At 73.3% G+C, this 452,998-nt stretch carries 416 protein-coding genes, 6 tRNA genes, 7 pseudogenes and 1 riboswitch (1 of these 430 cut by a window edge); of the genes and pseudogenes, 226 read left to right on the forward strand and 203 right to left on the reverse strand.

Annotated elements, in window-relative coordinates; translation table 11 throughout:
- Positions 1-399, reverse strand: a 399-nt coding sequence (gene leuE / locus CLT75_RS00005) for a leucine efflux protein LeuE (RefSeq protein ID WP_135238899.1), incomplete at its 3' end; no start/stop codon positions are given.
- Positions 396-1,643: a bifunctional pyridoxamine 5'-phosphate oxidase family protein/GNAT family N-acetyltransferase gene (locus CLT75_RS00010; protein WP_135238900.1), complete on the reverse strand. Its 1,248-nt coding sequence runs from the start codon at positions 1,641-1,643 to the stop codon at positions 396-398. The genes CLT75_RS00010 and leuE, both read right to left, overlap by 4 nt.
- Before the next feature lie 38 nt (positions 1,644-1,681).
- Between CLT75_RS00010 and CLT75_RS00015 the strand changes: the two genes are divergently transcribed.
- Both CLT75_RS00015 and CLT75_RS00020 read left to right on the forward strand, forming a co-directional pair.
- Positions 1,682-3,019, forward strand: a complete 1,338-nt coding sequence (locus CLT75_RS00015) for an aminotransferase class I/II-fold pyridoxal phosphate-dependent enzyme (RefSeq protein ID WP_135238901.1) — start codon at positions 1,682-1,684, stop codon at positions 3,017-3,019.
- 78 nt (positions 3,020-3,097) lie between these two features.
- On the forward strand, positions 3,098-3,796 hold the full coding sequence (locus CLT75_RS00020; RefSeq protein WP_135238902.1) for a UdgX family uracil-DNA binding protein: 699 nt from the start codon (positions 3,098-3,100) through the stop codon (positions 3,794-3,796).
- A gap of 1 nt (position 3,797) precedes the next feature.
- Here the strand turns inward: CLT75_RS00020 and CLT75_RS00025 are convergent, their stop codons facing one another.
- Positions 3,798-4,454, reverse strand: coding sequence for a 4a-hydroxytetrahydrobiopterin dehydratase (locus tag CLT75_RS00025; RefSeq protein ID WP_135238903.1), 657 nt, complete (start codon positions 4,452-4,454; stop codon positions 3,798-3,800).
- A gap of 85 nt (positions 4,455-4,539) precedes the next feature.
- Here CLT75_RS00025 and CLT75_RS00030 point away from each other — a divergent pair, with 85 nt between their 5' ends.
- The 7 genes and pseudogenes from CLT75_RS00030 to rny all read left to right on the forward strand — a co-directional run bounded on the left by CLT75_RS00030 (position 4,540) and on the right by rny (position 12,434).
- The gene (locus CLT75_RS00030) at positions 4,540-5,682 is read left to right on the forward strand and encodes an acyl-CoA dehydrogenase family protein (protein WP_135238904.1); all 1,143 of its coding nucleotides are present in this window, start codon (positions 4,540-4,542) and stop codon (positions 5,680-5,682) included.
- Between the two features lie 69 nt (positions 5,683-5,751).
- A pseudogene (locus CLT75_RS00035) lies at positions 5,752-7,064 on the forward strand (MFS transporter).
- A complete protein-coding gene (locus CLT75_RS00040) occupies positions 7,055-7,255 on the forward strand; it encodes a DUF3046 domain-containing protein (RefSeq protein WP_013284728.1) in 201 nt (66 codons plus the stop codon). The pseudogene CLT75_RS00035 and the gene CLT75_RS00040 overlap by 10 nt, the downstream one beginning before the upstream one ends.
- Before the next feature lie 185 nt (positions 7,256-7,440).
- Positions 7,441-8,490: a recombinase RecA gene (gene recA, locus CLT75_RS00045; protein ID WP_013284729.1), complete on the forward strand. Its 1,050-nt coding sequence runs from the start codon at positions 7,441-7,443 to the stop codon at positions 8,488-8,490.
- 11 nt (positions 8,491-8,501) lie between these two features.
- Complete coding sequence (locus tag CLT75_RS00050; RefSeq protein ID WP_135238906.1) at positions 8,502-9,194, forward strand: regulatory protein RecX; 693 nt, start codon at positions 8,502-8,504, stop codon at positions 9,192-9,194.
- A 50-nt stretch (positions 9,195-9,244) separates the two neighbouring features.
- Positions 9,245-9,943, forward strand: a complete 699-nt coding sequence (locus CLT75_RS00055; protein WP_135238907.1) for a 3-keto-5-aminohexanoate cleavage protein — start codon at positions 9,245-9,247, stop codon at positions 9,941-9,943.
- 724 nt (positions 9,944-10,667) lie between these two features.
- The gene (gene rny / locus CLT75_RS00060; RefSeq protein ID WP_135238908.1) at positions 10,668-12,434 is read left to right on the forward strand and encodes a ribonuclease Y; all 1,767 of its coding nucleotides are present in this window, start codon (positions 10,668-10,670) and stop codon (positions 12,432-12,434) included.
- Between the two features lie 57 nt (positions 12,435-12,491).
- On the opposite strand, the gene CLT75_RS00065 is transcribed toward rny, so the two are convergent.
- From CLT75_RS00065 to CLT75_RS00080, 4 genes are read right to left on the reverse strand one after another with little or no spacing between them, the layout of a single operon-like run.
- A complete protein-coding gene (locus CLT75_RS00065; RefSeq protein ID WP_135238909.1) occupies positions 12,492-13,457 on the reverse strand; it encodes an amino acid ABC transporter permease in 966 nt (321 codons plus the stop codon).
- A complete protein-coding gene (locus CLT75_RS00070; protein WP_047894121.1) occupies positions 13,454-14,161 on the reverse strand; it encodes an amino acid ABC transporter permease in 708 nt (235 codons plus the stop codon). Before CLT75_RS00070 ends, CLT75_RS00065 begins: the two co-directional genes overlap by 4 nt.
- Positions 14,162-14,197: 36 nt before the next feature.
- Positions 14,198-15,076, reverse strand: a complete 879-nt coding sequence (locus CLT75_RS00075; protein WP_135238910.1) for a glutamate ABC transporter substrate-binding protein — start codon at positions 15,074-15,076, stop codon at positions 14,198-14,200.
- Between the two features lie 52 nt (positions 15,077-15,128).
- Entirely contained in the window at positions 15,129-15,884 is a 756-nt protein-coding gene (locus CLT75_RS00080; protein ID WP_030504151.1) for an amino acid ABC transporter ATP-binding protein, read from the reverse strand.
- A gap of 199 nt (positions 15,885-16,083) precedes the next feature.
- Here CLT75_RS00080 and selD point away from each other — a divergent pair, with 199 nt between their 5' ends.
- Together selD and CLT75_RS00090 are read left to right on the forward strand one after the other, a co-directional pair.
- Positions 16,084-17,073 carry a selenide, water dikinase SelD gene (gene selD, locus CLT75_RS00085; RefSeq protein WP_135238911.1) on the forward strand — a complete coding sequence of 330 codons (990 nt, stop codon included), beginning with the start codon at positions 16,084-16,086 and terminating at the stop codon, positions 17,071-17,073.
- A 213-nt stretch (positions 17,074-17,286) separates the two neighbouring features.
- Positions 17,287-17,766: a hypothetical protein gene (locus CLT75_RS00090; protein ID WP_135238912.1), complete on the forward strand. Its 480-nt coding sequence runs from the start codon at positions 17,287-17,289 to the stop codon at positions 17,764-17,766.
- A 78-nt stretch (positions 17,767-17,844) separates the two neighbouring features.
- Here the strand turns inward: CLT75_RS00090 and CLT75_RS00095 are convergent, their stop codons facing one another.
- Positions 17,845-18,072, reverse strand: coding sequence for a DUF2277 family protein (locus tag CLT75_RS00095; protein ID WP_018785974.1), 228 nt, complete (start codon positions 18,070-18,072; stop codon positions 17,845-17,847).
- A 52-nt stretch (positions 18,073-18,124) separates the two neighbouring features.
- Here CLT75_RS00095 and miaB point away from each other — a divergent pair, with 52 nt between their 5' ends.
- On the forward strand, positions 18,125-19,624 hold the full coding sequence (gene miaB / locus CLT75_RS00100) for a tRNA (N6-isopentenyl adenosine(37)-C2)-methylthiotransferase MiaB (RefSeq protein WP_135238913.1): 1,500 nt from the start codon (positions 18,125-18,127) through the stop codon (positions 19,622-19,624).
- Between the two features lie 47 nt (positions 19,625-19,671).
- On the opposite strand, the gene CLT75_RS00105 is transcribed toward miaB, so the two are convergent.
- Positions 19,672-21,294, reverse strand: coding sequence for a cellulase family glycosylhydrolase (locus CLT75_RS00105; protein WP_135238914.1), 1,623 nt, complete (start codon positions 21,292-21,294; stop codon positions 19,672-19,674).
- Between the two features lie 332 nt (positions 21,295-21,626).
- Positions 21,627-22,835, reverse strand: a complete 1,209-nt coding sequence (locus CLT75_RS00110) for a DUF349 domain-containing protein (protein WP_135238915.1) — start codon at positions 22,833-22,835, stop codon at positions 21,627-21,629.
- A 204-nt stretch (positions 22,836-23,039) separates the two neighbouring features.
- Between CLT75_RS00110 and CLT75_RS00115 the strand changes: the two genes are divergently transcribed.
- From CLT75_RS00115 to dapF, 3 genes are read left to right on the forward strand one after another with little or no spacing between them, the layout of a single operon-like run.
- Positions 23,040-23,759, forward strand: a complete 720-nt coding sequence (locus tag CLT75_RS00115) for a class III extradiol ring-cleavage dioxygenase family protein (RefSeq protein WP_135238916.1) — start codon at positions 23,040-23,042, stop codon at positions 23,757-23,759.
- On the forward strand, positions 23,756-24,661 hold the full coding sequence (gene miaA, locus CLT75_RS00120; RefSeq protein WP_135238917.1) for a tRNA (adenosine(37)-N6)-dimethylallyltransferase MiaA: 906 nt from the start codon (positions 23,756-23,758) through the stop codon (positions 24,659-24,661). Before CLT75_RS00115 ends, miaA begins: the two co-directional genes overlap by 4 nt.
- Positions 24,662-24,668: 7 nt before the next feature.
- Positions 24,669-25,514 (forward strand): diaminopimelate epimerase, encoded by an 846-nt coding sequence (dapF, locus tag CLT75_RS00125; protein ID WP_135238918.1) that lies wholly within the window; start codon positions 24,669-24,671, stop codon positions 25,512-25,514.
- A gap of 342 nt (positions 25,515-25,856) precedes the next feature.
- Here the strand turns inward: dapF and CLT75_RS00130 are convergent, their stop codons facing one another.
- Positions 25,857-27,329, reverse strand: a complete 1,473-nt coding sequence (locus CLT75_RS00130) for an NAD-dependent malic enzyme (protein ID WP_013284747.1) — start codon at positions 27,327-27,329, stop codon at positions 25,857-25,859.
- 195 nt (positions 27,330-27,524) lie between these two features.
- On the opposite strand from CLT75_RS00130, the gene hflX reads away from it, so the two are divergent.
- Complete coding sequence (hflX, locus tag CLT75_RS00135) at positions 27,525-28,988, forward strand: GTPase HflX (protein ID WP_135238919.1); 1,464 nt, start codon at positions 27,525-27,527, stop codon at positions 28,986-28,988.
- Between the two features lie 50 nt (positions 28,989-29,038).
- Positions 29,039-30,790, forward strand: a complete 1,752-nt coding sequence (locus CLT75_RS32505) for a hypothetical protein (protein ID WP_167796850.1) — start codon at positions 29,039-29,041, stop codon at positions 30,788-30,790.
- 56 nt (positions 30,791-30,846) lie between these two features.
- Here CLT75_RS32505 and lexA read toward each other — a convergent pair whose 3' ends face one another.
- On the reverse strand, positions 30,847-31,629 hold the full coding sequence (gene lexA, locus CLT75_RS00150) for a transcriptional repressor LexA (RefSeq protein ID WP_013284750.1): 783 nt from the start codon (positions 31,627-31,629) through the stop codon (positions 30,847-30,849).
- A gap of 489 nt (positions 31,630-32,118) precedes the next feature.
- Between lexA and nrdR the strand changes: the two genes are divergently transcribed.
- The 3 genes from nrdR to CLT75_RS00165 all read left to right on the forward strand — a co-directional run bounded on the left by nrdR (position 32,119) and on the right by CLT75_RS00165 (position 36,603).
- Positions 32,119-32,619 carry a transcriptional regulator NrdR gene (gene nrdR / locus CLT75_RS00155; RefSeq protein ID WP_013284751.1) on the forward strand — a complete coding sequence of 167 codons (501 nt, stop codon included), beginning with the start codon at positions 32,119-32,121 and terminating at the stop codon, positions 32,617-32,619.
- 38 nt (positions 32,620-32,657) lie between these two features.
- Complete coding sequence (locus tag CLT75_RS00160; RefSeq protein ID WP_135238920.1) at positions 32,658-35,555, forward strand: vitamin B12-dependent ribonucleotide reductase; 2,898 nt, start codon at positions 32,658-32,660, stop codon at positions 35,553-35,555.
- A 100-nt stretch (positions 35,556-35,655) separates the two neighbouring features.
- Positions 35,656-36,603, forward strand: coding sequence for a DUF2332 domain-containing protein (locus CLT75_RS00165; RefSeq protein ID WP_135238921.1), 948 nt, complete (start codon positions 35,656-35,658; stop codon positions 36,601-36,603).
- Between the two features lie 24 nt (positions 36,604-36,627).
- Here CLT75_RS00165 and CLT75_RS00170 read toward each other — a convergent pair whose 3' ends face one another.
- Positions 36,628-37,161, reverse strand: coding sequence for a hypothetical protein (locus CLT75_RS00170; RefSeq protein ID WP_135238922.1), 534 nt, complete (start codon positions 37,159-37,161; stop codon positions 36,628-36,630).
- An 846-nt stretch (positions 37,162-38,007) separates the two neighbouring features.
- On the opposite strand from CLT75_RS00170, the gene CLT75_RS32930 reads away from it, so the two are divergent.
- The 3 genes from CLT75_RS32930 to CLT75_RS00185 all read left to right on the forward strand — a co-directional run bounded on the left by CLT75_RS32930 (position 38,008) and on the right by CLT75_RS00185 (position 39,764).
- Positions 38,008-38,865 (forward strand): alpha/beta fold hydrolase, encoded by an 858-nt coding sequence (locus CLT75_RS32930; protein WP_486485008.1) that lies wholly within the window; start codon positions 38,008-38,010, stop codon positions 38,863-38,865.
- A 29-nt stretch (positions 38,866-38,894) separates the two neighbouring features.
- A complete protein-coding gene (locus tag CLT75_RS00180; RefSeq protein WP_135238923.1) occupies positions 38,895-39,128 on the forward strand; it encodes a DUF5522 domain-containing protein in 234 nt (77 codons plus the stop codon).
- An 87-nt stretch (positions 39,129-39,215) separates the two neighbouring features.
- A complete protein-coding gene (locus CLT75_RS00185) occupies positions 39,216-39,764 on the forward strand; it encodes a hypothetical protein (RefSeq protein ID WP_135238924.1) in 549 nt (182 codons plus the stop codon).
- Between the two features lie 61 nt (positions 39,765-39,825).
- Here the strand turns inward: CLT75_RS00185 and CLT75_RS00190 are convergent, their stop codons facing one another.
- Positions 39,826-40,512 (reverse strand): iron-dependent transcriptional repressor DtxR, encoded by a 687-nt coding sequence (locus CLT75_RS00190; RefSeq protein WP_135238925.1) that lies wholly within the window; start codon positions 40,510-40,512, stop codon positions 39,826-39,828.
- A gap of 97 nt (positions 40,513-40,609) precedes the next feature.
- Between CLT75_RS00190 and CLT75_RS00195 the strand changes: the two genes are divergently transcribed.
- Genes CLT75_RS00195 through CLT75_RS00205 form a run of 3 tightly spaced genes read left to right on the forward strand, consistent with a single transcriptional unit; the run spans position 40,610 to position 45,277 of the window.
- Positions 40,610-41,467: a sulfurtransferase gene (locus tag CLT75_RS00195; RefSeq protein WP_135238926.1), complete on the forward strand. Its 858-nt coding sequence runs from the start codon at positions 40,610-40,612 to the stop codon at positions 41,465-41,467.
- Positions 41,468-41,514: 47 nt separating this feature from the next.
- Positions 41,515-42,696 carry an acetoin utilization protein AcuC gene (locus tag CLT75_RS00200; RefSeq protein ID WP_135238927.1) on the forward strand — a complete coding sequence of 394 codons (1,182 nt, stop codon included), beginning with the start codon at positions 41,515-41,517 and terminating at the stop codon, positions 42,694-42,696.
- Positions 42,697-42,721: 25 nt separating this feature from the next.
- Positions 42,722-45,277, forward strand: a complete 2,556-nt coding sequence (locus tag CLT75_RS00205; protein WP_135238928.1) for a bifunctional GNAT family N-acetyltransferase/acetate--CoA ligase family protein — start codon at positions 42,722-42,724, stop codon at positions 45,275-45,277.
- 3 nt (positions 45,278-45,280) lie between these two features.
- Here the strand turns inward: CLT75_RS00205 and CLT75_RS00210 are convergent, their stop codons facing one another.
- The 4 genes from CLT75_RS00210 to sigB all read right to left on the reverse strand — a co-directional run bounded on the left by CLT75_RS00210 (position 45,281) and on the right by sigB (position 47,604).
- Positions 45,281-45,688 (reverse strand): VOC family protein, encoded by a 408-nt coding sequence (locus CLT75_RS00210; RefSeq protein WP_135238929.1) that lies wholly within the window; start codon positions 45,686-45,688, stop codon positions 45,281-45,283.
- The gene (locus CLT75_RS00215; protein WP_135238930.1) at positions 45,685-46,176 is read right to left on the reverse strand and encodes an SRPBCC family protein; all 492 of its coding nucleotides are present in this window, start codon (positions 46,174-46,176) and stop codon (positions 45,685-45,687) included. Before CLT75_RS00215 ends, CLT75_RS00210 begins: the two co-directional genes overlap by 4 nt.
- Positions 46,173-46,508 carry an ArsR/SmtB family transcription factor gene (locus CLT75_RS00220; RefSeq protein ID WP_120573912.1) on the reverse strand — a complete coding sequence of 112 codons (336 nt, stop codon included), beginning with the start codon at positions 46,506-46,508 and terminating at the stop codon, positions 46,173-46,175. The genes CLT75_RS00215 and CLT75_RS00220 overlap by 4 nt, the downstream gene beginning before the upstream one ends.
- A gap of 109 nt (positions 46,509-46,617) precedes the next feature.
- Entirely contained in the window at positions 46,618-47,604 is a 987-nt protein-coding gene (gene sigB, locus CLT75_RS00225; RefSeq protein WP_135238931.1) for an RNA polymerase sigma factor SigB, read from the reverse strand.
- A 220-nt stretch (positions 47,605-47,824) separates the two neighbouring features.
- Between sigB and CLT75_RS00230 the strand changes: the two genes are divergently transcribed.
- Positions 47,825-48,613 (forward strand): sporulation protein, encoded by a 789-nt coding sequence (locus CLT75_RS00230; RefSeq protein WP_135243860.1) that lies wholly within the window; start codon positions 47,825-47,827, stop codon positions 48,611-48,613.
- On the opposite strand, the gene dtd is transcribed toward CLT75_RS00230, so the two are convergent.
- Positions 48,610-49,032 carry a D-aminoacyl-tRNA deacylase gene (dtd, locus tag CLT75_RS00235; RefSeq protein ID WP_135238932.1) on the reverse strand — a complete coding sequence of 141 codons (423 nt, stop codon included), beginning with the start codon at positions 49,030-49,032 and terminating at the stop codon, positions 48,610-48,612. The two genes, CLT75_RS00230 and dtd, sit on opposite strands and share 4 nt — an antisense overlap.
- The gene (locus CLT75_RS00240) at positions 49,032-50,516 is read right to left on the reverse strand and encodes a DUF7782 domain-containing protein (protein ID WP_209310247.1); all 1,485 of its coding nucleotides are present in this window, start codon (positions 50,514-50,516) and stop codon (positions 49,032-49,034) included. The genes dtd and CLT75_RS00240 overlap by 1 nt, the downstream gene beginning before the upstream one ends.
- Positions 50,517-50,696: 180 nt before the next feature.
- Between CLT75_RS00240 and CLT75_RS00245 the strand changes: the two genes are divergently transcribed.
- The 3 genes from CLT75_RS00245 (at position 50,697) to CLT75_RS00255 (ending at position 53,925) form a co-directional block, all read left to right on the forward strand.
- Positions 50,697-51,917 (forward strand): S8 family peptidase, encoded by a 1,221-nt coding sequence (locus CLT75_RS00245; RefSeq protein ID WP_135238933.1) that lies wholly within the window; start codon positions 50,697-50,699, stop codon positions 51,915-51,917.
- 118 nt (positions 51,918-52,035) lie between these two features.
- The gene (locus CLT75_RS00250) at positions 52,036-52,620 is read left to right on the forward strand and encodes an HhH-GPD-type base excision DNA repair protein (RefSeq protein ID WP_135238934.1); all 585 of its coding nucleotides are present in this window, start codon (positions 52,036-52,038) and stop codon (positions 52,618-52,620) included.
- Between the two features lie 72 nt (positions 52,621-52,692).
- Positions 52,693-53,925, forward strand: a complete 1,233-nt coding sequence (locus CLT75_RS00255) for a low temperature requirement protein A (protein WP_135238935.1) — start codon at positions 52,693-52,695, stop codon at positions 53,923-53,925.
- Positions 53,926-53,929: 4 nt separating this feature from the next.
- On the opposite strand, the gene CLT75_RS00260 is transcribed toward CLT75_RS00255, so the two are convergent.
- Both CLT75_RS00260 and CLT75_RS00265 read right to left on the reverse strand, forming a co-directional pair.
- Positions 53,930-54,241, reverse strand: coding sequence for a hypothetical protein (locus CLT75_RS00260; protein WP_013284778.1), 312 nt, complete (start codon positions 54,239-54,241; stop codon positions 53,930-53,932).
- On the reverse strand, positions 54,231-54,542 hold the full coding sequence (locus CLT75_RS00265) for a hypothetical protein (protein ID WP_091070514.1): 312 nt from the start codon (positions 54,540-54,542) through the stop codon (positions 54,231-54,233). Before CLT75_RS00265 ends, CLT75_RS00260 begins: the two co-directional genes overlap by 11 nt.
- 106 nt (positions 54,543-54,648) lie before the next feature.
- Between CLT75_RS00265 and CLT75_RS00270 the strand changes: the two genes are divergently transcribed.
- Positions 54,649-55,005, forward strand: coding sequence for a DUF3099 domain-containing protein (locus CLT75_RS00270; protein WP_013284780.1), 357 nt, complete (start codon positions 54,649-54,651; stop codon positions 55,003-55,005).
- A gap of 39 nt (positions 55,006-55,044) precedes the next feature.
- On the opposite strand, the gene CLT75_RS00275 is transcribed toward CLT75_RS00270, so the two are convergent.
- Positions 55,045-55,941 carry a sugar kinase gene (locus CLT75_RS00275; protein ID WP_135238937.1) on the reverse strand — a complete coding sequence of 299 codons (897 nt, stop codon included), beginning with the start codon at positions 55,939-55,941 and terminating at the stop codon, positions 55,045-55,047.
- On the reverse strand, positions 55,938-56,870 hold the full coding sequence (locus CLT75_RS00280; protein ID WP_135238938.1) for a pseudouridine-5'-phosphate glycosidase: 933 nt from the start codon (positions 56,868-56,870) through the stop codon (positions 55,938-55,940). Before CLT75_RS00280 ends, CLT75_RS00275 begins: the two co-directional genes overlap by 4 nt.
- 88 nt (positions 56,871-56,958) lie before the next feature.
- Between CLT75_RS00280 and CLT75_RS00285 the strand changes: the two genes are divergently transcribed.
- From CLT75_RS00285 to CLT75_RS00295, 3 genes are all read left to right on the forward strand, one after another.
- Positions 56,959-57,177: a DUF3039 domain-containing protein gene (locus CLT75_RS00285; protein WP_088946800.1), complete on the forward strand. Its 219-nt coding sequence runs from the start codon at positions 56,959-56,961 to the stop codon at positions 57,175-57,177.
- Positions 57,178-57,217: 40 nt separating this feature from the next.
- Positions 57,218-57,868 (forward strand): TRIC cation channel family protein, encoded by a 651-nt coding sequence (locus CLT75_RS00290; protein ID WP_135238939.1) that lies wholly within the window; start codon positions 57,218-57,220, stop codon positions 57,866-57,868.
- Between the two features lie 191 nt (positions 57,869-58,059).
- Positions 58,060-59,781, forward strand: a complete 1,722-nt coding sequence (locus CLT75_RS00295) for a DEAD/DEAH box helicase (protein ID WP_135243862.1) — start codon at positions 58,060-58,062, stop codon at positions 59,779-59,781.
- A 127-nt stretch (positions 59,782-59,908) separates the two neighbouring features.
- Here CLT75_RS00295 and CLT75_RS00300 read toward each other — a convergent pair whose 3' ends face one another.
- Entirely contained in the window at positions 59,909-60,142 is a 234-nt protein-coding gene (locus tag CLT75_RS00300) for a DUF7455 domain-containing protein (protein WP_013284786.1), read from the reverse strand.
- Positions 60,143-60,386: 244 nt separating this feature from the next.
- Positions 60,387-61,988, reverse strand: a complete 1,602-nt coding sequence (locus CLT75_RS00305; protein WP_135238940.1) for an RNA polymerase sigma factor — start codon at positions 61,986-61,988, stop codon at positions 60,387-60,389.
- 286 nt (positions 61,989-62,274) lie between these two features.
- Here CLT75_RS00305 and CLT75_RS00310 point away from each other — a divergent pair, with 286 nt between their 5' ends.
- Entirely contained in the window at positions 62,275-63,096 is an 822-nt protein-coding gene (locus CLT75_RS00310; protein WP_135238941.1) for an inositol monophosphatase family protein, read from the forward strand.
- A gap of 70 nt (positions 63,097-63,166) precedes the next feature.
- Here CLT75_RS00310 and CLT75_RS00315 read toward each other — a convergent pair whose 3' ends face one another.
- Positions 63,167-63,682: a LytR C-terminal domain-containing protein gene (locus CLT75_RS00315; protein WP_194803038.1), complete on the reverse strand. Its 516-nt coding sequence runs from the start codon at positions 63,680-63,682 to the stop codon at positions 63,167-63,169.
- 439 nt (positions 63,683-64,121) lie between these two features.
- Between CLT75_RS00315 and CLT75_RS00320 the strand changes: the two genes are divergently transcribed.
- Both CLT75_RS00320 and CLT75_RS00325 read left to right on the forward strand, forming a co-directional pair.
- Positions 64,122-64,418: a DUF4193 domain-containing protein gene (locus CLT75_RS00320; protein WP_013284790.1), complete on the forward strand. Its 297-nt coding sequence runs from the start codon at positions 64,122-64,124 to the stop codon at positions 64,416-64,418.
- A gap of 216 nt (positions 64,419-64,634) precedes the next feature.
- Positions 64,635-65,363 (forward strand): hypothetical protein, encoded by a 729-nt coding sequence (locus CLT75_RS00325; protein ID WP_209310416.1) that lies wholly within the window; start codon positions 64,635-64,637, stop codon positions 65,361-65,363.
- Positions 65,364-65,408: 45 nt separating this feature from the next.
- On the opposite strand, the gene CLT75_RS00330 is transcribed toward CLT75_RS00325, so the two are convergent.
- Complete coding sequence (locus CLT75_RS00330) at positions 65,409-65,900, reverse strand: DUF3093 domain-containing protein (protein ID WP_135238944.1); 492 nt, start codon at positions 65,898-65,900, stop codon at positions 65,409-65,411.
- An 85-nt stretch (positions 65,901-65,985) separates the two neighbouring features.
- On the opposite strand from CLT75_RS00330, the gene dut reads away from it, so the two are divergent.
- From dut to CLT75_RS00350, 4 genes are all read left to right on the forward strand, one after another.
- On the forward strand, positions 65,986-66,483 hold the full coding sequence (gene dut / locus CLT75_RS00335; RefSeq protein ID WP_181726802.1) for a dUTP diphosphatase: 498 nt from the start codon (positions 65,986-65,988) through the stop codon (positions 66,481-66,483).
- A gap of 25 nt (positions 66,484-66,508) precedes the next feature.
- Entirely contained in the window at positions 66,509-67,129 is a 621-nt protein-coding gene (locus tag CLT75_RS00340; RefSeq protein ID WP_135238945.1) for a DUF3710 domain-containing protein, read from the forward strand.
- 172 nt (positions 67,130-67,301) lie between these two features.
- Positions 67,302-67,682 carry an OB-fold nucleic acid binding domain-containing protein gene (locus CLT75_RS00345; protein ID WP_013284795.1) on the forward strand — a complete coding sequence of 127 codons (381 nt, stop codon included), beginning with the start codon at positions 67,302-67,304 and terminating at the stop codon, positions 67,680-67,682.
- The gene (locus CLT75_RS00350) at positions 67,679-68,359 is read left to right on the forward strand and encodes a DUF3159 domain-containing protein (protein WP_135238946.1); all 681 of its coding nucleotides are present in this window, start codon (positions 67,679-67,681) and stop codon (positions 68,357-68,359) included. Before CLT75_RS00345 ends, CLT75_RS00350 begins: the two co-directional genes overlap by 4 nt.
- A gap of 7 nt (positions 68,360-68,366) precedes the next feature.
- Here CLT75_RS00350 and CLT75_RS00355 read toward each other — a convergent pair whose 3' ends face one another.
- Entirely contained in the window at positions 68,367-69,056 is a 690-nt protein-coding gene (locus tag CLT75_RS00355) for a potassium channel family protein (protein ID WP_135238947.1), read from the reverse strand.
- 3 nt (positions 69,057-69,059) lie between these two features.
- Positions 69,060-69,725: a potassium channel family protein gene (locus CLT75_RS00360; protein ID WP_013284798.1), complete on the reverse strand. Its 666-nt coding sequence runs from the start codon at positions 69,723-69,725 to the stop codon at positions 69,060-69,062.
- A gap of 158 nt (positions 69,726-69,883) precedes the next feature.
- Here CLT75_RS00360 and CLT75_RS00365 point away from each other — a divergent pair, with 158 nt between their 5' ends.
- The 6 genes from CLT75_RS00365 (at position 69,884) to CLT75_RS00390 (ending at position 77,944) form a co-directional block, all read left to right on the forward strand.
- The gene (locus CLT75_RS00365) at positions 69,884-71,935 is read left to right on the forward strand and encodes an APC family permease (RefSeq protein WP_135238948.1); all 2,052 of its coding nucleotides are present in this window, start codon (positions 69,884-69,886) and stop codon (positions 71,933-71,935) included.
- A gap of 95 nt (positions 71,936-72,030) precedes the next feature.
- Entirely contained in the window at positions 72,031-73,239 is a 1,209-nt protein-coding gene (locus tag CLT75_RS00370) for a TRAM domain-containing protein (protein WP_135243863.1), read from the forward strand.
- A gap of 9 nt (positions 73,240-73,248) precedes the next feature.
- On the forward strand, positions 73,249-74,433 hold the full coding sequence (locus CLT75_RS00375; RefSeq protein WP_135238949.1) for an anhydro-N-acetylmuramic acid kinase: 1,185 nt from the start codon (positions 73,249-73,251) through the stop codon (positions 74,431-74,433).
- Between the two features lie 58 nt (positions 74,434-74,491).
- Positions 74,492-76,435, forward strand: a complete 1,944-nt coding sequence (dxs, locus tag CLT75_RS00380; protein ID WP_135238950.1) for a 1-deoxy-D-xylulose-5-phosphate synthase — start codon at positions 74,492-74,494, stop codon at positions 76,433-76,435.
- Between the two features lie 107 nt (positions 76,436-76,542).
- Positions 76,543-76,953 carry a GNAT family N-acetyltransferase gene (locus CLT75_RS32935; RefSeq protein WP_486485009.1) on the forward strand — a complete coding sequence of 137 codons (411 nt, stop codon included), beginning with the start codon at positions 76,543-76,545 and terminating at the stop codon, positions 76,951-76,953.
- Between the two features lie 247 nt (positions 76,954-77,200).
- Positions 77,201-77,944, forward strand: a complete 744-nt coding sequence (locus CLT75_RS00390; RefSeq protein WP_167796858.1) for an IS110 family transposase — start codon at positions 77,201-77,203, stop codon at positions 77,942-77,944.
- Here CLT75_RS00390 and CLT75_RS00395 read toward each other — a convergent pair.
- A pseudogene (locus CLT75_RS00395) lies at positions 77,897-79,131 on the reverse strand (IS3 family transposase). The gene CLT75_RS00390 and the pseudogene CLT75_RS00395 sit on opposite strands and share 48 nt — an antisense overlap.
- On the opposite strand from CLT75_RS00395, the gene CLT75_RS00400 reads away from it, so the two are divergent.
- The gene (locus CLT75_RS00400; RefSeq protein WP_486485010.1) at positions 79,109-79,588 is read left to right on the forward strand and encodes a transposase; all 480 of its coding nucleotides are present in this window, start codon (positions 79,109-79,111) and stop codon (positions 79,586-79,588) included. The pseudogene CLT75_RS00395 and the gene CLT75_RS00400 sit on opposite strands and share 23 nt — an antisense overlap.
- Positions 79,589-79,910: 322 nt before the next feature.
- Here the strand turns inward: CLT75_RS00400 and CLT75_RS00405 are convergent, their stop codons facing one another.
- Positions 79,911-81,101 carry a hypothetical protein gene (locus tag CLT75_RS00405; RefSeq protein WP_135238952.1) on the reverse strand — a complete coding sequence of 397 codons (1,191 nt, stop codon included), beginning with the start codon at positions 81,099-81,101 and terminating at the stop codon, positions 79,911-79,913.
- Between the two features lie 156 nt (positions 81,102-81,257).
- Between CLT75_RS00405 and CLT75_RS00410 the strand changes: the two genes are divergently transcribed.
- On the forward strand, positions 81,258-83,189 hold the full coding sequence (locus CLT75_RS00410) for a DUF6311 domain-containing protein (protein ID WP_135238953.1): 1,932 nt from the start codon (positions 81,258-81,260) through the stop codon (positions 83,187-83,189).
- Complete coding sequence (locus CLT75_RS00415; protein WP_135238954.1) at positions 83,147-84,931, forward strand: hypothetical protein; 1,785 nt, start codon at positions 83,147-83,149, stop codon at positions 84,929-84,931. Before CLT75_RS00410 ends, CLT75_RS00415 begins: the two co-directional genes overlap by 43 nt.
- A gap of 10 nt (positions 84,932-84,941) precedes the next feature.
- Here CLT75_RS00415 and CLT75_RS00420 read toward each other — a convergent pair whose 3' ends face one another.
- On the reverse strand, positions 84,942-86,813 hold the full coding sequence (locus CLT75_RS00420; protein ID WP_486485321.1) for a DUF6311 domain-containing protein: 1,872 nt from the start codon (positions 86,811-86,813) through the stop codon (positions 84,942-84,944).
- A gap of 84 nt (positions 86,814-86,897) precedes the next feature.
- Here CLT75_RS00420 and CLT75_RS00425 point away from each other — a divergent pair, with 84 nt between their 5' ends.
- On the forward strand, positions 86,898-88,160 hold the full coding sequence (locus CLT75_RS00425; RefSeq protein ID WP_486485011.1) for an outer membrane protein assembly factor BamB family protein: 1,263 nt from the start codon (positions 86,898-86,900) through the stop codon (positions 88,158-88,160).
- Positions 88,157-89,449 carry an outer membrane protein assembly factor BamB family protein gene (locus CLT75_RS00430; protein WP_135238957.1) on the forward strand — a complete coding sequence of 431 codons (1,293 nt, stop codon included), beginning with the start codon at positions 88,157-88,159 and terminating at the stop codon, positions 89,447-89,449. The genes CLT75_RS00425 and CLT75_RS00430 overlap by 4 nt, the downstream gene beginning before the upstream one ends.
- Here CLT75_RS00430 and CLT75_RS00435 read toward each other — a convergent pair whose 3' ends face one another.
- A complete protein-coding gene (locus CLT75_RS00435; RefSeq protein ID WP_486485012.1) occupies positions 89,450-90,670 on the reverse strand; it encodes a C39 family peptidase in 1,221 nt (406 codons plus the stop codon).
- Between the two features lie 577 nt (positions 90,671-91,247).
- Between CLT75_RS00435 and CLT75_RS00440 the strand changes: the two genes are divergently transcribed.
- The 4 genes from CLT75_RS00440 (at position 91,248) to CLT75_RS00455 (ending at position 96,462) form a co-directional block, all read left to right on the forward strand.
- Positions 91,248-91,916: a response regulator transcription factor gene (locus CLT75_RS00440; RefSeq protein ID WP_018788976.1), complete on the forward strand. Its 669-nt coding sequence runs from the start codon at positions 91,248-91,250 to the stop codon at positions 91,914-91,916.
- Entirely contained in the window at positions 91,913-93,079 is a 1,167-nt protein-coding gene (locus CLT75_RS00445) for a sensor histidine kinase (RefSeq protein ID WP_135238958.1), read from the forward strand. The genes CLT75_RS00440 and CLT75_RS00445 overlap by 4 nt, the downstream gene beginning before the upstream one ends.
- Before the next feature lie 204 nt (positions 93,080-93,283).
- Positions 93,284-95,830, forward strand: a complete 2,547-nt coding sequence (locus CLT75_RS00450) for a malectin domain-containing carbohydrate-binding protein (RefSeq protein WP_135238959.1) — start codon at positions 93,284-93,286, stop codon at positions 95,828-95,830.
- A gap of 245 nt (positions 95,831-96,075) precedes the next feature.
- A complete protein-coding gene (locus CLT75_RS00455) occupies positions 96,076-96,462 on the forward strand; it encodes a VOC family protein (RefSeq protein ID WP_135238960.1) in 387 nt (128 codons plus the stop codon).
- A gap of 58 nt (positions 96,463-96,520) precedes the next feature.
- Here CLT75_RS00455 and CLT75_RS00460 read toward each other — a convergent pair whose 3' ends face one another.
- The 4 genes from CLT75_RS00460 to CLT75_RS00475 form a co-directional block, all read right to left on the reverse strand.
- Positions 96,521-97,267 carry a hypothetical protein gene (locus tag CLT75_RS00460; RefSeq protein WP_135238961.1) on the reverse strand — a complete coding sequence of 249 codons (747 nt, stop codon included), beginning with the start codon at positions 97,265-97,267 and terminating at the stop codon, positions 96,521-96,523.
- Between the two features lie 188 nt (positions 97,268-97,455).
- Positions 97,456-99,519: a 3-hydroxyacyl-CoA dehydrogenase NAD-binding domain-containing protein gene (locus CLT75_RS00465; protein WP_135238962.1), complete on the reverse strand. Its 2,064-nt coding sequence runs from the start codon at positions 99,517-99,519 to the stop codon at positions 97,456-97,458.
- Positions 99,516-100,712 (reverse strand): thiolase family protein, encoded by a 1,197-nt coding sequence (locus CLT75_RS00470; protein WP_013284815.1) that lies wholly within the window; start codon positions 100,710-100,712, stop codon positions 99,516-99,518. Before CLT75_RS00470 ends, CLT75_RS00465 begins: the two co-directional genes overlap by 4 nt.
- A gap of 101 nt (positions 100,713-100,813) precedes the next feature.
- Positions 100,814-102,136 (reverse strand): ribonuclease D, encoded by a 1,323-nt coding sequence (locus CLT75_RS00475; protein ID WP_135238963.1) that lies wholly within the window; start codon positions 102,134-102,136, stop codon positions 100,814-100,816.
- Positions 102,137-102,368: 232 nt separating this feature from the next.
- Between CLT75_RS00475 and CLT75_RS00480 the strand changes: the two genes are divergently transcribed.
- Together CLT75_RS00480 and CLT75_RS00485 are read left to right on the forward strand one after the other, a co-directional pair.
- Entirely contained in the window at positions 102,369-103,844 is a 1,476-nt protein-coding gene (locus CLT75_RS00480; RefSeq protein ID WP_135238964.1) for a trypsin-like peptidase domain-containing protein, read from the forward strand.
- An 86-nt stretch (positions 103,845-103,930) separates the two neighbouring features.
- Positions 103,931-104,746, forward strand: coding sequence for a hypothetical protein (locus CLT75_RS00485; RefSeq protein WP_135238965.1), 816 nt, complete (start codon positions 103,931-103,933; stop codon positions 104,744-104,746).
- A 69-nt stretch (positions 104,747-104,815) separates the two neighbouring features.
- On the opposite strand, the gene CLT75_RS00490 is transcribed toward CLT75_RS00485, so the two are convergent.
- Entirely contained in the window at positions 104,816-105,388 is a 573-nt protein-coding gene (locus CLT75_RS00490; protein WP_135238966.1) for a DUF3000 domain-containing protein, read from the reverse strand.
- A 164-nt stretch (positions 105,389-105,552) separates the two neighbouring features.
- Between CLT75_RS00490 and hemE the strand changes: the two genes are divergently transcribed.
- The 3 genes from hemE to hemQ are packed head-to-tail and all read left to right on the forward strand — an operon-like array spanning position 105,553 to position 108,770.
- Positions 105,553-106,653 (forward strand): uroporphyrinogen decarboxylase, encoded by a 1,101-nt coding sequence (gene hemE / locus CLT75_RS00495; protein ID WP_209310248.1) that lies wholly within the window; start codon positions 105,553-105,555, stop codon positions 106,651-106,653.
- 9 nt (positions 106,654-106,662) lie between these two features.
- Entirely contained in the window at positions 106,663-108,072 is a 1,410-nt protein-coding gene (gene hemG / locus CLT75_RS00500; RefSeq protein WP_135238968.1) for a protoporphyrinogen oxidase, read from the forward strand.
- The gene (hemQ, locus tag CLT75_RS00505; protein WP_135238969.1) at positions 108,069-108,770 is read left to right on the forward strand and encodes a hydrogen peroxide-dependent heme synthase; all 702 of its coding nucleotides are present in this window, start codon (positions 108,069-108,071) and stop codon (positions 108,768-108,770) included. The genes hemG and hemQ overlap by 4 nt, the downstream gene beginning before the upstream one ends.
- Positions 108,771-108,816: 46 nt before the next feature.
- On the opposite strand, the gene CLT75_RS00510 is transcribed toward hemQ, so the two are convergent.
- The 4 genes from CLT75_RS00510 to CLT75_RS00525 form a co-directional block, all read right to left on the reverse strand.
- The gene (locus CLT75_RS00510; protein WP_135238970.1) at positions 108,817-109,932 is read right to left on the reverse strand and encodes a lytic polysaccharide monooxygenase; all 1,116 of its coding nucleotides are present in this window, start codon (positions 109,930-109,932) and stop codon (positions 108,817-108,819) included.
- A gap of 105 nt (positions 109,933-110,037) precedes the next feature.
- Positions 110,038-110,481 (reverse strand): GNAT family N-acetyltransferase, encoded by a 444-nt coding sequence (locus CLT75_RS00515; protein ID WP_135238971.1) that lies wholly within the window; start codon positions 110,479-110,481, stop codon positions 110,038-110,040.
- A gap of 103 nt (positions 110,482-110,584) precedes the next feature.
- The gene (locus tag CLT75_RS00520) at positions 110,585-111,256 is read right to left on the reverse strand and encodes a hypothetical protein (RefSeq protein ID WP_135238972.1); all 672 of its coding nucleotides are present in this window, start codon (positions 111,254-111,256) and stop codon (positions 110,585-110,587) included.
- Positions 111,257-111,310: 54 nt separating this feature from the next.
- Positions 111,311-111,571 (reverse strand): hypothetical protein, encoded by a 261-nt coding sequence (locus CLT75_RS00525; RefSeq protein ID WP_013284826.1) that lies wholly within the window; start codon positions 111,569-111,571, stop codon positions 111,311-111,313.
- Positions 111,572-111,726: 155 nt separating this feature from the next.
- On the opposite strand from CLT75_RS00525, the gene CLT75_RS00530 reads away from it, so the two are divergent.
- Complete coding sequence (locus tag CLT75_RS00530; RefSeq protein ID WP_013284827.1) at positions 111,727-112,002, forward strand: isoamylase early set domain-containing protein; 276 nt, start codon at positions 111,727-111,729, stop codon at positions 112,000-112,002.
- Positions 112,003-112,027: 25 nt separating this feature from the next.
- Here CLT75_RS00530 and msrB read toward each other — a convergent pair whose 3' ends face one another.
- Positions 112,028-112,438, reverse strand: a complete 411-nt coding sequence (gene msrB, locus CLT75_RS00535) for a peptide-methionine (R)-S-oxide reductase MsrB (RefSeq protein ID WP_135238973.1) — start codon at positions 112,436-112,438, stop codon at positions 112,028-112,030.
- A 47-nt stretch (positions 112,439-112,485) separates the two neighbouring features.
- Here msrB and ligD point away from each other — a divergent pair, with 47 nt between their 5' ends.
- The gene (ligD, locus tag CLT75_RS00540) at positions 112,486-113,511 is read left to right on the forward strand and encodes a non-homologous end-joining DNA ligase (RefSeq protein ID WP_135238974.1); all 1,026 of its coding nucleotides are present in this window, start codon (positions 112,486-112,488) and stop codon (positions 113,509-113,511) included.
- 145 nt (positions 113,512-113,656) lie between these two features.
- Here ligD and CLT75_RS00545 read toward each other — a convergent pair whose 3' ends face one another.
- Positions 113,657-114,502 (reverse strand): hypothetical protein, encoded by an 846-nt coding sequence (locus CLT75_RS00545; protein ID WP_135238975.1) that lies wholly within the window; start codon positions 114,500-114,502, stop codon positions 113,657-113,659.
- A gap of 290 nt (positions 114,503-114,792) precedes the next feature.
- Between CLT75_RS00545 and CLT75_RS00550 the strand changes: the two genes are divergently transcribed.
- The 4 genes from CLT75_RS00550 to CLT75_RS00565 are packed head-to-tail and all read left to right on the forward strand — an operon-like array spanning position 114,793 to position 122,459.
- Complete coding sequence (locus tag CLT75_RS00550) at positions 114,793-117,978, forward strand: FtsX-like permease family protein (RefSeq protein WP_135238976.1); 3,186 nt, start codon at positions 114,793-114,795, stop codon at positions 117,976-117,978.
- Positions 117,975-120,698, forward strand: a complete 2,724-nt coding sequence (locus CLT75_RS00555) for an FtsX-like permease family protein (protein WP_135238977.1) — start codon at positions 117,975-117,977, stop codon at positions 120,696-120,698. The genes CLT75_RS00550 and CLT75_RS00555 overlap by 4 nt, the downstream gene beginning before the upstream one ends.
- Position 120,699: 1 nt before the next feature.
- Entirely contained in the window at positions 120,700-121,734 is a 1,035-nt protein-coding gene (locus CLT75_RS00560) for an ABC transporter ATP-binding protein (protein ID WP_013284833.1), read from the forward strand.
- Complete coding sequence (locus tag CLT75_RS00565) at positions 121,734-122,459, forward strand: ABC transporter ATP-binding protein (protein ID WP_135238978.1); 726 nt, start codon at positions 121,734-121,736, stop codon at positions 122,457-122,459. Before CLT75_RS00560 ends, CLT75_RS00565 begins: the two co-directional genes overlap by 1 nt.
- Before the next feature lie 46 nt (positions 122,460-122,505).
- Here the strand turns inward: CLT75_RS00565 and CLT75_RS00570 are convergent, their stop codons facing one another.
- Complete coding sequence (locus CLT75_RS00570; protein ID WP_071096201.1) at positions 122,506-122,958, reverse strand: GNAT family N-acetyltransferase; 453 nt, start codon at positions 122,956-122,958, stop codon at positions 122,506-122,508.
- Between the two features lie 47 nt (positions 122,959-123,005).
- Positions 123,006-124,154 carry an RsbRD N-terminal domain-containing protein gene (locus tag CLT75_RS00575; protein WP_135238979.1) on the reverse strand — a complete coding sequence of 383 codons (1,149 nt, stop codon included), beginning with the start codon at positions 124,152-124,154 and terminating at the stop codon, positions 123,006-123,008.
- A 172-nt stretch (positions 124,155-124,326) separates the two neighbouring features.
- Between CLT75_RS00575 and CLT75_RS00580 the strand changes: the two genes are divergently transcribed.
- Positions 124,327-125,604, forward strand: a complete 1,278-nt coding sequence (locus tag CLT75_RS00580) for a beta-propeller fold lactonase family protein (RefSeq protein WP_135238980.1) — start codon at positions 124,327-124,329, stop codon at positions 125,602-125,604.
- A 52-nt stretch (positions 125,605-125,656) separates the two neighbouring features.
- Here CLT75_RS00580 and CLT75_RS00585 read toward each other — a convergent pair whose 3' ends face one another.
- Both CLT75_RS00585 and CLT75_RS00590 read right to left on the reverse strand, forming a co-directional pair.
- Positions 125,657-127,246 carry an alpha/beta hydrolase gene (locus CLT75_RS00585; protein WP_135238981.1) on the reverse strand — a complete coding sequence of 530 codons (1,590 nt, stop codon included), beginning with the start codon at positions 127,244-127,246 and terminating at the stop codon, positions 125,657-125,659.
- Positions 127,247-127,280: 34 nt separating this feature from the next.
- Positions 127,281-128,393: an ATP-dependent DNA ligase gene (locus CLT75_RS00590; RefSeq protein WP_135238982.1), complete on the reverse strand. Its 1,113-nt coding sequence runs from the start codon at positions 128,391-128,393 to the stop codon at positions 127,281-127,283.
- A gap of 136 nt (positions 128,394-128,529) precedes the next feature.
- Between CLT75_RS00590 and CLT75_RS00595 the strand changes: the two genes are divergently transcribed.
- On the forward strand, positions 128,530-128,742 hold the full coding sequence (locus CLT75_RS00595) for a hypothetical protein (protein WP_135238983.1): 213 nt from the start codon (positions 128,530-128,532) through the stop codon (positions 128,740-128,742).
- A gap of 182 nt (positions 128,743-128,924) precedes the next feature.
- Positions 128,925-129,347, forward strand: coding sequence for an SRPBCC family protein (locus CLT75_RS00600; protein WP_135238984.1), 423 nt, complete (start codon positions 128,925-128,927; stop codon positions 129,345-129,347).
- A gap of 60 nt (positions 129,348-129,407) precedes the next feature.
- On the opposite strand, the gene CLT75_RS00605 is transcribed toward CLT75_RS00600, so the two are convergent.
- Positions 129,408-129,896, reverse strand: coding sequence for a GNAT family N-acetyltransferase (locus tag CLT75_RS00605; protein ID WP_135238985.1), 489 nt, complete (start codon positions 129,894-129,896; stop codon positions 129,408-129,410).
- A gap of 56 nt (positions 129,897-129,952) precedes the next feature.
- On the opposite strand from CLT75_RS00605, the gene CLT75_RS00610 reads away from it, so the two are divergent.
- Entirely contained in the window at positions 129,953-130,474 is a 522-nt protein-coding gene (locus CLT75_RS00610) for a DUF1990 domain-containing protein (RefSeq protein ID WP_135238986.1), read from the forward strand.
- Between the two features lie 4 nt (positions 130,475-130,478).
- On the opposite strand, the gene CLT75_RS00615 is transcribed toward CLT75_RS00610, so the two are convergent.
- From CLT75_RS00615 to CLT75_RS00660, 10 genes are all read right to left on the reverse strand, one after another.
- The gene (locus CLT75_RS00615; protein WP_135238987.1) at positions 130,479-131,393 is read right to left on the reverse strand and encodes a DNA glycosylase family protein; all 915 of its coding nucleotides are present in this window, start codon (positions 131,391-131,393) and stop codon (positions 130,479-130,481) included.
- A gap of 151 nt (positions 131,394-131,544) precedes the next feature.
- Complete coding sequence (locus tag CLT75_RS00620; RefSeq protein ID WP_135238988.1) at positions 131,545-132,201, reverse strand: COG4315 family predicted lipoprotein; 657 nt, start codon at positions 132,199-132,201, stop codon at positions 131,545-131,547.
- Positions 132,202-132,406: 205 nt separating this feature from the next.
- Positions 132,407-133,186: a zf-HC2 domain-containing protein gene (locus CLT75_RS00625; protein ID WP_135238989.1), complete on the reverse strand. Its 780-nt coding sequence runs from the start codon at positions 133,184-133,186 to the stop codon at positions 132,407-132,409.
- Entirely contained in the window at positions 133,183-133,881 is a 699-nt protein-coding gene (locus CLT75_RS00630) for a sigma-70 family RNA polymerase sigma factor (protein WP_135238990.1), read from the reverse strand. The genes CLT75_RS00625 and CLT75_RS00630 overlap by 4 nt, the downstream gene beginning before the upstream one ends.
- A gap of 82 nt (positions 133,882-133,963) precedes the next feature.
- Positions 133,964-134,821, reverse strand: coding sequence for a fused MFS/spermidine synthase (locus CLT75_RS00635; RefSeq protein WP_135238991.1), 858 nt, complete (start codon positions 134,819-134,821; stop codon positions 133,964-133,966).
- Positions 134,821-135,792: a hypothetical protein gene (locus CLT75_RS00640; RefSeq protein ID WP_135238992.1), complete on the reverse strand. Its 972-nt coding sequence runs from the start codon at positions 135,790-135,792 to the stop codon at positions 134,821-134,823. The genes CLT75_RS00635 and CLT75_RS00640 overlap by 1 nt, the downstream gene beginning before the upstream one ends.
- Positions 135,789-138,263 carry an AAA family ATPase gene (locus tag CLT75_RS00645; RefSeq protein WP_135238993.1) on the reverse strand — a complete coding sequence of 825 codons (2,475 nt, stop codon included), beginning with the start codon at positions 138,261-138,263 and terminating at the stop codon, positions 135,789-135,791. Before CLT75_RS00645 ends, CLT75_RS00640 begins: the two co-directional genes overlap by 4 nt.
- Entirely contained in the window at positions 138,263-139,411 is a 1,149-nt protein-coding gene (locus tag CLT75_RS00650; protein ID WP_135238994.1) for a metallophosphoesterase family protein, read from the reverse strand. Before CLT75_RS00650 ends, CLT75_RS00645 begins: the two co-directional genes overlap by 1 nt.
- An 11-nt stretch (positions 139,412-139,422) precedes the next feature.
- Positions 139,423-141,171, reverse strand: coding sequence for an ATP-binding protein (locus tag CLT75_RS00655; protein WP_135238995.1), 1,749 nt, complete (start codon positions 141,169-141,171; stop codon positions 139,423-139,425).
- Between the two features lie 326 nt (positions 141,172-141,497).
- Positions 141,498-142,283, reverse strand: a complete 786-nt coding sequence (locus CLT75_RS00660; RefSeq protein ID WP_135238996.1) for a pyrimidine reductase family protein — start codon at positions 142,281-142,283, stop codon at positions 141,498-141,500.
- A 150-nt stretch (positions 142,284-142,433) separates the two neighbouring features.
- Here CLT75_RS00660 and CLT75_RS00665 point away from each other — a divergent pair, with 150 nt between their 5' ends.
- The 6 genes from CLT75_RS00665 (at position 142,434) to CLT75_RS00690 (ending at position 149,156) form a co-directional block, all read left to right on the forward strand.
- Positions 142,434-142,979, forward strand: coding sequence for a plasmid pRiA4b ORF-3 family protein (locus CLT75_RS00665; protein WP_209310249.1), 546 nt, complete (start codon positions 142,434-142,436; stop codon positions 142,977-142,979).
- Positions 142,980-143,271: 292 nt separating this feature from the next.
- Complete coding sequence (locus tag CLT75_RS00670; RefSeq protein WP_013284855.1) at positions 143,272-144,591, forward strand: ABC transporter substrate-binding protein; 1,320 nt, start codon at positions 143,272-143,274, stop codon at positions 144,589-144,591.
- 119 nt (positions 144,592-144,710) lie between these two features.
- A complete protein-coding gene (locus CLT75_RS00675; protein ID WP_013284856.1) occupies positions 144,711-145,691 on the forward strand; it encodes a carbohydrate ABC transporter permease in 981 nt (326 codons plus the stop codon).
- Positions 145,692-145,796: 105 nt separating this feature from the next.
- Positions 145,797-146,597, forward strand: a complete 801-nt coding sequence (locus CLT75_RS00680) for a carbohydrate ABC transporter permease (protein WP_030274682.1) — start codon at positions 145,797-145,799, stop codon at positions 146,595-146,597.
- On the forward strand, positions 146,594-148,027 hold the full coding sequence (locus CLT75_RS00685) for a GH1 family beta-glucosidase (protein ID WP_135238998.1): 1,434 nt from the start codon (positions 146,594-146,596) through the stop codon (positions 148,025-148,027). The genes CLT75_RS00680 and CLT75_RS00685 overlap by 4 nt, the downstream gene beginning before the upstream one ends.
- Positions 148,028-148,109: 82 nt before the next feature.
- Positions 148,110-149,156: a LacI family DNA-binding transcriptional regulator gene (locus CLT75_RS00690; protein WP_135238999.1), complete on the forward strand. Its 1,047-nt coding sequence runs from the start codon at positions 148,110-148,112 to the stop codon at positions 149,154-149,156.
- Between the two features lie 24 nt (positions 149,157-149,180).
- On the opposite strand, the gene CLT75_RS00695 is transcribed toward CLT75_RS00690, so the two are convergent.
- Positions 149,181-150,392 (reverse strand): acyl-CoA dehydrogenase family protein, encoded by a 1,212-nt coding sequence (locus tag CLT75_RS00695; RefSeq protein ID WP_135239000.1) that lies wholly within the window; start codon positions 150,390-150,392, stop codon positions 149,181-149,183.
- On the reverse strand, positions 150,393-151,466 hold the full coding sequence (locus tag CLT75_RS00700; protein ID WP_135239001.1) for a phosphotransferase family protein: 1,074 nt from the start codon (positions 151,464-151,466) through the stop codon (positions 150,393-150,395).
- 150 nt (positions 151,467-151,616) lie between these two features.
- On the opposite strand from CLT75_RS00700, the gene CLT75_RS00705 reads away from it, so the two are divergent.
- On the forward strand, positions 151,617-152,321 hold the full coding sequence (locus CLT75_RS00705) for an ACT domain-containing protein (protein WP_135239002.1): 705 nt from the start codon (positions 151,617-151,619) through the stop codon (positions 152,319-152,321).
- 80 nt (positions 152,322-152,401) lie between these two features.
- Positions 152,402-153,490 carry a GNAT family N-acetyltransferase gene (locus CLT75_RS00710; RefSeq protein WP_135239003.1) on the forward strand — a complete coding sequence of 363 codons (1,089 nt, stop codon included), beginning with the start codon at positions 152,402-152,404 and terminating at the stop codon, positions 153,488-153,490.
- A gap of 176 nt (positions 153,491-153,666) precedes the next feature.
- Here the strand turns inward: CLT75_RS00710 and CLT75_RS00715 are convergent, their stop codons facing one another.
- Positions 153,667-155,232, reverse strand: coding sequence for an aldehyde dehydrogenase family protein (locus tag CLT75_RS00715; protein WP_135239004.1), 1,566 nt, complete (start codon positions 155,230-155,232; stop codon positions 153,667-153,669).
- Between the two features lie 429 nt (positions 155,233-155,661).
- On the opposite strand from CLT75_RS00715, the gene CLT75_RS00720 reads away from it, so the two are divergent.
- The 3 genes from CLT75_RS00720 to CLT75_RS00730 all read left to right on the forward strand — a co-directional run bounded on the left by CLT75_RS00720 (position 155,662) and on the right by CLT75_RS00730 (position 161,833).
- On the forward strand, positions 155,662-158,529 hold the full coding sequence (locus CLT75_RS00720; protein WP_135239005.1) for a glycoside hydrolase family 9 protein: 2,868 nt from the start codon (positions 155,662-155,664) through the stop codon (positions 158,527-158,529).
- Between the two features lie 207 nt (positions 158,530-158,736).
- Positions 158,737-161,187: a non-reducing end alpha-L-arabinofuranosidase family hydrolase gene (locus tag CLT75_RS00725; RefSeq protein ID WP_135239006.1), complete on the forward strand. Its 2,451-nt coding sequence runs from the start codon at positions 158,737-158,739 to the stop codon at positions 161,185-161,187.
- A gap of 115 nt (positions 161,188-161,302) precedes the next feature.
- Entirely contained in the window at positions 161,303-161,833 is a 531-nt protein-coding gene (locus CLT75_RS00730) for a DUF488 domain-containing protein (protein ID WP_135239007.1), read from the forward strand.
- Between the two features lies 1 nt (position 161,834).
- Here CLT75_RS00730 and CLT75_RS00735 read toward each other — a convergent pair whose 3' ends face one another.
- From CLT75_RS00735 to bioB, 3 genes are read right to left on the reverse strand one after another with little or no spacing between them, the layout of a single operon-like run.
- Entirely contained in the window at positions 161,835-162,341 is a 507-nt protein-coding gene (locus tag CLT75_RS00735) for a GNAT family N-acetyltransferase (RefSeq protein WP_135239008.1), read from the reverse strand.
- Positions 162,342-162,344: 3 nt separating this feature from the next.
- Complete coding sequence (gene bsaP, locus CLT75_RS00740; RefSeq protein WP_135239009.1) at positions 162,345-162,560, reverse strand: biotin synthase auxiliary protein BsaP; 216 nt, start codon at positions 162,558-162,560, stop codon at positions 162,345-162,347.
- A gap of 7 nt (positions 162,561-162,567) precedes the next feature.
- Positions 162,568-163,563 (reverse strand): biotin synthase BioB, encoded by a 996-nt coding sequence (bioB, locus tag CLT75_RS00745; RefSeq protein ID WP_013284870.1) that lies wholly within the window; start codon positions 163,561-163,563, stop codon positions 162,568-162,570.
- Positions 163,564-163,723: 160 nt separating this feature from the next.
- On the opposite strand from bioB, the gene CLT75_RS00750 reads away from it, so the two are divergent.
- Genes CLT75_RS00750 through CLT75_RS00765 form a run of 4 tightly spaced genes read left to right on the forward strand, consistent with a single transcriptional unit; the run spans position 163,724 to position 167,934 of the window.
- Complete coding sequence (locus tag CLT75_RS00750; RefSeq protein WP_135239010.1) at positions 163,724-164,860, forward strand: 8-amino-7-oxononanoate synthase; 1,137 nt, start codon at positions 163,724-163,726, stop codon at positions 164,858-164,860.
- Positions 164,857-165,588, forward strand: coding sequence for a dethiobiotin synthase (gene bioD, locus CLT75_RS00755; RefSeq protein ID WP_135243865.1), 732 nt, complete (start codon positions 164,857-164,859; stop codon positions 165,586-165,588). The genes CLT75_RS00750 and bioD overlap by 4 nt, the downstream gene beginning before the upstream one ends.
- A 46-nt stretch (positions 165,589-165,634) precedes the next feature.
- On the forward strand, positions 165,635-167,260 hold the full coding sequence (locus tag CLT75_RS00760; protein ID WP_486485013.1) for a sensor histidine kinase: 1,626 nt from the start codon (positions 165,635-165,637) through the stop codon (positions 167,258-167,260).
- Entirely contained in the window at positions 167,257-167,934 is a 678-nt protein-coding gene (locus tag CLT75_RS00765; protein ID WP_135239012.1) for a response regulator transcription factor, read from the forward strand. Before CLT75_RS00760 ends, CLT75_RS00765 begins: the two co-directional genes overlap by 4 nt.
- A 15-nt stretch (positions 167,935-167,949) precedes the next feature.
- On the opposite strand, the gene CLT75_RS00770 is transcribed toward CLT75_RS00765, so the two are convergent.
- The 4 genes from CLT75_RS00770 to CLT75_RS00785 form a co-directional block, all read right to left on the reverse strand.
- The gene (locus CLT75_RS00770; protein WP_135239013.1) at positions 167,950-168,771 is read right to left on the reverse strand and encodes an ABC transporter permease; all 822 of its coding nucleotides are present in this window, start codon (positions 168,769-168,771) and stop codon (positions 167,950-167,952) included.
- Positions 168,768-169,700: an ABC transporter ATP-binding protein gene (locus tag CLT75_RS00775; protein ID WP_135239014.1), complete on the reverse strand. Its 933-nt coding sequence runs from the start codon at positions 169,698-169,700 to the stop codon at positions 168,768-168,770. Before CLT75_RS00775 ends, CLT75_RS00770 begins: the two co-directional genes overlap by 4 nt.
- Positions 169,701-169,769: 69 nt before the next feature.
- On the reverse strand, positions 169,770-170,939 hold the full coding sequence (locus tag CLT75_RS00780; RefSeq protein WP_135239015.1) for a cytochrome P450: 1,170 nt from the start codon (positions 170,937-170,939) through the stop codon (positions 169,770-169,772).
- 9 nt (positions 170,940-170,948) lie between these two features.
- Positions 170,949-171,617, reverse strand: coding sequence for a class I SAM-dependent methyltransferase (locus tag CLT75_RS00785; RefSeq protein ID WP_135239016.1), 669 nt, complete (start codon positions 171,615-171,617; stop codon positions 170,949-170,951).
- A gap of 189 nt (positions 171,618-171,806) precedes the next feature.
- Between CLT75_RS00785 and CLT75_RS00790 the strand changes: the two genes are divergently transcribed.
- Positions 171,807-172,640: a hypothetical protein gene (locus CLT75_RS00790; RefSeq protein WP_135239017.1), complete on the forward strand. Its 834-nt coding sequence runs from the start codon at positions 171,807-171,809 to the stop codon at positions 172,638-172,640.
- A 17-nt stretch (positions 172,641-172,657) separates the two neighbouring features.
- Here CLT75_RS00790 and CLT75_RS00795 read toward each other — a convergent pair whose 3' ends face one another.
- Positions 172,658-173,260, reverse strand: a complete 603-nt coding sequence (locus tag CLT75_RS00795) for a TetR/AcrR family transcriptional regulator (RefSeq protein WP_030275337.1) — start codon at positions 173,258-173,260, stop codon at positions 172,658-172,660.
- 274 nt (positions 173,261-173,534) lie between these two features.
- On the opposite strand from CLT75_RS00795, the gene CLT75_RS00800 reads away from it, so the two are divergent.
- The 4 genes from CLT75_RS00800 to CLT75_RS00815 all read left to right on the forward strand — a co-directional run bounded on the left by CLT75_RS00800 (position 173,535) and on the right by CLT75_RS00815 (position 174,753).
- Positions 173,535-173,607, forward strand: a tRNA-Gly gene (locus CLT75_RS00800).
- Between the two features lie 34 nt (positions 173,608-173,641).
- Positions 173,642-173,712 (forward strand) — tRNA-Cys (locus CLT75_RS00805).
- 12 nt (positions 173,713-173,724) lie between these two features.
- Positions 173,725-173,799, forward strand: a tRNA-Val gene (locus CLT75_RS00810).
- A 135-nt stretch (positions 173,800-173,934) separates the two neighbouring features.
- A complete protein-coding gene (locus CLT75_RS00815) occupies positions 173,935-174,753 on the forward strand; it encodes an isocitrate lyase/PEP mutase family protein (protein WP_135239018.1) in 819 nt (272 codons plus the stop codon).
- 78 nt (positions 174,754-174,831) lie between these two features.
- Here CLT75_RS00815 and CLT75_RS00820 read toward each other — a convergent pair whose 3' ends face one another.
- On the reverse strand, positions 174,832-175,077 hold the full coding sequence (locus CLT75_RS00820) for a DUF6458 family protein (protein WP_013284878.1): 246 nt from the start codon (positions 175,075-175,077) through the stop codon (positions 174,832-174,834).
- 159 nt (positions 175,078-175,236) lie between these two features.
- Here CLT75_RS00820 and CLT75_RS00825 point away from each other — a divergent pair.
- The 3 genes from CLT75_RS00825 (at position 175,237) to CLT75_RS00835 (ending at position 177,209) form a co-directional block, all read left to right on the forward strand.
- Positions 175,237-175,309 (forward strand) — tRNA-Gly (locus CLT75_RS00825).
- Between the two features lie 11 nt (positions 175,310-175,320).
- Positions 175,321-175,392: transfer RNA gene (locus CLT75_RS00830), tRNA-Val, on the forward strand.
- 218 nt (positions 175,393-175,610) lie between these two features.
- Entirely contained in the window at positions 175,611-177,209 is a 1,599-nt protein-coding gene (locus CLT75_RS00835; RefSeq protein WP_135239019.1) for a PKD domain-containing protein, read from the forward strand.
- Positions 177,210-177,284: 75 nt separating this feature from the next.
- On the opposite strand, the gene CLT75_RS00840 is transcribed toward CLT75_RS00835, so the two are convergent.
- Positions 177,285-177,860: a hypothetical protein gene (locus CLT75_RS00840; RefSeq protein WP_135239020.1), complete on the reverse strand. Its 576-nt coding sequence runs from the start codon at positions 177,858-177,860 to the stop codon at positions 177,285-177,287.
- A gap of 1,047 nt (positions 177,861-178,907) precedes the next feature.
- Between CLT75_RS00840 and CLT75_RS00845 the strand changes: the two genes are divergently transcribed.
- Positions 178,908-179,909 carry an NAD-dependent epimerase/dehydratase family protein gene (locus tag CLT75_RS00845; RefSeq protein ID WP_135239021.1) on the forward strand — a complete coding sequence of 334 codons (1,002 nt, stop codon included), beginning with the start codon at positions 178,908-178,910 and terminating at the stop codon, positions 179,907-179,909.
- A 125-nt stretch (positions 179,910-180,034) separates the two neighbouring features.
- Here the strand turns inward: CLT75_RS00845 and CLT75_RS00850 are convergent, their stop codons facing one another.
- The gene (locus tag CLT75_RS00850; RefSeq protein WP_135239022.1) at positions 180,035-181,009 is read right to left on the reverse strand and encodes an Acg family FMN-binding oxidoreductase; all 975 of its coding nucleotides are present in this window, start codon (positions 181,007-181,009) and stop codon (positions 180,035-180,037) included.
- A gap of 187 nt (positions 181,010-181,196) precedes the next feature.
- On the opposite strand from CLT75_RS00850, the gene CLT75_RS00855 reads away from it, so the two are divergent.
- A complete protein-coding gene (locus CLT75_RS00855; protein ID WP_013284884.1) occupies positions 181,197-181,835 on the forward strand; it encodes a response regulator in 639 nt (212 codons plus the stop codon).
- Positions 181,836-181,841: 6 nt separating this feature from the next.
- Here CLT75_RS00855 and CLT75_RS00860 read toward each other — a convergent pair whose 3' ends face one another.
- Positions 181,842-183,509: a sensor histidine kinase gene (locus tag CLT75_RS00860; RefSeq protein WP_209310418.1), complete on the reverse strand. Its 1,668-nt coding sequence runs from the start codon at positions 183,507-183,509 to the stop codon at positions 181,842-181,844.
- A 93-nt stretch (positions 183,510-183,602) separates the two neighbouring features.
- Entirely contained in the window at positions 183,603-184,613 is a 1,011-nt protein-coding gene (locus CLT75_RS00865; protein WP_135239024.1) for an Acg family FMN-binding oxidoreductase, read from the reverse strand.
- A 165-nt stretch (positions 184,614-184,778) separates the two neighbouring features.
- Between CLT75_RS00865 and CLT75_RS00870 the strand changes: the two genes are divergently transcribed.
- Positions 184,779-187,127: a heavy metal translocating P-type ATPase gene (locus tag CLT75_RS00870; protein WP_135239025.1), complete on the forward strand. Its 2,349-nt coding sequence runs from the start codon at positions 184,779-184,781 to the stop codon at positions 187,125-187,127.
- A gap of 1 nt (position 187,128) precedes the next feature.
- On the opposite strand, the gene CLT75_RS00875 is transcribed toward CLT75_RS00870, so the two are convergent.
- From CLT75_RS00875 to CLT75_RS00890, 4 genes are all read right to left on the reverse strand, one after another.
- On the reverse strand, positions 187,129-187,995 hold the full coding sequence (locus CLT75_RS00875) for a universal stress protein (RefSeq protein ID WP_135239026.1): 867 nt from the start codon (positions 187,993-187,995) through the stop codon (positions 187,129-187,131).
- Complete coding sequence (locus CLT75_RS00880; protein ID WP_135239027.1) at positions 187,992-190,394, reverse strand: phosphoketolase family protein; 2,403 nt, start codon at positions 190,392-190,394, stop codon at positions 187,992-187,994. Before CLT75_RS00880 ends, CLT75_RS00875 begins: the two co-directional genes overlap by 4 nt.
- Before the next feature lie 127 nt (positions 190,395-190,521).
- Positions 190,522-191,352, reverse strand: a complete 831-nt coding sequence (locus tag CLT75_RS00885; RefSeq protein WP_135239028.1) for a universal stress protein — start codon at positions 191,350-191,352, stop codon at positions 190,522-190,524.
- An 83-nt stretch (positions 191,353-191,435) separates the two neighbouring features.
- Positions 191,436-192,236, reverse strand: coding sequence for a PP2C family protein-serine/threonine phosphatase (locus CLT75_RS00890; protein ID WP_135239029.1), 801 nt, complete (start codon positions 192,234-192,236; stop codon positions 191,436-191,438).
- A 98-nt stretch (positions 192,237-192,334) separates the two neighbouring features.
- On the opposite strand from CLT75_RS00890, the gene CLT75_RS00895 reads away from it, so the two are divergent.
- The 6 genes from CLT75_RS00895 to CLT75_RS00920 all read left to right on the forward strand — a co-directional run bounded on the left by CLT75_RS00895 (position 192,335) and on the right by CLT75_RS00920 (position 197,609).
- A complete protein-coding gene (locus tag CLT75_RS00895) occupies positions 192,335-192,571 on the forward strand; it encodes an HTH domain-containing protein (RefSeq protein ID WP_030275209.1) in 237 nt (78 codons plus the stop codon).
- A complete protein-coding gene (locus CLT75_RS00900) occupies positions 192,571-193,146 on the forward strand; it encodes a Clp protease N-terminal domain-containing protein (RefSeq protein ID WP_135239030.1) in 576 nt (191 codons plus the stop codon). The genes CLT75_RS00895 and CLT75_RS00900 overlap by 1 nt, the downstream gene beginning before the upstream one ends.
- Before the next feature lie 91 nt (positions 193,147-193,237).
- Entirely contained in the window at positions 193,238-194,245 is a 1,008-nt protein-coding gene (locus tag CLT75_RS00905) for a diacylglycerol kinase family protein (protein WP_135239031.1), read from the forward strand.
- Complete coding sequence (locus tag CLT75_RS00910; protein WP_135239032.1) at positions 194,238-195,239, forward strand: YihY/virulence factor BrkB family protein; 1,002 nt, start codon at positions 194,238-194,240, stop codon at positions 195,237-195,239. The genes CLT75_RS00905 and CLT75_RS00910 overlap by 8 nt, the downstream gene beginning before the upstream one ends.
- Positions 195,240-195,316: 77 nt before the next feature.
- A complete protein-coding gene (locus tag CLT75_RS00915) occupies positions 195,317-196,807 on the forward strand; it encodes a phosphatase PAP2 family protein (protein WP_135239033.1) in 1,491 nt (496 codons plus the stop codon).
- A gap of 4 nt (positions 196,808-196,811) precedes the next feature.
- Entirely contained in the window at positions 196,812-197,609 is a 798-nt protein-coding gene (locus CLT75_RS00920; RefSeq protein WP_135239034.1) for an endonuclease/exonuclease/phosphatase family protein, read from the forward strand.
- Here the strand turns inward: CLT75_RS00920 and CLT75_RS00925 are convergent.
- The 3 genes from CLT75_RS00925 to CLT75_RS00935 form a co-directional block, all read right to left on the reverse strand.
- Complete coding sequence (locus CLT75_RS00925) at positions 197,596-198,252, reverse strand: GAP family protein (protein WP_135239035.1); 657 nt, start codon at positions 198,250-198,252, stop codon at positions 197,596-197,598. The two genes, CLT75_RS00920 and CLT75_RS00925, sit on opposite strands and share 14 nt — an antisense overlap.
- Positions 198,253-198,417: 165 nt before the next feature.
- Positions 198,418-199,254 (reverse strand): alpha/beta fold hydrolase, encoded by an 837-nt coding sequence (locus CLT75_RS00930; protein WP_135239036.1) that lies wholly within the window; start codon positions 199,252-199,254, stop codon positions 198,418-198,420.
- Complete coding sequence (locus CLT75_RS00935; RefSeq protein ID WP_135239037.1) at positions 199,251-200,213, reverse strand: TIGR03557 family F420-dependent LLM class oxidoreductase; 963 nt, start codon at positions 200,211-200,213, stop codon at positions 199,251-199,253. The genes CLT75_RS00930 and CLT75_RS00935 overlap by 4 nt, the downstream gene beginning before the upstream one ends.
- A 293-nt stretch (positions 200,214-200,506) precedes the next feature.
- On the opposite strand from CLT75_RS00935, the gene CLT75_RS00940 reads away from it, so the two are divergent.
- Both CLT75_RS00940 and CLT75_RS00945 read left to right on the forward strand, forming a co-directional pair.
- Positions 200,507-201,895, forward strand: coding sequence for a cellulase family glycosylhydrolase (locus CLT75_RS00940; protein WP_135239038.1), 1,389 nt, complete (start codon positions 200,507-200,509; stop codon positions 201,893-201,895).
- Between the two features lie 301 nt (positions 201,896-202,196).
- Positions 202,197-202,730: a hypothetical protein gene (locus CLT75_RS00945; RefSeq protein ID WP_135239039.1), complete on the forward strand. Its 534-nt coding sequence runs from the start codon at positions 202,197-202,199 to the stop codon at positions 202,728-202,730.
- 66 nt (positions 202,731-202,796) lie between these two features.
- Here the strand turns inward: CLT75_RS00945 and CLT75_RS00950 are convergent, their stop codons facing one another.
- The 4 genes from CLT75_RS00950 to CLT75_RS00965 are packed head-to-tail and all read right to left on the reverse strand — an operon-like array spanning position 202,797 to position 208,225.
- Positions 202,797-205,040, reverse strand: coding sequence for an alpha-galactosidase (locus tag CLT75_RS00950; protein ID WP_135239040.1), 2,244 nt, complete (start codon positions 205,038-205,040; stop codon positions 202,797-202,799).
- Positions 205,037-205,918, reverse strand: a complete 882-nt coding sequence (locus CLT75_RS00955) for a carbohydrate ABC transporter permease (RefSeq protein ID WP_047894230.1) — start codon at positions 205,916-205,918, stop codon at positions 205,037-205,039. The genes CLT75_RS00950 and CLT75_RS00955 overlap by 4 nt, the downstream gene beginning before the upstream one ends.
- Positions 205,915-206,871 carry a carbohydrate ABC transporter permease gene (locus CLT75_RS00960; RefSeq protein ID WP_135239041.1) on the reverse strand — a complete coding sequence of 319 codons (957 nt, stop codon included), beginning with the start codon at positions 206,869-206,871 and terminating at the stop codon, positions 205,915-205,917. Before CLT75_RS00960 ends, CLT75_RS00955 begins: the two co-directional genes overlap by 4 nt.
- Positions 206,872-206,893: 22 nt before the next feature.
- Complete coding sequence (locus CLT75_RS00965; RefSeq protein WP_135239042.1) at positions 206,894-208,225, reverse strand: ABC transporter substrate-binding protein; 1,332 nt, start codon at positions 208,223-208,225, stop codon at positions 206,894-206,896.
- 279 nt (positions 208,226-208,504) lie between these two features.
- On the opposite strand from CLT75_RS00965, the gene CLT75_RS00970 reads away from it, so the two are divergent.
- From CLT75_RS00970 to CLT75_RS00980, 3 genes are all read left to right on the forward strand, one after another.
- Complete coding sequence (locus CLT75_RS00970) at positions 208,505-210,514, forward strand: beta-galactosidase (RefSeq protein WP_135239043.1); 2,010 nt, start codon at positions 208,505-208,507, stop codon at positions 210,512-210,514.
- Between the two features lie 35 nt (positions 210,515-210,549).
- Positions 210,550-211,326 (forward strand): DeoR/GlpR family DNA-binding transcription regulator, encoded by a 777-nt coding sequence (locus CLT75_RS00975; RefSeq protein ID WP_135239044.1) that lies wholly within the window; start codon positions 210,550-210,552, stop codon positions 211,324-211,326.
- A 102-nt stretch (positions 211,327-211,428) separates the two neighbouring features.
- A complete protein-coding gene (locus CLT75_RS00980; RefSeq protein WP_135239045.1) occupies positions 211,429-212,415 on the forward strand; it encodes a sporulation protein in 987 nt (328 codons plus the stop codon).
- Between the two features lie 61 nt (positions 212,416-212,476).
- Here the strand turns inward: CLT75_RS00980 and CLT75_RS00985 are convergent, their stop codons facing one another.
- Positions 212,477-212,851 carry a hypothetical protein gene (locus CLT75_RS00985; RefSeq protein WP_036343163.1) on the reverse strand — a complete coding sequence of 125 codons (375 nt, stop codon included), beginning with the start codon at positions 212,849-212,851 and terminating at the stop codon, positions 212,477-212,479.
- Positions 212,852-213,135: 284 nt separating this feature from the next.
- Here CLT75_RS00985 and CLT75_RS00995 point away from each other — a divergent pair, with 284 nt between their 5' ends.
- Entirely contained in the window at positions 213,136-213,558 is a 423-nt protein-coding gene (locus tag CLT75_RS00995) for a hypothetical protein (RefSeq protein ID WP_167796860.1), read from the forward strand.
- 139 nt (positions 213,559-213,697) lie between these two features.
- On the opposite strand, the gene CLT75_RS01000 is transcribed toward CLT75_RS00995, so the two are convergent.
- Both CLT75_RS01000 and CLT75_RS01005 read right to left on the reverse strand, forming a co-directional pair.
- On the reverse strand, positions 213,698-215,917 hold the full coding sequence (locus tag CLT75_RS01000) for a HelD family protein (protein WP_486485322.1): 2,220 nt from the start codon (positions 215,915-215,917) through the stop codon (positions 213,698-213,700).
- A 241-nt stretch (positions 215,918-216,158) separates the two neighbouring features.
- Positions 216,159-217,280, reverse strand: coding sequence for a sigma-E factor regulatory protein RseB domain-containing protein (locus tag CLT75_RS01005; RefSeq protein ID WP_135239047.1), 1,122 nt, complete (start codon positions 217,278-217,280; stop codon positions 216,159-216,161).
- Between the two features lie 95 nt (positions 217,281-217,375).
- On the opposite strand from CLT75_RS01005, the gene CLT75_RS01010 reads away from it, so the two are divergent.
- Together CLT75_RS01010 and CLT75_RS01015 are read left to right on the forward strand one after the other, a co-directional pair.
- Positions 217,376-218,032, forward strand: coding sequence for a response regulator transcription factor (locus CLT75_RS01010; protein WP_135239048.1), 657 nt, complete (start codon positions 217,376-217,378; stop codon positions 218,030-218,032).
- Positions 218,029-219,432 (forward strand): sensor histidine kinase, encoded by a 1,404-nt coding sequence (locus tag CLT75_RS01015; RefSeq protein WP_135239049.1) that lies wholly within the window; start codon positions 218,029-218,031, stop codon positions 219,430-219,432. Before CLT75_RS01010 ends, CLT75_RS01015 begins: the two co-directional genes overlap by 4 nt.
- A 4-nt stretch (positions 219,433-219,436) precedes the next feature.
- On the opposite strand, the gene CLT75_RS01020 is transcribed toward CLT75_RS01015, so the two are convergent.
- Positions 219,437-220,999 carry a tetratricopeptide repeat protein gene (locus CLT75_RS01020; RefSeq protein WP_135239050.1) on the reverse strand — a complete coding sequence of 521 codons (1,563 nt, stop codon included), beginning with the start codon at positions 220,997-220,999 and terminating at the stop codon, positions 219,437-219,439.
- 48 nt (positions 221,000-221,047) lie between these two features.
- A complete protein-coding gene (locus CLT75_RS01025) occupies positions 221,048-221,518 on the reverse strand; it encodes a MarR family transcriptional regulator (RefSeq protein WP_135243867.1) in 471 nt (156 codons plus the stop codon).
- Positions 221,519-221,568: 50 nt separating this feature from the next.
- Between CLT75_RS01025 and CLT75_RS01030 the strand changes: the two genes are divergently transcribed.
- The gene (locus tag CLT75_RS01030; protein WP_030501751.1) at positions 221,569-222,090 is read left to right on the forward strand and encodes a VOC family protein; all 522 of its coding nucleotides are present in this window, start codon (positions 221,569-221,571) and stop codon (positions 222,088-222,090) included.
- Between the two features lie 48 nt (positions 222,091-222,138).
- Positions 222,139-223,041: a hypothetical protein gene (locus CLT75_RS01035; RefSeq protein ID WP_135239051.1), complete on the forward strand. Its 903-nt coding sequence runs from the start codon at positions 222,139-222,141 to the stop codon at positions 223,039-223,041.
- Here CLT75_RS01035 and CLT75_RS32940 read toward each other — a convergent pair.
- Complete coding sequence (locus CLT75_RS32940; protein WP_486485014.1) at positions 223,007-223,231, reverse strand: potassium channel family protein; 225 nt, start codon at positions 223,229-223,231, stop codon at positions 223,007-223,009. The two genes, CLT75_RS01035 and CLT75_RS32940, sit on opposite strands and share 35 nt — an antisense overlap.
- Positions 223,232-223,431: 200 nt before the next feature.
- On the reverse strand, positions 223,432-223,605 hold the full coding sequence (locus CLT75_RS01045; RefSeq protein ID WP_064498970.1) for a DUF4236 domain-containing protein: 174 nt from the start codon (positions 223,603-223,605) through the stop codon (positions 223,432-223,434).
- 264 nt (positions 223,606-223,869) lie between these two features.
- Here CLT75_RS01045 and CLT75_RS32945 point away from each other — a divergent pair, with 264 nt between their 5' ends.
- The 7 genes from CLT75_RS32945 (at position 223,870) to CLT75_RS01075 (ending at position 229,293) form a co-directional block, all read left to right on the forward strand.
- Positions 223,870-223,947 (forward strand): putative leader peptide, encoded by a 78-nt coding sequence (locus CLT75_RS32945; RefSeq protein ID WP_349881247.1) that lies wholly within the window; start codon positions 223,870-223,872, stop codon positions 223,945-223,947.
- Positions 223,948-224,082: 135 nt separating this feature from the next.
- Positions 224,083-225,111: an ABC transporter substrate-binding protein gene (locus CLT75_RS01050; RefSeq protein WP_135239052.1), complete on the forward strand. Its 1,029-nt coding sequence runs from the start codon at positions 224,083-224,085 to the stop codon at positions 225,109-225,111.
- Positions 225,108-225,926 carry an ABC transporter ATP-binding protein gene (locus CLT75_RS01055; RefSeq protein ID WP_135239053.1) on the forward strand — a complete coding sequence of 273 codons (819 nt, stop codon included), beginning with the start codon at positions 225,108-225,110 and terminating at the stop codon, positions 225,924-225,926. The genes CLT75_RS01050 and CLT75_RS01055 overlap by 4 nt, the downstream gene beginning before the upstream one ends.
- Positions 225,919-226,779, forward strand: a complete 861-nt coding sequence (locus tag CLT75_RS01060; protein ID WP_135239054.1) for an ABC transporter permease — start codon at positions 225,919-225,921, stop codon at positions 226,777-226,779. The genes CLT75_RS01055 and CLT75_RS01060 overlap by 8 nt, the downstream gene beginning before the upstream one ends.
- Before the next feature lie 11 nt (positions 226,780-226,790).
- Positions 226,791-228,125, forward strand: a complete 1,335-nt coding sequence (locus CLT75_RS01065) for an LLM class flavin-dependent oxidoreductase (RefSeq protein WP_135239055.1) — start codon at positions 226,791-226,793, stop codon at positions 228,123-228,125.
- Positions 228,122-228,685 carry a flavin reductase family protein gene (locus CLT75_RS01070; protein ID WP_135239056.1) on the forward strand — a complete coding sequence of 188 codons (564 nt, stop codon included), beginning with the start codon at positions 228,122-228,124 and terminating at the stop codon, positions 228,683-228,685. Before CLT75_RS01065 ends, CLT75_RS01070 begins: the two co-directional genes overlap by 4 nt.
- Positions 228,682-229,293 carry a malonic semialdehyde reductase gene (locus CLT75_RS01075; protein ID WP_135239057.1) on the forward strand — a complete coding sequence of 204 codons (612 nt, stop codon included), beginning with the start codon at positions 228,682-228,684 and terminating at the stop codon, positions 229,291-229,293. Before CLT75_RS01070 ends, CLT75_RS01075 begins: the two co-directional genes overlap by 4 nt.
- 1 nt (position 229,294) lies before the next feature.
- Here CLT75_RS01075 and CLT75_RS01080 read toward each other — a convergent pair whose 3' ends face one another.
- Positions 229,295-229,750 (reverse strand): RrF2 family transcriptional regulator, encoded by a 456-nt coding sequence (locus tag CLT75_RS01080; protein ID WP_013284925.1) that lies wholly within the window; start codon positions 229,748-229,750, stop codon positions 229,295-229,297.
- 7 nt (positions 229,751-229,757) lie between these two features.
- Entirely contained in the window at positions 229,758-230,675 is a 918-nt protein-coding gene (locus tag CLT75_RS01085; protein ID WP_135239058.1) for a helix-turn-helix domain-containing protein, read from the reverse strand.
- Between the two features lie 190 nt (positions 230,676-230,865).
- Here CLT75_RS01085 and CLT75_RS01090 point away from each other — a divergent pair, with 190 nt between their 5' ends.
- Entirely contained in the window at positions 230,866-231,642 is a 777-nt protein-coding gene (locus tag CLT75_RS01090) for a glucose 1-dehydrogenase (protein WP_091427952.1), read from the forward strand.
- 75 nt (positions 231,643-231,717) lie between these two features.
- On the opposite strand, the gene CLT75_RS01095 is transcribed toward CLT75_RS01090, so the two are convergent.
- Positions 231,718-232,149: an SsgA family sporulation/cell division regulator gene (locus CLT75_RS01095; RefSeq protein WP_007457244.1), complete on the reverse strand. Its 432-nt coding sequence runs from the start codon at positions 232,147-232,149 to the stop codon at positions 231,718-231,720.
- A 396-nt stretch (positions 232,150-232,545) separates the two neighbouring features.
- On the opposite strand from CLT75_RS01095, the gene CLT75_RS01100 reads away from it, so the two are divergent.
- Positions 232,546-232,962, forward strand: coding sequence for a TIGR02611 family protein (locus CLT75_RS01100; protein ID WP_091427765.1), 417 nt, complete (start codon positions 232,546-232,548; stop codon positions 232,960-232,962).
- A 50-nt stretch (positions 232,963-233,012) separates the two neighbouring features.
- A tRNA-Val gene (locus tag CLT75_RS01105) sits at positions 233,013-233,084 on the forward strand.
- A gap of 396 nt (positions 233,085-233,480) precedes the next feature.
- On the opposite strand, the gene CLT75_RS01110 is transcribed toward CLT75_RS01105, so the two are convergent.
- Positions 233,481-233,807, reverse strand: a complete 327-nt coding sequence (locus tag CLT75_RS01110) for a hypothetical protein (RefSeq protein WP_135239059.1) — start codon at positions 233,805-233,807, stop codon at positions 233,481-233,483.
- A gap of 467 nt (positions 233,808-234,274) precedes the next feature.
- Positions 234,275-235,120 (reverse strand): NAD(P)H-binding protein, encoded by an 846-nt coding sequence (locus CLT75_RS01115; protein WP_135243868.1) that lies wholly within the window; start codon positions 235,118-235,120, stop codon positions 234,275-234,277.
- Positions 235,121-235,234: 114 nt separating this feature from the next.
- Here CLT75_RS01115 and soxR point away from each other — a divergent pair, with 114 nt between their 5' ends.
- The 5 genes from soxR to CLT75_RS01145 all read left to right on the forward strand — a co-directional run bounded on the left by soxR (position 235,235) and on the right by CLT75_RS01145 (position 240,293).
- On the forward strand, positions 235,235-235,729 hold the full coding sequence (gene soxR / locus CLT75_RS01120) for a redox-sensitive transcriptional activator SoxR (protein ID WP_252450025.1): 495 nt from the start codon (positions 235,235-235,237) through the stop codon (positions 235,727-235,729).
- 58 nt (positions 235,730-235,787) lie between these two features.
- Entirely contained in the window at positions 235,788-236,999 is a 1,212-nt protein-coding gene (locus CLT75_RS01125; RefSeq protein ID WP_135243869.1) for a helix-turn-helix domain-containing protein, read from the forward strand.
- Between the two features lie 306 nt (positions 237,000-237,305).
- Positions 237,306-237,485 (forward strand): hypothetical protein, encoded by a 180-nt coding sequence (locus CLT75_RS32950; protein WP_135239061.1) that lies wholly within the window; start codon positions 237,306-237,308, stop codon positions 237,483-237,485.
- Positions 237,482-237,790 carry a hypothetical protein gene (locus tag CLT75_RS32955; RefSeq protein WP_135239062.1) on the forward strand — a complete coding sequence of 103 codons (309 nt, stop codon included), beginning with the start codon at positions 237,482-237,484 and terminating at the stop codon, positions 237,788-237,790. The genes CLT75_RS32950 and CLT75_RS32955 overlap by 4 nt, the downstream gene beginning before the upstream one ends.
- 769 nt (positions 237,791-238,559) lie before the next feature.
- A complete protein-coding gene (locus CLT75_RS01145) occupies positions 238,560-240,293 on the forward strand; it encodes a hypothetical protein (RefSeq protein ID WP_135239063.1) in 1,734 nt (577 codons plus the stop codon).
- A 245-nt stretch (positions 240,294-240,538) separates the two neighbouring features.
- On the opposite strand, the gene CLT75_RS01150 is transcribed toward CLT75_RS01145, so the two are convergent.
- A complete protein-coding gene (locus tag CLT75_RS01150; RefSeq protein WP_135239064.1) occupies positions 240,539-241,084 on the reverse strand; it encodes a TetR/AcrR family transcriptional regulator in 546 nt (181 codons plus the stop codon).
- Between the two features lie 94 nt (positions 241,085-241,178).
- Between CLT75_RS01150 and CLT75_RS01155 the strand changes: the two genes are divergently transcribed.
- A complete protein-coding gene (locus CLT75_RS01155) occupies positions 241,179-242,108 on the forward strand; it encodes an NmrA family NAD(P)-binding protein (protein ID WP_135239065.1) in 930 nt (309 codons plus the stop codon).
- 117 nt (positions 242,109-242,225) lie between these two features.
- Here CLT75_RS01155 and CLT75_RS01160 read toward each other — a convergent pair whose 3' ends face one another.
- From CLT75_RS01160 to CLT75_RS01175, 4 genes are all read right to left on the reverse strand, one after another.
- Positions 242,226-243,965: a PQQ-dependent sugar dehydrogenase gene (locus CLT75_RS01160; RefSeq protein WP_135239066.1), complete on the reverse strand. Its 1,740-nt coding sequence runs from the start codon at positions 243,963-243,965 to the stop codon at positions 242,226-242,228.
- Positions 243,966-243,991: 26 nt separating this feature from the next.
- Positions 243,992-245,053, reverse strand: coding sequence for an SMP-30/gluconolactonase/LRE family protein (locus CLT75_RS01165; protein ID WP_135239067.1), 1,062 nt, complete (start codon positions 245,051-245,053; stop codon positions 243,992-243,994).
- Positions 245,054-245,396: 343 nt separating this feature from the next.
- Positions 245,397-246,038: an NAD(P)H:quinone oxidoreductase gene (gene wrbA, locus CLT75_RS01170; RefSeq protein WP_135239068.1), complete on the reverse strand. Its 642-nt coding sequence runs from the start codon at positions 246,036-246,038 to the stop codon at positions 245,397-245,399.
- Positions 246,039-246,086: 48 nt separating this feature from the next.
- On the reverse strand, positions 246,087-249,362 hold the full coding sequence (locus tag CLT75_RS01175; RefSeq protein WP_486485015.1) for an AfsR/SARP family transcriptional regulator: 3,276 nt from the start codon (positions 249,360-249,362) through the stop codon (positions 246,087-246,089).
- 225 nt (positions 249,363-249,587) lie between these two features.
- On the opposite strand from CLT75_RS01175, the gene CLT75_RS01180 reads away from it, so the two are divergent.
- From CLT75_RS01180 to CLT75_RS01185, 3 genes and pseudogenes are all read left to right on the forward strand, one after another.
- Complete coding sequence (locus CLT75_RS01180; RefSeq protein WP_486485016.1) at positions 249,588-250,751, forward strand: MFS transporter; 1,164 nt, start codon at positions 249,588-249,590, stop codon at positions 250,749-250,751.
- Between the two features lie 108 nt (positions 250,752-250,859).
- Positions 250,860-251,678, forward strand: coding sequence for a hypothetical protein (locus tag CLT75_RS32960; protein ID WP_486485017.1), 819 nt, complete (start codon positions 250,860-250,862; stop codon positions 251,676-251,678).
- Positions 251,576-252,759 (forward strand): annotated as a pseudogene (locus tag CLT75_RS01185) (IS3 family transposase). The gene CLT75_RS32960 and the pseudogene CLT75_RS01185 overlap by 103 nt, the downstream one beginning before the upstream one ends.
- A gap of 112 nt (positions 252,760-252,871) precedes the next feature.
- Here the strand turns inward: CLT75_RS01185 and CLT75_RS01190 are convergent.
- A complete protein-coding gene (locus CLT75_RS01190; protein ID WP_135239070.1) occupies positions 252,872-253,960 on the reverse strand; it encodes an epoxide hydrolase family protein in 1,089 nt (362 codons plus the stop codon).
- A 159-nt stretch (positions 253,961-254,119) separates the two neighbouring features.
- On the opposite strand from CLT75_RS01190, the gene ygiD reads away from it, so the two are divergent.
- Both ygiD and CLT75_RS01200 read left to right on the forward strand, forming a co-directional pair.
- On the forward strand, positions 254,120-255,001 hold the full coding sequence (gene ygiD / locus CLT75_RS01195) for a 4,5-DOPA-extradiol-dioxygenase (protein WP_486485018.1): 882 nt from the start codon (positions 254,120-254,122) through the stop codon (positions 254,999-255,001).
- A gap of 27 nt (positions 255,002-255,028) precedes the next feature.
- The gene (locus CLT75_RS01200; RefSeq protein WP_486485019.1) at positions 255,029-255,856 is read left to right on the forward strand and encodes an ABC transporter permease; all 828 of its coding nucleotides are present in this window, start codon (positions 255,029-255,031) and stop codon (positions 255,854-255,856) included.
- Positions 255,857-255,889: 33 nt separating this feature from the next.
- Here the strand turns inward: CLT75_RS01200 and CLT75_RS01205 are convergent, their stop codons facing one another.
- The 3 genes from CLT75_RS01205 to CLT75_RS01215 all read right to left on the reverse strand — a co-directional run bounded on the left by CLT75_RS01205 (position 255,890) and on the right by CLT75_RS01215 (position 258,243).
- On the reverse strand, positions 255,890-256,897 hold the full coding sequence (locus CLT75_RS01205) for a hypothetical protein (RefSeq protein WP_135239071.1): 1,008 nt from the start codon (positions 256,895-256,897) through the stop codon (positions 255,890-255,892).
- The gene (locus tag CLT75_RS01210) at positions 256,894-257,409 is read right to left on the reverse strand and encodes a SigE family RNA polymerase sigma factor (RefSeq protein ID WP_167796861.1); all 516 of its coding nucleotides are present in this window, start codon (positions 257,407-257,409) and stop codon (positions 256,894-256,896) included. The genes CLT75_RS01205 and CLT75_RS01210 overlap by 4 nt, the downstream gene beginning before the upstream one ends.
- 90 nt (positions 257,410-257,499) lie before the next feature.
- Complete coding sequence (locus CLT75_RS01215; RefSeq protein WP_135239073.1) at positions 257,500-258,243, reverse strand: alpha/beta fold hydrolase; 744 nt, start codon at positions 258,241-258,243, stop codon at positions 257,500-257,502.
- A 58-nt stretch (positions 258,244-258,301) separates the two neighbouring features.
- Here CLT75_RS01215 and CLT75_RS01220 point away from each other — a divergent pair, with 58 nt between their 5' ends.
- A complete protein-coding gene (locus CLT75_RS01220) occupies positions 258,302-259,252 on the forward strand; it encodes a helix-turn-helix transcriptional regulator (protein ID WP_135239074.1) in 951 nt (316 codons plus the stop codon).
- A gap of 31 nt (positions 259,253-259,283) precedes the next feature.
- Here CLT75_RS01220 and CLT75_RS32965 read toward each other — a convergent pair whose 3' ends face one another.
- The 4 genes from CLT75_RS32965 to CLT75_RS01240 form a co-directional block, all read right to left on the reverse strand.
- Positions 259,284-259,520, reverse strand: coding sequence for a hypothetical protein (locus CLT75_RS32965; RefSeq protein ID WP_486485020.1), 237 nt, complete (start codon positions 259,518-259,520; stop codon positions 259,284-259,286).
- 456 nt (positions 259,521-259,976) lie between these two features.
- Positions 259,977-261,080: an FUSC family protein gene (locus tag CLT75_RS01230; RefSeq protein WP_135239075.1), complete on the reverse strand. Its 1,104-nt coding sequence runs from the start codon at positions 261,078-261,080 to the stop codon at positions 259,977-259,979.
- Between the two features lie 148 nt (positions 261,081-261,228).
- Positions 261,229-261,867 carry a response regulator transcription factor gene (locus CLT75_RS01235; RefSeq protein ID WP_135239076.1) on the reverse strand — a complete coding sequence of 213 codons (639 nt, stop codon included), beginning with the start codon at positions 261,865-261,867 and terminating at the stop codon, positions 261,229-261,231.
- A complete protein-coding gene (locus CLT75_RS01240) occupies positions 261,864-263,084 on the reverse strand; it encodes a sensor histidine kinase (protein ID WP_135239077.1) in 1,221 nt (406 codons plus the stop codon). Before CLT75_RS01240 ends, CLT75_RS01235 begins: the two co-directional genes overlap by 4 nt.
- 222 nt (positions 263,085-263,306) lie before the next feature.
- Between CLT75_RS01240 and CLT75_RS01245 the strand changes: the two genes are divergently transcribed.
- The 4 genes from CLT75_RS01245 to CLT75_RS01260 all read left to right on the forward strand — a co-directional run bounded on the left by CLT75_RS01245 (position 263,307) and on the right by CLT75_RS01260 (position 268,584).
- Complete coding sequence (locus CLT75_RS01245; RefSeq protein ID WP_486485021.1) at positions 263,307-264,347, forward strand: ABC transporter permease; 1,041 nt, start codon at positions 263,307-263,309, stop codon at positions 264,345-264,347.
- Entirely contained in the window at positions 264,344-265,027 is a 684-nt protein-coding gene (locus CLT75_RS01250; protein ID WP_135239079.1) for an ABC transporter ATP-binding protein, read from the forward strand. Before CLT75_RS01245 ends, CLT75_RS01250 begins: the two co-directional genes overlap by 4 nt.
- 339 nt (positions 265,028-265,366) lie before the next feature.
- Complete coding sequence (locus CLT75_RS01255) at positions 265,367-266,116, forward strand: ABC transporter ATP-binding protein (RefSeq protein WP_135239080.1); 750 nt, start codon at positions 265,367-265,369, stop codon at positions 266,114-266,116.
- Positions 266,113-268,584 (forward strand): FtsX-like permease family protein, encoded by a 2,472-nt coding sequence (locus tag CLT75_RS01260; protein WP_135239081.1) that lies wholly within the window; start codon positions 266,113-266,115, stop codon positions 268,582-268,584. Before CLT75_RS01255 ends, CLT75_RS01260 begins: the two co-directional genes overlap by 4 nt.
- 8 nt (positions 268,585-268,592) lie before the next feature.
- Here the strand turns inward: CLT75_RS01260 and CLT75_RS01265 are convergent, their stop codons facing one another.
- Both CLT75_RS01265 and CLT75_RS01270 read right to left on the reverse strand, forming a co-directional pair.
- On the reverse strand, positions 268,593-269,357 hold the full coding sequence (locus CLT75_RS01265) for an aminoglycoside adenylyltransferase domain-containing protein (protein ID WP_135239082.1): 765 nt from the start codon (positions 269,355-269,357) through the stop codon (positions 268,593-268,595).
- Positions 269,358-269,464: 107 nt separating this feature from the next.
- On the reverse strand, positions 269,465-269,674 hold the full coding sequence (locus tag CLT75_RS01270; protein WP_135239083.1) for a hypothetical protein: 210 nt from the start codon (positions 269,672-269,674) through the stop codon (positions 269,465-269,467).
- A 158-nt stretch (positions 269,675-269,832) separates the two neighbouring features.
- Here CLT75_RS01270 and mraY point away from each other — a divergent pair, with 158 nt between their 5' ends.
- Positions 269,833-270,936, forward strand: a complete 1,104-nt coding sequence (gene mraY, locus CLT75_RS01275) for a phospho-N-acetylmuramoyl-pentapeptide-transferase (protein ID WP_135239084.1) — start codon at positions 269,833-269,835, stop codon at positions 270,934-270,936.
- A gap of 16 nt (positions 270,937-270,952) precedes the next feature.
- Here the strand turns inward: mraY and CLT75_RS01280 are convergent, their stop codons facing one another.
- Together CLT75_RS01280 and CLT75_RS01285 are read right to left on the reverse strand one after the other, a co-directional pair.
- Positions 270,953-271,441, reverse strand: a complete 489-nt coding sequence (locus tag CLT75_RS01280; protein ID WP_486485022.1) for a MarR family transcriptional regulator — start codon at positions 271,439-271,441, stop codon at positions 270,953-270,955.
- A gap of 8 nt (positions 271,442-271,449) precedes the next feature.
- Entirely contained in the window at positions 271,450-272,697 is a 1,248-nt protein-coding gene (locus CLT75_RS01285) for an FAD-dependent oxidoreductase (RefSeq protein ID WP_135239086.1), read from the reverse strand.
- A gap of 91 nt (positions 272,698-272,788) precedes the next feature.
- On the opposite strand from CLT75_RS01285, the gene CLT75_RS01290 reads away from it, so the two are divergent.
- From CLT75_RS01290 to CLT75_RS01300, 3 genes are all read left to right on the forward strand, one after another.
- Complete coding sequence (locus CLT75_RS01290) at positions 272,789-273,172, forward strand: PadR family transcriptional regulator (protein ID WP_135239087.1); 384 nt, start codon at positions 272,789-272,791, stop codon at positions 273,170-273,172.
- Positions 273,169-274,065, forward strand: coding sequence for a hypothetical protein (locus tag CLT75_RS01295; protein ID WP_135239088.1), 897 nt, complete (start codon positions 273,169-273,171; stop codon positions 274,063-274,065). Before CLT75_RS01290 ends, CLT75_RS01295 begins: the two co-directional genes overlap by 4 nt.
- Positions 274,066-274,246: 181 nt before the next feature.
- Positions 274,247-275,224, forward strand: coding sequence for an aminoglycoside phosphotransferase family protein (locus CLT75_RS01300; RefSeq protein ID WP_135239089.1), 978 nt, complete (start codon positions 274,247-274,249; stop codon positions 275,222-275,224).
- 8 nt (positions 275,225-275,232) lie between these two features.
- On the opposite strand, the gene CLT75_RS01305 is transcribed toward CLT75_RS01300, so the two are convergent.
- From CLT75_RS01305 to CLT75_RS01320, 4 genes are all read right to left on the reverse strand, one after another.
- Positions 275,233-275,646 carry a nuclear transport factor 2 family protein gene (locus CLT75_RS01305; protein WP_135239090.1) on the reverse strand — a complete coding sequence of 138 codons (414 nt, stop codon included), beginning with the start codon at positions 275,644-275,646 and terminating at the stop codon, positions 275,233-275,235.
- 77 nt (positions 275,647-275,723) lie between these two features.
- Complete coding sequence (locus CLT75_RS01310) at positions 275,724-276,053, reverse strand: cupin domain-containing protein (RefSeq protein ID WP_135239091.1); 330 nt, start codon at positions 276,051-276,053, stop codon at positions 275,724-275,726.
- 98 nt (positions 276,054-276,151) lie between these two features.
- Positions 276,152-277,405: a formamidase gene (gene fmdA / locus CLT75_RS01315; protein WP_135239092.1), complete on the reverse strand. Its 1,254-nt coding sequence runs from the start codon at positions 277,403-277,405 to the stop codon at positions 276,152-276,154.
- Between the two features lie 21 nt (positions 277,406-277,426).
- Complete coding sequence (locus CLT75_RS01320) at positions 277,427-277,705, reverse strand: FmdB family zinc ribbon protein (RefSeq protein ID WP_135239093.1); 279 nt, start codon at positions 277,703-277,705, stop codon at positions 277,427-277,429.
- 198 nt (positions 277,706-277,903) lie between these two features.
- Here CLT75_RS01320 and CLT75_RS01325 point away from each other — a divergent pair, with 198 nt between their 5' ends.
- Both CLT75_RS01325 and CLT75_RS01330 read left to right on the forward strand, forming a co-directional pair.
- Complete coding sequence (locus tag CLT75_RS01325) at positions 277,904-279,088, forward strand: cellulose binding domain-containing protein (RefSeq protein WP_135239094.1); 1,185 nt, start codon at positions 277,904-277,906, stop codon at positions 279,086-279,088.
- A 34-nt stretch (positions 279,089-279,122) separates the two neighbouring features.
- Positions 279,123-280,247, forward strand: a complete 1,125-nt coding sequence (locus CLT75_RS01330; protein WP_135239095.1) for a glycosyl hydrolase 53 family protein — start codon at positions 279,123-279,125, stop codon at positions 280,245-280,247.
- Here the strand turns inward: CLT75_RS01330 and CLT75_RS01335 are convergent.
- Both CLT75_RS01335 and CLT75_RS01340 read right to left on the reverse strand, forming a co-directional pair.
- Entirely contained in the window at positions 280,219-280,677 is a 459-nt protein-coding gene (locus CLT75_RS01335) for a DoxX family protein (protein ID WP_486485023.1), read from the reverse strand. The genes CLT75_RS01330 and CLT75_RS01335 overlap by 29 nt on opposite strands.
- A gap of 101 nt (positions 280,678-280,778) precedes the next feature.
- Positions 280,779-281,057 carry a hypothetical protein gene (locus tag CLT75_RS01340; protein WP_135239096.1) on the reverse strand — a complete coding sequence of 93 codons (279 nt, stop codon included), beginning with the start codon at positions 281,055-281,057 and terminating at the stop codon, positions 280,779-280,781.
- Between the two features lie 241 nt (positions 281,058-281,298).
- Between CLT75_RS01340 and CLT75_RS01345 the strand changes: the two genes are divergently transcribed.
- Positions 281,299-281,886 (forward strand): hypothetical protein, encoded by a 588-nt coding sequence (locus tag CLT75_RS01345; RefSeq protein ID WP_486485024.1) that lies wholly within the window; start codon positions 281,299-281,301, stop codon positions 281,884-281,886.
- On the opposite strand, the gene CLT75_RS01350 is transcribed toward CLT75_RS01345, so the two are convergent.
- Positions 281,792-282,253, reverse strand: a complete 462-nt coding sequence (locus CLT75_RS01350) for an SRPBCC family protein (RefSeq protein WP_135239097.1) — start codon at positions 282,251-282,253, stop codon at positions 281,792-281,794. The genes CLT75_RS01345 and CLT75_RS01350 overlap by 95 nt on opposite strands.
- Positions 282,254-282,405: 152 nt before the next feature.
- On the opposite strand from CLT75_RS01350, the gene CLT75_RS01355 reads away from it, so the two are divergent.
- Positions 282,406-283,269 carry a DUF6745 domain-containing protein gene (locus CLT75_RS01355; protein WP_135239098.1) on the forward strand — a complete coding sequence of 288 codons (864 nt, stop codon included), beginning with the start codon at positions 282,406-282,408 and terminating at the stop codon, positions 283,267-283,269.
- A 240-nt stretch (positions 283,270-283,509) separates the two neighbouring features.
- Complete coding sequence (locus CLT75_RS01360) at positions 283,510-284,775, forward strand: cellulose-binding domain-containing protein (protein ID WP_135239099.1); 1,266 nt, start codon at positions 283,510-283,512, stop codon at positions 284,773-284,775.
- Between the two features lie 8 nt (positions 284,776-284,783).
- Here CLT75_RS01360 and CLT75_RS01365 read toward each other — a convergent pair whose 3' ends face one another.
- A complete protein-coding gene (locus tag CLT75_RS01365; protein WP_135239100.1) occupies positions 284,784-285,635 on the reverse strand; it encodes an MmyB family transcriptional regulator in 852 nt (283 codons plus the stop codon).
- 87 nt (positions 285,636-285,722) lie between these two features.
- Here CLT75_RS01365 and CLT75_RS01370 point away from each other — a divergent pair, with 87 nt between their 5' ends.
- Positions 285,723-286,520 (forward strand): glucose 1-dehydrogenase, encoded by a 798-nt coding sequence (locus tag CLT75_RS01370; protein WP_135239101.1) that lies wholly within the window; start codon positions 285,723-285,725, stop codon positions 286,518-286,520.
- A 6-nt stretch (positions 286,521-286,526) separates the two neighbouring features.
- On the opposite strand, the gene CLT75_RS01375 is transcribed toward CLT75_RS01370, so the two are convergent.
- From CLT75_RS01375 to CLT75_RS01430, 12 genes are all read right to left on the reverse strand, one after another.
- Positions 286,527-287,225: a DUF4386 domain-containing protein gene (locus tag CLT75_RS01375; protein WP_135239102.1), complete on the reverse strand. Its 699-nt coding sequence runs from the start codon at positions 287,223-287,225 to the stop codon at positions 286,527-286,529.
- A 141-nt stretch (positions 287,226-287,366) separates the two neighbouring features.
- On the reverse strand, positions 287,367-288,455 hold the full coding sequence (locus CLT75_RS01380) for an Rpo12/RPC10 RNA polymerase subunit family protein (RefSeq protein WP_135239103.1): 1,089 nt from the start codon (positions 288,453-288,455) through the stop codon (positions 287,367-287,369).
- Complete coding sequence (locus CLT75_RS01385) at positions 288,452-289,582, reverse strand: SPFH domain-containing protein (RefSeq protein ID WP_135239104.1); 1,131 nt, start codon at positions 289,580-289,582, stop codon at positions 288,452-288,454. The genes CLT75_RS01380 and CLT75_RS01385 overlap by 4 nt, the downstream gene beginning before the upstream one ends.
- Before the next feature lie 114 nt (positions 289,583-289,696).
- Positions 289,697-290,725, reverse strand: coding sequence for a glycosyltransferase family 2 protein (locus CLT75_RS01390; RefSeq protein ID WP_135239105.1), 1,029 nt, complete (start codon positions 290,723-290,725; stop codon positions 289,697-289,699).
- A 21-nt stretch (positions 290,726-290,746) separates the two neighbouring features.
- Positions 290,747-292,558, reverse strand: a complete 1,812-nt coding sequence (locus CLT75_RS01395; RefSeq protein ID WP_135239106.1) for a glycosyltransferase family protein — start codon at positions 292,556-292,558, stop codon at positions 290,747-290,749.
- Positions 292,559-292,647: 89 nt separating this feature from the next.
- Positions 292,648-293,238, reverse strand: a complete 591-nt coding sequence (locus CLT75_RS01400; RefSeq protein ID WP_135239107.1) for a DinB family protein — start codon at positions 293,236-293,238, stop codon at positions 292,648-292,650.
- Between the two features lie 44 nt (positions 293,239-293,282).
- The gene (locus tag CLT75_RS01405; RefSeq protein ID WP_135239108.1) at positions 293,283-293,699 is read right to left on the reverse strand and encodes a PPOX class F420-dependent oxidoreductase; all 417 of its coding nucleotides are present in this window, start codon (positions 293,697-293,699) and stop codon (positions 293,283-293,285) included.
- A 104-nt stretch (positions 293,700-293,803) separates the two neighbouring features.
- Positions 293,804-294,928 carry an RICIN domain-containing protein gene (locus CLT75_RS01410; RefSeq protein WP_135239109.1) on the reverse strand — a complete coding sequence of 375 codons (1,125 nt, stop codon included), beginning with the start codon at positions 294,926-294,928 and terminating at the stop codon, positions 293,804-293,806.
- 11 nt (positions 294,929-294,939) lie between these two features.
- Entirely contained in the window at positions 294,940-296,664 is a 1,725-nt protein-coding gene (locus CLT75_RS01415; protein WP_135243872.1) for a family 43 glycosylhydrolase, read from the reverse strand.
- A gap of 124 nt (positions 296,665-296,788) precedes the next feature.
- The gene (locus CLT75_RS01420; protein ID WP_135239110.1) at positions 296,789-299,218 is read right to left on the reverse strand and encodes a ricin-type beta-trefoil lectin domain protein; all 2,430 of its coding nucleotides are present in this window, start codon (positions 299,216-299,218) and stop codon (positions 296,789-296,791) included.
- A gap of 286 nt (positions 299,219-299,504) precedes the next feature.
- Positions 299,505-300,827, reverse strand: a complete 1,323-nt coding sequence (locus CLT75_RS01425) for a cellulose binding domain-containing protein (protein WP_135239111.1) — start codon at positions 300,825-300,827, stop codon at positions 299,505-299,507.
- Positions 300,828-301,182: 355 nt separating this feature from the next.
- The gene (locus tag CLT75_RS01430) at positions 301,183-302,370 is read right to left on the reverse strand and encodes an ROK family protein (protein ID WP_135239112.1); all 1,188 of its coding nucleotides are present in this window, start codon (positions 302,368-302,370) and stop codon (positions 301,183-301,185) included.
- Positions 302,371-302,738: 368 nt separating this feature from the next.
- Between CLT75_RS01430 and CLT75_RS01435 the strand changes: the two genes are divergently transcribed.
- From CLT75_RS01435 to CLT75_RS01525, 19 genes are all read left to right on the forward strand, one after another.
- The gene (locus CLT75_RS01435) at positions 302,739-303,854 is read left to right on the forward strand and encodes a substrate-binding domain-containing protein (protein WP_013285142.1); all 1,116 of its coding nucleotides are present in this window, start codon (positions 302,739-302,741) and stop codon (positions 303,852-303,854) included.
- 109 nt (positions 303,855-303,963) lie between these two features.
- Positions 303,964-304,956: a phosphotriesterase family protein gene (locus CLT75_RS01440; RefSeq protein WP_135239113.1), complete on the forward strand. Its 993-nt coding sequence runs from the start codon at positions 303,964-303,966 to the stop codon at positions 304,954-304,956.
- Positions 304,956-305,933, forward strand: a complete 978-nt coding sequence (locus CLT75_RS01445; protein ID WP_135239114.1) for an ROK family protein — start codon at positions 304,956-304,958, stop codon at positions 305,931-305,933. Before CLT75_RS01440 ends, CLT75_RS01445 begins: the two co-directional genes overlap by 1 nt.
- Positions 305,934-306,914, forward strand: a complete 981-nt coding sequence (locus CLT75_RS01450; protein ID WP_135239115.1) for an ABC transporter permease — start codon at positions 305,934-305,936, stop codon at positions 306,912-306,914.
- A gap of 19 nt (positions 306,915-306,933) precedes the next feature.
- Positions 306,934-308,196 carry an alanine racemase gene (locus tag CLT75_RS01455; RefSeq protein WP_135239116.1) on the forward strand — a complete coding sequence of 421 codons (1,263 nt, stop codon included), beginning with the start codon at positions 306,934-306,936 and terminating at the stop codon, positions 308,194-308,196.
- On the forward strand, positions 308,196-308,984 hold the full coding sequence (locus tag CLT75_RS01460; RefSeq protein WP_135239117.1) for an ATP-binding cassette domain-containing protein: 789 nt from the start codon (positions 308,196-308,198) through the stop codon (positions 308,982-308,984). Before CLT75_RS01455 ends, CLT75_RS01460 begins: the two co-directional genes overlap by 1 nt.
- 276 nt (positions 308,985-309,260) lie before the next feature.
- Entirely contained in the window at positions 309,261-310,916 is a 1,656-nt protein-coding gene (locus tag CLT75_RS01465) for an ABC transporter substrate-binding protein (RefSeq protein WP_135239118.1), read from the forward strand.
- Positions 310,917-310,930: 14 nt separating this feature from the next.
- On the forward strand, positions 310,931-311,941 hold the full coding sequence (locus CLT75_RS01470; RefSeq protein ID WP_013285149.1) for an ABC transporter permease: 1,011 nt from the start codon (positions 310,931-310,933) through the stop codon (positions 311,939-311,941).
- A complete protein-coding gene (locus tag CLT75_RS01475; protein ID WP_013285150.1) occupies positions 311,941-312,825 on the forward strand; it encodes an ABC transporter permease in 885 nt (294 codons plus the stop codon). Before CLT75_RS01470 ends, CLT75_RS01475 begins: the two co-directional genes overlap by 1 nt.
- Positions 312,826-312,827: 2 nt before the next feature.
- Positions 312,828-314,861 (forward strand): dipeptide ABC transporter ATP-binding protein, encoded by a 2,034-nt coding sequence (locus tag CLT75_RS01480; protein WP_135243873.1) that lies wholly within the window; start codon positions 312,828-312,830, stop codon positions 314,859-314,861.
- On the forward strand, positions 314,858-316,909 hold the full coding sequence (locus CLT75_RS01485; protein WP_135239119.1) for a hydantoinase/oxoprolinase family protein: 2,052 nt from the start codon (positions 314,858-314,860) through the stop codon (positions 316,907-316,909). Before CLT75_RS01480 ends, CLT75_RS01485 begins: the two co-directional genes overlap by 4 nt.
- On the forward strand, positions 316,906-318,594 hold the full coding sequence (locus CLT75_RS01490) for a hydantoinase B/oxoprolinase family protein (protein ID WP_135239120.1): 1,689 nt from the start codon (positions 316,906-316,908) through the stop codon (positions 318,592-318,594). The genes CLT75_RS01485 and CLT75_RS01490 overlap by 4 nt, the downstream gene beginning before the upstream one ends.
- Complete coding sequence (locus tag CLT75_RS01495; protein WP_135239121.1) at positions 318,587-320,257, forward strand: hydantoinase B/oxoprolinase family protein; 1,671 nt, start codon at positions 318,587-318,589, stop codon at positions 320,255-320,257. Before CLT75_RS01490 ends, CLT75_RS01495 begins: the two co-directional genes overlap by 8 nt.
- Complete coding sequence (locus CLT75_RS01500) at positions 320,254-321,519, forward strand: amidohydrolase family protein (RefSeq protein WP_135239122.1); 1,266 nt, start codon at positions 320,254-320,256, stop codon at positions 321,517-321,519. Before CLT75_RS01495 ends, CLT75_RS01500 begins: the two co-directional genes overlap by 4 nt.
- On the forward strand, positions 321,516-321,929 hold the full coding sequence (locus CLT75_RS01505; protein WP_135239123.1) for a nuclear transport factor 2 family protein: 414 nt from the start codon (positions 321,516-321,518) through the stop codon (positions 321,927-321,929). The genes CLT75_RS01500 and CLT75_RS01505 overlap by 4 nt, the downstream gene beginning before the upstream one ends.
- Positions 321,926-322,930: a zinc-binding dehydrogenase gene (locus tag CLT75_RS01510; protein WP_135239124.1), complete on the forward strand. Its 1,005-nt coding sequence runs from the start codon at positions 321,926-321,928 to the stop codon at positions 322,928-322,930. Before CLT75_RS01505 ends, CLT75_RS01510 begins: the two co-directional genes overlap by 4 nt.
- Entirely contained in the window at positions 322,927-323,256 is a 330-nt protein-coding gene (locus tag CLT75_RS01515; RefSeq protein ID WP_013285158.1) for a TIGR04076 family protein, read from the forward strand. The genes CLT75_RS01510 and CLT75_RS01515 overlap by 4 nt, the downstream gene beginning before the upstream one ends.
- Positions 323,253-324,251 (forward strand): LLM class flavin-dependent oxidoreductase, encoded by a 999-nt coding sequence (locus CLT75_RS01520; RefSeq protein ID WP_135239125.1) that lies wholly within the window; start codon positions 323,253-323,255, stop codon positions 324,249-324,251. Before CLT75_RS01515 ends, CLT75_RS01520 begins: the two co-directional genes overlap by 4 nt.
- 5 nt (positions 324,252-324,256) lie before the next feature.
- Positions 324,257-325,348: an alpha/beta hydrolase gene (locus CLT75_RS01525; protein WP_486485025.1), complete on the forward strand. Its 1,092-nt coding sequence runs from the start codon at positions 324,257-324,259 to the stop codon at positions 325,346-325,348.
- Positions 325,349-325,421: 73 nt separating this feature from the next.
- On the opposite strand, the gene CLT75_RS01530 is transcribed toward CLT75_RS01525, so the two are convergent.
- Positions 325,422-326,057: a helix-turn-helix domain-containing protein gene (locus CLT75_RS01530; RefSeq protein WP_486485026.1), complete on the reverse strand. Its 636-nt coding sequence runs from the start codon at positions 326,055-326,057 to the stop codon at positions 325,422-325,424.
- A 143-nt stretch (positions 326,058-326,200) separates the two neighbouring features.
- Positions 326,201-327,088 (reverse strand): hypothetical protein, encoded by an 888-nt coding sequence (locus CLT75_RS01535; protein WP_486485027.1) that lies wholly within the window; start codon positions 327,086-327,088, stop codon positions 326,201-326,203.
- 246 nt (positions 327,089-327,334) lie between these two features.
- Here CLT75_RS01535 and CLT75_RS01540 point away from each other — a divergent pair, with 246 nt between their 5' ends.
- On the forward strand, positions 327,335-330,472 hold the full coding sequence (locus CLT75_RS01540) for a BTAD domain-containing putative transcriptional regulator (protein WP_135239129.1): 3,138 nt from the start codon (positions 327,335-327,337) through the stop codon (positions 330,470-330,472).
- Here the strand turns inward: CLT75_RS01540 and CLT75_RS01545 are convergent.
- Positions 330,456-331,202 carry an ABC transporter permease gene (locus CLT75_RS01545; protein WP_135239130.1) on the reverse strand — a complete coding sequence of 249 codons (747 nt, stop codon included), beginning with the start codon at positions 331,200-331,202 and terminating at the stop codon, positions 330,456-330,458. The two genes, CLT75_RS01540 and CLT75_RS01545, sit on opposite strands and share 17 nt — an antisense overlap.
- On the reverse strand, positions 331,199-332,140 hold the full coding sequence (locus CLT75_RS01550; RefSeq protein ID WP_135239131.1) for an ATP-binding cassette domain-containing protein: 942 nt from the start codon (positions 332,138-332,140) through the stop codon (positions 331,199-331,201). The genes CLT75_RS01545 and CLT75_RS01550 overlap by 4 nt, the downstream gene beginning before the upstream one ends.
- A 93-nt stretch (positions 332,141-332,233) precedes the next feature.
- On the opposite strand from CLT75_RS01550, the gene CLT75_RS01555 reads away from it, so the two are divergent.
- The 3 genes from CLT75_RS01555 to CLT75_RS01565 are packed head-to-tail and all read left to right on the forward strand — an operon-like array spanning position 332,234 to position 334,889.
- Positions 332,234-332,809, forward strand: a complete 576-nt coding sequence (locus tag CLT75_RS01555) for a DUF4240 domain-containing protein (RefSeq protein WP_135239132.1) — start codon at positions 332,234-332,236, stop codon at positions 332,807-332,809.
- A 56-nt stretch (positions 332,810-332,865) separates the two neighbouring features.
- Complete coding sequence (locus CLT75_RS01560; RefSeq protein ID WP_135239133.1) at positions 332,866-333,903, forward strand: DUF3800 domain-containing protein; 1,038 nt, start codon at positions 332,866-332,868, stop codon at positions 333,901-333,903.
- Positions 333,900-334,889 carry a BtrH N-terminal domain-containing protein gene (locus tag CLT75_RS01565; RefSeq protein WP_135239134.1) on the forward strand — a complete coding sequence of 330 codons (990 nt, stop codon included), beginning with the start codon at positions 333,900-333,902 and terminating at the stop codon, positions 334,887-334,889. Before CLT75_RS01560 ends, CLT75_RS01565 begins: the two co-directional genes overlap by 4 nt.
- Positions 334,890-334,892: 3 nt before the next feature.
- Here CLT75_RS01565 and CLT75_RS01570 read toward each other — a convergent pair whose 3' ends face one another.
- Together CLT75_RS01570 and CLT75_RS01575 are read right to left on the reverse strand one after the other, a co-directional pair.
- Positions 334,893-335,318, reverse strand: coding sequence for a VOC family protein (locus CLT75_RS01570; protein ID WP_135243874.1), 426 nt, complete (start codon positions 335,316-335,318; stop codon positions 334,893-334,895).
- A 45-nt stretch (positions 335,319-335,363) separates the two neighbouring features.
- Positions 335,364-338,636 carry a hypothetical protein gene (locus CLT75_RS01575; RefSeq protein WP_135239135.1) on the reverse strand — a complete coding sequence of 1,091 codons (3,273 nt, stop codon included), beginning with the start codon at positions 338,634-338,636 and terminating at the stop codon, positions 335,364-335,366.
- Positions 338,637-338,880: 244 nt separating this feature from the next.
- On the opposite strand from CLT75_RS01575, the gene CLT75_RS01580 reads away from it, so the two are divergent.
- Both CLT75_RS01580 and CLT75_RS01585 read left to right on the forward strand, forming a co-directional pair.
- The gene (locus CLT75_RS01580; protein WP_135239136.1) at positions 338,881-339,756 is read left to right on the forward strand and encodes a sulfotransferase domain-containing protein; all 876 of its coding nucleotides are present in this window, start codon (positions 338,881-338,883) and stop codon (positions 339,754-339,756) included.
- 21 nt (positions 339,757-339,777) lie between these two features.
- Entirely contained in the window at positions 339,778-340,488 is a 711-nt protein-coding gene (locus tag CLT75_RS01585) for a helix-turn-helix domain-containing protein (RefSeq protein ID WP_135239137.1), read from the forward strand.
- On the opposite strand, the gene CLT75_RS01590 is transcribed toward CLT75_RS01585, so the two are convergent.
- Positions 340,470-341,048, reverse strand: a complete 579-nt coding sequence (locus tag CLT75_RS01590; RefSeq protein WP_135239138.1) for a dihydrofolate reductase family protein — start codon at positions 341,046-341,048, stop codon at positions 340,470-340,472. The two genes, CLT75_RS01585 and CLT75_RS01590, sit on opposite strands and share 19 nt — an antisense overlap.
- Before the next feature lie 54 nt (positions 341,049-341,102).
- Complete coding sequence (locus tag CLT75_RS01595; RefSeq protein ID WP_135239139.1) at positions 341,103-341,567, reverse strand: rhodanese-like domain-containing protein; 465 nt, start codon at positions 341,565-341,567, stop codon at positions 341,103-341,105.
- A gap of 62 nt (positions 341,568-341,629) precedes the next feature.
- Here CLT75_RS01595 and ftrA point away from each other — a divergent pair, with 62 nt between their 5' ends.
- Positions 341,630-342,622 carry a transcriptional regulator FtrA gene (gene ftrA / locus CLT75_RS01600; RefSeq protein ID WP_135239140.1) on the forward strand — a complete coding sequence of 331 codons (993 nt, stop codon included), beginning with the start codon at positions 341,630-341,632 and terminating at the stop codon, positions 342,620-342,622.
- On the opposite strand, the gene CLT75_RS01605 is transcribed toward ftrA, so the two are convergent.
- The 3 genes from CLT75_RS01605 to CLT75_RS01615 are packed head-to-tail and all read right to left on the reverse strand — an operon-like array spanning position 342,595 to position 343,740.
- Complete coding sequence (locus tag CLT75_RS01605; protein WP_135239141.1) at positions 342,595-342,957, reverse strand: nuclear transport factor 2 family protein; 363 nt, start codon at positions 342,955-342,957, stop codon at positions 342,595-342,597. The two genes, ftrA and CLT75_RS01605, sit on opposite strands and share 28 nt — an antisense overlap.
- Complete coding sequence (locus tag CLT75_RS01610; protein ID WP_135239142.1) at positions 342,935-343,411, reverse strand: SRPBCC family protein; 477 nt, start codon at positions 343,409-343,411, stop codon at positions 342,935-342,937. The genes CLT75_RS01605 and CLT75_RS01610 overlap by 23 nt, the downstream gene beginning before the upstream one ends.
- The gene (locus tag CLT75_RS01615; protein WP_135239143.1) at positions 343,408-343,740 is read right to left on the reverse strand and encodes a metalloregulator ArsR/SmtB family transcription factor; all 333 of its coding nucleotides are present in this window, start codon (positions 343,738-343,740) and stop codon (positions 343,408-343,410) included. The genes CLT75_RS01610 and CLT75_RS01615 overlap by 4 nt, the downstream gene beginning before the upstream one ends.
- Positions 343,741-344,009: 269 nt before the next feature.
- On the opposite strand from CLT75_RS01615, the gene CLT75_RS01620 reads away from it, so the two are divergent.
- Complete coding sequence (locus tag CLT75_RS01620) at positions 344,010-344,726, forward strand: hypothetical protein (protein ID WP_135239144.1); 717 nt, start codon at positions 344,010-344,012, stop codon at positions 344,724-344,726.
- 26 nt (positions 344,727-344,752) lie between these two features.
- On the opposite strand, the gene CLT75_RS01625 is transcribed toward CLT75_RS01620, so the two are convergent.
- Complete coding sequence (locus CLT75_RS01625) at positions 344,753-345,178, reverse strand: hypothetical protein (RefSeq protein WP_135239145.1); 426 nt, start codon at positions 345,176-345,178, stop codon at positions 344,753-344,755.
- Positions 345,179-345,321: 143 nt separating this feature from the next.
- Here CLT75_RS01625 and CLT75_RS01630 point away from each other — a divergent pair, with 143 nt between their 5' ends.
- From CLT75_RS01630 to CLT75_RS01645, 5 genes are all read left to right on the forward strand, one after another.
- A complete protein-coding gene (locus CLT75_RS01630; protein ID WP_135239146.1) occupies positions 345,322-346,059 on the forward strand; it encodes a VOC family protein in 738 nt (245 codons plus the stop codon).
- 80 nt (positions 346,060-346,139) lie between these two features.
- Entirely contained in the window at positions 346,140-346,391 is a 252-nt protein-coding gene (locus CLT75_RS01635; RefSeq protein ID WP_486485028.1) for a DinB family protein, read from the forward strand.
- Positions 346,376-346,489, forward strand: coding sequence for a mycothiol transferase (locus CLT75_RS32970; protein ID WP_486485029.1), 114 nt, complete (start codon positions 346,376-346,378; stop codon positions 346,487-346,489). Before CLT75_RS01635 ends, CLT75_RS32970 begins: the two co-directional genes overlap by 16 nt.
- A gap of 83 nt (positions 346,490-346,572) precedes the next feature.
- A complete protein-coding gene (locus tag CLT75_RS01640) occupies positions 346,573-347,187 on the forward strand; it encodes a dihydrofolate reductase family protein (RefSeq protein ID WP_135239147.1) in 615 nt (204 codons plus the stop codon).
- A gap of 47 nt (positions 347,188-347,234) precedes the next feature.
- Positions 347,235-348,128, forward strand: a complete 894-nt coding sequence (locus CLT75_RS01645; RefSeq protein WP_135239148.1) for a hypothetical protein — start codon at positions 347,235-347,237, stop codon at positions 348,126-348,128.
- Positions 348,129-348,130: 2 nt separating this feature from the next.
- On the opposite strand, the gene CLT75_RS01650 is transcribed toward CLT75_RS01645, so the two are convergent.
- Genes CLT75_RS01650 through CLT75_RS01675 form a run of 6 tightly spaced genes read right to left on the reverse strand, consistent with a single transcriptional unit; the run spans position 348,131 to position 350,963 of the window.
- Positions 348,131-348,667, reverse strand: coding sequence for an SUKH-4 family immunity protein (locus CLT75_RS01650; RefSeq protein WP_135239149.1), 537 nt, complete (start codon positions 348,665-348,667; stop codon positions 348,131-348,133).
- On the reverse strand, positions 348,664-349,209 hold the full coding sequence (locus tag CLT75_RS01655) for an SUKH-4 family immunity protein (protein WP_135239150.1): 546 nt from the start codon (positions 349,207-349,209) through the stop codon (positions 348,664-348,666). Before CLT75_RS01655 ends, CLT75_RS01650 begins: the two co-directional genes overlap by 4 nt.
- Positions 349,206-349,733, reverse strand: coding sequence for an endonuclease (locus CLT75_RS01660; RefSeq protein WP_135239151.1), 528 nt, complete (start codon positions 349,731-349,733; stop codon positions 349,206-349,208). Before CLT75_RS01660 ends, CLT75_RS01655 begins: the two co-directional genes overlap by 4 nt.
- Positions 349,726-350,220 (reverse strand): WXG100-like domain-containing protein, encoded by a 495-nt coding sequence (locus CLT75_RS01665; RefSeq protein WP_135239152.1) that lies wholly within the window; start codon positions 350,218-350,220, stop codon positions 349,726-349,728. The genes CLT75_RS01660 and CLT75_RS01665 overlap by 8 nt, the downstream gene beginning before the upstream one ends.
- Before the next feature lie 3 nt (positions 350,221-350,223).
- Positions 350,224-350,553 (reverse strand): hypothetical protein, encoded by a 330-nt coding sequence (locus CLT75_RS01670; protein WP_135239153.1) that lies wholly within the window; start codon positions 350,551-350,553, stop codon positions 350,224-350,226.
- Entirely contained in the window at positions 350,550-350,963 is a 414-nt protein-coding gene (locus CLT75_RS01675; RefSeq protein WP_135239154.1) for a YbaB/EbfC family nucleoid-associated protein, read from the reverse strand. The genes CLT75_RS01670 and CLT75_RS01675 overlap by 4 nt, the downstream gene beginning before the upstream one ends.
- 178 nt (positions 350,964-351,141) lie before the next feature.
- Between CLT75_RS01675 and CLT75_RS01680 the strand changes: the two genes are divergently transcribed.
- The 4 genes from CLT75_RS01680 to CLT75_RS01695 all read left to right on the forward strand — a co-directional run bounded on the left by CLT75_RS01680 (position 351,142) and on the right by CLT75_RS01695 (position 354,281).
- Entirely contained in the window at positions 351,142-351,756 is a 615-nt protein-coding gene (locus CLT75_RS01680; protein WP_135239155.1) for an RNA polymerase sigma factor, read from the forward strand.
- Entirely contained in the window at positions 351,749-352,660 is a 912-nt protein-coding gene (locus tag CLT75_RS01685) for a CU044_5270 family protein (protein WP_135239156.1), read from the forward strand. Before CLT75_RS01680 ends, CLT75_RS01685 begins: the two co-directional genes overlap by 8 nt.
- Before the next feature lie 70 nt (positions 352,661-352,730).
- Positions 352,731-353,684 (forward strand): FAD-dependent oxidoreductase, encoded by a 954-nt coding sequence (locus CLT75_RS01690; RefSeq protein ID WP_135239157.1) that lies wholly within the window; start codon positions 352,731-352,733, stop codon positions 353,682-353,684.
- Positions 353,685-353,738: 54 nt separating this feature from the next.
- Positions 353,739-354,281, forward strand: a complete 543-nt coding sequence (locus CLT75_RS01695) for a hypothetical protein (protein WP_135239158.1) — start codon at positions 353,739-353,741, stop codon at positions 354,279-354,281.
- Positions 354,282-354,290: 9 nt separating this feature from the next.
- On the opposite strand, the gene CLT75_RS01700 is transcribed toward CLT75_RS01695, so the two are convergent.
- Positions 354,291-354,575, reverse strand: coding sequence for a hypothetical protein (locus tag CLT75_RS01700; protein WP_135239159.1), 285 nt, complete (start codon positions 354,573-354,575; stop codon positions 354,291-354,293).
- A 67-nt stretch (positions 354,576-354,642) separates the two neighbouring features.
- On the opposite strand from CLT75_RS01700, the gene CLT75_RS01705 reads away from it, so the two are divergent.
- Positions 354,643-354,831, forward strand: a complete 189-nt coding sequence (locus tag CLT75_RS01705; RefSeq protein ID WP_018786469.1) for a hypothetical protein — start codon at positions 354,643-354,645, stop codon at positions 354,829-354,831.
- Positions 354,832-354,871: 40 nt separating this feature from the next.
- Here CLT75_RS01705 and CLT75_RS01710 read toward each other — a convergent pair whose 3' ends face one another.
- Entirely contained in the window at positions 354,872-355,576 is a 705-nt protein-coding gene (locus CLT75_RS01710; RefSeq protein ID WP_135239160.1) for a hypothetical protein, read from the reverse strand.
- Positions 355,577-355,741: 165 nt separating this feature from the next.
- On the opposite strand from CLT75_RS01710, the gene CLT75_RS01715 reads away from it, so the two are divergent.
- Genes CLT75_RS01715 through surE form a run of 3 tightly spaced genes read left to right on the forward strand, consistent with a single transcriptional unit; the run spans position 355,742 to position 357,758 of the window.
- Positions 355,742-355,954, forward strand: coding sequence for a hypothetical protein (locus tag CLT75_RS01715; protein WP_013285200.1), 213 nt, complete (start codon positions 355,742-355,744; stop codon positions 355,952-355,954).
- A gap of 57 nt (positions 355,955-356,011) precedes the next feature.
- Positions 356,012-356,938 (forward strand): PfkB family carbohydrate kinase, encoded by a 927-nt coding sequence (locus CLT75_RS01720; protein ID WP_135243875.1) that lies wholly within the window; start codon positions 356,012-356,014, stop codon positions 356,936-356,938.
- The gene (gene surE, locus CLT75_RS01725) at positions 356,928-357,758 is read left to right on the forward strand and encodes a 5'/3'-nucleotidase SurE (RefSeq protein WP_135239161.1); all 831 of its coding nucleotides are present in this window, start codon (positions 356,928-356,930) and stop codon (positions 357,756-357,758) included. The genes CLT75_RS01720 and surE overlap by 11 nt, the downstream gene beginning before the upstream one ends.
- 48 nt (positions 357,759-357,806) lie before the next feature.
- Here the strand turns inward: surE and CLT75_RS01730 are convergent, their stop codons facing one another.
- Complete coding sequence (locus CLT75_RS01730) at positions 357,807-358,034, reverse strand: hypothetical protein (RefSeq protein WP_013474689.1); 228 nt, start codon at positions 358,032-358,034, stop codon at positions 357,807-357,809.
- Between the two features lie 68 nt (positions 358,035-358,102).
- The gene (locus CLT75_RS01735; RefSeq protein WP_135239162.1) at positions 358,103-358,930 is read right to left on the reverse strand and encodes an alpha/beta fold hydrolase; all 828 of its coding nucleotides are present in this window, start codon (positions 358,928-358,930) and stop codon (positions 358,103-358,105) included.
- Positions 358,931-359,026: 96 nt separating this feature from the next.
- On the opposite strand from CLT75_RS01735, the gene CLT75_RS01740 reads away from it, so the two are divergent.
- A complete protein-coding gene (locus CLT75_RS01740) occupies positions 359,027-360,061 on the forward strand; it encodes a sigma-70 family RNA polymerase sigma factor (protein ID WP_135239163.1) in 1,035 nt (344 codons plus the stop codon).
- Positions 360,062-360,091: 30 nt separating this feature from the next.
- Here the strand turns inward: CLT75_RS01740 and CLT75_RS32975 are convergent.
- Positions 360,092-360,325, reverse strand: a pseudogene (locus CLT75_RS32975) (hypothetical protein); the annotation flags it as partial.
- A 290-nt stretch (positions 360,326-360,615) separates the two neighbouring features.
- On the opposite strand from CLT75_RS32975, the gene CLT75_RS01750 reads away from it, so the two are divergent.
- Positions 360,616-361,107 (forward strand): winged helix-turn-helix domain-containing protein, encoded by a 492-nt coding sequence (locus CLT75_RS01750; RefSeq protein ID WP_135239164.1) that lies wholly within the window; start codon positions 360,616-360,618, stop codon positions 361,105-361,107.
- A gap of 166 nt (positions 361,108-361,273) precedes the next feature.
- On the opposite strand, the gene CLT75_RS01755 is transcribed toward CLT75_RS01750, so the two are convergent.
- A complete protein-coding gene (locus CLT75_RS01755) occupies positions 361,274-365,671 on the reverse strand; it encodes a S8 family serine peptidase (RefSeq protein ID WP_135239165.1) in 4,398 nt (1,465 codons plus the stop codon).
- Positions 365,672-365,930: 259 nt separating this feature from the next.
- Between CLT75_RS01755 and CLT75_RS01760 the strand changes: the two genes are divergently transcribed.
- The 3 genes from CLT75_RS01760 to CLT75_RS01770 all read left to right on the forward strand — a co-directional run bounded on the left by CLT75_RS01760 (position 365,931) and on the right by CLT75_RS01770 (position 370,314).
- A complete protein-coding gene (locus CLT75_RS01760) occupies positions 365,931-366,500 on the forward strand; it encodes a winged helix-turn-helix domain-containing protein (protein ID WP_135239166.1) in 570 nt (189 codons plus the stop codon).
- A 20-nt stretch (positions 366,501-366,520) separates the two neighbouring features.
- Positions 366,521-366,859: a cryptochrome/photolyase family protein gene (locus CLT75_RS01765; protein WP_486485030.1), complete on the forward strand. Its 339-nt coding sequence runs from the start codon at positions 366,521-366,523 to the stop codon at positions 366,857-366,859.
- Positions 366,860-367,083: 224 nt separating this feature from the next.
- On the forward strand, positions 367,084-370,314 hold the full coding sequence (locus tag CLT75_RS01770; RefSeq protein ID WP_135239167.1) for an Ig-like domain-containing protein: 3,231 nt from the start codon (positions 367,084-367,086) through the stop codon (positions 370,312-370,314).
- 63 nt (positions 370,315-370,377) lie between these two features.
- Here CLT75_RS01770 and CLT75_RS01775 read toward each other — a convergent pair whose 3' ends face one another.
- The 3 genes from CLT75_RS01775 to CLT75_RS01785 all read right to left on the reverse strand — a co-directional run bounded on the left by CLT75_RS01775 (position 370,378) and on the right by CLT75_RS01785 (position 373,034).
- Entirely contained in the window at positions 370,378-371,424 is a 1,047-nt protein-coding gene (locus tag CLT75_RS01775; protein ID WP_135239168.1) for a zinc-dependent alcohol dehydrogenase family protein, read from the reverse strand.
- 366 nt (positions 371,425-371,790) lie between these two features.
- Positions 371,791-372,510 carry a hypothetical protein gene (locus CLT75_RS01780; RefSeq protein WP_486485323.1) on the reverse strand — a complete coding sequence of 240 codons (720 nt, stop codon included), beginning with the start codon at positions 372,508-372,510 and terminating at the stop codon, positions 371,791-371,793.
- A gap of 5 nt (positions 372,511-372,515) precedes the next feature.
- Positions 372,516-373,034, reverse strand: coding sequence for a SigE family RNA polymerase sigma factor (locus CLT75_RS01785; protein WP_486485031.1), 519 nt, complete (start codon positions 373,032-373,034; stop codon positions 372,516-372,518).
- Positions 373,035-373,155: 121 nt separating this feature from the next.
- On the opposite strand from CLT75_RS01785, the gene CLT75_RS01790 reads away from it, so the two are divergent.
- Entirely contained in the window at positions 373,156-373,950 is a 795-nt protein-coding gene (locus tag CLT75_RS01790) for a DUF3152 domain-containing protein (RefSeq protein WP_135239170.1), read from the forward strand.
- A gap of 68 nt (positions 373,951-374,018) precedes the next feature.
- On the opposite strand, the gene CLT75_RS01795 is transcribed toward CLT75_RS01790, so the two are convergent.
- The 5 genes from CLT75_RS01795 to CLT75_RS01810 form a co-directional block, all read right to left on the reverse strand.
- Complete coding sequence (locus CLT75_RS01795) at positions 374,019-374,846, reverse strand: DUF72 domain-containing protein (RefSeq protein ID WP_209310420.1); 828 nt, start codon at positions 374,844-374,846, stop codon at positions 374,019-374,021.
- A gap of 29 nt (positions 374,847-374,875) precedes the next feature.
- Positions 374,876-375,505: a hypothetical protein gene (locus CLT75_RS01800; RefSeq protein ID WP_135239171.1), complete on the reverse strand. Its 630-nt coding sequence runs from the start codon at positions 375,503-375,505 to the stop codon at positions 374,876-374,878.
- Complete coding sequence (locus CLT75_RS32510) at positions 375,502-375,666, reverse strand: hypothetical protein (RefSeq protein ID WP_167796862.1); 165 nt, start codon at positions 375,664-375,666, stop codon at positions 375,502-375,504. The genes CLT75_RS01800 and CLT75_RS32510 overlap by 4 nt, the downstream gene beginning before the upstream one ends.
- A 95-nt stretch (positions 375,667-375,761) precedes the next feature.
- Positions 375,762-376,367: a peptide chain release factor H gene (prfH, locus tag CLT75_RS01805; protein WP_135239172.1), complete on the reverse strand. Its 606-nt coding sequence runs from the start codon at positions 376,365-376,367 to the stop codon at positions 375,762-375,764.
- A complete protein-coding gene (locus CLT75_RS01810) occupies positions 376,364-377,518 on the reverse strand; it encodes an RNA ligase RtcB family protein (RefSeq protein WP_135239173.1) in 1,155 nt (384 codons plus the stop codon). The genes prfH and CLT75_RS01810 overlap by 4 nt, the downstream gene beginning before the upstream one ends.
- Before the next feature lie 221 nt (positions 377,519-377,739).
- Between CLT75_RS01810 and CLT75_RS01815 the strand changes: the two genes are divergently transcribed.
- Positions 377,740-378,498: a peptidylprolyl isomerase gene (locus tag CLT75_RS01815; RefSeq protein WP_135239174.1), complete on the forward strand. Its 759-nt coding sequence runs from the start codon at positions 377,740-377,742 to the stop codon at positions 378,496-378,498.
- Positions 378,499-378,568: 70 nt separating this feature from the next.
- Positions 378,569-379,546: a DUF2804 domain-containing protein gene (locus tag CLT75_RS01820; RefSeq protein WP_135239175.1), complete on the forward strand. Its 978-nt coding sequence runs from the start codon at positions 378,569-378,571 to the stop codon at positions 379,544-379,546.
- A 43-nt stretch (positions 379,547-379,589) separates the two neighbouring features.
- Here the strand turns inward: CLT75_RS01820 and CLT75_RS01825 are convergent, their stop codons facing one another.
- The 10 genes from CLT75_RS01825 to CLT75_RS01870 form a co-directional block, all read right to left on the reverse strand.
- Positions 379,590-380,963 carry a glycosyl hydrolase family 18 protein gene (locus CLT75_RS01825; RefSeq protein WP_135239176.1) on the reverse strand — a complete coding sequence of 458 codons (1,374 nt, stop codon included), beginning with the start codon at positions 380,961-380,963 and terminating at the stop codon, positions 379,590-379,592.
- Between the two features lie 176 nt (positions 380,964-381,139).
- Positions 381,140-383,401 carry a catalase gene (locus CLT75_RS01830; protein WP_135239177.1) on the reverse strand — a complete coding sequence of 754 codons (2,262 nt, stop codon included), beginning with the start codon at positions 383,399-383,401 and terminating at the stop codon, positions 381,140-381,142.
- Between the two features lie 92 nt (positions 383,402-383,493).
- Complete coding sequence (locus CLT75_RS01835; RefSeq protein WP_135239178.1) at positions 383,494-384,156, reverse strand: 4'-phosphopantetheinyl transferase superfamily protein; 663 nt, start codon at positions 384,154-384,156, stop codon at positions 383,494-383,496.
- Positions 384,153-384,977: a metallophosphoesterase family protein gene (locus CLT75_RS01840; protein WP_135239179.1), complete on the reverse strand. Its 825-nt coding sequence runs from the start codon at positions 384,975-384,977 to the stop codon at positions 384,153-384,155. The genes CLT75_RS01835 and CLT75_RS01840 overlap by 4 nt, the downstream gene beginning before the upstream one ends.
- Positions 384,978-385,053: 76 nt before the next feature.
- On the reverse strand, positions 385,054-386,004 hold the full coding sequence (pip, locus tag CLT75_RS01845; RefSeq protein ID WP_135239180.1) for a prolyl aminopeptidase: 951 nt from the start codon (positions 386,002-386,004) through the stop codon (positions 385,054-385,056).
- A 42-nt stretch (positions 386,005-386,046) separates the two neighbouring features.
- Entirely contained in the window at positions 386,047-386,421 is a 375-nt protein-coding gene (locus CLT75_RS01850) for a hypothetical protein (RefSeq protein WP_135239181.1), read from the reverse strand.
- A 124-nt stretch (positions 386,422-386,545) separates the two neighbouring features.
- Positions 386,546-388,015 carry a coiled-coil domain-containing protein gene (locus CLT75_RS01855; protein WP_135239182.1) on the reverse strand — a complete coding sequence of 490 codons (1,470 nt, stop codon included), beginning with the start codon at positions 388,013-388,015 and terminating at the stop codon, positions 386,546-386,548.
- A gap of 136 nt (positions 388,016-388,151) precedes the next feature.
- Positions 388,152-389,114 (reverse strand): sensor histidine kinase, encoded by a 963-nt coding sequence (locus CLT75_RS01860; protein ID WP_135239183.1) that lies wholly within the window; start codon positions 389,112-389,114, stop codon positions 388,152-388,154.
- Positions 389,111-389,938: an MEDS domain-containing protein gene (locus CLT75_RS01865; protein WP_135239184.1), complete on the reverse strand. Its 828-nt coding sequence runs from the start codon at positions 389,936-389,938 to the stop codon at positions 389,111-389,113. The genes CLT75_RS01860 and CLT75_RS01865 overlap by 4 nt, the downstream gene beginning before the upstream one ends.
- Before the next feature lie 23 nt (positions 389,939-389,961).
- Entirely contained in the window at positions 389,962-391,071 is a 1,110-nt protein-coding gene (locus tag CLT75_RS01870; RefSeq protein WP_135239185.1) for a hypothetical protein, read from the reverse strand.
- 175 nt (positions 391,072-391,246) lie between these two features.
- Here CLT75_RS01870 and CLT75_RS01875 point away from each other — a divergent pair, with 175 nt between their 5' ends.
- Positions 391,247-391,708, forward strand: a complete 462-nt coding sequence (locus CLT75_RS01875) for a GNAT family N-acetyltransferase (RefSeq protein ID WP_486485032.1) — start codon at positions 391,247-391,249, stop codon at positions 391,706-391,708.
- Between the two features lie 305 nt (positions 391,709-392,013).
- Here CLT75_RS01875 and CLT75_RS01880 read toward each other — a convergent pair whose 3' ends face one another.
- Positions 392,014-392,529 carry a 2'-5' RNA ligase family protein gene (locus CLT75_RS01880; protein WP_135239187.1) on the reverse strand — a complete coding sequence of 172 codons (516 nt, stop codon included), beginning with the start codon at positions 392,527-392,529 and terminating at the stop codon, positions 392,014-392,016.
- A gap of 99 nt (positions 392,530-392,628) precedes the next feature.
- Between CLT75_RS01880 and CLT75_RS01885 the strand changes: the two genes are divergently transcribed.
- Positions 392,629-393,135 carry a mycothiol transferase gene (locus CLT75_RS01885; RefSeq protein WP_135239188.1) on the forward strand — a complete coding sequence of 169 codons (507 nt, stop codon included), beginning with the start codon at positions 392,629-392,631 and terminating at the stop codon, positions 393,133-393,135.
- On the opposite strand, the gene CLT75_RS01890 is transcribed toward CLT75_RS01885, so the two are convergent.
- Positions 393,122-394,099, reverse strand: a complete 978-nt coding sequence (locus CLT75_RS01890; RefSeq protein ID WP_135239189.1) for a glycoside hydrolase family 88 protein — start codon at positions 394,097-394,099, stop codon at positions 393,122-393,124. The genes CLT75_RS01885 and CLT75_RS01890 overlap by 14 nt on opposite strands.
- 135 nt (positions 394,100-394,234) lie before the next feature.
- On the opposite strand from CLT75_RS01890, the gene CLT75_RS01895 reads away from it, so the two are divergent.
- Together CLT75_RS01895 and CLT75_RS01900 are read left to right on the forward strand one after the other, a co-directional pair.
- Positions 394,235-394,612 (forward strand): SCP2 sterol-binding domain-containing protein, encoded by a 378-nt coding sequence (locus CLT75_RS01895; protein WP_135239190.1) that lies wholly within the window; start codon positions 394,235-394,237, stop codon positions 394,610-394,612.
- A complete protein-coding gene (locus CLT75_RS01900) occupies positions 394,609-396,687 on the forward strand; it encodes a glycogen debranching N-terminal domain-containing protein (RefSeq protein WP_135239191.1) in 2,079 nt (692 codons plus the stop codon). The genes CLT75_RS01895 and CLT75_RS01900 overlap by 4 nt, the downstream gene beginning before the upstream one ends.
- A 13-nt stretch (positions 396,688-396,700) precedes the next feature.
- On the opposite strand, the gene CLT75_RS01905 is transcribed toward CLT75_RS01900, so the two are convergent.
- Both CLT75_RS01905 and CLT75_RS01910 read right to left on the reverse strand, forming a co-directional pair.
- A complete protein-coding gene (locus CLT75_RS01905) occupies positions 396,701-397,411 on the reverse strand; it encodes a Pr6Pr family membrane protein (RefSeq protein ID WP_486485033.1) in 711 nt (236 codons plus the stop codon).
- A 23-nt stretch (positions 397,412-397,434) separates the two neighbouring features.
- A complete protein-coding gene (locus tag CLT75_RS01910; protein ID WP_135239192.1) occupies positions 397,435-398,127 on the reverse strand; it encodes a hypothetical protein in 693 nt (230 codons plus the stop codon).
- Between the two features lie 144 nt (positions 398,128-398,271).
- On the opposite strand from CLT75_RS01910, the gene CLT75_RS01915 reads away from it, so the two are divergent.
- A complete protein-coding gene (locus CLT75_RS01915; RefSeq protein WP_135239193.1) occupies positions 398,272-399,162 on the forward strand; it encodes a DUF72 domain-containing protein in 891 nt (296 codons plus the stop codon).
- Between the two features lie 36 nt (positions 399,163-399,198).
- Positions 399,199-399,405 carry a GTPase activator gene (locus tag CLT75_RS01920; protein ID WP_135239194.1) on the forward strand — a complete coding sequence of 69 codons (207 nt, stop codon included), beginning with the start codon at positions 399,199-399,201 and terminating at the stop codon, positions 399,403-399,405.
- Positions 399,406-399,409: 4 nt separating this feature from the next.
- On the opposite strand, the gene CLT75_RS01925 is transcribed toward CLT75_RS01920, so the two are convergent.
- From CLT75_RS01925 to CLT75_RS01945, 5 genes are all read right to left on the reverse strand, one after another.
- Positions 399,410-399,793, reverse strand: a complete 384-nt coding sequence (locus tag CLT75_RS01925) for a hypothetical protein (protein ID WP_135239195.1) — start codon at positions 399,791-399,793, stop codon at positions 399,410-399,412.
- Positions 399,794-399,905: 112 nt separating this feature from the next.
- A complete protein-coding gene (locus tag CLT75_RS01930; protein ID WP_135239196.1) occupies positions 399,906-400,535 on the reverse strand; it encodes a hypothetical protein in 630 nt (209 codons plus the stop codon).
- Between the two features lie 69 nt (positions 400,536-400,604).
- Positions 400,605-401,462: an alpha/beta fold hydrolase gene (locus tag CLT75_RS01935; RefSeq protein WP_135239197.1), complete on the reverse strand. Its 858-nt coding sequence runs from the start codon at positions 401,460-401,462 to the stop codon at positions 400,605-400,607.
- Positions 401,463-401,556: 94 nt separating this feature from the next.
- Entirely contained in the window at positions 401,557-402,774 is a 1,218-nt protein-coding gene (locus CLT75_RS01940; RefSeq protein WP_135239198.1) for a glycosyltransferase, read from the reverse strand.
- A gap of 398 nt (positions 402,775-403,172) precedes the next feature.
- Positions 403,173-404,384, reverse strand: a complete 1,212-nt coding sequence (locus CLT75_RS01945; protein WP_135239199.1) for a globin domain-containing protein — start codon at positions 404,382-404,384, stop codon at positions 403,173-403,175.
- A gap of 155 nt (positions 404,385-404,539) precedes the next feature.
- Between CLT75_RS01945 and CLT75_RS01950 the strand changes: the two genes are divergently transcribed.
- Both CLT75_RS01950 and CLT75_RS01955 read left to right on the forward strand, forming a co-directional pair.
- Complete coding sequence (locus CLT75_RS01950) at positions 404,540-404,977, forward strand: Rrf2 family transcriptional regulator (RefSeq protein WP_135239200.1); 438 nt, start codon at positions 404,540-404,542, stop codon at positions 404,975-404,977.
- Entirely contained in the window at positions 404,977-405,609 is a 633-nt protein-coding gene (locus CLT75_RS01955) for a class I SAM-dependent methyltransferase (RefSeq protein WP_135239201.1), read from the forward strand. The genes CLT75_RS01950 and CLT75_RS01955 overlap by 1 nt, the downstream gene beginning before the upstream one ends.
- Positions 405,610-405,682: 73 nt before the next feature.
- On the opposite strand, the gene CLT75_RS01960 is transcribed toward CLT75_RS01955, so the two are convergent.
- Positions 405,683-406,939 carry an SGNH/GDSL hydrolase family protein gene (locus CLT75_RS01960; protein WP_135239202.1) on the reverse strand — a complete coding sequence of 419 codons (1,257 nt, stop codon included), beginning with the start codon at positions 406,937-406,939 and terminating at the stop codon, positions 405,683-405,685.
- Between the two features lie 348 nt (positions 406,940-407,287).
- Between CLT75_RS01960 and CLT75_RS01965 the strand changes: the two genes are divergently transcribed.
- From CLT75_RS01965 to CLT75_RS01970, 4 genes and pseudogenes are all read left to right on the forward strand, one after another.
- Positions 407,288-409,345 carry a DNA topoisomerase IV subunit B gene (locus tag CLT75_RS01965; RefSeq protein WP_135243878.1) on the forward strand — a complete coding sequence of 686 codons (2,058 nt, stop codon included), beginning with the start codon at positions 407,288-407,290 and terminating at the stop codon, positions 409,343-409,345.
- A gap of 32 nt (positions 409,346-409,377) precedes the next feature.
- Positions 409,378-409,638: pseudogene (locus CLT75_RS32980) on the forward strand (DNA gyrase subunit A); the annotation flags it as partial.
- Positions 409,627-410,409 (forward strand): annotated as a pseudogene (locus tag CLT75_RS32985) (LAGLIDADG family homing endonuclease); the annotation flags it as partial. The pseudogenes CLT75_RS32980 and CLT75_RS32985, both read left to right, overlap by 12 nt.
- A gap of 60 nt (positions 410,410-410,469) precedes the next feature.
- Positions 410,470-413,166, forward strand: coding sequence for a DNA topoisomerase (ATP-hydrolyzing) (locus tag CLT75_RS01970; protein WP_486485324.1), 2,697 nt, complete (start codon positions 410,470-410,472; stop codon positions 413,164-413,166).
- A gap of 591 nt (positions 413,167-413,757) precedes the next feature.
- Here CLT75_RS01970 and CLT75_RS01975 read toward each other — a convergent pair.
- The 3 genes and pseudogenes from CLT75_RS01975 to CLT75_RS01985 all read right to left on the reverse strand — a co-directional run bounded on the left by CLT75_RS01975 (position 413,758) and on the right by CLT75_RS01985 (position 417,178).
- Positions 413,758-415,095 carry a solute carrier family 23 protein gene (locus tag CLT75_RS01975; protein WP_135239204.1) on the reverse strand — a complete coding sequence of 446 codons (1,338 nt, stop codon included), beginning with the start codon at positions 415,093-415,095 and terminating at the stop codon, positions 413,758-413,760.
- A gap of 94 nt (positions 415,096-415,189) precedes the next feature.
- Positions 415,190-415,812 (reverse strand): annotated as a pseudogene (locus tag CLT75_RS01980) (alpha-ketoglutarate-dependent dioxygenase AlkB).
- A gap of 40 nt (positions 415,813-415,852) precedes the next feature.
- Positions 415,853-417,178 carry a polysaccharide pyruvyl transferase family protein gene (locus tag CLT75_RS01985; RefSeq protein ID WP_135239205.1) on the reverse strand — a complete coding sequence of 442 codons (1,326 nt, stop codon included), beginning with the start codon at positions 417,176-417,178 and terminating at the stop codon, positions 415,853-415,855.
- A 155-nt stretch (positions 417,179-417,333) separates the two neighbouring features.
- Between CLT75_RS01985 and CLT75_RS01990 the strand changes: the two genes are divergently transcribed.
- From CLT75_RS01990 to CLT75_RS02010, 5 genes are all read left to right on the forward strand, one after another.
- Positions 417,334-418,551 (forward strand): acyltransferase family protein, encoded by a 1,218-nt coding sequence (locus CLT75_RS01990; RefSeq protein WP_135239206.1) that lies wholly within the window; start codon positions 417,334-417,336, stop codon positions 418,549-418,551.
- Between the two features lie 80 nt (positions 418,552-418,631).
- Positions 418,632-418,976, forward strand: coding sequence for a hypothetical protein (locus CLT75_RS01995; RefSeq protein ID WP_135239207.1), 345 nt, complete (start codon positions 418,632-418,634; stop codon positions 418,974-418,976).
- A 154-nt stretch (positions 418,977-419,130) separates the two neighbouring features.
- Positions 419,131-419,895 carry a hypothetical protein gene (locus CLT75_RS02000; protein WP_135239208.1) on the forward strand — a complete coding sequence of 255 codons (765 nt, stop codon included), beginning with the start codon at positions 419,131-419,133 and terminating at the stop codon, positions 419,893-419,895.
- A gap of 308 nt (positions 419,896-420,203) precedes the next feature.
- A riboswitch (cyclic di-AMP (ydaO/yuaA leader) is annotated at positions 420,204-420,346 on the forward strand.
- 191 nt (positions 420,347-420,537) lie between these two features.
- Positions 420,538-421,392: a C39 family peptidase gene (locus CLT75_RS02005; protein ID WP_209310254.1), complete on the forward strand. Its 855-nt coding sequence runs from the start codon at positions 420,538-420,540 to the stop codon at positions 421,390-421,392.
- Positions 421,393-421,663: 271 nt separating this feature from the next.
- Positions 421,664-422,410: an alpha/beta fold hydrolase gene (locus CLT75_RS02010; RefSeq protein WP_135239210.1), complete on the forward strand. Its 747-nt coding sequence runs from the start codon at positions 421,664-421,666 to the stop codon at positions 422,408-422,410.
- A gap of 38 nt (positions 422,411-422,448) precedes the next feature.
- Here the strand turns inward: CLT75_RS02010 and CLT75_RS02015 are convergent, their stop codons facing one another.
- The 4 genes from CLT75_RS02015 to CLT75_RS02030 all read right to left on the reverse strand — a co-directional run bounded on the left by CLT75_RS02015 (position 422,449) and on the right by CLT75_RS02030 (position 427,447).
- A complete protein-coding gene (locus tag CLT75_RS02015; protein ID WP_135239211.1) occupies positions 422,449-424,125 on the reverse strand; it encodes a CDP-glycerol glycerophosphotransferase family protein in 1,677 nt (558 codons plus the stop codon).
- A gap of 19 nt (positions 424,126-424,144) precedes the next feature.
- Positions 424,145-425,647 carry a bifunctional cytidylyltransferase/SDR family oxidoreductase gene (locus CLT75_RS02020; RefSeq protein WP_135239212.1) on the reverse strand — a complete coding sequence of 501 codons (1,503 nt, stop codon included), beginning with the start codon at positions 425,645-425,647 and terminating at the stop codon, positions 424,145-424,147.
- Positions 425,648-425,751: 104 nt separating this feature from the next.
- On the reverse strand, positions 425,752-426,552 hold the full coding sequence (locus CLT75_RS02025) for an ABC transporter ATP-binding protein (RefSeq protein ID WP_135239213.1): 801 nt from the start codon (positions 426,550-426,552) through the stop codon (positions 425,752-425,754).
- Positions 426,545-427,447 (reverse strand): ABC transporter permease, encoded by a 903-nt coding sequence (locus CLT75_RS02030; RefSeq protein ID WP_135239214.1) that lies wholly within the window; start codon positions 427,445-427,447, stop codon positions 426,545-426,547. Before CLT75_RS02030 ends, CLT75_RS02025 begins: the two co-directional genes overlap by 8 nt.
- Before the next feature lie 155 nt (positions 427,448-427,602).
- On the opposite strand from CLT75_RS02030, the gene CLT75_RS02035 reads away from it, so the two are divergent.
- The 5 genes from CLT75_RS02035 (at position 427,603) to CLT75_RS02055 (ending at position 433,894) form a co-directional block, all read left to right on the forward strand.
- Positions 427,603-428,235: a TetR/AcrR family transcriptional regulator gene (locus CLT75_RS02035; RefSeq protein ID WP_135239215.1), complete on the forward strand. Its 633-nt coding sequence runs from the start codon at positions 427,603-427,605 to the stop codon at positions 428,233-428,235.
- Between the two features lie 151 nt (positions 428,236-428,386).
- On the forward strand, positions 428,387-429,493 hold the full coding sequence (locus CLT75_RS02040; protein ID WP_135239216.1) for a DegT/DnrJ/EryC1/StrS aminotransferase family protein: 1,107 nt from the start codon (positions 428,387-428,389) through the stop codon (positions 429,491-429,493).
- Complete coding sequence (locus tag CLT75_RS02045; RefSeq protein ID WP_135239217.1) at positions 429,490-430,515, forward strand: Gfo/Idh/MocA family protein; 1,026 nt, start codon at positions 429,490-429,492, stop codon at positions 430,513-430,515. Before CLT75_RS02040 ends, CLT75_RS02045 begins: the two co-directional genes overlap by 4 nt.
- Positions 430,512-432,203 (forward strand): glycosyltransferase family protein, encoded by a 1,692-nt coding sequence (locus tag CLT75_RS02050; protein WP_135239218.1) that lies wholly within the window; start codon positions 430,512-430,514, stop codon positions 432,201-432,203. Before CLT75_RS02045 ends, CLT75_RS02050 begins: the two co-directional genes overlap by 4 nt.
- A gap of 47 nt (positions 432,204-432,250) precedes the next feature.
- Positions 432,251-433,894 carry a glycosyltransferase family protein gene (locus CLT75_RS02055; RefSeq protein ID WP_486485034.1) on the forward strand — a complete coding sequence of 548 codons (1,644 nt, stop codon included), beginning with the start codon at positions 432,251-432,253 and terminating at the stop codon, positions 433,892-433,894.
- 61 nt (positions 433,895-433,955) lie between these two features.
- Here the strand turns inward: CLT75_RS02055 and CLT75_RS02060 are convergent, their stop codons facing one another.
- Genes CLT75_RS02060 through wecB form a run of 3 tightly spaced genes read right to left on the reverse strand, consistent with a single transcriptional unit; the run spans position 433,956 to position 438,608 of the window.
- The gene (locus CLT75_RS02060) at positions 433,956-436,079 is read right to left on the reverse strand and encodes a glycosyltransferase family 1 protein (protein WP_135239219.1); all 2,124 of its coding nucleotides are present in this window, start codon (positions 436,077-436,079) and stop codon (positions 433,956-433,958) included.
- The gene (locus CLT75_RS02065) at positions 436,076-437,488 is read right to left on the reverse strand and encodes a glycosyltransferase (protein WP_135239220.1); all 1,413 of its coding nucleotides are present in this window, start codon (positions 437,486-437,488) and stop codon (positions 436,076-436,078) included. The genes CLT75_RS02060 and CLT75_RS02065 overlap by 4 nt, the downstream gene beginning before the upstream one ends.
- A 34-nt stretch (positions 437,489-437,522) precedes the next feature.
- Positions 437,523-438,608, reverse strand: a complete 1,086-nt coding sequence (gene wecB, locus CLT75_RS02070; protein WP_135239221.1) for a non-hydrolyzing UDP-N-acetylglucosamine 2-epimerase — start codon at positions 438,606-438,608, stop codon at positions 437,523-437,525.
- A 439-nt stretch (positions 438,609-439,047) separates the two neighbouring features.
- On the opposite strand from wecB, the gene CLT75_RS02075 reads away from it, so the two are divergent.
- A complete protein-coding gene (locus tag CLT75_RS02075) occupies positions 439,048-440,949 on the forward strand; it encodes a DUF6311 domain-containing protein (protein ID WP_135239222.1) in 1,902 nt (633 codons plus the stop codon).
- 3 nt (positions 440,950-440,952) lie between these two features.
- Here CLT75_RS02075 and CLT75_RS02080 read toward each other — a convergent pair whose 3' ends face one another.
- Positions 440,953-442,143: a hypothetical protein gene (locus tag CLT75_RS02080; RefSeq protein ID WP_135239223.1), complete on the reverse strand. Its 1,191-nt coding sequence runs from the start codon at positions 442,141-442,143 to the stop codon at positions 440,953-440,955.
- Between the two features lie 229 nt (positions 442,144-442,372).
- Here CLT75_RS02080 and CLT75_RS02085 point away from each other — a divergent pair, with 229 nt between their 5' ends.
- The 4 genes from CLT75_RS02085 to CLT75_RS02100 all read left to right on the forward strand — a co-directional run bounded on the left by CLT75_RS02085 (position 442,373) and on the right by CLT75_RS02100 (position 448,781).
- Positions 442,373-443,992, forward strand: a complete 1,620-nt coding sequence (locus tag CLT75_RS02085; RefSeq protein WP_486485035.1) for a glycosyltransferase family 4 protein — start codon at positions 442,373-442,375, stop codon at positions 443,990-443,992.
- Positions 443,989-445,557, forward strand: coding sequence for a glycosyltransferase (locus CLT75_RS02090; protein WP_135239224.1), 1,569 nt, complete (start codon positions 443,989-443,991; stop codon positions 445,555-445,557). The genes CLT75_RS02085 and CLT75_RS02090 overlap by 4 nt, the downstream gene beginning before the upstream one ends.
- Positions 445,558-445,560: 3 nt before the next feature.
- The gene (locus CLT75_RS02095) at positions 445,561-446,844 is read left to right on the forward strand and encodes a nucleotide sugar dehydrogenase (protein ID WP_135239225.1); all 1,284 of its coding nucleotides are present in this window, start codon (positions 445,561-445,563) and stop codon (positions 446,842-446,844) included.
- Between the two features lie 191 nt (positions 446,845-447,035).
- On the forward strand, positions 447,036-448,781 hold the full coding sequence (locus CLT75_RS02100) for a CDP-glycerol glycerophosphotransferase family protein (RefSeq protein ID WP_135239226.1): 1,746 nt from the start codon (positions 447,036-447,038) through the stop codon (positions 448,779-448,781).
- 55 nt (positions 448,782-448,836) lie between these two features.
- Here CLT75_RS02100 and CLT75_RS02105 read toward each other — a convergent pair whose 3' ends face one another.
- Together CLT75_RS02105 and CLT75_RS02110 are read right to left on the reverse strand one after the other, a co-directional pair.
- Positions 448,837-449,379: an acyltransferase gene (locus tag CLT75_RS02105; RefSeq protein WP_135239227.1), complete on the reverse strand. Its 543-nt coding sequence runs from the start codon at positions 449,377-449,379 to the stop codon at positions 448,837-448,839.
- Between the two features lie 67 nt (positions 449,380-449,446).
- Positions 449,447-449,785 (reverse strand): DUF952 domain-containing protein, encoded by a 339-nt coding sequence (locus tag CLT75_RS02110; RefSeq protein ID WP_135239228.1) that lies wholly within the window; start codon positions 449,783-449,785, stop codon positions 449,447-449,449.
- An 84-nt stretch (positions 449,786-449,869) separates the two neighbouring features.
- On the opposite strand from CLT75_RS02110, the gene CLT75_RS02115 reads away from it, so the two are divergent.
- Both CLT75_RS02115 and CLT75_RS02120 read left to right on the forward strand, forming a co-directional pair.
- The gene (locus tag CLT75_RS02115; RefSeq protein WP_123109602.1) at positions 449,870-450,526 is read left to right on the forward strand and encodes a response regulator transcription factor; all 657 of its coding nucleotides are present in this window, start codon (positions 449,870-449,872) and stop codon (positions 450,524-450,526) included.
- Between the two features lie 10 nt (positions 450,527-450,536).
- The gene (locus CLT75_RS02120; protein WP_030270477.1) at positions 450,537-451,925 is read left to right on the forward strand and encodes a sensor histidine kinase; all 1,389 of its coding nucleotides are present in this window, start codon (positions 450,537-450,539) and stop codon (positions 451,923-451,925) included.
- A gap of 6 nt (positions 451,926-451,931) precedes the next feature.
- On the opposite strand, the gene CLT75_RS02125 is transcribed toward CLT75_RS02120, so the two are convergent.
- Together CLT75_RS02125 and CLT75_RS02130 are read right to left on the reverse strand one after the other, a co-directional pair.
- Entirely contained in the window at positions 451,932-452,855 is a 924-nt protein-coding gene (locus tag CLT75_RS02125; RefSeq protein ID WP_486485325.1) for a TAXI family TRAP transporter solute-binding subunit, read from the reverse strand.
- A gap of 114 nt (positions 452,856-452,969) precedes the next feature.
- Positions 452,970-452,998 carry the 3' end of a hypothetical protein gene (locus CLT75_RS02130; RefSeq protein ID WP_013474740.1) on the reverse strand. 619 nt of this gene lie beyond the right edge of the window, so 29 of the gene's 648 nt are visible here — the last part of the coding sequence; the start codon falls outside the window, past its right edge; the stop codon is at positions 452,970-452,972.

The following is a 452,998-nucleotide window of genomic DNA, read 5'->3' on the forward strand; positions in this document are numbered from 1 at the left end:
GATCACCAGCGCCCGCCGGAACGGCTCCCGCTGTTCCGCCGGCTCCACCTCGTCGATCAGGCGCGGCGTGGCCGGGTCGTTGCGGTCGCGCCAGCGCCGCCACGCGCCGCGCAGCATGGCCAGCCCCAGATACCCGAGGTACGCCGCGCCGGCGTACTTGATCACCAGGTAGAGCGGGGGATACGCCTGGAGCAGCGAGGCCACACCGGCGGCGGAGAGCACCATCAGCACCGCGTCGCCGACGAACACCCCGGCGGCGGCCCGGTAACCGGTGGCCACGCCCCGGCGGGCGGCGGTGGCCAGCACGAAGAGCGAGTTCGGGCCGGGCAGCAGCACGATCGCCACGGTGCCCAGCACGTACGTCCAGATGTCGGTGATCCCCAGCACGCCGGACATCATGACGTTGCGGGTGCCGCCGGGCGAAGCCTTTCCCGCAGGCTGACCTGTGCCTTCGGCCACTCCTGCGCGAGCATCGAGTACTGCACGGTGTCCCGCCAGGAGCCGTCGGCGCGTTGCTTGTGCTGCCGCAGCACGCCCTCCCGGCTCGCACCGAGCCGTTCGATGGCGCGCTGCGAGCGGTCGTTGCGGATGTCGGTGTGCCAGACCACGCGGACCGCGTCGAGGTCGTCGAAGGCCCGGCCCAGCAGGAGCAGCTTCGCCTCGGTGTTGACGCCGGTACGCCACCAGGGGCGGCCCAGCCAGGTGTAGCCGATCGCCAGCGACCGGCGGACCGGGTCGATCTCGTAGTAGGAGGTCGTGCCGATCACGGCGCCGGTGACGGCACAACGCTGGGTCCAGCACACCTGCTCGCCGCGTTCCTGCGCGTCCAGGTAGGCGGCGACCACCCGGCGCGTCTCGGCAGCGTCGGCCGGCTGCGTACCGCCCAGGTGCCGCCACACCTCCGGGTCGGCGGTGGCGGCGTACAGCTCGTCGGCGTGGGCGAGGTCGAGCGGCTCCAGCACGACGTGCTCGCCGCGCAGCACCGCCGGCTCGTGCCACGGCGAGCGGGCCGAGCGCAGGTACGCCGGCACCGGCGCGCTCACCCCGGGCGCGGGTTCGGGGCGGCCCGGCGTGAGCCGCAGCGGCACCACACCGGCCCAGTACGGCAGCGCCTCGTCGGCCGGTTCGTCGTTGACGCCGCCGGTGCGCGTCCGTACCGACACCTCGCGCAGCGGCAGTGCCAGTACGGCGGTCTCGGCCAGTTCGCGCCGGTTCGGCGGGCGGCTGTCGGCGGACCGGCCGGCGGCGACCTTCTCCACCAGCGCGGTCAGCACCGCCGCCTTCTCGCGGGCGTCGTCGACCAGGTGGGCGGTGCCGTGCGCCACCACCGACCGGTAGTTGGCGCTGTGGTGGAACTGGGAGCGGGCGTAGATCAGCCCGTCGAGGTGGGTGACGGAGACGCAGACCGGGAGCCCGGCCTCGCCCCGGGCGGCGAGCAGCGGCCGGCTGCCTGTGGACCCGTGCAGGTAGAGCGTGTCGCCGAGGCGGACGTGCAGGGTCGGCAGGATGCGCGGCTCGCCGTCCACTGTGAACGCCAGCGCGCAGTGGTACGCCTCGTCGAGCAGCGCGTGCGCGGTGGCCCGGTCGTAGTGCATCCGGTCGCGGGTGCGGGTGGCGGTGGTGCGTTCGGTCGGGGCGTACACGTGACATCCCACCTTTGTTCTAGTACAATCTCCGAACTGTGGCAGCACAATATCAGGTCACCGGCTCGACCTCCGCCGCGATTTCGGCAAGCGTCGAATCCGGCATCCGCACCGGCGATCTCGCCCCCGGCGCCGCCCTGCCCGCCGTCCGCGCGCTCGCCGCCGAGCTGGACGTCAGCCCGGCCACCGTCGCGAAGGCGTACCAGGAACTGCGGCAACGCGGCCTGGTCGCGACCGCCGGCCGGCACGGCACCCGGGTCCGCCCCCGCCCGCCGGTCGCCGGTCGCCGCGCCGCGTTGCTGCCCCCGCCGCTGCCCGGCGGCCATGACCTCTCCGCCGGCCAGCCCGACCCCCGGCTGCTGCCCCCGCTCGGCCCGCACCTGGCAGCACTCGCCGCCGAGATCGGACCCCCCGGCGGGTACGCGACCGACGCCGTGCTGCCCGACCTGGCCGCCCTGGCCCGGGACCGGCTCGCCGCGGACGGGGTGCCGGCCGGCGCGCTGACCGTCACCGGCGGCGCGCTCGACGGCATCGAACGGCTGCTCGCCGCCCACCTGCGTCCCGGCGACGCGGTGGCGGTGGAGGACCCGGGCTGGGCCAACCTGCTCGACCTGATCGCCGCGCTCGGGCTGCGTGCCGTCGGGGTGCCGGTGGACGACGAGGGCCCCACCGTGGGCGGGGTCCGGGCGGCGCTCACCGCCGGGGTCCGGGCGCTCGTGGTGACCAGCCGGGCGCAGAACCCGACCGGCGCCGCCGTCTCCGCCGACCGGGCCGACGCGCTGCGGACGCTGCTCGCCGGCCGGGCCGACCTGCTGCTGATCGAGGACGACCACGCCGCCGAGCTGGCCCGCGTACCCCTGCATCCGCTCGCCGGGGCGACCCCGGCGTGGGCCTTCGTCCGGTCGGTGAGCAAGCCCTACGGGCCCGACCTGCGGCTCGCGGTGCTGACCGGCGACGAGGCCACAGTGGCCCGGGTGGCCGGGCGGGCGCGGGTCGGCGCCGGCTGGGTCTCCACGGTGCTGCAACGCCTGGTCGTGTCGCTCTGGCGCGACCCGGCCACCGCCGAACTGGTCCGGCGCGCGGCGGACAGCTACGACAGGCGGCGCGACGGGCTGGTGGCGGCGCTCGCCGCGCGCGGGACGACCGCGTACGGGCGTACCGGGATCAACGTCTGGGTGCCGGTGCCCGACGAGACGGTGGCGATCACGACGCTGCGTGACGCCGGATGGTCGCTCGCCCCCGGTGGCCTGTACCGGATCGCTGCCGCCCCCGCCGTGCGCGTCTCGGTGAGCGCGCTGGACGAGGCCGACATCCCCGCGCTCGCCGACGCCCTCACCGCGGGAAGGAAGGGCCCCCTCTTAACGCATTCGGTGTAGGAAGGGCCCCTTCTTGACACCTCCGGACAGCGCGGCGGGGCTCGCGTGCGCGCCGCCGGACGGGGTAGAACGATCGGCATGGCCGAGACCGAGAGCGCACCCGGCGCACAGGAGTTCATCCCGCCGTCGGCGGACACCATCGACGAGCTGCGCGCCGCGGCGGGCGACTGCCGGGGCTGTGAGCTGTACCGGGACGCCACCCAGACCGTCTTCGGCCGCGGCGACGAGCACGCGCGGGTGGTCTTCGTCGGCGAGCAGCCGGGCGACATCGAGGATCAGAAAGGGCTGCCGTTCGTCGGGCCGGCCGGGCGGCTGTTGCGTAAGGCCGTCGACGACGCGGCGCTCGACCCCGCCCAGATCTACCTGACCAACGCCGTGAAGCACTTCCGGTTCGAGCTGCGCGGCAGGCGGCGCATCCACCAGACCCCGGACCGGGTGCACGTCACCGCCTGCCGGCCCTGGCTGGTCGCCGAGTTCGCCCGGCTGCGCCCGGAGATCGTGGTGGTGCTCGGCGCCACCGCTGCCAAGGCGCTGCTCGGCCCGAGCTTCCGGGTGACGAAGCAGCGCGGTGAGCTGCTGCCCTGGCCCGCCGCCGCCCAGCACCCGGAGGACTTCGAGCGCGTGCCGGTCGACCGGACGGGCGCTGTGGCCGACGCCCCGGCGGCCCGGCTGCTCGCCACCATCCACCCGTCGGCGGTGCTGCGCGCCGACAACCAGGACGTGGCGTACGAGGGCCTGGTCGCCGACCTGAAGGTGGCCGCCAAGGCGCTGCGCTGACTCAGGAGCGCTGCTGCCAGGTGCAGAGGCAGACCTGGTTGCCGTCCGGGTCGGCGAGCACCCAGAAGCTCGGCGCCTCCGCGTCGCTGACGAGCGTCCCGCCCGCTGCCAGCGCGGCAGCGATGCGCGCGTCCACCTCGGCCGGGTCGACCCACACGTCCGGGTGCCACCGCTGCCGCGGCTCGTCCCGGCCGGAGCGCTGGAACCAGACGGTCGGCAGCACGCCGTCCGGGTCGCGTACCTCGTCGTCGTCCGGTCCGCGGCCGTCCGGTGACTGCCAGGTCAGGACCGCCCGCCAGAACGGCAGCACCGCGGCGTGCTCCGGGGTGTCCAGCGCGAGTTCCAGGCGGGCCAGCCCGGCCGGCGACAGGGTCAGCCCGGCGTCCGCGGCCAGGGCCGTGATCGTCCGGGCCAGCCGCAGGTCACGCTGCGTCACCCCACCCGCGTCGTGCGACCAGAGCCGCACGTCCACGTGGGTGTAGCGCAGGTCCAGATCGGGATGATGATCGACCCGCTCGGCCTCCGCGCCCACCGCGGCCACCAGCGCCAGTCCGGCCGCGAAATCGGGGGTACGGATGCGCGTCTGCAACGCCCCCAGCAGGTACGTCCACCCGTCCAGCCCGGCCTCGGCCACCTGTCTCCCCGTGAGTGTGCTCATCCGGCCATCCTGGTCCACCGCGCGGCGGCGGACCAGCCCCGCTCACCCCTGTCCGGTGCGGGTGAGCGGTGCCAGACTGGCCGGCATGGAGCAGCATCTCTACGAGCCCGTCCACGACGAGTTCCGTGACCTGTGCCGCCGGTTCCTGACCCGGGAGGCGGTGCCGCACCACGAGCGCTGGGAGGCCGACGGGATCGTCGACCGGGAGGTCTGGCGGGCCGCCGGCGCGGCCGGGCTGCTCGGCCCGGACGTGGACCCCGAGTACGGCGGCGGCGGGCAGCGTGACTTCCGCTTCAACGCGGTGCTCGACGAGGAGATCGTCGCGTCCGGGTGCTCGGGCCTCGGGTTCGGGCTGCACAACGACGTGGTCGCGCCGTACCTGACCGAGCTGACCACCGGCGACCAGCGCAAGCGGTGGTTGCCGGGCTTCTGCTCCGGCGACCTGGTCACCGCGATCGCGATGAGCGAGCCGGGCGCGGGCAGCGACCTGGCCGGCATCCGCACCAGCGCGGTCCGCGACGGCGACAGCCTGGTCCTCAACGGGCAGAAGACGTTCATCACAAACGGTGAGATGGCCGACCTGGTGGTCGTGGTGGTCAAGACCGCGCCGGACCAGGGCGCGCACGGGGTGAGCCTGGTCGTGGTGGAGAGCGGCACGCCGGGCTTCAGCCGGGGCCGCCGCCTGGCGAAGGTGGGCCTGAAGGCCAACGACACCGCCGAACTGTTCTTCGACGACTGCCGGGTGCCGGCGGAGAACCTGATCGGCACCGAGAACCACGGCTTCTACCACCTGATGGCCAACCTGCCCCGGGAGCGGCTGAGCATCGCCGTCGCCGCGGTGGCGGCCTGCGAGAAGCTGCTCGCGCTGACCATCGAGTACGCCCGCTCCCGGGAGGCGTTCGGCCGGCCGATCGGCCGGTTCCAGCACAACCGGTTCCTGCTGGCCGAGCTGGACACCGAGGTCACCATCGCGCGGACGTTCGTCAACCACTGCATCGCCGAGTTCAACGCGGGCCGCCTCTCGGTGACCGACGCGGCGAAGGCCAAGTGGTGGACCACCGAGTTGCAGACCAAGGTGGCCGACCGGTGCGTGCAGCTGCACGGCGGCTACGGCTTCATGGCGGAGTACCCGGTGGCGAAGGCGTGGCTGGACAGCCGGGTGCAGACCATCTACGGCGGCACCACCGAGATCATGAAGGAGATCATCGGCCGGGGCCTCGGCCTGTAGCGAAACCGGGTGCCGGCCGGGCGGGCCGGTGCGGGAGGATGGGGCACCCGTCCCCACCAGGAGCGCCGCATGTCCACCGACCTGACCGCGCCGGCCCCGCCCCGGCCCGACGTCGCCGGCATCCAGCGGCGTACCGTCCGGCTGCTCTTCCTCACCCAGATCATCGGCGGCATCGGCGTCACCATCGGCATCTCGGTCGGCGCGCTGCTCGCCGCCCGGGTCGCCGGCACCGCCCTGGCCGGGCTGGCGCAGAGCGCCGGGGTGGTCGGCGCCGCGCTGCTCGCCATCCCGGTGACCCGGCTCATGACCGCGCGGGGCCGGCGGCCGGGGCTGGTCCTCGCGTACGCGGTCGGCGCGGTCGGCGGCGTGCTGGTGGTGGTCGCCACCGTGACGCGCCTGGTGCCGTTGCTCTTCGTCGGCATGCTGCTGTTCGGCGGCGGCACGGCGGCCAACCTCCAGGCCCGCTACACGGCCGTGGACCTGGCCGAGCCGCAGCGCCGGGGACGGCAGCTCTCGCTGGTGGTCTGGGCCACCACCATCGGCGCGGTGGCCGCGCCGAACTTCGCCGCGCTCGCCGACGAGACCACCCGGGGCTGGGGCCTGCCGGCGCTGGCCGGCCCGTTCGCCTTCAGCGCCGTCGCGTTCACGCTCACCGCCGTCGTACTCCTGGTCCTGCTCCGGCCGGACCCGTTGCTCACCGCGCGCCGGCTGACGGCGGCCGAGCCGGCGCCGGGCGCCGCACCGGCTGTCGCCCGCCGCGGTGGCATGGCCGCCGCGTGGCGCACGGTACGCGGGCGGCCGGCCGCCCGCCTCGGCATCGCCGCTGTCGCGGTGGGGCACCTGGTGATGGTCGCTGTCATGTCGATGACCCCGGTGCACCTCGGCGAGTGGCACTCCGACGCGGACGTGCTGCCCGTGGTCGGCCTGGTGCTGAGCCTGCACATCGCCGGCATGTACGCGCTGTCGCCGGTGGTGGGGTGGCTCACCGACCGGTTCGGCCGGCGGCCGGTGATCCTCGGCGGGGTGGCGCTGCTGCTGGCCGCGTGCGCGGTCTCCGGCACCTCGGGGCACAGCACACCGCTGCTGTCGGTGGGGCTGGCGCTGCTCGGGCTGGGCTGGTCGGGCACGATGGTGGCGGGCTCGACGTTGCTGTCGGAGTCGGTGCCCACCGCCGACCGGCCCGGCGTGCAGGGCCTGTCCGACCTGCTCATGGGGCTGGCCGGGGCGGGCGCGGCGGCGGCGAGCGGGTTCGTCATGCGGGCCGTGGGGTACCCGACGCTCACCCTGCTGTCGGCGATCGCCGTGGTGCCGCTGGTGGCGCTGGCACTGCGCCGTACCGGCACGGCACCACTCGACGAGGAGGACTGAACACGTGCGGCTGACCGATTTCTGGACGCGGCTGGAGGAGGCGTTCGGGCCCGGCTACGCGACCAGCATCGCCAGGGACCAGGTGCTGTCCCAGCTCGGCGGGCGGACCATCGAGCAGGCGCTCGCGGCCGGTGAGCAAACGCACGTGGTGTGGCGCGCCGTGGTCGCCGCGTATCCCGACCGGGTGCCCGCCCGGCTACGCTGAGCAGCCTTTTCGTCGATCCCGCGTGTCGCTTGCCCAGTCGTACACGTGTTCGGCTATTGTCCACAGCGGGGTGCTCGTCCACAGCTCACGGCCCGTCGGCTGGTTTTCTGTCGGACCCAGCGCCTAGCGTGTCCCGCGTGACGCGAAGCTCAGGAAAGACGCCGGCGAAGGCAGGGGTGGCAACGATGGCAGCAGGGCCTGACCGGGAGAAGGCGCTCGACCTTGCTCTCGCTCAGATCGACAAGCAGTTCGGCAAGGGTTCGGTGATGCGGCTGGGGGAGCGGCCCGTCGTGCAGACGGCTGTCATCCCGACCGGCTCCATCGCGCTCGACGTGGCGCTCGGCGTGGGCGGTCTGCCCCGCGGCCGGGTGGTCGAGATCTACGGTCCGGAGTCCAGCGGTAAGACCACCGTCGCGCTGCACGCGGTGGCGAACGCCCAGCGGGCCGGCGGCATCGCCGCGTTCATCGACGCGGAGCACGCGCTCGACCCGGAGTACGCGCGGGCCCTCGGTGTCGACACCGACGCCCTGCTGGTCTCCCAGCCGGACACCGGCGAGCAGGCGCTGGAGATCGCGGACATGCTGGTCCGCTCCGGCGCGATCGACATCATCGTGATCGACTCGGTGGCGGCCCTGGTGCCGCGCGCCGAGATCGAGGGCGAGATGGGCGACAGCCACGTCGGTCTCCAGGCCCGGCTGATGAGCCAGGCGCTGCGGAAGATCACCGGCGTGCTCAACAACACCGGCACCACCGCGATCTTCATCAACCAGCTCCGCGAGAAGATCGGCGTGATGTTCGGCAGCCCGGAGACCACCACCGGTGGCCGGGCGCTGAAGTTCTACGCCTCGGTCCGGCTCGACGTGCGTCGCATCGAGAGCCTCAAGGACGGCACCGACGTGGTCGGTAACCGCACCCGGGTCAAGGTCGTGAAGAACAAGGTCGCCGCGCCGTTCAAGCAGGCCGAGTTCGACATCATGTACGGCAAGGGCATCTCCCGCGAGGGCTCGCTGATCGACGTCGGCGTGGAGCAGGCGATCATCCGCAAGTCCGGCGCCTGGTACACCTACGACGGTGACCAGCTCGGCCAGGGCAAGGAGAAGGCCCGCGAGTTCCTCCGCGAGAACCCGGACGTGGCGGCCGAGATCGAGAAGAAGATCCTGGAGAAGCTCGGCGTCGGCACCGGTGGTGCGGGCGACGCCGCCGGTGGCCCGGAACTGCCGCCGGTCGACTTCTGATCCGCTGATCCGTGGCAGGACGACGCGCCCGTACGGGCCGGGGCTGGGATGCCGGTCCACCCCGTACGGGCGACGCCACAGGTACGCCCCGGCCTCGCCGGGGGCGCCGTGATCGCGCGGCGGAGCCCGATGCAGGGGAGGCTCCGGCTCCGCCGCGCGACGAGGCCGAGGTGGCCCGGGAGATCTGCCTGCGGCAGCTCGCGGTGCGCCCGCGCACCCGGGCCGAGCTGGCCGGCGCGCTGGCCCGGCGCGGCATCTCCGAGGAGGTCGCCGAGCAGGTCCTCGACCGGTACGACGAGGTCGGCATCGTCGACGACGCCGCCTTCGCCCGCGCCTGGGTGAGCAGCCGGCACAACGGTCGCGGGCTGGCCCGCCGGGCACTCGCCAACGAGCTGCGCCAGCGCGGCGTCGACGGCGAGGTGGCCGGCGCGGCACTGGACGGGCTGGACGAGGAGACCGAGGCGCAGACCGCCCGTGCCCTGGTGGACCGCAAGCTGCGCAGCACCCGGGGCGAGCCGGACGCGGTGTTCCGGCGCCTGGTCGGCATGCTGGCGCGCAAGGGCTACCCGGCCGGGGTGGCGATCCGGGCGGTGAAGGACGCGCTCGCCGCGCAGAGCGCCGAGGCGGCCGAGTTCGCCGAGCACATCGACGCCGACGCGATGGCCGACGCCGAGCACGACCTCGACTCCCGCCGGCTCGACTGACCGACCGGCGGCCGATGTCGCGGCCGCCGTCCCGAGGGGAGGCGCACACCGTGCTGAAGGCGTGTCTCAACGGCACCCGGCGGCGGGACGAGCACCCCGCCGTGCCGCTCACCCCGGCCGAACTGGCGGCCGACGCGGTGCGCTGCGCTGTCGCCGGGGTGGCGGCGGTGCACGTGCACCCGCGCGACGACAGCGGTGCCGAGTCACTCGACCCGGCCGTGATCGCCGCGGCGGCCACCGCCATCCGGGCCGCCCGTCCCGGCCTGCCGGTCGGCGTGAGCACCGGCGCCTGGATCGTCCCGGACCCGGCCACGCGGGTCGCGGCCGTCCGCGCCTGGACGGTGCTGCCCGACTTCGCCTCGGTGAACGCCCACGAACCCGGGGCGGCCGAGATCGCCGCAGCCCTGCACGAGCGTGGCGTGATGGTCGAGGCCGGCCTGTGGACCCCGGCGGCGGTCGACGCCTGGCGCCGCTGGTCCACGCCCACCGGGCGGGTCCTCGTCGAGTGCATGGCCGAGCAGGTCGAGACGGCTCTCGCCGACGCGGCGGCGATCCTCGCCGCGCTGCCGGCCGAGTGCCCGCCGGTGTTGCTGCACGGGGAGGGCCCGGCCACCTGGCCGGTGTACGCGGAGGCGGTCCGCAGGGGTCTGCACACCCGGATCGGCCTGGAGGACACGCTGCTGCTGCCCGACGGCGCCCCGGCCCCCGACAACGTCGCGCTGGTGACCGCCGCCCGCGCCCTCGCCTGACCCACCCCTCCGGTGGGTGGGCGGCTTGATCCACTGCAGATCGGGGAGGTGGTGTGGTCAAAGGCGCCCGGATGCCGCCACCTCGGCGAAATGGCGTCGATCATGGGGTCGGTCGTGGGGGTCGGGAGCCGCCGCGGCGTGCGGTGCGGTGGTGGAGGGGGCCTGAGCAGGTCGGGAGTGCCGGGAAGCGGCGCCGGAGGGCGGGGTTTGTCCGGGCCTGTCCGGCATCTGATCACCACTGAGTGACGCTGTAACTTCTCTCCGTCCGGGTGGTTTGATCATGACTCCTTGACCGAACGGCCCCTCGCGACCTAGCCTCGCCATACAGGCTCACTTTGCCCGACCAGCGCAGGCTAAGCGCACAACATAGATCTCGTAACAGAACAGCATCACTTTGGCCAGCTACACCGGCCCTTGACGGAAGCTCCGGAACCTTTCGGAGCCTCCGACAACTGCAACCGGCCGCCAGCGGTGCCCCATGAGGGACACCGCCGACGGAAAGCTGCCCACAGTCAGCCGCTCCGGTCGGGCGTCCAGAGCCGCAGGCGCGTGTCCTTCGCGCGTGTCCTGCGGCGCCGACGTTTCAGGGGGAGGCGGCCATGGCAGGGCGGCACAGGTTCACCGGCGGTCTGCCACACGGCCCCGAACCCGCATCGGCGGGCGACAACCCGGCCACCGGGCATCGGCGGGCGAGTGTGCCCGCGTACCGGTGCGGAGCGGCTCGATGAGCGCCTTCGACGTCGTCCTCCTCCTGGTCGTGCTGCTGCTGGTCGTGGTGGTGGTCGGCGCCGTGCTGTTCGGCGTGCGTACCCTCAAGCGGCTCAGCCTGGCGCCCGCGCCGGAGGACCCGGCCTTCATCGCGGAGAAGGACCGGCAGGAGCAGTCCCTCGCGGCGTTGCGGACGGCCGCCGACGAGGTGAACAGCACCATCGACGTGGCGAAGTCCGCAGCCGCGGCGGCGCGGGCTGAGGCGGCCGCCGCCAAGGCGGAGGCGAAGGCGGCCCGGGCCGAGGCGCGGCGGGTGCTCGACGACGCCCGCGCCGAAGCCGACACGGTGCTGGAGCGGGCGCACAAGCAGGCCGAGGCGGATGCCGAGCAGTTGCGCGCCACCGCGCGGCGCAGCGGCGAGCGGGAGGTGGCGGTGCTGGCCGCCACCACCCGGGAGCAGGCGGCCGAGGTGGAACGCCGCGCCGCCCGGATGGACGAGCGGGAGCGGCTGCACACCGAGGAGGTGGAGCGGCTGGCCGAGCGGGAACGGCAGCTCACCGCCGCCACCGCGGCGCTCGCCGCAAGGGAGGCCGCCCTGGCCGAGCGCGAGCGGACGCTGACCGAGGTGGAGGAGCAGCGCCGCCGGGAGCTGGAGCGGGTGGCCGGCCTGACCGCCGACGCGGCCCGCGCCGAGCTTGTCGAGTCGATCGAGGGGCAGGCGAAGCGCGAGGCCGCGCTGCTGGTCCGGGAGATCGAGGCGGACGCCCGGGGCAGCGCCGAGCAGCGCGCCCGCAACATCGTCGTGGACGCCATCCAGCGGGTCGCCAGCGAGCAGACCGCGGAGAGCGTGGTCAGCGTGCTGCACCTGCCCGGCGACGAGATGAAGGGGCGCATCATCGGCCGCGAGGGGCGCAACATCCGCGCCTTCGAGTCGGTCACCGGCGTCAACCTGATCATCGACGACACGCCCGAGGCGGTGCTGCTGTCCTGCTTCGACCCGGTACGCCGCGAGGTCGGCCGGGTCACGCTGGAGAAGCTGGTCCTGGACGGCCGGATCCACCCGCACCGGATCGAGGAGGTCTACGATCTGGCCCGGCAGGAGGTCGAGGAGCTGTGCCTCCGGGCCGCCGAGGACGCGCTGGTCGAGGTCGGCATCACCGAGATCCACCCGGAGCTGGTCACGCTGCTGGGCCGGCTGCGCTACCGGACGTCGTACGGGCAGAACGTGCTCAAGCACCTGGTGGAGACCGCGCACATCGCCGGGGTGATGGCCGCCGAGCTGCGGCTGGACGTGCCGACGATCAAGCGGTGCGCGTTCCTGCACGACATCGGCAAGGCGCTCACCCACGAGGTCGAGGGCAGCCACGCGATCATCGGCGCGGACGTGGCCCGCAAGTACGGCGAGAGCGAGGACGTGGTGCACGCCATCGAGGCGCACCACAACGAGGTACCGCCGCAGACCATCGAGGCGGTGCTGACCCAGGCGTCGGACGCCTGTTCGGGCGGGCGGCCGGGCGCGCGGCGGGAGAGCCTCGAGGCGTACGTCAAGCGGCTGGAGCGGATCGAGGAGATCGCGGCCGGCAAGCTCGGCGTGGAGAAGGTCTTCGCCATGCAGGCGGGCCGGGAGATCCGGGTGATGGTCAAGCCGGACGACGTGGACGACATCGGCGCGGCGGTGCTGGCCCGGGACGTGGCCAAGCAGATCGAGGAGGAGCTGACCTACCCGGGTCAGATCCGGGTGACTGTGGTGCGCGAGTCCCGGGTCACCGAGATCGCCCGCTAGACCGGGGAACACGAAGAGGGCCGGCCGTGAACGGCCGGCCCTCTTCGTGTGTCGCGGTCAGTTGCCGCCCGCGCCCTCGGCCTGCGAGGCGAGCGCGGCCGGCGGCGGGTTCGGCACCGGGGTGCCGGCGCTCTTGCGGCCCCGGGAGAGCCGGCGCTGGACGTACTGGGCCAGCTTCGACAGCGAGTAGTTGATGGCGATGAACAGCACGGCGATCACCACGTACACCTGGATCGGGTTGCCCAGGACGCCGATGATCTGCTTGCCGATGTTGAGCGTCTCCTCGTAGCTGATGATGAAGCCCAGCGAGGTGTCCTTGAGCACCACCACGAGCTGGCTGATCAGCGCCGGCAGCATGATCCGGAAGGCCTGCGGCAGCAGGATCAGCCCGGTGGTCTGGAACGGGGAGAGCCCGATCGCGGCGGCGGCCTCGGCCTGCCCGCCGGGCAGGCCCTCCATGCCCGATCGCAGGATCTCGGCGATGACCACGGAGTTGTAGATGGTCAGGCCGATGACCAGGTACCAGAGGTTGTCGAACGAGGCGCCGAACTCGGGGAAACCGCGCGCCACGAAGAAGATGGTGATGACGACCGGGAGGCCACGGAACACCTCGACGCAGACCCGGGTCACGGCGGCCAGCACCCAGCTCAGCCCGCGCAGCAGGTACGCCACTGGTGCGGCGGCGCCGGTGAAGCGCCGCCGGGTCAGGCTCTTGAGCTGGATCCGCAGGACGGCGAGCAGGGTGCCGACGACGAGCGACGCGACGATGGCCAGCGCGGCGGCGACCAGGGTGTTCTTGAGGCCGATCCCGATCCGGTCCCAGACGAGGGGGAAGTTCTCGTTCGAGGGGTCGACCAGCGGACCCCACAGCTCCATCGAGAACTGGCCCTTGTCGGCCAGCGGGCGGTAGATGAACAGGTAGGCGCCGGCCAGCACCACCACGACGGCGATCAGGCTGCTGATGAGCGTGACGCGTCGCTGGCGCGGCCCGGGGATGTCGTAGAGGACGCTCTGCTGGCTCATCGGGCCACCGCCTGTCGCTTCTCGATCCGGTCCAGCAGGGCGCCGAGAGGGACTGTCATGATCAGGTATCCGACGGAGATGCCGATCGCCACCGGGATGAAGGGGTAGCCGCCGGCGGAGGTGAGCTGATCGGCGGTCTGGGAGAGGTCACCGACCACGCCGAAGAAGCCGACGAGCGCGGAGTTCTTGATCATCGCGATGATGACCGAGCCGAGCGGCACCACCGAGGCCTTCCAGGACTGCGGGAGCACGACGTGCCGCAGGTTCTGGCCGAAGGTGAGGCCCAGCGAGCGCGCGGCTTCGGCCTGGCCGGGCGGCACCGCGTTCACGCCGGAGCGCAGGGCCTCGCAGACGAACGCCGCGGTGTAGAGGACCAGCGCGATCAGGCCGAACCGGAAGTAGGGCAGGTCGGTGCCGAGCCGGGTGAAGATCGATTCCAGGCCCGGGATGCGCAGGAAGTCGGCGTTGGAACCGAGCGCCGGCAGGCCGAACGCGGCGAAGAACAGCACGACGGTCAGCGGCAGGTTCCGGAAGACGTTCACGTACGTGGTGCCGACCGCGCGCAGCGGTGGCACCGGCGAGATCCTCAGCACCGCCACGACGGCGCCCAGGATCAGGGCGCCGATCGCGGCGAGAAAGCAGATCTGGAGGGTGAGCCAGAACCCGCCCGCGAAGACGTCGAACTTGTCGATGAGCACACTCACGGGTCGGTTTCCTCCCCACCCTCCGGATCTAGCGGATCAGTAGCGGTTGACGGCGGGCGGGTCGCCCAGGGTGGCGCCGAACTTGCCGGCGGTGTCGTCCCACGCCTTCTTCCAGCTGCCGTCCTGGAAGGCCTTGTCCAGGGTGTCGTTGATGAAGTTACGGAAGTCGGTGTCCTCCTTCTTGACACCGATGCCGTACGGCTCCTTGGTGAAGTTGTCGCCGGCCATCTTGAAGGACGCCTCGTCCTTGGCGATGTAGCCGAGCAGGATGACGTTGTCGGTGGTGACGGCGTCGACCTGCTTGCCCTTCAGGGCGTCGCGGCACTTGTCGTAGGTGTCGAAGAGCACCAGCTGGGTGGCGACGTCCTTGACGTACTTCTTGATCTCCTCGGCCGGGGTGGAGCCGGTGACCGAGCAGACCTTCTTGGTGCCGTCCTTGAACGAGTCCGGGCCGGTGATGGCGGCCTCATCCTTGCGGACCATGATGTTCTGACCGGCCTCGTAGTACGGACCGGCGAAGGCGATGCGCTCCTTGCGCTTGTCGTTGATCGTGTAGGTGGCCGCGACCAGGTCGACGGTGCCGTTCACGATGACGTCCTCGCGGACCTTCGACGGCGTCTCGACGTACTCGATCTTGTCCTCGGGGATGCCGAGTTCCTTCACGATCAGCTTCGCGACCTCGACGTCGAAGCCCTCCGGCTTGCCCGACAGGCCCTTCTGGCCGAAGCCCGGCTGGTCGAACTTGGTGCCGACCTTGATCTTCTGGGCCTTGTGCAGCCGCTCCATGGTGCTGCCGGCCGCGAAGTCCTTGCTGCCGGCGCCGGTGCCCTCGTCGTCGCTGTCGCCACCGCAGGCGGACAGGCCGAGCGCCAGAGTCGCCGCCGCGGCAACCGCCGCCACGCGCTTGTAACGCATACTCAATCTCCTTCTTCGACGGAGCCGCCGGGACGACTCCAACTACGGACGCTCAGTGCGTGAGGATCTTGGAGAGGAAGTCCTTGGCCCGCTCGCTGCGCGGGTTCGCGAAGAACTCGGCCGGCGGCGCGTCCTCGACCAGCTGCCCGTCGGCCATGAAGACGACCCGGTTGGCGGCGTGCCGGGCGAAGCCCATCTCGTGGGTCACCACGACCATGGTCATGCCCTCGCTCGCCAGCGACGTCATCACGTCCAGCACCTCGCCGACCATCTCCGGGTCCAGCGCGCTGGTCGGCTCGTCGAACAGCATCGCCTTGGGCTGCATGGCCAGCGCGCGGGCGATCGCCGCCCGCTGCTGCTGACCACCGGAGAGCTGCGCCGGGTACTTGTCCGCCTGGTTGGCGATGCCGACGCGGTCCAGGAGGGCCAGGCCGCGCTCGCGGGCGGCGGCCGGCTTCTCCTTGCGGACCTTGACCGGCCCCAGCGTGACGTTCTCCAGGATGGTCTTGTGCGCGAAGAGGTTGAACGACTGGAACACCATGCCGACCTCGCTGCGCAGCTTGGCCAGGGGCTTGCCCTCGGCCGGCAGCGGCTGCCCGTCGAACGTGATGGTGCCCTTGTCGATGGGCTCCAGCCGGTTGATGGTGCGGCACAGCGTCGACTTGCCGGAGCCGGACGGGCCGATCACGACGACCACCTCGCCCCGGCCGACGGAGAGGGACACGTCGTCGAGCACGTGCAGCGGCCCGAACCACTTGTTGACCCCGTCGAGCACGATCAGCGGGTCGCCCGTCGTCACGTCGTCCACCGTCCCTGTCGTCCATGGCGGAATTCGGGGGTCGGTCGACCCCCGGTTGGGCAACTGTAGGCGGGGTGATGTGGCAGAACGCAACTCAGATGGTCACGGAGCGGTAACACCGGTCACCGGCGTACCGGCCCGTCCGAATTTCGTCATCCACCGGTGGGGCCGATTGGCGTCGTCGCCACAGGCCCGAGATCATGAGGGGATGACCGACGCGATCCGGCTGACCGACTACGCCCGCGGTGGCGGTTGCGCCTGCAAGATCCCACCCGGCGAGCTGGAGGTGATGGTCGCCGGTCTCGGCGCGACCGGCGGCTCGGCCGACCTGCTGGTCGGCCTGGAGAACGGCGACGACGCCGCGGTGGTCCGGCTGGACGAGCGTACGGGCCTGGTCTGCACCGCCGACTTCTTCACCCCGGTGGTCGATGACGCCTACGACTGGGGGCGCATCGCCGCCGCCAACGCGCTCTCCGACGTGTACGCGATGGGCGGCACCCCGCTCGTCGCGCTCAACCTGCTCTGCTGGCCGCGCGGCGTGCTGCCGCCGGAGATGGCCCGCGAGGTGCTGCGCGGCGGTCTGGATGTGGCCCGGGAGGCGAACTGCCACCTGGCCGGCGGGCACAGCGTGGACGACGACGGCCCGAAGTACGGCCTGGCGGTCACCGGTGTGGTCCGGCCGGAGGAGCTGATCACGCTGGACGCGGGGCGGGCCGGGCTGCCGCTGTCGCTGACCAAGCCGCTCGGCGTGGGCGTGCTCAACACCCGGCACAAACAGACCGGGCAGCGTTTCCCGGAGGCGGTCGAGTCGATGGCCCGGCTCAACCGGGACGCGGCCCGCGCGGCGGTGGCCGCGGGCATCCGCTGCGGCACCGACGTGACAGGCTTCGGCCTGCTCGGGCACGCCTCGAAGCTGGCCCGCGCGAGCCGCCTGACGGTGGCGATCGACGCGGCGGCGGTGCCGTATCTGACGGGCGCGCGGGAGGCGCTGCGCGACGGGTACGTCAGCGGCGGCACCCGGCGCAACCTGGAGTGGGTCACCCCGTGGACCGACTTCGGCGGCGCGGACGAGGGGGAGCGGCTGCTGCTCGCCGACGCGCAGACCTCGGGCGGCCTGCTGGTCGCCGGTGAGGTGCCGGGCGGCACGGTGATCGGTGAGCTGCTGCCGGCGTCGGAGCACCTGATCCGGGTGCGCTGAGCCGCCGGATCCACGGCGCGGCCAGCCGCCGCCGGGGCACCGTACCCGATAAACTGTCATCTTCCAGCTACTCTGGGCAACGTCGCCCGAGGGAATTTTGCCCGGAATGGTCACAGACCGGTAACTTGCGCCCGGCTGAGGTCAAATGCACCCCACCATCGTCATTAAGGCCCGATCCGGAGGCCGGTGGAACGAGCGCAGCGAGGAGGCGGCATGACCGAGCTGTGGAACTGGAGAATCGACGGCGGCGAGCCGGTGGAGGTCTACCCGGCACTGGCCGAGGCGCTCGGCCGGGTGGTGATGCCCATGGCCGTCGCCGACCCGATGCGGCTCCCCGCGTACGCGGTGGTCTGCGACGTGTGGGAGGCACCCGGGCTGTACGGCACCGTGGTCGACTGTTACGGCGTGCCCGAGAGCCTGACCGAGCTGCCCGCGATCGCGGCGCTGGCCCGGCTGCTGGGCCGCAACTGCCTGATGCGTGACGACACGCTCGACGCCGGCCGGCACCTGCTGGTCGCGCCGGACGGCACGATCCGGCCGGTGCACTTCGACGTGGCCGACACCGACGACGGCGAGGTGCTCAGCCACCACCGGCTCTGCACCGTCGCCGACGCGCGCTGCCGGGGCTGGTCGCAGTGCCACCGCTCCCGCTGGGCCCCGGACACGGTCGCCCCGGCGCTCGCCGCCGCCTGAGCGCGGGCGCCGGCGCGCGCCCGTGAGTGGTGCTCGCCGCCGTGCCCCCACCGGCGGCGAGCGGTGGCGGTCCCGGGCTCAGCCCCGGGCCGCCTGCTGCTGCCCCCGCACCACGAGCTGGTCGAGCAGCGTCGCGGTGGCGGCGGCCACGGCGTCCACCGCGGCGTCGAACGCCGCCGCGTTGTGCGCCGCCGGGGTGCGGAATCCGGAGATCTTCCGGACGTACTGCAACGCGGCGGCGCGGATGTCCTCCTCGGTCACCACCGGGACGTACGGCTCACGCAGGGTCTTGATGCTCCGGCACACGGCTCCTCCTCGTTCGATCCGATCGGCTCCACCCGGATACGCTGTCCGGGTCATGACTACCGCAGCCGCGGGCAGCCCGCGCACCTACCAGGTGCGTACGTACGGCTGCCAGATGAACGTGCACGACTCCGAGCGCATCTCCGGCCTCCTCGAGGATGCCGGGTACGTGCGCGCCGCCGAAGCCGACGAGCAGCCCGACGTGGTGGTGTTCAACACCTGCGCGGTCCGGGAGAACGCCGACAACCGGCTCTACGGCAACCTGGGTCATCTGCGCCCCGTGAAGGCCAAGCACCCGGGGATGCAGATCGCCGTCGGCGGCTGCCTGGCCCAGAAGGACCGCGGCGACATCGTCCGCAAGGCGCCCTGGGTGGACGTCGTCTTCGGCACCCACAACATCGGTTCGCTGCCGGCGCTGCTGGACCGGGCGCGGCACAACGCCGCGGCCGAGGTCGAGATCCTGGAGTCGCTGGAGGTCTTCCCCTCCACGCTGCCGACCCGGCGCGAGTCGACGTACGCCGGGTGGGTCTCGATCTCCGTCGGCTGCAACAACACCTGCACGTTCTGCATCGTGCCCTCCCTGCGCGGCAAGGAGAAGGACCGCCGCCCCGGCGACATCCTCTCCGAGGTCCGCGCGCTGGCCGACTCCGGCGTACTGGAGGTGACGCTGCTCGGGCAGAACGTCAACTCGTACGGCGTCGAGTTCGGCGACCGGTACGCGTTCGGCAAGCTGCTGCGGGCCTGCGGCGACATCGACGGGCTGGAGCGGGTGCGGTTCACCAGCCCGCACCCGAAGGACTTCACCGACGACGTGATCGCCGCGATGGCCGAGACGCCCAACGTCTGCCACTCGCTGCACATGCCGTTGCAGTCCGGCTCGGACGAGGTGCTGCGCGCGATGCGCCGCTCGTACCGGTCGGAGCGCTACCTGGGGATCATCGAGAAGGTCCGGGCGGCGATGCCGGACGCGGCGATCACCACCGACATCATCGTCGGCTTCCCCGGCGAGACCGAGGCCGACTTCGTCCGCACGCTCGACGTGGTGCGGGAGGCGCGGTTCTCCTCGGCGTTCACGTTCCAGTACTCCAAGCGCCCCGGCACCCCGGCCGCCACGATGGACGGGCAACTGCCCAAGCAGGTCGTGCAGGAGCGTTACGAGCGGCTGATCGCGTGCGTCGAGGAGATCACCTGGGCGGAGAACAAGAAGCTCGTCGGCGAGACCGTCGAGGTGCTGGTGGCGGTCGGCGAGGGCCGCAAGGACGAGCGCACCGGCCGGATGTCCGGCCGGGCCCGTGACGGCCGGCTCGTGCACTTCGCCACCGGTGAGCTGGCCGGGCAGATCCGCCCCGGCGACATCGTGCACACAGTCGTCACGTACGCCGCCCCGCACCACCTCAACGCCGACGGCGCGCCGCTGGCGCACCGGCGCACCCGGGCCGGGGACGCGGCCGAGGCGGGACAGGTTCCGCGTACCCCCGGGGTGCTGCTCGGCCTGCCGACGATCGGCGCACCCGCCGCGGCGCCCGCCCCCGTCGGCGGCTGCGCCGCGCACTGAGCCGAGCGTGACGGCGGGGGCCCGACTCGGCCCCCGCCGTCACTGCCTCAGCAGGCGGTGCCGTTGAGCTTCACGCTGCCGGGGTTGGCGGCGGCGCCGTTGGCGGTGAAGCCGACGGTGACCGACGCGCCCGGCGCCAGCGACGACGCCCAGGCCGGCGCGGCTGCCGTCACAGTGGTGCCGGACTGTGTGACTGTGGCGTTCCAGCCGCTCGCCAGCGTCACCCCCGACGGCCAGGTCCAGGTTGCCGACCACGGGTTCACCGCGGCGGTGCCGGTGTTCTTGACGGTCAGCTCACCCTGGAAGCCACCCGACCAGGAGTTGATCTGCTTGTAGGTGGCGGTGCAGCCTCCGGTCACCGGAGGCGGCGGGGTGGTCGGCGCCGGTGAGGTGTTCGGCGTGCCGGTCGGGGACGGGCTGGTGGTGCCGCCACCGCCGGTCGGCGGGATCAGGTACGGCGTGAGGATGTCCTGCTTCGGCTGGTTGATCGTGGTCCAGTCGTCGTTGGCGATGCCGCCCGTGTCACCAGAGTTCGGGTTCCACGACCAGTACGTGAACGACATGCCGTTCACACCGGTGCCGGTGTACGCCATCAGGTTCTGCAGCCAGATCTTGTCCTTGGGGTCCTGGAGCGTGGTGCCGAACTCGCCCATCATGATCGGCGCGATGTTCTGCTTGTAGAGGTAGCCCCAGTACTTGTCCCAGATGGCAGGCATGTTCGCCGGGTACGACGGGTCGTCGAACCAGGCCTGGCGGTAGACCGACGTGGCGTACTCGTGCGGCGAGTAGACCAGCCGGTTCGCCACGTTCAGCCGGACCGGGAACTGCCCGGCCTTGGACAGGTTGCCGCCCCACCAGCCGCAGTCCTCGTCGTTGCTGGGGTCGTTGTCCCAGACGTTCGACAGGCCGCCGCTCGGGCAGCTCACCCCCTCCACGAAGATCAGCCAGTTGGGCTGCACGCCGAGGATCGCGTTGCCGGCCCGCTCGGCGGCCAGCCGCCAGTCCCGGGCGGTGTCGCCGCAGCCCCAGCAGGCGCCGGTGGCGGCCGGGTTGGTGCCCTCGGCGTGCGGCTCGTTGTGCAGGTCCGCGCCGATCACCGTGGTGTTGCCGGCGTACCGCTGGGCCAGCATCTTCCAGTCGTTGATCCAGGTCGCCTCGGAGACCGTCGAGGTGTACCAGAGCGGCGACTGCCCGGCCGACGTGGGCCGGTGCCGGTCCAGGATGACCCGCATCCCCTTGCTGCCCGCGTAGTCGATGACCTTGTCGAGGATCTGCAGCGGGGAGAGCCCGATCAGGTCCGGGTTGACGAAGTCGTTGATGCCGGTGGCGGTCGCGCCGGACTTGAGCGCGTCGTTCGAGTACGGGATCCGCAGCGTGTTGTAACCCAGCCGGGCCATGGTGTCGAGCTGCGAGCGCCACGGGTTGCTCGACCACAGGCCGTGGAACGTCTTGTTGTCGGTCTCCATCCCGAACCAGTTGATGCCGGTCAGCCGGACCGTCGCGCCCGTACTGTCGACGATCTTGCTGCCGCTGGTGTGCAGGTAACCGGTGCCGGTGCCACCGGCCGCCGCGGCGGCCGGTGCGGTGGAGACGGCGGCGGCGACGAGAACGCCGGCCGCTGCGGTGGCGAGCGCCGTCAGGGCGCCGCCGAGGGCGGTGCGTCGGTGCATGGAAGCTCCACTTCGGATGCCCGCGCCGCGCAGGCGCCGCGGGCGGCAGGACCAGGAGGCACGTCCCGCTCGTCATCGAGTACGCGCGCAGCGCGCGCCGGGCCGTGTCGTGTGGACGGTCACCCGCGAGATGTCGCACCGGCGACCGTCGACGGCGAGATCAGCCGTCGGTGCCCTCGTGCCGGTGCCTGAACCTGGCTCCGCCGCTCATTCTGATCAGCCCGCCTCGATGCGTCAACCCGCCCCCCGGACGCGGGTGAGCCCCCGGCCGACCCGGCCGGGGGCTCACCCGATGTGTCCGTCCGCCGGCCTGCCCGGCCGGGGTGCTCGCGTCAGCCGGCCTGCTCGGCGAGCTGGAGGAACTGCCGCTTCGAGGCGAGCGCCTGCTCGGCCTCCTTGATCCGGCGGGTGTCACCGGCAGCCTGGGCCCGGGCCAGCCGGTCCTCGGCCTCGGCGACCTGGGCGCGCATCTGCGCCAGCAGCGGGTTGTCCTCCTTGGAGGTGCGCCGCCACGCCGAGTCCATCACCTCGCGGACCTTGTCGTCCACGGCCCGCAGCCGGCGCTCCAGCCCGGCGGCGGCCTCGCGCGGCACCCGGCCGGCCTCGTGCCACTGCGCCTGGATCTCCCGCAGCTTCGCCTGGGCGCCCTTCGGGTCGCCGTCGACGTCCAGCGCCTCGGCCTCGGCCAGCAGCGCCTGCTTGCGCTCCAGGTTGGCGCGCTGCTCGTTGTCGCGGGCGGAGAAGACCTCGCTGCGGCGGGTGAAGAACTCGTCCTGCGCGGCGCGGAACCGTTCCCAGAGCTTCTGCTCGGCCTCCTTGGCGGCGCGCGGCGCGGCCTTCCACTGGGCCATCAGGTCCTTGAGCTGACCGGCGGTGACGCCCCAGTCGCTGGAGTCCTTGAGCTTCTCCGCCTCGGCGACCAGCTCCTCCTTGACCGTCTGCGCCTGCTTGCGCTGCTGGTCGAGGGAGGCGAAGTGGGCGCCCCGGCGGCGGGTGAAGCCGTCCCGCGCGGCGGCGAACCGCTTCCACAGCTCACCGTCGGTCTTCTTGTCGACGCCGCGGATGGTCTTCCACTCGTCGAGGATCTCCTTGAGCCGGTCACCGGCGGTCTTCCAGCCGGTCGACTCGGCGGCCAGCTTCTCGGCCTCCTCGACCAGGGCGGTCTTGCGCGCCAGCGCCTCGCCCCGGGCGGCCTCGCGGGCCGCCTTGGCCTCGCCGGCCTTCTCCTCGGCGACGGTGGCCAGCTTGTCCAGACGGGCGGCAAGGGCGTCGATGTCACCGACGACGTGCGCCTCGGCCAGCGACCCACGGATCCGGCGGATCGTGGTCAGGGAGTGGCCGGCGTCAGCCGCGCCCGAGTTGAGCCGGGCCTCGGTCAGATCGACCTCGGTCACCAGGTCGGCGTAGCGCCGGGCGAAGTGGGCGAGCCCTTCCTCCGGTGCCCCTGCCTGCCAGGATCCGACCACCCGCTCGCCCTCGGCGGTCTTGACGTAGACGGTGCCGTCCTCGTCGACCCGTCCGAAGGCAGTCCAGTCGCTCATGTGCCCATCCTCGTTCTCCCGGCGTCGAGGGGACAGCCCCCTCGTTCGCCGCCACGGCGCAGCAAACTTTCTCCCGGCATTGTCACAGGTCCGCCCCCGTCCGTGTCGAGCGCCTGTCGCCGACCGTGACCATACGGTGTTGTACGCCCCCGATGACCGGATCGGCGCGGGGACGCACCGGGGGACCCCGATAGGTTTGGGGGCGTGCCACTGGTCGCCGCCGCCGTCTGCCCCCACCCGCCGCTGATCGTGCCCGAGCTGGCCGGCGCCGCCGCGCCCGAGCTGGACAGCCTGCGCGCCGCCGCCGACGCCGCTGTGGCCCGGCTGCTCGCCGCCGGCCCCGAGGCGATCCTGCTCGTCGGCGGCGGGCCGGAGACCGTCCGGTTCAACGCCGCCGACTGGGGCTCCCTGCGCGGCTTCGGGCTGGACCGGCCGGTGCGGCTGTGGAAGATCTCCTGCTCCGGCGGGGAGCGCCTGCCGCTGAGCCTGACCGTCGGCGCCTGGCTGCTGAACCGCTCCGGCACCGAGCTGCCCCGCCTGGCCCGGTCGGTGGCCCACGACGCCACACCGGCCGAGTGCGCGGCGTTCGGCGCGAGCCTGATCGACGACGACGATCCGCGGGTCGCGCTGCTCGTGCTCGGTGACGGGTCCGCCTGCCGGGGTGTCAAGGCGCCGGGGTACGACGACCCGCGCGCCGAGGCGTACGACGAGGGGGTCGCCCTGGCCCTGGCCGGCGCGGACGCCGACGCCCTGCTCGGCCTGGACCCGGTGCTGTCGGCGGAGCTGAGGGTGGCGGGGCGGGCGCCGTGGCAGGTGCTGGCCGGCGCGGTCCGGGCGGCGGGCGGCGACTGGCGCGGCGACGTCAGCTACCAGGACGCGCCCTACGGCGTTTCCTACTTCGTGGCGAACTGGGAGCGGGCATGACCGTCGTGGCGGTGGTCGGGCCGACCGCGGCCGGGAAGTCGGCGCTGAGCATCGCGCTGGCGCACGCGCTCGGCGGCGAGGTGGTGAACGCCGACTCGATGCAGCTCTACCAGGGCATGGACGTCGGTACCGCGAAGCTGACGCCGGCCGAGCGGGAGGGTGTGCCGCATCATCTGCTCGACATCTGGCCGGTGACCGAGCCGGCGAGCGTCGCCGAGTACCAGACGCTGGCCCGCGCGGCGGTCGACGACATCCTGGCCCGGGGACGGGTGCCGCTGCTGGTCGGCGGCTCCGGGCTGTACGTGCGGGCGGTGCTGGAACGGTTCGAGTTCCCCGGCACCGACCCGGCGCTGCGGGAGCGGCTGGAGGCGGAACTCGCGGCGGTGGGCCCCCTGCCGCTGCACGCGCGGCTGACCGAGGCCGACCCGGGCGCGGCGGCGAGCATCCTGCCCACGAACGGCCGGCGGATCGTCCGGGCGCTGGAGGTGATCGAGCTGACCGGCGCGCCGTTCACCGCGTCGCTGCCGTCGCCGACGCCGTACTACCCGTCCGTGCAGCTCGGCGTCGACCTGGACACCCCGCTCCTGGACGAGCGGATCGCGCTGCGGGTGGACCGGATGTGGGCCGACGGACTGGTCGACGAGGTGCGGGCGCTGGTCGGCGAAGGGCTGCCCGAGGGGCGGACGGCCAGCCGGGCGCTCGGCTACCAGCAGGTGCTGCGGTTCCTCGCGGGAGAGCTGACCGAGGCGCAGGCGCACGAGGAGACGATCCGCGCCACCCGCCGGTTCGTCCGGCGGCAACGCTCCTGGTTCCGGCGTGACCCGCGCGTCCACTGGCTGGACTCGGCGTCGCCCGCGTTTCTCGACACTGCCCTGCGGGTGGTCGCCGAGCATCGGCCATGATGGGGGCGTGGAGTTCACAAAGGGTCACGGCACCGGCAACGACTTCGTCATCCTGCCCGACCCGGACGGCGCCCTCGACCTGACACCCGGCCTGGTCGCCGCGCTCTGCGACAGGCGGCGCGGCCTCGGCGGCGACGGCGTGCTGCGTGTCGTACGCGCCGCCAAGCACCCCGAGGGCGTCGCCCTCGCGGGCGAGGCCGAGTGGTTCATGGACTACTGGAACTCCGACGGCTCGTTCGCCGAGATGTGCGGCAACGGTGCCCGGGTGTTCGTCCGCTACCTGCTGGACCGTTCGCTCGCCGCCCCGTCGGGCGGGACGCTGCCGATCGCGACCCGCGCCGGCCTGGTGCGGGCCCGGGTCGAGGGCGAGGACGTGGCGGTCGAGATGCGCCGCCCCCGGCTGTACGACACGGCGACCGCCACGCTCGGCGGGCTGACGCTACCCGGCACCGCGGTGGACGTCGGCAACCCGCACCTGGTGTGCGCGCTGCCCGCCGCGCTGGAGCTGACGGCGCTCGACCTGACCCGCGCGCCCGAGGTGGACGCCTCGACCTTCCCGTCCGGGGTGAACGTGGAGTTCACCACGCCGGGCGAGCCGGTCGACGGCACCGACGGGCACGTGCTGATGCGCGTCTACGAGCGCGGCTCGGCCGAGACGCTGTCCTGCGGCACCGGCGCGTGCGCGGTGGCGGCGGTGGCGTTGCGCGACGCCGGCCTGGACACCGGCACGATGACAGTCGACGTGCCAGGCGGACGTCTGACGGTCACCGTGACAGCCGACTCGTGCTGGCTCTCCGGCCCGGCGGTCCTGGTGGCGACAGGCACGCTCACCCCCACAGCCCTGCACCCGTAGCCCTCGCCCTGGCCCCCGCACTGCCCCCGCACCGCCCTGCCCTGGCTCGGCCCGCCCGGTGCCGCCCGCCTCGCGCCCGGTGATCAAGGAGTTTGTGGCGGATTCCGGGGCTCCGGATGACACGAACTCCTTGGTCGACATGGTGACGAGTGGTGTCCGCAGCACGGCAGGCCCGCCTCGGCCGTTCCATCCCGCCCCGGACCGTCCTGATCAACGCCAGTCCGCCGAAGTGGTGGTGTCGCCGAGCCGCTGATGCCGCCACGTCGGCGAACTGGCGTTGATCAAGGGCGGTGATGCCGCCACTCCGGGGACGTGGAGTCGGTCAAGCCGCGCCGGGCAGCGTCAGGGGGTGGCGCTGGCGTTGGCGGCGATCTCGGGGAGGTCGGCCGGGCCCGGATCGGCCGCCGGAGCCGGCGTCGCGGCCGGGTTCTGGGCGGCGGCCCGTACCGCGGCTGCCACCGCCGGGGCGACCCGGGAGTCGAAGACGCTCGGTACGATCACCGTCGGGTTGATCTTGTCTTCGCCGACCACGTCCGCGATGGCCCGCGCGGCGGCGAGCGCCATCTCCTCGGTGAACTCCTCGGCGTGCGCGTCGAGCATGCCGCGGAACACGCCGGGGAAGGCGAGCACGTTGTTGATCTGGTTCGGCTGGTCCGAGCGGCCGGTGGCGACCACCGCGGCGTACTTGCGCGCCTCCCGCGGGTCCACCTCCGGGTCGGGGTTGGCGAGCGCGAAGACGATGGAGTCCTTCGCCATCGCGGCGACGTCCTCGCCGGTGAGCAGGTTCGGCGCGCTCACGCCGATGAACACGTCCGCGCCGCGTACCGCCCCGGCCAGGTCACCGGAGTAGTTCTCCTTGTTGGTGTTCTCGGCCAGCCACTGCCAGGCCGGGTTGAGGTCCGGCAGTCCGCGGTGCAGGGCGCCCTGGCGGTCGTACGCGATGATGTCGCCGACGCCCTGGCGCAGCAGCAGCTTCATGATCGCGGTGCCGGCCGCGCCGGCGCCGGAGACCACGACCCGGACGTCCGCGAGCTGCTTGCCCACGACGCGCAGCGCGTTCGTCAGCGCGGCCAGCACGCAGATCGCGGTGCCGTGCTGGTCGTCGTGGAAGACCGGGATGTCCAGCGCCTCGCGCAGCCGGGCCTCGATCTCGAAGCAGCGCGGCGCGGCGATGTCCTCCAGGTTGATGCCGCCGTACGCGGGCGCGATCGCCTTGACGATCGCCACGATCTCGTCGGTGTCCTGGGTGTCCAGCACCACCGGCCAGGCGTCCACCCCGCCGAAGCGCTTGAACAGCGCCGCCTTGCCCTCCATCACCGGCAGCGACGCGGCCGGCCCGAGGTTGCCCAGGCCGAGCACCGCGGTGCCGTCGCTGACCACGGCGACGGTGTTGCGCTTGATGGTGAGCCGGCGGGCGTCGGCCGGGTTCTCCGCGATCGCCATGCAGACCCGGGCCACACCCGGGGTGTACGCGCGGGACAGCTCGTCGCGGGTGCGCAGCGCGACCTTCGGGGTGACCTCGATCTTGCCGCCGAGGTGCAGCAGGAACGTGCGGTCGGAGACCTTGCGCACGTCCACCCCGTCGAGCGCGGTGAGCGCGTCGACCACCTGGTCGGCGTGGCCGGCGTCGGCGGTGTCGCAGGTGAGGTCGACGATCACGTGCGCGGGGTCGGAGTCGACCACGTCCAGCGCGGTGACGATGGCCCCGGCCTCGCCGGCGGCGGTGGTGAGGCGGCCGATGGAGGAGGCGTCGGCGGGTACCGCGATCCGGATGGTGATGGAGAATCCGGCACTCGGCAGTCGTGTGTTGGCCACGAGAAACTCCTCCGTCGGCGCTGAGCGGCTCGACTGGCATTTGTACTCGCCCGCCCAGGTCGCCCGGCATCCGCCCCCGCTACCCGTCGGTAGCGTCACGGGCATAACACAGGTGCGTCCGGCGTTGTCACATGTCAGGATTGCTGTCACGCGCCGAAAATTCTCGGCGTTGCCCAAAACGGACAGGAGACGCATTTGCGCGAGCAGGAGACCTTCCATCCCTACACCGACGACGAGTTCGACGCCACCACCGGCGAGTACGAGCTGTCGGAGCGGCAGGCGCTGCGGCGGGTCCCCGGCCTCTCCACCGAACTCACAGACATCACCGAGGTCGAATACCGTCAGCTCCGGCTGGAGCGGGTCGTCCTCGTGGGGGTCTGGACCGAGGGCACCCAGTCCGACGCCGACAACAGCCTCACCGAGCTGGCGGCGCTGGCCGAGACGGCCGGTTCGCAGGTGCTCGAGGGGCTGATCCAGCGTCGTCACCGGCCCGACCCGGCCACGTACATCGGCCGCGGCAAGGTCGACGACCTGGGTGCGGTGGCAATGTCCACCGGCGCCGACACGATCATCTGCGACGGTGAGCTGTCGCCGTCGCAGCTGCGCAACCTGGAGCAGCGCACCAAGGTCAAGGTGGTCGACCGGACCGCCCTGATCCTCGACATCTTCGCCCAGCACGCCAAGAGCAAGGAGGGCAAGGCGCAGGTCGAGCTGGCCCAGCTCGAATACCTGCTGCCGCGCCTGCGCGGCTGGGGCGAGACGCTGTCCCGGCAGACCGGTGGTAGCGGCCGCGGCGGTGGCGCCGGCGGCGGCGTGGGTCTGCGTGGTCCCGGTGAGACCAAGCTGGAGACCGACCGGCGGCGCATCCGCCACCGCATCGCGCGGCTGCGCCGCGAGATCAAGAGCATGGCGACGGTACGCCAGACCAAGCGCGCCCGGCGTACCCGTAACGCGGTGCCCGCGGTGGCCATCGCCGGCTACACCAACGCCGGCAAGTCCAGCCTGCTCAACCGCCTGACCGGTGCGGGCGTGCTGGTGGAGAACGCGCTGTTCGCCACGCTGGACCCGACCACCCGCCGGGCCACCACGTCCGACGGCCGGCTCTACACGCTGTCCGACACCGTCGGGTTCGTCCGGCACCTGCCGCACCAGATCGTCGAGGCGTTCCGCTCGACGCTGGAGGAGGTCGCCGACGCCGACCTGGTCGTGCATGTGGTCGACGGCACCCACCCGGATCCGGAGGAGCAGGTCCGGGCGGTACGCGAGGTGCTCGCCGAGGTGGGCGCCGACCGGCTGCCGGAACTCCTGGTGGTGAACAAGACCGACGCCACCGACGAGGAGACGATGCTGCGCCTCAAGCGGCTCTGGCCGGACGCCGTCTTCGTCTCCGCCCACAGCGGGCGCGGGATGGACGAGATGCGCGAGGCCGTCGAGCGCCGGCTGCCCCGGCCGGCCGTCGAGGTGCGCGCGGTGCTCCCGTACGACCGGGGTGACCTGGTCTCCCGGGTGCACCGGCAGGGTGAGGTGCTCAGCACCGCGCACCTGCCCGAGGGCACGCTGGTGCACGTGCGGGTCAGCGAGGGTCTGGCCGCGGAGCTCGCGCCGTACCGGGCGGGTGACCGGCTGACCAGCGACGAGCGGGTGGGCGCCGGGCGGTGAGCCGTCCGGCGTCACCCGCCGGAAACCCGCGCCGTGCGACACTGAGCGTCATGCGGCACGTTGTCTCCTCGGTCACGCTCGCGCTCGGCCTGGTCGGCGCGGTCGTGGCGCCGGCCGGGCCGGCCCCGGCGGCTCCCGCCGCGGCCCCCGTGCTGGCCGCGGCTCCCAAGAAGAAGTGCACCGTCGAGGACAGCCGCCTCCGCGAGCTGTCCGGTCTGGTGGCCACCAGCAACGGGTACGTCGTGATCAACGACGGCTCGGACGACCCCAGCCGCAAGCGGGTCTTCTACCTGGACACCAAGTGCAAGGTCGACAAGGAGGTCCGTTACTCCGGTGACGGGCCGCTCGACACCGAGGACCTCGCGCTCAGCCCGGACCGCAAGACCCTCTGGATCGCCGACACCGGCGACAACGTGGAGAAGAAGACGCGCCGGGAGCGGGTGGCGGTCTGGACGATGCCGCTGAGCGGCTCGAAGCAGCCGGTGCTGCACCGGCTCAGCTACCCGGGCAAGGAGCCGCACGACGCGGAGGCCCTGCTCGTCGGCGACGACAACATGCCGCTGGTGATCACCAAGGAACTCTCCGGCAAGTCGGAGATCTACACCCCGACGGTGAAGCTGAAGGCGAGCGGCGACACCGAGCCGATCCCGATGAAGAAGGTCGGCGAGGTCACGCTCCCGAAGACCAGCACCGAGAACAAACTCGGCTCGCCCGGGCGGGCGCTCGTCACCGGCGCCGCCCGCTCACCCGACGGCAGCAAGGTCGTGCTGCGCACGTACGCCGACGCGTTCGAGTTCGACGTGGCCGGCGGCGACATCGTCAAGGCGATCACCACCGGCAAGCCCCGGGTCACCCCGCTGGCCGACCCGTTCGGCGAGGCGATCTCCTACACGCCGGACGGCAAGTTGTTCGTCACCGTCTCCGACGGCGGCACGCTCGACGAGTCGGATCCGATCGACATCCTCAGCTACACCCCGTCGACCACCGGTGCCGAGGCGCTGCCGAACGGCGGCAAGGCCGACACCAAGGCGGCCGCCGAGAAGTCCTGGCTCGAAGGGCTCTCGCTCGACGAGATCACGTACCTGATCGCGGCGGTCGGCGTGCTCGGCGCGCTCCTGGTCGGCGCGGGCGTGTTCGGCATCCTGCGGGCGCGGCGCAAGCCGGCGCCCCGGGCGCCGGCCGACGAGCCCGAGCACAGCGGCGAGTTCCCGGTGAACAACGGCTTCCCGTCCGCGGAACGGCCGGAGGCGCCGCGCGGCGGGGTCTACGGCGGCGGTCAGGGCGGCGTCTACGGTGGCGCGCCGAACGGTGACCGCCCGGCGTCCGGCGGTGTCTACGGTGGTGGCCGGCCGGGCGGCGGCGTGTACGGCGGCGGCCCGCAGGACGGCGGTCGCGGCCAGGGTGGTGGCCGTCCTCCGGGCGCGGGCCGTCCGCAGGGCGGCGGCGTCTACGGCGGCGGAGCCCCGGCCGGCGGCGGCGGGCGCGGAGGCGGCGTCTACGGCGGCGGAGGCCAGGGCGGACCGGGCGCGGGTCAGGGCGGTCCCGGTCGTGGCGGCCCGGGTGGCGGCGGCGGCCAGGGCAGTCCGGGCCGTGGCGGTCCGGGTGGCGGCTACGGCGGCCCGGGCGGGGCCGGATATCGGGGGCAGCCGAACGGCGGCGGGCCGCGCGCAGAGGGCGGCCGGGCCGAGCCGCCGCGCCGCGGCCAGGAGCCGCGTGGCGGGCGCCGCGACGGTTACGACGACCAGGGCCGGTACGGCCCGGTGTCCGGCGGCGGCCGGGAGTACCGCGGCGACCGCTACTGAGACGACACGACGAAGGGGTGACCGGCCACCGGTCACCCCTTCGTCGTCGCTGTCGCTCAGATGCGGCGCAGCACCGCCACCACACGGCCCATGATGGTGGCGTCGTCACCGGGGATCGGGTCGAAGGCCGGGTTCTGCGGCATCAGCCAGACGTGCCCGTCGCGGCGCCGGTAAGTCTTCACCGTCGCCTCACCGTCGAGCATGGCGGCCACGATGTCACCGACCTCGGCGTTCGGCTGCTGCCGGACGACCACCCAGTCGCCGTCGCAGATCGCCGCGTCGAGCATCGAGTCGCCCTTGACCTGGAGCATGAAGACCTCGCCCTCACCGACCAGCTCGCGGGGGAGGGGAAAGATGTCCTCCACCGCCTGCTCGGCCAGGATCGGCCCACCGGCGGCGATGCGGCCCAGCATCGGCACGTATGCCGGGGCGGGTCGCTGCGCGCGGGCCGCCTCGTCGTCGGCCTCGCCCGGCGCGCGGACGTCGACGGCGCGCGGACGGTTCGGGTCGCGGCGCAGGAAGCCCTTCTTCTCCAGCTCCTTGAGCTGGTAGGCGACGCTGGACGGGGACACCAGCCCGACCGCCTCGCCGATCTCGCGCACGCTCGGCGGGTAGCCGTGGCGCTCGACCCAGTTGCGGATGAACTCCAGGATCCGCCGCTGCCGGGCGGTCAGGTCGACTGTCGCCGGGTCGGGGAAGCTGCTCACCACCGGGGTGACCGGACGCACCGCCGCGGGGGCGGTGCGGCTGCGGGCGGTGCGGGGGCGACGGGTCGCCGGAGGACCCGCCCCGTCGTTCGGCTGCGGGTTCTTCTGCCGGCTGGCCCGGTCCTCGGTCACGTCCGTCCCTCCCTGGTCGGCGCTGGGGTGCCTCGTCGGCTCGTGGTGCGTGTGGTCTGACCGTATAGGTGAGATCGGCCATTTTCAAACATCTGTACGACCTGCTGTCGGCGTGTCGCGCCGAATTCCTGGATTTCCGAACTGGTGTTCTGATAGAAGAGTACGCCGCTCGAACGGATGTTCTATCCCGGCCGCCCGTGACTAGCACGGGAGGCCGTCCGTTGGGCTCCTCGGCGGCGTCGCGCCGGGCGTGATCCTGACGACTCGCCGGACACGCCCGTCAACTTGACCTCGCTTGGGGTTCGGCATACGGTCGACCCCTAGATGTAGTAGTCACACGGGCGTAAGTTGCCTACAGGTTGGGTTCAACTACCGAACGCACTCCCGTACCGCGCACTCGGCGACGGTCATCGGACGATGGCCCCGCCGTGCCGACGCGTGCCCGGGAGCCGGTAGGTGTGCCCGCGATCGACGGAGGAGGTCGGGCGAATGCGGTGTCCGTACTGCCGGCACGCCGACTCCCGGGTGGTCGACTCGCGGGAGGCCGACGACGGCCAGCTCATCCGGCGGCGACGGTCGTGCCCGGAGTGCGGCAAGCGGTTCACCACCGTCGAGGAGGCGGTGCTCGCGGTGGTCAAGCGCAGCGGGGTGACCGAGCCGTTCAGCCGTACGAAGATCATCGGTGGGGTGCGCAAGGCGTGCCAGGGGCGGCCGGTCGACGACGACTCGATCGCGCTGCTGGCACAGAAGGTCGAGGAGACCGTACGGGCCAAGGGGGCGGCCGAGATCCCCAGCCACGAGGTGGGCCTGGCCATCCTCGGCCCGTTGCGTGACCTCGACGAGGTGGCCTACATGCGGTTCGCCAGCGTCTACCGGTCCTTCGACTCGCTCGCCGACTTCGAGCGCGAGATCGAGACGCTGCGGGCCGCCGCGCGCGCCCGGGAGGGCGCCGGTGCCGGTGCGGCGGACGCCGCCGGCGCGATCAGCTGACATTTACGGGTTTCTGACAGGTACACGAGGCGCGGTGGGTGACCGTTGCCGACGAGGGGGGCGAGGGCGTGACGACCAGCAAGTCACGGAACAAGGCCGGGGCGGGGCTGAAGATCGAGCGCGTCTGGACGACCGAGGGGGTGCATCCCTACGACGAGGTCGCCTGGGAGCGCCGCGACGTCGTCATGACGAACTGGCGGGACGGCTCGATCAACTTCGAGCAGCGCGGGGTGGAGTTCCCCGAGTCCTGGTCGGTGAACGCGGCGAACATCGTGACCACCAAGTACTTCCGGGGCGCGGTGGGGACCCCGGAGCGGGAGTGGTCGCTGCGGCAGCTGATCGACCGGGTGGTCGAGACCTACCGCACCGCCGGTGAGGAGTACGGCTACTTCGCCACCCCGGCCGACGCCGAGGTGTTCGCGCACGAGCTGACCTGGATGCTGCTGCACCAGGTGTTCAGCTTCAACTCGCCGGTGTGGTTCAACGTCGGCACGCCGTCGCCGCAGCAGGTCAGCGCCTGCTTCATCCTCTCCGTCGACGACTCGATGGACTCGATCCTCGACTGGTACAAGGAGGAGGGGCGGATCTTCCAGGGCGGCTCCGGTGCCGGGGTCAACCTCTCCCGGATCCGTTCCTCGAAGGAGCTGCTCTCCTCCGGCGGCACCGCCTCCGGCCCGGTCAGCTTCATGCGCGGCGCGGACGCCTCCGCCGGCACCATCAAGTCCGGTGGCGCCACCCGGCGCGCCGCGAAGATGGTCATCCTCGACGTGGACCACCCGGACATCGAGGAGTTCGTGGCGACCAAGGCGCGCGAGGAGGACAAGATCCGCGCGCTGCGGGACGCCGGGTTCGACATGGACCTGGGCGGCGCCGACATCGTCAGCGTGCAGTACCAGAACGCCAACAACTCGGTCCGCGTCTCCGACGAGTTCATGACCGCGGTGGAGAACGGCGGCGGCTTCGACCTGCGCGGCCGGCTCGACGGGCAGACCATCGAGACGATCGACGCCAAGAAGCTGTTCCACACCATCTCCCAGGCCGCGTGGGAGTGCGCCGACCCGGGCCTGCAGTACGACGACACCATCAACGACTGGCACACCTGCCCGGAGACCGGGCGGATCACCGCGTCGAACCCGTGCTCGGAGTACCTGCACCTGGACAACTCCTCGTGCAACCTGGCTTCGCTGAACCTGATGAAGTTCCTCCGCGCCGACGGCGGCTTCGAGGTGGAGAAGTTCGTCAAGTCGGTCGAGTTCGTCATCACCGCGATGGACATCTCGATCTGCTTCGCCGACTTCCCGACCGAGAAGATCGGTGAGACCACCCGCGCCTACCGGCAGCTCGGCATCGGGTACGCCAACCTGGGCGCGCTGCTGATGGCCTCCGGCCTGCCGTACGACTCGGAGCAGGGCCGGGAGGTGTCCGCCGCGATCACCTCGCTGATGACCGGCACCGCCTACCGCCGGTCCGCCGAGCTGGCCGGCATCGTCGGCCCGTACGACGGCTACGCCCGCAACGCCGAGCCGCACAAGCGGGTCATGCGCAAGCACGCCGCCGCAAACGACGCGATCAAGGCGACCGGCACCGTGGCCACCGCCGTGCAGCGCGAGGCCACCAAGCAGTGGACGCTCGGCAACAAGCTCGGTGACAAGTTCGGCTGGCGCAACTCGCAGGCCAGCGTGCTCGCCCCGACCGGCACCATCGGCCTGATGATGGACTGCGACACCACGGGTGTCGAGCCGGACCTGGCCCTGGTGAAGTTCAAGAAGCTGGTCGGCGGCGGCTCGATGCAGATCGTCAACCAGACCGTGCCGCGCGCCCTGCGCAGCCTCGGCTACCCCGAGGAGCAGGTCGAGGCCATCGTCGAGCACATCGCCGACCACGGTCACGTGGTGGACGCCCCGGGCCTCAAGCCGGAGCACTACCCGGTCTTCGACTGCGCCATGGGCGAGCGCTCGATCGCGCCGATGGGTCACGTGCGGATGATGGCGGCCGTCCAGCCGTTCATCTCCGGCGCCATCTCCAAGACGGTGAACATGCCGGAGCAGGCCACCGTCGAGGACGTCGAGAAGATCTACTTCGAGGGCTGGAAGCTCGGCCTCAAGGCGCTGGCGATCTACCGCGACAACTGCAAGGTCGGCCAGCCGCTGTCGGCGGCGAAGAAGAACGACGGCAAGGCGGACAAGACCGCCGTCGCGCAGGCCGCGCCGGAGAAGGTCGTGGAGAAGGTCGTCGAGTACCGCCCGGTGCGCAAGCGGCTGCCGAAGAAGCGCCCGTCGGAGACCATCTCGTTCTCGGTCGGCGGCGCGGAGGGCTACCTCACCGCCTCGTCCTACCCGGACGACGGCCTCGGCGAGGTCTTCCTCAAGATGTCGAAGCAGGGCTCGACCCTGGCCGGCGTGATGGACGCCTTCTCGGTGGCCATCTCCATCGGTCTCCAGTACGGCGTCCCGCTGGAGACGTACGTCAGCAAGTTCACGAACATGCGCTTCGAGCCGGCCGGCATGACCGACGACCCGGACGTGCGCATGGCCGCCTCGGTGATGGACTACATCTTCCGTCGCCTGGCGCTGGACTTCCTGCCGTACGACCGCCGCGCCGAGCTGGGCATCTTCACCGCCAAGGAGCGGGCCGCCCAGCTCGCGGCCGAGGCGGAGGCGGAGGCGAGCGGTGCGGACCTCACCGCGATGGCCGCCTCCGCCCCGGTCGAGGCGCCCGAGCCGAAGACCGGCCCGATCGCGCAGCCGGCGCAGGAGCTGGCCGACGCCGCGGCCGTCAAGCCCGCGCCGTCTGTGGGTTCCAGCACCGAACTGCTGGAGGCCGTGATCGGCAAGGCCGCCGACGCGCCGCTCTGCTTCACCTGCGGCACGAAGATGCGGCCCGCCGGTAGCTGCTACGTCTGCGAGGGCTGCGGCTCCACCAGCGGCTGCAGCTGACGACCGGTCGACCACGCGAGCGCGGCAGGGACTTCCCTGCCGCGCTCGCGCGTGCTCACGGTCACAGACCATCGTGTACGCGAGCTGGAATGCTCGGGGGATGAGCACGACCGACATCTATCGGTTCTTCGCCGAGCGTGAGACGCGCGGCGTGTCCCCGGCGTACGAGCGGTTGTCGCGGGCGGTGGCCGGTGACGCGGAGCTGCTCGCCCTGCTCGACACGTTGCCGCCGGCCAAGCGTCAGCCGAACCTGCTGTTCGGGGTGGTGCGGCTGCGCGGCGGGCCGGTGGACGACCCGGCGGCGTTCCGCGCGTACGTGATGGCGCACTGGCCGGACGTCGCGGCGCAGATGCGGGTGCGGGCGACGCAGACGAACGAGGCGGGGCGCTGCGCGGTGCTGTTGCCGGTGCTCGCCGCGTTGCCGCAGCCGCTGGCGTTGCTGGAGGTGGGGGCGTCCGCCGGACTGTGCCTCTACCCGGACCGGTACGCCTACCGCTACGGCGACCGGCGGGTCGGCGACGGCGAGCCGGTGCTCGACTGCGACCTGACCGGCACCGAGCCGCCGGAGCGGCGCCCGGAGGTGGTGTGGCGGGCCGGGCTCGACGTGAACCCGCTCGACGTCACCGGCCCGGCCGACGTGGCCTGGCTGGAGGCGCTGATCTGGCCGGAACACCGCCACCGCCGGGAGCGGCTGCGCGCCGCCGCTGCCGTCGCGGCGGCCGACCCGCCGCTGCTGGTACGCGGTGACCTGGTCGACGACCTGCCGGAGCTGGCGGCGCAGGCCCCGGCCGGGGCGACGCTCGTGGTGTTCCACAGTTCGGTGCTGTACCAGGTGCCGCCGGCACGCCGGGACGCGTTCACCGCGCTGGTACGCACGCTGCCCGGCCACTGGATCGCCAACGAGGATCTGTCGGTGCTGCCGTACGCGACGCTGCCCGAGCCGCCCGCCGACGGGTTCCACAACGTGCTGGCCCTGGACGGCCGCCCGCTGGCCTGGACCCGGGGTCACGGGCAGGCGCTCACCTGGTTCGGCCCGGCGCGGCCGTGAGGACCGCCGGACCGCCGGCCCGGCTCAGTCCGGCAGCGCGTCGACCGCCGAGGCGAGCACGCCGCGCAGGTCGGCCTCCGCGCCGACCGGCAACGTCTCCGGCTTGACCACCTGGTACGCCACGCGCACCTCGTAGTGGTCACCTCGCCAGGCCCAGCCGTCGAACCGGGTCTCCCCGCCGTCCCACGGGCGTACCGCCGTACAGGAGGTGTCGCCCGGGCCGGCGTCGCTCGGTTCGGCGGCGATGCGGTCGCACCGGTCCCGCCGCCACGTCGCGTCGTACCTGCCCTCGGCATCGACGGCCACGGTGACGACCAGGTCACCGCGCATGGAGGTGCCGCTGGTCAGGTCGACCGCGCACTCCTTGGAGCCGCTGCGGTCACCGAGGTTCGCCGAGGCGCTGGGCTGGGCGCCGGGCGCGAGCCGCGCCAGCAGGTCGGCCGGCAGCAGCGCGCAGGGGTCGCGGAGTTCCCCCGGCGACGCCGTCTCGTCGGCGGTGCAGCCGGCGGAGGCCAGGAGCACCCCGGTGACCAGCAGTAATGCGGCCGATCTCGTCATGTTGTCCTCCTCGGACGATCGCGGGCGACCGTAGCAGCGCGACGCCAACCCGCCCTCCGCCCCGTCGATCATGAGGTTGACGGGGCGACACGCCGACCCCGCCCCCGCCAACTTCATGATCGACGGAGCGGGGGCGGGAGACGGGCCGGCCGACTGAACATTGAGCACAGCCGACACCCGACCTGTACCGCACGTGAGGACGGGACAGCGAAGGGTGGTCGCTCTGGCTAGGGTTGACGATCTCGGCGGAGGGAGACGTCATGCGCGCCCGGGTGCTCCTCGCGTCGATGCTGCCGGTGATCTGGGGCGTTGCCGCCGGCTGGTGGACCCCGCGCGGGCCCGGCACGGTGGGCGCGGCACTCGCCTCCGTCGCGGTGAGCCTCGCCGTCGGGCTGGCCGCCGGGTGGCTGAGCCGGTCCCGCTGGTTCATGCTCGTCGCGCCGGTGATCTTCGCGGTGGCCGTCGAGCTGGTCCGGCTGCGGCTGCGCGGGCCCACCGTCGACCGTCCGTACCTGTCCGGCTTCGGTGTCGTGGCGCTGCTCGCCGGCCGGGGCGTACACGGCCTGCTGAGCTTGTTGCCGCTGCTGGTCGGTGCCGTCTACGGCGCCGGCCTCGCCCGCCGCCTCGATGCGGTGCCGCCGCGCCGGCCGGTGCCGCGCCGGCTGGGCCGGATCGGCGTCGGTCTGCTGGCCGCGTTGCTCGCGCTGGTCACCGTCGGCGCGGCCGTGCCGGGCCGCACCGACCCGATCCCCGGCGGCATCGCCCGCTTCGACACCGTCGAGTCCTCCGGGCGCGAGCTGGGCCTGCTGATCCGGGGGTACGGACCGCAGCGCTCCGGTACTGCTCGTGGTGCCCGGGCCGCCCGGCGGCTCGGAGATCGGCGGGGTTCGCCGCCACCTGCCCGAACTGGAGCAGCGCTTCGTGGTGGCGGTGTGGGACCGTGCCGGCGGGCCGCGCTCCTGGTCGGGGTTCCGCGCGCCGTCGGACTGGCGCCTGGACGACGAGGTGGACGACCTGGTCGCGGTGGCCCGGCACCTGCGGGAACGGCTCGGCCGGGATCGGATCCACCTGGTCGCGCACTCCGGCGGCACCATCGCCGGCCTGCTCGCCGTGCGACAGCACCCGGAACTGTTCGCCGCCTACGTGGGCGTCGGGCAGGTGGTGAGCCTGCGCGAGGCCGATCGCAGCCAGTACGCCGACACCGTGGCCTGGGCCCGCCGCACCGGCCGGACGGCGCTCGCGGACCGGATGACCGCGCAGGGCCCGCCGCCCTACCGGGACGTCTGGGCGTACGAGCCGTTGCTGACAAACGAGGGCGGGGCCTTCCCGGTCGACCGGGAAGGTGCGAGCGAGGACGAGACCGGGACCGTCGGCAACCTGGGCGTGTCCGAGTACAGCCTGCTGGAGAAGGTGCACCTGTTCGGTTTCCTGGACGGCTGGGACGTGCTGTACCCCCGGTTGCAGGAAATCGACTTCCGGCGTGACGTGCGGCAGCTCGCCGTGCCGGCGTACTTCGTGGACGGCGCGCAGGAGGTGCCGGGCCGGCTGCGCCTGTTCGACGAGTGGTACGCGCAGCTCCAGGCACCGCGCAAGGACCGTCTGGTGATCCCGCGCGCCGGGCACCGTTCGATGTTCGAGCGGCCCGGGGTGTTCGTGCCGTACCTGGAACGCCTCGGGACCGACGGCGGCCCGGGCGGAAACTAGGGCGGGCAGGGCGTCCGTAGACTTCAGCGGTGCGTGACGAGCTGGCGGACCGGCCCCTGACCGAACCGCACCCGTCGCGGCTGTCGCCGGACCACCCGGGGCGGGAACGCATCCTCGCCGTGCACGCCGCCGCCCTGGCCGCCGGGGAGGCCGGCTACCTGGACCCGGAGACCGGGCTGTTCGTGCTCAGCGCCGGGTTCCTGGCCCGGCGTGGCACGTGCTGCGGGCGAGGCTGCCGGCACTGTCCGTACGTGGCCGATTAGGGGGCTTCCGTCCCCGCTGGGGCACCCCGTACGGTGTCCGACGGAACTCCGGCGGGTCGGACCCGCCGCCGACCGCGGAGGTCTCCCGTGCGTGCCCGATTCTGGCTGGCCGTTCCGGCCGTCCTGCTCGCCGCCGGCTGCGCCGATGAGGCGCCCACAGCGGCCGGGCCGCCGCCCCCGCCTCCGCCGGTCCCGGTCGCGGCGGCGTCCTCGGGCGGGGCGTGCCGGCTGCTCGACTTCGCGGTGATCGCCGAGCACACCGGCGGCACGTTCGACGTGGCGGCGGCCACCGAGCGGGGCGACACCCACACCTGCGTGGTCCGCGCGGCCGGGGCGGTGCTGCCGGAGCTGACGCTGTCGGTGACCGAGACGTCGATCGATGCCGCGACGTTCGCCCTCGACGTGCAGCCCAGCGGCGCGGCGAAGATCAGCAAGCTGGGCAAGGCCGCCTACCGGCGCACGCTGCCCAAGACCGCGAAGTCCGGGCCGGCCGCCGAGGTCGGCTGGCTGGCCACCGAGGGGCGGCTCGCCACGCTGCGCTGGACCGCCCCGACCGGCACCGCGAAGGCGGAGGCGGACAAGACGGCCGGCAAGCTGGTCACGCTGGCCAAGGTGATCGACACCAGGCAGCTCTGACCGAAGGTCGCCAAAGCAGCTCTGACCGGAGGTCGCCAAGCAGCTCTGACCGCAGGTCGGGTCAGCGGGCCGCGACGAATACCCGGGACGCCACCTCGCGGGGCAGCCGGACCCGGTCACCGGAGCGGTCGATGGAGACGGCGTCGCGTTCCTGCGCCACAGTCACCGTCGCGCCCGGGTCGACGCCGGCGGCGTGCAACTGCCGGAGCACGTCCGAGTCGGTCTGCACGCTCTCGCAGATCCGCCGCACCACGACCGTGCCGGACAGGCCGGGGAACGCCAGGTTGCGCTCACCCTCGACCGCGTCGGCGGGCACCTGGCCCGGGTCGCCCAGCTCCTCCAGGCCCGGGATCGGGTTGCCGTACGGCGAGCGGGTCGGGCGGTTGAGCAGGTCGAAGACCCGCTTCTCCACCGCGTCGCTCATCACGTGCTCCCACCGGCAGGCCTCCTCGTGGGCCTCCTCGTAGGGCATCCCGATCACGTTGACCAGCAGCAGCTCGGCCAGCCGGTGCTTGCGCATCACGGACACGGCGGTGTTGCGGCCCTGCGGCGTGAGGGTCAGGTGCCTGTCGCCCTCGACGGTGAGCAGGCCGTCGCGCTCCATGCGGGCGACGGTCTGGCTGACGGTCGGGCCACTCTGCTTCAGCCGCTCGGCGATGCGGGCACGAAGCGGCGGCACCCCCTCCTCCTCGAGTTCGAGGATGGTGCGCAGGTACATCTCGGTGGTGTCAACAAGGTCGTGCTTCACGTCTGCGGCCTCCTGGGCTCCGATGGTACCCGTAACCACCGACCATCGACGGAGGCGAAGCCGGAGGTGGCGCGCCGAATGGTGTTGACTGGACCGTATGTCCGCCACCGCAGACCTGCTGGTCGAGCCCGACCGGCTCGCCGCCGAACTCGATCACGCCGACCCGCCGACCCTGCTCGACGTCCGCTGGCGGCTGACCGGCCCGCCCGGGCGCGACGACTACGCCGCAGGCCACCTGCCCGGTGCCGTCTTCGTCGACCTGGACACCGAGCTGTGCGGGCCGCCCGGCGCCGCCGGCCGGCACCCGCTTCCGGACCCGGCGGCGTTGCAGTCCGCGCTGCGGGCCGCGGGCGTCCGCGCCGGTCATCCGGTGGTCGTGTACGACGGCGGCGACGGCATGTCCGCCGCCCGCGCCTGGTGGACGCTGCGCTGGGCCGGGCACCGGCAGGTGCGGGTGCTGCACGGCGGCTTCCCGGCCTGGACGGCCGCCGGGCTGCCGGTCGACACGAGCGTGCCCGCCCCGGCGCCGGGCGACGTGACGGTGGCGCCCGGCGCGCTGCCGGTGCTGGACGCCGCGCAGGCCGCCCGGCTGGCCGCCGCCGAGCCCGGCGTGCTGATCGACGTGCGGGCCGCGCCGCGCTACCGGGGCGAGCACGAGCCGGTCGACCCGGTCGCCGGGCACGTGCCGGGCGCGGTGAACGTGCCCGCCCCGGAGTACGTCACGCAGGGCCGGTTCCCCGACGCCGGGGCGCTGCGGGAGCGGTTCGCCGCCGCAGGGGTGGACGCGGACGCGCCGGTCGGTGCGTACTGCGGCTCGGGGGTGACCGCCGCGCAGGCGGTGCTCGCGTTGCACCTGGCCGGTCGTCCGGACGCCGCGTTGTACGTCGGCTCGTGGAGCGAGTGGGTGGCCGACCCGGACCGTCCGGTCGCGACCGGCGGCACGTCCGGCCGGTGAGCGTACGACTGGTGGGCGCGCCCCGGGTCACGTGCGACGATGGCCGCATGGCCGACGACACGGTGGTGGTGTGGGACGAGGCTCTCCTCGCCTACGACATGGGCGACCATCCCCTCGACCCGGTCCGGGTCGAGCTGACGATGGCGCTCGCCCGTGAGCTGGGTGTGCTGGACCGGCCCGGCGTGCGGCTGGTCAAGCCCGAGCCGGCCGACGACGCGCTGCTCACCCGCGTACACGATCCGGCCTACCTGGACGCGGTCCGGTCCGCGCCGCGTGACCCGCTGTTCGCCGGCTTCGGTCTGGGCACCTCGGACAACCCGGTCTTCGACGGGATGCACGAGGCGAGCGCGCTGATCGCCGGCGCCACGACCGCCGCCGCCGAGGCGGTGTGGCGCGGCGACGCCCGGCGCGCGGTCAGCGTCGCCGGCGGGCTGCACCACGCGATGCCCGCCCGCGCCGCCGGGTTCTGCGTCTACAACGACCCGGCCGTGGCCATCGCGCGGCTGCTCGACCTCGGCGCGCAGCGGATCGCGTACGTGGACGTGGACGTGCACCACGGCGACGGCGTGCAGGAGATCTTCTACCGCGACCCGCGGGTGCTCACGATCAGCCTGCACGAGACGCCGCTCGCGTTGTTCCCCGGCACCGGGTTCCCGGACGAGACCGGCGGCCCGGGCGCGGAGGGCACCGCGGTGAACGTGCCGTTGCCCCCGGGCGTGGGCGACGCGGGTTGGCAGCGGGCGTTCCACGCGATCGTGCCGTCGGTGCTGCGCGCGTTCCGGCCGCAGGTGCTCGTCACCCAGTGCGGCGCCGACGGGCACCGCAACGATCCGCTGGCCGACCTGCACCTGTCGGTGGACGGGCAGCGGGCCACGTACCGCTCGCTGCGGGCGCTCGCCGACGAGCTGTGCGACGGCCGCTGGGTCGCCACCGGCGGCGGCGGGTACGCGCTGGTCGAGGTGGTGCCCCGGGCCTGGACGCACCTGTTGGCGATCGCCACCGGCGAGCCGGTCGACCCGGCCACGCTGACCCCGCCGGGCTGGCGGGACCTGGCCGCGCGGCGGCGACCCGGGCACGAGGTGCCGTTGCGGATGACCGACGACGTGGATCCGTCGTACCAGCCGTGGCAGCCCAGCGGCGAGCCGAACGCGGTGGACCGGGCCGTCGCGGCCACCCGCAAGGCCGTCTTCCCGCTGCTCGGGCTCGATCCGCACGATCCGCGCGACTGAGCCGGCGGCAGGGGAGGACCGACCGGTGACCACCGTCGAACAACCGGTGGACGTGCTGCTCAGCGACGGCACGACCGTCCAGCTGCGACAGATCCGTCCGGAGGACGCGCCCGAGATCGTGGCCATGCACGGCCGTTTCTCGGAGCGCACCCGATACCTGCGGTACTTCTCGCCGTACCCGCGTATCCCGGAACGCGACCTGAAGCGCTTCGTCAACGTCGACCACCGCGACCGGGAGGCCTTCGTGGTGCTCGCCGGCGAGCGGATCGTCGCCGTCGGCCGCTACGAGCGGCTCGGCCCCGCCTCACCCGAGGCCGAGGTGGCGTTCGTGGTCGAGGACGCCTACCAGGGCCGGGGCATCGGCTCGGTGCTGCTGGAGCACCTGGCCGACGCGGCCGGGCGCCACGGCATCGTGCACTTCGTCGCCGAGGTGCTCCCCGCGAACGGGACGATGCTGCGGGTCTTCGCCGACTTCGGCTACCAGGTCCAGCGCCAGTACGCCGACGGCGTGGTGCACCTGAGCTTCCCGATCGCGCCCACCGAGGCGACGCTTGCGGTGCAGCGCGGCCGGGAGCACCGCACCGAGGCCCGGTCGATCGCCCGGCTGCTCGCGCCCCGGGGCATCGCCGTCTACGGCGCCAGCACCACCGGCCAGGGCGTCGGCGCGGCGCTGCTCGGGCACCTGCGCGACGGCGGCTTCGCCGGGGCGATCGTGCCGGTGCACCCGAGCGCGTCGACCGTGGCGGGGCTGCCCGCGTACCCGTCGGCGGCCGACGCCGGCCAGGACATCGACCTGGCGGTGGTGGCTGTCCCGCCGGACGCGGTGACCGACGTGGTGCACGACGCGGCACGAGCCGGCGCGCACGGCCTGGTGGTGATCTCGGCCGGGTTCGCCGAGTCCGGCCCGGCCGGCGCGGCGGCGCAGCGCGCACTGGTCCGCGCCGCGCACCTGGCCGGCATGCGCGTGGTCGGCCCGAACTGCCTCGGCGTCGCCAACACCGACCCGGCGGTACGCCTCAACGCCACGCTCGCCCCGGTGCTGCCCGCGGCGGGCCGGGTCGGCGTGTTCAGCCAGTCCGGCGCGTTCGGGGTGGCGCTGCTGGCCGAGGCGTCCCGGCGCGGGCTCGGCCTGTCCAGCTTCGTCTCGGCCGGCAACCGGGCCGACGTGTCCGGCAACGACCTGCTCCAGTACTGGCAGGACGACCCGGCCACCGACGTCATCACGCTCTACCTGGAGACGTTCGGCAACCCGCGCAAGTTCGCCCGGCTGGCCCGGCGCATCGGCCGCCGTAAGCCGGTGGTGGCGCTCGCCTCGCTGGCCCGGCCGCCGGGCGTGGGGGAGGCGCCCGCGCTGGACGCGGCGGCGGTGAGCGCGCTGTTCGCCCAGTCCGGCGTGATCCGGGTGGACACCGTGTCCGAACTGCTCGACGTGGGCGTGCTGCTGGCCCACCAGCCGCTGCCGGCCGGGCGGCGGGTGGCGGTGGTGGGCAACTCGTCGGCGCTGACCGGGCTGGCCGCGACCGCCTGCGCCGCCCAGGGACTGGCCGTCGCCGACGGCTACCCGCAGGACGTCGGCCCGAGCGCGGGGGCCGCCGCGTACGCCACCGCGCTCGGTGACGCGGTGGCCGACGAGCGGGTGGACGCCGTGGTGGCGGTGTTCGCGCCCCCGCTGCCGGGCCAGCTCGCCGACCCGGTGGCCGACTTCGCGGCGGCGCTGCCCGACGCGAAGGTCACCGGCAAGCCGTTGGTGGCGACGTTCCTGGCCGGGCTCGTGCCGGCCGGGGTGCCGGCGTACCCGAGCGTGGAGGAGGCGGTACGCGCGCTGGGCCGGGTGACCGCGTACGCGGACTGGCTGCGCCGGCCACCCGGTGTGCTGCCGGAACTGGCCGACGTGGACCGGGCGGCCGGGCACGCCGCGCTGCGCCCGGACGGCGCCGACGCGGCGGCGTTGCTGCGCGCGTACGGGATCGACGTGGTGGACTCGGTGCCGGCCCGCTCGGCCGAGGAGGCGGCGGCGGTGGGGGAGCGGCTCGGCTGGCCGGTGGCGCTCAAGGCCGCCGCCCCCGGGCTGCGGCACCGCCTCGACCTGGGCGCGGTACGCCTCGACCTGGCCGACGCCGCCGCGCTGCGCCGCGCGTACGCCGAGATGGCCCCGGTGTTCGGCGCGGAGGTGCTGGTCCAGCCGATGGTCGCGCCGGGTGTGGCGTGCGTGGTGGAGCTGGTGGAGGATCCGGCGTTCGGGCCGGTGGTCGGGTTCGGGCTGGGCGGCGTGGCGACCGAGCTGCTGGGCGACCGGGCCTGGCGCGCTGTCCCGCTCACCGACCGGGACGCCGCCGAGCTGGTCGACGAGCCCCGGGCGGCGCCGCTGCTGCGCGGGCACCGGGGCGCCGCGCCGGTGGACCGGGCAGCACTGGTCGACCTGCTGGTGCGGGTCGGCCGCCTGGCCGACGAGCAGCCGCGGGTGCGGTCGCTCACGCTCAACCCGGTGCTGGCCCGGCCGGACGGCATCTCGGTGCTGCACGCCACCGTGCGCACCGGCGCCGAGGCCGCCCGCCCGGACACCGGCCCGCGAAGGTTGTAGACCTCAGCCGCGCGCGGAGATCTGCTGCACCGCCCACTCGTTGCCGTCCGGGTCACGGAAGAATACGAAGCCGACGTTGTCCAGCGGGTGCGGCACCGGGCGCGGGTTCTGACCCATCACCTGGATCTCGCTCACCTCGACGCCCCGCTCGACCAGTTCGGCGCGCGCCCGTTCCAGGTCCGGTACGACCAGTTGCACGCCCTTGAGCGAGCCCGGCTGCATCTCCGGTACGACGCCCCGGCCGAGGACGATCGAGCACCCGGAGCCCGGGGGAGTGAGTTGGACGATCCGCCCCGCGCCGCCCAGATCCGTGTCGTGGTCGAGGACGAAGCCGAGCCGTCGCGCGTAGAACTCCTTGGCCCGGTCCAGGTCGGAGACCGGTACGACCACCACTTCCAGCGTCCAGTTCATGTCGTCGCTCCTGTCGTCGAATCGGTGTGCAGCACTGCCGCGAGCCGGTCGAACGCCTCGCTCAGGCCGCGTGTCATCGGATAGCGCAGGACGGTGTTGCGGCCCTGCGCGGTGGCGTACCGCAGGTGGGTGACGACTGTCGTCCGGTCCGCCGAGCCGGTGAAGTCGTGGCGGACGAGCGTCTCGCCCGGATAGGACTGGTCGTCGAAGAGTTCGGTGCAGACCAGCCGCGCGGGCGGGTCGATCTCCCGGTACGTGCCGCCCTGGCCCATCAGGTCGCCGTCCGGCCCTCGGGAGACGAACCGCCAGCGCCCGCCCACCCGCAGGTCCACCTCGCACTCGACGAGGTGCCAGCCCTGGGCGCCCCACCAGCGGACCAGCAGCTCGGGGCGGGTGAAGGCGGCGAACACGAGGTGGCGCGGAGCGGCGAAGTCGCGGCTGAGCCGGATCTCCCGGTCGCCGGGCAGGCTCACGGTCAGGCCGGTCACCGCTGCTCCCCGGCGGTCAGTTCGGCGAGCACCTCGTCCAGTCGCGCGTAGCTCTCGGCCCAGTAGTCCCGGTAGTCCGCCAGCCACGCGACCGCCTCCCGCAGCGGCCGGGCGTCGAGCCGGCAGGGACGGCGTTGCGCGTCCCGGCCCCGGGTGACCAGGCCGGCGCGTTCGAGCACCTTGAGGTGCTTGGAGACGGCCGGCTGGCTCATCGCGAACGGCTCGGCCAGCTCGGTGACAGTCGCCTCCCCGGCGGCCAGCCGGGTGAGGATGGCGCGCCGGGTGGGGTCGGCGAGCGCGGCGAAGGTGGCGTCGAGCAGATCCGCGGACACGTTCATAACCTCCTGGTTGTGTAACCAGTCGGTTGTATACGGTGGGAGCGCCCGGGTCAAGCACGACAGGCCCCGGCGAACCGCCGGGGCCTGTCGGGGCAGGGGTGGATCAGCAGGCGTACGCCTCCAGCCGGTTCGCCCGCTCCGGGTCGCGCAGCTTGAGCGGCGTGACCTTCTCGATCTGCCGGATCCGCTCCCGGGACAGGCCGAACTCGCGGCCGACCTCGTCCAGCGTGCGCTGCCGGCCGTCGTCCAGGCCGAAGCGCAGCCGGATCACCGCCTGCTCCCGCTGGGACAGCGTGGCCAGCACGATGCGGACCTCGTTGCGCAGCTCGCCGTTGGTGGCGGCGTCGCCCGGCTCGGTACGCGGGTCGACGGCGGCGACGAAGTCGCCGAGCGCGCTCTCGCCGTCCTCGCCGACGGCCTGGTCCAGGCTGACCGGCTCCCGGTCGTAGGAGATCAGCTCGATCACCTGGAACTCCGGGATCTCCAGCGCCGTGGCGACCTCGCTGACCGTGGGCTCGCGGCCCAGCGTCACCGACAGCTCGCGGCGTACCCGGACCATCCGGTTGACCTGCTCGACCATGTGCACCGGGATGCGGATGGTGCGGGCCTGGTCGGCCATGGCGCGGGTGATGGCCTGGCGGATCCACCAGGTGGCGTAGGTGGAGAACTTGTAGCCCTTGGTGTAGTCGAACTTCTCGACGGCGCGGATGAGGCCGAGGTTGCCTTCCTGGATGAGGTCGAGGAAGGCCATGCCGCGACCGGTGTAGCGCTTGGCGATGCTCACCACCAGCCGCAGGTTGGCCTCCAGCAGGTGGTCCTTGGCGGCGCGGCCCTCGGCCGCGATCAGCGCCAGGTCCGCGCGCAGCTCGGCGGAGACGGGGGTGCAGGTGGCCAGCTTCTCCTCGGCGAAGAGGCCGGCCTCGATCCGCTTGCTCAGCTCGACCTCCTGCGCCGCGGTGAGCAGCTTGGTGCGGCCGATGCCGTTCAGGTACGCCCGGACCAGGTCGGTGGAGACGCCGCGCTCGTCGGTGGCGTCGAGGTCCGTGAGGGTGACGTCCATGTCCTGGTGCTCGATCATCTGCTGGGTCATCTCTGTTCTCCCCGTGTCCGACGTGCCTACCGGTCCCGTGCCGCCCACGCGGTGGTGGCCGATGACAAACAGCTTGGCGGTCGGGGCGTGAGACGGGAGTGAGGCGATCGGGGACCCGACAGGAATCCCCGCGGGAATCCGGCACTCCCTTGCCCGGCGCGGTTACCGTGCCACCGACCGGCCGTCGGGGCCGGCCCGGCACTGATGATCGGAGAACGTGGTGGTCTTCAAGCGGCTCATGCAGGCGATGGGTGTGGGCGGACCGTCGGTGGAGACGGTGCTGGCCAACCCGAACTGCCGCCCGGGCGGCGTTCTGGAGGGCCGGATCCAGGTGGTCGGTGGTGACCACCCGGTGGACGTGAGCTACGTCGCACTCGGCCTGGTCACGCGGGTCGAGGTGGAGAGCTCCGACAGCGAGTACGACGTCAACCAGGAGTTCGGCCGGGCCCAGATGACCGGCCCGTTCCGGCTGGAGCCGGGGCAGCGTCACGACGTGCCGTTCCGCTTCCAGGTGCCCTGGGAGACCCCGCTGACCGACCTGTACGGCCAGCACCTGCACGGCATGACGATGGGTCTGCGTACCGAGCTGGAGGTGGCGCGGGCGATGGACAAGGGTGACCTGGACCCGGTGGCGGTGCACCCGCTGCCGGCCCACGAGCGGCTGCTGGAGGCGCTGCTACGGCTGGGCTTCCGCTTCGCGCGCGCCGACGTCGAGCGTGGACACATCTACGGCGTACACCAGCAGTTGCCCTTCTACCAGGAGATCGAGTTCTACCCGGCGCCGCAGTACGCGGGCGCGATGAACCAGTTGGAGGTCACCTTCGTGACCGATCCGCGCCAGGTGCACGTGGTGCTGGAGCTGGACAAGCGGGGCGGCCTGTTCACCGAGGGCCGCGACGCGTTCGGCCGGTTCACAGTGGACCACGCGACCGCGGACCACACGGACTGGGCCGCCCAGCTCGACGGCTGGCTGCGGCAGTCGCTGTCCCGCCGGGGACTGTTCTTCTAGAGGTCGAGCACGAGGGTCCGGGGACCGACGTTGACGCTCTCCACCAGCATGTGGGCGCGGAAACGGCCGGTCTCCACCTTCGCGCCCCGGGAGCGCAACTGCTCGACCACGGCGTCCACCAGGGGTTCGGCCACCTCGGCGGGAGCGGCGGCGGTCCAGCTCGGCCGCCGGCCCTTGCGGGCGTCGCCGTAGAGCGTGAACTGGCTGACCACGAGCAGCGGCGCCCCGACGTCCGCGGCGCTGCGCTCGTCGTCGAGGATGCGCAGCTCGTGCAGCTTGCGGGCCATCGTGGCGGCCACCTGCGGGGTGTCGGTGTGGGTGACGCCGAGCAGCACCAGCAGCCCGTCGGCGATCTCGCCGGTCACCTCGTCGTCGACAGTCACCCGGGCCCGGCCGACGGTCTGCACCACCGCCCGCATCAGTCGGTCACCGGCTCGACGATGCCGCGCTCGACCAGGTGCGCCACGATCGGTCCGGCCGCCTCGGCCAGCTCGTCCGGCGCCACGTCGTGCGCGGCGGCCAGCAGGGCGAGCTGGTCGCGCAGGGGCAGCCGCCCGTCGGCGCCGCCGACCAGGGCGAGCACCAGCGGGTCGATCTCCTCCGACCAGCGCAGCCCGCGCGGCATGGCCAGGACCTGCCGGTCCACCGCCCAGCCGTCGTCGCCCATGGTGGCCTCCTGCCGGAGCTGGAGCCCTTCGGCGGCGCGGTAGCGGGCGGCGAGCAGGCCCTCGGTGTCCCGGGCGCGCAGCCAGTCCTGCCGGGCGAACCACTCGCCGATCCGGTCGCCCAGCGGCGGCTCGACCCGCTGGCGCAGGTCCTCCACACGCACGACCGGCCGGTCGTGGCCGGAGCGGCGCAGCGAGACGATGCCGAATCCGATCGCCTCGACCTTGTGCGCGTCGAACCAGTCCAGCCAGGCCGCCATCCGCTGCGGGTCGGCGCTCTCGCCGACGTCGGTGAGCCACAGGTTCACGTACGCCATCGGGTCGGCCACCTCGCGCTGGATGACCCAGGCGTCCAGGCCGGTGCCGGTGAACCAGCCGGTGACCCGCTCGGCCCAGTCCTCGCCGGTGACGTGCACCCAGTTCGCCAGGTACTGCATCGTGCCGCCCTCGGTGAGCAGATCCGGCGCGGCAGCGGCCAGCTCCGCGCCGATCGCGTCGCCCACCCGCCCGGAGTCCCGGTAGACGTGCGTGGTGGTGCCCGGGCCGACCACGAACGGCGGGTTGCTGACCACCAGGTCGAAGCGGCGCCCGGCCACCGGTGCGACCATGTCGCCGCGCAGCAGTTCCCAGTCCTGACCGTTGAGCGCGGCGGTGGTGGCGGCGAACCGCAGCGCCCGCTCGGAGACGTCGGTGGCGGTGACCCGGCGGGCGTGGGTGCCCAGGTGCAGCGCCTGGACGCCGGAACCGGTGCCCAGGTCGAGCGCGGTGTCCACGACCGGGCGCACCGCGGCCGAGATCAGCGTCTGGGTGGCGCCGCCGATGCCCAGCACGTGCTCGGCGTGCAGTGGGCGCCCGGGCCGCGCGCTGGCGGGCACGTCGGCGAGCACCCACCAGTCGTCGCCGTACGGCTCCAGGTCGACCCCGGCGCGCAGGCCGTCGCCGTGCCGCTCGACGATGCCCCCGGCCAGTGCCTCGTCCAGCGCCAGCGGAGCCAGCGCGTCGGCGACCGCCGCCTCCGGCTCGGTCTGGTCGCAGATGAAGACGCGGATCAGCGTGGCCAGCCGGTCCCGGTCCTCGGTGGCGCGCAGCGCGGCCCGGTAGTCGTTGCGGGCCACCGCGCCGGTGCCCTGCGGGCCCAGGCGGTCGGCGATCCCGTTGGCGGTGAAGCGGGCGAGCGTCAGCGCGGTGCGCAGCGCGTCGACCCCGGCGGGGGAGAGCAGCATCTCGTGACGGTCCACGTGCTCATCCTGCCTCGGGCGCCGTCCGGCGTGGCGCGCACCCGCCGATCCATAACGTGAACCGTGTCTATCGGCAACTATCTCTTTCATGTGTGTCGATCTCTCGTTAGCATTCCTGCCAACATCCGTCGATGGGGTGATCCGGACACAAACCGGGCCGCCCCGGTAGGGAGCCAGACGATGCCCGACGTGTCCCTTCCCCGGCGCCGCGCGCTGCGTGCGCTCGCCGTCACGGCCGCCGCCGCGGCCTTCGCCGCCGCCGCCTCCACGCCCGCTCTCGCCGCACCCACCGGGGAGATCCGGTACGCCGGTGCCGCCGACGCCGTCAGCGGCAGTTACGTGGTCGTGCTCAAGGGCGACGCGGTCGGCACCGCGAACACCCTCGCCGCCCGTACCGCCGTGCCGGACCGGGCCGCCGGCCTGGCCAAGCGCTACGGCGGCAACGTCGGCACGGTGTGGAGCTCCGCTCTCACCGGCTACAGCGCGAAGATGACCCCCGCCCAGGCGCGCCGGCTCGCCGCCGACCCGTCCGTCGCGTACGTCGAGCAGGACCGCGTCATGACCACCCAGGGCACCCAGACCGGCGCCACCTGGGGCCTGGACCGGATCGACCAGCGCAACCTGCCGCTGAACAGCACCTTCACCTACCCGAACACCGCCACCAACGTGCGCGCCTACATCATCGACACGGGCATCCGCACCACGCACAGCGACTTCGGCGGCCGGGCCACCTGGGGCACCAACACGGTGGACACCAACAACACCGACTGCAACGGCCACGGCACCCACGTCGCCGGCACGGTCGGCGGCACCAAGTACGGCGTGGCCAAGGGCGTGCGCCTGGTGGCCGTCAAGGTGCTCAACTGCTCCGGCAGCGGCACCACCGCCGGCGTGATCAGCGGCGTCAACTGGGTCACCTCGAACGCGGTGAAGCCGGCCGTGGCGAACATGAGCCTCGGCGGCGGCGCCAGCACCACGCTGGACAACGCGGTGGCCAACTCGATCAACTCCGGCATCACGTACGCGCTCGCGGCCGGCAACTCCAGCGCCAACGCGTGCAACTCCTCGCCGGCCCGCGTCGCCTCGGCGATCACGGTGGGCGCCACCACCAGCACCGACGCCCGTGCCTCGTACTCGAACTACGGCTCCTGCGTGGACATCTTCGCCCCGGGTTCGTCGATCACCTCGGCGTGGCGCACCAGCGACACCGCCACCAACACGATCAGTGGCACCTCGATGGCGTCCCCGCACGTGGCCGGCGCGGCGGCGCTCGTCCTGTCCGCCAACACCTCCTACACCCCGGCTCAGGTGGCCAGCTACCTGACCAGCAACGCCACCACCGGCAAGGTGACCAGCCCGGGCTCGGGCTCGCCGAACCGGCTGCTCTTCGTCGTCAACTGACGACACGGGTGACCTGAACACACCGTGGGCCGCGGCCCGGTGGACCTCCCAGGGGTCCGCCGGGCCGCGTCACGTCGTCGGGGAGTCGCCGCCCCCGACCGGCGGGCGGCGCGGCACTATGGTCCCCATGACGCTGTCACTGCCCATCGACCCGCAGGCGAACGAGCTGCTGGGCCGCAGCCCGCTGGCCCTGCTCCTCGGCATGGTGCTGGACCAGCAGGTGCCGATGGAGAAGGCGTTCTCCTCCCCGTACGTGCTGGCACAGCGGCTCGGCCACGAGCCCGACGCCGCGGAGCTGGCCGGGTACGACCCGGAGGCGCTGGTGGAGATCTTCGCCCGGCCGCCCGCGCTGCACCGCTTCCCGAAGGCGATGGCGGCCCGCGTGCAGGAGGTGTGCCGGGCGCTCGTCGAGCGCTACGACGGCGACCCGGCCCGGCTCTGGTCCGACGTGACCGACGGCCGGGAGCTGCTGCGCCGGGTGGGTGAGCTGCCCGGGTTCGGCCGGCAGAAGGCGCAGATCTTCGTCGCGCTGCTCGGCAAGCGGTTCGGGATCACCCCGGACGGCTGGCGCGAGGCGGCCGGCGACTACGGCGACGCGGACGCCCACCGGTCGGTCGCGGACGTGACCGATCCGGAGTCGCTGCGCCGGGTACGCGAGTTCAAGCAGCGGATGAAGGCGGAGGCGAAGGCCGCGAAGGGCTGATCCGCCGCCCGCCGCCGCAACCGGCCCGCCGTCCCTGTCGTTTGTCGCCAGGACGGGGGACGGGGGCGGACGATGACCGAGCAGCGGGGCGGGGCGCTGCTGCGTACCGGGTCCAGTCCGGGACGGGCCACGTTCCTGGAGCTCTTCTTCGACCTGGTCTTCGTGTTCGCGCTGACCCGGGTCTCCCAGCGGCTGATCAACGGCGTCGACGGCTCCGCCGGCGCGGTGGCCGCCGACGTGGGCAGGACCCTGCTGCTGTTCCTGGTGCTCTGGCAGGTCTGGACGATCACCACCTGGGTCACCAGCCGGTACGAGCCGGATCGCGTCGTCATCCAGGTAGTGGTGGTCGGCACCATGTTCGGCAGCCTGGTGCTGGGCGTGACGCTGCCCCGCGCCCTGGAGGAGCGGGCATTGCCGTTCGCGCTCGCGTACGTGGTGGTGATGGTCGGCCGGCCGCTGCTGATCGCGGTGGCGTTGCGTGCCCACCCGCGGCGTCTGGTCCCGGTGCGGCTTGCCGTCTGGGCGGGGGTCAGCGCCCCGCTGTGGATCGCCGGCGCGCTGATGCCCGGTCCGCGCCTGGCGCTGTGGGTCGTCGCGCTGGCGGTGGACCATCTCGGCACGGTCCTGGGCTGGCCGCTGCCGTGGATCGGGGCGTCGCGCATCCGGCAGTGGCTCGTCGCCGGGGAGCACCTGGCCGAGCGCTACCAGCAGATCTTCCTCATCGCGCTCGGCGAGTCGATCCTGGTGATCGGCGTGACCTACAGCGGGAAGGAGTTCTCCGGCGACGCGGCGGTGGCGTTCACGATCTCGTTCGTGATCACCGCGTTGCTCTGGCGGATCTACTTCTACCGGGCCGGTCACCTGCTGGCGGAGGCGCTGCGGATGGCCGGCACTCCGGGGCGGCTGGCCGAGTCGGCGGCGCAGACCCACCTGTTCATGGTGCTCGGCGTGATCGGCGCCGCGGTCGGCTACGAGCTGGTCATCGCCCACCCGTACGACACGGCCCGGCCGAGCTGGCTGGTCTTCGTGGTGGGCGGCCCGGCGGTGTTCCTGGCCGCCCGCTCCCGGTTCGAGTACGAGATCTTCGGCCGGGTGTCCCGCCCCCGGCTGGTCGGGCTGCTGGTCCTGGTGCTGCTCCTGCCCGCGCTGGTGACCGTGCCGGCGATGTTCGCGCTCGGCGCGGTGGCCGTCGTGCTGGCGCTCGTCGCGTTCGCCGACGCCCGCCGGGCCTGGCACCGGCCGCCGGAGTCCTCCGCCTCGCCGATCGGGCGGGAGGCGCTCGGCGAGGGCGGCCCCGAGGCGTGAGCCGTCAGGCGGCGGTCGGGCGGGACAGCGACGCCAGCGCGCGGCGGACGTCGGCCAGCGAGACGGTGGCCGAGTCGTCCAGGTCGGCCAGGCCGGCCTCGATCCACTGCCGCATCAGCGTGGTCACGCCGATGCCGCGCGCGTCGGCGGCGGCGCGGACCCGCTCGTACGTCTCCAGCGGGAGCCGGACCGACCGGCTGACCATCGGTACGTCGGTGTCGGGGGTGGGGAGCTGCGCCGGTGACGTGTCGTCGATCAGGTCGGCGAACGCGTCGCCTCCGGCGTGGAACCGCTTGGTCGCCTCGTCACGGTGCATCGTGACCGCCTCCTCGTCGGCGTGATCTCCGCACCGCCTCGTCGTAGCGCTTGGCCTCGACGTCGCTCAGCTCGCGGGCGGAGAGGATGTCCCAGTCGTTGTCGGTGCCGTCGGCCTCGGCCAGCAGCACGGCGAGCCGCCGGCCCCGGTGGTCGGTGGCGTAGACCACCATCACGTCGTCGCCGAGGTGCCGGATGACCCGGCGGTTGCTGTGCAGGGCCTCCCAGACTTCCCCGGGTGTGACGTCGTAGACCCGCAGGTTCGCCAGCGCCTCGTCGGTGAAGCTGAACCGGTTGGCCACGGGCGAAGCGTACCACGCACGTAACACGCACCGGGCTGTCACGAATTTCGCCGATCATCCGTCCGGAGTGACAGGATGGGCCCTATCCCCTCGTAGGAGGTCCGTGGTGAAGCGTCAGGCGTACCAGCCGATACTGATCACCGACGCCCCGCGCAGCCAGGACGACCAGCTCAACAGCCGGCAGAAGCGTTACGTGCTGATGATGGCCATCCGGGTTGCGTGTCTGGTGGCGGGCGCGATCCTGGTCGGCGCGAAGGCCCCGCTGCTCTGGCTCTGGCTGCCGCTGTGCGCGCTCGGCATGGTGCTCGTGCCCTGGCTCGCCGTGCTGCTCGCCAACGACCGGCCGCCCAAGGAGGAGCACCGGCTGGCGAACCGGTTCCAGAACCGGCGCCGCGAGGAGCCCGCGCCCACCGCCCTCACCGCCGAGGAGAACCCGCACAAGATCATCGACGCCGAGCCCTGACCGGCCCGGGCGGAGCACCGCCCGGACCGGCCACCGCCGTCAGGGCGCCGGGCGGGCGCCCACCGTCGTCACGGCGAGCGCGCCCAGGTCACCGGCCCGCGCCAGCGCGGCACGCGGGTCGGCCCCGGCCAGCCACGCGGTGAGCAGCCCGGCCGCGAACGCGTCCCCGGCGCCGGTCACGTCCACCACGTCCACCCCTGGCGCTGGCGCGAACTCCACCACCCCGCCGCGCTCCACCCACACCGCGCCCGCCGCGCCGCGCTTGACCACGACCCGGTGCGCCACAGCTGTCAGCGCCCGCGCCTGCGCCGCCGGGTCCAGCCCGCCGGCCAGCACCGTCGCCTCGTCCGTGTTGACGAGCAGCAGGTCGACGTCGCGTACCCAGGTCAGGAACGCCCCGCCGACGCGCCGCAGCGGCGCCGCGGACGCCGCGTCGACGCTGACGGTCAGCCCACGCTCGCGGGCGGTGGCCAGCGCGCGCAGGCCGGCGCCGCGCGACCCGACGTCCAAGAGGGTGTACGCGGACAGGTGCAGATGCCCGGCGTCGGGCGCGGCGGCCAGTGCCGCGTCCACGTGCGCGGCGGTCAGCCGCAGGTTCGCGCCCCGCTGGCTGATCATCGTGCGCTCCCCGTCGTGGGCGAGCACGATGACGGTGCCGGTCGGGTAGCCCTCGTGCCGCTCCACCGCGCAGTCCACACCGATGCGGGTCAGCTCGGCCACCCGCTCCCGGCCGGTCTCGTCGTCGCCGACGGCCGCGACCAGCGTCACCGCAGCGCCCTGCCCGGCGAGCCAGGCCGCGGTGTTCGCCGCCTGCCCGCCGCCGCTGAACCGGATCCCGGCCGCGGTGTCCGAGCCGGTCGCGAGCGGCCCGGACAGCACCGCGAGCACGTCGGTGATCACGTCGCCGACGACGACGATGCGCGGCCTGGCGTTCATGCCGTACCGGTGGGGCGGGCCGCCGCGGCGACCGCGATCCGGGCCGCGAGGTCGGCGTTGCGCAGGATGATCCGGACGTTCACCGCCAGGCTGGCACCCTCGGTGGCGGCGTGGAAGTGCGACAGCAGGAACGGGGTGACCGCCTTGCCGGTGATCCCCTCGCGGGCCAGCGCGGCCAGTCCTTCGGCGAGCGTGCGGTCGTGCAGCGCCGGGTCGAGCTGCTCATCGGCGGGCAGCGGGTTGGCCACCACCAGGCCGCCGTGGTGCACGCCGTGCGTCGCGCGGGCGGCCAGCACGTCCGCCACCTGCTCCGGCGACTCGACCGACCAGTCCAGGTCGAAGCCCGCATCGGTCAGGTAGAAGCCGGGGAAGCGGCGGGTGCGGTAGCCGACCACACCCACCCCGAGCGTCTCCAGCCGCTCCAGCGTGGCGCCCACGTCGAGGATCGACTTCACCCCGGCGCAGACCACGGCGATCGGCGTCCGGGCCAGCGTGACCAGGTCGGCCGACTCGTCGAACGTCTGCGCCGCCTCCCGGTGCACGCCGCCGAGCCCACCGGTGGCGAACACGCCGATCCCGGCCGCCGCCGCGACAGCGCTCGTGGCCGCCACGGTGGTGGCACCGTCCGCTCCTGTCGCCGCCGCCGGGGCCAGGTCGCGGACCGAGAGCTTGCTCACGCCGTCGACGGTGGCGAGCCGGGTGAGCTGGGCGTCGTCCAGCCCCACCCGCAGCTCCCCGGCGACCATGCCGACGGTGGCCGGCACCGCCCCCGCGTCCCGTACCGCCTGCTCGATCTCGCGCGCCACCCGCAGGTTGTCCGGGCGGGGCAGCCCGTGCGAGACGATCGTGCTCTCCAACGCCACGACCGGGCGGCCGTCCCGCAGGGCGTCGGCCACCTCACTACCGAGACTGATGTGAAAGTTGGTCACGTCGGTTACCGTACGGGCCGCTTCCGGCCGGGGCCCAGGTGGACCGGGGCGGACCGACCTGCAAAACTGGAACGCCGGAGGTGTAGTCGTGAGCACAGAGGTTCTCGAGCGTCCCGAGCTGAAGGACGCGGACACTGGTCCGGAGATGTTCCACTACGTCCGCAAGGAGAAGATCGCCGAGAGTGCCGTCATGGGCACCTACGTGGTCGCACTCTGCGGCGAGACGTTCCCGGTCACCAAGGCGGCCAAGCCGGGCTCCCCGGTCTGCCCGAAGTGCAAGGAGATCTACGACTCGTACCGCGAGTGATGCCGGGCGGCGTCGCGGCCCCCGCACGTAACCTGCGGCGGTGACCACCTCCACCGCCCTGCTCCTCGCCGACCTCACCGGCGTGGCGGTCTTCGCCGCCTCCGGCGCCTCCGCGGCGGTGGCGAAACGGCTCGACCTGTTCGGCGTCGTCTTCGTCGGCGTGGTCGCCGCGCTCGGCGGCGGCATCTTCCGCGACCTGGTCATCGACGAGGTGCCCCCGCTGGCGTTCGCCGACTGGCGCTACGCCGCCACCGCCGCGGCCGTCGCCGCGGCCGTGTTCTGGCTGCACCCCCAGCTCGCCCGGCTGCGCACCACGGTGCTGGTGCTGGACGCCGCCGGCCTCGGCCTGTTCACCGTCACCGGCACGCTCAAGGCCCTCGACGCCGCCGTGCCGGCGGTCGGCGCCTGCATGATCGGCATGCTCACCGCCATCGGCGGCGGTCTCGGCCGGGACCTGCTCACCGGCGAGATCCCGGTGGTGCTGCGCCGGGAGATCTACGCGCTCGCGGCGCTCGCCGGCTCGGTCGCGGTGGCGTTGCTGTCGGCGTGCGGACAGGCCACCGCCGTGCCGCTCACCGGCGCCGCGCTGCTGGTGTTCGGGCTGCGCCTGATCGCGCTGCGCCGCCGCTGGTCCGCCCCGGTGGCGACGATGCGGCCGCCGCGCACCGGCACCCGGGGACCACTGCCCTGACTCGCCCTGCGCCGGGGCGGGCGGATGTGACAGGCGTGGCGTCGAGTGGGGCGTACGGCCCGCGCTGGTTATGCTGAACCGGCCTTCGCGGCACCGGATGCGCGAGGGCGTTTTCATGGGCGGCGGCTCCCGTGGCCCCGGTCGGGCCCGCCGCCGTCCGCGGCGGAGAGGAGCTACGCGTGCCACCGCGGATGCCGGCGCTCGACACGTTCCCGCCCCTGCGCGCCTGGCAACGCAAGGCGCTCGTGGAATACCTGCGCCGCCGGAGCGAGGACTTCACAGCGGTCGCCACGCCCGGCGCCGGTAAGACCACGTTCGCGTTGCGCATCGCCGCCGAGCTGCTCGCCGACGGCACCGTCGAGGCGGTCACCGTGGTCGCGCCGACCGAGCACCTGAAGACCCAGTGGGCGCAGGCCGCCGCACGGGTCGGCATCCAGCTCGACGCCGCGTTCCGCAACGCCGACCTGCACTCCGCCGCCGACTTCCACGGCGCCGTGGTCACCTACGCCCAGGTGGGCATGGCGCCGCAGGTGCACCGGCGGCGCACCATGACCCGGCGCACGCTCGTCATCCTCGACGAGATCCACCACGCCGGCGACTCGCGTACCTGGGGCGACGGCGTGAAGGCGGCGTTCGAGCCCGCGGTACGCCGGCTGATGCTCACCGGTACGCCGTTCCGCTCCGACGACAACCCGATCCCGTTCGTCAGCTACGAGCGCGGCGGCGACGGGCTGCTGCGCTCCCGCGCCGACTCGGTCTACGGCTACTCCGACGCGCTGCGCGAGGGCGTGGTCCGGCCGGTGCTGTTCCTGGCGTACTCGGGGGAGACCCGGTGGCGCACGAACGCTGGCGAGGAGCTGGCCGCCCGCCTCGGCGAGCCGATGACGCAGGACCTGATCGCCCAGGCGTGGCGTACCGCGCTGGACCCGGCCGGCGACTGGATGCCGCAGGTGCTGCGCGCCGCCGACGCCCGGCTGACCGTGCTGCGCGCCAACGGCATGCCTGACGCGGGCGGCCTGGTCATCGCCAGCGACCAGCAGGTGGCTCGCTCGTACGCGAAGCTGCTGGAGCAGGTGACCGGTGAGAAGGCCGCCGTGGTGCTCTCCGACGACCAGGGCGCGTCCGCGCGGATCGCGACGTTCGCCGCCTCTCAGCAACGGTGGCTGGTCGCGGTGCGGATGGTGTCCGAGGGCGTCGACATCCCCCGCCTGGCCGTCGGCGTGTACGCGACGAGTGCCAGCACCCCGCTGTACTTCGCGCAGGCGATCGGCCGGTTCGTCCGGGCCCGCCGCTCCGGCGAGACCGCGTCGGTGTTCCTGCCGAGTGTGCCGCACCTGCTCGGGCTCGCCAGCGAGATGGAGGCCGAGCGGGACCACGTGCTCGGCAAGCCGAAGGACCGCGAGGGCTTCGACGACGACCTGCTGGAGCGCGCCCAGCGCGACGACGGCGCCAGCGGGGAACTGGAGAAGCGTTTCGCGGCGCTCTCCGCGACCGCCGAGCTGGACCAGGTGATCTTCGACGGCGCCTCGTTCGGCACCGCCGCCCAGGCCGGCACGCCCGAGGAGGAGGAATACCTCGGTCTGCCCGGTCTGCTCACCGCCGACCAGGTCTCGCTGCTGCTGACCAAGCGGCAGGCCGAGCAGCTCGCCGCGCAGAAGCGCCGGGCCGCCCAGCGGACCGCTGAGCCGGCCGCTGCGGCCCCGGCGGCGGCGCCCCCACCGATGAGTGCCGCCCAGCGCCGGGTGGCGCTACGGCGGCAACTGAACGCCCTGGTGGCCGCCCGGCACCACCACACCGGCCAGCCACACGGCAAGATCCACGCCGAGCTGCGCCGGATCTGCGGCGGCCCGCCCAGCGCGCAGGCCACTATCGAGCAGCTCGAGGAGCGCATCGCCACCGTGCAGACCCTCTGACGGGCCGGTTGGGCACGCACCGGCCGACCGGGCGTGCACAACCGACTGGACACGAAAAACCGGCCGGAGGCTCCCCTTGCGGGTGCCTCCGGCCGGTCATGTCGGGTTGTGGACTTCTTGTCGGACCTCAGTTCGCCATCAGATCGGCGCCTCGCCAGCTGAACTCCGGGTCCGACGCGTAGCGCACGGTGATCTTGACGAGATCCTCCGCGTACTTGTTCGCGTGGTGCCCACAGAACACCAGCTCGCTCCCACCCGCCAGAGTGATGCGGAGCTTGCCGGCAGCATTGCAGCGGTCGCACCGTTCATCGGCGGCCGGGGGGCTCACCGTCTCGGGCGGCGGCGTGAGGGTCGGGGTCATCGCCTTCCTCCTCTGGTCGTCACCGATGAACACTCTCTTCGGTTGCTCACCTATCGTGCAACACCCATCTCGGGCCCTGCCTTCCCTGTGTGCCCGCGGGGGACCGAGGTCACACCTGGCGTGGAGGACAGTGTGCCGTGCACCAAGGGTGCCACGTCAACGATCACAAACAGGCAACCGAACGATCACCAAAGAGTGTTCTACGGCTGGTGATCAAACCGGCACGGTTTGTTGACGTGCGCGGTCAGTCCAGGTAGTCGCGGAGCACCTGGGAACGCGAGGGGTGCCGCAACTTGGACATGGTCTTGGATTCGATCTGCCGGATGCGTTCCCGGGTCACGCCGTACACCTGGCCGATCTCGTCCAGAGTGCGCGGCTGGCCGTCGGTGAGGCCGAAACGCAGGCGCACCACGCCCGCCTCACGCTCGGACAGCGTCTGCAGGACCTGCTGGAGCTGGTCCTGCAGCAGCGAGAACGACACCGCGTCGACGGCGACGACCGCCTCGGAGTCCTCGATGAAGTCGCCGAGCTGGCTGTCGCCCTCGTCGCCGATGGTCTGGTCGAGCGAGATGGGCTCCCGGGCGTACTGCTGGATCTCCAGCACCTTCTCCGGTGTGATGTCCATCTCCTTGGCCAGCTCCTCCGGGGTGGGCTCGCGGCCCAGGTCCTGGAGCAGCTCGCGCTGGATGCGGCCGAGCTTGTTGATCACCTCGACCATGTGCACCGGGATGCGGATGGTGCGGGCCTGGTCGGCCATGGCGCGGGTGATGGCCTGGCGGATCCACCAGGTGGCGTAGGTGGAGAACTTGTAGCCCTTGGTGTAGTCGAACTTCTCGACGGCGCGGATGAGGCCGAGGTTGCCTTCCTGGATGAGGTCGAGGAAGGCCATGCCGCGACCGGTGTAGCGCTTGGCCAGCGAGACCACCAGGCGGAGGTTGGCCTCCAGCAGGTGGTTCTTGGCGCGCTCGCCGTCCCGGGAGATCCACATCAGGTCGCGCTGGAGGTCGCGGACCAGCTTCTCCTCGCCCTCGTCGGCGGCGCGCAGCCGCTCGGCGGCGTAGAGGCCGGCCTCGATCCGCTTGGCCAGCTCGACCTCCTGCTCGGCGTTGAGCAGCGGCACCTTGCCGATCTGCTTCAGGTACGCCCGCACGGAGTCGGCGGAGGCGGTCAGCTCGGCGTCCCGGCGCGCCTGCTTGAGCGCCTCGGACTCCTCGTCGTCCCACTCGAAGTCGTTGTCGGTGGCGGAGCTGGCCGCGTCGGCCTCGGCGGCCTGGGTCAGCTCGGCCGGCTCCTCGACCACCACGTCCTCGATCTCGGCGGCCAGCTCCTCCGGGTCGATCTCACCGTCGGGGCCCTCGGCCTTGCCGCCGGCCTTGGCCGGCTTGGCCGCGGCGGTCTTCGCCGCCACCGTGGCCTTGGTGGCGCGGGTCGCCTTGGTGGCCTTCGCCGGGGCCGCGGCCTTCGCCACGTCGGCGGTGGTGGCCTTGCGCGCGGTCGCCTTCCGGGGGGCCGGGGCGGGCGACGCCTCGGCGGCCGGCGCCTGCTTCGGGGCGGGCGCGGCGGCCTTCTTGGTGGTCTTGGCGGTGGTCGCGCGGGAGGCCGGGGTGGCGGACCGGGCGGCGGCGACGCGGCGGCGGGTGCTCGCCGAGCCGTCCACCACCACCGTCACACCCGCCTCGGAGAGCGCGCGGAGGATCTTCTTGGCCTGGGCCGGGGTCACCTCAGCGGACTCGACGGTGCGCGCGAGCTGGGCCGACGTGAGCTGGCCGCCGGCGCTCTGCGCGTGGGCGATCAGGGTGTCGGTGAGCGAGCGAACGTCGGCGCCGGTCTGGCGGGGATCTGTCACGAAGACCTTCCGGAGGCGAAAGAGCGAGCACGGCCGGGTCGTCCGGCGCAGCATGGGACGGCCGCGCCGGGCGAGTCGTTGAGGACCCCCGTGTCCCGGCCCGTCCGGTCGCTGGCGGTCCGTGGCGCGTGGGCAGGGTGAATTGTAACGCCGTCTGCCGCGATCATCCCGCGCCGCACGGCGGACCTGCGGTCCGGGACCGCAGATTCGGCGCAGATGTGGACTTTGTAAGGATGATACCCGCGCGCGAGACGGCCGGTCCCGATCGTGCGGGAAGGGGAGAAACATGATCACCTCGACGCCCACGGCGCGGGAGTTGCTCACGATCGCTGTCGACGTGGCCCGGGAGGCCGCCGCCACCGCGTACCGGATGCGGGTCGAGGGTGTCTCGGTGGCCGCGACCAAGAGCACGGTGACCGACGTGGTCACCGCCGCCGACCGGGCGGTGGAGCGGCAGGTGGTCGCCGCGCTGCGGCAGCGGCGGCCCGGCGACGCGGTGCTGGGCGAGGAGTACGGCGCGGGGGAGACCGGCCCGGCCGGCGACGACGGCGTGCGCTGGATCCTCGACCCGATCGACGGAACCGTGAACTACCTGTACGGGCTGCCCTACTGCGCCGTCTCGCTGGCCGCCGAGGTGGCCGGTGAGGTGGTCGCCGGGGTGGTCCGCAACGTCGTCACCGGCGAGGAGTGGACCGCGACGCTCGGCGGCGGCGCGTGGCGCGACGGTCAGCGGCTGCGGGGCTCCACCGCGACCGATCTCGGGCAGGCGCTCGTCGCCACCGGGTTCGGCTACGACGCCGGCCGCCGGGCGCACCAGGCGCGGGTGGTGACCGAGCTGATCCCGCACATCCGGGACATCCGCCGGATGGGCGCCGCCGCGCTCGATCTCTGCCTGGCCGCCGAGGGGCGGGTGGACGCGTACTACGAGAAGGGGCTGGCCGACTGGGACCTGGCCGCCGGCGGGCTGGTCGCCCGGGAGGCCGGGCTGCTGGTGACCGGCCTGTCCGGCCGCCCGGCCGGACCGGACATGGTGCTCGCGGCGCCGCCGGCGCTGCACGGGCCGCTGCACGACCGGCTGGCCGACCTGGACGCCTCCGGCGGGCCGTGACCGGCGCCGGACACGCGACGGGGCGGCCTCCCCGGAGGGAGACCGCCCCGCGTCGCCGGGCCGCCGTCGGCTACTTCTCGATCGGCATCGGGCAGGTCTCGGGCGGCGCCTGCGGCGCGCCCAGGTCGCCGAGCGACTGGTTGACCTCGGTGGTGGTGGCGAGCTGCTGGAACTGGTTGCCCAGGACCACGTCGACCACGTCGTCCTTGCGGTTCGCGTCGAAGTCCTGGTTGGCCTCGTTCAGGAAGTACGCGCGCAGCAGGTGCGCCGAGCCGACGGCCTTGGGCCCGAACCGCAACTGGGCCACGCCGTCGAACGCCTTCTTCTCGTTGCCGACCTTCTTGACCTGGAACTTGCGGTTGCGGAAGTCGTCCGCGACGCTGCCCGCCCGGCCGGCCTCGTCGGTGGCGTTGTAGACGTTGATCTTGACGTCCTTCTGCTCCCGCAGCCGCAGGTCGACGAGCGGCCAGCCGTCCGGGCAGGCGGCCGCCGTACCGGCTGTGCCCTGACTGTCCTTCAGCACGGCGACGACCACGACGACCAGGGCGACAGCCGCCAGCAGTCCGACGACAACGAGTGCTCGCACTCGCGCAAAACTCATCCTGGGCGCTCCCCGGACAGTGATTGGGTGGTGGCGGGCGACGCGGTCGGGCCGCGACCGGTCGGCCGTCCAGTACGCCGCTGAGGTTAACGCTTGTCCGGCTCAGGCGTGGAAACAGTCCGACATACCGGCGCGCCACGCGGTGAACCGGTAGGACTACCCCTATCTTCGTGTCGCCTGAGTCACATTGGGAACAACTTCGGGCGCAGAGGCGTACATCTCTCCCGCGAGGGCGGTATACATGCCTCGCCCACAGGGGGGGTAAGGTTCCGCGCTCACCGGGGGCATTTCGCACCGGCGAGCCCGGCCCACCGCTCGTCGGGTCGGGTGCCCGACAGAGATGGTGGCCGGTCAGGGGAACCGAAACGGCGTCGTCCGGCGTTACAACCGGCAGCGACAATATCGATATTGGAGAGTGAAACCGATGGCCACCGACTACGACGCCCCGCGTCGCGACGAGGTCGACCTCGGCGAGGACAGCCTGGAAGAGCTCAAGGCCCGGCGGGTCGACTCACAGTCGGGCGCCGTGGACGTCGACGAGGCCGAGGTGGCCGAGAGCTTCGAGCTGCCCGGCGCCGATCTGGCCGACGAGGAGCTCACGGTCAAGGTCCTCCCGATGCAGCAGGACGAGTTCCGGTGCGCCCGCTGCTTCCTGGTCCACCACCGCAGCCAGCTGGCGGTCGAGCGCAACGGCGACCTGATCTGCCGCGAGTGCGTCTGATCCCGACCGGGGACACCAGCGGCGGCCTCCTCGACGGGGCCGCCGCTGTTCGAGCCGCCGCCGTGCGCGCGTGGCCGGGAGCTGCTTGACTCGTACGGGCGGCTGCCACGCCGCGCGGAGCAGGAGGGCGGACGGGTGAGCGAGCGCAGCGAACAAGCCGGCCCGGACACGCCCGGCCCGGAGGTACCCGGCCCGGACAGCCCGGACACCGAGGAGCTGGGCGCCACCGTCGCCGCCCTGACCGCCGACGACATCGCGCCCGCCCGCCGGAGGCAACTGCTCACCCGGCTGGTCGGGCAGGCCCGCGCCCGGGGGATCACCGACCTGTTCAAGCCCCGTGCCGCGGTGCGCTGGATGACCGACACGGTCGCCGAGGTCGCACCGCACGTGCCGATCCGTGACCTCGCCACGCTGCGGCGGCACTTCCCCGGCCTGGACGACGAGGCGCTCGCCGACCGGCTGGTCCGGAACGCGTCCCGCGCCACCGCCGGGGTCGGCGCCGCGGGCGGCGGGGTCGCCGCGGTCGAGTGGGCGGTCACGCCCACCCTGCTCTCCGCACCCCTGCTGCTGGCCGCCGAGACGGTGGCCGTGGTGGCGATCGAGCTGAAGCTGATCGGCGAGCTGCACGAGGTCCACCGGGTGGCGCTGCCGGCCGGCGGCACCGGCCGTGCCGTGGCGCTCGTGCAGTCCTGGGCCACCCAGCGGGGGATCAACCCGATGATGCCTGGTGTCGGGGTGAGCGCGGTGCTCGGCACCGCCGCCCGCCGCGAACTACGGGACAGCCTGATGCGCCGCTTCGGGCGCAACCTCACCACGCTCGGGCCGTTCCTGACCGGCGCCGCCGTGGCCGGCTACCTCAACCGCCGGGCCACCCGCGCGCTCGGCGAGCAGCTGCGCAAGGACCTGCGGCGTACCGCGCGGGCCCTGCCGGACAAGCCGTCCTGACCGGTCCCGCGCCGGGACGCGCCGGGCCGGGCCGCGGGCGACCCGTCAGGCCGCGTCGCGGGCGGCCAGCAGGGCGGTCGCCAACTGGACCGGATGCCGGGTGCTGACCACCCAGAACGGGGTCGGGTCGGCCGGGTCGTCCAGCACCACCTGCACCGCGCCGCCGACCCACGGCCGCTGCACCACGAAGGCCAGCGGGTCGGAGCCGACGCCGAGCACCTCGCGCCGGCCGGCCGCGTCCAGCGGCACCACGTCCGCGACGTACCGCACCGGCAGGTGGGCGTCGTCCACCCGCAGCTCGCCGTCACGCACCTCGACCCGGATCCGGCCCAGCCACCACAGGCCGGCCACAGTGGCGGGGATCAGCAGGACGAACGGCAGCCAGGCGCGTACCCCGGTCGCGCCCATCCACAGCTCGACCGCGAGCAGGACGGCCGCGGCCAGCCCGGCCGGCCAGGCCCACCAGGGCAGCCCGAGGCGCTCCGCGTACGGCGCGGCGGTGGCCGTCGGGGCGGCCGGAGATGACGACTGACGCACACAGACGAGGGTACGGCGCGCGGGCGGCCCGGCAACCGGCAGGATGGCAGGGGCACCCCGCAGGACCGGACGGAAGAGGATGACCGTGACAGACGTCGTACCCGTGCCCGTGCGGCTGCTCGACCCGGAGCTGCCACTGCCGGCGTACGCCCATCCCGGCGACGCCGGTGCGGACCTGGTGGCCGCCGCGGACGTCGAGCTGCCCCCCGGCGGCCGGGCCCTGGTCCCCACCGGCGTGGCGGTGGCGCTGCCGGACGGCTACGTCGGGCTGGTGCACCCCCGATCCGGACTCGCGGCCAGACTCGGCGTGACGGTGCTCAACGCGCCCGGTACGGTCGACGCCGGCTACCGGGGTGAGATCCTGGTCAACCTGATCAACCACGACCGGGACACACCGGCCAGGATCAGCCGGGGTGACCGCATCGCGCAGCTCGTGGTCCAGCGGGTCGCCCGGGCCGAGTTCCGGCCGGTGGCTGAGCTGCCCGGGTCCCGGCGTGGCACCGGCGGGCACGGATCCACCGGCGGGCACGCCGGGCTGGTCCCGGCGCCGTCCGGCGGGCAGAGCGAAGAGGTGGCAGGGTGAGTGTGAACAGCGGAGGGTGGGCGCAGTGATCTTCTCCCGGAAGCGGGCCGACGAGGCGCGTGACAATGGGGTCCTCGACGCCGAGGAGACCCCGTCGGCGCCGGACCGCGGCCCGTACGACGTCAGCGAGGCACCGGACGCGCCTCGCCTTGACCTGGGCAGCCTGCAGATCCCGGCGGTGCCGGACGTCGAGGTGCGGGTCCAGGCCGACCCGCAGGGCGTGATCCAGCAGGTCGTGCTCGTGCACGGGCAGAACGCGCTCCAGCTCGGCGTCTTCGCCGCGCCCCGGTCCGAGGGCATCTGGGACGAGGTGCGCGAGGAGATCCGCCAGTCGCTCGTCAACGACGGCGCGGCCGCCCAGGAGGTCGAGGGGGAGCACGGGCCCGAGCTGCGCGCCCGCGTGGGTACCCCGGACGGGCCGACCGACCTGCGGTTCGTCGGCATCGACGGCCCGCGCTGGATGGTGCGCGGCGTCTTCCAGGGCGCGGCCGCCACCGACCCGGCCGCCGCCGGCCCGCTCGCGGCCTGCCTGGACGGCCTGGTCGTCGACCGCGGCCAGGAGGCCAAGCCGGTGCGCGAACCGCTGCCGCTGCGGCTGCCCCGCGAGGTCGCCGAGCAGCAGGCCGCCGACCAGCAGGAGGTCTGAGCCACACGTCCCCGGGCCCGGCGCCGATCGGCGCCGGGCCCGCGGCGTGTCCGGTTCGCGGGCGGCGGTACGCGCGACACGCCGCTCCCGCCGGCGGGCCACACCGGCGTACGCTGGCGGGACGGTTCCGCCGCCCGCGGGGCCCCGCTGTGGAGAGGGTGACGCGGAGGTCATGACGACCGACGAGAGCCGGGGGTCGCTGCGGCGGCTCCTGCACCGGCTCACCGCGAGCGAGGCCGAGATCGAGGCGCAGGAGCTGCGCCGGGAGAGCGCCGAGTCCGGCGGCACGCCCGCCCACCAGTGCAACAGGGGTCAGGTGGTGTCGGTGGCCGGAAGGCTGCGTACCGTCGTCTACACGCCCCGCACGAACCTGCCCACGCTGGAGGCCGACCTCTACGACGGCAACGACGTGGTGACGCTGGTCTGGCTGGGCCGCCGGCACATCGCCGGGATCGAGCCGGGCCGGCACCTGACCGCGCGCGGCCGGGTGGCGGTGCGTGACGACCGCAAGGTGATCTACAACCCGTACTACGAGCTGGAGTCGCCGAAGTGACGACCGGACAGCAGCACACCCCGTCGGGCCTCGGTCCGCAGGACGAGGAGCGGCTGCCCAGCCTCGCCGAGCAGATGGCCGACCAGCTCGGCGGATGGCGCGGGCTGGTCGAGTCGAGCATCCCGGTGGTGGTCTTCGTGATCGCCAACGTGATCGGCGAGCTGCGCCCCGCCGTGTACGCCTCGGTGGCGGTGGCGCTGCTGATCGCCGGGCTGCGACTGGCCCAGCGCAAGCCGGTGCGGCACGCCGTCAACGGGCTGTTCGGCGTCGGCATCGGCGCGCTGCTGGCGCTGCGCACCGGCGACGAGCGCGACTTCTACCTGCCGGGCATCCTCTACGGCATCGGGTACGGCCTGGCGCTGCTGCTGTCGGCCGCGATCCGGCAGCCGCTGGTCGGCTGGATCTGGTCGGTGCTGGTCGCCAAGGGCCGCTCCGAGTGGCGCCACGACCCCAAGCTGGTCCGCACCTTCACCCAGCTCACCGTGCTGTGGGGCGTGGTGTGGCTGGCCAAGGTCGGCGTGCAGGCCGGGCTCTACCTGGCCCACCAGGACACCGCGCTGGGCGTGGCCCGGCTCGCCCTGGGCTACCCGCCGTACGCGCTGCTGCTGCTGATCACGGTGTGGGTGGTGCGCCGGGTCACCCGGGAGAGCGCACCCACCCCGCTGCCCGGCTCCTGACGCCGCCTCAGGCGCGGTCGCGGTGCCGGTCCGCGCTGGCCGGGCCGAGGATCACCGCGCGTACGTCGTCCTCCACCGCCGCGGTGCAGACGAACACCAGCTCGTCGCCGGCCTCGATCGGGTCGTCCGGGGTGGGCACCAGCACCCGCTTGCCGCGCACGATCGCCACCAGCGCCGCGTCCCGGGGGATCGGCACCGCGTGGATCGGCTGCCCCACGTAGGGCGCTGTCGGCGGCAGCGTGATCTCGACCAGGTTCGCCTCGCCCTGCCGGAACGTCATCAGCCGGACCAGGTCGCCGACGGTGACCGCCTCCTCGACCAGCGCCGCCATCACCCGCGGCTTGCTCACCGAGACGTCCACGCCCCACTGCTCGGTGAACAGCCACTCGTTCTCCGCCCGGTTGACCCGGGCCACCACGCGGGGCACCGCGAACTCGGTCTTGGCGAGCAGCGAAACCACCAGGTTGACCTTGTCGTCGCCGGTGGCGGCCACGACCACGTCACACCCGGCCACGTTGGCCTCCTCCAGGCTGGCCAGCTCGCACGCGTCGGCGAGCACCCAGTCGGCGGCCGGCACCCGGTCGGGCCGCAGCATCTTCGGCTGCCGCTCGATCAGCATCACCTGGTGGCCGTTGTCGATCAGCTCCTGGGCGATCGAGCGGCCCACGTTGCCGGCGCCGGCGATGGCGATCCGCATGGCTCAGTGCCCCCCTTCCGGCGGCGCCGCCGCCACCGACGTGACCGGGCCGTTGATGTCGTCGGTCACCAGCATGTAGACCTGGTCGCCCTCCTGGATCACCGTGGAGGCGGTGGGCAGGGTGCCGATCCCGAACCGGTTCAGGTAGGCCACCCGGGCGCCGACGGCCTGCTCCAGCTGCCGCAGCGGCCGGCCGATCCAGTCCTTGTGCACCGGCACCTCGATGATCGAGACGGTGCTCGTCGGGTCGCGGAAGATCTCCACGTTGCCCTCGGGGACCAGGTGGCGCAGCATCCGGTCGGCGGTCCACCGGACGGTCGCCACGGTGGGGATGCCGAGCCGCTCGTAGACCTGGGCGCGGCGCTGGTCGTAGATGCGGGCCGCGACCCGGGACACGCCGAACGTCTCCCGCGCCAGCCGGGCCGAGATGATGTTGGAGTTGTCGCCGCTGGACACCGCCGCGAACGCGTCGGCCCGCTCGATGCCGGCCTGACGCAGCACCTCGCCGTCGAAGCCCGCACCGGTGACCGTGATGCCGGCGAAGTCCGGCCCGAGACGGCGGAACGCGTCCGCGTCCTGGTCGATCACCGCCACCGAGTGCCCACGCGACTCCAGGCTGTGGGCCAGGGTCGACCCGACCCGGCCGCAGCCCATGATCACCACATGCACGGTGTCCGCTCCTCCCACGGCGCCGCCCGCCGACCCGTCGCCTGCGAGCCTGCCACGTCCCCCCACGGGACGGGGGACCGAACCGTACCGCGCGGCCGCACGCGGGGGAGATCGACCACCCCCGCGCCCCGGACCCGGTGGTCGTACGCTTGGCGGTTGTGGCCCGACCCACCTCGCTGCTGAAGCGACTCCTCCTCGGTCGACCGTTCCGGTCCGACCGCCTCCAGCACACCCTGCTGCCGAAGCGCATCGCGCTGCCGGTCTTCGCCTCGGACGCGCTCTCCAGCGTCGCGTACGCCCCGGACGAGATCCTCCTGACGCTGTCCATCGCCGGCGCCTCGGCGTTCATCTTCTCGCCGTGGGTCGCGCTCGCGGTCGTCGTGGTCATGCTGACGGTGGTGGCGAGCTACCGGCAGAACGTGCACGCCTACCCCTCCGGCGGCGGCGACTACGAGGTGGCGACGGTCAACCTCGGTCCCAAGGCCGGCCTCGCGGTGGCGAGCGCGCTGCTCGTCGACTACGTGCTCACCGTCGCCGTCTCGGTCTCCTCCGGCGTGGCCAACCTCGGCTCGGTGGTGCCGTTCGTGGCCACCCACAAGGTGCTGATCGCGGTCAGCGCGGTGGTGCTGCTCACCGCGATCAACCTGCGCGGCCTGCGCGAGTCGGGCACCGCCTTCGCCATCCCCACGTACGGCTTCGTGATCGTGATCGGCGGCATGCTGCTGACCGGGCTGATCCGGGTCTTCGTGCTCGGCCACGACCTGCGCGCGCCGAGCGCCGGGCTGGAGATCCAGGCCGAGCACAGCGTCACCGGGTTCGCGCTGGTGTTCCTGCTGCTGCGCACGTTCTCCTCCGGCTGCGCCGCGCTCACCGGCGTGGAGGCGATCTCCAACGGCGTACCGGCGTTCAAGAGCCCGAAGTCGAAGAACGCGGCGACCACGCTGCTGTTGCTCGGCGGCATCGCGGTGGCCATGCTGGTCGGCATCATCTGGCTGGCCCGCCTCACCGGCCTGCAGTTCGTCGAGGACCCGCAGTCGCAGATCGTGTCCGGCCCGGCCGGCTACGTGCAGAAGACGGTCACCACCCAGCTCGGCGAGACCGTGTTCGGCGGCGGCTCGGTGCTGCTCTACGTGGTCGCCGGGATGACCGCGCTGATCCTGTTCCTGGCCGCCAACACCGCCTTCAACGGCTTCCCGGTGCTCGGCTCGATCCTCGCGCAGGACCGCTACCTGCCCCGCCAGCTGCACACCCGCGGCGACCGGCTGGCGTTCTCCAACGGCATCCTCTTCCTGGCCGTCTTCGCGATCGTGCTGATCGTCGGCTTCCAGGCCGAGGTCACCAAGCTGATCCAGCTCTACATCGTCGGGGTGTTCGTCTCGTTCACGCTCTCCCAGGCCGGCATGATCCGGCACTGGAACCGGCACCTGCGCCGCGAGCGCGACCCGGAGGCGCGCCGGCGGATGGTCCGCTCCCGGGCGATCAACACGTTCGGCATGGTCATGACCGGCGTCGTGCTGATCATCGTGCTGGCCACCAAGTTCCTGCTCGGCGCCTGGATCGCGATCGTCGCGATGGCCGTGATGTACGTGGTGATGCTCGGCATCCGCCGCCACTACGACCGGATCGCCGAGGAGCTGGAGCCGACCGAGCAGCGGGCCGTCCTGCCCGCCCGCAACCACGCCATCGTGCTGGTCAGCAAGCTGCACAAGCCGACGCTGCGGGCCGTCGCGTACGCCCGGGCCACCCGGCCGGACACGCTCACCGCCGTCACCGTGAACGTGGACGAGCAGGACACCCGTGACCTCCAGGCCGACTGGGAGCGCCGCGAGCTGCCGGTGCCGCTGACCGTGATCGACTCGCCGTACCGGGAGATCACCCGCCCGATCCTCAACTTCGTCGCGTCGGTGCGCCGGGAGTCGCCGCGCGACGTGGTCACCGTCTTCATCCCCGAGTACGTGGTGGGCCGCTGGTGGGAGAACCTGCTGCACAACCAGAGCGCGCTGCGGCTCAAGGGCCGGCTGCTGTTCGAGCCGGGCGTGATGGTGACCAGCGTGCCGTGGCAGCTCGCGTCCACCGCCAGCAAGAACCTGGACCGGCTGGACGCCACGCTGAGCCGGGGGCCGGCGCGCGGCCCCCGGGTGGCGCCGCAGAGCACGCTGCCGCCGCCGGTGGCGTCCACGCCGTCCGCCGAGCGGGAGGAGCGCTCGTGAGCGCGGTGGAGAGCCCTGGGCCTGCGTCGGCGGCCGGGTGGCCCGGTCCTGCGTCGGCGGACCGGCCCGGCCCTGCGTCGGCGGACCGGCCCGGGCTGGAGGAGGCCGAGCGGGTCGAGCTGACAGTCGACGCGGTCGCGCCGGGCGGGCACTGCGTGGCCCGCGTCGGCGGCCAGGTGGTCTTCGTCCGGCACGCGCTGCCCGGCGAGCGGGTGGTCGCCGAGGTGACCGAGCTGCACCGGGGCTTCGCCCGCGCCGACGCGGTGGAGATCCTGGACGCCTCACCGGACCGGGTCACCCCGCCGTGCCCGTACGCCCGGCCGGGCCGGTGCGGCGGCTGCGACCTCCAGCACGTCGCCCCGGCCGCCCAGCTCGACTGGAAGCTCTCCGTGGTGCGCGAACAGCTCACCCGGCTGGGCGGCCTCACCACCGAGCAGATCGACGCACTCGGCGTCCGCGTCGAGGCGCTGCCCGGCGGGCCGCTGGGCTGGCGTTCCCGGGTCCGCTACGCGGTCGACGCGGCCGGCCGGGCCGGGCTGCTCAAGCACCGCTCGCACGAGGTGGTGCCGATCGAGCGGTGCCTGATCGCGCACCCGGCGATCCAGGACCTGCCGGTGCTCCCGCCGACCGGTGCCCGCTGGCCCGACGCCGACGCGGTGGAGACGGTCGCCAGTACCGGCGGGGACGTCGCCGTGGTCGCGTACACCGATGGGGTTCCGACGGCCGTGAGCGGGCCGGAGCGGGTCCGGGAGACGGCGGCCGGGCGGTCCTTCACGCTGCCCGCCTCCGGGTTCTGGCAGGTGCACCCGGCTGCGGCGGACGCGCTGACCGGCGCAGTCCTCGACCTGCTCGACCCGCGGCCCGGTGAGACGGCCTGGGACCTGTACGGCGGGGCCGGCCTGTTCGCCGCCGCGCTCGCCGAACGGGTCGACGGGGCCCGGGTGACGCTCGTCGAGTCGGCGCCGGACGGGGTGGCCGCGGCCCGGCAGAACCTGGCCGACCTGCGCGCCGTCGAGGTGGTCGCCGCGCGGGTGGAGGCGGCGCTGTCCCGGCGCCGGATCACCGGGCCGGTCGACCTGGTGGTGCTCGACCCGCCGCGCTCGGGTGCGGGCGCGCCGGTGGTCCGCGGTGTGGTGGCCGCCGGGCCGCGCGCTGTCGCCTACGTGGCCTGCGACCCGGCCGCCTTCGCCCGGGACGTGCGCACGTTCGCCGAGGAGGGCTGGCGGCTGGCCGCGCTGCGCGGCTTCGACCTGTTCCCGATGACCCAGCACGTGGAGCTGGTCGGCCTGTTCCTGCCTGGCTAGCCTGACCCGATGAAGATCGTCGGGCTGATGTCGGGCACGTCCTACGACGGGGTGGACGTGGTGGCCGCCGAGTTCACCGCCGACGGCGACACGCTGCGGTTGCGGCCGCTCGGGCACCGGGAACTGGCGTACCCGGACGACCTGCGGGCCGAGATCGGCGCGCTGCTGCCCCCGGCGGCCACCACGATCGAGGCGGTCTGCCGGCTGGACAACCGGCTCGGCGAGGTGTTCGCGGAGGCGGCGGCGGCCGGCGTCGAGCTGGCCGGGGGAGCCGCCGACGCGGTCGTGTCGCCCGGGCAGACGGTCTTCCACTGGGTCGAGGACGGCCGGGTGCGCGGCACGCTCCAGCTCGGCGCGCCGGCCCGGGTGGCCGCCCGGGTGGGCGTACCGGTGCTGCACGACCTGCGCTCGGCGGACGTCGCCGCCGGCGGCCAGGGCGCGCCGCTGGTCCCGGCGTTCGACGCGCTGCTGCTCGACCCGGCCGTGTCCCCGCGCGGCCCGGCCGGCACCGGCGCACGGGCGGCGTTGAACCTCGGGGGGATCGCGAACCTCACCGTGGTCGCGCCCGGGGCGCCGGTCCTCGGGTACGACGTCGGCCCGGCCAACGCGCTGCTGGACGCCGCCGCCCGGCGCTTCCTGGACCGGCCCTGCGACGTCGACGGCGTCCGCGCCGCGGCCGGGCGGGTGCACGAGGCGCTGCTGGCCCGGCTGCTCGCCGAGCCGTACTACGCCGCGCCGCCGCCCAAGTCGACCGGCAAGGAGCTGTTCCACGGCGGCTACCTGGACGCCGCGCTGGCCGCGCTGGGCGAGCCGGTGGCGGCCGACGACGTGCTGGCCACGCTCACCGAGCTGACCGCCCGCACGGTGGCCGACGCCTGCGACAGGCACCGGGTCACCGAGGTGGTGGCCGCCGGCGGGGGAGTGCGCAATCCCACACTCCGGGCGCGGCTGGCCGCGCTGGGCGCGGGACGCTGGCGGCTGCGCACCACCGACGAGCTGGGCGTGCCGGCCCAGGCCAAGGAGGCGTACGCGTTCGCGCTGCTGGGCTGGCTGTCCTGGCACGGGCTGCCGGGCGCGGTGCCGTCGGTGACCGGGGCGTCCCGGGCCGCCGTGCTCGGCTCCTGGACCCCCGCGGGCCCGTCCGCCGCCGCGCCCCGCCCACCCGCGCCCCGGCGGCTGGTGGTCGACGCCTGACCTGGGTCGATGCACGGCCGGGCTGCGGACTGTTCCGCGGCCGATAGACTCTCCGGTCATGAGTGTTGAAGAGGGCACGGCCAACCACGGTCGGCTGCTGGGCACCGTCCGCGGCCCGCAGGACGTGAAGCGGATGACCGCCGAGCAGCTGGACATCCTCGCCGCCGAGATCCGTGACTTCCTGATCGCCAAGGTCTCCCGCACCGGCGGCCACGTCGGCCCCAACCTCGGTGTGGTCGAGCTGACCCTGGCGATGCACCGGGTCTTCGACTCCCCGCGTGACCGGCTCCTCTTCGACACCGGCCACCAGGCGTACGTGCACAAGATCCTCACCGGCCGGCAGGAGGGCTTCGACAAGCTCCGCCAGCGCGGTGGCCTCTCCGGCTACCCCAGCCAGGCGGAGAGCGAGCACGACCTGATCGAGAACTCGCACGCCTCCACCGCCCTGTCGTACGCCGACGGCCTCGCCAAGGCGTACGCGCTGCGCGGCGAGAAGCGCTCCGTGGTCGCCGTGGTCGGCGACGGCGCGCTCACCGGCGGCATGTGCTGGGAGGCGCTGAACAACATCGCCACCGCCGGTAACCCGCTGGTGATCGTCGTCAACGACAACGGCCGGTCCTACTCGCCGACCATCGGCGGCCTCGCCGACCACCTGTCGTCGCTGCGGCTCAACCCCGGCTACGAGAAGGTGCTCGACACGGTCAAGGACGCGCTGGGCAACACCCCGTTCGTCGGCAAGCCGATGTACGAGGTGCTGCACGCGGTCAAGAAGGGCATCAAGGACGCGGTCGCCCCGCAGGCCATGTTCGAGGACCTCGGCATCAAGTACGTCGGCCCGGTCGACGGCCACGACGTACCGGCGGTCGAGGCGGCGCTGCGTGCCGCGAAGAACTTCGGCGGCCCGGTCATCGTGCACGCGGTCACCCGCAAGGGCTACGGCTACCGTCCCGCCGAGGACGACGAGGCCGACTGCCTGCACGGCCCCGGCGCGTTCGACGCCGAGACCGGCAAGCTGCTCGCCGTGCCGTCGGTGAAGTGGACGAACGTCTTCGCCGACGAGCTGGTCGCGATCGCCGACGAGCGCCCCGACGTGGTCGGCATCACCGCCGCCATGGCCGAGCCCACCGGCATCGCCACGCTCGCCCGCAAGTACCCGGAGCGGGTGTACGACGTGGGCATCGCCGAGCAGCACGCCGCCACCTCCGCCGCCGGCCTCGCGATGGGCGGGCTGCACCCGGTGGTCGCGGTCTACGCCACGTTCCTCAACCGCGCGTTCGACCAGGTTCTGCTGGACGTGGCCATGCACAAGCTGCCCGTCACGTTCGTGCTGGACCGCGCCGGCATCACCGGCCCGGACGGGCCCAGCCACTACGGCATCTGGGACATGTCGGTCTTCGGCGTGGTGCCCGGCCTGCGGATCGCCGCGCCCCGCGACTCCGCCACGCTGCGCGAGGAGCTGCGCGAGGCGGTCGCCGTCGACGACGGCCCGACCATCCTGCGCTTCCCGACCGGCACCGTCGCCGCCGACCTGCCCGCCGTGCGCCGGGTCGGCCCGGTCGACGTGCTGGCCGAGTCGGCGCGTACCGACGTGCTGCTGGTAGCGGTCGGCTCGTTCGCCGGCCTCGGCGTCGAGGTCGCGGCCCGCGTCGCCGAGCAGGGGTACGGCGTCACGGTCGTCGACCCGCGCTGGGTGCGCCCGGTGCCGGCCGAACTGGTCGAGCTGGCCGCCGGTCACCGGCTCGTGGTCACCGTCGAGGACGGCGTGCGCATCGGCGGCGTCGGCTCGGCGCTGGCCCAGGCGATGCGTGACGCCGACGTCCGCGTACCGGTCAAGGACATGGGCGTACCGGCCGACTGGCACCCGCACGGCAGCCGCGCGCAGATCCTGGCCGACCTGCGGCTGACCGCGCAGGACGTGGCACGCGACGTCACCGGCTGGATCTCCGGCCTGGACGCCGCCCCGGTCGACCCGGCCACAAACGGAGCCCGAGCCCAGAGCTGACCCACGTCCCCACCGCGCCGCGCCCCCGCGACGTTGATCTTGCACTTGCGGCCCTCCTGATGTCGGCTTCGCCCGATTAGGGAGGGCCGCAACCGCAAGATCGCCGGGTGGCTGGTGTCGAGGGAGGGTTGTGGAGGTACGCGAGGCGGGGCTACGGGGCCGGTGGGCTGCCGGTCGGGGAGATCCTCACTCCGGCACTGGGCCGGGAGCAGCGGGAGGGCTGGGCGGCGGCGATCACCTCGGCGCACAAGCAGGTGCGGTGCGCCATCGTGGACGGTGTGCTGGCCGGCGTGCTGGCCATGGGGCCGCCGCACTCGTCCGACCTGGATCCGCGGACGACGGCGCAGCTCTACCAGATCCACGTCGACCCGGAGATGTGGGGACGAGGCGTGGGGAGTGCGCTGCACGCGCTGAGCCTCGCCTGGCCCTCGGCTCTCGCCGCAGTTCGTGCCCGCACCCGCCCCGACTCCGTCGACGCTTCTATAAGTGGGCCGGTTCCGGGAGGTTGGTATCGGTAGGGTTCGACGTTGGTGATCTATGAGTGACTCATGCAAGATCTGGCCGCCGTCAGTTGGTGTGCCGTGGCGTCGACGTGTCCTCGTGGATTGCCGGCGTCGGCCCGGCCCACCTTGTTGGCCTGATCAGAAGCCTGTCCGCGGAGGGTGTGCAGCCCGTGTCGCGTGACTCATCACAGATGTGCCGCTGGGTGATCGTCTCCCGGGCCGACGCCGTCCGAACGTCGTCCCGTGCAAGGGAGAACCGTCCGTGTTTCCTATCCTGGCAGAACGTCTGGCCGAGCGTGTCGACGCGGTCATCGGTGTGGATACCCATACCGATACGCACACCGCCGTGGTGCTCACTGTGGTCGGGACCGTGCTGGCGGAGATCACCGTGCCGGCCACCAACGACGGCGCCGCTGTGCTGCTGGCCTGGGCCGGCCGGCAGACGACCGGGCTGGGAACGGGCCGGCGGGCCTGGGCCCTGGACGGCGCTCGTTGTCACGGTGTCGGTCTGCTGCGCGTCCTGCGTGCCGCGGGTGAGGACGTCCTGGAAGCACCTAAACCCGCTGCGGGGCGCTGCCGTCGAGGCGGCAAGTCCGATGCGCTGGACGCCGTGCACGCCGCTCGTGGCGTGCTGGCCGCCGACCACGTCGCCTCACCCCGCGCCGACGGCGACCGGGAAGCCCTGCGCCTGCTGCACGTCTGCCGCCGTCACTACAGCGACACCCGCACCGCCACCATCAACTTGTTCAAATCGGTGATCCTCACCGCCGACGACGACCTACGCGCACAGATGCGAGGACTGAGCACCCTGCGGCAGGTCCAGCACGCCACCACCCTCACCACCACGAGCAACGGCAGCGGTCTCGACCGGGTGCGCCGCACTCACCTGGCAGCCCTCGCCGAGCAGATCCAGACCCTCGACCAACTCTGTCAAGCCCCGGGTTTGATGGAGAGTTGGTTAGCTGGTTTTCAGGGGTGCGGTGACCGGGTGGGTCATCGCGTGTAGCGCCTCGTGCTCGGCGGGTGGGACGTGGCCGAGTTCGCCGTGCAGCCTGCGGTTGTTGTACCAGTCGATGTACTCGACGGTGGCCATCTCCAGGTCGTCGAGCCCGCGCCACGGGCCCTTGTTCCGGACGAGTTCGGCCTTGTACAGGGAGTTGAACGCCTCGGCCATCGCGTTGTCGAAGGAGTCGCCCTTGGAGCCGACGGAGGCGACGGCGCCGGCCTCGGCGAGCCGCTGGGTGTAGCGGATCGCTCGATATTGGGCGCCACGGTCGGAGTGGTGGACCAGTCCGCCCAGGTCAGCGCCTTGATTTTCGCGGCGCCAGATCGCCATCTTCAGCGCGTCGAGAGCCAGCTCGGTGTAGAGACTCGTGGACACCTGCCAGCCGACGATCATGCGGGAGTACACGTCGAGGACGAACGCGGCGTACACCCAGCCCACACTGGTGCGCACGTAGGTCAGGTCCGCGACCCACAGCTGGTTCGGATGTTTCGCGGTGAAGTCCCGTTTGACCAGGTCAGCGGGCCGGTTGGTCTCGGCCGCTGGCCGGGTCGTGCGTGGCGACTTGTCGCGCAGCAGCCCGCGCAGCCCGCAGGCGCGCATCAGCCGCTCGACGGTGCACCGGGCCACTGGCAAACCGCGTCGGTGCAGCTCGTGCCAGATCTTGCGTGCCCCGTAGACGCCGTAGTTCTCCGCGTGGATCCGCTCGATCACCGCGGTCAGCTCCTCATCGCGCCGCGACCGGGCCGAGGCCGGGCGGGTCTTGGCGGCGTAGTAGGTCGACGGTGCGATCTGTGCCGGCGTGTCTTCGAGCGCCTGCAGGACCGGCTGGACACCGTGTTCGACCCGCTGGGAGTCGACGAACTCGACCTTCATCGCGACGGACGGTCCAACTCCGCCGCGAAGAAAGACGCCGCGGACTTCAGGATCTGGTTCGCCCGCCGCAGCTCACGCACCTCCCGTTCCAACGCGGCGAGGCGTTCCGCGTCGCTGCTGGTGGTGCCCAGCCGGTCGCCGGCGTCGGTCTCGGCCTTCTTCACCCACGTGCGCAACGCCTCCGGGTGAACCCCGAGCTGACCGGCGATCCGACGGATCGCTCCGACCGCGGACGCCGGATCCCGACGGGCCTCGACCGCCAACCGGGTCGCACGCTCACGCAACTCATCGTTGTACTTCTTCGGTGCCGGCATCGCTGGTGTTCCTCCCAGGTTTCGATGTCTCCATCAAACCCGGTGCGGGACACTCCTGAAAGCCAACCTCACCGAGATCCGCACCCTGGTCGACAAACTCTGCCCCACCCTGCTCGACCAACCCGGCATCGGCCCCGTCACCGCCGCGATCGCGCTGACCGCCTGGTCACACCCCGGCCGGTTCCGCAACGAAGCCGCCTTCGCCTCACTCGCCGGCGTCAGCCCCGTCCCCGCCAGCTCCGGCCGCATCACCCGCCACCGCCTCAACCGAGGCGGCGACCGCACCCTCAACGCCGCCCTGCACACCATCGCCAAAACCCGCCAACGATGCCACCAGCCCACCAAGGACTACATCAACCGCCGCACCACCGAAGGCCGCACCCCAGCCGAGATCACCCGCAGCCTCAAACGCTACATAGCCCGCCAAATCTGGCGCACCCTCGAAGCCACCACTTGACACCAACCTTCACAGATCTTGCACTTCCGGCCCCCATATTGCCGGTTTCGCCCCGATCAACGGGGCTCCAACTGCAAGATCGCCGAGCCGAGCCGCCCTCGCCCCTGCCCCCGCCCTGGCTCCGTGCTGTTGACCAAGGAGTTTGGGTGCGTGGAGGGCCTCCCGGATGACACAAACTCCTTGATCACCGAGCAGGGCCGGTGATCATGAGGTTGGCCGTGCGGGGTGTCCGGTTTGTCGCCGTCAAGTTCATGATCGACGGGAGCGGGCCAACGCGCGGGGCGGGGCCGGGCCAACGCGCGGGGGCGGGGTGGGACGCGGGTCAGGGGGTGGGGAGGGAGCGGTACCAGGTCTTCTCGGTGCCGGCCAGGCTGAACGTCTGCCTCTGGTCGGTGTGCTCCACCACCACCAGGCCGGGACGGTCCACCAGACGCGTCGTGCCGGGCGGGGCGGAGAACGAGGCGTCCCGGGTACGCCAGGACAGCACCGCCAGCGGTCGGCCCGGCATCGGCAGGTGGTACGCCTGAAGCGTGGTGGACCGGTCGGCGGGAGAGACCACCGGGGTGCCGCCGCCGGCCGGCCGGTAGACCACCGCCGTCATGGTCGCCCCCGGCGTCTCCCAGCTGAGCTGCTCCAACTCGCCCGGTTCGCCCTCGCCGAGAGCCACCGAACCGAGCGAACGCGTGGCGATCTTCGCCATCGGCCAGGACTCCGGCGCGGAGCGGGGCGCCTCCCGGTCACCGATGCGGCGCGGCACACTGCCGAACGGGCCCCGCTCACCGGCGAGCACACAGGTGTCCAGCCCGGTCAGCGCGCGCTTGCCGGCACCCGTCTCGTCGCGTACCAGAGGGTAGCGGGGCGCTTCGGTGGCCGTACCCAGGTCGAGGACGCGGTCCGCGGCCCGGCCGCGCGGCAGCGACGGTGTGGCCCGCAGCGTCGCGGTCAGTTCGACGGCCCGGCAGGCCGGTACGGCGACCGGGTCGGTGACGCCGTCGGTGCCGCCCAGCACCTTGCCGTCGGGTCCGGTCAGGCGTTCGACGCGGGCCGAGGTGAGGTAGCGGCGGCCGGACGGCTCCCGCACCGGCAGCACGTCGGAGTAGACCAGGTAGCCGGGGTCGGTGTACTCGGTGGCGTGGACGACCCGCCAGCGCTGCCCGTCCCGGTCGAGTTGCAGCAGCCAGGAGGCGGACTCGCCGGGCACGTCGGCGGCGACGAGCGCGAGCGCCGAACCGGCGACCTGGCCGGAGAAGAGGATGCCGGACGTGGGCACGTGCACCCGGTCGTCCACCGGGGAGCGCCAGTCGCGTACCGCTGTGGTGATCGCGGCGGTGGCCGCGGCGTCGCGGGCCAGGCTGCCGCGCGGCGGCCACACCGCGAGGGTGCCGTCCAGACTGTCGTAGCCGACCCGCAGGTCCGCCGGCCGCCGTTCGGCGACCGGTCCGCAACCGGCCGTGACCAGCAGCAGAGCTGCCAGCGCGATGCCCGTCGTAGCGCCTCGGCGGGCTGAAAGCACCCTGATCCCCTCGCCGGTCGTCGGTCGGAAGCCCACATGGTACGAGACGACCGGTCACCCGGCCGCGCCCGGCTCACCCTTTCGGCCGATCGGCCACTGCGGAACGTGACGGGCGATTCGGGTACCAATATCCGGCTCCGGTAGACTCCGCCGACTGTGACGCCTGCCGAGACCCGCGGCGCCTCGACGCCGGACGCCGCCGCCCCGACGGGCCACCGCGCCGTCACCCTGGACCCACCATCGGCCACCATCACCGCCGAGCCGGAGCCGGCGACCACCACGCCGCCCGAAGCGCCGACCGAGCCGGAGGCGCCGGCCACGCCGGGCGCGCGGCGCGCGCGCCGGTGGCGGTGGACGCGCCGCCGGATCGACCTCACCGTGTACGGCGGATTCCTGCTCGCCGCGATCTGGGTCACCAGCGGCATCTGGGTCGACCCGGCCGGACGGGTCGCCGCGCTCTACAGCAGCGACCCGGCGCAGGTGCAGTTCTTCCTGGCCCACTCGGTACGGGTGGTGCTGCACGGCGAGTTCCCGTTCTTCACCGAGCAGTTCAACTACCCCGACGGCGTGAACCTGATGGCGAACACCGCCATCCTGGCGCTGGGCATCCCGATGGTGCCGGTGACCCTCCTGTTCGGACCGGCGGTCTCCTTCGTCACGCTGGTCACGCTCGGCCTCGCCGGCACCGCCGCCGCCTGGTACCGGGTGCTGTCCCGGCACCTGATCCGGCACCGCCCGGCCGCCGCCGTGGCGGCCTGGTTCTGCGGGTTCTCCCCGGCCATGCTGTCGCACGCCAACTGGCACCCGAACATCATCAGCCAGTTCCTGCTGCCGTTCATCGTGTGGCGGGTGCTGGTGCTGACCCGGTCGGCCCGGCCGGTCCGCGACGGCGTGCTGCTGGCGCTGCTGGTCACCGCGCAGGCGTTCATCAACGAGGAGATCCTCCTCTTCACCGCGCTGGCCCTGGGCGTGTTCCTGATCGCCGTGGTGGTGCAGCAGCGGGAGCGGTGGAGCACCGCGTGGCGGCCGCTCGGCGCCGGGCTGGCGGTCTGCGCGGCGCTGGCCGGGGCGCTGCTGGCGTACCCGCTGTGGGTGCAGTTCGCCGGGCCGATGGCGTACCACGGGCTCAGCGACGCGGTGCGCGACTACGGCAACGACATCGCCGCGTTCTTCGCCCCCGGCTCGCCCACGTTCGGCGGCAACGAACGCGCCAACGTCAACCTCGCGCCGAACTACTCGGAGGAGAACGCGTTCTTCGGCTGGAGCCTGTCGCTGCTCGTCGTGGGCATCGTGGTGTGGCTGCGGCGGGACGTGATCGTCCGCGCGCTCGCCGCCACCGGGCTGTTCTTCGCGGTGCTCTCCCTCGGCGAGCGGATCTCCTGGTGGGACCGGGAGATCGCCACCGGCCCGTGGGAGCTGCTGGTGCGGCTGCCGCTGCTCGACGCCGTGGTGCCGACCCGCTTCGGCCTGATCACCGGCGTGACGGTGGCGATCCTGCTCGCGTACGCGGTCCGGCGCGCCTGGGCGCTGCGCGGCGTGGACCGGCGGACCGCCCGCAAGCTCACCGCCGCGGGCCTGGTCCTCGCGCTGCTGCCGATCGCGCCGATGCCGCTGCGGGTCACCACGCGGGAGCCGGTGCCGGAGTTCATCACCGCCGACAGGTGGCGCAGGTACGTCGGGCCGGATCAGACGCTCGTGTCCGTGCCGGTGCCCGCGATGGGCAACACCGACCCGATGCGCTGGGCGGCCAGCACCAACCTCGACTTCAAGATCCCCGGCGGCTACTTCCTCGCGCCGCGCAACGGCGTCACCGGTGACCCGGGGCGCTTCGGCGGCCGCCCCAGCGGTATCGGCGAGATGCTGCGGGAGGTATCGTCCACCGGCCGTACGCCGAAGCTGGACGACCGCCAGCGGCGCCGCTACCTGGACGAGCTGCGGCACTGGAACGCGGCGCTGGTGGTGCTGCCGCGCGACGAGCAGAACGCCGAGCCGCTGCGCCGCACCGTGGAGCAGCTGGTCGGCCCCGGACGGCAGGAGCTGGACGTGTGGCTGTGGGACGTGCGGAAACTGACCAGCCGGTCCGCCTGACCGAGCCGGCGGTCCCCGCCCCCGCGCCCCGCCGCCGCCGGCCCCGCCCGGCCGACGTGCTGGTGGTGACCGGCTACCTCGGTCTGGCCGTGCTGCTCACCACCGGCCAGTGGCGCCGGCCGGAACGGCTGTTCCACCAGGCCGGCGACCAGATGCTGTTCGAGTGGATGCTGGCCCGGGCCGCCCGCGCGGTCACCGGCGGCGAGAACCCCCTGTGGAGTGGCGCGCTGAACGCCCCGGACGGGGTGAACCTGATGGCGAACACGTCGGTGCTCGGGCTGGGCGTGCCGCTCACCCCGGTCACCGTCGTCTTCGGCTCCCAGGCGGCCTTCCTCGTCGCCGTGACGCTCAGCCTCGCCGGCACCGCCACCGCCTGGTACGCGCTGCTCGCCCGCCGGCTGGTCCGCTCCCGGGCCGCCGCCGCGGTGGGCGGCCTGTTCTGCGGCTTCGCCCCGGGCATGGTGGCGCAGGCCGGGGCGCACCTGCACATGGCCGCCCAGTTCCTGGTGCCGGTGATCCTCGCGCTGGTGTTCCGTCCGGCCACCGACCGGGTCCGGCGCGACGGCGTGCTGCTCGGGCTCGCAGTCGCGTACCAGGTGTTCCTCGGCGAGGAGGTGCTGGTCTTCCTGGCGCTGGCCGCCGGGGTGTTCGCCGGGGCGTACGCGCTCGCCGACCGGGCCGCCGCCCGCCGGCTGGCGCCCGTGGTGGCCCGCCGGCTGGGCGTCGGCGCGCTGGTGGCGGGCGTGCTGCTGGCGTACCCGCTGTGGTTCCAGTTCGCCGGGCCGGGCCACTACCGGGGGATGCCGTTCCACACCGAGGGCTACCGGCTGGACGTGGTCTCGTTCGCCGCCACCGCCCGGCAGACGGTCGCCGGGGACGCCCGCCGGGCCGGGCTGCTGTCGCCGAACCCGACCGAGCAGAACTCGTTCTTCGGTCCGTTCCTGCCGCTGCTGGCCGTCCTCGTGGTGGTGCGGCTGTGGCGACGGCCGCTGGTGCGCGCGCTCGCCGCGTGCGGCCTGCTGTTCGCGTTGCTGTCGCTCGGTTCCCCGGTGGTGGTGAACCGGCACGATACCGGGCTGCCCGGCCCGTACCGCCTGCTCGCCGGCGTGCCGCTGCTGGACCTGGTGGTGCCGGCGCGGTTCGCGCTGGTCTGCGTACCGGTGCTCGGGGTGCTGCTGGCGCTGGCAGTGGACCGGGTCCGGCACGGCGGCGCGCGCACCTGGGCGCCGTGGGCCGGCGCGGTCGCCGCGGCGCTGCTGCCGCTGGCGCCGACGCCGATCCGCGCGGTGCCGGTCCCGCCGGTCCCGGCCGTCGTGTCCGGCGGCGGCTGGCGGGAGTACGTGCCACCGGGCCGGACGCTGGTGCCGGTGCCGCCGGTGACCGGGGCGGCGGTCAGCCCCGCCATGTTCTGGTCGGCGCGCGCCGGGCTGGCGTTCGACGCGCCCGGCGGCTACTTCATCGGCCCGCAGTCGGCCGGCGATCCGGCGGCCCGCTGGGGCGCGCCGGACCGGCCTACGTCGCTGCTGCTGCGCCGGGCCGCCGAGACCGGCCGGGTGCCGCCGGTCGGTGAGACCGAGCGCCGGCAGGCGGTCGACGACCTGCGGCACTGGCGGGCGGCGGCACTCGTGCAGGCCGACTCGTCACCCGGTGACCCGGTGCGCGCCACAGTGGACGCGCTGGTCGGCCCCGGCCGGGACGTGCCCGGCGGGTACCTGTGGGACGTCCGCCCGCTCGTCGGCTGACCGGCCGGGGTCACACCCGGTCGCGGACGTCCCAGATCCACACGTCGTCGACCCGCTGCGGCGGGCCGAGCAGCTCGGCCATCAGGTCGCGCAGCACCGCCTCGCGCGGGCCGGCCCCGAGCACCACCACGGAGGCCCGCCAGAAGCGCAGGTCGTCCACGGCCTGGCGACGGTTCTCCTCGGTGATCTCCGGCACCTCGTTGGCGTCCATGGTGGAGTAGATGAGCGTGCTGGTGGGGCGGTTCGGAGCGCCGAACACGCCCTCGCCGCGCTCGTTCGGGCCGATGAAGTAGCCGCCCGGGATCGGGAACTCCTGCCCGGTCAGCGCGCTCCAGCGCAGCGTGTGCAGCCCGTGCACGTTGCTGGGGATCGGCACCGGCACCAGCGTACGGCCCTCCGGCACGTACGGCCGCCAGCCGCCCGCGGTGATGAAGTGCGGCGGCGGGTCGATCCGCTCGGCCGGCAGCGGACGCGGGATCAGCGGCACCACGGCGGCGGCGATGGCGACGAGCCCGGCCAGGCGCAGCACCCGGCGGCGCGTGTCGCGCGCGGCCGTCCCGCCGTCACCGTCGTCCCCGCCGTCGTCGTCGCCCGAGCGGGGGGCGGGCACCGGCGGGCGGCCGGCACCGGCCAGCGTGTCCCACGCCAGGGCGAGCAGCACGCCCACGGCGGCCACCACGACCAGGCTCAACCGGGTCGGCATCATCATCTCGACGAGCGGCAGGTCGTCCGGCACGTACGCCCACGGACCGTCGATGTCGGTCTCCGCGCCGTTGAACCGCACGACCGGACCGATCGAGGCGATCGTGAAGACCACCACCAGCACGGCCAGGATCCGGGCCGGCACCGACCGGCGGACCAGCAGCACCAGCGCGGCCAGCGCCACCAGCACCAGCGGCCAGCCGAACCAGGTGTTCTGCTCGGTCAGGCCGATGGTCTTCTCCACCGCCTCGTCACCGGCGATCGTGTCCCGGGCGAACGTCACGAAGGCGACCAGATCCTCGCCCCAGTTGTGGAAGACACCGCCCTGCAACCCGCGGTAGGACTGCGGGCCGTTGAACTGGAACCAGATCGGGTACGCCGTCAGCAGCAGCGCCAGGCCGCCGCCCAGACCGAGCGCGGCCAGGAACGACCCGGCCCGCTCGCGGACCGCGCGGGGCCGCTGCACCGCGTACGCCACCACGACGACCAGGCAGGCCAGCGCGGTCAGCAGCAGCATCTCCTCGTTGATGAAGATCTGGTACGCGACCAGCAACCCGAGCGCCAGCCCGTTGCGCCGCCAGCGGCCCGGCTCGCCCAGACGCAGCACCCGGGCCACGATCAGCGGCAGCAGGAAGTTCGACACGAAGTTGGGCTGCCCGTTGGCGTGGTGCACGATGCCCGGCGCGAAACCGAGGAACGCGCCACCGACGAACGCCGCGCCCCGCGAGCGGACCAGGTGCCGGGACAGCACCCAGTACGACGTGGCGGCGGTCGCGGACAGCGCGGCGCCCAGGTAGAGCGCGTACATCACCTGCGGGCCGAGCAGCAGCGTCAGCGGCGCCAGCGGCAACGTCACCCCGAGCAGCGAGGTGTTCGCCATCATGTTCACCCCGTCCGGCGCGTTCTGCCGGGTGGTGAACAGCGGGTTCTCCAGGTGCTGCACCGAGTACGCGCCGTGCGCGAACAGCCACTCGAACCAGCTGTGGTCGGTGGGCAGGTGCGAGGAGACGCGGTGCTCGACGTCGCCCCAGTAGTTGAGGCAGACGAGAACGCCGAGGAGCACATAGGCTCCGATGGCCAGCACGTCGGCGCGGGCCGGCCGGCGACGGGCGCGGCGTGGCGGGTCGGCCACGACGGCGTCCGCCTCGACGGACGAGGGGTTCAACGAGGGGTCCACCACGGGCACGGCCACGACGCGCCATCGTACAGGCGGTTCGTCACACGGCCGGTCACGGTCGGGCGGCGGCTCGGCGCGCGGGAGAGGATGGTCGTGACCGTCATCGATCTGGGGGAGCTGCGCGACGACGCCCCGCCCGGCCAGGCGTCCCGCCCCCTGCGTGCCGTCGGACGGCCGTTCCGCCTTCTCGTGGTGCTGCTGGTGGCGCTGCTCACGCTCACCGCCGCGACGCCGCCGCGAGGCCCGGTCGAGTGGACGCTGCCCGGCGGCCTGGGATCGGCCGTGTTCGTCTCCGGCGACGTGGTGTACGTGGTGCGGCCGGACCGCGTAGGCGCCGGCGGCGGGCGGGAACTCCTCGCGTACCGGGGCGACCGGGAGCGGTGGCGCAGCCCGCTGCCCGGCGTGGGCACCGCCGTGTCGGTGTGGGAGCAGGCCGGCCGGGTGATCGTGGCCGGCCGGGGCGTCGACGACACGGACTGGCAGACGGTGACGTACGACGCGGCCACCGGCGCGGACGCCTGGCGCCGGCCCGGAATCGCGTTCGCGGTGGGCCGGGTGCTGCTCATGCAGTCGGCCGCCTCCGACACCACGACGTCGATCGGAGGGCTGGACCCGGCCGACGGCCGTACGGTGTGGACGGCGCCGATGACGGGCGCGCTGGGGTTCGACGTCGAGCCGGCCGGGCCGGCGCGCATGGTGTTGTCCCCGGCGACCGGGGAGACGGTGGTCGTGGACGCGCGTACCGGCGCGCGGCTCGTGGCCCGCGACCTGTATCCGGTACGACCGCCCGCGCAGCGCCGGTTGCAGATCGCCCGCGGGCTGCTGCTGGAGTTCCGCGACGGCGACGGGGTCATCGAGGCGTACGACCTGGACACGCTCCGGTCGCGCTGGACCGTCGCGCGGAAGCTCGTCGGCCACGTCGAGAGCTGCGGCGCCCTGCTCTGCGCCGTCGGGCCGGCCGGCGGGATGACCGCGCTCGACCCGGCGACCGGCGCCGTGCGCTGGAGCGTGGACCGGTGGGCGGGTGTGGCGGCGGAGCGTGGCGGCCGGCTGCTCGTCGGCGTCCCCGACACCGGCATCGACGACGGCCTGGCGGTGCTCGACCAGGACGACGGGCGGCCGATCGCCGACCTGGGCGGCTGGACACCGGTCCCGCAGCACGAGTTGGGCGGCCCGCTGCTGGCGACACGGCCGCTGGGCGGCGGCCGTCGGCTCCTGGCCGAGGTGGCTCTGTCCGGCGATCCACCCTCGATCCGGGGCACGATCACCGGCACCGACTGCACCACCGGCGTGACGCTTCTGGTCTGCCGCGGGCCCGGCGGCGACTACATGGTGCGGCGGCTGACGTGAGCCCGGTGATCGAGCTGGGGGAGATGCGGCACGGCGAGTCCGCCGACGAGCCGGGCGACGCACCGCCCCGCCGGCCGCCGGGTCCCACGGCGCGGGTGGCACTGCTCGGCTGCCTGGTGCTGCTCGTGGTCACCGCCGCCGCCGGGCCGCCGCGACGGCCCGAGCCGATCCGGGTGCCCGCCCCGCAGGGCGCGGCGTTCGTGGTCCTGCCGGACCGCGTGGTGGTGGCCGACGGCCCGGGCGCGATCGGCGGGGGTGGGCGGGTGGTCGCCGCGTACCGGCTGCCCGGTGGGGACCCGGCGTGGCGGTTCGCGCTGACCGACGGCGACCACGTGCTCGGCCTCACCGCAGTGGCCGGGGGACTGCTGGTGACGAGCAGCCCCGCCGGGGACGGCGACTCCGTCTCGGCCATGCTCGACCCGGCCACCGGCACGCTGCGCTGGCGGCATCCCGGCTACCCGGTCCGGACCGCATCAGGCGGGCTGCTGCTGGAGAACCCCCGCCCGCCCGGTGCGGGCACCGTCCGGGCCGTGGACCCGGCGTCCGGCGCGGTGCGGTGGACGCTGCCCGTACCCGGCCAGGAGGTGGGGTACCGCCGCGACGACCACGGGGTGACGCAGCTCGTACTGGTCACCCCGCAGGGCCGGGTGACCGTGTACGACGCGGACTCCGGCGCGGTCGCGCACACCGGCCGGGTGGCGCCCGCGGCCGATCGCGCCGCCTACCGGTACGCGCAGGTGGTGGCCGACCTCCTGCTGGTCGAGGACGCCCGCGGCACGGTCACCGGGTACGGCCTGGACGGGCTCGACGAGCGGTGGAGCCTGCCGGTCGGCTCCCGCGCCGGGCTCTGGTTCGCCGACTGCGCCGGGATGGTGTGCCTGCGCGACCAGGTGGGCGGCGCGCAGGCCCTCGACCCGGCCACCGGCCGTCCGGCCTGGACGGACGAGCGCTGGCTGGGGATGGGGCCGGTCGGCGACCGGCTCATCGCCGCCGAGCGCGGCGTCGGGGAGGAGCTGGAACTGTCGGCGCTGGACCCGCCGACCGGCCGCGTGCTGGCCCGGCTGGGCCGCTGGCGGGTCTCCGGCAACGACCTTCCGTCCGGGCCGCTGCTCGGGCTGCGCACGCTCACCGAGGACCGCACGCTCGTCGGCGCGCTGGACGTGGCGGCCGGGCAGGTGCGGATCCGGGGGATCCTGCCCGGCGCCTGGTCCGAGTGCGCGGACACGGGTACGGAACTGGTGTGCCTGCGTCCGACCGGCGGCATGGCGATCTGGCCGGCCGGCCGCTGATCACCAGTTGGCCTGCGCCGGGGCCGGTGGCAGCGGCGTCGACTCGGGCCGCAGCACGTACGCGATCCCGCCGCTGCCCACCTGCCAGGCGCTCTCGAACGGCGCGCGCGGCACGGTGCGGCGGACCCGCTCGTCGTCCGGCGCGTACGGGTCGTTGAGCACCGGGTCGCCGTCGGCGGTGAAGCCGGCCAGCACCATGAGATGTCCCCGGGTGTCGTAGTCCAGTCCGGGTACCTGACCGGCGGTGAACGCGGCCGAGACGATCAGCGGGATGCCGGCGGCCACGAACCGTTCCGCCTCGGCCAGCGAGCGCAGCCGGGTGACGAAGGCGTCCACCCCGTGCGTCGCCGCGTACGCGGTGTTGAACGGCCAGTTGCCCGGCCCGCCGTAGGCGTGGTCGTAGCAGTGCCGGGCGGCGTGCACCACCTGCGGGCGAGGGCCGGGCGGCGCCACCCAGGCGTACCGGTCCGGGGTGGGGCCGACGCCCCAGAAGTCGAGCACCATCGACACGCAGGTGGGGCTGCACCAGGAGTCGCCGCCGCCACCCCAGCGGGTCTCCCCGGAGGCGTGCAGCCGCTGCGCGTAACGCGGCACGTCCAGCACGCGTCCCCACGCGCGCGCATCCCCGACGCCGGCGGCCTTCGCGGTGGCGGACGCGCCGGTGGCGTCGACGTCCGTGGCCTCCGCGCCGCTGGGCGGGTCGGTCGAGGCGACCACGCCCACCGTGCGCAGCACCGGGCCGGCGGGCGCGTCGAGGCGGCGCAGCAGGGTCACCCGGACCTGCCAGCCGGTCACCGTCGCGCCGGTCACCCGCAGCGTGTCGGCGGCGACCCGCGCCCGGTCGTCCTCCTGCCCGGGTACCGAAGCGCGGTGCACGGCGCTGTCGTCGGCGGCCCAGTGGCCCAGGTCGTACCAGCCGGTGGCGGCCGTGCCGTCGGCCCAGCCGCGCAGCTCGACCCGCAGCCAGCAGCCGGGCGGGGTGTCGGCGGTCCACGAGGGCACCAGCTCGGTGACGGCGAAGCCGGCGGACGTGACGGGGGAGGTCCAGGTGCCGGCCGCATATTCGGCGGTGGTCCCGGAGTGCGGGTCGGTGTGCGCGAGCGGGCCGGCCGCGCCGTCGGGCGTGAGCCCGTCCGGCCCGTCGCGCAGCCCGTCCACACGACCCAGGTCGCGGTCCGCCGGGAAGCGGAACCGGCGGTACGCGATGTCGCGGCCGGTCATCGGGAACCCGCCCGGGCCGGACGTGACAGCTGGCTGGAGCGCTTGTCGATCATCGCCGCCGAGCATCGCGTACCCGAAGGTTTTCTGCAACGGCCGCCCGCGCCGCGGGCCGTAACCCGCCGGCCCGCCCTGCGGTCACCGACCGTGGTCGCAGCCCGCCCTCTGGCATGGTCACCCCCGCGCCCTTTGCTCTGCAGCCATCGGCGCGGCGGTGACCGACGGCTACCACTGCGCATGTGGCTGCAGAGCAAAGGGCGTGGAGGGGTACCCCTGACGCCCAATGGTGGTCAACTGTTTCTCCTGGTCAAGGCGATTCGGCTCGCTGCGGCGGTCGATGGGCCCTGCGAGCGACCATCACGGTGCGTGACATCAGGCTGAATCAGCGTTGGCGTTACGGCGAGTGACAATCGTGGCCCGCGCGGCGGTGGCCGGGAGTCGGTGCCGGGCCGGTAGAGGTGGGCCCGCGCGGCGGCCGCGCGCTTGCCGGTGAACCGCCTGCCGGTGGCCGTCGGCTCCTGCGGCTACCGGTTTTGCCTGCCGCACTAGGTTGTCAGGGGTCACGAGGTGGGAGGCCGGGATGCGGGTACTGGTGGTCGAGGACGAGCGCAACCTCGCCGACGCGATCGCGCGCGGGCTGCGCAAGCGCGGCATGGCTGTCGACGTCGCCTACGACGGCGACGCCGGGCACGAGGCGGCGTTCGTCACCCGCTACGACGTGGTGATCCTGGACCGCGACCTGCCCGGCGTGCACGGCGACCGGATCTGCGCCGACCTGGCCGCGTCCGGCGCGCTGACCCGGGTGCTGATGCTGACCGCCAGCGGCACCGTCGCCGACCGGGTGGAGGGGCTGCAGCTCGGCGCCGACGACTACCTGGCCAAGCCGTTCGCGTTCGACGAGCTGGTGGCCCGGGTGCAGGCGCTCGGCCGGCGCGCCACCCCGGCCGCGCCGCCGGTGCTGGAGGTGGCCGATCTGGTGCTCGACCCGGCCCGCCGGGTGGTGAGCCGGGGCGGCGTGCCGCTCGACCTCACCAACAAGGAGTTCGGCGTGCTCGCCGAACTGCTCAAGGCGCGCGGCGCTGTGGTGTCCAGCGAGGAACTGCTGGAACGGGTCTGGGACGCCAACACCGACCCGTTCACCACTATCGTCCGGGTCACCGTGATGACGCTGCGCAAGAAGCTCGGCGACCCGCCGCTCATCGACACGGTCGTGGGCGCGGGGTACCGCATCGGTGGGGTACGGCAGTGAGCGCGCCGGCCACGCGCCGGGTACGGCCGACGCTGCGGCTGCGGCTGACCCTGCTCAACGGCGTGCTGCTGGTCGGCGCCGGGGCGATCCTGGTGCTGCTGGCCTGGCTGCTGGTCCGCGACGCGCTGCGCCCCACCGACGAGCTGCTGCCCGGCACCACTGTGGTGCTCAGCGACGGGCGCACCCTCGACGCCGGGCAGTGGCAGCGGCAGCTCGTCGACGCCGCCTCGCAGGAACTGCTGGTCAAGGGGCTGCTCGCGCTGGCGGCGATCAGCGTGGTCGGGGTGGCCGGGGCGTACCTGGTGGCCGGGCGGGCGCTGCGCCCGCTGCACCAGGTCACCGCCACCGCCCGCCGGCTCGGGGAGGCCACGCTCGACGAGCGGATCGGCTGGTCCGGCGCCGACGACGAGGTGGCCGAGCTGGCCGAGACGTTCGACGCGATGCTCGACCGGATCAGCGGCGCCTTCGAGGCGCAGAAACGGTTCGTCGCGAACGCCTCGCACGAACTGCGGACGCCGCTGGCGGTGATGCGTACCGAAATCGACGTGACGCTCAGCGACGACGACGCCGACCTCGCCGAGTACCGCCGCATGGCCGGCGTGGTGCGCGACGCCTCCGAGCGCGCCAACGGCCTGGTCGACGCGCTGCTGGTCCTGGCGCGCAGCGAGGCGCAGACCGGCCGGCGGCTGGGCCGGCGCGCCGAGTCGGACCTCGCCATCGGCACCGCCAACGCCCTCTCCGCGGTCTCCCGGGAGGTGGAGCGCATCGGCCTGAAGGTGCACACGTCGCTGCGCCCGGCGCCGGTGGTCGGCGACCCCGGCCTGCTCGACCGGCTCGCCGGCAACCTGGTGGAGAACGCGGTCCGCTACAACCACCTGCACGGCCGGATCTGGGTCCGCACCGGTACCGACGGGGAGCGGTCCTGGCTGGTGGTGGGGAACACCGGCTTCGAGGTCGCCCCGGCCGACGTACCCGGGCTGTTCGAACCGTTCCGGCGCGGCGGCCAGGAACGCACCGGCGCGCGCGGCTCCGGTCTCGGCCTGTCGATCGTGCGGGCCGTCAGCGACGCGCACGGCGGCACGGTGAAGGCGGTCGCCCAGCCCGGCGGCGGCCTGGAAGTGACGGTCACGCTTCCGTCGGCCGACCCGGCTGCGGCCACCTGACCGCCGAGCCGGCCCGCCCGGCCGGTGAGACGGCCTCACCTTTTCGTGCGGGCGGCCTCGGCTGTCCTGGCCGGACCCGACGGTGGTCGGCCCCTGGCGCACGGTGGTCGGGCAGAATGCGCCGTCCGCGCTGGACGCGGAGCCGGGGATCAACGGAGAGTAAGCGCAGCGACGCCTCACCCTGCTCACCCACCGGAGCTGCCCGTGACCCACCACTCGGCCCCGCGCCGCCGCCGCATCCTCGCGGTCCTCACCGCCGGCGCCCTCACCGTCGCCGGCCTCTCCCCGGCCGCGCCGGCGGCCGGCGCCGCGCCCGGCCACGACAAAGTGGTCCACACCGTCCCCTCCGCCGCCTCGCCCGACGTCCAGGACGGCTCGGTCGACGCGATCCACGACGCCGGTACGAAGATCATCGCGGGCGGCTCCTTCACCCGGGTGCAGAACCGCAACTCCGACGTCGACATCCCCCGGGACTACCTGCTCGCCTTCGACAAGGCCACCGGGCAGGTGGACACCGCGTTCGCGCCCACGCTCGACAACGAGGTGACGGCGGTCGTCGCCGGTCCCACGGCGGGCACGGTCTTCGTGGCCGGCAAGTTCAACACCGTCAACGGCGTGACCCGGCGCAAGGTGGCCCTGCTCGACGTCGCCACCGGGGCGGTCGTCACCAGCTTCGCGCCGCCGGCGTTCAACGGGCTGATCAAGGACATCGCGTTGGTCGGTGACCGGCTGCTGGTCGGCGGCATCTTCACCACGGCCGGCAACCCCAACCCGCGCGGCGGGCTCGCGTCGCTCAACGCCACCACCGGCGCGGTCGACAGCTACCTCACCACCACGCTGACCGAGAACCACAACTGGGACGGCGTCAGCGGCGCCAAGGCCGGCGTGGGCGCGGAGAAGCTCGCCGTCTCCCCGGACGGCACGCAGCTCGTCGTCATCGGCAACTTCAAGAAGGCCGACGGGGTTCTGCACGACCAGATCGTCAAGATCGACCTGGGTGCCACCGCCGCCACCGTCGCGGACTGGAACACGGCCCGCTACACGCCGCGCTGCAAGTGGCAGTCGTTCGACTCGTACGTCCGCGACGTCGCGTTCTCCCCGGACAACAGCTACTTCGTGGTGGTCACCACCGGCGCCCCGTACGGCGGGACGCTCTGCGACACCGCGGCCCGCTGGGAGGCCGGCGCGACCGGCACCAGCCTCCAGCCGACCTGGGTCGACTACAGCGGCGGCGACACGTTCCTGTCCGTCGGCATCAGCGAGCAGGCGGTCTACGTCGGCGGCCACCTCCGCTGGCTCAACAACAGCACCGGCGCCGACAACGCCCGGGCCGGCGCGGTCGGCCGGGCCAGCATCGCCGCGCTCGACCCGGTCAACGGCCTGCCGCTGTCCTGGAACCCGGGCCGGCACCCGCGCGGCATCGGCGCCTCGGAGATGCTCGTCACCGAGTCCGGCCTCTGGGTCGGCGGCGACACGCTCTGGATCGGCAACTTCCAGTACCGCCGGGAGCGGATCGCGTTCTTCCCGCTCGCCGGCGGCAAGGCCCCGCACCCGACCACCACCGCCACGCTGCCCGGCAACGTCTACCAGGCCGGCCTGCCGAAGCCGACGAACGTGCTGTACCGGGTGAACGCCGGCGGCCCGCTGGTCGCCGCCACCGACGGCGGACCGGACTGGGCGGCCGACACCAGCTCCAGCCCCAGCCCGTACCACAACACCGGCAGCTCGACCTCCAGCTTCAACACGGTCGGCAGCCTGGACGCGACGGTGCCGGCAGGCACCCCGGCCGCGCTCTACAGCGACGAGCGGTACGACCCGGCCGGCGGCGCGGAGATGCTCTGGCAGTTCCCCGTGCCCACCGGCACCGAGGTGCACGTGCGGCTCTACCTGGCCAACCGGTACGACGGCACCTCCGCCCCGAACACCCGCGTCTTCGACGTGGCGCTGGACGGCACCGTCGTGCTCGACGACCTGGACCTGTCCGCCAGCGTCGGGCACAACGTGGGCACCATGCGGGAGTTCACGGTGACCAGCAACGGCACCGTCGACATCGAGTTCCGCCACGTCAAGGAGAACCCGCTCGTCGACGCCGTCGAGATCGTCAAGACCGGGCCTCCGCCGGCCGGTACCGGCGAGGAGGTGCAGGTCCGCTCGTACGACGGGCTGACCGGCGTCGGCACGCCCAGCCCGGTGGCGAACCCGGACGAGACCGTGTGGTCCGCCACGCGTAACGCGTTCTGGGTCGGCGGGACGCTGTTCTACGGCGCCGAGGGCGCGCTGTGGCGGCGTACGTTCGACGGCACCACGTTCGGCACGCCCGAGCTGGTGGACCCGTACCACGACCCGTACTGGGACACCGTGGTGACCAACTCCGGCCCGGCGGGGCAGACGTACGTCGGCGCGACCACCGGCTTCTACGCCGAGATCCCCAACGTGACCGGCATGTTCTACCGGGACGGCCGGCTCTACTACTCGCTGAGCGGGCAGAACGGCCTGTTCTGGCGCTGGTTCACGCCGGACAGCGGTGTGGTCGGCGCCGACCGGTTCACGGTGGCCGGGGCGAGCGGCTTCGCCGACGCGGGCGCGCTGTTCGCGGCCGGCACCACGCTCTACAAGGTGAACCGGAGCACCGGTGACCTGTCCGCCGCCGACTGGACGGACGCCACTCCGTCGACGACGTTCACGGTGCGCAGCGGCCCGGCGGTCGACGGCGTCGACTGGCGCGCCAAGGCGGTGTTCGTCGGCCCGTAAGCAAGGGCCCCTTCTCAACGCCTGCGGTAGCGGAAGGGCCCCTTGTCGACAGCTCGCTGTCGACAAGGGGCCCTTCCTTGCACGAGCGGGGTTGTGTGCGCGGCGCGGGCGATGGAATGATCAACCGGTCAGCCCGAGAGGTGGAAGGGGGTGTGGTCGATGTCCGTCGTGAACCGTCCCGCGCCCCGCGTTCCCCGCTGACGTTCCCACTCCGCCGGGGCGCGCTACCCACAGGAGGAAACACCGTGAGTGCACAGATCCACTGCGTGACAGTCGAGACCGACGACCCGTACGCCCTGGCCGGCTGGTGGGCCCGCGTACTGGACCGCCGGCTCGCCGACGACGACCACCCCGGCGACCCGGAGGCGGTCCTCGCCGCACCCGGCGGGCACGGCCCCGACCTGCTGTTCGTCCAGGTGGGCGAGCGGCACGGCAAGGGCGCGTTCCACCTCGACCTGCACCCGGCCGAGGGCACCCGGGACGAGGAGGTGGCGCGGCTGCGCGACCTCGGCGCCACGCTGGTGGCCGACCGGCGCCGGCCGGACGGCACCGGCTGGGTGGTGCTGGCCGACCCGGAGGGCAACGAGTTCTGCGTGTGCCGTAGCCCCGCGGAACGGGCCGCGTCCGCCTGATCCGGAAACGACACCGGGCCCCCGCCGTGACGGCGGGGGCCCGGTGCGTGGACGGGTGTCAGTCCTGCTTCTCGATCTCGCCGCGCATCGCCACGAACTCCGACTGGAGCTCGGCCGCGGACTTGAAGTAGACCACCACCATGCCGAGGCTGCCCCGGTCGGCCCAGATGCAGACGGCCACCGGCACGTCCGACGCCTTGCCGTCGGAGCACTTGGCGTCGCCGCCCAGCGGGCCCGCGTCGACAGTCTTGAAGTCCTTGGTGGCCAGGTCCGGGGTGACCGCCGCGGTGGCGTCGGCCAGCTCCTTCTTCGGGTCCGCCATGACGCCGGACACGGCCACGATCATGACCAGGTCCTTCTTGGCCGGGTCGCCGTAGAACGCACCGACGGTGCTGGTCGCGTCCGGCACGTCCTTGCTGAGCTCGGACTTCATCTGCGCCGCGGCGGACTGCAGCTGCGGGTCGGTGACCTTCGCCCGGCCGCCGAGCGTCTGCGGCTCGACCACCCGGGTCTTGGTGGCGGTGACCACCTCGTCGACGGTGTCCTTCGTGGCGAAGTAGGCGGCGACACCGCCGCCGACGCAGAGCACCAGGACCACCGCGAGGACGATCAGCAGGACCTTGCCGACGCCGGACTTCTTCTTCGGCGGGACCGGCGCACCGAGCTGGCCACCGTACTGCGGCTGCTGCGGAGTCTGCGGGTAGTCACCGCCGTACTGCGGCTGCTGCGGCGGCTGGAAGCCGCCGGGCTGTTGCTGGGGGGAGGGGTAGTTGCCGGAGTAGGGACTGGACGGCGGCTGGGACATGTAGGCAGCTCCTGTGAGAAAACTGGACGCATGATCGTAGCCAGCACCACCGACAGCCCGCTGTCCGCCCAAGGGCGGGGACACCAAACCGCTACCTACCCGTGACCTGGGCCGCAGACGCCGATCGCGGTGGCCGGACCGTCCGGAACGGACAGCCCGACCACCGCGATCGATGCGTTGCGGTCGCCTCAGCGCAGGCTTGCCGCGCCGCGCGGCAGGAACCGCTTGCCGGTCACCCGCTCGGAGGTGCCGGTCCGGTCCAGGTACGGCGTGACGCCGCCCAGGTGGAACGGCCAGCCGGCGCCGAGGATCATGCACAGGTCGATGTCCTGCGCCTCGGCGACGACGCCCTCGTCGAGCATGAGGCGGATCTCCTGCGCCAGCGCGTCCAGCGCGTTCTGCCGGACCTGCTCGGCGGTGAGCGGCTCGTCGCCGACCACCAGCAGCTTCGCCACCTCGTCGTTGATCTGGTCGTCGACCACGATCGGCTGGCCCGAGTCGGCGATCCGCTTGAGGTTCTCGCTGACGCCGAACCGGTCCGGGAACGCCTCGTGCAGGGTGCCGCCGACGTGGTACGCCACGGCCGGCCCGACGAGCTGCAGCAGCGCCAGCGGACGCATCGGCAGGCCCAGCGGGTCCAGCGCGCTGTTCGCCACGTCCAGCGGGGTGCCCTGGTCGACGGCGGCGAACACGGTGCCGAGGAAGCGGGTCAGCAGCCGGTTCACCACGAACGCCGGGGCGTCCTTGACCAGCACCGACGACTTCCTGAGCTGCTTGCCGACAGCGAACGCGGTGGCTAGCGTGGCGTCGTCGGTCCGCTCACCGCGGACGATCTCCAGCAGCGGCAGCACCGCGACCGGGTTGAAGAAGTGGAAGCCGACCACCCGCTCCGGGTGCTCCAGCTCGGCGGCCATCTCGGTGATGGACAGCGAGCTGGTGTTGGTGGCGAGCACCGCCTCCGGCTTGACGATCTTCTCCAGCTCGGCCCAAACCTGCTTCTTGACGCCCAGGTCCTCGAACACGGCCTCGATGACGAAGTCGGCGTCGGCGAAGACGGACTTGTCGACCGAGCCGCTGACCAGGCCGTACAGCTTGGCCGCGGTGCCCTTGTCCATCCGGCCCTTGCTCACGGCCTTCTCGATCTGGGTGTGCACGTAGCCGACGCCCTTGTCCACCCGGGACTGATCCAGGTCGGTCATCACGACCGGCACCTGCAGACGCCGGGCGAACAGCAGCGCGAGCTGGCTGGCCATCAGGCCGGCACCGACGATGCCGACCTTGGTGACCGGGCGGGCCAGGCCCTTGTCCGGCGCGCCGGCCGGGCGCTTGGCCCGCCGCTGCACCAGGTCGAAGGCGTACAGGCCGCTGCGCAGCTCCTCGGAGAAGACCAGGTCCGCGAGGGCCTCGTCCTCCGCCGCGGTGCCGGTGGCGAAGTCGGCGTCCTTCGCCGTCTCCAGCAGATCCAGCGCCTTGTACGCGGACGGGACCGCGCCGTGCAGCCGCTGGTCGAGGGTCTGCCGGGCGAAGTAGAGCACGCCCGCCCACATGTCCTTGTCGACCTCGGGACGGGTCACGGACACCTCGCCCCGGACGACGCCGGCGGCCCACTCCAGCGACCGCTCCAGGAAGTCGGCCGGCTCCAGCAGCACATCCGCGATGCCCATCTCGGCCGCCTGCTTCGGCTTGAGCATCTTGTTCTGCATCAGCGGGTTCTGGATGATGACCTGCGTCGCGGCCGGGATGCCGATCAGGTTCGGCAGCAGCTGCGTACCGCCCCAGCCGGGGATCAGGCCGAGCGAGACCTCGGGCAGCGCCAGGGCCGCCGCGCCTGCCGACAGGGTCCGGTAGTGGCAGTGCAACGCCAGCTCCAGGCCGCCGCCCATCGCCGCGCCGTTGACGAACGCGAAGGTGGGAACGGCACTGTCCTTGAGCCGGGCGAAGACCCGGTGGCCCAGCCGGCCGATCTCCAGCGCCTGGTCGCGGTTCTCCAGCGCGGGCAGGCTGGTGATGTCCGCGCCCACGCAGAAGATGTACGGCTTGCCGGTGACCGCGATGAACGCCGGCTCCGCCGCAAGCGCGGCGGTGATCGCCTCGTCCAGGCTGGTCAGACCGGCCGGGCCGAAGGTGTTCGGCTTGGTGTGGTCGAAGCCGTTGTCCAGGGTGATGAGGGCGGCGGGCCGGTCCAGCCCGGGTACGGCCACCTGGCGCAGCAGCGCCTTGGTGACGACCTCGTTCGGTGCGGCGAGGCTCACTTGTCTCCACCCTCCCAGTGCGGGTTCTCCCAGATCACGGTGCCGCCCATGCCGATGCCGATGCACATGGCGGTGAGGCCGTAGCGGACCTCGGGGTGCTCGGCGAACTGGCGGGCGAGCTGGGTCATCAGCCGGACGCCGGAGGACGCGAGCGGGTGACCGATGGCGATCGCACCGCCCCACGGGTTGACCCGCGGGTCGTCGTCGGCGATGCCGAAGTGGTCCAGGAAGGCGAGCACCTGCACCGCGAACGCCTCGTTCAGCTCGAACAGGCCGATGTCGTCGATGCTCAGGCCGGCGATGCGCAGCGCCTTCTCGGTCGACGGGATCGGGCCGACGCCCATCACCTCGGGCTCGACGCCGACGAAACCGAACGACACCAGGCGCATGCCGACCGGCAGGCCCAGCTCGCGGGCGGTGTCCTCGGCCACCAGCAGCGCGGCGGTGGCGCCGTCGTTCAGGCCGGCCGCGTTACCCGCGGTGACCTTGCCGTGCGGCCGGAACGGGGTCTTCAGGCCGGCCAGCTTCTCCATCGAGGTGTCCCGGGGCGCCTCGTCCACGGTGGCCAGGCCCCAGCCCGCCTCCGGGTCGCGGACCGCCACCGGCACCAGGTCGCCCTGGAGCTTGCCGTTGGCGTACGCCTTCGCGGTCTTCTGCTGCGACGCCAGCGCGAACGCGTCGGTGCGCTCCTTGGTGATGTGCGGGACCCGGTCGTGCAGGTTCTCCGCGGTGGAGCCCATCACCAGGGCGGACGGGTCGACCAGCTTCTCCGCGACGATGCGCGGGTTGGGGTCGACGCCCTCGCCCATCGGGTGGCGGCCCATGTGCTCGACGCCGCCGGCGATCGCGACGTCGTACGCGCCCACGGCGATGCCGCTGGCCACTGTGGTGACAGCGGTCATCGCGCCGGCGCACATCCGGTCGATGGCGAAGCCGGGCACGGTCTTGGGCAGGCCGGCCAGCAGGGCGGCGGTGCGGCCGATGGTCAGGCCCTGGTCACCGATCTGGGTGGTGGCGGCGATGGCCACCTCCTCCACCTTCTCCGGCGGCAGTTGCGGATTGCGGCGCATCAGCTCGCGGATGCAGCGGATCACCAGATCGTCGGCGCGGGTGTTGGCGTACATCCCACCCGCCTTGCCGAACGGGGTACGGACGCCGTCGACGAAGACGACATCCCGGACTTCACGGGGCACTTGGAGCCTCCCTCGGCACGGGCATTTCCCCGGATGCTACTCGCCAGTAACCAAACGTGGCACCACCCCTCGCGTGGCCCACCTCACACCTGTCGTCGACGTTACGGCTGGGGGGTGCGCAGCGCCTCGGTAAGAGCAGGCAGCAGCAGTCCGATCTGCCACTCGCGCGCCCCGAACCCGCGTAGCGTCTCCGCCACCGTCTCGTCGGTGATCTCCGCGGGTGGCTGCCACGCCAGCCGGCGGATCGAGTCCGGCGCGATCAGGTTCTCCGCCGGCAGCCGGTGCGCCCCGGCCGTGCCGACCACGACCTCCCGGGCCCGGGCCAGCCGCCCGGCCGCCACCGGGTCGCGCTCGGCCCACCGGTGCGGCGGAGGCGGCCCCTCCACGGTCGGACTGACCGGCAGCGCGTCGTCCGGCAACTGGCGCGCGTCGTCGAGCGCCGCCAGCCAGGTACGCGCCAGCCGGCGCACCGACCGCCCCCCGAACCCGGGGAGCGTGAGCAGCGTCTTCTCGTCCTTCGGGTCCAGCTCGGCGGCGGCCACGATGGCCGAGTCGGGCAGCACCCGGCCCGGCGCGGCGTCCCGGCGGGAGGCGATCTGGTCCCGCGCGTACCAGAGGGAACGCACCCGGGCCTGGGCGCGCGCGCCGCGTACCCGGTGGATGCCGGACGTGCGCCGCCACGGCTCGGCGCGCACGCGCGGCGGGCGGGCGCCGTTACGCACCAGCGCGTCGAACTCCTCCGCCGCCCAGCCGGACTTGCCCTGCCGCTGCAACTCCTCGTCCAGCGCGTCGCGCAGGTCCACCAGCAGTTCCACGTCCAGCGCCGCGTACGTCAGCCACGACTCCGGCAGCGGCCGGCTCGACCAGTCGGCGGCGGAGTGGTGCTTCTCCAGGCTGAACCCGAGCAGCTGTTCGGTCAGCGCGGCCAGGCCGACCCGCTCGAAACCGGCCAGCCGGGCGGCCAGTTCGGTGTCGAACAACCGGCGCGGGCGCAGCCCCACCTCGGCCAGGCAGGCGAGATCCTGGCTGGCCGCGTGCAGCACCCACTCGGTCTCGGCGATCGCCGCGTCCAGGGCGGACAGGTCGGGCAGCGGCAGCGGGTCGATGAGCGCGGTGCCGGCGCCGCCGCGGCGCAGCTGCACCAGGTAGGCGCGCTGGCTGTAGCGGTAGCCGGAGGCACGTTCGGCATCGAGGGCCACCGGGCCGGTGCCGGACGCGAAGCGGGCCACCACCTCGTCCAACTCGGCGGGTGTGGCCACCGGGGCGGGCGTGCCGTCGCGCGGCGCGGTGAGGGGGACGGCCGCGCCCGTGTCGGTCTCGGTCCCCGCGTCCGCCGGCTCCGGCAGGGCCGACGTCGGAGGGGCGGACGCCTCTCCGGTACGGCTTTCGGCGGCCCGACGGCGCAGGGGTGGTTCGTCGGTCACCTGACAACCCTAGTAGGCCGGACGATCCGGTGTGCGCAGCCGGTCGGGCGCGTGTCGGCGCGATGGCCGTCAGGTGACCGGAAAGGTGCGGGTTGCGGGGCCGTGAGAGGGTCGGACAAGGGGGAAGACAAAGCCCGTTCCCGCCGGTACGGTCCATCGAGCCGCGAACGGCGTACGGGTGCCGCAGCGGGTCGGGGGGCGTCGGCGAGGCCGACGGGGAGGACGGGCGAGCATGACAGGCGGGTACGGAACCGGTGACGACGTGCCGGGGCAGGGCGGCGAACCGGCAGCCGACCGGCCTGGACCGCTGCCGCCGCGCTTCGCCCCGCCCGCCGGTTCGGCAGCGGTGCCGGGATCGTTCCCCGGTGGATCCGAGTGGGCCGGCACCCCCGGCTACCCGGCGCGAGCCGCCGTCCAGCCGCCCGCCGTCCAACCGCCGGCCGGTTACCCGGGCCGCCCGGACCAGGCCGGGACGCCGCAGGCGACGCCCTACGCGGCCTCGTCCGGCGTCGCGACCCCGCCCGCCACGACCCAGCCGTCCTACGGTTCCGCGCCGGCCGAGCCGGGCCGGTCGTCCTACGGCACCACACCTGGCCAGTCGCCCTACGGCTCCGCGCCGGCCCAGCCGTCGTCCTTCGGCACCGTACCGGCGCAGACCTCCCGGTCCGCCGCTCCGGCGTACCCGGGCCAGCCGGCCGCCTCGCCGTCGTATCCGGGCCAGCCGGTCTCCGCGTCACCGTCCTATCCGGGCGGGCCGGGCTCGTCGTCGTACCCGGACCGGACGCCCGCCGCACCGTCGTATCCGGGCCAGCCCGTGTCGGCGCCCGCCTACCCGGGTCAGCCGGTGTCGGCGCCATCCCAGCCCGGCTCCGCGTACCCCGGTCAGGCGGTCCCCGCCGGCGGCCCGGCCGGCTTCGGCGCGCAGCCGGCGCGACGCAGCCGGGTGGCGGTGGTGGCGCTGGCCCTGGCCGCGGTGCTGGCGGTGGTCACCGGCGTGCAGGCGTACCAGATCTACCGGCTCGACGACCGGCTCGCCGCCGCCGACAAGCGGATGGCCGAGGGACAGGGCGCGGACGCCGGCCGGCTCGACGGCCTGGAGCAGCGCGCCGGCAGCCTGGAGAAGCAGGCCGACGCGGCCTTCAACCCGGAGGCGGTGGCCAGCGCGGTCCTGCCGAGTGTGTTCCGGGTGCGGGCCGGGCAGTTCACCGGTACGGCGTTCGCCGTCGGCAAGGCCCCGTCCGGCGGCGGCACCACGCTGCTGACGAACTTCCACGTGGTCGAGTCGGTCTTCACCGCCGGTGAGCGCAAGGTGTTCCTGGAACGCAAGGATCAGCGGTTCGAGGCGACGATCATCGCCACCGACAAGGACAAGGACCTGGCGCAGTTGCAGACCACCGCCAAGTTCACCGGGCTGGTCGCGGCCCGCGCCCCGGTGCGGTCCGGCCAGCAGATCATCGTGGTCGGCGCGCCGCTCGGGTTGCAGGACAGCGTCACCACGGGCGTGGTCAGCGCGTTCCGCGAGGACGAGCGTGGCGGCGGCCCGGTGATCCAGTTCGACGCGCCGATCAACCCGGGCAACTCCGGCGGCCCGGTGATCAACGGCTCGAAGGAGGTCGTCGGCATCGCCACGGCCAAGGCCCGCAACGCCGAGGGCATCGGGCTGGCGGTGCCGATCAAGACCGCCTGCGACCGGTTCCGGCTCTGCTGACGGCGGCCACACCGGCCCGGCCGCACCGCATCGACCCCGGCCCATCGGGCCACCCCGCGGGGGACCAGCACATCTGGAGGAACGACATGTCCTACCCACCGGCCGGGGGCGACAACCCGCCCCCGGCGCCGGGGGGCACGGTCTACGGCAACGTGTACGGCAGCCGGCCCGCGCCCCAGCAGTACGACCCGAACCAGCCCGCGCCGACCCTGCACCAGCCAGCCGTGACCGACGGCGCCCCCGGGTACGGCGGATACCAGCCCACCGCGCCGGGACAGCCGGGCTACGCGCCCGGCGCCGCCCCGGTGCCCCCGCCCGCGCAGCCGATGTCGGCGCCGCCGGTCTCCGTCCCGCCGGTCTCCGGGCCCGGCTACGCGCAGCCGATGTCGGTCCCGCCGGCGTCCGCTCCGCCGGTGTCCGGCCCCGGCTTCGCGCCGCCGCCGATGTCCGGGCCGCCCGGCCCGTACGGCCCGGTCGGCGCCGCGCCGGCCGGCGGCGGCGGCCGGAAGTGGGCGCCGCTGGTGCTCGGCCTGGTGGCCGCGTTGCTGTTCGTCTTCGGCGGCGTGATGACCTTCCTGTACGTCTCGACGAACGGCGAACTGGACGAGTCCCGGCAGACGGTCAGCCAGCGGGACGGCACGATCTCGGCGAACCAGCAGGAGATGGAGAAGCTCAAGGGTGAGCTGAAGGCGGTCCAGGAGCGGCTGTCGGACACCCAGCAGGACCTGACCGGCACCAAGAACGACAGGGACGAGCAGGCCCGGCAGAAGAAGGTCATCGCGAACTGCCTGGACAAGCTGACCACGGCCATGGCGGCGGCGTCGCGCGGCGACCGGGCTGCCTTCGAGGCGGCCAGCAAGGGTCTGGACAAGATCTGCGACGAGGCCGAGAACTACCTCTGACCGGTGTCCACCGAAGGCCGTCCCGGTTCGTCCGGGGCGGCCTTTCGTGTGTCCCCGGGCGGGGTGCGGTCAGGCGGCGCCGGCGGCGCGGCGGGTGGGCAGCGCGGTGACGCCGGGCGGCGGCAGGCCGGCCGTGGAGGCCAGCAGCGTGCACCAGCCGAGCAGGTGCGGACCCAGGTCGGCGCGCAGCGGCGTCCAGGAGGCGCGGATCTCGATGTCACCGGCGGCGGGCGGCCCGGCCAGCTCGCCGAACCGGGTGGAGAGCGTCTGGGTGACGGTGCCGCCGATCGCCCGGTGCCCGGCGCCCTGCGCGTCGAGCGCGTCGGTCAGCCAGGTCCAGCCGACGCCTGGTAGCAGCGGGTCGCTGGCCAGGTCGACCTCCAGTTCGGCGGTGACGTACGTGACCAGCCGCAGTGTGCCCTGCCACGCCTCGTGCCCGGCCGGGTCGTGCAGCAGGATCAGCCGGCCGGTGGCCACCTCGTCGTCGTCGCGCATTACGGCGGCGGAGAGCGCGAACGCGTACGGGGCAAGCCGCTGCGGCGCGCCGACCTCCTCCAGGACGATCTCCGGGCGGGGTGTCACCGATCGCAGCCCCGCGACCGCGCGAGCGAACGTTTCCGGGAGCGCGATCGGGGGGGCCATGCGGGCAGCCTATGCCGCGCCCGCCGCGCGGCGCGTGACGGCGCGCCGGGTGATCGACGGTTAAGAAGGGGCCCTTCCGGTACCGGAGGCGTTAAGCGGGGGCCCTTCCTTCTACGTCACAAATGCGGACGGTGAGCGCGGGCGCGCGCCGGGGGCGTGGCACGATGGCCGCGATGACCACCGACACCACGGGCACTGCCGCCCGAGACGGAGAACCCCGCCGCGGCGGGCCGGCCGACTCGCCCTTCGTCCGCGCCTGCCGGCGCGAGCCGGGCCCGCACACCCCGGTCTGGTTCATGCGCCAGGCCGGCCGGTCGCTGCCGGAGTACCGGGAGATCCGGGCCAACGTGCCGATGCTGGAGTCCTGCCGCCGGCCCGACCTGGTCACCGAGATCACGCTCCAGCCGGTGCGCCGGCACGGCGTGGACGCGGCGATCCTGTTCAGCGACATCGTGGTGCCGGTCGCCGCGGCCGGCGTCGACCTGGACATCGTGCCCGGCACCGGGCCGGTGGTGGCCGAGCCGATCCGTACCGCCGCCGACGTCGAGCGGATCACCCCGATCGGCCGCGACGACGTGTCGTACGTGGACGAGGCGGTCCGCCGGCTCGTCGTCGAGCTGGGCGACACCCCGCTGATCGGCTTCGCCGGCGCCCCGTTCACGCTCGCCAGCTACCTGGTCGAGGGCGGCCCGTCGCGGACGCACGCCAAGACCAAGGCGCTGATGTACGGCGACCCGGACCTGTGGCACGCGCTGTGCGCGCGGCTGGCCGAGGTGACGCTGGCGTTCCTCCAGGTGCAGGTCGACGCCGGGGTCTCCGCGGTGCAGCTGTTCGACTCCTGGGCCGGTGCGCTCTCCGAGGCCGACTACCGCCGTTTCGTGCTGCCGCACTCGACGTACGTGCTGGGCGGGCTCGCCGGCGCCGGTGTGCCGCGGATCCACTTCGGGGTGGGCACCGGAGAGCTGCTCGCCGCGATGGGCGAGGCCGGCGCCGACGTGGTGGGCGTGGACTGGCGGACGCCGCTTGACGTCGCCACCGGCCGGATCGGGCCGGACAAGGCGGTGCAGGGCAACCTCGACCCGACCGTGCTGCTCGCCCCCTGGCCGGTGGTGGAGACCGAGGTGCGGCGCATCGTCGAGCAGGGCCGGGCCGCTCCCGGCCACGTGTTCAACCTCGGTCACGGCGTCCTGCCGGAGACCGACCCCGAGGTGCTGACCCGGGTGGTCGCGCTGGTGCACGAGCTGACCGCGCGACCGGAGCGCTAGGAGGAGACAGTGGTGCGACCGTGGCGGGTGGCGATCGTCGGTGGCGGGATCACCGGGCTGGCCGCCGCCGTCCGGTTGCGCGACCGGGCCCCCGAGGGCACCGAGGTCACCGTGTACGAGCAGTCCGGCCGCCTCGGCGGCAAGCTGTTCACCGGTGAGCTGGCCGGCGGGCCGGTCGAGTTCGGCGCGGAGTCGTTCCTCATGCGCGACCCGGCCGGTGGCGAGTCGGCAGCGGTGACGCTGGCCCGCCGCCTCGGCCTGGACACCTCGATCGTGCACCCCACAGTCGGGCAGGCCGCCCTGCTCGTCGACGGCACGTTGCGCCCGGTGCCGGGCGGCACGCTCGTCGGCGTACCCGGGGATCTGGACAAGGTGGCGACGGTCGCGCCGCCGGCTGCGGACGCCGACCGCGACGCGGGCCGGCCGCTGCTGGCCGACGGTGAGGACACCTCGGTCGGTGAGCTGGTCCGCAAGCGTCTCGGTGACGCGGTCGTGGAGCGGCTGGTCGACCCGATGCTCGGCGGCGTGTACGCGGGGCGGGCCGACGACCTGTCGCTGGTCACCACGATGCCGGCGCTGGCCCGCGCGGCACGCGCCGAGCACACGCTGGTCGGTGCGGTACGCGCCGCGCAGGCCGCCGCGCCGCGCGCGCCCGGCGCACCCGTCTTCGGCACCCTCGCCGGTGGGCTGAGCACGCTGGTCGAGGCGGCGGCGACGGCGAGCGGTGCGACGATCCGCCGCGGCGCCGCGGTACGCGAGCTGCGCCGTACCCCGTCCGGCTGGCGGCTCACCGTCGGGCCGACCCGCGACGCCGAGCACGTCGAGGCCGACGCGGTGCTGCTCGCGGTGCCGGCCCGCCCGGCCGGCCGGCTGCTCGCCGCCGCCGCGCCCGAGGCGGCCGGCACTGTCGGCGCGCTCGACTACGCGAGCGTCGCCCTGATCACCCTCGCGCTGCCCGGCCCGGCCCTGCCGGAGCTGTCCGGCTTCCTGGTGCCGGCCGGTGAAGGGCTGACGATCAAGGCGTCCACGTTCTTCACCACCAAGTGGGGGCACCTGCGGCGGCCGGACGGGCTGGCGCTGGTGCGCGCCTCGGTGGGCCGGTACGGCGACGAGACGTCGCTGCAGCTCACCGACGACGACCTGGCCGACACGGTGCACCGGGAGCTGTCGGCGGTGCTCGGCGCACCGCTGCCGGCGCCGGTGGCCCGGCACGTGCAGCGGTGGGGTGGCGCGCTGCCCCAGTACACGCCCGGGCACACCGCCCGGGTGGCGGCGGTCCGGACGGCGCTGCGCGCCGCCTGCCCGGCGCTTGCAGTGGCCGGGGCCGGTTACGACGGCGTCGGCATCCCGGTGTGCGTCCGCTCCGGCGAGACGGCGGCCGAAGAGATCATCACGGCACTGGAAGGATCGGCAGCATGACCGAGCAGACCAACGCGGCGCGGCTGCGCGAGCTCAACGAGACCATCCGCTACACGATGTGGTCGGTGTACCGGGCCACCAGCCCGCTGCCGTCGCTGCGGGAGAACGTCGTCGACGAGGTCGAGTCGCTCTTCACCGAGCTGGCCGGCAAGGACGTCACGATCCGGGGCACGTACGACGTGGCCGGGCTGCGCGCCGACGCCGACCTGATGATCTGGTGGCACTCGTCGTCCAGCGACGCGCTGCAGGACGCGTATCTGCGGTTCCGCCGGACCACGCTGGGCCGGGCGCTCACCCCGGTCTGGTCGCAGATGGCGCTGCACCGCCCGGCCGAGTTCAACAAGAGCCACATCCCGGCGTTCCTGAACGACGAGGAGCCGCGCGCCTACCTGTGCGTCTACCCGTTCGTGCGCTCGTACGAGTGGTACCTGCTGCCCGACGCCGAGCGGCGCGAGCTGCTGGCCGAGCACGGCAAGATGGCCCGGGGCTACCCGGACGTGCGGGCCAACACGGTCGCCTCGTTCGCGCTCGGCGACTACGAGTGGATGCTGGCGTTCGAGGCCGACGAGCTGCACCGGATCGTGGACCTGATGCGTGACCTGCGCGCCTCCGGCGCCCGCCGGCACGTGCGGGAGGAGATCCCGTTCTACACCGGCCGCCGCCGCCCGGTCGCCGACATCGTCAACTGCCTGGTCTGACCGGTGCCCGGCCGGGACCGCGAGTGCGGTCCCGGCCGGAGCCCGGTCAGGCGGTCGTCGTGCAGGACAGGATGCCGGGCACCGGGTTCGTCGCACCGGCCGAGCCGGTGAAGCCGAACGAGGTGCTGGCACCCGGTGCGAGCGAGCCGTTGTAGGCCACGTTGCGTGCCGTCACGAGCGTTCCGCTCGTGGTGACAGTGGCGTTCCACGCCGAGTTGACCTGCTGGCCGTTCTGGTAGTTCCAGCTCACCGACCAGCCGCGGATCGGCGAACCGCTGCCGTTTGTCACCTTCACCTCGGCCTGGAAGCCGCCGCCCCACGAACCGGTGATCGCGTACGTCGCGGTGCAGCCACCGGCCGGGTTCGGCGTGGTCGGCGGCGGGCTGGTGGGCGGCGTGCTCGTCGGCGGCGTGCTGGTGGGCGGGGTGCTCGTCGGCGGCGTGCTGGTCGGCGGGGTGGTCGGGCCGGACCCGCCGAAGTCCACGTCGCTGCACAGGTAGTAGGACTGGTCCAGGTGGCTGGCCTGCCAGATGGTGTAGACGATGTGCCGGCCGGTGCGGCCCGGCGCGTTCGCCGGGATCTGGATGGACACGCCGTCCACCTCACGCGTCCACTGGCTGGCCGGCGTGTTGCCGATCTGGCCGACCAGTTCCAGGTCGCTCCAGCGCAGCGGCGAGGTGAGCGCGTTGTACCCCTGCTTGGTCACGTACACCCGGATGTAGTCGGCACCGTGGCTGGCCTGGTCGAAGAACTTGACCCGGAAGTTGTTGGTGACCGGCACGGTCTTCCAGGCGCCGACGGTGTCGAGCGCGTTGTAGCGGCCGCTCTGGGTGCGGCCGCCGCTGCACAGCTGCCCGTCCGGGATGGCGCCCTGGTGATTGCCGGCCACGCCCTCGCGGAACAGTCCGTTCCAGTTCCACATGGCGTTCGGGTCGGCCTGCCACGCCTGCCAGCACATCGGGTCCTGGGTGGCCATGGCCGGGTTCTGGAAGTCACCGCCCCAGCGCTGCCAGCAGCTGTAGGCGCGCGAGGCCGGGTCGACCACCGACCCGTGCGCCGAGGCCGGGCCGGAGAACGCGGTGGTGAGCAGCGCCGCCACCACCGCGCAGACGGCGAGGATCGCCGCCGCGAGCGGTAACGGGCGGCGGTACGGAGTGGACATGGAAAGCCTCCGGGATGGGGTGTCGGTGCACGACGCCCGGACTCGGGAGTTGCCCTCTCCCGCGTGGCGGCTCCGCCCGCACGCTGCCACAGAAAGCGACAAACGTCAATGAGTCGGGTCGCGGCGCATCGGAGTGTGCGGGATGCCGTCCTCGACGTAGCCGGGGCCGCTGACCTCGAAGCCGAGCCCCGCGTAGAAGCCGACCAGGTGCGTCTGCGCGTCGAGCACGCACGGCCGGTCACCCACCACGGCGAGGGCTTCGGTCATCAGCGCGCCGGCCAGGCCCGCGCCGCGGGCCGCTGGCGCCACCACCACCCGCCCGATCCGTGCCACGCCGCCGGGGTCGGCCAGGATCCGCAGGTACGCGACCACGGCGCCGTCGCTGCTCAGCCACAGGTGGCGGGTGCCGGGTTCGACGTCCCGGCCGTCCAGTTCCGGGTACGGGCAGGACTGCTCGACCACGAACACGTCGATGCGCAGCCGGAGCAGGTCGTGGAAGGTGCTGGTGTCCAGGTCGGCGAAGCTTGCCAGGTGGGACTCGACGGGCATCGGCCCAGGTTAGGCGGCGCGTCTCCGGCCGGTCGTGCGTACCCCGGACGCGCGGCGGTCCGGCGGGCCGGCGGGGTCCGGCGTGCCGGTTCAGCGCGCCGGCTCAGCCCTTCGACGTGCGCAACCCGGTTGCGGTGGCGGTGACGGCGCGCTCGAACCAGGTGCCGGTATCGGCCGCCGAGCGGGTCCAGACCGCGACGCACTGGGTCACCCGGCCCCGATGCAGGCAGCCGTAGCGGTGCGGGAAACGGGTGCCGTCGGGCACCGTCATGGTCGCCGACACCACCCGGCCCGGCACGCCCAGCCCGGCGGGCAGGTCCCCGGCGGTGTGCCCGGCGGTCACCTGCCCGTCCTCCTCGTCGCGCTCGCACGCCTCAAGCAGGCCGAAGATCTGCCGTACCGCGTCCGCGGCGGCCGCCTCGTCCGGGTAGACCACCGTCTCCTGGGCGACCTCGACGAACTCGCCGGCCGGAGTGCCTTCCGGCGTGACGAAGACCCGGGTGGACGCGACGAGCCGCCGGTCGAGCAGGGGCAGCGGGCGACCGCAGACGACACCGTCGGAGTCGAGCCGCTCACTGGCGTGCTCGGGTTCTTCGGCCAGGCCGGCCAGGCTGCCGGTCGCGGTGTACCGGTCGCGCAGCGCCGCGGCGGCCCCGCCGTCGGTGGGCGAGGGCGCGACGAGCGCCGGATCGGGGGCGGTCGCGGGCTCGGTGGTGGAACCGCAGCCGGCGAGGACGGCGACCAGGGCCACCGCGATGATCAACCGTCGGGACACCGGAGGGATGCTAGACGGAGATCGACGCCGGTGGTGCCCCGGGAGCGGCCCGCGTCAGGCGGGGCGGGCGCCGACCGCGTCGCGTACCTCGGCGCCCTGCTCGCCCTCGACGGCGCGGGCGCAGTGGGCACAGCAGAAGAAGCGGCCGGAGACCTCGACGCCGTGGCCGACGATCTTGATCTGGCAGTGCTCGCAGATCGGCGCCATCTTGTGCACCGCGCACTCGAAGCAGTCGAACGTGTGCCGCGACCCGTCGACGGTGCGCACCTCGAACGCCATCCAGTAGTCGTTGCCGCAAACCTCGCAGGCAGCCATGCGAAACCCCCCGAAAACGGACCTGTCATCCGAGGGTCGCGCAGACGACACCTTCGAGCAACCGGAACCGGCGAACCTGATCCGGCCCCACGGCGAGTCGCTCCCGGCGTGTCGCGCGTTGACCCCGGTGACCGCCGAAACTCCCCGGAGGATTCGTGATCAAGCGCAACAAGCTCTTCGGCAACCAGACCCGGGTGACGTTCTCGCTGCCCCGGGACACCCCCGCCGGCACGGTGAGCGTGGTCGGCTGCTTCAACGGATGGGAGCCCGGCCGGCACGAGCTGGTGCCGCGCCGCGACGGCACCCGTACCGTGACGGTCCGGCTGAAGCCGGGGGAGTACCGCTTCCGCTACCTCGCCACCGGCGGGGTGTGGCTGGACGACGAGGCCGCCGACCAGGTGGACGAGGCCGGCGGCCTGCTGCGGTTGTGACGCCGCCGTCGCTGTGACGCCGTCGTCAGCCGGCGCTGGGCTCCAGCCGTACCGAGATCGAGTTCACGCAGTGCCGGGTGTCCTTCGGGGTGAAGCCCTCACCCTCGAAGACGTGCCCGAGGTGGCTGTCGCAGCGCGCGCACCGGATCTCGGTGCGCCGCATCCCGAGCGTGTTGTCCGGGATCTCCTTGACCGCGCCCGGGATGGCGTCGTCGAAGCTCGGCCAGCCGCAGTGCGAGTCGAACTTGTCCTGGCTGCGGAACAGTTCCAGCCCGCAGGCCCGGCAGTGGTAGACGCCGGGGGTCTTGGTGTCGACGTACTCACCGGTCCAGGGCGCCTCGGTGCCGGCCTCGCGGAGCACCCGGAACTCCTCGGGGCTCAGCCGGACGCGCCATTCGTCCTCGGTACGGGGCAGTTCGTTGTCGGAAAGACTCACCCCTCAACGGTACGTCGGGTGTCGGTGGCATCGCATATGGTCGCGTGATGGCGGGCAAGGGTGCGGTCGAGGAGATCGAGGTAGCCGGGCACACGGTGCGGCTGAGCAGCCCCGATCGGGTGATCTTCCCGCAGCGGGGCTTCACCAAGGCCGACGTCTTCCGCTACTACCTCGCAGTCGGCGACGGGATCATGCGCGCCCTGCGCGACCGGCCGACGACGCTCCAGCGCTTCCCCGACGGCATCGAGGGGGAGATGTTCTTCCAGAAGCGGGTGCCGCAGCGGGGCGTGCCCCCGTGGGTCAGCACCGCGCGGATCGCCTTCCCCAGCGGCCGCCCTGCCGACGAGCTGTGCCCGGCCGACCTGGCCCACGTGGCCTGGGCGGCGCAGATGGGCACGGTGGTGTTCCACCCGTGGCCGGTGCGCGCCGCCGACACCGACCGCCCGGACGAGCTGCGCGTCGACCTCGACCCGCAGCCCGGCACCGACTTCGCCGACGCGGTGACCGCCGCCGGTGAGCTGCGCGGTCTGCTCGACGAGCTGGGCGTGCCCGGCTGGCCGAAGACCTCCGGCGGCCGGGGCGTGCACGTCTACCTGCGCATCCAGCCGCGCTGGACGTTCGTGGAGGTACGCCGCGCCACCATCGCGCTGGCCCGGGAGCTGGAACGCCGCCGCCCCGAGCTGGTCACCACCGCCTGGTGGAAGGAAGAGCGGGGCGAGCGCGTCTTCGTCGACTTCAACCAGATGGCGCGGGACCGCACCATCGCCTGCGCGTACTCGCTGCGCGCCAACGCCCGCGCCACCGTCTCCACCCCCGTCGACTGGGGCGAGCTGCCGGAGGTCGACCCGGACGACTTCCACCTGGGCACGGTGCCGGCCCGGTTCGCCGAGCGCGGCGACCCGCACGCCGGCATCGACGACGCCCCGTGGGACATCACGCCGCTGCTGGAGTGGGCCGAGCGGGACGCCGCCGACGGGCTGGGCGACATGCCGTACCCGCCGGAGTACCCGAAGATGCCCGGCGAGCCGAAGCGGGTCCAGCCCTCGAAGGATCGCGACCGCCCCCGCTCCTGACGCGGCCCCTGCTTCGGTCTCGTTGTCGGCGAGTGGAACACCATGGGTGTCTCCGGGGCCCTGAGACACCCATGACGTTCCACTCGACCGCGGGTGGGCGCGGCGTGGCGTGGCGCGGCGTGCGCCGCGTTCGGGTGACCATGGCTCAGGCGGGGGCGGTGAGCATGCTCCGCACCGAGGCGACGATGTGCCGGGGGCGGCGGTAGAGGTCGGTGGCGGTGTAGACCCGCATGCGCCAGCCGTGCTCGGCCAGCCAGTTGAGCCGGGATCGATCGTGGTGCAGCCGGCCGGGGTCGAGGTGGGATCCGCCGTCGTACTCCAGGCCGATCCGCCGGTCGCGATAGCCCAGGTCGAGGCGGTAGATCGGGATGTCGTCCCGGTCGGGAACCCACAGTTGGGGCTCCGGCGGCGGCAGCCCGCCGTCGATCAGCAACAGACGTAACTGGCTCTCCTGCCGGCACTCCGGGCGCGGGTCGGCGAGCGCGATCAGTTCCCCCGCCTGCCGTACTCCCCGCAGGCCGGCGTGCCACGTCACCTCGGTGAGCAGGTCCTCGCGGCGGCAGGCGCCCGCGCGGAGACAGAGGTCGAGCACCGGCAGCGCGTCCGCCCGCCGGAGCACCCGGGCCAGGTCCACGGCGCAGCGGGCGGCGGGCGCGCAGGGGATGCCGGCGATCTCCACCGCGTCCGGCACCGGCAGCACCGTCTGATGCGTCACCACGCCCCGGATCCGCCGGGCACTCACACCAGGCGGCACGATCACGTGCACCCGGTCGTCGGGCACCGCCCCGAACCGGTGCAGGAGCGCGCCGGTGTGGAATCCCGCGACGGTTCCCGGCGGCAGTCGCCGGAACAGGGCGCGCAACCGGCTCGTCTCGTCGTCGGTGCAGCCGTAGACACCCCGGGACAGCCGGCCCAGCCGTCCCGCCCCCACCTGGTGCCGTACCGCCCCGCGGCTCATCCCACCCGCCAGCAACTCCCCGTACCGCCACACCCGCCCACCTTCCCGTCCGCCGCCCGCAAATTCCGCCCCTGTGGACAGCCGTCCCCTCCGCGCGGTGCTCCCCGTCGATCTTGGAGTTGTGGTCGTTCCCAAAAGCCACATAGAGCGCATTCGAGGTGCCACAACTCCAAGATCGACGGGGCCGGGGGCGGCGGCGGGGCGGCGGCGGGCGGGGAGAGGGCCCCGGGACCGATAACGATCATGTAACGGGCGCGAACCTTTTCGTGGGTGTCACTGCTCTCTGTCGGCATCGGCCCGCCGGGGCCAGGAGAGGACGTCGGATGAAGCTGGTGTGGAGGCGGGCGATAGAGGCCCGTGGGCTGCTGCTCGCCGCCGCTGTCGCGGCACTTGTCGCGGTCGCGTTGGTCACCGGTCTCTCCGACTACAACCGCCGTGCGGTCGAGGCCGGCGCGCGGGCGGTGCTCGACGCCGCCCCGGCCGAGGAGCGCAGCCTGCTGATCAGCGGCTCCGGCGGCGCCGACGCCGCCGCGTTCGCCGAGCGGGACCGGGCGGTACGGGAACAGTTCGCGAACGGGCTCGGCGGCGCGCCGGTCACCGTGGCCGCGAGCCGCGCCGGGACCGGGCGGGAGCTGACCGGGGACGTGGGCGCCGCCCGTACCGACGACGACCCGATGTTCGCCAACCTGGCCACGCTCGACGACCTGCCGGCGCACGCCGAACTGGCCGCCGGGGCGTGGCCGGTGCCCGGCAGCAACCCGTTGCAGGTGACGTTGCCGGAGAAGGTGGCCGCGCAACTGAGCCTGGAGGTCGGGGAGCGGGTCCCGCTGTACGACAGGGGCGCCGAACGCGCCGGCACCGTGGTGGTCGTCGGCACGTGGCGCCCACGGGACGCGTCCGAGGCGTACTGGCGTCTCGCCCCAGGAGTGGGGGAGAGCCAGGGCGACGCGGCCGTCACCTCGTACGGGCCGTTCGCGCTGGACCCGGCCGACTTCGCGCGTACCTTCCCGGGTTCCACCTCGGCGGCCTGGCTGGTCGACCCCGACCTGGTGGCGGTCGAGCCGGCCCGGCTGCCCGCTGTGACCACGGCGCTGGACGAGATCACCGAGAAGCTGCCCGAGGCCACCGGCCTGGGTGACTCCTTGCAGCAGGTCAGCCACCTGGACCGGCTCGTCGACCGGCTCAGCCGGGCCGATCTGGTGGGCCGGTCCGCGCTGCTCACCCCGCTGCTGCTGATCGTGGTGCTCGGCGGGTACGCGCTGGTGCTGGTGGCCGCGCTGCTCAACGAGGACCGGCGGGCGCAGACCGCGCTGCTGCGGGCCCGGGGCGCCGCCCGGGGGCAGATCGCCGGGCTGGCCGTACGCGAGGCGACGCTCGTGGTGGCGCCGGCGCTGCTGCTGGCCCCGGCGCTGACCGGGCAGGCGATCCATTATCTGGGCGCGGATCTGGGGCTGGCCGACGGCGACCTGGCCCGGGTGTGGGTGGTGGCGGTCGGCGCGGCGGTGGGCTGCCTGCTCGCCATGGTGCTGCCGGCGATGCGCCGGGCCGGCACGTACGTCGCGGACATGGCGTCCCGGTCCCGGCCCACCCGGGGAGCGGCAGTGCAGCGGGCGAGCGTGGACATCGCGCTGGTGGCCCTGGCGGTGCTCGCCTGGACCCAGTTGCGGCAGTACTCCTCGCCGCTCGCCGGCGCGAACGGCAGCCTCGGCATCGACCCGCTGCTGGCCGCCGCGCCCACCATCGGCGTGCTGGCCGGCGCGGTGATCGCGCTGCGGCTGCTGCCGCCGATCACCCGGCTCGCGGAACGCTTCGTCGACCGGCGCACGTGGAACGCCACCATGTTCGGCATGTGGCAGGCGGGCCGGCGCCCGCACGCCGGGCCGGTGCTGCTGCTCGCGCTCGCCGTCGGCGGCAGCACCCTCGCCTGGTCGCTGGTCGCCTCGTGGGAACGCTCGCAGCGGGACCAGGCGCAGCACACGGTCGGCGCGGACCTGCGGCTCACCGAGCGGGACGGCACCGCCCCGGTGGACCGGGCCGCCCAGCTGGCCGCCGTACCGGGTGTGGACCGGGTGCTGCCCGCCTGGCGCGACGACGTACGGGTGGGCCGCGAGGCCCGGCCGGCGACGGTGGTGGCGCTGGACGCCGCCGCCGCGAAGGGGCTGATCCGGCTCGACGACACCGGCGGCGACGCGTCCACCGGCACCCTGCTGGACCGGCTCGCCGGCGGCCGGACCGCGCCGGTCGGCGGCGTCCTGCCCGAGGGGGCGAAGACGCTGTCCGGCACCGTGCGCACCCCGGTCGAGAGCATGTACGAGCGGCCCCGGGTGGCTGTCACCGCGTTGTTCGTCACCGACGCCGGGGCCACCTGGCGGGTCCGGCTCGCCGAGGGGGACGGCGACGGGAAGCCGGTGCGCTTCTCGGTGCCGCTGCCGGACAGCGGCGGCGCCCCGCTGCGCCTGGCCGGTTTCGAGGCCGACGGCGGTGACGCCACCGGCAGTTCGTACCGGCTGCTCCTGGACGAGCTGCGGCTCACCGACGCCGCCGGGACGGACCTGAAACTGCCGGTGGAGGGGTCCTGGCGGGTGATCGACCCGGGCGCCGGGCCACGCGGCACCGCCAGGGTGAGTCCGACCCGGATCGACGGGGTGCAGGGATTCGACGTACCCGCCGGGCTGTTGCAGTTCGCCCGGGTGCCGTCGTCCCGGTTCGCGCTGGTGCCGCAGGTGCCGGACCGTCCGGTGCCGGTGCTCGTCACCCCCGGCGTGGCCGCCGCGATGAGCGTCAAGACCGGCGACACGGTCAAGCTGTCGGTCGCCGAGGTGACGCTCGAGGTCACTGTGGTCGGCCAGGTCGCCGCGGTGCCCGGCACCGGGGGCGACGGGGTGCTGGTGGACCTGCCCACCGCCACCACGCAGCTCCTGGAGCGCAGCGGCGGCGTCCGGCCGGTGGCCGAGTGGTGGCTGGGCAGCACGCCCGGCGGGCACACCGCTGCCGCGGACGCGCTCGCCTCGACCGGCGGTACGGTGCTGCTGGACCGGCGGGCGGTGGCCGCCGAGGCCGCCGAGGATCCGTACTGGCAGGGCGCGCGCACCGGCCTGCTGGCCGCCGCGCTCGGCTCGGTGCTGCTCGCCCTGGTCGGCCTGGCGGTCGACGTCTGGGCCACCACCCGCCGCCGGCTCACCGAGTTCGCGGTCTTCAACACGCTCGGCGCGAACACCCGGCTGCTGGCCCGCGCGTACCTCGCCGAACAGACGTTCCTGGCCGCGATCGGCGTCGGCGTCGGCATGCTCGTCGGCGCCCTCGTCGCGGCCACCATGGTGCCGCTGGTGATCCTCACCCCGGCCGCCGGCCGGCCGGTGCCCGAGGCGGTCTTCACAGTGCCCTGGGTGCCGATCGGGGCGACGGCCGCCGGGCTGCTGCTCGCCGCGCTCGCCTTCGCCGCCCTCATCACCACAGGCATCCGCCAGCGGGTCGCCGCCGCGCAGCTCCGGATCGGAGGAGATCGATGAGCCTTCCTGGTGCCGCGCGCCGGGTCCGCGCATACGGGGGGCAGTTCCTGCTGCTCGCCGTCCTGACCCTGGTGACCGCCCTGCTGATCACCGGCGTGCCCCGGGTCGCCGACCGGCTGACCGGGCAGGGGCTCACCGAGTACGTCGCCGGTCAGCCGGTGGCCCGCCGCGACCTCACGTACAGCACCGCGCCGACCGCGTTCCCGCCGTCCACCCGCGCCGCGGTGACCGGTCACGCGGCCGAGCTGGCCGGGATCGAGGAGGCGATGCCCGCCGAGGTCCGGGACACCATCGGTCAGCGCTGGTACGTGGCCCAGACCGTGCCCGGGCGGCTGCGCGGCCCGACGCTCGCCCCCGAGAAGGGGCTCATCGACGTGCACCTGCGCGCCGGTACCGGCATCAAGGAGGCGGCCACCCTGGTCGACGGGCGGTGGCCGGAACGTCCCGTCGCCCCGGCCCGCACGGTCGAGGTGACGCTCGCCGAGACGATCGCCGGCACGCTCGGCGTGAAGACCGGCGACCGGTTCCTGCTCCTGATCCTCGACCAGGATGACAACGTGCTCAAGTCCCTCCCGGTCCAACTGGTCGGCGTGTGGCGGCCGAACGACCCGGCCGACGGCGTCTGGGACACGCTGCCGTCGATGCTGAAGCTCACCCCGCCCGAGGGCGACGGCGACCCGTTCGTGGGCGTCGCCTACACCGCCGACGGGGGCGTCGACGAGGCCGTCGCGACCGGCTGGCCGGTGAGCTTCGGCTGGCGGTACCGGATCGCCCCGGACCGGCTCGAACCGGGCCGCCTCGACGCGCTGATCGCCGGTGTCGACGGGCTGGAGCGCAGCCGTCCCGCCGTGGCGACGCTCAGCCAGGGCGTGGACATCCCGCTGCGGCGCTTCGCCGACTCGCTGGCCGCTGCGCGTACCCTGCTCGCGGTCATCGCGGCCGGGCTGCTCGCCACGCTGGCCGGGCTGACGCTGCTGGCCGCCCGGCTGGCCGCGCGCCGCCGCCGCGCCGAGTTCCACCTGATCCGGGCACGCGGCGGCTCGACCGGCGCGGTGCTGCGCCGCGGCCTGGCCGAGTCGCTGCTGGTGCTGCCGGCCGCGGCCGGGATCGGCTGGCTGCTCGGCGGGCTGCTGCCCGGCACCGGGGCGTCGTGGCGCTGGGTGGTGATCGCCGCGCTCCTGGCCACGCTGCTGCCGCCGCTGGCCGCGCTCGCCGTCGGCCGCCGGGCCGGTGGCCGCGCCGACCTGGGCGGCCGGTCGCCCGCCGTCCGGCTCACCGTCGAGGTGGTCGTGCTCGGGCTCGCCGTGCTCGGCGCGTTCCTGCTGCGCCGTCGCGGGCTCACCGCCGGTTCGGTGGACCCGCTGCTGGTCTCCGTGCCGGTGCTGCTGGCGATCGCGGCGGCGCTGCTGGCGCTGCGCGCGTACCCCTGGCCGTTGCGGCTGGTCAGCCGCGTCGCCGCCCGGGCGCGCGGCAGCGTCGCGTTCCTCGGCACCGCCCGCGCGGGCCGGGCCGCGAGCACCGGGCCGCTGGTCGTGGTGGTGCTCGCCGTCGCCACCGCCGCGTTCTGCGGCGTGGTGGCGACCGGCATCGAGACCGGCCGGGACACCGCCGCCGCCCAGGCCGTGCCCGGTGACCTGCTGGTACGCGGGGAGCGCTTCACGCCCGACACCGCGGAGAAACTGGCCGAACTGCCCGGGGTACGCGCTGTCGCGCCGCTGCTCACCGTGCCCGCCGAACGTCCGTACTCCGATCGCGCCGGACGCCCCGCCCCGATCACCGAGCTGCGCGTGGTGCTCGTGGACGGGGAGCGGTTCGCCGACGTGGCACGGGAGGCCGGCGTACCGGTGGAGGTGCCCGACCCGGTGCGGGCCCGCGCCGACGGGAGCACGCCGCTGCCGGCGCTGGTGTCCCCGGCGGTGGCCGAGGAACTGGCCGACGCCGGGCTCGCCGACGCCCGGGGCGAGCGGCCCGCCTGGCTGGACGTGCAGGGCAACCGGCTGCCGGTGCGGACCGCCGCCACCGTCGACGGGTTCGCGCTCGTCGGCGAGGGCGTACGACGGTTCGTGGTGCTGCCGTGGCCGGCGTTGCCGGCCGACGCCCCGCACCAGCTCGCGCCGACCGGTTTCGTGCTCGCCGGGTCCGGTGTGGACGCGGCCGAGGTGGACCGGGTGGCGCGGGACGGGCAGCGGCGCTACCTGCGCATCGGCGGGGTCGACGCCGGCGCCCAGGCCCGCGCCCCGGAGGTGACGACCCGTGCGGCCGTGCGCGCCGACCTGGGCGGCACCGGCGTGAACGGCCTGCTGGTGTTCGGCTTCGTGCTCGGCGCCGGAGGCGGCGCCGCGCTGGGGCTGCTGGGGCTCGCGCTCGCGGTGCTCGCCGGGGCCCGCTCGCGCGGGCAGGTGCTGTCCCGGCTGCGCACGATGGGCCTGTCCCGCCGCCAGTGGCGCGGACTGCTGATGGTGGAGCTGACGCCGCTGGTGCTGGTGTCGGTGCTCACCGGAGCGGTGGTCGGCGCGTTGCTGCCGCTGCTGCTCACACCGGTGCTCGGCCTGCCCGCCTTCACCGGGGGCGTGGACGTGCGCCCGAGTTTCGAACCCGGCCTGGTGGCTGGGGTGTCGGTCCTGGCCATGCTGGCCCTCGGCTTCGCGATCACCGTGGAAGCCGTGAACAACCGCCGGTTGCGCCTCGGCGAGGTGCTGCGGCTCGGAGAGGAGAGCTGACATGACCGCGACCGCTTCCGGCCACCCGGGCCCGGCGCGTCTCACGCCGCGTGACGAACCGTCGTCTGCCGTACCGGACCTGGCGTCGCTGCAACAGCGCGCCGCCCAGCGGGCCGCCGAACGGGCCGGCGGGCGCGACCGGCTGCGCGGGCACATCGTCTGCGACGGCCTGGTGCGCATCTTCAAGACCGAGGGCGTCGAGGTCGTCGCGCTCCAGGGCCTCGACCTGGTCATCGACCGGGGCGAACTGGTCGCGATCGTCGGCGCGTCCGGCTCCGGCAAGTCGACGCTGCTGAACATCCTGTCCGGCCTGGACACCCCGACCGCGGGCATCGCCCGGGTCGCCGACTACGACCTGCTGTCGCTGTCGAACAAGCGGCGGCTCGCGTACCGGCGGGACGTGGTCGGGTTCATCTGGCAGCAGACCGGCCGCAACCTGCTGCCGTACCTGACCGCGCTGGAGAACGTGGAACTGCCGATGAAGCTGGCCGGGCGGGCCGGCGGCGGGCGCAAGCGGCGGGAACGGGCCCGTGAGCTGCTGGACATGGTGGGCGTCGGCTACTGCGCGGACCGCCGGCCGGGCCAGATGAGCGGCGGCGAGCAGCAGCGCTGCGCCGTCGCAGTAGCGGTCGCGAACGACCCGGAGATCCTCTTCGCCGACGAGCCGACCGGTGAGCTGGACGAGGCCACCGGCGCCGAGGTCTTCGCCGCGCTGCGCACCATCAACGCCGAACTGGGGGTCACCATCGTGGTGGTCACCCACGACCACGCCGTGGCCGGCCAGGTCCGCCGTACCGTCGCGATCCGCGACGGCCGGACCGCCTCCGAGGTACGCCGGACCGCGCGCGTCACCGCCGACGGCGGCACCGAGATGGTCAGCGAGGAGTACGCGGTGCTCGACCGCACCGGCCGGATGCAACTGCCGGCGCAGTTCGTGGAGGCGCTGTCCCTGCGCGACCGGGTCCGGCTCAACCTGGAACCCGACCACGTCGAGGTGCGCCCCGGCGACCGGGCGCACGGCGAGGAGAGTGAGTGATGACCGACCAGACAGTGGTGCTGCCGGCGGTGCCGGGGACGGCCGTCGACGACGTGGTCCGGGTCGAGGGGGTGAGCCGCACCTTCGGCAAGGGGGAGCACGCGGTGCACGCCGTGCGGGACGTCTCGTTCACTGCGGGACGCGGCGAGCTGCTCGCCGTCCGGGGCCGCTCCGGCGCCGGTAAGACCACGCTGCTGAACCTGGTCGGCGGCCTGGACCGGCCGGACGCCGGGCGGATCCGGGTGGCCGGGCACGACGTCACCGCCGCAGGTGAGCGGGAGCTGCTGTCGTTGCGCCGGGGCACCATCGGGTTCGTGTTCCAGACGTTCGGCCTGGTGCCGATCCTGTCCGCGGCGGAGAACGTCGGGGTGCCGCTGCGGCTGGCGAAGGTGCCGGCGGCCGAGCGGGAGCAGCGGGTGGCGGTGCTGCTGGAGCTGGTCGGGCTGGGTGGGCACGCGGCGCAGCGTCCGTACGAGCTGTCCGGCGGGCAGCAGCAGCGGGTGGCGGTGGCCCGGGCGCTGGCGAACGAGCCGGACCTGCTGATCGCCGACGAGCCCACCGGTCAGCTCGACTCCGAGACCGGGCGGTCGATCATGGACCTGCTGCGTGCGGTGGTGCACGCCCGGGGCATGACCGCGCTCGTCGCCACGCACGACCCGGCGCTGATCGAGCTGGCCGACCGTACGCTCACACTGCGCGACGGCCGGCTGGTGTCGGAGGACTGACCCCGGTGCCGGGCCGCGCGCCTTCGGGCGGCGGCCCGGCACCGGGTCAGAGCGCCAGCTTCATGCCCTCGTGGCTGGCCACGAAGCCCAGGTCGCGGTAGAACCGGTGCGCGTCGGCGCGCTGCTTGTCGGTGGTGAGCTGCACCAGCGCGCAGCCGTGCTCCCGGGCCCTGTCGATCGCCCAGCGCATCATCGTCCGGCCCAGACCGTGGCCGCGCCGGTCGGAGCGGACCCGCACCGACTCGATCAGGCAGCGTTCGGCGCCGTGCCGGCCCAGGCCCGGGATGTACGTGAGCTGGAAACAGCCCACCAGCTCCCCGCCGTCGTCGGCCACGATCAGGTGGTTGCGCGGGTCCGCGTCGAGGTCGGCGAAGGCCCGCTCGTACGCCTCGTCCACCTCGGGCAGGTCGCGAGTGCGGCCCAGCACGTCGTCGGCGAGCAGCGCGAGCACGGCGGGCAGGTCGGCGCGAACCGCCTCCCGGAAGATCACCTCGGTCACCGGGCCAGCCTGGCACAGCGCCGCGCGCCGGTGTCGCCCGGGCGGCGTCAGCCGTCGTCCAGCCAGCTGCGCAGCGCCCACCACCAGTGCACGGTCTCCGGCACCGTGCACCTGGCGCCCTCCTCGACCGGCGGCCCGCCGGTCAGCTCCCGCAGCCGCCGCAGCCGGTAGCGCACCGTGTTCGGGTGGACGTGCAGCTCGGCGGCGGTCTGGTCCAGCCGCTGGCCGTGGTGCAGCCAGGCGAGTGCGGTGCCCGCCAGCTCCCGGTGGAACTCGTCGGCCGGATCGAGCGCGCCGAGCAGCGTGCCGCGCAGCAGCTCGGCCAGCAGCGGCTGGGCGGCGAGCGCGGTCTCCCCGGCCAGGTCGGTGACCTGACGCAGCCCGCGCAGCCGCCGGTTCGCCGCCGTGGCGAGCGCCGCCAGGCAGAGCGCGTACATGTCCGGGGCCCGCGCCAGCGGCTGCGCGGGCGCCACCAGCGTCAGCAGGTCGGCTGGTACGGCGCCGGGCGGTCGCGGCAGCAGTCCGGCCAGCCGGTCCCCGACCGTGCCGAGCAGGCCGCCCCGTGCGGTGAGCTGCCGGTGCAGCGCGTACGCCCGGACCGGGTCGGGCGGCGCGGCGACCAGGCAGTGGTAGCGCCCGTCCGGCCGCAGCCCGAACCGGGTCAGCTCGGCCGGGGGCAGGCCCGCCGGGCCGTCGCGCAGCAGCCGCCGCAGCAGGTGCGCCCGGGCCGCCGCGCCGGTACGAGCCAGCTCCCGCTCGGCGCCGCGGTGCCCGTCGACCACCGCCCGCTCCACCGCCGCGGCGTACCGGCCGATGGTGAGCAGCCCTTCCAGCAGCACCTCGTCCGGGATGCCGGCGGCCCGTCCGTGCCGGACCACGAGCTCCACAGCGCGGTCCCGCCCGGCCTGCACTCCGCGCAGCAGACCGGCCACCGAGACGCCCTGCGCGGCCCGGTCCGCGCCCAGCCGGCGGGCCTCGGCGAAGTCGCGTCCGGCCGGGTCCTCACGGCGTTCCAGCGCGCCCAGGCCGCTCGTCAGCAGCAGCACGACCTGGCGGCGTACCTCGTCGGCCGGCAGCCGGGCCACCTCGGGGGAGTCCGCGCGGGCCGCCCGCGCCACCTCGTCGACGGCGGCCGGATCGGCGGACAGGTCGCGCAGCAGCGCGCCGAACGTCGGGGCCTGTCCGATCCGGGTCATCGGCGTCCGCCGCCCTCCGGTTGTCGACGCGGCACAACCGGGCCGCGCGGGCGTTGGCGTCGGATCCCTAGCCCCGGCGGGCGGCCGGTTGCTCTCCTGGTTGTTACCGCAAGGTAACACCGCTCGCGCCACTGAGAAACGTCGATGTCGTACCGGCTGCCAGGAGGCGTCCATGACACCCGTGCCACAGCACCCGTCCCGTATCCGCCGCCGCCGTGCCGGCCTGGCCGTGCTGGCCGCGCTCGCCCTGGTCGCGCCGGCACCGCTGGTGACCGCGCCCGCGCCGGCCGCCGCCGCGGCAGCGCTCCAGGAGGTGATGTTCGTCGGCAACAACTGGGACGGCACCGCCGACGTGATCCGGTCCCGCGGCGACTACGCCAGGCTCGGCCGGATCAACGTGATCCCGGACCGCGCCGCACGGCTGCGCGAGATCTACCTCAACCCGATCAAGCTGGCGTTCTTCCTCGGCATCCGGCAGGGCCCGGGGGAGGGCCACGACCAGCTCATCGACGACATGTACACCACGCCGGACGGCACCGCGCTCGTGGTGTCCCGGCCCAGCTTCGCCGACGTCGTCTCGATCGACCTGGCCACCGGTGCGCTGCGCTGGCGGTTCCCGGTCTCCGGCTACCGCGCCGACCACATGGCCGTCTCGCCCGACGGCACCCGCGTCGCGGTCTCCGCCTCCACCTCCAACACGGTGCACGTGCTGGACATCCGCACCGGCGCGCAACTCGGCTCTTTCGGCGCCGGCGACAAGCCGCACGAGAACATCTACACCGACGGCGGCACCCGGCTGTGGAACATGTCCATCGGCGAGGTCAACACCGACCTGGACGCGCCGTGGCTCGACTGGACCAAGGGCGACCGCCGGATCACCGTCGCCGACACCAGCACGTACCAGGTGGTCAAGGTGATCGACATGCGGGACCGGCTGGACGCCGCCGGCCGCCGGGACCTCTCCGACGCGGTCCGCCCCGCCGTGTTCACCCCCGACGGCAGCCGGCTCTACTTCCAGGTGTCCTTCTTCAACGGCGTCGTCGAGTACGACGTGGCCACCGACCGGGTCACCCGCGTCGCCACGCTGCCGAAGAACCCGGCCACCAGCGAGGACCGCACCACCTGGGTCAACGACTCCCGGCACCACGGCCTGTCGATGAGCCCCGACGGCACCCGGATCTGCGTCGCCGGCACCATGGACGACTACGCCACTGTGCTGGACCGGGCCACGCTGCGCGAGGGACCACTGGTGCCGGCGAGCAAGCCGTACTGGGCCACCGTCAGCGGGGACGGCCGGGACTGCGTGATCTCCGAATCCGGCGCCGACCAGGTCACCGCGATCAACTTCGCGACCGGGCAGAAGGTCGCGAGCGTCCCGGTCGGCGACCACCCCCAGCGGGTGCGCATCGGGCACATCGCAGAGGGCTGGACGCCCCCGGCCGCCGGCTGACCGGCGGCCCGGCCGGCGTCCGGACCCCGGCCGCCGGCCGCCGGCCGCACCGTCACCGGGCGGGGCAGCGCAGCCCCTCCCGGGGGACGGTGAGCGAGATCAGGTACGCGTCGACCGCAGCCGTCACGCACGACGTCTGCGGGTAGGCGGTGTGCCCCTCGCCCTCCCAGGTCAGCACCCGTCCCACGCCGAGCATCGACGCGAGCGCCGGCGTCTGCTCGTACGGCGTGGCCGGGTCACCGGTGGTGCCGACCACAAGGATCGGCGGGGCGCCGTTCGCCCGGCCGGTCGGGTACGGATCCCGCTCGCCGGGCCACTCCACGCAGCCCAGCATCCCCACCGCCAGGGCGGGACCGAACAGCGGGTACTTCTGCCGCCACTGCGACTGCAACGAGCGGACCTGCTCGCGGGACGGCTTCTCGGTCTCGTCGGCGCAGTTGACCGCCAGGTTGGCGTCGAACAGGTTCGAGTAGTGCCCGTCCGGCTCGCGGCCCGCGTACGAGTCGGCCAGCTTGAACACGCCGTCCGGGTCGCCGCCCTGCAGGTCGTCGATCGACCGGGCCAGCTCCTGCCAGCCCTGCTCGGTGTAGAGCGAGGAGATCACCGCGTAGAAGACCCAGCCGGCGGTGGCCTTGCGGCCGTCCTGCGCGCGGACCGGGGAGACCTTCGCCTTGGCGATCGCGTCGGTGACCGCGCCCCGGGCGTCCGGAGCGATCGGGCAGCGGCCGGCGTTCGCCGCGCACCAATCGGCGAAGTTGTCGAACGCCCGCTCGAAGCCCTTCGCCTGGCTCTCCGACCCGGCGATCAGCTTCTGCTGCGGGTCGACCGCGCCGTCGAGCACCAGGGCGCGCACCCGCTGCGGGTAGAGCTGCGCGTAGGTGGCGCCGAGCAGCGTGCCGTACGAGTAGCCGAGGTAGGTCAGCTTGTCGTCACCGACCGCCGCGCGGACCGCGTCCATGTCCCGAGCGGCCTGCTCGGTGCCGTAGAGCGGAAGCTGGTCGCCGTACTTCGCGCCGCACCGCTCGCCGATGCGCCGGTTGAGGCCGGCGTACCCGTCGAACGACGACTGGCTCTCCGGGTCGGGGTCGTAACCGAAGCTGGCGTCCAGGTCGGCGTCCGAGATGCACTTGACCGGGCTGGACCGGGCCACCCCGCGCGGGTCGAACCCGACGATGTCGAACCGGTCGGTGATCGCCGTCGGCAGGCCGCCGAACGCCGGGCCGAAGGACAGGTAGACGGCGGTGTCGACGCCGGACGCCCCGGGACCGCCCGGGTTGATGACCAGCGAGCCGATCCGGTCGCGCTGCTTGGTCGAGCGGGCCCGGATCAGCGCGATCTCGAACGTCTCGCCGGCGCCCGGCCCGGCGGTCGCGCCGGTGGTGGCCCCGGTGCCCCAGTTGCGCGGCACGGCGATCCGGGCGCAGTCGTAGCGCATGTCCGCCGCGCCCCGGCCGACCAGCTCGTCGGGCACCTCCGGGCAGGCCCGCCACTGCGGCGCGGTACCAGGCGGGGCGGCCTCGCCCTCGCTCTCGGCGCGCGGGGCGAACGCCGGCAGCGTGCAGCCGGCGGTGAGCACCACCGCCGCGACGAACGCGGCAAGGACGGGCCGGAACCGGCGGGTCCGGTCGGGGAAGCGGGTCACGCGGGCGCCCTCCATGATCGTGTCGACCGTCAGGCTACGCCCGGCCGCGGGTGTCACCGACCGTCGCCGCCGGATCGCCGCGCAGCACCTCGTCGACGTCGTAACGGATCGGGCGGTCGAGCTGGCCGTAGTCGCAGGAGCGGGGATCACGGTCGGGACGCCAGCGCACGAACCGGGCGGTGTGCCGCAGCCGGTCGCCCTCCATCGCGTCGTACGCCACCTCGACCACCAGCGCCGGGCGCAGCGGCTCCCACTCCAGGTTCTTGCCGCCGGTCCACCGGCTCACCCCGCCCGGGATGCGCTGACCCCGCTCGTGGTCGCCGTGTACCCACGGGTGCTCGCCGCCGGCGTCGCGGTAGGGCTCCAGTTCGTCGAGCAGCTCCTTGCGGCGGGCCATGGTGAACGAGGAGCTGACACCGATGTGGTGCAGCACGCCGTCGTCGTCGTAGAGGCCGAGCAGCAGCGAGCCGACCACCGGACCGGACTTGTGCCAGCGGAAACCCGCCACCACCGCGTCCATCGTGCGGGCGTGCTTGACCTTGAACATGAGCCGCTTGCCCGGCTCGTACGGCAGGTCGGCCGGCTTGACGATCAGCCCGTCCAGCCCGGCGCCCTCGAACACGTCGAACCAGCGGCGGGCCGTCTCCGGGTCGGTGGTCACCTGGGTCACGTGCACCGGCGGGCGCACCCCGGACAACGCCTGCTCCAGCCGCTCCCGCCGCTGCGGGTATGGCTGGTCGACGAGCAGCTCGTCGTCGATCGCCAGCAGGTCGAACGCGACGAAGTCGGCAGGCGTGGTCTCGGCCAGCAGCTTCACCCGGGAGGCGGCCGGATGGATACGCTGGGCCAGCAGCTCGAAGTCGAGCCGCGGCTGCCCACCCGGGCCGTCCCGCCGGATCACGATCAGCTCGCCGTCGACCGCGCACCGGGCCGGGAGCTGCCGGCGGGCCTGCTCGACCACCTCGGGGAAGTAGCGCGTCATCGACTTGCCGCCCCGGCTGGCCAGCTCGACCTCGTCGCCGTCGCGGAACACGATGCAGCGGAAGCCGTCCCACTTCGGCTCGTAGGTCAGGCCGTTATCGGTGGGCAACTCGGCCACGCTCTTGGCGAGCATCGGCTCGACCGGAGGGTTGATTGGCAGGTCCACGGCGACCAGTCAACCAGACCTCGCCGACAGTGGTGGCGCAGATCACCGCCGGTGGCCGGGCGGCGTGTCCCGTACCGGCCGCGTTCGTCACCGCCGCCCGAATGGTGAAACCGCAGGTCAGAGCTACCGTCGCGGCGTGCCGGAGTGGAGTTGCGGATGCTGCGGGCGCTGGCGGGTCAGCGTCGAGTTGATCCGTGGCCACTACCGCTACCGGCTGGCGCACCGCTACCCGCCCGAGCACGGCGGCGGCGTGAACGTCCTCGGCGAGGTCGGCTCGGTCACCGAGCTGGAACGCCTGCTGAAGCGCTACGCCCCGGTCACCCTGGCCGACCTCCACGAGGCCGCCTGACCCTCCGGCCGGCCCGGCGAACCGCCGATCTTGGAGTTGTGGCACCTCATAAATCTCGCCGAACGGACATCCTGGGCGCCGCAACTCCAAGATCGACGAGAGTGGGCGAGCGGGCGGGCGGGCGGCGTGGGAGGAGGGCGCGGGCATAGCCTTGGGGGACCGTCCACGGGGGAGGAACGCCGATGCGGTTCGTGGAGTCCGTCGAGATCGCCGCCGACGTCGAGCGGGTCTGGGAGGTGCAGAGCGACGTCGAACGCTGGCCGGAGTGGACGCCGTCCGTCACCGCCGCCCGCCGGCTCGAACCCGGTCCGCTGGCGCTCGGCTCGACCGCCCGGCTGGAGCAGCCGCGCCTGCGTCCGGCGGTGTGGCGGGTCACCGCGATCGAGCCGCCGTACTCGTTCGTGTGGGAGTCGGCGAGCCCCGGCGTGCGCACCCGGGGTGAGCACCGGCTGATCCCGCTGGAGGGCGGGCGCACCCGGGCCGAGCTGATCCTGGTGCAGACCGGGCCGCTGGCCTGGCTGGTCGGACTGCTCGGCGGCTCCACCATGCGCCGCTACCTGCGGCAGGAGGCGGACGGTCTCAGGCGCCGTTGTGAGCGGAACTGACCGAGGCGGACGGTCTCAGGCGCCGCCGAGAGGCCCGCTGACCCGGGCCGGAGCGTCCGCTCAGGCTTCGTCGGGAGACCCGGGGGCGGTCTTCTCCAGCACGGCGAGGCGGTTGCCGTTCTCGTCCGGCCGGTGCGCCACCACCCGGTAGCCGCGGCCCGCGTACAGGGACAGGTTCGCCGCGCTGTCCGCGCCGGTGAACAGCGCGAACCGGGTCACCCGGCCGGCGCAGGCGTGCTCGACGGCGTCCAGCAGCCGCCCGCCGACGCCCCGGCCCTGCTGGTCGGGGGCGACCGAGAGCCGGCCCACGTGTGCGGTGCCGCCGTCGAGGCGGGCGCGTACCGAGCCGACCAGGCGGGTGCCGCGCCGGGCGGCGAGCACCACGTCCGGCCCGGTCAGCGCCGTCCGTACCTCGTCCAGCGTCTCGGTCAGCGGCGGCAGGAACACGTCGCGGTAGCGCTGCGCCTCCACCAGGTACGCGGCACGCTGCACGGTGAGGATCTCCCCGGCGTCGTCGGGGCCGGCGGGGGCGATGGTCACGTCGGTCACCGGCTCAGCTCACCACAGCGCTCCCGGGCGGCCGTACGCTGGCGGGGGGTGTTCCCATGAGCGTGGAGGTGAGCGGCGTGCCGGAGCTGACGTACCCGGAGGTGGGCGCGACCCGCGACGGCGGCCTGCCGGCCGGTTACCACCACCTGCGCCACCGGGTCCGGCTGCCGGACGGCGGTTTCCCGCTGGCGGCGGACGCGGTGCTGGGCTGGCGGTTGCACCGCGCCGCAGGCGTCGTCATGCGCGCGGACGCGCCGCGCGCGGCCCTCGGGGTACGGGTCACGCCGGGGCTCGGCGTCGGCCCGGTGCGGTTGTGGGGCCCGACCGAGGTGGTGTGGACGGTGGACGAGCCGGACCGGGCCGGGTTCGGCTACGGCACGCTGCCCGGGCATCCGGAGGTCGGTGAGGAGGCGTTCCTGGTGACCCGGGGCGCCGACGGCGTCTGGTTCGAGGTGACCGCGTTCAGCCGCCCGGCGCACTGGTACGTGCGAGCCGGCGGGCCGGTCGTGCTGGGCTTCCAGCGGGCGTACGCCTGGTGGCTGGGGCGGACGCTGCGGCGGCTGTGCCGGCGGCGCTGAGCGGTCAGTAGCGGGCGAAGGAGCGGATCGGGGCGCGCGGGCCGTACTTCGGCGCCTGGACGCCCGCCGCCTCCAGCAGCACGCACACCCGGCCGCGGTGCCCCCGGAACGGCTCCAGCAACGCCAGCATCCGGGCGTCGTCGCCGCGCGGCTCCCCGGCCAGCGCCCACGCCACGGTGTTCGGCACGTGGTAGTCGCCGACGCTCACCGCGTCCGGGTCCCCGTACGCGATGCGCACCACCTCGGCGGCGGTCCACGGCCCGATGCCGGGGATCGCGGTGAGCCGCCGGGTGGCCTCGGCCGAGTCGGCGCAGCGTTCCAGCCGGTCCGCGACGGCCGCCGCGCGGCGCAGCGTGTCGGCGCGCCGCTGCTCGACCCCGAACGGGTGGAACACCCAGTACGGCGTGGCCGCCACCGCGGCGGGCTCCGGCGGCAGCAGCAGGGGTTGCAGCGGGCCGGGGGCGGGCTCGCGGAAGTGCCGCACGGTGGCGGCGTACGCCCGGTACGCCTCCTTGCCGGTGACCTTCTGCTCGAAGACGGCCCGCAGCAGCCGGGGGAAGATCTGGCCGGTGGCCGGCATCCGCAGCCCGTGGTGCGTGTGCGCGAGGCGGGCCACCAGCGGATGCGTGGCGGCGAGCGCGGCGAACCCGGTCAGGTCGTCGCACAGCCCGGCGATCTGGTCGGCCCGCTCGACGACCCAGCCGGCGCCGGGGCCGTACCCCTCGGCGGTCAGCTCGCCGGCCTCCGGGCGCAGCGCCAGCGTGGCCGGGCCGTCCGGGGTGCGGGTGGCCCACCAGAACGTGCCGGCGGCGATCCGCGCGCACGGGTCGTACGGGCTGAACGTGAGCGCCCGCACCGACGGGGCCAGCCGGTAGCCGGCCGGCGGGCGCAGCGTACGGCGGGCGTCGGGCGAGGTCACCAGGCCACTCTGCCACGCGGCCCGGCCGTGACGCCGGGCACGCCCGCGTGCCGGGAGGCGGGCCGATGCCGGTGCGGCCCGCCTCCCGGGGTTCGCGACGGTGACCGGCCGCGCCCTCCCCGGCGGCGACCGGTCACCGTGTCCTGGTGCGTCAGTACGAGTAGTCCGAGCCGCCGGAGCTGTCCGAGCTGCCCGCCGCGGGCGGCGCGACCGGCTTGGGCGTGCCGGTCGGCAGGCAGGTCAGGTTCTTCTTGCCGTTCGGGTCGACCACGAACCAGGTGCCGCCGACGCCCTGGCCCTTCCACTGGCCCGGCTTCTTGTCGCCGATGTAGCGGTAGACCGGCCAGCCGCCGATGGTGAGCTGCCGGGTGCCGTCCTGGCGGGTGATGGTGCCGACCTTGTCGTCGGAGACGCCCTGCAGCTTCGGGTTGCCGTCGGTGAGCGACGGCGGCCAGACCTCGGCGCACTTGTCCACGCAGTTGGACTGCGGCGGGTCGTCGGAGTCCTTGTCGAACCGGTACAGCACCCAGCCGTCCTGGTCGGTGACGACGCGGCCCATCCGGGGCAGCTTCTTGCCGACCAGCTCGTCGGTGATCTTCACGTTGGCCGGGGGCGCCTTGTCCGCGACCGGCTCCTCCTCGGGAGCCGCCGACGCCTCCGGTTCGGCCGCCGCGGTGGGTTCGGCCGCGGCGACGGCGACCGGCTCGGCCGCGCCCGAGTTCGCCCCGTTGTAGCCCGCTGGGGCGCAGGCCGTAAGTGCGACCATCGCGCTCGCGACGATGACGGTCGTCCGCTTGTGGTATGCCACGTGCCCTCCTCGTTCTTGGCAGTTCGCCGAGTAGTACGGGCGCGGCACTGTCAAGGTTGAACCGGCAACGGTGGCACATTTCACAGTGGACGGATTGAACCGATGGGCGTCCCGCTGCGTGCGTCAGCACGAGGGGGCCCGTCGGCCCGGACACGACACGACGGCGCCGGGTGGCCCAGCCACCCGGCGCCGTCGGCACCACCGATCAGATGTCGTCCACCGTCACCAGCGGACTCGCCACCCCGTTCGCGTCGACCGACTGCACCTGGAGCTTGTCGATGTCGCGCACCGGGGCCGAGGTGGACGCGCTCAGCTCCAGCGGAAGCTGGTTCTGGTTCGTCCCGTAGCCGCCGACCGGCACCGACCAGGTGGAGATCACCTCGCTCGTGGCGTTCTTGCGGACCACCACCAGCCGGCACGTGCGCGGCCCCGGCAGGCGGCTGAGCTGCACCAGGATCTGCGTGCCGTACTCCTTGCGGGCCAGCCACATCGTGGTCTGCACGCCGGTACCCGGGTCGGTCGCGTTGTGCTGGTCGCCCTCGATGTCCTCTTTCCCGCCGACGCCCGGGTCGTTCGGGTTGCCCGGCTCGCCGCTCGGCGCCACGCTCGGCGCGGCCTGCGTCGGCCCGGCCTGCGGCGTCGCCGGATCGTCGCCGAGCATCCCGGCCGCCGCCGCGCTCGCGCCGCCGAACACCACCACGGCCGCCGCTGTCGCCAGCAACTGCCGCACCCGGGTACGACGGCGGTCCCGCCGTACCGCCACCAGCGTCCGGTCCAGCAGCGCCGGATCGGTGTGCGTCTGCTCCAGCGCGGCCATCGCCTCGCCGTCGATGCCGGAGAGCAGCCCCACCACCGGGACCATCGTCTCCAGTTCCGCAGCGCAGGCCCAGCAGGTGGCCAGATGCTCCTCGAACCGCTCCGCGTCCTGCGCGTCGAGCACGCCGAGCGCGTACGCGGCGACGTCCATGTGATCGGCCCGGCTCATTCGGTCACCCCCCTCTCCTGCAGAGCCGTGCGCAGCGCGCGCAGCGCGTAGTAGACCCGCGACTTGGCGGTACCCAGCGGAAGCCCCAGCTCCTCGGCCGCCTCCGGCACGGTGCGTCCCCGGAAGTACGTCGCCACCAGGATCTCCCGGTGCGACTGGCTCAGCGTACGCAGCGCGTCCGCGACGGTCATCGTGCGCAGCACCCGGTCGGTGCTGTCCGACTCGGCGAACATGGTCAGATCCCGGTCGTACGTCTCGGGCGGGCGGGCCTGCTCGCTGCGGTGCTCGTCGATGGCGATCCGCCGGGCCACGGTGACGAGCCAGGGACGCAGCGAGCCCTGGCCCTGCACGCCGAGCCGGTGCGCGTTGCGCCAGGCCCGCAGCAGCGTCTCCTGCACGATGTCCTCGGCGCGCTGCCGGTCCCCGCCGGTCAGCCGCATGACGAACATCAGCAGCGGGCCGGCGTGCTCGGCGTACAGCAGGCGGATCAGCTGGTCGGAGTGGCTGGCCTCGGCGGAGGTCGCCTGGTGGCGTCCGGGAGCGGGTCGCGGCGGCACCGAGTCATTCTGGCGATCGGCGGACCGGGCGTCGACCCCCCGGCCCGAACGCGAGGCGCGCGAGTGTGGTTGTGCCCGGGCGAACATCCACTCGGGCCGCGCCACTTCGCCGTGCCAGCCGGCCGCCACCGCATGCATGCAGACCTCCGCTGTCCAATGACATCAGCCGGCCCCCCACGGGCATGGCCGCCCGGTGGTACGCAGCGATCAGCGGATCGGATCAACGTTTGACGGAAAAAATTCCCGGCGGCGGGGGAGTGGAGTCGACGGCGTCCGCGTCGTGCACCACCGCCGCGCCGCCGGTGAACCGGTCCAGCTCGGCACCAGCGAGCACCCGGCCGGGGAACCAGTCGCCCGCCGCCCGCCGGGTCAGCTCCGGCACCGGCGGCTCCACCCGGGACGCCACCAGCACCAGGTTGCCGTAGCGCCGGCCGCGCAGCACCGCCGCGTCACCGACCAGGCAGGCCCGGGGCAGCACGGTCCGCACCGTCGCGACCTGCGCGCGGGCGTGGCGCAGCGGCGGGCCGTCGGCCACGTTCGCCAGGTAGCTGCCGCCGGGCGCGAGCACCCGGGCCACCTCGGCGGCGTACTCCACCGAGGTCAGGTGCGCGGGGGTACGGGCGCCGGCGAACACGTCGGCCACGATCACGTCGTACGCGCCGTCCCGGCTCGACGTCAGCGTCGCCCGCGCGTCGGCCACCCGCACCTTCAGGCGCGGATCCGACGGCCAGGGCAGCTCGCGGCGGACCAGCTCCACCAGCGCGCCGTCCACCTCGGACACCCGCTGCGTCGAACCGGGCCGGGTGGCCTGCACGTAGCGGGGCAGGGTCAGCGCGCCGCCACCCAGGTGCAGCACCCGCAGCGGCGTCCCGGCCGGCGCCACCAGGTCCAGCGCGGCAGCGAGCCGCCGGACGTACTCGAACTCCAGGTGCGACGGGTCGGTCAGGTCCACATGCGACTGCGGCGCGCCGTCGAGCAGCAGCGTCCAGGAGCCCGGACGGTCGGCGTCCGGCACCAGCTCGGCCCGGCCCGTGTCGACGTCGGCCACCACCCGGTCGGAGTCGCGTCGCCGGCCCATCAGCGCCGCATCCCGCGCGCCGCGGCGGTGAGCACCCGGTGCAGCAGCCGCGCGTCGCCGAGCATCCCGCGCAGCCGGCGTTCCAGCCCGGCGATCGGCACCAGGTTCTGCGGGGCGCGCGGGTCCTTGTACGGGGTGGATGCGAACCGGGGCAGCGTCACCAGCGACAGGTCGGCCAGCGCGATCGCCTCCGGCACGGTCAGGTCGGCGGAGCACTCCACCCGCACGATGCCCGCCCAGGGCGCGCCGGCGCGCACCGGCAGCCGCAGATACCACGACCAGCCGCCCCACGCCGTGCCCAGCCGGAACACCGGGCACCGCTCGCCCGGCGCCAGCCCGGTCACCACAGCGGTGAGCCGGGCGTCCAGGTACTGGCTGTGCTGCGTCTTGATGTACCCGAGCGTGCGCGGCAGGTTGCGCCGGCTGCGCAGCGGGCCGTCCACCACCAGCAGGTCACCGTCGGTGCGTACCGCGTCGGAGACGGCCACCTCCAGCGCGGTCAGCGGCGCCTGCACCGCCGCCGGCAGCTTGCTCAGCTCACCGGTGCCGCTGACCCGGTGCACCGGGTAGCGGACCGTCCCGGCCACCACGTCCTGCGCCGACGGGCTCGCCGTGAACAGGCCACGCCCCACCCGGGCACCGGCCATCGCGGCGGCGCCCCGGTCCAGGTCGCAGCGCACCACACCGGCCGCGTACGAGGCGGCGATGCCGGGGAACGAGCCGCCGTCCTCCTCGGCCGTCCAGACGCTGGCGTCGATCCGGCGTACCCCGTCGACCAGCAGCACCACGTCCGGCGCCCGCACGCCCGCGCGGGGGCCGATCGCCCGCCAGTCGGTGGCCGGCAGTTCGACGTCGGCGTCGACCTGGGCGCTGCTCGGCGCGGCCGGCCCGGACCCGCCCGCCGCCTCGAACGACGCCCCGTACGACGGATCCCAGGCGTCGACGAAGAACGCCGGGGACTGTGACGTCACAGGCCGGTCCGTTCCACGCGGGCCGTCCGCGCGTCCTTGCGGACCTCGAACCGGACCGGGATGCGCTCGGCCAGCGCCGGCACGTGGGTGACCACGCCGACCATCCGGTCGCCCCGGGCGGCCAGGTTCTCCAGCGTCGCCGCGACCGTGTCCAGCGTCGCCGCGTCGAGCGTGCCGAAACCCTCGTCCAGGACGATCGACTCCAGGCTCGCGGCGGTGGTGGACATGCCGGCGAGCTGCTCGGACAGTGCCAGCGCCAGCGCCAGCGACGCCTGGAACGTCTCCCCGCCGGACAGCGTGCGCACCCCGCGCCGCAGCCCGGCGTCGTGGTGGTCGACCACGAAGAACTCACCCTTGTCGTGCACCAGGTCGTACTGCCCGCCGGACAGCTCCCGCAGGATCCCCGACGCGCCGTCGACCAGCAGGTCGAGTGCCTCGGTGAGCAGCCAGCGCTCGAAGTTGTTGGCCCGCAGGTGCGAGGCGAGCGCCCGCGCCACCCGCGCCTCGTGCTCGTGCCCGGCCCGTTGTTCCCGCAGCTCGGCGGCCTGCTCGCGGCGCTCGTCGAGCCGGCGCAACTCCGCCTCGGCCCGCTCCACCGCCACCGCCACGTCGCGCGACGCGTCCTGCGGTGCGTCCAGCCCGGCCGCGGTGAACAACGCGGCGATCCCGTCGGCGACCTCGGCCGCGGCCCGCTGCGCCGCCTCCACCGAGTCGGCCAGCCCGTCGCGGTCCGCGCGCCGTGCCTGCGCCTGCTCGCCCGCCCAGCCGGCCAGCGCCGCCCACGCCGCCGCCACGTCGTCCCGGTCGGCGGCCGGTGGTCCGAAGCGGGCCAGGCCGTCGCGTACCGCGTCGAAGTCACGCCAGGCCCGGCGCAGCCGCTCCTGCGCGGCGTCGAGTGCGCCCCGCGCCCGCCGGGCCGCCTCCCGGCCGGCCCGCACCGCGCCGGCCGCCTCCTCCAGCGCGGTCCGCAGCCGCGCGTGCTCGGCCAGCGACTCGCGCAGCCGCTCCGGCGCCGGCGCGTCCGCGAGCTGCTCGTCCAGCTCGGCCAGGCGCGCGCCGAGCTGGTCGTGCTGGGTCCGGGCGCGCAGCAGCACCCGGTCGGAGTCACGGGCCGCGGTGTCGCGTTCCTGCACCACCCGCTTGGCCGCCTCGCTCGCCGCCCGCGCGGCCTTGCCCGCCTCGATCGCCCGGCTCACCGCGGAACCCTTCGGCACCGTCGGCACCGTGGTGACCGTCTGCTCGCACACCGGGCACGGCGCGCCGCCGACCAGGTGCGCCCGCAGCGCCACCGCCTGGTCGGCGGCCTTCGCGTCCTCGTGCGCGCGGAACGCCGACTCCAGCTCCGTCTCGGCCCGCTGCGCGTCCGCCCGCGCCGCCGCCAGCGCCGCCACCGCCGCGTCGTGCTCGGTCCGCGCCGCGTCCACCGCCGCGCGGACCGTCGCCGCCTCCGCGGTCAGCCGGTCCCGGTCCGCGTACGCCTTCAGGTGCAGCCGCAGCGCGCTCTCGTCACCGGCGGCGGCCAGCTCCCCGCGTAGCTTCTCCTCGCGCTCCTCGGCCAGCCCGACCGCGGCCGTCGCCTCGTCGGCGGCGACCCGGGCCTGCGCCACCGCCCGCGCCAGCTCGGCGGTGCCGTCCGGCGGCCGCACCCCGGCCAGCACACCCAGTTCGGCGTCGAGGGCGGCAAGCGCCGCGGCCCGCTCACCCGCCGTCGCACGGGCCCGCTCCCATTCGGGTACGGCGGCAGCGACCGCTGCGGCCAGTTCCCGCATCGCGTCCACCCGCTCCCGGGCGGCGGTCAAACTCTCGTCGTCGACGTCGGCGAGCCCGCCGAGCATCTTGTCGACGGTCTCCAGCTTCGCCTCGGCCTGCCCGGCCCGCTCGACCGCCTTCTTCTGCACCGACTCGTAGACGCCCAGCCCGAGCAGGTTCACCAGGATCTGCTGGCGGGTGGCCGGCTTGGCGTGCAGGAAGTCCGCGAACTGCCCCTGCGGCAGCACCACGCACGAGGTGAACTGCTCGTACGGCAGCCCCACCGCGTCCAGCACCGCCTGTTCCATCTCGGCCGGGGTGCCCGCCACCACCTCGCCCAGATCCTCCGGGCTGAGCCCGGTGTCGAGCTTGGTGACGTCGAAGCCCGGCGGCATGAGCTGCAGACCGGCGTTGGCCGTCTTCACCGTGCCCCGGCCGTCGCGGCGGACCACCCGGGTCGCCACGTAGCGGTCCCCGGCGGACTCGAAGACCAGCCGGACCCGCGCCTCGGTCGCCGACGGCGCCAGCGCGTTCGCCAGCCCTCGGGCGCCGCCCCAGCGCGGCACCGTGCCGTAGAGCGCGAAGCAGATCGCGTCGAGCACCGTCGACTTGCCCGAACCGGTCGGCCCGACCAGCGCGAAGAAGTCCGCGTCGGTGAAGTCGACAGTCGTCTCGTCGCGGAACACCGTGAACCCGGCCATGTCCAGTCGCATCGGCCGCATCAGTGCTCCACCTCCTCGAGCAGCTCGTCGAAGAGTTCCCGGACACCCTCGTCGGCGTGCCCGCGGCTGTCCAGGTAGTCGCCGAACAACTCGCCCGGCGACCGGCCGGCCCGCTGAGCCGTCCGCGTCCCGCTGCCCGGCGCGGGCACCAGCTCCGGGTCGATCCGGATCTCCAGCGCCCGGGGCAGCAGCTCCTGCACCTCCTCGCGCAGCCCGGCCCGGGGCTGCTCCCGGACGTAGACGCGCAGCCAGCCCTCCGGCGCCTCGATCTCGGCGAGCTGCGCGAGGGTGCCGCGTACCGTGCGCAGCGGCACCGCGCCCGGCACCGGCACCTCGCGGATGCGGGCGGCGGTGGTGGCGGTGACCTCCACGATCGTCACCGAGCAGATGTTCTCCTGCTCGCCGAAGTCGACGGCGAGCGGACTGCCGCTGTAGCGGATCGGGCACGGGCCGATGACCCGCTGCGAGCGGTGCAGGTGACCCAGCGCCACGTAGTGCGCGTTGCCGGGGAAGACTGTCGCCGGTACGGCGTATCCGAGCACCGTGTGCGCGTCCCGCTCGCCGCCGCCGGTGCTCGCCCCGACCACAGTCAGGTGCGCCGTGACCAGGTGCACGCGGTCCGGCTCGGTGAACCCCTCGGCGAGGCGGTCCAGCACCCGGCCCAGGTGGTCGGCGTACGTCTGGTTCGCCTCGGCCGGGGTGAGCGTGTACATCTCGACCGCGCGCACCGCGTACCGCTGGGACAGGAACGGCAGCGCGGCGAGCCGCCAGCGCTCCCCACCGGCGGTGACCCCGTCGACGACGTGCTCGTCCGGGTTCTCCCGGACGCTGCCGCGCAGCGTGATCCCGGCCGCCTCGGCCCACGGGCGCAGTGCGTCCAGCGCCGCGCCGTTGTCGTGGTTGCCGCCGATCGCCACCACGTCGGCGCCGGTACGCCGCAGCGCGGTGAGCGCCCGGGTGACCAGCCGGGTCGCCTCCGGGGTCGGCGCGGCGGTGTCGTACAGGTCACCGGCGACGATCACCAGGTCCGGCTGCTCACGCTGGGCGATCTCGATCACCTGGGCGAGGACCTGCTTGTGCTCCTCCGCCCGGGACTGCCCCTTGAGGACCTTGCCGACGTGCCAGTCCGAGGTGTGCAGGATCTTCATCTGGGTGCCGCCTAGAACGGGATGTCGTCGTCGGAGGAGCCGGAGCCGACCACCGCGAACGGATCGGCGGCCTGCGTGATCGACCGTAGCGTCTCCGAGGGCGCGCGGCCCGCCTCCGAGACCCGGGTGGCCCACGCCGGGAACGGGAACTCCAGGCAGAGCGGCACCGGGATGTCGGGCTGGTTGACGAACATCGTGCCCGGCTTGGCCAGCAGCGCCCGCTGCCGCTGGGCGGGCGGCAGGAAGCCGTACTCCGGGCGGGACGCCTCGGCCGGGTCGAGCCGGCCCACCACCCGGATCGCCGAGTTGGTGACGATCCGCCGTTCCACCTCGCTCGCGGTCTGCTGCGCGCCGACCAGGATCACACCCAGCGAACGGCCCCGCTCGGCGATGTCGAGCAGCACCTCCTTGATCGGCGACGAGCCCTCCCGCGGCGCGTACTTGTTCAGCTCGTCGAGCACGACGAACAGCAGCGGCTTGGCGGTGCCGGCCTTCTCCTTGCGCTCGAACTCGCTCTTGAGCGTCACACCGACCACGAACCGCTGCGCGCGATCCGGCAGGTTGTGCAGGTCGACCACAGTCACCTGGGCGCTCTCCGCCGTGTTGATCGAGTGCGGGCGGCGGGTCGCCAGGTCGCCCCGGATCAGCCGGCCCAGGTCCTTCTTGCTGCCGATCAGCCGCCGGGCGAACGCGTTGACGGTGCCCAGCCCGACCGCGCTGCCGGCCCACTCGCCGCGCGTCTCGTCGTCGTTGAGCTGCTCGACCACGTGGTCGACCAGATCCGCGTACGAGCCGAGCCGCACCCCGTCGATGCTCACCCCGCCGTCGGCCGGCTGGGCGTAGCGGGCCAGGTGCGCGGCCACCGAGTGGACCACCATCGTGTACTGCTGGCGCTCGTCGTCGGCGTCGGCGAACACGTACGGCAGGAGCCGGTCGGCGCAGAACTCGGTCAGCGTCCAGTAGAAGCTGTCCACGCCGGTGAGCCGGCTGCTCACATCCGGCGTGCCGGAGGAGTCACCGACGCGCGGCGGGGCGTACACCCGCACGTCCGGGAACGCCCCGGCATCAAGGCCCAGCTTCGCGTACGACGCCCGGGTCGGGTCGTCGAGCCGGCTGTTCGGGTGGTCGAGGAAGAGCAGGTCCTCGCCCTTCACGTTGAAGATCAGCGCCTTGGCGTTCACCGCGTCGCCGCCCAGCACACCGGAGCGGAACACCGAGTAGAGCAGGAACGTGGCGAAGCTCGTCTTGGTGGCGACACCGGAGATGCCGGAGATCGACACGTGCGCGCCCCGGGTGCCGTCGAGGAAGTCGGCGTTGAGGTAGACCGGCACGCCGTCGCGGCCCATCCCCATCGGGATCCGCCGCTCCATCCGGTCGAAGTGCAGCGCCCGCGCCCGCGCGTCCCCCTCGGCCCGGTGCACCACCGCGCCCGGCGTGGGCGGCACGTAGAACTCCGGGTCGACCCGCGTGGTGGTCACCTCGGCCGCCTCCTGCACCTGCGCCGGCAGCGTGCCGTCGGCGATGGCGAAGACGTCGGAGTCGAACTGCGCGCCCTCGTGCCGGGCGCGCACCTGGGTCACCACCCCGGCGATCGTCACCGGCTCACGGTCGGGCAGGTCGCGGCGGGTCACCACCACGTCGTCGAGTTGCAGGTAGCTGCCCGGCGCGACGGCGGTCCAGAAGGTGAGCGGGGTGGCGTCGGCGGTGCCGAGCACCCGGCCGACACCCTCGCCGGGCCCGTCGAGCTGATCGTCGGTCATCGGCGGTCTCCGGTCGGCTGGTCGTACCGTTGGCGGTGCACGTCGTGCATCCTGCCCGAGGGATGCGACAGGTTGCCACGCGACGCGGCGGACGCCACGCCACCCGTGCGCCGAACGGTAGCCCCCCGAATCCGCCCGACCACGATGCGTGCCTTTCCTCCCCGTTCGCCCTCCGCCGCCCCGCCCGCAGCCCGCCGCCCGCCGCTGCGGGGCCGTCTGCCGCGCCGGCGCCGCAGGCTCCCGGGCGGCCCGCCCGACGACCGCCAGCGATGCCGTCGGGCGGCCGAGCTGCTGTCCGGCGCGGCGTGGCGCGTGGCGCGAGATGGTCAGGCGGCGGGGGCGGAACCGGCGGGCGGGGTCTCGGCGGGGTCGCGGGCGTAGCGCAGCATCAGCACGCCGTCGCCGGCGGCCAGCACGTGCCGCAGCGGCAGATGACGCGGGACGCTGGTGTCCCCGGCGGTGATCCGGCCCGGACCGGCGCCGGCGAGCAGCGGCGCCACGGTCAGGCACAGTTCGTCGACCAGGTCGGCTGCGGTGAGCGCGCCGAACAGGTGCGGGCCGCCCTCGCAGAGCAGTTGGTCGAGCCCGCGCCGGCGCAGCTTGGCCAGCCCGGCGGCGAGATCGACCCGGTCGGTGCCGCAGCGGACCACGTCGGCTACGGCGGTGAGTCCGGGCGGCGGTACGGCGTCGGCGTGGGTGAGCACGATCGGCCGGACCGGGGCGTCGGCAAAGGCGGCCTGCGCCGGGTCGAGGTCGAGCGAGCCGGAGACGACCACCAGCGTCGGGTACTCGGCCAGTCCGTGCTCGCGCCGCCAGGCCCGGCGCTCCGGGCTCAGCCGGACCGCTCGGTAGCCCTCGTGCCGCAGCGTGCCGGCGGCCACCACGAGACCGTCGCAGAGCATCCGCAGCAGGCCGAAGACCCGCTTGTCCGGCTCGCCGGACAGCCCGGCCGAGTATCCGTCCAGTGTGACCGCCCCGTCGGCGCTGGCGACGAAGTTGACCCGCAGGTGCGGGCGGGCCGTGCGGCCGTAGATCGCGGTGAGCTGCGGATCGGTCAGCGCACCGGTGACGGGTGCGGGCCAGATCCGTTCGATCGGGGTTCCGACGGTCATTCGCCGGCCGGACCGGTGACCGGAGGGGTGGGTTCGGGGGTACGGTGCTGGCAGTCGCACCACTTCCGGCCAGGACAGTCGTCGTGCCGCCGTTCCCGGCAGGCTCGGCAGATCATGCAGGCAGCCTATGCCCAGGAAGGATGGGACGTCGTGTCGCGTCAGATCTTCCAGCTCATGGTGTCGCTGGCCGGCGTCCGGCCGCCGGTGTGGCGGCGGGTGCTGGTGCCCGGCGGCTACACGCTGGACCGGCTGCACCGGGTGATCCAGCACGCGATGGGCTGGCGCGACTGTCACCTGCACTCGTTCGACGTCGACGGCCGGCAGTACGGCGAGCCCGACCCGGACGGCGAACTGGCGCTGCGCGACGAGCTGGACGTCCGGCTGGACGCGCTCGTGGGCAAGGGCGACCGCTTCCGCTACACGTACGACTTCGGTGACTGGTGGGAGCACGACCTGGTGGTGGAGGACTGCTGCGCCGCCGACCCGGACGAGCGCTACCCGCTCTGCCTGGACGGGGAGCGGGCCTGCCCGCCGGAGGACGTGGGCGGCCCGGGCGGGTACGCGGTCCTGCTGGCCGCGCTCGCCGACCCGGCGCATCCGGAGCACCGGACCATGCGCGAGTGGGCCGGCCCGGCGTTCGATCCGGCCGTGTTCGACCCGGACCGCGCCACCGTCCTGCTGCGCCGCTGCTGCTGACCTGAGCCCTCGCGCCGCCGACCGCGCGACCACTGCACCGCCGGCCGCGCGACCCGCCGCGCGCCACCGCCGCACCGCTGACCGCGCGGCCCCGCGCAGGGGCCGCGCGCCGACGCGGTAACGAAATGGGAACGCTCCCAACGGTCTATTGACACCCCTGTCACCTCCCGGCAACCTCATGGGAGCGCTCCCGAGAGTGGTGCGGATCTCCCTCCTGCCCGCTCCGGCCCGCGCGAAACGCACCCCCCACCACACAGCAGATATCGCCTCACCACCGAAAGAGGGGTCTCGGATGAGCGTCCCAATCCGTCGTCGGCGGTTCGCGGCCATCGCGCTCGCGTCCGTCGTCGTGCTCGGCACCACCGCCGCCTGCGGCGACGACTCGGACAGCGGCGACAGCGGCAGCGGCGGCGGCCCGGTCACGCTGGTCGTCGACGTCTTCGGCGACCAGGGCTTCGGCTACGAAGAGCTGTACAAGCAGTACGAAGCGGAGCACCCGAACGTCAAGATCCAGGAGCGGGGCAAGGGCCTCGGCCTCGGTGACTACAACACCCGCCTCACGCAGCAGATCACCGCGGGCTCGGGCGCCGGCGACGTGGTGGCCCTGGAAGAGGGCACGATCGTCCAGTTCTACGCCCAGGCCGACAAGTTCGTGAACCTCGCCGACCACGGCGCGAACGACCTCAAGGGCAACTTCCTGCCGTGGAAGTGGGAGCAGGGCACCACCCCCGACGGCAAGGTGCTGGGCCTCGGCACCGACGTCGGCTCGATGGCGCTGTGCTACCGCAGCGACCTGTTCAAGGCCGCCGGGCTGCCCACCGACCGCGAGCAGGTCGGCGCGCTCTGGCCGACCTGGGACGAGTTCATCGCCACCGGCCAGAAGTTCGCCGCCGCCGACAAGAAGCACAAGTTCGTGGACTCGGCGACCAACTTCTACAACGTCGTGCTGATGCAGATCGCGGGCCAGGGCACCGGCTACACCTACTACGACAAGAGCAACAAGCTGGTCATCGACCAGAACCCGGACGTGCAGGCCGCTTACCAGCTCACCACCAAGATGATCGCCGCGGGGCTGTCCAACAACCTCCAGTCGTTCTCCAACGAGTGGAACGCCGGCTTCAAGAACGGCACCTTCGCCACCATCGCCTGCCCCGCCTGGATGACCGGTGTCATCAAGGGCCAGGCCGGTGACGCGGCGGCCGGCAAGTGGGACATCGCCAAGGCGCCGGGCGCCGGTGGCAACTGGGGCGGCTCCTTCCTCGGCGTGCCGAAGTCGAGCAAGCACCAGAAGGAGGCCGCGGAGCTGGCCAAGTTCCTGACCAGCGCCAAGGGCCAGATCGGCGCGTACAAGGCGGTCGGCAACCTGCCCTCGAACCCGCAGGCGCTCACCGACCCGGCCGTGGCCGACTCGACCAACGACTACTTCAGCAAGGCCCCGGTCGGCAAGATCTTCGCCGCCGGCGCCACCGACCTGAAGCCGGTCTACCTCGGCCCGAAGAACAACGCGGTCCGCACCGCCGTGGAGAACACGCTGCGCGCCGTGGAGCAGGGCAAGTCGGCCGACGAGCAGTGGCAGGCGGCCCTGAAGAACGGTGCGGCCGCCGGTAAGTGACCGGTTGAGCCGCCCGCGGGTGGCGTCGGCAGCCCCGGCTGCCGGCGCCACCCGCGGTGCCCGCAGAGTCCGGCGTCGCCCGTGTGGCGGGTGACGCCGGCCGAGGAGAAGGACCCCCCATGAGCCTCGACCTGCACGCCGCGGCGCCGCCCGAGCCCGGCGCGCCGCGCGCCGCACGGCACACACGCCGCCGCGCCGCCTCGATGACCCGGCTGGACCTGAAGTACTCGCCGTACCTGTACGTCCTGCCGTTCTTCGTGATCTTCGCCGTGTTCGGCGTGTACCCGATCGCGTACACGGTCTGGATCGCGCTGACCGACCGGTCGCCGCTGAACTCGACGATCTCCTTCGTCGGGATGGACAACTTCGTCGAACTGATCACCGAGGATCCGCAGTTCTGGAACGCGGTGGTCAACACGTTCGGCATGTTCCTGCTCTCCACAGTGCCCCAGCTGCTGCTGGCACTGATGCTCGCCAACGCGCTGAACCGGAAGCTGCGCGCGCAGACGTTCTTCCGGATGGCCATCGCGATGCCGATCATCACCTCGACCGCTGTGGTCGCGCTGATCTTCTCGATGATCTACGCCAAGGACTTCGGCCTGGTCAACTGGCTGCTCGACAGCGTCGGCCTGGACCCGATCGACTGGCGGGCGAACCGCTTCGCCTCCTGGTTCGCCATCTCCACCATGGTCGACTGGCGCTGGGTCGGCTACAACGCGCTGATCTACCTGGCCGCCATGCAGTCGATCAGCAAGGACATGTACGAGGCCGCGGCGCTGGACGGCGCCTCCCGGCGGCGCCAGTTCTGGTCCATCACGGTCCCGCAGCTGCGCCCCACGATCATCTTCACGCTGATCATCTCCACCATCGGCGGCCTCCAGCTGTTCACCGAGCCCCTGCTGTTCACCAGCGGCTCGGGCGGTCTCTCCGGTGGTTCGGAGGGCCAGTTCCAGACCATCACGATGTACCTGCTCGACGTGATGAACCAGCGCTTCCGGTGGGGCTACGCCGGGGCGGTCGCGCTCGTGCTCTTCGTGCTCATCGCGTTGATGTCGGCGATCAACTACCTGCTCGCCCGCCGCATCAGCTCCGACAAGTGAGGTGACGAGATGACGACCACCGCCGTCCGCCCGCCCACCCGGCAGAGTCCGCCGGTCAAGACCGCCCATCGGGCCGAGCGGCTCTGGAAGGCCAGCCCGCTCACCATGATCGGCCTGATCTTCGGCGTGCTGCTGTCCCTGTTCCCGTTCTACTGGATGATCGTGATCGCCAGCCGGACGAACGACGCGGCCAACTCCTGGCCGCCGCCGTTCCTGCCCGGCGGCAAGCTCGGGGAGAACATCGAGCGGGTGCTCGCCAACAGCGACGCCAACATCGTCAAGGGCCTGATGAACTCGTTCCTGGTCTCCGGGACGATCACCGTCGCGACGGTGTTCTTCGGCTCGCTGGCCGGCTTCGCGTTCGCCAAGCTGCGCTTCCGGGGCAAGAACGCGCTGCTGCTGATCATCCTCACCTCGATGATGGTGCCGATCCAGCTCGGCGTGCTGCCGCTGTACATCCTGATGGCCAAGCTCGACTGGCTGAACACGATGCCGTCGGTGACCGTTCCGTTCCTGATCGGCGGCTTCGGCATCTTCATGATGCGCCAGTACGCCGAGCAGGCGGTACCGAACGAGTTGATCGAGGCCGCCCGGGTGGACGGCTGCTCCACCTGGCGGGTGTACTGGCACGTGGTGGCACCCGCGCTGCGTCCGGCCGCCGCCGTGCTGGGTCTGCTGACCTTCATGGAGCAGTGGAACCAGTTCTTCTGGCCGTTCGTGGTGCTGGCGGACCCGTCCAACCCGACCGTCCAGATCTCGCTGCGCAGCCTCAACACCGCCTACTTCGCCGACAACTCGCAGATCTTCGCCGGTACGTTGATCGCGACCCTGCCCCTGTTCGTCGTGTTCGTTCTGTTCGGCCGCCAGATCATCGGCGGCATCATGGAAGGCGCCGTCAAGTCGTGAGCAACCCAGCAAGCCCGCCCGCCGTCGGCGTCCTCGACGCCGGTCCGGCCCTCACCTTCCCGCCCGGCTTCCTCTGGGGCGCGGCCACCGCCGCGTACCAGATCGAGGGCGGGGCGACGGAGGGCGGCCGTACCCCGTCGATCTGGGACACCTTCAGCCACACCGAGGGCCGGACGGTGGCCGGGCACACCGGCGACGTGGCGTGCGACCACTACCACCGGATGCCGGACGACGTGCGGCTGATGGCCGACCTGGGCCTGCGGTCGTACCGCTTCTCGGTGAGCTGGCCGCGGGTGCAGCCGGGCGGCACCGGCGGGGTCAACCAGGAGGGCATGGACTTCTACCGCCGGCTGGTCGACGAGCTGCTCGGCCACGGCATCGAGCCGTGGCTGACGCTCTACCACTGGGACATGCCGCAGCCGCTGGAGGACGCGGGCGGCTGGCCGGCCCGGGACACCGCGGCCCGCTTCGCCGAGTACGCCCACCTGGTCGCCGAGGCGCTGGGTGACCGGGTGAAGTACTTCACCACGCTGAACGAGCCGTGGTGCTCGGCGTTCCTCGGTTACGGCTCCGGCGTGCACGCGCCGGGCCGCTCCGACGGCGCGGACGCGGTCCGGGCCGGGCACCACCTGATGCTCGGTCACGGCCTGGCCGTGCAGGCGGTACGCGCGGCCCGCCCGGAGGCGCAGCTCGGCATCACCGTCAACCTGTACCCGGTGACCCCGGCGAGCGGGTCGGCGGCGGACGCCGACGCGGCCCGGCGGATCGACGCGCTGGCGAACCGGTTCTTCCTGGACCCGGTGCTGCGCGGGTCGTACCCGGCGGACCTCGTCGCGGACCTGCGTCAGGTCACCGACATGGGGCACGTGCGCGACGGTGACCTGGCGACCATCTCCACGCCGCTGGACATGGTCGGGGTCAACTACTACAGCCGGCACGTGGTGGCCGCGCCGGTCGAGGGCGCGGAGCCGGAGCCCTACTGGCGGGCGCCGTCCTGCTGGCCGGGCAGCGAGGACGTCCGGTTCGTCACCCGGGGTGTCCCGGTGACGGACATGGACTGGGAGATCGACGCCCCGGGCCTGGTGGAGACGCTGGAGCGGGTCCACCGGGAGTACACCGACCTGCCGCTCTACGTCACCGAGAACGGCTCGGCGTTCGTCGACGAGCTGGTCGACGGCCGGGTGGACGACCCGGACCGGCTGGCCTACTTCTCCGCGCACCTGCGCGCGGCGCACGCCGCGATCGAGGCCGGTGTGCCGCTCAAGGGCTACTTCGCCTGGTCGCTCCTGGACAACTTCGAGTGGGCCTGGGGCTACACGAAGCGGTTCGGCATGGTCTATGTCGACTACGACAGCCAGGCCCGGATCGCGAAGTCCAGCGCCAGGTGGTACGCCGACGTGATCCGACGCAACGGACTGCCCGCACAATAAGCTGGGCCAGCCAGTAACGGGCGGCCCGGCGCCGACGCCTCAATCGGTGCCGGGTCCGCCCGACCGTCGGAGGAGCACAACGATGACAACGCAGCGCACCCGCTCGCTCGGGCGTCCGACCCTCGACGCGGTCGCGGCTCGCGCCGGCGTCGGGCGCGGCACGGTCTCCCGCGTGGTCAACGGCTCGCCGCAGGTCAGCCCGGAGGCCCGGGCCGCCGTCCAGCAGGCCATCGCCGAACTGGGGTACGTGCCGAACCGCGCCGCCCGTGCGCTGGTCACCCAGCGGACCGACTCGGTGGCTCTGGTCGTGTCCGAGTCGGGGGAGCGGGTCTTCACCGAGCCGTTCTTCGCGGCCATCGTCCGGGGCGTCAGCTCCGGGCTGGTGGAGACGCCGATGCAGCTCTGGCTGGCCATGGTGCAGTCGCCGATCGAGCGGGAACGGGTCGAGCACCACCTGACCAACCAGCACGTGGACGGCGTACTCCTGCTGTCGCTGCACGACGCCGATCCGCTGCCCACGCTGCTGGAGGAGCGCGGCCTGCCGACCGTGCTCGGCGGCCGTCCGGCGCGGATGCTGCACCCGAACGCGCAGCCGGCGTGGTTCGTCGACATGGACAACGTCGGCGGCGCGCGGCAGGCGGTGGAACACCTGTTCCGCCAGGGCCGCCGGCGGGTCGCGACCATCGCGGGCCCGCAGGACATGGGCGCCGGCCTGGCCCGGCTCTCCGGCTACCAGGAGGCCGTGCGCGCGTCCGGCAGCCGGGTGGATCCGGGCCTGATCGCGTACGGGGACTTCAGCGAAGGCAGCGGCACCGCGGCCATGCGCCGGCTGCTCGACGTCTGCCCGGAGCTGGACGCCGTGTTCGTGGCCTCCGACCTGATGGCGTTCGGCGCGCTGCGCGCGTTGCGCGAGGCCGGCCGCCGGGTGCCGGAGGACGTGGCGGTGATCGGCTTCGACGACGCCCCGATCGCGCGTCAGGCCGAGCCGCCGCTGACCACCGTGTTCCAGCCGGTGGAGGAGATGGGCCGGCAGATGGCCCGGCTGCTGGTGTCCCGCATCCGGGGCGAGGAGGTCCCCTCCCCGCACGTGCTGCTGGACACCGAGCTGATCCACCGGGCCTCCGCCTGACCCGGCCGGGCGGCGGGGGCCCGGTCAGGACCAGCGGCGCAGCTCGCGGCGGGCCAGCGACGCGCGGTGGACCTCGTCGGGGCCGTCGGCCAGGCGCAGCGTGCGGGCCTGCGCCCACAGCTCGGCCAGCGGGGTGTCCTGGCTGACCCCGGCCCCGCCGTACGCCTGGATGGCCTTGTCGATCACCCACTCGGCCATCAGCGGCGTAGCGATCTTGATGGCCTGGATCTCGGTGTGCGCGCCCTTGTTGCCGACCGTGTCCATCAGCCACGCGGTCTTGAGCACCAGCAGGCGGGCCTGCTCGATCCGGACCCGCGACTCGGCGATCCACTCGCGGACCACGCCCTGCTCGGCGAGCGGGCGGCCGAACGCGACCCGGTCGAGCACGCGCCGGCAGAGCAGCTCCAGGGCCCGCTCGGCCATGCCGACCAGGCGCATGCAGTGGTGGATCCGGCCGGGGCCGAGCCGGGCCTGGGCGATGGCGAACCCGGTGCCCTCCTCGCCGACCAGGTTGTCCACCGGCACCCGGACGTCGGCGAAGTCGATCTCGGCGTGCCCGCCGTGCGGGGCGTCGCTGTAGCCGAAGACCCGCATCCCGCGGCGTACCGTCACGCCGGGGGTGTCCCGGGGGACCAGGATCATGCTCTGCTGGCGGTGCCGGTCGGCGTCCGGGTCGGTCTTGCCCATCACGATGAAGATCTCGCAGCGCGGGTCCATCGCCCCGGACGACCACCACTTGCGGCCGTTGATCACGTAGTGGTCGCCGTCGCGGGTGATGCGGGTGGCGATGTTCGTCGCGTCCGAGGACGCCACCTCCGGCTCGGTCATGCAGAACGCGGACCGGATCTCACCGGCCAGCAGCGGCATGAGCCACTGCTTGCGCTGCTCCTCCGAGCCGAACTCGGCCAGCAGCTCCATGTTGCCGGTGTCCGGCGCGGCGCAGTTGAGCGCCTCCGGGGCCAGGTGCGGGCTGCGGCCGGTCAGCTCGGCCAGCGGCGCGTACTGGAGGTTGGTCAGGCCGGCGCCGTAGCGGGCGTCGGGCAGGAACAGGTTCCACAGCCCGCGCTCCCGCGCCTGCGCCTTCAGCTCCGCCATCACCGGCGGGCGGGCCCACGGGTCGCCGGCGGCGGCCACCTGCTCGTGGTGCACCGGCTCGGCCGGGTACACGCACTCGGTGAGGAACGCCTCCAGCCGCTGCCGCAGCTCGACCGTCCGGTCGTCGTACGCGAACTCCATCTAGCTCTCCCTCACCGCGTGCAGCCCGTGTGCCACGAGCGGCGCCACCATGTCGCCGATCCGGTCGAAGCCCTCGCCCAGCGTCTGGCCGAGCGTGTGCCGGTAGTGGATGCCCTCGCAGATCACCGCGAGCTTGAAACAGCCGAGTGCCACGTGCCAGTGCAGCGGGCCGACGTCGACGTCGCTGCGCCCGGCGTACCGCTCGATCAGTTCGGCGCCGGTGGGGAAGCCGGCGCGCGGCCCGATGCCGTCGGCCACCGGGTTGCCCTCGCCGTGGTCGCTGTCGCCGAGCACGTCCCAGTACGTCAGCAGCAGCCCGAGGTCGGCCAGCGGGTCGCCGAGCGTGGCCATCTCCCAGTCGAGCACCGCCCGCACCGCCACCGGGTCGACGGTGGCGAGGAGGTTGTCCAGCCGGTAGTCGCCGTGCACGATCCGGCCCGCGTTCGCGCCCTCGGGCACGCTGGCGGCCAGCGCGTCGCGTAGCTCGTCGATGCCGGGCAGCGGCCGGCTGCGGGACCGGTCGAGCTGGCCGGCCCAGCGGCGTACCTGCCGGGCCAGGTAGCCCTCCGGACGGCCGAAGTCGGCCAGCCCCACCTCGGCCGGCTCGACCCGGTGCAGCGTGGCGAGCGTGTCCATCATCGCCATGGCGAGGTCGCGCCGCTGGCCGGAGGTGAGCGCGTCGGTCTGCTCCCGCCGCCGGTAGACCTCGCCGTCGACCTTCGCCATCAGGTAGAACGGCGCGCCGATGACGCTCTCGTCGGCGCACAGCAGCAGCGCCTCCGGCACCGGTACGCCGGTCGGCGCGAGCGCCGAGATCACCCGGTGCTCGCGGGCCATGTCGTGCGCGGTGGCCAGCACGTGCCCCAGGGGCGGCCGGCGCAGCACGACCTCGCGGTCACCGGCGCGCAGCAGGTAGGTGAGGTTGGACTTGCCGCCGGCGATCAGCCGCGCCGACAGCGGCCCGCTCAGGTCCGGCCGGTGGACGGCCAGGTGGGCGGCGAGCCGGTCGAGGTCGAGCCCGCGCGGGGCCGGACCGGTCGAGGGCGCGGCGACATCGGCGGCCGGGTCGGTCATCCGATTAGTTGATGGCAGCTCAGCTTTGTTGTCAAGGTCGGGTTTTCCCGGCGGGACATGCCCTTGCAACAGGGGCGAAATGGTCAACCGGCAGGCTGGGCCCCAGCCTGCCGGCCGCTCGGCCGGCCCGCCGAGCGGAGGGGATCAGACATGCTGCTGAGAGTTCGGGTGACCCTGCCGGACCGTCCGGGCACGCTCGGCCAGGTGGCCCGGACACTCGGTGTCTCCGGCGCGGACATCGTGCAGGTGGTGGTGCTGGAACGGCTCGGCGGCCGGGCGGTGGACGACTTCACTGTGGTCTGGCCGGGTGCGGCGCGGGTGGAGCGGATGCTCGCCGGGCTGGCCGCGATCCCCGGCGTCCGGGTGGACGGCGTGTGGCGGGCGATCGGCGCGCCCACCACCACCGGTCAGGACGCCGAACTGCTCGCCCAGGTGGCGGCGAACCCGGTCGACGGGGTGGCCACGCTCGTCGACGCGGTGCCGGGGCTGCTCGCCGCGGACTGGGCGGTGGCCGCCGTCGTACCCCTGGACTGGGCCTCGCGCAGCGGTGAGGCCGGCGTCGCCGCGATCGGGCACGCGAGCTGGCGGGCGCCGGTGCCGCCGCGGCTGCCGGAGGTGACCCCGCTGCGGGCGCGCGCCATGACCAGCCCGGACGGGCACCACTACGCGGTGGCGCCGTTCGGCCGGGCCGGGCTGGTGCTCGTGGTCGCCCGCGACCACAGCGAGCCGCTCGCCGCCGCCGGGTTCCACTCCACCGAGGTGGACCGGCTCGCGCAGCTCGTCCGCGCCAGCGCGGTGATCCTCGGCGACCGGCTCGACCTGGTCGGCGCGCCACCAGTGACCACCGTCACCTGACCGGAGGGCCCGCGTCACCCCGGGGCAACGGGCCCGCAACAGGCGCACGGCATGGTCGGTGCCGAGGAAGGGAGACAACCATGGCGCTGTGGCGGATCCGAGCCACCGTGGACGACCGGCCGGGCTACCTGTCGGTGCTCACGGCGAGCCTCGCGTTGCGCGGGGTCAACATCCTCAGCGTGCAGGTGCACACCACCGAAGCCGGCGCTGTCGACGACTTCCTGGTCGACGCGCCCGAGCAGGTGACCGAGGCGGAGCTGCGGGCCGCCGTGGAACGGGGCCGGGGCCGGGACTGCTGGGTCGCGCGCAGCGGGGCACGCGGGCTGGCCGACGAGCCGACCCGGCTGCTCGGGCTCGCCGGGCGGCTGGTGCGTGACCCGGAGGCGACCGGCGAGGTGCTGCGCACGCTGCTCGGCGCCGACACGGTGACCTGGCGTCCGACGCCCGCCGCCGCGCCGGGCGGGGTGGGCGGCACCACGATGGTGCTCGCCGACCCGGCCGGCGGCGCCCACGAACTGCACCGCCGGGAGCCCAGCTTCACCCCGGCCGAGTACGCCCGCGCGCAGGCCCTTGTCGAGCTGGCCGCGACGCTGGCCCGCCGGGACGCCGACCGGATCACCCTGGTGCTGCCGGACGGCGGCGAGGTGTCGGTGCGGGCCGCGACCGCCGAGGACGTCCCCGGCGTACGCGACCTGCACGCCGCCTGCTCGGCGCGCAGCCGGCAGCGGCGCTACCTGAGCGGTGCGGCGGACCCGTCGCCGGCCCGGCTGCGCCGGCTGCTGGAACCGGCGCGGGGCGTGACGCTGCTCGCCACGGCGGGCTCCGGCGGGGCGGCGGAGCCGGTCGTGGCGATGGCGAACCTGCTCGGCGAGGGCGACGAGGCCGAGGCGGCGCTGCTGGTCCGCGACGACTGGCAGCGGCGGGGTCTCGGCTCGGCGCTGCTGCGCCGCCTGGTCGGCCACGCCGACCGGGCCGGCTACGCCGCCGTGCTGCTGCACGTGCAGTCCGAGAACACGCCGATGCTGCGGACGCTGCGCCGGCTGGACCGGCCGGTGGCGATGGAACGCGACGGCGGCGTGCTGACCGCGACGCTGCCGCTGGCCGCACGGCCGGTGGCCGAGCCGGCCGCGCGGGCCGAGGTGACGGTGCCCGCGCAGCGGTCGAGTTGAGCTGACGGCCGACCGGCCGGACCCCGGAGGTGCGCCGCAACGGCGCGGCACACCCGAGGGGCACGACCGGACGGCCGGAACCGGCGCGGTCACGCGCCACAGGGGCCGACCTCCGATACGGAGGACGGTGACACGGCGGGGCTCCCGATGCGGGGGCCCCGCCCGTCTGTGCGCGATCAGGTGGCCGGGTAGCTGCTGTAGTCGGGGAAGTTGCCGTAGAGCCGGCCGTCACCGCCCACTGTGACCGCCTGCACGAGCAGGTCGCCGCCGACGAACGCGCCCTTCCAGGACGCGCCCCGGCCGCCGAACGGCTCGTCCCGGTCGCCCCGGGACCGCGGCTTGTTGATGCCCACCTTGAACGCCTGGAGGTCCACCGCCAGCTTGCCGGCCAGTTCCTCGTCGTCGCAGGCGAGCGACGCGACGAGCGCGCCGTTCGAGGCGTTCATCTGGGCCAGCAGCTCGTCGGTGGTGTCCACCACGACGATCGTGTCCACCGGGCCGAACGGCTCGGCGTGCATGAGGCGGGACCGGCCGGGCGGGGCCAGCAGCACGGCCGGTGCGACGTACGGGGACGTGTCCTGCCCGTCGAGGAACGGCGCGCCGTCGAGCTTGCCGCGGTGCAGCGGCACGGCGCCGCCGCGTACCGCCTCGTCGACCTTGCGCCGCAGCTCGTCGGCCTTGGCGGCGCTGATCAGCGGCCCGAAGTCCAGCTCGGGCAGCGGGTCGCCGGCCGCCCAGTCGTCGCCGACGGCGAGCGGGTGCCCGAACCGGATCGAGCGGACCACGGGCAGGTACATGTCGAGGAACTCGTCGACCAGGTCGCGCTGGACCACGAACCGGGGGTACGCGGTGCAGCGCTGCTTGCCGTACTCGAAGCCCTTGCGCAGGTGCGCGGCGAGCGAGTCCCACTGGGAGAAGTCCCAGATGCCCCAGGCGTTCAGTCCCTCCTGCTCGATGAAGTGCCGCTTGTCGCAGTCGAGCAGCGCGGCGGCGACCTTGCCGCCGTTGGAGCGCCCGCCGACGAACGCGACCGCGCCGATCTCCGGCGCGCGGACGAGCACCTCGGACAGTTCCTCGCCGCTGCCGGACAGCAGCGTGGCGGGCAGGCCGGCGCGGCGCATCAGCGCGTGCGCGACGGTGAGGCAGACCGCGCCGCCCTGCGACGGCGTCTTGGCGATCACCGCGTTGCCGGCGAGCAACTGCACCAGCTCGGCGTGCACGAGCACGCTCATCGGGTAGTTCCAGGAGGCGATGTTGCTGACCGGGCCGGGCAGCGGTTCCCGGCCGTCGGCGAGCATCCGCTCGATCTCCTGCGTGTACCAGCGCACGCCGTCCAGCGCGCGGTCCACGTCGGCGCAGGCCAGGCGCCACGGCTTGCCGATCTCCCAGACCAGCAGCAGGGCGAGCAGGTCGCGGTGTGCGGTGAGCGCGTCCAGGGCGTCGGTGACCCGGGCGACGCGCTCGGTCAGCGGGGTCCGTGCCCACTCCCGGTGCGCGCCGGCGGCGTGGGCGACGGCGGCGCGGGCCGTCTCGGCGTCGAGCCGGGCGAGGTTCACCAGCACGGTGTTGTCCACCGGGGTCCGTACGGCGGTGGGCGTGCCGAACGCGCGCCAGTCGCCCTGGACGAGGTTGTGCAGCGTCGTGGTGCCGTCGGGGCCGGTGCCGAACGCCTCGGGCGTGGCGGCCACCGCCCGGGCGAGGGTGTCGGACCAGGAGGTGCCCTCGGCGAGTCGTAGAGCCATCGCGATCTCCTCAGTGTCGTCCGGGGAGCGGCGGCGTCGATGGCACCGCAGGTGAGGCGTACTGTCCCGCGGGCCGAAGCGGCCGGGCAACCGTACGCTCGTATGCCAGGACGGCCGCGCCGCCGACGGCGTCCTCGCGGCTGCATTCACCACCGTGACGATGCCGCTGAGCTGGGAACGAACACGCTCTATATCGAAAAGTATCGATGGTGTGATCCAGCTCCCGATGGTTACCCGTGAGTACGCCCGGGCGTCCCGGATCAGCGCGCTCTTCCCCTGCGATGAACGGCGCATTACATTGTCGATTGTCCATGGGAGCGCTCCCGAACCTCTCACGGACACCCCACCACCACCGCCACGCGGCAGCCGGAGCCCTGCGAGACCGTCCCCGCTCCGGCTGCCGCCCGGCGCCAGCCACAGGAGCTCGCCATGCCCCGTCCGATTCCGCCGCCGGGAGGCCGGTCCCGGCTCCGCCGGCTGTTCGCCGCCGGCGCCGCGCTGGCCGTCGGCCTGGCCACGGCCGTCGCCGCCCCGCCACCCGCGTCCGCCGCCGCACAGGCCGCGCCCGCGTTCAACTACGCCGAGGCGTTGCAGAAGTCGCTGTTCTTCTACGAGGCGCAGCAGTCGGGCCGCAAGCCCTCCTGGAACCGGGTCTCCTGGCGCGGCGACTCGGCGCTCACCGACGGCGCCGACGTCGGCGTCGACCTCACCGGCGGCTGGTACGACGCCGGCGACCACGTGAAGTTCGGCTTCCCGATGGCGTTCAGCGCCACCATGCTGGCGTGGGGCGCGGTCGAGTACCGCGACGGGTACGTCGCCTCGGGCCAGCTCACCCACCTGCTGAACAACCTGCGCTTCGTCAACGACTACTTCGTCAAGGCGCACCCCGCCGCGAACGTCCTCTACGGACAGGTCGGCAAGGGCGACGACGACCACAAGTGGTGGGGCCCGGCCGAGGTGATGCCGATGGCGCGGCCCGCGTACAAGATCGATGCGAGCTGTGGCGGCGCGGACCTGGCGGGGGAGACGGCGGCCGCGATGGCTGCCTCGTCCATGGTGTTCCGGCCCACCGACGCGGCCTACGCGGACAAGCTGCTCGGCCACGCCAAGCAGCTCTACACGTTCGCCGACACGGTGCGGAAGAACTACCACGAGTGCATCACCGACGCGACGAGCTTCTACAAGTCGTGGAGCGGCTACCAGGACGAACTGGTCTGGGGTGCGATCTGGCTGTACCGGGCCACCGGCGACGCCACCTACCTGGCGAAGGCCGAGAGCGAGTACGACAAGCTCGGCACCGAGCCGCAGTCCACCACCCGCTCCTACAAGTGGACCATCGCCTGGGACAACAAGCAGTTCGGCGCGTACGTGCTGCTGGCGAACCTCACCGGCAAGCAGAAGTACGTCGACGACGCCAACCGGTGGCTCGACTACTGGACGGTGGGCGTCAACGGGCAGCGGGTGCCGTACTCGCCCGGCGGGATGGCGGTGCTCGACTCCTGGGGCGCGCTGCGGTACGCCTCAAACACGGCGTTCGCCGCGCTCGTCTACAGCGACAGGACCACGGACACCACGCGTAAGGCGCGTTACCACGACTTCGCCGTCCGGCAGATCAACTACGCGCTCGGCGACAACCCGCGCAACTCCAGCTACCAGATCGGCTTCGGCACCAACTCGCCGCGCAACCCGCACCACCGCACCGCGCACGGCTCCTGGTGGGACAGCCAGACCGTGCCCACCGAGACCCGGCACGTGCTCTACGGCGCGCTGGTCGGCGGCCCGTCCTCGGCCAACGACGCGTACACCGACAGCCGGTCGGACTACGTGATGAACGAGGTCGCCACCGACTACAACGCCGGCTTCACCTCCGCGCTGGCCCGGCTGACGAACGAGTACGGCGGCAGCCCGCGCGCCGGGTTCCCGTCCGCCGAGACGCCCGACATGGACGAACTGACTGTGGAGACCACGGTGATGCAGGCCGAGCCGCGCGCCACCGGGCTCAAGGCGATCGTCTACAACAAGTCGGCGTTCCCGGCCCGGGCGCTGACGACCGGTAAGTTCCGGTACTTCTTCCGGCCCGACGGCACCGGACCGGTCACCGTCACGCCCGGCTACACCCAGGGCTGTCCGTCGCCGTCGACGGCGAAGCAGTTCTCCGGCGACATCTGGTACGTCGAGGTCGACTGCACCGGCTACACCATCGCGCCCGCCGGGCAGTCGCAGCACCGGATGGAGGTCCAGTTCAAGATCGGGGTGCCGGAGGGCGGCACCTGGGATCCGACGAACGACCCGTCGTACCAGGCCACCGCGGGGCCGAACCGCAAGGTGCCGCTGTACTCCGGCGGCGTCCGCGTCTGGGGCGAGGAGCCCGGACCGGTCACCCCGGACACCACCGCGCCCTCGGTGCCCGGCACGCCCGTCGCGTCCGCCGTCACGTCGAGCGGGCTCACGCTGACCTGGGCCGCGTCCACCGACACCGGCGGCAGCGGCCTGGCCGGGTACGAGGTGACCCGTACCTCGGCCGGCGCCGACCCGGTCGTCACCGCCGCGACCGGGACCACCCTGGCCGTGACCGGGCTGGCCCCGGAACGGACGTACCAGTTCACCGTGCGGGCGCTCGACGGTGCCGGCAACCGCTCGGCGGCGTCGGCGGCGCTGGCCGTCACCACGCCGGCCGGCCCGGCGCCGGACACCACACCGCCGACCGCGCCCGGCACGCCCACCGCCTCCGCGGTCGGCGCGACCGGTCTGACGCTGACCTGGGGTCCGTCCACCGACGCGGTGGGCGTCGCCGGGTACCACGTCTACCGCGGCGGGAACGTCCTGGTCGGCTCCACCACCGGCACCACGCTGGCGGTGACCGGGCTGACCGCCTCCACCACGTACACGTTCACAGTGGTGGCGGTGGACGCGGCCGGCAACGTCTCGCCCGCGTCGCCCGGCGTCACGGTGACCACCACGGCCCCGCCCGCGGGCGGCGCCTGCGCGGTGACGTGGACGGCGAACACCTGGGACACCGGGTTCACCGCGAACGTCACTGTCGCCAACACCGGCACCACGGCGATCAACGGCTGGACGCTGGCGTTCACGTTCGGCAACGCCGGGCAGAAGGTCGGGCAGGCGTGGTCGGCGAACGTGACCCAGACCGGTACGGCGGTGACCGCGTCGAACCTGTCCTACAACGGGACGCTGGCGCCGGGGGCATCGACCAGCTTCGGCTTCAACGGCACCCACACCGGCGCCAACCCGAGGCCCGCCGCGTTCACGCTGAACGGCTCCGCCTGCACCGTCTCCTGACCGTCGAGGCGGCGTGGCGTGGCCGGTGCCGCACCGGGCGACCGGCCGCGCCACGCCTCGCGGGGGCAGAACCTTTCCGAAACGTTTCCGAAACACCATTGTCCCAGCCGATGCGCGATGGAAGCATCGACAGGGCTAGATACCCAATCGAGACGTCCAGTCGTCTTCGCCCCGACGGCCTGGGTGTTGGCCAGTAAGGAGGCCAAGATGGCCATGAGCCCATCCGTTCATCGCGGCGGGAGCCGGCGACGGCGATCACCAGCCGTCCGGGCGCTGCTCGCCGGCGCGGTCAGCGCCGTGACGGTGGCAGCCGTCGCGGTGATGATGCCGTCGGCGAACGCCGCCGCGTCCACGCTGGGCGCGGCCGCCGCGCAGTCGGGCCGCTACTTCGGCACCGCCATCGCGGCGGGCCGGCTCGGCGACTCGACGTACAGCACCATCGCCGGGCGCGAGTTCAACATGATCACGGCCGAGAACGAGATGAAGCCGGACGCGACGCAGCCGCAGCGGGGGCAGTTCAACTTCTCCTCCGGTGACCAGATCTACAACTGGGCGACCCAGCGTGGTCTGAAGGTCCGCGGCCACACCCTGGCGTGGCACGCGCAGCAGCCGGGTTGGATGCAGAGCCTGAGCGGCAGCAACCTGCGGCAGGCGATGATCGATCACATCAACGGTGTGATGGCCCACTACCGGGGCAAGCTCGCGGCGTGGGATGTGGTCAACGAGGCGTTCAACGAGGACGGCAGCCGCCGCAGTTCCAACCTCCAGGGCACCGGCAACGACTGGATCGAGGTCGCGTTCCGGACCGCACGGGCGGCGGACCCGTCGGTGAAGCTCTGCTACAACGACTACAACATCGAGAACTGGTCGTACGGCAAGACGCAGGGTGTCTACAACATGATCCGGGACTTCAAGTCCCGCGGCGTCCCGATCGACTGCGTCGGCCTGCAGACCCACTTCACCGGCGGCAGCTCACTGCCGGGCAACTTCCAGACCACGCTGTCCAGCTTCGCCGCCCTCGGCGTCGACGTGGCGCTGACCGAGGCGGACGTCACCAACGCCTCGACCAGCCAGTACGCCGGGCTGACCCAGGCGTGCATGAACGTGCCGCGCTGTATCGGCATCACGGTGTGGGGCGTGCGGGACAGCGACTCGTGGCGCTCGAACGAGAACCCGCTGCTGTTCGACGGCGGCGGCAACAAGAAGGCCGCGTACAACTCGGTCCTCAACGCGCTCAACGCGGCCGCCCCGACCTCCGGGCCGACCACGACCCCGACCACGGGACCGCCGCCCAGCGGTGGCGCCGGACGGATCGTCGGGGTGCAGTCGGGCCGGTGCATCGACGTACCGAACGCCACCCAGACCAACGGCACCCGCGTCCAGCTCTGGGACTGCAACGGTCAGTCGAACCAGCAGTGGACGTACACCTCCAGCAAGCAGCTGATGGTCTACGGCAGCAAGTGCCTGGACGCGAACGGCGCGGCCACCGGCAACGGCACCGGCATCATCATCTGGGACTGCAACGGCCAGACGAACCAGCAGTGGAACATCAACTCCAACGGCACCATCAGCGGCGTGCAGTCCGGCCGCTGCCTGGACGTCTGGGGCACCGGCAACGGCCAGCAGGTCCAGCTGTACGACTGCCACGGGCAGACCAACCAGCAGTGGCGGACCGACTTCGGTGGCACCACGCCCCCGACCACGCCGCCCCCGACCACGCCGCCGCCGACCACGACGCCCCCGCCGGGCGGCTGCTCGCTCCCGTCGACGTACCGGTGGTCGTCGACCGGCGCGCTGGCCAACCCGCAGAACGGCTGGGTCTCGCTGAAGGACTTCACGAACGTGGTCTACAACGGCAAGCACCTGGTCTACGGGTCGTACGTCAACAGCAGCGGCCAGTACAGCTCGATGAACTTCAGCCCGTTCACGAACTGGTCCGACATGGCCTCGGCCGGCCAGACCGGGATGAGCCAGGGCACCGTGGCGCCCACGCTGCTGTACTTCGCCCCGAAGAACATCTGGGTGCTGGCGTACCAGTGGGGACCGACCTCGTTCAGCTACAAGACGTCGAGCGACCCGACGAACGCCAACGGCTGGTCCTCGGCGCAGACGCTCTCCACCGCCACCCTGCCGGACGCCCCGTACGGCGTCATCGACCAGACCCTGATCGGTGACGACCAGAACATGTACCTGTTCTTCGCCGGGGACAACGGCAAGATCTACCGGTCGAGCATGCCGCTGGGGAACTTCCCGGGCAGCTTCGGTTCGAGCTACACGACGATCATGACCGACTCGACGAACAACCTCTTCGAGGGCGTCGAGGTCTACAAGGTGGCGGGCCAGAACCAGTACCTCATGATCGTCGAGGCGATCGGGAGCCAGGGACGCTACTTCCGGTCGTTCACGTCCAACAGCCTGAGCGGCTCGTGGACCCCGCAGGCCGCCAGCGAGAGCAACCCGTTCGCCGGCAAGGCCAACAGCGGCGCGACGTGGACCAACGACATCAGCCACGGTGATCTGGTCCGCACCAACCCCGACCAGACCAAGACCATCGACCCCTGCAACCTGCAGTTCCTGTACCAGGGCAAGAACCCCGGTGCGGGCGGCGACTACAACCTGCTGCCGTGGCGGCCGGGTGTGCTGACCCTCCAGCGCTAGGCGCCACACCGTCAGAGGAAGGCGTGCCCGGCACCGTGCGGTGCCGGGCACGCCCGTTCCGGTGGGCCGGCCCGGCCGGCGGGCGGACGGCGCCGACCCGGGGCAAGCTGAGTCGGTGGAGCCCATTCTGCTGACCGTCGGGCACGGGGCCGCCCACCGCGACCAGCTCGGGGACCTGCTGGCCGCCGCGGAGGTCACCCTGGTCGTGGACGTGCGCCGCTACCCGGCCAGCCGGACCAACCCCGACGTCCGCCGCGAGGCCCTCGAACGCTGGCTGCCCGAACGGGGCATCGGCTACCGCTGGGAACCGCGCCTCGGCGGCCGCCGGCACGTCCGCGCCGGCGAGCCGGAACCGGACACCTGGTGGACGGTCGCGGCCTTCCGGGCGTACGCCGCGTACACCCGCACGCCCGACTTCGACGCCGCTCTGGACGAGGTGCTGGCCGACGCCGCCCGGGAGACCACAGCGGTGATGTGCAGCGAGAGTGTCTGGTGGCGCTGCCACCGGCGGCTGATCGCCGACGTCGCCGTGCGCGGCCGCGGGGTGCCGGTGTCGCACCTCATGCCGGACGGCCGGCTCAGCCCGCACCGGCCCGCCGAAGGCGCCCGCCGGCTGCCCGACGGGCACCTGCTCTGGGCCGGCTGACTCAGCCGCCCAGGTCCTCGGCGAGCAGGTCCATCAGCAGCGCGTCGTGCCAGCGCCCGTCCGCGCCACGCTCGTAGCGGCGCATGATGCCCACCGGGCGGAACCCCACCTTCGCGTACGCCCGGATCGCCGCCGTGTTCGCCGCCGCCGGGTCGATGGTGAACCGGTGGTGGCCGTACTCGTCGATCAGGTGCCGGACCAGCGTGCGGATCGCGTCGCCGCCCAGCCCGGCGCCGCGTACCGCCGGGTCGAGGAAGACGTCCAGGCTGGCGTGGCGGTAGTCGGGATCGGTCTCGGCGTACCACTGGATCGCGCCGACCAGCCTGCCGTCGTGCTCGACGGCGTAGGTCGTCAGCGCGTCGTCGGCCAGGTCGGCGCGGACCGACTCGGCCAGGTCGTCACCGCCGCGCCACCAGCGGCGCACCTCCGGGGTGGCCCGGATCGCGGCCAGGGCGGGCACGTCGGCGTCGGTCACCGGCCGCAACGTCACCGCCTGCCCGCGCAGCACGCCTCAGCCCCGCCGCTCGCCGTGCTCGACGCAGACCGCCGACCAGCCTGCCGGTACGACCTGCACCTTCATCCGCCGCCGGCAGGACGCGCACCAGCGCGGCGGCTCCCACGCGCGGGCCGCCTCGCACGCCGGATGCGGCCCGGCCGCCACCGACTCGCCGCACCTGTCGCACCAGAGCGCGGCGGGGGCCGCCGTGGCGGGGGAGGATTCGGTCACCGCTGCCTCACAGGGTCGCCGAGAGCGCCTTCACCGGCATCTTCAGGTCTTCCAGCAGCTTCAGGTCGGCCGTCGCCGGTCGCCCCAGCGTGGTCAGGTAGTTGCCGACGATCACCGCGTTGATGCCGCCCAGCAGACCGTCGCGGGTGCCCAGGTCACCGAGGGTCAGCTCGCGGCCGCCCGCGTACCGCAGGATCGTGCGCGGCATGGCCAGCCGGAACGCGGCGATGGCACGCAGCGCGTCCTTGCCCTCCACCACCGGGCGGTCACCCAGCGGCGTGCCGGGGCGCGGGTTGAGGAAGTTCAGCGGCACCTCGTGCGGGTCCAGCTCGGCGAGCTGCGCGGCGAACTCGGCCCGCTGCTCGACCGTCTCGCCGAGGCCGAGGATGCCGCCGCAGCAGACCTCCATGCCGGACTCGCGGACCATCCGCAGCGTCTCCCAGCGCTCCTCCCACGAGTGCGTGGTGACCACGTTCGGGAAGTAGGAGCGGCAGGTCTCCAGGTTGTGGTTGTAGCGGTGCACGCCCATCTCGACCAGCTCGTCGACCTGCTCCTTGGTGAGCATGCCGAGCGAGGCGGCGACCTGGATGTCGACAGCGGCGCGGATGGCGGCGACGCCCTCGCGCATCTGCTTCATCAGCCGGGCGTCCGGGCCGCGCACGGCGGCCACGATGCAGAACTCGGTCGCGCCGGTCGCGGCGGTCTGCTTCGCGGCCTCGACCAGCGCCGGGATGTCCAGCCAGACCGAGCGCACCGGCGAGGTGAACAGGCCGGACTGCGAGCAGAAGTGGCAGTCCTCCGGGCAGCCGCCGGTCTTCAGCGAGACGATGCCCTCGACCTCGACCTCCGGACCGCACCAGCGCATCCGAACCTCGTGGGCGAGCTGGAGCGCGGCGGGCAGGTGCTCGTCGGGAAGGTTCAGCACCGCGAGGACACCGGCCTCGTCGAGGCCGACGCCGTTGCCCAGCACCCGCTCCCGGGCCTGGTCGAGGATCTCTGGCATGGCTCGTAACCTAACAGGCCACCGTGAGCGCGGGAAACCACCGCCGTCGGCCCCCGGCGAGCCGGGACCGCGCCACGCCGGGGCCCCCGGCGCGGGTGGTAACTTCGCCCCGCGGAAGCGCCCGGCGGGGGGCGGGGAGTCGGCGGGAGGGGACGGCACGGTGGCGGACTGGCTGGCGGCCCTGGACCGCCGCGCCGAGCTGCGGGCCCGGGCGGGACTGACCCGCACGCTGCGCCCCCGCGCCGCCGACGACGCCGTGGTCGACCTGGCCGGAAACGACTACCTCGGCCTGGCCACCCACCCCGAGGTCACCGCCGCCGCAGCAGAGGCCCTGTCCGCGTACGGGCTGGGCGCCACCGGGTCGCGTCTGGTGCGCGGGTCCACCGACGCCCACCACGCGCTGGAGGACGACCTGGCCGACTGGCTGGGCGTCGACCGGGCGCTGGTGTTCTCCTCCGGCTACCTGGCGAACCTCGCCGCCGTCCGGGGGCTGACGCAGCCGCGTACGCTGCTCGTCTCCGACGCCCACAACCACGCCTCGCTGATCGACGGCTGCCGGATCTCCGGCGCCGAGACGCTCGTGACGCCGCACGCGGACGTCGCAGCGGTGGCCGCGGCGCTCGCCGCCGCGCCGGGCCGCCCGGCGGTGGTGGTGACCGAGTCGGTCTTCTCCGTCGACGGCGACCTGGCCCCGCTCGCGGAGCTGCACGCGGTGGCCCGCCGCCACGGCGCGCTGCTGCTCGTCGACGACGCGCACGCGCTCGGCGTCATCGGCCCGGCCGGAGCCGGCGGGGTCGCCGCCGCCGGGCTCGCCGGCGCGCCCGACGTGGTGGTCACCGCGACACTCTCCAAGGCGCTCGGCGGGGCCGGCGGCGTGGTCGCCGGGCCGGCCGAGTTCGTCCGCCACCTGGTGGAGACCGGCCGCACGTTCATCTTCGACACCGCGCCGCCGCCCGCCGTGGTGGCCGGCGTCCGCGCCGCGGTGCGCCTGGCCCGCGACGGCGACGCGCTGCGCGCCGAGCTGGCCGACCGGGTCGCCGCGGCGGTGCGCCGGCTCGGCGCGGCCGGGCTGTCCGTGTCCGCCCCGGACGGCGCCGTGATCTCGGTGACCGCGCCCGGCCCGCAGGAGGCGACCGCCTGGGCCGCCGCCTGCCGGGACCGCGGTGTGGCGGTCGGCTGCTTCCGTCCCCCGTCCACGCCGGACAGCCGTTCCCGGCTGCGGCTCACCGTCAGCGCCGGGGTGGACCGGGCCGGCTTCGACCGGGCCCTGGACGTGATCGTGGAGTGTGCGCCATGAGCTTCGGCGACGCCTGGACCGGACCGGTGCTGGTGACCGGCACCGACACGGAGGTCGGCAAGACAGTGGTGACCGCCGCCGTCGCCGCCGCCGCGCAGGCGGCCGGCCTGCGGGTCGCGGTGGTCAAGCCCGGCCAGACCGGTACGGCGACAGGCGAGCCCGGCGACGTCGACTCGGTGACCCGGCTGGCCGCCCCGCTCACCGGCCGGACGCTCGCCAGCTACCCCGACCCGCTGGCCCCGCTGGCCGCGGCCCGGGTGGCGGAGCTGCCGCCGCTGGAGCTGTACAACGCCGTCGACGCGATCCGCGAGGAGGCGGACAAGCACGACCTGGTGCTCGTCGAGGGCGCGGGCGGGCTGCTCGTACCGATGGGGCTGCGCCCCTCCGGCGAGCCGTGGACGGTGGCCGACCTGGCGGTGTCGCTCGGCGCGCCGGCGGTGGTGGTGGCGCGGGCCGGGCTCGGCACGCTCAACCACACCGCGCTGACGCTGGAGGCGCTGGAGCGGCGGGCCGTCCCGGCCGGCGTGGTGATCGGCGCCTGGCCGACCGAGCCGGAACTGGTGCACTGGCTCAACCTGTCCGAGCTGCTGCCGAACCTGCTCGGCGCGGTACCGGCCGGCGCGGGCGGCATGGACCCCGGTGTGTTCCGCCGGTCCGCGCCCGGCTGGCTCACCCCCGCCCTGTACGGCGTGCTCGACGACTGGCGGGCCTGGGCCGAGGAGACCTGACTTTCGTCGGTGCCCGGCCCGGCCGGGCGTGGGTAGCGTGACCGCCGTGGAACCCCGCGAACGCCAGCGCCGGGCCGGTGACCTGCTGCTCTGGGCCGTACTCGCGGCACCCGTCGCGTACGGCCGCCTCACCCCGCCGTGGCACGCGGACGAGCTGCCGCCGCTGGCCGCCGCGCTGACGCTGCTCGGCGTGGCCGTGTGGATCGGCCGCCGGCGGCCGCTGGTCGCGGTACTCGCGGTGGTGGCCGGCTCGCTCGTCGACGGCAACGTGGTGTTCGCCATCCCGGTCTTCGGCTACCTGGCCGGACGGCGCAGCGACCGGGCCGCACCGGCCGCCGCCGTCTTCGCCGCCATCGCGGTCACCGGCTCCGTGCTCAACCTCGGGCTGCTCGGCACCGAGCCGTCCACCTGGTTCCTGCTCTCCTCGGTGCTGCTGTTCGCCGGGGTGTTCCCCTGGCTGCTGGGCCGGCTGCGGCGGCAGCACCGCGCGCTCGCCGACGCCGGTCTGCGGCACGCGCAGGCCGAGCGCCGGGCCGAGGTCGAGCGGGTACGCCTGCGCGAGCGGGCCCGCATCGCCCAGGACATGCACGACTCGCTCGGCCACGACCTGAGCCTCATCGCGCTGCGGGCGGGCGCGCTGGAACTGGCGCCGGACCTGTCCCCGGCGCACCGGGCGGCGGCCGGTGAGCTGCGGGCGAGTGTCGCCGCCGCCACCGAACGCCTGCACGACGTGATCGGCGTGCTGCGCGAGGAGCGCACGCTGCGGCCGCCGGGGGAGACGGTCGCCGACGTGGTCGACGGCGCGCGCGACGCCGGGATGACCGTCGACCTGCGCGCCGACGAGGCGGACCTGCCGCCGCTGCCGGCACACGCGGTGCACCGGGTGGTCCGGGAGGCGCTCACCAACGCCGCCCGCTACGCCCCCGGCGCCCCGGTCACCGTCGCCGTGGCCCGCGAGGCCGGCGCGGTGACGGTCGCGGTGGTGAACGCGCCACCGCCGGCCGGTCCGCTGCCCGGGCCGCCGTCGCACGGCTCCGGGTTGCTGGCGCTGCGCGAGCGGGTACGCCTCGCCGGCGGCGCCCTGGACGCCGGTCCCCGCGACGGCGGCTGGGCGGTCACCGCACGGCTCCCGCTGGACGGGGCGGGCAGCCCCGGCACACCCGACGCGGACACCGGGCTGCCGGCCACCGCCGTGCGCGACGGATCCGGGTCGCCTGTCCCGCCCGGACGCGCCGGGATGCCGGGCACCGACCCGGCCGACGAATCCGGTGACCGCTTCCCGGACGCCGGCCCGCTCGCCGGTGCCGGCGTACCCCGGCGGGGTGAACCGGGGGACGCGGCCCGGCGGCTGCGGGAGGCCCGGCGGCGGGTGCGGCGCAGCCTGCTCGTCGCGATCGGCGCGCCCGCCGGGCTGGCCCTGGTGCTGGCGCTCGTCTACTACCCGCTCGCCACGGCCGGCGCGGTGCTGGACCGGTCCGGCTACGAACGGCTGCGGCTGGGTGAGCCGCGCGACGCGCTCGGGCTGCCCCGCCGGCAGGCCGACCCGCCCGCGACCGGCGCCGCGCCGGGCTGCGAGTTCTACACCGACGGCAACTTCCCGTTCGCCCAGGCGACCTGGCGGCTCTGCTTCGCCGACGGGCGGCTGGTCAGCAAGGAGCAGATCGCACCATGAGCGACGACCACGACCGCCCGCTGCGGGTGGTGCTCGCCGACGACGAGGCACTGGTCCGGGCCGGGGTCCGGGCGATCCTGGCCGCCGACCCCGGCATCGAGGTGGTCGGCGAGGCCGGCGACGGTCTCGCCGCGGTCGAGCTGGTCCGCGCGCACCGGCCCCGGGTGGCGCTGCTGGACATCCGGATGCCCCGCTCCGACGGGCTCAGCGCCGCCGCGCAGATCCGCCGGCTGGTGCCGGAGACGGCGGCGGTCATGCTCACCACGTTCGGCGACGACGACCTGATCGCCCGGGCGCTCGGCCACGGCGCCGCCGGGTTCCTGCTCAAGTCCGGTGACCCGCGTGAACTGCTCGCCGGGGTGCGGGCGGTGGCCGACGGCGGGGCGTACCTGTCGCCGCGGGTGGCGCGCCGGGTGATCGAGCTGAGCGGGGGCCGGCTGGCCCGCGGCCCGTACGCGCGGGACCGGCTGGCCGGGCTCACCGACCGGGAGCGCGACGTGCTGGCGCTGGTCGGCGCGGGACTGTCCAACGCCGAGATCGCCCGCCGGCTGCACCTCGTCGAGGGCACCGTGAAGAGCTACCTGACCAGCATCTTCACCCGGCTGGACGTGCGCAACCGGGTGCAGGCGGCGATCCTCGCGTACGAGGCGGGGCTGGTCCCGCCCACCGGCTGACCAGCCCCGCCCCGCTCAGGCGTCGCGCCGTGCCAGCGCCCACCGGCCCAGCGCCAGCGCGGCGGCGGCCCAGCCGGCGAGCAGCAGCAGTCCTGCCGCCGCCGGGTACGGCTCGGTGTCCCCGGCCAGGAAGTGGTTGCCCGCCACCCCGGGGAACGCGTCGGCGATCCGGGTGAGCACCGTGATGTCCGGCTCCTGCAACGACAGCGGCACGATCATCAGCAGCGCGAACAGGACGGTCAGGGCCAGCACCGCGCCGCGCAGCGCCGCCGCCAGGCCGAGCGCCAGCACGCCGACGAGCGACAGGTACGCCGCGGCGGCCACCACGTCGGCCACCGTCGCGCCCAGCGGGGCCCGGCCCCACTCGCCCAGCACCGGCCGGGCCGTCACCGCGCCGACGGTGCCGAGCAGCAGCCCGACGCCGAACGTCACCGCACCCACCACCATCGCCTTCGCGGCGAGCACCCGCCCCCGCGACGGCGTGCACCGCAGCGTGGTGCGGATCGTGCCGGTGGCGAACTCGCTGGTGATCGCGAACAGGCCGATCGCCAGCACCACGTACTGGGTCAGCTCCAGCGACCCGGCCACGATCTCGCCGACGTCCACCACGCCCGGGTTGTTGGCCGGGTCGTCGTCGGTGTTGGCGTTCTGCGCGTAGATGGCGAGCTGGGCGCTGGTGGCCGCCATGGTCAGCACCGCCGCGAGCAGCGTCCACCAGGTGGAGCGCACCGACCAGAGCTTCGTCCACTCGGCGGCCACCGCCCCGGCGAGCGGGTGCCCGGCCGGGGCGGGCCGGGTGGTCCGCCGGGCCGGGTCGAGCGTGGACTGTGCGGTCATCGGGTGCCACCTCCGGTCGGGCCGGCGGCGTACTCCACGCTGTCGGCGGTCAGCTCCAGGAACGCCTCCTCCAGGGAGGGGGCGACGGGGGTCAGCTCGTGCAGGCGTACCCCCATCTCGTGCGCCAGGTCGCCGACCCGGCCGGCGGTGCTGCCCGCGACGGACATCCCGCCCTCGTCGGCGGTGACAGTGGCGCCCTCGGCGGCCAGCCGGTCGCCGAGGGCGGCGAGCGCGGCCGGCTCGGGGCCGCGTACCCGGACCGACGCGGCGGGCCGGGCGGCGATCAGCTCGGCCAGCGGCGCGTCGGCCACCAGCCGGCCGCGCCCCAGCACCACCACCCGGTCGGCGGTCTGCTGCATCTCGCTCATCAGGTGACTGGAGACGAGAACGGTGCGCCCCTCGTCGGCGAGACGGCGGGTGAACCCGCGGATCCACCGCACCCCGTCCGGGTCGAGCCCGTTCACCGGCTCGTCGAGCAGCAGCACCGGCGGGTCGCCGAGCAGCGCGCCCGCGATGCCGAGCCGCTGACCCATGCCCAGCGACAGCGCCCGGCCCGGCTTGCCGGCGGCGCGGGCGTCCAGACCGACCAGGTCGAGCACCTCGGTCACCCGGCGGGCCGGTACGCCGTTGCTGCGCGCCATCGCCCGCAGGTGCGCCACGCCGGAGCGGGCCGGGTGCACGCCTGTGGCGTCGAGCAGCGCGCCGACCTCGTGCAGCGGGTGCCGCAGCGTGCGGTAGTCCCGGCCGTTGACCAGGGCCTGGCCGGCGGTGGGCCGGTCCAGGCCGAGGACCATCCGCATGGTGGTGGACTTGCCCGCGCCGTTCGGGCCGAGGAACCCGGTGACCTGCCCGGGGCGGATCTCGACGGTCAGGTCGTCGACGGCTGTCACGTCGCCGAACCGTTTCGTCAACGCACGAAGTGTGATCATGCGGCGACGCTATGGGCCGGCGGGGGTGCCGCACCGCCGTCGAACGGCAGCGGCCGGCACTGACTTTCGTCAGGTACGCGCCCGGCGGACCACGAACGCGTCGGGCATCCGGAAGGTGAGGTTGTCCGGGCACCACGGCGGACGGACCACCGTCACCCCGTCGAGCAGCGTGGCCGCCTCCGCGACCACCACCGCGGCCTCCATCCGGGCCAGCTGCGCGCCGACGCAGCGGTGCGGCCCGGCGCCGAACGCCAGGTGCCGCCGCGAACCGGGCTGCCCGGGGCGGAACTCGCCCGGCGCGTCCACCACCGCCGGGTCGCGGCCGGCGCGGGCCAGCCAGGCCACGATGCTGGTGCCCGCCGGTACGGGCACCTCGCCGAGCGTGGTGTCGACTGCCGCCACCCGCCGCCAGGTGACGATCGGCGGTTCCAGCCGCAGTCCTTCCTCGACCACGTCGTCCACGCCGACCTCACCGGCGCGCAGTCCGGCCCGTACCGCCGGTTCGCCGGACAGCCGGTGCAGCAGCAGGGTGAGGAACTGCGAGGTGGTCTCCTGGCCGGCGACCAGCAGGAAGAACAGCGCGCCCACGACCACGTCGGGGGAGTGCCCCGCGTCGCGCAGCCGCGCGGCGAGCCCGCCCCCGGTGGCGGCGAACTCCCGCAGCACGGTGTGGAACCGGCCCACCTCGGCGGCGAGCGCCAGTTGCCGGGAGGAGTCAAGCGGCGCCCAGAACAGCTCCAGCGCGGCCCGGGCGAAGTCCTTGACCGCGCCGACCGGGGCGTCCGGCAGCTCGACCAGCCGGGCCAGCACCAGCAGCGGCAGGTCGGCGGCGAGACCCGCGTACAGGTCGGCCGGGCGGCCCGCGTCCAGCGCCGCCGCCAGCCCCGCCACCCGCTCCCGGACCAGCCCGGTCAGCCACTGGCGCTGGGCGTCCACCCGGTGCGGGTGCAGCGCGTCGGCGACGATGCCGCGGATCTCCGGGTGGCTCGCGCCGCCGTTGTTCGCCAGCGTCGGCGGCAGCCGGAACCGGTGCCCGGCGAGGACCCGCAGCGCGGCCACCGGGATCGGCGTGACCGCGTCGAGCGCGTTGTCCGGCCGGAACGTCACCGGGTCGGTGAGCAGCTTGCGGACGAGCGCGTGCCGGGTCACCACCAGGTGCGGCACGCCGACGTGGTCGACCACGGTGGCCGCGTCGGGCCACGGTCCGTCGACGGACTCCCCCCAGCCCCGGAACAGCACGCGGTAACGCTAGCGGCGGGCACCGGGCGGGTTCGGGTCCAGCTCCCAGACGGTGGTGTGCTTCACCCGTACGCTCTCCAGCGCCTCGGACACCGGCACGTCGTACGCGGCCAGCTCGTGGAAGCGCTCGCGGGGAAGGAACGCCCGCCCCGGGTCGCCCACCAGCACCCGGGCGCCGGAACGGGCGGCCTTGAGCAGGAAGCGCAGCATCCGGCGGGCCATCGCCTCGCTGTAGAAGACGTCCCCGGCCAGCACCACCTCCGCGTCGCCCGCGTCGGAGTCGAGGATGTCGCCGAGTTCGGCATCGACGCGTACCCCGTTGGCCTCGGCGTTGAGCGCGACGGCGGCCACGGCCCGCTCGTCCACCTCGACCGCCCGGACGGCGGCGGCGCCGGCGCGGGCGGCGGCGATGGCGACCAGGCCGGAGCCGGAGGCCAGGTCGAGCACCCGGCGGCCGGCGACCACGTCGGGGTGGTCGGTGACGTAGCGGGCCAGGCCCTGCCCGCCGGCCCAGGCGAACGCCCAGAACGGCGGCGGCTGGGAGCTGCGGAACTCGCCCTCGGTCAGCTCCCACAGACCGATCGGCTCGTCGGCCTGGTGCAGGCGCACCTCGGGGACGAACGCCACGGGGGCGAGGCGGGCGTGCAGCCGGACGAACGCGGCGGACAGTTCGGACACCGGAGAATTGTGTCCCACCCGGGTTCCGGAACCGATCCCGGGCGTGTCGCGGCGACGCCGTGACCGGTTCACCACGCTGGGTGAAACAGCCCTCTTCTCTTGGCGTTGGATGCGAACACGCCCGTCTACCGGCGTGCCCGGCGCGCTCCTAGCGTTGCCTGTGGACACGACCGAGGGTGAGGAGGCGTGGTGAGCGGCTGGCGGCACGCGCTGCGGATCGGACTGGTACTGACCTTCGTGGCCGGGACCGGGTACGGCGGTGCCCTGCCGGCGCGGGCGGCGGCGGCCTTCTCCACCGAGTTGAGCGGCCTGCCGGACGAGTTCACCGCCGGGAACCGGGTGGAGACGTTGTCCGCCGTGGTGTCCCGCTCCGACGGGGGCGGCTGTGTCAAGGTGCGCTGGTCGATGCTGGTGCGGGTGCAGGGCCTGCGGCTGGACCAGCTCAAGGTGGACCGGGTGGAGGACAGCGGATCGTTCCCGCTGGAGATCCGCACCGAGGGAGACACCGCCCGGCTCACCGACCGGCAGCTGGACCCGGGTGTGCTCTGTCCCGGCCGTACCGTGACCGCCCGCTACCGGGTGGCGTTCGCCGAGGACGTCGGGCGTGGCCGGGTGAGTTTCGCCGCCGAGGCGTACGACCCGCAGTTGCGGCTGCTGGCCCGGCGGACCGCCTCCCGTGAGGTGGTGGGGGAGGAGACGGCCGAGCCGACGCCCTCGCCGAGCAGCGCGGAGCCCACACCGAGCGACGAGCCGTCCTCCGAGGCGCCCGACGAGGAACCCACCGACGAGCCGACCGACGCCGCGGTGGTGGAACCACCGGCGCCCGGTGGCGTGGCCGGGCGGCCGGTGGCGGACAGCGGTGGATTCGGCCTGGTGCAGGCCGCGTTCCTGCTCGGCGGGTTGCTGCTGTTCCTCGGCGCCGGGCTGCTGCTGCGGATGCGTCGCCTGCTGCGCCCGTCCGCGCAGGCCGAACCGGAGACGCTCCCGCCCCCCTTCGAACGCCCCCGCCCCCGCTGGCACTGACCCGCCGCGGGGAGGGGTCAGTCGAGCTGGCTGGGCTCCAGGCCCAGCTCCCGGGCGGCCACCAGGCGGATCCACTCGGCGATCTGCCGGCGGGTGATCACCCGCTCGTGCACCGCGAGCTGGACCGCCAGCCCGTCCATCACCGCGCTGATCCGCCAGGCCGCGCCGGCCGGGTCGGGGCAGTCGAACGTGCCCTCGGCGACCCCGTCGCTGATCACCGCGGCCAGGTCCTGCCGCCACCGCAGGTCGAGGCGGCGGGAGAGCTTCTCCAGTTCCGGCGTACGCAGCGACTCCGCCCAGCCGTCGATCCACATCGACCAGGAGGTGGCCCGGCCGGTCGGCGCGTAGAGGCGCAGCATCCGGCGCAGCTTCGCCAGCGGCGGGGCGGAGGAGCGCAGCACCGCGTCGAGGCGGGCCAGATCCTGCTCGACCGCGTACGCGAAGGCCTGCGCGAGCAGCCGGTCCTTCGTCGCGAAGTGGTAGAAGACGAGCGCCTGGCTGACCCCGGCGGCCTCGGCCACGTCCGCGGTGCGGGTGTTGGCGAGCCCTCGTTCCGCGATCACCTCGCAGGCCGTACGCAGCAGCGCGTCCAGGCGGATCTCGGCGGCTCGTCTCGTCACGGCGTTACGGTAACCCATCCGTATGACCACAGGGAGTTACCGAAGCGGCCGGTCGGCGGCGGGACAGTCGGATGCCGGACACTCGGCTCGCCGAGCGGATTCCGCAGGTCGCGGCCCTGCCCGCCGGCCTCCGACGGCAACCACCCAGGCTCCTAGGACGCCTGCGCCACGGGCCGCCGGCCACATCCGGACGCGCCGGAAGGGGCCCCGATTTGGCAACCGTTCCCGGGCTCGGCTAAAGTTCTCATCCGTCACCGGATAACACCGGGGGCGTGCGGACGTAGCGCAGCTGGTAGCGCATCACCTTGCCAAGGTGAGGGTCGCGGGTTCGAATCCCGTCGTCCGCTCGGAGATGCCGCCACGCAGTTCGGGGGCAACCTCGGTGGAGTGGCCGAGAGGCGAGGCAACGGCCTGCAAAGCCGTGTACACGGGTTCAAATCCCGTCTCCACCTCGCAGTAGACGAGGGCGATTGGCGCAGTGGGAGCGCGCTTCCTTGACACGGAAGAGGTCACTGGTTCAAACCCAGTATCGCCCACCAGCGGAAAGGCCGTGTCGATCAATCGACACGGCCTTTCTCGTCCAATCGACACGGCCTTTCTCGTCGCCGTCGATCAGTCCAGTACCGCGCCGCTGGCCATTGCCGCGCCCGGACCGCCCCACCCAGACTGACCCGGTGGACGACCAGCAGACCCGAGCCCAGCGGTTCCGCGCCCTGCACCAGCCCGGTGACCCACTGATCCTCGTCAACGCCTGGGACGCGCTGAGCGCCCGGATCGTCGCCGCGGCCGGCGCCCGCGCGGTGGCCACCACGAGTGCCGGGGTCGCGTGGAGCCGCGGCGCCCCGGACGGCGACGTGCTCGCCCGGGACACCGCCGTCGACGTGATCCGCCGGGTGGCAGACGCGGTCCGCGTACCGGTCACCGCCGACATCGAATCCGGGTACGGCGACAGCCCTGCCGAGGTCGCCGAGACGATCACCGCGGTGCTCGCCGCCGGGGCCGTCGGCGTCAACGTGGAGGACTCCCGGCACGACGGCGGGGGACCGCTGCGCCGGGCCGACGAGCAGGCTGCCCGGCTCGCCGCGATCCGGGCCGCCGCCGACCGCGCCGGCATCCCGCTGTACGTCAACGCGCGGGTGGACACCTATCTGCGCCGGGCCGGCGGCGTACCCGAGACTGTCGCGCGCGCCGAGGCGTACCTGGCCGCAGGCGCGGACGGGATCTTCGTACCCGGAACCGTGGAACCGGAGACGGTGGCCGCGCTGGCGGCGGCGATCCCGGCGCCGCTGAACGTGCTGGCCGGGCCGGGCGCGCCGCCGATCGCCGAGCTGGCGCGGCTCGGCGTGGCCCGGGTGAGCATCGGACCGGCGGTGGCCGAGGCCGCGTACGCGGTGGCGCAGCGGGCGGCGGCGGAGGTGCTCGGCGCCGGGACGTACGGCGCGCTCGCCGGTGGGCTCGACTTCGACGCGCTGAACGAGCTGATGCGCGACTGACCCGGACACGCCGACGGGGGCGCCGAGCGGCGCCCCCGTCGGGCCGGGACCGATCAGCTCCGTCGGCCCCGGTCACCGTCACATCGGCGGGGCGACGTCCCGGCGCTCCTCGACGCGGCGGTACTCCACCGGCTGCTCGGCGGTGGTCGTGACCACCTGGCGACGGCGACCCCACACCAGCGTGGTCATGATGAGGCCGAGGACGCCGGCCGCCATCAGGATCCAGCCGACGACGTCGAGGTCGACCCCGCCGACGCTGGCGTTGAGCGCGAACGTGAGGATCGCGCCGACCGCGATCAGGAAAATGCTCGTACCGATACCCACGACAGCCTCCTTCGGGGGGATGGTTGTGCTGTCAGCGGCCTCAGTACCCCGGCGGCGAGCAGCGCAACCACACGGCCACCCGGCGCGGCGGGGGTCTGCCGCACGGCGATCTTGGCATCGGGTAGAGTTCACCCCGTCGCCGGCGCGAACCGGCGGCACGCGGACGTAGCGCAGCTGGTAGCGCATCACCTTGCCAAGGTGAGGGTCGCGGGTTCGAATCCCGTCGTCCGCTCGCGATTGCCCGGGCGATTGGCGCAGTGGGAGCGCGCTTCCTTGACACGGAAGAGGTCACTGGTTCAAACCCAGTATCGCCCACCGAGAGTCACCCTCCCCGCCCGCCGGCGCCGCCGGTCGATCGGCGGACGTATCCCACCGGACGGTTCGTACCGGCCACATCGGTCACCCGGCTCCACCGTGCGGGTTATTCAGCCGCTGCCACCACGCGTGTCACTGTGATGCCCGATACGCAGGGAGGCGGTCACATGGCAACGATCGAGCGGGGACGGTGGCGGCGGACGGCCGCACGATTAGGGGTGGCGACTGTCGTCGCGGCCGCCGGGGTGACGGTCTCCGCCGCGCCCGCGCAGGCCACCGCGACGCGGGCGGTGGCGTTCTACAGCATGGACGAACCGGCGTCGTCGTCGACGGTGCTGACCGACTACAGCGGCAACAGCCGCCACGGCACGATCGGCGGTGAGGTGGTCACCGGCGCGCTCTACGCCGGGGCGACCGGCCACCGCTTCGCCACCCACCTGCCCACCGACAAGGAGTACGTCCCGGGCCACGTCGACCTGGTGCCGCACACCACCGACTTCAACCCGGACGCCGGGGACTTCTCGGTGACCATCCGCTACCGGACCACGTACTCCTTCGGGAACATCCTCCAGAAGGGACAGGGCAACACGTCCGGCGGCTACTGGAAGTTCGAGGCGCCGAACGGCAAGCCGAAGTGCCTGTTCCGGGGCGCGGACGGTGCCTCCCGTACCGGCTACACGGACGTGCCGATCTCCGACGGCCAGTGGCACACGGTCACCTGCAACCGCACCTCCGCGTACGTGGAGATGTACGTCGACGGCGTGCGGACGAGCCGCCTCAACGGGCCGACCGGCACCATCGCCAACACCTGGCCGCTGTCCGTGGGTGGCAAGAGCCAGTGCGACGGTACGAAGGTCACCTGCGACTACTTCGCCGGCGACATCGACTACGTGAAGATCCTGAAGGGATCGGGCGGCCCGGCCAACCAGGCGCCGGTAGCAGCGCTGACGCCCACCTGCTCCGGGCTGGTGTGCACGTTCTCCGGCGCGGGCTCCACCGACGCCGACGGCGCGATCCAGGACCACAGCTGGGCCTTCGGCGACGGGGACACCACCGGCACGGCCTCCGTACCGACCACGTCGCACACGTACGCGGCGGCCGGCACCTACCCGGTCACGCTCACCGTCACCGACGACCGGGGCGCCAACGGCACCGCGACAGTCGACGTGACAGTGGCACCCGTACCGGAGCGGATCTCGTTCGTGGGCCAGGCCAGCGCGAACGCCAACTGGACCAGCCACACGGTCACCGTCCCGGCGGGCGTGCAGGCCGGTGACATGCTGCTGCTCGTGCTCAGCCAGAACACGCACACCGGCACCGGCGAGCCGACCGGGGTGACCGGCTGGACCCGGCTCGACCGCCTCGACGGCGGCTTCGCCACCACCACCGCCTGGTGGAAGACCGCGAGCGCCGGTGACGCCGGCACTGCGGTCCGGGTGACGCTGGACAGCCAGGCGAAGGGCAACCTGGTGCTGGCCGCGTACCGAGGGGTCGCGCCGGGCGCGCCCGTCTTCACCAGGGCCACCGACCCGGCGAGCACCGCCACCCGGATCACCCCGTACGCGCCGGTGACCACGGCGCAGAGCTGGGCCGTGTCGTACTGGCTGCACGGCGACAGCACCTCCACCGCACTCACCCCGCCGTCCGGCGTGGCGGTGCGCAGCAACTCCTCGCAGACCGGCGGCGGCCGGGTGACCGGCCTGCTCGCCGACTCGGCGAGCAGCGTGCCGACCGGCAGCTACGGCGGCCTCACCGCCACGGGCGCCGCGGCCAGCACGTCCACCACCACGTGGACGTTCGTCCTGCCCCCGGCCTGACCCATCGGGTACGCGTGAAGGCCGGCACCCCGTTGGTTCGGGGTGCCGGCCTTCAGCTTGGTCGTGCTTGTTCTCTTAGCTGTTCCAGTGCTGGGCGACGAGGTCGGCGGCCTGCTGCTCCCACTGGGCGTAGTGGTCCGGGTAAGCCGACACCTGGACGGTCTGGGCGGCCTTGGTCAGCGGCATGTCCTGCCAGCCATCGACCTGCTTCAGACCCTTCAGGAACGCCTTGGTGGAGTACTCGGGGTCGGTGATCTGCTCCACCGTGCCCCAACCACTGGAGGGGCGCTGCTGGAACAGGCCCTGCGAGTCGTGGTCGTTACGGTCACCGAGGTGGCCGAGGTTCTCCAGCTTCGACTCCTGCAACGCCGTCGCGATCGACACGACCGCGGCGCGCTCGTCCATGCCGGCCTTCTTCGTCGCCGCGATGATCGCCTTCACGTTCTTGACCTGCTCGTCGTCCAGGTCGATACGCGACTGGTCGCCCTGGACGCCGTGCGGGATCAGCTTGTCACCCTGCACAGTGGCCGTGACCGGCTTGGTGTGCGTGGTGGTGTCGGCGGCGTGGGCGGCGACCGGACCGGCGAACACGCCACCGGTGAAAGCCAGACCAGCGATACCGAGAACGCTCTTCCGCAGAATCGTGTTCATCACAAGTGCTCCATTCGGGGGTCGACGCCCACACCAAGGGGGTTTCGGCGCGGGCGCGAGCACCACGTCAGGCGCTCAGAAAAGTCTTCGGGGGATCCGGCTGCTCGCGGGGCACGGGGAGTGCTGCCTTTGCGCGGCGCCAGGAAGCATGTCCAACGACCTGCCACCCGGCATCATTCCCGGGCCGGCTCACGCCGTCGGAACCATCGTCAACGACCAGCCGAGCGGGGTGATTCCCCGGGGCTCACGTCGCCGGAACCGTACTCAACGACCAGCCGGCCGGGATGATTCCCGGGCTCGCGGACGCCGCCAGGGCGCGCCGCCGGTGCTCGGTCGTTCGCCCGGTTACAACGCCACCCACCCGCCGACGATTCCGCCGTCAGAGTGCCGCCCACCACCCCCGAACCGGACACGCCACCCACGTCGGCACGGATGGCACCACAAGCGCCCGCCCCCGGCGCGGTCGATCATGAAGTTGGCGGCGACAAACCGGACACGAAATGCCGTCAAGTTCATGATCGACTAGGCAGGTCGGGTCGACGTGGCCAGCGAGGTCGACGTTGCTGGGCGGGTCGAGGTGGGCTGGGCGACGCCGACTCCGGGAGGAGCGAGGCACCATGAGGCCGCGCCGCCCCGCGCGATCTTGCAGTTTGAGCCCTTCGTGCATCCCATTCGCGAGGTTTGCGGGGTGCCAAAGTGCAAGATCGCGGGCGGCCTGGGCGGCTCGCGCGGTCTTGGGCCGCCTGGTGATCGAGGCTGACGAGAGCTGGCCGCAACTCCGGGTGAACTCGTCGATCTTGGAGTTGTGGCACCTCACGAAATGCGCTTATCGGGCATTCGAAGCGCCACAACTCCAAGATCGACGGTGAGGGGCGAGGGCGGGGCGGGCTCCGGACAGCGTGGGGCGGGTCGGGGCGGGGTCAGGTTCGGTGCGGACGAGCGGCCGGGGTGCCGCTCAGGGACGGGAGGGCTGGTTCTGCCGTTGGCAGATCCGCTGACCGTGAAACACGGCAGCCGTATCCGACGCGCGGCGGCAGGCTGGGAGCCATGCGACTCCTCATGCTTGGTGGTACGGGCTTTGTCGGTGGTGCGGTCGTGGCCGAGGCGGTACGCCGCGACTGGCAGGTGACCGTGTTCAACCGGGGTGTGCACGGGCGGGTGCCGGACGGCGTACACCGGTTGCGAGGTGACCGGACCGCGCCGGATGGGCTGGCCGCGCTCACCGGCGGCGAGTGGGACCTGGTGGTGGACACCTGGGACGGCGCGCCCCGGGCGGTTCGGGACGCGGCGTCGGCGCTCGTCGACGCGGTGGCGCACTACGTCTACGTGTCCAGCGGATCGGTGTACGCGCCACCCGTCACGCCGGGCAGCGGCGAGGAGGCGCCGACAGTGGCGGCCGACGCGGACGCCGACGACGGTGACTACCCGGCGAACAAGGCCGGCGGGGAACTCGCCGCGACGCGGGTGTTCGGTGACCGGGCGCTGCTGGCACGCGCCGGGCTGATCCTCGGGCCGGGGGAGGACATCGGGCGGCTGCCGTGGTGGCTGAACCGGATCGCCCGGGGCGGGGACGTGCTGGCGCCGGGGCCGCGTGACCTGCCGATCCAGTACGTGGACGTCCGGGACCTGGCGAGCTGGGTGCTGGACCGGGGTGCCGAGGGCGCCGGCGGGGCGTACAACGTGGTGAGTCGCACCGGGCACGCGACGATGGGTGACCTGCTCGACGCGGCGGTGGCGGTGACCGGGTCGGACGCGACGCTGCGGTGGACCGCGCCGGAGCCGATCCTGGCCGCGGGGGTGGAGCCGTGGAACGACCTGCCGGTGTGGATCCCGCGCGGGCACGAGTACCGGTGGTTGCAGGAGCGGGACGTGGAACGGGCGTACGCGGCGGGGCTGGTCTGCCGGCCGGTGACCGAGACGGTCGCCGACACCTGGCGGTGGCTGCGCGAGGTGGGGCGCGTGCCGGACCGGGCGGGGCGGCCGGCCCGCGCCCCGGTCGGGCTGGCGCCGGAGCGGGAGGCCGCCCTGCTGGCCGCGCTCCCGGCCTGACCCGGAGCAGGCCCGCACCGCCCCAACCGGCCCCGAAGAGCCGGGCCTCGGCCCGCATGCCCCGACCGGGCCCTGAAGAGCGGAGCAGGGCCGCGCGGTCGGCCTGACCTGCGGAGGGGTGCGGGTCAGGCCGACACGACCGGCAGGTCGAGCACCTCCTCGACCGGGCGGCGCGGGGTGGCGCGACCGGGCTGGCCGTACCCGATCCGCATCACCATCTGCGGGGTGCCGAACCGGCCCAGCGACATCCGCAGCGCCTCCCGTGCGGCCGGCACCTCGATCGGCTGGGACAGCATCGACACGCTCAGCCCGGCGTCGGTGGCGGTGAGCAGCACCCGCTGCAGCGCCTGCCCGGCGAGGATCTGGTCGGCCGAGGTGTTGCCGGCCGAGCCGAGCACCGCGACCAGCGGCTCCGGCTCGAAGTCGCGGCCGGGGGCGCGGTTGCGTCCGCCGAAGCCGCGCTGGGGCAGCAGGTCCTGCGGTTCGCTCTGCGGTCCGCCGGCGCCGGAGGGCACGCCGTCCGGGGCCGGCTCGGAGCGGATCCACTCGGCCCGCTCGGCCACGTACGCGGGGTCGCGTTCCAGCACGCGGTGGGCGCTGCGGGCGACCTCGGCGACCGCGTTGACGGCGCTGGTGCCGATCACCATTTCCAGCCAGCACTGCTCGGCGCGGGCCGCCTCGCCGAGCCGCCACCGCGCCTCGGCGGGCACCGGGTCGGGCCAGAACGGCGCGCGGTTGCTGAACCGGTGGCCGATCGCCCCGTACAGGCTCTGCTCGACCGGGGTGGGACGGCGCGGCACGTCCGGCACCAGCCGGGCCACGACGTCCGGGTCGGCGGGGTACGGGCGCAGCCGGACCGTGGCCGGGGTGCCCGCCACGGCGAGCGCCAGGCGCAGGTTGAACAGGGCCGCACCGGCGGCGATCCGCGCGCCCCAGCCGGTCGGGTCGGTGGCGGGCAGGCCGCGCAGCGGGTCGACGGACACCTCGATGCCGCCGTCGACGAGCCGGAACCGCCACGGCTGGGTGTTGTGCAGTGACGGGGCCCGGACCGCGTCGGCGACCGCGGCCCGCAGTTGCTCGGCGGTGTATTCGGTCGTCATGGCGGTGCTCCCTCTCATGCGGCGCCGGCTCCCCCGGCCGGGTACACCACTACGGTGCGTCAGCGGGCGGCGCGGTGAGCAGGGCCGGAGGTCCCCACCTGGGCCCGGCCGTCGGTCCCGGCCGGCGCGGGCAGGACGGGACTTTCGACCCGTGCTACAGGGGCGGGAAAGCGGGTAGAAAGGACGGATGATCCGGGTGTTCCTGCTCGACGACCACGAGGTCGTCCGTCGTGGCCTTGCCGACCTGCTCCAGAGCAGCGGCGACATCGAGGTGGTCGGCGAGTCCGGCCTGGCCCAGGAGGCGGCGCGGCGCATTCCGGCGCTGCGCCCCGACGTGGCGATCCTCGACGCCCGGCTGCCCGACGGCAACGGCATCGACGTGTGCCGGGACGTCCGCGCGGTGGACTCCTCGATCAAGGGGCTGATCCTCACCTCGTACGAGGACGACGAGGCGCTGTTCGCGGCGATCATGGCGGGTGCCGCCGGGTACGTGCTCAAGCAGATCCGCGGCACCGACCTGGTGGACGCGGTCCGCCGGGTGGCGGCCGGCCAGTCGCTGCTCGACCCGGCGATCACCACCCGCGTGCTGGAGCGCATCCGCAGCGGCGTGGAGCAGCCGCGGGAGCTGAAGTCGCTCACCGAGCAGGAGCGGCGGATCCTGGAGTACGTGGCGGAGGGGCTCACCAACCGGGAGATCGCCGGGAAGATGTTCCTGGCCGAGAAGACGGTGAAGAACTACGTCTCCAGCGTGCTGGCGAAGCTCGGCCTGGAGCGGCGTACCCAGGCGGCGGTGCTGGCCACCCGGCTGCTCGGCAAGAACACCTGACGGCTGTCAGTCGAGCGGGACGCTCCAGCGCACCTCGGTGCCGCGCGGCTCGGCCCGGCGCAGTGAGAACTCGCCGCCCAGCCGCTCGGCCCGTTCCCGCAGGTTGATCAGGCCGCTGCGGGCCGCCTCCGGGTCGCAGCCGACGCCGTCGTCGGTGACGGTGATCTCGACGCGGCCGGAGTCGACGCGGACGCGCACCGACACCCGGTCGGCCTGCGCGTGGCGTACCGCGTTGGAGAGCGCCTCGCGCAGCACGGCGGTGAGTTCGGGGCGCAGGTCGTCCGGGACGGCGCTGTCGATCGGGCCGATCAGTTCCAGCTCGGGGCGGTAGCCGAGCGACTCGGCGGCCACCTCGATCGCCTCGCGGATCTCGGTGCGCAGCGCCGCGCTCATCGGGGTGCGCAGCTCGAAGATGGTGCGGCGGATGTCGCGGATGGTGGCGTCCAGGTCGTCGACGGCCTGGTTGATCCGCTTGGCGGCCTCGGGGCGGGCGTTCATCGCGCCGCTCTGCAGTTGCAGGCCGGTGGCGAACAGCCGCTGGATCACCACGTCGTGCAGGTCGCGGGCGATGCGTTCGCGGTCCTCCAGGACCACCAGCAGTTCCCGCTCCTCCTGCCCGCGGGCGCGTTCCATGGCCAGCGCGGCCTGCCCGGCGAAGCTGGCGAGCAGCGCGAGGTCGTCGTCGGCGGCGGGCCCGTGGTCGGGCCGGTAGCCGATCACCAGGACACCGTGCAGCGTGTCCGCGGCGGCGAGCGGGGAGACCACTGCGGGCCCGGCGACCACCGGCCGGGGCCAGGGCGCCGCGGCGGCGAGGTCCTCGACCTGGTCGTGGCGGCCCTGCGTGACTGATGCGGCGAAGCTGGTCTCGGCGGCCGGCAGCACCGCGCCGACCAGTTCCCGGGTGACCGGGTCGGCGCCGTCGACGACCTCGACGGTGAACTGCGCCTCGTCCTCGTCGTAGAGCAGCACCAGGGCCAGTTCGGCCTCGGCGACCTCGCGGGCGCGGCGGGCCACGAGCGTCAGCGCGTCGGTGCGGCGTACCTCGCCGAGCAGCACCGAGGTGATCTCCGCGGCGGCGGCGAGCCAGCGTTCCCGCCGGTGCGCCAGCGCGTAGAGGCGGGCGTTCTCGATGGCCACGCCGGCCGCGGCGGCCAGCGCCACCACGATCTCCTCGTCGTCCTCGGTGAACTCGGCCGCGCCCTGCTTCTCGGCCAGGTAGAGGTTGCCCCAGACGTGGTCGCGGATGCGTACCGGCACGCCGAGGAAGCTGTGCATGGGCGGGTGGTTGGGCGGGAAGCCGTACGAGTTGGGGTGCTTGGTGATGTCCGGCATGCGGAGCGGCTTCGGTTCGTCGATGAGCAGGCCGAGCACGCCCCGTCCGTGTGGCAGCTCGCCGATCTTCGCGTGCTGCTCGGGGCTGATGCCGTGGACGATGAAGTCGTGCAGCATGCGGTCGGGACCGATGACGCCGAGCGCGCCGTAGCGGGCGCCGGCCAGCTCGCACGCCGACTGCACGATCCGCTGCAGCGTGCTGCGCAGATCGAGGTCGGACCCGATGCCGACGACCGCGTCCAGCAGGGCCCGTAGCCGCTCGCGGCTGGTGACCACCTCGCCGACGCGGTCGAGCATCTCCTGCAGCAGTTCGTCCAGGCGGACGCGGGACAGCGGGGTCAGCCCGAGCGACGGTGTGTTGTGCTCGTGCCGGGACTGGGGTGCGGCGGCCACCCGGCGATGGTATCGCCTGGTGGCCGCCGTGATCGAGACCGGTCAGGCGAGACGGTCGCGGACCGCCGAGGTGTCGACCGTCTGCGCGACGTCCAGCCGGGGCGTGTGCGGCGGTCCGGCGTGGTTCGGGTCGGCCAGGCCGAGCCGCATGCTGATGTACGGGAACCCCAGGCCGGAGAGCATCTGCCGCAGCACCTCGCGGGTGCCCTCGACCTCCACCACACCGGACAGCGGCACCAGCGACACCCCGTGCCGGGTGGCGGTGAGCCACGCGGCGGAGAGCGCCTCGCCGGCGCGCAGCCAGCTCATCGTCTCGTCGTCGGAGCCCCACAGGATCCCGTAGACGGCGGCCTTGTCGTGGCCGGGCCCGATCGGCAGCGAGCCGGCGCGGCCGAAGTCGCGGGCCGGAACGGTCGTCTGCGGCGCCTGCTCGGGCAGCACCTCCGGCGGCAGCCCGGTGCCGGTGCCGGCCCGGCTGGTCCAGTACGCCAGTTCCTCGCGCAGGTCCGGGCTGTCCGCCTCGACGGCGGCGGCCTGCTGGGCGGCGCTGGCGAGCTGGATCTTCTGGGTGTCGTCGAGCAGTTGCAGGTTCACCCCCTCCAGCGTGGCGGCCCGGTCGATGTCGTTCAGCGCTGCGGTGGGGATCGGCTCGTCGCTGACCGGCCGCCGGTCGGTGTGCCGCACCTGCATGCACTGCACGACGCGCATGGCGTCGGGGTCGGCGCCGGTGTGCTTGAGGGTGGTGATCCGGGCCAGCAGGTCGGGTTCCTTCGGGTCGGGCAGCCGTTCCACCACCGGGGTCCAGCCCTCGGCGGCCAGCGCCACCCGGGCGTGGTGCAGCGCGGCGCCGCAGCTCACCACCAGCAGATGCCCTTCCGGGTCCATGGCGCTGAGGTGCCGTTCGCGGACCACCCGCAGCTCCAGCGCGTCGGGCAGGACCGTCCAGTGCCACGGCTGCGTGTTGTGCACCGAGGGGGCGTGGCCGGCCATTCCGGCGGCCTCCGCGAGCGCGGTGGTCAACGGGCGATCGCCGGCCGGCGTCTCGTGGCTCATCGTCACGACCTTTCCTGTTTTCCCCATCGTGCCCCACGCCCGGGACGCCCGGGTGGGGATGCCGCTCCATCCTCGGGCATGCCCGCCGTCCCCGCAGAGGTCCTTCGCCCCCGGATTACCCGGGTCGCCCCGCCCGCCCCACGTCCGGGCTGAGACGATCCACACGTGGGAACCGAGCCACGCGAGTGCGTACCCGAGCAGCCGGCCCGCGCCCGGCGGTGGGCCTGGGCCGAGTGGGCGCCGCTGGTGCTGCTCACAGTGGCCGTGCTGGCCGGCGCGGCGCTGTGGTTCGCCGGCGCGCACGACGCCGCCCGGCTGGTCTGGGCGGCGGTCACGGTGGTCGCCCTGGTGCCGGCGGCCTGGACGACGCTGCGCCAGCTGTGGCTGCGGCAGTTCGGGGTGGACGTCATCGCGGTGCTGGCGCTGCTCGGCGCGCTGCTGGTGCGGGAGTACCTGGCCGGCGCCGTGATCGCGGTGATGGTCGCCACCGGGCGGACGCTGGAGGAGTACGCCCAGCGCCGCGCCACCCGCGACCTGCGGGCGCTGCTGGAACGCGCGCCCCGGCAGGCGCGCCGGCGCACCCCGGACGGCGGGATCGAGGTGGTGCCGCTGGACCGCGTCGCGGTGGGGGACCGCCTGGTGGTCGGGCCGGGCGACGTGGTGCCGGTGGACGGTGTGGTCGAGGAGGCGGCCACGCTCGACGAGTCGGTGGTCACCGGCGAGTCGCAGCTGGTCACCCGCGCGGCCGGGGACGAGGTGGCCAGCGGCGTCGTCAACGCCGGTGCCGGTTTCGGGCTGCGGGCCCGCCGCAACGCGGCGGAGAGCACCTACGCCGGCATCGTCCGCCTGGCCGGCGAGGCCACCGCCCGCAAGGCCCCGATGGTACGGCTGGCCGACCGCTACGCCGCCGCGTTCGTACCGTTCACGCTGGTGCTGGCCGGGCTGGCGTGGCTGCTGTCCGGCGAGTTCACCAGGGCGGTCGCGGTGCTCGTGGTGGCCACCCCGTGCCCGCTGCTGCTGGCGACCCCGATCGCCGTGGTCTCCGGGCTGTCCCGGGTGGCCCGGCGCGGCGTGCTGGTCCGGGACGGCGGGTCGCTGGAACAGCTCGGCCGCGCCCGTACCCTGCTGCTGGACAAGACCGGCACGCTCACCGCCGGGCGGCCCCGGGCGGCCGAGGTGGTGGTGGCGCCGGGCGGCGACCGGGACGAGGTGCTGCGGCTGGCCGCCTCGGTCGAGCAGCTCTCCCCGCACGTGCTGGCCGCTGCGCTGGTCCGGCAGGCCCGCGAGCGCGGGCTGGCGCTGGCCGAGCCGACGCAGGTCACCGAGGAGCCGGGGCACGGGGTGAGCGGCCGCGTCGACGGGCGGATGGTGCACGTCGGGCAGCTCGCCGGGGAACCGCCGGAGTGGGCGGGCCGCCTCGGTGAACGCGCCGAACGGGCCGGGCGTTCCGCGGTGTGGGTCAGCGACGACCAGGGGCCGCTCGGCGCGATCCTGCTGGAGGACCCGGTCCGCCCGGATGCCCGCCGGACCGTGCGGCGGCTGCGCGAGGCGGGCCTGACCCGGCTGGTCATGGTGACCGGTGACCGCCCGGGCACGGCCCGGCAGGTGGCGCAGATCGTGGGCGTGGACGACGTGATCGCGCGGTGCTCGCCGCAGGAGAAGGCCGATCGGGTACGCCAGGAGTCGGCGCACGCGGTGACGGTGATGGTCGGCGACGGCGTGAACGACGCGCCCGCGCTGGCCGAGGCGCACGTCGGTGTGGCGATGGGCGCGACCGGGGCGACCGCCTCGGCGGACGTGGCCGACGCGGTGCTCACCGTGGACCGGCTGGACCGGCTCGCCGACGCCGTCGAGATCGCCCGGTACGCCCGCCGCATCGCGGTGCAGAGCGCCACCGTCGGCATGGGCCTGGCGGTGCTGGCGATGCTGGTGGCCGCGGCGGGCCGGCTGCCCCCGGTGGCCGGCGCGTTCCTCCAGGAGGGCATCGACGTCCTGGTGATCCTCAACGCGTTGCGCGCGCTCGGTGGCGGCCTGCGGCGGCGGGACCTGCCGGCGCACACCCGCGAGCTGCTCGACCGGTACGCGGGCGAGCACGGCGGCGTCCGCGACGTGCTGGCCCGGCTGCGGGACACCGCCGACATGGTGGCGACCCGCCCGGACGACCCGGCGTGCCTGCCGGCGCTGCGCGAGGTGCACCGGCGCCTGGTCGACGAGGTGCTGCCGCACGAGGCGGCCGAGGACCGGCAGCTCTACCCGGCGCTGGCCGGCCCGCTCGGCAGCGACGAGGCGACCTCCACGATGAGCCGGGCGCACGTGGAGATCGTGCGGCTGGTGGAGCGGATCGGCGGGCACCTCACGGCGCAGCCGGACGGCCGGCTGCGCCGTGACGAGGTGCCCGATCTGCTGGCCGCGCTCTACGGCCTGGACGCGGTGCTGCGCCTGCACCTGGCCCAGGAGGAGGAGGACTACTTCTCGCTCAACCCGGAGGACGGCTCGACCGCGCCCGGCCGCTGAGTCAGCGCTCGCGTACCACAGCGACGGGGCAGTGCGAGTGCTGGATGAGCTGCTGGCTGACCGAGCCGAGCAGCATGCCGCGCAGGCCGCCCCGGCCCCGGCTGCCGACGACCACGAGCTGCGCCGACCGGCTCGCCTCCACGAGCAGCGCGGAGGCGCTGCCGGGTACCGCCTCGATCTCGACCGGCACGTCGGGGAAGCTCTCCCGCCACGGCGCCAGCTCGGCCTCGGCGGCGGCCCGCTCGCTCGCGGCGACCTGCTCCGGGTCGAAGTCCGGCGGCACCCACCTGTCGCCCGGCGGCTCCCAGGCCCGCAGCACCCGCAGCGGCACGTCCCGCTGCGCGGCCCGCTCGACGGCGAAGCCGAGCGCCCGCAGCGCCGACTCCGAGCCGTCCGAGCCGGCCACCACCGGCCCGGACGTGGCGGCCTGGCCGTCTCGGACCACCACCACCGGGCAGTGGGCGTGCGCGGTGACCGAGACCGCCGTGGAGCCGGCGAGCAGCCCGCCGAAGCCACCGTGGCCCCGGCTGCCGAGCACCAGCATCCCGGCGTCGGCGGACCGCTCCTGGAGCACCAGCGCGGGCGGCCCGTCGAACACCTCGCCGTGCACGGTCAGGCCCGGCCGGTCGGCGGCGGCGTCCGCCGCCGCCTTGCGGACCAGTTCGTCGACCTGCTGCCGGGCGGCCTCGTCCGGCCACACCCCCGGCGCCACACCGGGACCGATCCAGCCGGTCACTGTCAGCCACTCGAAGACGTACGCCAGTCGTACCGGCCGCCCCGACCGGCCCGCCTCGTCCAGCGCCCAGTTCAGGGCCACCGACGCGTCGGCGGACCCGTCGTAGCCGACCAGGATCTCCTCGCCGCTCATTCGCCACTCCTCACGGCCGGGTCGTTCTCGCGGATCCAGCGCCACTCGGCGACCCGGGGGTCGTCCTCGCCGTAGCGCCGGGTGTAGTCGCGGCAGGCCTGGCGGGCGTCCACCATGTCCTGGCGCAGGTGCGCGGCGCGCGACCGCAGCCCCGGCACCCGGTCGATCACGTCGATGACCAGGTGGAAGCGGTCCAGGTCGTTGAGCATCACCATGTCGAACGGTGTCGTGGTGGTGCCCTCCTCCTTGTAGCCGCGCACGTGGAGGTTCTCGTGGTTGGTCCGGCGGTAGGTGAGCCGGTGGATCAGCCACGGGTAGCCGTGGTAGGCGAAGATCACCGGCTTGTCGCGGGTGAAGATGGTGTCGAACTCGTTGTCCGGCAGGCCGTGCGGGTGCTCCGACGGCGGTTGCAGGCGCATCAGGTCTACCACGTTGACGACCCGCACCTTCAGGTTCGGCAGGTGCCGGCGCAGCAGGTCGACGGCGGCGAGCGTCTCCAGCGTCGGCACGTCGCCGGCGCAGGCGAGCACCACGTCCGGCTCGGTGCCGTCGTCGCTGCTGGCCCAGTCCCAGATGCCCAGGCCGCGGCGGCAGTGCTGGATCGCCTCGTCCATGGTCAGCCAGTTCGGCGCGGGCTGCTTGCCGGCCACCACCACGTTGATGTACTGCCGGCTGCGCAGGCAGTGATCCATCGTGGACAGCAGCGTGTTGCCGTCCGGCGGCAGGTAGACCCGGACCACCTCGGCCTTCTTGTTCACCACGTGGTCGATGAAGCCCGGATCCTGGTGCGAGAAGCCGTTGTGGTCCTGGCGCCACACGTGGCTGGACAGCAGGTAGTTCAGCGACGCCACCGGCTCCCGCCACGGGATGTTCCGGGTCACCTTCAGCCACTTGGCGTGCTGGTTGACCATCGAGTCGACGATGTGGATGAACGCCTCGTAGCTGGTGAAGATGCCGTGCCGGCCGGTCAGCAGGTAGCCCTCCAGCCAGCCCTGGCACAGGTGCTCGGAGAGCACCTCCATCACCCGGCCGTCGGGGGAGAGGTGGTCGTCGCCGGGCACCTCGGCGCCCACGAACGCGCGGTCGGTCACCTCGAACGCCGCGCCGAGCCGATTGGAGGCCACCTCGTCCGGGCCGAACAGGCGGAACGTCTCCGGGTTGCGGGCGATCACGTCGCGGATCCAGGGCCCGAGCACACCCGTCGCGCCGGCCATCGGCTCACCGGGCGTCGGGACGTCGACCGCGTAGTCGCGGAAGTCCGGCAGCTCCAGGTTGCGCAGCAGCCGGCCGCCGTTGGCGACCGGGTTGGCGCTCATCCGGTGGTCACCGGTGGGCGGCAGGCCGGCCACCTCGGCGATCGGGCCGCCGGTGGCGTCGAACAGCTCCTCCGGCCGGTAGCTGCGCAGCCAGCGCTCCAGCTCGGCCAGGTGCTCCGGGTTGTCCCGGACCTCGGAGATCGGCACCTGGTGGGCGCGGAACGTGCCCTCGACCTGCTTGCCGTCGACCCGGGACGGACCGGTCCAGCCCTTCGGCGTGCGCAGGATGATCATCGGCCAGCGGGGACGCTTCACGTGCTCGCCGGAGCGGGCCCGGCGCTGGATCGCGGCGATCTCGTCGACCGCCCGGTCGAGCGTGCCGGCCAGCAGCTGGTGCACCGTCGCCGGGTCGTCGCCCTCGACCACGTACGGCTCGTACCCGAAGCCGCGCATCATGTCCCGCAGGTCGTCGCCGGGGATCCGGTCCAGCACCGTCGGGTTGGCGATCTTGTAGCCGTTGAGGTGCAGGATCGGCAGCACCGCGCCGTCGCGGGCCGGGTTGAGGAACACGTTCGACAGCCAGCTCCCGGCCAGCGGGCCGGTCTCCGCCTCGCCGTCGCCGATCACGCAGGCCACGAGCAGGTCCGGGTTGTCGAATGCGGCGCCGTACGCGTGGCTCAGCGCGTACCCCAGCTCGCCGCCCTCGTGGATCGAACCCGGCACCTCCGGCGCCACGTGGCTCGGGATGCCGCCCGGGAAGGAGAACTGCCGGAACAGCCGCTGCATGCCGGTCTCGTCCCGGGGGAGGTGGTGGTACAGCTCGCTGTAGGTGCCCTCCAGCCAGGTGTTCGCCACCAGCGCCGGGCCGCCGTGGCCGGGGCCGGTGACGAAGATGGCGGACAGGTCCCGGTTCACGATGACCCGGTTGAGGTGCGTGTAGAGCAGGTTGAGCCCGGGGCTGGTGCCCCAGTGGCCCAGCAGTCTCGGCTTGACGTGCTCAGGCTTGAGCGGTTCGCGCAGCAGCGGATTGTCGAGCAGATAGATCTGGCCGACGGTCAGGTAGTTCGCCGCGCGCCAGTAGGCGTCCAACCGGCGCAACTCGTCTTCGGTCAGGGGGCTGTGCAGGTTCACCGCGGTGTCCATGCTGCCTTAGCCTCTCGTGGCTCGGGATCGGCTGCCACTCGGGGACCACATCTTCTCCCCCGCGCGTCCAGCGTCGTCCCCATCGGGGGTCGCCGGTCAGGGCCGTAGGTCCCGCCTCGCGCGTGCGTCATGACCCGTCCTCCGCACCCGCGGCGACTCCCCGCACCACGATCAGCGGGGCTGGCGAGTGGTAGAGCAGGGACTGGCTGACCGCGCCCAGAGTGGACCCTACCGGCCCGTCTCCCCAGGCGGCCACCACCGCGATCTGCGCGGCGCGGGACCGGTCGAGCAGGACGGACCTCGGCTCACCGTGGACGGTCTCGCAGTCGGCGGCGACCCGGGGGTACCGCCGGGCCGTCCGGGTGACCGCCTCCTCCAGCCGCCCGTCGACGCGGTCGCCGGACCCCGGCTCGATCACCCGGACGGCGAGCAGGCGGGCGCCACGGTGCTGCGCGCAGTCGAAGGCGTACCCGAGGGCGGCCTGCGAGCTGGGCGACCCGTCGAAGCCGACGAGCAGCGGCCCTGGTGGGGCCGGCTGGGTGCGCCCGACCAGCACCGGGCAACCGGCCCGGGCGGCCACGTCCACGGCCGGTGTGTCGGCCGGTACGCGGTCCGGGTGGGCGGACATGCCGCCGTCACCGAGCGCGATCAGGAACGCGGTGTCGGCGACCCGCAGCAGCGCCTCGACCGGCGAGCCCTCGACGATCCGGCCGCTGACCGGCACCTGCGGCGCGCACTCGGCGACGACCTGCCCGGCGTGCTCCAGCACGTTCTCCGCGTCCGTGCGGGTGCCACCGGCCGGGTCGGGCCCGGGCGTGGCGGCCCAGTTGAACGCGTGCAGCAGGTGCAGCGGCCGGTCGTGGGCGGCGGCCTCGGCGGCGGCCGTGCGGACCACCGTCAGATCGGCCTCGGACCGGCTGACGCCGACCACCACCGCGCCGTGGCTGGGTGCGGCCACCCCGGCTCACCTCCCGACCCGTGCTTTTCACTCACCGTAGTCGCGGGAGCGGGTGCGCCGGAGCGGGTCGGCGGAACTGGCGGTCAGCGCGGGGCGGGCAGTGCCGGGTGGACGCGCAGCACGACGGCTGTGGCGTTGTCCTCGCCGCCCTCGTCCAGGCTGGCGGCGAGCAGGGCCTCGACGGTGCGCGCCGGGTCGCGCCGCGCGGAGAGCAGGTCGCGCAGCCGGTGGTAGCCGAGATGGTCGCTGATGCCGTCGGTGCACAGCAGCCAGGTGTCGCCGCGGCGCAGCGGCACGGCGAGCAGGTCCGGTTCGGGGCGGTCCGGGTGGCCGACGTAGCGCAGCAGCTGGTAGCGCGCCCGGGCCGCCTCCGGCGAGTCGGCCGGCCACCAGCCGTGCAGCAGGCCGAGCCAGGCCATCGTGTGGTCGACGGTGACCAGTTCGAGCAGCCCGTCGCGCAGCCGGTACGCCCGCGAGTCGCCGAGCTGCACCAGCCAGCCCTGCTCGCCGTCCGGCTCGACCACGAGCGCGGTGAGCGTGCACCCGGTCAGGCCCGGGTGCGCCGCGCCGGCCTGGCGTACCCGCCGTTGGGTCACTGCGACGGCGGCGCGCAGCGTGGCGGCGCCGACGGCGGGCCAGTCGGCGCGGACCCGCGCGGTGAACGTCTGGGCCGCCGTCGTGCCCGCCACCCGGCTGCCCTCGCCGTCGCCCATCCCGTCGCAGACCACCGCGAACGGCAGCGCGGGGTCGACGTGCAGCACGTCGTAGTTCTCCGGGTAGCGGTGCCCGACCACGCTGCCCCCGGCGATCTCCAGGGTGAGGCGGCCGGCGGTGAGCCGGCGCGCGGACTCGACCGGCCGGTCCAGCGGGCGGCGGCGGAACACCAGCGGACCGTAACACCGGGACGGGCCGGACAGCGGCAGGCCGGGTCGCGTGTCAACCAGGGTTGACAGGTGAGGGGCTGTCAACCTACATTGACAGCATGAGTCAAGCGACGGAACTCGCGGCGGCGGCCGGCAGCACCGACCCCAAGGTCGGCCTGCGCGCCGTGCTCGCCCTGCGCCGGCTGCTCGAACGGCTCGAGGTGATCCAGGTCGACAACGCCCGGCGGCAGGGCTGGTCGTGGCAGGAGATCGCCGACGCCCTCGAGGTCAGCCGGCAGGCGGTCCACAAGAAGCACGCCGGACGACCGGCGGTGCGCGAGAGCTGGGAGGCGTGATGTTCGAACGATTCACCGACCGGGCCCGCAGCGTGGTGCACCACGCGCTCGACGAGGCCCGCACCGAGGGACGGCGGCCCGTCGGCACCGAGCACCTGCTGCTGGGCGTGCTCGCCGACCGCGACAACCTGGCGGTACGGCTGCTCGCGGCCGGCGGCGTCGAGGCCGACGCGCTGCGCGCCGCGGTGGCCCGCCACACCGCGCAGGGCGTGGACGGGCTCGGCGCGGCGGACGCCGCGGCACTGCGCGAGATCGGCATCGACCTCGCCGCGATAGTGGCCCGGATCGAGGAGTCCTTCGGCCCCGACGCGCTGCGCGAGGCGACCCCGCGTCCGCGCCGGTGGTGGCGTCGCGGGACGCACCACGGCACGTTCTCGCCCCGCGCCAAGAAGGTGCTGGAGCTGTCGCTGCGCGAGGCGCTGCGGCTGCGCCACCGGCACATCGGCACCGAACACATCCTGCTCGGCCTGCTGCGCGAGGGCGACGGCCTGGCCGCCGTGGTGCTCACCGAGGCCGGGGTGGACATCGACGACCTGCGGCGGCGCGTCGACGCGGCGCTGCGCGAGGCGGCCTGACCCGCACCCGGATTTCAAACCTGTTTGCGGTCCTCGCAACGTCCCGCTGCGCCGGGTCGCCGTCACGCCCCGTGTCCTGCACACTGACGCCGTGGACGGTGCAGACGACAAGCGCCCGGTGAACGCGGAGAACCGCACCCCGCGCTCGGCAGTGGTGGTCAACCCGGTGAAGGTGGCCGACCTGGACGAGTTCCGCCGCACCGTGGACGGCGCGCTCGCCGCCGCCGGGTGGCCGGCCCCGACCTGGTACGAGACGACGGTCGAGGACCCGGGCCGCGGGCAGGCGGAACAGGCCGTGAAGGCGGGCGCGGAGGTCGTCTTCGCCTGCGGCGGCGACGGCACGGTGATGGCCTGCGTGACCGCGCTGGCCGGCACCGACGTGGCGCTGGCGGTGCTGCCCCAGGGCACCGGCAACCTGCTGGCCGCCAACCTCGGCCTCTCGAACGACCTGGCCGCCGGGCTGGAGGTCGCCGTCGAGCGCGGGATGCGCCGCCTCGACGTCGGCGTGGTCGGCGACAAGTGCTTCGCGGTGATGGCCGGGATGGGCTTCGACGCCCAGATGCTCGACTCCACCTCGGAGACCACGAAGAAGCGGATCGGCTGGCCCGCGTACGTGGTGGGCGCCGCCCGCCACCTGCGCGACCGGCCGATGCGGGTCTCGGTGCGCATCGACGGCAAGCCGCCGCTGCGCCGCCGGGCCCGCTCGGTCCTGGTCGCCAACGTCGGGCGTCTCCAGGGCGGGGTACGCCTGCTCACCGAGGCCGAACCGGACGACGGCTGGCTCGACGTGGCGGTGCTGACGCCGCGTACGCTGCGCCACTGGCTGGCCATGGGCTGGGCGGTGCTGCGCCGCCGCGACAGCGTGCCCGGGATGGAGGTGTTCCGGGCCCGCTCGGTCGAGATCACCAGCACCCGGTCGCAGCCCCGGCAACTCGACGGCGACCTGATCGAGCCGGGCCGGTCGCTCAAGGCCACCATCCGGCCCGAGTCGCTCTGGCTCTGCGTACCGCGCCCCGAGGAGCACCCCGACCTGGCGGTGGACGCCGACGCGGCCGGCGCGCGCGGAGAGCACCTGGTCGAGGAGGCCCGCCGTGAGTAGCACCAAGCTGGTCCCCGAGACCCGGTTGATGACCGAGAACGAGCTGTCCGCCGACGACGCCTGGCACACACTGCGCCGGCACGGCGGCTGGTGCCTGCTGCGGGACGCGTTCATCCGGTTCCGCTACGGCGACGGGTTCAGCCACTCCCGGGCGCTGGCGTTGCAGCTCTGCCTGGCCGTGGTGCCGTTCCTGATCGCGCTCACCGGCCTGATCACCGACCTCGGTGTGGACGAGGGCGGCAAGGTCGTCGCCGACACGGTGCTGGCCATCACGCCCGGCCAGAGCGAAGCCATGGTGCAGGACCTGCTCACCGACAGCGAGCGCACCGAGGACGCCGGCGAGCTGGCACTGACCCTCGGTCTGCTCACCGGGCTGGTCGCGCTGACCACCACGATGGCGCAGATCGAGCGGGGCGCCAACCGGATCTACGGCGTCGAGCGGGACCGCCCGGCGCTGGCGAAGTACCTGCGCGCCGCGATCCTCGCCGTGGTCGCCGGCGTGCCCGCGCTTGCGGGCTTCCTGATTCTGGTCGGCGGCCGGGCGATGGGCGAGTCGGTACGGCGGCACTACGAGTGGGGCGACGTCGCCATGGCCGGGTGGGACGTGATCCGCTGGCCGCTGAGTCTCGGCCTCACCGTGCTCGCCGTCGCGGTGCTGTTCCGGCACGCGCCCCGGCGCCGCCAGCCCGGCCTGTCCTGGCTCTTCTTCGGCGCGTCCATCGCGATCGCGATCTGGTGGCTGGCGAGCCTGCTGCTCGCCGCCTACGTGAAGTACAGCGGCGGATTCGGCCAGACCTACGGCGCGCTGACCGGCATGATGGCCCTGTTGCTCTGGGCCAACCTCACCGGGATCGCGCTGTTCGGCGGGCTGGCCTTCGCCGCGCAGCTCGAAGCGATGCGCATCGGCGTGGAGGAGCCGGCCAAGCCGGACCTGTGGGAGCCGGAGGCGCAGCGGGCGGAGCTGTTCGACACCGGTGAGATGACCTCGCTCTGACGCCACGCCGGTCCGGCGTGTACGGGACACGCCGATCGGGTACAGCGCGCCTCGCAGAAGAACGAGGGAGGTGCGGTGTGACCGCGGTCAAGGAAGCCGGGAGCCGGCCGCTCAGCCATTTCGCGGAGCGGAGCCTCGCGGGCCTGCTCGCCGTGGCCGGCGCGGGAGTCGGGTTCGGCGTGCTGCTCATGCTGGTCCGGTTCCGGTGGAGCCCGCTCTACCACGCCGACCACGAGACGGCCGAATGGTTCAACAACCTCGTGGCCCCGCACGGCCCGCTTGTCACAGTGCTCCAGGCGATCACCGACCTGGGCGGACGGCCGGTGCTGATCTGGCTGGTCACCATCGCGGTGGTGGGCCTGCTGATCCGCCGCCAGTCCCGGCTGGCGGTCTACCTGATCGTCACCGGCGCCGGCGGGCTGATCCTCGACCCGTCGCTCAAGGCGCTGGTCGGGCGGCTGCGCCCGGTGGTGGACGTGCCGATCGCCAGCGCGCCGGGGAACAGCTTCCCCAGTGGTCACGCGCTCGGCTCGTTCGTCGCGTACGGGGCGCTGCTGCTGGTGTTCCTGCCGGCCATGTCGCCGCGCTGGCGCAAGCCGGCCATCGCCATCGCCGGCGTGCTGATCCTCCTGGTCGGGCTTACCCGGATCGCGCTGGGCGTGCACTTCGTGTCCGACGTGATCGGCGGCTGGCTGCTCGGCGCGGCCTGGCTGGGCGTCACCGCGTACGCCTTCCGGCTGTGGCGGCGCGAGCGCGGCCGGCCGGTGCCGCCGCTGCGCGAGGGCCTGGAACCGGAGGCGGGCGAGGACCTGGCGCTCGCGCCGGACGAGGAGAAGGTGCTGGAGCACCCGCGCTCGGCGGTGGCCGAGCTGCTGGTCGGGTGGGTGCTCGTCTTCGGTGTGCTCTACGCGTTCGGCATGTTCGTCAGCTACCACGCCAAGGGCACGTTCTTCGACACGCTCGACACCGAGGTGCCGCGCTGGTTCGCCGAGCGGCACACCGACGTGCTCACGGAGGTGAGCTGGTGGTGGAGCAAGTTCGGCGACACCCACGCGATCCTGCTGGTGTCGCTGGTGTTCTGCCCGATCGTGCTGGCCGTGTGGCGGCGCTGGCGGCCGGTGCTGTACGTGGTGCTGGCGATGTTCGGCGAGCTGAGCCTGTTCCTGGCCAGCGCCCGGGTGGTGGACCGGCCCCGGCCGCCGGTGGAGAACCTGGACGGGCAGATGCCCACCTCGTCGTTCCCGTCCGGCCACATCGCGGCGACCATCTGCCTCTGGGTGGCCATGGCGGTCATCGTGTTCCCGCGTACCGACAGGTGGTGGCGGTGGCTGTTCGTGGGCATGGCCGTGCTGATGCCGGTCGGCGTGGCCACCTCCCGGATGTACCGGGGCATGCACCACCCGACCGACTTCATGGGCGCGATCCTGCTCGGCGCGCTCTGGCTGTCGCTGCTGTACTGGGTGATCCGGCCCAACGCCGACGTGTACGAGGGCAACCGGCCGGCGATCGAGTCCGAACAGGTCGACGAGCTGGACGACGAACTGGCCAAGGCCGCGCGGCCGGACTGAGCCGATGCTGCGGGTGATGACCTGGAACATCCGGACCGGCGGGCGGGACGCGGGCGGCGCCGACCGCCGGGACCGGATCGTCTCGGTCGTCACCGCGCAGCGCCCCGACGTGCTGGCGTTGCAGGAGTTGCGCGGCATGGACGCCACGCTGGGCGGCCTGGCCGACCGGCTCGGGATGGCGGCGTACCCGGCCCGGTCCTGCTTCGGCCAGCCGGTGGCGGTGCTGGTCCGCCCGCCGCTGCGGGTGCTGCGCGCCGGCCGGGTCCGCCGCCCGTTCCACCACGCCGCCGCCCGGGTGCAGGTGGCCACCGGCGCGGGACCGCTCACCGTGTTCAGCACCCATCTGAGCCCGTACTCGGGCGGGCGGCGGCGGATGGAGGCGGACTGGCTGGCCGCCGCGTTGCGGCGTACCGGGGGAGTGCTGGCCCTGCTCGCCGGTGACCTGAACACGCTGGAGCCCACCGCCGACCACACCGCCCGGCTGGCCGGGCTGGCCACCCCGTACCGGCGGCGGCACCTGCGCCGCGACGGCCGTACCGTGGACACCCGCGCGGTGGCCCGGCTGCTCGACGCCGGGCTGGTCGACCTGTGGCGGCGGTCCGGCGGCGACGAACCCGGCGGCCTGACCGTGCCGACCCGGCACGGCGGCGCCGAGTTCGCCGGGATGCGGCTGGACTACCTGCTCGCCACCCCGGCGCTGGCCGATCGGGTACGCGCGGTGCGGGTGGTCCGCGACGGTGACGCGGACACCGCCTCGGACCACTATCCGGTGCTGGCCGACGTGGACCTCACGGCCGGCTGAACGACCCGGACGCCAGGTCGGCCACCACGAAGGCCGCGAAGATCAGGATGACCGCCTCGCTGACCAGCCAGGAGTGCCTGTCGGTCCAGGAGCGGAACACGGGCAGCAGCCGGTCCGCGCGCTCGCCGAACAGCAGCAGCGTGAGCAGCGGCAGGGCCAGCAGCAGCACGGTGAGCGCCGTGAACGGCAGCAGATGCCACCACGGGCGGCCGTGCCCGGCCATGCTGCCCGCGACCGACGCCATGACCAGCTCGTCGCTCGGCACGGCGACGGCGAGCACCAGCCCCAGACCGAAGGCGTACGCGGGCCGCGGGTCCTGCAACCGGCGCAGCCACCCGGGCGGCCGGTCGCGCCGCCGCCTGCGGAACGTGACCACCATGAGGACCGCCAGCAGGCCCAGCACGATCCAGTCGATGAGCCGGCGGCTGCCGCCCGCCCCGATGCCGTGCACGGCGGTGTGCCGCACCAGCCGGAACGCCGCGTACCAGAGCGTCAGCGGCCCGAGGACGCCGACCGCCACCCCGCCCAGGAAGGCCGCCGAGCTGCGCCGCGGATGGTGGCCGCCGGCGAGGACGACGGCGCTGACGAGCTTCGACCCGGCGACCATCTCCAGCGCCAGCGGCAGCGCGGTCAGCAGGGGCATGCCCCATTCTGGTGTCGCCGTCGCGCGGGCCGGGCCGGGTTCTACAGGACCAGGTTGAGCAGCACCGTGAGCACCACCGATGCGACGATCGAGAAGAGGATCATCAGCAGGCAGCCGAGCCCGCCTCCGGCGGGACGGATCTCGGTGTTCCCGATACGCATGGCGTCAACTCCTCAGCGGGGTGGTGAGCAGGTCGTGGACGGCGTCCGCGACCTGGGCGGGTGCGGTGGTGACCACGTTGTGCGCCGCGCCCGCGACGGCCACCGACCGGGCGTCCGGCACCAGCCGGGCGACCTGCTCCCGCCAGGCGGCCGGAGCGACCGGGTCGCGGGCGCCGGTCAGCACCAGCGTGGGCGCGGTGACCCGGGCCAGGTCCGCCTCGACCGCGTTGCGGACCGAGTGGGACAGCGTCGCGAACACCCGCCACGGCCGGGCGTCTGCCACGTCGCGCAGCAGGACCGGCGCCTGCCACGGCGCCTCCCGCAGCGTATCCCGCAGCCACCGGCCGATCAGCCCGCGCCGGGACCGGGCGGCCGGGTCGCAGGTCGGGCCGGCCAGCACCAGGGCGCCCACCAGGCCGGGGTGACGGGCGGCGAGCGCCGCGGCGACCTCCGCGCCGAAGGAATGGCCGAGCAGGCAGACCGGACCCAATCGGTACGCGTCGAGCCAGTCGACCAGGAACGCCACGTGCCGGTCCACGTCGTACGTGGTGCCGGGGCGCTCGGTCAGCCCGAAGCCGGGCAGGTCCGGCACGTACACCGGCAGGCGCGGCGCCAGCGCGACGGCCAGCGGGGTGAGGTAGCGGTGCGACACGGCCAGGCCGTGCACCAGCACCATCGGCGGCCCGTCCCCGCCCGGGCCGGCGGACCGGCGGGTGTGCGCCCGCAGCCCGGCGACCTGCCGGAACTCGCTCGTCAGACCGGCGGCCGGCCGGGGCGCGGCGAGCGCCAGACGCAGGCCGGCCGGACCGAGGCGCCCCGGCGGGGACGGTGCGAGCGTCACAGCTCGCGCAGCCGGGGCAGCAGCTCCTCCTGGGCCCAGTCGAGGAACATCGGCTGGGTGTCGCCGCCTACCTGGACGAGCGCGACGTGGGTGAAGCCGGCGTCGACGAACTTCTTGAACGCCTCGACGTGCCGGTCGGTGTCCGGGCCGCAGGAGATGCCCTCGGCCACGTCCTCCTCCCGGACGAACTGGGTGGCCGCCTCGAACGACTCCGGGCCGGGCAGGTCGGCGTTGACCTTCCAGCCCAGGCCGAACCAGCGGAACTGGTCGTGCACGATCTTGCGGCACTCGTCCTCGTCCGGGCCGTAGCAGATGGCGACCTGCCCGTAGCGGGGCCGGCCCGCGCCGCCCGCCTCCTCGTACATGTCGATGAGGTGGGACAGCGGGTCGGTGGCGATCATGGCGTCGGCGTACTCGGCGGCCAGCGTGGCCGACTGTCGCCCGGACGCGGCCACCGCCATCGGCACCGGCCGCTCCGGCCGGTCCCAGACGTACGCGTCGGGTACGTCGAAGTGGTTGCCGGAGAACGTCAGCGTCTCGCCGTTGAGCAGCGGCCGGATGATCTGCAGCGCCTCCTCGAACATCTCGTGCCGTTGCTGCACGTGCGGCCATCCGCCCACCACGTGCTCGTTGAGGTTCTCCCCGGCGCCGAGGCCCAGCGTGAACCGGCCGTCCGAGAGCACCCCGATGGTGCTGGCCTTCTGCGCCACGACCGCCGGGTGGTACCGCCGGATCGGGCAGGTCACGAACGACATCAGCTCGGCCCGGCTGGTGGCGTGGGCGACCGCGCCGAGCACCGACCAGGCGTACGGGGAGTGGCCCTGGGACTCCAACCAGGGGTAGTAGTGGTCGGACATGACCAGGTGGTCGAAGCCGGCGGCCTCGGCGCGTACGGCGTGGTCGACCAGTTGCTTCGGGCCGGCCTGCTCGCACATGAGGGTGTAACCGACGTTGACCATGGCACGTCTCCTTCCCGGGCGGATCGTCCCCGGATACCCCACCGGGCGCGGGTCAACCCTGCTGTCCGCTTCCGCGCCGGCTCTTAACCGGTTCAGCTCATCCGGCCCGTCAGGCGGTGCCGCCTCCCGGCCCATCCCGCTTAACCGGTTGCCTAAAGCCTTCCATCGCCCTACGCTGATGCCTGCGTCCGTTCGGGAACCGGGCGGCGGCTACCGGGCTCAGTCGCCACCACCTCGTCACCGTCACCGCACCCCCGCTCGGGCACGGGGGAGACCTTCCCCTGAGGACAGCCATGAAGAAACTGCTCTCCGTCGCGGGCGCCGCCCTGCTGACGGCCCTCGCCGCCGTCTTCGCCCTCGGGCAGCCGGCCCACGCCGCCACCGGGTTCTCCGTCTCCAACGGGCGGCTCTACGACGCCAACGGCGTCGAGTTCGTGATGCGCGGCGTCAACCACGCGCACACCTGGTACCCGCAGCAGACCAGCTCCTTCGCCGACATCAAGGCGCTCGGCGCGAACACCGTCCGGGTGGTCCTGTCCAGCGGCGACCGCTGGACGAAGAACAGCGCCGCCGACGTGGCGAACGTGATCTCGCTGTGCAAGGCCAACCGGCTGATCTGTGTGCTGGAGGTGCACGACACCACCGGGTACGGCGAGGAGGGCGCCGCCGCCTCGCTTGCGAAGGCCACCGACTACTGGCTGAGTATCGCCGACGTGCTCACGGGCCAGGAGAAGTACGTCATCGTCAACATCGGCAACGAGCCGTTCGGCAACCAGGGCTACAGCGCCTGGACCACCGACACCTCGAACGCGATCAAGCGGCTGCGCGCCGCCGGCCTGACCCACACGATCATGGTGGACGCGCCGAACTGGGGCCAGGACTGGACGTTCACCATGCGCGACAACGCCGGCACCGTGTTCGCCGCCGACGCGCAGCGCAACACCGTCTTCTCCATCCACATGTACGGCGTGTTCGACACCGCCGCCGAGATCAGCGACTACCTGGGCCGGTTCCGTACCGCCGGGCTGCCGATCGTGGTCGGCGAGTTCGGCTTCAACCACTCCGACGGCAACCCCGACGAGGACGCCATCATGGCGTACGCCCAGGCCAACGGCATCGGCTACCTCGGCTGGTCGTGGAGCGGCAACGGCGGCGGCGTGGAGTACCTGGACATGACCACCGCGTTCAACCCGGCCCAGCTCACCAGCTGGGGTCAGCGGATCTTCAACGGCGCCAACGGCATCGCCGCCACGTCCCGCGAGGCGTCGGTGTACGCCGGCAGCACCCCGACCGCCAGCCCGACGGTCAGCCCCACCGTCAGCCCGACGACCAGCCCGACGGTCAGCCCGACCCCGCCGCCGCCCACCACGCCCCCGCCGTCCGGTGGCTGCACCGCCACCTACACCGTGGGCAACTCGTGGCAGGGCGGCTTCCAGGGCGAGGTCAAGGTGACCGCCGGAGCCGCCGCGATCACCGGCTGGACGGTGCGCTGGACGTTCGCCAACGGCCAGTCCGTCACCCAGGCGTGGAACGCGAGCGTCAGCAACAGCGGGTCGGCGTACACCGCCCGCAACGTCGACTACAACGGCCGCCTCGGCGCCGGCGCGAGCACCACGTTCGGCTTCATCGGCACCTGGCAGGGCACTAATTCCACCCCCGCCGTAACCTGCACCCCCGCCTGACCCGTACCCCCTAGTGGCGTGATCAAGGAGTTCGTGTCCCGATCGGACCTCGACGGTGACACGAACTCCTTGATCAACGGGGTGAGACGGGATGGGCGGGTGGGCGGTGGGCGGTGGGTGCGGCGCGGCCCTGTTCGCCGCAGTGGCCGTGGCCCTGCGGGACACCGTCCGTCGCGCCGCCGCCTGAGGGCGGCCGGACCGCTGATTGGCGCCGGGAGGAACGCGGCCGGAAGTTGGTAACTCAGGGTGTTGCGCTCTCTGCTTAGCGTGAGGGAAGTCGTACTCCTTGAAGGGCGGGGACATGTGGGAAACGATTCTGGGCTTCGTCAGTCTGCTGCTGGTCGCGGTGTCGTTGTGCTTCTCCGCGGTGCAGACGCGGGAGGTGGCGAAGCAGAGCCGCATCAACAACGGCATCGGCTCGGCCACCGCGCTGATGGAAGTGAACAATCTGTCTCGCGCCTGGCACGACCGTCTGTTGGAGAATCCGCCGCTTCGCGCATACTTCTTCGACCGGAAGCCCTCCGCGCCGACCGACACCGACCGGTCCGTCGTGATCACCCTCGCGGAGCTACTCGCGGACGTGCTGGAGTGCGAGCTGCAGGTGGCCGGGCTGCTGCCCGACTTCCGATTCGCCCACTCCTGGCACCGGTGGCCCGCGCACATGCTGGAGCAGAGCCCCGTCCTGGTCGAGGTGGTGGAGAGCCACCCCGACTGGTGGCCCACGCTCCACGAGCTGTGGCGCTCGACCGGCGAGTCCGGCCCGGCCGCCGTGACCCATCCATTGGTCGGTGGGGTTGCGGCCACCTCGACCCGCGTCCCGCGGCGGCGCCGGTGACCCACGAACGTCCCGGGCGCGTAGGCGCCCGCGGTTGAACGGACCGGTCACCGCTGCCGGCGTCTCTCAGTCAACGACGGTGACCTCCACGAGGAGGGCCTGTTCGGGGTGCAGGGCGGGGAGCTGAACGCCGACCGTGCCCAGCACCGAACCGCTCACCGTGATCCCGTCGCCCGGCCAGGCCAGCCAGCCCGGCGGGGACAGCTCCAGTAGCGCCGGTTCCGGCACCCCGGCGGGCGGGCGGACCCGGTAGCGCCGCCGCGGGTCCAGCCCCGGCAGCCGTACCGGACCCGGCACCTGCGCCGCGGAGGTGGCGACCCGGCTGATCGCGTACACCGCATGGGAGTTGTCGTGGGCGACCACGCCGTGGGCCTGCACGGCCGGGTCCGGGTGGTCCACCCGGACCACCCGGCCGGTGTGCAGCAGCGGGCGCAGCCGCTTGTGCAGCGCCACCCAGGCGGCGAGTTCGGCCCGCTCGCCGGCGTCGATCGCGCTGATGTCCCACTCGATGCCGTGGTGGCCGAACAGCGCGGTGACCGCGCGGAAGCTCAGGTCATGTACGCGGTGCGTGGTGTGCGAGCGTTCCGGGCCGATGTGCGTGCCGATCAGTTCCGGCGGCAGCAGCAGGCCGGTCCAGCGCTGGATGGACAGCCGTTCCAGCGCGTCGTTGCAGTCGCTGGCCCACACCCGGTCGGTGCGGCGCAGGATCTCCAGGTCGACCCGGGCGCCACCGGAGGAGCAGCTCTCGATCTCGACGTCCGGGTGCCGGGCGCGCAGCTCGTCCAGCAGCCGGTAGACCGCGAGGGTCTGCGCGTGCACACCCGGCCGTCCGGCGTGCCCGGCCTCGGTGAGGTCGCGGTTGTGGTCCCACTTCAGGTACGCGAGCCCGTCGTGCTCGCTCAGCACCGCGTCGAGCCGTTCGAGCAGGTACGCGTACGCGTCCGGGTGGGCCAGGTCGAGCACCTGCTGGTGCCGCCACGGTCGCGGCAGCCGGCCCGGCGCCTGGAGCACCCAGTCGGGGTGGGCGCGGAACAGGTCGGAGTCGGGGTTGACCATCTCCGGTTCCACCCAGAGCCCGAACTGCATGCCGTGCCCGCGTACGTGGTCGATCAGCGGCTGCAACCCGTCCGGCCAGACCTCGCCGTCGACCCACCAGTCACCGAGCCCGGCCTGGTCGTGCCGCCGGCCGCGGAACCAGCCGTCGTCCAGCACGAAGCGTTCCACCCCGACCTCGGCGGCCCGGTCGGCGAGCGCCCGCAGCCGGTCCAGGTCGTGGTCGAAGTAGACCGCCTCCCACACGTTCAGCGTCACCGGCCGCGGCGTGCGCGGGTGCGACGGGCGGGCCCGCAGGTGCGTGTGCAGCGCGTCGCTGAGCCCGTCCAGCCCGTCGGCCGAGTGGGCCGCGTAGAGCAGGGGAGTCGCGTACTCGTCGCCCGGCCCGAGCACGATCTCGCCGGGTGCGAGCAGCTCACCGCCGCCGAGCGTGGACTCACCTGTGGGGCGGCGTTCGGCGGCGGTGACGTGGTCGCCGCTCCACGCGGTGTGCACCGCCCACACCTCGCCGTGCCGGAAGCCGAACCCGGACGTGCCGGCGACCAGCAGCAATGTGGCGTCGTGGCCGGTACGGCCGTGCCGTCCCTCGCGTACCCAGGCGCCCATCGGCCACGGGTGCCGCTGCGGCGCGCGTTCCCGGCACCAGCGGCCGGTCAGGTCGAGCAGTTCGGTGGCGACCGCCGGCACCGGCAGCACCGGCGTCAGCTCCCGCACCTCGTACCGGCCGACGCCATCGTTGCGCAGCCGGTGCCGCAGCGTCAGCACGCCCGCCGCGTCCAGCGTGATCTCGACGGTCAGGCTCAGCCCCACGCCCGGGTCCGCCGTCCGCACCGTCACCCGCGCGGCACCGGCCCCGTCGTGGTTCCGCTCCTCATCGGATACGCGCACCGCCTCCCTGCCGGAGGCCACGCCGCCCGGAGCGGGCGTGCCGGACGAGCCGTCGTGCGGGGACGGCTCGTCGTGCACGTCGAGGTCGATCAGGCGGAACGCGGTGGACCAGTCCCGGCCGTCGCGGTGACCGGCGAGACCGGGCCGCCCGCTCCACCCGGCGCTCGCCTCGGGCAGCAGCGACAGCACTGTGGGCGTGTCGAAGCTGCTCGGCACGACGGGTGGCACGGTGGCGTCGACGAGCGCGGGCAGATCCCCGTCGGGCAGTGGGCCGAGGTCGGCGCCCCAGTGCACGACCCGGGGCAGCCCCGGGCCGCGGGCGTCGAGCACCAGGCTGGTCCGCGCGCGGCGCAGGTGGACGATCGTCATCCCTTGGAGGCTCCCAGCGTCAGACCCCGGACGAACTGCTTCTGGAGCAGGAAGAAGATCACCAGGGTGGGGATCGCGACCAGCACCGAACCGGCCGAGACCAGGTTGTTGTCGGTGAAGAACTCGCCGCGCAGGTTGTTCAGCGAACTGGTGACCGGGAACTTGTCGCCGGTCCGCATGAGCACCGTGGCCCAGAAGAACTCGTTGTAGATCCAGGTCACCTCCAGCGTCGCGAGGGCGGCGAGCGCCGGGCGGCACAGCGGCATCGTCACCTGCCAGTACTGCCGCCACACGTTCGCCCCGTCGACCATCGCGGCCTCGTACAGCTCGTGCGGCAGCGCCTTCATGTAGTTGCTGAGCACGAACACGCAGAAGCCGCACTGGAACGCGACGTTGACCAGGATCAGCCCCCAGTAGCTGTCGTACAGCAGCTCCGAGTCGCTCATCCAGGCCGGCAGCGGGATCTCGGTGAACATCCGGAACAGCGGGATGAGCAGGGCCTGCTGCGGCAGCAGGTTCGCCGCGGTGAACAGGCCGAGCAGCGCAATGTTGAGCTTCCAGCTGAACCGGGCGATCACGAACGCCACGCAGGAGGCGAGGAACAGCGTGAGCAGCACCGCCGGGACGGTGATGTACGCCGAGTTGAGGAAGTGCTTGCCGAACTCGGCGGTACGCCAGGCGGTGACGTAGTTGTCGATAGTCCAGCCGCCGAGCGACACGTAGCCGTTGGCGGCCGTGTACTCGTAGGAGCGGAACGACGTGAGCACCGCCCAGAGGATGGGGAACAGCCAGCCCACGGCGACCGTACCCAGGAACAGGTGCAGGACGACCCGGGCGGGCCGCACGGGGCGGCGGCGGCCGGCGGAGACGGCGGTCATCGCTTGTCCTCCCGCATCACGGTCCAGAGGTAGATGGTGATGAAGACCAGCGAGACGGCCAGCATGATGGTCGCCAGCGCGGAGCCGAAGCCGATCCGGCTGGCCTCGCCCACCACGTTCTGGGTGACCAGCGCGGAGATCAGTTCCAGCCCGTTGCGGCCCTTGTTGATGACCCAGACCAGGTCGAACGCGCGCAGCGACTCGATCACCGTCACCACCAGCACGATGATGTTGATGGGGCGCATCACCGGGAAGACGACCCGGAAGAACGTGCTCGTCTCCGAGGAGCCGTCGACCGCGGCGGCCTCGCGCAACGACGGGTCGACGCCCTTGAGGCCGGCCAGGTAGAGCAGCATGATGTAGCCGACGTGCCGCCAGCCGGCCGCCACCAGGACGGCCCAGATGTTGACGTCCGGGTCGCCGTACCAGTCGGTGTCGCCGCCGAACACGCCGTTGAGCAGCCCCTGGTCGCGGCTGTAGATGAGCTGCCAGACGAAGCCGATGAGCGCCAGCGACAGCACCACAGGCAGGTAGAGCGCCGTCTGGTAGAAACGGCTGCCGCGCAGTTCCTTGTCCAGCAGTACGGCGAGGAACATGCCGAACGGGGTGGCCACCACGAACAGGGCGGCCAGCCAGAGCAGGTTGTTCTGTACGGCGGGGACGAACGGCGGGTAGATGTTCACCACGTCGTCGTAGTTCTTGGCCCCGACCCACTCGATCTCGCTGATCGGGCCGATGCCGTCCCAGTTCGTGCCGGAGAGCAGCACGGTCGCCACCGCGGGCAGCCAGACCAGCCCGGTGACGAGCAACAGGGGTACCAGCACCATCAGCGTGATCACCACGCGGTCGGTGCGGGACAGGAGCCGTAGCCGGCGGCCGCGACCACGCTTGGTGGTGGTCGCGGCCGGCGGCGGCACGGCGCGATCCGCTTGGATCAGGGGCAGGTCGGACATGATGTCCTTCCCCCTTCCGCCGTCAGCTGGTGAAGATCGACTTCTTCTGGTTCTCGATGCTGGTGAGCAGCCCGCTGATGTCCTTCGGGTCCTTGATGAACTGCTGCAGCGCCGGGATCATCACGGTGGAGGCGAAGTCCGGCCGGGTGTCCCGGTCGAGGAACTGGGCGATCTCGGTGGCGGAGCCGACCAGCTCGGCGGCCTTCTTCTGCAGCGCCGTGTAGGCGCCGGTGTCCGCGCCGCTGTTGGCGACAAGCGTGCTCGGGTCGTTCTTGACGGTGATGTCCGCGGCCTCCTTCGAGCCCAGGTACGTCAGCAGCTTCTGCGCGGCGTCCTTGGACTTCGGCTTGCGGGCCATCATGTAGCCGTCGATCGGGGCGTCCAGCGCCTTCGCGCCGATCGTGGAGTCGATCTCGGGGAACGTGAAGAAGTCCAGGTCCTCCAGGTCGGCGCCGCTGAACTGCTGGCCGACGAACAGGCCGAGCAGGTACATGCCGCTCTTCTTCTGCTGCAGCGACTGCGCGGCCTCCTGCCAGGTGCGGCCGAGCGAGTCCGGCTGGTGCAGGGGGAGCAGCCCGGCCCAGGTGTCGAAGACCTTCTTCACCTTGTCGGAGGTCCACGCCTCCTTGCCGGCCATCAGGTCGATGTGGAACTGGTAGCCGTTGATCCGCAGGTTGAGGATGTCGAACGTGCCCATCGCCGGCCAGCCGTCCTTGTCGGCGAACGCGATCGGGTTCAGGCCGTCCTTCTTCATCCGCGCGCCGAGCGTGTTGAGGTCGTCCAGCGTCTTCGGCACCTCGTAGCCGCGCTGCTGCCACACCGACTTGCGGTAGAAGACGGCCCACGGGTAGTACGACGCCGGTACGAAGTACTGCTTGCCGTCGTCGCCTGTGGACGCCTTCTTGAACGCGTCGGAGTAGCCGTCGAGCTTGCCCCACACGTCGCTGAGGTCACCGGCCAGGCCCTTGGCGGCGAAGAAGCGCATCCGGTAGCCGGCGAACCAGGTGAACACGTCGTCCGGCTTGCCCTGCAGGTAGTTGTTGATGTTCTCCTGGAACGTGTTGTGGTCGACCGTGTTGATGTCGACGGTCACGCCGGAGGACGTCTTGAAGCCGTCCATCACCTTCGCGACGACGTCCTTGGGCTTCGGGTCGGACTGGTTCGAGCCGAGCGAGACGCTCTTGGCGTCGCCGCCGGACCCGGAGTCGGAGTCGCCGCAGCCGGCGAGCAGTCCGGTGCCGAGCAGCGTCCCCGCGCCGGCCGCGCCGGCGAGCAGCGAGCGCCGGTTCAGGCCGGCGACGGACGGGGGTACGAGCCGGGCGAGGTATTCGGCTTGCGAGCGGGGACGGGACATGGTGCCTCCTGCGTGGAAGAGGTGCGCTGCGCTCATGGACCGTGATCGTTGGCGGTGAGCGGTGTTCGTGTCGGCAGTGGCAGATCCACCGAGAATCCACATGTCCGAACACAAACAGCCGGTGGCGCTTGAAGCTACCCCTTGGCGCGGCGCTGTCAAGAGGGCAAAAAGACGACGCTGTTGGCGGCAAGGCAGGGCAAAGAGCTGGTAAACGTTGGAACTTCAGTCGATGTTGGAAAGTGTTGACTTGGGTGCTGTTCGGGGGCACCCTCTGCTGTCATGCGGAACTGGCACGGCGAGGGCATCTGGTACGGCGCCGACTACAACCCGGAGCAGTGGCCCGAGCAGACGTGGGCCGAGGACGTCGACCTCATGCGACGCGCCGGGGTCAACCTGGTCTCGGTCGGCATCTTCTCCTGGGCCCTGATCGAACCCACCCCCGGCCGGTACGTCTTCGACTGGCTGGACCGGGCGATCGACCTGCTGCACGACGGCGGCATCAGCGTCGACCTGGCCACCGCCACCGCCAGCCCGCCACCGTGGCTGGCGCACCGGCACCCGGAGACGCTGCCCCGCCTGGCCGACGGCACGGTGCTCTGGCCCGGCGGCCGGCAGGCGTACTGCCCCAGCTCGCCGGTGTTCCGGGACCACTCGCTCGCCCTGGTCGAGGCCGTCGCCCGCCGCTACGCGCGACACCCCGCCGTGGTGCTCTGGCACGTCTCCAACGAACTCGGCTGCCACAACGTGCACTGCTACTGCGACGTCAGCGCCGAGGCGTTCCGCGGCTGGCTGCGCGAGCGCTACGGCGACCTGGACTCGCTCAACGCCGCCTGGGGCACCGCCTTCTGGAGCCAGCGCTACCACGACTGGGCCGAGATCAACCCGCCGCGTACCGCGCCGACGTTCGCCAACCCGACCCAGCAGCTGGACTTCCTGCGGTTCTCCTCCGACGAGCAGCGCGCCCAGCTGCGCGCCGAGAGGGAGCTGCTGAACCGGCTCGTCCCGCAGCCGGTCACCACGAACTTCATGATCGGCACCGGCATCAAGTACCTGGACTACCACTCCTGGGCCTCCGACGTGGACGTGGTAGCCAACGACCACTACCTCACCGCCGCCGACCCGCAGCCGCAGGTCAACCTGGCGCTGGCCGCCGACCACACCCGGGGCGTCGCCGGCGGTGCGCCGTGGCTGCTGATGGAGCACTCCACCAGTGCCGTCAACTGGCAGCCCCGCAACGTGGCGAAGACGCCCGGCCAGATGCGCCGCAACAGCCTCGCCCACGTCGCGCGCGGCGCCGACGGGGTGCTGTTCTTCCAGTGGCGGGCCTCCCGGGCCGGCGCGGAGAAGTTCCACTCCGCGCTGGTCCCGCACGCCGGGCCGGACACCAAGGTGTTCCGCGAGGTCTGCCGGCTCGGCGCCGACCTGCGCGCGCTCGCCGAGGTACGCGGCAGCCGCGTCGAGGCCGACGTGGCGATCCTGTTCGACTACGAGGCCTGGTGGGGCGCCGAACTCGACTCCCATCCGAGCGTCGACGTCACCTACACCGACCGGCTGTCCGCGCTGCACGCCGCGCTCTGGCGGGCCGGGGTCACCGCCGACGTGGTGCACCCGTCGGCCGACCTGTCCCGCTACCGGCTCGTCGTGGTGCCCACGCTCTACCTCGTCCGCGACGCCGACGCCGACGCGCTGCGCCGGTTCGTGGAGGCGGGCGGCACGGCCGTGGTCACCTACTTCAGCGGCATCGTCGACGAGCACGACCACATCCGGCTCGGCGGCTATCCCGGCGCGTTCCGCGACCTGCTCGGCGTACGCGTCGAGGAGTTCTTCCCGCTGCGGGAGGGCGAGACGGTACGCCTCGACGACGGCGCCCGCGCCGACGTGTGGACCGAGTGGCTGCACGCCGAGGGCGCGGACGTGCTGGCCGCGTACACCGACGGGCCCCTGCCCGGCGCGCCGGCGCTGACTCGGCGCGCAGTGGGCGCGGGCGCGGCCTGGTATGTCGGCACCCGGCTCGACGACGACGCCACCGACCGGCTGGTGGCCCGGTTGCTCGACGAGACGGGTGTCCGTCCGCCGGTGGGCGCGCCGCCCGGGGTGGAGGTGGTCCGCCGCCGCTCGGCGGACCGGAGCTGGCTGTTCGTGGTCAACCACACCACCGAGCCGGCCCGGCTGGCGGTCACCGGCACCGAGTTGCTCGGCGGCGTCCGGTGCGACGGCGAGCTCGAGGTGCCGGCGGGTGAGGTGGCGGTGGTCCGCGAGGAGCCCGCGCCGGTGCCCGCGACCGCCTGACCGGTACCCTGCCGTTCGCGCCGAGGAGGTCCCCCATGCTCGCCCAGCAACGGCAGAGCGCCATCCTGGAGTTGATCCGCCAGAGCGGCGGCGTCCGGGTCAGTCACCTGGTCAGCCGCTTCGGAGTGTCCGACATGACGATCCGTCGCGACCTGGAGGTGCTGGCCGAACGCGGCCTGATCGACAAGGTGCACGGCGGCGCGACGCTCGCCGGACCCGGTTCCACCGAGGAGCCCGGCTTCGCCGCCAAGTCGGTACGCCAGCAGGCCGAGAAACGCGCCATCGTGGAGCGGGCCGCCGGCCTGGTCGAACCCGGGATGGCGGTGGCGCTGTCCGCCGGCACCACCACCGCCGCGCTGGCCGCCCGGCTGGCCGAGGTACGCGGGCTGACGGTGGTCACCAACTCGATCCCGGTGGCCGACGCGCTCTACCAGAACCCCCGCGCCGACCAGACGGTGGTGCTGACCGGCGGCATCCGTACCCCGTCGGACGCGCTGACCGGCCCGGTCGCCGAGGCGGCCATCGCCGCCCTCAACGTGGACCTGCTGTTCCTGGGCGTGCACGGGATGAGCCCGCGTACCGGGTTCACCACGCCCAACCTGCTGGAGGCGGCGGTGAACCGGCGGCTCATCGGGTCCGCGCGCCGGCTGGTGGTGCTGGCCGATCACACCAAGTGGGAGACCATCGGCATCGCCACCATCGCGCCGCTGGAGGAGGCCGACGTGCTGATCACCGACGGCGGCCTGCCGCCGGAGGCCCGCCGGCAGCTCGGCGAGCAGGTCGGCGAGCTGGTGGTGGTACGCGCCGACTGAGCCCGCCACCTGCCTCACAGCCACTTCTCAGCCCCGCCGTCTAGGGTGCCGTGACGAGTGCCCGACGGTCCATGTCGGAGCGCAGTCGCACGGGAGTGACCGATGGTCTTCAAGAAGATGTTGAGCGCGTTCGGCGTGGGTGGCCCGAGCGTCGACACGGTGCTCAGCAACCCGAACACCCGCCCGGGCCTGGCCCTGGACGGGCACGTGAACCTGGTCGGCGGTGAGGCACCGGCCCGGATCGAGCAGATCACCATCGGTCTGGTGACCCAGGTCGAGATCGAGAGCGGCGACCACGAGTTCGCGGGCGTGATGGAGTTCCACCGGATGCCGGTCAGCGGCGCCTTCGAGCTGGCCCCGAAGCAGCAGCTCTCCATCCCGTTCCAGATGCCGGTGCCGTGGGAGACCCCGATCACCGACGTGTACGGCCAGCGCCTGCACGGCATGACGATGGGCCTGCGCACCGAACTGGCGGTGGCCCGCGCCGTCGACAAGTCGGACCTGGACCAGGTGTCGGTGCACCCGCTGCCGGTCCACGAGCGGATCCTCGACGCGTTCCAGGCGCTGGGCTTCCGGTTCAAGCACGCCGACCTGGAGCGCGGCCACATCTACGGCGTACCGCAGACGCTGCCGTTCTACCAGGAGATCGAGTTCTTCGCCGCGCCGCAGTACGCGCAGACGGTCACCGAGGTCGAGCTGACGTTCGTGACCAGCGAGCGGGGCGTCGAGGTGATCCTGGAGTGCGACAAGCGCGGCGGCTTCCTCAGCCCCGGGCACGACGTCATCGGCCGCTACTCGGTCCCGCACAGCGACGCCTCCCGCACCGACTGGGTGCAGGTCGTCGACGGCTGGCTGCGGGAGACCACCGGCCGTTACGGCAGCATGCGGGCGCAGGGCTTCGGCATGCCGCACGGCGGCCACGGCTACCCGGGTCACCACGGCTACGCCGGCCACGGGCGGCGCGGCCCGGGCATGGGCGGCGTGGTCGCGGGCGCCGCGCTGGGTGTCGCCGGCGGCATGATCGCCGGGGAGATGCTCGACGAGGCGTTCGACGGCGGCGACGACTTCGGGGACTTCGGCGAGGAGTGAGCAGACGCGACGACGCCCCCGGGACGGATCCCGGGGGCGTCGCCGTTCGCGCGGCGTGCGGTCAACGTCCGCGGCGCTCCTTGCCGGAGCGGCGCGCGCTGCCCGCCTTCGACAGGCCACGGCTGACCAGGTACGCGCCGGTCAGCGCGGTCAGGTACCACCACGCCTGGTTCGGGTTGTTGATGTTCAGCCCGTTGGTGGCGGCGCCTCGCCAGAACGCGGCGATCACGACGACCGCGACCGCTGCGGCGTACACCCAGAACTCGGTGGTCAGGAACGCCTGCTTCGTCTCCGTACCCGGGGACGGCATGTTCTCCCGGTGACCGTCGTGCATCGACGGCATGTGCCGGGTCGACGTGTCCTGCATGCTCGACCGGTTCTGGACGTCGGACATCGGCCGGTTCATCGGCCTGGTGGATGCAGCCTGCGTGCTCATCTGGTCCTCCTCAGGATTTGATGAGTCGTTAACCTGCACACCCTCGCCCCGCTACCGCAGGTCGGCCACGGCGCGGTTCGCGCTCGGTGGCGGGGGCACCCTGGGTCTACCCGGGGCCGGAGACAAGGTAACCGCCGGTCACCGTCGAATGCCCGTCGCGCTCGGCTCGCGCCGGAACCGGACATCCGGTCGCACACCGGGCCTCCCGCCGCCGGTTCCGGTTTCAGCCACCCGCCCTCGGGCACGCACCACCGATACCCCGAGAGAGCTGCGAGGTGGTTGACGTGCGTGAGGACGACATGCGGCAGGACGCCGCCCGGCGGGCCGAGCAGCGGGTCGCCGGAGGCGTGTACGGCGAGGGCGCGCTGGACGAGGTCACGGTGCCGCAGACCGACGTGGAGCGGATGCGGCAGGAACTCGACCCGGACGACCCGGCTGACGTACCCGTCGACCCGACGGTGCTGCGCGACGGCGGACCGACCCGGGGCCAGGGCGCGGTGACCACGACCGGCGGTACGGCGGGGCCGGCGAGTGTGCGCCGGGTGGCCCGGCAGCCCGAGAAGCACCCGGGCAAGGTGGCCCCGACGACGACCGGTGACGCGAGTACGGGTGGCCTGAGCACCCCGGCCGGCAGCTCCACGAGCGACAACTCGGCCACCGGTGCCCAGGTGGGCAACTTCACCAACAACCGCCCCAACCCAGGCTGACCGGCACCGAAGACAGAAGGGGGCGGCCGCCGGCCGCCCCCTTCTGCTCGCCGATCTTGCACTTCCGGCCCCCGAGATGTCCGAAAGGCGCGTTTCGCGGGGGCCGAAAGTGCAAGATCAACGGGGTGGGACAGGGGAGTCAGGGGGTGCGGAGGATACCTAGGCGCTGGGTGGCTCTTGTCAGGGCCACGTAGAGGTCGCTGTGGCCCCTGGGGGACTCGGAGACGATGCGGGCCGGGTCCACCACCAGCACCGAGTCGAACTCCAGGCCCTTCGCCTGCTCGGTGGTCAGCACCACGATCCGGTTCGCCAGTTCCGGCTGCTCGCCCACCGTCGCCTCCGGCAGTGCCGCCACCACCGCGCCGCCCAGCTCGGCCACCCGGCCGGTCGGCACCAGCACGCCGAGCCGCCCGTCACCGAGCGACGCGGCCTCTCGGGCCGTCGACTCGACCAGCTCCGTCACGAGCCGGTCCGCCGGTACGGTCCGGTCCCACGGCGGTACGCCGGTGGCGCGTACCGAGCGGGGTGGCCGCAGCGCCGGGTCGATCTCGGCCAGCACGTCGGCGGCGACCGCCATGATCTCGGCCGGGGTGCGGTAGCTGACCGTCAGCTCCTCCAGCCGCCACCGGTCCGCCACGTACGGCGCCAGCGCCTCGCCCCACGACGGCGTGCCCGCGAGCGCGCCGGTCTGCGCCACGTCCCCGACGATCGTCATGGACCGGCTCGGGCAGCGGCGCATCAGCAGCCGCCACGCCATCGGCGACAGCTCCTGCGCCTCGTCGACGATGACGTGCCCGAACGCCCAGGTGCGGTCGGCGGCGGCGCGCTGGGCGGTGGTGAGCCGGTCGGACTCCTCCTGCCGTTCGGAGAGCCGGTCGGCGTCGATCAGGTCGGTGACGCCGAGGATCTCACCGCCGTCCGCCTCGTCCTCGACGTCGATGGAGCGGGAGCCGCGCCAGATCTCCAGCACGCCCTCGGCGTACTCGCGTTCCAGCGCCCGGATCCGCTCCCGGCGGGCCACGGCGGCGCGCTCGTCCTCGCCGAGCAGTTCGGCGGCCTCATCGAGCAGCGGCACGTCGGCGGGCGTCCAGCCGCCCGGCTCGCGGTGCAGCGCGGCCCGCTCGTCGTCGGTGAGCATCGGCGCGGCGGTGGCGATCCGCTCGGGCGAGGCGTACAGGTCGGCGAGCAGGCGCTGCGGGGTCAGCACCGGCCACAGCTCGTCCAGCGCGGCCCGGATCTCCGGTTCCTCGCGCAGCTCGCGGCGGATCTCCGCGCGGTCGGCCTCGGAGAGCAGGTTCTCCCCGCCCAGCGGGTCGGCGCCGATCCGTTCGGCCACCTGGTCGGCGAGCGCGTGCACGATCTCCACGTCGAACAGGGCACGGGCCAGGTTGTGCGGGCGGCCGGTGCGGCGTACCCGGTCGCGGGCCTGCCGCACGGTCTCCGGGTCGAGCGTCAGCACCTCCCGCTGCGGCAGTTCGATGGTGACCGGCTCGTCGGGCACCCACTGCCGGTCGCGGACCGCGGCGGCCAGCACCTCGGCCAGCACCGCGCGGCCCTTGAGCGCCGCGGTGGTGGCCGGCTCCGCGCGGCGGGCGTGTACCCCGGGGAACAGGTCGGCCTGGGTACGCAGCAGCACGCCGGTCTCGGCCAGCGTCGGCAGCACCTGGGAGATGTAGCGCAGGAACGTGGCGTTCGGGCCGACCAGCAGCACGCCCCGGGTGGAGAGCTGCTGGCGGTGGGTGTAGAGCAGGTACGCGGCCCGGTGCAGCGCCACGGCCGTCTTGCCGGTGCCGGGCCCGCCCTGCACCACCATCACGCCCGGCAGGTCGGCGCGGATGATCCGGTCCTGCTCGGCCTGGATGGTCTCGACGATGTCGCGCATCCGGCCGGTACGCCCGGCGTTGAGCGCGGCGAGCAGCGACGCCTCGCCGGTCAGCTCCTCGTGCGCGGTGGGGGAGGCGGCGGCGATGTCCAGCACCTCGTCGTTGAGCCCGGTCACCTTCCGGTCCCGGGTGCGCAGGTGCCGCCGGCGGCGTACGCCCTGCGGGTTGGCGGCGGTGGCCAGGTAGAACGGCCGGGCGGCCGGGGCGCGCCAGTCCATCAGCAGCGGATCGTAGTCGCCGGACGAGTCGAAGATCCCGATCCGGCCGATGTAGCGGACCGCGCCGTCGTCGCCGTCGAGGCGGCCGAAGCACAGGCCGCTCTCCACCGCGGAGAACTGCTCGACCTGGTCGGCGTACATCGCCACTGTCGAGTCGCGCTGCGAGCGGGCCTGCTGCGTGCCGCCGGTGTGGCGCAACTCCTCGTCGAGCCGCCGGGCGGCCTGTTCCCGCATGCCGTCCAGCCGGTCGTACAGCATCGAGACGTATTCCTGCTCCCGGCCGATCTCGTCGTCCTGGCGCAGGTCAGCCGACACGTCGGAGTGCGTTGACAATCCGGCTCCTCATTGACTAAAATTGCCGCAGGAATGGCATTCAGAAGCCATTCCTTTTTTGTGCCTGAACTGAGAAAGATAGCGCGTCGGCAGCCACCCGACCAAGCCCGGACACGACTCGGGGCCCGGCCGGCGTCAGCCGACCGAGCCCCGGGCACGGCGATTCTCAGCCCTTTGCCGCCTCGTAGAGCCGCTCCGGCGTGACCAGACCGGCGATCACCCGGCCGTCGTCGGTGAGCAGCACGCTGAACAGCTTGCCGCTGAGCAGCCGGCCGCTGCCCCAGTCGCCGCTGACCTTCGGCAGGTCACCGAGCACGCCGGCCAGCATCTGGGCATCCGGCGCGTCCGCGCCGGGCTTCGCGCCGGGCTTCGCGCCACCGCCGGTCGCCGCATCGCCGATCTTGGCGACCACCACCGTGGTCCAGCCGGTGCCGACGGTACGCACGTCCGGCTTCTCGGCGTCCTTCCGGTCGAACCGCTTACCCGCCGGTCCGGGCCGGTCGCCCTCGGTCGCCTCGGTGACCTTCACACCGGGCGGCGGGTTGAACCGGAACTGGTCGGCCTCCGGCGTGCGGAAGTCGACCTGGGTGAACGCCACCTGGAACGCCGGCTCGTCCTGGCCGTCGGCGAGCACCTGCAGACGCAGCGGCACGTGCTCCTTCGCGTCCAGCGCGATCCGGACCTGGTGGACGAGTGACGCCTTGTCGCGCGGCGTGAGCACCAACTCGTACGCGTCCCGCCCGGCGACGGTGGCCGTGCGGCCGACGGTGACCGCGGTGGTCGGGTCGATCGCCTCCAGCGCCCGGTCCGCGGCGTCGGCCGGGGTGGCCGGCACCCTGGCCCGGTCCGGCGCGTCAGCAGGCAGCTTCCGGTGCGTGGCGGTGTTCTCCCGGCTGTTCCAGGTCCAGACGTCCCGCCCGTTGCGCAGGATGTCCTGCTCGCCGAGCGTGTCGACGAGCGCGAGCCGCTGCCGGTCCTCGCCGCCGTACCAGACGCGCAGCGTGTGCGTACCCGACACCAGACCGGCCAGGTCGTTGCCGGTGGCCTGGCCGGCGAGCGCGGCGATCGGCGGCAGGCCCAGATCGGCGCGCTGCACCACGGTGCCGGAGAGCCCGTCCAGGCGGGACGTGCGCAGGTCTTCCAGGAGCTGGGCGGCGCTGCGCGGCGGCAGCGCCGGGTCGGCGCCGGCGGCGAACGTGCCGACGGCGGCGCCACCGCCGATCACGGCGACCCCCGCGGTCACCGGGACCAGCCAGCGCAGCACGGCGCGGTTCTTCATCACTGACATAGTGTGCACCTCCTGCGCTCCATGCTGCGCGACCGTCGCTGTGACCACGCTGAGGAGATCCCCTACGGGTGACCCCATGGTGGCACCCTGGACCGGTGCGGTTGCTGGTGGTGGAGGACGAGACGCGGCTCGCGGCGGCGCTGCGCCGGGGCCTGTCGGCGGAGGGTTTCGTGGTCGACGTGGCTGCTACCGGCCCGGCCGGGCTGGACGCGGCCCGGCACGGCGAGTACGACGCGATGATCCTCGACGTGATGCTGCCGGGCCTGTCCGGCTACGAGGTGGTGCGCCGGCTGCGCGCCGAGCAGCGCTGGCTGCCGGTGCTGATGCTGTCGGCCAAGGACGGCGAGTACGACCAGGCCGACGGCCTGGACTGCGGCGCCGACGACTACCTGACCAAGCCCTTCTCGTACGTGGTGCTGCTGGCCCGCCTGCGGGCGTTGCTGCGCCGCGGCGCGCCCCGGCGGCCGACCGTGCTCACCGTCGGTGACCTGCGCCTGGATCCGGCCCGCCGCCGGGTCACCCGGGCCGACGCCGAGGTGGTGCTGACCAGCCGGGAGTACGCGCTGCTGGACTACCTGATGCGCCGTCCCGGCGAGGTGGTCTCGAAGACCGAGCTGCTGGACCACGTCTGGGACGCCTCGGTCGACACCGCGCCGAACGCGGTGGAGGTCTACGTCGGCTATCTGCGCCGCAAGATCGGCCGGGAGCGGCTGGAGACGGTACGCGGCGCCGGTTACCGGCTGGCCACATGAGCCGGTGGATACGCGGCCCGCTGCCGCGGCTGGGCCTGCGGGCCCGGCTGCTCGCGCTGGGCGTGCTGGGGCTGGCGGTCGGGTTCGCGTTCGGCGGGACGCTGCTGCTGGGCGCGCTGGGCTGGACGCTGCAACGCTCGGCCGACGAGGAGGCGCTGCGTACCGCCGACGCGGTCGCGTTGCTGGCCGCCGAGGACGCGCTGCCGGACCCGCTGCCGGTCGCGGGCGGGCAGTTGCGGGTGCAGGTGGTCGACGCGCAGGGCCGGATCCGGGCCGCCTCGATCGACGCGGACCGCCTGGTGCCGATGCTCGGCCCGGACGAGCTGCGTCCCGGGCAGCGGCAGCGGCTGGTGGTCGACGGGCGGCGCGCCGGGATGCCCGGCCCGGTCCGGGTGGTCACGGTGCCGGCCGGCACAGCGCAGGAGCCGCGTACGGTGCTTGTGGCCAAGTCGCTCACCGACGTGCGGCACAGCCTGAACGTGGTCCGCAACCTGCTGCTCGTCGGCTTCCCGCTGCTGGTGGCGGGGCTCGGTGTGGTGGCCTGGCGGGTGGTGGGCGCGACGCTTAGGCCGGTCGAGCAGTTGCGCAGCGGCGCCGCCGAGATCACCGGGCGGGCCGGGGCGGAGCGGCTGCCGGTACCGGCCGGGCAGGACGAGATCCACCGGCTCGCGGTCACGCTCAACGACATGCTGGACCGGCTGGCCGCGTCCCGGGACCGGCAGCGGGCGTTCGTCGCCGACGCCGCGCACGAGCTGCGCAGCCCGCTGACGAACATGCGCACCGAGCTGGAGGTGGCCCGGCGTCTCGGCGACGACACGGACTGGCCGGCGGTCGCCGACGACCTGCTCGCCGACACCGAGCGGCTGAGCCGCCTGGTGGACGACCTGCTGCTGCTTGCCCGCCTCGACGAGCAGGACGCCCGGCCGTCCCCGGTCGGCCCGGTGGAGCTGGGGGAGCTGCTGCGGACGGTGGCCGCCCGCTATCCGTCGCCGCCGGTGCGGCTGACGCCGCCGGACGCGCCCCGGTGGGTGGAGGGGGACGCGGGGGAGCTGCGCCGGGTGCTGGTGAACCTGGTGGACAACGCGCTGCGGCACGCGTCCTCGGCCGTGGACCTGGCGGTGAGCGGGCCGGACGGGGCGTACCACCTGGTCACGGTGACCGACGACGGGCCGGGCATACCGGCGGCGGACCGGGAGCGGGTGTTCGCCCGGTTCACCCGGCTCGACGACGCGCGGGCCCGCGACGCGGGCGGCGCGGGCCTGGGCCTGGCCATCGTGCGCGAGCTGGTGCGCCGGGCCGGTGGCACGGTGGAGCTGGCCGACGCGACGCCGGGCGCCGCCGCGCCGGGGCTGCGGGCGACGGTACGGCTGCCCGCGCTGGCCGAGCCCGAGCCGGAGTGAGCGGTCAGCGGCGTTTCGTGCAGACCGGCCCGGTGCGGGCGACGCTGTCGGTCGACCAGACGAGCGCCACGGTGAAGCAGTAGTCGGTGGTGCGGTCGAGCCCGTAGGCGATGTAGTCGGCCGACCCGGCGGGCAGCGTCGCGAACGTGCCCTGCGGCTGCCCGGCCCGGCCCCCGGCGACCACCACCGGTCCCTCCGCGCCGGCCGGGTACGTCCAGCTCAGCACGATGCTGTCGCGCCGGTCGGTGAGGGTGAGCCGTCCGGGCGGCGTGCCGGGCTTGGCAGCGGCGGGGGTGGACGGCGCGGGAGCGGCGGAGGTCGGCGCCGGCGCGCTGGAGGCCGGTGGCGGGATGCCGCGGCCGTCGTCCACCCGGGACACACCGGCGATCACCGCGATGGTGCCGAGCAGCAGCGCCACCGTCACGCCGAGCACCACGAGCGGCAGCCAGGGCCGGGCGCGCCGCTCGGCCGCCGGTGGCCGGGGCACGTGCACCGGCAGGTAGCGCGACGGCGGCTCGGGCGGTGGTGGCGGCACGCGGCGTACCCCGTCGGGCTGGTCGTCGGCGAGCCCGACCACAGTGGGCGGCAGCGGGTCCGCGCCCGGTCGCCACGGCTGCTCGGCCGGGTCGTCTGGCGGCCACGGGTAGTCGTCGAACCCGTCGGCCTCCGGCGCGGTACGCGGCGTCGGCACGTGCGCGGTCTCGGCGGCGCGTCCGGGCGGGTGGTAGAGCGGCGTCTCGACCGGTTCGTCCAGCGCGGGCGGACTGTAGGGCGGCAGGTCGTGCGGCCCTTCGGCGGGCGGGGGGACCCGCGCGGCGGGCACCACGGGCGTGGTCCGCGCGGGCGGCGGCTCGGGAGCGGGGGCGGGCGCGGGGCAGACGTGGTCCGGGTCGGCGGCGGCGCGGGCCAGCGCCGCCACCTGGGCGGCGAGCGGGTCGTCGAAGTCCAGGTGCAGGCGGCACAGCTCCTCGGCGAGCGTCAGGTGCTCGTGCGAGTCGGCGTACCGGCCGCAGTCGCGTTCCATCGCGCCGAGTTTCGCCAGCATCTTGATGCCGCTGGGGTGGCCGTCGCCGTACACCTCCCGGTGCAGCTCCCAGGCGTCCTGCAACCGGTCGCGGGCCACCTCGCACTGGCCGCGCGCGTACTCCACGGTGGCCAGATCGGCGTGCGCGGCCAGCACCTGCTGCGACTCCGGGCCGTCGCGGGCGGTCAGCTCGATGATGACGTCGGAGTAGAGCCGGGCGGCCCGGGCGTCGCTGCCGACCCGGTGCAGCACCGCGGCGAGCGTCGCGGCGGCGGTGACGGTGCGCTCGTCGGAGCGGCCGTACAGCCGGGTGGCGGCCGCGTACGCGAACGCGGCCCAGCCGCGGGCGGAGTGCGGCTCGCCGAGCGCGACGAGCACCTTGGCCTGGAGCCCGGCCGCCTCGGCCAGCTCGGGGGAGGCGTTGCCGGGGCGGGGATCGGCGTTGCTGAGCGCGTCGGCGAGCAGCCGTTCCGCGCCGGTGAGGTCGCCTTCGGACACCAGTTGGTGCGCCTGGACGGTCAGGTCAGCGAAGCCGGAGGACACGCCCCATCGTGCTCGTCCGGCGACGGTATGTACAAGACCCGGAGTGGATCAGTTTGGTCCCGAATCCGTCAGGTGGTCGGCGAGCGTCTCGCTGATCCGGCGGAGCTGGTCGACCTGGGCCGGGCTGAGCGCGTCGAACAGGTGCCGGCGTACGCCTTCGACGTGGCCGGGCGCGGCGGCGGCCAGGGTGGCGAAGCCCTCGTCGGTGAGCACGGCGACCTGCCCGCGCCGGTCGGTGGGGCAGTCCTCCCGGCGGATCCATCCGGACGTCTCCAGCCGGGCGGCGGCGTGGGAGAGCCGGCTGCGCGACGAGCCGGTCAGCTCGGCCAGCTCGCTCATCCGCAGCCGCCGGCCGGGGGCCTCGGAGAGGCGGACCAGGATCTCGTAGTACGCGTGCGGCATGCCCGCATCGCGTTGCAGCTCGCGGTCGAGCGTCTCCATCAGCCCTCGGGAGGCGGTCAGGAAGGCCCGCCAGGTCCGCTGTTCGTCGGGGTCCAGCCACCGGGTCATGACGCCCATCATACCGCCAATAGTTGAACGCTCAACAAAAGCGGGGTACGGTCGACGGCATGGGCATCCACCGACTCAACCACGCCGTCCTCTACGTCAGTGACCTGGAACGCAGCGTCGCCTTCTACCGCGACGTGCTGGGCTTCCGCCGGGTCCCGATGACGCCCGAGGGCTTCCGCGGCGCCGCCTTCCTCCAGGCGCCCGACTCCACCAACGACCACGACCTCGGCCTGTTCGAGATCGGCGCGGCGGCCGGGGCGTCCCAGGCCGGCCGGGCCACCGTCGGGCTCTACCACCTGGCCTGGGAACTGGACACGCTCGACGAGCTGGGCGCGACCGCCGAGCGGCTCTCCGCCGCCGGAGCGCTGGTCGGCGCGTCCGACCACGGCACCACCAAGAGCCTCTACGGCCGCGACCCGGACGGGCTGGAGTTCGAGATCGTCTGGATCGTCCCGGCCGACCTGCTGGACGACGCCGCGCTCGCCGCGCGGACCCGCATCGGGCGGCTCGACCTCGACCGTGAGCGGCAGCGCTACGGCGGGCAGACCCGCGGCGGCGTGGGCATCTCCGTCCCGGTCTGAGCGGGGTTCACTGCCGGGCCCGCCGTGCCGTGCGGTAGAAACGGCACCATGTCGACCGACGCCGTCCTGCGCGAGCTGCTCGTCCGCCAGCTCGACCACTGGCTCCCCGCCGCGCTGCACCGGGCGCGGCGGGCCACGCTCGCGCTCGCGTACGCCGGGGGTGACGCCGCCGGCGCGGAGGAGGCGTTGCGGGTGGTGGCCGAGTTCGCCGACCGGCTGCGCGGGCGGCGGCTGACCGTGCTGGTGGTGGCCGACGACGGCACCGACCTGCCGGCCCGCCTCGGCGCCGCCGAGGCCGCGCTGCCCGCCGACGTCGCCGTGCACCTCGTGCCCGGCGGCCCGGACCGGCTGCCGGTGGCGCTCAAGGCGGCCGGTGCGGCCGGCGCGCCGCTGCTCACAGTGGCCGACGGCGCCGACCCGGACCCGGCCCTGCTGGCCGCCGCCGCGTCCGGGCGACCGGCCGAGCTGCTGCTGGTCACCACGCCCGGCCGGTCGCTGCGCCCGGCGCTCACCGGTGCCGGGTTCCCGCTCGTCACCGAGGTCGAGCTGGTGCCCGACGGGGACGGCCCGGCGCGGCTGCTCGGCTACGCCACCGGCTCCGACCGGGGGCTGGAGGCGGTCAAGGAGGCGCTCTGGGCGGTCGACGAGTACGCCGGTGTGCGCTACCGCGACCCGGCCGACCCGCAGGGGCGGCTGCTCGACATCTCGCTCGAACCCGAACCCGGCCCGCTGCGCCGGGAACTGCTGGCCGAGCTGGCCCGCTCCGGCCCGCGTACGGTCACCGAGCTGCGCCGCTTCGCCACCACGTCGACCGTCTACCGGGCCGCCGACGCCAACCGGGCGCTCGCCTCGCTGCTCGCCTCCGGCGCGGTGACCCGCGACCCGGAGCACGGCCGGCTCGGCGGGGACGTGTCGATCAGCGCTGTCCCGAGCGCTGGGTCATCTGCTTGACCACTATCGACGCTCCGGTGGCGACCACGCCGATGCTGAACACCATCTGCGCGCACACCGCCACCCGGGCGATCTGACCCTGGGCGTGCACGTCGCCGTAGCCGACGGTGGTGAGCGTCGCGAGCGCGAAGTAGAGCGCGTCCACCCGGGTGTGCAGGCCGACGAACTCGCCGGGCCGGGTGTTCGCCACCACGTAGTCGCCGAGCGCGAAGACCAGCAGCCCGGCGATCAGCGCGACCGCGAGCCGGGTGAGCGCCCGGTCCTCGTTCCGGCCGGTCGGCTGGTCCCGGACGAGCTGGCGGCGGACCTGACCGGTGACCAGGAACCCGGCCGCAGACGACGAGCGGGGTGCCGGCTGTCAGCCGGCACCCCGCTCGTCGCCCGGGAAGGTCAGGCCTTGTCCTGCTTCCACGACAGCGGCCCCGGAAGGTCCACGCGGTGGGCGCGGGTGTTCGAGTTCCAGGACCAGCGGCCGATCTTGATGCTCCACGACGAGAAGCCGTTCTGGGTGAAGTGGAGGATCAGCGGCCCGTACTTCTTACGCTTGCGGAACTGGACGCCCATCGGGGGTGCCTCCTTCGTCTCCCTGCCTCTGCAGTCGTCTCCGTGCCTTCGCGGCAACGAACATGCCCGGATCGACGATTCGCGAAACCCTGCCCGATCCGCTCTGGACGGTGGGACTGGCGCCCGGCAAAATCTCTATCCAACGGGTAGGTGTTAAGGAGTCGTAAATGCTGGTGGAGGCGTGCCGTAACAAAGCCAGCGACGAAAGTCTCACTGACTGGAAGGGCATTGACCGGCATGGAGAGCGGTCGGCAGCATGAGGGCATGTCGCAGCGGGACGAGCTTCTCCTCACCGCTCGCGTGCACGTCGACCTGGTCCGGCACGCGAGCGCGCTCTGTTGAGCCGAGCGCTCGTCGTTCCCTCTCCGCCCGTCCGTTCCCGCAGCCGGCGCACCGTGGCCCGGCGCGGTGCGGCGTGCTCCCCGGCCCCGCGCGGGCCCCCTCCACCGCATCGTGGACAGATCAGGAGACTCCGCCATGCCCTCGACCCGATCACCGCGGCGTGCCCTCACCGCCGCCGTCGCCCTGCTCGCCCTCACCACCGCCACCGCGTGCGGCGCCGACGCCGCCGGCGGCGCACAGACCAAGGAACTGCGCTACCAGGGTTCGGTGGGCCAGGTGACCCTCCCCGAACTCGCCGCCGACCTCGGCTACCTCGGTGACGTCAAGCTCGACTGGATCGGCAACGTCACCGGCGGCCCGGCCGACATCCAGGCCACCGCGACCGGCCAGAGCGACTTCGGCGGCGCGTTCAACGGTGCGATCGTCAAGCTCCAGGCCGCGAACGCCCCGATCACCGCCGTGGTCAGCTACTACGGCTCCGACGCGCAGACGTTCCAGGGCTACTACGTGCTCGACGGCAGCCCGATCCGCGGCCCGCGCGACCTGATCGGCAAGCGGGTCGGCATGAACACGCTCGGCGCGCACGCCGAGGCCGTCCTGCGTACCTGGCTGGCCCGGGGCGGCCTCACCGCCGCCGAGATCGGCAAGGTCGAACTGGTGGCGCTGCCGCCGGTCAACACCGAGCAGTCGCTGCGCGCCCGGCAGATCGACGTCGCCGTGCTCGGCGGCGTGATCCGCGACAAGGCGGTCGCCAACGGCGGCATCCGCACCGTCTTCACCGACTACGAACTCCTCGGCGCGTTCAGCGCCGGCAGCTACGTCTTCCGCGACGACTTCCTCACCCGTAACCCGGACACCGTCCGGACGTTCGTCACCGCGGTGGGCAAGGCGATCGAGTGGGCGCGCACCCAGCCGCGCGAGACGGTGGTGGCCCGCTTCAAGGCGATCATCACCGCGCGCGGGCGCAACGAGGACACCACGCTCGTCGAGTACTGGAAGTCCAGCGGCGTCGCCGAACCCGGCGGCGTCATCACCGACCGGGAGTTCGCCACCTGGATCGACTGGCTGGCCGACTCCGGCGAACTCAAGGGCGACCGGCCGAAGCCGTCCGACCTCTACACCAACCGGTTCAACGCGGCGGCTACCCCCGGCGGTGGCGCGTGAGCACCGACAAGATCCTCTTCGACCGGGTGCGCAAGGTCTTCCCGGGCCGGCGTGGCGGCGGCGGCGCGGTCACCGCGCTCGACGATCTCACCCTCGGGGTACGCCCCGGCGAGTTCCTCGTCGTCGTCGGCCCCAGCGGCTGCGGCAAGTCCACACTGCTCGACCTGCTCGGCGGGCTGGCCGCCCCGACCGGCGGGCAGGTGCTCGTCGACGGCCGCCCGGTCACCGGGCCCGGCCTGGACCGGGGCATCGTCTTCCAGCAGTACGCGCTGCTGCCCTGGCGCACCGCCGCCGGCAACGTCGCGTTCGGACTGGAGGCCAAGGGCCTGCCCCGCGCCGAGCGCGCCGACCTGGTCGCGTACCACCTCGACCTGGTCGGGCTCACCGGCTTCGCCGACCGCTACCCGCACGAGCTGTCCGGCGGCATGAAGCAACGCGTCGCCATCGCCCGCAGCCTCGCGTACGACCCGGACGTGCTGCTGATGGACGAGCCGTTCGCCGCGCTCGACGCGCAGACCCGCGACTCGCTCCAGGACGAGCTGGTGCGGATCTGGCAGGCCACCGGGAAGACAGTCGTGTTCATCACGCACGGCATCGACGAGGCGGTGCACCTCGGTCAGCGGGTCGCCGTGATGACGTCCCGGCCCGGCCGGATCAAGCAGGTCATCGACATCGAGCTGGGCGACCGGGAGGCCGAGGAGGACGTCCGGTCCACCGACGCGTTCCGCCACCACCGGCACCAGATCTGGACGCTGCTGCGCGACGAGGTACGCGCCGCGCAGTCCGCCGTACGCGAGGAGGCCCGCGTTGGTTGACGTCGCCGCACCACCGGCCCGGCCGGTGGCCGCCCCACCCGCCCCGCCCGCGCCGGCCGTCGTGCCCCGCCGGACCGGACGCCTGCTCGGCCTCGGCGGCCGGGCGCTGCACCGCAGCGCCGCGCTGCTGGCGCTGGCCGCGATCTGGGAGACGGTGCCCCGCGCCGGGCTGGTCGACCGGGTCTTCCTGCCGCCGCTGTCCGAGGTGCTCGCCGCCTGGTGGGAGCTGCTGCGCAGCGGGCAGCTCGCCGACCACGTCGGCGCGAGCCTCACCCGCTCGCTGACCGGGCTGGCCCTCGCCGTGGTCACCGCCATCCCGCTCGGCCTGCTGATCGGCTGGTACCGGCCGCTCGCGGACCTGCTCAGCCCGCTGCTGGAGGTGTTCCGCAACACCGCCGCGCTCGCGCTGCTGCCGGTCTTCGTGCTCATCCTCGGACTCGGCGAGACGTCGAAGATCGCGCTGGTCGTCTACGCCTGCTCCTGGCCGATCCTGCTCAACACCATCGCCGGCGTGAAGGGCGTCGACCCGCTGCTGATCCGCTCGGCCCGCTCGATGGGGCTGAACCACCTGCGGCTGTTCCAGAAGGTGATCCTGCCGGCGTCCGTGCCGACCGTGTTCACCGGCGTCCGGCTCGCCGGGGCGTACTCGATCCTGGTGCTCGTCGCCGCCGAGATGGTCGGCGCGAAGGCCGGGCTCGGCTACCTCGTCAACTACGCGCAGTACAACTTCGCGATCCCCGACATGTACGCCGGGATCATCACCATCTCCGCCATCGGGCTGGTGGTCAACCAGCTCCTCGTCGCCGGGGAACGCCGCTTCTCCACCTGGCGCGTCGACGTCACCACCGCCTGAGAGGAACCGCCATGTCCCGGACCCTGCACCTCAACGCCTTCCTGATGGGTGTCGGCCACCACGAGGCGGCCTGGCGGCACCCGCGCGCCGACCCCAGCCGCCTCGCCGACGTCCGCCACTTCCAGGAACTGGCCCGCATCGCCGAGCGGGGCACGCTCGACTCGGTCTTCCTCGCCGACGGGCTCGCCGTCGGCCCGGCCGTACGCCACAACATCCAGGCCGTCTTCGAGCCGATCACGCTGCTCGCCGCGATCGCCACCGCGACCGAGCACATCGGCCTGATCGCCACCGCCTCCACCACGTACACCGAACCGTTCAACCTGGCCCGCGCGTTCGCCTCGCTGGACCACCTCAGCGGCGGCCGGGCCGGCTGGAACATCGTCACCTCCGCCCAGGCCCGGGAGGCCCGCAACTTCAACCTCGACGACCACCCGGCACACGCCGACCGCTACCGACGGGCCGCCGAGTACGTCGACGTGGCGATCAAGCTCTGGGACAGCTGGGAGGACGAGGCGCTGGTCCTGGACACCGCGGCGGGCGTCTTCGCCGACACCGCCCGGGTGCACGAGATCGACCACGCCGGGGAGCGGTTCCGGGTCCGCGGACCGCTGAACACGCCCCGTCCGCCGCAGGGCCGGCCGCTGCTGGTGCAGGCCGGCTCGTCCGCCGACGGGATCGCGTTCGCCGCCCGGTACGCCGAGGCCGTGTTCACCGCCCAGCAGACGCTCGCCGACGGCCAGGCGTTCTACGCCGCGCTGAAACGGGCGACCGCCGACGCCGGCCGTGATCCGGAACTGGTGAAGGTGCTGCCCGGTATCGCGCCGGTCATCGGGGGTACCGAGAAGGAGGCCCGTGCCCTCGCCGACGAACTGGAGGCCCTGATCGTGCCCGAGCACGCGCTCGCCCAGCTCTCCGGCATGACCGGGCTCGACCTGACCGGGCTGCCGCTGGACGGCCCGCTGCCGGACCTGCCCGACGCCGGCACCGTGCAGTCGCACCAGAGCCGCTACCAGCTCGTCGTCGAGCTGGCCCGGCGGGAACAGCTCACCTTGCGGCAGCTCATCGGCCGCCTCGGCGGCGGACGCGGGCACCGCGTCGTGGTCGGCACCCCGGAACAGATCGCCGACCAGATCGAGCTCTGGTTCACCCAGGGCGCCGCCGACGGCTTCAACGTCATGCCACCGCTGCTACCCGATGGACTGGAGGCCTTCGTGGACCACGTCGTACCACTGCTGCGCCGGCGCGGGCTGTTCCGGTCCGCGTACACCGGGCGCACCCTGCGCGAGCACTACGGCCTGCCCCGGCCGGCCAGCGCCTACGCGACCCGCGAGCTGGTGGCGTCGTGACCACCGTGGACCGGCCGGGTGCCGGGACCGTCGAGCTGCGCCCGGTCGACGTCGACTCGTTCCGCGGCCTGCTGCGCCGCCAGGCGTCCACCGTCACCGTGGTCACCACGCCCGGCCTGCGCGGCAACCGGATGCGGCCGGACCTGCCGCCGGCCGGCTTCACCGCCACCTCGTTCACGTCGGTGTCGCTCGACCCGCCGCTGGTCTCGGTCTGCCTGGGCCGCGCGTCGTCGAGCTGGCCCACAGTCGAGCAGGCCGAGCACGTCGCGGTGCACCTGCTCGCCTCCGGGCAGCAGGAGATCGCGCAGATCTTCGCCACCAGCGGGATCGACAGGTTCAGCGCCCACCCGGGCTGGACCACCGGGCCGTTCGGCGTGCCGCTGATCGGCGACGCGCTGGCAGTGCTGCTGTGCCGGGTGGTGCGCCGGATCGAGGCCGGGGACCACACCATCCTGCTCGGCGAACCGCTCGCGCTCGGCGCGGGCGAGGACGGCGACCCGCTGCTGCACCACCGGGGCGGCTACACCACCACGCTCGGCGACTGGCCCGAGACGTGGTGACCACCGCCGCCGACGAGCTGATCGCGCTCGACCGGGCCGCCCAGGACCTGCTGTTCCGGGCGGCCCGCACGGCCAACGCGTTCACCGACGAGCCGGTCGCCGACGAGCAGGTCCGCGCCGTCCACGACCTGATCCGGTACGGCCCGACCGCGATGAACGCCCAGCCGCTGCGGGTACTGCTGCTGCGCTCCGCGGCGGCCCGGGCGCGGCTGCTGCCGTACGTGAGCGCCGGAAACCGGGACAAGACGGCCTCCGCGCCGCTGACCGCGGTGCTCGCCGCCGACGTGGACTGGCACGACCGGCTGCCCGAGCTGTTCCCGCACCGCCCCGGCGCCCGCGACTGGTTCACCGGCGACCCGGCCGGCCGGGAGGCGCAGGCCCGGTTCAACGCCGCGCTCCAGATCGGCTACCTGCTGGTCGGCGTACGCGCCGCCGGGCTGGCCGCCGGACCGATGGCCGGATTCGACGCCGCAGGCGTGGAACGCGAGTTCTTCCCCGGCGGGCGGCACCGGGTGCTGCTGCTGATGAACATCGGCCGCCCCGCGCCGGACGCCTGGCGGGAACGGCTGCCCCGCCTGCCCTACGAGGAGGTGATCAGCACGCTGTAAGTCAGCGCGGCTCCCACGCGTCCGGCTGAGCGGTCAGCTTGCGCACGTGGGCCGGCAACCGGCCGCTGACCAGCTCGTCCAGGCTCACCTCGTCGACCACCCGGCGCACCGACGCGCGTACCGCCACCCAGAGGCGGGGCAGGTTCTCCGCCGCCCCCTCGTACCGGGTCTCCTCGGGGCGCAGCCCGCGTACCCCGGCGAGCGGACCGTCGACGGCGCGCAACACGTGCCCGATGGTGATCTCGCGCGGCGGCCGGGCCAGCGTGTAGCCGCCCTCGGCGCCGCGCTGGGCCCGGACGACCCCGGCCCGGCGCAGGTCGGCGAGGACCGCCTCGAGGAACTTGCGCGGCATGTCCTGCTCCGCCGCGATGGCCTGGGTGGACAGCAGGGTCGGGTACGCGGTGGCCAGGCTCAGGGCTGCCCGGACCGCGTAGTCGCCGCGCGCGGAGATCTGCACAGTGCCATCATGCCTGGCCGCCGGGCGCGGGGGAGTCGGCGGGCGGTCGGGGTCGCACCAGACGGACGGGCAGCGGGCGTTCCCGCTCGGCCCGGAACGTCCCCGGGCTCACCCCGACCTCCCGGGTGAAGAAGCGGCCGAAGTTGGTCGGCTCGGGAAAACCCAGCTCCCGGCCGATCGCGGCGATCGACTCGTCGGTGGCGGCGAGCAGCCGGCACGCCTGCAACGCCACCCGCTCGTCGATCACCTGTTTGGCGCTGCGGCCGGTCACCGCCAGGCAGGCCCGGGTCAGGGTGCGCACCGAGCAGCCGAGGTCGGCGGCGTAGTCCTCCACCCGGCGGGTGTGCCGGTAGCCGCGTTCCACCTCGCGGCACAACCGCCGGAACGTCTCCGTCTCGGCCCGGGGCGTCGCGCCGTCGCCCGGATGCGGCAGCAGGCTCAGCCGCAGCAGCAGGACGGCGAGCTGGTGGCGCAGCAGCGCCGCGGCGGCCGGCACCAGCGCGTGCCGGTCGGCGTCCACGGCGAGCTGGCTCACCTCGCTGATCACCGCGTCCTCGTCCTCGCCGGCGAGCTGGCGGTAGGCGGGTACCGCGTCCGGGTCGACGTCGAGGCCGCGCAGCGCGTCCGGCCGCCAGCTCACCACAGTCGCGTCGAGCTGGGTGCCGACGAACCGCAGCGCCTGGCCGGGATGCGCGCGCAGCAGCGTGCCCGGACGGCAGAGGACCGGCCGGAAGTCCAGCTCGGCGGTGCCGTGGCCGTGGGTGACCAGGATCAGCAGATCACGGTCGAGCAGGACCGGGCGGGGCCAGCCGGGCTCGGCGGCGAGGTCGCCGAGCACACCGGTGACGATCTCGTCGGCGCCGGGACGGAGCTCCGGCAGGCCGGTGCGGGTGGCCGGGGAGGGCTGACCGGTAGTGACCATCATCCCGACGGTAACCGGAGCGCCCGCACGTTGCATCTCGACGCTTTCACCCGCTCGGGCCGCACTTGTCGGCACCCGAGCCGGACGGTTAGGTTACCGATCGGTAAGACCCCCGGGCCGGCGTGCGCTCCGCACCCGGCCGACGCGGCCCCGGCCGACCGGCCCGCGGCCGGGCGACGGCGATGGGATGGGCATGACGGATCTGTTCTCGGTCGACGGCAAGACGGTCCTGGTCACCGGCGGCTCACGCGGCATCGGGCTGATGATCGCGCGGGGCTTCGTCCGGGCCGGCGCCAAGGTGATCATCTCGTCGCGCAAGGCGGACGTGTGCGAGTCGGTCGCCAAGGAACTGTCCGCCGAGGGCCACTGCGAGGCGATCCCGGCCGACCTGGGCAGCGACGCGGGCGCGCTGGCGCTCGCCGAGGCCGTGCGGGAACGCCACGACCGGCTGCACGTGCTCGTCAACAACGCCGGCGCCACCTGGGGCGCACCGCTGGAGGAGTACCCGGAGGGCGCCTTCGACAAGCTCTGGGCGGTGAACGTCAAGGCCGTCTTCCGGCTCACCACCGCGCTGCTGCCGCAACTGCGCGCCGCGGCCGGCGCCGACGACCCCGCCCGCGTGATCAACATCGGGTCGATCGACGGCATCCGGGTGCCGTGGATGGAGGTGTACGCGTACTCGGCCACCAAGGCGGCCGTGCACATGCTCACCCGTGGCCTCGCCCACCAGCTCGCCGGCGAGCAGATCACCGTCAACGCGATCGCGCCCGGACCGTTCGAGAGCAAGATGATGGCGTTCGCGCTGGACGACCCCGAGTCGCGCGCCGCCATCGAGCAGCAGGTGCCGCTGGGCCGGATCGGCCGGCCCGAGGACATGGCGGGCACGGCGATCTACCTGGCGTCGCGCGCCGGCGCGTACCTGACCGGAGCGGTCATCCCGGTCGACGGCGGGATCACCACGCGCGGCTGACGCGTACCCCCGGGTTGGAGACGGCCCGGGGCCGCGCGGACTCGGCAGATCCGCGCGGCCCCGGGTGTCGCCGTGTCAGCGACCGGCCAGCAGCCGGTTCACCGCGGTGTCGACGTCCAGGTGCTCGGCCTCGCGGCCGCGCGGGACGACGACGTAGGTCCGGCGCAGGAAGCGCACCAGCACGCTGCGCGGAACCTCGAACAGGGCGTTGCCGTCCGGCGACGACAGCGCCAGCGCGACGAAGTCGCCGCGCGGGGTGGCCCACGGCCAGACCCGCACATCACCGATGCCGGCCGGTTCGTCGAGCCCGGTGACCAGCAGTTCGCGTGCGAACGACCAGCTCACCGCCTCGCCGCCGGCGGACTCGGCATGGAACAGGACATGGACCGCATACGGGTCAGCAGGGTCGTAACGCAGACTGGCACGCACCGGCAAGGCGGTGGCGTCAGGCGCGACGAGCCTTAGCGACGTCTCGACCTCTACGGTCGTCGGTCGGATGACACTCATGGACGTTCTCCCCCCGGCACCGCTGCGGAACGCGCGTGTCCCGCTTTTCCCATACTCAGGTGCTGCTCCTGGCTACGCTCCGCCATACGCTGACTTCACCCAGTGGTGGGAAGGGGTTCCGAAAGCCCTCGGGACCGCCTGGCCCCGCGTAGAATTTCCGGTTCCGCCCACTCCGTCGTTCCGCCCGGCAACGGGTGGTTCAGTCGTCGACTTACTCCGGTAACGTCCAGTCGTGAGCAGGGGTGACGGTCCCGCGCGACACTGGGGGTGGAAATGGTCACGAGGGGCTCCTCGGTGACGTCGCGGACCACGGCCGAATCGCCGAAAGGTGTGGCCCGAGCAGCCGAAAGTCGGGGGTACGAGGTGCCGGTGGAAGGGCGGTCGCAAGGCGCTCTCATGGAGCAGCGCCGGCGGCGACGGGGCTGGCGCGGACGCCTGCACACCACGCTCGACCTGATCCGCGCCAACCCCACCGGCCGCGTCGCCCTGAAGATCTTCATCGGCATCCTCGGCGCCATCGTCGTCACAGTCGGCATCGCGCTGATCCCGCTGCCCGGGCCCGGCTGGCTGCTGGTCATCGCCGGCCTCGGCGTCTGGGCGGTCGAGTTCCACTGGGCGCGACGGCTGCTCGCGTTCACCCGCAGGCACGTCAACTCCTGGACGCGCTGGGTGACCCGGCAGTCGCTGCCGGTGCGGTTCGTGCTCGGGGCGGTCGGGCTCGCGTTCGTGTCGGTGGTGGTGTGGCTGTCGCTCAAGTACAGCTTCGGCATCGACGTGGTGGCGGAGGCGCTGCACTACCTCGCGACGCACTGAGGGCCGGTTTTTGGTCCGGGCGGGTGATCGGGTAGAGTCATGCGCGCTGAGGGCGATTAGCTCAGCGGGAGAGCGCTTCGTTCACACCGAAGAGGTCACTGGTTCGATCCCAGTATCGCCCACGCAGGTCAAGGCCACTTCCCGGCTTCGGGAGGTGGCCTTTCTGCTGTCGTACAGCAGCGGCGTCAGCGGGTGGTCAGCGAACCTTCGCCCGCCCGGTGCTGTGGGCCTCGCGGTGGGTGGCGCCGAGCTGCAAACCGCGTCTGCAGTCATGCCGGCCGGTCGCTCGGCCGCCTCGCCGACCCTAATTCCCCTCCGTTTCAGAACCGTCGCAAGCCTGATGCGCCGTGGGCAGCGGCTACGAAACTGCGGCTAGCAATGGGCGGCCGATGACCTCCCCTTTGGTCCTTCGCTTCGGTGGCGATTGTCGAGTCCCAGGTGAGGCTCGACGTTTCCGTGCCAGCTGATGGTTGACGGAGTGGCCTAGGGAGACGCGGAGGGGTTCGTCGTGGATGGGCTCAGGGCTGGGTTAGGTCGATGTGATGCTCGACCGGGCGACGCGCTGGGCCGGTGTATTCGGTGAGGGTGAACCGGCAGTGGTCTTCGGTGGGGTGGACGGTGACAGCGATGGTGCTTCCGTCTGCGAAGCGCAGTGTGAAGACGGGATCTTGGTCGCAGAGGAACGCGAAGCCGTCGCGGTCCTCGTCGGTGTTGTTGAGCAGGCGGCCGTGGGCGTCCCAGCCGCGGTCCCTGGCGGTGATCACAGCGGCGACTTCGATACTGCCGAGAAGGGTGGAGGTGTTCGCCCACCAGTCCAGCCAGCAGCGGCCCTCGAAACGATCCATGACCGTCACCTCTCAGAAGGTCAGCGCCCGGCCGGAGGACGGTCGGTTCTGCATGGTCGGTGGGCTTTGATGCTGCGGACCGGTTGGTCGTTGGTCCGTTGGGACGTGCGGGGGCCATCGTCGCATTCGACGGTGAGGGTGGTATGGGTGACGTCGATGGTGACGGTCTAGCCGACGTGGCGGTGACCACTATTGCCTCGGTGCCGTCAGCGAGGATGATGCCGCCGAAGACGTCCATCTGCCACAACTCCATCGGCCGAGCCCGTTCCCACCGCACGTAGTTGCCCCGGCCGCGGCGATGCCTCATCGCCACGGGCAGTCCGTGCCGGGCCAGGATCCGACAGTCCGCAACGGCACTGGCTCAGGGCAGGCATTACGACCCAGCTCGAATGCGATCCGTCGCGCAACCCAACGCGGGTGTCCTGGACCCGGTCTACCCGGTGATCTTCCTGGACGGCTGGTGCGCCCTAGCGGAAGTCCGCTGCGTGGTCGAGGGCCCACTGCCGGAATGTGCGGGCAGGAACCCCGGTGACGTCCTCCACGGTCGTGGTGACCGGCTCCGGTGTGTCGTTCATGGCAGCCCACCCGTCAAGCGCCATGTCCACGAACGCCGGATCGCCCCACTCGGCCAGCAGAGACTCGCGCGCCTCGGCGCGAGGCTGCTCCTCCCACCGAAGGTCGCGGTCGATCGCCGTACCGATGAGCCGTACCTGCTCCAGTTGGCTGATAGCCTCGGGCCCGGTGAGGGTGTACGCCGCCCCGACGTGGCGGTCCTCGGTCAGCGCCAGGGCGGCCACTCCGGCCAGGTCCTTCTCGTGTATCAGCGATCGACGGGCGTGCCCGTACGGCCACCGCACGACCCCCCGGGTGCGGATCTGTTCGGCCCAGCCCAGCGTGTTGGCCGCGAATCCGCTCGCCCGGAGGAAGGTCGACTCCAGCCCGGTCCGCTCGATCAGATCCTCCATTTCGCCCCAGAATCCGACCGGCCGATCGCCATCTCGCCCGCCCATCGCGGACAGGTAGACGACCCGGCGGGCGGGCTCGGAAAGCCTTTCCACGGTTGCCGGTGCGGGCGCGGTCGACAGGCCGGGCCACACGAGGAAAACCGAGTCGACCCCGGCCAGGGCGGCGTCGAGTGTGTCCGGTCTCGTCAGGTCACCGCCGGCGACGGCAACATCGGAGGGCAGCCTCGCTGCGCTCGGTTCGCGAACCAGAGCTCGGACGTCTGCGCCCAGCTCCAGCAGCCTGTTCACCACGTGCCTACCAACGTTTCCGGTAGCACCGGTGACCAGGACTGTTCTGTGTGTACTCATCGACCGCTCCCGGGGTTCGTGACGTAACGCGCGCCGATTCCGGCCGACCCGGCAACGGCGCCTGGCACAACTCTCGAACTTGAACAAATGTTTAGGTCAAGTACTGTGGCGGCCGTGACATCGCTCGTACCCGACGCCGACGAACTCACGATCGGTGAACTGGCCGACCGCAGCGGCGTGGCCGCCTCGGCGCTGCGGTTCTACGAACGCCAGGGCCTCATCCGCAGCCGGCGTACCGTCGGCAACCAGCGCCGCTACAGCCGTTCCACCCTTCGCCGAGTGGCGTTCATCCGGGCCTCGCAGAACGTCGGAATCCCGCTGGCGGCAATCGGCAGCGTCCTCGCCCTGCTGCCCGAGGGACAGACGCCGACGCGCGAGTTCTGGATCCGCGCATCCGAATGCTGGAGCGTCGAACTCAATTCGCGGATCCGACAACTGGAACGCATGCGCGACTTGTTCACCGAATGCATCGGCTGCGGCTGCCTGTCCCTCGACCAGTGTGAATTGATCAATCCAGACGACAAGTTGGGCGCCCTCGGGCCAGGCCCGCACCGACTGGTCAAACACCCGCCACCGTCGGGGTTATGCGGGCCGCAGGTAGGTCGGTAGCGTTGGCTTGCGGCCGCCTGAGGCCGGTGGCGCATCCCGCGCTATGAGGAGGTTCGGGATGGATTCCTTGCCGGAGCTGACCTTCGGGCAGCGGCTGAAGGTCTACCGGGAGCGGTCCGGGAAGACTCGTGCGGTGCTGGGCGGACTGGTGGGGCGCAGCGCCGAGTGGGTCAAGGCGGTGGAGACCGATCGGATCCTGCCGCCGCGCATCCACATGCTGGATCGCATCGCGCGTGCGTTGAAGGTCGATGTGTCCGCCCTGGCCGGCGAGCTGAGCGACCGGTCCGCTGTGGTGAACGGGCCTGAGCATCCGGCGCTGGCGTCGGTGCGGGACGCCGTGAACCGTGTCGTGCTCGCCGACGAGGCTGCGGTGGAGTCGTTGGCCGGCTTGAGGGAGCGGCTCGCGGTGGCGTGGCGGGCGCGTCATCAGGCGTCCGATCACCGGACGGTGCTGGGTGGGCTGCTGCCGAGACTTCTGCACGACGTGCAGCGGGCCGCGCTGGTGTACGAGGGCGTTGAGCGTCGGCAGGCGCAGTCGCTGCTGGCGGAGACCTTCGGGTTGACGCAGATGTTCCTTGCGTACCAGCCGGCTGCCGAGTTGTTGTGGCGGGTCGCGGACCGGGCGATGGTGGCGGCGCAGGATTCCGGTGACCCGGAGGCGGTGGCCCTCGCGGCATGGTTCCTGTGCCAGGTGCATCGTGACGGCGGAGACTGGGACACCGCCATGGTGGTGACCCAGGATGTCCTGTCGGCTCTGGAGCCGAGGGCGGCCGACGCGGGCACGAATCTGCTGGCGTTGTGGGGTGCGCTCAACTTCGAGGCCGCGTACACCGCCGCTCGTGCCGGCGAGGAAGGCCGGGCCTGGCGGTACTGGGATCGGGCGGACCGGGTGGCGCAGCGTCTGCCGGAGGATTTCTATCAGCCGCAGACGTCGTTCTCCCAGGTCATCATGGGCGCCCACGCGGTGACAGTGGCGGTGGAGTTGCAGAAGGCCGGTGAGGCGGTACGGCAGGCGCGCCGCCACGACTCGGCGGCCATTCCGTCGAGGCCGCGCCGGGCACGCCATCTCATCGAGGTGGCGCGGGCGCACTACGGCAAGGACGACAAGGAAGCGGCCGTGACGACGCTGCGGAAGGCGTACGAGTCGGCCCCGGAGACGATCCGCTTCAACGGGTACGCCCGCCAGATCACGTTGGACCTGCTCGACGGCCCACGCTCCACCCGTGACGACGCCCGTGACCTCGCGGTCAAGGTCGGGCTTCTCTCCTGATCCAGGGGTAGGAACCTTACCCATTCCGCTCCGCGACCCACCGTAGCTTCCTGCTCACGGGATGCGGCGGGCGGTGCGGGTATCGCCTGGTCGCCGCGTCCCCCTCAGAACCGAGGGAGGGTCCGTGCGGCGCGTCTCGTATGACGAATACCTGTCTGCCACCGCGCTGACTCTTGCTCGCAGGCACCGGCCGGTGTGGTCGTGGCGGCTCTGGCGGCGCATCTGCCGCTGTGGGTCCGAACTGCCCTGCCGCGTCCGGCATCGGATTCCGATCAATCGGGGCCACTGGCCGTCGGAGGGTGAGCAGTGACCAGTGAGCAGGAACGGACGATCGTCGCGATTCATGTGCGAGGGCTCGACGGCATGTGTGTCGGGTGCCGAGCGTGGTGGGCGCGGCTGACTCCGTACCCCTGTTGGCAGGTGGAATGGGCGACGAGTCGGCAGGCGCGGGCGGTCACCGCGCGGTTCCTGGAGGGCGCGCGGTGACCACCCACGGCCCGGTCATGCCGGTCTGGAGCTGCGGCGGCTGCGACCTGCCCTGGCCCTGCCCGACCCGGAAGCGTGAGCTGCGGGCGGAGTACGCGGACGCTCCAGTGTCGCTGGCTCTCTACCTTGGTGCCTACCTCGTCCAGGCCACCGAGGACATGCCTTGGACGCCGGCCGGCGTGCTGCACCGCCGCTTCCTTGGCTGGACCAGGGAAACCGGCCACCTCATGCCGGTAGTACAACAGCGAAGTACAGCAACCGAGCCAGCCGAACGAGGCCGAGCAGCACACCAACAGGGCGCCTGACCTCGCATCGAGCCTGATCCGGCCGGGCCCGCAGACAGCTCACACCGAAGTGGTCAGGGTTCGCGCTCCCCGCCTGGCTTGTGCTGGCTGTCGGCCTCGCGCCTGCCGACGCCGACCACGAGGGCCACGTGCATCGACGTACGGCTCTGGGCGTCGTCGTGGCGGCACCGGTATGGATCCCGCAAGTTGAAACCCGAATCCCACCGGCAACCCTCTGAGCAGGGCTTCCTGAGTGGTGGCCTCTTCGGCGGGCCCGAAGGCGTCGACCTTCGGGGCTTCGGGCCATCGTCCTGGAATGCATGCTTGCTCATGGCCGATGAGCGGATGCGCGGGGGCCGCGACGCAGTGTTTCTGGAAATTCCGCGCCTGACCTGCCTGTGAACGACTTTGTACGCGCGGATGGGCGTTGCGATTGCGTCGAATGTCGCTATATCGGCGTCTTCGCAGAACTTCATGGATCCGCGAGACCGTATCGAACTTCTTCATCTTTCCTCTGGGTCCTGGTAGAAGTGCGACATGCCCTCGCGGCGTGTCACATGACTGTCGGATGAGAGCGGATCGCGACGTGCTGGCTCGCGGCTGGTGCATCGGTCGACTGCTGCTCGCGGTGCGTAGTGCGGGCACCGATTCGGGGGCATGGCGCTTTTCGCTGCTGGTCAGGGCAACTCGTCGTACAGCACTGGAGGTGGCCAGAGGTGTCGGTGATCGAACCAGCGCATTTGCGTGAGCCAGCATCTGCCGTTGCCGACCGTGTGACTCCAGGCGTGTGATGAGCACACCTGCCGAGGTCGACCGCCTGCTCAGCGCCGCCGACGAGATCACCGCGCGGGCCGGTCTCGGCCCGGACACCCGGGCGGCCGTTGAGCGGGCCGTTGCCGCTGCCCGTGGTCTCGGCGATCCGGGGCGTCTGCTGCATGCTCTCGGCCGCGCCACGCTGAACCTCTCTCAGGAACGGCTCGCCGATGGCGGTGATGTCACTGAGCTGCGGGAACAGGCCGAGGAGGTCATCGCGCTCGCCGGCGATCTGCTCTCCGATCCGGACTGGCATGCCGACGCCGTGGTCCGCACCGTGCAGGCGGGCCAGATCCTGGCCGGCAGCGGGCTCGTCGATCGCGGGCGCGATGTCGTCGAACGGGTGTGGCGGTTGGTCGCGCCCCGGCCCGCCGACGGCCTCGACGCCCGCCGCGCTCGGACCGCGGCACTGACTGGGCTGGTCACCCTGCGACTCGAGACGGACCCCTCCGTCCTGGGACCGTTAGCCGCCGAGATGGTCGACCTCCAGCGTGGGCTCGCCCGCGACACCGGCGAGGCGGCCGCCGTGATCGACCTGGCGGACGCCCTCGGAATCTTCGCGCGGGTAGCCAGCACTCTGGGGCGGCCGGACCTGATGCGGGTGGCGCTGACCGAACAGTACTCGCTGGAACAGATGTTCCAGGGCTCCGGAGCGCGGAAGCGACTAGAGCGGATCGAGGCGTCGCTGGCGCAGCTGCAACAAGCCGCGCCGGAGAACCTGGTGGTGCCCGACTCGGGCGCATGGCGGATACGCCGCTCCTACCTGGATCTGCTGGCCCAGCCCTCACCATCCGGCGTTACCGCCGGCGGGTTCGCGGCGCGGCTGGCGGCGGAGTCGCGGGTGACCGGCCCCGCACCCGGCAACCGCCCGCCCGCTGACCCGTCGGTGATCGCCGATTGTGCCGCCCGGCTCGATGAAGGAATCTCTCTGGCCGACGCGGACCAGATCATCGAGGCCGACCGCGTCCTCGCCGAGCTCGCCGACGAGTTGAGCCTGTACGACGGGGCGACGTCGGACCCGGCCCGGCGGGACGTCCGGCGCCTCTGGTCCGCAGCCCTCTACCAGCGGGCGATGCTCCGGCACCGGATCGGTCACTGCGACGACGCCTGGGACCTTGCCTGGCTGTCCGTGGTCGTTGCCGTCCGGCGGCACGAGGGCCTGCTACGCGGGACCGTCACCGAGCGGGAGGCGCTGGCCGACGCGGTCACCCACATGGTCGACGCCGCCGTGGTCGCGGAAGCCACCGGACGTCACGAAGACCAGATCATGCTGCTGTCCGAGGTCATCGACCGCTGCGCGGACGCGGACGCGGCCTACCCGCGGCTGCGTCGAATCCTCGGCACGGCCCTGCACAATCTCGCCGCCGCGCTGCTCGAACGCCGGCAGACGGCGACCGCGGCGCCCTTGGCCGAACATGCCTACGCCATCCGTCATGAGCTGGCCGTGCTGGACCAGCGCGCAGCCTGGGAGTACGCGAACACACTGCTGCTCACCGCCGCCCTCGCCGTCGACCGTCAGGACTGGCGAATCGCCGTCGAACGTCTCAGCGCAGTCGGGCGGCTGCTGGTTGCCTTACAGACGTACCCGGAAGCGATGGCCGGATATGCAGGACAGCTCGTCATCGAGGTCACCGCCCAGGCACCCGAGCTGGTGGACCGGGCCCGTGCCGCCGGCACCTGGCCATATCAGACCTGGACCCCTCAGGCGTAGCGCCCACACGTTCGGGGCCCGGCCGGCCGCTTCGGGCGGAGGCGTGCCCGCTGAGAGAGTCAACAAGGGACACCAACAGGCTGCGCCAGCGGGTGGCCCGAACCTCCGGCGGCAAGCGGCCAGGCTGGTGGCCAGCACGAGCCGTAGCTCGGACCGCTACCTGGTCCGGCGAAGCCCGCCTGAGCTACGGCTTGCGATCAGGCCCTGGTCCGGGGGCGTGGTCGGGCCCTGGTTTCGGAAGTGGGTTACTGCGGTGTCACCGTGAACCCCGTCATGGCCAGCGAGAGCAGGCGGGTCGCGGTGGTGCCGGGGTCGGGGTCGTTCTCGGTTGCCAGGGCGATCCCGGTGACCAGCGTCGACAGGTCGGCGAAGGTGACGTCGGGCGCCAGCACTCCGGCCTCGGCGGCCCGGCGTACAAGTGGCTCACCCGCCTCGGACAGTTGGTCGGACGCGCAGTAGACGCTTTCGGTGCGGCCGCGGTTCAGCGCCTCGGCCAGGCCCCGGATCGTCGCGGCGGCCCGCGTGATCTCGATCAGGAACTCGACGAGTGCGGCCCGGGGGTCCGGTTCGCCCGCCAGTTCGCCGGCGCGGCCGCAGAGGGCGTCGATGCGCTCCCGGAAGACGGCTTCGAGCAGGGCGTGCCGGGTCGGGAAGTGGCGGCGGACCGTGCCGGAGCCCACCCCGGCGGTCCGGGCGATCTGTTCCAGCGACGCGTCGGCCCCGTGCTCGGCCACCGCCTCTGCTGCCACCCCGAGCAGAAGTTCGTAGTTGCGGCGGGCGTCTGCTCGCATGTCTCACCTCGGCGTTGCTAAGCGGCGGGGGCCGCCGTATCTTAGCAAGCATAAACGGCGGTCCCCGCCGTTTCCTGGGTCGAGGAGTGTGTCCATGTCAGATCGAGCACCAGTCCTGGTCACCGGCGCTACCGGCCGGCAGGGCGGGGCAACCGTCCGTGCCCTGCTCGCCGCCGGCGTACCGGTGCGCGCCCTGGTCCGTGACCCTGCCGCCGCCAAGGCCGCCGCGGTCGCCGCCCTCGGCGCCGAGCTGGTCGCCGGCGATCTCCGCGACCCCGCATCGCTGGTCCCGGCGGCCCGGGGCGCCCGCGCCGTCTTCTCCGTGCAGATGCCGGAGCTGCGCGGCGACACCTGGGACTTCGAGAGCGAACTCGCCCAGGGCGTCAACCTGATCGAGGCCGCGCTGGCCGCGGAGGTCCCGCAGTTCGTGCACACCTCGGTGTCCGGCGCCGGGCAGCACGAGGACGCCCCCGGCTGGACCGACGGACGCTGGGCCGCGATGGAGCGCGTCTTCCTGCCCAAGGCCGGCATGCAGGAACGCGTCCGGGCCGCCGGCTTCGACCGGTGGACGCTGATCAAGCCGGGCTTCTTCATGGAGAACTTCCTGCCCGACCTGGCCTACCTGCTACCGCGGGGCATCGCGGGCGGGCTCGCAACGGTCCTCCGGCCGCAGACCCACCTGTCGCTGATCGCCGTCGACGACATCGGCCGAGCGGCCGCGGCGGCCGTCGCCGACCCCGACCGTTTCCACCGCGTCGAACTCGAACTGGCCGGCGACCACCTGCCCATGACGGAAATCGCGAAGATCATCGGTGAGTCGCTCGGCATCGACGGCACCGCTCCCGACATGACCGAGGCGGAAGCGCTCGCCGCCGGCATGCCGCCGTGGGCCACCACCTCCCACGAGTTCCTGAACGTCGCCGGGCAGCCGGCCCGGCCGGAGTTCGCGCGCGCCCTCGGCATCCCCCTGACTCCGTTCGCCGAGTGGGCCGACCGCCACCTGCGCCCTCTCCGCCAGGGCTGACGCCAAGGCGCTACCGCTGCGCCGGTCTGCTGCAGTGCCAGCCCGGATCGCTCGGAGGGTGCCCGCGCGACGCGGGCACCCTCCGACGGCCGGCGGTGCCGGATTCCCGGCTCGCCCTCAGCTCGTGGGGCCGGACGCCGCCCCACCAAGAGTCACCTTGAGGATCTTCTCGTTGCTGTTGTTCGGGGTGCTGTCCTTGTCCCCGCCGGTGCTCGTGGTCAGCCACAGGTTGCCGTCGAGCGTCGGTTCGACGGTGCGCAGCCGGAAGTACGTCCCGACGAAGTACTGCTGGACGTTGGTGAGCGTGTTGCCGCTGATCTCCGCACGGTACATCCGGTTGCCGCGCAGGCAGGCGATGTAGAGCACGTCCCGGACGATCGCGATGCCGCTGCACGAGGCCTCGGCCACCGGGTACGTCCGGATCGGGGCCCTGAAGTTCGGGTTGGCGCAGTCGCCGGAGGTGCCCTCGCAGGCGGGCCAGCCGTAGTTGCCGCCCTTGACGATGATGTTGGTCTCGTCCATGACGTTGTTGCCGAACTCCTGCTCGAAGAGCCGGCCCTGGGAGTCGAAGGCGAGTCCCTGCGGGTTGCGGTGGCCGTAGCTCCACACGTAGTTGCCGAAGGGGTTGTCCGCCGGCACCGTGCCGTCGGGGTTGAGCCGCAGCACCTTGCCGCCCAGGTTGCCGGTGTCCTGGGCCACGTCCGGGTCCTGTCCGTCGCCGGTGGCGGCGTAGAGCTTGCCGTCCGGGCCGAAACGCAGCCGGCCGCCGTTGTGGTACTTGTTGCGCGGGATTCCCGTGACGAGCACCTGCTCGGTGCCGGTCTGCAGCGTGCCGTCGTAGCGGATGCGCACGATCCGGTTGTCGGTCGTGGTGGTGTGGTAGATGTACAGCCAGCGGTCGGTGGTGAAGGTGGCCGAGACGGCCAGCCCGAGCACGCCGCCCTCGCCGCTGGTGCCGGCCACGTTCGGCACGGTGCCGATGCTGCGCTTGTCGGTGCCGTCCGGGTTCATGGCGACGATGTCGAACAGGTCGCGCCGGCCGTAGAGGACCGTGCCGTCGGGCAGTTGCACCAGGCCCCACGGCAGGTCCCTCTCGGTGGTGATCGCCGTCGCGCCGCAGATCGGGCTCGTGCAGCCCGAGCCGGTGTGCGCGGTGACCGCGGCGCTCGCCCCCGAGACGTTGCCCTGGGCGTCCCGAGCGGTCACGGTGTACCGGTAGTCCGTGTCGGGCGCCAGCCCGGTGTCGGTGAACGTGGTCGCCGGCGGGTTGCCGGCGGTGCCGGTGGTGGAGCCGACCGCCGTACCGTTGCGCAGGATGGTGTAGCCGGTGACCGCGACGTTGTCGGTGGAGGCCGACCAGGTGAGGGTCACGTCCGTGCCGTTCACAGTCGCGGCCAGGTTGGCCGGCGTGCTGGGCGGAGACGTGTCCTGCTGGCAGAACGGCGGGGTGACCGAGAGCGTGGAGCTGGCCTGCGAGACGTTGCCGGCGGCGTCGCGGGCGTTGACGTACCAGCCCCAGGTGACGCCCTGCACGACGCTGAGCGTGGCGGTCCGCGTCCGGCCCGGAACCGAGGTGACGAGCTGGCCGTCGTGGTAGATGTCGTAGAAGGCGACGCCGACGTTGTCCCAGGAGGCGTACCAGGAGAGCGTGACGGACTGGCAGGTCAGCCGGGTGCTGCGCAGGCCGGTCGGCCGGGTGGGCGGGCTGGTGTCGGCGGCGAGCCGGACCGTCGGCCGGCTCCCGGTCGCCGGCGCGGCCGTCGCGGCGTTGGCGGGTACGCCGGTCAGGATGGTGCCGGCGCAGATCAGCAGGGCGAGCGGGACGCGGTGTCGGAACTGGCGAGGATTGATCCGCACGGGTGCTTTCCTTCCCGGGTTCTTGGTCAGTACGGGTAGCCGGGGACGTTGAGCCGCACGCTGTACAGGCCCGAGTCGTTCGTTCGGCCGGAGGTGATGTAGAGGGTCTGCCGGTCGGGTCCGCCGAACGCCACGTTGGTGGTGCCGGTGCCGCCGGAGCGGATCGTGCCGAGCTGCGCGCCGGCGGGCGAGTAGACGTGGATCAGCCCGTCCGAGCCGGAGGCCCAGTACACGTTGCCGGCGCAGTCGATGGTGACCCCGTCGGGACCGCCGATGTAGTTCACGAAGACGCTGCGGGCGCCGGTGCTGCCGTCGGGCTGGACGACGTACTTGTAGATCTTGTTCTCGGAGTAGGCGCCCACGTAGAGCGTGCCGCCGTCCGGGGAGAGCGCGATGCCGTTGGGTTGCCGCAGCCGGTCGTCCACCAGCGACACCTGGCCGCCGGAGACGCGGAAGACACTGGTACGTCCGCTCATCTGGTCGGGTCGGTTGCCGCGCTGGAAGCTGGGGTCGGTGAAGTAGACGACGCCGTCGGACCGGACCGTGACGTCGTTGGGTGAGTTGAACGCCCGGCCCTGGTAGTCGGCGGCGACGGTGCTGCGGGCCTGGTCGCTCAGCCGGTAAGCGGAGACGTTCCGCTGGTCGTGGGTGGCGGCGATGATCTGCTGGGCGTCGGGGCTGAGTGCCAGGCCGTTGCTTCCGGCGTCGGCGACGAAGGTGTCGAAGGTCGCGGGCGGGGTGAACCGGCGGATCGTGGAGGGCTGCACGTTGTTCGGCCAGGCGCCCGCGGCCATGTCGGACATCAGCAGGTAGCCGCCGTCGGCGATCCAGACCGGCCCTTCGAGGAACGAGAACCCGCTCCGGATCTTCGTCGCGGACACGGAACTGGCCGGCAAGGGCGGGCCGTACCCGGCGCCATCCGGACAGGCCCCGGGTGGAGCGCCGGGTCGGCCGGTGAACGGGTAGGTGTGAACGTTCACATCAGAGGCGTCCCGAGATGCCGGGGGTGCGGCACCGGCGAGGCCCGGTGCGGTGGTGAGCGCCAGGCACAGGCCGGTGAGTGCGGCGATGGTTGGACGCCAGGTCATCGGGTACTCCCATCGGAGTCGGTGAATGCAGGGGCCGTGGTTGCCTGGGTTGGCCCCGGCCGCCGTCGACACCTGTTATTGATCAGTGTCGATGTATATGTGACGCAGCTTAGGCGAGGAAGCGGCGCCCCGCATCAGTTGTCCACGATCACCTTCGGCGCATGCCCCGAAAGGCACCCGATGACCTGGCCGGTTGAGCGCTGACACTCCGTACACCTTCGTGGTGACCGCCCGCGACGCGGCGGGCGACGGGTCGGCGGCCGCACCCGGGTCCTTGACTTCCGCATCCGCACCGCTTCCACGCCGATGGATTCCGCCGGCATCGGCGAAGGCCGCCGGGCTCCTACCCGAGCCTGCTGTCCGTGCGGGCGGCGGCGAGAGCGGCTGCCATCCGGGTCAGGCGTGCGCCCTGGAAGCAGGCCGTCTCGAGGACAGCTCTGGCGTACCCGGGATCCCGGCCGGCGCGGCTCTCCACCTGGCTGACGCCGTACGGGTTTCCGCCGGCGGCGTGAGCGGTGTCGTAGTTCAGGTAGCCCGTGGGCAGGATGATCGACCCCCAGTGGTGGAAGGTCTGGTAGAGGCTGAGCAGGGTCGCCTCCTGGCCGCCGTGTTCCTCGTAGGTGGCGGTGAAGCCGGTCGCCGGCTTGTCGGCCAGTTCCTCCGCCTGCCACGGGGCGGTCGTGGTGTCGAGAAACTGGCGCAGCTGGGAGCAGATGTTCCCGAAACGGGTCGGCGTGCCGAAGGCGTACCCGTTGGCCCACCGGAGGTCGTCCAGGGTGGCGACCGGGATGTCGGCAGTGGCGTCGAGGTGGGCTCGCCACTGCGGCTTGGCATCGATGACGTGCTCCGGCGCCAACTCTGCCACCCGGCGCAGGCGGACCTCAGCGCCGGCGTCCGCGGCGCCGTCGACAAATGCCTGCGCGAGCCGGTGCACGGTACCGGTGGCGGAGTAGTAGATGACGGCGATCCTGGCATCGGTCTGCATGGTGCCTCCTGGGTCGGCTCGGTTCTCGGTCCACCGTGCCGAGCAGGCTTACCGTTCGCTGACCATCTCCTTACCGACGCCGCTGAAGGGCTGTCCGTCCAGGTCGAGCTGTGCGCCGCGGCGCATCTCGGCAGTGAGTTCGTCGCTGCCGAGCGCCTCCCGGAGGCGGACCGTGACGCGCTGGACGTCATGTTGCTCGCCGGGAGGCAGCGGCGCTCCGGCGGCCTCGCGCAGCGTCCGCGCCGCGGCGAGCAGCCGCGCGGCGGGGCGACTGTCACCGCCGAGGCTGACGGCACCGGCCAGGCCCTCGAGAGCCAGGGCGACCGCCCGTTGATCCCCGGTGGCGCGCGCCGCGTCGAGCGACTCACGGTGGCGGCGCTCGGCGAGGACAGCATCACCGCGGTGCTCCGCGATGAACCCCAGCTCGGCCAGCGCGAGCGCGCAGCCCGGCAGGAAGCCGGCGCGGCGGTTCCAGTCGAGCAGGTCCCGCTGCTGGGTCTCGGCGGCGTCGAGGTCGCCCCGCCGTCGCGCGATCATTGCCAGGCCCGTGCCGGCGAAGGCGATGGCGGAGGGGCTCGACTGTTCCCGGGCCACCTGTAGCGCGCGGTCGTGACTGACGGCGGCCTCGTCGAGGTCGCCTCTCAAGATGGCAAGCCGGCCGATGCATGCCAGCTGCCGGGACACCGACGTCCACAGCCGCAGGTGTTCGGCGATGCGCAGCGCCTCCCGGTAGCGGGTGGCGGCGCGATCGTAGTCGCCGTGGATCTCGGCCAGGGTTCCCAGCAGGCTCGTCGGATGCACTTGGCCCCAGCGGTCGCCCAGCTGCTCGAACAGCGCCCGGCTGGTCTCGCAGTCGCGCTGCGCCGCGGGCAGGTCGCTGCGGAGTACGAGCGCGAGGTCCGCTCGGATGGCGCAGGCGGCAGCGATGCCCCACCGGTCCCCGCCGGCGCGGAACGCCGCCAGCGCCGCGTCGACCAGGACGGCGGCCTCGTCCGGATCTCCGGAGCCGAGCATCATGGAGGCGAACAACCACTGCGCGAACGCCTTCTCCGGCCCCTCGGTGTCCTGGTAGCTCTCCAGGATCCGCTGCCGGGGAGCGGTCGGATCGCCGTCCCGGGTGGCGAGAGCGGCCAGCCACATCTCCGCATGTCGCCGCAGGCCGTCCGGCGCGACGTCGTCCTCGCTCCTCGGGACGATGTCCAACGCCGTCCGAAGTGACCGGCTCACCTCTCCGAATCGGCCCCGGAGCAGGCGGTACCAGGACAACGAGGTGGCGAGCGCCAAGCCCACGCGGGCCTGACCGTCGGTGGCGGCGACGTCGAGTGCCGCCCGGAGGTTGGCGCTCTCGACGTCGAGCTCACGTAGCGCACGACTCTGATCGTGACCACGTAGCCGTCCGGCGGCCTGCTCGGCGAGACGGGCGAAACACGTGGCGTAACGGCGACGAGTCGCGGACAGTTCGGCGGCGCTGTCGAGCTGTTCCAGACCGTAGGCAGCCACCGTCTCCGGCAGCCGAAAGCGTCGCGGAGTCTCGCCGTGCCGCACCATGACCAGCGATCGGTCGATCAGGCGTGCCAGCACGTCGAGGACCTCGTCCGATGCCACCTGCCCGCCCCCGCACACCTGCTCGGCGGCGGCCAGGGTGGCGCCGTCGGCGAAGACCGCGAGCCGGCGCAGCACCGCGCGTTCGGGAGGTGACAGCAACTCCCAACTCCAGTCGATCACGGCGCGAAGCCCCTGCTGACGCGGGGGCGCGGTGCGCCGGCCGGATGACAGCAGCCGGAAGCGATCGTCGAGCCGTGCCGCCAGCTCGCCCGGGTCGAGAACGGCCAGACGGGACGCGGCCAGTTCCAGCGCCAGCGGTACGCCGTCGAGACGCCGGCAGATGACGGCGACCGCGTCCGTGTTCCGCTGATCGACGGTGAACCCTGGCTCGGTGGCGCGGGCGCGGGCTAAGAAGAGCCGAACCGCCGGAGCCTCGGCGATCTGCCGCGCGCCGGCTCCGGGCTCCGGCAGGGTCAGCGGCGGCACCGGAAAGACGGCTTCGCCGGGGATCCCGAGCGGCTCGCGGCTCGTCGCCAGGATGCGCAGGTCGGCCACGGCGCCGAGAAGCTTCTCGGTCAGTCGAGCGACCGGCGCCACCACGTGCTCGCAGTTGTCGAGCAGCAACAGCATCCGCCGACCTCGCAGCGCGGCGACCAGCCGGTCCATCGGCTCGCGCGGTGGTCGATCACCGGGCAGGCCGGGCGGGCTGTCGTCCCGGATCTCGAGCGTCGCCGCCACCATGTCGACGATCTCGGTGCAGGTCGCGTGGTCGCCGCAGGACGGCTGGCCGGCCAGCTCGACGAGCCACACGCCAGCGGGGAACGTGTCAGCCAGCGCACGAGCGGCCTCGATCGCCAACCTGCTCTTTCCCACCCCACCCAGACCGGTCAGGGTCACCAGCCGCTCGTTCGTCAGCCGCTCCCGCACCGCCTCGGCGGCCGCGTCGCGCCCGATCAGCCCGCCGTACGGACCAGGCGACAGAGGCGCCGGAAGATTGGTCCGGGCCGGAGTCGACGCCGGTGCCGGCGGCTGGAGGGCGGGATCCTGGCGCAGGATCGCCCCGTGCAGCTCGACCAACTCCCTGCCGGGATCGATGCCGAGTTCGTCGCGCGCCTGCCGACGGAACTGCTCGTAGGCGAACAGCGCCTCATGCTGGCGTCCCGAGCCGTACAGGGCGCGCAGGTGCGCGGCCCGTAGTCGCTCACGCCACGGGTGGCGTGCGACCAGGTCGGTCAGTTCCCCGGCGAGCAGGTGGTGCTCACCGAGATCGAGCCGGGCCTCGGCCAGCTCCTCCAGCGCGGTCAGGCGCTGGTCGTTGAGCCGCTCGACCGCCTGGCGGACGAATCGCTCGTCGGTGAAGTCGGCGTACGGGGAACCGCGCCACAGCGACAGGGCCTCCGTCAGCGTCGCCGCCCGCACAGCCGGCTCCCGCTGCGCGCCCGAACGTACCAACAGAGCGGCGAAGCGACCGGCGTCGACCGATTCCGACGGCGTCCGCAGCCGGTAGCCGGCTTCACCGGACTCGACCAGCGCACGGCCACCCGCCTCGCCCGCCCCCAGTGCGCGGCGCAGCTGCGACACCTTGGTCTGGAGCGCCCCGAGCGCGTTGCCGGGTGCCTCGTCACCCCAGAGATCCTCGATCAGCCGGTCGGCGGTCACCGGGCGCCCCTCGTGAACCAGCAGGTCAGCCAGCAGACCACGCACTTTGAGGCCGGGCACGGCGACAGGTGTGCCGTCCGACGTCCACACCGCGACGTCGCCCAGCACTCCGAACCTCATCGCTTCACACTAGCCAGCCGGCTGTCCCGCCCCGCGAACGTCCGCCGACCAACGGTCTGCTCACCGGGAAGCGGCGCGGGGTCACCGACGCGTACGTCAGCCGGCCGTCAGCCGGTGGTAAGGAGCCCCGGGCACGCTGAACCGAGCCGACACCGGAGGAACGACATGGATCAGCTACAGCGGCGCCGAGCCGCTTCCCGCCACAGGCCGCTCGCACCAGGGCGGGTGGCCACACCCTGGCTCGCCCTGCTGGCCGGTCCGCTGTCGTTCGGGATTGCCGCACCGGCACTGCTGCTCGACGACCTGTCGCGCGCAACGGGTAGCGGGGAACAGGCCGCGACCGCCGGTGTGACCGCCTTCGGCTGGGGGATCGCGTTGGGGACGCCGCTGCTGGCGGCGCTGCTCGCCCGTCGCGGCGTACGAGCGGTCCTGACCGTCGCGTCCACGCTGGTGGCCGCGGGGACGCTCATCCTCGTGCTGATCCCGAGCGTGCCGGCGATGGTGGCCGGTGCGGCGGTGCAGGGACTGGGGTCCGCCGGCCTCACCGTGACCGCGATGAAGCTGGCCGACTCGGCCCGGCAGATGGGCGTGGTCGCCGCGTCGCTGGCGGTCGTCGGGGCCACCGGTCCGCTGACCGGCGCACTGATCGCCGACCTCTCCTCGTGGCAGGCGGCACTGGCGTTGCCGCTGCTGGCGGTGCTCGCCGTGCCCGCGGCTCGCCGCGGCACCACCTCACCGGACGCGGTGCCGGCGCCGTTCGATTTCTTCGGGATGACCATCCTGGCGATGCTGGTCACCGCAGCCGTCCTCATTCCGCACCGGCCGCTGGTGGCCGGCCCGGCCACCGTTGTGCTGCTGCCTCTGCTGGTGTTCTGGACCAAGGTCCGTCCGGACGGCTTCCTGCCTGCTGCGGTGGCACGGAACGGCCGGTTCCTCGCGGCGTGCGCGCTGGCCTTCGCGCTGGGAGTGGGCAACTTCGCCCTGCTCTACGCCGCGCCGGACCTGCTGCGACAGCACGCGGGATGGGCAGGCACCCGGAGCGGGATCGTGCTGCTGGCGCCCTACCTGATCGGCGGCGTCTGCTCCGGGTTCCTGGTCGCGGCATCAGTGCGAGTGTCACGCCGCGTCGCGGCCGCCACGTTGCTCGTCACCGGCGCCGCCGCGCTGCTGCTGGCGGCGGTCACCACCGCCGTACCGCTGCTGCTCGCGGCGATGACGCTCGGCTCCTTGGCCGCCGCGACCGGCCAAGGCGTACTCGCCCTGCACGCGGCCGGCGTCGTATCCGCCTCCCACCGGGCCGAAGCACTCGGTCTGTTCAACCTCGCCTACCTGCTCAGCGTCGCGATCGGGCCAGTGGTTGCCGTGATGCTCTCGCACCCAACCGCTTGAGGACCCCGACGCGCAGGTTCAACGTCGGCCGCCTCGGCGTCGTGGCCTGCTTGGCGCACTGTTCGAGAGGATCTGGACCACTCCTGCCATGGTTGAAATGATCCGGACGTGAAGGCTGATGCCACAGGCCGACGCAGCCTGGACGAGGTACGCGAATACCAGGTGACGCGACTCAACCACGCCTTGCGCCGGCCGGGCATGTGGGGCGGCGAGACCGCCTTGCGACTGTTGATGGACGCGGTGGCCTTCGTCGACGGGCTCGACGAGGTCTGGCAGGCAGAGTGTGAGCAGCTCCGTGCGCGGGGAGCCGTCAATTCGCTCGGTGTGCGCGGAGCCTTCTCCGAGATCCTGCCCGGATACCGCGACGACGGAGCGGTGGCCTCGGTCTACGCCGACATCGCCTGGCGGCATGGCTGGCTCAAGGTTGATCGGACGCTCTCCGCCGATGACTTCCAGCGGCTACGTGACGAAGCCACCCGCTGGTGTGCCCAAGACCGCTACCTCGATGAGGCCCTGGTCGAACTCGGGGCACCCGCCGTGCTGTTCGGCGGTAGCAATCCCTGCTATCCCAAGACCCTGGCCTATGCCGCCGACCGCGCCACTGCGCTGATCTGCCTGCACTTCGCCGGCACGTGCGACTGGAACACCACACAGCCACAGCCGGAATCCCCACCGGTGCTGCTGGCGGTCCGCCACGGTGACGGCGCCTTCGCGGACACCTTGTCCCGCACCGGGTTTGATGGAGACATCGAAACCTGGGAGGAACACCAGCGATGCCGGCACCGAAGAAGTACAACGATGAGTTGCGTGAGCGTGCGACCCGGTTGGCGGTCGAGGCCCGTCGGGATCCGGCGTCCGCGGTCGGAGCGATCCGTCGGATCGCCGGTCAGCTCGGGGTTCACCCGGAGGCGTTGCGCACGTGGGTGAAGAAGGCCGAGACCGACGCCGGCGACCGGCTGGGCACCACCAGCAGCGACGCGGAACGCCTCGCCGCGTTGGAACGGGAGGTGCGTGAGCTGCGGCGGGCGAACCAGATCCTGAAGTCCGCGGCGTCTTTCTTCGCGGCGGAGTTGGACCGTCCGTCGCGATGAAGGTCGAGTTCGTCGACTCCCAGCGGGTCGAACACGGTGTCCAGCCGGTCCTGCAGGCGCTCGAAGACACGCCGGCACAGATCGCACCGTCGACCTACTACGCCGCCAAGACCCGCCCGGCCTCGGCCCGGTCGCGGCGCGATGAGGAGCTGACCGCGGTGATCGAGCGGATCCACGCGGAGAACTACGGCGTCTACGGGGCACGCAAGATCTGGCACGAGCTGCACCGACGCGGTTTGCCAGTGGCCCGGTGCACCGTCGAGCGGCTGATGCGCGCCTGCGGGCTGCGCGGGCTGCTGCGCGACAAGTCGCCACGCACGACCCGGCCAGCGGCCGAGACCAACCGGCCCGCTGACCTGGTCAAACGGGACTTCACCGCGAAACATCCGAACCAGCTGTGGGTCGCGGACCTGACCTACGTGCGCACCAGTGTGGGCTGGGTGTACGCCGCGTTCGTCCTCGACGTGTACTCCCGCATGATCGTCGGCTGGCAGGTGTCCACGAGTCTCTACACCGAGCTGGCTCTCGACGCGCTGAAGATGGCGATCTGGCGCCGCGAAAATCAAGGCGCTGACCTGGGCGGACTGGTCCACCACTCCGACCGTGGCGCCCAATATCGAGCGATCCGCTACACCCAGCGGCTCGCCGAGGCCGGCGCCGTCGCCTCCGTCGGCTCCAAGGGCGACTCCTTCGACAACGCGATGGCCGAGGCGTTCAACTCCCTGTACAAGGCCGAACTCGTCCGGAACAAGGGCCCGTGGCGCGGGCTCGACGACCTGGAGATGGCCACCGTCGAGTACATCGACTGGTACAACAACCGCAGGCTGCACGGCGAACTCGGCCACGTCCCACCCGCCGAGCACGAGGCGCTACACGCGATGACCCACCCGGTCACCGCACCCCTGAAAACCAGCTAACCAACTCTCCATCAAACCCGGGGCTTGACACCTTCAGCCTCACACCGACAGGCTCCACCTACCGCTACGAAGCCGACCGTTGACCAGCCGCACACGAGGTTGAGTTCCTGGATCATCGCAGTGCGTTGAAGAAGGCGCGCAGGTCGGCAGCGAGCAGGTCGGGTTCTTCCTGGGCGAGGAAGTGGCCGCCGACGCTGGGCTCGCGCCAGTGGGTGAGGTTGGCGTAGGTGCGTTCGGCGAACGACCGGGGCAGGCCGGCGTCCTCCACGCTGACCGTGATGCCGGCGGGCACGGTGACCATCGGCAGATGTGGGGCCAGGTGGTCGTCACGGTAGGGGCGGAAGGACGTGCCGATGCAGTTGGTGGCCCAGTACAGCATCACGGTGGTCAGCAGCTCGTCGAAGTCGAACCGGCGGGAGATGTCGCCGCCGCAGTCGCTCCAGCGCTGGTACTTCTCGATGATCCATGCGGCCAGTCCGGACGGCGAGTCGCTCAGCGCGGCCGCAAGGGTGTCGGGCCGTGTCTCCTGGATGATTCCGTAGCCCCAGTCGTCCTCGGCCTTCGCGTCGAGCATGGCGACGAACGCCTCCTCGGCCGGGCTGAGGTCGCCCCTGCGGTCCGCCGGCGGGAACTTGATGTGCTGCGAGAAGACCCCGATGACCCGATCTGCGTGGCGGGCGCCGAGCCACGTCGTCACGCCGGACCCGATGTCGCCACCGTAGGCGCCGAAGCGGTCGTAGCCCAGACGGGTCATCAGCTCGGCCCAGACGTCCGCGACAGCCGCCTCGGTCGTCGGGCCCTCGGCGAGCGGTCCGGAGAAGGCGAAGCCGGGCAGGCTCGGTATGACGAGGTCGAAGTCTGCGAGCCGGGACACCAGGGGCAGCATCTCCGTGTACGTGCCGGGCCAGCCGTGGGTCAGGATCAGCGCCGTGGCGCCGGGCGACGCCGAGCGGACATGAACGAAGTGGATCGGCGTGCCCTGGATCGTGGTGACGAACTGAGGGTGCCGATTGAGGGCACGCTCGACCGCACGCCAGTCGAATCCGTCGAGCCAGTACCGCACCAGATCTGCCAGGTACCCGGGGTCGGTGCCGGCGGCCCACGGCTCTCCCGGTGCGGCCGGCGCGAGCCTCGTCCGCGCGAGCCGAGCCCGCAGGTCGTCCAGGACGGCTTCGGGCACATCGATGTGGAAGGGCGTCACCCGATCATGGTCCCATCGCCAGGAGTCACTCGGCAGCCGCCCGAACGGGCAGGCTGCCGCACGGCGATCGGCAGCCACGATCCGGGAGACTCGATCGCCGATCCGCCGAGGAGCGTGATTCAGGCCGGAACCGCTGCGAGGCGGCACTATCGTGTCCTCGTGCCTTCAGACGTACACCCGGCCCTGGACGTGTTGATGCCCGCGGCGTTCCTGGGCCACGGCAACCCGATGAACGCCCTCGAGGTCAACCGGTACACCTCCGCGTGGAGAGCCTTCGGCGCCGCGGTGCCGCGTCCCCGCGCGATCCTGGTGGTCAGCGCCCACTGGTACATCAACGCCACGGCCGTCACCGCGATGCCCCGGCCGAGGACCATCCACGACTTCTACGGGTTTCCGCAGGAGCTGTTCGAGGTGCAGTACCCGGCGCCGGGGCTGCCCGAACTGGCTGAGGAGGTCAGTGACGTCGTCCATCCGACCTGGGTCGGGGCGGACGTCGACAGCTGGGGCATCGACCACGGCACCTGGTCGGTGCTGCTGCACGCCTTTCCGGACGCGACGATTCCCGTCGTCCAGCTCAGCATCAACGCCGACAAGCCGATGGACTACCACCTTCAACTCGGCGCCCGGCTCGCCCCACTGCGCCGGCGCGGAGTGCTGATCGTGGCGAGCGGCAACGTCGTGCACAACCTGCGCGGCATGGACTGGGCGCTGGCCGACGACGGCTTCGACTGGGCGCGACGCTTCGACGAGGACGCCAAGGCCCGGATGCTGACCGACCCGGGCGAGTACGCGACCCTCGACGCTCACGCGGACTTCCGCCGTGCGGTACCGACACCGGATCACTTCATCCCCGCGTTGTATCTCGCCGGCCTGGCCGCCGCCACGGACACCCCCGACACCGAGGTCCTCGTCGACGGCTACGCCTACGGCTCGCTGTCCATGACGGCCTACACCCTGGGCATGTCCTGTCCACCGGCTGCCGGCCGGGGCGGATCCCCGCAGCCACCGCCCGGCCTGCCGCCGGACGGCTCCAACATCTGAGCAAGCGCCGGCTGGTCGAATGCTCCCATGGAGCAAGGTGCAGTCGCGGTGGGTCCGGCACTCGCCGCCGTACTCGTCGTTCTCGTGCTCGTCGCCGTGGCAACGGTGCGGGCCGGTCGGCTCGGCCACGCCCGTGGCATCGCCACGGCGGCGCTGCGCGCGGTGGTGCAGTTGTGCGCCGTGGCGCTGCTCATCACTGCCGTCCTGCGGTCGTGGTGGGCCAGCGCCGCGTTCGTCACGCTGATGATCCTGGTCGCGGCGGCGACCTCCGCGCGCCGGGTCAGCTCGCTTCGCCTCGGCTGGCCGGTGCTGGCGCCGATCGCGGCCGGCGCGCTCCCGGCCTCCGCCCTCGTCGTGGCCTCCGGCACGGTGCCGCTGACCGAGGTCGCGGTCGTTCCGATCGCCGGGATCCTCATCGGCGGGGCGATGACGGCCACCTCCCTGGCGGGCCGCCGCGCGTTGGACGAGCTTCGCGACCGCCACGGCGAGTACGAGGCGGCCCTGGCGCTGGGTTTCGTGCCGCGGGATGCGGCGCTGGAGATCTGCCGGCCCAGCGCGGGGCAGGCGCTGGTGCCCGCGCTGGACCAGACACGCACCGTCGGCCTGGTCACACTCCCCGGCGCCTTCGTCGGCGTGCTGCTCGGCGGCGGCACACCCGTCCAGGCCGGGGCAGCCCAGCTCCTGGTCCTGGTCGCGCTCCTGGCCGTCGAGGCGATCGCCGTCGCGGTGACCGTCGAACTGGTCGCCAACGGACTGCTTCGCCGACCGGGCCCTCCCGTCCAGGTTGCGCTTCGACGTCCGACCGCTCGGCCGGAAAAGAAGCCGAAGGCGGGATGGAGCAGCGACGCGAGCTGATCCGGCGTGACGCCGATTGCGGGAGTGGTGCGGTCAATCCCTGTGGGCACGCTCGGTCGCGGCGCGGTCGCTCGCCACGATGAGGTCGAGCAGATCCTTGCCCAGTCCGGCCGGGACCCGGACGCGACCGCCGCCGGTCGACATCGCCTGCGGGCACGTCGCGTCGCCCAGCACCACGGTGACTTCGCCGAGGCTGATTCCGACCGCACCGGGCCTCTGCAGTGTGCATTCCTCACCGGCGGGCACGGGGTCGCGCAGCTCGGTGAGGGCTGTCCGGATCTGGGTCAGCGTCTTGGCGTCTCTCGCGACGACCATGCCGTTGGTGGGCGGCACGTCGGTGGTGGCACTGGCGATATGGTCGGGCAACACCAGGCCGCCGGAGGCCGGGGCCGCCGGGCCGCCGGGCCAGGTGACGCGCTTCAGCAGCTGCTCGCGGCCCTTCTCGTCCCCGGAGATGAAGGCCGTCGTCGCCTGAATCTCGTCGCTGAGAGCGCGGTAGGTCCACATGGACGGGATTGCGTACTGGTCAGGCTGCTCGACTTGGAGCAGCTGCCCGTCCTTGACCACCAGCCGGTTCGGGCTGACGAGCGCGGCGACGCCCTTCTGCACGACAGCCATCCACGCCTGACCGTCAGACGTGCACTTGAAGGGTGCGGCCCCGGGCGGGCGAGACGTCGGTCGCGTGGCCCGGGGATCCCACTGTGCGGCGAGGTAGACGGTGTGCGGCTCGGCGGTGCAGGGGTCGAAGGTGGTGACCTCGCTCGTCCGCCAGCCCTCGGGGACGGCGACCGACAGGCCACCCAGGCTCACCGCGGCCCCGGCGGTCTCGGACCCCTTCGGGGGCGCACTCACCTGGGGCAGGGCCACGACGGCCGCGACCGCGGCCGCGACGGCGACGGAGCCGGCAGTTCCCCAGGCACGACGACGGCGCTGCACGCTACGCCGCCCGAGGCGGACCAGCCGGGAGGCGGGATCGGTCTCGGCCGGCGTCACGGAGGCGGCCGCGCGGTCGAGCAGTTCGCTGACGTGGGTGGGATTCACGGCGTCTCCTTGGAGGCTTCGACGAACAGACCGCTGGCGCGCAGCGCCGCCAGGGCACGGGACGTGCGGCTCTTGACCGTTCCCACCGCGACGCCGAGGGTCTGCGCCACCTCGGCCTCGGAGGCGTCGGCCCAGAACCGCAACACGAGCACCACCCGCTGGTCGGCAGGCAACCGGCGCAGACTGGCGAGCACCTGCACGCTGAGATCCGACTGATCCGCGAACCCACCACGGGACGCGTCCGGCAGCTCCCCGGTCGGCACCTCGTCGCGCCAGCGCCGACGCCTGGCCCGCATCGCGGCACGGATCATCACCTGCCGGACGTACGCCTCCGGTCGCCCCTCCGGCACGCCCAACCGGTGCCACGACCGGTAGGCAGCGATCAGACCCTCCTGGGCGAGGTCTTCGCCCAGCCGGCCGTCACCGGTCAGCAGCGCGCCGAAGCGAACGATCTCGCGGTACCGGCCGGCGACGAATTCCTCGTAGCCGGCGGGTTCCGCTCTGCGAAGCAAGCCCATACCTCATTAAGGGACCTGGACCTGCCCGATGGTTCCCGTGTCGGTGCCCGGGTGACCTGGGTACGGTCGCCCGGGCACCGCGGGCTACGCCGTCGGCCTGGCTTCGTGCAGGATCCGGGCCAGCTCGGCCGGTCGGCTGAGCATCGGCCAGTGCCACGTCGGCAGTTCCTCGTACCGCCACGAATCGCCGGCCATGTGCCGGCACAGCGGCATGGTGGCGGCCATCTCGCGTGCCTGCTCGGCGGTGAAGCTCGACAGCACGCCGAGGCGGGGCAGCTTCTCCCACGCCCCGGTGAGCCGCACCGGGGTGGTGGCAGTCGCCCACGGCTGGGCCACCGACCGCTCACCGAGCAACGCGACGACCGATTCATCCACGTCTGCTGCTCTCGCCGCCAGTTCGGCCCACGGCGGGGGCGGCAGCCGCCAGCCGTCGCCGTGTTCGGCGACCACCGACGCGTTGCGTTCACGCTCCTGGGGCGGGCTGAAGTCCTCGTTCGCCGCCCCGTCGGGCAGCGGGCCGGTGTCGACGAAGACCAGTTGGGCGATGCGGTCGGTCATGCGGTCGGCAACGGCTGTCGTCACGACCGCGCCGGCGTAGCTGTGCCCGACGAGGACCACGTCGTGGAGGTCCTCGTAGCGCAGCAGGTTGACCACGTCGGTGACGTGGACGTCGAGGTCGGTGTCCGGGCGGGCCAGGTGGGCGCGCTCGCCCAGGCCGGTCAGGCTGAGCGGGTACACCTCGTGGCCGTACGTGCGCAGGGCGGCGGTGACGGGGCGCCAGGCCCATGCGCCGAGCCAGAACCCGGGAACCAGTACGAAGGTCGTCATGCCTGACACGCTACGATCAATACCGGACAGGTTCCGCCCGGATTGGAAGTGGGGATCAGTGACCCGGCCGACCGCCCGCGTACTGGCGTTGCTGGAGATCCTCCAGGCCGGCGGCGGCTTCACCGTCGCCGACCTGGCCGGTCGGCTGGGCGTCGACGAGCGTACGGTCCGCCGATACGCCGCGCACCTCGCCGACCTGGGCATCCCGGTCGAGGCCCGGCGCGGCCGCTACGGCGGATACCGGCTCGCGCCCGGATACAAGCTGCCGCCACTCATGCTCACCGACGAGGAGGCGGTCGCCGTCATGCTCGGGCTCGTGGCCGCCGCCCGGGCCGGGCTGGTCACCGCCGAAGGCGCCGCCGCCGAGAGCGCGACCGCGAAGATCCGCCGGGTGCTGCCGGCCGTTCTCGCCCGGCGGATCGATTCGCTGCTGGACACAGTGGACTTCACCGCACGGGCCCGCAAGCCCGCCCCGCCCGGCATCGAGGTGCTGCTGGTGCTCGCGGACGCGGCCCGGCATCAGCAACCGGCGAGCATCACGTACACCACCTGGCGCGGCCGGTCCGGGGAGCGTCGGCTCGATCCGTACGGGCTGGTCTTCCACGCCGGCCGGTGGTACGTCACCGGCCACGACCACAACCGCCGGGCCGTACGGACGTTCCGGCTCGACCGCATCGGGACAGCCCGCCCCATGCCGGGCAGGTTCGACATCCCGGCCGGATTCGATCCCACCACGCAGGTACTCACCGGTCTGGCAGCAGTGCAGTACGCGCACGACATCGCCGTGGTGCTGCACACCAGCCTGGAGCAGGCGCAGCGACGGATCCCGCTCTCGGTCGGCACGCTCACCGAGGTCCCCGACGGAGTGCGCCTCACCGCCCGAGCCGAACGGCTCGACGGTGCGGCACAGATGCTCGCCGGGCTCGGCTGGTCGTTCACGATCGACCGTCCGGACGAACTCAAGGACGAGGTACGGGCACTGGCCAACCGGCTGCTCGCCGACGCCTGAAGGTCGGTAGAGGTGGTCAGGCGCGGCCGGGTCAGGCCGGCGGATCGTCTCGGAAGAGAGCTTCCCGCACGCCTCGGCCGCCCCAGCGGGTGGCGACGAGTTCGGGACGAGGACGGGTCGGCCCGGGCATCCAGCGGTGTCGTCTGGTGTCGGGCGCAGGACGGTCCCAGTCGGCGATCAGCGCGAAAGGGTCGACGCCCCGCCCCGGGCCGTCGTCACACAGCTCGCGGACGACCATCGCTGGATGGAAGCGCAGTTCCTGCGCCATCCTGCAGTCGTCGGCCCGCCAGGCGACCACGGCCCCGCAGCCTCGACAGGCGACGCAGGGGATCCATCCCACCATCGACCAGCAGCCCGTACGGACACGGTCATGGACGAAGCGTGTCCCGCGTACGTCGCCGGGTGAGAGGACGAAGGTGCCGGTGAGCTGATCACGGCCGTAGGCGGCCTCGTCGACCGCGCCGGTCAGCCAGACAGGACCGGTGCGCGACGAACGAGGCGCATCCGGACCCCTCGCTGCTGCGCACGTCAACGGTGACGCCGTCGCCGCCAGGGCTGAGGACGGTGAGCTCACCGCAGCATCCACACGGCCAACTGAACTCTCGCAGATCCGCGGCATGCATCGTGAGGCGGATCCAGAGGGGTGGGTGGTACCGGCTGACTTCCTGGACGACCGCGTCGACACCCCGATCCACTACCGCTGAGCGGACCAGCGGCGTACGTGTCACCCCCGGCTGAGGCCGAGCGCCTCGTCCACCCGGTCCAGCACCGCCACGTCGTCGTGGCCGACACCGCGCAGCAGGTCGATCGCGGTCGCCCGGATCTGCCCGACGATCATGGTGACCGGCAACGGCGGGTCGGTCCGCAGCAGGCCCGCGGCGATCCGGACCGCCTCCAGCGCCGCCGCGTCGGCCCGCTGCGCGTGCCGGTCGGCGTCGGCGCCGGTGAGGTCGTGGGCCATGGCCTCACCAGCCGACCGTACGGCGGAGGTCAGCGCGCCGATCGCGGCGGCCAGCTCCGGCGGCGTGGCGGTGTGCCGGCGGGTCAGGGTCACGCCGGCCCGGGCCAGCACCCGGATGTTGCGGGCGGCGTAGTCGAGCTGCCGCAGCGTGGCCTCCACCTCGACGAGCTTGCCCAGGTTCCGGCGGCGCAGTCCCAGCCTCAGCGTCTCGCCGGTGGCGAGCACCGCGGCCTGCATCTCGGCGACGCAGTCGTCCACCTGCCGCGCCCGGTCCAGCGCGGCGCGGGCGGCGTCCTCGTCGCAGCCGCGTAGCGCCGCGTTGACCTGGTCGAGCAGGTCGGCCAGGTCGGTGTAGCTGCGCCGGGCCTGGGCCACCAGTGGTGCCAGCGGGTCACGGGCGGCCATCAGCTGGCTGGCGGCAAGCGCCACGGCGCCGCCGATGAGCGCGTCGACGAAGCGGAACGGCATCAGCGTCCCGTTCGGCGCGGAGACCACGACCAGGTACATGGCCGAGACGCTGGCCTGCACGACCAGGGCACGGCGGGCCCCGATCACCACGAGCGTCGTGGTGGTGAGCAGCAGCACCAGCAGGACCGTCTCGGTGCCCGGGCCCAGCGCGTACACCAGCAGCTCCGCGGCGAGCACGGCGGCTGCCACGGCGAGCAGGATCTCGACGGTCTGCCGCAGCCGTCGCCCGCGGGACTCGCCGAGCACGACGAGCGCGGCGGTCGGTGCGAAGAACGGGTCCGGGTGACGGATCACCAGCGCCGCCACGATCCAGGCGACCACAGCGGCGGCGGTCAGCTCGACCACTGTCATCCCGTCGCTGCGTAACCGCGCGGCGGCGTCGCGTACCCAGGTCCGCACCGGTCGTCCCCCTCTCGCCGGGCGGACCGGGACCGGCCGCCGATTGATCTTCCGCGAGGAGGCCCACTACCCCGGCTGTGACCTGCTCAATCGCTGATGCCGGCTGCCGGCGTGGCCGACGTCCCGTGACGACCCGCACCTGCCGGGGTCAGCGGCGGATGAGGCCGAGTTCGGTGGCGGTGGCGACGGCGGCGGTGCGCGACTCGACGCCGAGCTTGGCGTAGATGCGGGCCAGGTGGGACTTGACGGTGCCTTCGGTCAGGTGGAGGCGGACGCCGATGCTGTGGTTCGACAGACCGTCGGCGACCAGGGCGATGACCTCGGTCTCGCGTCGGGTCAGGGTGGTGCCCGGCGTACGCAGGCGGTTCATCAGCCGGTTCGCGACGGTGGGCGCCAGCGTGGTGCGTCCGGCGGCGGCGGTGCGGACGGCGGCGGCCAGGTCTTCGGGTGGGGCGTCCTTGAGGAGGTAGCCGGTGGCGCCGGCCTCGATGGCGGGCAGGGTGTCGGCGTCGGAGTCGTAGGTGGTGACGATCAGCACGCGCGGCGCCTCCGGGCGGGCGGTGATCCGGGCGGTGGCTTCGGCGCCGCCCATGCCCTTCCCGAACTGTAGGTCCATCAGGACGACGTCGATGTCGCCTGCGGCGGCGCGGGTGACGGCCTCCTCGGCGGTGGCGGCTTCGGCCACGACGACGAGGCCGGGTTCGGTTTCCAGCACGGCGCGCAGTCCGGCCCGTACGACCGGGTGGTCGTCGGCCAGGAGGAGGCGGACGGGGACGTCGTCGGTCACGGGCGGTCCTCGGGCTCGGTCCTGGTGGGCGGGGTGAGGGGAAGCTCGGCGGTCACCGCGGTGCCCCGGCCGGGCGCGGATGCGACGGCCAGGGTGCCGCCGAGAGCGGCCATGCGGGCGCGCATGGCCGCCAGGCCGAAGCCGCCGCCGTCGACGTCGGGGGCGGGCAGGTGTTCCGGGTCGAAGCCGCGCCCGTCGTCGACGACGTGCAGGGCGATGCGGTCGCCGAGATGGCTGAGGGTGACCTCGGTCGTGGTGGCCTGGGCGTGGCGGACCGTGTTCGCGAGGGTGGACTGGGCGATACGCAGGAGCGCCACCTCGTGGGCGGTCGGCAGCGATACGGGGTCGCCGACGAGGTGGAAGCGGGCGGTGAGGCGGTGGCGGGCGCTGGTGGTGGTGCACAGGCGTTCCAGGGCCCCGGCCAGGGTGGTGCCTTCCAGGGTGGGCGGGGTGAGCGCGGCGACGAAGCGGCGGGCCTCGGCGAGGTTGTCCACGGCGACCTGACGGGCCGCGTCGACGTGACCGGAGGCGGCACCGGGCCGGCCGGGCAGGGCGCGCTCGGCGGCGCGCAGCAGCAGCTGGATGCTCGACAGGCCCTGGGCGAGGGTGTCGTGGATCTCGCGGGCCAGACGCTCGCGCTCGGCGAGTACGCCGGCGGTGTGCTCGGCCCGGGCCAGGTCGGCCCGGGTGGCGGTGAGTTCCTCGATCAGCTGCCTGCGCTGCTCGCTCTCCCGATACAGGGCCTGGTATCCCCACACCACCCCGACGGCGACGGCGGCGCCGAGCGCGGGACCGATCACCGTGGCCGGGGTGAAGGAGCCGGTGTGGGCGCCGAACCCGGCGATGGCCGCCACGGCGGTGGCGATCACGGCGGCCAGGCCGGCGCGGCGCGGCAGCAGGTGGAGCTGGAGAAAGTACAGCGGGAACGCCACCCAGATCGCATCGGGGGACAGGCCCAGCAGCACCAGCCACACGGCGCCGACGGCGGCCAGCCACCAGGCGGCGGCCCGCCGCGAGCGCCGGATGCGGGGAAGGAGCGGCCCGATGGCGTACGCCAGACCGCACGCCACCGCCACGGCGACGATCGATCCGGCGTGCGGCCGGTCGTCGGCCACCGCCCGGCCCGCGGCCAGGACGAGCAGGCCGATGATCAGCAGGTGCAGGCACCAGGCCAGGGCTCGGGAGGTCGGGGTCAGGGCAGGGGCAGCGGTGCTCACAGTGCGTCCCACGTTACCGAGGCCGGCGCCCCGGGGGCCTCTATCGAAAGTTGGAACCCGGGCGCCGTCCTTCGGCCCGCGAAGTGCCGCCCTGCGCCAGACGCGGACACGGGCGCCGGCCGCGATGGTGGAGGCGTACCGCTTCCACCGCCGAAAGGACAGGCCACTGCCGTGTTTGTCGCCTGGAGAGACCTGAAGTTCGCCAAGGGACGCTTCGCCCTGATGGGGACCGTCATCGTGTTGATCACGCTGCTGGTCGGGCTGCTGTCCGGGTTGACGGCCGGACTGGGCCGGCAGAACATCTCCGCCATCACCGACCTGCCCGCCGACAGGATCGCCTTCCAGGCGCCCGGCGAGGGCCAGGACGTGTCGTACTCCAACTCCACTGTCACCGAGAAGCAGTGGCAGCAGTGGGCCGAGGCCCCCGGAGTCACCGGCGCCGAACCGCTGGGCATCACCACGACCAGGGCCACCGCCGGAAACCGGAGCGTCGGGGTCTCCGCCTTCGGCGTCCAGCCCGGCTCCCACCTGGCCCCCGACAGCGGCCGGATCGACGACCACTCGGCAGTGCTGTCCACCAAGGCCGCCGACGACCTCGGTGTGCAGGCCGGCGACTCCGTCACCCTCGCCGGGCAGCGACTGACAGTGGCCGCCGTACGCGGCGACGCCTCCTTCAGCCACACCCCAGTGGTGTGGATCAGCCTGGACGTGTGGCAGAGGAGCGCGCCTCCCACCGGCACCGGTGACGGCAACCAGACGGCCACCGTCGTCGCCCTGACCACCACCTCGGACGCCGATCCGGGAGCCACCGACCGGCAGGCGGGCACCAAGACGGTCTCCGTCTCCGACTCGCTGTCCGCGATCGGTTCCTACACCTCCGAGAACGGCTCCCTGCAGCTGATGCGCGGCTTCCTGTTCGCCATCTCCGCCCTCGTCATCGGGGCCTTCTTCACCGTCTGGACCATCCAGCGCAGCGGCGACGTCGCAGTGCTGAAGGCACTCGGCGCCCCCACCGCCAACCTTCTCAAGGACGCCCTCGGACAGGCCGTCGTCCTGCTCACCGGCGGCACCCTGCTCGGCACCGGCATCGCCGCCGCACTCGGCGCCCTCGTCGCCGGGTCCACGGTGCCGTTCCTCCTCACCCCGGTGACCGTCCTCCTTCCCGCGGCCGTGATAGTCGTCCTCGGCGCCCTCGGAGCCGCTCTGGCCATCCGCCGCATCACCTCCGTCGACCCGCTGACCGCCCTGGGGAGCGCCCGATGAGCCTGAACCTGACCGACATCACCCTCACCTACCCCGACGGCGAGGGCCGCCTGACCGCCCTCGACCGCGTCACCCTGGACGTACCCAAGGGCAGCCTGACCGCCGTGATCGGCCCCTCCGGATCCGGCAAGTCCAGCCTCCTCGCGGTCGCCGCGACCCTCATCACCCCCGACTCCGGCACCGTCACCATCGACGGCACCGCCACCACCGGAATGACGCGAGGGGAACTCGCCGACCTGCGCCGCCACAAGATCGGCATCGTCTTCCAGCAGCCCAACCTGCTGCCCTCCCTCACCGCCGCCGAGCAGCTCCAGGTCATGGCCCAGATCGACGGCCGTCCACCGGCCAGAGCCCGTACCCGCGCCGTGGAACTCCTCGACGCGGTCGGCCTCGCCGGCCAGGCCGACCGCCGGCCGCACCAGCTCTCCGGCGGCCAGCGCCAGCGCGTCAACATCGCCCGCGCGCTGATGAACGACCCCACCGTCCTGCTCGTCGACGAACCCACCAGCGCGCTCGACCACGAACGCGGCGCCGCCGTCATCGAGCTGATCAGCCGCCTCACCCACCAGCAGACCACCGCCACCGTCCTGGTCACCCACGACCGCACGCACCTCACCGCCGTCGACCAGATCGCCGAAGTCCACGACGGCCGCCTCCACCTTCCGGCACCAGCCCGCTGAGGTACGGCCGATGTGAGGAGCTGATGTGCCACCGGACGGGTGCGAACCGGGTTCGTCACTGCTGAGCGGGCAGAGTGACGGGCGTCGGCCCCCGGCCGCGAGGAAGGCGCGGTGATCGTCGGCGAACTCGAAGCCGAACCGTCGCTCGATGCCGGCGAACACGGCGACCGTGAGCCCAGGGAGTAACGCGCCAGTGGGCGCTGCCCAGGCCCGGAGGGGCGGTGGTAGTGCCTGCTGTACCCGGATCGGGCAGCCCGCTGGATGGTCGCCGTTCCTCCAGCTCAATAGCGTTTCTGGTGCGCGCGGTTCCTGCCGAGCACACGGAGAGAGGCCACCAGAATGGGACAGACCGTCGAACCGGCGGTACGCGTCGAACGACTCACCCGCGTGTACGGTACCGGCCGCAACCAGGTGACCGCGCTCGCTGGCGTCGATGTCGGCTTCGGCCGGGGCACCTTCACCGCGGTGATGGGGCCCTCGGGCTCCGGCAAGAGCACGCTGCTGCAGATCGCGGCCGGGCTCGACCGCCCCACGAACGGCCGGGTGGTCGTCGGCGGCACCGACCTGTCCGGGCTGTCCGAGACGCGCCTGACCGAGCTGCGGCGTACCCGGATCGGGTTCGTCTTCCAGGCGTTCAACCTGATCGGCGCGCTCACCGTCGAGGAGAACATCGTGCTGCCCCTGCGTCTGGCCGGCGTCCGCCCGGACCGGGCCTGGCTCGCCCATGTGGTCGAGCGGGTCGGCCTCGCCGACCGGCTGCACCACCGGCCGGCGGCGCTGTCCGGCGGCCAGCAGCAGCGGGTGGCGATCGCCCGGGCGCTGGCCACCCGCCCCGAGGTGATCTTCTCGGACGAGCCCACCGGCGCCCTCGACTCGCGGACCGCGGCGGAGGTGCTGGTGCTGTTGCGCGCGGTCGTGGACGAGCACGGGCAGACGGTGGTGATGGTGACCCACGATCCGATCGCCGCGTCGTACGCGGATCGGGTGCTCGTGCTGGCGGACGGCGCGATAGTCGCGGACCTGCCGCAGCTCGGTGCCGTCCGGATCGCCGAGCACCTGGCGTCGCTGGACGGGCGGGTCCTCCGATGACCGGCCTCGCCGCGCGCCTGCTGCGGCACCGCACCGGCCCCGCCGCCGCGACCCTGCTGGCCCTGATCGTCGGCGTGCTGATCCTGGTGGCGATGGGCACGCTCGTCGAATCGGGGCTGCGGTTCCGCCCGGAGCCGCGGCTCTGGGCGAGCGCCGACGTGGTCGTGGCCAACCGCACGGTCAGCCACACGTCCCGGGAGTTCGACGGCGAGACCACCACGAGCACCGTGACGCTGCCCGAGGGCGGCACTGTGGACGCCGACCTGGTGGACCGGATCCGCCGGGTGCCGGGCGTCACTGCCGTCACCGGCGACGACAGGGTGCTGATCGGCTCACCTGCCGCCGTGGGACACGGCTGGGACACGTACGTCTTCACCGGTCGTCCCCTCGTCGCCGGCGCCGCGCCCCGGACCGACGACGAGGTGGTGGCCGACGCCCGGCTCGGCATGGCGCCCGGCGACCGCATCGAGCTGGTCGTCGGCGGGATCGGCCGGTCGTACCGGGTGAGCGGGACCGCCGAGACAGGTTCGGCGGCGGTGTTCTTCACCGACGCGCAGGCCGCGCGCCTGTCCGCCCACCCGGGCCGGGTGGACGCGATCGGCGTACGGATGGCGCCCGGCGCCGATCTCGGCGCGGTGCGCGAGATCGCGACGGCGGCCGGCGCCACGACGTACGCCGGGAAGGACCGCGGGAAGGCCGAGCAGTCGGAGAACCAGGCCGCCCGCAGCTTGCTGGTCGAGGCCGGGTCGGCCTTCGGGGGGTACGTCGTCCTGCTGATCGTGTTCGTGGTGTCCGGCACCATCGGGCTGTCCGTCCGGCACCGCCGGCGTGACCTGGCGTTGCTGCGCGCGGTCGCCGCCACACCGGGGCAGGTGCGCCGCATGCTGGTCGCCGAGGCCGCGTTGCTCGCCCTGGCCGGCTCCGCGATCGGCGGCCCGGCCGGCCTGCTGGCGGCCCGCTGGGTGCACGGCGAACTGGTCGGGCGCGGGTTCGTGCCGGCCGGCTTCCCGATGGCGGGCGGTCTGTTCGCGGTGCCGGCCGCCATCGGTACGGCGGTCCTCGTGGCGGTGGTGGCCGCGCTGATCGCCGCACGCCGGGTCACCGCCATCAAGCCCGTCGAGGCGCTCGGCGAGATCGCCGTCGAGCCCCGGCGCAGCGGCCCGGTACGGCTGATCGCCGGCGTGCTGACGCTGATGGCGGCCGGCAGCTCCGGGGCGTTCACCCTCGGCGCCGCCGGGTCGGCCGGCGCGCTGGCCGGCGCGGTCGGCATGCTCTACCTGTTCGTCATCGCGGTGGCGCTGCTCGCACCGCACATCAACGCGTACGCGGCACGCCTGCTCACCCTGGTGCTGCCGCGGATCTGGTGGGCCGGCGGCTACCTGGCCGCGGCCAACCTGCGGGCCAACGCGCAGGGCATGGCGACAGTCCTGACCGCCCTCGTGCTGTCCGTCGGGTTCGGCGGCTCGGTCTGGTTCCTGCAGGACAACCTGGAACGGCAGACCGCCACGCAGAGCAGCGCGGGAACCCTCGCCGAGCGGGTGCTCACCGCTCCGGGCGGACTGCCGGGGGACGCGGCGCGGGAGATCCGCGAGCTGGACGGGGTGCAGGCGGCCACCGGGGTACGCCGCACCCAGGTCGTGGTGCGGGCACTCGGCGGCATCGAGCCGGTCGACGCCCAGTCCGTCGACCCGGCGGGCGTCACGTCGACGATGGACCTCGCCGTGCGCGAGGGCACCCTGGCCGACCTGCGCGCCGGCACCGTCGCCCTGTCCACGACGCAGGCGTCGTCGTCCGGCTGGGACGTCGGCGACAAGGCGGAACTCTGGCTGGGCGACGGCACCCCTGTCACGTTGGACGTCATCGCGATCTACGACCGTGGCCTCGGCTTCGGCGACGTCACCCTGGCCGCCGGGACGGTCGCCGGGCACACCGCCGGGAACACCGTCGACGAGGTACTGGTCCACGGCGGCCCGGACGCCGGCACCGCGTTGGCCACGTGGGCGGCGTCGCGGCCCGGCACCGAGGTTCTCGACGCCGCCACCCGTACGCGCCTGCTCAGCACCGACCTGGCGCTCGGCGCCTGGCTGAACCGGCTGCTGATCGGCGTGATGGTCGGGTACGCGGCGCTGGCGGCGGCCACCACGATGGTGATGGCGGCACTGGCCCGCCGCCGCGAGCTGGCGTTGCTTCAACTCGTCGGGGTGACCCGCCGTCAGATTCGCGGGATGGTCCGGGCCGAACAGGCCGGGCTGCTCGGCACCGCGGTACTGATCGGCGCGACGATCGCGGTGCTGACGCTGAGCGCGATCGTCAACGGACTGACCGGCAGCCCGATCCCGTACGTGCCGCCGCTCGGGTGGGCGGCGGTGCTCGGCGGTACGACGCTGCTGGCGTTGGTGAGCACGGTGTGGCCCGTCCGGCGGCTGCTCAGCGCTCCGCCGATCGACAACCTCGGCCTGAAGGAGTAGGAGCGGTGTCACCGCCCATCGGGTTCCTCGGCCAGGATGGCGGCGCTGACCTCGTGCACGAACGCCCGGACGTCGTCGAACCGGCCGGGATCGCTGTCCTGGCCGGAGTCGTACCACCAGTCGCGCGCCCAGACGATCAGGTCCGCCCACCGAGGGAGGGCGGCGGCGGTCTGCTCGGCGGCCTGCCGCTTGGACAGTTGCCGCCCGTCGCGCAGGCGCTGGTAGGCCCGGCAGAGCGTGAGCACCGCGTACGACTGGGCTCCGGATGGGGTCATCTCGAGCACCCAGGCCGGCCAGTCGCGAACGTGGTCCCGCAGAGCAGCGCGCACGAGGCCGGGTTCGACGGCGGGCAGCAGCTCGCCGGCCGGCGGTCCCAGCAGCGTACGGCCGTAGTCGTGCACGGCGGCCCAGGTCACGACGCGGTGGGTGGTGGCGGGCAGCAGGTGCAACGACTCCCCGGGACTGATCCGGGCGATCACGTGGTCCCGGCCGGGAACGGTGCGCACCGCGTCCAGTGACACGTATTCCACCTCGACCCGGCCGGCCCACAGCGGATGCCGCCGGTCGAGGTCAGCGTGCAGGTCGGCGAGGACGTCGAGGAGCTCCTCGTCCGGGTCACTCGCGAGCACCGCGAGCAGGTCGAGGTCGCTGCGGTTCACGTCGAAGTCGCCTGCCACGAGCGAGCCGTGCAGGTACAGGCCGAGAAGGTCGTCCGCCAGCGTGCGGTGCCACGCCTCGCGGAGGTCGGAGAGAACCGTGTCAGGTGGGACCACCAGGTGATCCTGCGCGACGGGTCGCCGCGGGGCCACCGATAAAACCGACCCACGTCGCCCATGAGCCCGGCGTCAGGGGTACGCGCAACCGCATCCGCCGGTCGCGCCTACGTGCTCGGCGGGTTGCGGTGCCGCTCGGCGAGACCCGACGCGGCCTGCCGCTGCGCGTCGTGCCGGTGCCGGTCGGCGTCGGCCTGGCGGACCGCGGCAGAGTCCTCGTCCGACGGGCGCCTCATCCGGTCGCGCCGGGCGACGAAGACGACGAGCGCGAGCACCACCACCACGATCACCGCGAGCGACACCAGCATCGTTCTCATGCCGTCGACGCTACGGCGTACGCGCCAGCCTCGGCGTGGTGACGGTCAGGGGGCTGCTCCGTCCGCCGCCGGATGGCAAGCTCACGTGTCGTGATCGATGACTTCGCGAAGGGCGGTGGGGGAGCGGTGCGGAACCCGGATCCCGTGGAGGCCCGCTCGTGAGGGCGGTCATCGTCGCGGCCGCCGTCGCATTCGTCATCTCCCTGTTCGGTACGCCGGTGGCGATTCGCGTCTTCAGCGCGCTGAAGGCCGGTCAGCCGATCCGGTCCATCGGGCTCGCCAGCAACGAGGGCAAGAAGGGCACGCCCACGATGGGCGGCGTCGTCTTCATCGTGGCGACGGTCCTCGCGTACGTCGCCGGGCACCTCGCCCTGACGACCCTGCCCGAACGGCAGATCGCGCAGGAGGGGCCGACCATGACGGCCCTGGTGCTGCTCGGGTTGTTCGTCTTCTGCGGCGCGGTCGGCTTCTTCGACGACTTCCTCAAGGTGCGCCGGCGCAACTCCGACGGGCTGTCCGCTAAGGGCAAGCTGCTCGGCCAGGCGCTCGTCGGCGGCGGGTTCGGCGTCGCCGCGCTCTACGTGCCCAGCACGAACGGCCAGACCGTGGCCAGCGAGCACATCTCGCTCATCCGCGACATCAGCTGGCTGGACGTCGGCAAGGTCGGCGCGGTCATGGTCTTCATCTTCGTGATCACGGCGATGTCCAACGGCGTGAACCTCACCGACGGCCTCGACGGCCTGGCCACCGGCGCATCGATCCTGGTGCTCGGCGCGTACTCGCTGATCGGCTTCTGGCAGTACCGGCACTGGTGCGCCGACGACGGGTACGCCCGCGTGAACGAGTACTGCTACCAGGTCCGCGATCCGCTGGAGATCGCGATGATCGCGGCCGCCGCGGCCGGTGCCTGTGTGGGCTTCCTGTGGTGGAACACGTCCCCGGCCCGGATCTTCATGGGTGACGTGGGCGCGCTCGGGCTGGGCGGCCTGATCGGCGGGCTCGCGGTGGTGACCCGTACGACGCTGCTCTCGATCCTGATCGGCGGGCTGTTCGTCATCATCACCACGACCTGGGTGATCCAGATCGTCTCGTTCCGGACCACCGGCAAGCGAGTCTTCCGGATGGTGCCGTTGCACCACCACTTCGAGCTGGTCGGATGGAGCGAGTCCACCATCGTGGTCCGCTTCTGGATCGTGGCCGGTGTCTGCGTCGCGGCCGGCCTGGGCCTGTTCTACTCGGACTTCCTGGCGGCTGTGGGATAGCGGCGGAGACGCCGGCTCACACGGAAGGCTGCGCGGTGTCGCCGTCGCGGAGGTGGTCCAACTCGGCGAGGTACATGGCCTGCAGGCGATCGTGGTGCCGGACCAGTAGCCTGACCTCCTCGGCGCTGTAGCCCTCGACGAGCCGTCCCGCCCGCTCGGCGAAACGCTCGTACGGCCGCTCCAGATCGGCGATCCGCTCCGGCCGTATGGTGACGACGACCCGCCGCCGGTCTGCCGGGTCGCGTTCGGTCGTCACGTAGCCGGCCTGCTGGAGCCGGCGGAGCATGCTGGTGACCGCACCGGTGGTGAGGTTGGTCCGCTCGGCGATCTGCCCCGCGGTGGCGGAGCCGATGTCCGCCAGGTAGTCCAGGCACTCCAGGTCGCTCACGGCGAGGCCCAGCCGCTCCGCGATGGCGTACCGGAACACCATGGACAGCCGCGACGTCTCCCGCCCGGCGCGCATGAGGTCGGCGATCGCGGAGGCGCGGGCCGAATCGTGGGACATGCGGGCAATCATGCCTCCGGTACGGTGACCCGGTGCAGCCGAGGTAGCACGCGGGTGAGCACCCAGTGCGGTGCGGCGGCGCCGCCGGTGAGGCGGTGCATCAGCCTGGCGGCGTTGTCGACGGCGTGGAAGGCGTACGGCACCATCGCGTCCTGGTATCCGGCGATCGCCTCCTCCACCGGTGTGCCGTTCCGCCGGGCCTCGACCAGCTTGTGGCCGAGCAGCGCGGCGTCGCGCAGCGCGGTGTTGCCGCCGTGAGCGCCGAACGGCGGCATGACGTGTACGGCGTCGCCCATCATCGTCGCCCGGGGGACCGCCCACCGGTGCGGGCGCCGGCCGGTGGCGAACAGGTTGAGCACCGTGGCGTCCAGCTCGGCCGTGTCGACCAGCCGCCGCACGAGCGGGTGGAAGTCGATGCTCATCCGGGCCGCCACGTGCCACAGCGCCCGCAGGTCCCCGCGGACGCCGGGAGGCAGCTCGTCCCGCCGGAGCAGCAGTGCCCACATGACGTAGTCGTCGCCGGTGGGGGCGTAGCTGCCCGGGGCCAGGCGCGTGAACGCCTCCCGCGGGCTCTCGCCGAACCGCATCGAGGTGAAGAAGAAGGCGCTGCCGGGCCGGTCGGCGATGGCGAGGACCCCGCTGGTCCGCAGCGCGCCCGGGATGACGCTCGCGCCGTCGCGCCGCAGCGGCGACCGGCCGTAGATACCCGCCATCGGGGTGTCCGCCGGGTCGGCGTCCGGTATGAGCTGCGCGCGCAGCGCCGAGCCGACGCCGTCCGCGCCCACCACGACTGTGGCCGCGGCGGCTCCGCCGTCGGAGAACCGCAACCGCAGTCCGGCCGGGCCGCCGCTGTCCACCGCGACGGCGTCCCTGCCGTAGTGGATGCGTCCGTCCAGCCCGGACTGCAGGATCGACCGCAGCGTCAGGCGGTCCACCTGGCGGGTCTCGTGCGGGTCGTCCTTGAAGGTGATCGTGAAGGCGTCCCGCAGCCGTCTGTCGGTGAAGCGCAGGTGTCCGCCGGGCTCGTCACCGGTGGCCAGCGCCAGCCGGTACAGCGGCCGGGGCAGGCTCTCGCGCAGCGCCGCCAGCCCGTACCGGTCGAGGATGATCCGGTATCCCTGCCGCCGGACGAAGGGGCCCGGGTCCCGCTCGTAGACGTGTACGTCGATGCCGGCGCGCGTCAGGTACTGGGCGAGACAGAGGCCGGAGAGGCCGGCGCCGGAGATCGCCACCGAGAAGTCCGTCGATGTGCTCATCCAATTACCTTAATCATTAAGATGATTGCGGCAAGGGCTACTGTGAACAGTCATCTTGGACGGATACTCAAGTTGGTTGTATATTCGGCTCATGGGATCTGCTTCGCGTCCCGCGCTACGGGAACCGTCGTACTTCGTCCTCGCTGCCCTGCTCGGCGGACCGCTCCACGGTTACGCCGTGATCAAACGGGTGACCGAGCTGTCCGGCGGGCGGGTGACCCTCGCCGCCGGATCGCTGTACTCGGTGATCGACCGGCTGCTCGGCGAGGGCCTCGTCACCGCCGACGGTGAGGAGATCGTCAACGGGCGTGCCCGTCGCTACTACCGGCTCACCGACGAGGGCTGTCGCGTACTCACCGAAGAGGCCGACCGGCTCGCCCAGGCCGCCCGGGTGGTCATGGACCGCCTGCCGCGCCGGGTCGCATCGCAGGCAAGTGCCCGTCACCCTTCCACCGTGAGGATCAGACCCGCATGAGTTCCGATGTCCTGGAGAAGCGTTACCGCATGCTGCTGCGGGCCTACCCGGCCGGCTACCGGCGCGAACGCGCCGACGAGCTGATCGACACGTTGATCGGCGACGAACGAACCACCCGTCGATGGCCCAGCGCCCGGCAGGCGGCCTCGCTCGTCCGGGGCGGCCTGCGGGTGTACGGCGGCAGCACCGCCGCCCGTCCCACCGCCGTGCTGTTCTGGCAGGGCATCCACCTCGGCGCCCTGGCGGTGCTGGCACTGGGTGTCCTCATCGGCGTGGACGACATCGTCGAGGCGTTGCAGTACGGCGGACTCGCGGACCCCCTGACCGTCCTGCGCAATCAGGGCGTCCACGAGGTCGTGCTGACCGCCGCGCTGGTGGCGCTCGTCGCGGGCCGTACCCGCACCGCTGCCGTTCTGGCGGTGACCGCGGCGGTGGTGCCGAGCCTGATCTCCCCGTACCTGTTCCTCAACGGCCTGCCGCAGTGGTGGGCGCCGGTTGTCGCCGCGCCGCTGATCGTGCTGGGCCTGCGGCGCCCGGCGGACGTGCCGCCGGCGCCCCGGGCCAACGCCGTCCTCGTCACCGCCGGCATCCTCGCGCTGCATCTCATCCCCGCGGGCGGCCTCCGCCTGGTCGACGCGGGTCCGCGGATCGTCGCCGCCGTCATGGTGGTCGCCGGGGTGGCAGCCTTCCTGTGGGTGGCGACGGCCGACCAGCGGCTGCTGATCGCCGTCGTCCCCACCCTGCTGCTGGGCACGCTGCACCAGCTGGACAACGCCGGGTTGACGGGGGAACTGCTGCGTCGGCCGGACGCCCTGCCGTCCCTGGTCGTCGCGGTCCTGATGGCTGTCGTCGCGGTCGTGTCGACCCGGCAGCGGCAGCGCACTCGCGCCTGATCGACGGGCGGGCGGTCCGGCTCTTGCCCGGACCGCCCGGCGAGGAATCGAGTACCGACCGGCCGCGGAGCTGTGGTGGCGGTTCGCGGTCCGGGCGAGGGCGCGCCGGACGGCGCCAACTCGGTTGTGTGTCGCCGGCCGGCCTGGCAGCCTGGCTGCCTCGGTCTGACGAGAGGTGGCCATGACGCGGACCTTCCTGCAGCCGGACGATCTGCACGACCTCGTGGCGGACCAGTTCGGCTCCGACCGGCGGCTCGCCGCCCTGGACCGGCTGACAGGCGGCACCAAGAAGGGCGTCTACCGGCTCCGGCTGGACGACCGGACAACCGTGATGCTGTATGTGTGGGCCGCGGACGAGAACTACTGGCCCCCGTCACCGACGGTGCCGGACGACCCGTTCACGGACGCGTCGGGCGCGGATCTCTTCGTCGCCGGCCACGCGGCGCTCACCGCGGCAGGAGTGCGTGTCCCGCATCTGATGATGATCGACCGGGACGGCCGTCACCTCGACGCCGACATCGCGCTCGTCGAGGATGCCGGCGCGCTACGGCTGGAGGCGGTGCTGGAACACGATCCGGCCACCGCCCCCAGGCCGCTGTCCGCGCTCGGTGACGCCCTGCGCCGCATGCACACCGCCTTCGGGCCGCAGTACGGCAAGGTCGCGGCCGTCGCCCGAGGTGAGGCATCCCAGACGCGGCGCGCGGAGGACGTGATCGTCGACCGCGCGCTCGGCCACCTCGACGCGGCAGCGGTCCGCGACGCCCGGCTGGCCGACGCCCATCACCGGGTCACCGCGCACGTACGCCACCTCAGGAGCGCGGTCACCCCGCGCGAGGAGTACGGGCTGGTGCACGGTGAACTCGGGCCGGATCACGTGCTCGTCACACCGGCCGGCGAGGCCGTCATGATCGATTTCGAGGGGCTGACCTACTTCGACGTCGAGTGGGACCACGCCTGGCTGCGGATGCGTTTCGACGAGGCCTACTCGGCGCTGCGTCCGGTCGATCTCGATCCCCACCGGCTGGAGCTCTACCGGTACGCGCAGACGTTGTCCCTGATCGAAGGGCCACTGCGGATCGCGGACACCGACTTCCCGGACCGGCAGTGGATGCTCGACCTGGCCGAGTGGAACATCACCAAGGCGCTCGCCGCGACCTGACGGCAGCCTCAGCCGGCCGGACCGACGTGTGCCGCAAGCAGGCGCCACCCCTCGTCCCCGTCGAGGATCCATGTCCGCGTGTAGCGGACCCGGGCGAGAAACGGCTCGCCGGCGAGGGCGCCCTCCACGGTGCCGAGGAACCACGTCACACCGGTGCCGCCGGCCACGAGGACCGCCAGGTCCTCCTCGTCCACCCGGGTCATCGTCTGCTGGCCGGATCGGTGCACGTGCAGGTCGTCCTGCTTGGAGTAGAGGCGCCCGTCCGGCCCGGTGAACACGAGCCGGTCGTCGATCAGCCGATCCAGCGCCGCGACGTCGGAGGACAGTTGGGCGCGTTGAAGACGCCGTTCGGCGGCGCGTAGGGCCTCGACGCCGGCGAGGTCCGCGCCGCCGTTCCCCGTGGGTAGATCATCGGTGTCCATTGACGACAACGTAACAGCGATCTTCGGGGAGCGCTGACCGCCCATGCAGGTCAGCGGGACGGGCGAGGGCTCGCCCGTCAGCGCTTGGCGACGGTGAGCAGCACCGCCGAGTCCTCGAGCGCCTCCAGCGTGTGCCGGCGGTCCGGCACGATCAGCAGATCGCCGGGTGCGCCGTCCCAGGACGTCTCGCCGGCGCCGAGCCGGACCCGCCCGTGCAGGACGTGGACGGTGGCCTCGCCGGGGTTCTCGTGCTCGCTGAGCATCTGCCCGGCGGTCAGCGCGATCATCGTCTGGCGGAGCCTGTGCTCGTGACCGCCGTAGACGGTGGAGCTGCTGCGGCCGCTGGAGGAGGCGTGCGCGAGCTTCAGCTGTTCGCGGGCCAGTGCGGTCAGGGATGACTTCTGCATGAGGTGTCCCCTCTCCTCGTCGCGCCGGGCATGACGGTCATCCGCGAACCGTAGCGTGGTCGCCCGTCGCCGGACCACCGGCCGTCAGGGGCACCCGCTCACGGCATGGTGGCCTTCGGGGCGCCCTTGCCCGGGTCGATCCGGGTCGGACCGGAAGCCGAGGGGCGGATGTCGAAGTCGAAGATCTCGGTGGGCAGGTAGACGGTCGCGCAGGAGTTGGGGATGTCCACCACGCCGGAGAGCCGGCCCTCGATGGGCGCGGCACCGAGCAGCAGGTACGCCTGTTCCGGCTGGTAGCCGAAGCGGGTCAGGTAGTCGATGGCGTGCAGGCAGGCCCGCTGGTAGGCGAGCTGCGAGTCGAGATACCGCTGTTCGCCGTCGAGGGTGACCGAGAGCCCGGAGAAGGCCAGCCACCGGGAGAACTGCGGCGGCGTGTCGCCCGGAATGAAGATCGTGTTCTCGGCGACGCCGTACGTCTGCATGCCGTTCTTGATCAGGTCGACGTGCAGGTCGACGAAGCCGCCCATCTCGATGGCGCCGCAGAAGGTGATCTCTCCGTCGCCCTGGGAGAAGTGCAGGTCGCCGAGGGACAGGTTGGCTCCCGGTACGTACACCGGGTAGAAGACCCGGCTGCCGACGGTGAAGTTCTTGATGTCCTGGTTCCCGCCGTTCTCCCGGGGCGGCGCGGTTCGCGCCGCCTCCGCGGCCACCCGGTCGAAGTCGGCGCCGGTGAGGCTGCCGAGGATCGCGTCCTGGGGCTCGGGAGGCAGGGCCAGGGGCGGCACCCGGTCGGGCGCGGTGGCGATCAGCGCTCCCTCCCGCTGGTTCCAGGTCGCGAGCAGCGACGCGGACGGGGCGGTGCCCATCAGCCCCGGGTGGGATATCCCGGTGAACGAGACGCCGGGGATGTGCCGGGAGGTGGCCTTGCGGCCGGTGAAGTCCCAGACCGCCTTGTAGGCGTCGGGGAACTGCTCGGTGAGGAAGCCGCCGCCGTTGCCGGTGGGGAAGATGCCCGTGTAACCCCAGCCCTGGCCGGCCAGCGGACCGGACTCCTGGGGGATCGGGCCCATGTCGAGGATGTCGACCATGAGCAGGTCGCCCGGCTCGGCGCCCTCGACGGCGAACGGGCCGCTGAGAGCGTGCACCCGGGTCAGCGGAGCGTCCCGGATGTCCTCGGCGGAGTCGTCGTTGTGGATCGCGCCGTCGAACCACTCGCGGCAGTGGACGCGGAACGACTGTCCGGGCCGTACCGTCGCCACGGGCGGGACGTCGGGATGCCAGCGGTTGTGCCCGACCTTCTCCTGGTCGGTGAACCTCTTCGTGGAGTCGAGAGAGAACAGCAGTTCAGGCACGGTGTCGAGCCCTTCTCGTGGTCACCATCGGGGCAGGCGGGCGTGGGCCGGGTTCGTCGAGCGGCGCGCCGGGCGACGGCCGGGCACCCGCCCGACCACCTCCGGCTGTTCCGCGCTGCGCTCGGTCCGGTCCACGGCCTCGCGCAGCGCCGCCGGCATGCGGGTGAGCCGTGGCGCGGAGAACACCCGTGCCGCCGGAGACCCGCAGCGGGGGCAGCTCGCCGACGGGCCCGCGGTCCCGACCGGCATCACGACGTCGAAGCTGCCGTCCTGCGGGCAGCGGTACTCGAAGGTGGCCATCGCCGCTTCCCGTCCAGCCGCTCGTGCGTGCGGTGGCCGTTCCGCAGCGGCTCACCCTGTCGTCCCGATTGTGGCTGATTACCGACACAAGCGGCGCAAAACGACGAATGAGCCGGAGCTTCCGCCTCGCGGCTGCCGTACCGGCCGAGGTGTGGGACATGTTGGCGATCATCGATACGTTGCGAGCATCGTCTACCTATGGCCGCCGTCTTCTCGTCCTCGCTTCTGCGCCGCCTGCGGCCGGGTCTGCCGGCCGCCGTCGTGCTGTCCGCCGCCGTGCTCGGCGCCGCACTGATCGCCGCGCCGTCGGCCGGCGCCGGCACCGCGTACCCCGCTGCCGCGCCGGCGCCCGGCGGCGCAGCGGTGCCCGCCGCGGAGCCGACCGGTACCGCGCCTTCGCCCACGTCGACGCCCAGGACGCCCGAACCGCCCAGCACCACGCCGTTCCCGCCGAGCGCGCCCACCAACCTGACCGCCACCCAGGTACGGAGCACGTCGGTCACCCTCACCTGGACGGCCGCCACGCGCGGCTGTTGCCCCGTCGTCGGGTACGACATCACGTACTACCAGGCGTTCGACGACGTGGTCTACGGCCTCAGCCTCGGCGACGTCACCACCGCCACGATCACCGGCTACATCCAGCCCGGCCGGCAGTACTCCTTCCGGGTGTCGGCCCGCGACGGCGACGGCCGCCGGTCGCCCTCCACCGACGCGCTGACGGTCGTCACCCCGGTGACCGACCCCGGCCCGGACACCACCCCGCCGAGCGCCCCGCAGAACCTCACGGTCGGCGACGTGACCGCCTCGACCGCCACGCTGTCCTGGGCGCCGTCGACGGACGACGTCGGCGTGCTCGGGTACAACGTCTACCGGTTCGACGGCTGGTTCACCTCGACGCTCGTCGCCACAGTGCCGGGCACGACGTACACGGCGCCGCTGCCCGCGCCGACGCCGCTGCGCACCCTGTACTACGTGCGGGCCCGGGACGCGGCCGGCAACGTGTCGATCGCGTCCAACACGGTCAGCGTGCCCACCACGTCGACTCCGCCGCCCCCGCCGCCCTCGACCTGCCGGGTGACCTACCGGAACCAGTCCGAGTGGCCCGGCGGTTTCGTCGCGGGGGTGACGGTGCAGAACACCGGGACGGCACCTGTCGACGGCTGGATCGTCACCTTCGGCTTCCCCGGGGACCAGCAGGTCACCACCGCGTGGAACGCCACAGTCGGCCAGACCGGCGCCGCCGTGACCGCCCGCAACGCCGACTGGAACCGCGTCATCGCGCCGAACGGATCCGCGACCTTCGGATTCCAGGGCCGGTGGAGCGCGAGCGACGCGCCACCGACCGGCTTCTCGCTCAACGGCGCCCCCTGCACAGTGGGCTGAGCGCCGCCCCGCGACCGACCCGAGAGGGAGTCTCGTGACCACACGCCACCGCCGCCGCGCCCTGGTCGGGGCCGTCACGGCCGTCGTCCTCGCCGTCACCACCACGTTCGGGGGTACGCCCGCGCCGGTCGCCGCCGCGAACACGCTCAGCATGCGTGGCGCCGACGTCTCCTCGTTGCAGCGCAGCCTGGACCTGGGCGCCAGGTACTACGACGCAGGCGGGGTGGCCCGCGACCCGCTGGACATCCTCCGGTCCGTCGGTCTCAACTACGTCCGGCTGCGCGTCTGGAACAACCCGGCCAGCGGCTACAACAACAAGAGCAGGGTGCTGGCCCAGGCGCGCGTGGCGAAGGCCAAGGGCCTCAAGGTGCTGATCGACTTCCACTACTCCGACACCTGGGCCGACCCCGGCAAGCAGTACAAGCCTGCCGCCTGGGCCGGGCACAGCCTCAGCCAGCTCCGCAACGACGTGTACGCCTTCACCTACGACGTCTGCGCCGCCCTGCGCGGGCAGGGCACCCTGCCGGACAGCGTGCAGATCGGCAACGAGATCAACGTCGGGATGCTGTGGAACGAGGGCAAGGTCGTCAACAACGACTTCGCCCCGCTGGCCGGGCTGCTGAAGCAGGGCTACAACGCGGTGAAGGCGTGCGGCGGCGGCATCCCCGTCATGATCCACACTGCGAACGCCGACAGCAACGCCAACGCCCGCTGGTTCTACGACGGCATCCGCGCGCAGGGCGTGCAGTGGGACATGACGGCCCTGTCCTACTACTGCATGTGGCACGGCAGCCTGGCGAACCTCTACAACAACATCGTCGACGTGCGGAACCGCTACGGGAAGCCGGTGGTGATCGTGGAGACCGCGTACCCCTTCACACGGGCCGACGCGGACGGCGAGCCGAACGCCATCGGCGACGCGACCTGCGACGGCATCAGCGCGACCTGGGCCGGGCAGGCCCAGGAGTTCGACTGGGTCCAGAACACCGCCCGCAACGCCGGCGCGATCGGTGTCTTCTACTGGGAGCCGACTTGGTACGCCGTCAGCGGCAACGGCTGGGACCCGGCGAACATCAACGGCACCGGGAACCAGTGGGACAACATGGCCGTCTTCGACTGGTTCGGGCGGGTCAACCCGGGGGTGCGCTGGGCGCCCTGACGGGCCGGCCGGCGCACCCCCGGTTCAGCGCCCGAGGAGCGCGCGGATCGAGTGGCGGCGGCCCCACGCGATGAACACGAACAGCACGAACAGCACCACGGGGGGTGAGCACCAGCGCGCCGCCGTGCAGGATGAACGCCTGGGTGACGGCGGCGCCGATCATGAGCAGCGCCAGCCCGACGGCGGCCAGGCCGGCCAGCCGAGGCACGAGCAGCCCGATGCCACCGGCCAGTTCCAGCAGGCCGACGAGGTAACGGAACCAGGTCGCGGCGCCCATGTCCTCGAAGGTCTGGACCGCGTTCGTCTCGCCGAACAGCTTGGGGCCGGCGGAGGCGACGATGAAGAAGACCCCGAGGAAGATCTGCAGCGCCCACAGCGTCCGGTGCAACCCGCGCGCGACGGGCGGGGGAGTGGTGTCGACAACGGTCATGGTTCTCGTCCCTCCTGGCGGTCTGCCGGTTCTCCGTATCCGATCGGATACACAGGTCAGACCGGCCAGGGCGGGCGAACTCATCGCTGACAGCCGCGCGACTACCAGGCCTTGCCGCGGATCGGGGGCACGTCGAGATCGCGCTCGCCGCCCCGGTGCTCGGCGAGCAGCCGCCGGCGGATCGCACGCCAGGCGACGCGTTCCTGACTGCGGCCGAGCCTGCGGTACGCCTGGAACGTGCAGAGCCGGCAGCCGCAGAGGTTCGGCGCCTGCGGCGACACCTCGCGGTGGCAGCGGATACGGATCCACTCGGGCGAGGCGAGGAACTCGGCCAGGTCGCAGGGGCCGGAGTCGTGCCGGTGGATGTCGGTACGGGCCATGTGACGACCGCCTTCCGGCCGCCCGCGCACCGTGCGCGGGACTAACGCCTCTCTGGCATGCCGATCACCTCCCGATCCCGGTGGACGCCTCCATTGTGCTGATCATGGACGGGGCCCGGCATCCGGTTTCGGGGGTCCGGCCCGTGGGCCGACCAGCCGAGGAAAGGCGCTGACGCGGCGTACCGTCGCGACGGCACGCCGAAGGGCCACGCTGCTCGTCACCCGGCCGTACCCTCTTCCGGTGAAGCTCCGCCGCCGGCTGGTCGCCGTGTCACTCCTCCTGGCGGTGGAGACGACGGCGTTCGCGCTGCTCGTCACCGAGTCCGTGACGGGTGCGATCGCCGCGGCCGGCCTCACCTGCGTGTCGCTGTGGCTGCACCTCGTCCTGCACGAGTTCGGGCACCTCGTCGTGGCGAAGCTGCTGCGTCTGCCGGTCATCGCGGTCCGCATCGCGCCCTTCAACGGCTGGCGCAACGAGGTGGCGGTCCGGCCTTCGCCGTCGATGACGGCGTTGCCGCTGCGGATGGTGCTGTTCTATCTCGGTGGCCCGCTGACCAACCTGTGCGCCGCGACGGCATTCGTCGTCGCGTCGACGTCCACCGGTACGGCGTCGACGCGGCTGGCGTTGCTCGGCGCCGCGTTCGTCGGGGCGCTGCTCGGCCTGACCAACCTCCTCCTTCCGGGGCGTTCGACCCGCAGTGACGGCCAGAACCTGGTCCGCTGGCTCCGGGCGGTCAGTCCTCGAAGCCGGACGGGTGGGCGTCGCCGACCGCGTTCAGCAGCACACCCTGCTCCAGCAGCGCCTTGCAGGCGCAGAGGACCATGGTGAACCCGCCCATCGAGTCGATCGCCTTGCTCACCGCCTGGTCGGCGGTGCCGGCGAAGCCCGTCTCGGTGATCCGGACCAGCGTGGTGTCGTCCTCACCCGGCAGGAACCGCCACTCGACCTGGGTGGGGGACTCCGGATCCCACTCGGCCAGGATGCGGCGGTTCTCCTCCACCTCCTTGACCGTCACGACGGTGGAGACGCCGTACATCTCCCAGTCCCAGGTGACGACGGCGCCGGGTTCCAGCCGGCCGCTGCTCCTGGTGAACCAGAACCTCGTGGTCACCGCCGGGTCGGCGAACGCCTGGAAGACCTCGGCGGCGGGCCGGCGGATGAGCATCTGCGCGGTGATGACAGGGGGTCGGGTCAAGCGGTCACTGTCCACGGGCAGCGGTGTTCCCTTCTCTCCTGGCCGGGCACTGCGGATGCGGTCACGGTACGGAATTCGCTTGAGCGGTGCCGCGACATGGGTCAGAGTCGTTCCATGATCTCCCACCGGAAGGGCGGCGACGCCCCGGCGCGATGAGCGCCTCCCCGCGGCGCGACGACGCCGCGACGATCCCGCACGAACTGTGGCAGCAGGCAGTCCGGATCCGCCAGGAATGGCTCGACCACGCCCTGTCCACACAGCCGGCCGACCGGCAGACCGCCGAGCGCTGCCTGACCGCCGTCTACGCGAGGGCCTCGCGGCCCCGGCCCCGGTTCGAATGGGTCGACTCGCCGGCCAAGGCACTGCCTCTGGTCAGTGGCTGGCCCACCCTCCACCAGCTGCACGAGCGCGTCCGGGCGGTACGGCCGCCCCGGACCCCGATGCCGGCGAGCGACATCGCCATGGTCGTCTCCCAGCTCCGGGGCGTGCTCAGCGCAGGCGTCGTGCACACCGATCCCGAGCTGTCACCCGCGCGTACCGGGAAGGCCAAGGAGCCGTGGCCCGAGCTGGCGCCGCAGCGGGCGTTCGACGGCGGCGTACCGCTCGCCGTCGTGCTGCACCAGGGCGTCCGCAGGGCGCTGCACCGGAGTCTCGCGCACGGGTTCTACCTGCCGGTGCGCGGGGCGCTCGCCAGCGACGGCCCGGTGCCGGTGTGCTGGTACGGGCAGCAGGACGCGTCGTGGATCGCCTACTACGACGTGCTGCGCCGGCTCGGCCTCGCCCGGTACGGGCCGGACGAGGCCGGACACCTGGACACCTGGGCCGACCTGGCCCGCTCCTGCGGCTGGTGGTGGCCGGGGGAGGACGTCTGCGTCGTGGTGGACCGGCCACAGGTGATCCGGACCGAACCGGTCCCCGGTACGCCCCACGACCGGGTCCGGCTGCGACCCGGCGGCGTGCGCTACCGCGACGGCTGGCAACCACTGCTGAGCGGCGTGGGCGCCGATCCGGGATGACGGGCATCCGCGCGGGCGCAGACCTTGATTGGATAGGCGACGGTAAATAGATTTAGCTCGGGCGCCGCCGAGGCCCGCAGACCGGACCCCGGCGGCTGACCGGGCCACCGTCGAGCCGGGCACATCGGTCGTACGCATCGACCACTCACCGTGGCGCACCGCCGCGCCGCACCCTCGCGCACCGCCGCGTCCGACGAGGACGCGCGCCGCTGCGCCCTGTCCGACGCCGAAGGACTTCCCATGACGATTCTCCGTGCCCGCCCCGCCCCGCTCGTGGCGGCCGTCGCCGCGCTGGCCGCCGTCACCGCGGCCGGTACGGCCCTGCTCACCGGCCCGGCCGCAGCCGCACAGGGCTGCCGGGTCGACTACACACCCAACCAGTGGCCCGGCGGGTTCACCGCGAACATCACGGTGTCACCGGGCGACACCGCCGTGTCCGGCTGGACGGTCACCTGGACGTACGCCGGGGACGAACGCATCACGAACGGCTGGAACGCCACAGTGAGCCAGTCCGGGGCGACGGTGACCGCCCGGAGCATGTCGTACAACGGCACCATCCCGGCCGGCGGCTCGACCGAGTTCGGCGTGCAGGGCACGTACGGCACCGCCGGCGGCGCGCCGACCGGGTTCAGCCTGAACGGCGTACCGTGCAACGGCGCCGGCCCGACCACGCCGCCGCCTACCACGGCGGTGCCGACCACCGCCCCGCCGACCACCGCGCCGCCCACCACCGCGCCGCCCACGACTGCCCCGCCGACCACCCCGCCGCCCACGACGCCACCTCCCACGACGCCGCCGCCGACCACCCCGCCGCCGAGCGGGTGCGCGGGGGCGGTGCTCTGCGACGGCTTCGAGAACCAGACCGGCTCGACGCCCTCGGGTGACTGGAGCGTGGTGAGCCCGGACTGTTCCGGCGCCGGCACGGCCACCATCGACACGTCCAGCACGCACAGCGGCAGCCGCGCGATACGCGTCAACGGCGCGGCCGGGTACTGCAACCACGTGTTCGTCCGGACCACGAAGAACCTCAGCGGCCTGGGCAGCGTCCGGTACGCCCGGATCTGGGTCCGGCACACCACTGCCCAGCCCACCGACCACACCACGATGATCACCATGACGGACGCCGCCGACGGCAACCGCGACCTGCGGCTGGGCGGCCAGAACGGCGCGCTCCAGTGGAACCGCGCCTCCGACGACGCCACGCTGCCCGAGCAGAGCCCGGCCGGGGTGGCGCAGAGCGTGCCGCTGCCCACCAACCGCTGGGCCTGCCTGGAGTTCATGGTGGACGGTTCGGCCGGCCAGTTGCGTACCTGGCTGGACGGTGTCGCCGTGGCCGGGCTGACCGCCGACGGCGTGCCGACGCACGACATCGACGGCCAGTGGTACAACCGCACCTGGCGACCGCAGCTCACCGACCTGAAGCTGGGCTGGGAGAGCTACGGCGGCGGCGCCGACACCCTCTGGTACGACGACGTGGCGATGGGCTCCACCCGCATCGGCTGCTGACCGGCGGGTCAGTGCTCGACGGTCATCCGCTGGGTGCCGATCACGGAGAGCAGCCGCAGCGCCTCCTCCGAGGGGGAGCCGGGCGTGGCGGTGTAGATGACCACCTGCTGGTCGCGGTCGGTGATGTCGAGGACGTCGCAGTTGACGGTCACCGGCCCGACCAGCGGGTGCCGGAACGTCTTGCACAGCGTCCGTGCGCCGCCCACCTCGTGGGAGGCCCACAGGCGGGCGAACTCCTCGCTCCCGGCGAGCAGCTCCGCGATCAGCGCGGCCATCTCCGGGTCGTCCGGATAGCGGGCCGCCGCGGCACGCAATCGCCCGACCGAGTGGCGGGCGAACTCGCCCACGTCGGACACGTCGTACAGCCCCGCGCCGTGCAGGTGCGGACCGAGGAACGCCCGGCGGACCAGGTTGCGGTCACGCCGGGGCACTGCGGAGAAGTCCTCCATGAGCGCCGCCGCGAGGTCGTTCCAGGCGATCACCTCGAACGCCGCCGAGGTCACGAACGCCGCCGCCTGCGGCAGCCGGTGCAGCAGGTCCAGCACGCTCTGCCGTACCTCCCGGGGTGGCCCGGGCGGCGGCGCGGGCGGCTCCCCGGCCAGGTGGTGGAGGTGGTCGCGTTCGGCGTCGGACAGCCGCAGCGCGCGGGCCAGCCCGGCCAGCACCTCCCGCGACGGACGCGGACCCCGGCCCTGCTCCAGCCGGCTGTAGTACTCGGTGGAGATGAACGCCAGCCGCGCCGCCTCCTCGCGACGCAGTCCCGGGGTACGGCGACGCCGCCCGGCGGGCAGGCCCACGTCGGCCGGGGCGATCCGCTCCCGCCTGCTGCGCAGGAACACTGCCAGCTCACGTCGGTCCACGACCCCAGTGTGCCCTCGTGCGGCGGCGCGTAACCAGGTACCGGCGGTACCTGGATGGGCTCCGCGACCGGACGCAGGCTTGCCGGCATGGACACCACACGAACCGACACGACCGTCCGCCCGACCGCCGGCCTGCTGGCCGGCAAGGTCGCCTTCATCACCGGCGCCGGGCGCGGCATCGGCGCCGCGGCGGCCCGGCTGTTCGCCGCCGAGGGCGCCCGGGTGCTGCTCGCCGCACGCACCGAGGACCAGCTGAAGGCGGTCACCGAGCAGGTCCGGGCCGCGGGCGGCACCGCCGAGTACGTCGTCTGCGACCTGGCCGACGCGGCGAGCGTGCGCGCCGCCGTCGACCGCACGGTCGAGGTGTACGGGCGCCTCGACGTCGCCTTCAACAACGGCGCGACGATCGTGCCGCCCGGACCGATGGACCGGGTGCGCGAAGACGACTTCGACCACGTCTACGCCGTCAACCTCAAGGGACCGTGGCTCGCGATGGTCGCCGAGGTCGCCGCGATCCGGGCCACCGCCGGCACCGGCGCGATCGTGAACAACTCCAGCGTCGGCAGCCTGATGGGCAATCCCGAACTGCCCGCGTACGGGGCGATGAAGCGCGCGGTGAACAGCCTCACCGAGTCCGCGGCGATCACCTACGGGCCGGAGGGCATCCGCGTCAACGCGATCGCCCCGGGCAGCACACTCACCGAGATGATGCGGTCCTGGGACGCCGAGTCGCCCGGGATCATCGACCGGCTCGCGGCCGCCACGCCGCTGCGCCGGGCCGCCGAACCGGACGAGATCGCCCAGGCCGCCGCCTGGCTGCTCAGCGACCGCGCCTCCTTCGTCACCGGTACGGTGCTGCGGGTCGACGGCGGCGCGCGGGCCTGACCCGGCTCAGACGGTGGCGTCCTGGACCGGCCGGGGCTCCACCGCGCCGGCCGTGACGGGGGAGGGCCGGAAGCCCTTCACGACCAGGTAGACGCCGAGCGAGAACTCCCACACCGCGATGGGGAGCGCGGCGACCGCCGCCACCGCTGACAGCCGGTCCCAGGCGCCGAACAGGGTGCCGAGGTCGGAGGCGACGAGCAGTGGCGCGCCGACGAGCCCGAGCACCGGCAGGACGCGCGGTACGAGGCGCGACTGGTAGAGCAGCGTGCCCAGCAGCAGCGCGTTCACGGCCGGCAGGAAGCCCTGGCTGAGCAGGAACACCGAGTCGTAGAAGGCGACGAGCGTCCGGCCGGTGACCAGGGCGTCCGGCCCGGCGTCGGACTGCCGCAACGCGACGAGCGTCAGGATGCTCGCGACGCCGATGAAGATGCCGGCGGCCTCCAGCACCCGGGCGGCCACGAAGCCCAGCGCCCGCGCCTCACCCTGCCGCTTGAGCACCGGATACAGCGCGATCGCGGTGCCGATGCAGGCGAGGGCGACGATCACCTCCAGGACGCCGCCGACGACGACCGGGGTGTCCGGGGTGGTGCCGAGGACGTAGTCCGCCTCGCGTATCGGGGCGTACAGCGTGAGGGTCGGGATCGAGACGAAGGTGAGCAGGTAGAACCCGCCCGCGACCAGCGACGTCCTACGTAGTGAGTCCATCGGGGCTGCCCTCCGCCGCTCGGCCGGTGGTCGTTCCCTCACTCTGCGGCGGATCGGCGTGGCGGCGAATCGGCCGCTCGGTCAGTCTCCTCGCGCGATGCGCACGGGCCACCGGTAGGCCGTACCGGTGGCCCGTGCGCGTCAGCGGCTCATCGCGTACGCCACCACGAGCGCGACGAGCGCCAGCGCGGCCAGCACCGCCGCCACGATCTTCGCCGTGCTGTAGGGACGCTCGCCGATGACCTCACCGGTGCGCGCGTTCACCAGCACCTGGTACGACCGGCCCGCGTGCAGGTACGCGGCGATCCACACCGGCAGCAGGACCAGCTTGTACGACACGTCGGAGTACGTGGTGTCCACGGCGGACACCCGCTGCTCGTCACCGCCGATGTCGGACCGGCAGTCCCCCTCGATGACCGGCGCCATCCGCGCCTTCGCCTCGGTCAGGCCCGCCTCGGGCTCGGTGTCGTACCGCAGCGCCTGGTATCCGGCCAGGTAGTCGCCGTGGTACGCGGCCGCCTCGGTCAGCGGCCACGGCGCCAGCTTGTCCAACTGCTCGGTGGGCAGGTGGGTGGTGGCCGGCACCAGCACGTCGTCGAAGTCCCGGCGTACGGTGCCGGCGGCCGGATGCCACCGGGTGTGCCGCACCTGCCGGGTCCGCGTCTCCTGCTTGCCGTCGACTGTCACCGTGTACGTCTCGGTGACGTAGTAGTGCTCGCCCCGCTGACCCTGGTAGTCCGACACGGTCCGCGCGTCGAACGTCCAGTGCGGCAGGTACGTGCCCTTGAGCGTCTCCGCCTCGCTGATCTTCTTCAGGCTCCCGGGCGCGAACCAGCGGCTGCGGCACCACTGGCCCAGGGCCGTCCGCACACCGTTGCGGTCGACGGCGAACGGCAGCACCGCCTCCGGCGCGATCAGCTCACCCGCCCCGGCATCGGCCACCAGGGGAGCCGCGCAGAACTGGCAGCGCTGCGCCAGCGCGTCGCTCTCCGTCCGGGCGCCGCAGCCCGGGCAGACGAACGTGTGCGCGCCGACGCTCGCCACCGGCTTGCGGGGCAGCGACGCCAGTTCCGCGTACGCGTGCTCGCGCACCTCCCGGGCGGCGCCGGCGATCTCCTGCCGGTGCCCGCAGTACGGGCAGCTCAGCGCGGTCGTGCCGGGCGCGAACTCGACCCGCGCGCCGCACCCCCCGCACTGGTAGGAGGGCGGCGAGACAGCCGTGTCGCTCATTGCGGCGGAAGCGGCGGCGGGACGCTGGCGAGCACGGACGCCAGTTCGGGCACCTGCCCGGCGGGCTGCCACTGCGCCATCCCGGTACGCCAGACGAGCGTGTCCGCGCCGAGCGCGCCCGCGTTCGCCTGCTCGGCCAGCGCGCCGAGGTCGTACGGGCCCTGCCGCTGGCCGCCGACGCCGACGTACCACTGGGCCTGGCCCGGCAGCGGCGGCGGCTCGGCGGCGGCAGGCTGCGCGGGGGTGGGCTGGGCCGGCTGTGTGGCCGCGCCTCCGCCCATCGAGCGGGCCATCTGCTGGCCCATCGCCATGCCCAGGCCCAGGCCGATGCCCGCGCCCGCCTCGCCACCCGGGTTGTTCGCTGCGGCCTCCATCGCGTTCGCGGCCTGGAAGCGGGTGTACCGGTCCAGGTCGCCGACCGCGCCCATGCTGGTCCGCTTGTCCAGCGCCTGCTCGACCTCCGGCGGCACCGACACGTTCTCGATGACGAACTTGGGGATCGCGATACCGACCTCGGCCAGTTCCTCGGTCAGCACGGCGGCCAGCCGCCGGCCGATCGCGTCCTGGTGCGCGGCGAGGTCCAGCAGCGGCACCCCGGCCGTGGCGAGCGCGCCGCCGAGGCGTCCCACCATGAGCTGCCGCAGGTATTCCTGCACCTCCTCGGTGCGGAACTGCGGGTCGGTCCCGACCAGTTCCCGCAGCAGGCGCGACGCGTCCACCACGCGGGCCGCGAAGGCGCCGAACGCCCGTACCCGGACCACGCCGAACTCGGCGTCGCGCAGGATGACCGGGTTCTGGGTGCCCCACTTCATGTCGGTGAACTGCCGCGTGTTGACGAAGTACACCTCGGCCTTGAACGGCGAGTTGAAGCCGTACTTCCAGCCCTTCAGGGTGGACAGGATCGGCAGGTTGCGGGTCTCCAGCGTGTACGTCCCGGGCGTGAAGACGTCGGCGATCTTCCCCTCGTTGACGAACACCGCCGTCTGGGACTCCCGGACGACCAGTTGGGCGCCCATCTTGATCTCGTTCTGATACCGGGGGAATCGCCAGACCATCGTGTCGCGGCTGTCGTCCAGCCACTCGATGATGTCGATGAGTTCGCCCCGGAGCTTGTCCATCAGCCCCATCGCAACCCTTTCCTCGGCGCCGGTCTCCGGCGTCGCGGGCGACCATAGCAACCGCCCGCCACCTGCGAAAAGAGAACGATTCTGCGCCTATCGGCGCCCACCGATCGGGGTTGCTCAGCCGGTTTCGCCGGCCATCGATTCGCCGGTGGCCGTACGCTGCTCCGGAATCCGGGAGGTCCGGCCGGGGGCATCGACGACGCGTTCGGTCTCCTGCACCAGATAGTGCGGACGACGCTTCGTCTCGTAGTAGATCCGGCCGATGTACTCGCCGATCACCCCGAGGATCATCATCTGGATGCCGCCGAGCCCGATCACGCTGACGATGATCGTGGTGTAGCCGGGCACGTCGATGCCCTTCTCCACGGCGTCCGCGACGACCCAGGCCATGTAGCCCACCGCGATGAGAGTTAGGAACAGGCCGCCGTAGATGGCCAGGCGCAGCGGCCGGTTGTTGAACGACAGCAGGCCGTCGAACGCGTAGTTGAACAGCTTGCCGAACGTCCAGCGGCTCCGCCCGGCCTGCCGGGTCTCGTTGCGGTGCGCCACTACCGCAGTGCGGAAACCGATCCACGAGAACAGGCCCTTGGAGAAGCGGTTGTACTCCGGCATCGCCAGGATCGCGTTCACCGCGAGCCGGGACAGCAGCCGGAAGTCGCCGGCGCCGTCGAGCAGGCGTACGTCTATCCACCAGTTGACCAGGCGGTAGAAGGAGCGCGAGGCGACCATCCGGATGAACCGGTCACCGCGGCGGTCCCGGCGGGCGATCACCTGGTCGAAGCCCTGCCGGTAGAGCATCACCATCTCCGGCAGCAACCGCGGCGGGTGCTGCAGGTCGGCGTCCATGATGACCACCGCGTCGCCGGTGGACCGGCGCAGGCCGGCGAGCATGGCCGCCTCCTTGCCGAAGTTGCGGCTCAGCGACGTGTAGCAGACGGCCGGGTCGGCGGCGGCGAGCCGGCGCAGCGCCGCCAGGGTGCCGTCCTCGCTGCCGTCGTCGACGTACACCACCTCGACGTCCACGTCGGTCAGCTCGGCGAACGCGACGCTGAGCATCTCGTGCAGCCGCTCCACCGACGCTTCCTCGTTGAAGCAGGGCACCACCACCGACAACCGCACGGCGCTCACCCCGCCCGGCCCGGGCATACGGGACCGGCGCCCACGGCGTCAGAGGCGGTAGACAAGCGTGCCATCGAACTCCTCCCGGGTGATGCCCAGCCCGTCGACCGGCCGGGTCTCGATGCCCTCCCACGGCGTCCCCGCCGCGCGGCTCGGCACCGCGACGACCGACCGCACACCGATCCCGCGCAGGTACGCCACGCTGCCCACGTCGGGGAACGTCGCCACGGCGACCCGCGTCTGGGCCTGGGTGACCGGCTCGAAACCGCCGAGCCCGTTGGTGATCCGGGGGAACCCATCGGTCGACCACAGCATGTAGTTCAGGTCGCCCACCCCACCGGCGGGCAGCACCAGCATCGGTTCCGGCGCGGTCCGCATCGCCGCCGGTGGCGTCGGCACCACCGGGTGCGGCGTGCGGTTCACGCCCTCCAGCGTGACCAGGGCGAGCGGCACCAGCAGGACCAGCGCCGCCACCGCCCGGGACGCGCGCGCGGCGGCGGGCCGGCGCCACGACTCGGCCAGCGCGGTCACCAGCCCGGCCGCCAGCACGGCGAGCAGCAGGCTGGTCCAGTGCATCATCCGGCCCGGGGTGCGCAACGCGTCCCAGCCCGGCAGGAGGTTGGACAACGTCAGGTAGCCGGGGTCGCCGTCACCGCCGAGCGTGGCGCCCAGGCCCAGCAGCACGGTGCCGATCACGCCGAGCCCCAGCGCGACCCGGTGCCGCACCGGGAACGCCGAGACGAACAGCCCCGCCGCGGCCAGCCCGATCAGCGTCATGCCGGGCAGCAGCGCCATTTCCGGCGGCCAGGTCAGCTGCTCGCGGGCGGCGGCGTGCCGTTCCCCCCACAACCACGAGTCGCCGGGCGCGGTGACGAACCCGATCAGCGGCGGGGAGAACATCTTCGTCCAGTCCAGCGACCGGACGGCCTGCGGGTTGAGGTCGACCACGCGCAGGTAGACCAGCCCGAGCAGCAGCGTCACGGTGCCGAACACGGCGCCGCCGGCCAGGTCCGCGATCAGCAGCCGCCGGCCGAACGGGGGCCGCTCCCGCTTGCGCCACCAGGACCAGCCGTAGCAGCCGGCCGCAACCAGCACGGCGGCCAGCAGGAAGTAGACGAGCGGCAGCCCGATGCCGAAGCCGAGCGTGACCTGCCAGGCCGCGACGAGCCACCCGGCCACCGCCCAGCCGGGCCGGCGGCGTTCCGGCCGGTAGCCGTGGCGCAGCGACCAGCCGTGACCGCGGGCCAGCATCGCCAGCGCCAGCGCGATCCCGCCGCTGGACAGGATGTTCAGGTGGCCGGAGTGCGCCAGCCGCCACGGCGCGTACGCCCACGCGATCCCGGCGACCGCACCGCCCCAGCGGTTGGCGCCGAGCTGCCGGGCCAGCGCGTACGCCCCGAGGGACGCCAGCGCGTGCAGCAGCACGTAGAGCACGTTGTAGCGGATCACGGCGGCCTCGAAGCCGGAGCCGAGCATCCCGAACGGGGCGTACCCGAGCAGGGTGTCGCTGTAGGCGTAGGTGTAGCGCTCCGGATAGAACGTGTTCGAGTTCCAGAGGTTCCCCGGGTCGCTGAGCAGGGCGTGCCCCGACCAGGCGACCTGCCACGCCTGCAACGTCGGGTCGCCCAGGTCGCCGGGGATCGTGGTCGCCGGGTGCCGCATCGTCGGCCAGGTCAGCACCACCGCCAGCAGCAGACTGCCGAGGACCGCCAGCGTCCACTCCGGGTTCGGCCGCCACCGGCGTCTGCGGTCCGCGGGGCGCTCGTCCGTGGGGCGGTCGTCCGAGGGCCGGTCGGCGGGAGGCTGCGCGGGACCGGTGTCCTCAGCGGTCGGCGGGGCGACGGCGGGCCGGATCTTCATGGGATAGATGCTTCACGATGCTGCTGGTCCTGTCGATCCGCTGTCCGAAATATGGTTGAAACTTCCGGCCCGGCATACCGGAAGGCCGCCTACGCGAACCGGTCGGCGAGCGCCGACAGCTTGCTGACGTACGCCGGCCAGTCGTAGCCCTCGGGGACGTTCCGGTTGTCCCGCCCCAGCCCGATCGCCGCGTCGTGCTGCTCGCGCATGACGTCGGCATGACCGGCGTGCCGGGCCAGGTCGACGCAGACGTGCACGATGACCTGGTGCAGCGTCACGTCCTGCCGGCCCGGCTGCCACCACGGCACCCGCCCCGGAGCGTCCAGCGGCAGCGTTGCGATCGTCTCGTCCGCGAACGCCCCGACGCGGCGGTACAGGTCGATCAGCCCGTCCTTTGTCTCGTCGGCCCGGGCGTACCAGTCCGCCTGCGGATCGGATTCGAACGCGTCGGACGGCACCAGCTCCGCCGGAGTGGGGAACTCGCGGCCGAACGCCTGCCCGAAGTAGCCGGCCTCGACGTTCAGGCAGTGCTTGAGCAGGCCCAGGAAGTTGTTGCCGGTCGCGGTGCGCGGAAGCCGGGCCTCGCGTTCACTCAGCCCGTCGAGCTTCCAGATCAGGTCCTCCCGGATCCCGCGGAGGTAGTCGTGCAGCGCGGTCTTCGGGTTCTTCGGTTCGGTCATGCCCGACACTCTCGCGCATGGGTCGGACATCGTGGGGGCGGCGATCAGCCGGTCTGGCTGTTGTCCTTGTGCGCGCCCCACCCGTGCCAGCGCTCGATCTCGATCCACGCGCTGACCCGGGCGCGGTCCCGCCGGGGGTACGGCCGTCCGGTGTAGTGCTGCGAGATCCGGTCGATGTCCGCCAGGCCCTCGTCGTCGCGCAGCTCGGCCACCCGCCCGATCAGGCTGACGTGGGTGTACCAGTTCCCCTCGTCCAGCACGGTCAGGGAGACCCGGGGATCGCTGCGCAGGTGTGCCAGCCGGCGGCGGCCCTCGTCCATGTTCACCAGGACGCGGCCGTCCTCCCAGAGGTACCAGGTGGCCGCGGACACCGGCTGGCCGTCGCGAAGCGTGGCGATGACGGCGGGATTCGGTTTGCCCAGCATGGCGACGGCGGGCTCGGGCAGCGGCGGCTTCGACATGGTTCGCACTCTACGTACCCGCCGGGTCCGCCGCTGGTCATGCGGCGGGCGACGCCCGGACGGGCTCCCCGGCGGACGTCGCCGGGGAGCCCGTCGCGTGCCGGTCAGGCGCGCGCGCTCCACTGCTGGTTGGTGCCGCCGTGGCAGTCCCAGAGGTTGATCCTGGTTCCGTTGGCGGTGCCGTAGCCGGCCGCGTCCAGGCAGCGCCCGGACTGGACGCCGCTGATCGTGCCGTTGGCGTTGAGGTTCCACTGCTGGTTGGGCTGGCCGTTGCAGTCCCAGATGATCACGCTGGTGCCGTTCGCGGTGCCCCGTCCGCTGGCGTCCAGGCACTTGTTGCCGAGCACCTGCAACTGCTTGGCCGAGGTGTAGGTCCAGCGCTGCATCGTGCCGCCCCAGCAGTCGTACAGCTGCACCGCGGTGCCGTTCGTGGTGCTGCCGTTCGGCACGTCCAGGCACCGGCCCGAGCCGGCGCCCACGAGCTGCACGTTCTGGTACGTGCCCCCGCCGGTGCCCGGGGTGCCGATGCTGCCGGACACCGACTGCAACGCGCGGTACCAGACCGCGGCCATCTTGTCGTAGCCGGTCGCGGTCGGGTGGATGCCGTCGATCAGGTCGGCGGTGGTCAGCGCCGAGTACTGGTCGACCAGATGGACCCGCTTGCCGGCGTTCACCTTCGACTGCACGATCCCGGGGATCGCGGCGTTGAACGTGCGCACCGCCGCCGCCTGGCCGGAGTTGGCGAGCGGGGTGATCTGCGCGACGAACACGTCCGCGTTCGGCGCCGTGGCGGTGATGCGGTCGATGAGCGAGGAGAGCCGGTTCGGCGCTGTCGACACGTTGTAGTTCTGCAGGATGTCGTTGGTGCCGATGTGCAGCAGCACGGTGCGCGGCTGGTAGGCGTTCAGCCAGCCGGTGATGTTGGCGTCGATCTGGTCGATGCGCCAGCCGGGGTGACCCTCGTGGTCGTGGTCGCCGAGGGTGCCCGGCCCGTTGAACTGGGAGCCGACCAGGTCGACCCGGTAGCCGCCGCCGGCCAGCCGCTGCCACAGGCCGATCCGGTAGCCGCCCGGCACCTGCGTGCCCTCGGTGATGGAGTCACCGAGCGGCATCACCCGGGTTCCGCCGTTGGACTCGGCGCCCGCGGGCCCGGCGGGCGTGAGCACACCGGCGGCCAGCAGCGCCAGCGCGGCGCCCGCGGTGAGCCATCTCCTCACTGTCGTACGCATGAACGCTCCTCTCACGGGCTGGTGCAGGTCAGGGACGGGGTGGACGGCGAGCCGTTCGCGATGAAGCCGAACGTGGTGGAGCCGGACGCGGGCACGGAGCCGTTGTACGCCGCGTTGCTGACGGTCGCGGTGGAGCCGCTGGTGCTCAGCGTGCCGCTCCAGACCTGGTTGATGCTCTGGCCACCGGCCAGGTTCCACCGCACCGACCAGCCGTTGAGCGCCGCGGCGCCCGCGGTGACGGTCACCTCGGCCTGGAAGCCGCCGGACCAGGAGTTGGTGGTGCGGTAGGTGGCGGTGCAGGCGCCGCCGGTCGGCGGCGGCGTGCTGGGCGGCGGGGGAGAGGAGGGCGGCGGGGTCGACGGGGGGACCGGCGGCGGGGTGCCGCTGAGGCTGGAGGTGAACCACCAGTGGTCGATGTTGAACAGCGAGCCGCTGCCGCCGGTGAACCGCAGGTAGAGGTCGTGGGTGCCGGTGGCACCGCTGACCGGGCAGCTCGGGTTGGTCCAGGTCTGCCAGTCGCCGGTGGGGGTCACCTGGCAGGTGCCCACCAGCGGGCCGGTCACGCTGTCCAGGCGCAGCTCGATGGACCCCCCGCTACCGGCCGAGGCCACCATGGCGGTGAACTTGGTCGCGCCGGCGCCGAAGGCCACGCCCTTGACCTTGATGTAGTCCCCGTTGTCGATGTAACCGACGTTCCTCCCGCCCAGGGAGGACGCCTCGGTCTCGACCCCCTGTCCCCAGGCCATCGTCTCGGCCTCCTGCCGGGAGTACGGGTTCACGGTGCCGACCTGGGGGGCGCCGGTGGTGGTCATGTTGATCGTGGGGATCGAGCCATCCGCGCCGTAGGAGAACTTCTCCACCGCCACCGACCTGGTGAAACCGCCGCCGCCGGGCAACGCGCCGTTGTGGTAGAAGAAGTACGAGTTGCCCTTGAAGTCGATGATCCCGGGGTGGTTGGTGAAGCTGCTGCCCTGGGTCGGCATGATCGTCCCGCGGTACGTCCACGGGCCCAGCGGCCCGGGCGCGGTCGAGTAGGCGACGAACTCCGAGCAGCACTTGGCCGCGAACGCCATGTAGTAGAGGCCGTTGCGCTTGTACACCCACGGCCCCTCCTCGTAGAGGGTCGGCCGGTTCGCGTCCCCGGTCCGCGCCCCGAAGCCCGCGGTGGTCAGCGGGATCTGGGTGGGGCTGCCGGAGTACGAGGTCATGTCCGCGTTCAGCTTCACGTACCACAGGCGCGGGTTGCCCCAGTACAGGTACGCCTGGCCGTCGTCGTCGATGAACACCGTCGGGTCGATCTCGCCGTTGCTCACCAGCGGACGCCCGATGGCGTCGCGGAACGGCCCGGTGGGGCTGTCCGCCACCGCCACCCCGATGCCCATCTGGCCGGTCGCCCGGACGACCATCGGCACGTACCAGTAGAACTTGCCGTTGCGCTGGACCGCCTGGCCGGCCCACGCGTCCTGCTTGGCCCAGCTGAACGTGGCGAGGCTGAGCGGCGACCCGTGGTCGGTCCAGTTCACCATGTCGTCGGACGAGAAGACCCGCCACTCCTTCATGGTGAACCAGGTCGAGTTGTCCTCGTCGTGGCCGGTGTAGAGGTAGACGCGGCCGTCGTGGACCAGCGGGGCCGGGTCGGCCGTGTAGATCGTCTGCACGATCGGGTTGTCCGCCCGGGCGACGGTCGGGTTCAGCCCGCCGGCGATGACCGGGGCCAGCCCCAGCAGGGCGAGCATGGTCACGGCCAGCGCGAGCCATCGTCTGGTCCGGCGGTCGGGTCTCCATAGCGTTGAGGTCACAGGTCGTCTCCCCGGTAGGCCGCGCCGCGGCGGATGGGTACGGTCGGCGAAGGTCGGGCCGTCATGCCCGGCTCCACTTCTGGCTGCTGCCGCCGGTGCAGGCGGACAGGACGATCGGGGTGCCGTTGCCGGTCCCGCCGCCGTTCGGGCTCAGGCACAGTCCGGACTGGACGCCGGTGATCGTGCCGTCGGTGTTGACGTTCCACTGCTGGTTGGCGCCGCCGTTGCAGTCCCAGATGATGACCCGGGTGCCGGACGACGTGCCCTGGCCCTCGGCGTCGAGGCACTTGCTGCCGTACACCTGGAGCTGCCGGCCGGAGGTCGCCGTCCACTGCTGGTTCGCGCCGCCGTTGCACTCCCACAACGTCGTCTGGGTGCCGTTGGTCTGGGACTGGTTCGGCACGTCAAGGCAGCGGCTGGAGTTGGGGTTGAGCAGGGCGCCGCTCGTACCCCCGGGGTTGCCGCCCGGGCCGGCGACCACCGACAGGTTGTCGAACTGGGCGGTCTCGCCCTGGCTGGTGCCGAAGCCGACCTGGCCGGTGCCGAACGTGGAGTCGGTGACCGTGCCGACAGTCGTGCCGTCGATGGTGGCGGTGATGGTGGAGCCGGCGAAGCCCAGCGCGAGGCTGTGCCAGCGGTTGGTGCCGAGCGCGGCGACGTTCCCGCTGCGCAGCGTGGCGAGCTGCCCGGCGGTGTTGTTGCGCAGGATCGACCACGAGCCGGTGTCGGTGACGCGCAGGAAGTAGCCGTTGTACCGGCCGATCGGGTCGAGGTTCGTGGTGCCGACGCGGCCCTGGATCTGGGCGTAGCCGGACTGTTCGAGCAGGACGTCGGCGGAGACGGTGTAGTTGCCCCAGCTCAGGTTCCCGCCGTAGGTGGCCGGGTCGGCGAGCGTCTTCCAGGTGATCGGCGCCTGCGCGGACATCTGCCGCAGGCACATGCCGGCCCGGCCGCTGCCGCAGCCGACGGTCTCGAACGCGCCCTGCATGTCCTGGAGGTACTTCGGTATCCGTCCGGCGGCGTACCCGTCGAAGTCGTCGCGGTACGGCAGGCCGAGCGAGCCCTGGGCCGGGCTGGTGGCGGTGCCCTTGCCCTGCCCGGTGGTCGTGGTGACGGTGTAGAGGTGTCCGGGCTGGACGGTGAGCGAGAACGAACCGCCCGACGGGGTGATGTCCGCGCCGCGGACGAAGAAGTCGTTCGGGTTCGTCGAGTTCAGGTTCGTGGACCAGACGTGCACCTGGCCGGTGGACAGCCCGCCGGTGACGTTCACGGTGAGCTGCTGCGCCGCTGTGGCGTCCATGGTCTCGATGACCGTGCTGTAGTCGCCGCCGGTGGGGGAGCGCAGCGACACGTAGCTGCCGTTGTTGCGGTTGCCGCCCAGATAGCCCGAGGACGAGTCGAGGTAGCGCCAGCCGGGCGCGGTGAACTGGGTGGTGTGCGCCAGCGCCCAGGTGTTCTTGCCGACCGAGTACCAGCCGGACCAGGGCTGGTTGGCCAGGATCAGCCCGACCGTGGACCAGGGCAGGTTCGGCGTGATCGCGGCGATCAGGTCCCAGTTGAGGTAGGCGACCATCCGGCCGTCGATGTAGCCGCGGTTGATGCCGCGGGCCAGCGGCTTGGCGCCGTCGTTGTAGTCCTGCGAGCCGCCCTCGCTGTTCCACAGCGTCTTGCCGGTGGAGGTGGCCGTCGAGGAGACGGTGCAGGTGGTCTGCGCGCTGAGGTAGCCGCACGGGTAGTGGCCGCTGAGCACGTCGATGCTGTTGCGCAACGTGGCGTTGCTGGCGACGGCGTTCGCCGGGCCCCAGCTGCCCGGGTAGTCGTCGCCGTAGATGATCTTCACGTTGCCGTACCCGTTGGTGTTCAGCGCCTGACGCAGGCTGATGGTCCAGTTCGCGTCGGTCCGCTTCTCGTTCTGGGCGGCGGTGATGTAGTCCATGGTGAGGTTGTGCTGCCGTGCGCAGCCCAGCCAGTCCACGAAGTAGTTGATCATGTCCTGGGACATGAAGTTGCCGTTGCCGATCCACCCGGGAGCACCCCAGGGCAGCGCCGCCAGCTTGATGGCGGGGTTGCGGGCCTTGGCCTGCTCCATGATCCACCACTGGTAGCCGCGGTCGCAGTTCAGGTCGCCCCGGACGTGCTCGTGGCTCGGCTCCGAGCCGCTGGTGGAGTTGGTATCGCCGCCCATCTCCACCTTGAGGATCTGCAACGCGGCGCCGTAGCCGGGCTTGAACAGGTAGTCCAGGATCTGTCCGCGTTGCGGCTCCGGATAGTCGATCAGCAGCCGGCTGTTGCCGCCGCCGCCGCTGACCGCGCCGACTCCGTCGAACGTCTGGCCGCCGGAGGCGCCGTTGACGGTGATCGTGGTGGCCGCCTGCGCGGGGGTCGCGGCGAGGGTCAGGCCGCCGCCGGTGGCGGCCAGGGCGAGAGCCAGGGCGGGTATGACGAGACGCGATGGCCCGGATCGGACGGGCCGGGGACGGGGGATCACCATGACGGCTCCTCGGGTACGCGCGGGCGCCCGACCGTCCGGGACGGTGCCTCGCGAGTGGTGGATGGCCGTCGGTGTAAACGCTAACAGCGGCGGTGCGGCGGCCCCGGGATGCCGGTGGTGGTGGTCAGCGGGGTCGTGAATGTTAGCGCAAACATCGACCAGTATTAATTAGAGCACATCCCGGCGTCCGGCGGGGCGTCGGTCGTCCCGCCGGTGCCGGGCCGGGGGCGGCGCGGTGCCACCCCACGGCCCGGCTCCCCGTGCGGGGATCGGCGGGCCGGCCCGGTCAGGGGCTGGTGCAGCTGACGCCGCTGGGCGCCGCGGCGCCGTTCCCGGTGGCGGTGAACCCGAACGTCGTCGAGGCGTTCGCGCCCAGCGTGCCGTTGTAGTCGGCGTTGCGGACCGACACCGAGCCGGTGGTGCCCGTGTTGACGCCGTTCCAGAGGCTGCTGATCGCCTGGCCGGAGGCCAGGGTCAGGCGTACGGTCCAGCCGTTGAGCGTGGTGGCGCCGTTGTTGGCCACCGTGACCTCGGCCTGGAAGCCGCCGGGCCAGGTGTTCACGGTCCGGTAGGTGGCGGTGCAGGCGCCCGGCTCACCGGTCGGTGGCGGGGTGGTCGGCGGCGGCGTCGTGGGCGGGGGCGTGGTGGGCGGAGGCGTGGTGGGCGGGGCGGTGGTCGGCGGCGCGGTGGTGGGCGGCGGCGTGGTGGACGCGAACTGGCTGAAGAACCGCCAGATCTCCCCCGACGTCCAGGTCCGGGAGTCGTTCGGGCTGGACGACCCGTCGACCGGGCTGGGGGTGTGGTCGCCGTCGAACGCGGCCCACTGCACCGGGTAGCCCTCGCGGCAGCCGGAGTACGTGGTGGTGATGTGCGTGAGGCTGCCCCGGCTCGGCTCGCGCGGGCTCTGCGCGGTGCAGCCGTTGTTGCGGACGAACGTGTCGCGCAGCGACCGCCCCATGGAGATGTTCAGCACGCTGTCGTAGATGCCGTGGATGCCGAAGTAGGCGACCGGCTGGGTGCCGCCGTTGCAGCCGCTGAGGTTGGCGCCGGAGATGACGGTGACCGCACGGACGATCGTGGGCCGGGCGCAGGCCACCGCGTAGCTCATCGCCCCGCCGTAGCTCCAGCCGAGCGCGAACCGCTGGCTGGTGTCGACGCAGAGGTCGTTCTCGACCTGCCGGGAGATGTCGTCGAACAGCGTCAGGTCGCGGCCGTTGGTGTTGGCCCAGCCGTTGTCGATGCCCTGCGGCGCGACGAAGATCGTGCTGTTGTTGGACAGCGGCAGCAGGCCGTAGTAGCCGGCCGAGGCGACGTTGTTCGCCGAGCCGTTCAACCAGTGGAACCCGAAGATCAGCCGGTACGGGTGGTTGCGGTCGTAGCCGTCCGGGATGCGCAGGATGTAGCTGCGGTTCTGGCCGCCGCTGGAGATGGTGCGCGTCCCACTGGACAGCGTCGGGGCCTTGCCGCAGCCGGCGGTCGCCGCGAGCGTGCCGTTTGTCGACGCCTGCGCCGTCTCGCCGAGGCCGGCGCTGAGCGCGCCGCCGGCCGCGGCCGCGAGGAGCACGGCCGCGGCGGCGACGGATGAGAGGAGGGATGTTCGTTTCGCCATTGCTGGACTCCTTGCCCTGGGTGGCGGTGCAGGCCGGACCGTCCGTCGATGCCGACGTCGCCTGCGAAGAGGGCGCGGAGCCGCGCGTGCGGCCGGGGCCGAAGTCGTCCGTTGGCCGCCTGCGTCGGCGTGCATCGGCGGAGCGGCCCGGACTGGTCACCGGCCGGCGGGGCGGCGAGGACGGTGCCTCGGGTCGCCTTGCCGGTTGCGGGGGTGACGGGGAGCGTGCCCTTCGCTCCCGTGCCGGAACATAGCAGGTTATCGATAACATGTTCAACCGGCCGGGCCCGGAGGAATGCCGGGTGGGCCGCCGGGTGAGCGCTCACAGGAGCGCGGCGCCGGCGTCGCCGCCTGCTCAGGCGCGGTCGGCCAGGGCCGGCAGGTCGCAGCCGGCGAGGGCGTCCGGCTGGGGTACGCGGGCGAGGTCCGCCTCGGCGAGGCCGAGCCGCCGGTACGCGGTGTGCAGCGCCGCGACCACGGCGCCCAGCGCGCCGGAGAGGTCGCCGAGTTCGGCGCCGTGCACAGTCGCCTCGGCGGCGGGCACGATCTCGTGCAGCCGGCCGCGCAGCCGGACGAGATCGGGTGTGAGCGCGTGGGAGACGCCGCCGCCGAGGACGATCACCTCCGGTTCGTAGGCGACCACCGCCGCGGTGAGGATGACCAGCAGTGCCTGCTCGACGTACTGCCGGACCGGCACCAGGCGCGGGTCGGCCGAGCGGAACACGTCCGCCGCGTTGTCGAACGACAGGCCGAGCTCGCGGGCGCGGGCGAGGATGCCGGACCCGCTGATGATCCGTTCGAGGGGTGCGCCGAGCGGACCGGCGGGCAGGTGGCCGAACTCGCCGACCAGGCCGCTGCGGCCCCGGAACAGCCGGCGGTCGATGGCGACGCCGGCGCCGAGCCCCGCCCCGATGGTGAGCATCACCGCGGTCTGCGCGTCCCGGGCGGCGCCGAAGCGCAGCTCCCCGAGTAGCGCGTAGTTGGAGTCGTTGTCGACCTCGACCGCGGTGCCCAGGTGCTTCTCCAGCAGCCGCAGGAACAGCGGGTCCTCCACCTGGGGCAGGTTCGGGGCGTTGGAGACGGCGCGGTCGCCCTGCCGGACGGCGCCGGGCAGTCCCACCGCGACGCAGTCGAGCCGCTCCCGGTCGGCCCCGACTGTCGCGACGATCAGGTCGGCCAGCCACTGGGCCAGCCGGGGCGCGTCGTAGTCGGCGGGCGTGGGCACGGTCCGGCCGGTCAGCGGCCGGGCGGCGAGGTCGGCGACGACCAGCCGGACGTTGGAGCCGCCGACGTCGACGCCGCAGACCACGCCGCGTCCGGCGGCGATCGCCACCTGGGTCGCCCGCCGGCCCCGGGTGGTGCTCGGGGCGCCGTCGGTCTCGGTCAGCAGCCCCTCGTCGAGCAGTTGTTCCACGATCCGCGACACGGTGGCGGGGGAGAGGTCGGTCTCGTGGCCGATGGTCGTACGGCTCACCGGACCGTGGGTCAGCACGTGGGCCAGCACCGTGGACCGGTTCGCCGCCCGGGGTGCCCGAGATTCCACGCCCACCTCCGCCGATTTTCTTTCCGCCCGAATGTTAAAGCCGTGCCGCCGGATGAGCAACCACCCCGGCCGTGTCGTTCCGGCGGCGTCGTCCGGGGCGGCCCGGCTCCGCCCTCCGGCGGTCGCGCACGCTGAAACCCGAGGTGAGGCGCGGTGGGGGGCGCCGAACGGAGTGGGTCGAATCTCTGACCAGCACCCTTGACGGAGTGTGATGACCGCGATAATACTTTCACCCTGAACGGAAATAGAGGTCGCTGGCCCCCAGGGACGGCGGCGGGTGCCCCCGCACGCGCCGTGCCGGTCGCATCGGACCCCCGTGTCAGTCCGGAATCACCGGTTCCAGACCCGTTGCTGTGAAGGGAAGAGCAATGATTCTCAGCCGTAGACGTGGTGCCGCCCTCGGCGCGCTCTGCGCCCTGGCGCTCATGGTCGGCGCCTGCTCGAACGAGACCTCCGGGAGCGGCGGCGCGTCGAGTGGCCCGCGTACCGAGCCCAGCCTGTCGTTCGTCGGACCCGGCGGCGAGACGCCGACCGCCGCCGACCAGCTCTCGCTCACCCCCGAGGAGCGCCAGAAGGTCAAGGACGGCGAGTACTCCGCCGCCTTCGTCTGGCACGAGGGCTCCGCGCTGACCAAGGCCGTGGAGTCCGGCGTCCGCAAGGAGTTCGACCAGCTCGGCATCAAGGTGCTGGCCAGCACCAGCGCCGAGTTCGACGCAGCCCGGCAGGCCAACAACGTGCAGACCGTGCTGGCGCTCAAGCCCGACCTGATCGTCACCATCGCGGTCGACCCGACCGCGGCGGCCGCGGCCTTCAAGCCCGCCGTGGACGCCGGCGTCAAGCTCGTCGTGATGACCACCCCGCCGAAGGGCTACAAGTCCGGCGAGCAGATCGTCGGCATCGTCACCGCCGACCTGACCGCGTTCGGCAAGGCCAACGCGGAGATGCTCGGCAAGGCGCTCGGCGGCAAGGGCAAGGTCGGCTACGTCTACCACGACGCCGACTTCTGGTTCACCAACCAGCGGGACAAGGCGTTCAAGGACTGGCTGGGCTACCTCTACCCGGACATCGAGATCGTCGAGGAGGCCGGGTTCTCCGACCCGGCGCGTACCGAGGACATCGCCACCGCGATGCTGACCCGCCACGCCGACCTCAAGGGCGTCTACGTCGCCTGGGCCACCGCCGCCGAGGGCGTGCTCGCCGCGACCCGGCAGCAGGGCCGTACCGACGTCAAGATCGTCACGAACGACCTGGAGGCGAACCTCGCCGCCGACATGGTCAAGGGCGGCAACGTCGCCGGCGTCGTCGCCAACGGCTCGACCCGCCTCGGCGAGAACCTGGGCATCGTCGCCGCGTACGGCCTGCTCGGCAAGAAGGCCCCGGAGCTGGTCGTCGGATCGCCGATGGCCGCCACCAAGGACAACATCGCCGACGCCTGGCGCGACGACTACGGCCAGGAGCCCCCGGCCGAGGTGCTCGGCAACTGACGCCGGGCCGCGAGGTCCGGGGCCTCCCCGAACGGGCCCCGGGCCTCGCCGGACGCGGCCCGGCCCACCGCCGGGCCCGCGACCACCGCGAGACGAGAGGAAGAAGCACATGGGGTACGTCCAGACAGTCCTCGGGCCGGTGCCTCCCGAGTCGCTCGGCCGGGTGCTGAGCCACGAGCACCTCGGCGCGCTGGTGCCCGGGCCGTGGCTGTCCGGCGGCGCCGGGGACGACCGCGCCGACCTCGCCGCCGACGCGGTGAGCGGCCTGCCGGAGCTGGGCTTCGGCACGATCGTGGACCTGTCCCCGTACGAGGTGGTCGGTCACGACGTGACACTGCTGCGTGAGGTGGCGCTGCGTACCGGCCTGCACGTGGTCGCCGGGTCGGCGATCTACCTGGAGCCGTACTCCCCGGGCTGGGCGCTGTCCGCGAGCGTCGACGAGATGCGCGAGCGCTTCGTCGCCGACGCCACGATCGGCGTCGGGGACACCGGGATCAAGGTCGGCATCTTCGGCGAGCAGGCCACCGGCCTGAACGAGATCACCCCGCACGAGGAGAAGTGCCTGCGCGCCGCCGCCCGCGCCCACGTCGCCACCGGCCTGGCGGTGAACACCCACACCACCCACGGCACGATGGCGCTGGAGCAGGTCGAGATCCTGCGCGAGGAGAAGGCCGACCTCTCCCGCGTCGTCATCGGCCACCTGGACATCAACCCCGACCCGGACTACCTGCGGGCCGTACTGGCCACCGGCGTCAACATCGCCTTCGACACGCTCGGCAAGCAGTTCTGGGACTTCGTGCTCGCCCCGCTGCCGGCCGACCCGCCGGAGGGCGAGTTCGCCAAGCGCGCGTACCACCGGCCCGACCGGGCCCGGCTGGACATGCTCGCCGGGCTGGTCCGGGACGGGTACGCCGACCGGATCCTGCTCTCGATGGACCTGACCGGCGCCGAGGCGTACCTGAACCCGGGCACGCACGGCCGCCTCGGGTACTCGTACCTGGGCCGGGAGATCGTGCCGGGTCTCGCCCGGCTCGGTGTGCCGCCGGAGGCGATCGACCAGATGCTGACGGCCAACCCGGCCCGGCTCCTGACGGTCGGCTGATGGCCGCGCATCCGCGTCCGTGCGGCTACGTCGCCGGCGTCGACCTCGGCGGCACCAAGCTGCGGGCCGCGCTCGCCGACCTCGACGGCCTCGTCCTGGCCGAGCAGGTGCAGCCGACCGACCCGAGGGGCGGTACGGCGGTCGCCGCGCAGATCGACGCGCTGCTGCGGGATCTGGCCGCGCGGGCCGGCGTCGACTGGTCCGACGTGCGGGCCAGCGCGATCGGCCTGCCCGGCGTACCCGACCCGGCGACCGGCGCCATCGAGCTGTCGCCCAACGTCTCCGACCTGGAGGCCCTCGACGTGCGGGCCGAGCTGACCCGCCGGCTGGGCCACCCGGTCGTGCTGGACAACGACGTCAACATGGCCGCCGCCGGGGAGCGGTGGCTGGGCAGCGGCCGTACCCACCGGCACTTCGTGTTCGTGGCGGTCGGCACCGGCGTCGGCATGGGCATCGTGCTCGACGGCGAACTGGTCCGGGGCGCGCGCGGCGCGGCCGGGGAGATCTCCTACCTGCCCCTGGGCACCGACCCGTTCGACAAGGACAACCAGGTGAAGGGCGCGCTGGAGGAGGCGGTCGCCGGCGCGGCCCTCGCCGCCCGCTACCGGGCGGTGTCCGGCGAGCAGGCGAGCGTGCCCGACGTCTTCGACCGGGCCGCGGCCGGTGACCCGGACGCCCTCGCGGCCATCGACGAGGAGGCGCGGCTGATCGCCCTGGCCGTCGTCGCGGTCGCTGCCGTCCTGGACCCGGAGGCGGTCGTCCTGGGCGGCGGCATCGGCTCCCGCGCCGAACTCGTCGAACCGGTCCGGCGCTGGGTCGCCGCGCTCACTGCGGACGCCCCGTTGATCAAGACCAGCCGGCTCGGCGACCGGGCCGGCCTGCTCGGCGCCGTCGCGGTCGCCCGCCGGGAGGCCGGCGTACGCGACGGCGTACCGGCCCACCGGAACACCTTCTTCCAGACAGCGGAGGGACGATAGATGACCCACACGGATGCGGCGGTGAAGACCAGCGCCGTCCCGGCCTGGCGCCGGATCAACTGGCGCGACTACGTGGTCTACATCGGCTTCGCGGTCGTGTTCCTGTTCTTCGCCATCACCCAGGGCAGCAACGGCTTCCTGACCACGAGCAACCTCACCAACATCGTCATCCAGACCGCGCCGATCACGATCATGGCGGTCGGGCTGGTCTTCGTGCTGGCCGCCGGTGAGATCGACCTGTCCATCGGCTCGGTCGTCGCGCTCTCCGCGCTCGTCGGCGCGGTGACGTTGCGGGAGACCGACAGCATGCTGCTCGGCGTGGCCGCGGGCCTCGCCGCCGGCGCGGCGGTCGGCCTGGTCAACGGCGTCTTCGTGACGCTCGTGCGGCTGCCCAGCTTCCTGGTCACGCTCGCCACCATGGGTGCGGTGGCCGGTCTGGCCCGCGAGGTCACCGGCCTGCAGTCGGTGCCTGTGAGCAACGACGCGTTCCTGTCCTTCTTCGGCCAGGGCGAGATCCTCGGCATCCCCGGCCTGGTGCTCTGGTCGGTGGCGGCGGCTGTGGTCGGCTATCTCGTGCTGCGGCAGACCCGGTACGGCGCGCACACGCTCGCCATCGGCGACAACGTGGCGGCGGCCCGGGTCAGCGGCATCAAGGTGATCCGCGTCAAGATCATGGTGCTGATGGGCAGCGCGATGTGCGCAGCGCTCGCCGGCCTGCTCTACGCCGGCCGCCTCCAGGGCGCCCGGTACACCCTCGGCGAGGCCGACCTGATGTCCGTCATCGCCGCCGTCATCGTGGGCGGGACCAGCCTCTTCGGCGGCAAGGGCTCGATCATCGGCGCGGTGCTGGGCAGCCTGCTGATGGGCATGCTCAACAACGGCCTGATCCTGGCCGGCCTGTCCGTGTCCCAGCAGATGATGGCGCGCGGCGCGATCATCCTGGTGGCCGTCTCCCTCTCGCTGCGCGAGCGGCGAAGCTGACCCGGAAGGAAGCAACCGCATGTTTCTGGACCTGCTGCGACGCCGCAATCCGGGCCTGCTCGCCGCCGCCGCGAACCTGCACGACAGCGGTGACCTGCCGGCGAACTGCTACGCGCTGGACCTCGACACGGTCGCCGCGAACGCCGCCGCCATCCGGGCCGAGGCCGACCGGCACGGGCTGTCGGTCTACGCCATGACCAAGCAGGTCGGGCGCAACCCCGACTTCTGCCGGACGGTCCGCGACGCGGGCATCACCGAGGCGGTCGGCGTCGACCTCCAGTGCGCGCTCGCCGACCGGCACGGCGGGCTGGGCATCGGTCACCTCGGTCACCTGGTGCAGATCCCCCGGCACGAGGCCGCGGTCGCCGCCGCGCTCGCGCCCGCGTACTGGACGGTCTTCAACGACGCCAAGGCCGCCGAGGCGGCCGCCGCGAGCGCGGCGGCCGGGCGGGAGCAGGCGCTGCTCGCCCGGATCGCGGCGCCTGGCGACCGGTTCTACCGGGGCCACGAGGGCGGCTGGCCGGCCGAGGAGATCGTCGCTGTGGCCCACCGGCTCGACGCCCTCGACGGCGCCCGGTTCGCCGGTGTCACCAGCTTCCCGACCCAGTTGTTCGATCCGGCCGCCGGGCGGGTCGTGCCGACCCCGAACCTCGGCACCCTGCGGGCCGCCGCCGCGGCGTTGCGCGCCGCCGGGTGGGCGCACGTCGAGATCAACGCCCCGGGTACGACGTCGGCGGCGATCCTGCCCACGCTGGCCGAGGCGGGCGTGACGCAGGTCGAACCCGGTCACGGGCTCACCGGCACCACGCCCTGGCACGCGGTCACCGACCTGGTCGAGGAGCCGGCCGTGCTCTACGTCAGCGAGGTGTCCCACCTGTGGGACGGGCGGGCGTACGTCTTCGGCGGCGGGCTCTACGTCGACCCGGTGCTGGGCCTGGGCGGCACCCGGGCGCTGATCGTGCCCCGGGGCGGTGGTCTCGACGACGCGTACCTGGTCGACGTGGAGATGCCCGCGCCGGAGGCGATCGACTACTACGCGATGGCCGACGTGACGGCGGCGCCGGGCGTCGCGCCCGGCGACACGGTCCTGTTCGGCTTCCGGCCGCAGGCGTTCGTCACGCGGGCGCTGACGGCGGGCGTGACCGGCGTCCGGTCGGGCGCCCCGGCCGTGGCCAGCGTGTACGCCGCCGACGGCTCGGCGCCGATCGGGCTGGACGACATCGACGCGGTCGGCGGCCCCGGCACCGGCAACCACACCGCTCGCAGCGCAGGGAGGGCATGATGAGCACGGTCACCGACAAGACCGACGCGACCAGGGCGGGCGCCCCGCCGCTGCGGTTGCGCGGCATCCGTAAGCAGTTCGGCGGCGTCGTCGCGATCGAGCGCTTCGACCTGGAACTGGCCGCCGGCCAGATCACCGCGTTGGTCGGCGACAACGGCGCCGGCAAGTCCACCCTCGTGAAGATCATCTCGGGGGTGTACCAGCCCACCGAGGGCGAGCTGGAGATGCACGGGCGGCCGGTGACGTTCCGGGACGCCTCCGACGCCCGCCGGCAGGGCGTCGAGGTGGTCTACCAGGATCTGGCCCTGGCCGACTCGCAGCCGGTCTACATGAACATGTTCCTGGGCCGGGAACTCACCCGCGGTCCGCTGCGGCTGCTCGACCGGCGCCGGATGGCCCGGGAGACGCAGGAGCTGGTGGACGCGCTGGACGTACGCATCCCCAGCGCGAAGGCGACGATCCGGGACCTGTCCGGCGGGCAGCGCCAGGCGGTGGCGATCTGCCGCGCCACCCACTGGGCCAGCGGCCTGGTGCTGATGGACGAGCCGACAGCGGCGCTGGGCGTGGCCGAGACCGCCAAGGTGGAGCAGCTGATCCTGAAGCTGCGGGAGCGTGGTGCCGCCGTGCTCGTCGTCAGCCACAACCTGGACCAGGTGTTCCGTATCGCCGACCGGGTGGCGGTGCTGCGCCGGGGACGCCAGGTCGGCGTCCGTGACATCACCGGGACCAGTCGCAACGAGATCGTCTCGATGATCACCGGCGCGTCCGAGGAGACCGGCCGCCCCTGAGCCGCGCGGACCGCCGCGCGCACGATGACCCCGGGTGTCCCTCCCGGGGTCATCGGCGTTTCCGGCCCCGTTCGATCCGCCGTACGTAACGTTTGTGTGAACCCATGTGAACGCTGACAGCGCGGCTTCCCGCACTTCGGGAGCGCTTTCGTTTCGTTGCGCAGCCGTGTTCACTGAACACCGTTCACCCTATTGTTCACTGGTGCTAAATCCGGTAGAACTCCTGGTAGGTCCGCTGCTCGGGCCATCTGCCTCGTGCTTCTAGGAGGACTTCTCATGGCTCGTTCACCCCGTCCGGGCGCCTCCTCGCCCGCGCTCTCCCGCCGCGGCGTCCTGCAGTTGGGTGGCAGCGTCGCGCTCCTGTTCGCCACCGGCGCCTGCGCCGCGGACAGCGGTAACAAGTCCACGGACGGCAAGTCCGGCGGTGCCGCCGCCAAGACGCTGCGCATCGCGGTCTCCAGCTACCTGTCGAGCTGGGACCAGGACTTCGTCGGCTTCGATCTCACCGCGCTGATGCTCTACAAGAACGTCTTCCCGTACCTGATCGACTACGGGGTCACCAACGCCGGCGGCAGCCAGATCCTCGACACCCAGAACATCACCCCGACGTTCGCCGAGTCGTTCGAGCCGGACGCCGAGCAGAAGGTGTGGACGCTCAAGCTGCGCCGCGGCGTGAAGTTCGCCAGCGGCAACGAGATGAAGGCCGCCGACGTCAAGTGGTCGAAGGACCGCGCGTTCGCCGCCCAGGCCAACGTCGCCGGCGTCTACCGCACCATCGGCCTCACCAGCGCCGACCAGGTCAAGGTGGTCGACGACTACACGGTGGAGTTCCACCAGGCGTTCCCCAGCGCGCTCACCCGGCAGATCCAGGCGATCTCGCTGTACGTCTTCGACTCCGTCGAGGCCAAGAAGCACGCCAGCGCCAGCGACCCCTGGGCCAAGGACTGGTTCGCGAAGAACCCGCCCACCGGCGGCTACTTCAACGTCGCCAAGGCCACCCAGGGCCAGGAGATCGAGCTCAGCGCCAACACCGGCTACCCGGGCCCGGACCCGGCCAAGACGCCGACCATCCGGATCTCGGTCGTGCCGGCCGCCTCCAACCAGCGGCTCCAGCTCCAGGCCGGTGACATCGACATCGCCCTGGGCATCAGCCAGCGCGACATCCAGGACCTCAAGAAGGCCCCGGGCATCAAGGTCATCTCGGCGGCCAGCAACCGCCAGGTCGCCATCCAGATGTCGGTCACCGCGGCGCCGTTCAACGACGTGAACGTGCGTAAGGCGCTCGCCTACGCGGTGCCCTACGAGCAGATCATCAACAACGTGTACGGCGGCGACGCCCGCGCGGCCAAGAGCCCGGTCCCGCTGGACATGCCCGGGTACGACGAGAGCGGCTACCCGTTCACCTACGACCTGGAGAAGGCGAAGGCCGCGATGGCCGCCGCCGGCCGGGCGTCGCTCGACTCCGAGCTGGTCTTCGAGGCCGACAACGAGGAGCAGCAGAAGATCGCCGTCCAGGTGCAGAGCGAGGCGGCGAAGGCCGGCATCCGGCTCAAGCTGACCCCGCTGGACCCGGCCACCCTCGGCGAGCGGCGGACCAAGAAGAACATCCCGCTCCAGATCACCTCCGGGCAGCTCTGGGTGGACGACGTCGAGTACATGCTGGCGACCAGCTTCGTCAAGGGCGCCAACCTCAACTACTCGAACTACAGCAACCCCGAGATCGAGCAGATCTACGAGAAGTCGCACACCACTGTCGACACGGGCGCCCGCAACGCGCTGTGGAAGCGGGTCCAGGAGATCCTCGCCGCCGACGTGCCGTGGGTGGTCATCTGCCAGCCCAACTTCAACCTGCCCGTCCGGGAGTCCGTCGCCGGCTGGGTGCAGCCGATGGACGGCCTCGCCCGCCTGCGCTACCTGAGCGCGTCGGCCTAGGACGTCACCCACCCATGCGTATCTTCCGGTTCGTCGTCAGGCGACTACTCCAGCTGATCCCCGTTCTGCTCGGAGTGGTCGTCCTGGCCTTCCTCCTGGTCCGAGTGCTGCCGGGCGACCCGGTCCGCAGCATCCTCGGGCAGAACGCCACCGAGGAGGACGCCGCCGCCGCCCGGGCCCGCTTCGGGCTCGACCAGTCCCTGTGGCAGCAGTTCCTCGACTACCTCGGCGGGCTGCTCACCGGTGACTTCGGGACGTCGATCCAGAGCGGCAGCTCCGTGGGCTCGGAGATGGCGCTGCGGGTGGGTCCGACCCTGGAACTCGTCGTCATCTCGGTGAGCATCGCGCTCGTGGTGGCGACGGTGCTGGGCATCTGGTCGGCCAAGCGGGCCAACCGGGCCGGCGACCACAGCGTCCGGATCTTCGCGCTGGTCGGCAACTCCGTACCGGAGTTCTGGCTCGGCCTGGTGCTGGTGCTCGTCGGCTACAGCATCCTCGGCTGGTTCCCGGCGCCCAACGGCCGGGTCGACCCGGACACCGGCCTGACCCCGCTCACCGGCGCCGACCTCGTCGACGCCGTCCTCACCGCCAACGGGCCGGCGATCGCCTCGGCCGCGGCGTACCTGGTGCTGCCGGTGCTGACCCTCGTGGTCGGCGTGGTCGCCCCGCTGCTGCGCAGCGTCCGGGCCTCCGCGCTGGAGGTGCTGCACTCGGAGTCGTACGCCGCGGCGAAGGCGCACGGGCTGCGCGACCGCACGCTGCACTACGGCTACCTGCTGCGGGCGACGCTGGTCCGGCTGCCGTCGCTGGCCGCGCTGGTCTTCGGTACGGCGATCGGCTCCACCGTGCTCGTTGAGTACGTGTACTCGTGGCAGGGCTTCGGCCAGTGGGCCCTGCGCGGCCTGCTCTACCGGGACTACCCGGTGGTGCAGGCGTCGGTGCTGGTCATCGCGCTGTGCTACGTGCTGGTCTTCCTCATCGCCGACGTGGTCCACGCGATCCTCGACCCGAGAGTGAGGCTCTGATGGCCGAGCTGCGAACCGTCCCCGACGGTCCCGCCGCCGCGCCGGTGGTCGTGCCCGGCGGCGACCGGGACAGCCGTTTCGCCCGCCGCATGATCATCGCCGGGGCGAGCATCCTGTCGGTGGTCGCGCTGCTGGCGGTGTTCGCGCCGCTGCTGAGCCAGTGGGGCGAGACCGAGATCGACGCGGCGAACACGCTCGTCGCGCCGGGCGGCAGCCACCTGCTCGGCACCGACGGCAACGGCATGGACATCTGGAGCCGGGTGCTCTACGCCGCCCGGCTCGACCTGGGCATCGCGCTGGCCGCCGTCGCGCTCGCGGTGGTCGTCGGCACGCTGCTCGGCCTGGTCGCCGGCTACTTCGGCGGCTGGCTCGACGACGTGCTGATGCGGGTGGTCGACATCTTCCAGTCGTTCCCCACGTTCATCCTGGCGCTCGCGGTGGCCGCGCTGCTCGGCAACGGCACGATCAACCTGATCATCACGATCGCGGCGGTGAACGCGCCGGCGTACGCCCGGCTGGTCCGCGCCGAGGTGCGGTCGCTGCGGGAACTGCCGTTCGTGGACGCCGCCATCACCTCCGGGGCGTCGCCGGTCGGCGTGCTCTGGCGGCACCTGCTCCCCAACAGCCTCACCCCGGTCCGGGTGATCGCGCCGCTGAACTGCGGCTGGGCCATGCTCACCCTGGCCGGGCTCTCCTTCCTCGGCCTGGGCGTGAGCATCCCCGAGGCGGAGTGGGGCGCCATGATCAGCCTGGGTGCCGCGGACGTGGTCGGCGGCCGGTGGTGGACCTCGGTCCCGCCCGGCCTGGCCCTGTTCGTCTGCGTCCTGGGGTTCAGCCTGCTCGGCGAAGGCCTGCAGGACCGCGCGAACGCGAAGCGGCGGTGACCATGCTGTCGATCGAGAACCTCTCCGTGACGATCCGCCGGCCCGGCCGGCAGGTCGCCGCACTCAGCGGCGTCAGCTTCGCCGTCCGGCCCGGCGAGGTCGTCGGCCTGGTCGGCGAGAGCGGCGGCGGCAAGAGCATGGTGGCCCGCGCCATCGTCGGGCTGCTGCCCGGCGGCTCGCACGCCACCGGCCGGGTGCTGTTCGGCGACTCGGACGTGCTGCGCATGGACGACGCCGCGCTCGCCGCCCACCGCGGGCGCGGGGTGGCGATCTGCTTCCAGAACCCGCGCGGCGCGCTCAGCCCCACCCGCACCATCGGCAAGCAGCTCGTCGACCGGCTCACCACCCACCAGGAGATGTCCGGCGAGCGGGCCCGGGAGGCGGCGCGCGAACTGTTCGAGGCGGTCGGCATCCGCAGCCCGCAGCGGCGGCTCGACGCGTACGCCCACGAGCTGTCCGGCGGCATGGCCCAGCGCGTGATGATCTCGCTGGCCACCGGCTGCGCGCCGGAGCTGCTGATCGCCGACGAGCCGACAACCGGCCTCGACGTGACGCTGACCCGGGAGATCCTGCGCCAGTTCCGGCACGCCGCCGACACCGACGGCCGGGGTGTCCTGCTGATCTCGCACGACCTGGCGTCCATCGCGGAGGTCTGCGACCGGGTGGTGGTGCTCTACGCCGGCACCGTGGTGGAGAGCGGACCGGCCGCGCAGGTGCTGCGGGAGCCCGCGCACCCGTACACCCGGGCGCTGCTGCGTTCGGTGCCGGACGTCGGCGGCCGGCCGGTCGTCGCCACCCCCGGCGCCATGCCGCTGCTGGCGCAGGCGCCGCACAACTGCCCGTTCGTCGCCCGGTGCGCGCACGCCGACGGCACCTGCTCGTCCCGGCGCCCGGCCACCGTGCCGGTGCCCGGCGGCCGCGAGTGGTCGCTCGCCTGCTTCCACCCGCAGACCCGGCCGCTGGACGCCGACGTGCCGCGGGCGTCGCACACGCCGGCCGTGTCCGGCGCGGTCGCGGCCGGCCCGGACCCGAAGCCCGCGGTGCTGGAGATCGAGGACGCGCACGTCGTCTACCGCAGCCGGTTCGGTTCCGGCGGGCACCACGCGCTGCGCGGCGTCACGCTGCGGCTCGGGCCGGGCGAGACGCTCGGCGTGGTGGGCGAGAGCGGCTGCGGCAAGAGCACCCTCGCGAAGCTCGTGATGGGCCTGGTCGCGCCCACGTCCGGCACCGTCACGGTCGCCGGGCAGACGCTGGTCAAGCAGCCGGGCCGCCCCCGGCCGCGAGGCCGGGCGCTGCGCCGGGCCCGGACCCGGGCGCAGCTCGTGTTCCAGGACCCGATCGGCTCGCTCAGCCCGCGCCGTCCCGTCGGCGACTCCATCGCCGAGCCGCTGCGCGCCGCGGGCCTGTCCCCGGCGCAGCGGCAGGAGCGCGTCACCGCCGTGCTGGACCGGATGGAGCTGGACCGGTCGATCCTCCAGCGCTACCCGCACGAGCTGTCCGGCGGCCAGGCGCAACGCATCGGCATCGCCCGCGCGCTGGTCGGCGAGCCGGACCTGATCGTCTTCGACGAACCGACCTCGGCGCTGGACGTCACCGTCCAGGCGCAGATCCTCGACGTGATCGCCGACGTGGCCGCCGACGCGGACCGCGCCTCGGTGTTCATCTCCCACGACCTGGCCACGGTGCGCGGGTTCGCCGACCGCGTCGTGGTGCTCTACCTCGGCCGGGTCGTCGAGGAGGGACCGGTGGACGTCGTCTTCGACACGCCCCGGCACCCGTACACCCGGGCGCTGCTGGGCAGCGCCCCCCGCCTCGGCGGGACGACCGGGTCCGACGGCGAGGCCGTCGAGCTGGTCAAGGACCTGGAGGAAGCCGACGCCGCGACCGGGTGCCCACTGGCCGCCCGGTGCCCGTTCGTCACCGACCGGTGCCGAGCGGAGCAGCAGGAGCTTCAGTCGTACGGCGAGAGCCGGGCCGCCTGCTGGCGCGTTCCCGAGCTTCCCGCCCTCATCGGAAGGCAGGCTGTCACGCCATGACCCGTCGCCCCATCCGGCTCGCCGTCGACATCGGCGGGACCTTCGTGGACGCCATGGAACTGGACACTCGCACCAACCGGGTCCGTTTCCGCAAGGCGGCCACGACCCCGGCCCGGCCCGCGGACGGTGTCCTCAACGCGATCACCGCGCTCGGCACCGACCTGTCCGAGGTGGAACTGTTCATCCACGGCACCACCCTCGGCCTCAACGCGGTGCTGGAACGTCGTGGTGGCCGTACCGGCATCATCACGAACGAGGGCTTCCGGGACATCTTCCTGATCGGCCGCGGCAACGTGCCGTCCGACCACATGTACGACTTCCAGTACCAGCGGCCGGAGAGCCTGGTGCAGCGCCGCTTCACCGCCGGTGTGCGGGGCCGGCTCGACTACCGGGGCCGCGTGGTGGAGCCGCTGGACCCGGACAGCGTCCGGGAGGCCGCCCGCACGCTCGTGGTGGACCAGCAGGTCACCTCGATCGCCATCTGCTTCCTGCACTCGTTCCTCGACCCGAGCCACGAGCGGGAGGCCGCGCGCCTCATCCACGAGGAGTTCCCCGAGGTCAGCCTGTCGCTGTCGACAGACATCGTGCGCGAGTACCGGGAGTACGAGCGCACCAGCACCACAGTGTTGGAGGCGTACATCCGGCCGATCTTCGAGCGGTACGTGGACGAGCTGGAGGCCGGCCTGGCCGAGCGCGGCTTCGCCGGACGCTTCCTGATCATGCGGTCCGGTGGTGGCTCGATGACCAGCGCGGTCGCCAAGACCGCACCCACGCACACCGTGCTGTCCGGCCCGGCCGGCGGCATCGTCGGCGCCGCGTACGTCGCCTCCGAGCTGGGCCGGGACAACGTGCTCACGTTCGACATCGGCGGCACGTCGCTGGACGCCTGCGTGATCGAACGCGGCAACCCGGTCGCCGCGTACGAGGCCCAGCTGGAGCACTTCCCGCTGCTCATCCCGACGTACGACATCCGGACCATCGGCGCCGGCGGCGGCTCGATCGCCTGGCTGGACCACGGCCTGCTCAAGGTCGGCCCGCAGAGCGCCGGCGCCGACCCCGGCCCGGTCTGCTACGGCCGGGGCGGCACCAGGCCGACGGTCACCGACGCCGCGGTGGTGCTCGGCTACATGGACCCGGAGCGGTTCCTCGCCGGCACCATGGGGCTGCGCGACGCCGAGGCACGCGCCGCGATCCAGGAGCAGCTGGCCGATCCGCTCGGCCTGAGCGTGGAGAACGCGGCGGCGGGCGTCTTCGACGTGCTGCTGGCCCGCACCGTCGGCGCGGTCCGGCAGATCACCGTCGAGCGGGGGCACGACCCCCGGCAGTTCACGCTGCTCGCGTTCGGCGGGGCCGGCCCGCTGCTGGCGCCGCTGCTGGCCCGGGAGATGGGCATCGGCGAGGTGGTCGTGCCGTTCGCGCCGTCCGGCTTCTCCGCCTGGGGCATGCTCTCGGCCGACATCGTCAACGACTTCAGCCGTACCGTGATGGCCACGCTCGACGACGCCGACCTGTCGGAGCTGGAGCAGCTGTTCAAGGCGGTCGAGGCCGAGGCGGTCGCGTCGCTGGTGGCGCAGGGCGTGCCGGCCGGCGAGGCGGTGCTGGAGCGGCAGTTCGAGCTGCGCTACCTGGGCCAGGAGCACAGCCTGATGGTCACCGTCGGGCGTGAGCTGGACCGCGACGCGATCCGGGCCGCGTTCGACGAGACGCACCGCACCCGGTACGGCCACACCATGGGCAACCCGCTGCAGATTCTCAACCTGCGGGTGCGCGGCATCGGGCGCACCGACCGGCCCGAGCTGGAGACGCTGGCGCGCGGTGACGGCGACCCGGCGCAGGCGCTGCTGACCCACCGCGACGCCTACGACTTCGGGCAGCAGGCGGTGGTGCCGTTCGCGGTCTACGACCGGGCCCGCCTGGAGCCGGGCGACACCTTCGACGGACCGGCGCTGATCGACGAGGGCACCTCCACCACAGTGGTGCCCAGCGGCCAGCGGGTCACCGTCGACGACCACGGATACCTGCTCGTCACCCTGGAGGAAGCCGCATGACCACGCTGGACGGAGCCCAGGTCGAGGTCGTCCGCAGCTATCTGCTGTCGGCCGCGGAGGAGATGCGGGCCACCCTCATCCGTACCTCCTTCAACCCGGTCATCTACGAGGTGCACGACTTCGGCCTGTCGATGTACGACGCCGACCTGCGGCTGGTCGCCGAGGCCACCGGCCTGACGTTCTTCCTCGGCGCGAACGACTTCTCGCTGCGCAAGGGCGTGGAGTACGTGGGCCGGGAGAACCTGCACCGCGGCGACGTGGTGCTGCTCAACTACCCGTACTGGAACGCGGCGCACGCGTACGACGCGACGCTGTTCGCGCCGGTGTTCCGGCCGGACGAGGCCGACCCGGAGGCGGACGGCGACCTGGTCGGTTTCCTCTGCGTCCGCGCGCACTGGATGGACCTGGGCGCCAAGGACCCGGGCTACGTGCTGGACTCGACCGACATGCACCAGGAAGGGCTGATCTTCCCGGGCGCCAAGGTCGTGTCCCGGGGCGAGCCGGTGCGCGAGATCCACGAGCTGATCCGCTTCAACTCGCGGATGCCCGACGCGGTGCTCGGTGACCTGCACGCGCAGATCGCCGCGCTGCGCACGGGCGAGCGCCGGATGCTGGAGATCATCGAGAAGTTCGGCCGGGACACCGTCGACCAGGCGATCGACCGCATCATCGCCGACGGTGAGGCCCGCGCCCGCGCGGCGCTGGCGACGCTGCCGCAGGGCACCTGGACCGCCGAGGACTGGGTGGACGACGACGGCATCACCGACGACCCGGTGAAGATGCGCGTCACGGTGACCATCGCCGACGGGCGCTTCGTCGTCGACTTCGCCGGCTCGGCGCCCGCCACCCGCGGCCCGATCAACATGCCGTTCGGGGCGACGGAGGCGATCTGCAAGGTCGTGCTGAAGTCGCTGACGTCGCGGGACGAGCCGTCGAACGCCGGCACCGTGGCACCGCTGGAGGTGCGGGCCGAGCCGGGCAGCCTGTTCCACGCCGTCTACCCGCAGCCCACGTTCACGCTCTGGACCGGCATCGTGGCGGTGGAGCTGATCCTCAAGGCGCTGGCCCAGGGCATGCCGGACCGGCTGCCCGCCTCCTCCGGCGGCGACGTGCCCGGCTTCATGATGGTCGGCCTGCACCCGGACACCGGGAAGATGTTCGCGGTCAGCAACAACGACCTGGTGGGCTGGGGCGGCACCGCACAGCACGACGGCATGGACGCCGCCACGCACGTCTCCGGCAGCACCGGCCGGGGCACCCCGATCGAGGTCATGGAGGCCAAGACCGGGATGTTCTTCGAGCGCTGGGAGATCCGCGCGGACTCCGGTGGCGCGGGCCGGTTCCGGGGTGGCTGCGGCCTGCGGCGGGACATCCGGTTCCTGACCCCGGGCGAGTTCCTCACCGTGATCAAGAAGACCAAGAGCGCGCCGTGGGCGCTCGACGGCGGCGAGCAGCCGGAGCCGAACCAGATCGTGGTGTTCCCGGGCACCGACCGCGAGCACCGGGTGAGCACGAAGCGCACCGTGGTGGCGGCGGGCGACCGGGTCACGCTGCTGACCGCCGGTGGCGGCGGGCACGGCGACCCGCGCGGCCGCGACCCCGAGGCGGTCCGGCGGGACGTGGCCGAGGGCTACGTCTCCCGGGAGGCGGCCCGGGACGTCTACGGAGTGGACGTCGATGGGTGAGCCGACGGTCGACGGGGCAACCGTCGAGGTCGTCCGCAGCCACCTCGTCTCGGCCGCCGAGGAGATGCGGGCCGCGCTGGTGCGCACCGCGTTCAATCCGGTGATCTACGAGGTGTACGACTTCGGCATCTCCGTCTACGACCGGCGGCTGCGGCTGGTCGCGGAGTCCACGGGGTTGTCCCGCTTCCTCGGCGCCAACGACTACTCGCTGCGCAAGGGCGTCGAGTACGTCGGCGTGGAGAACCTGCACCGCGGCGACGTGGTGCTGCTGAACTACCCGTACTGGAACGCGGCGCACACGTACGACGCGACGATGTTCGCGCCGGTCGTGCTGCCGGACAGCGAGGAGCTGATCGGGTTCCTGTGCATCCGGGCGCACTGGATGGACCTGGGCGCCAAGGATCCCGGTTACGTGCTCGACTCCACGGACATGCACCAGGAGGGGATCATCTTCCCCGGCACGAAGGTGTACGACCGCGGTGAGCCGGTGCGCGAGATCCACGAGCTGATCCGGTTCAACTCGCGGATGCCGGAGCTCGTCATCGGCGACCTCAACGCGCAGATCGCCGCGCTGCGTACCGGCGAGCGGCGGGTGACCGAGCTGTACCGCGACTACGGCCCCGCGGTGGTCGACGCGGTGATCGACCGGGTGATCGACGCCGCCGCGCAGCGCGCCGGCGAGGCGGTGGCCGCGCTGCCCCAGGGCAGCTGGACCGCCGAGGACTGGCTCGACGACGACGGCGTCACCGACGACCCCATCCTCATGCGGGTCACCGTCACGGTCGCCGACGGCGAGTTCACAGTGGACTTCGCCGGGTCGTCCCCGGCGGTGCCCGGGCCGGTGAACCTGCCGCTGGGCGCCACCATCGCCACCTGCCGGGTCGCGTTCAAGGGCGTCACCACGCCGCACGAGCAGACCAACGCCGGGCACTTCGCGCCGCTGCGGGTACGCGCCGAACCCGGCACGCTGTTCCACGCGCAGTACCCGGCCGCCACGTTCACCCAGTGGACCGGCACCGTCGCGCTGGAGCTGATCCTCAAGGCGCTGGCGCAGGGCATGCCGGACCGGCTCGCGGCCTCCTCCGGCGGTGACGTGCCCGGGTTCATGATGGTCGGCCTGCACCCGGACACCGGCGACATGTTCGCGGTCAGCAACAACGACCCGGTCGGGTGGGGCGGCACACCCCGGCACGACGGCATCGGACCGGCGAACCACCTGTGCCAGACCCAGGCGCGCAACACGCCTGTCGAGGTGCTGGAGTCGAAGACCGGGATGTTCTTCGAGCGCCTGGAGATCCGTACCGACTCCGGTGGCGCCGGCCGGTTCCGGGGCGGATGCGGCCTGCGGCGGGACATCCGGTTCGTGACGCCGGGTGAGTTCCTGACGGTGATCAAGAAGACGAGGAGCGCGCCGTGGGCGCTGGCCGGCGGCGAGCAGCCGGAGCCGAACCAGGTGGTGGTGTTCCCGGGCACGGACCGCGAGCACCGGGTGAGCACACGGCGTACCGCGGTGGCGGTGGGGGACCGGGTGACGTTGCTGACCGCCGGTGGCGGCGGGCACGGTGACCCGAGGAGTCGGGATCCAGAGGCGGTGCGACGGGACGTGGCCGAGGGCTACGTCTCGGCCCGGGCCGCCCGAGACGTTTATGGAGTGATCGCGTGAGTGCCGCCTATTCGCCCGAGCAGCCGAGCGTGCTGCTCGGCAACTGCACAGTGCTGGACGCCCGCGTGGTGGACGGCATGGCGCCCGTGACCGGTGCCGGGGTGTGGGTCCGGGGTGACCGGATCGCCGCCGTCGGGCCGTACGCCGAGGTGGCCGAGCAGGCGCGGGCCGCCGGCCGGCTGACCGAGGTGGACCTCGACGGCGCGTACGTGACGCCCGGCCTCGTCAACATGCACACCCACTTCTCGTTGTCGCTGCCCGGCTCCGGGGGCGACGGCGTCAAGGGGATGGGTTCGTACGACCTCGCCCACTACATGGCCGACGGGGCGCGGCGCACGCTGCACTCCGGCGTGACCACGGTGCGCTGCGTGGCGGAGAAGGACCACGCGGACTTCGCGCTGCGGCGGGCGATCAACGCCGGGCGCGTGCCGGGCCCGCGCATCTACACCGCTGGCCGGGCGCTGGTGTGCACCGGCGGGCACGGCCACGAGAGCAACGACACGCTCGAGTGCGACGGCCCGGTGGGCTTCCGCCACGGCGTCCGCAGCCAGATCAAGGCCGGCGCCGACCTGATCAAGGTGATGATCTCGGGCGGCATCGCCGGTGAGCACGAGAGCATCCACACGCCCCAGTTGTTCGCCGACGAGATGACGGCGGTGATCGAGACCGCGCACGCGTGGGGCCGCAAGGTGACAGCGCACGCCGGACCGGCCGAGGTGATCGGCGCGGCGGTCGAGCTGGGACTGGACTGTGTGGAGCACGGCTACCAGCTCACCCCGGAGGTCGCGGCGCGGATGGCCGAGCGCGGCACCGCGCTCGTGCCGACGCTGCTGGTGACCCGCTGCAAGGAGTTCTTCGACGAGCTGGGCGTGCCGGAGTGGATGCAGTGCCGGTCGCTCGGTGCCGGCCCCCGGCACCTGGAGAGCTTCGACATGGCCATCGCCGCCGGGGTGGAGGTGCTGCTCGGCAGCGACATGCCCCCGTTCTGGCAGTTCGAGGGCACCACCGCCTCGATCCGGGAGCTGGAGTACATGTCCGAGCGGATCGGCACCGCGCGGGCGATCCACGCGGGAACGCTCGGGCCGATCCGGTGGCTCGGCGCGGAGTCCGACCTCGGCACGGTCGAGGCCGGCAAGCTCGCCGACCTGATCGCGACCGACGCCGACCCGCTCGCCGACACCTCGGCGTTCCGGGACGTGCGGTGGGTGATGAAGGGCGGGCAGATCGCCCGCGACGATCGGAACCAGGAGGAGACGCGATGACGTTCGCGGATTCAGGCGCCGCGGCGATCGCCGCCGGCATCGACGACATGTACGACGCGTTCCTCGCCGGGGACCAGCAGCGGTTCGACACGCACCTGGACCCCGACGTGACCACCTGGGAGACGCACCTGCCCGGGCCGCTGCGGACCCGGGCCGAACTGGACGAGTACCGCGCCCGGCGCGACGCCGCGGGGCAGCGGCCCAACCTGGCCGTGCTCGCCCCGCGGGACAAGCGCATCGACGTGTGGGACGACTTCGGCGTGGCCCGGTACGAGCTGGTCTCGCAGCTCGGCCCGGACGACGAGCCGGAGATCACCCGGGTCACCGACGTGGTGCGCCGGATCGACGGCCGCTGGGTGATCGTGCACCACCACGCCGAGCTGGTCCGGGAACCGGTGGGCGCGGCGTGATCCGGCGGCTGGTCGCCGGGCGGACCGGTGAGCCGGCGGACGTGCTGTCGGTCGCCGACCTGCCCGACGACCCGCCGCCCGGCCCCGGGGAGGTGCAGCTCGCCGTCCGTACGGTCGGGCTGAACTTCCTGGACGTCATGCTCTGCCGGGGCGAGTACCCGGTGCGGCCGGACCCGCCGATGACACCCGGCGTGGAGACGGCCGGCCGGGTCGTCGCCGCCGGCGCCGGGGCCGAGCGCCTGCTGGGTCAGGAGGTGCTCGCCTGCCCGGCGCTGCCGCGCGGTGCGCTCGGCAGCACGGTGACTGTGGACGCCGCAGTGGTGGTGCCGCGACCGCCCACCGTCGACCCGGTCACCGCGGCGGCGCTGCCCGTCACCTACCAGACCGCGTGGTTCGCGCTGGAACGATCCGGTCTCACCGCCGGGCAGACGGTGCTGGTGCACGCGGGCGCCGGTGGGGTGGGCATCGCCGCGATCCAGCTCGCCGTCGCCCGCGGCGCGCGGGTCCTGGCCACCGCCGGCGGTCCGGCCAAGACCGCGATCTGCCGCGACCACGGCGCCCAGGTGGCGATCGACTACACGGCGGACGACTTCGTACCCGCCGTGCTGGCGGCCACCGGCGGGCGGGGCGTGGACGTCGTGGTGGACCCGGTGGGCGGCGACGTGTTCGCCCGTACCTGGGAGTGCCTGGCGTTCGAGGGCCGCCTGGTGGCGGTGGGCGCAGCCGGTGGCGCGCCGCCGCCCGTCGACCCGCTGCGGCTGATGGCGGCGAACGCGACGCTCGTCGGCCTGTCCTGGGGCTCGCAGTACCCGTGGCGGCGGGCCGGCGCCGTCGAGGCCGCCTACGAGGAGCTGTTCGACATGTGCGCCTCCGGCGCGGTCCGGCCGCCGGTCAGCCGCGTCGTGTCGCTGGACGAGGCGCCCGCGGCGCTCACCGAACTGGCCGAACGCCGGACCACCGGCAAGATCATCGTACGGATCGACGAGGGGGAGGGGCCATGAGCGACAGCGCCGACGGCGACATGGAGATCTACGACCTAAAGGTCACAGTCGACCGGATCGAGGGCCGGTCGGTGTGCGGCATGGCCGTGGGCGACCACTTCGAACTGACGAACAGCGCCCACCTGCGGCTGCCCGAGGGAAAGCACTTCTGCGTGTACGCGCTCGCCTCGGTGCTGCCCTTCCTCGCCGCCAAGCAGCGTGACCTGGCGCCGGGCGACTGGCTGGCGCAGGACTCCCACTTCATCTGCCCCGACCCGGAGGAGCGGCTCGTCATGAAGGTGGAACGGACCTGCCGGCGCACGATGAATTCGGCGGACCTGACATGACCGTCGAGATCGGGCTCGGCCTGCAGAGCGACAAGCCGGCCGGCGCGTACGCCCGGCTGGCCCGCGCCGCCGAGTCGCACGGCTTCGACGTGCTCACCGTCTTCGGCGACCTGATGTATCAGCCGCCGATCTTCCCGCTGCTGGAGATGGCACAGGCGACCGAACGGGTACGCCTCGGCGCGGCCTGCCTGAACCCGTACTCGATGGCGCCGTACGAGATCGCCGGTCAGCTCGCCGCCCTGGACCTGGCCTCGCACGGGCGGGCCTACCTGGGTCTGGCCCGCGGGACCTGGCTGGGCGCTGTCGGCCTGCCGCAGCCGCGGCCGCTGACCACCATCGAGGAGGCCGTCCAGGTCGTCTACCGCCTGCTGCGCGGCGACCGCAGCGGCTTCACCGGGAAGGTCTTCTCGCTCGCCCCCGGCACCGCGCTGCGGTACGACGTGCAGCGGCCCGACCCGCCGCTGCTGCTCGGCGCGTGGGGCCCGCAGGGCGCGGCGCTGGCCGGGCGGATCGCCGACGAGATCAAGGTGGGCGGCAGCGCCAACCCGGACATGGTCCCGGTGATCCGTGAACGACTGCGGGCCGGCGCGGAGAAGGCCGGACGCGACGTCGCGGACGTCGGCATCGTGCTCGGCGCGGTCACGGTCGTCGACACCGACGGCGAGGCGGCCCGCGCCAAGGCCCGCACCGAGGTCGCCATGTACCTCGCGGTGGTGGCCGAACTGGACCCGACCGTCGAGATGCCCGACGACCTGGTCAAGCGCGTCAGTGACCTGGTCGACGCGGGCGAGGACGAGGCGGCGGGCCGGCTGATCCCGGACGACGTGCTCGACCGGTTCGCTTTCTCCGGCACCCCGGAGCAGGTCGCCGCCCAGGCCCAGGCGCTCATCGACGCGGGCGTGCGCCGGGTCGAGTTCGGCACGCCGCACGGCCTCACCGACGAGCGCGGCGTGGACCTGCTCGGCTCGGCCGTCCTGCCGCTGCTGCGCAGGTGAGTCAGGTGCGGCTCACCGTCGTGGTCGGCCCCGGCCTGGTGGCCGACCCCGCCCTGCTGGCGTCGCTGACCGCCACCACCTGTGCCGAACTCGACGTCGCCGGTCATGTCGTCACCGCCGCCTCGGCCGACGAGATCCGCGCGCTGCTCGCCACGACCGACCAGCCGGTGGTGGTGCTGCCCGGCCCGACGCCACCGGCCCGTGCCCTCATCGGCGCGCAGCCGGCCGGCGTGGTCTGGTACGACCTGACCGTCGAGCCGCCGGTGCCCGGCGCGGTCCACCTGGCCGGGCGGGGACTGTGGGGCCTGGCCTGGGCGATCCGGCACGCCGTGCACCGCCGCCGCGCGCCGGCCACCCGGATCGCCTACGGTCCGGACCCGGACCAGTGGGGCGACCTGCGGCTGCCGTCCACCCCGGACGCCGGGCCGGCGCCGGTCGCGGTGCTGCTGCACGGCGGGTTCTGGCGGTCCATCTGGGGAGCGGACCTGATGGACGCGCTCGCCACCGACCTGGCCCGGCGCGGGTACGCGTCCTGGAACCTGGAGTACCGGCGCCCGGACCGGCACGGCTGGGACGCCACCACGCAGGACGTGGAGGCGGGCCTGCGCGCGTTGCGGGAACCGGCCCGCGACGGATTGGCCGACCTGGACCGGATCGTCGTGCTGGGACACTCGGCCGGCGGGCAGCTCGCGTTGCGTGCCGCGGCGGACCTCGCCGCGCGACCGGGCGGGCCGCGTGTCGCGCTCGCGGTGTCGCTGGCCGGGGTGCTCGACCTCACCGAGGGCGAGCGGCGCTACCTCGGCGACGGCGCGGTCTCCGCGGCGCTGGGCGGCTCACCGGTGACGGCACCGCGCCGGTACGCCGAGAGCGACCCGATGCTCCGCCTGCCGACGGGGGTGTCCACACTGCTCGTGCAGGGGACGGAGGACAGCCTCGACCTGGTCGACGCCAACCGGCGCTACGCCGCCGCTGCGGCAGCCGCCGGGGACGAGATCCGCCACCTCGAACAGGCGGGGGACCACTTCGCTGTCATCGACCCGGCCTCGGTCATCTGGCAGGACACGATGACCGCCGTGGACGCGCGCCTCGGTCGCTGACGCCGGATGCGGAATCGCCCTCCGGGTTCACCTACGTGAACACGGAGGGCGATTCGTGGTGCCCGGCGCACTGTCAGAACAGGCGGGGCGTGACCACCGAGACCACAGTCGTCACCGCGTCGGTGTCGTTGAAGAGCTGATGCGGCACCGACGAGCGCAGGTGCACGCTGTCGCCCGGGAACAGCCGGTGCTCGACGCCCTCGACCTCGTAGAGCAGCTCGCCGGAGATGACGTAGGCGAACTCCTCGCCCCGGTGGCCGTACGCGTTCTCCCGGCGCCCGCCCGGCGCGATGTGCACCAGCATCGGTTCGAGCACCAGGTCCGGCCCCCGGTCGGAGAGCATGCGGTAGGTCTGTTGCCCGGACACGTACTGCGTCGCCGCCGTCTCCGCCCTGGTCAGCGTGAAGTGCCGGGGGAGCGAGGAGACGGTGCTGTCCGGCGCGGCGGTGCCCGCGTCGAAGAAGTCGGCCACCGACCGGTCGAGCGCCTTGGCGACGCTGCCGAGCGCGGTCAGGCCGATGGAGGAGATGCCGCGCTCGACCTGGGACAGGAAGCCGATGGACAGCCCGGAGCGGGAGGCGAGGCCGCGCAGGGTCAGCCCGCGTTCCTTGCGGTAGCGCCGGATCCGGCCGCCGACGACACCGGCGGGCGTGTTCTCGTCCGCGGCGCCACCGGAGCCGGCCTGCTCCGACGGCGGCTGACTGTTCATGGGCCGCACGGGGACCTCCTGTCGAGGTGGCGGGACCTCCGCCGGGATGTTCGATGGTATCGAACATCCCGGCCGGTGCGCGAGGGGCCGGGCGGCCGGTTTCCCCACGTCGTCCCGGGTGGACCGCGGCCGGCGTCGCCCGCCTACCGCTTCACGAGGTTGCGCAGCGCCGAGAGCAGCGACCGGTGGCTGACCTCGGCGTAGATCTTCTTGTCCGGTCCGTACAGGACGACGTACGGGCACTGCTGGTCGTCCCCGCCCATGGTCTTGTCCAGCAGCCTGCGGCCGGTCGCCACCTCGTACACCCGCAGGCGGTAGGTGGCCTTCAGCAGCGTCAGCGTGTCCGGCTTCGGGTCGTCGTAGCGGCACTTGCGGATCGTCGCGCCGGTGCTGGTGCGATCCAGGCAGGCGACCATCTGCACGATCTTCGGGTCCTCCGACGCCCAGGTCCGCTCCACCCGCTTCGACAGGCCCTCGTCGTAGTAGTAGACCTGGTCATGGCGGCGGCCCGTGCCCATGTCGGTGCCGACGAGCAGCGCCACCGGGTGCGGCGCCGCTCCGGTGCGCTTCGGCGACTGCGGAAAGTAGAGGACCCCGTCGCACACGTCGTCGAGGTCGGAGATCTGCGCCGCCGGGAAGTCGCTCGGCTGCGGCCCGCGCGTCGAGGGCTCCGCGCTCGCCGTCGCACCCGGCGCAGGCGTCGTGCCGGGCGACCGCCAGGGCGCCACCGGCGGCGCGACCGGCTCCGGCTCGGCCGCCTGGCGCTCGGAGGACCGCAGCAGGAACGCGCCGCCGATCAGGCCCGAGCACGCCACCAGCAGCAACACGCTCAGCGCCGCGACGGCGACGACCAGACCGCGGTTGCGGCCCGACGACGGCGGGCCGGGCGGCGGGTACGGCCCGAACGGCGTGCCCGGCGCGGCCGGCCCGTACGGCGCACCCGCCGCGGGTGGTCCGTAACCCGTGCCGGGCGGCTCGTGACCCGGCCCGGTGACGGGCGGTGGTGGCGGGCCGGGATCGGCCGGCGGCATCCAGGCGGTGTCTGCCCGCGGTTCCCCGTTCCCCGTCGCTCCCTGATCGGATCCGGCCCCCGTGTCGGACATGCGCATTCCCCCGTCGAACCCGTGCGGAGCGCGCAATTTATCAGGATCGGTGTCCCGGAGGTGCCCCGTACGAGATGGTTGTGTTACCCAGGTGGCGCCGCCACCTGCGCCCGGCCACCTGACCGCCGGGGGCGGCGACCCGGGCCGGGTCGCCGGGCGTGGCAGGATCGGCGGGTGCAGATCGGGTTGCTCGGGCCGTTCCAGGTCACCACGGACGCCGGTGTCCCGGCCGACGTGCCGGGCGCGCGGCTGCGCGGGCTGCTGGCCGCCCTCGCGCTCCAGCCCGGCCGGGTGGTCCCGAAGTCAGCGCTCGTCGACTGGATCTGGGGCGAGCAGCCGCCCGCCGACGCCGCGAACGCGCTGCAACGCCTGGTGTCCCGGCTGCGCAAGGCGCTGCCGGCGGGCGCCGTCGACGGGCTGCCGGACGGCTACCGGCTCGCCGTCGAGCCCGACGCCGTCGACGCCGTACGGTTCGAACGTCTCGTCCGCCGGGCCCGCGACGGCGATGGGCCGCAGCGGGTACGGCTGCTGCGCGAGGCGCTGGGCCTGTGGCGCGGCGACGCGCTGCGCGACGTCGGCCTGCCCGACAGCCCGGCGCTCGACGCGGCGGCCACCCGGCTGGAACGGCTGCGCCTGACCGCGACGGAGGACCGGTACGACGCGGAGATCGGGCTCGGCCGGGAGGCCGATCTGATCCCGGAGCTGACCGACCTGGCGGCCGCCCATCCGGTGCGCGAACGGCTCGCCATGTCGCTGATGCGCGCGCTCGTCGCGGCCGGCCGGGACACCGAGGCGCTGCTGGTCTACCAGCGCACCGCCGACGCGCTCGCCGACGCGCTGGGCGCCGATCCGTCCCCGGAGCTGTCGGCGCTGCACGTCGCCCTGCTGCGCGGCGAGACGGTACGCCGGGAGGACACCCGCCGGACCAACCTGCGCGCCGAGCTGACCAGCTTCGTCGGGCGGGACGCCGACCTCGCCGCGGTCGGCGCGCTGGTGACCGGGCACCGGCTCACCACGCTCACCGGCCCGGGCGGCTCCGGCAAGACTAGGCTGGCCACCGAGACCGGGCGCCGGCTGACCGGCGACCTGCCGGACGGCGTGTGGCTGGTGGAGTTCGCCGCCGTCAGCGCCGACGGGGACGTGGCGCAGGCGGCGATCTCCGGGCTCGGCCTGCGGGACGCGCTGCTCGGCGACGCGGGCAGCGCGGAACCGGTCGACCGGCTGGTCGCGGCGATCCGGGACCGGGAGATGCTGCTGATCCTGGACAACTGCGAACACGTCGTCGAGGCGGCGGCGGCGCTGGCGCACCGGCTGCTCGGCGAGTGCCGGCGGCTGCGGATCCTGGCCACCAGCCGGGAACCGCTCGGTATCACCGGGGAGACGCTGTGGCCGGTCGCGCCGCTGGGCCTGCCAGGCGGCGACGCCCCGATCGCCGAGGTCGAGTCGTCGCCCGCCGTCCGCCTGCTGCGGGACCGGGCCGTCGCGGTACGCCGGGACATCGCGTCCGACGCCCGTACCGCGACGACGATGGCGCGGATCTGCCGCGCGCTCGACGGCATGCCGCTGGCGATCGAGCTGGCCGCGGCGCGGCTGCGCGCCATGTCCGTCGACCAGCTCGCCACCCGGCTCGACGACCGGTTCCGGCTGCTCACCGGCGGCAGCCGGACCGCCCTGCCCCGGCACCGGACGCTGCGCGCGATGGTCGACTGGAGCTGGGAACTGCTCAGCGACGCCGAACGCGCGGCGCTGCGCCGGCTGTCGGTGTTCTCCGGCGGGGCGAGCCTGGACGCGGCCGAGCGGGTCTGCGCCGGCGGCGCCGTCGCGCCGGGCGACGTGCTCGACCTGCTCACCGCGCTGACCGAGAAGTCGCTGCTGGTCGCCGCCGGCGACGTCGCGCCGCGCTACCGCATGCTCGGCACGATCAAGGAGTACGCCGCGCAGCGGCTCGCCGAGGCGGGGGAGGAGGACACCGCGCGCCGCGCGCACCTGGCGTACTTCACCGCGCTGGCCGAGACCGCCGAGCCGCGGCTGCGCCGCGCCGACCAGCTCACCTGGCTCGCCCGGCTGGAAGCCGAGCACGACAACATCACCGCCGCGATGCGCGGTGCGCTCGCCGCGGGTGAAGGACCCGAGGCGATGCGGCTCGCGGCCGGCGCGGGCTGGTACTGGTGGCTCGGCGGCCACCGCACCGAGGGCATGGAACTGATCGCCGCGGCCACCGAGGCGCCCGGCGACGTGCCCGACCACATCCGCGCCGTGGTGTACGGGCTCGTGGTGCTGTTCCTCAGCTCAGGGCCGGGCGACGCGCAGCACGCGGCCGAGTGGATCCACAAGGCGTACCGGTTGAGCGGGGAGGGCCGCGGCGGTCACCCGGAGCTGGCCCTCGTCGTGCCGATGGAGCGGATGCTGCGGGAACCGGACGCGCTGCTGCCCGCCTGGGAGTCGCTGCTCGACCACGACGACCCGTGGGTACGCGCGCTGGCCCGGCTGCACCTGGGCAAGCTGCGGGTCATCCTCGGCATCGAGGCGGCGCAGGCGGAGGCGTGCCTGCGGCAGGCGCTCGCCGAGTTCCGGGCGGTCGGCGAGCGCTTCGGAATCTCGTTCGCGCTCAGCGAGCTGGCCGAGCTGATCGCCGTACGCGGTGACGTCGCCGCCGCCTGCGACTACTACGAGCAGGCCGTCACGGCGGTCACCGAGGTCGGCGCCGTCGAGGACGTGATCCGGATGCGGGCGCGGCTGGCCTGGCTGTACCGGCTGGGCGGCGACGGGACGGCGAGCGCCGCCGCGCTGGCCGAGGCGCACCGGCTCGCCGCCGGGGTCGCCTGGCCGGGCGCCCTGGCCGAACTGGCGCTGGTCCGGGCGTACCTGGCCCGCCACGACGGTGACGCGGACGAGGCGTACGCGCAGCTGCGGTCGGTGTCGGCGCTGCTCGGCGACGAGGCGGACCTGGCCAGTGTCCGGGCGGGCATTCAGGATCTGCTGGGCTACCTGACCGACGACGCCGAGCTGTCGCGTACCCATCGGGCGGCGGCGTGCCGGGCGGCGCGCGAGGGTGGCTACGCGCCGCTGACCGCGCAGGTGCTCGTCGGTGTCGCGGACCTGGCGTTGCGGCTGGACCGGCCGGACCAGGCGGCGCGGCTGCTCGGCGCCGCCACCGCGGTACGCGGCCAGCCCGACCGCACCCACCCCGACGTGCCCCGGATCGAGGCGGCGGCGCGCGACCGCCTCGGCGACGCGGGGTTCGCCGAGGCGGTCGCACAGGGCCGGGAGACCGGCTGGGAGGGGCTGGTCGAGGTCACGCTCGCTTCGTGAACGTGGACCGCGCCCACAGGTAGCCGACCACCGCGATGCCGGCGCACCAGGCGAGCGCGGGGATCACGTCGCCGGTCGACGGCGCGCCCTCGAGCAGGCCGCGCAGGGTCTCGATGATCGGCGTGAACGGCTGGTACTCGGCGAACTGCCGCAGGCCCGGCCCCATCTTGTCGGCGGGCACGATCGCGCTGCTGAAGAACGGCAGCAGGACCAGCGGCACGGAGGCCATGCCCGCCGACTCCGGCGACTTGGCGAACAGGCCCAGCGCGACGGTGAACCAGCTGACCGCGACGCTGAGCAGCACCACCACGCCGGCCACACCGAGCCAGTGCAGGGGCTCGGCGGCCGGGCGGAAGCCGAGCAGGAACGCCACCCCGACCAGGGCCGCGACCGCGAGGACGTTCGTCAGCACGGTGGCGACGACGTGGCCGGTCAGCACCGCGCCCCGGGAGACGTGCATGACCTTGAACCGGTTGATGATGCCCTTTGTCATGTCGGAGTTCACCGACGTCGCGGTGCCGCCGAGGCCGTAGCAGACCGCCAGCAGCATCAGGCCCGGCGTCGCGTAGTCGACGTAGTCGACGCCGACGGAGAACGCGTCGCCGAGCATGTACACGAACATCAGCATCACGATGATCGGCATCAGCACCGCGTTGAACACCGAGGTCGGGTTGCGGCGCAGGTGCGTCAGGTTGCGGCGCAGCATGACGACCGAGTGGTTCCTGCTCATTTGGCGGCCACCTCCGTGGTACGGCCCGTCAGGGCCAGGAAGACGTCGTCGAGGTCGGGGGTCTGCACGGACAGGTCGTCGGCGCTGATCGCGTGCGCGTCGAGCCGGTCGAGCAGGGCGCGCAGCGCCGTAGTTCCGCCGTCGGTGGGCACGCGCAGCGCCAGCGCCTCCTCGTCGCGTACCGCCTCGGGCAGCACCAGCGCCGCCGCGTCGAGTTCGGCGCCGGTGCCGAACCGCAACCGCACGTGCGTGCCGGGGATCCGGCGCTTCAGCTCCTCCGGCGTGCCCTGGGCGACCAGCCGGCCCTGGTCGAGCACCGCGATCCGGTCGGCGAGGCGGTCGGCCTCGTCGAGGTACTGGGTGGTGAGGAAGACCGTCACGCCGCCGGCCACCAGTTCCCTGATGATCGACCACATGGTGCGCCGGCTGCGCGGGTCCAGCCCGGTCGTCGGCTCGTCCAGGAAGATGATCCGCGGCTCGCCGACCAGCGTCATCGCCAGGTCCAGCTTGCGGCGCATGCCCCCGGAGTACGTCGACACCAGCTTGTCGGCGGCCTCGACCAGGTCGAACCGTTCCAGCAGCTCGGCGACGACCCGCTTGCCGGTCACGCGGTTGCGCGGACCGAGGTCGACCATCAGTTGCAGGTTCTCCCGCCCGGTGAGCAGTTCGTCCACCGCCGCGAACTGCCCGGTCACGCCGATCGCCGCGCGGACCGCCTGGGCCTCGGTGGCCACGTCGTGCCCGGCGACCCGCACCGACCCGGCGTCGGCGCGGATCAGGGTGGTCAGGATGTTGACCGTCGTCGTCTTGCCGGCCCCGTTCGGGCCGAGCAGGGAGAAGATCGTCCCGGCGGGGACGTCCAGGTCGATGCCGTCGAGCACCACCCGGTCCTTGTACGCCTTGCGCAGCCCGGAGACCGCTATCGCTGAACTCGTCATGCGACCACCATGGGCGGCCGTACCGCCACCGCCCTGACACGGCGCTGACACGGCCGCTGACAGCTTGTCGGTGGGCCGGCGTACGGTCCGGCCGTGGATCGGGAGACGTTCTGGGACATCGTGGAGCGGGCGCGTCGCGCCGCGGGCCGCGAGACGGTCACCGCCGAGGGAGCCGACGCGGTGGCCCGGCACCTGGTCGCGGAGCTGTCGGTGCGGAGCCCGGCGGCGATCGTGAGCTTCGCGCAGGCGTACGACGACGTGACGTCGGAGGGGTGGCGCTGGGACCTGTGGGCGGCCGCCTATCTGATGCGCGGCGGCTGCTCGGACGACGGCTTCGACTACTTCCGCGGCTGGCTGGTGGCGCAGGGGCGGGCGGTCTGGGAGCGGGCCGTCGCCGATCCCGACTCCCTCGCCGACGCCGGTGTCGACCCGGACGACGACGCGGTCGAGTGCGAGGCGGTGCTGAGCGCGGCGGGCGACGCGTACGCCGTGGCGACCGGCGCCGGCACCGACGCGTTCTGGGAGGCGCTCGACGCCGCCGACCGCGCTGCTCCCGCCCAGCCGGCCGCCCCGGCCGACCCCGCCGGTGAGGACTTCGACTTCGACGACGACGAGCAGATGCACGCCCGCCTGCCGCGCCTGGCGGCGATCCACCGGCCGCGGGAATGAGGCCGGCGCGGCCGAATCGGCTGGCCTCGGCGCGCCCGGTCGGCGAGCATGGCGGCATGGCCGGGGGAACGTCCACCACCAGGTTGCCGCTTCAGGGCGGGCTGCCGCCGTCCGGCGCGGTGACCGGGCCGGTGGTGGAGATCGCCTGCGACGAGTCCGGTTTCTCCGGCACCAACCTGCTCGACCCGGCCACCCCGGTGATCGTCCACGCCGGCGTCGACCTGAGCCGCGACGAGGCGGCCGAGCTGATCCGTACGCTGCGGTCCGGGTTCCGGTTCTCGCCCGACGAGGTCAAGTCCCGGCAGTTCCTGCGCCGCCGCGAAGCCGCCGAGGCGGTGCGGTGGTTCCTGTCGGCGCTGCGCGGCCGGGCGCACGTGCACCTGGTCGACAAGGAGTTCTTCCTCGCCACCCGGGTCGTCGACCTGCTGCTGGCCGAACCGTCGTACGCGGCGGGCACCCGGCTGTCCGGTGACCGGCGTCCGGCCGCGGCGGCGCTGCACCGGGCCGGGCGGACGGCCGGGCCCGGCTGGACGGCCTTCCTCGCCGCCGTGGTCGAGATGCTGCGCACCAAGCGGCGGGACCGGGCGGACGACCGGAGCGTCGAGCGGTTCTTCGCGGCGCGGGACGCGCTGCGGCGCCACGTCGGCGACGCGCAGGCCGGCGCGGTCCTCGACGCGCTCGACCCGGCCCGGGTGGCAGCCGTGCAGGCCCGGTTGTACGAGGGTGACCGGACGATCCCGCCGCCGCTGGAGCCGCTGCTGCCGGCGCTGGCCGAGACCGTCCTGCACTGGAGCGCCGGCGGGCGGCGGGTGCTGGTGATCCACGACGAGCAGAGCGCGCTCACCGAGGACCGGCTCCGCCGCCTCCAGGCGGCACTGGCCGCGGGCGACCCGGCCGGCCCGTCACCGCTGGCCGGGCTGGTGATGACCGACTCGCGCGACGACCCGCGCGTGCAGGCCGCCGACCTGCTCGCCGGGGTGGCCCGCCGGATGTCCGGCACCCCCGGCGACGGCCCGCTGCGCCCGCTGCTGTCCCCGGGCCTCGCGCACGACCCGAACGCCGTCGCCGCGACGGCGGAACAGGAGCCGGCGTGATCCTCGACGACGTGACGCCTCGCCCCGGACTGCACTGCGAGACCACCACGCTCGGCGTGCTGACCCGGCACGCGGGCCTGGACCTCTCCGAGCCGATGCTGTTCGGCCTCGGCGAAGGGCTCGGCTTCGTCTACTGGGACGCCAGGAGCATGGACGTGCCGTTCCTCGGCGGGCGCACCAAGCCGCTGTGCGTGACCCGGGCCGCCGCCGGCCGCCTCGGCCTGGACCTGCGCGTCCGGGAGACGACGTCGGCGGCCAGGGCGTGGCGCGACGTCACCGACGCGCTGGACGCCGGGCAGCCGGTCGGCCTGCAACTCGACTCGTACCACCTGGACTACTTCACCACCAGGGTCCACTTCGGCGGGCACACCGTCGCGATGTACGGCTACGACGACACCCACGCCCACCTGGTCGACACCGCCCAGCAGGGCGGCGCGGTGACCACCACGCTGGACAGCCTGGCCCGGGCCCGCGCCGCGCGTGGGCCGATGACCGCGCGCCACCTGTCGTACACGCTCACCGTTCCCGGCGGCCCGCCGGATCTGGACGCCGCCGTCCGCGCGGCGGTACGCGCCAACGCCGGGGCGTTCCTCGACCCGCCGATCGCCAACCTCGGCCACCGGGGGATCGCCACCGCCGCCGCCCGGGTGACCCGCTGGCTGGACCGCGCCGCCGACCCGGCCCGCGACCTGCCGCTCGCCGCGACGCTGATGGAACGCGGCGGCACCGGCGGCGCACTGTTCCGCACCATGTACCGGGACTTCCTCGCCGAGGCCGCCACCGTCACCGGCGACGAGCGGGTGCGCCGGGCACAGCTGAGGTACGCCGACATCGCGCCGCTGTGGACCGCCGTCGCCGGCCACATCGCCACCGCCGGGCGGACCGGCGACGCCACCCACCTGACCCGCGCGTCGACGGTCCTGGCCGACCTGGCCGTCCGCGAACGCGAGGCGATGACAGTGCTGGCGGCGGTCGACGCGCGGTAGGCGTCAGCTCAGCTGCTCGGCCAGCGCCACGATGACGCCCGCCGGGCCACGCAGGTAGCAGAGCCGGTAGACGTCCCCGTAGTCCGCCACCTCACCGATCAGCTCACCGCCGTGGGCCCGCAGCCGGGCCACCGTGCCGTCGACGTCGTCCACGGCGAACATGACCGACCGCAGGCCGAGCGTGTTCGGCGGCGCGTCCGGCGGGGCGGCGGCGACGAGTGCCGGCGCCCGGAACCGCGTCAGTTCGAGCTTGCCGTGGCCGTCCGGCGTCCGCATCATCGCGATGTCGACCCGGACGCCGTCGATGCCGTTGACCCGGTCCACCCACTGCCCCTCGACCGGCATCTCGCCCTCCACCTCCATCCCGAGTTCGGTGAAGAAGGCGATCGCGGCCGGCAGGTCGTCCACCACGACGCTGACGTGGTCCATCCGCTGAAGCGTCACGCCCCGAGCATAGGGCGACGCCCGGCCCGGTCAGCTCATGTCGAGCGTGTACGCGGCTTCCCGCACGTCGGCGTCCGGGTGACGGCGCAACCCGGTCAGCAGCTCACGCCACGGCGTCTTCCAGCCGAACTCCGAGCCCTGCCCGACGAGCGTCACCGCGAACAGCCCGCCGGCCAGGTCGCCGCGCCCGGCGAGGTGGGCCACCGTGTCGGCGAGGGCCGCCGGATCGGGCCGCCACCGCATGGTGAGCAGACGATCGTCGACGCGTTGCGCGGTGCGCACGGCGACCACGGGCCGGCCGGCGCAGAGCGCGGCGACCTCGTCCAGGTCGTCGAGGCGGCCGAGGTCGACGAGCAGCCCGGTGGCCGTACCCAGGAAGGAGTCCTGGCCGGCGAGCCACCGCGCCGCCTCGACCAGCCCGGCCCGGTCGGCGCCGGCGGGTCGGCTGTCGGACCACAGTGCCGCGCCCTCCGCGAGCGACTCGACGCGCCGCCGGGCCGGCCGGTCGGTCACCGGGCCGCCCGGGTCGCCGTCGGCGGCGTCCCGCTCCACCAGCCGGGTCAGCGCGGCCCGGAACGCCGCGTCGCCACCGGCCCGCAGCAGGTTCGCCACCCCGATTCCGGGCGTCGTCTCGTCCGGGTCGGTGAGCCGGTCCACGACCAGTTCGGTGACGCCGGTCAGCCACGGCGACCACTCGCCGAGCGCGTCGAACGCGGCGCGGCGGACCTCCCGGTCGTCGGCCCGGCACGCCGTCGCGATCAGGTCGGCGTAGGCGCGGCGGTGGCGTTCCGAGATCCCCGACGGGTACGCGCCGAGCACCGCCCGCCGCTCCTCCCGGCTGGCGTGCACCGCCGCCCGCAGCACGGCCCAGGTCGCTTCGGTGCCCAGCCGCTGCCGGGCGGCGGAGACGATCGCCGCGCGCACGTCGCGGTGCGTGCCCGGACCGGCGTACGCCTCACCGAGCGTCGCCGTCGCGTCCACGTGCGCGTAGCGGGCCAGCAGCCGGGCGGCCTCCTTGCGGCTGGTGACCTTCGTGGCGCCGGTGAGCACCCCGCCCAGCAGCTCGGCCAGGCGGGCCGGCGGGACGTGGCGGGCGGCCCGTCCGGCGGCGTACAGCGCGACGCGCGCCCGTTCGCCGTCGGCGTACCGCAGCAGCAGCGGGAACGCCTCGTCCGGCCGGTCGGTCCAGACCAGCGCACCGAGCGCCGCCTCGGCGACCGGCACCTCGGACGCGTCGACGTGGCGCAGCACCAGCTCGCGCCCGGCCGGACCGGCGCCGGCGGCGGCCCGGATCGCCGCCGCCCGCTGCCACACCCGGTGCCCGGAGTCGGCGACGACGCGGGCCTGGAGCGCCACGTAGCGTTCCTGCTGGCGGGGCAGCCACCGCTGCGCCCGCGGCGCCGGGCCGGGCACCCACCGCTTCCCGTTCTCCACGAACCGGCCGCGCGGCGGGCGGTCCAGCACCCGGTCCAGCAGGTCGGTGCGGGAGGTGCAGACGATCGTCCACACCTCGTGCAGCGCCACCGCCGACGCGTCGACGTTCAGCACCTCGGCGACGCGCCGCGAGCGGGTACGCGGGTCGTCGAGCCAGAGGCCGACCGCGGTACGAGCCACCGCGGGCAGGGGGTCCGGCCCGATCGCCCGGCGCAGCAGGTCCTGCAGCTCCGGCAGCCGCCAGGCCCGCCGGCCGAGCGCGTGGGTGAGCGCGAACAGCAGCCCGTACCGGCCGCGTGCCATACCGGCCTCGATCCGGCCGCGCAGCCGGTCGAACACCACCCTCTCCTGGCCGTGCCGCAGCACCGTGTCGAGCCGGCGCAGCACCGGCACGTTCGCGTCGCTGCTCACCGCGTCGATCGTGCGCAGTGCCCACTCGGCCAGCTCCGGCACGTCCACGTGGAGCGTGAGGACGTCGACGGCGAGCCGGCTCAACGCCGTGGTGGTGGTCGCCGAGGTGTCCCGCGCGTCGACCGCGTCGGTGGTGAGCCCGGTCAGCCCGCCCGCGCTCATGGCGGTGAGCAGCGGCGCCACAGTGGCCAGCGCGGTGAGCGCGGCGGCGCGTACCGGGTCCTGCTCGTTGCGCAGCCGGCCGAGGCGGACCACCACCTGGGCCACCGTGCGCGGGTCGCGGGAGCGCCGCGCGGCCGCCACCAGCAGCCGCCAGCCGTCCGCGCGTTCCTCCGCGTCGCCCGAGCGCAGCGCCGCGCTCGCCGACGCGGACGCCTGCGGCCACGGCAGGTACGCGCTCCAGAACCGCACCTGCTCCGCCCGCCCGCGCACGGCCGGGAGGGTCAGCACACGGGCCGCCTCGCGTGCCCGTACCGCCGCCGGCAGCATCTCCATCACCGCGGTGCCGGGTAGGAGCGCCGTGGTGTCGGTGTCGGCCAGCGCCCCGTCGTACAGCTCGGCGCGGCGGCTCGGCGCCACGGCGCGCAGCAACGCGGCGAGCGCCCGGTCGTGGTCCCGCAGCCGGGCGGCGAGCGGGATCAGCTCACCCGTGGGCAGCGTGGCGACGCGGCCCAGCAGCGCGCGGGGCGGCACGATCCGGGCCAGCCAGGCCGCGCGGCCGGGCGACGTGAGCAGGCGTACGACCCGGCGCGCGTCGTGTGCGGCGAGCCGCCCGTACGCGACGAGCGGGCCGGGCAGCGACTCCTCGGGCGCGTACGCGTCGAGCAGGTCCAGCGCCCGCGCCGGATCACCGCCCAGCACCGCTCCGGCGGCCTCCGCCCAGATCCGCCCGCGCGTCTCGGGCGGGGCCGCGGCGAGCCGTTCACCGGTGCGCGCCAGCACGATGTCGCTGTGCGTCCGCATCAGCCGTTCCGGGTTCAGCGCGTGTTCCAGGTCGGGCAGCCACGCCCGTACCGTCTCGGGGCCGCAGGCCGGCAGCAACGCGGCGGCCTCGTGGTCACCGAACCGCTCGCGTACCCCGATGATCAGTGCGTCGGCGACTGCCGGCGCCGGGTTGCGGCGCAGCGCCCGGTAGACGCGCCGCCGCGCGTTCGCCGGCCGGTCGGTCAGGTCGGCGGGCGTCACGCCGGCCCGCACGGCGGCGGTCAGCGCGGTGGCGGCGATCGCGGGCTCCGGGTCGTACGTCGCGGCCAGGACCGCCGCGGTGTCCCGGGTGGCCAGCGCGGCGGTCAGCGCGAGACGCCGCTCGTAGCTGCCGCGCCGGCGCAGGTCGGCGCAGACCTGCGCACGGTCGGTCGCGGTGCGTGCCCACGCCACGAGGCGCCGCGTCCGATCTTGGTGGGACAGCGGGTCGAGGGCGGTCAGCAGATCGCGGGTGGGGGTGAGCACGGCGCTCATTGTGCCGGTGTGCGGGCGGGTGCTGCTGCCCCGTCGCACTTATTCTGCAATTCCTAGAGAAATTGTAGACTTTCAGCGTTCTCTCAGCCGACCGGGATTGACATTAATCGGACCGTCGGGGATATTCCTAGCGGCGCGTCGGGGCGCGGGGCGGAGCAGGCGAAGTCTGCGGACTTCACCTGCGTGACGTGCGGAAAGGTGTTCGTGCTGCCCCTGCTCCGCGGGGTCCGGATGAGGTTGGGAAATGATTAATCGGGCCGTCGAATTCGCCAAGCACAATTCGCCGAATTCTCTGCGCGTCAAGGCCCGGCGGGCGCAGATGGAAGCGCGCAACGCCCGCATGCGACTCACCGTTCCGGTAGTGGCACGTAGCGAGTTCGACAACATCTTCCACTGCACCGTCCGCAAGACCGGCAGTCAGTGGATCAAGGCGTTGTTCAGCGACCCGGCCGTCTACCGCCACTGCGGGATGCTGCCCTACGACCCGCGCTTCTACGCCGGCGGGGCGACCGCGCCGGTGCCGGCCGGCCGCATCGGCCTGGCGATCTTCCTCTCCCACAAGCGGTTCGAGGCGGTGCCCAAGGCCGGCAGTTACCGCGCGTTCTTCGTGATCCGCGACCCGCGCGACGTGGTCGTCTCCAGCTACTTCTCGCTGCGCAACTCGCACGCCCCGATGGGCGACATCCCGCAGGCACGCAAGGCCCTCCAGGAACTGCCGAAGAAGGAGGGCATGCTCTACGTCATCGACCGTCTGCGCGACAAGAAGCAGTTCGGGCAGATGCGCTCCTGGGCGGCCGCGCCGGCCGACGAGACGTTCCGGCTGTTCCGCTACGAGGACCTGACCGGCGAACGGCAGGCCGACGAGGTCGACCAGCTCATGCGGCACTGCGGCATCACGCTGCCGCCGGCCGAGCTGGAGGCGCTGCTGGCGCGCTACAGCTTCACCAAGATGAAGAAGTCCAAGGAGACCCCCGGACGGATCTCCCACTACCGCAAGGGCGCGTCCGGCGACTGGCGCAACCACTTCGACGACGACATCTACGCCGCGTACACGAAGGCGGCCGGTGACCTCGCCGAGATCCTCGGCTACCCCGCCCGCGACGAGACCCCCGCCCGCTGACGATCGCCGTATGCTCCTGCCGTGGAGCTGCGGTTCACCACGCGGGCGTCCGACTCGGCCTGGATCGACACCGTGTGGACCTGCACCAGCGAGCGGGTCGACGAGATGACCTCGGTGGCGACGCCGTGCTGGGGACTCGTGTTCTGGCAGCGCGACGGGCGCTCGTACGCGGCCGTCTCCGGCCCCGAGACCGCTACCGGCACGGCGCCGGTGCCCGAGGGCGCCACGTTCGTCGGCATCGAGTTCGCGGTGGGCACCTCGCTGCGGCTCGTACCCACGCCCGAGCTGGTGGACGGCGGCGCCGAGCTGCCCGACGTGGGCCGCCGGACGTTCCGGCTCGACGGCGGCCGGTGGGCCACGCCCGGCCCGGACGACGCCGAGGCCCTGGTGGAGCGGCTGGTTCGCGCCGGTGTGGTGGTCCGCGACCCGCTCGTCACCGAGACGTTGCGCGGCGGCCGCCCACCGGCGTCACCGCGTACCCTCGAACGCCGGTTCCGGGCGGCGACCGGGCTGACCCGGGGCGCGGTGCGGCAGATCGACCGCGCGCGCCGCGCCGCCGTGCTGCTGGCCGCCGGCGGCCCGCCCGCCGACGCGGTCACCACCTTCGGGTACGTGGACGAACCGCACCTGGCCCGCGCGCTGCGCCGGTACGTCGGGCGGACGGCCGGTGAGTTGCGCGCGGGCGCCGGTGGGGCGATCGCGCTGGACCCGGCTCAGCGGGTCACGTCGTAGATGAGCTTGACGACGCCGTTGGGGTAGGCGGCGCAGTCGCGCAGCCGCAGCGTCTGCCGGTCCCGGTCCGCCTGGCTGAACAGGCTCTTGCCGGCGCCGAGCAGCACCGGGAAGACGAGCAGGTGGTACCTGTCGATCAGGTTCGCCTCGGCGAGACGGCGGGCGAGTTCGGCGCTGCCGTGGATGAAGATGTCGCCGCCGTCGCCCTGCTTGAGCGCGGCCACGTCGGCGGTGCCGCGCAGGATCGTCAGCGGCCCCCAGCCGTCGATCAGCGCGTCCTCGGGCAGGCTTGACGACACCACGTACTTCGGCAGGTCCCGGTAGGCGGCGTGGTCCTCGGAGTCGCGCCAGGTCGGCGCGAACGCCTCGTAGCTGCGCCGCCCGAACATCAGCGCCGCGGTCTGTGCCAGCTCCTCGCCCTTGAGCGAGAACGCCTCGGGCAGGAACTCGATGTCCTTGACGACCCAGCCGCCGCTGCGGTGGTCCTCGCCCGGGCCGCCGCCGGGGGAGTCCACCACGCCGTCGAGCGACATGAATCCGGTGTAGACGAGATCACGCATGCGGCAATGCTAGGAACGGCCGCCACCTGCCGTCTTGTACGGAACCGACACGCCTCAGCAGCCGCACGTCGCGCCGGCCGGGGCGGTGAGGCCGTCGGCGGGACGCCGGACCAGCCCCGCCTCGGTGCGTACCGGGAAGCCCTCCCGCACCCAGTACTCGTACCCGCCGATCATCTCCTTGACCGGACGGCCGAGCCGGGCGAACTCCCGCGCCGCGCGGGTGGCGCCGTTGCAGCCCGGCCCCCAGCAGTACGTGACCACAGTGGCGTCCGCCGGGATCAGCTCGCCCGCCCGGCCGGCGATCTCCGCGGTGGGCAGGTGCACGGCGCCGGGGATGTGCCCCTGCCGCCACGCCGGGAGGGAGCGCGAGTCGACCACGACCAGGCCGGTCACGCCCGCCTCCAGGTCGGCGTGCACGTCGCTGACGTCGGCCTCGAAGGCGAGCCGGGCCGAGAAGTGGGCGAGGGCGTCGGCGGGGCGGGCGGCGGGGATGCGCAGGACGTTCGACATGGCACCCATCGTGGTGGCCGCCGTCCGGCCGCTCCAGTGGCGCGAGCGACGCCGATCGCTAAGATCCCGCCATGAACCGCGCCACCGTGGCGGTGCTCGCGTACCAGGGCATGTCGGTGTTCGAGACCGGCATCGTCACCGAGGTCTTCGGCCTGCCCCGCCCGGAGTTCGACGTGCCCTGGTACGAGCTGACCGTCTGCGCGGAGACCCCCGGCGCGGTGCGGCTGGTCGGCGGCGCCACCCTGCACACCGGCCACGGCCTCGACACGTTCGCCGCCGCCGGCACGCTGATCGTGCCCGGCGTCGCCGACGTACACGCCGACCCGTCACCGGCGCTCACCGGCGCGCTCCGGACGGCCCACCGGCGCGGCGCCCGGATCGTGTCGATCTGCTCGGGCGCGTTCGCCCTGGCCGGCGCGGGACTGCTCGACGGCCGGCAGGCCACCACCCACTGGCGGTACGCCGACCTGCTCGCCCGGCGCCACCCGGCGGTACGCGTGGACCCGGACGTGCTCTACGTCGACGACGGGGACATCCTCACCAGCGCCGGCAGCGCTGCCGGTCTCGACCTCTGCGTCCACCTGGTACGCCGCGACCACGGCCCGACGATCGCCAACGCGGTCGCCCGCCGGCTGGTCGTACCGCCGCACCGCGAGGGCGGCCAGGCGCAGTTCATCGAGGCGCCGGTGCCCGGCGACCCGGAGGACGACCGGCTCGCCGCGAGCATGTCCTGGGCGCTGGCGAACCTGAACACCCCGATCACCGTCGACCGGCTGGCGCGGCGGGCGCACATGTCGGCCCGTACCTACCTGCGGCACTTCGCGCGGGCCACCGGCACCAGCCCGATCCGCTGGCTGATCGAGCGGCGCGTCCAGGCCAGCCTGCCGCTGCTGGAGACGACCACCGCGCCGATCGAGGAGGTCGCCGCGGCTGTGGGGTTCGAGACGGCGGTGACGTTCCGGCACCACTTCGCCGCCGCGATGCGGACCTCGCCGTCGGCGTACCGCCGGGCCTTCACCGGGGCGTCAGGCGGTGCTCACGCGCCGGGCAGCGGGACGACGTAGGAGTCGACGCGGGCGATGAGGCCGTCCCGGAACGTGAACAGGTCGTTGAAGGCGAACCGGAACGGCCCGTGCTCGACGCTGACTCCCCGGCCCTCGCCGGTCACCACGACGACAGGCCCGTCCTCGTGCACGCGCTCGACGTCGAGCCGCGGGCTGCCGGTGAACGCCGGGTTCTCGATCTCGCCGTCGAACTCCGCGCGGCCCCGGGTGGTGCGGTGGCCGTGGATGACCCACTCGACGTCGTCGGTGAGCGTGGCGAGGATGCGTTCGTGGTCGCTCGCCCGGAAGCCGTCGAAGTATTCGGCGACCAGGTCACGCTGGGTTGCTCGGGTCACTGCTGTCTCCATCGTCGTGGTGTCGGAGGTGGGCGGCGAGGGCGTCGAGGATCGAGGCGAGCCCGTCGGCCGCCTGGTCGGTGCGCAACTCGGGCGGGAGCTTGCGCTGGTGCACAGTGAGGTCGGTGCCGTACCCGGCGGGCCGCAGCGTGACTGTGGTGCGCAGGCCGGTGACCGGCTCGTCGAACACCAGCTCACGCGGCTCGTCGACGCTCACGTAGACGAACCGCAGCCGTCCGGTCCGGCCGTCCGGGGCGCGGGTGTCGAGCGCGAACTCGCCGCCCGGGCGCAGGTCGACGGTCACCGAGCCTGGCGGCACCGAGGCGTGCGAGCCGCCCCAGAACGCGGCGATGCCGGACGGTGAGGTGAAGGCCTCCCACACCCGGTCCGGTCCGGCGGGCAGGTGGCGGCGCGCGATCAGTTCGTCGCCGTGCCGTTCGGTGACCGCCCTCACCGGGTCGCCTCCGGCTCGGCGAGGTGCGTCTCCAACGCGTCGAGGCGGTCGTCCCAGGCGCGGCGCTGCTCGTCGATCCACGTACTCAGCCGGGCGAGCCGGTCGACGCGCAGCCGGCACGGTCGCCGCGTGCCCTCTCGTCGCTGCTCGACCAGGCCGCACCGGCGCAGCACGCCGACGTGGTGGGAGATGGCCTGCGGCGTCAGGTCGAACGGCTCACCCAGCTCGCCCACGGTGGCCTCACCCCGGGCGAGGCGGGTCACCAGGGCGCGGCGGACCGGGTCACCGAGGGCGGCGAAGGCGAGGTCGAGGTCCGGATCGGAGCGCATGCCCTCACGCTATCGCAAACACACCTTTGCGCAAACAACCGTTTGTAGAGAGCTTGTGGGCGGGTGCCAGACGGGGCCGGTGGCACCCGTGACGTTCCACCGACCGCCACACGGCCCGCTGAACGCCCGCCCGACCTGCCGGAACCCGGCAGCGGGGCCGGGCGTTGGGGGAGTGGCGGTGCTGTTTCGGGTGACGCCGCATCGGGAACGTCGTCGGGACGGGGCACGGGACGGAGGTCGACGTGAGGACACCGAGTCGCCTTAGGCGGATGCTTGGCGTACCCCTGCTCGTCGCCACGCTGCTGGCCGGCGCCTGCGGCGACGGCGGCGGGAACGACGGCGGCGGCGCGAACACGACCTCGACGCCGGCCGCGGGCCCGACGGCCGCCACACCGTCGGCGTCACAGTCGCGCGGCGGGCCCGTGACGATCCCGACGTCCGCCTTCGTCGACCTGCCGCCGGAACTGCGCAAGACCGCCGCCCAGCCGACCGACGTCGCAGACGCGCTGCCCGAGCTGTGCGACAAGGAGTTCCGCAGCGGCGGGCGGTCGGTCACCGCGAGCGCCGCGATGATGAGCACCTACAAGCAGCCGAAGGATCCGCCGGAGAACGTCCCCTACGGCACGCTGCACCAGACCGTCTTCGCGTTCGAGGGCACCGGCGCCGCCGACTACCTGCGCCGGGTGCGCGGGGCGGTGGCGGACTGCCGGTCGTTCCCGGCCACGGGCGGCACCGTCACCGTCGCGTCTCGACCGATGGCCGGGACGGGGGACGAGGCCCTGCTGGTCACGGTGAGCCGGCCCGCGACCGGCCTGGACGGCAGCCCGGCCCAGGGGCGGAGCACCAGCCAGATCCTCGTGATCCGGGTCGCCGACGCGGTGACGGTCGTGCATGACCAGGGCTGGGAGGGCACCAGCATCGACCCCGGCCTGGCCGACGACATCGCCCGGGCCGCGGTCCGCGGCCTCGACTCCTGGCAGCGCTAGCAGCAGTGGCCGCGCCGCCGGCACGGTCACGACACGGCGGTACGCACCAGCTCGGTGAGCTTCTTCTCCACCTCCGGGCTCCACCGCACCAGCGCGAACGACGCCGGCCACATGTCGCCGTCGTCGAGGTTCGCCGCCTCCTGGAAGCCCGCCGTCGAGTAGCGGTACTTGAACTTCCCCGCGTCCTGGAAGAACACGACGATCTTGCCGGCGGCGTTCGCGTACGCGGGCATGCCGTACCAGGTCTTCGGCGCCAGCTCCGGCGCGGCGGACGTGATCGTCATGTGCACCCGCTCGGCCAGCTCGCGGTCCTCCGGCGCCATCTGCGCGATCCGGTCGAGCAGCGCCTGGAGGTCGTCGGCCTTCTTCGCGCCCTTCTTGCCCTCGGCGCGCAGCTCGGCCGCACGCTCCTTCATCGCGGCGCGCTCGGCGGCGCTGAACCCGTCGGACATCTCGATCCCCCTCGTGACTCGCGGTCCGCGTGGTGCCGACCGCCTGACGACAACGCTATGGCGCGGCGGTGACGGCGCGCTTCTCGATTCCTGATCACCTGCCGGGGCCACGGCGACCCGGCGCGGCACCTACCATCGCCGCCATGGCAACCCGGCTCGTACAGATCAACATGAAGGCCCACGACGAGGTGGCGCTCGGCGGCTTCTGGGCGAAGGTGCTCGGCTGGGGGATCTCCAGCGAGGCCCCCGGCGTGACGAACCTCGAACCCGCGGACCTCACCTACCCGGACCCCCGCGCCCTCTACGTCGACCTCGTCGTCTCCACCGAGCCCAAAACGGCGAAGAACCGCGTTCACGTCGACCTCGCGACCACCTCGGCCGCGCACCACGCGGAGCTGGTCGCGCGCCTGACCGCGCTCGGCGCGACCCCCGCCGACGTGGGCCAGGGCGACGTGCCATGGACGGTCCTGGCGGACCCGGAGGGCAACGAGTTCTGCGTACGGGAGCCGAACCCGCGGCACGCGGACACCGGGCCGATCGCCGAAGTGGTGGTCGACTGCGCCGACCCGCGCGCCATGGCCGGCTTCTGGAGCCGGGCCACCGACTGGACCGTGCACGAGGTGACCGACCGGCAGGCGGTGCTGCGCTCCGCCCAGGGCGTCGGGCCGTACCTGCGGTTCGCCCGCACCGCCGACGCGAAGACCGGGTGGAACCGCGTCCACCTCGACGTCCGCCCGTACGCGTCGGACGACCTGGACGCCGAGACCGCGCGCCTGCGGTCCCTCGGCGCCACCGACGCGGACCTGGGCGGGGCCGACATCCCGTGGCGGGTGCTGGTCGACCCGGAGGGCAACGAGTTCTGCGTCCTCACCCCGGCCTGACCCACCGGCGGCGCCGAGCGGGCGACCACCCGCCCGGCGCCCGCCCCCCACGGATTTCGCCTGCTGCCTATGCTTCGGCGATGGGTGCCGCGACCACCGAGACCGAGGCCGAGGCGCTGCTGGCCGTCCTGGAGCGCAACCGGCGGACCTTCGCCTGGAAGACCGACGGGCTCGACGAGGCGGGCCTGCGCGCCGTCACCGCCGCCAGCACCATGACGCTCGGTGGCCTGATCGCGCACATGGCCCTGGTCGAGGCGGACTGGCCGGGCCGTCGTCGTTCACCTGGCCGGACGGCCGCACCCCCACCGTCCGCGCGATGCTCCTCGACATGATCGAGGAGTACGCCCGGCACACCGGGCACGCGGACCTGCTCCGCGAGGCGGTCGACGGGCGGGTGGGCGAGGGTGCGCCACCGGACCTCACGTTCTGATCCCGGGTGACGTCGTCGCGGGCCGATGAGTTTGACACGGTGCGGCGGTCAACCCGTCGAACCCACTGCGAAGGAGCACCGCGATGGCCACTGTCATCTCCACGCTGTTCATCTCGGCCGACGGTGTCGCCGAGATCGACCCCGACTGGCACTTCCCGTACTTCGACGAGAACATGGGCCGCGCCGTCACCGAGGACTACGACACCTCCGACGTGCTGCTGATCGGCCGGGAGACGTACGACAGCTTCGCCGGCGCCTGGCCGGACCGGGAGGCGGCAGGCGGTGAGGACGCGCCGTTCGCCAAGCAGCTCGGCGACATGCGCAAGGTCGTCGTGTCCCGCCAGCCGCTGGAGTTCTCCTGGCGCAACTCGGAGCTGATCCAGGGCGACCTGACCGACGCCGTGCGCGCGCTCAAGGCCGACGCCGGCATCAAGGGCGTCCTGATCCCCGGCTCGATCTCGGTGGTGCAGCAACTGCTCGCCGCGGGCCTGGTGGACGAGCTGCGGCTGCTGGTGCACCCGGTCGCCGCCCGCAAGGGCCGCCGGCTGTTCGACGAGGGCGACGCGCCGTACCACCTGCGGGTGGCCGCGACCGAGGCGTACCCGACCGGCGTGATCCGGGTGATCTACACGCCGGCGCCGGCCCCGGGCGCGGTCGGCTACGACGACGTCAAGGACCAGGTGCCGGCCGGCAGCTGACGATCACGGGGCGGCGGCGGGCCGGTGTGTCGTGAAAGGATCCGCCGGTGCGTCGCGCTCCGCTGCTGCTGATCCTCGCGGCCGTGTCCGCCGTCGCCCACGTCGTCGGCGTCCTGGTGGCCGCACCGCTCTGGCGCGGCGCCGAGGTGCTGAGCCTTGCGCTGCTGCTCGGCTACGCCGTCGCCGCCGGGCTGCCGGCCCCGCGCTGGGCGGTGCCGGTGGCGCTCGTACCGCTGATCGTGGACGCGGTCCGCACCATGCCGGCCGAGCCGGGCGCCGGGGACGTCGGCTGGTTGGTGTACGGCAGCGGCGACAGCGGCTTCGACGTCACGGCCGGCTTCGACGCGGCGTTCGCCGGGAGCTGGGCGGCGCTGGTCGCGGTGGCGGTGCTGCTGGTCGCGTTCCGGGGCCGCGGCCGACGCCGGCACCTGATCGCCGCGGCGGTCGCCGCCGCGCCCGTCGTCGGGTACGCGGCCGTCCGGGTCGCCGACATCGGCGTCGCCGTCGCCGGTACCCGGGTCGCGGAGACCCGCACCCGGACCACGCTGACCCGGGTGGACGGCCCGGGGAACGACCAGGCCGACGTCGTGCCCGCGCTCGTCCTCGCGGTGCTGCCGCCGCTGGCGCTCGCGCTCGCCGCGCTGGCGCTCGCCGTGCTGCTGGCCGGGCGCGGCCGGCGGCTCGCCGCGACCGGGGCGACACTGCTGGCGGTGCTCGCGTTGCCGCTGCTCGACGCGGCGCTGATCGCAGTGCCGCATCCGTACGAGGCCGACGGCACCGCCCTGTTCGCCTGGTACGCCATCACACCCACGCGGATGCTGCCGCAGCCCGTACCGGCGCTGACGGCGGTGCTGGAGCTGACCGCGTACCTGCTGCTCGTCACCGGCCTGACCGGCGCGGACCGGGCCGCACCGGCGGTGCCCGCGCCGGCGGCCGGTTGACGTCAGGCGGTCGACTCCAGCTCGTCGAACGCCATGTTCCACCACGACTCCGGCTCCGCGAACGCGGCCGGGTCGACCGGGCGCAGGTCGTCGCGGATCGCTGCCGCCCGGGCGGCCCGCTCCCGCCCGCCCGGGTCGGTGGCGATGAGCTGCCCGAGCCGGTAGAGGAACTCCACGAACGCGGCGAACGTGCCGTTCACCGTCTCCAGGTTCGGCGTCTCCAGGTCCAGCAGGATCACCGCGCCGGTGCCCGCGTCCAGGCAGAACAGCAGCGCCGGGTCCTCCGGCGAGGCGCCGAGCACGACGTACGGGCGGGGGCCCTGGTCGCCCAGCTCGATCGACAGCGTGGAGAACAGCTCGACGTCGGGTACCGAGACGTCGACCGTGAACAGGATCGGCACCTCGACCGGAAGCGCCCCGTCGGGCGGGAACACGTCCGGCCCGAGCGGCCCGAGGATCGCGTCGAAACGCTGGTCGGGGAAGTAGATGACGCCCCGCTCACCCCACAGCGCGGTGAGCTGCTCCCGGGTCACCGTCACGGCTGCGCCTCGTCCTCGTCGACCTCGTCCGCGTCGTCGAGCAGGCCCTGCCGGTCGAGGAACGCGTACCACGCGTCGTCGTCGGTGACCAGCTCGGCGTAGCCGGGGCCGAGCACGTAGTAGTGCACGAACGAGTCGAGGTCGGGCGCCAGCTCCTCGAACGCGTCGCCCATGAACCACTCGGTGCCGGTCGGCGGGAAGTACCACACCGCGCCGGTCGCCCGTTCCAGGAAGATCGGCTCGTCGCTGCGCGTGCCGACGACCAGCCAGCCGGTCTTGTCCTGCGGGATGGGGGAGAAGCCGGGCGCGTAGTCGAGGAAGTACTGCACCCCGGCGAGCCGTCCGGTCGAGGCCAGCTCGAAGGCCCCGGCCCGCAGGCCGTCGGCGGCGAGCAGCAGATCACGCAGGCCGGCCGGCAGCTCCGCCGGCACGTCACCGTCGTCGGCGGGCGCGCCGATCTGCGCGTACGCGAGACTCGCCGGCTCGTCCGCGGCCAGGTCGGCGCGGAGTTCGTCGAGAAGCTGCGCGAGATCGGAAGTCAATCCACTACCTCTATTCGGATCGGGGTTCCGTCCGGCAGATTCTGGATCTGCCCCCAGATCTGGGAGCCGATGTCCGTGTTGGTTCTACCATGCAGCAGCTTGAGGTTGTCGACGGTGTCCGGCCCGCCGAGCTGCAGTTCCCACACGTGGTCGGGATGGTAGTCGCTGAGCCGTTGACTGAGCCGGTTGGCGAGGTCCTTGTCGTGCGGCCAGTACTTGTCCCAGATCTTCTGCCGGATCCGGTCCTTGTAGCCGTCAGTGATGCTCTTGTCGCGCTGCACCGGGTTGGTGGCCTTGTAGAGCTTGCCCTCGTCGCTGAGCTTCTTCAGCGCGGCCATCTTGCGCCGGAACTGGGCGGTGGCGTGGAAGTTCTTGCGCTCCACCCGGACCACCTTCGTGGGCAGGCTGTGGTTCGGCCCGGTGACCCGGACGATCGGCTTCTCCAGCTTCTCGACCGCCTTGCGGACGATCTTGCCGGCGGCCGGTTTCGCGGCGGCGCCCCGGCCGCGCCTCGGGCTAGGCATCGAGCAGTCTCCCGATGACCTGGTCGATGAGCGCGCCGACGATCTCCCGGGTGATGATCTGGAAGATCGGGATCTCGGCCAGCGAGGCGCCGAACGTGACCACGGCGGTGGCGATCGCCTGGGCGACCTCGAACGCGAGGATGGCGAGCTGCACGATCACCGCGATTTTCAGCGCCAGCACGATCGCCGCGCAGATGATCAGCCCGGCGCCGAGGAGCATGGCCGCGGGCATGCTGTCGTGCAGCACCAGCGGCCCGTTCTGCTCGCCGCCCCACCACTTCTGGAACGCGGCGATCGCCGGGCCGACGTTCTGCGTCCAGACCTGCGCGGCCGCCGCGTCCGCCTCGCCGGCCGCCGCCCCGATCCGGCCGCCGAACTCGAGCCACGCCTGGCCCATCTCGAAGAGCTTCTCCTCGTCGGCCTGCGGCCAGGTGTAGCCGATCCAGCCGAGCGCGGTGATCAGCTCACCGGGTAGTTGCAGTCCCACGGCTCACCCCAGCCCGCCGGCCAGGGAGCGCATGGTGCCCGCGCCGTCCTCGTCGACCCGCTCGTACGCGTCTGCCATCCCGGTGATGTCGGCGCCCGCCGAGGTGAACTCGTCGGCCGCCATGCCGACGCAGTCGAAGATGTAGTTCGCCACCTCGGTGTAGGCGATGCCGATCAGCGAGCCGATGTCGTCGGCGCCCCACGGTTCGCCGTAGCCCTGCATCCGCGCCTCGAACGCCTCCAGCTCACCGGTGAACCGCTTGGCGAGGTCGGTGACGCCGCGCCCGGCGGCCCGGATCAGCGGCGGGTGCACCTCGAAGCCGTCGCCGCTCATCGCTGCCCGCCGCGCGCCATCCGCTCCTGCGCCTCGGTCAGCGCGTCGAGGAACGACCCGAGCCGGGGTACGGCCGTGTCCCGTACCTCCTGCAACTGCTCCCGCAACTGCGACATGTCCGCGACCTGCGGGGCCGGACCGGCCCGCAGCCCGTCGATCGCCGCGTTGACGGCGGTGACGATGTGCGCGGTCAGCTCGTCGGAGCCGAGCCGCATCAACCGTGGCTCGACGTGCAGCGAATGGAGCCGGCCGTCCCGGCCCATCTCGGCGCGGACCTGCCCGTCGGCGGCCTCACCCACCGCCGGTGTCTCCGCCTCCTCGGCGGGCGGCGGACCGACCGTCCGAAGTGCCGCCATCGTCGCGTCGAGCATGCGGGTGAAGTCGCCGCTCATCGAAGGATCCGCACTCATGAGCCCTCCCCAAGGCCAAACGCCACGAGCGTAACCGAGACGGACAAAGCGATTCCGCCCCGTACGACCGCACGGTCCACGACGGACCTCCCGACCGGCCTACCGTCACGGGCGTGAACCGTCCGGACGCGAGCAGCGGACAACAGGTGACACGTCCCCACTCGCCGAAAGGCCGCGCATGAGAAGACTGAGACGGGCGAAGGATGTCGACGTCGGCGCGCTCACCGACGCCGAGGTCGTCGCCCGGTCCGTGCGGGAGCCGGAGACCTTCGCCGCGATCTTCGACCGGCACGCGCCGAACATCCACCGCTACCTGGCGCGCCGGCTCGGCTCCGCGGCGGCCGACGACCTGGTCGCAGAGACGTTCCTCGCCGCGTTCCGGCGCCGGGACCGGTACCACACCGGCTGCCCGAACGCCCGCCCCTGGCTGTACGGGATCGCCACCAACCTCGTCGCCCAGCAGCGGCGGACCGAGGAACGGGAGTACCGGCTGCGGCAGGCGTACCACCCGGCGACGTCCGAGGCGTCCCCCGCCGACCGGGTAGCCGCCGAGGTGACCGCGCGGTCGCTGCGCCGGCACCTGCTGGACGCGCTGGCCGGGCTCGCCGACGGGGACCGCGACGTGCTGCTGCTCGTCGCCTGGGAGGACCTGACGTACGAGGAGGTCGCCGCCGCGCTGGCCATCCCGGTCGGCACCGTGCGGTCCCGGCTGAACCGGGCGCGCCGGCTGCTGCGGGAACGGCTCGGCGGCGAACCGGCCGACACCATCGAGGAGGTACTGAGCAATGGATGAGATGAGACTGCTCCGGCGGCTCGGCGACGAGACCGAGCTGCCGGCCGGCGAACAACTCGGCGCCGCGCGTACCCGGCTGGTCGGCGCGCTGACCGCGACGGAGGCCGCGCCGGTTCGGCGGGCGCGACGGCCGGCCTGGCGGCTGGTCCTCGCCGGCGTCGCGACGGCGTCGGTGGCGGCGTCGCTCGCGGCGGTGCTGGTGCTGGCGCCGGACCGGATCGGCGGCAGCGCGCCGGCCGCCCGGGCCGACGCCCGGCAGGTGCTGCGCGACGCGGCGGCGGCGGCGTTGCGGCTGCCGGACGTCGAGCCCCGGCCCGACCAGTTCGTCTACACGCGCTCGCAGGGCGGCCCGGAGCTGCGGGAGAGCTGGGCGTCGGTGGACGGGACCAGGGACGGCCTGGTCGTCGAGTACCCGCCGGGCGGCCGACAGGAATACGTGCTCCCCGGCTGCCGGGACGGCCGCGCGAAGGGGTACAAGGGCCAGCAGCTCATGCCGGGCACCGAGCCGTGCGTGCCGGAGCCCGCCTACGATCCCGCCGTGCCCACCGACGCCACCGCGATGCGCGCCTACCTGGACAAGCACCGCAGCGGCGAGCCCGGTGACGTCAACGCCGCCGCCAAGGACGTGCTGTTCCTGCTCAACGACTCGTACCTGAGGCCACGGTCGCGGGCCGCGCTGTTCGAGGCCGCCGCCGCGACGCCGGGCCTGAAGGTGGTGGAGAAGGCCACCGACGGTGCGGGCCGCTCCGGTGTGGGCGTCAGCTGGTCCTACCCGGGGAACCCGGCCGTGATGGTGCTGGTGTTCGACCCGCGGACGTACGCGTTCCTCGGCATGGGCGGGGAGGCGGGCACGTCCGCGGTGCTGTCCGTCGCGGTCGTTGACCGGGTCGGCCAGAAGGGCTGAAGCCCGCCGGGCGGGTCGCCTCCCTGGGCGGCCCGCCCGCTCCGGTCGTGCGTCCGGGGCCTGCGCCATCATGGGCGTCATGACGAAGGCGGACGTGGTGGTGGTCGGCGGCGGGGTGATCGGGATGACGACAGCGCTCACGCTCCAGCGGCGGGGCGCACACGTCACCGTGCTGACCGCCCACGACCCCGCCGACACGGTGTCGACGGTGGCCGCCGCGGTCTGGTACCCGAGCCACACCGAGGAGGATCCCCGGGTGCTGCGCTGGGCCCGGGACACCCACGCCGAGCTGCGCCGCCAAGCGGCCGACGGCGTGCCGGGGGTGGTCGACCGGCCCACCCTCATGTGGCTGCGCCACCGCTACGCCGGGCCGCCCTGGTGGGCCGACGCCTGTGGCGACCTGACGGTCGAGCCGGCGGAGCCGCCGTACACCGCGCTGCTGCGGTTCACCGCCCCGTCGGTGGAGATGACCGGCTATCTCACCTGGCTGCGGCAGCGCCTGGAGGCCGGCGGCGGGCGGGTCGTCCGTCGCGCGCTGGGCACGCTCGCCGAGGCGTACGAGTTCGCGCCGGTCGTGGTGAACGCTACCGGCCTGGCCGCCGGCCGCCTCGCCGCCGACCCGGCCGTGTACCCGGCGCGCGGGCACGTCCTGCTGGTGGCGAACCCGGGCCTGACCGTCTCGGTACGCGACGAGGACGACCCGGCCGGCATCACGTACGTGCACCCGCGCCGCCACGACGTGGTGCTCGGCGGCACCTACGAGGCCGGAGTGGCACACACCCGCCCCGACCCGCAGGAGGCGGCGGCGATCCGGCGCCGGTGTGTGGCGCTGGTGCCGCAGCTCGCGGACGCGCCGGTGCTGGGGGAGCGGATCGGGCTACGCCCGGCCCGGCACGGCGGCCCCCGGGTCGAGGTGGACGCGGCGGACCGGCGGCTGGTGCACGCGTACGGGCACGGCGGCGCGGGGGTGACGCTGTCCTGGGGCTGCGCCGCCGAGGTCGCCGATCTCGCCCTGAGTGTCTGACCGCCGCGGCGCGGGCGGCCCCCCGCCGGAGCGCGGGGCGGTAGCCTCGGCCCGGTGTCCGCCCGCCGCGCCGCACTGTCCGCCCTCGTCGCCCTGATCGCCGTCCACCTCGGCTGCACCCTGGTTGCGCTCGCGGCCTACAGCCACCGGATCGGCCTGGTGACCCACGACGGCGCCAGTTTCCCGGTGGAGCTGCTCGACGCGGTGGTGCCCCTGCGCGACCTGCTGCCCGTCGTGCTCTGGCTGCTGCCGGTCACGCTGCTCGTCACGTTTGCGGCCCTCGGCTGCTGGGCCGCCCGGCGGACCGTCCGTCCCGGCGACGAGCGGCTACCGAGGGCGGCCTGGACCGCCGGCATCGCCGCGGTGCTGCTGAACCCGCTCGCGGCCGTGCGCTACGCGTCCGCGACCGCGAACGGCGGCGAGTACATGCGTACGGTGCAGGTGGAGACCACCCTCCTGGTGCTCGCCGCCGCCGTGGCCACCACGATGAGCGCGCTCGCGGTCGCCGGGTTCGTGCGGCGCTCCGACACGGCGAGCCCGGCGTCGCGGCGGATGCGGGTGGACGACTGGTCCGCGGACCCGGCGGGACGCGAGTGACCTGTCCGCTCACGAGCGTCTCGTCCACGCGACGAACCGGTGGAACAGTTCGTCGGGGCGAGGGCCCGGATCGGGGTTGAGTTTCAGCAGGTCGGCGGCGGCGTCGAACAGGCAGCCGGCCATGTAGATCGACAGCGCCACCCGGTCGCGGCGGTATTCCAGCAACAACAACAGGCGTGCGGGCTGACACGGCCACGGGCCGGCGCAGACCCGGCACAGCCACAGCGGCCGGATCGTCACGTGCGCCCGGATCGCTCTGGGCGGGCGGCCCTGGGTCGGCGAGGAAGTCGGCATACCCCATACGATGACCGAGGCGTTGACCCGAGTCAAGGAGTCAGGGCAACTGTCTAGCGTCCGGCTTATGGAGCTGGTGGGCGCAGCCGAGATCCGCGTGATGCTGGGTGGCATCAGCAAGCAGCGCGTCTACGTGATCACCAGTCACCGCAACTTCCCGGAGCCGGTGGCCGACCTGGTGCAGGGCAAGGTCTGGCTGAAGTCGGACGTGCAGAAATGGATCAAGGAGCACCGGCCAGAGCTGGCCGCTGACTGATCGGGTTCGCATGCGTGGGCACGCCGCCTGAGCGCTCTGTTCACCGCTCCAGGACGGTCAGCCATTCGGCGGCGCGTGGACGGTATCCGTGCAGCTCGAAGAGCCCGCGCACGATCGCCGGCACGTGTCCGGCGCCGTACACGACCGCCACGTCGATACGTTCCGCCGACCGGGCACGGACCAGCTCGGACAATGCGGCGAGCAGGCGCTCGTCGCGTTCGCCGCCGAACGCGCGCTCGGCGTGCTCGGTGAACTCGTGGTCGGCGTACCGCTCGTCGGTGGCTGACGGCAGGTCGTTCACCTCGATCTCCGGTGAGAGCAGACGCCGGGTGCCGCCGAAGAACTGCATCACCGTCACGAACGGGATCACCAGCCACATCTGGAGGCGGTACCGCAGCGGCATCGCCCGCCAGCCCTCGGTGAACTCCTCCGCCGACACGTCCGGGTTGAGCACCTCGACGCCGAGAGACGCGTACGGGATGGGGTCTGTCACCAGGCCGGAGCGCCGGTTGGCCGGCATGGCCCGATAGGTGAGTGTCAACGCCGAGCCGACCGCGGACCGGCCGCTGACGCCCTCGACGACGAGCAGGTCGCATTCCCGGAGCCGCTTCGTGACCGCCGCGTAGAACGCCGGGCTCGCCACATGGAGCATCGGGAACACCAGGAACTCCAACCGGCTGCCGGGCCGGCGTAGCCGGAGCACGGCGGAGCGGGTGCCGAGGATGCTGTGTTCGATGATCTGCATGCCTGCCCCCGTGGCATCGGCTGCTCTTGTCGGCAGGGTAGGGCGGCCGGGCAATCCGCCCCGCGGACCGGTCAGGAATCGAGAAGCCCCGGGCGGGCACCCGGACCTAGCGTTTCCGGCACGGGCCGCCCCGCCGGGGAGGCCACCGCCGGGAGGTAGGCATCAATGGATACGCGCATCCGTCAGCTCCACCGCTGGTTCTCCGTCGCCTTCACCGTGACCGTCGTGATCACCTTCGTGGCGCTGGCCCAGAAGGACCCGATCGTGTGGGTCTCCTACGTGCCGCTGCTCCCGCTCGCCCTGCTCCTGATCAGCGGCCTCTACCTGTTCGCGCTGCCGTACCTGCGGCGTCGCCGTACCGCCGCGCGTACGCGCTGACCTGGGGGATTACCGGGGCCGGTGAGCGGGCAACACTGGCGGATGGAGCAGAAGGTGATGGTGTTCGCCCCGGCCCCGCTGTTGACGGTGACGATCGAGCAGCAGGGCGACGTACCCGAGCTGCACCTGCACCCCGGCGGGCAGGGGGTGTGGCAGACCCGGATGATCGCGGCGCTCGGCGTACCGGTGACCATGTGCGTGGGTCTCGGCGGCGAGGTGGGTGACGCGGTCCGCAAACTGCTCGACGACGAGGACGTCACGGTACGGATGGTGCGGCGCGAGTCCGGCACCGGCTGGTACGTGCACGACCGGCGCGACGGCGAGCGGACCGAAATCGCCGAGCACCCGGGCGCGCCCATGGTGCGGCACGACATCGACGAGCTGTACACGGTGACGCTCACCGAGGGGCTGCGCGCGCCGGTGAGCGTGCTCAGCGGCCCGGCCGACCCGCAGGTGGTGGACCCGGACATCTACCGCCGGCTCGCCGCCGACCTGAGCGCCAACGGCGGCAAGGTGGTGGCCGACCTGTCCGGGCCGTACCTGGAAGCGGTGCTCGACGGCGGCGTGAGCGTGCTGAAGGTCAGCCACGAGGAGCTGCTCGACGACGGCCTGGCCAAGGACGACAGCGTCGAGGCGCTGCGCGACGCCGGCCGCCGGTGCCAGGAGCGGGGCGCGCGGACGGTGCTGATCAGCCGCGCGGGGGAGCCCGCGCTGGCGCTGCCGGAGGACGGCGAGCCGCTGCTGGTGCACGCCCCGCCGCTGGAGCTGGCCGACCACCGGGGCGCCGGTGACTCGATGACGGCCGGGGTGGCGGCGGTGCTGGCCCGAGGCGGCGACATGCGGGAGGCGCTGCACATCGGCGCCGCCGCCGGTGCGCTGAACGTGACGCGGCACGGGCTGGGCACGGGCCGGGCCGAGGCGGTACGCGAACTGGCCGGCCGGGTGCGGCTGACCCCGCTGGACGGCGGCGACGATGACGACTGAACGGCCGCCACGGGTGCTGGTGACCAACGACGACGGTGTGCACGCCCCCGGCATCCGCGCGCTGGCCCGGGCCGCGTACGAGCGCGGGATGGACGTGGTGGTCGCGGCGCCGGAGGCCGAGGCGAGCGGGATGAGCGCGGCGCTGTCGGCGGTGACCGACGACGGGCGGCTGGTGTTCCGCGAGACCGAGCTGGACGGCCTGCCGGGTGTGCCCGCGTACGCGGTGGCGGCGTCCCCGGCGTACATCGCGGTGCTGGCCGGCCTGGGTGTGTTCGGGCCGGTGCCGGACCTGCTGCTGTCCGGCATCAACCGGGGCGCCAACGCGGGCCACGCGGTCCTGCACTCCGGCACCGTGGGCGCGGCGTTGACCGCCGGCAACAACGGCATCCGCGCGCTCGCCGTGTCGCTCGACGTGCTCACCGCGGCGGCGGCGAGCGCCGGCAGCGGTGGCGCGGCGATCGCGGTGCTGGACAGCGTGGACGACGAGTCCCGCCACTGGTCGAGCGCCGCCGAGCTGGCCGCGACGCTGCTGCCGTGGCTGGCCGGCGCGGACCCGGGCACGGTGCTCAACCTCAACGTGCCGGACCTGCCGGCCGATCAGGTGGCCGGGCTGCGCCAGGCGACACTGGCCCCGTTCGGTCAGGTGCAGGTGTCCGTCGCCGAGCGCGGTGAGGGGTTCGTGCGTACGGCAGTGGAGGCGAACGCGGTCCGCGCGGTCCCCGGCACCGACATCGCCTGGCTGGCCGACGGGTACGCGGCGGTCACCGCGATCCGGGCGCTCGGGCACCTGCCCGGCGTGGAGTTGCCGGTCGACGGCTGAGGACGGCTCCGCCCCGCCACCGTCGTACGGGTGGCGGGGCGGAGATCGTCACTCGCCTGCCGCGCGCCGGCGGTCGGCCTCGGCGTCGGCGGCGCCCACCGGGGTGCCGTCGCTGTCCCGGTCGGCCCGGGACAGGTCCACGTCGGCGCCGGCCCGGGCGGCGTCGGCAGCCGCGTCGTCGGCGCCGACGACCTCACCGCCGTCGGTCTGTCCGTCGTCGGGGACCAGCCGCCCGGCGGCGGCCAGCCCGATCGGTGCGTACCTGGGGTCGGTCATCTCGTCCTCCTCACCGGTGCTCCTGTGCAAGCGGTACCCCGGTACGGGACGCGGCACACGCTTGGGGGTCAGCGGCCCTGGTCGAGGAAGTCCAGGGTGACCGCGGCGAACAGCGGCGACTGGTCGATGTCGTAGTGGGTCAGGCCGGGCAGGATCGCCAGCGCGTGCCCGCCCGCCGGGCGGCCCTCGCCCGTCCAGCCGCCGTCGCGCCGGCCGCCGTCGAGCAGCCCGAACACCTCGACGAAGTGGCTCGGCGGGGCCATGTCGGCGTCGGCGGCCACCACGAGCGTCGGCACCCGTAGGGCACGGACCTGCTCGGTGAAGTCGAAGTCCTTCCGCATCGCCTCGCCGATCTTGTCGAGCAGCCGGGGGAAGTCCTCCGGACGCGGCGCGACCCGCTGGTACAGCTCGTACATCGGGGTGTCCTTCATGTACTCGGCTGCCGCGCCGTTGACCTGGCCCTGCTGCGCCAGCAGTTCCGGGTAGACCGCGTCGCGGCGGATGTGCGCGGACGCGGCGACCAGCCGGCCGATCCTGTCCGGGTGCCGGAAGCCGGTGTGCAGGGCGACGCCGCCGCCGAGGGAGAAGCCGACCACGTCCGGGCGGTCCAGCCCGAGGTGGTCGATCAGCGCGGCCACGTCGTCGGCCATCAGCGCCATGTCGAGCGGCCGGTCCACGTCGGCGGTGCGGCCGTGCCCCTGGAGGTCCACCACGATCACCTGGTGCGTGGCGGCCAGCGTGGGCAGGATCGGTGCGAACATCTCACCCGAGGTGAGGCCGCCGTGCAGCAGGATCATCGGCCGGCCCTCGCCGTGCGTCTCGTAGTAGAGGTGGACGCCGTTGACGTCGGCGTACCGCCCCGGGGCCTGTGTCTCGTCGCGCTGCGCTGTGGTCATCGGTGCTCCTCGGACGTGGTGACCTGACGGCTGTCAGACCGGCCGGGCGGCACCGACTCATCGGTGCGGGCCCCAACGTGCTCGCATTGACGCAGCATGTGGGCTAGTTTCGGCGGGGTGAGCGAGGTGGCGAGCGTCCCCGTCGAGGCGCAACTCGAGGAGTACCGGTCGGAGCTGACCGGCTACTGCTACCGGATGCTGGGTTCGGCCTTCGAGGCCGAGGACGCGGTACAGGACACATTCGTCCGTGCCTGGCGTAATTTCGACAAGTTCGAGGGGCGGTCCGCGCTGCGGACCTGGCTCTACCGGATCGCGACGAACGTCTGCCTGTCCATGTCCACCAGCGCGCAGCGCCGGGTCCGGCCGATGGACCTCGGTCCGGCCGGCGTCGGCACCGCCACCCACCCCGGCGAGCCCCGCCCGGAGCAGATCTGGCTCGGCCCGGCGCCCGACGACCGGGTGCTGCCGGAGGTCGCCGACCCGGCCGAGCTGGTGGCCGGCCGGGAGTCGGTCCGGCTGGCGTTCGTCGCGGCGTTGCAGCACCTGCCGCCGAAGCAGCGGGCCGTGCTGATCCTGCGCGAGGTGCTGGCGTGGTCGGCCCAGGAGGTCGCCGACCTGCTCGACACGTCGGTGGCGAGCGTCAACAGCGCGCTGCAACGGGCGCGTGCCACGCTCGCCTCGGCCGACACCGAGGCCGACGTGCGCCGGCCGCTCGACAGCGAGCAGCAGGCGCTGCTCGCCCGCTACGTGCGGGCCTTCGAGGCGTACGACCTGACGGCGCTCACCGCGCTGCTGCACGAGGACGCGACGCTGTCGATGCCGCCGCTGCCGCTGTGGCTGCGCGGCCCCGAGCACATCGCGGCGTGGATGGCCGGCACGGGTAGCGGCTGCCGCGGCTCCCGCCTGGTGCCGACCGCCGCCAACGGGATGCCGGCCTTCGGGCACTACCGGCGCGACCCCGACGGCTCAGGCCACGTGCCCTGGGCGCTGATCGTGATCGGTGTCTCCGGCGGCCGGATCACGTCGCTCAACAACTTCCTCGACGTCGAGCGCCTGTTCCCGCTGTTCGGGCTGCCGGACCGGCTCGAGGAGGGTGCCGGCCAGCCCGAGCAGGCCGGCGAGCTCGCGTAGGTCGTCGCAGGCCCCGCGTACCTCCAGCCGCCAGCCGAACCGCCGCGCGGTCAGGCGGATCCGTGCCAGCACCTCGACTGTGACCAGGTCGGGCGTGCTCACCGCGGACACGTCGCACACCACCACGCCCCGGTCGCGGCCGCGCAGCGCCTCGGCCAGGTCGGCGCAGCGGGCCGCGATGTCCGCGCGGGTCGGCGTCCCGTCGGGCAGGCAGAGCAGGTGGGTGATCACACGCATTGGACCGCCGTACGCCCCGTCTCTCATCGGTACGCGCGTGCCGAACGCGGCCCGGCGCAAGTTGCCTCGAACACCTTGTTGCACGCAGTTACATCGACGTTAACTGCTATACCAATCATCGGTGCTCGGCTATATGATCCCGGTAGTTCACCCTGAAGCCTCACGAAACCGCAGCTCCCGCACCCCTCGGGTCGAACTCCGCAAGCCAGGTGCCTCCGCAACGTCGTGCCCGGCGACCGGTTCGACCCGCCGACGCCGGAACGGGCCCGGGTGAGCGCCCGGCGTTGCGGTTCAGCCTGCCGGAAAGGTGGGAACGGATGACAGGGCTCCCGTCCTTGGTCATCGGCATCGCGTCCTCGTCGGCCGAGCGCCGGCAGCTCGCCCAACTGCTCGGCGGCACCGAGTCCTTCCTGATCGTGTCCAGCGCCCATCAGGCCCGCCGTTTCCTCGACCTGGTCCGCCGGCCCGCGCTGGCCCCGGCGCCGCAACCGCCCGCGGCTGACGAGGCGCCGGCCGAGCCACCCCGGCGGGATCTGGCTGTCGACTCCGACCGGCGGGTGCTGCGCTGGCGGGAGCGGGAGATCGGGCTGACGCCCCTGGAGCACGACCTGATCGTCTGCCTGACCGGTACGCCCGGTCAGGTGTGGACGTACGCCCGGCTGCACCGCGCCGTCTGGGGCAACGACCACCTCGGACGGCGCTCCGACATGCACTCGGTGGTCCGCCGCCTCCGCCGCAAGCTGGGCCGCCTCGACGCCCCCGCCACGATCCACGCCGTGAGAGGCGTAGGCTTCCGCCTCACCCCCTGACCCCGCCCCACCCTCGCCCCCGCCCGCTCTCGCCGTTGATCTTGCGGTTGCGGCCCCTCGGGTGGGGCTTTTGTGTGCCTTGCCGGGGCCGCAAGTGCAAGATCGCCGGGGAAAGGGGCGGCCCGCCCGGTGTGTGCCGGGCGGGCCGTCCTCGTCGGTGCTGGGGTCAGCAGCGGGTGGGGGAGAGGGTGAAGTCCTCTACCGTGGGCGTGCTGCTGTTGATCTTCGTCTGGCGCGTCTGGGGCTTCCAGCCGTCCTTCGCGACGATCAGCGTCAGCGGGTTGTTGCGCCGGTCCATCCAGTAGGCGTACCGGCCCTGGGCGTCGGTGGTGAAGGTGTACGAGTTCGCCCAGGAGTCGACCTGCACGGTCACGCCCGCCAGCGGCGCGGTGGCACCCTGGCAGCTCTTGCCGGAGACCGTGCCGGACAGCTTGCCCCAGGTGGTCGGCGGCTGCGCGATCATCGTCACCGCCACCGGCTCCACCGTGTACGGGGTGTTCTCCTTGATCACCACGGACGCGGAGTACGTGCCGGGCTGGTCGACGTTCGCGGTCATGCCGACCGTGACCGTGACCTTCTCACCCGGCGCCAGCGTGACCTTCGACTTGTCGACGGTCAGCCAGCTCACGTCGGCGGCACCCTCGGCGCACTCGCCGAAGCCGGGCAGGACCTCGCTGTCCTTGGTGGCCGTGAAGCCGCCCGACGAACCACCGATCTTGTAGAACCCGCAGGCCGCGCCACCCCGGTAGCGGGGGGCGTTGGCGTTGGGCAGGTTGGCCCACGAGTTGGTCGCCGGGTCGAACGCGAAGCCGGCGTTGGTGATGGCGCCGCCCTGCGACCCGCCGACGACCAGCAGCTTGCCGTTGGCGACCGCGTACGAGGAGGCCCAGCTGTCGGCCGGCGCGTCCGGGATGGCGGTCCACGCGTTGGCGCCCGGGTCGAAGGCGTAACCGACCTTCTGCGACGTGGTTCCGTCGTTGCCGCCGGTGCAGTAGACGGTGCCGTCGATCCCGCCGCAGGACAGGAACGCCACCGACTTCGGGTACGCCGGCAGCGTCTCCCAGGCGTCGGCGCCCGGGTCGTACCGGACCACCGAGTTGGCCATCGGCGTGCAGCTCGCGGTGGTGCAGCCGCCGATCGCGTACAGCTTGCCGCCCGCTACCGCCTGGCCGGCCGCCGCGCGCGGCGCCGGGTTGTCGGCCTTGCGGGTCCAGGTGTTCGCCGCCGGGTCGTACGAGAAGGTGGCGGCGTCCGGTCCGGCGGCACCCCAGCCACCGGTGGCGATGATCTTGCCGTCGAGCACGCCGACCGTCATGGCGTTACGCGCGCCGGGCAGGTCGGCGATGCCGGTCCACGCCTGGGTGATCGGGTCGTACCGGTAATTCTTGGCGCTCGACGCGGTGCCGTCGCCACCGGCGATGGAGTAGACGGTGCCGTCGACGTTGACGACCCGGTTGTCCATCACGTTCGCCGGGTAGCCCGGGATGGTGGTCCAGGGGTCCGCCTGCGGTGCGGCGGCGGCGATCGCGTTCGACGACTTGCCCGACGAGCGGGCCGCGAACGACGTGGCGGCGGTCAGCCGCTGCGCCGGCGCGCCGGTGGAGCCGAGCAGGGCCTGCTCGGACAGTTGGGAGCCGTCGGCCCGTTGCAGTACGAACCCGCCGTCGCGCTCACTGAACTCGGCGGTGACCGGGGCCCCGCCGGTGTTCGTGACGGTGAACGTCTTGCTGACCTTCCCGCTGGGCATCCGGACCGTGCCGGTGATCGAGGTCGGCTTCACCGACAGCCGGCCGGCGGCGAGCTGGAAGTTGGCCGCGGTGGCCCAGTCCTCCTCGACCGCCACCTGCTTGGTCTGGCTCACGTAGTTGCCGGCGCTGGCGGTGAACGGGTGCGTCCCGGTCAGCGACGAGAACATCCAGTAGAAGCCGTCGGGCAGCTCGGTGTCGTCCGGCGTGGCCACCGTGGTGGCCTTCTCCGCCGGGCGGTCCTTGCTGGTCACCGTGGCACCGTTGACGTAGCTGTTGTCGTTCTTGTCGCGGACGTGGCCGAGCACCAGGCCGCCCGTGACCGGCTTGCAGACGAGCTTGCTGCCGATGAGGACGTTGTCGACCTGCCACCACCATTCCCAGCTCGCCTCGTAGTAGTGGAAGCGCACCCGCACCTGCGACTGGCCGGCCGCCTGCGGGATCGGCACCTCGGTCACCCGCGGGCCGCGCACGTCGGCGGCCTGCCGGAGCACGTTGCTCCACGTGGTGCCGCCGTCCAGGCTCAGGTCGACGTCCGCGCGGTCGCTGTTGAGCCAGTTGTAGTCCTGGTTGAACCGGATCACCGGCGTGGTCACGCCGGTCAGGTCGACCACCGGGCTGACCAGCGACGTGTCCTGCCGTCCGCCGCTGCCGTAGTTGTCGCTGTCGATGATGGCGAAGTTGCCGCTGCCGCCGGTCAGGTTGCCGCGCTCACCGGCGTCGGTGAACTCCCAGACCTGGCCGGTGCCGGCGTTGTCCACGACGCTCCAGCCGTCCGGGACGCCGGTGCCGTCGAACGTCTCGTACTCGCCGTCGGAGCTGACGGTGTAGCCGGGTGCGGTGGTGCACGCCTCCGGGTTCGCCTGCACCGCGATGTTGGCGGTCACGTTGCCCGTGCCGACCGTGACGTCCTTGGTGGTGGTCAGGTAGCCGGCGTACTGCGGCTCGACCTTGAGCCGGTACGTCGCCCCGGACGGCAGCGACAGGCTGTAGCGGCCGGTTGTCGGCGTGGTGTAGTCGGAGATCGGCGTGCCCTCGACGCTCACCTTCGCGTACAGCGGCCAGCTGTGCCCGGACCCGTCGGTGACCTGCCCGCTGACCGTGACGCTGGGTACCGCGGTGAGCGCCACGTCGAGCGTGGTCGTCGTGTTCGCGGTGATCGTCGCCGACAGCGTGCGGGTCGCGTACCCGAACGCCGAGACGACCACCTGGTAGTCGCCGGCCGGCAGGAGCGAGGAGTACGTCCCGTCCGCGCCGGTGGTCAGCGTGCGGTCCGCCGCGCCGGACAGCGTGACGGTCGCGCCGGCGATCCCGGCACCGGTGGCGGCGTCGGTGACCTTGCCGGCCAGCGTGCCGTTGTCGCCGATCGGGGCGGCGGCGAGCAGCGCGAGCGCGTCCAGGCGGCCCTCACCGTAGACGTTGTTGTCGTCGGTGGTGCCGCCGCACTGGGCGTCGCCCTTGTCGATCGCCGTGTCGTTGAGCAGCGCGCGGGTCGCCGTGACGTCGCCGACCAGGGTGGGCGCCGCCGACCAGAGCAGCGCGATCGCGCCGGCCAGGTGCGGCGCCGCCATCGAGGTGCCGCTGATGCTGGCGTACGAGTTGGTCGGCACGCTGGAGCGCACGTTCACACCAGGCGCCGAGATGTTCGGCTTGATCTCGCCGTTCTGCCCGGTGCCCCGGGACGAGAAGCTGGCGATGTTGTTGTTGATGTCGTACGCGCCGGCCGAGTAGTTGCTCGCCAGGCTGCCCGGTGAGCCGCTGGTCTGGCAGGACGGGCCGTTGTTGCCGTTGGACCAGACGCCGAAGATGCCGGAGGCGGTCCACGCGTCGGTGACGTCCTCCATGAACGGCTCGTTCGAGGGCGCCGTGGTGCCCCACGAGTTGTTGATGATGTTCGGCCGTTTGCTGGCGTCCGGGTTCTGCCCGTTGAGGTCGGTGGGCTCCAGCATCCACTGCCCGGAGGAGATCAGCGCGGCGTCGGACGGGCAGCACCCGTTCGCGGCGATCCACTTGACCTCGGGGGCGACACCGATCTGGTTGGCCCCGTCGGCGCCGGCCATGGTGCCCATGGTGTGCGTGCCGTGGCCGTCGGTGTCGCACGGCGCGGTGGCGCACTCGCCCGCGGCGTCGAACCAGTTGTAGTCGTGGTCGAAGGTGCCGTCACCGTTGTTGCCGCGGTAGGCGTTCACCAGCGCCGGGTGGTTGAACTGGACGCCGCTGTCGATGCTCGCCACGGTGATCCCGGCGCCCTTGACGCCGTACTGGGACCAGACGTCGTCGGCGTTGATGTTGGCGATGCCCCACTCCAGAGCGTTCGCCGACTTCTCGTCGGTGCCCTTGGTGGTCTCCGGCAGCTTGTACTCCACCGGTGCGTACAGGCCGTCCACCTCGGAGTGGGCGGCGAAGTTCTGTGCCATGGTCAGCGAGCCGTCGGTGACCTTGATGGCGTTCGTCGCCCAGAAGGTCTGGTACTTCGTACCCGAGCGGTCCAGCTCGGCGCGGATCTTCGACTGGCTGTCGGCAGCGGTCTTCTTCAGCGCCGCCGCGACGGCGGCACCGCGCTCGTTCCAGTCCTTGATCGCGGCGGCCTTGCTCAGGTCCGCCTTGGCGCCGAAGTGGATCCAGAAGTCACCCTCGCTCTTGCCCTGGAGCTGGCGGGTGAGTTCGGGACGGATCTTGTCGCCGGCCGACGCGCCCGCGCCGGTCTCGGCCTGCGCCGCCGTACCGGTCGCGGCCAGCGCGGTGGCGGCGAGCACCAGGGCCGCGCCCGCGCTCACCAGCCGCCGGGCCGGGCCCCATCTGTGTGGACGTCTCAGCATCGGTGCTGCCTCCTGTTCCGATGACCCGCTGATGATCGAGCCATGGCAGAAGGGCCAGGAGACGTGCTCTCCCGACTACGACACCGGTGTGAAAAGAACCCCCCAGGCCCCCTAGGCGCCGTGCGGGTCTGCGCCGGACGCCTGAGTGGACACTATGATCGACAGCAAGGAACGATCAATAACCGTACGTGAGCAACATGTCACCAACAGGCCCCCGGATCGAGCGGCCTGTTGACAGTTTTTGTCACGGTGGGGCGCGGTGACGACTGACGGCACGAACGCGGCGAACTCCGGCACCGACCCGTCGGAGCGCCCCTTCTCGCTCGTCATCGGGGTGACGTCGTCCCCGGCCGAACGGCTGCGGCTGACCGAGTTGCTGGACGGCGTCGCACCCCTTCTGATGGTCGCCGATCTGGACGAGCTGCGCGAGTTGATCACGGATGCGCCGGCCTCGGCACACGCCCCCGCCCCGGCCGTCGCGCCGGCTGCGCCCGTACCCCGGGACAAGCCCGCGCCGGACGGCGCGCTGGTCATCGACGTGGCCCGGTCGACCGCCCGGTGGGGTAACCGAGAGACCGCCCTGACCCGGCTGGAGCGTGACCTGCTGACCTGCCTGACCGTCGAGCCGGTACGGGTGTGGAGCTACGCGGAGCTGCACCACGCGGTCTGGCGCGACGCGCCGACGCACGGCCGGGCCGACGTGCAGTCCCTGGTGAAGCGGCTGCGCCGTAAGCTCGACGAGCTGGGCACCGGCGTCACCATCGCGGCGGTACGCGGCGTCGGCCTGCGGCTGACCGACCACCGCCACCCCCGGGTACGGGGCGACTGACGCACGTCCACGGTGAAGGGATGGCATTGGCACCCTGGCGCTGGCTCCTGGCGGATCTGGTCGGACCGCACTTCCTCGACGACGACACGCAGCGGGTCCTGCTGGTGGAGGCGCGGTCGCTGTTCGCCGCCCGGCCGATGCACAGGCAGAAGGCACACCTGATCCTGTCCGCGCTGCGGCACCGCGCCGCCGGACTCGGCGACCGGGCACGGCTGGTACGGGCCGACACGTTCCGCGAGGCGCTCACCGGGCTGGGCGAGCCGGTCGAACTGGTGCACCCGGCGTCCCGCTCGGCGCTGGCGTTCGCTCGTACCGTGGACGGGCTGACAGTGCTGCCGCCGCGCCCGCCGCAACGGTGACGTCGCGGACCCGACGACCCGCACGGCCGGACGGTGACAGCCGGTGACCCGATCGGTGGAGGCGCCCTGCCGGTGTGGCCGGAATTGATGGCGACCGGTCGATTACCGGTGCGGCACGTATCGCGAGAAGTCTTTGCCTCCTACGGTGGCGTCCGGCACGCGGACGGAGGGGACTCGGGAATCACCCGAGAGGGCCGTCCCGGCGGACAGGGAGAGTTGTCTCGATGCGAGTTTGGCTTCGCGCAGTGGCGGTCGTCGCCGCCGGCGCGGTCGTGGTGGCGGGAGTGCCGGCGCTCGCCGCCACCGTCACCGTGCGGGACGCCGGCGTGGCCGGCCAGACCGGCGCACAGGCGACGGGAAGCAGCGCCGCGCTGGGCGCCGCGCGTACCACCGCGACCCGTGCGCTGGTCACCCCCGGGGACACCCGGCTGATGCCGACCACGCCCCGCACCGACACGCCGCGGATCACCAACGGCGAGATCACCGACATCGAGGTGATCGGCAACCGCGTCTTCATCGCCGGCACGTTCACCTCGATCGCGAACGTCGGCGGGTCCGCGATCGCGCAGAGGTCCCTGGCGTCGTACAACCTGGACACCGGCAAGGTGGACACCGGGTTCAAGCCGGTCATCGACGGCGCGGTCGCCGCGGTGGAGGCGTCGCCGGACGGCTCGTCGCTCTACATCGCCGGCGCGTTCAACACGATCAACGGCGTCACCAAGCGCAAGATCGCCCGGCTGAACCCGACCACCGGCGCGCCGGTCGCCGCGTTCACCGCCACCGCCAACGCGCGGGCCACCGCGCTCGCGGTCAGCGGCAACGCGGTCTACGTCGGCGGCCAGTTCGCCACCGTCAACGGGGTCAGCCGCAGCGGCCTGGCCGCGCTCAACCCCACCACGGGCGCCGTCGACACCGGCTTCAACCTGCCGCTCACCGGCGGCATCGGCGTCGGCGGCATGCTCACCGTGCAGCAGCTCAAGCTCACCCACGACCGCAGCAAGCTGCTGGTCGTGCACACCGGCCGCCAGATCGCCGGCCAGGACCGCTACGGCGTGGCACTCATCGGTACGGCGAGCAAGGCGCTGCTGCCCTGGCGTACCCGGCTGTGGGAGGACAACCTCTCCTTCGTCGGCGGCATCCAGCGCGTCTTCGCCGGTGACATCGCGCCGGACGACTCGTACTTCGTGGTCACCAGCGGCTCCGGCGGCGACCGTCCGCCGATCAACGACACCGCCATCGCGTACTCGCTGACCGGAAACGACAACGTCGAGCCGCTCTGGATCTCCCGGCACTTCGACAGCATCTACTCGGTCGCGATCACCGACACCGCCGTCTACGTCGGCGGCCACTTCAGCTGGCAGGAGTCGCCCACCTCGAACGTGCCGTGGCCCGGCCTGGACAACGTCGGCTACGGCACCGGACAGGGGCTCAGCGGCTACGGCCTGGGCGACCAGGTGGTCCGTCGCGACCACCTCGGCGCGCTCGACCCGCTCACCGGCACCGCGCTGGAGTGGAACCCCGGCTCCAACTCGTACGAGGGCGAGAAGGCGATGCTCGCCACCTCGCGCGGCCTGCTCGTCGGCGGTGACGGCAACGTCAAGGGCGGCAAGACCACCGGCCGGGTGGCCTTCTTCGACCTCTCCAAGGAGCCCAAGCCGGCGGCGCTGGACACCACCGTCACCACGCCGATCGAGGGCGCGGTGAAGCCGGCGGGTGAGTCGTTCACGATCAGCGGCCAGGCGCTCGCCCCGGCCGGCGTGGCCCGGGTCCAGCTGGAGATCCAGGACCGCAACAGCGGCAAGTACCTCCAGGCCGACCTGACCACCTGGGGCGCGTTCAAGGCGATCAACACGACCGTCGCCGCGCCGAACGCCACCTCCACCACGTGGAGCCTGCCGGTGACGCTGCCCGCCGGGGTCTACCAGTTGCAGGCCAAGACGTTCGACCGCAACGGGGCCGGCGACACCACCAAGGCGGTCAAGAAGATCGAGGCGTTCCGCTTCGACGACCTGCCGCCGACGACCCGGATCAGCTCGCCGTCGGCCGGCCTGGTCGCCACGCAGACGTTCGTGGCCTCCGGCACCGCCACCGACGACAAGGGCGTCAACTCGCTGATCTACTCGTTCCGCACCCCCGACAACCGGTACCTGCAGGACGACGGGACCGTCGCCGCCGTCTACAACACCTTCCGCGGCGAGCCGGACGTGATCGGCGCGACGTCCACCACCTGGCAGTACGAGGTCACGCTGCCCACCGAGGGACAGTGGAAGATGACCGCCACCGCCGTCGACACGACCGGGCAGAGCGACCTGCGCGGCGACACCCGCGACTGGACCGTCTCGGCCAACGGCGTACCGCCGACGGTGGCGATCACCTCGCCGGTGGCGATGACCCCGCCGGGCAACGCCGTGCCGTTCACCGTCGCGCCCGGCGGCACCGTCACCTTCGCCGGTACGGCGCGCGACGACGATTCCCTGAAGTCGGTCGAGATCTACCTGCGCAACAACACCACCCGCGAGGCGCTCGCCAGCGACGGCACGTGGGGCGCCGACTCGGTCGCCGGCTACCACCGGATCTCCCCGACCAACCTCGACGCCGCGACGTTCGACTGGTCGTTCACCACGGTGCCGCTCACCCCGGGCGTCTACGACTTCCGGGTACGGGCGACCGACAAGCTCGGCCTGACCACGTCCAGCACCAACATGGGCCGGCTCACCGTCACCGCCCAGGTACCAGGCGACGCCTTCCCGAACGGGCTGCTCGGCTTCACCGGCACCAACCAGGACATCGACCAGCTGCACCTGGACCTGACCGGCACCGCCACCGACGACAAGGGCGTGCGGGCGGTCCGGATCGCGCTGCGCGACCTGGACACCGGCCGGTACGTGCAGCCCAACGGCACGATGGCCGCCGCGTTCGCCACAGTCGACGCGACGCTCGCCGCGCCCGGCGCGACCAGCACCGCGTTCACGCTCTCGATCGACCTGCCCACGCGCGGCACGTACAGCGTCGAGGCGTGGGCCGTGGACACCGCCGGTCAGCAGGACAACTCGACCAGCGGCGCGACCGCCCGTTACCTGGTCTACCCGGGTGACACCGACCCGACGCTGGAGCCGAGCATCACGCCGGTCGAGGGTCAGGCGTACACCGGTGGCCGGATTGTGATCACCGGCCGGGCCGTGGACGACGGCGGGATGCAGAAGGTCGAGGTGCAGATCGGCAACAGCGCCGGGCAGGGCATGAACTCGGCCGGCACGTTCGGCCGGGCGGGCGCGCCGACCAGCTGGCCGTGGATCGCCACGTTCCTCACCAGCCCGGGCTCGCCGGGGTCGAACTTCGCGTACACGTCGCCGGTGATCCCGGCCGGCACGTACACGGTGACGATTCGCGGCATGGACAACAGGGGGCAGTACCAGCAGCCGCCCCGTACCGTCACGGTGACCGTCACCGACTGACCGGACGGCCTCGCGGGCCGGTCCGCGCCGGGTCTCCCGGCGCCGGGCCGGCCCGTGCCCGTCTCAGGGCCGGATCAGGCACATCCCGGCGGTGGCCGGCCGGTCCATCGTGGCCAGCGCGTCAGGGGCGGCGTCCAGGTCGATGGTGCGGGTGACCAGCTCGGCCGGCCGCAGCACCCCGGCGGTGACCAGCCGCAGCATCTCCGGGTACGCGTGCGCCGGCATGCCGTGGCTGCCCCGCAGCTCCAGCTCGTACGCGATCACCAGGTCCATCGGCAGCGCCGGGCGGCCCTGCGCGGCGGGCAGCAGCCCGACCTGCACGTGCCGGCCGCGCCGGCGCAGGCCCTCGATCGACGCCACGCAGGTGGCGGGACTGCCGAGCGCGTCCAGCGACAGGTGGGCGCCCCCGCCGGTGGCCTCCCGGATCGCGGCGGCCACCTCGCCGGGACCGCCGAGCGCGCTCGCGTCCACGCAGACCGCGGCGCCGCTGCGGCGGGCCAGCTCCAGCGCGCCGGACGACACGTCCACCGCCACCACCCGCGCCCCGCTCGCCGCCGCGACCATGACGGCGGACAGGCCGACACCGCCGCAGCCGTGCACGGCCACCCACTCGCCCGCCGCGACCCGGCCCTGCGCGACGACGGCCCGGAACGCGGTGGCGAACCGGCAGCCGAGCGCGGCGGCGGCCGCCTCGTCCAGCTCGTCCGGCAGCCGGACCAGGTTGACGTCGGCGTGCCGTACCGCGACCAGGTCGGCGAACGAGCCCCACCCGGTGAAGCCCGGCTGGGTCTGCCGCTCGCACACCTGCTGGTCGCCGGCCAGGCAGGACGGGCACCGGCCGCACGCGCAGACGAACGGCGCGGTCACCCGGTCGCCGGGCCGCCAGCCACGGACGTCCGCGCCGGCGGCCACGACGACACCGGCGAACTCGTGCCCCGGTACGTGCGGCAGGCGGATGTCCGGGTCGTGGCCCTGCCAGCCGTGCCAGTCGCTGCGGCACAGGCCGGTCGCGCCGACCCGGACGACCACGCCGTCCGGCGCCGGCGCCGGGTCGTCCACCTCCCGGACCCCCGGCCGTACCCCGAACTGCTCGAACACCACCGCACGCATACCCCGATCCTCACACCCACCCATCCCACCTCCCGCCCCGCCCCGCCCGCTCCCCGCGATCTTGCACTTGCGGCCCTGTCGATGTCGGAAATGCCCCGTGTGACCGGGCAGAAAGCGCATGATCACCGGCGACGAACGGTCCCCGCCCCACCCGCTCCTCTCCGACGCGTCAGGCCTCCCCACACCTGAGCGGCCGTAGATCTTGGTACGAGCGCGCCCTCATGGGAGCCGCTTCGTACCAAGATCCACCTGGTTCGGCCTCCTGACGTCGGTGATCAAGGAGTTTGTGTCCTCGCCGGGGCGGTTTCGGGCCGCAAACTCCTTGATCATCCGGGGGAGAGACGGGAGAGGGGGAGAGGGGCCGGGCTACAGGCGGCGGCCCTGTGCGGTGCGCGCGGTGATGCCGTCCAGGGGGGTTCCCGGGGTGAGGGTCTTCGGGTCGAACCAGAAGATCACCACCTCGGGGTCCTCGCTCCAGCGGACCAGCCTCGCCTCGACCTGCCGGCCGTCGACAGTCCCGACGATCCGGGCCGCCGGGCCGACGAAGTAGCCGAACGTGGGGATCGACGCGTCGGCGGGCACCCGCTGCTGGTCGTACCCGATCTCGTGGAAGCCCGGCCGGCGGTCGCTGCCGGACACGTCGTTGACCAGGAAGTCGGAGGTCAGGCGGCCGCCCGGCGCGCGCCGCCCGGCGACCAGGCCGATCGTCACACGTGGCAGTTCCGGCACGTCGACCGGGACCATGAAGAACACGCGCGCGTCGGCGCCGTACCGGATGCCGCTGTCCACGACGGTCCCGAGCGGCCGCAGCGGCGACTCGGTTGGGGCCGGCGCGGCGGTCGGCGCGGGTGGGGGAGTGCCGGTGGACGCGGTGGCGACCGGCTCCCCGGCGGGGAGGTCCGGCGGGCCGGGCCGCGTCGCCACGGCGCCGACCCCGACGGCCAGCGCGACCGTCGCCACCGCCGCCGCGACCCCGGCGCCGATCCGCCGGCGGCGGCGCAGCCGGCGTCCCCGGCGCATGATGTCCGCGATGTCCAGGCCGTCGGCCCGCTCGGTCGCCCGCATCACCCGGCGCAGCTCGTCCATCTCGGTCACCGGCACGTCTCCTGCGGTCGCGGCGCGGACAGACCGGCGGTACGCAGCTTCTCCAGCGCCCGCGACGAGGTGCTCTTGACGGTGCCGACAGACACGTCGAGTTCGCGGGCCACCTGGGCCTCCGGCAGGTCGAAGTAGTGGCGCAGGACGACGACCGCGCGTTCACGGGCGGTGAGCGTGCCGAGCGCGGTGACCAGCCACCGCCGGGTCGCCACCTCCTCGGCCATGTCGCCGCCGCGCAGCTCCGGCAGGTCGTCGCTCGGGTACTCGCGGATCGGCCGCCGCCAGGTGTCGACGAGGTGGTTCACCAGCACCGACCGGGCGTAGCCGTACGGGTCGCCGTTGCGGATCCGGGACCAGGACGCGTACGTGCGCACCAGCGCGGTCTGGGCGGCGTCCTCGGCGTGGTGGTGGTTGCCGGTCATGAGGTACGCGGCGTGCGTCAGCCGTGCGGAGGACGCCCGCGCGAACTCGACGAACTCCGCGTCACCCCGGGCCATGGCCGCCCTCTGCACCTCTCACCCCGGTAGGGACGTGCGGGACGCGGAAAAGGTTGAGTCCTCGCCGGACCAACTTTCGCGACGGGTCACCCGTCCTCATCCCCGTGCCCCCGACCGGGCGCCGAGGGGAGACGAGATGACCAGGACCGTGGACCGAGCGCGCGGCGGCGCGGCGGTGATCGCGCTGGCGGTGGCGCTGGCCGGCTGCACACCGGCCGTGGCCGACCGGCCCACAGCCACGCCGTCCGGGCCGCCCGGCCCGTCCGCCGCCGGGCCGGCCGCGTCGGCGGCGGCGCCCGTCCGGTCCCGGCCGGCGCGGATCGGCTACCCCGCCGAGGGCGGCAACCGGTGGCGGTTCGCCGCCGCCGAGCCGGCCACCACAAGGGGTACGGGCCGGCTGCTGCGCTACCGGGTGGCGGTGGAGCGCGACATCACCGGTCTGGCACCGGCCGATTTCGGGGCGCAGGTCACCGGCATCCTCACCGGCCCGGGTGGCTGGACGACCGACGGACGGATCGCCCTGCGCCGCGTCGGCGCCGGCGGGCCCGCCGACTTCACCGTCTACCTCGCGACCCCTGGTACGCGCGACGACCTGTGCGGGGACGGGCCGGACCGGTACACGTCCTGCCGTAGCGGGGACCGGGTGGTGGTGAACGTGGCCCGCTGGGTGCTCGGCGCGCCCGCCTACGGAAGCGACCTCGCCGGGTACCGCCGGTACGTGGTCAACCACGAGGTCGGCCACCGTCTCGGTCACGGGCACGAACGCTGCCCGGGGCGGGGCCGCCCGGCGCCGGTGATGCAGCAGCAGACGCTCGGCCTGCACGGCTGCACCCCGAACCCGCTGCCGTTCCTGCGCGGCGAGCGGTACGCGGGACGGTCCGGCGCGTACGACGACCGCCTGCCCCCGCCGGAGGGCGGCCGGCCGGGCTGAGCGGGTCCTCCGGCGGGCCATGCGCCTCGCGCGGCGGCCGGGCCGGCGCCGGCGATCCCATCCGGCGCTCAGAACAGCGTGGCCGGGCCGACCGGCTCCGGCTCGGGCAGCGGCGCGAGCCCGGGCACCCGCTCGCGGACCTGGTCGTGGAAGCGGCGGGCCAGCTCGGGCGCGTCGGCGTTGTCCGGCGTGTGCACGAACACGGTCGGCGAGCGGCCCTCGCGCAGCCAGCCGGTGACCACGTCCAGCCACGGCTGCCAGCCCTCGACCGTGCGGGCCGGGTCGTCGCGGCCCAGGTAGCGCACGATCGGCCGGTCGGTCAGCGCCCGGGTACGCAGCGGCAGGCGCGGCTTGCGCGTCCACGCCTCCCGCTCGGCGTCGCTGGTCGGCGGCGTGCGGAAGAACGCCGTGGTGTCGAACGGGATCCACTCGGCGCCGGCCCGGTGCAGCGTGGCCTCCAGCGCGCGTACCGCACCGGGCTCGGTGAAGAAGGCGGGGTGGCGGACCTCGACGGCGTACCTGTGGGTGGTGGGCAGCGTGCGCAGGAACCGGTCGAGGTCGGGCACGTCACCGGGACCGAACGAGCCGGGTAACTGGATCCAGAGCGCGTCCACCCGGGGGCCGAGCGGCTCCATCGCGTGCAGGAACGCCCGCAGGTCGGCCTCGCCGCCGGTGAGCCGGCGCTCGTGGGTGACCACCTTCGGCAGCTTCGGCAGGAAGCGGAAGCCCGGATCGGTCTGCTCGGCCCAGGACGCCACCGTCTCCCGGGCCGGGGTCGCGTAGAACGTGGTGTTGCCCTCCACGGCGTCGCACCACCCGGCGTACGCGCGCAGCCGCTCGTGCGCGGGCAGCGGGTGCGGCAGGAAGCGGCCGGACCAGGACCTGTGCGTCCACATGGCACAGCCCACGTGCAGGCGCAGCCCGGTCACCGGTAGGGCCAACTCGTCGAGCCGCCGCGCAGAGCCGCCTCCCGGTTCCATTTCCGGGTGAGGTACAGCGCGAGGCAGCCGAGGCCGGCGAGCACCGGGGCGAGCAGCATGAGCAGCAGTCCGGCGCCGAGCCGGAACCGGTCACTCTGGAGGCCCTTCGCCGACGCCAGCGCGAACGCCTCCACGCCGTCACCGGTGCAGCTCACGAAGTCGGTGTCCATCCAGGTGATGCCCTCGGTGGCCAGCACCGGAGTGAACAGCCGCGGGTCACCGCGGTCGGTCATCACCGCCGCCGTCCCCTCGGGCCGGGCCCCGGCCAGCTCCCTGCTCCGCTGCTCGCCGCTGGTGTAGACCCGGCTCTTCGCGGTGCACCGGACGGTGTCGGGGTCCACGCCGGCCGGCGTCGCGAGGATGAGGATGTTGCCGGGGCGTACGCCGGTGTCCCGCACCTTGATCTCCGCGCCGGGGGCGAACTCGGCGGCGGCGGAGAAGGTCGACGCGGCCGCGAACGGACCCGTCTGGGTCAGCAGGGCCAGGCCGAGGAACCCGGCCAGCAGGAATCCGCCGGAGCCGACGAGGATCCACATCGCGACCACGGCGCGGAAGCGTTGCACGAGCGGGTTCACCGGACGCGGTCCATGTCGCAGGCGCCGTCGTAGCCCTCGACCGACAGGTCGCCCACGAGGTAGGTCTCGGGATCCGTCCCGGCGTCCCCGCGGCCCCAGGAGGCGAGCGAGAGGACCCCTGTCGCCGGCGCCGCCACCGGACCGGTCCTTCTCCGTCGCATCCGTCCTCCTCGCGCTCGCGTCGCGGCGGGCCGGGGCCGCCCGGTCGCCGCGACCACGGTAGCCGGGGGCGGCACGCGCGGCGGACCAGGCCGCGTCAGGGCCGTTCCACCCGTACCGGGTCGCCGCGCACGAGCTCGTCGTGGACCCGCCAGCGGGCGTCGACGCCCGCGCGCCGAGCCGCCTCGTCGTCGGCGGCGATCCGCTGCCGCAGCAGCTCGACCGCGATCCGGCGGTTGAGGTGCAGGTGCCGTTCGGTGTCCACCACCACGGTCCGGCCGGACGGGCGGTGCGTGGCCCGGACGGCGGTGCTCGCCTTGTTGCGGTGCTGGCCGCCCGGCCCGCCGGTGCGGCACGGCACGAACTCGACGTCCGCCTCGTGGAACGGCGTGACCACCACGTCGGTCCGGCACGTCCGCGCGGTGACGTACCAGTTCTTCCGGCCGTGGCCCGTCCGGTACGGGCTGGGCGCCTGCCAGCAGAGCGTGCCGGTCCACCCGGCCGCGAACGCCTCCGCCCCGGCGCCGCTGATCCGGACCAGCACCGACCGGTAGGTGCCGGCCCGGTCGCCGGGCACCGTCTCGACCCGTTCGGTACGCAGGCCCCGCCGGGCCGCCTCGCCCTCCAGGCGGGACAGCAGCCGGGCCAGCGCCCACGCGCACTCGGCGGGTCCGCGTCCGGCGGACAGCAGCAGCTCGGTCACCGGCGGCCCTTGCGGCGCTCGTCGCGGCGGCCCACGTCCGGCGTCTTGTAGGTGACGAGCGGAACCGTGGTGGTGACCGGCGTGGCGAGGTCGTGCGCCACCAGGTCGCCGATGACCTGCTCGATGCGCTTGTACGCGGTGGGCGCCTCCTCGAACAGCAGCTGCCGGTCGCCGCACACCACGATCGAGCCGACCGGCGTACGGCGCAGTTCCTCGACGGTGTGCTTGGCCCGGCCCCGGCGCAGCGCGTCGGCGCGGGACATCTTGCGCCCGGCGCCGTGCGCCACCGAGTAGCCTGCGTCCGGCCCGGCGTGCGCGGCCACCAGGTAGGAGGGCGTGCCGCGGGTGCCGGCGATCAGCACGTCCCGGCCGTCGCCCGGCGCCGCGCCCTTGCGGTGCAGGTAACGCCCGTCGCGGATCTCGACCAGGTTGTGGCACTGGTCGACGACCGGTTCGGTGGGTTCGGCGCCGAGCGCGTACGCGACCCGTGCGGCCAGCAGCCGCCGGTTGAGCGAGCCCCACCGCACGGCCGCGTCGTGCCGGGCCAGGTAGGCGTCCGGGTCGGGCGCGGGACCGGCGCCGTGCGTCTCGGTGTGCTCGCGCAGGATCCGTTCGCCCAGCCCGCGCGACCCGGAGTGCACCACGAGCACCAGGTCACCGGCGGCCAGTCCGAGCCGCGCGGCGTGCTCCGCCGCGAGGATCGGCCCGACGCGGGCCAGTTCGACGAAGTGGTTGCCGCGTCCGACGGTGCCGAGGCCGTCGAGGTGACCGGCCGGCACGTCGCCGTCCTGCACCGACCAGGCCGGGTCGTCGGCGTCCCGGTCCGGGTCGAGCGCCCGGTCCAGGTCGGGGAACCGGGCCGCGAGCCGCTCCGGTACGACCCGGCGCAGCGCGATCGGGAAGACCGCGATGCCGCACCCGATGTCGGAGCCGACGAGGAACGGGTAGAGCACGGTCGAGGACATCGCGGCGCCGATCGGCGCGCCCTTGCCGGGGTGCAGGTCCGGCATGGCGGCGACGTGCGTCATGCCGTCCAGGGCGGCGACCTGACGGCACTGGTCGAGCGCGGCGGACTCGATCCAGCTGCCGGGGGAGGAGAAGACGGAGACGGTGGCGGGCACGACGGCCCGCCCGGAGGGGTACGCGGACACAGACGCTCGTTTCTGCGGAAAGGGAGAGGCGGGGAACGGCAGGCGGCGCGGAGGGCCTGCGGGCGGGGTGCGATCCGTCAGAACGTCATGCCGCTCAGCCTCGCGGAGGCGGCCCGGGGCGGCAACCGACTTTCGACCCGCCGGAGCGCCCGCGTCGACATCGGGTGGACCGATCCATAGACTCCGGTCGTTCTGGTACCACGAGTCCAGGGAGGACCACCGTGTCGAGCGAAACCCGAACGCACGCCGCATTACCCCTGCTGACCCGCCTCGCCGGGGTGAGCCTGGCCGCCGCGACGATCGTCGCCGCCGCAGGTGTCGCCGCGACCGCGGCACCCGCCGCCGACCCGGCGCCCACGAAGGGGCCGTGCGCGTACACGCCCACGCCGGACGAGCCGGCCGCCCGTCCGGTGCCGCTCCCGCCGGACCCGCGCCGCACGCCGGACCGGGGCACCGTGCGGGTCACGCTGCGCACCAACCAGGGGCCGATCGGGCTGACGCTGGACCGCGAACAGGCGCCGTGCACCGTGCAGAGCTTCCTGCACCTGGTCCGGAAGCGCTTCTACGACCGGACGCCCTGCCACCGGCTCACCGCGTACCCGACGCTCACGGTCCTTCAGTGCGGCGACCCGTCCGGGACGGGCGAGGGCGGCCCGGGCTACCGCTACCGCGACGAGCTGCCCACCGACCTGCCGCCCGCGCCGACCGACCCGACCGGCGTACGCCGCCTGTACGCGCGCGGCACGCTCGCCATGGCCAACGCCGGCCCGGACACCAACGGCAGCCAGTTCTTCCTGGTGCAGGCCGACTCGGCGCTGCGCCCGAACTACACCGTGTTCGGTCAGGTCGACGCGGCCGGGCTGGCCACGCTGGACCGGATCTCGGCCGGCGGCATCGCGCCCACGCCCGAGGACCCGGCGCCGGTCGACGGCGCCCCGGCGGTGCCGGTGGAGCTCTGCCGCGCCAAGCAGGGCCGCTGACGTGACGGCCCGGCGGGACGGCCGTCCAGGCCACCCGCCGGGCCCGCGCCGCCGTCGGTAGCCTGCGGCGATGACGCATGAGCGGGAGATCATCGAGCCGGTCGACCTGTGCCGGCCGGACGGGCGGCTGAACCCGGACGCGGTCGGCTGGAGCCGCCGGCCGTTGCACCGGGCGAACCTGCGCGGCTGGGGCCGGGCCAAGCGGTGGGAGCACTGGGGCGTGGTCACGCCGACGCACATCCTCGGCCTTGTCGCGTCGTCGCTCGACTACGCCGGGGTGCAGAGCCTCTACCTGCTCGACCGGCGCACCGGCCGGGAGACGACGGCGGAGGCGGTGGTGCCGTTCGCCCGGGGCACGGTGCTGCCGCCGGTCAGCGGCACCGGTGCGGTCCGCGCCCGGGGCGGGAACCTGGCCATCGCGGTGGAGCAGGGCCCGGGCGGCAGTACGGTGCGGGCCAGCGCGCCAGGCGTCGAGGTGGACCTGACCGTGCCGCTGCCGCCGGGGCACGAGTCGCTGGGCGTGGTGGTGCCGTGGAGCACCCGCCGGTTCCAGTACACGGTCAAGGACATCGGCCGGCCGGCGCACGGCACGCTCACCGTGGACGGCACGGCGTACCCGGTGGGGGAGGGGTCGTTCGCGGCGCTCGACCACGGCCGGGGTAAGTGGCGGTACGCGGTGCGGTGGAACTGGGCGGCCGGCAGCGGACCGGGCCGGGCGATCCAGCTCGGCGGCAAGTGGACCGACGGCACCGGCTCGACCGAGAACGCGGTGTTCGTCGACGGGCGGCTGCACAAGATCGGCGCGGACCTGACCTGGGAGTACGACCGCACCGACTGGCTGCGGCCGTGGCGGATCACCGGTGACCGGGTGGACGTCACGTTCCACCCGTTCCACGAGCGGGTGGCGCGGACCAACCTGCTCGTGCTGGCCGGGGAGACGCACCAGTGCTTCGGGAACTTCACCGGCTGGGCGGCGACAGACGACGGCGGGCGCGTGGATCTGGACGGCCTTGTCGGCTGGGCCGAGGAGGCCCGTAACCGCTGGTGAGGCCGTTCCCCGCCGGGCCGGGCCGCCCGGCGGGGAAGCCCGATCAGGCAGGCAGCCGCCAGACCTGGTTGGCGCCGCCGAAGCAGTCCCAGATCTGCAGCCGGGTGCCGTTGGCGGAGCTGTTGCCGGTGGCGTCCAAGCAGCGGCCCGACGCCGGGTTGCGCAGCGTGCCGTTGCTCTGGGCCTGCCAGGTCTGGGCGCCGGTGCCGTTGCAGTCCCAGAGCTGGATCCTGGTGCCGTTCGCGGTGCCGGCGCTTGTCACGTCCAGGCACTTGCCCAGCGCCCGTAGCGTGCCGTCGCCGGCGACGGTCCAGCTCTGCGCGGCGGTGCCGTTGCAGCCGTAGAGCTGGATCGCGGTGCCGTTCGCGGTGCTCGCGGCGGCCACGTCCACGCAGGCGCCGCCGATGCCGGTGATCGGCCCGGTACGCCCGGACGGCGGCGGGGTGCCACCGCCGGTGACGGTGTCGTAGATCGCGCTGACCAGCGACGTCGAACCGGTGGTGTCCTGCGACAGCTCCCAGTTCATCATCCCGCCGGCGTTCGCCAGGGCCCACTGCGTCTTGCGCTTCACTGTCGGTACGCCGTTGTAGCACTGCTGGGCGCCGCCGACTGTGGTGCAGTCCCGGTTGGCGTTGGCCGGGTCCATGCCGACAAGCGCCGAGTAGGTGTAGTAGCCGGGCCGGCTGTAGAAGGGCACGCCGAGCACCGCCTTGGCGGCGGGCAGGCCGCGCGACTTCCACCTGTTGACGCTGGCGATCGACCAGTCGTAGCCGGCGTGCGGGCTGCCGCCGTCGTACGCCATGATGTTCAGCCAGTCCACCGAGCCGAAGACGGCGGTGGGCACCCCGTCGACGTAGTAGCCCTCGGAGACCACGGCGGCGGTGAGCAGCTTGCCCCGGCTGTGCAGGGCGCTGCCGAGCTGCTGCATGAGCAGCGTGTAGTTGTTCGCCGAGGCGCCCGGGTCGGGGTACTCCCAGTCCATGTCGACGCCGTCGAGGTTGTACTGGTTGACGAAGGCGATCAGGTTGTTGACGAACGCGGTGCGCGTGCCGGAGTTGGCGGCGAGCGCCTCGAACGCGGAGTCGTCGCCGTCGTTCCAGCCGCCGACGGCGATGGAGACCTTGACGTTGTTGGCGCGCCCGAGCGACACGAGTGAGGACAGCTTGCCCGGGTTCTCCACCGGGCGCAGGCTGCCGTCGCCGTTGGGGAGCACGAACGCGTAGTTGATGTGGGTGAGCTTGCCGTACTGGACGGTGTTGACGTTGCCGCTCCAGGACGGCATGTAGCCGACGCTCTTGAAGTTGTTCGGCAGCACCACCGCCTCGGCGGCGGTCGGGGCGAGGGTGAGCGTCGCGGCGGTGGTGGCCAGCGCGAGCGCACCGGCGGCCAGGCGCCGCCGGAGGTGAGGTCTGGGCATCGAGGGCCTTCCCGGGGACGGGGGCGGATGGGGGTCTTCCTCGAGGTGGCCCAAATATTAAAGAGTATTAACTAAGGCGTCAACGACAACCGTCGATGAGTGACGGCCGGTGAGCGGTGACGTACGCACAGCGTGGGACGGCCCCGTCCGGGACCGCCCCACGCGCGACTTCGGGATCAGGCGACCGAGGCCGGGAACCTCTCCCAGACCCGGTGCGCCGCCATCAGCCGCTGCACCTCGCCGAGCACCTCGGTGCCGGAACCACCGGTCACCACGCCCGGCGTGCCGGTGACAGCGGCCTGGTTCAGCACCTCGGCACCCGCGCCCCAGGCGCCGATCACCTTGGCGTGCCGCCACGCCTCCTCGACCAGCAGCAGCACCCGCGGGTCGACGGTGGCCGAGCCCGGCGCGCCGGCCTTCGCGTCGCGGGCCGGCAGCGCGTCCGGCGCCGGAGCCGGTGCGCCGGCCAGCAGCACCGCGTCGAACTCGACCGAGCGGGCGGTGGCGAACGTGCGCTGCACCGGCAGCCCGTCGACGGTGCCGCCGTGCGCGGCGATCAGCAGCGGCACCATGCCGGCGGCGAACACCTCCCGGCGTACCTCGTGCACGTCGCCCAGGCCGGCCTGGGCGTCGACCACGATGCCGACCATCCGGCCGTCGGCCGGCCACTCCCGGCCCACCTGGGACAGCGCCGGGCTGGGCTGCACCTCCGCGAGCGGCACCGTGGGCTGCGGCACGGGCAGGCCCAGACCGGTCGCCACCTGCTCGCACAGCACCGGGTCGACGTTCGCCAGGCACTGGAGCTGCCGTTCCTTGATCGCCTGGTGGTAGCACTTGCCCAGCTCGAACGTGTACGCCCGGATGATGTGTTCCTTCTCCACCGGCGACATGCTCTGCCAGAACAGGCGTACCTGGCTGTAGTGGTCGTCGAAGGAGGCCGGCGCGGCCCGCACCTTCGGCGCCTCGGCCACCGTCACCGGCGTGTCCACGAACGCGTGCTCGCGGTCGCCGGCCGGGAACGGGTTGCCCCCGTCGAGCGAGTTCGGCCGGTACGGCGCCACGCCCGCGTGCACCGCGTGCTGGTGGAAGCCGTCGCGCAGCATGTCGTTGACGTCGGCGTGCGGCCGGTTGATCGGGATCTGGGTGAAGTTCGGGCCGCCCAGGCGGGTGAGCTGCGTGTCCACGTACGAGAAGAGGCGGCCCTGCAACAGCGGGTCGTTCGTCACGTCGATGCCGGGCGGCAGGTGCCCGACGTGGAACGCCACCTGCTCGGTCTCGGCGAAGAAGTTGCGCGGCGTCTTGTTCAGGGTGAGCTTGCCGATCGGCTGCACCGGCGCCAGCTCCTCCGGCACGATCTTCGTCGGGTCGAGCAGGTCGATCCCGGCGAACGTCTCCTCCGGCGTGTCCGGGAAGACCTGGATGCCCAGCTCCCACTCCGGGTACGCGCCGGCCTCGATCGCGTCGTACAGGTCGCGGCGGTGGTAGTCCGGGTCGATACCGCCGATGAGCTGCGCCTCCTCCCAGGTCAGGGAGTGCACGCCCAGCTTCGGCTTCCAGTGGAACTTGACCAGCACCGTCGCACCGGCGTCGTCGACCATGCGGAACGTGTGTACGCCGAAGCCCTCCATGGTCCGGTAGGACCGCGGGATGCCCCGGTCGGACATGTTCCAGATGGTGTGGTGCTGCGCCTCGGTGTGCAGCGAGACGAAGTCCCAGAACGTGTCGTGCGCGCTCTGCGCCTGCGGGATCTCCCGGTCCGGGTGCGGCTTGCCGGCGTGGATGACGTCCGGGAACTTGATCGCGTCCTGGATGAAGAACACCGGGATGTTGTTGGCGACCAGGTCGAACGTGCCCTCGTCGGTGTAGAACTTGGTGGCGAATCCGCGGGTGTCGCGGACCGTGTCGGCCGACCCGCGCGAGCCCAGCACGGTGGAGAAGCGGACGAAGACCGGCGTCTCGCGGCCCTTCTTCAGGAACCCGGCCCGGGTCACCTCCTCGGCGGTGCCGTACGCGACGAACGTGCCGTGCGCGCCCGCGCCCCGGGCGTGCACCACCCGCTCCGGGATCCGCTCGTGGTCGAAGTGGGTGATCTTCTCGCGCAGGTGGTGGTCCTGGAGCAGGACCGGGCCGCGCGGACCGGCCTTGAGCGAGTGGTCGGTGTCGCGCAGCCGGGCGCCGTTGGCGGTGGTGAGATACGCGCCCTGCTGCCCCTTGGCGATCTTCGGCACGCCGGTCTCGGCGCCGGTCGGGGTCCGGGTGTCCGGCGCGCCCTGCTCGGCCTTGGGCGGCAGCGGCCCGTGCGGCGTGGTCGGCTCCTCCAGCGGTGGCGGCGCGCTGCCGGGAGCGCCCGGCACGTCCGGAGTCAGCGCGTCGCCGACCTTCTCGACGGCGGCTTCGACGACACCTTTGACGATCTGGGCGGGCTTGCTGGATTCCATCAGGACCTGTCCTCCTACAGCTAAATGTCCAGGCCCTCTGGGCCCTACCCCAGTTCAGGGCGGGCAAACCGGAACAATCGCGGTATCGCCGGTCAGGACCGGCGCGGCACGGCCACGGTGGTGAGCAGCAGCCCGCCTGCGACCAGCCAGCGGCCATCCAGGACGTCCAGCGGCGGGCCGCCGTCGGTGCGGGTGCCGTCGACCAGGATCCGGGCGGTGAACCGGCCGTCCGGATCGAAGGTCAGCTCCGCCTCCTCGAACCCGAGCCAGCGCCCGGTCAGCGGGTACCACGCCTTGTAGACCGACTCCTTGGCGCTGAACAGCAGCCGGTCCCAGTGCGTCCCCGGGTCGGCGTCGCGCAGCGCGGCCAGCCGCTCCGGCTCGCCCGCCACGGTGACCACCCCGGCCACCCCGTCGGGCAGCGGCTCGTGCGGCTCGGCGTCGATGCCCAGCCCGGCCAGCGCCCCGGCCGGGGCCACCGCCGCCGCCCGGTAGCCGGTGCAGTGGGTGATGCTGCCCACCACGCCGTCCGGCCAGACCGGTTCCCGGCGGGGACCGGGACGGATCGGCGCCGGGGCGTACCCGAGGCGGGCCAGCGCCTCCCGCGCGCAGCGGCGGGCCGTCACGAACTCCTGGCGGCGCGCGGCCACCGCGCGGGCCACCAGGTCCTCCTCGCCCGGGTACGGCGCCTCGTCCGGCACGTCGGCGAACGCCTCGACGGCCAGCGCCCCGGCCGGCAGCAGCGTTCCGATCATCCGAGGATCCGCTTCATCGGCGCCGGCTCGCCGCCCCGGCGCCGCCACTCGCGCGGGTAGCCCAGCGACACCTCCTCGAACCGCACCCCGTCGTAGTGCGTGGTGCGCGGGATGTGCAGGTGGCCGTAGACCGCGACGACGGCGCGGTGGCGCACGTGCCAGTCGGCCGTCCGGTCGGTGCCGCACCACTGGGCGAACTCCGGGAACCAGAGCACCTCGGTGGGCTGCCGTACCAGCGGCCAGTGGGTGACCAGCACTGTCGGCAGCGCCGGGTCGGTGGCCTCCAGCCGCCGCCGGGTCACCTCCAGCCGCGCCGCGCACCAGGACTCCCGATCCGGGTACGGGTCGGGGTGCAGCATCATCTCGTCGGTGCACACCACGCCGGCGTCGTACGCCGCGCGCAGCGACTCCTCCTTGGTGGTGGTGCCGGGGGCGCGGAACGAGTAGTCGTAGAGCAGGAACAGCGGCGCCACCGTGACCGGCCCGCCCGCGCCGCGCCACACCGGGTAGTCGTCCTCCGGGGTCAGCACGTCCAGCTCGCGGCACATCGCCACGAGGGCGTCGTAGCGGGCCACCCCGCGCAGCGTCACCGGGTCGTTCGGGCTGGTCCACAACTCGTGGTTGCCCGGCGCCCACACCACCCGCGCGAACCGGTCGCGCAGCAGCCGCAGCGTCCGCTCGATGTCGGCGAAGACCTCGCCGACGTCACCGGCCACGATCAGCCAGTCGTCCGCCGTCTCCGGCCGCAGGCCGTCCACCACAGCGCGGTTCTCCGCGTACGACACGTGGAGGTCACTGACCGCGTACAGCGCACCCGTCACCCGGCCGATCTTGCCAGCGGCGCCCCCGGATGACCAGGCTCGCCGGCCGCGCTGTCGGAGGTCCGACCGGCGCCGGTCAGCCGACCCTCGCGGTCACCTCGTCGAGCGCCCGCAGCACCTCCCGGGTGACGGCCGGCTCGGCGGCGGAGTGCCCGGCCTCCGGCACGATCCGCAGCGTCGCCTCCGGCCACCGGCTGGCCAGGTCGTACGCGGACACCGGCGGGCAGCACATGTCGTACCGGCCGTTGACGATCACGGCGGGCAGGTGCCGGATCCGGTCCACGCCGTCGAGCAACTGACCCTCGGCCAGGAAACCGCCGTGCACCGCGTAGTGCGACAGGATCCGGGCCACCGGCAGCGCGTGGTCGTCGGCGGTGAAGTGGGCGAGCATCTCCGGGTCGGGCCGTATCGACGAGTTGACCGCCTCCCACCGTCCCCAGGCCCGCGCGTACTCCCGGGCCCGCGCCTGGTCCGGGCCGTGCAACCGTCTGTGGTACGCGGCCAGCACGTCGTCGCGCTCGTCCGGTGGGATCGGCGCCACGAACCGCTCCCACTCCTCGGGCTGGAGGTGGCGCAGCCCGCCCTGGTAGAACCAGTCCCGCTCGCTGCTCCGCAGCAGCAGCACCCCACGCAGGACCAGGCCGCTCACCCGCTCCGGGTGCGCCTGCGCGTACGCCAGGCCGAGCGTGGTGCCCCACGAGCCGCCGAACACCAGCCACGAGTCGATGCCCAGCCGCTGCCGGATGGTCTCCAGGTCGGCCACCAGATGCCAGGTGGTGTTGGCGCGCACCTCGCCGTGCGGGGTGCTGCGGCCGGCGCCGCGCTGGTCGAACAGCACGGCCCGGTGGCGCGCGGGGTCGAAGAACCGGCGGGCCGCCGGCACCAGGCCGCCGCCGGGCCCGCCGTGCAGGAACACCACTGGTACGCCGTCCGGCCGGCCGACCTCCTCCACGTACAGGACGTGGCCGTCACCGACCGGGAGCAGGTGGGTGGCGTACGGCTCGACGGGCGGGTGCAGACCGGTCATGCCCGGTCATTGTGCCCGCCGCGGGCGCGCCGGGTGGCCCCGTCAACAGGCGACGTTGCCGCCGAGGTTGTCCAGCAGCGCGTCGGCGACCCAGCCGGAGACACCGGTGGTGACGTCCCGCAGGTAGGTCCACGTGTAGGTGGTGTGGCCGTTCGCGCTGACCCGGTCGCCGCTGGCGAAGCAGTGGAAGTCGACGGTGTGGCTGAGCTGCCCGTAACCCAGGGAGGCGCAGGTGGTGTGCGGGCCGGTGCGGATGTTGACGTTCGTGGCGTTGAACAACTGACCGAACTTGCTGTCCACGTTGGAGTGCGAGTGGCTGCACCCGGCGCTCGCCGGTGCGGCCGTACCGGCCACCACGGCGCCCGCCGAGGCGACGGTCAGGACGACGGCGGCACCGATGGAGAAGATCTTCCGCATACCCGTCAACCCCCGAATAAAGATCGAGATGCACCAGCAGATCGATCCAAATATTTGCATAGAGCAAGGTCGATGAGCAAGATGCAGCGCCGCCGGCCCGGCCCGGACCGGCGGCGCCGAAGTCTCAGGCGGTGGCCGGTACGCCGTTGTCCGTACCCGTGGTCTCCGCCTCGGGCACACCGCGCGGAGCCGGCGTGCGGACCGCGAACGCGTCGAAGCTCGGCCCGTCCAGCCGCTCGACGAACGGCTCCACGACCGGCGGCTCCGACCGGTCCGGCTCGATCGCGTCCGGCTCGGTCCGCCCGTCCACGGCCCGGGGCGTCACCTCGGCCGGCACGGTGATCGGCGGGCGCGCCGACACCTGCGGGTACTCGGCGGTCTCCCCGCCACCCGCCGCGGCCGCCATGACCGCCGCCGCGGCCAGGTCGGCGACCCGCTTGGCCTCCCGCTGCACCCGGGCCCGGGTCTCCTTGGCGTGCTGCTCGGCCAGGTCCGCCGCGCGCCGCGCCTCGTCCAGCCGCTTGCTTTCCGCGGTCAGCTCCCGGCGTACGCCGACCAGCCGCTCCTCCACCTCGGCGCCGGTCCGCTCGATGGTGGCGATCTCCCGGCGGGTGTCCTCCAGCTGCCGGGAGACGCTCTCCAGCTCCGCCTTGAGCCCGGTCAGCGTCTCCTGCCGCTGCTGGATCTCCCGCTGCACGCCGGCGAGCTGCTCCTGGTGCGCCGCCGTCTCCTCGTCGGCCCGCTCCCGGACCTCGGTGGCGTACTGCTGCGCCTCGGCGACAAGCGCGGCGATGTCCTTCTCCGCCGCGGCGGCCCGGTCGGCCAGCTCCTGCTCGGCGGCGGCCCGCCGCTCGTCCAGCTCCTTGGCCATCGTGGCCTGCCACTGGGCCAGCTCCTGCTGGGCCTTGCTGCGGTTGGCCTGGACCTCCTGCTGGATCTGCGTCCGCGCGGCCTTCACCAGCGCCTCGGACGCCGAGCGCGCCTGCTCGACCTGCTGCGCGCTCTGCTCGGTGATCCGCTTCGCCTCCTGCTGGGCCCGGTCGTGCGCGGCCTGGCCCTCGACGCGCAGCTTCTCCGCCAGCTCCCGCACCGCGGTCAGCTCCGCCTGCGCGGCCGCCCGCCGCTCCTCGTCCACCCGCTCCTGCTCGGCCCGGCGGGCGGACAGTTCCTCGTCCAGCTCCCGCCGCTCCCGCGCGGCCTGCTCCTGCGCGGCGGCGAGCAGCTTCTCCGCCTGCCCCTGGACCTCCTCCGCGCGCCGGGTGGCCACGTCGGTGATCTGGCCGGCCTGCTTCTCGGCCAGGTCCAGGATCTGATCCACCATCGGGCCGAGGTCGCGGAAGGACGCCCGGTCCACCGCCGTCGGACGGTCACGCAGCTCCACCGCCTCGGCCTGCGCCCGCTGCACCTGCGCGGTCAGGTCACGCACCTGCGCGTACGCCCGGTCCCGCGCGGCGGTCAGCGCGCTCACCTCGGCGTCGATCTGCTCGACGTACCGGTCCACCTGACGTTTGTCGTAGCCGCGCAACGCGGGATCGAACCGGGGCCGCCCGGACAGGTCGTCGTGGGGTGCGAACGGCTCGGCACCGTTGGACATTCGCCATCCTCCGTCGGTTCGCCAGCGCCAGGCCGGCGGATGACCGCCCCGCAGGGCACGATGAGGCGCTACGGTACCGCGTCCGCGCGCGAGGCTCGCCCCGCCCCGCCCCCCTGCCCGCCGACCGGCGGCACGGTCAGACCGGGAAGTGCGGGTTCCCCGCCGTCAGGCGGATGGTGAAGCCGGTCGCGTCCCTGTGGTACGTCACGTGGTCGCAACTCTGGTGGCTGATCCACAGGCCCAGACCGCCGTCGGAGCCGTCGCCCGCCGGCAGCAGTCCGGCGAACGGGTCCTTGGGGCCGGGGCCTCGATCGTGGACGGTCACCACGATCCGGTCCGGGGCGCGCCACAACCGCAGGCACACCGGCGGCTCACCGTGGCGCAGCGCGTTGCTCACCACCTCGCTGACGGCGATGACCAGGCCGTCGAGGCTGTCCGGTGAGAGCAGGCCCCGGTCGGCGGCGCGCACCTCCGCGCGGGCGCGGGCCGGCGTCGGGTCGACCAGCTCGACCAGCGGCGCGGTCCGCTGCACCGGGTCCGCGGGCGCCGGACGGAACTCGGTCAGGTAGCTCGTCGGCTCGGTGTAGAGGCCGGCCGCCTCGTGCCGGCCGTCCGGCCGTGCCACCAGGGGATGGGTACGCGCCACGTCGGCGAGCACGTGCGGGGGCGTGCACCTGCGGTCGTAGGCGCAGATGCCCCAGAGCGGGAAGTCGTCGTAGGCGTGGTTGATCGCCGACTCGTAGCGCGCCCACCAGTCCCACGTCGCGCCGAGCAGCACCGGAGGCAGCTCGCCGACCATCCGGATCTGCGCCGCCCCCGCCGACACGTACGAGGCGAGCAGCTCCCGGTAGGAGCGCAGCGCGACGCTGGGCCGGGCGTAGAGGTCGCCGACCGGCAGGAACGTGACCTCGGCACCGGTGGGAAGCGCCCGGCGCACCAGGTCGGTGTTGCGCTCGTCGAGGTTCACCGCCGTCGGCTCGCCGGCCGCGATCCCGTCCAGCAGGAACGGCAGCGCCACCGCCAGCAACTCCTCCTCGGAGCCGTAGACGAACGCCTCGTGGAAGTAGCCCACGTGGCCGGAGGCCGCACCGCTCCTCATCGGACGACCTCCACCCGTACCTCGGACAGACCGAGCAGGTCGACCAGCCGGGCCGGTGCCCGGCTCGGGGTGCGCAGCACCGCGACGGCGTCGTGCCGACGGGCGTGGTCGCGCAGGTGCAGCAGGCTGCGGTGGTCGACGAAACGCAGGTCGGCGGCGTCGAACACGACCCGGCCCGCCACCGGCCGCGGGTCGGCCCGCTCCAGCGCGGCGGCGAAGTCCCGGTGGTTGGACGGGTCCAGCTCGCCGGCCAGCGCCACCACCGAGCCGCCGTCGCCGGCGTGCAGCCGGAACAGCACGTCCGCGTTCGTCACCGAGTGCAGGCAGGCCAGCTCGGCGATCGCCGCGTCGTCCAGCTGCCGGCGGTCGTAGGCGCAGACCGCCGACATCGGCCGGTGCCGCATCCAGTGGTCGATCCGGTGCTCGTAGCGGGCGAACGCGTCCCGCTGGGCGGGGCTGCGGACCAGGCTCGTCGCCTCCGCCAGCACCCGCAGGCCGGTGTGCCCGGCGGTCAGCGCCTCGGTGGTGGCCCGCACGTACGCCCGGACCTGCCGGTCGGGGTCGACGATCTCGTCGTGCCGGTACGCCTCGCCGACGGGAACCAGCCGTAGCGCGTCCCGCCGGCGCGCGGCGTCGACCCCGGGAACCGAGGCCAGCCAGCCGGTGACAGTGGCGCGATCCTCCGGACAGACCACCCATACCTGCTCACCGGCGGCGAGACCGGCGGTGACCTGCTCGACCGCAAGCGCGCGCAGCACGGCCGGGTCGTCGTAGGCGAGGCAGCCGTGGGTGTAGCCCGGGTGCGTCACGCTCCCGCTGGTCACCGACTACGCCTCATGGGCCCAGTCTATGCCGAGCCCACCTGGAGATCGCGCCAGGCCGTGGCCTCGAGCGGCGGGTCACCCAGCTCGAACTCGGCCCAGTTGTTCCAGTACGCGATCGCGTCCACGTCGTTCTGCTGCCGTAGCCACGTGACGTGCTCGCGGATCGTCCGCGCCCGGCCCGCGCCTGTGGTGTCCGTGGCGATGCGGCTCAGTCCGTACTCGGGCACCAGCAGCCGGATGCCCGGGTACGCGGCGCGCACCTTGCCGAAGGCCACGCCGAACATCCGGGAGGCGGGCCAGTACGCGGCGGTGTCCCGGGAGTAGCAGTCCACGCCGTAGTGGGTCATGCCCGGGTAGCCCCAGTCGGCCGGGTTGCCGCGCCCCTCGTCGAGCCAGTAGCGGGTCACGATCGGGCCGTGCCCGAGCACCCACCGCCGGTTGCGGTGCGCCGCCAGGATCTGGGTCACCCGGCTCGCCGTCGCCCGGTACGTCGCGGGGGTCACGTCGCCCATCGGCTCGTGGTACCAGGTCAGATAGATCGGGCGGTTCACGCCGTCGAGCCAGCCGGCCAACTGCTCGACGTCGTCCTTCCAGCTGACGTGCATGACGGCCGAGGGTGCGTCGGCGAACTTGCCGGCGTTCAGCGGGGGCAGTTCCGGCAGCGCGTCCGCGTCCGGGCCGTCCGTGCCGAAGTCGCGCATGTAGCGGATGCCCGGATAGTCGGCCACCGCCCGCTGGGTCCGGGCGCCCTTCTCGGCGCTCATCCCGACCAGCAGCGGCACGGTCAGCGTGGTGGTGCCCGTGCCGGTGCGGCCGGCGCCGTCACGCGCCGTCGCGGTCAGCGTCACCGTGCCCCGGCCGGCCAGCACGGTGACTGTGAAGCGGCCCGGTTCGGCGCCGCTCGGTGTGACGGTCACCCCCGGCGAGACGCCGGCGAGCTGGATGGTCAGCGGGACGCTCAGATCCACCCGGACCGGGCTGTCCCAGGTGACGCCGGTGGGGTCGCTGACCCGGCCGGTGAGCGTCAGCAGGCGCGAGTCGGGGTGGTAGGCGTCGACCCGTACGGTGGTCGACTGCCCGGGCAGCAGGACGGTCTGGTCGGCGGTGACGGAACGGACGACGGGTGCGGCCATGAGGCTCTCCTTCGACGTGCTTCGCTGCCGCTCCGGCCGCACGTCTTCGGGTGGCCAGAATGGCTCTGACCTGCGCTTTTACCAGCTTGCGTCGGTTCTGCCCCGATCGTCAGGGTGGCCGCAGATGGCGCGAAACCCGGTCGCCGCCGCGCTGTCCCGCCCGCATCCTGGACCGATGCCGATCGTCGTGCGGGACCTGCGCGTGCCGGACTGGCCGCAGCTGTGGCCGATGCTGCGGGACATGGGCGTGGGCGACGACCCGCCGGAGGCCCACCGGCTGCGGTTCGCCGCGTTGCTGGCCGACCCCCGCTGGGCGCTGCTCGGCGCCACCGACACGGGCGGGCTGGCCGGGTACGCCGCCGCCCAGGACCACGGCCCGCACCTGCGTTCCGGTGACGCGCACCGCACCGTACGCCTGCACGACCTGTACGTCCGGGCGGACCGCCGCCGCGACGGGGTGGGCAGGTCGTTGTTCGACGCGGTCCGCCGGTGGGCCGCCGGGCGGGCGCGGCACCTGGAGTGGCAGGCCCACCACGAGCGGGCGGCGCCGTTCTACGAGCGGCTCGGCCACCGGGGCGACAGATGCCCCCAGCCGGACTACCCGACCTTCCTGGTCGACCTCGCCCCTCGGCAGTGACCCCGCCTTCCCTTGGCGTGCCCGTGCTCAACGCCGCTCGTGATCGACACAAGCTCGGGGAGGTGGCTGCATCGGCGATGGTCTGATGCCACCACTTCCCCGAGCTGGTGTCGATCATGGAGTGGGATGGCACCACCTCGGGGAGCTGGTGTGGATCGAGGGCGCGGGCAGGGGTGGTGGTGCGAGCGGGGCCGTCCTCCGTGCGGAGAGGCCCAAGATCGACGCCAGTTCGGCGAGGTGGCGCTGTCGGAGAGGTCTGATGCAGCCACCTCCCCGAGGTGGCGTGGATCTTGGCGGGTAGGCCGTCAGGGGAGGGGGTGGGAGATGTCGCGGGCGTGGTCGGCCACCGCCGCGCCGACCACCGTCGCGGTCAGCGGCAGCACCTCCAGGCAGCGGCGTACCGCCGCGCCCATCAGCGGGTTCGGCACCCGCATCGACAGCGTGCAGTGCGGCACCCAGCGGCCCGGGCGGTAGTGCTCCACCACCTCGACGCCGGCCCGCGCCAGCCGCTCGTGCACCGCCGCGTGGTGCGCCAGCAGCTCGGGCGTCGGCGCCGGCCCGAGCCAGAGCACCCGCCCGACGAACTGCCCGGCGTGCTGGAACTCCAGCCGCAGCGGCGCGGCCACCACGGTTCCGGCGAGCGCCTCGGCGACGCGGTGCGGGTCCAGGCGGGGCGCGACCGCCAGCGAGAGGTGCGGGCGGTGCCGCTGCGCCAGCAGGGACCGCATGCTCGGCACCCCGTCGGACTCCAGCAGGTCCCACAGCACCCGGATCCGCCGGGTGGCGTCGGTGTCCAGATACAGCTCCAGCGCCGCGACCACGCGATCACCCTAGAGGCGGGGCCCGCGCCGAGGTTTGCCGGGCACGCTGGGCGGTACTGCCCGAGGGGACGGCAGCGACGGCAGGGGAGTGAGGGACACGTGGACGTGACGGACGTGCTGACCGAGGCGTACGGGCGGTTGCCCGATCTGGTCGCCGGGGCGCTCGACGGGCTCGACGCGGCCCAGCTGCGGCGGGCGCCGGCCGACGGGGCGAACCCGGTCGGCTGGCTGGTCTGGCACCTGACCCGGATCCAGGACGACCACGTCGCCGACGTGATGGGGGAGCCGCAGCTCTGGGCCACCGGCGACTGGGCGGCGCGGTGCGGCCTGCCGCCGGACCCCGCCGACACCGGCTTCGGGCACGGCCCGGAGCAGATCGCCGCGGTACGCCCCGAGAACGGCGGCGTGCTGCTCGACTACCACCGGGCGGTGGTGGACCGGAGCCTCGCGTACCTGCGCGGGCTGAGCGCGGCCGACCTGGACCGGGTCGTCGACGAGAACTGGGATCCGCCGGTGACGCTCGGGGTGCGGCTGGTGAGCGTGCTCGACGACGACCTCCAGCATGTCGGGCAGGCCGCGTACGTGCGCGGGCTCATCCTGCGCTGAGCGCCGCACCGGCCCGGTGCAGCGCGGCGTGCCCGAGCAGGTGACACGCCTGCGCCTCGGGCGAGGTGCCCGGGCGCGCGAAGTCCGGCGCTCCACTGACCCCTGTCACCCGGCCGTACGCGTCGATCCGCCGGGCGGCGGCCGCGAGCAGGTCCGCCCCCACCTCGAACCACGACCGGGACAGCCACCCGTCGGCCACGCCGGTGAGGGCCGCGTAGCCGAGCAACTGGGCGGTGTTCGCCTCGCGGAACGCGTCCGGCTCGTCCAGCACGTCGGGGAACAGCCCGTCCGCGCCCCGGTACGCGAGGCAGGCGGTCAGCACCTCCTCGGCGTGCCCGGCCAGCTCGGCGCGGAGGCCACCCGGCCAGTCCGGCGCGAGCCGCAGCGCGCGGGCGATCCCGGCGACTACCCAGCCGTTGCCGGTGCCCCAGGGCCCGGGCCGGTCCAGCTCGCGGCGGTCCTCGTCCCAGCGGGCGGCGTACAGGCCGGTGCGTGTGTCGTACAGCCGTCGCCGGTGCCCCGCTACCTGCGCCGCGGCCGCCCCGGTCCGCCCGGTCAGCGCCAGCAGCGGCACCACCATGTAGATCGTGTCCGCCCACACCTGGCGGCCGTCGAGCAGGTGGAACAGCGTGCCGTCGGCGGCCCTCGGCGCCCTCTGGGCCAGCCAGTCGAGCTGGGCGTCCAGCGCCACCGCGTACCGCCTGTCGCCGGTGCGGCGCGCGGCGTGCCGGACCACCTCGCCGCACGCGGCGCCGTTCACCGCGCCCACCGAGCCGGCCGTCTCCCCGAGCCGGCCGTCCGGCCGCTGCCGGGTCACCGCGGCGTCGGCGACCAGCACGGCGGCCTCGTCCAGGCCCAGGTCGAGCAGCGCCTGACCGAGGATCCCCTGTTCCCAGGACTCACGCTGCATGGTCAGCAGCGCGAGCAGCACCCGGTCGGCGGTGGCGTCCCCGGTCGTCGGCATGGCCTCAAGGGATACCCGCCGGACCGCCGCGGCTCACCCGGACCGGGTGAGTTCGCCTCACCCGTAGCGCGGGGACGCTGCGGGACGAGCGGCGCCGGCAGGCGGGTGGCCGCGACCACCGACGAGGAGGGCCCGATGAGCGTCTCGGCCGTGGAACACCTGGCCCGCGGAACCGCCGGCCGGCACCCGGAGCTGCCCGAGACCACCTCCGGCACCATCCGCCTGGACCTGCGCGACGACGGACACACCGAGCACTGGTACCTGACCATCGACCGGCAGGACGTCCGGGTGGAGCGCCTGGCCGAGGAGGCGGACCTGGTGGTCGGCGCGAACCGGGAGGTGTTCGACCGGATCGCGGCGGGGTGCCTGCATCCGGCCGCCGCGCTGCTGCGCAACGACCTCGCCGCGCGGGGCGAACTGAAGCTGCTGATGACGCTGCGCCGGATCTTCCCCGGCCCGCCGGACGCCCGGGACCCCCGGGACGTGGACGGCGCCCGGGTGGCGGCCCGATGAGGCAGGAGCTGGTCCATGTCCTCGCCGGCAACGCGTTCGCCGTGAGCGACGCGCAGGGGGACATGGAACGCGACCCGTCCGCGCCGATCGGCCTGTTCTCGTTCGACACCCGGTTCCTGTCCCACTGGGTGCTCACGATCGACGGCGAGCGGCTGCACGCGCTGTCCCGCGACGACCTGACCTACTTCGAGACCCGCTTCGTGCTGGTGCCGGGCGCGGCCAGCCACTACGTGGACGCCGACGTCTCAGTGATCCGGCACCGCTCGATCGACGAGGCGTACCACGAGAGCGTCACGGTGCTGAACCACTCGGCCGAGCCCGCCGAGTACACGGTGCGGATGGAGATGGCCGGCGACTTCGCCGACACCTCCGAGATCCTGCGTCCCGGCCCGCGTCGCCCCACTGTCGTCCCCGACCCGGAGGGCCGGCGGTTGCGGATCCGGTACGAGCGCGGGCGGTTCGTCCGGGAGACGTGCGTCTCCAGCACCGCCCCGGTCGAGGTGGACGCGCGCGGGATGACCTTCCGGATCCGCGTCGAACCGCAGGGCGAGTGGCGCGTCGACCTGCACGTCGCCATGATCATTCAGGGTGCGGGAGGGCGTGACCTGCGGGCCGACATCGAGTCGCACCGGCAGCACGTCCGGCAGGACATGCGCGGGGACCTCGAACGCTGGTACGAACGGGCGCCGCACCTGGTCTCCGACCGGCCCGCGCTCACCGCCGTCTACCGGCAGGCCCTGACCGACCTCGCCGCCCTGCGGTACATGCCGCTGGCCTACACCGACCGGGTGCCGGTCGGGGGAATGCCCTGGGCGATGGCGCTGTACGGGCGGGACGCGCTGATCACCTGCCTCCAGACGCTGCCGTTCACGCCCGAGCTGGCCCCGGCCACGCTGCACATGCTGGCGATGCTGCAGGGCGGCCGGCTCGACGACCGGCACGAGGAGGAGCCCGGCAAGATCGTCGCCGAGCTGCGGTACGGCGAGGCGGCCGCGTTCGACGAACAGCCCACCGCGCTCTACTACGGCGCGGCCGACACCACCCCGCTGTTCGTGATCCTGCTCGACGAGTACGAGCGCTGGACCGGTGACACCGACCTGGTGCACGAGTTGCGGCACCCGGCCCGGATGGCGCTGGACTGGCTGACCCGCTACGGCGACCAGTGCGGCGACGGCTACCTGCGCTACCGGCCGCGCAACACCGACAGCGGGGTCGCCAACCAGACCTGGCGCAACTCCCCGGCGGCGATCGTCGACCGGCACGGCGTGGAGCCGCCGTACCCGCGCGCCACGTGCGAGCTTCAGGGGTACGCGTACGACGCGCGGATCCGGGGCGCCCGCCTGGCCCGGGAGTTCTGGGGTGACCCGGCCTACGCCGAACGACTGGAGGCCGACGCGGCGCGGCTGCGGGAGCGGTTCGATCGCGACTTCTGGCTGCCGCAGCGCGGCTACTACGCGCTGGCGCTCACCCCGGACGGTGAGCCGGTCGACGCGCTCACCTCGCACCTGGGGCACCTGCTGTGGAGCGGCATCGTGGCGCCGGAACGGGCCGACGCGCTGGCCGGGCACCTGCGCGGGCCGGACCTGTTCTCCGGCTGGGGCGTGCGCACCTACGCGCAGGGGCAGCGGCCGTACAACCCGGTCGGCGCGCACCTCGGCGCGGTGTGGCCCTGGGACAACGCGATCGTCGCGGCGGGCCTGCGGCGGTACGGCTTCGACGAGGAGGCGGCCGACATCGCCGCCGGCGTGTTCGCGATGGCGGAGACACTCGGCGGCTCGGTCCCGGAGACGATCGCCGGCTACCCCCGCGCGTTGACCAAGTACCCGGTCCAGTTGCCGGAGGCCGGGCGACCGCAGTCGTGGGGCTCGGGTGGGCTGCTGATGCTGCTGGCGACCATGCTGGGGTTGCGCCCTTGCGGGGAGAACCTGCTGGTGAACCCGGCGATCCCGGCCGGGTTCGGGCGGATCGAGCTGCTCGACGTGCCGGGCCGGTGGGGACGGGCCGACTCGTACGGCCGGGAACGCGGCGCGGGCCGCCGGATCCGTGCGGGCGAGCCGTCCCGGCGCGCCGCCTGATCCGCCGGGCCGCTCAGGCCGAGCCGGTGGTCTCCCGCTGGACCACCGGCGGCTCCTCCGCGCCGGGCGTGGCCGGCGGGGTCGCCGGTTCGGCGCGCCCGGCCCGGGCGAGCAGCCGGTCCACGCCCACGAACAGCAGGCCCAGCAGCCAGAACACCGTGGCGAACCCGACCGCGCTGACCGCGACCCCGTCGTAGCCGAGCTCGCCCGCGTCGATGAACGGGTACGGGTACCTGTCCACGATCAGGCCGCGTACCAGCGCGAACCCGAGGTATCCGAGCGGGAACACCAGCCACCAGGCGGCGTACCGGGGGCGCAGCCGGCCGCGCCTGTCGAACAGCGCCCAGCCGGCGACCGCCAGCAGCGGCACCACGGTGTGCAGGAACTGGTTGCCCCACCACTCACCCGCTTGCCGGTCCGGCTGGGCCATCGCGAACGGGCTGGCCGGGTTGGCCAGCACCAGGTGGTAGACGGTGCCGGTGATGGTGATGTAGAGGGTCACCGCTCCCTTGAGGGCACTCGGCGGCTCGGGCCGGTCGCGCAGCGCGCACCAGGCGGCGTACCCCGCGAGGACGCCGACCGCCACGTTGCTCTGGATGGTGAAGTACGGCAGCAGGCCGGTCACCGTGGCCGGGCCGAGCGCGGTGAGGACGATGCCGGCCAGCACGGCGAGCACCACTGCCACGCGGAGGAGGATCGCCGACAGGCGACGCCGGGGGGTCACGCGGGCAAGTTACCAGCCGGTCGTCAACCGGCCCGCCGCCCGGGCGGGGTGCCCGACGGCGGCCCGGCGTGCTCCGGTGCGGGGACGTCCCCGTTCGGCGGTCCGCCGGACGGGCGGACCGGGTGCGCGGTCCGGCCGCCGCCTCGCCCGCCGTCGGCCCGGCCCGGCGGATCGTCGTCGCCCAGCAGCCCGGCGCAGTAGTCCGGCACCCGGTCGTGACCACCGGCGGCGGTGACGAGGTCGCTGAAGGCGGGTGTGGCGAGGGCGCGTCCCCGGTCCGGCTCGGCGAGCGCCCGGTACGCCACGCACAGTCCCGGCGGTGCGGACGGCTGCGGTGTCCCGGGGCCCGGCGAGCCGGTCGGCCGGGCCGGACGGGTCTCGGGCGCGGGCGGCGCGGTGCCGACCGGCGGCGCGGCCGGTCGTGCGGCGCGCGGCAGGTTCCCGGTCGCGGCGAGCGCGACACCACCGGTGAGGGACGCGGCGAGCCCGGCCACCGCCACCCGGACGCCGAAGCGGACCCGGCGGCGACGGCGCATCCGCCGGGCCGACCGGTACCCGGCGACCGCTGCCGCCTCGCCGTCGAGCTCACCCGCGCCGGGTGCGGCCCGGACCGCGGCCAGCACGGCGAGCAGGGCCGGCGGAGCGGACGGCGCGTCGCCGGAGCTGCCGGCGAGCAGCCGCTCGACGGTTTCCTGGTCCAGGCCGGATGCGTCCATCTCGTGACCCTCAGCGCCGCGACCCGGCCGGGCGTCACACTCCGGGGCCGCGAAGCCCGGGTGAGGCCGGTCACCCGGTGCCGGTCAGGGCCCGGAGGGCATCTCCGGTTGCCGATGTCCGGCGGTCGCGGTGAACTGAATTACATGGGTGTCATCAAGGTGGGCACGTCGTCCTGGGCCGACCAGATGCTGGTCCGCTCCGGCTGGTATCCGCGCGGGGTCAACACGCCCGCCGGCCGGCTCGGCTGGTACGCGGAGCGGTTCGGACTGGTCGAGGTGGACACGTCGTACTACGCCGTACCGGCGCCGGAGACCACGGCGGGCTGGGCGGCCGCGACGCCGGACGGGTTCACCTTCGACGTCAAGGCGTTCCGCCTGTTCACCGGCCACCACACCCCAGTCGACGCGCTGCCCAAGGACCTGCGCCCGGCCGGCGGACCGAGCCGGATCCGCTGGCGCGACCTGCCCGCCGGGGCGTACGACGAGGTGTGGAACCGGTTCCACGCGGCGCTGGCGCCGCTCGCGGCGGCCGACCGGCTCGGCGCCGTGCTGTTGCAGTTCCCGCCGTGGCTGGCCCGCGGCGAGGCGGCCCGGCGGCGGATCCTGGACGCGGCGCGGCGCTGCCGTCCCTGGCCGGCCACCGTCGAGCTGCGGCACTCGTCCTGGTTCGACGGGGACGCGATGGCCGACACCGTGACGTTCCTGCGCGAGCACGACCTCGGGTACGCCTGCGTGGACATGCCGCAGGGGCACGTCTCCTCGGTGCCGCCGGTCCTGGTCGCCACCACCGACCTGGCCGTGATCCGGTTCCACGGGCACAGCACGGCCTGGGACAGCGGCGACAAGCAGGAGCGGTTCCGCTACGCCTACGGCGAGCGGGAGCTGCGGCGCTGGTCGGTGCTGCTGCGCGAACTGGCCGACCAGTGCGCCGAACTGCACGTGCTGATGAACAACTGCTGCGGGGACCAGGCCCAGCGTGACGCCGCCCGCCTGGCCGACCTGCTCGGCGTCGTCCCCGCCGCCGCACGCGCCTGACGTTTCCGCCGCCGCCGTCCGGGTACGGCCGGGGGCATGGACGACAGCGAAGGGGGATCGGTGGAGCAGCGGCGCGACGACGAGCGGGACCCGCGGGCGACCCGGGAGGCCGAGGAGGCGCACGGCGGCAGCATGGCGCCGGGCCTGGTCGACGACACCGGGCACCCGGTGGCCGAGTCACCGGTGCCGGACAACGAGCCGTCCGCGCCGGGCGGCCCGGGTGAGGACGGCACCGGCTCCTGACAGCTCAGGGACGCGTCTCCGGGCGCATCCCGGTCGCCTCCTCCAGCGCGTTGTCGCCGAGGTCGCCGTCCGCCCTGTCGTCCGGGAACGTCCGCCCCGACGGCGCGGGATCCGGCGGCGCGCCCGGCCCGGCCTCGGTCGTCCGGGTCGGCTCGACGGATCCGAACCCGTGCCGGCCCGCCTTCGGCCCGCCCGGCCCGGCGCCGGCCGCCCGGCGCTCACCGCGCCGCCCTTCGGGTACGGCGGTCTCCTCGCTGCCCTCGTCCATCGGGTCGCTGTCACCGGCGCCCCACGGCGGGTCGGCGTCGAAGCCGTCGGTGGTGCCCCACGGCGCGGCCGACTCCGGCCCGCGCCCGTCACCAGTACCCGGCCGGTCCCTGCTGGTCATGGTCACCTCACCTTGGCTGCTGTGCCCGCGCCGCCCGCCGGCGGCCGGTCCGGTCCCGGTGCACCGCGCGGCCGGCGACCCACCCCGATGTGGGTCGTCGGCCGCGCGGTGGTCAGCGGTTCGCCCCGACCAGGTGACGGCCGGCCGCGCCCACGGCGGCCACCTTGCCGATGTTCTTCGGCGCGGCCATCAGCCCGCCCGCGCGGTCGAGCATGCCCCGGAACACCTGGCCCGGCTTCTGCTGCTCGCCCATGTACGCCGACACCACGACGAGCGCGCCGGTCAGCGCCGGAACGGCCCACTGGAGCAGCTTCATCTGCCGCTGACTGGCGGCGACGTTCGCCGGGGTGTGGTGGTTCGGTTCGGTGGTCCCCTCGACCGGCGGCCCGCCGGCCTTCTCCAGCCGCATGCCGACCAGCCGGCTGTAGCCGGTCACGGCCAGCGCGCCGACAGTCAGCGCGGTCTTCACCGCGCTCATCTTTCCCACGCCCGCCTGGCGGGCCATCCGCGGGCTCTCGGTGACCAGCTCACCGACCGCGCCGGCCAGGTGCGCGCCGATCGCCGCCGCGTTCACCGGTGTCCACCGCGCCCACCCGGCCGAGGCCACCGGCAGCCGCTCGGTCGTGTCGTTGATCCGCGCCGCCGCGCCGTTCACGCCCAGCGCCCCCATCAGGGAACCGCCGAACCAGGCCGCCAGGCCCAGGTCGTGCATCGAGCGCAGCGTGGTGTGCCGTTCTGACATCAGATCCCCCTCCGCCGTGTTCGGGCGCTGCGGCATACCCACGATCGGGCGACTCACGCCCGGCGTGGCTCAACGCCGGGGAAGTGTGCTCACGAACGCGGCGATCCGGGCGGCCAGCGGCGCCGACGCGCGTACCCAGGTGAAGTGGTCCAGCCGCGCGCCCGCCTCGGCGACCGTGTAGCGGTGCCGCGTCACCGGCGCCGCGGTCAGCTTCCCGCAGAGGTGGTCGAGCGTCTCGTGCGGCGTGTACTGGTCGTCGTCGACGCTGACCGCGAGCACCGGTGTCCGGATCCGCCGCACGGCGGCCTCCGTGTCCACCCCGTCCAACGCCGGGAATCGGCCGGTGCGGGCGGTGTGCGCCCAGTCCCGGATCACGCCGCGTGCCTGCCGGCCGCCGAAACCCCAGCCCGGCCAGACGCCGAGCAGCCGCGCCGTCGCCGCGATGGCCTGGGTGTACGGCAGCACGCCCCACCCGCGCCGGCCCGGGTACGTCCGCCACCACGGCAGCCCCACCGCCACCAGGGCCAGCCCGTCCACCCGGTCGTCGTCGTCCAGTGCCTGGTGCAGCACCGCCACCTGACCGCCCAGGGAGTGCCCGAGCAGCAGCCGGGTGCGGCCGTCCAGCCGGGGCTTGAGCGCGTCGAGCACGGCGCCGACGTCGGCGGCCATCTCCTGGTAGCCGTACCGGCAGGCGCGCGACGGCACAGGGGTGCTCTCGCCGGTGCCGCGCAGGTCGGCCACGATCACCGCGAGCCCGGCGTCGCGCAGCGCGGCGGCGAACGGCCGGTAGTAGCGGGCGCGCACGCCCATCGCGGGCCAGATCAGCACCACCGGCGCGCCGGGCGGACCGGCCGGCTCCGGGTAGACCTGCACGCCGATGCGCGCGCCGTCGACGTCCACGTACTCCTGGGTGTAGTCCCCGCTCACCCGGATCAGGGTACGGCCCGAACCTTACCGGTGGGTAGCAAGGGGTGGCCGGATCCGTCGCGCCGGCACGGCGAGCAGCGGGTGCGCGCCCGTCTCACGCCACCGCCGGTGCGGGCCGGGCCGCGTTCGTCAGCGCGCCGTAGACGGCGACGAGCTGCTCCGCGCAGCGCCTCCAGGAGTACCGGCTGCGGACGCGGTCGAGCGCGGCGGTGGCGTACGCGAACCGGCGCACGTTGTCGCCGAGCAGCCGGCGCAGCGCGGTGCCGAGCGCGCGGGGGTCACGCGGCGGCACCAGGTCGCCGGTGAGCCCGTCCACCACGCTGTCGGCGATGCCGCCCACGTTCGTGCCGATCACCGGCACGCCGCAGGCCATGCCCTCCAGCGGGGTGAGCCCGAACGGCTCGTACCAGGGTGCGGCCACGAGCACGTCCGCCGACCGGTACCAGGCGGCCATCTCCTCGCGCGGCACGCCGCCGAGCAGCCGTACCCGGTCGGCCACGCCGCACGAGTCGGCGAGCGCGGACATCCGGCGGGCGAACGTGTCGGCGGGCAGCAGGTGGGCCGGCGGGCCGCCGACCACCACGCACTCCGCGTCCGGCACCGCGGGCAGCGCCCGGACCACGTCCAGGAAGCCTTTGCGTTCGACCATCCGCCCGACGGTGAGGATGCGCGGGCGGACCGGGTCGCGGGGCGCGACCGGGCCGTCCGGGCGGAACACGGCCTCGTTGACGCCGGACGGCACGAGGGCCATCCGGGACCGGGGTACGCCCATCCGGACCAGTTCGGCGACCTCGTCGGAGCACTGCACGACGACCCGGTCCACGGCCCGGCCGAGCGCCCGCTCGTAACCGGCGCGCCCCGGTGCACTGGTGTCCCGTACGCCCTGGTGGCGACGCTTGACCGTGCCGAGCGAGTGGTACGTCAACACGGTCGGCACGCCGGTGCGACGGCTCGCGTGCACGGTGGCCAGCCCGCTCATCCAGAAGTGCGCGTGCGCCACGTCCGGGGTCCAGCCGCCGCGCCGCCAGGTGTCGGCCAGCCGGCTCCCGAACTCGCCCGTGTACGGCAGCAGGTCGTCCTTCGGCACCCGCCGCGCGGGACCGGCCGGCACGTGGCACACCTGGTAGCCGTCCGGCGCGTCGACCGTCTCGGGCAGCGCGGGGGAGTCACGGCGGGTGTAGACGCGGACGTCGTGGCCGGCAACGGTGAGCGCGGACGCGAGTTCCGCCACGTGCGTGTTCAGGCCGCCCGCGTCCTCCTCGCCGGGGGCGGCGAGCGGGCTGGCGTGCTGGGAAATCATCGCGATGCGCATGTTCTCGTCCTCCAGGATCCGGTCCCAGTCGGCGAGGAGCGGTCCGGTCCGGACCGCTCCTCCGCCGCCTCGCGTGCCCGTGCGCCGACTCGGTACGCGGCGTCGGCGTCCTCGGTCAGCCGGTGCGCCGCCTCCACGAGCGTGTCGACGCGGGTGGCCGGCGCCCCGGCGTCCGGTGGGACGGCGTCCACCGCTTCCGTGGTGGCCGGAAGATCGCGTTGATGCCGGGGATGCGCATGGAGGACCCGTACCCTCGGCTTGCGCCCCTAACCAGGAGATCGTCGACTTCTCCGCGGGCCCGCCTCCTCCGCTGTGGAGGCTCCCGGCCCTGGCCAGGGCATCGACGCGTGTCCCGGTACCGAAAACGGGTCCGCGGAGTCCTGTTTGGCCGCGGGCCGTCAGCCCGGCAGCATCCCGGGGCCGAACACCTCGTAGGCGATCCGCTCGGCCGGCACGCCCCGGCGCAGCAGGTTGCCCCGGACCAGGTTCATGAACGCGACCGGGCCGCACAGGTGCGCGTCCACCCCGGCGGGCAGCGGGAGCCGGTCCGGGTCGATCAGCCCGGCGGACACCTCCGCCTTGAGTCCGGGCAGGTCGGCCCCGGCGGCGTCGAGGTACCAGAGGTGGACGGCCAGGTTCGGCAGCCGCTGCTGGAGCGCGGGGAGTTCCGCGCGCAGCGCGTGCGCCTCGGCGGCGCGGTCGGCGTGCGCCAGCGTCACCCGCCGTCCGGGGTCGCGGTCGGCCAGGTGGGCCAGCGCCGCCATCGCCGGGGTGAGCCCGATGCCGGCGCTGACCAGCAGCAGCGGCCCGTCGCCGACGGTGGCGTCGACCTCGCCGAACGCCGGGCTCAGGCGCAGCGTGTCGCCGACCGCCACCCGGCCGTGCAGGTGCCCGGAGACCAGGCCGTCGGGCGCGCCGCCCTCGCCGCGTACCCGCTTCACGGTGATCCGCCACGTGTCGGCGCCGGGCCGGCCGGAGAGGCTGTACTGGCGGATCTGCTGCCCTCGGCCGCCGTCCAGGTCGACGGCGACCGAGACGTACCGGCCGGGGGTGAAGCCGGGCGCGACGCCGCCGCCGGCCGGCGCGAGGGTGAGCGAGACGACGTCGGCGCTCTCCCGGGTCCGGCCGGTGACCCGCCAGTCCTGCCACACCGGACCCCCCTCGGGTAGGCCGGCGCCGGCGTAGAGCCGCGCCTCGCGGGCGATCAGCTCGCAGGCCAGCAGCCAGTAGACCTCGTCCCAGGCGGCGGCCACCGCCGGGGTGACGGCGTCGCCGAGCACCTCGCCGACCGCGGCGAGCAGGTGCCGGCCGACGATCGGGTACTGGGTGGCGGTGATGCCGAGGGAGGCGTGCTTGTGCGCGATCCGGTCCAGGACCGGCCCCCACGGCATGCCGCCCTCGCCGGTCAGGTGCGCCGCGTACGCGACCACCGCCGAGGCGAGCGCGGCCTTCTGCGCCCCGGTGGCCTGGTTGCCCCGGTTGAACAGGTCCAGCAGGTCCGGGTGGGCGTCGAACATCCGCTGGTAGAAGCGGCCGGTGATGGCCTCGCCGTGCGCCCGCACGACGGGCAGGGTGGCGGTCACGATCGTCGCTGAGGATTCCGAGAGCACGACCGAATCTCCTTCCGGGGTTCGAACAGGTCGATTCCCACAAAACAGGATTTCTGGATTCCTCTTTTAGGGCCGAAGGTCCCGGCGCCGTGGTGGCATGGGTCACCGTGGATCTGCCGGTGTCCTGGACGGCGCCGAGTGACTAGGGTCGGTGTGTGAGGCTCAACCGGTCGACCGACATGGCGTTGCGGATCGCCATGTTGACCGCCGCGTCCCCGGTCCGGGCCACCGTCGACGAACTCGCCACCCGGCTCGAACTGCCCCGCAGCCACGTCGCCAAGGTGGTGCAGCGGCTGCAACGCATCGGCGTCCTGGTGACCATCAGGGGCCGCTCCGGCGGCGTGGCCTTCGCCGAGCACGCCGGGGACCTCACCGTCGGCCGGGTGGTCCGCGCCTTCGAGGGCGACGGCGAGGTGGTCGACTGCGCGCAGCCGGTCTGCCCGCTGGTCGCGGAGTGCCGGCTGCGCGGTGAGCTGCGCCGCGCGCAGGCCGCCTTCCTCGCCGTGCTCGACGGGGTACGCCTCGGCGACCTGGTCGACGGGTCCGCCGGCCCGCTCCTGCTCAGCCTCGGCGCGCCACCGGCCGGCCGCTGATGGCGGTCTCCCATCCGATCTTCTCCCGGATCTTCGCCCGCGCCAGCGTCGCCCTGGATCAGGCCGGCATGGCCGGGCACCGTGCCCGCCTCGTCGCCGGGCTGAACGGCCTGGTGGTCGAGGTCGGCGCCGGTAACGGGCGCAACCTCGCGCACTACCCGCCGCAGGTCAGCCGGGTGATCGCGGTCGAGCCGGAACGCCGCCTGCGCGCGCTGGCCCGCGCCGCCGCGCCGGGCGCCCCGGTGCCGGTCACCGTCGCCGCCGGGCTGGCCGAGGCGCTGCCGGTCGCCGACGGCGCCGCCGACGCGGTGGTGCTGTCGCTCGTACTCTGCTCGGTGCCGGACCAGGCGGTCGCGCTGCGCGAGGCGCGCCGCGTGCTGCGGCCCGGCGGCGAACTGCGCTTCTACGAACACGTGGTGGCGCAGACGCCCGGCCTGCGCCGGGCCCAGCGCCTGGCCGACGCCACGCTGTGGCCGCTGTTCTGCGCCGGATGCCACACCGCACGGGACACGGTGGCCGCGATCCGGGCCGCCGGGTTCACGGTGACCGAACTGGACCGGTTCCGCTTCCCGCCGACCGGGCTGCCGGCGCCGGCCTCGCCGCACGTGCTCGGCACCGCGATCCGGGCCTGACGCCGGACCGGGCCGGCGTTCCGGCCGGGCTCGGTCCGGCGCCCCCGGGGTGCGGGGGCGCCGGCCGTCGCCGTCAGCTCACGCTCACCGTGCCGTCCGGGGCGCGGACGCAGGAGACGGTACGGGCGCCGGTCGCCGCCGCCCCGGCCAGGCACCGGCCGAGCACCTTGTGCCCGGCGGCGTTCGGGTGCCACGACTCCTGGCAGGTCTGGAAGTACGTGCCGCAGGCGTTGGCGATGCGCTGGATGTCGAGCTTGTCGTATCCGGAGAGGCTGGTGACGAACGTGCCGCTCGGGCCGTCCATCAGCCGGATCGGGGTGGCCAGGGCGTTGCCCGGGCTGCCAGTCGACTCGCAGAGCCGGGCGCCGTCGAACGCGCGCTGCACGTTCAGGTAGACCAGGTCGTCCTGCGGGAACTCACCGGCGAGCGTGCCGCGTACCGAACCGACGAGCGTGCCGAGGCCCTGCGAGAAGCGGTGACCGGGCGCCAGGCTGGCCCGGTGGATCGGGCAGCCGGCCGCGTACCGCTCGGCGCCGAGCGCGCGGAACTTGTCCCGGGTGTCGTCGCGGCTGTCCTCGGTCCAGTAGGTCTGGTCCAGCTCGAACGGCAGCGGGTTCGTGTAGTCCTGGAACACCACCCGGTGCTGCCCGTCGGCGTCGATCTGGTCCAGCGTGGTCAGCAGTTGCCGCAGCGCCGTGGTGGTCTCCGCGGTCGCGGCGGCGAACTGCACGGCGGTGCCCAGGTCGGCGTCCGTGCACGGCTTCTGCTCCACCGGCCCGCCCAGGTACGCCCAGAACTCCCACCAGCCGGTCCACGCGTCGGCGATGAACCGGTTGGCGCACTTCTCCGCCACGCTGCCGAAGGTGAACGAGCTGTTGTTCGAGCCGAGGCCGACGAGCACCAGGTCGATGTCGTGGGTCCGCGCCACCGTCCGGAGCTGGTCGAGCTGGGCGGCCACCTGCCGCCCCTTGGTCCGGGTGGCCGAGGCGCTGGCGATGTCGTACGGCTGGCCGCCCGAGCAGGCCAGGTTGAACCGCGCGGAGATGCCGGGCAGGTCGGCCTGGAACAGCGAGGCGTTCGGCGAGCGGTGGCAGAAGTAGGCGTTGGCGTTGGCGGCGGACCAGCCGGGGAAGCCCTGGGCCACCCCGTTGACGTCCACGACCGGCGCGTACGCCCCGGCGCCCTCACCGCTGATGAAGCTGTCTCCCAGCGCCACCGCGGCGGTGGGCAGTGCGGCGGCTGCGGGCCGGGCGGGCGCCGCGGCGGCGGGTAACGCCACCGTGGCGAGCGCCAGCGCCGCCGCGAGCACGGAACGACGGAACACGGACATGCCCGACCTCCCAAGACATCGAAATGTGAAAGATTCTTCAGGGGGGCGATCAGATCACGCGCGTGTGACGGACGTCAATGGCCAGACATCCGTGGCCGTTCACCGGGGAAGACATCCGGCGCCCGGGTCGTTGTGCCGGCTGGACGCCCCGCCCGTCCCGCCGGACCGCCGTACGCGACCGCCGGACGGACCCGGCCGGCAGGCCGATCGCGCAACGCACCGCCCCGGTGCCGCCGACCTGTCGGGGCACCCGGCTAGGCTCGCTCCGGCGCGCCGCGCCCGGCGATCATCGTGGGGGGATCACACGGTGAACGGCACCACACCGCCGAGACCTGGGAGTACGACCAGTTGACCGCACAGCCTGAGACCCTCTACGGGGCCGACGACCTGACGCACCTGGAGGGCCTCGACGCCGTCCGCAAGCGCCCGGGCATGTACATCGGCTCGACCGACAGCCGTGGCGTGGGTCACCTCGTCAACGAGATCCTCGACAACTCGACAGACGAGGGTGTCGCCGGTCACGCCACCAAGGTCGACGTGATCCTGCACGCCGACGGGTCGGTCCAGGTCGACGACGACGGCCGGGGCATCCCCACCGACGTGCACGCCAAGTCCGGCATCTCCGGCGTCGAGCTGGTGCTGACCCGCCTGCACGCGGGCGGCAAGTTCGGCGGCTCCGGCTACAAGACCTCCGGCGGCCTGCACGGCGTCGGCGCGTCGGCGGTCAACGCGCTGTCCCGCCGCTTCGACGTCACCGTCCGGCGCGGCGGCAAGGTCCACGCCATGTCGTTCCGCCACGGCGTACCGGGCGTCTTCGACGGCGACGGGCCGGACGCGCCGTTCACCCCCGGCCCCGGCCTGCAGATCGTCGGCGCGATGAAGCGCGGCCAGCGCACCGGCACCTCGATCCGCTGGTGGCACGACCCGCGCTACTTCGAGACCGGCGCCGCGCTCGACACCGAGACGGTCCGGCTCAAGCTGCGCAACACCGCGTTCCTCGTCCCCGGCGTCGCCTACCGGCTGCGCGACGAGACCGGCGAGCAGAGCGTCGAGGAGAGCTTCCACTTCCCCGACGGCCTCACCGACATGGTGGAGTTCCTCGCCCCGGCCGGCGACCGGCCGGTCTCCGGCACGCTGCTGGTCACCGGCGAGGGCACCTACCGGGAGAACGCCGCCGACGCCAACGGCGTCATGCAGTCCAACGTGCAGCGCCGCGCCGAGGTCGAGGTGGCGTTCCGCTGGGGCACCGGCTACGAACGCACCGTCGAGTGCTTCACCAACACCATCCGCAACGCCCACGGTGGCACCCACCGCAAGGGCTTCGAGCGGGCGCTGGCCCGTACCCTCGCCGAGGCCGCCCGCAACGCCCGCGGCCTGCTCAAGCCCAAGGAGGACGCGCCCACCCTGGACGACGTCCTGGAGGGCATGACCGCCGTGGTGCACGTGCGCATCCCGGAGCCGCAGTTCACCTCGCAGACAAAGGACGAGCTGTCCACCGCCGGCATCACCAAGGTGCTCCAGGGTCTGGTCGAGGCGCACCTCAAGAGCTGGCTGGACGACCGCCGCACCAAGGCCGAGGCCCGCACGGTGCTCCAGAAGATCGTCGACGCGGCCCGGGTCCGGCTCACCCAGAAGCAGCAGAAGGACGCCGCCCGCCGCAAGACCGCGCTGGAGGGCGCGGCCATGCCGGCCAAGCTCGTCGACTGCCGGGCCGCGGGCATCGAGAGAAGTGAACTGTTCATCGTGGAGGGGGACAGCGCCCTCGGGACGGGGCGCCTCGCGCGGTCCTCCGAATATCAGGCGCTGCTGCCGATCCGCGGCAAGATCCTCAACGTGCAGAAGGCCAGCCTCCAGCAGGTGCTGGACAACGCCGAGTGCGCCGCGATCGTGCAGGTGCTCGGCGCCGGCTCCGGGCGGACGTTCGACCTGTCCACCCTGCGGTACGGCCGGGTTCTCATCATGGCCGACGCGGACGTCGACGGCGCGCACATCCGTACCCTGCTGATCACGCTGTTCGCCCGCTACATGCGGCCGCTGATCGAGGCCGGGCGGCTCTACGCGGCGATGCCGCCCCTGCACAAGATCACGACCAAGGGGCGCAACCCGCAGACCGTCTACACCTACACGCAGGCGGAGATGGAGGCGACGGTCCGCAAGCTGGAGAAGGCCGGCAAGCAGATCGTCACGCCGATCCCGCGCTTCAAGGGCCTCGGTGAGATGGACGCCGACGAACTGTGGGAGACCACCATGAACCCGGCCACCCGGGCGGTCCGCCGGATCACGCTCGACGACGTCGAAGCCGCCGAGCGGATCCTCGAACTGCTCATGGGGGAGAAGGTCGAGCCCCGCCGCAACTGGCTGATCGACTCCGCCGACCGGGTCGACCGCGACGCCATCGACGCCTGACCAACGGGTTCGTCTCGGAAGGAAACCGCACCATGGCACGCCGCAAGGACGACCGCGCGAAGGCGGACCTGGCCGCCTTCGACCAGGCCGGCGCCCGCGTCTTCGACAACCCGCTGGTCACCGAGGTCTCGGACTCCTACCTGGAGTACGCGTTCTCGGTCATCCACTCCCGCGCCCTGCCCGACGCGCGCGACGGGCTCAAGCCGGTGCACCGGCGCATCCTCTGGTCGATGTACGAGCAGGGCCACCGGCCGGACCGCGGCCACGTCAAGAGCGCCCGGATCGTCGGCGACTGCTTCGTCGCGGGGACGCTCGTGTCGACACCGACCGGTCTTCGGCCGATCGAGTCGATCGAGGTCGGCGACACGGTGCTCGACGGCGACGGAGTCGCCACTCCGGTCGTCGCGGCCTACCGGAACCCGCAGTCGGAGCTGGTTCGGGTCACCTGGGACAACGGGCACACCATGTCGGTCACGCCGGGTCAGCGGTTTCGCGTGGTCGACGAGGACCTGTCCGTTCGTTGGGTGGAGGCGTCCGAACTCACCGGGCACCTCACGCTCGCGTACGGCGGTGCCCGCAGGAAAGCCGCGGCCCCCGGCGGCACTCCCTACGACTACGTCCGTGGGCTGGTGGTGGCGGAGGGCTTCGCCGTCGACCGGGCTCGCTCGGCTGACGGTCGTGTGCGCCTGCACATGTGTGACGTCGAACCGCTCGACGTCGCACATGGTTGGGCGATTGCCAACGGGCTCAACGTCAGCCGAGGCAAGAGGACGGCGACTGATCCGCGGCACCGCGATCAGCACATCGTCACGTTCGCGAGGCACGAGGGCCTGCTCGAAGCGGGGGGACCGCTGAGCAGTGCCAAGCGTGTGCCGAGTGATGTCCTCGAGAACCGCTCGGCATGGGCCCCCTTCCTTGCCGGTTTCTTCGACGGTGACGGTTATGTCCGCAAGCGCTTCCGGGAGATCGTCTTCGTCAGTACCAGCGAGACGCTCGTGCGGCAGATCAACTCCATGCTGGCCGACCTGGGCTTGCACGGGCACTACTGGACCAGCGCGCGAGACGGCTTTCAACGCCTTCTCGGCCTGTCCTTCAGCGGGCGTGATGCCGCCGCTCTGGCCGAGATGCTGCTGCCCTGGGTGCGGATCGGTTACAAGATCGCAGGTCTGGAAAAGGTGGTGGACCTGACCTATCAGTACGGCGGCAAGCAGGGCAACGACCGGCTGCCGTACGCGCGGGTGATCAAGGAATTCGCCGACGCCCACCAGGGGGGCGGTTGGTTCCGGGACGAGGCCGGCAAGGCGTTCCGATCATCACTTTCGGGCGCGGGTAGCCAGATCCGTTACGGCAAGGACCGTAACGGCGTGCCGCTGTCGGAGCGTTCATTCCCGCTCTGGCGTGCCGAGCGGGATGGATGGATCCGAAAACTCCGGCGCATCGGGTCTCCGCTCGCGAGACGGCTCGAGGCGCTTTCGGGCCGATCCTTCCTACGGGTGGTGTCGGTCGAGCGGATTCCTGCCGAAACCACGTACGATATCCAGGTCGGCTCCGACGAACACGCGTTCGTCGCGGAGGGCCGCGTGGTGCACAACTGTATGGGCAAGTACCACCCGCACGGCGACACCGCCATCTACGACGCGATGGTGCGGTTGGCCCAGGACTTCTCGCTCAACGTCCCGCTCATCGACGGGCACGGCAACTTCGGCAGCCCGGACGACGGCCCGGCCGCGGCGCGATACACCGAGGCCCGGATGTCCCGGGAGGCGATGCTGCTCGTCGGCGAGCTGGGTGAGGACACCGTCGACGTCGAGCCGAACTACGACGGCTCGCTGACCCAGCCCACCGTGCTGCCGGCGGCGTTCCCGAACCTGCTCGTCAACGGCGCGTCCGGCATCGCGGTCGGCATGGCGACGAACATGATCCCGCACAACCTCGGCGAGGTGGTCCAGGCCGCCCGCTGGCTGATCAACCACCCGGACGCCACGCTCGACAAGCTCATGGAGTTCGTGCCCGGCCCCGACCTGCCCACCGGTGGGCTGCTGCTGGGCCTGGACGAGGTGCGCCGCGCGTACGAGACCGGGCGCGGCGTGGTGCGCATGCGCGGGCGGGTGGAGATCGGCCCGCTGGAGGGCAGCCGCGGCCGGCAGGCCATCACCGTCACCGAGCTGCCGTACGGCGTCGGCGCCGAGAAGGTCATCGCGGCCATCACCAACGAGGTGAACAAGACCAAGCGGCTGACCGGCATCGCCGACGTCAAGGACCTCACGGACCGGGAGAACGGCACCCGCCTGGTGGTGGAGTGCAAGGTCGGCGTCAACCCGCAGGCGCTGCTCGCCGACCTCTACCGGCTCACCCCGCTGGAGCAGTCCTTCGGCGTGAACAACCTGGTGCTCGTCGACGGCCAGCCCCGCACGCTCGGGCTGAAGGAACTGCTCGACGTGTTCCTGGCCCACCGCTACGAGGTGGTGACCCGGCGCAGCGCGTACCGCAAGCGCAAGCGGGAGGAACGCCTGCACCTGGTCGACGGTCTGCTGATCGCCCTGCTCGACATCGACCGGGTGGTCAAGCTGGTCCGCGCCAGCGAGGACGCCCAGGCCGCCAAGGACGGCCTGATGCAGCGGTTCAAGCTCTCCGAGATCCAGGCGACCTACATCCTGGACACTCCGCTGCGCCGGCTGACCAAGTACGACCGGCTGGAGTTGGAGGCCGAGCAGGAGAAGCTGCGCGGCGAGATCGCCGAGCTGTCGAAGATCCTGGACGACCCCAAGGTGCTGCGGAAGGTCGTCTCCGACGAGCTGGCCGCCGTGGTCAAGCAGTTCGGCGCGCCGCGGCGCACCACGCTCGTCGACGGAGACCTCAAGGAGGTGCTCGCCGCCTCGGTGCCCGCCGGCCCGCTGGAGGTCGCCGACGACCCCTGCCAGGTCATCCTCTCCGCCACCGGGCTGGTGGCACGGACCGCGGCCGAGTCGGAGGAGGCCGCCGAGGCGCGCCGGCGCAGCGGCCGGGTCAAGCACGACGCGGTACGCGCGATCGTGCACTCCACCGCCCGCGGCCGGGTGCTGCTCGTGACCAGCGCCGGGCGCGCGTTCAAGATCGACGTGTTGCCGTTGCCGGTGCTGCCGGAGCAGTCCGGCACGGTGTCGCTGCGCGGCGGCATGTCGGCGGCGGAACTGGTGCCGCTGGAGCCCGGTGAGACGGTGGTCGGGCTCGCGCCGCTGGGCCCGTCCGCGCAGGGGTCGCCCGGTCTGGCGCTCGGCACCCGGGCGGGCGTGGTGAAGGTGTGCGCCCCGGACTGGCCGGTCCGCTCCGACGAGTTCGAGGTGATCTCGCTGCGCGACGGCGACGAGGTGGTCGGCGCGACCTGGCTGACCGACGGCGCCGAGACGCTGGCGTTCGTCTCCTCGGAGGCGTCACTGCTGCGTTTCGCCGCCTCCGTGGTACGCCCGCAAGGGCTCAAGGGCGGCGGCATGGCCGGCATCAACCTGCCGGGCGACGCGCGGGTGGTCTTCTTCGGCGCGATCCGTACCGACGACGCGAAGCACGGTGAGCCGATGGTGGTCACCTCGACCGGGGCCACGGTGAAGGTGACGCCGTTCAAGGCGTACCCGGCGAAGGGGAGGGCGACCGGCGGCGTACGCGCGCAGCGGTTCCTCAAGGGTGAGCTGGAGCTGTCGGTGGCCTGGATCGGCCCGCGGCCGGTGGGCGCGACGGCCACCGGCGACCCCGTGGACCTGCCCCCTGCCGACCCACGCCGAGACGGTTCCGGTTTCGCCGTGATGCTAGGCCCGACGGTGGTGGGCCACCACATCGACCGCGACTGACGGTAGGGGCCGGGCGGCCTCGGCTGCCCGCCCTCTCGCCCCCCTCGTTGATCAAGGAGTTTGCGGACCTTCCGCGTCTCTCGACGTCCGCAAACTCCTTGATCACGGGGAGGGGTGCCGGGGCGGACCGGGCGCCTGTGCGGCCGGCGGCGGCTCGACGCCGGGGTGCGCAGTCACACCTTCAGCGCGGTGATCAAGGAGTTGGCGGCCTTTTCGCGCCCCCTGCCGTCCCCAAACTCCTTGATCACCAGAGCGGGGCGGCCCGGGGACGGCCTGGCCGCAGGGCGCCCGGGGCTTCTGGTGTGTTCCGGACGTTCGGCAGAGGCGCGCCCCACCCTCTGTACGGTCGATCATGAAGTTGGCTGCGACAAAACGGACACTGACTGCTGTCAACTTCATGATCGACGGAGCCGGGCAGGGTTGAGGCTCGAGCGTGGGAGCGCAGCGCTGCGAGACCCACGCGATCTTGCAGTTCGGCCCTCGGGGACCCCGATCGCACCCCCACCGCCTGTTGACCATGAAGTTGGCGGGCGTGAAACGGGCGAATTGTGGCGCCAACTTCATGATCAACGGGCGAAGGGTCGCGGCGGGTCAGAGTTCGGGTTCGGGGGACTGGCGGGACTCGGGAGTCGTGCCGCGCAGGCGGGCGATCAGGCGCATGCCGTGGTAGATCACCAGGGCGGCGGCAGTACCCAGCGCGATGCCGTTGAACGACAGGTCGCCCGCGGTCAACGTGTAGTTGGCGGCACCGATGATCACCGCCACCGCCGCGGTGAACAGGTTGATCGGGTCGTGGAAGTCGACCCGGCTCTCGATCCAGATCCGGGCGCCCAGGATGGCGATCAGGCCGTACAGCGCGGTGGTGGCGCCACCCAGCACACCGGCCGGGACGGTCAGGATCAGCGCGCCGAACTTCGGGCACAGCCCGAGCAGGATCGCCGTGCCGCCCGCCACCCAGTACGCGGCGGTGGAGTAGACGCGGGTCGCCGCCATCACGCCGATGTTCTCCGCGTACGTGGTGGTGCCGGAACCGCCGCCGGACCCGGCCAGCACGGTGGCGACGCCGTCGCCGAGCAGCGCCCGGCCCATGTCGCGGTCCAGGTTGCGGCCGGTCATCGCGGCTACCGCCTTGACGTGCCCGGCGTTCTCCGCGATCAGCACCAGGATCACCGGGATGACCAGCACGACGGCGCGGGCGTCGAAGCTCGGCGTGTGGAACTCGGGGAATCCGATCCAGGCCGCCGAGCGCAGGCCGCTGACCGCCTGCTGGTCGAGGTTGCCGGTGAGCGCGGCGAGCACCCAGCCGACCACCACGCCGATGAGGATCGACAGCCGCGCCACGAAGCCGCGGAACAGCACAGTGGTGAGCAGGATCGCGACGAGCGTGACCACGGCGATCAGCGGCTGCGCCTTCACGCCGGTGCCGGACCCGTCGCCGTCCCAGGCGACCGGCGCGAGGTTGAGGCCGATCAGCATGACGATCGCGCCGGTGACCACCGGCGGCATCAGCGCGTCGATCCAGCGGGAGCCGGCCACCTGCACCACCACGCCGACGATCGCCAGCGCGACGCCCGCGACGACGATGCCGCCGAGGGCCGCGCCGATGCCGCCGTCGGTCTTCGCGGCCAGGACCGGCGCGATGAACGCGAACGACGAACCGAGGTACGAGGGCAGCCGGTTGCCGGTGATCAGCAGGAACAGCAGCGTGCCGAGGCCGGAGAACAGCAGCGTGGTGGCGGGCGGGAAACCGGTGATCAGCGGGACGGTGAAGGTGGCGCCGAACATGGCGACCACGTGCTGCACGCCCACGCCGATGGTGCGCGGCCAGGAGAGCCGTTCGTCGGGCTGGACCACGTCGCCGGGGCGTACCTGGCGGCCGTCGCCGTGCAGGGTCCACGGGGACCAGCGGGAGGTGGGGGACTGGGTCATCGGTCGCCCTTCGCGTCATCGGGTGACGGGGGCGTGATCGACCCTGGGAGTTGTTTCTAGCACGTGCCCTGGCGGGACGTGGTCCCGCCCCGGCTCAGGCGACGCCGGTGGGACGGAACTGGACGCTGACCCGGGGGCCGACCGGCCGGGTGGTCTTCGGCACCGCGTGTTCCCAGGTGCGCTGGCAGGAGCCGCCCATGACCACGAGGTCGCCGTGGCCGAGCGGGAACCGCAGGCTGCCGCCGCCTCCGCCGCGCTGGCGCAGCAGCAGCGCGCGCGGGGAGCCGAACGAGAGGTGTCGGTGTGCGCGGAGCGGCCCAGGGTGTCGCCGTGCCAGGCGACGCTGTCGCGGCCGTCCCGGTAGAGGCACATGCCGGCGGTGACGAACGGCTCGCCCAGTTCGGGCGCGTAGTGGCGGGTGAGCGCGTCCCGGGCCGCGGTGAGCACCGGGTGCGGCAGCGGGCGGCCGGCGGCGTACCAGCAGAGCAGCCGGGGCACGTCGACCTCGGCGTCGTACATGGTGCGGCGTTCGGCCCGCCAGGGCACGTCGTGGCGCAGCGTGTCGAGCACCTCGTCGGAGCCGCGCACCCAGCCGGGCAGGTGGTCGATCCAGGCGCCCCGGCTCAGCTCGTGCCGGCGCAGCGCCCCGGCGAGCGGGCCCAGGGTCGGGCCCTGCTCGGCCAGGTCGAGCATCGAGGGCTGGTACGCGTCGGACACGCAGCCGATCGTACCCCGCTCTCGAACAGGCGTACGACGGTCAGCGTCGCAGCATCCGGCGGACCGTGCCCGGCACGGCCTGCTTGATCCGCTCCCGGAGCTGCTGCGAGCGCAGCGCGTCGATGGTGGCGGTGAGCTTGACGTTCTCGTCGCGCAGCCGCTCGATGCGGGTCAGCAGTTCGGCCGGCGGGGTGGCGGCGGCGGGCCGGACGGCCGGCGGGAACACCGTCTCGCCGACCTGCTTGTCGAAGCGCGCGGCGCTGTCGCCGTCGGCGAACGAGGTACCGAGGTCGTGCTTGCGCAGGAACGCGGTGATGGTCTCGAAGCGGGCCTTGTGGCCGTCGTTGAGCGACGTGTAGTCGGCCTCCGCGTAGAGGTCGGCGGCGTCGACGTCGGCCGGCACGTCCCGCATGATCCGGTGCGGGATGCCGAAGTAGCGGGCCAGTTCCAGGGTGCGCGAGTCGTGCGCGAACAGGTAGCCGGGCGTGCCGGCGACGAGCGCGGTGATGGTGCCGTGGATGCGGGTGCCGAACGCGAAGTCGTACCCGGACAGGTGCGACATCCAGGTCCACGGGTCGACGAACATGCGCACCTTGTCCTCGGCGAACAGCGGGTGCGAGGTGTGCAGCGGGATGTCGCTGCTCTGGCCACGGTGCTCGGGCGCATCGCCGTAGAGCAGGGTGCCGAGCGTGCGCAGGTCCTGCGGCACGTAGCAGAGGTTCGGGTAGCGCTCCTGGTGGTGGCGGACCACCGAGGCCATCGAGCGGACGTACGGGGAGATGGTGAGCGCGACCTTCGAGTCGGCGGTCAGCTCCGGGCGGCTCTTCTCCAGGTGGAACGTGTCGCCGTGCAGGAACATCGACGGGCAGCCGATCTGCTCCACGTCGGAGAAGCCCAGCGCGTTGAGGTAGCTCTCGGTCACCTCGCCGCGTACGCCGATGCTGTGCGACCGGTCCAGCACGGCCTTGCAGAACGCGCGGACCGGCTCGTCGATCGGCCGCAGGTACTCGCGGTCGCCGTCGACGTTCGTCTGCACGCCGACGCCGAGCACCACCACCGGGATCTTCAGCCGTTCGATCAGCCGGGTCAGCGGCGTCAGGCGGTGCACGAAGCTGCGCCGGAACGCGTTGGCGAGCGGTACGACGAACACGTCGTGCCGCTCGTTGATCTCGTCGGCGAGGCGCGGGTCGGCCGGGGTGCGGGTCGGTGTGATCTCGGCCGTGGAGGTGGCGAGCAGCTTGTGCGCGGCGTGGCTGAAGACCAGGTTGCCGCTGTTGTCCCCGATCCAGTTGCCGGCGAACGTCTCCTCGGGCGTGAGGACGTCGAACGGGCCCTTGCGGGCGCGGAGCAGGATCCGCTGGTGCATCCGGTTCGCTCACCTTCCGTACGGCACGGCGTGCGGGCGGGAGCCGGGTGGGTGCCCGCGCGTGCAGAACGGAAATCCTATCCGCCGTCCGAGCGGAGCCGAGCGGACGTCGGCTCGCCGGGAACGTCCCGGTTGCCCGGGGTAGGGTGCCCGGAATGACCAGCGCGCCGACCGTCACCCGTGCCCCGCGACTGCCGTCGCTGACCGGATTGCGGTGGGTGGCCGCGCTGCTGGTCTTCGGCTTCCACGCCGGAACGATGGGCATCGTCGCCGAGCCGCACCTGAAGCCCCTGGTCGACAAGGCGTTCAGCCTGGGCCTGTCCGGCGTCGAGTTCTTCTTCATCCTCAGCGGGTTCGTGCTGGTCTGGTCGTACCGGGACGGGGAGCGCGCGTGGACGTTCCTGCGCCGCCGGTTCGCCAAGATCTACCCGAACCACGTGGTGACGTTCGTCGCGGCGCTGGCCGTAGCGGCCTGGTTCGCCGACCCGGTCGTGCCGTGGGCCGCGATCGCCAACTTCTTCCTGGTCCAGGCGTGGATCCCGCTGGGCGGCTACTTCTACAGCGTCAACAACGTGAGCTGGTCGCTCTCCTGCGAGCTGGCCTTCTACCTGTGCCTGCCGCTCGTGGTGCCGTGGCTGCGCCGGGCCCGTACCGGCGTGCTGCGGACCGTGCTGGTCGCGGCGCCGCTGCTCATCCTGGCGCTGTGGCCCGGCCAGCAGCTCGTCCCGGAGGAGCAGCGGTGGTGGTTCACCCAGATCTTCCCGGTGACCCGGTCGCTGGAGTTCTGGATGGGCGTGGCCGCCGCCGAGCTGATGCGCCGGCACCGCTGGCGCGGCCCGAACCTCGCCGTCGCCACCGGTCTCTTCGTCACCACCTGGGTGGTCGCCGCGCTGTGGATCCCGGCCGAGTTCTGGGCGGCGCTGCTCGCTGTCGCGTACCTCCTGGTCATCGCCGCCGCGGCGGACGCCGACGTGCGCGGCCGGCCCACCCCCTGGCGGTCCCGGGCGATGGTCTGGCTCGGTGAGGTGTCGTTCGCCTTCTACCTGGTCCACGTGTTGGTCATGGTCACCGTGCTGCGGCTGACCGGGCACTGGGGGACCGGCCTGCCCGGGTGGCGCGGCCCGCTCGCGGTGCTGGGCTTCCTGGTGGTCACGCTCGCGCTGGCCGCCGCGCTGCACCGCTGGGTGGAGACACCGATGATGCGCCTGCTCGGCCCGTCCCGCCGGGGCCGCGCGGCGTCGCGCGCACCGGCCGTGCCGGCTCCGCGCAGGCCCGCCGAGGCCGCCGCCGCCCCGGCCGCCGACGGGGGCGCGGCCTCCGTCACCGGTCCGGCCGAGGACATCGAGTACGCCGGGCGGCGTCGCCCGGACTGACACGCGCACACGTCGGCCGGTCGATCCGCGACACGCCGTGCGGCGGTGCGTTCGTGGGGGTTCGGCGGTAATTTGTACCCGTGCTTCCGATCGCGCTCACCTGCCCCGTGTGGTGGGTGGCGCGCTGGACCGCCCGGATGCTCGCCAGTCTCGCCGTGGTCGTCGCCTGTTCGTTCGGCGCTGCCACGCTGCCGTCCGGTGTCGCCGCTGCCGCCCCGGCCCCGGCGGCCGCCGTCTCGGCGTACCCCATCGCGGGCGCCTCGACCACGGTGCGGCCGGAAGCCGACCGCGTGGCCGAGCGGCAGGCCGCTCCCGCCGGTGTCCCGGCGCCCGCGCCCCGGGCGGTCGCCCCGGCGGCGCCGCAGCCGGTCCCGGCCGGACGGGTCGCCGCACCGGCCGGCCCGCGGGCCCCGCCCGCCCGCTGACCCGCCCACGGGCCGCGCCCGTTCCCCGCACCCACCGCACGTCATCCCCGCACCCACCGCACGTCATCCCCGCACCCGCCCCCGGCGGCCACCGGCCCGCCCCGGCGAGATCGTGCGGGCCCTCCCGCCAGGTCCTTCCCGTGAGGTGCCGACCATGTCGCAGACCGCTCTGTACCACTTCCTCACCTCCGTGCCCGAGGCCGCCGCCATCTGGTCCTTCCTCCTGCTGCTCGCGCTGGGCCTGCTCGCCGCGCTCGTCGCCCGGCCCGAACGCGACCCCGCGCCGGAGGCCGCCCCCGAACCGGCCGACGCCGACGCCGTCCGCCGCGACGACCTGATCCGGTACGCCGAGGAGGTCGCGGTGGCCGCCGCCGGGGCCGCCCAGACGGCCCGTCGTCGCCGGGAGCGGTGGCTGGCCGCGCAGGACGAGGCGGACCGGGCCTGGACCGCGTACGACGAGGCGGACGCCGCCGCCCGCCGCCTCGCCGGCGCCGCCGCGCTGCCCGCCCCGCGCACGCCGCGTACCCCCGCCGAGTACGCGGCCCGGGAGCGCTGGCTGCACCACGCCGCCATGACGGCGCACTGGCGGGGCGACCTGACCGCCCGTCAGCTCGCCGACGTGCTGGCCCGCCGCAACGGGTGGGATCCGCGCCGGCACCCCGCCGAGCAGGAGATCGTGCTGGCCCGCACCGTCCGGGACGGGCGCCGGGCCGGATGGGAGAGCGCCGCCGCGCGGGAGCGGTCGGCCTGGCGGGGCGCGGAACTGGCCGCCGAGGCCGCCCGGACGCTCGCCGCCGAGGCCTACGCCGCCACTGCCGCGCTGCGGCCCGCCCCGGAGTACCGGAGCGCGACGGCGAGCGCCGTGCCGGTGCCCGCGACGGTCCGTAACGCCCGCTGGCGCCCGGCACGGGTCGGCTGAGACGGCCGTCTCGACCGAATCGTTACCCGGACCGTGGTGAGCCCGGTCACCCGGGCCGCCGAAACGGGCGCCGGGCGCAAAACGGGTCATCGAGTACCGCGATTGCCGGCCGGGTGCTCGCCGTCTGTCCGCTTTCCGCCGCCGGGCGCCGTCGAAACTGCTTGTCCCATTGAGCGAAGTCAGTAACCGGGTGTTCCGAAATCCGTTACCGCGGATCACGTTTACGCAGGTGGGAGCGCTTGGCAGGGGACATACCCACCGGTAGTGTCGGCGCGTCCGATGCGGTAATCGATCGCCGACGGCGACGCCGCACCGACCCGCCTAATCGTGTTCCACGAACCGGGGACCCATGAGCACCATCGGGGTGAATCCGCGAGCCCACGGCCCGCGGTAGGGCGTACTTCCCGCCCGAATCCGTCAGCTAACCCGGTCGGCGGCCACGGAAGGAGTACCCCTCGTGCCCACCCCTCGATCGTCCCCCGCCTCCACGGCGAAGCGGTGACCGCGCGCGCCTGACGCGCGACCGGCAACCGCCCCCTGGGCGCCCGGCATCACGGGCGTTCCCGATCCCCCGGCCACCCGGCCCCGCCAGCACGTGTGAGTTCCTCCGCGTGCCGGGCCGGCGTGTGCCGCTCACGCCCCGTGGAGGATTTCGTGAAGCACCACCTGAAGCGTCAGCTGCGACGGATCGTCACCGAACGCCCGTACCAGATCATCGCCGGATCGGCCGCCGCGCTCGTGCTGGCCGCCGGCGCCGGAACCGTCGCCACCGCCGGTGACGACGCCCCGGTCCAGGAGAACACCGCCGCGGTCGCCGACCTCGGCGCCGCCCGCCTCGGCGAGCAGCCCGCCAGCCGCAGCGAGGCCCGCATCGCCGTGCCGCAGGCGTCGTCCAGCGCCTCCGCCTCGCCCAGCGCGTCGCCGAGCGCCTCCCCGTCCGCGAAGGCCGCTGCCGACCCGGACACCACGCCCAAGGCCAAGCCGAAGCCGCCGTCGAGCAAGTCGCTCGACTACGACTACCAGGCGCAGATCAACTACTTCTACTGCGGCCCGGCCGCCGTGCGCAACGCGCTCAGCGCCGCCGGCATCGAGCGCAGCCAGGACGCGCTCGCCGGTCCTCTCGGCACCACCGAGATGGGCACCAACTCGGCCGAGGACACCACCCGTGTGCTCAACCAGCAGGTCAAGGGCAACCCGTACCGGACCCGCATGATTCCCGGCTCGGCCACCCCGGCCCAGATGGACCGTCTCCAGGCCGACGTGGTCGAGGCGATCAGCAACGGCCGCGGGGTCGTCGCGAACGTCGCCGGTACCGCCACCGACACCAACGGCGGCTGGCACTCGTTCCCGGGCGGCCACTACGTCGCGGTGGTCGGCTACAAGGACGACGGCCGGACCGTGCGGATCGCCGACTCGGCCGACCCGTCGCTGCCGTCGTACTGGGTCACCACGATCGACCTGGCGCACTGGATCGCCAGCCGCGGCTACTCCGCCTGACCGTCCCGCACACCCGAAGGCCGGCACCCCACCCCGGGGGGCCGGCCTTCCCCGTCCCCGCCCCGTCCCCGCCCCGCCCTCGCCCCGCCCGGCCTGGCGCGGCCCTCACCCGGCCCTGGCGCGCCGATCTTGGACTTGTGGCGCCCAGTATGCCCGGCTCGCCCGGTATGGAAGGTGCCACAACTCCAAGATCGACGGTGAGGGCGGGGCGGGGGGCGGGTCGGCGGGTTCGGTCTCGCGTGTCCGGGGCGGGCGGTGGCAGACTGCGCCAATGGGCGATGCGACGGGGACGCGGCACCTGATTCTCCTGCACGGCATGGGTGCCACCGGCGAGGTGTGGCTGCCCTGGGCGCCGCTGCTGGAGCGCCGCTGGCCCGGCCGCTGGCTCGCCCCCGACCTCGCCGGTCACGGCTGGTCGCCGCCGCTCGACGGCTACTCGTTCGAGGCTCTGGCCCAGCGCGTCGTCGACGGGCTCGGCCCGGTCCGGCTCGGCCCCGACGACCGGCTGGTGCTGCTCGGGCACTCGCTCGGCGGGGTGGTGGCGCTGGCGCTCGCGGCCCGGCAGCGCGGGCTTCCGGTCGACGCGGTGGTGGGGCTCGGCATCAAGGCGGTCTGGTCCCCGGCCGAACTGGCGAAGTCGGCGGAGCTGGCCGGCCGGCCGGTCACCTGGTTCGCCACCCGGGACGAGGCCGCCCGGCGCTACCTGCGCGTGTCCGGGCTCGCCGGGCTGTTCGCCCCGGACCATCCGGTGGTGGAGGCGGGACTGCGGCGGGAGGACGGCCGCTGGCGGCTCGCCATGGACCCGGCCGCGTTCGCGGTGGGGGAGCCACGGCTGCCGGCGCTGCTGGCCGCCACCGATGTGCCGGTGCTGCTGGCCCGGGGCGAGCTGGACCCGATGGTGACCGACGCGCAGCTCAAGGAACTGGGCGTGCCGGTGGCGACGCTGCCCGGGCTGGGCCACAACGCGCACGTGGAGGATCCGGAGGCGGTGCTCGCCCTGCTCGACCCGTACCTCTGAGCGGGGTGAGCCGGCCCGCGACGGGCCGGCTCGCGTCTCTAGCCGGCCGCGCGCGGCCCCGGGACCGCCCAGTCGGGTTCCAGCTCCCGGCGGGCGGCGGAGAGGAACGCCTCGGCGTACCCGTCGGCGGGGAAGTCGCCCAGGTAGCGCGTCCGCGCCGCCCAGCGCTGTGCCGCCTTCGGGTCGGCGTCCAGCAGGTCGGTGAGCACCTCGTCCACGTTGGACATGTCGCGCCGCAGCACGTAGCCGGACGCCGCGAGCGGGAACCGCTCGACGAAGTGCTCGCCGTCGGCGCCGGTGTCGGTGACCGCGTACGGCTTGCCGGAGTAGAGCCAGTCGGAGATGACCCCGGAGACGTCGGAGACCAGCGCGTCGGCCCGGTTGACGCACTCGGTGAGCGTCAGCTCGCGGGCCGCGGCGGCGCCCCACAGGTGCGGCCGGCCGGTCTTGGCCCGGTCGGCGGCGAGCAGCTCGGTGAGCCGGGCGAGCTGGCGGGCCGAGGCCGGGTTCTTGGCGGTGTACGGGTGGGCGCGCAGGATCACCGCGGCACCCCTGTCGATCAGCCGGCGGATCAGCGTCTCGGCCACCGGCAGCGAGCAGTAGTTGGCGTCCGCGTGGTGCCCGGTCCAGGTCGGGGTGTAGAGGACCGTCGGGTGCGCGGACGGGGCGACCGGCTCCCGGCGTACCTCGATGGCCTCGACCTGGGGGCGGCCGACCACGACGAACTTGTCGGCGGGGATCTCCACGCCGGCGCGGGCGTACCTGTCGATCGCGGCCTGCCCGGCCACGAAGATCTTGTCGAAGATGGCCGAGACCGGGTTGGCGCTCGGGGCCTTGTCGCTGTCGCCGTGGTGCAGCTGCACGTGGGTGAGCTGGTTGAACCGGATCAGGTGGGCGTTCTTCGCGCCGTGGTTGACGTAGAACGCGACCCGCAGGCTGGGCACCAGCGCCTCGTCCAGCGCCTTCAGGGTGGGGCAGAGGACCACCGGGGCGCGGGTGGCGGCGGCCACCGCGGGCAGGAGCTCCGGCTCGCGCAGCACCACCATGAACGGGCGGCCGATCCGTTCCAGGTACGGCAGCCACATGGTGACCTGGTACTCCGAGCCGGGCGGGGCGGAGAAGTGCAGCACGAACTCGGGCTGGTGGCGGCGCAGCGCCCGGCCGACCGGTCCACCTCCGGCGGGCGGCCGGAACCGGCGCCGGGCGAGGTCCAGCGCGACCGCCCCGCATCCGGCGCCGACCAGCAGCGCGGCGACCAGTGCCGTCCAGGCGGGCAGCGTCAGGGCGGCGGCGAGCGCCACCACGGCGAGCAGCACCAGCAGCGCGTCGCCCAGCCGGGCGGCGACCACGGGTGTCCACGTGCGGACCGGGAGGTTCGCCGCGCGGATCTCCAGCGCGCCGGCCTGCCGCAGCGGGCCGACCAGCAGCACCAGCCCGAGCAGCACCAGCGCGGTCGCGGTGAGCGCCGGGTCGAAGCCGTCGTCGAGGCGACGGGCGTAGCCGACCAGGATGCCGGCGGCCACGAGCACCGTCTCGGCGAGCCCGTCGGCGGACGGCCGGACCCGGCGCTCCCAGGCGGTGGCGGCCAGCGCCGCGACCGCCAGGGCCAGGCCCCAGCCGGTGGCGCCGGTGAGCGCCACGACGAGGAAGGCCAGCACCGCCAGCCCGGTGGTCAGCACCCGGGCGAGCAGCTTGCGGACCAGGTCACCACGCATCTGGTACGTCCCGTCGGGTTCAGGCGTCGGCGGACAGCTCGGACCGGTGCGGGCCCGGCTGCGCGGGTACGGCGGCCACCTGCTCGCCGGGGGACCGGCGCACGTCGACCACCTGGCCGGTCAGGTCGGAGATCAGCACGTCCAGGGACGCCTGCGCGACCGCCTCGGAGGAGAGCAGCGTGTGCTCCGGCTCCTCGCCGAACGCCCGCGTCCGCATCGGGGTCGCGGTGCGTTCCGGGTTGACGCAGTTGACGCGTACCCCGAACTCGGCCCACTCGTCGGCGAGCGCCTGGGTCAGGTTGACCAGCGCGGCCTTGGTGGCCGAGTACAGCGCGTAGCGGGCCCGGCCCCGGGTGTACGAGCTGGACGTGTAGAGCAGCAGCTGGCCCTTCGTCTGCTGGAGGTACGGCAGCGACTGGCGCGCGATGGTGACCGGGCCGACGAAGTTGACGTGCAGGAGACGGTCCATCGTCTCGGAGTCCATCTCGGCCAGCGCGCCCTTCTCCAGGATGCCGGCGGTGACCACCACGTGGTCGATCCGGCCGGTGGCCTCGAAGGCGGTCTTCAGCGCGGCGGCCACGTCCTCGGCGCGCTCGACGTGCGTGCCGGTGGTGGAGCGGCTGAACGGGAAGACCTGGGCGCCGTAGGAGCGGGCCAGTTCGGCCAGGTCGTGGCCGATGCCGTAGCTGCCGCCGAAGACCACGATGGTCCGGCCGGTCAGCTCCTCGGCGTAGCTGCGGCGGTCGGTCAGCCGGGGCGCCTGCGCGGCGGCGAGCTGGAACAGCTTGTCGGCCAGGTGCACGTCGACCGGGTGGGTGACCTTGATGTTCTCGTCCGAGCCGTCGATCACCTTGATCGGCGTGCCGGGCAGGTAGCGCAGCACCACGCCGCAGTCGTCGGTGGCGGCGAAGTCGGGGTCGCCCTCGGCCCGGCGGTACGCCTCGCGGATGGTGCCGGAGCGGAACGCCTGCGGGGTCTGGCCGCGGCGCAGCCGGGAGCGGACCGGGATGTCGGTGATGCAGTCGTCCGCGTCGACCTGGATGATCGTGTCGGCGGACGGGATGGCCACGTCGACAGCCGAGTAGGTCCAGAGCGCGTTCACGCACTCGCGCACGATCCGGGCGCTGACCAGCGGGCGGACCGCGTCGTGGAAGAGGATGTTGACGTCGCCCTCGCCGACCGCGTCGAGCGCGATCCGGGTGGTGTCGTTGCGGGTCTCGCCGCCCTCGATCACCTTGGTGACCTTGCGGAAGCCGGCGTCGGCGACGATGCGCCGCGCGTCGTCGACGTGACCGGTGGCCATCAGCACGATGATCTCGTCGATCTCCGGCGCGGCCTCGAAGACGGCCAGGGTGTGCTCGATGATCGGCTTACCGGCGATCTTGAGGAGCTGCTTGGGGATCCCCAGCCCCAGGCGCGTGCCGGTCCCCCCGGCGAGGATCACGGCCACCGTACGCGCGGGGCGCCAGGGTGCCGGGCTCGCCGGCGCGGCGTCCGGTGCGGTGGTGTGGTCCTGCGTCATTGCCGTACCTCACTCTGGGTGAAAGGGGATGGGTCCGAAAACCTTAACGCGTACGCGGGAGCGCACCGCTCCGGGCGGAACCCGGTGCGGTGCGCTCCGACGCGCTACTTCTGGTTCTCGTATGCGTCGCAGACCTCCTTGGTGGGGCCGTCCATCTTCAGGACGCCGCTCTCCAGCCAGATGGTCCGCTCACAGGTGTCCCGGATCGAGCCGATCGAGTGGCTGACCAGGAAGACGGTGCCGGCGCTGTCGCGCAGTTCGCGGACCCGCTGCTCGCTGCGGACCCGGAACTTGCGGTCGCCGGTGGCCAGCGCCTCGTCGATGAGCAGCACGTCGTGCTTCTTCGCCGAGGAGATCGCGAAGCGCAGCCGCGCGCCCATGCCGGAGGAGTAGGTGCGCATCGGCAGCGAGGCGAAGTCGCCGCGCTCGTTGATCCCGGAGAACTCGATGATCTCCGGGGCGATCTTCTTGACCTCGTCCGGGTGCATGCCCATGGCGAGGCAGCCGAGCACCACGTTGCGCTCACCGGACAGGTCGTTGAGCAGCGCGGCGTTCACGCCGAGCAGCGACGGCTGGCCCTGGGTGTAGACGGCGCCGCGGGCCGGCGGGAGCAGCCCGGCGATGGCCCGCAGCAGTGTGGACTTGCCGGAGCCGTTGCTGCCGATCAGGCCGATCGCCTCACCCTCGTACGCGGTGAAGCTGACGCCCTTGACCGCGTGCACCTCGCGGATGTTCGGCGCCTTGGTGCGGGAGACGATCCGCTTGAGCGCGGATACCGGTGTGGTGCCGCCGGTCGCGCCCTTGTGGATCCGGTAGATCACGTGCACGTCGTCCACCACCACGGTGGGGACGCGGCCCGAGTCGGTCACCGGGCCGGCGTTCAACGGCAGGGTCTGCTCAGCCACGGCCGTACTCCTTCTCTCCACGCCAGAAGTAGACGAACCCGCCGACACCCATCACGATCGCCCAGAACACCCCGAGCGCCCACAGCTTCGCCGGGGAGCTCACCAGGTGCGCCTGGTGCGAGTCGAGCAGCGCGTAGCGGGCCAGCTCGATGAAGACCAGCGGCGGGTTCCACTCCAGGACGTTCGCCGCCCAGTTCGGCAGGTGCTCGCGGATGAGCGTCACCGGGTAGAGCACGCCGGAGGCGTACAGCCAGGTGCGCATCACGAACGGCATGACCTGCTTGAGGTCGGTGACCTTGGAGCCGAGGCGGGCCATGACCATGCTCAGCCCGACGTTGAAGATCGTCTGGAGCAGCAGCATCGGGAGGATCAGGACCCAGCGGAAGGTGAGCGGCTCGCCGGTGACGAGCACGATGCCGGCCAGCACCACCATCGACATGAGCAGCTGCTGGAGCTGCACCAGCGTGACGGTGATCGGCAGCGCCGCCCGGGGGAACTGGAGCGCCCGGATCAGGCCCAGGTTGCCGGTGATCGCGCTGACGCCGTTCGAGGCCGCGGTCTGCGTGAAGATGAAGATGAAGACGCCGGTGCACAGGTACGCGATGAAGTTCGGCACGTTCCGGTGCTGGCCCAGGATGACGCCGAAGATCAGGAAGTAGACGGCCGCGTTGGTGAGCGGTGTCAGCACCTGCCAGAGCTGGCCGAGCTGGGTGTTGCTCAGCGAGGAGGCGACCTTCGCCCGCGAGTACGCGGTCATGAAGTGCCGGTACGCCCACAACCGGCGGGCGTACTCACCCAGGGGCGGTCGTTCCCCGGCCACCCGCAGTCCGTACCGCTGGGCCAGCTGGGCCCGGGTCAGTCCGGATTCGGGGTCGGCCACCGCGGTGTTGGCCATGTTCAGGCGCTCCGATCTTTCGTGCTGATGGGGAGCAGTGCGGTGAATGAGATCCAGCGTGGCCGGGCGGGGAGGAGCCGCCTCGCTGCTGCATGGAAGGTAGTCCACCGAACGTCGGGACGCAACCGTACCGTCGTTGCGCTACATTGTTCCACGTGACGACCGAGAAGAGGCGTGCTCCGGCCGGCGCGGCGGTGCTGCGCGGGGAGATCACCAGTGCCATCCGCGCCGCCGTGATGCAGGAGTTGGCCGAGGTCGGCTACGGTCGCCTCTCCATCGAGGCGGTGGCCCGCCGGGCCGGTGTGAGCAAGACCGCCATCTACCGCCGCTGGCGTTCCAAGCTCGATCTGGTGCTGGACATGGTCTCGGCGGTGGCGGGCCGGAACATCCCGCTGCTGGACACCGGCAGCCTCCTCGGTGACCTGGAGATCCTGCTGCACGTGATGGCGCGGGCGCTGCGTCACCGGCTGGCCGCGCAGATCATCCCGGACCTGCTGGCCGAGGCGGCCCGCAACCCGCAGATCGCGGAGAAGTTGCAGGCCGCCCTGGACGACTACCAGCAGGCGGTGGGCCGGATCCTGATCGGCCGCGCGGTCGAGCGCGGCGAGCTGTCTCCGGCCACCGACAGACGGGCCGCCGTCGATCTGATCGTCGGTCCGGTCTACTGGCGGATGGCGATCTCCCGGGCCCCGCTGGAGCCCGCCGAGGTGCCCCGGATGGCGGCCGCGATCGTCGCCGCCCTGCGGGTAGCATGCGTGGAGCCTGTGCGCGACGAGGTGGAAGTGTGAGCCCCGGGCCACCCCCGGAGGTCCGTCGCCGATCATGAACAGAAGGTCACAACCGGTCGGACAATCAGTGCGAACGGCTGGTTTTCCCGACAGAGCGGTACCATCCCCCGAAATGTCTCCCATGAACCACGCGTCGACAGGAGGAAGCCCCATGGCCGGGCCGCATCCAGAGTTCATTCCCCCCGCACGGCCGATCATCGGCGAAGCCGAGATCGAGGCGGCCGTCCGGGTGCTGCGGAGCGGCCGGGTCGTGCAGGGCCCCGAGGTCGCGGCGTTCGAGGAGGAGTTCGGTGACCTGGTCGCCGGCCGGCACTGCGTCGCCGTCAACTCCGGCACCTCCGCGCTCCAGCTGACGCTGATGGCGCTCGGCTTCGGCCCCGGCGACGAGATCATCGTCCCCTCGTTCTCCTTCGCCGCCAGCGGCAACGCGGTCCGGCTGGTCGGCGCCGAGCCGGTCTTCGTGGACATCGAGCCGGGCAGCTTCTGCGTCGACCCGGAGGCGGTCGCCGCGGCGATCACGCCGAAGACCGTCGCGATCATGCCGGTGCACCTCTACGGCCACCCGGCCGCGATGGACCGGATCATGGAGATCGCGCAGCAGCACGGCCTCGCCGTGGTCGAGGACGCCGCGCAGGCGCACGGCGCCGAGCTGAACGGCACCCCGGTCGGCGCCTTCGGCACCGCCGGCTGCTTCAGCTTCTACCCGACGAAGAACATGCACTCCCTCGAGGGCGGCATGATCACCACCGCCGACGCGGACCTCGCCCGCACCCTGCGGCTGCTGCGCAACCAGGGCATGGAGCAGCGGTACGCCAACGAGATCGTCGGCGCCAACATGCGGATGACCGACGTGGCCGCCGCCATCGGCCGGGTGCAGCTCACCCAGCTCGCCGAGTGGACCGAGCAGCGCCGCGCCAACGCCAAGTTCCTCGACTCGGCGATCACCGGCATGGTCACCCCGCCGGTCGCCGACGGCGCCAAGCACGTCTACCACCAGTACACGGTGCGGGTGCGGGGCGACCGGGACGCCGCCCAGGCCCGCCTCACCGAGCTGGGCATCGGCAACGCGGTCTACTACCCGACCCCGATCCACCGGCTCAAGCCGTACCTCGTCGACGGCAAGCCGGGCGCGTGGAACCTGCCGGAGACCGAGCGGGCCGCCGCCGAGGTGGTCTCGCTGCCGGTGCACCCGTCGCTGAGCCAGGCCGAGCTGGAGCGCATCGCCGAGGGCGCGAACCTGGCCGGCGGTGCCCGATGAGCGCACGGAAGCTGCGGGCCGGCCTGATCGGCCTCGGCGCGATGGGGCGCAACCACGCCCGCGTGCTGTCCAACCTGGACGGCGTCGAGCTGGTCGGCGTGGTCGACCCGGCCGGCGACGTGACCGGCACGCTGCGCGCCCCGGTCGTACCCGAGCTGAGCGACCTGCTCGCCCTCGGCGTCGACTACGCGGTGGTGGCCTGCCCGACGGCGCTGCACGAGCCGATCGGCATGGAGCTGGCCGCCAACGGCGTCTGCGCGCTCATCGAGAAGCCGCTGGCCCAGTCCGTCGACGCGGCCACCCGGCTGGTCGAGGCGTTCGAGAACGCCGGCCTGGTCGCGGGCGTCGGCCACATCGAGCGCTACAACCCGGCGCTGCAGAGCCTGCGGACCCGCCTGGAGGCGGGCGAGCTGGGCGAGGTGTTCCAGGTCGTGACCCGGCGCCAGGGCCCGTTCCCGCACCGGATCGCCGACGTCGGCGTGGTGATGGACCTGGCCACCCACGACATCGACCTGACCGCCTGGGTGACCGGCCGGCAGTACGCCTCGGTCGCCGCCCGCACCGTCTCGCGCAGCGGCCGGCTGCACGAGGACATGGTCGCCGTGGTCGGCCAGCTCTCCGACGGCACGATGGTCAACCACCTGGTGAACTGGCTCAGCCCGCTCAAGGAGCGGTCCACTGTGGTCACCGGTGACAAGGGCTGCTTCGTGGCCGACACGCTCACCGCCGACCTGACGTTCTACGCCAACGCCGCCATCGACACCGAGTGGGAGGCGCTGCGCGCGTTCCGCGGCGTGGCCGAGGGCGACATGGTCCGCTACGCCATCCCGAAGCGGGAGCCGCTGCTGGTCGAGCACGAGCGCTTCCGGGACGCGGTGGAGGGCAAGCAGAGCGACATCGTCACGCTGCGGCAGGGTCTGCGTACCGTGCAGGTCGCGGCCGCCCTGCTGGAGTCGTCCGCCGACGGCAAGGTCGTGTCCGTCGCGGCCAGCGGCAGCGACGCGGAGCCGGCACTGCGATGAGCCCGGCGCCGGTGCGGCGGACGGTCTCCGCGGTGCGGCGGCGGATTCCCCGGCGGTGGCGCATCGCGCTCCGCCGGGCCGCCGCCGGCACGCGCCCCTGGGAGACCCCTTCGGTACGCGAACTGTGTGAACTTCCCGCCGGCACGCCGCTGCTTGTGCACGCCGGCGGGATCACCGGCGACCGGGCGCTGGACGGCGTGCTGCGCGGTCTGGCCCGGTTGCCCGAGTTCCACCTGGCACTGGTCTGCGACCCGGCGGAGCAGGCGGCCGCCCAGGACCTGGTCCGCCGGGCCGGCAAGGCCCGACGCCGGGTCCACCCGGTGCCGCGCCCCCGCACGATGACGGCCGCGTTCCTCGCCTCGGGGGACGTGGCCGTGTTCGGGTTCGCGCCGGACGCCGGTCTCGGGCTGCTCGACACCTGCCTCGCCGCCGGGCTGCGGGTGGTCGCCGCCGACAACCGGGTGGTCCGCGAGCACCTGGCCCGGCACCGGGCCGGCGACTTCTACGCGCCCGGCTCGGTGCCCTCCTTCGCCAAGGCGGTGGAACGGGCCTGGCAGCGGGGCGGCGACGACGCGCCGGAGACACCGGAGCCGCAGGAGCCGGCGGTCGCGCCGGTCGAGGCCGGCACCCCGGGCCGGTGGCGGGCGCTCGGCGCCGGGCCGGTCCGGCTGGGTCTGGGCACGGCGAACTACGCCGGGCAGCTCTCCGCCCTCGCGGTGGCGATCAGCGCCGCGCGGGCGGACGTCGGCATCGAGCTGGTCGTGGCCAAGCCGCCGGCCACCTACCGCTACCCGGCCGACCGGTATCTGCACTTCCCCGGCGAGCACCGGCTCGACGTGCAGGTGCAGCAGGCCGCGCGGGTGCTCGGCTGGTACACGCACCTGATCGTGGACGCGTTCCGCCCGGTGCTCGGCCGGCTCAACGGCGACGACATCGCCGCGGACCTGCCCGCGCTGCGCCGGGCCCGGCTCAAGGTCGCGCTGCTGGCGCACGGCAGTGAGATCCGCCACCCCGGCGCGCACCTGGAACGGCACGCCGAGTCCGCGTTCCGGGACGCGCCGGAGGAGCTGCGCGAGCGGCTCACCGTGGTGGCCGAGCGGAACCGGCGTACCGCGCAGGAGAGCGGCCTGCCGTTCTTCGTGACCACGCCGGACCTGCTGGACGACGTGCCGTTCGCCACCTGGGCGCCGCTGATCGTGGACGTGGACGCCTGGTCCTGCGACCGCCCGGTGCTGGAACGCACCAGGCCGGTGGTGCTGCACGCGCCGTCCAACCGCTGGACCAAGGGCACCGATCGGCTCCTGCCCCGGTTGCAGGAGCTGCACGATCGACGGATCATCGAACTGCGCCTGGTGGAGGGTCTGCCGCACAGCGAGATGCGCCGCCTGGTGCAGGACTGCGACATCGTGGTCGACCAGTTGGTGATGGGCAGCTACGGCACCTTCTCCTGTGAGGGGATGGCCGCCGGCAAGGTCGTGGTGGCGTACGTGAGTGAAGGACCGCACCGGGCCGCCGGGGTCCAGCCGCCGATCGCCAACGCCACACCCGGCACGCTCGTCAAGACGATCGAGTCGCTGCTCGACGACAGGCCCGCCGCGGTCGCCCTGGCCGCGGAGGGCGCGCGTTACGTCCGTGACCACCACGACGGCCGGCGGACCGCCGAGGCATTCGACGCCTTCCTCCGGTGACCCGCCGACCGTCCGTGCACCGCCCCGCCAACGAGGAGAAGCACCCGATGCAAGCTGTCCCGAGTAGCGACGCCCGACCGACCCGGGGACGGGTGGTGATGCTGGTCGACAACGGGGTCCACGGCGACTCCCGGGTGCAGAAGGCCGCCCGCTCCGCCGCCGAGGCCGGCTGGGAGGTGATCCTGGTCGGCATCCTCAAGGGCGCGGCGACCGAGGACACCTGGCGCATCGGCGACGCCGAGGTCCGCCTGATCCGGATGCCCCGGCGGCTGACGCACCCGGTCGCGTACCGCCGCGCGCTGCTGCGCCGCCCGCTGGCGTACAAGCCGGGGCCGGACGCCAAGCGGCGGCTGAACACGCTGCGGGCCCGCCGGGACGACCTGACGTTCCGTCTCTCCGAGATCAAGGTGAACCGGGCGGCGGGCGGGCCCCGCCTCGCCGAGCTGGCCGGCAAGGCCCGGCTCGCCGCGCCGTACTTCCTCAACAAGACGATGTTCCAGTGGGTCAAGTTCCGCTCGGCGCAGCTGCGGCGGCTCCAGGAGAGCCAGCAGAACCCGAACTCGCGGCTCGACCGCGCCGCGCTGCGGTTCTGGCAGCGGGTGCACGGCGACCGGGCCTGGCGCCGGCTGGACCCGGAACTGTGGGACTTCGAGCTGGCCTTCGCCTCGGTGGTGGACGAGCTGCGGCCGGATCTGATCCACGCGCACGACTTCCGGATGCTCGGCGTCGGCGCCCGGGCGGTCATGCGGGCCCGGGCCGGCGGACGGGACGTCAAGCTGCTCTGGGACGCGCACGAGTTCGTCCCCGGCATCATCGGCCGCCCGGCCAACCTGCGCTGGCTGCCCGCCCAGATCGCCTACGTGCGGGAGCACGCGCCGTACGCCGACGCGGTCATCACCGTCTCGTCCACCCTGGCGGACCTGCTGCGGGAGAGCCACGACCTGCCCGAGCAGCCGGCGGTGGTGCTGAACGCGCCGCCGCGGTCGCTCACCGCCGAACAGCGGGCCACGCCGGTGCCGGACATCCGGGCGATGTGCGGCATCGACGCCGGCACGCCGCTGCTCGTCTACTGCGGCGGCATCAACCCGTCGCGCGGCGTGGACATCATGATCCGGGGGCTCACCGAGATGCCCGAGGCGCACGTCGCGCTGGTCTCGGTGCACCCCAACGGCAAGGCCCCGATCATGTACGAGCTGGAGGAACTGGCCGCCGAACTGGGTGTGGCCGACCGGGTGCACCTGCTGCCGTACGTGCCGCACTGGCAGGTGTCCGCGTTCGTCGCCCCGGCCGACCTCGGCGTCATCCCGATCCACCACAAGCCGAACCACGAGATCGCGCTGATCACCAAGTTCTTCGAGTACGCCCACGGCGGCCTGCCGATGGTGGTCAGCGACGTGCGGACGATGGCCGAGGCGACCCGGGCCACCGGGCACGGCGAGGTCTTCCGGGCCGAGGACCTGGACGACTACGTCCGGGCGGTGCGTACCGTGCTGGCCGACCCGCAGCGCTACCGGGCCGCGTACGACCGGCCGGGCGTGCTGGAGCAGTGGACCTGGGAGGCGCAGGCCCGGGTGATGGACGAGGTCTACACCCGGCTGCTGCCGAACCACCCCGGCCCGGTGCGGCCGGCGGAGGCGGACACCGCCGTCACGGCGGTGCCGAACCAGCGGACGGCGGTGCCGGTGCGCTGACCGGCGGGAAACGACAGCGGGGCCCGGCCGACCGGCCGGGCCCCGCACTCGTTGCGCCTGCTCAGTCGCCCAGCAGCAGCCGGTCGTAGTCGGCCTGGGTGACGGCCCAGTCCCAGGTCTTCAGCACGTGCTCCGAGGCGGCCCGGCCGGCCTCCGCCCACGTCTGCTCGGTCGCGGTGACGGCCAGGATCCGCTCCGCCGCCTCCGCCGGGGTGTCCGCCATCCAGTCGGCGGGGAAGAGGGTACGGGCGCCGTGCGGCTTGCCGGCGAAGAACGGCCAGTCCCGCACCACCGGCACCGCGCCGCTCGCCGCGCCCTCCACCAGACCGCAGTGGAAGCTCTCCCGCACCGAGGTGCTGAGGATGACGCCGACCTCCTGGAGCGCGCCCGGCACGTCGTCGGTCTGCCCGTAGCGCCGGACCGCGCCCAGCGGCTCCAGCTCGGCCAGGTCCTTGGCGAGCAGCCGGCCGTAGTCCTTCGCCGGCTTGCTGGTCCGGTTGTTGAAGTTGCTGCCGATCAGCGTCAGGTTGTACCGCTCGTCGTGCTCCCGCAGCTTCCGCAGGACGTCGATCGCCCACCGCGGATCCTTCGCCACCGAGCTGAACCCGACCAGCCCCAGCGTGAACCGGGCGTCGGCCGGCTTGGCCCGGGGGTAGCGCTGCAGGTCCATCGCGTTGTCGACCACCCACAGCCGGGGGGCGCGTTCGCCGGTGAGCTGCGGCAGCACCGCGGTGGACAGGTCCCGCAGGTGCTCGGAGACGAAGACGACGTCGTCGACCCGGGAGAAGTCCACCAGGTGCGGCCAGAAGTTGAACGCCTCGAAGCTGTGCAGCCGGACGATGATCCGGGCGGTCCCCGGGTCGTGCAGCGTGAACAGCGCGGCGGTGGCCTGGCACCAGTCGACGAACACGGTGTCGGCCCAGTCCAGGTGCGGCCGCAGCCACTCCTCGATCTTGGCCCCGTACGTCGACTCGGCGCCGAGCAGGTGTTCCATCACGGTGCTGCCGCTGAGCGCCAGCGGACGGGTCACCGGATCCTCGTACAGGTCCAGGAAACGGACCTCCACGTTCGGCATGGCCCGGTAACGCTCCAGGATCTCCTGCAGGAAGTTGTCGTTGATCAGCGTGGTGACCAGCAGCCGCAGCGGCCGGTCGGTGGGCGGCGGGGCGGCCGGGGCGAGCCGGCCCCGCGGCTCGGACAGCTTCCGCGCCGCCGCGCTCTCCCGGAACGGCGCCAGGAAGGCGCCCGGGTCGTCGCTCATCGGCGAGGAGAGCCGGTCGAAGTGCAGCACCCGGTTGGACGCCAGGCTCCACGCCCGCGACACCGCCGCGGCGGCCTTCTTCGGGTCCTTCGCCAGCCGGGCGTCGGCCAGCGCGAGCTGGGCGCGGATCGCGTCGTGCAGGCCGGACGGGACGTGTCCGAGGGCCAGCTCGCCCTGCGCGGCCTTGGTGAGCACGTCCGCGCGTGTGGCGGCGCTGTTGATCCGGCTGACCGCTGCCGCCGCGGTCCGGGCGGCGACCGCCGGGCGGCCCGCCTTGACCGCGCTGTCGTGCAGCCGCACCGCGAGCTTGCTGCGCAGCCGGTCCGGTACGCGGGGCGCGGCCACCGCGCGGGACCAGAACCAGGCACCGGCCGGGTTGCTCATGATCCGCTGGCCGGTCGCCTTCTGGACGGTGGTGCGCACCGTCTCCACCGCCGCCCGCTTGGCGCCCCGGGTGCCGATGCCGGCGGCCGCCGCGACCTGCCGCTCCAGCCGCTTGCCGACCGGCTCGGTACGCGGCGCGTCGAGCGCCCGCTGCGCCGGCACGAGCCCGAAGTGCGCACCGGCCCGGGTGTTGCGCTGGGCCATCTCCCACACCGTGTAGACCGACCGGGGGTCCAGGGCCACCAGCAGGTCGGCGGACCGGAAACGCTGCCGCAGCCAGGCGTGGCGCTGCGCGTGCAGCCAGATCTTGCGGTTGGCCTGCGCCCGGCCGAGCGCCCGCCGCAGCCGGGCGTCGCGCTTCTCGGCGGGTACGACGAACGACCGCACCTCGGCCAGCGCCGGGTCGACGGGGAGTTCCTCGCTGTCGAAGAAGCACGCCACCGTGACGCGGGCGCCGCGGCTGCGGAAACGTTCCAGCGCCTCGATCAGCACGGCCGGCTGCTTCGGTGCGGCGGCGGCCACGATGAGCACTGTGGTCACTGTCGGGCATCTCCCGTCGAGGAGGTCGTGGCCGGGGTGGCCGCGCCGGCGCCGGTGGGCCGGACGAGTTCGGTGAGGCGGCGGACCGCCGGGGCGAGCACAGCGGGCCGGGCGAAACGGCGGGCCAGGTCCCGGGCGGCGGCACGGTCCGCGTCGGTCGCCTTCAGGGCGAGCCGGCCGGCCTCCACGAAGGAGCCGGCGAGGCGGTGCGGGTCGAGCCCGACCGCCCCGGTCCACAGCGGATGGCCGGCCAGCACGTTGCTGGCGTCGTGGTCGACGTCGTGGGCGGAGAGCACGGGCAGGCCGCTGGCCATGAACTCGTACACCTTGCCGGAGGTGACGAACCGCCCGCCGACGAGCATCAGCACCAGCGCGTCCCAGGAGCCGTACGTGGCCGCCAGCTCCGCCTTCGGCACCGGGCCGCCGAAGCTGACCCCGTCGACGGCGGCCTCCTTGAGCAGGTCCATGTGCCGGTTGGCCTCACGCGACGCGCCCGCGCCGATGTGCCCGCGCACCTCGAAGCGGGAGCGGGCCAGCAGCGGGTCGTCGCGCCGGGCGATGCGCCAGGCGTCCAGCACCGACTCCAGGAACGCCGGGCTGAAGTTGACCGAGCCCAGGTAGCCGAAGGTCAGCCCGGCCGCCGGGTCCGGCGAGCGGCCGGAGATGTCCGGCAGGCTGTCCTCGTCGTAGCCGTTGCGCACCACGTGCACCCGGTCGGCCAGGTGCGGGTACCGCTCCCGGTAGAAGCCGGCGATCGGGTCGTTGACGCACCAGACCGCGAGCGCGTTCTCCAGCACTGTGGACTCCCACCGGCCGGAGACCGAGTCGCGGGTGAACGCCTCGCCGCCGCCGATCACGTCGAGCGACCAGCCGTCGCGGAAGTCGACCGCGTACGGGACCTTGTGCTCCTCCCACAGCTTCCGGGTGGCCGCCAGGTTCACGTACGGCGCGCAGGAGGCGAGCAGCAGGTCGGCCGGGTGCTCGCGGTGCAGCCGCAGCACCGCCTTCTCCAGCTCGTACCGCCAGCCGCCGAACACCGGCTCCGGGAACGCCTGCTGCTCACGCTTGCGCAGCCGCTTGATCCAGCCCGCCGGGTCCAGCGAACGCTCCTCGGAGAACGCCCTGATGTCGGTCTCCAGGTCCTCCCGGATCAGTGGCAGCTCGACCACCCGCACCCGCGGGTCGACCTTCTCCGACAGCGTGTGGTCCAGGCCGTACTCCCGCTCCCACGCCTGCTGGCAGATCGTGATGACGGTGACGTCCCAGCCCTGGGCGACGAACTGGTTCGCCGTCTCGCGCAGCCGGTACGCGCTGCTCTTCGCCGCGGGCGGGAAGCCGATCGCGAGGTAGATGGCGTGCGGCCGCTTCCCGCTGCGCGAGCGGGGGAGCGGGACGGTGTGGTTGGTCATCGCTGATAACCGATCGTGAGGAGGGAGCGCGTCGTCATGCCAGGTGCCGCCGGAGCGTCTCGGCGACCCGCCGGGCCGCCCGGCCGTCACCGTACGGGGTGCCGCGCGGCGCCTCCGGGGCGGGACGCGTCGCGGTGGCCGCCCACCGGGCGCCCAGCTCGCGCGGATCCGGCACCAGCACGTTCCAGCCGTCGGCGAGCGTCTCGACCCACTCCGTCTCGGTGCGCAGCGTGGTGCACGGCCGGTCCAGCAGGTACGCCTCCTTCTGGAGGCCGCCCGAGTCGGTGACCACGCCGGCGGAGCCGACCACGGCGGCCACCATCGCGGCGTACGGCAGCGGCCGGCCGGCGTGCAGCGCGCCCCGGGTCAGCTTCAGCCCGTGCTGGTCGGCGCGGGCGACCAGCCGCGGGTGGGCCAGCAGCGCGACCGGCACGGGCAGGTCGGCGAGCGCGTCGAGCAGCGCGGCGAGCCGCTTCGGGTCGTCGGTGTTCTCCGCGCGGTGCAGCGTGGCGAGCAGGTACGGCGCGTCCGGGTCGATGCCGTCGGGCAGCGCCGGGCGGGGCTGCCCGCCCCGCGCCACGTCGTCGCGGACCCGCAGGCAGACGTCCACCATCACGTCGCCGACCAGTTCGGTACGGGCGGCCAGGCCCTCGGTGGCGAGGTGCCGGACGGCCTCCTCGGTGGGGGCGAGCAGCAGATCGGCGGCGTGGTCGGTGAGCACCCGGTTGTGCTCCTCCGGCATCCGCCGGTTGAACGACCGCAGCCCGGCCTCCAGGTGCGCCACCCGCAGGTGCTGCTTCACCGCCGACAGCGTGCCGGCCAGCGTCGAGTTGGTGTCGCCGTACACCAGCACCCAGTCCGGCGCCTCGGCGGCGAGCACCGGGTCCAGGGCGGCCAGGGTGTTGCCGGTCTGCACGCCGTGGCTGCCGGAGCCGATCCCCAGGTGCACGTCCGGGTCGGGGATGCCGAGGCCGGAGAAGAAGACGTCGGACAGGTCGGCGTCGTAGTGCTGGCCGGTGTGCACGATCACGTGCTCGCACCCGTCCTCGGCGAACGCCGCCGCGATGGGCGCCAGCTTCACCAACTGCGGTCGGGCGCCGACGATGCTGACGACCTTCACACGTGACTCCTCGTGATCTGCGACGGATTCTCGGTGCGGACCGGCCGCCGCCCGAGTCGGGAGGCCGTGGACCCCGGCCGGGTGGCCGGGCCGGTGCCCGCAGGCCCTAGGAATAGTAGTGCCCCACCCGCCGCCGGACGACGTACGCGGACGCGGCCGGTACGCGATGGTGGGCCGGGCCACCCGCCGTCACCGGACGCCGCCGCCCCGACGGGGAGCACGGTGACCGGTGGCGTGGAACGGGACACGAGGGACCAGCCTAACCGAACCGGCCGGATCACCCCGGTCCGGCGGGCGCCCGCCCGGCGGCTCGCGGCCGTCGCGGCACGGCCCGGTCACCGCCGGTACGTCCCGCCGCCGGGGGATCGTCGCCGAGTCTTCACCGGGCCGGGCGAGCCTGGCCCGGCGCCGCAGCCCGGCTTGCGTACACTACGGCGCCATGACCGCCCCCGGGCCCGAGACCCGTACCCGCACCGCAGACGCCGGTGGAACGGTGGCCGACGCCACCGACGAGACCGCGAAGCCGCCGGCCGCCGACGGCGCGGACCGGCCCGCCGACGCCGCGCCGCAGCCGGAGACCGCCGCGGCGGAGCGTGCCGACCGCCCGGGGCGGTGGCACCGGATGCGGCCGGATCTGCTGGTCGCGGCGATCTACCTGGCCGGCGCGTTCTGGGTGACCGCGCGGGGCTGGGTGAACCCCGACGGCCGGCTGCTCGGCAGCCGCCCGAACGACCAGGGCTTCAACGAGTGGATGCTGGCGTACGCCGCGCACGCGGTCAGCAACCTGGAGAACCCGTTCTTCACCTCGTTGCAGAACGCCCCGGACGGCGTGAACCTGATGACGAACGTCGGCATGCAGCTGCCCGGGCTGGTGCTGTCCCCGGTCACCCTGCTGTTCGGCGCGCCGTTCGCGTACCTGCTGTTCATCACGCTCAACCTGGCCGGCACCGCGTACGCCTGGTACCACGTGCTGTCCCGCAACCTGGTCTCGTCCCGGGCGGCGGCGTTCGCCGGCGGCCTGTTCTGCGCGTTCGCGCCGGCGCTGGTGTCGCACAGCAACGGCCACCCGCACATCACCGCCCAGTGGCTGGTGCCGTTCATCCTCTGGCAGGTGATCCGGCTGGCCCGGGACGGCCGCCCGGTGCGCAACGGCCTGGTGCTGGGCGCGCTCGTGGTGGCGCAGTTCTTCGTGAGCCTGGAGATCCTGTTCCTGACCGCGCTCGGCTGCCTGATGATGGTCATCGGCTACGTGATCTTCCGGCCGCGTGAGGCGCTGCGCCGGGCCGGGCCGATGCTCGGCGGGCTCGCCATCACCGGCGTGCTCGTCGGTGCGGCCTCGGCGTACCCGCTGTGGATGCAGTTCGCCGGCCCGCAGCACCGGGTCGGTCACCCGGGCGACCCGGACGTCTACGCGCTGACCCTCGGCTCGTTCGTGCGGTACGCCACCGAGTCCGTGGCCGGCAGCCCCACCAGCGCCCTGCGCTGGGGCCCGAACACCACCGAGCAGGCCAGCTTCTACGGCTGGTCGGTGATGATCCTCGCGATCGGCGCCGCCCTGTGGCTGCGCCGCGAGATCGTGATCCGGGTGCTCGCCGTGGTCGCGCTGATCTCGGCGTTCTTCTCGATCGGCACCACCTGGACCGTGGGCACCCGCCGCACCGACGTGCCGGCGCCGTTCGCGCTGGTGTCCGAGCTGCCGGTGTTCGACTCGGTGGTGGTCTCCCGGTTCGCGCTGATCACCACGGTGGCGCTCGGCGTGCTGTTCGCGGTGGCCGGGGACCGGGTGGCCCGGGTACGGGCGGACGAGCCCGGCCAGTCCCGGCTGGTGCCCCGTCTGGCCGCCGTCGCGCTGTTCGCCGCGCTGCTGCCGATCCTGCCCACCCCGCTGGAGGCGCGCGGGCGCAACCCGGTGCCGGACTTCGTCACCGCCGGCGTCTGGAAGGAGCACGTCGCCCCCGGCCGCACCCTGGTGCCGGTCCCGGTCGACGGCATGACGTCGCTGTACTGGAGTTCCGCCGCGCTGGCCGGCTTCGCCGTACCGGAGGGGTACTTCCTCGGGCCGGTCTCCAAGACCGACAACACCGGCCGGTGGGGCGTCGAGCCGCAGCCGACCGCGAAGCTGCTCACCGCCGTGTCGCGGGGCCAGCGGGACACCGCTGTCGGCCCCGCCGACGTCGAGCAGGCCCGCGCCGACGTGCGGCACTGGAAGGCCGACGCGGTGGCGCTGCCGGACCGGGCCCGCCGCCACGACGACCTCAAGGTGGTGCTCGACGCGTTGTACGGGCCGGGCCGGCGGGTGGCGGACGTCTGGCTGTGGGACGTCCGCCCGCTCACCCGGTGAGCGTCACGGCGACCGGGTCCAGATGAGCAGCAGGTAGCCGCCGAAGTAGGTCGAGAACGCGGTGAGCGCGACCAGCACGGTGACGGCCCGGGCCCGCCCGGCCCGGGCCAGGCCGACGGCGGCCGGCAGCAGCAGCGCGAACGCCGGCACCAGGAACCGCGCCTTGGAGTGGTAGTAGCCCGCCGCGCCGAGCGTGGTGACGATCATCAGCCCGCTGAACAGCAGCAACTCCCAGGGCTGGCGGTCGATCACGCTGAGCACGAAGAACATCAGCGCCAGCAGCAGCACCACGCTCACCACGAGCATCTGCGGCGTGGCGGACACCGCCAGCACCTCGCGCCCTCGCCGGAACGTGTCCACGCCGAAGTCGAAGTGGCTGCGCCAGCCGGCGGACTGGATGTGGAACCAGCCGTCCGGCCGCCCGGTCTGGACACCCACCCAGGCCAGGTAGGCGAGCCAGCCGGTCGGGGCGAGCAGCATCGCCACCCACGGCCGCCAGCCGTCCCGGCGCCGGACCACCGCCAGCAGCGCGGCCAGGCCGACCACCGGGATCAGCGACGAGGCGGTGGGCCGGGTCAGGCCGGCGAACAGGCAGAGCACGCCCGCGGTCAGCCAGTGCCGGCGCAGCAGCGCGTACAGCGTCCACGCGGCCAGCGCGGTGAACAGCGTCTCGCTGTAGGCCATCGACTGCACGACGGCGTGCGGCAGCGCGGCCCAGAGCGCGGCGAGCACCACGCCGGTGCGGCGGTCGTGCAGGTACGAGCCGATCGCGTACAGCGCCCAGGCCGCCGCCAGGCCGGCGAGCGTGGCCACGGCCAGCCCGGCGGTACGCGGGCCGAGCGGGGTGACCCGTTCCACCACGCCGATCAGGGCCGGGTAGAGCGGGAAGAACGCCATGTCGCTCTGCACCCGTTCGTACCCGTCGTAGCCCCGCTGGGCGATGGCGAGGTAGTACGTCGCGTCGGACAGGGTCAGCTCGCGTGCCGGGGAGAGGTTCAGCGACCGCGCCCAGACGTACACGGCCGCCACGCCGATCAGCCGGATCACCGCGTAGACCGCCAGCGCGGGCGCCGCGTCCCGGGCGGCGTCGCGCAGCCGCCGGACGGGACTGGGCCGGGCGCGATCGGCTGTGGCCGGCTCGGTCGCCGGTGCTGGTGCGGGCCGGCTGGGTTCCTCGGTGGTCACCACGTCCATTGTGCGGTCCCGTTCGCGCTGAGCTGGGGTTGGCCGAGGGCCCGCGTGGCGCGGCCGGCGACCCGGCGAACGACTCGGAGCGGGCGCCGGTCGTTGAACAGGTTGGAGGGTAGCAACCGTCACAGCAGGTCGGGGGGCACCGGCGGCGGCGGACGTCCGGGCCCGATCCGCTGTCGTAGACTCGCTCGGGTCCGCGGGCGCGGCGCTGGCGACGACGAAACGGGCAGGAATGGGATCTGACGGCACGACCGCAGCGGCGGGCACCCGGGGACGGGTCGTGATGCTGGTGGACAACGGGGTCATCGGTGACTCCCGGGTGCAGAAGGCGGCCCGGTCCGCCGCCGACGCCGGCTGGGACGTCGTGCTGCTCGGCCGGGCGCCGGTCGGCAGTCCGCAGAGCTGGCGCCTCGGCGCCGCCGAGGTACGCCTCGTGCCGATGCCCGAGCCGCTGGCCCGCCGCCGGCACGAGTTCCGCCGGGCCTGGCTGCGGCACCCGCTCGCCTATCCGCCCAGCGGCATCGCGGCGCACCGTACGCAGGCGGTCAAGGCCTGGCGCGCGGACCTGGCGGTACGCCGGGCGGCGCTCACCGTCGCGGCCCGCGAGTCCGGCGTAGGCCGGCCGGGCGGGCTGCAGTGGGCCGCGCTGCGCGCCGAGGAGAAGCTGTCCGGCCTGACCCGCAAGTGGGTCGGCTTCCGCAACCGTCAGCTCACCCGGGCCCGCAAGGGCCGCAAGCTGGACGGCCCCTGGGACCGCGCGTACACGATGTTCTGGCGCGGGCTGCGCGGCGACGGCGCGTGGCGGCGCCTGGAGCCCGGCCTGTGGGACTACGAGCTGGCCTACGGCCCGGTGGTCGACGAGCTGGCGCCGGACCTGATCCACGCCAACGACTTCCGGATGCTCGGCGTCGGCGCCCGCGCGAAGGTCCGGGCCGCCGCGAAGGGCCGCCGGATCGCGCTGCTCTGGGACGCCCACGAATATCTTCCCGGCGTGCAGCCGTGGCGCGACAACGCCCGCTGGCTGCCCGGCAACGTGGCGCACGAACGGGAGTACGTGCCGTACGCCGACGCCACCATGACCGTCTCCGGTGGCCTGGCCGACCTGCTGCGCACCGAGCACGGGCTGGCCGAACGGCCAGCGGTCGTGCTGAACGCCCCAGCGGTGGACGAGCTGCCGGCCGACCCGGCCGAGCCGGTGCCGGACATCCGCGCCCGCTGCGGGCTCGGGCCGGACGAGCCGCTGCTCGTCTACAGCGGGGTGGCCGCCGCCAAGCGCGGCCTCGGCGTGATGGTCGAGGCGCTGCCCCGGCTGCCCGGCGCGCACGTCGCGTTCGTGGTGAACAAACCCGACTCGGCGTACGTCAGGGGCCTGGTCACCCGGGCCGGCGAGCTGGGCGTGGCGGACCGGCTGCACGTGCTGCCGTACGTGCCGCACCACCAGGTCGTCCGGTTCCTCAGCGGCGCGCAGGTCGGCGTCATCCCGATCCAGCACTGGCCGAACCACGAGATCGCGCTGATCACCAAGTTCTTCGAGTATTCACACGCCGGTCTGCCGCTGGTCGTGTCCGACGTGCGCACCATGGCCGAGACTGTCCGGGAGACCGGTCAGGGCGAGGTGTTCCGCGCCGAGGACGTGACCGACTTCGTCCGCGCGGTCACCGCGGTGCTCGCCGACCCGCAGCGGTACCGCGCCGCGTACGACCGGCCGGGCCTGCTGGCCGGCTGGACGTGGGAGGCGCAGGCGCGGGTGCTCGACGAGGTCTACTCGCGGCTGCTGCCGGACGCACCGCCCCGGCCGGCGCCGGCGGCGCACGCACCGGTGGAGCCGGCGCAGGTGGAGGTGGGGGCGTGAGCGGGCCGGACGTGACAGTGGTGGTCGCCGTCTACAACACCATGCCGTACCTGACCGCCTGCCTGGACTCGCTCGTCGGGCAGACCATCGGGCTGGACCGGCTGGAGGTCGTCGCCGTCGACGACGGCTCCACCGACGGCAGCGGCGCCGAACTGGACCGCTACGCCAAGCGGTACCCGGGCACGGTCCGGGTGCTGCACCAGGCCAACTCCGGCGGCCCGGCGGCACCGAGCAACGTGGCGCTCGACCACGCCCGCGGCCGGTACGTCTTCTTCATCGGCTCGGACGACCATCTCGGCCCGGAGGCGCTGGAGCGCCTGGTCGACGCCGCCGACCGGTGGGACTCCGACGTGGTGCTGGGCCGGATGGTCGGCACCAACAAGCGCTACGTGCACCAGGCCGTCTACGCCACCACCCAGGAGCGGCTCGACCTGTTCGGCAGCGACCTGCCCTGGTCGTTGTCGAACACCAAGCTGTTCCGGCGGGACCTGATCGAGCGGCACGGCCTGCGGTACCGCACGGACATGCCGATGGGCAGCGACCAGCCGTTCACGCTGGAGGCGTGCTTCCGGGCCAAGAAGGTGTCGGTCCTCGGCGACTACGAGTACTACTACGCGGTCAAGCGGGACAACGCCCAGAACATCACGTATGCCAGTCGGTTCGAGGAGCGGCTGCGCTGCGCCGAGGAGCTCGTCGGTTTCGTCGCCGGGCTGATCGAGCCCGGCCCGCGGCGGGACGCCGTGCTGGTGCGTCACTTCACCTGGGAGGTGGCGAAGCTGCTCCGCACGGAGTTCCTCGCCCTCTCCCCGGATGTGCAGCGGCAGGTCCACGACCGGATCCGCAAGCTCGCCGAGGCGTACCTGACCGACGGGGTGACCGCCCGGATGGCGCCCGAGGAGCGGCTGCGGGTCGCGGTGGCGCGTGACGGCGACCTCGACGCGCTGCGCACGATCGTCGGCCAGCACGCCGACCGGTCGCTGCCCGAGGTGATCATCGAGGGCGACCGCTGGTACGCCGGCCAGGTCGGCTTCCGCGACCCGGCGTTCGGCTACCCGGACGACTGGTACGACGTCACCGACCGCGCCGCCGCGATACTGGCCAAGCTGACCGCGACCGGGCTGGCCTGGGGACGCGACGCCGCCGGCGCCCGGGCCCTGGTGGTCACCGCGCGCAGCCGCTGGGCCGAGCTGGCCGAGCTGAACGCGGAGGCGCTGCGGGTCAGCGTGGGCGATCTGACGGGTGTCACGTCGGTCGAGGCGTCCGGCCCCGGTACCGTCGTACGGACGGACTTCGCGGTGGACCGGTTGCTGGCGGTCGTCGCGGGGACAGGTGAGCGTCGTATCGTACGCGCCGAGGTCTCCGCCCTGGGCGGGACGGGCTCGGCGCCGTTGCGCACCGACCGCCCTGTCGCCGCACCCCGGCTGGTGGCCCGGCGCGGTGTCCGCTGGCACCTCGTCACGCCCACCACGAACCACAAGGGCCAGGTGATCGTCGCGATCACGCCGGTGACCCCCGGTCGGTTCCTTGCCCGCCTGCGCCGAATCTGGCCCTCTGGAGGAAAGTAGTTCATGAACATCTGCGTCGTCGCGCTCGGCAAGATCGGTCTGCCGCTGGCCGTGCAGTTCGCGTCCAAGGGGCACCGGGTGATCGGCGCCGACGTCTCCGAGCGGGTCGTCCAGCTGGTCAACGACGGTGCCGTGCCCTTCCCGGGTGAGGCCGACCTGGACGTCAAGCTCAAGGAGGCGGTGGCCGCCGGCCTGCTGTCGGCCACCACCGACACCGCCACCGCGGTCGCCGAGTCGGAGGCGGTCGTCGTGGTCGTGCCGCTGTTCGTGGACGCCGAGGGCGTGCCGGACTTCGGCTGGATGGACGACGCCACCCGGGCCATCGCCCGTGGGCTGAAGCCGGGCACGCTGGTCAGCTACGAGACCACGCTGCCGGTCGGCACCACCCGTAACCGGTGGGCGTCGATGCTCGCCGAGGGCTCCGGCCTGACCGCCGGCACCGACTTCCACCTGGTGTTCAGCCCGGAGCGGGTGCTCACCGGCCGGGTCTTCGCCGACCTGCGCCGCTACCCGAAGCTGGTCGGCGGCATCGACGAGGCGTCGGCCGCGCACGGCGTGCGGTTCTACGAGGCGGTGCTCGACTTCGACGAGCGCCCCGACCTGGACCGCCCCAACGGCGTGTGGGACCTCGGCTCGGCCGAGGCGTCCGAGCTGGCCAAGCTCGCCGAGACGACCTACCGGGACGTGAACATCGGCCTGGCGAACCAGTTCGCCCGCTTCGCCGACACCGTCGGCGTGGACGTCACCAAGGTCATCGAGGCGTGCAACACGCAGCCGTACAGCCACATCCACTCGCCGGGTATCGCCGTCGGCGGCCACTGCATCCCGATCTACCCGCGGATGTACCTGTGGAACGACCCGGCCGCCACCGTGGTCCGCTCGGCCCGCGAGGCCAACGCGGCCATGCCGGAGTACGCGGTCGACCTGCTCGCCGCCGCGTACGGCGACCTGACCGGGGTGGGTGTGCTGGTGCTGGGCGCCGCCTACCGGGGTGGCGTGAAGGAGACCGCGTTCTCCGGCGTCTTCCCGACCGTGGAGGCGCTGCGCCGCCGGGGTGCGGTGCCGTACGTGTCGGACCCGATGTACACCAACGAGGAACTGGTCGCGCACGGCCTGCCCGGCTACGACGGCGAGCCGGTCGGCGCCGCTGTCATCCAGGCCGACCACGCGGAGTACCGCACCCTCGCCCCGGCCGACCTGCCGGGCGTGACGGTGCTGGTCGACGGCCGCCGGGTCACCGACCCGGCGCGCTGGACCGGCGTGCGCCGGGTGGTCATCGGGGGCTGACCCCAGCGGTTTCTCGGGCCCCGGCCGTTCTCGGACGACCGGGGCCCGTCGCATGCCGTCATCGTCATGACGCCGTCCGGAGTTCACCTGCCGGACACCCCGGCAATACTTGTGTCATGTGATCCGTTTAGGGTCGCAGCCGTCGGAGATCGACTCGGACCGACATCGGCGGGGCAGACAGGGAGCGTTCGTTGTTGAGCAGAGTACGCAGCCAGCAGGGTCTCGCCGCGGTCGGCGCGACGCTTCTCGGCTACGCGGTCATGGTCCTCGCCGGAGTCCTCGGCCTGGTGGTCCCGTACGCGGTGGCCGCCGTGGTCGCCGTCGCCGGTGAGCTGGCCCTGGCCGGGCGGCACACCGGGACCGCCACGCTGCTGGACAAAGCCGGTCTCGGCACGACCTTCCGGCGGCTGGTGCGGGACCTGTCGGTGGCCCTGCTGGTGATCGCCGCGGTGCGTCCCGGCGTGGCCGGCACCGTCGCCGTCCTGCTGCTGCCCGCCGCGCTGTGGACGGTCGCGGTCGCCACAAACGCGGTGACCAAGGTGATCGACGGCCGGGTCGACCCGCCGGCGTACACCCGCAACATCGACCTCGGCGCGCTGCGGCGGGTGCCGGTGCCGCCGGCCTGGGCGCGGCGGCTGGCCGGGCTGCACATGCCGCTGCTGAACCTGCTGCTGGTGCCCGCGGCGGTGGTGGCCGCCGCGCTCGACCGGGTCGCGCCGGTGGTGGTCACCGGCCTGGTCACGCTCGCCGCCGGCCTGGTCACCGCCGCGGTGCTGGCGCTCACCGCGCTGCGCGGCCGGGGCAAGGCCCCGGGTGTGCTGCCCGCCGTGCACGACTGGATGGCCCGGGAACGGCCCGAGGTGGCGCTCTACTTCGCCGGCCCGGCCAAGGACGTCTACCAGGCCAACATGTGGCTCGCGCCGGTGGAGGCGACCGGCCGCCGCGCCGTCGTGCTGCTGCGCGCCGCGGACGCGTTCGAGCAGCTCGCCGACACCCGGCTGCCGGTGATCTGCGTGCCGGCCGGCGTGGACTTCATGAACCTGGACCTCAGCTCGCTGCGTGTGGCGCTGTACGCGGCGAACGTCGGCGCCAACATCCACCTGCTGCGGGAGCCGGGCGTCAAGCACGTCTTCGTCGGCCACGGCGACAGCGACAAGCAGGCGAGCGTGAACCCGTACAGCAAGGTGTACGACGAGGTCTGGGTGGCCGGGCCGGCCGGGCGGGAGCGGTACGCCCGGGCCGACGTCGGCGTGCTGGACCGCGACATCGTGGAGGTCGGCCGGCCGCAGCTCGCCGGGGTGCACACCTTCGGCTCCGGCGCCGCCGACCACCGGTTCACCGTGCTGTACGCGCCGACCTGGGAGGGCTGGCTCGACGACGACCCGTACCACACCTCGCTGGTGCTGATGGGGGAGCGGATCGTGTCCGGCCTGCTCGCCGGCGACGTGCGGGTGATCTACAAGCCGCACCCGCTGACCGGCACGCGCTCGCCGAAGGCCCGCGCCGTGCACGAGCGGATCGTGGCCCGGATCAAGGCGGCCGGCGGCGAGACCGATCCGTCCTCGCTGGACGGCGCCGCGCACCTCGTGGTCACCGGCCGCACGCCCGGGCTGTTCGACTGCTTCAACGTCACCGACCTGCTGGTCAGCGACGTGTCCAGCGTGGTTTCCGACTTCGTGCAGAGCGAGCGCCCGTACGTGGTGGCCAACCCGGCCGGTCTGCCCGAGGACGAGTTCCGGCGGCAGTTCCCGACCGCGCGGGCGGCGTACCTGCTCTCGGCGGACTGCGGTGAGCTGGCGAAGATCCTCGACGTGACCCGGGCCGGCGACGACCCGATGACCGGGGCGCGGCGGGAGCTGAAGGAGTACCTGCTCGGACCGGCCGGGTCGAACCCGATGGACCGGTTCCGGGACGAGATCGGCCGGCTCTGCGGCTGAGACGTACCGACGACGAGGGCGACGACCGGCGCGGTCGTCGCCCCTGTTCGTCCGGTCAGCCCTGCTGCGGCGGGTTGTCGACGTCGCGGGAGATGACCTCGCCCTTGGCGTCGACCCAGCCCTTCGGGCGGGCCGGGTTGCCGGCCACCAGCTGGTACGGCTTGACGTCGCGGGTCACCACCGAACCGGCGGCGATCATCGCGTACTCGCCCACCTCGATGCCGCACACCAGCGTGGCGTTCGCGCCGATCGACGCGCCCCGGCGCACGAGCGTCGGGGTGATCGTCCAGTCCGGATTCTGGGCGCGCGGGCGGAAGTCGTTCGTGAACACCGCGCACGGGCCCACGAACACCTCGTCCTCGATGGTCACACCCTGGTAGACCGAGACGTTGTTCTGGATCTTCACCAGGTCGCCGACGGTGACGCCCGCGTCGACGTAGACGTTGCGGCCGATCACGCAGCCGGCGCCGACCTGGGCGCTGGACCGGATGTGCGCCAGGTGCCAGACCTTGGTGCCGTCGCCGACCTGGGCGCCGGACTCCACGTCGGCCGTCGGGTGGACGAAGACGGAGGCGGACCGGTCGTTGCTGTCAGTCATCTCAACTCGCATCACATGCCAGGGCGCGTCGCGCCGTCGGGCGGGCTCGACGCAGCATAACGAGCGCTCACCCGAGCAGTTCGGCCACCGCGTCGGCGGCGGGCCGGTCGGCCGGCAGGGGGTGCGCGGCGACCACCGCGTCCACCGGCAACGCCCCGTACAGGTGCGGGAACAGCGCGCCGCCGCGGGACTCCTCCCAGCGCAGCGCGTCGCCGAGCCGGGACTCGTCCACCGCGAGCACGGTCAGGCCGGTGACCCCGGCGAAGAACCTCCGCGCGGTCTCCACCACCTGGTCGGCGGCGGACAGGTGGACGTAGCCGTCCTGCCGGTCCATCGCGGTGCCGGCGAACCGCCCGTCCGCCCGTGCCCGCGCCCACTCGTCGTCGGTGAGAATCTTGTAGATCACGCCAGCAGCCTAGAGCGGCCTCGCGTCCCGGCGGCGCGTCTGCCACCATTCGCAGGGCAACACGTCGAGTCGAGGGAGGAACGGGTGCGGATCCTCCTGGTCGAGGACGACCGCCGGGTCGCCGCGGCGTTGTCGTCCGCGCTGACCCGGCGTGGCTACCAGGTGGAACACGCCGCGACGGTGGCCGCCGCGCTCTCCGCCGCCCCCTGCGACCTGGTGCTGCTCGACCTGGGGCTGCCCGACGGCGACGGCACCGACCTGTGCCGCGAGCTGCGGCGGCGCAGCAGCCGGCTCGGCATCATCGCGGTGACCGCGCGCGGCGAGGAACGCGACCGGGTGCTGGGGCTGCGGCTGGGTGCCGACGACTACGTGGTGAAGCCGTTCTCGATGGTGGAGCTGCAGGCGCGGATCGAGGCGGTGCTGCGCCGGGCCGCGCACACCGCGCCGCAGCGCAACCTGATCGAGGCCGGTACGGTCCGCATCGACGTGGGCGGCCGGACCGTGACGGTGGCCGGCCGGGACGTCTCGCTCACCCGCAAGGAGTTCGACATCCTGCTGTCCCTGGCCCGCCAGCCCGGGGCGGCGGTGCCGCGCGAGCGGATCCTGCTCGACGTGTGGGGCACCACCTGGGCCGACCGGCACACCGTGGAGGTGCACGTCGGGTCGCTGCGCGGCAAGCTCGGCGACCCGACGCTGGTGGAGACCGTACGCGGGGTCGGCTACCGGCTCCGCGAGGCGTGAGGGCCGGTTCGTGCGCCGCCGGCTGGTGATCAGCTACCTGCTGCTGATGGTGCTGGTCCTGATCGCCCTGGAGACGCCACTGGCGGCCACGCTCGCGACCCGGGAGACCGACCGGGTCCGCGCCGACCGTCTCGCCGACGCCACCCGTTTCGCCTCGCTGGCCGGCCCGGCGTTGCGGGGCGGCAGCCCCGGCCCGCTGGACGGGGAACTGGCCGCCTACGACGCGCTCTACGGCATCGGCGCGGCCGTGGTGGATCGGGACCGCCGTACCGTGGTGGCCTCGTCCGGGTGGGAGCCGGGCGCGGGCACCCGCGCGGCGCTCGACACCGCGCTGTCCGGGCAGCAGTTCAGCGGCCCGGAGTCGGTCTGGCCCTGGGTCGGCGGGCCGGTGGTGACGGCCGTGCCGATCAACGACGGCGGCGAGGTGCTCGGCGCCGTGGTCACGACCAGCCCGGCGGACGGCGTGCGCCGCACCGTCACCGTGTGGTGGCTGCTGCTGGCGGGCATCGGCCTGCTGGCGGTGCTGGCCTGCGTCTCGACCGCGTTCGGGCTGGCCGGCTGGGTGCTGCGCCCGGTCACCGAGCTGGACGCGGTGACCCACGAGATCGCCGAGGGCCGCCGCGCCGCGCGGGTCCGCGCCGGACTCGGGCCGCCCGAACTGCGCCGGCTGGCGACCAGCTTCAACGACATGGCCGACGCGGTCTCCGACGTGATGGACCGGCAACGCGCCTTCGTCGCGCACGCCAGCCACCAGCTCCGCAACCCGCTCACCGCGCTGCGGCTGCGGGTGGAGGAACTGGGCCCCAGCCTCACCGACCCGGACGGGCGCGCCGAGCACCGGCTGGCGCTGGAGGAGACCGACCGGCTCGCCACGGTGCTCGACGCGCTGCTCACGCTGGCCCGCGCCGAGCGGGAGGAGAACGAGCGGGTGACAGTGGACGCCACCGCCACCGCCGCCTCCCGGGTGGCCGCCTGGCTGCCGCTGGCGCGGCACCGCGAGGTCACGCTCCGCCTCGACGCCGAGGACGCGCCGGCGTACGCCCGGACCGTGCCGACCGCTATCGACCAGGCGCTGGACGCCCTGATCGACAACGCGGTGAAGTTCAGCGGCGCCGGGGGAGAGGTGACGGTGACCGTACGGGCCGCCGACGGCGGGACGGTGCTGACCGTCGGCGACACCGGCCCGGGCATGACCACCAGTCAGCTCGACCAGGCCACCGAGCGGTTCTGGCGGGCGCCGGACGCGCAGAACGTGGACGGCGTGGGCCTCGGGCTGACCATCGCGGCGGTGCTCGTGGACGCCTCCGACGGCCGGCTCACCATGCGCCAGGGCGAGCCCCGCGGCCTGGTCGCCGAGCTGTGGTTCCCGGCGCCCGCCGACGCGCCGGTCCGGTGCTGACCCGCGTCAGGGCTTCGCGGCGCGATACCACTGCGCCGCGCCCGGGTGCAGCGGCAGCGGGGTGGTGACGATCGCCGACCGGGGACTCATCCGTCCCGCCGCCGGGTGCGCGGCGGCCAGTTCCTCCCGGCGGTCCATCAGCAGCCGGGTCACCTCCCGCACCAGCGCGGCGGGCAGGTCGGCGCGCACGATCAGGTAGTTTGGGTTCGCCACGGTGCTGACCGGGTCGGCCCGGTACACCGAGCGGGGCACGTCCCGGGTCACGTAGACCTGCCCGTACGCCCGGCGCAGCGGCTCGGTCCAGTCGCCCAGGTCGACGATCCGCAGCGAGGTCCGCTGGGCCAGGTCGGCGACGCCGCGCACGGGTAGCCCGCCGGAGAAGAAGAACGCGTCGATCCGCCCCTCCCGCAGCGCCGCCACCGAGTCGTCCAGTCCCAGGTGCTCCTGGCGTACCCGGTCGCCGCCGAGCTGCGCCACCGCCAGCAGACGGCTGGCGGTGATCTCGGTGCCGGAGCCGTCGGCGCCCACCGACACCCGCCGCCCGCGCAGGTCGTCGAGCGTGCGGATCGGCCCGCCGGCGCGGGTGACCAGGTGCAGCAGGTCGTCGTAGACCCGGGCCACCGCGAGCACCGACGGATGTTCGGGCTCGCGCGGCGGCAGCACGTCGGCCTGAGTGAAGCCCAGCTCCGCCTCCCCGGCGCCGACCAGCCGCACGTTCTGTGCCGAGGCGGCGGTGACCACCACCTCGGCCCGCACGCCTGGTAGCTCCCGGTTGAGCAGCGCGGCGAGCGACTGGCCGAAGGCGTGGTAGACGGCGGTCGGGCTGCCGGTGGCGATGCGGATGCGGGTCGGCTCGGACGGCTCGTCCCGGCACCCGGTGAGCCCGGCGACGAGCAGGAGCACCAGCACGAGCGGGGCGGCGGCGCGCACAGGCCAGTGTCGGCTCACGGGCTGCACTCTGCGCCGTGCACCCGCCGTGGCGCAAGCCCACGCGGCGCACGCACCACCGCAGGCCCGGCGTGCGGCAGCCTCGGGCCGGGCCGGTCAGCTCGCCGGGGCCAGCTCCGCGCTCT

The sequence above is a fragment of the Micromonospora sp. CNZ285 genome (assembly GCF_004637285.1).

What these genes read in the sequence shown, in the direction of transcription:
- CLT75_RS01115 (WP_135243868.1), bottom strand. Translation starts at nt 235,120, where the DNA reads ATGAGTACACACAGAACAGTCCTGGTCACCGGTGCTACCGGAAACGTT.
- CLT75_RS01390 (WP_135239105.1), bottom strand. Translation starts at nt 290,725, where the DNA reads ATGCCCGGGCCGGGCGGGGTGAGCGCCGTGCGGTTGTCGGTGGTGGTG.
- CLT75_RS01255 (WP_135239080.1), top strand. Translation starts at nt 265,367, where the DNA reads ATGGGACAGACCGTCGAACCGGCGGTACGCGTCGAACGACTCACCCGC.
- CLT75_RS00935 (WP_135239037.1), bottom strand. Translation starts at nt 200,213, where the DNA reads ATGGTCAACGTCGGTTACACCCTCATGTGCGAGCAGGCCGGCCCGAAG.
- CLT75_RS00925 (WP_135239035.1), bottom strand. Translation starts at nt 198,252, where the DNA reads ATGCCCCTGCTGACCGCGCTGCCGCTGGCGCTGGAGATGGTCGCCGGG.
- CLT75_RS00770 (WP_135239013.1), bottom strand. Translation starts at nt 168,771, where the DNA reads ATGACCGCACAGTCCACGCTCGACCCGGCCCGGCGGACCACCCGGCCC.
- CLT75_RS01295 (WP_135239088.1), top strand. Translation starts at nt 273,169, where the DNA reads ATGAGTTCCGATGTCCTGGAGAAGCGTTACCGCATGCTGCTGCGGGCC.
- CLT75_RS00345 (WP_013284795.1), top strand. Translation starts at nt 67,302, where the DNA reads ATGACGACCGACGAGAGCCGGGGGTCGCTGCGGCGGCTCCTGCACCGG.
- CLT75_RS01720 (WP_135243875.1), top strand. Translation starts at nt 356,012, where the DNA reads ATGGTGTTCGCCCCGGCCCCGCTGTTGACGGTGACGATCGAGCAGCAG.
- CLT75_RS00850 (WP_135239022.1), bottom strand. Translation starts at nt 181,009, where the DNA reads ATGACGACCGAATACACCGCCGAGCAACTGCGGGCCGCGGTCGCCGAC.
- CLT75_RS01320 (WP_135239093.1), bottom strand. Translation starts at nt 277,705, where the DNA reads ATGGCCACCTTCGAGTACCGCTGCCCGCAGGACGGCAGCTTCGACGTC.
- CLT75_RS01300 (WP_135239089.1), top strand. Translation starts at nt 274,247, where the DNA reads ATGACGCGGACCTTCCTGCAGCCGGACGATCTGCACGACCTCGTGGCG.
- CLT75_RS01675 (WP_135239154.1), bottom strand. Translation starts at nt 350,963, where the DNA reads ATGAGTGCGGATCCTTCGATGAGCGGCGACTTCACCCGCATGCTCGAC.
- CLT75_RS00065 (WP_135238909.1), bottom strand. Translation starts at nt 13,457, where the DNA reads ATGAGCCAGCAGAGCGTCCTCTACGACATCCCCGGGCCGCGCCAGCGA.
- CLT75_RS01750 (WP_135239164.1), top strand. Translation starts at nt 360,616, where the DNA reads ATGACAGGGCTCCCGTCCTTGGTCATCGGCATCGCGTCCTCGTCGGCC.
- CLT75_RS00635 (WP_135238991.1), bottom strand. Translation starts at nt 134,821, where the DNA reads ATGGGCCGGCGACGCGACTCCGACCGGGTGGTGGCCGACGTCGACACG.
- CLT75_RS01065 (WP_135239055.1), top strand. Translation starts at nt 226,791, where the DNA reads ATGTCCCGGACCCTGCACCTCAACGCCTTCCTGATGGGTGTCGGCCAC.
- CLT75_RS00200 (WP_135238927.1), top strand. Translation starts at nt 41,515, where the DNA reads ATGGCCGACGACACGGTGGTGGTGTGGGACGAGGCTCTCCTCGCCTAC.
- CLT75_RS01560 (WP_135239133.1), top strand. Translation starts at nt 332,866, where the DNA reads ATGGCCGGGGGAACGTCCACCACCAGGTTGCCGCTTCAGGGCGGGCTG.
- CLT75_RS01955 (WP_135239201.1), top strand. Translation starts at nt 404,977, where the DNA reads ATGGCGGTCTCCCATCCGATCTTCTCCCGGATCTTCGCCCGCGCCAGC.
- CLT75_RS01870 (WP_135239185.1), bottom strand. Translation starts at nt 391,071, where the DNA reads ATGGCCGCACCCGTCGTCCGTTCCGTCACCGCCGACCAGACCGTCCTG.
- CLT75_RS00940 (WP_135239038.1), top strand. Translation starts at nt 200,507, where the DNA reads ATGAAGAAACTGCTCTCCGTCGCGGGCGCCGCCCTGCTGACGGCCCTC.
- CLT75_RS01625 (WP_135239145.1), bottom strand. Translation starts at nt 345,178, where the DNA reads ATGTCCGACGGGTTCAGCGCCGCCGAGCGCGCCGCGATGAAGGAGCGT.
- CLT75_RS01755 (WP_135239165.1), bottom strand. Translation starts at nt 365,671, where the DNA reads ATGCTGAGACGTCCACACAGATGGGGCCCGGCCCGGCGGCTGGTGAGC.
- CLT75_RS01990 (WP_135239206.1), top strand. Translation starts at nt 417,334, where the DNA reads ATGACCAGCGCGCCGACCGTCACCCGTGCCCCGCGACTGCCGTCGCTG.
- CLT75_RS00865 (WP_135239024.1), bottom strand. Translation starts at nt 184,613, where the DNA reads ATGAGCCACGAGACGCCGGCCGGCGATCGCCCGTTGACCACCGCGCTC.
- CLT75_RS00675 (WP_013284856.1), top strand. Translation starts at nt 144,711, where the DNA reads ATGAGCCTCGACCTGCACGCCGCGGCGCCGCCCGAGCCCGGCGCGCCG.
- CLT75_RS00765 (WP_135239012.1), top strand. Translation starts at nt 167,257, where the DNA reads ATGAGCGACGACCACGACCGCCCGCTGCGGGTGGTGCTCGCCGACGAC.
- CLT75_RS00260 (WP_013284778.1), bottom strand. Translation starts at nt 54,241, where the DNA reads ATGCACCGTGACGAGGCGACCAAGCGGTTCCACGCCGGAGGCGACGCG.
- CLT75_RS01035 (WP_135239051.1), top strand. Translation starts at nt 222,139, where the DNA reads ATGTCGACCGACGCCGTCCTGCGCGAGCTGCTCGTCCGCCAGCTCGAC.
- CLT75_RS01595 (WP_135239139.1), bottom strand. Translation starts at nt 341,567, where the DNA reads ATGGGTGCCATGTCGAACGTCCTGCGCATCCCCGCCGCCCGCCCCGCC.
- CLT75_RS01440 (WP_135239113.1), top strand. Translation starts at nt 303,964, where the DNA reads ATGGGGTACGTCCAGACAGTCCTCGGGCCGGTGCCTCCCGAGTCGCTC.
- CLT75_RS01155 (WP_135239065.1), top strand. Translation starts at nt 241,179, where the DNA reads ATGTCAGATCGAGCACCAGTCCTGGTCACCGGCGCTACCGGCCGGCAG.
- CLT75_RS01615 (WP_135239143.1), bottom strand. Translation starts at nt 343,740, where the DNA reads ATGCGCTCCGATCCGGACCTCGACCTCGCCTTCGCCGCCCTCGGTGAC.
- CLT75_RS00680 (WP_030274682.1), top strand. Translation starts at nt 145,797, where the DNA reads ATGATCGGCCTGATCTTCGGCGTGCTGCTGTCCCTGTTCCCGTTCTAC.
- CLT75_RS02030 (WP_135239214.1), bottom strand. Translation starts at nt 427,447, where the DNA reads ATGGCCAACACCGCGGTGGCCGACCCCGAATCCGGACTGACCCGGGCC.
- CLT75_RS00900 (WP_135239030.1), top strand. Translation starts at nt 192,571, where the DNA reads ATGTTCGAACGATTCACCGACCGGGCCCGCAGCGTGGTGCACCACGCG.
- CLT75_RS00660 (WP_135238996.1), bottom strand. Translation starts at nt 142,283, where the DNA reads ATGACCGTCGGAACCCCGATCGAACGGATCTGGCCCGCACCCGTCACC.
- CLT75_RS02015 (WP_135239211.1), bottom strand. Translation starts at nt 424,125, where the DNA reads ATGCGTGGTGACCTGGTCCGCAAGCTGCTCGCCCGGGTGCTGACCACC.
- CLT75_RS00960 (WP_135239041.1), bottom strand. Translation starts at nt 206,871, where the DNA reads ATGTCCGACCTGCCCCTGATCCAAGCGGATCGCGCCGTGCCGCCGCCG.
- CLT75_RS01125 (WP_135243869.1), top strand. Translation starts at nt 235,788, where the DNA reads ATGGATTCCTTGCCGGAGCTGACCTTCGGGCAGCGGCTGAAGGTCTAC.
- CLT75_RS01465 (WP_135239118.1), top strand. Translation starts at nt 309,261, where the DNA reads ATGGCTCGTTCACCCCGTCCGGGCGCCTCCTCGCCCGCGCTCTCCCGC.
- CLT75_RS00090 (WP_135238912.1), top strand. Translation starts at nt 17,287, where the DNA reads ATGACCGAGCTGTGGAACTGGAGAATCGACGGCGGCGAGCCGGTGGAG.
- CLT75_RS00560 (WP_013284833.1), top strand. Translation starts at nt 120,700, where the DNA reads ATGACCGCGACCGCTTCCGGCCACCCGGGCCCGGCGCGTCTCACGCCG.
- hemE (WP_209310248.1), top strand. Translation starts at nt 105,553, where the DNA reads ATGGCCGCGATGACCACCGACACCACGGGCACTGCCGCCCGAGACGGA.
- CLT75_RS00550 (WP_135238976.1), top strand. Translation starts at nt 114,793, where the DNA reads ATGAAGCTGGTGTGGAGGCGGGCGATAGAGGCCCGTGGGCTGCTGCTC.
- CLT75_RS01370 (WP_135239101.1), top strand. Translation starts at nt 285,723, where the DNA reads ATGGACACCACACGAACCGACACGACCGTCCGCCCGACCGCCGGCCTG.
- CLT75_RS01770 (WP_135239167.1), top strand. Translation starts at nt 367,084, where the DNA reads ATGCGAGTTTGGCTTCGCGCAGTGGCGGTCGTCGCCGCCGGCGCGGTC.
- CLT75_RS01090 (WP_091427952.1), top strand. Translation starts at nt 230,866, where the DNA reads ATGACGGATCTGTTCTCGGTCGACGGCAAGACGGTCCTGGTCACCGGC.
- CLT75_RS01250 (WP_135239079.1), top strand. Translation starts at nt 264,344, where the DNA reads ATGAGCCTGAACCTGACCGACATCACCCTCACCTACCCCGACGGCGAG.
- CLT75_RS01260 (WP_135239081.1), top strand. Translation starts at nt 266,113, where the DNA reads ATGACCGGCCTCGCCGCGCGCCTGCTGCGGCACCGCACCGGCCCCGCC.
- CLT75_RS02085 (WP_486485035.1), top strand. Translation starts at nt 442,373, where the DNA reads ATGGGATCTGACGGCACGACCGCAGCGGCGGGCACCCGGGGACGGGTC.
- recA (WP_013284729.1), top strand. Translation starts at nt 7,441, where the DNA reads ATGGCAGCAGGGCCTGACCGGGAGAAGGCGCTCGACCTTGCTCTCGCT.
- CLT75_RS01335 (WP_486485023.1), bottom strand. Translation starts at nt 280,677, where the DNA reads ATGACCGTTGTCGACACCACTCCCCCGCCCGTCGCGCGCGGGTTGCAC.
- CLT75_RS02000 (WP_135239208.1), top strand. Translation starts at nt 419,131, where the DNA reads ATGTCGCAGACCGCTCTGTACCACTTCCTCACCTCCGTGCCCGAGGCC.
- CLT75_RS01850 (WP_135239181.1), bottom strand. Translation starts at nt 386,421, where the DNA reads ATGCGGAAGATCTTCTCCATCGGTGCCGCCGTCGTCCTGACCGTCGCC.
- CLT75_RS01570 (WP_135243874.1), bottom strand. Translation starts at nt 335,318, where the DNA reads ATGGACCACGTCAGCGTCGTGGTGGACGACCTGCCGGCCGCGATCGCC.
- CLT75_RS01150 (WP_135239064.1), bottom strand. Translation starts at nt 241,084, where the DNA reads ATGCGAGCAGACGCCCGCCGCAACTACGAACTTCTGCTCGGGGTGGCA.
- CLT75_RS00980 (WP_135239045.1), top strand. Translation starts at nt 211,429, where the DNA reads ATGGTCTTCAAGAAGATGTTGAGCGCGTTCGGCGTGGGTGGCCCGAGC.
- CLT75_RS01590 (WP_135239138.1), bottom strand. Translation starts at nt 341,048, where the DNA reads ATGCGTGATCTCGTCTACACCGGATTCATGTCGCTCGACGGCGTGGTG.
- CLT75_RS02105 (WP_135239227.1), bottom strand. Translation starts at nt 449,379, where the DNA reads ATGACTGACAGCAACGACCGGTCCGCCTCCGTCTTCGTCCACCCGACG.
- CLT75_RS32510 (WP_167796862.1), bottom strand. Translation starts at nt 375,666, where the DNA reads ATGCGACGGAGAAGGACCGGTCCGGTGGCGGCGCCGGCGACAGGGGTC.
- CLT75_RS01515 (WP_013285158.1), top strand. Translation starts at nt 322,927, where the DNA reads ATGAGCGACAGCGCCGACGGCGACATGGAGATCTACGACCTAAAGGTC.
- CLT75_RS01920 (WP_135239194.1), top strand. Translation starts at nt 399,199, where the DNA reads ATGGACGACAGCGAAGGGGGATCGGTGGAGCAGCGGCGCGACGACGAG.
- CLT75_RS01395 (WP_135239106.1), bottom strand. Translation starts at nt 292,558, where the DNA reads ATGAAGATCCGGCCCGCCGTCGCCCCGCCGACCGCTGAGGACACCGGT.
- CLT75_RS00725 (WP_135239006.1), top strand. Translation starts at nt 158,737, where the DNA reads ATGGCCATGAGCCCATCCGTTCATCGCGGCGGGAGCCGGCGACGGCGA.
- CLT75_RS00720 (WP_135239005.1), top strand. Translation starts at nt 155,662, where the DNA reads ATGCCCCGTCCGATTCCGCCGCCGGGAGGCCGGTCCCGGCTCCGCCGG.
- dtd (WP_135238932.1), bottom strand. Translation starts at nt 49,032, where the DNA reads ATGCGGGCGGTGGTGCAGACCGTCGGCCGGGCCCGGGTGACTGTCGAC.
- CLT75_RS01305 (WP_135239090.1), bottom strand. Translation starts at nt 275,646, where the DNA reads ATGGACACCGATGATCTACCCACGGGGAACGGCGGCGCGGACCTCGCC.
- CLT75_RS00880 (WP_135239027.1), bottom strand. Translation starts at nt 190,394, where the DNA reads ATGGACACCGCGGTGAACCTGCACAGCCCCCTGACCGAAGACGAGTTG.
- CLT75_RS01985 (WP_135239205.1), bottom strand. Translation starts at nt 417,178, where the DNA reads ATGCACCAGCGGATCCTGCTCCGCGCCCGCAAGGGCCCGTTCGACGTC.
- CLT75_RS00950 (WP_135239040.1), bottom strand. Translation starts at nt 205,040, where the DNA reads ATGACGATCGTCCACCTGCGCCGCGCGCGGACCAGCCTGGTGCTCGAC.
- CLT75_RS01820 (WP_135239175.1), top strand. Translation starts at nt 378,569, where the DNA reads ATGACGCATGAGCGGGAGATCATCGAGCCGGTCGACCTGTGCCGGCCG.
- CLT75_RS02045 (WP_135239217.1), top strand. Translation starts at nt 429,490, where the DNA reads ATGAGCGCACGGAAGCTGCGGGCCGGCCTGATCGGCCTCGGCGCGATG.
- CLT75_RS01480 (WP_135243873.1), top strand. Translation starts at nt 312,828, where the DNA reads ATGCTGTCGATCGAGAACCTCTCCGTGACGATCCGCCGGCCCGGCCGG.
- CLT75_RS01270 (WP_135239083.1), bottom strand. Translation starts at nt 269,674, where the DNA reads ATGAGAACGATGCTGGTGTCGCTCGCGGTGATCGTGGTGGTGGTGCTC.
- CLT75_RS00955 (WP_047894230.1), bottom strand. Translation starts at nt 205,918, where the DNA reads ATGACCGCCGTCTCCGCCGGCCGCCGCCGCCCCGTGCGGCCCGCCCGG.
- CLT75_RS00210 (WP_135238929.1), bottom strand. Translation starts at nt 45,688, where the DNA reads ATGAACTGGACGCTGGAAGTGGTGGTCGTACCGGTCTCCGACCTGGAC.
- CLT75_RS01735 (WP_135239162.1), bottom strand. Translation starts at nt 358,930, where the DNA reads ATGACCACAGCGCAGCGCGACGAGACACAGGCCCCGGGGCGGTACGCC.
- CLT75_RS00845 (WP_135239021.1), top strand. Translation starts at nt 178,908, where the DNA reads ATGCGACTCCTCATGCTTGGTGGTACGGGCTTTGTCGGTGGTGCGGTC.
- CLT75_RS00840 (WP_135239020.1), bottom strand. Translation starts at nt 177,860, where the DNA reads ATGAACACGATTCTGCGGAAGAGCGTTCTCGGTATCGCTGGTCTGGCT.
- hemQ (WP_135238969.1), top strand. Translation starts at nt 108,069, where the DNA reads ATGACCGAGCAGACCAACGCGGCGCGGCTGCGCGAGCTCAACGAGACC.
- CLT75_RS00250 (WP_135238934.1), top strand. Translation starts at nt 52,036, where the DNA reads ATGGTCCCCATGACGCTGTCACTGCCCATCGACCCGCAGGCGAACGAG.
- CLT75_RS00245 (WP_135238933.1), top strand. Translation starts at nt 50,697, where the DNA reads ATGCCCGACGTGTCCCTTCCCCGGCGCCGCGCGCTGCGTGCGCTCGCC.
- miaB (WP_135238913.1), top strand. Translation starts at nt 18,125, where the DNA reads ATGACTACCGCAGCCGCGGGCAGCCCGCGCACCTACCAGGTGCGTACG.
- CLT75_RS01930 (WP_135239196.1), bottom strand. Translation starts at nt 400,535, where the DNA reads ATGTCAGAACGGCACACCACGCTGCGCTCGATGCACGACCTGGGCCTG.
- CLT75_RS01895 (WP_135239190.1), top strand. Translation starts at nt 394,235, where the DNA reads ATGAGCGTCTCGGCCGTGGAACACCTGGCCCGCGGAACCGCCGGCCGG.
- CLT75_RS01490 (WP_135239120.1), top strand. Translation starts at nt 316,906, where the DNA reads ATGACCACGCTGGACGGAGCCCAGGTCGAGGTCGTCCGCAGCTATCTG.
- CLT75_RS01145 (WP_135239063.1), top strand. Translation starts at nt 238,560, where the DNA reads ATGAGCACACCTGCCGAGGTCGACCGCCTGCTCAGCGCCGCCGACGAG.
- CLT75_RS01530 (WP_486485026.1), bottom strand. Translation starts at nt 326,057, where the DNA reads ATGAACAGTCAGCCGCCGTCGGAGCAGGCCGGCTCCGGTGGCGCCGCG.
- CLT75_RS01005 (WP_135239047.1), bottom strand. Translation starts at nt 217,280, where the DNA reads ATGTCAGTGATGAAGAACCGCGCCGTGCTGCGCTGGCTGGTCCCGGTG.
- rny (WP_135238908.1), top strand. Translation starts at nt 10,668, where the DNA reads ATGAGCGCCTTCGACGTCGTCCTCCTCCTGGTCGTGCTGCTGCTGGTC.
- CLT75_RS00690 (WP_135238999.1), top strand. Translation starts at nt 148,110, where the DNA reads ATGACAACGCAGCGCACCCGCTCGCTCGGGCGTCCGACCCTCGACGCG.
- CLT75_RS32945 (WP_349881247.1), top strand. Translation starts at nt 223,870, where the DNA reads ATGTCGCAGCGGGACGAGCTTCTCCTCACCGCTCGCGTGCACGTCGAC.
- CLT75_RS00625 (WP_135238989.1), bottom strand. Translation starts at nt 133,186, where the DNA reads ATGAGCCGGGCCGATCACATGGACGTCGCCGCGTACGCGCTCGGCGTG.
- CLT75_RS00480 (WP_135238964.1), top strand. Translation starts at nt 102,369, where the DNA reads ATGACAGGCGGGTACGGAACCGGTGACGACGTGCCGGGGCAGGGCGGC.
- CLT75_RS02020 (WP_135239212.1), bottom strand. Translation starts at nt 425,647, where the DNA reads ATGACGCAGGACCACACCACCGCACCGGACGCCGCGCCGGCGAGCCCG.
- CLT75_RS00715 (WP_135239004.1), bottom strand. Translation starts at nt 155,232, where the DNA reads ATGGCTCTACGACTCGCCGAGGGCACCTCCTGGTCCGACACCCTCGCC.
- CLT75_RS01030 (WP_030501751.1), top strand. Translation starts at nt 221,569, where the DNA reads ATGGGCATCCACCGACTCAACCACGCCGTCCTCTACGTCAGTGACCTG.
- CLT75_RS00555 (WP_135238977.1), top strand. Translation starts at nt 117,975, where the DNA reads ATGAGCCTTCCTGGTGCCGCGCGCCGGGTCCGCGCATACGGGGGGCAG.
- CLT75_RS00975 (WP_135239044.1), top strand. Translation starts at nt 210,550, where the DNA reads ATGCTCGCCCAGCAACGGCAGAGCGCCATCCTGGAGTTGATCCGCCAG.
- CLT75_RS01015 (WP_135239049.1), top strand. Translation starts at nt 218,029, where the DNA reads ATGAGCCGGTGGATACGCGGCCCGCTGCCGCGGCTGGGCCTGCGGGCC.
- CLT75_RS00985 (WP_036343163.1), bottom strand. Translation starts at nt 212,851, where the DNA reads ATGAGCACGCAGGCTGCATCCACCAGGCCGATGAACCGGCCGATGTCC.
- CLT75_RS01765 (WP_486485030.1), top strand. Translation starts at nt 366,521, where the DNA reads ATGGCATTGGCACCCTGGCGCTGGCTCCTGGCGGATCTGGTCGGACCG.
- CLT75_RS01780 (WP_486485323.1), bottom strand. Translation starts at nt 372,510, where the DNA reads ATGGACGAGCTGCGCCGGGTGATGCGGGCGACCGAGCGGGCCGACGGC.
- surE (WP_135239161.1), top strand. Translation starts at nt 356,928, where the DNA reads ATGACGACTGAACGGCCGCCACGGGTGCTGGTGACCAACGACGACGGT.
- CLT75_RS01405 (WP_135239108.1), bottom strand. Translation starts at nt 293,699, where the DNA reads ATGTCGAAGCCGCCGCTGCCCGAGCCCGCCGTCGCCATGCTGGGCAAA.
- CLT75_RS01830 (WP_135239177.1), bottom strand. Translation starts at nt 383,401, where the DNA reads ATGGAATCCAGCAAGCCCGCCCAGATCGTCAAAGGTGTCGTCGAAGCC.
- CLT75_RS00105 (WP_135238914.1), bottom strand. Translation starts at nt 21,294, where the DNA reads ATGCACCGACGCACCGCCCTCGGCGGCGCCCTGACGGCGCTCGCCACC.
- CLT75_RS01715 (WP_013285200.1), top strand. Translation starts at nt 355,742, where the DNA reads ATGGATACGCGCATCCGTCAGCTCCACCGCTGGTTCTCCGTCGCCTTC.
- CLT75_RS01960 (WP_135239202.1), bottom strand. Translation starts at nt 406,939, where the DNA reads ATGTCCGTGTTCCGTCGTTCCGTGCTCGCGGCGGCGCTGGCGCTCGCC.
- CLT75_RS01875 (WP_486485032.1), top strand. Translation starts at nt 391,247, where the DNA reads ATGCCGATCGTCGTGCGGGACCTGCGCGTGCCGGACTGGCCGCAGCTG.
- CLT75_RS01710 (WP_135239160.1), bottom strand. Translation starts at nt 355,576, where the DNA reads ATGCAGATCATCGAACACAGCATCCTCGGCACCCGCTCCGCCGTGCTC.
- CLT75_RS01375 (WP_135239102.1), bottom strand. Translation starts at nt 287,225, where the DNA reads ATGGACTCACTACGTAGGACGTCGCTGGTCGCGGGCGGGTTCTACCTG.
- CLT75_RS01410 (WP_135239109.1), bottom strand. Translation starts at nt 294,928, where the DNA reads ATGCGTACGACAGTGAGGAGATGGCTCACCGCGGGCGCCGCGCTGGCG.
- CLT75_RS01050 (WP_135239052.1), top strand. Translation starts at nt 224,083, where the DNA reads ATGCCCTCGACCCGATCACCGCGGCGTGCCCTCACCGCCGCCGTCGCC.
- CLT75_RS01670 (WP_135239153.1), bottom strand. Translation starts at nt 350,553, where the DNA reads ATGAGCGGCGACGGCTTCGAGGTGCACCCGCCGCTGATCCGGGCCGCC.
- CLT75_RS01890 (WP_135239189.1), bottom strand. Translation starts at nt 394,099, where the DNA reads ATGCCGACGACCGGGGACGCCACCGCCGACCGGGTGCTGCTCGCGCTG.
- CLT75_RS01545 (WP_135239130.1), bottom strand. Translation starts at nt 331,202, where the DNA reads ATGAGCAGGAACCACTCGGTCGTCATGCTGCGCCGCAACCTGACGCAC.
- CLT75_RS01310 (WP_135239091.1), bottom strand. Translation starts at nt 276,053, where the DNA reads ATGCAGAAGTCATCCCTGACCGCACTGGCCCGCGAACAGCTGAAGCTC.
- CLT75_RS32970 (WP_486485029.1), top strand. Translation starts at nt 346,376, where the DNA reads ATGCTCCTCGACATGATCGAGGAGTACGCCCGGCACACCGGGCACGCG.
- CLT75_RS01975 (WP_135239204.1), bottom strand. Translation starts at nt 415,095, where the DNA reads ATGACCCAGTCCCCCACCTCCCGCTGGTCCCCGTGGACCCTGCACGGC.
- CLT75_RS00775 (WP_135239014.1), bottom strand. Translation starts at nt 169,700, where the DNA reads ATGATCACACTTCGTGCGTTGACGAAACGGTTCGGCGACGTGACAGCC.
- CLT75_RS00650 (WP_135238994.1), bottom strand. Translation starts at nt 139,411, where the DNA reads ATGAAGATCCTGCACACCTCGGACTGGCACGTCGGCAAGGTCCTCAAG.
- CLT75_RS00970 (WP_135239043.1), top strand. Translation starts at nt 208,505, where the DNA reads ATGCGGAACTGGCACGGCGAGGGCATCTGGTACGGCGCCGACTACAAC.
- CLT75_RS00510 (WP_135238970.1), bottom strand. Translation starts at nt 109,932, where the DNA reads ATGTCCACTCCGTACCGCCGCCCGTTACCGCTCGCGGCGGCGATCCTC.
- CLT75_RS01485 (WP_135239119.1), top strand. Translation starts at nt 314,858, where the DNA reads ATGACCCGTCGCCCCATCCGGCTCGCCGTCGACATCGGCGGGACCTTC.
- CLT75_RS01550 (WP_135239131.1), bottom strand. Translation starts at nt 332,140, where the DNA reads ATGACGAGTTCAGCGATAGCGGTCTCCGGGCTGCGCAAGGCGTACAAG.
- CLT75_RS01215 (WP_135239073.1), bottom strand. Translation starts at nt 258,243, where the DNA reads ATGACGACCTTCGTACTGGTTCCCGGGTTCTGGCTCGGCGCATGGGCC.
- CLT75_RS02095 (WP_135239225.1), top strand. Translation starts at nt 445,561, where the DNA reads ATGAACATCTGCGTCGTCGCGCTCGGCAAGATCGGTCTGCCGCTGGCC.
- CLT75_RS01385 (WP_135239104.1), bottom strand. Translation starts at nt 289,582, where the DNA reads ATGGGGCTGATGGACAAGCTCCGGGGCGAACTCATCGACATCATCGAG.
- CLT75_RS02055 (WP_486485034.1), top strand. Translation starts at nt 432,251, where the DNA reads ATGCAAGCTGTCCCGAGTAGCGACGCCCGACCGACCCGGGGACGGGTG.
- CLT75_RS01175 (WP_486485015.1), bottom strand. Translation starts at nt 249,362, where the DNA reads ATGAGGTTCGGAGTGCTGGGCGACGTCGCGGTGTGGACGTCGGACGGC.
- CLT75_RS01045 (WP_064498970.1), bottom strand. Translation starts at nt 223,605, where the DNA reads ATGGGCGTCCAGTTCCGCAAGCGTAAGAAGTACGGGCCGCTGATCCTC.
- CLT75_RS01915 (WP_135239193.1), top strand. Translation starts at nt 398,272, where the DNA reads ATGGGTGTCATCAAGGTGGGCACGTCGTCCTGGGCCGACCAGATGCTG.
- CLT75_RS00965 (WP_135239042.1), bottom strand. Translation starts at nt 208,225, where the DNA reads ATGTCCCGTCCCCGCTCGCAAGCCGAATACCTCGCCCGGCTCGTACCC.
- CLT75_RS00945 (WP_135239039.1), top strand. Translation starts at nt 202,197, where the DNA reads ATGTGGGAAACGATTCTGGGCTTCGTCAGTCTGCTGCTGGTCGCGGTG.
- CLT75_RS00655 (WP_135238995.1), bottom strand. Translation starts at nt 141,171, where the DNA reads ATGACCGACGATCAGCTCGACGGGCCCGGCGAGGGTGTCGGCCGGGTG.
- selD (WP_135238911.1), top strand. Translation starts at nt 16,084, where the DNA reads ATGACCGACGCGATCCGGCTGACCGACTACGCCCGCGGTGGCGGTTGC.
- CLT75_RS01245 (WP_486485021.1), top strand. Translation starts at nt 263,307, where the DNA reads ATGGGGACCGTCATCGTGTTGATCACGCTGCTGGTCGGGCTGCTGTCC.
- CLT75_RS01685 (WP_135239156.1), top strand. Translation starts at nt 351,749, where the DNA reads ATGGATGAGATGAGACTGCTCCGGCGGCTCGGCGACGAGACCGAGCTG.
- CLT75_RS00645 (WP_135238993.1), bottom strand. Translation starts at nt 138,263, where the DNA reads ATGCGGCCGATGCGACTGGACATGGCCGGGTTCACGGTGTTCCGCGAC.
- CLT75_RS01730 (WP_013474689.1), bottom strand. Translation starts at nt 358,034, where the DNA reads ATGACCGACCCCAGGTACGCACCGATCGGGCTGGCCGCCGCCGGGCGG.
- CLT75_RS00575 (WP_135238979.1), bottom strand. Translation starts at nt 124,154, where the DNA reads ATGACCCGGATCGGACAGGCCCCGACGTTCGGCGCGCTGCTGCGCGAC.
- CLT75_RS01355 (WP_135239098.1), top strand. Translation starts at nt 282,406, where the DNA reads ATGAGCGCCTCCCCGCGGCGCGACGACGCCGCGACGATCCCGCACGAA.
- CLT75_RS00310 (WP_135238941.1), top strand. Translation starts at nt 62,275, where the DNA reads ATGATCACCTCGACGCCCACGGCGCGGGAGTTGCTCACGATCGCTGTC.
- CLT75_RS01460 (WP_135239117.1), top strand. Translation starts at nt 308,196, where the DNA reads ATGAGCACGGTCACCGACAAGACCGACGCGACCAGGGCGGGCGCCCCG.
- CLT75_RS00710 (WP_135239003.1), top strand. Translation starts at nt 152,402, where the DNA reads ATGGCGCTGTGGCGGATCCGAGCCACCGTGGACGACCGGCCGGGCTAC.
- CLT75_RS01940 (WP_135239198.1), bottom strand. Translation starts at nt 402,774, where the DNA reads ATGCGCATCGCGATGATTTCCCAGCACGCCAGCCCGCTCGCCGCCCCC.
- CLT75_RS01450 (WP_135239115.1), top strand. Translation starts at nt 305,934, where the DNA reads ATGACCCACACGGATGCGGCGGTGAAGACCAGCGCCGTCCCGGCCTGG.
- CLT75_RS01165 (WP_135239067.1), bottom strand. Translation starts at nt 245,053, where the DNA reads ATGACCTGGCGTCCAACCATCGCCGCACTCACCGGCCTGTGCCTGGCG.
- CLT75_RS01910 (WP_135239192.1), bottom strand. Translation starts at nt 398,127, where the DNA reads ATGGACGCATCCGGCCTGGACCAGGAAACCGTCGAGCGGCTGCTCGCC.
- dxs (WP_135238950.1), top strand. Translation starts at nt 74,492, where the DNA reads ATGAGTGTTGAAGAGGGCACGGCCAACCACGGTCGGCTGCTGGGCACC.
- CLT75_RS00255 (WP_135238935.1), top strand. Translation starts at nt 52,693, where the DNA reads ATGACCGAGCAGCGGGGCGGGGCGCTGCTGCGTACCGGGTCCAGTCCG.
- CLT75_RS02075 (WP_135239222.1), top strand. Translation starts at nt 439,048, where the DNA reads ATGACCGCCCCCGGGCCCGAGACCCGTACCCGCACCGCAGACGCCGGT.
- CLT75_RS00295 (WP_135243862.1), top strand. Translation starts at nt 58,060, where the DNA reads ATGCCGGCGCTCGACACGTTCCCGCCCCTGCGCGCCTGGCAACGCAAG.
- CLT75_RS00165 (WP_135238921.1), top strand. Translation starts at nt 35,656, where the DNA reads ATGAGCACGACCGACATCTATCGGTTCTTCGCCGAGCGTGAGACGCGC.
- CLT75_RS01025 (WP_135243867.1), bottom strand. Translation starts at nt 221,518, where the DNA reads ATGGGCGTCATGACCCGGTGGCTGGACCCCGACGAACAGCGGACCTGG.
- CLT75_RS00895 (WP_030275209.1), top strand. Translation starts at nt 192,335, where the DNA reads ATGAGTCAAGCGACGGAACTCGCGGCGGCGGCCGGCAGCACCGACCCC.
- wrbA (WP_135239068.1), bottom strand. Translation starts at nt 246,038, where the DNA reads ATGCAGACCGATGCCAGGATCGCCGTCATCTACTACTCCGCCACCGGT.
- CLT75_RS00485 (WP_135238965.1), top strand. Translation starts at nt 103,931, where the DNA reads ATGTCCTACCCACCGGCCGGGGGCGACAACCCGCCCCCGGCGCCGGGG.
- CLT75_RS01575 (WP_135239135.1), bottom strand. Translation starts at nt 338,636, where the DNA reads ATGAGCGCCGTGCTCACCCCCACCCGCGATCTGCTGACCGCCCTCGAC.
- CLT75_RS00580 (WP_135238980.1), top strand. Translation starts at nt 124,327, where the DNA reads ATGACACCCGTGCCACAGCACCCGTCCCGTATCCGCCGCCGCCGTGCC.
- CLT75_RS00170 (WP_135238922.1), bottom strand. Translation starts at nt 37,161, where the DNA reads ATGACGAGATCGGCCGCATTACTGCTGGTCACCGGGGTGCTCCTGGCC.
- CLT75_RS01705 (WP_018786469.1), top strand. Translation starts at nt 354,643, where the DNA reads ATGGAGCTGGTGGGCGCAGCCGAGATCCGCGTGATGCTGGGTGGCATC.
- CLT75_RS01415 (WP_135243872.1), bottom strand. Translation starts at nt 296,664, where the DNA reads ATGCTCGCCCTGCTGGGGCTGGCCCCGGTCATCGCCGGCGGGCTGAAC.
- CLT75_RS00630 (WP_135238990.1), bottom strand. Translation starts at nt 133,881, where the DNA reads ATGCATGCGGTGGCGGCCGGCTGGCACGGCGAAGTGGCGCGGCCCGAG.
- bioD (WP_135243865.1), top strand. Translation starts at nt 164,857, where the DNA reads ATGAGCTTCGGCGACGCCTGGACCGGACCGGTGCTGGTGACCGGCACC.
- CLT75_RS00490 (WP_135238966.1), bottom strand. Translation starts at nt 105,388, where the DNA reads ATGGCCCCCCCGATCGCGCTCCCGGAAACGTTCGCTCGCGCGGTCGCG.
- CLT75_RS01340 (WP_135239096.1), bottom strand. Translation starts at nt 281,057, where the DNA reads ATGGCCCGTACCGACATCCACCGGCACGACTCCGGCCCCTGCGACCTG.
- CLT75_RS01925 (WP_135239195.1), bottom strand. Translation starts at nt 399,793, where the DNA reads ATGACCAGCAGGGACCGGCCGGGTACTGGTGACGGGCGCGGGCCGGAG.
- nrdR (WP_013284751.1), top strand. Translation starts at nt 32,119, where the DNA reads ATGCGGTGTCCGTACTGCCGGCACGCCGACTCCCGGGTGGTCGACTCG.
- CLT75_RS01400 (WP_135239107.1), bottom strand. Translation starts at nt 293,238, where the DNA reads ATGACCGAACCGAAGAACCCGAAGACCGCGCTGCACGACTACCTCCGC.
- CLT75_RS00030 (WP_135238904.1), top strand. Translation starts at nt 4,540, where the DNA reads ATGGAGCAGCATCTCTACGAGCCCGTCCACGACGAGTTCCGTGACCTG.
- CLT75_RS00515 (WP_135238971.1), bottom strand. Translation starts at nt 110,481, where the DNA reads ATGCCCGTCGAGTCCCACCTGGCAAGCTTCGCCGACCTGGACACCAGC.
- CLT75_RS01200 (WP_486485019.1), top strand. Translation starts at nt 255,029, where the DNA reads ATGGAGCAAGGTGCAGTCGCGGTGGGTCCGGCACTCGCCGCCGTACTC.
- CLT75_RS02080 (WP_135239223.1), bottom strand. Translation starts at nt 442,143, where the DNA reads ATGGACGTGGTGACCACCGAGGAACCCAGCCGGCCCGCACCAGCACCG.
- CLT75_RS01640 (WP_135239147.1), top strand. Translation starts at nt 346,573, where the DNA reads ATGGCCACTGTCATCTCCACGCTGTTCATCTCGGCCGACGGTGTCGCC.
- CLT75_RS01860 (WP_135239183.1), bottom strand. Translation starts at nt 389,114, where the DNA reads ATGAGGAGCGGTGCGGCCTCCGGCCACGTGGGCTACTTCCACGAGGCG.
- CLT75_RS00020 (WP_135238902.1), top strand. Translation starts at nt 3,098, where the DNA reads ATGGCCGAGACCGAGAGCGCACCCGGCGCACAGGAGTTCATCCCGCCG.
- CLT75_RS01855 (WP_135239182.1), bottom strand. Translation starts at nt 388,015, where the DNA reads ATGTCCAACGGTGCCGAGCCGTTCGCACCCCACGACGACCTGTCCGGG.
- CLT75_RS00855 (WP_013284884.1), top strand. Translation starts at nt 181,197, where the DNA reads ATGATCCGGGTGTTCCTGCTCGACGACCACGAGGTCGTCCGTCGTGGC.
- CLT75_RS00355 (WP_135238947.1), bottom strand. Translation starts at nt 69,056, where the DNA reads ATGCGGATCGCCATCGCCGGCGCCGGCAACGTGGGCCGCTCGATCGCC.
- CLT75_RS00425 (WP_486485011.1), top strand. Translation starts at nt 86,898, where the DNA reads ATGGTCGTGACCGTCATCGATCTGGGGGAGCTGCGCGACGACGCCCCG.
- CLT75_RS00700 (WP_135239001.1), bottom strand. Translation starts at nt 151,466, where the DNA reads ATGACCGACCCGGCCGCCGATGTCGCCGCGCCCTCGACCGGTCCGGCC.
- CLT75_RS01630 (WP_135239146.1), top strand. Translation starts at nt 345,322, where the DNA reads ATGGCAACCCGGCTCGTACAGATCAACATGAAGGCCCACGACGAGGTG.
- CLT75_RS00670 (WP_013284855.1), top strand. Translation starts at nt 143,272, where the DNA reads ATGAGCGTCCCAATCCGTCGTCGGCGGTTCGCGGCCATCGCGCTCGCG.
- CLT75_RS01435 (WP_013285142.1), top strand. Translation starts at nt 302,739, where the DNA reads ATGATTCTCAGCCGTAGACGTGGTGCCGCCCTCGGCGCGCTCTGCGCC.
- ligD (WP_135238974.1), top strand. Translation starts at nt 112,486, where the DNA reads ATGGCGGGCAAGGGTGCGGTCGAGGAGATCGAGGTAGCCGGGCACACG.
- CLT75_RS01285 (WP_135239086.1), bottom strand. Translation starts at nt 272,697, where the DNA reads ATGAGCACATCGACGGACTTCTCGGTGGCGATCTCCGGCGCCGGCCTC.
- CLT75_RS01580 (WP_135239136.1), top strand. Translation starts at nt 338,881, where the DNA reads ATGATTAATCGGGCCGTCGAATTCGCCAAGCACAATTCGCCGAATTCT.
- CLT75_RS01475 (WP_013285150.1), top strand. Translation starts at nt 311,941, where the DNA reads ATGGCCGAGCTGCGAACCGTCCCCGACGGTCCCGCCGCCGCGCCGGTG.
- CLT75_RS00195 (WP_135238926.1), top strand. Translation starts at nt 40,610, where the DNA reads ATGTCCGCCACCGCAGACCTGCTGGTCGAGCCCGACCGGCTCGCCGCC.
- CLT75_RS00875 (WP_135239026.1), bottom strand. Translation starts at nt 187,995, where the DNA reads ATGAGCGGCGAGGAGATCCTGGTCGGCTACGACGGGTCCGCCGACGCG.
- CLT75_RS00600 (WP_135238984.1), top strand. Translation starts at nt 128,925, where the DNA reads ATGCGGTTCGTGGAGTCCGTCGAGATCGCCGCCGACGTCGAGCGGGTC.
- CLT75_RS02050 (WP_135239218.1), top strand. Translation starts at nt 430,512, where the DNA reads ATGAGCCCGGCGCCGGTGCGGCGGACGGTCTCCGCGGTGCGGCGGCGG.
- CLT75_RS01635 (WP_486485028.1), top strand. Translation starts at nt 346,140, where the DNA reads ATGGGTGCCGCGACCACCGAGACCGAGGCCGAGGCGCTGCTGGCCGTC.
- bioB (WP_013284870.1), bottom strand. Translation starts at nt 163,563, where the DNA reads ATGCCAGAGATCCTCGACCAGGCCCGGGAGCGGGTGCTGGGCAACGGC.
- CLT75_RS02040 (WP_135239216.1), top strand. Translation starts at nt 428,387, where the DNA reads ATGGCCGGGCCGCATCCAGAGTTCATTCCCCCCGCACGGCCGATCATC.
- CLT75_RS01095 (WP_007457244.1), bottom strand. Translation starts at nt 232,149, where the DNA reads ATGAGTGTCATCCGACCGACGACCGTAGAGGTCGAGACGTCGCTAAGG.
- CLT75_RS00695 (WP_135239000.1), bottom strand. Translation starts at nt 150,392, where the DNA reads ATGGAGTTCGCGTACGACGACCGGACGGTCGAGCTGCGGCAGCGGCTG.
- CLT75_RS01520 (WP_135239125.1), top strand. Translation starts at nt 323,253, where the DNA reads ATGACCGTCGAGATCGGGCTCGGCCTGCAGAGCGACAAGCCGGCCGGC.
- CLT75_RS00320 (WP_013284790.1), top strand. Translation starts at nt 64,122, where the DNA reads ATGGCCACCGACTACGACGCCCCGCGTCGCGACGAGGTCGACCTCGGC.
- sigB (WP_135238931.1), bottom strand. Translation starts at nt 47,604, where the DNA reads ATGACCCAGCAGATGATCGAGCACCAGGACATGGACGTCACCCTCACG.
- CLT75_RS01420 (WP_135239110.1), bottom strand. Translation starts at nt 299,218, where the DNA reads ATGGTGATCCCCCGTCCCCGGCCCGTCCGATCCGGGCCATCGCGTCTC.
- CLT75_RS00075 (WP_135238910.1), bottom strand. Translation starts at nt 15,076, where the DNA reads ATGCGTTACAAGCGCGTGGCGGCGGTTGCCGCGGCGGCGACTCTGGCG.
- CLT75_RS02065 (WP_135239220.1), bottom strand. Translation starts at nt 437,488, where the DNA reads ATGACCAACCACACCGTCCCGCTCCCCCGCTCGCGCAGCGGGAAGCGG.
- CLT75_RS01280 (WP_486485022.1), bottom strand. Translation starts at nt 271,441, where the DNA reads ATGTCCCACGATTCGGCCCGCGCCTCCGCGATCGCCGACCTCATGCGC.
- CLT75_RS01970 (WP_486485324.1), top strand. Translation starts at nt 410,470, where the DNA reads ATGCTGCTGCCCTGGGTGCGGATCGGTTACAAGATCGCAGGTCTGGAA.
- CLT75_RS00525 (WP_013284826.1), bottom strand. Translation starts at nt 111,571, where the DNA reads ATGGCTGCCTGCGAGGTTTGCGGCAACGACTACTGGATGGCGTTCGAG.
- CLT75_RS01110 (WP_135239059.1), bottom strand. Translation starts at nt 233,807, where the DNA reads ATGGATCGTTTCGAGGGCCGCTGCTGGCTGGACTGGTGGGCGAACACC.
- CLT75_RS01505 (WP_135239123.1), top strand. Translation starts at nt 321,516, where the DNA reads ATGACGTTCGCGGATTCAGGCGCCGCGGCGATCGCCGCCGGCATCGAC.
- pip (WP_135239180.1), bottom strand. Translation starts at nt 386,004, where the DNA reads ATGACCGGTCTGCACCCGCCCGTCGAGCCGTACGCCACCCACCTGCTC.
- CLT75_RS00460 (WP_135238961.1), bottom strand. Translation starts at nt 97,267, where the DNA reads ATGTCCCAGCCGCCGTCCAGTCCCTACTCCGGCAACTACCCCTCCCCC.
- CLT75_RS00440 (WP_018788976.1), top strand. Translation starts at nt 91,248, where the DNA reads ATGCGGGTACTGGTGGTCGAGGACGAGCGCAACCTCGCCGACGCGATC.
- CLT75_RS01825 (WP_135239176.1), bottom strand. Translation starts at nt 380,963, where the DNA reads ATGCCCAGACCTCACCTCCGGCGGCGCCTGGCCGCCGGTGCGCTCGCG.
- CLT75_RS00110 (WP_135238915.1), bottom strand. Translation starts at nt 22,835, where the DNA reads ATGAGCGACTGGACTGCCTTCGGACGGGTCGACGAGGACGGCACCGTC.
- CLT75_RS01680 (WP_135239155.1), top strand. Translation starts at nt 351,142, where the DNA reads ATGAGAAGACTGAGACGGGCGAAGGATGTCGACGTCGGCGCGCTCACC.
- CLT75_RS01425 (WP_135239111.1), bottom strand. Translation starts at nt 300,827, where the DNA reads ATGGCGAAACGAACATCCCTCCTCTCATCCGTCGCCGCCGCGGCCGTG.
- CLT75_RS01380 (WP_135239103.1), bottom strand. Translation starts at nt 288,455, where the DNA reads ATGAGCGACACGGCTGTCTCGCCGCCCTCCTACCAGTGCGGGGGGTGC.
- CLT75_RS01445 (WP_135239114.1), top strand. Translation starts at nt 304,956, where the DNA reads ATGGCCGCGCATCCGCGTCCGTGCGGCTACGTCGCCGGCGTCGACCTC.
- CLT75_RS01835 (WP_135239178.1), bottom strand. Translation starts at nt 384,156, where the DNA reads ATGATCGGAACGCTGCTGCCGGCCGGGGCGCTGGCCGTCGAGGCGTTC.
- CLT75_RS01775 (WP_135239168.1), bottom strand. Translation starts at nt 371,424, where the DNA reads ATGCGTGCGGTGGTGTTCGAGCAGTTCGGGGTACGGCCGGGGGTCCGG.
- CLT75_RS01620 (WP_135239144.1), top strand. Translation starts at nt 344,010, where the DNA reads ATGCTTGGCGTACCCCTGCTCGTCGCCACGCTGCTGGCCGGCGCCTGC.
- CLT75_RS32965 (WP_486485020.1), bottom strand. Translation starts at nt 259,520, where the DNA reads ATGGCGCAGGAACTGCGCTTCCATCCAGCGATGGTCGTCCGCGAGCTG.
- miaA (WP_135238917.1), top strand. Translation starts at nt 23,756, where the DNA reads ATGACCGTCGTGGCGGTGGTCGGGCCGACCGCGGCCGGGAAGTCGGCG.
- CLT75_RS00025 (WP_135238903.1), bottom strand. Translation starts at nt 4,454, where the DNA reads ATGAGCACACTCACGGGGAGACAGGTGGCCGAGGCCGGGCTGGACGGG.
- CLT75_RS01660 (WP_135239151.1), bottom strand. Translation starts at nt 349,733, where the DNA reads ATGCCTAGCCCGAGGCGCGGCCGGGGCGCCGCCGCGAAACCGGCCGCC.
- CLT75_RS01790 (WP_135239170.1), top strand. Translation starts at nt 373,156, where the DNA reads ATGACCAGGACCGTGGACCGAGCGCGCGGCGGCGCGGCGGTGATCGCG.
- CLT75_RS01325 (WP_135239094.1), top strand. Translation starts at nt 277,904, where the DNA reads ATGGCCGCCGTCTTCTCGTCCTCGCTTCTGCGCCGCCTGCGGCCGGGT.
- ftrA (WP_135239140.1), top strand. Translation starts at nt 341,630, where the DNA reads ATGAACCGCGCCACCGTGGCGGTGCTCGCGTACCAGGGCATGTCGGTG.
- CLT75_RS00920 (WP_135239034.1), top strand. Translation starts at nt 196,812, where the DNA reads ATGCTGCGGGTGATGACCTGGAACATCCGGACCGGCGGGCGGGACGCG.
- CLT75_RS02010 (WP_135239210.1), top strand. Translation starts at nt 421,664, where the DNA reads ATGGGCGATGCGACGGGGACGCGGCACCTGATTCTCCTGCACGGCATG.
- CLT75_RS00275 (WP_135238937.1), bottom strand. Translation starts at nt 55,941, where the DNA reads ATGAACGCCAGGCCGCGCATCGTCGTCGTCGGCGACGTGATCACCGAC.
- CLT75_RS01495 (WP_135239121.1), top strand. Translation starts at nt 318,587, where the DNA reads ATGGGTGAGCCGACGGTCGACGGGGCAACCGTCGAGGTCGTCCGCAGC.
- CLT75_RS00705 (WP_135239002.1), top strand. Translation starts at nt 151,617, where the DNA reads ATGCTGCTGAGAGTTCGGGTGACCCTGCCGGACCGTCCGGGCACGCTC.
- CLT75_RS00435 (WP_486485012.1), bottom strand. Translation starts at nt 90,670, where the DNA reads ATGACCGGCCGCGACATCGCGTACCGCCGGTTCCGCTTCCCGGCGGAC.
- CLT75_RS01100 (WP_091427765.1), top strand. Translation starts at nt 232,546, where the DNA reads ATGGAGCAGCGCCGGCGGCGACGGGGCTGGCGCGGACGCCTGCACACC.
- CLT75_RS01690 (WP_135239157.1), top strand. Translation starts at nt 352,731, where the DNA reads ATGGGCGTCATGACGAAGGCGGACGTGGTGGTGGTCGGCGGCGGGGTG.
- CLT75_RS01360 (WP_135239099.1), top strand. Translation starts at nt 283,510, where the DNA reads ATGACGATTCTCCGTGCCCGCCCCGCCCCGCTCGTGGCGGCCGTCGCC.
- CLT75_RS01535 (WP_486485027.1), bottom strand. Translation starts at nt 327,088, where the DNA reads ATGCCGCCGGCCGATCCCGGCCCGCCACCACCGCCCGTCACCGGGCCG.
- CLT75_RS00300 (WP_013284786.1), bottom strand. Translation starts at nt 60,142, where the DNA reads ATGACCCCGACCCTCACGCCGCCGCCCGAGACGGTGAGCCCCCCGGCC.
- CLT75_RS01455 (WP_135239116.1), top strand. Translation starts at nt 306,934, where the DNA reads ATGTTTCTGGACCTGCTGCGACGCCGCAATCCGGGCCTGCTCGCCGCC.
- CLT75_RS01795 (WP_209310420.1), bottom strand. Translation starts at nt 374,846, where the DNA reads ATGTGGACGCACAGGTCCTGGTCCGGCCGCTTCCTGCCGCACCCGCTG.
- CLT75_RS01290 (WP_135239087.1), top strand. Translation starts at nt 272,789, where the DNA reads ATGGGATCTGCTTCGCGTCCCGCGCTACGGGAACCGTCGTACTTCGTC.
- CLT75_RS01470 (WP_013285149.1), top strand. Translation starts at nt 310,931, where the DNA reads ATGCGTATCTTCCGGTTCGTCGTCAGGCGACTACTCCAGCTGATCCCC.
- CLT75_RS00565 (WP_135238978.1), top strand. Translation starts at nt 121,734, where the DNA reads ATGACCGACCAGACAGTGGTGCTGCCGGCGGTGCCGGGGACGGCCGTC.
- CLT75_RS32505 (WP_167796850.1), top strand. Translation starts at nt 29,039, where the DNA reads ATGCGGCACGTTGTCTCCTCGGTCACGCTCGCGCTCGGCCTGGTCGGC.
- CLT75_RS01700 (WP_135239159.1), bottom strand. Translation starts at nt 354,575, where the DNA reads ATGCCGACTTCCTCGCCGACCCAGGGCCGCCCGCCCAGAGCGATCCGG.
- CLT75_RS01740 (WP_135239163.1), top strand. Translation starts at nt 359,027, where the DNA reads ATGTGGGCTAGTTTCGGCGGGGTGAGCGAGGTGGCGAGCGTCCCCGTC.
- CLT75_RS01900 (WP_135239191.1), top strand. Translation starts at nt 394,609, where the DNA reads ATGAGGCAGGAGCTGGTCCATGTCCTCGCCGGCAACGCGTTCGCCGTG.
- CLT75_RS01085 (WP_135239058.1), bottom strand. Translation starts at nt 230,675, where the DNA reads ATGATGGTCACTACCGGTCAGCCCTCCCCGGCCACCCGCACCGGCCTG.
- CLT75_RS00375 (WP_135238949.1), top strand. Translation starts at nt 73,249, where the DNA reads ATGAAGATCGTCGGGCTGATGTCGGGCACGTCCTACGACGGGGTGGAC.
- CLT75_RS00610 (WP_135238986.1), top strand. Translation starts at nt 129,953, where the DNA reads ATGAGCGTGGAGGTGAGCGGCGTGCCGGAGCTGACGTACCCGGAGGTG.
- CLT75_RS01000 (WP_486485322.1), bottom strand. Translation starts at nt 215,917, where the DNA reads ATGCTGTACGACCGGCTGGACGGCATGCGGGAACAGGCCGCCCGGCGG.